This is a genomic window from Pseudomonas sp. B21-017, assembly GCF_024749245.1.
Lineage (GTDB): Bacteria > Pseudomonadota > Gammaproteobacteria > Pseudomonadales > Pseudomonadaceae > Aquipseudomonas.
Window position 1 is genome coordinate 1,805,223 of sequence record NZ_CP087194.1, and the last position, 453,307, is coordinate 2,258,529.

At 59.0% G+C, this 453,307-nt stretch carries 426 protein-coding genes, 8 tRNA genes, 3 rRNA genes and 8 pseudogenes (2 of these 445 only partly in view); 226 read left to right on the top strand and 219 right to left on the bottom strand.

What is annotated here, in order from left to right:
* From fabF to LOY28_RS08010, 3 genes are all read left to right on the top strand, one after another.
* A protein-coding gene (gene fabF / locus LOY28_RS08000) for a beta-ketoacyl-ACP synthase II (protein ID WP_258613318.1) crosses the window boundary here: on the top strand, positions 1–504 show its 3' end. It extends 771 nt beyond the left edge of the window; only the last 504 of its 1,275 coding nucleotides appear in the window; its start codon lies beyond the left edge, outside the window; the stop codon is at positions 502–504.
* Positions 505–582: 78 nt separating this feature from the next.
* On the top strand, positions 583–1,236 hold the full coding sequence (locus LOY28_RS08005; RefSeq protein ID WP_018929820.1) for a GntR family transcriptional regulator: 654 nt from the start codon (positions 583–585) through the stop codon (positions 1,234–1,236).
* Positions 1,237–1,252: 16 nt separating this feature from the next.
* The gene (locus LOY28_RS08010; protein ID WP_018929819.1) at positions 1,253–2,104 is read left to right on the top strand and encodes a DUF1989 domain-containing protein; all 852 of its coding nucleotides are present in this window, start codon (positions 1,253–1,255) and stop codon (positions 2,102–2,104) included.
* 125 nt (positions 2,105–2,229) lie between these two features.
* Here LOY28_RS08010 and LOY28_RS08015 read toward each other — a convergent pair whose 3' ends face one another.
* Both LOY28_RS08015 and LOY28_RS08020 read right to left on the bottom strand, forming a co-directional pair.
* Positions 2,230–2,454 carry a DUF2897 family protein gene (locus tag LOY28_RS08015; RefSeq protein WP_138867030.1) on the bottom strand — a complete coding sequence of 75 codons (225 nt, stop codon included), beginning with the start codon at positions 2,452–2,454 and terminating at the stop codon, positions 2,230–2,232.
* Positions 2,455–2,525: 71 nt separating this feature from the next.
* A pseudogene (locus tag LOY28_RS08020) lies at positions 2,526–3,633 on the bottom strand (amino acid permease); the annotation flags it as partial.
* A 306-nt stretch (positions 3,634–3,939) separates the two neighbouring features.
* Here LOY28_RS08020 and kdpF point away from each other — a divergent pair.
* From kdpF to LOY28_RS08050, 6 genes are all read left to right on the top strand, one after another.
* Entirely contained in the window at positions 3,940–4,029 is a 90-nt protein-coding gene (gene kdpF, locus LOY28_RS08025; protein ID WP_007899818.1) for a K(+)-transporting ATPase subunit F, read from the top strand.
* An 8-nt stretch (positions 4,030–4,037) separates the two neighbouring features.
* A complete protein-coding gene (gene kdpA, locus LOY28_RS08030; RefSeq protein WP_018929817.1) occupies positions 4,038–5,732 on the top strand; it encodes a potassium-transporting ATPase subunit KdpA in 1,695 nt (564 codons plus the stop codon).
* A 10-nt stretch (positions 5,733–5,742) separates the two neighbouring features.
* Positions 5,743–7,800 carry a potassium-transporting ATPase subunit KdpB gene (kdpB, locus tag LOY28_RS08035; protein WP_258613319.1) on the top strand — a complete coding sequence of 686 codons (2,058 nt, stop codon included), beginning with the start codon at positions 5,743–5,745 and terminating at the stop codon, positions 7,798–7,800.
* A 212-nt stretch (positions 7,801–8,012) separates the two neighbouring features.
* Entirely contained in the window at positions 8,013–8,558 is a 546-nt protein-coding gene (gene kdpC, locus LOY28_RS08040) for a potassium-transporting ATPase subunit KdpC (protein ID WP_026286694.1), read from the top strand.
* A 153-nt stretch (positions 8,559–8,711) separates the two neighbouring features.
* The gene (locus LOY28_RS08045; protein ID WP_258613320.1) at positions 8,712–11,363 is read left to right on the top strand and encodes a sensor histidine kinase KdpD; all 2,652 of its coding nucleotides are present in this window, start codon (positions 8,712–8,714) and stop codon (positions 11,361–11,363) included.
* A gap of 48 nt (positions 11,364–11,411) precedes the next feature.
* The gene (locus LOY28_RS08050; protein ID WP_258613321.1) at positions 11,412–12,110 is read left to right on the top strand and encodes a response regulator; all 699 of its coding nucleotides are present in this window, start codon (positions 11,412–11,414) and stop codon (positions 12,108–12,110) included.
* A 49-nt stretch (positions 12,111–12,159) separates the two neighbouring features.
* On the opposite strand, the gene LOY28_RS08055 is transcribed toward LOY28_RS08050, so the two are convergent.
* Positions 12,160–13,209 carry a patatin-like phospholipase family protein gene (locus tag LOY28_RS08055; RefSeq protein WP_018929812.1) on the bottom strand — a complete coding sequence of 350 codons (1,050 nt, stop codon included), beginning with the start codon at positions 13,207–13,209 and terminating at the stop codon, positions 12,160–12,162.
* Between the two features lie 219 nt (positions 13,210–13,428).
* Here LOY28_RS08055 and LOY28_RS08060 point away from each other — a divergent pair, with 219 nt between their 5' ends.
* The 3 genes from LOY28_RS08060 (at position 13,429) to LOY28_RS08070 (ending at position 15,463) form a co-directional block, all read left to right on the top strand.
* The gene (locus LOY28_RS08060; protein WP_018929811.1) at positions 13,429–13,707 is read left to right on the top strand and encodes a hypothetical protein; all 279 of its coding nucleotides are present in this window, start codon (positions 13,429–13,431) and stop codon (positions 13,705–13,707) included.
* 46 nt (positions 13,708–13,753) lie between these two features.
* Positions 13,754–14,521: a CHAD domain-containing protein gene (locus LOY28_RS08065; RefSeq protein ID WP_258613322.1), complete on the top strand. Its 768-nt coding sequence runs from the start codon at positions 13,754–13,756 to the stop codon at positions 14,519–14,521.
* A 144-nt stretch (positions 14,522–14,665) separates the two neighbouring features.
* The gene (locus LOY28_RS08070) at positions 14,666–15,463 is read left to right on the top strand and encodes an acyl-CoA thioesterase II (protein ID WP_018929809.1); all 798 of its coding nucleotides are present in this window, start codon (positions 14,666–14,668) and stop codon (positions 15,461–15,463) included.
* Here LOY28_RS08070 and LOY28_RS08075 read toward each other — a convergent pair whose 3' ends face one another.
* From LOY28_RS08075 to LOY28_RS08085, 3 genes are all read right to left on the bottom strand, one after another.
* On the bottom strand, positions 15,464–15,832 hold the full coding sequence (locus tag LOY28_RS08075; protein ID WP_018929808.1) for an Mpo1-like protein: 369 nt from the start codon (positions 15,830–15,832) through the stop codon (positions 15,464–15,466).
* 132 nt (positions 15,833–15,964) lie between these two features.
* Positions 15,965–17,446, bottom strand: coding sequence for a methyl-accepting chemotaxis protein (locus tag LOY28_RS08080; RefSeq protein ID WP_258613323.1), 1,482 nt, complete (start codon positions 17,444–17,446; stop codon positions 15,965–15,967).
* A 110-nt stretch (positions 17,447–17,556) separates the two neighbouring features.
* Positions 17,557–18,366: a TatD family hydrolase gene (locus LOY28_RS08085; protein ID WP_258613324.1), complete on the bottom strand. Its 810-nt coding sequence runs from the start codon at positions 18,364–18,366 to the stop codon at positions 17,557–17,559.
* Positions 18,367–18,603: 237 nt separating this feature from the next.
* Here LOY28_RS08085 and LOY28_RS08090 point away from each other — a divergent pair, with 237 nt between their 5' ends.
* The 3 genes from LOY28_RS08090 (at position 18,604) to LOY28_RS08100 (ending at position 21,133) form a co-directional block, all read left to right on the top strand.
* A complete protein-coding gene (locus tag LOY28_RS08090) occupies positions 18,604–20,025 on the top strand; it encodes a transglycosylase SLT domain-containing protein (RefSeq protein ID WP_258613325.1) in 1,422 nt (473 codons plus the stop codon).
* A gap of 103 nt (positions 20,026–20,128) precedes the next feature.
* Entirely contained in the window at positions 20,129–20,563 is a 435-nt protein-coding gene (locus LOY28_RS08095) for a DoxX family protein (protein ID WP_086944660.1), read from the top strand.
* A gap of 261 nt (positions 20,564–20,824) precedes the next feature.
* Positions 20,825–21,133 (top strand): hypothetical protein, encoded by a 309-nt coding sequence (locus LOY28_RS08100; protein ID WP_007939981.1) that lies wholly within the window; start codon positions 20,825–20,827, stop codon positions 21,131–21,133.
* 33 nt (positions 21,134–21,166) lie between these two features.
* Here LOY28_RS08100 and greB read toward each other — a convergent pair whose 3' ends face one another.
* Genes greB through LOY28_RS08115 form a run of 3 tightly spaced genes read right to left on the bottom strand, consistent with a single transcriptional unit; the run spans position 21,167 to position 24,911 of the window.
* Complete coding sequence (gene greB, locus LOY28_RS08105; RefSeq protein ID WP_018929803.1) at positions 21,167–21,664, bottom strand: transcription elongation factor GreB; 498 nt, start codon at positions 21,662–21,664, stop codon at positions 21,167–21,169.
* Positions 21,665–21,723: 59 nt separating this feature from the next.
* Positions 21,724–24,228 (bottom strand): ABC transporter permease, encoded by a 2,505-nt coding sequence (locus tag LOY28_RS08110; RefSeq protein ID WP_064616715.1) that lies wholly within the window; start codon positions 24,226–24,228, stop codon positions 21,724–21,726.
* Positions 24,228–24,911, bottom strand: coding sequence for an ABC transporter ATP-binding protein (locus LOY28_RS08115; protein ID WP_007939984.1), 684 nt, complete (start codon positions 24,909–24,911; stop codon positions 24,228–24,230). The genes LOY28_RS08110 and LOY28_RS08115 overlap by 1 nt, the downstream gene beginning before the upstream one ends.
* Positions 24,912–24,921: 10 nt before the next feature.
* Here LOY28_RS08115 and LOY28_RS08120 point away from each other — a divergent pair, with 10 nt between their 5' ends.
* The 3 genes from LOY28_RS08120 (at position 24,922) to LOY28_RS08130 (ending at position 26,981) form a co-directional block, all read left to right on the top strand.
* Positions 24,922–25,527: an arylesterase gene (locus LOY28_RS08120; protein ID WP_018929801.1), complete on the top strand. Its 606-nt coding sequence runs from the start codon at positions 24,922–24,924 to the stop codon at positions 25,525–25,527.
* 56 nt (positions 25,528–25,583) lie between these two features.
* The gene (locus tag LOY28_RS08125; RefSeq protein ID WP_007899882.1) at positions 25,584–25,877 is read left to right on the top strand and encodes a hypothetical protein; all 294 of its coding nucleotides are present in this window, start codon (positions 25,584–25,586) and stop codon (positions 25,875–25,877) included.
* 132 nt (positions 25,878–26,009) lie between these two features.
* A complete protein-coding gene (locus tag LOY28_RS08130) occupies positions 26,010–26,981 on the top strand; it encodes a L,D-transpeptidase family protein (RefSeq protein ID WP_018929800.1) in 972 nt (323 codons plus the stop codon).
* A gap of 123 nt (positions 26,982–27,104) precedes the next feature.
* Here the strand turns inward: LOY28_RS08130 and oprI are convergent, their stop codons facing one another.
* Positions 27,105–27,356 (bottom strand): outer membrane lipoprotei OprI, encoded by a 252-nt coding sequence (gene oprI / locus LOY28_RS08135; RefSeq protein ID WP_003172710.1) that lies wholly within the window; start codon positions 27,354–27,356, stop codon positions 27,105–27,107.
* 629 nt (positions 27,357–27,985) lie between these two features.
* Here oprI and LOY28_RS08140 point away from each other — a divergent pair.
* Positions 27,986–28,267, top strand: coding sequence for a GNAT family N-acetyltransferase (locus LOY28_RS08140; RefSeq protein WP_007939987.1), 282 nt, complete (start codon positions 27,986–27,988; stop codon positions 28,265–28,267).
* A 65-nt stretch (positions 28,268–28,332) separates the two neighbouring features.
* Here LOY28_RS08140 and LOY28_RS08145 read toward each other — a convergent pair whose 3' ends face one another.
* Both LOY28_RS08145 and LOY28_RS08150 read right to left on the bottom strand, forming a co-directional pair.
* Positions 28,333–29,409, bottom strand: coding sequence for a 3-deoxy-7-phosphoheptulonate synthase (locus LOY28_RS08145; RefSeq protein ID WP_018929799.1), 1,077 nt, complete (start codon positions 29,407–29,409; stop codon positions 28,333–28,335).
* Positions 29,410–29,598: 189 nt separating this feature from the next.
* Positions 29,599–30,042 (bottom strand): PilZ domain-containing protein, encoded by a 444-nt coding sequence (locus LOY28_RS08150; RefSeq protein ID WP_081625788.1) that lies wholly within the window; start codon positions 30,040–30,042, stop codon positions 29,599–29,601.
* On the opposite strand from LOY28_RS08150, the gene LOY28_RS08155 reads away from it, so the two are divergent.
* The 5 genes from LOY28_RS08155 (at position 30,041) to cysB (ending at position 33,997) form a co-directional block, all read left to right on the top strand.
* Positions 30,041–30,427 (top strand): co-chaperone YbbN, encoded by a 387-nt coding sequence (locus LOY28_RS08155; RefSeq protein WP_026286693.1) that lies wholly within the window; start codon positions 30,041–30,043, stop codon positions 30,425–30,427. The two genes, LOY28_RS08150 and LOY28_RS08155, sit on opposite strands and share 2 nt — an antisense overlap.
* Entirely contained in the window at positions 30,424–31,380 is a 957-nt protein-coding gene (locus tag LOY28_RS08160; RefSeq protein ID WP_064616717.1) for a putative 2-dehydropantoate 2-reductase, read from the top strand. Before LOY28_RS08155 ends, LOY28_RS08160 begins: the two co-directional genes overlap by 4 nt.
* A gap of 23 nt (positions 31,381–31,403) precedes the next feature.
* Positions 31,404–32,309 (top strand): 5'-nucleotidase, encoded by a 906-nt coding sequence (locus tag LOY28_RS08165; protein WP_018929795.1) that lies wholly within the window; start codon positions 31,404–31,406, stop codon positions 32,307–32,309.
* 96 nt (positions 32,310–32,405) lie between these two features.
* On the top strand, positions 32,406–32,909 hold the full coding sequence (locus LOY28_RS08170; protein WP_007939995.1) for a universal stress protein: 504 nt from the start codon (positions 32,406–32,408) through the stop codon (positions 32,907–32,909).
* Positions 32,910–33,022: 113 nt separating this feature from the next.
* On the top strand, positions 33,023–33,997 hold the full coding sequence (gene cysB / locus LOY28_RS08175; protein WP_007899921.1) for an HTH-type transcriptional regulator CysB: 975 nt from the start codon (positions 33,023–33,025) through the stop codon (positions 33,995–33,997).
* 13 nt (positions 33,998–34,010) lie between these two features.
* Here the strand turns inward: cysB and LOY28_RS08180 are convergent, their stop codons facing one another.
* Both LOY28_RS08180 and LOY28_RS08185 read right to left on the bottom strand, forming a co-directional pair.
* The gene (locus LOY28_RS08180; RefSeq protein ID WP_018929794.1) at positions 34,011–34,493 is read right to left on the bottom strand and encodes a GreA/GreB family elongation factor; all 483 of its coding nucleotides are present in this window, start codon (positions 34,491–34,493) and stop codon (positions 34,011–34,013) included.
* Between the two features lie 14 nt (positions 34,494–34,507).
* Positions 34,508–34,906: a hypothetical protein gene (locus LOY28_RS08185; protein ID WP_007939998.1), complete on the bottom strand. Its 399-nt coding sequence runs from the start codon at positions 34,904–34,906 to the stop codon at positions 34,508–34,510.
* 124 nt (positions 34,907–35,030) lie between these two features.
* On the opposite strand from LOY28_RS08185, the gene earP reads away from it, so the two are divergent.
* Both earP and LOY28_RS08195 read left to right on the top strand, forming a co-directional pair.
* Positions 35,031–36,173: an elongation factor P maturation arginine rhamnosyltransferase EarP gene (earP, locus tag LOY28_RS08190; protein WP_032834260.1), complete on the top strand. Its 1,143-nt coding sequence runs from the start codon at positions 35,031–35,033 to the stop codon at positions 36,171–36,173.
* A gap of 48 nt (positions 36,174–36,221) precedes the next feature.
* A complete protein-coding gene (locus LOY28_RS08195) occupies positions 36,222–36,791 on the top strand; it encodes an elongation factor P (RefSeq protein WP_007940000.1) in 570 nt (189 codons plus the stop codon).
* Positions 36,792–36,864: 73 nt separating this feature from the next.
* Here LOY28_RS08195 and LOY28_RS08200 read toward each other — a convergent pair whose 3' ends face one another.
* The 3 genes from LOY28_RS08200 to LOY28_RS08210 form a co-directional block, all read right to left on the bottom strand.
* Entirely contained in the window at positions 36,865–37,284 is a 420-nt protein-coding gene (locus LOY28_RS08200; RefSeq protein WP_018930027.1) for an organic hydroperoxide resistance protein, read from the bottom strand.
* 267 nt (positions 37,285–37,551) lie between these two features.
* On the bottom strand, positions 37,552–38,013 hold the full coding sequence (locus LOY28_RS08205; protein ID WP_258614420.1) for a MarR family winged helix-turn-helix transcriptional regulator: 462 nt from the start codon (positions 38,011–38,013) through the stop codon (positions 37,552–37,554).
* Between the two features lie 69 nt (positions 38,014–38,082).
* Complete coding sequence (locus LOY28_RS08210; protein WP_007940004.1) at positions 38,083–39,039, bottom strand: LysR family transcriptional regulator; 957 nt, start codon at positions 39,037–39,039, stop codon at positions 38,083–38,085.
* Positions 39,040–39,148: 109 nt separating this feature from the next.
* Here LOY28_RS08210 and LOY28_RS08215 point away from each other — a divergent pair, with 109 nt between their 5' ends.
* A complete protein-coding gene (locus tag LOY28_RS08215; protein ID WP_258613326.1) occupies positions 39,149–39,898 on the top strand; it encodes a sulfite exporter TauE/SafE family protein in 750 nt (249 codons plus the stop codon).
* On the opposite strand, the gene LOY28_RS08220 is transcribed toward LOY28_RS08215, so the two are convergent.
* Positions 39,888–40,742 carry a LysR substrate-binding domain-containing protein gene (locus LOY28_RS08220; RefSeq protein WP_018930024.1) on the bottom strand — a complete coding sequence of 285 codons (855 nt, stop codon included), beginning with the start codon at positions 40,740–40,742 and terminating at the stop codon, positions 39,888–39,890. The two genes, LOY28_RS08215 and LOY28_RS08220, sit on opposite strands and share 11 nt — an antisense overlap.
* A gap of 96 nt (positions 40,743–40,838) precedes the next feature.
* Here LOY28_RS08220 and LOY28_RS08225 point away from each other — a divergent pair, with 96 nt between their 5' ends.
* Positions 40,839–41,054 carry a DUF1127 domain-containing protein gene (locus LOY28_RS08225; protein WP_018930023.1) on the top strand — a complete coding sequence of 72 codons (216 nt, stop codon included), beginning with the start codon at positions 40,839–40,841 and terminating at the stop codon, positions 41,052–41,054.
* 64 nt (positions 41,055–41,118) lie between these two features.
* On the top strand, positions 41,119–42,348 hold the full coding sequence (locus tag LOY28_RS08230) for a winged helix-turn-helix domain-containing protein (RefSeq protein WP_258613327.1): 1,230 nt from the start codon (positions 41,119–41,121) through the stop codon (positions 42,346–42,348).
* Between the two features lie 50 nt (positions 42,349–42,398).
* On the opposite strand, the gene LOY28_RS08235 is transcribed toward LOY28_RS08230, so the two are convergent.
* Complete coding sequence (locus LOY28_RS08235; protein WP_007899909.1) at positions 42,399–43,745, bottom strand: class II 3-deoxy-7-phosphoheptulonate synthase; 1,347 nt, start codon at positions 43,743–43,745, stop codon at positions 42,399–42,401.
* Positions 43,746–43,893: 148 nt separating this feature from the next.
* Here LOY28_RS08235 and LOY28_RS08240 point away from each other — a divergent pair, with 148 nt between their 5' ends.
* Positions 43,894–44,649, top strand: coding sequence for a spermidine synthase (locus LOY28_RS08240; protein ID WP_007940010.1), 756 nt, complete (start codon positions 43,894–43,896; stop codon positions 44,647–44,649).
* 57 nt (positions 44,650–44,706) lie between these two features.
* On the opposite strand, the gene LOY28_RS08245 is transcribed toward LOY28_RS08240, so the two are convergent.
* Positions 44,707–45,498, bottom strand: a complete 792-nt coding sequence (locus LOY28_RS08245; protein ID WP_258613328.1) for a crotonase/enoyl-CoA hydratase family protein — start codon at positions 45,496–45,498, stop codon at positions 44,707–44,709.
* Positions 45,499–45,886: 388 nt separating this feature from the next.
* Here LOY28_RS08245 and LOY28_RS08250 point away from each other — a divergent pair.
* A pseudogene (locus tag LOY28_RS08250) lies at positions 45,887–47,594 on the top strand (DEAD/DEAH box helicase).
* 109 nt (positions 47,595–47,703) lie between these two features.
* Here LOY28_RS08250 and LOY28_RS08255 read toward each other — a convergent pair.
* Entirely contained in the window at positions 47,704–48,471 is a 768-nt protein-coding gene (locus tag LOY28_RS08255) for a class III extradiol ring-cleavage dioxygenase (protein ID WP_064616734.1), read from the bottom strand.
* Between the two features lie 103 nt (positions 48,472–48,574).
* Between LOY28_RS08255 and LOY28_RS08260 the strand changes: the two genes are divergently transcribed.
* The gene (locus tag LOY28_RS08260; RefSeq protein ID WP_018930018.1) at positions 48,575–49,228 is read left to right on the top strand and encodes a thiopurine S-methyltransferase; all 654 of its coding nucleotides are present in this window, start codon (positions 48,575–48,577) and stop codon (positions 49,226–49,228) included.
* A gap of 133 nt (positions 49,229–49,361) precedes the next feature.
* Here LOY28_RS08260 and htpX read toward each other — a convergent pair whose 3' ends face one another.
* Together htpX and LOY28_RS08270 are read right to left on the bottom strand one after the other, a co-directional pair.
* Positions 49,362–50,249, bottom strand: coding sequence for a protease HtpX (gene htpX, locus LOY28_RS08265; protein ID WP_008075669.1), 888 nt, complete (start codon positions 50,247–50,249; stop codon positions 49,362–49,364).
* A gap of 317 nt (positions 50,250–50,566) precedes the next feature.
* Positions 50,567–51,778 (bottom strand): pyridoxal phosphate-dependent aminotransferase, encoded by a 1,212-nt coding sequence (locus LOY28_RS08270; RefSeq protein WP_007940017.1) that lies wholly within the window; start codon positions 51,776–51,778, stop codon positions 50,567–50,569.
* Positions 51,779–52,004: 226 nt separating this feature from the next.
* On the opposite strand from LOY28_RS08270, the gene msrB reads away from it, so the two are divergent.
* From msrB to LOY28_RS08285, 3 genes are all read left to right on the top strand, one after another.
* Complete coding sequence (gene msrB / locus LOY28_RS08275; protein WP_007940018.1) at positions 52,005–52,400, top strand: peptide-methionine (R)-S-oxide reductase MsrB; 396 nt, start codon at positions 52,005–52,007, stop codon at positions 52,398–52,400.
* Between the two features lie 154 nt (positions 52,401–52,554).
* Positions 52,555–53,040 carry a glutathione peroxidase gene (locus LOY28_RS08280; protein WP_018930016.1) on the top strand — a complete coding sequence of 162 codons (486 nt, stop codon included), beginning with the start codon at positions 52,555–52,557 and terminating at the stop codon, positions 53,038–53,040.
* Positions 53,037–53,498: a MarR family winged helix-turn-helix transcriptional regulator gene (locus LOY28_RS08285; protein ID WP_007940020.1), complete on the top strand. Its 462-nt coding sequence runs from the start codon at positions 53,037–53,039 to the stop codon at positions 53,496–53,498. The genes LOY28_RS08280 and LOY28_RS08285 overlap by 4 nt, the downstream gene beginning before the upstream one ends.
* On the opposite strand, the gene LOY28_RS08290 is transcribed toward LOY28_RS08285, so the two are convergent.
* Complete coding sequence (locus tag LOY28_RS08290; protein ID WP_018930015.1) at positions 53,482–55,803, bottom strand: response regulator; 2,322 nt, start codon at positions 55,801–55,803, stop codon at positions 53,482–53,484. The genes LOY28_RS08285 and LOY28_RS08290 overlap by 17 nt on opposite strands.
* Positions 55,804–55,969: 166 nt before the next feature.
* Between LOY28_RS08290 and LOY28_RS08295 the strand changes: the two genes are divergently transcribed.
* A complete protein-coding gene (locus LOY28_RS08295; RefSeq protein ID WP_018930014.1) occupies positions 55,970–56,860 on the top strand; it encodes an ATP-binding protein in 891 nt (296 codons plus the stop codon).
* On the top strand, positions 56,857–57,339 hold the full coding sequence (locus LOY28_RS08300) for a GAF domain-containing protein (RefSeq protein WP_111455020.1): 483 nt from the start codon (positions 56,857–56,859) through the stop codon (positions 57,337–57,339). The genes LOY28_RS08295 and LOY28_RS08300 overlap by 4 nt, the downstream gene beginning before the upstream one ends.
* Here LOY28_RS08300 and LOY28_RS08305 read toward each other — a convergent pair whose 3' ends face one another.
* From LOY28_RS08305 to LOY28_RS08345, 9 genes are all read right to left on the bottom strand, one after another.
* A complete protein-coding gene (locus LOY28_RS08305) occupies positions 57,340–60,285 on the bottom strand; it encodes an HD domain-containing phosphohydrolase (RefSeq protein ID WP_258613329.1) in 2,946 nt (981 codons plus the stop codon). It lies immediately after the preceding gene.
* Positions 60,286–60,317: 32 nt separating this feature from the next.
* A complete protein-coding gene (locus LOY28_RS08310) occupies positions 60,318–63,578 on the bottom strand; it encodes a transporter substrate-binding domain-containing protein (protein ID WP_309475737.1) in 3,261 nt (1,086 codons plus the stop codon).
* An 8-nt stretch (positions 63,579–63,586) separates the two neighbouring features.
* Positions 63,587–64,213 carry a response regulator transcription factor gene (locus LOY28_RS08315; protein WP_007940027.1) on the bottom strand — a complete coding sequence of 209 codons (627 nt, stop codon included), beginning with the start codon at positions 64,211–64,213 and terminating at the stop codon, positions 63,587–63,589.
* Between the two features lie 255 nt (positions 64,214–64,468).
* Positions 64,469–64,873 (bottom strand): response regulator, encoded by a 405-nt coding sequence (locus LOY28_RS08320; protein WP_018930010.1) that lies wholly within the window; start codon positions 64,871–64,873, stop codon positions 64,469–64,471.
* Positions 64,874–65,044: 171 nt separating this feature from the next.
* Positions 65,045–66,376 carry a deoxyguanosinetriphosphate triphosphohydrolase gene (locus tag LOY28_RS08325; protein ID WP_007940029.1) on the bottom strand — a complete coding sequence of 444 codons (1,332 nt, stop codon included), beginning with the start codon at positions 66,374–66,376 and terminating at the stop codon, positions 65,045–65,047.
* A 67-nt stretch (positions 66,377–66,443) separates the two neighbouring features.
* Complete coding sequence (locus LOY28_RS08330) at positions 66,444–67,607, bottom strand: EAL domain-containing protein (protein WP_018930009.1); 1,164 nt, start codon at positions 67,605–67,607, stop codon at positions 66,444–66,446.
* 124 nt (positions 67,608–67,731) lie between these two features.
* Complete coding sequence (locus LOY28_RS08335; protein ID WP_019020946.1) at positions 67,732–68,073, bottom strand: hypothetical protein; 342 nt, start codon at positions 68,071–68,073, stop codon at positions 67,732–67,734.
* The gene (locus LOY28_RS08340) at positions 68,070–68,459 is read right to left on the bottom strand and encodes a phage holin family protein (RefSeq protein ID WP_018930007.1); all 390 of its coding nucleotides are present in this window, start codon (positions 68,457–68,459) and stop codon (positions 68,070–68,072) included. Before LOY28_RS08340 ends, LOY28_RS08335 begins: the two co-directional genes overlap by 4 nt.
* 1 nt (position 68,460) lies before the next feature.
* Positions 68,461–68,775 carry a YqjD family protein gene (locus LOY28_RS08345; RefSeq protein ID WP_018930006.1) on the bottom strand — a complete coding sequence of 105 codons (315 nt, stop codon included), beginning with the start codon at positions 68,773–68,775 and terminating at the stop codon, positions 68,461–68,463.
* 305 nt (positions 68,776–69,080) lie between these two features.
* Here LOY28_RS08345 and LOY28_RS08350 point away from each other — a divergent pair, with 305 nt between their 5' ends.
* Entirely contained in the window at positions 69,081–70,289 is a 1,209-nt protein-coding gene (locus LOY28_RS08350) for an ammonium transporter (RefSeq protein WP_064621209.1), read from the top strand.
* Between the two features lies 1 nt (position 70,290).
* On the opposite strand, the gene LOY28_RS08355 is transcribed toward LOY28_RS08350, so the two are convergent.
* Positions 70,291–72,003 (bottom strand): monovalent cation:proton antiporter-2 (CPA2) family protein, encoded by a 1,713-nt coding sequence (locus tag LOY28_RS08355; protein ID WP_258613331.1) that lies wholly within the window; start codon positions 72,001–72,003, stop codon positions 70,291–70,293.
* Between the two features lie 199 nt (positions 72,004–72,202).
* Between LOY28_RS08355 and LOY28_RS08360 the strand changes: the two genes are divergently transcribed.
* The 3 genes from LOY28_RS08360 (at position 72,203) to LOY28_RS08370 (ending at position 73,889) form a co-directional block, all read left to right on the top strand.
* The gene (locus LOY28_RS08360) at positions 72,203–72,445 is read left to right on the top strand and encodes a glutaredoxin family protein (protein WP_019582515.1); all 243 of its coding nucleotides are present in this window, start codon (positions 72,203–72,205) and stop codon (positions 72,443–72,445) included.
* A 160-nt stretch (positions 72,446–72,605) separates the two neighbouring features.
* A complete protein-coding gene (locus LOY28_RS08365) occupies positions 72,606–72,926 on the top strand; it encodes a hypothetical protein (RefSeq protein ID WP_007895054.1) in 321 nt (106 codons plus the stop codon).
* Between the two features lie 72 nt (positions 72,927–72,998).
* Positions 72,999–73,889: a pseudouridine synthase gene (locus LOY28_RS08370; protein WP_258613332.1), complete on the top strand. Its 891-nt coding sequence runs from the start codon at positions 72,999–73,001 to the stop codon at positions 73,887–73,889.
* 84 nt (positions 73,890–73,973) lie between these two features.
* On the opposite strand, the gene LOY28_RS08375 is transcribed toward LOY28_RS08370, so the two are convergent.
* Positions 73,974–74,195 carry a YgdI/YgdR family lipoprotein gene (locus tag LOY28_RS08375; RefSeq protein WP_258613333.1) on the bottom strand — a complete coding sequence of 74 codons (222 nt, stop codon included), beginning with the start codon at positions 74,193–74,195 and terminating at the stop codon, positions 73,974–73,976.
* A 76-nt stretch (positions 74,196–74,271) separates the two neighbouring features.
* On the bottom strand, positions 74,272–74,874 hold the full coding sequence (gene mobA, locus LOY28_RS08380; RefSeq protein WP_018930001.1) for a molybdenum cofactor guanylyltransferase MobA: 603 nt from the start codon (positions 74,872–74,874) through the stop codon (positions 74,272–74,274).
* A gap of 80 nt (positions 74,875–74,954) precedes the next feature.
* Here mobA and moaB point away from each other — a divergent pair, with 80 nt between their 5' ends.
* Together moaB and glp are read left to right on the top strand one after the other, a co-directional pair.
* Complete coding sequence (moaB, locus tag LOY28_RS08385) at positions 74,955–75,494, top strand: molybdenum cofactor biosynthesis protein B (RefSeq protein WP_007940044.1); 540 nt, start codon at positions 74,955–74,957, stop codon at positions 75,492–75,494.
* Positions 75,478–76,704, top strand: coding sequence for a gephyrin-like molybdotransferase Glp (glp, locus tag LOY28_RS08390; RefSeq protein ID WP_018930000.1), 1,227 nt, complete (start codon positions 75,478–75,480; stop codon positions 76,702–76,704). The genes moaB and glp overlap by 17 nt, the downstream gene beginning before the upstream one ends.
* A 66-nt stretch (positions 76,705–76,770) precedes the next feature.
* Here glp and LOY28_RS08395 read toward each other — a convergent pair whose 3' ends face one another.
* Positions 76,771–77,079, bottom strand: coding sequence for a hypothetical protein (locus LOY28_RS08395; protein ID WP_018929999.1), 309 nt, complete (start codon positions 77,077–77,079; stop codon positions 76,771–76,773).
* Positions 77,080–77,403: 324 nt separating this feature from the next.
* On the opposite strand from LOY28_RS08395, the gene yegS reads away from it, so the two are divergent.
* Positions 77,404–78,321, top strand: coding sequence for a lipid kinase YegS (gene yegS / locus LOY28_RS08400; RefSeq protein WP_026286710.1), 918 nt, complete (start codon positions 77,404–77,406; stop codon positions 78,319–78,321).
* Here yegS and LOY28_RS08405 read toward each other — a convergent pair.
* From LOY28_RS08405 to LOY28_RS08415, 3 genes are all read right to left on the bottom strand, one after another.
* Positions 78,305–78,964, bottom strand: a complete 660-nt coding sequence (locus LOY28_RS08405) for a response regulator transcription factor (RefSeq protein ID WP_019582509.1) — start codon at positions 78,962–78,964, stop codon at positions 78,305–78,307. The two genes, yegS and LOY28_RS08405, sit on opposite strands and share 17 nt — an antisense overlap.
* Entirely contained in the window at positions 78,961–79,854 is an 894-nt protein-coding gene (locus tag LOY28_RS08410; RefSeq protein ID WP_258614422.1) for a sensor histidine kinase, read from the bottom strand. Before LOY28_RS08410 ends, LOY28_RS08405 begins: the two co-directional genes overlap by 4 nt.
* A 492-nt stretch (positions 79,855–80,346) precedes the next feature.
* Positions 80,347–80,817 (bottom strand): hypothetical protein, encoded by a 471-nt coding sequence (locus LOY28_RS08415; protein WP_258613334.1) that lies wholly within the window; start codon positions 80,815–80,817, stop codon positions 80,347–80,349.
* A 462-nt stretch (positions 80,818–81,279) separates the two neighbouring features.
* Here LOY28_RS08415 and LOY28_RS08420 point away from each other — a divergent pair, with 462 nt between their 5' ends.
* The gene (locus LOY28_RS08420; RefSeq protein ID WP_018929995.1) at positions 81,280–82,215 is read left to right on the top strand and encodes a chemotaxis protein CheV; all 936 of its coding nucleotides are present in this window, start codon (positions 81,280–81,282) and stop codon (positions 82,213–82,215) included.
* A gap of 140 nt (positions 82,216–82,355) precedes the next feature.
* The gene (locus LOY28_RS08425) at positions 82,356–83,159 is read left to right on the top strand and encodes an MOSC domain-containing protein (protein ID WP_019582506.1); all 804 of its coding nucleotides are present in this window, start codon (positions 82,356–82,358) and stop codon (positions 83,157–83,159) included.
* 68 nt (positions 83,160–83,227) lie between these two features.
* On the opposite strand, the gene LOY28_RS08430 is transcribed toward LOY28_RS08425, so the two are convergent.
* The 8 genes from LOY28_RS08430 to LOY28_RS08465 all read right to left on the bottom strand — a co-directional run bounded on the left by LOY28_RS08430 (position 83,228) and on the right by LOY28_RS08465 (position 92,518).
* Positions 83,228–83,512: a pyrimidine/purine nucleoside phosphorylase gene (locus tag LOY28_RS08430; RefSeq protein WP_018929993.1), complete on the bottom strand. Its 285-nt coding sequence runs from the start codon at positions 83,510–83,512 to the stop codon at positions 83,228–83,230.
* Positions 83,513–83,586: 74 nt separating this feature from the next.
* Positions 83,587–84,135, bottom strand: a complete 549-nt coding sequence (locus LOY28_RS08435; RefSeq protein WP_019582505.1) for an exonuclease domain-containing protein — start codon at positions 84,133–84,135, stop codon at positions 83,587–83,589.
* 71 nt (positions 84,136–84,206) lie between these two features.
* On the bottom strand, positions 84,207–86,168 hold the full coding sequence (locus tag LOY28_RS08440; protein WP_258613335.1) for an acetyl/propionyl/methylcrotonyl-CoA carboxylase subunit alpha: 1,962 nt from the start codon (positions 86,166–86,168) through the stop codon (positions 84,207–84,209).
* 53 nt (positions 86,169–86,221) lie between these two features.
* Positions 86,222–87,019 carry an enoyl-CoA hydratase/isomerase family protein gene (locus LOY28_RS08445; protein WP_258613336.1) on the bottom strand — a complete coding sequence of 266 codons (798 nt, stop codon included), beginning with the start codon at positions 87,017–87,019 and terminating at the stop codon, positions 86,222–86,224.
* The gene (gene atuD / locus LOY28_RS08450; RefSeq protein ID WP_258613337.1) at positions 87,016–88,173 is read right to left on the bottom strand and encodes a citronellyl-CoA dehydrogenase; all 1,158 of its coding nucleotides are present in this window, start codon (positions 88,171–88,173) and stop codon (positions 87,016–87,018) included. The genes LOY28_RS08445 and atuD overlap by 4 nt, the downstream gene beginning before the upstream one ends.
* Before the next feature lie 23 nt (positions 88,174–88,196).
* Positions 88,197–89,813 carry a geranyl-CoA carboxylase subunit beta gene (gene atuC / locus LOY28_RS08455; RefSeq protein WP_258613338.1) on the bottom strand — a complete coding sequence of 539 codons (1,617 nt, stop codon included), beginning with the start codon at positions 89,811–89,813 and terminating at the stop codon, positions 88,197–88,199.
* A gap of 2 nt (positions 89,814–89,815) precedes the next feature.
* Positions 89,816–90,715 carry an SDR family oxidoreductase gene (locus tag LOY28_RS08460; RefSeq protein WP_258613339.1) on the bottom strand — a complete coding sequence of 300 codons (900 nt, stop codon included), beginning with the start codon at positions 90,713–90,715 and terminating at the stop codon, positions 89,816–89,818.
* A 12-nt stretch (positions 90,716–90,727) separates the two neighbouring features.
* Positions 90,728–92,518 carry an acyclic terpene utilization AtuA family protein gene (locus LOY28_RS08465; protein ID WP_258613340.1) on the bottom strand — a complete coding sequence of 597 codons (1,791 nt, stop codon included), beginning with the start codon at positions 92,516–92,518 and terminating at the stop codon, positions 90,728–90,730.
* A 190-nt stretch (positions 92,519–92,708) separates the two neighbouring features.
* Here LOY28_RS08465 and LOY28_RS08470 point away from each other — a divergent pair, with 190 nt between their 5' ends.
* From LOY28_RS08470 to LOY28_RS08485, 4 genes are all read left to right on the top strand, one after another.
* Positions 92,709–93,332, top strand: a complete 624-nt coding sequence (locus tag LOY28_RS08470) for a TetR/AcrR family transcriptional regulator (RefSeq protein ID WP_258613341.1) — start codon at positions 92,709–92,711, stop codon at positions 93,330–93,332.
* Positions 93,333–93,426: 94 nt separating this feature from the next.
* Positions 93,427–94,221: an ABC transporter substrate-binding protein gene (locus LOY28_RS08475; RefSeq protein WP_026345972.1), complete on the top strand. Its 795-nt coding sequence runs from the start codon at positions 93,427–93,429 to the stop codon at positions 94,219–94,221.
* A gap of 171 nt (positions 94,222–94,392) precedes the next feature.
* On the top strand, positions 94,393–95,232 hold the full coding sequence (locus LOY28_RS08480) for a hypothetical protein (RefSeq protein ID WP_018929983.1): 840 nt from the start codon (positions 94,393–94,395) through the stop codon (positions 95,230–95,232).
* Between the two features lie 149 nt (positions 95,233–95,381).
* Complete coding sequence (locus LOY28_RS08485) at positions 95,382–96,395, top strand: GNAT family N-acetyltransferase (RefSeq protein ID WP_258613342.1); 1,014 nt, start codon at positions 95,382–95,384, stop codon at positions 96,393–96,395.
* 93 nt (positions 96,396–96,488) lie between these two features.
* Here LOY28_RS08485 and LOY28_RS08490 read toward each other — a convergent pair whose 3' ends face one another.
* Entirely contained in the window at positions 96,489–97,037 is a 549-nt protein-coding gene (locus LOY28_RS08490; RefSeq protein ID WP_007894994.1) for an RNA polymerase factor sigma-70, read from the bottom strand.
* A 380-nt stretch (positions 97,038–97,417) separates the two neighbouring features.
* Between LOY28_RS08490 and LOY28_RS08495 the strand changes: the two genes are divergently transcribed.
* Entirely contained in the window at positions 97,418–110,401 is a 12,984-nt protein-coding gene (locus tag LOY28_RS08495) for a non-ribosomal peptide synthetase (protein WP_258613343.1), read from the top strand.
* 80 nt (positions 110,402–110,481) lie between these two features.
* Positions 110,482–111,306, top strand: coding sequence for an alpha/beta fold hydrolase (locus LOY28_RS08500; protein ID WP_258613344.1), 825 nt, complete (start codon positions 110,482–110,484; stop codon positions 111,304–111,306).
* A 67-nt stretch (positions 111,307–111,373) separates the two neighbouring features.
* On the opposite strand, the gene dsbG is transcribed toward LOY28_RS08500, so the two are convergent.
* The 4 genes from dsbG to LOY28_RS08520 all read right to left on the bottom strand — a co-directional run bounded on the left by dsbG (position 111,374) and on the right by LOY28_RS08520 (position 115,611).
* Positions 111,374–112,141, bottom strand: a complete 768-nt coding sequence (gene dsbG, locus LOY28_RS08505; RefSeq protein WP_018929978.1) for a thiol:disulfide interchange protein DsbG — start codon at positions 112,139–112,141, stop codon at positions 111,374–111,376.
* Positions 112,117–112,983, bottom strand: a complete 867-nt coding sequence (locus tag LOY28_RS08510; protein ID WP_111454993.1) for a TlpA disulfide reductase family protein — start codon at positions 112,981–112,983, stop codon at positions 112,117–112,119. The genes dsbG and LOY28_RS08510 overlap by 25 nt, the downstream gene beginning before the upstream one ends.
* Complete coding sequence (gene dsbD, locus LOY28_RS08515) at positions 112,983–114,716, bottom strand: protein-disulfide reductase DsbD (protein WP_258613345.1); 1,734 nt, start codon at positions 114,714–114,716, stop codon at positions 112,983–112,985. Before dsbD ends, LOY28_RS08510 begins: the two co-directional genes overlap by 1 nt.
* Before the next feature lie 121 nt (positions 114,717–114,837).
* Positions 114,838–115,611, bottom strand: a complete 774-nt coding sequence (locus LOY28_RS08520) for a hypothetical protein (protein WP_018929975.1) — start codon at positions 115,609–115,611, stop codon at positions 114,838–114,840.
* Between the two features lie 326 nt (positions 115,612–115,937).
* On the opposite strand from LOY28_RS08520, the gene LOY28_RS08525 reads away from it, so the two are divergent.
* The 5 genes from LOY28_RS08525 to LOY28_RS08545 all read left to right on the top strand — a co-directional run bounded on the left by LOY28_RS08525 (position 115,938) and on the right by LOY28_RS08545 (position 120,410).
* Complete coding sequence (locus tag LOY28_RS08525) at positions 115,938–116,618, top strand: response regulator (protein ID WP_018929974.1); 681 nt, start codon at positions 115,938–115,940, stop codon at positions 116,616–116,618.
* A complete protein-coding gene (locus LOY28_RS08530) occupies positions 116,615–117,940 on the top strand; it encodes an ATP-binding protein (RefSeq protein ID WP_026286707.1) in 1,326 nt (441 codons plus the stop codon). The genes LOY28_RS08525 and LOY28_RS08530 overlap by 4 nt, the downstream gene beginning before the upstream one ends.
* Positions 117,941–118,068: 128 nt before the next feature.
* A complete protein-coding gene (locus tag LOY28_RS08535; RefSeq protein WP_018929972.1) occupies positions 118,069–118,554 on the top strand; it encodes a GNAT family N-acetyltransferase in 486 nt (161 codons plus the stop codon).
* 134 nt (positions 118,555–118,688) lie between these two features.
* A complete protein-coding gene (locus LOY28_RS08540) occupies positions 118,689–120,101 on the top strand; it encodes an aspartate aminotransferase family protein (RefSeq protein WP_258613346.1) in 1,413 nt (470 codons plus the stop codon).
* 81 nt (positions 120,102–120,182) lie between these two features.
* On the top strand, positions 120,183–120,410 hold the full coding sequence (locus LOY28_RS08545; protein ID WP_007934245.1) for an MbtH family protein: 228 nt from the start codon (positions 120,183–120,185) through the stop codon (positions 120,408–120,410).
* 104 nt (positions 120,411–120,514) lie between these two features.
* Here the strand turns inward: LOY28_RS08545 and LOY28_RS08550 are convergent, their stop codons facing one another.
* The 9 genes from LOY28_RS08550 to LOY28_RS08590 all read right to left on the bottom strand — a co-directional run bounded on the left by LOY28_RS08550 (position 120,515) and on the right by LOY28_RS08590 (position 127,393).
* A complete protein-coding gene (locus tag LOY28_RS08550) occupies positions 120,515–121,429 on the bottom strand; it encodes a metal ABC transporter solute-binding protein, Zn/Mn family (RefSeq protein ID WP_258613347.1) in 915 nt (304 codons plus the stop codon).
* Positions 121,430–122,329 carry a metal ABC transporter permease gene (locus LOY28_RS08555; RefSeq protein ID WP_018929969.1) on the bottom strand — a complete coding sequence of 300 codons (900 nt, stop codon included), beginning with the start codon at positions 122,327–122,329 and terminating at the stop codon, positions 121,430–121,432.
* Positions 122,329–123,072 (bottom strand): metal ABC transporter ATP-binding protein, encoded by a 744-nt coding sequence (locus LOY28_RS08560; protein ID WP_258613348.1) that lies wholly within the window; start codon positions 123,070–123,072, stop codon positions 122,329–122,331. Before LOY28_RS08560 ends, LOY28_RS08555 begins: the two co-directional genes overlap by 1 nt.
* Entirely contained in the window at positions 123,069–123,995 is a 927-nt protein-coding gene (locus LOY28_RS08565; protein WP_258613349.1) for a metal ABC transporter substrate-binding protein, read from the bottom strand. Before LOY28_RS08565 ends, LOY28_RS08560 begins: the two co-directional genes overlap by 4 nt.
* A gap of 35 nt (positions 123,996–124,030) precedes the next feature.
* Positions 124,031–124,603, bottom strand: a complete 573-nt coding sequence (locus tag LOY28_RS08570) for a DUF6162 family protein (RefSeq protein ID WP_064616798.1) — start codon at positions 124,601–124,603, stop codon at positions 124,031–124,033.
* A 2-nt stretch (positions 124,604–124,605) separates the two neighbouring features.
* On the bottom strand, positions 124,606–124,926 hold the full coding sequence (locus LOY28_RS08575) for a hypothetical protein (protein ID WP_138867065.1): 321 nt from the start codon (positions 124,924–124,926) through the stop codon (positions 124,606–124,608).
* A complete protein-coding gene (locus LOY28_RS08580) occupies positions 124,923–125,465 on the bottom strand; it encodes a hypothetical protein (protein ID WP_064616800.1) in 543 nt (180 codons plus the stop codon). The genes LOY28_RS08575 and LOY28_RS08580 overlap by 4 nt, the downstream gene beginning before the upstream one ends.
* Positions 125,462–126,673 carry a PepSY domain-containing protein gene (locus tag LOY28_RS08585; RefSeq protein ID WP_064616801.1) on the bottom strand — a complete coding sequence of 404 codons (1,212 nt, stop codon included), beginning with the start codon at positions 126,671–126,673 and terminating at the stop codon, positions 125,462–125,464. Before LOY28_RS08585 ends, LOY28_RS08580 begins: the two co-directional genes overlap by 4 nt.
* Positions 126,674–126,934: 261 nt before the next feature.
* The gene (locus LOY28_RS08590; RefSeq protein ID WP_018929962.1) at positions 126,935–127,393 is read right to left on the bottom strand and encodes a VOC family protein; all 459 of its coding nucleotides are present in this window, start codon (positions 127,391–127,393) and stop codon (positions 126,935–126,937) included.
* A 311-nt stretch (positions 127,394–127,704) separates the two neighbouring features.
* Here LOY28_RS08590 and LOY28_RS08595 point away from each other — a divergent pair, with 311 nt between their 5' ends.
* From LOY28_RS08595 to LOY28_RS08610, 4 genes are all read left to right on the top strand, one after another.
* Positions 127,705–127,974, top strand: coding sequence for a hypothetical protein (locus LOY28_RS08595; RefSeq protein WP_018929961.1), 270 nt, complete (start codon positions 127,705–127,707; stop codon positions 127,972–127,974).
* Between the two features lie 101 nt (positions 127,975–128,075).
* Positions 128,076–128,687 (top strand): LysE family translocator, encoded by a 612-nt coding sequence (locus tag LOY28_RS08600; protein ID WP_018929960.1) that lies wholly within the window; start codon positions 128,076–128,078, stop codon positions 128,685–128,687.
* A gap of 206 nt (positions 128,688–128,893) precedes the next feature.
* Positions 128,894–130,060: a cysteine desulfurase family protein gene (locus LOY28_RS08605; RefSeq protein WP_018929959.1), complete on the top strand. Its 1,167-nt coding sequence runs from the start codon at positions 128,894–128,896 to the stop codon at positions 130,058–130,060.
* A 56-nt stretch (positions 130,061–130,116) separates the two neighbouring features.
* Positions 130,117–131,925, top strand: coding sequence for an aminopeptidase P family protein (locus LOY28_RS08610; RefSeq protein WP_258613350.1), 1,809 nt, complete (start codon positions 130,117–130,119; stop codon positions 131,923–131,925).
* A gap of 46 nt (positions 131,926–131,971) precedes the next feature.
* On the opposite strand, the gene LOY28_RS08615 is transcribed toward LOY28_RS08610, so the two are convergent.
* The 4 genes from LOY28_RS08615 to rhtA all read right to left on the bottom strand — a co-directional run bounded on the left by LOY28_RS08615 (position 131,972) and on the right by rhtA (position 134,783).
* On the bottom strand, positions 131,972–132,568 hold the full coding sequence (locus LOY28_RS08615) for a 2-hydroxychromene-2-carboxylate isomerase (RefSeq protein WP_111454969.1): 597 nt from the start codon (positions 132,566–132,568) through the stop codon (positions 131,972–131,974).
* A gap of 35 nt (positions 132,569–132,603) precedes the next feature.
* A complete protein-coding gene (locus LOY28_RS08620) occupies positions 132,604–133,344 on the bottom strand; it encodes an SDR family oxidoreductase (protein ID WP_018929956.1) in 741 nt (246 codons plus the stop codon).
* A 99-nt stretch (positions 133,345–133,443) separates the two neighbouring features.
* Positions 133,444–133,725 (bottom strand): hypothetical protein, encoded by a 282-nt coding sequence (locus LOY28_RS08625; protein ID WP_018929955.1) that lies wholly within the window; start codon positions 133,723–133,725, stop codon positions 133,444–133,446.
* 170 nt (positions 133,726–133,895) lie between these two features.
* A complete protein-coding gene (gene rhtA / locus LOY28_RS08630) occupies positions 133,896–134,783 on the bottom strand; it encodes a threonine/homoserine exporter RhtA (RefSeq protein WP_018929954.1) in 888 nt (295 codons plus the stop codon).
* 670 nt (positions 134,784–135,453) lie between these two features.
* On the opposite strand from rhtA, the gene LOY28_RS08635 reads away from it, so the two are divergent.
* The 6 genes from LOY28_RS08635 (at position 135,454) to mrdA (ending at position 142,893) form a co-directional block, all read left to right on the top strand.
* Positions 135,454–136,992: ribosomal RNA gene (locus LOY28_RS08635) — 16S ribosomal RNA — on the top strand.
* A gap of 163 nt (positions 136,993–137,155) precedes the next feature.
* Positions 137,156–137,232, top strand: a tRNA-Ile gene (locus LOY28_RS08640).
* A 29-nt stretch (positions 137,233–137,261) separates the two neighbouring features.
* Positions 137,262–137,337, top strand: a tRNA-Ala gene (locus LOY28_RS08645).
* 246 nt (positions 137,338–137,583) lie between these two features.
* Positions 137,584–140,475 (top strand): 23S ribosomal RNA (locus LOY28_RS08650).
* Between the two features lie 168 nt (positions 140,476–140,643).
* A 5S ribosomal RNA gene (gene rrf / locus LOY28_RS08655) occupies positions 140,644–140,759 on the top strand.
* Together the 16S, 23S and 5S rRNA genes with 2 tRNA genes alongside form the textbook arrangement of a ribosomal RNA operon.
* A 241-nt stretch (positions 140,760–141,000) precedes the next feature.
* Positions 141,001–142,893 (top strand): penicillin-binding protein 2, encoded by a 1,893-nt coding sequence (mrdA, locus tag LOY28_RS08660; RefSeq protein WP_064616806.1) that lies wholly within the window; start codon positions 141,001–141,003, stop codon positions 142,891–142,893.
* Between the two features lie 11 nt (positions 142,894–142,904).
* Here mrdA and LOY28_RS08665 read toward each other — a convergent pair whose 3' ends face one another.
* On the bottom strand, positions 142,905–143,864 hold the full coding sequence (locus LOY28_RS08665; RefSeq protein WP_064616807.1) for a LysR family transcriptional regulator: 960 nt from the start codon (positions 143,862–143,864) through the stop codon (positions 142,905–142,907).
* Between the two features lie 121 nt (positions 143,865–143,985).
* Here LOY28_RS08665 and LOY28_RS08670 point away from each other — a divergent pair, with 121 nt between their 5' ends.
* The gene (locus LOY28_RS08670; protein ID WP_018930296.1) at positions 143,986–144,741 is read left to right on the top strand and encodes a class II aldolase/adducin family protein; all 756 of its coding nucleotides are present in this window, start codon (positions 143,986–143,988) and stop codon (positions 144,739–144,741) included.
* A 229-nt stretch (positions 144,742–144,970) separates the two neighbouring features.
* On the opposite strand, the gene LOY28_RS08675 is transcribed toward LOY28_RS08670, so the two are convergent.
* The 3 genes from LOY28_RS08675 to mfd are packed head-to-tail and all read right to left on the bottom strand — an operon-like array spanning position 144,971 to position 151,714.
* Positions 144,971–147,664: a DEAD/DEAH box helicase gene (locus LOY28_RS08675; protein ID WP_258613351.1), complete on the bottom strand. Its 2,694-nt coding sequence runs from the start codon at positions 147,662–147,664 to the stop codon at positions 144,971–144,973.
* Between the two features lie 11 nt (positions 147,665–147,675).
* Positions 147,676–148,254 (bottom strand): CsiV family protein, encoded by a 579-nt coding sequence (locus tag LOY28_RS08680; protein ID WP_018930294.1) that lies wholly within the window; start codon positions 148,252–148,254, stop codon positions 147,676–147,678.
* A gap of 10 nt (positions 148,255–148,264) precedes the next feature.
* The gene (gene mfd, locus LOY28_RS08685) at positions 148,265–151,714 is read right to left on the bottom strand and encodes a transcription-repair coupling factor (RefSeq protein ID WP_258613352.1); all 3,450 of its coding nucleotides are present in this window, start codon (positions 151,712–151,714) and stop codon (positions 148,265–148,267) included.
* 354 nt (positions 151,715–152,068) lie between these two features.
* Between mfd and LOY28_RS08690 the strand changes: the two genes are divergently transcribed.
* Complete coding sequence (locus LOY28_RS08690; RefSeq protein ID WP_026286742.1) at positions 152,069–153,532, top strand: glyceraldehyde-3-phosphate dehydrogenase; 1,464 nt, start codon at positions 152,069–152,071, stop codon at positions 153,530–153,532.
* A gap of 92 nt (positions 153,533–153,624) precedes the next feature.
* Here the strand turns inward: LOY28_RS08690 and LOY28_RS08695 are convergent, their stop codons facing one another.
* From LOY28_RS08695 to LOY28_RS08705, 3 genes are all read right to left on the bottom strand, one after another.
* Entirely contained in the window at positions 153,625–154,314 is a 690-nt protein-coding gene (locus tag LOY28_RS08695; protein WP_258613353.1) for an endonuclease I family protein, read from the bottom strand.
* Between the two features lie 4 nt (positions 154,315–154,318).
* A complete protein-coding gene (locus LOY28_RS08700) occupies positions 154,319–154,609 on the bottom strand; it encodes a DUF1654 domain-containing protein (RefSeq protein ID WP_064616810.1) in 291 nt (96 codons plus the stop codon).
* Positions 154,610–154,773: 164 nt separating this feature from the next.
* The gene (locus LOY28_RS08705) at positions 154,774–155,862 is read right to left on the bottom strand and encodes an asparaginase (protein ID WP_258613354.1); all 1,089 of its coding nucleotides are present in this window, start codon (positions 155,860–155,862) and stop codon (positions 154,774–154,776) included.
* Here LOY28_RS08705 and LOY28_RS08710 point away from each other — a divergent pair.
* The 9 genes from LOY28_RS08710 (at position 155,846) to LOY28_RS08750 (ending at position 163,832) form a co-directional block, all read left to right on the top strand.
* Positions 155,846–156,001, top strand: a complete 156-nt coding sequence (locus LOY28_RS08710) for a hypothetical protein (RefSeq protein ID WP_177325214.1) — start codon at positions 155,846–155,848, stop codon at positions 155,999–156,001. The genes LOY28_RS08705 and LOY28_RS08710 overlap by 17 nt on opposite strands.
* Positions 156,002–156,198: 197 nt before the next feature.
* Positions 156,199–156,651: a hypothetical protein gene (locus LOY28_RS08715; protein ID WP_086945274.1), complete on the top strand. Its 453-nt coding sequence runs from the start codon at positions 156,199–156,201 to the stop codon at positions 156,649–156,651.
* Positions 156,652–156,827: 176 nt separating this feature from the next.
* Positions 156,828–157,784 carry a sugar ABC transporter substrate-binding protein gene (locus LOY28_RS08720; protein ID WP_019582837.1) on the top strand — a complete coding sequence of 319 codons (957 nt, stop codon included), beginning with the start codon at positions 156,828–156,830 and terminating at the stop codon, positions 157,782–157,784.
* 56 nt (positions 157,785–157,840) lie between these two features.
* A complete protein-coding gene (locus LOY28_RS08725) occupies positions 157,841–159,394 on the top strand; it encodes a sugar ABC transporter ATP-binding protein (RefSeq protein ID WP_192351495.1) in 1,554 nt (517 codons plus the stop codon).
* Positions 159,391–160,368 (top strand): ABC transporter permease, encoded by a 978-nt coding sequence (locus LOY28_RS08730; RefSeq protein ID WP_007940220.1) that lies wholly within the window; start codon positions 159,391–159,393, stop codon positions 160,366–160,368. Before LOY28_RS08725 ends, LOY28_RS08730 begins: the two co-directional genes overlap by 4 nt.
* Positions 160,369–160,371: 3 nt before the next feature.
* Positions 160,372–161,391 carry a LacI family DNA-binding transcriptional regulator gene (locus LOY28_RS08735; protein ID WP_019649606.1) on the top strand — a complete coding sequence of 340 codons (1,020 nt, stop codon included), beginning with the start codon at positions 160,372–160,374 and terminating at the stop codon, positions 161,389–161,391.
* 60 nt (positions 161,392–161,451) lie between these two features.
* Complete coding sequence (gene rbsK / locus LOY28_RS08740; protein WP_258613355.1) at positions 161,452–162,369, top strand: ribokinase; 918 nt, start codon at positions 161,452–161,454, stop codon at positions 162,367–162,369.
* The gene (gene rbsD, locus LOY28_RS08745; RefSeq protein WP_018930283.1) at positions 162,366–162,770 is read left to right on the top strand and encodes a D-ribose pyranase; all 405 of its coding nucleotides are present in this window, start codon (positions 162,366–162,368) and stop codon (positions 162,768–162,770) included. Before rbsK ends, rbsD begins: the two co-directional genes overlap by 4 nt.
* Before the next feature lie 33 nt (positions 162,771–162,803).
* A complete protein-coding gene (locus tag LOY28_RS08750; protein ID WP_192351491.1) occupies positions 162,804–163,832 on the top strand; it encodes a nucleoside hydrolase in 1,029 nt (342 codons plus the stop codon).
* Positions 163,833–163,870: 38 nt separating this feature from the next.
* Here LOY28_RS08750 and LOY28_RS08755 read toward each other — a convergent pair whose 3' ends face one another.
* Positions 163,871–164,083, bottom strand: coding sequence for a hypothetical protein (locus LOY28_RS08755; RefSeq protein ID WP_018930281.1), 213 nt, complete (start codon positions 164,081–164,083; stop codon positions 163,871–163,873).
* A gap of 132 nt (positions 164,084–164,215) precedes the next feature.
* Here LOY28_RS08755 and LOY28_RS08760 point away from each other — a divergent pair, with 132 nt between their 5' ends.
* Both LOY28_RS08760 and LOY28_RS08765 read left to right on the top strand, forming a co-directional pair.
* Complete coding sequence (locus tag LOY28_RS08760) at positions 164,216–164,521, top strand: hypothetical protein (RefSeq protein WP_018930280.1); 306 nt, start codon at positions 164,216–164,218, stop codon at positions 164,519–164,521.
* Between the two features lie 167 nt (positions 164,522–164,688).
* A complete protein-coding gene (locus LOY28_RS08765; RefSeq protein WP_018930278.1) occupies positions 164,689–165,006 on the top strand; it encodes an I78 family peptidase inhibitor in 318 nt (105 codons plus the stop codon).
* A gap of 65 nt (positions 165,007–165,071) precedes the next feature.
* Here LOY28_RS08765 and LOY28_RS08770 read toward each other — a convergent pair whose 3' ends face one another.
* Together LOY28_RS08770 and LOY28_RS08775 are read right to left on the bottom strand one after the other, a co-directional pair.
* Positions 165,072–165,284, bottom strand: a complete 213-nt coding sequence (locus LOY28_RS08770) for a cold-shock protein (protein WP_003179963.1) — start codon at positions 165,282–165,284, stop codon at positions 165,072–165,074.
* A gap of 290 nt (positions 165,285–165,574) precedes the next feature.
* Positions 165,575–165,877 (bottom strand): hypothetical protein, encoded by a 303-nt coding sequence (locus tag LOY28_RS08775; protein WP_138867073.1) that lies wholly within the window; start codon positions 165,875–165,877, stop codon positions 165,575–165,577.
* Positions 165,878–166,250: 373 nt separating this feature from the next.
* Here LOY28_RS08775 and thrS point away from each other — a divergent pair, with 373 nt between their 5' ends.
* From thrS to LOY28_RS08820, 9 genes are all read left to right on the top strand, one after another.
* On the top strand, positions 166,251–168,173 hold the full coding sequence (thrS, locus tag LOY28_RS08780; protein ID WP_007940231.1) for a threonine--tRNA ligase: 1,923 nt from the start codon (positions 166,251–166,253) through the stop codon (positions 168,171–168,173).
* Positions 168,173–168,724 carry a translation initiation factor IF-3 gene (gene infC, locus LOY28_RS08785; RefSeq protein WP_172435341.1) on the top strand — a complete coding sequence of 184 codons (552 nt, stop codon included), beginning with the start codon at positions 168,173–168,175 and terminating at the stop codon, positions 168,722–168,724. The genes thrS and infC overlap by 1 nt, the downstream gene beginning before the upstream one ends.
* A gap of 60 nt (positions 168,725–168,784) precedes the next feature.
* Positions 168,785–168,979 carry a 50S ribosomal protein L35 gene (gene rpmI / locus LOY28_RS08790; RefSeq protein ID WP_002553160.1) on the top strand — a complete coding sequence of 65 codons (195 nt, stop codon included), beginning with the start codon at positions 168,785–168,787 and terminating at the stop codon, positions 168,977–168,979.
* 28 nt (positions 168,980–169,007) lie between these two features.
* Positions 169,008–169,364, top strand: coding sequence for a 50S ribosomal protein L20 (gene rplT, locus LOY28_RS08795; RefSeq protein WP_007905879.1), 357 nt, complete (start codon positions 169,008–169,010; stop codon positions 169,362–169,364).
* Between the two features lie 109 nt (positions 169,365–169,473).
* Positions 169,474–170,490, top strand: coding sequence for a phenylalanine--tRNA ligase subunit alpha (gene pheS / locus LOY28_RS08800; RefSeq protein WP_007940232.1), 1,017 nt, complete (start codon positions 169,474–169,476; stop codon positions 170,488–170,490).
* A gap of 26 nt (positions 170,491–170,516) precedes the next feature.
* On the top strand, positions 170,517–172,898 hold the full coding sequence (gene pheT / locus LOY28_RS08805; protein ID WP_258613356.1) for a phenylalanine--tRNA ligase subunit beta: 2,382 nt from the start codon (positions 170,517–170,519) through the stop codon (positions 172,896–172,898).
* A gap of 3 nt (positions 172,899–172,901) precedes the next feature.
* On the top strand, positions 172,902–173,204 hold the full coding sequence (gene ihfA, locus LOY28_RS08810) for an integration host factor subunit alpha (RefSeq protein ID WP_002553164.1): 303 nt from the start codon (positions 172,902–172,904) through the stop codon (positions 173,202–173,204).
* Positions 173,185–173,541, top strand: coding sequence for a MerR family transcriptional regulator (locus tag LOY28_RS08815; RefSeq protein ID WP_003179985.1), 357 nt, complete (start codon positions 173,185–173,187; stop codon positions 173,539–173,541). The genes ihfA and LOY28_RS08815 overlap by 20 nt, the downstream gene beginning before the upstream one ends.
* Before the next feature lie 89 nt (positions 173,542–173,630).
* Positions 173,631–173,707: transfer RNA gene (locus LOY28_RS08820), tRNA-Pro, on the top strand.
* Positions 173,708–173,982: 275 nt separating this feature from the next.
* On the opposite strand, the pseudogene LOY28_RS08825 reads toward LOY28_RS08820, so the two are convergent.
* The 3 genes and pseudogenes from LOY28_RS08825 to LOY28_RS08835 form a co-directional block, all read right to left on the bottom strand.
* Positions 173,983–174,792: pseudogene (locus LOY28_RS08825) on the bottom strand (LysR substrate-binding domain-containing protein); the annotation flags it as partial.
* A 133-nt stretch (positions 174,793–174,925) separates the two neighbouring features.
* Positions 174,926–176,005, bottom strand: a complete 1,080-nt coding sequence (locus LOY28_RS08830) for an alkene reductase (RefSeq protein ID WP_064616815.1) — start codon at positions 176,003–176,005, stop codon at positions 174,926–174,928.
* An 88-nt stretch (positions 176,006–176,093) separates the two neighbouring features.
* A complete protein-coding gene (locus LOY28_RS08835; protein ID WP_064616816.1) occupies positions 176,094–176,933 on the bottom strand; it encodes a pirin family protein in 840 nt (279 codons plus the stop codon).
* Positions 176,934–177,109: 176 nt separating this feature from the next.
* Between LOY28_RS08835 and LOY28_RS08840 the strand changes: the two genes are divergently transcribed.
* Positions 177,110–178,036, top strand: coding sequence for a LysR family transcriptional regulator (locus tag LOY28_RS08840; RefSeq protein ID WP_064616817.1), 927 nt, complete (start codon positions 177,110–177,112; stop codon positions 178,034–178,036).
* Between the two features lie 192 nt (positions 178,037–178,228).
* Here the strand turns inward: LOY28_RS08840 and LOY28_RS08845 are convergent.
* The 4 genes and pseudogenes from LOY28_RS08845 to LOY28_RS08860 all read right to left on the bottom strand — a co-directional run.
* Positions 178,229–178,743, bottom strand: a pseudogene (locus tag LOY28_RS08845) (integrase); the annotation flags it as partial.
* A gap of 21 nt (positions 178,744–178,764) precedes the next feature.
* Complete coding sequence (locus tag LOY28_RS08850) at positions 178,765–179,004, bottom strand: hypothetical protein (protein WP_258613357.1); 240 nt, start codon at positions 179,002–179,004, stop codon at positions 178,765–178,767.
* A 274-nt stretch (positions 179,005–179,278) separates the two neighbouring features.
* On the bottom strand, positions 179,279–179,623 hold the full coding sequence (locus LOY28_RS08855; RefSeq protein WP_258613358.1) for a hypothetical protein: 345 nt from the start codon (positions 179,621–179,623) through the stop codon (positions 179,279–179,281).
* A 392-nt stretch (positions 179,624–180,015) separates the two neighbouring features.
* Complete coding sequence (locus LOY28_RS08860) at positions 180,016–180,378, bottom strand: DUF6124 family protein (RefSeq protein WP_102668530.1); 363 nt, start codon at positions 180,376–180,378, stop codon at positions 180,016–180,018.
* A 509-nt stretch (positions 180,379–180,887) separates the two neighbouring features.
* On the opposite strand from LOY28_RS08860, the gene LOY28_RS08865 reads away from it, so the two are divergent.
* Positions 180,888–181,295 carry a DUF3224 domain-containing protein gene (locus LOY28_RS08865; RefSeq protein ID WP_086945284.1) on the top strand — a complete coding sequence of 136 codons (408 nt, stop codon included), beginning with the start codon at positions 180,888–180,890 and terminating at the stop codon, positions 181,293–181,295.
* 163 nt (positions 181,296–181,458) lie between these two features.
* On the opposite strand, the gene LOY28_RS08870 is transcribed toward LOY28_RS08865, so the two are convergent.
* The 11 genes from LOY28_RS08870 to LOY28_RS08920 form a co-directional block, all read right to left on the bottom strand.
* Positions 181,459–182,085, bottom strand: a complete 627-nt coding sequence (locus LOY28_RS08870; protein WP_026331974.1) for a LysE family translocator — start codon at positions 182,083–182,085, stop codon at positions 181,459–181,461.
* A gap of 126 nt (positions 182,086–182,211) precedes the next feature.
* Positions 182,212–182,418 (bottom strand): hypothetical protein, encoded by a 207-nt coding sequence (locus LOY28_RS08875; protein ID WP_192379283.1) that lies wholly within the window; start codon positions 182,416–182,418, stop codon positions 182,212–182,214.
* Between the two features lie 99 nt (positions 182,419–182,517).
* A complete protein-coding gene (locus tag LOY28_RS08880; protein WP_258613359.1) occupies positions 182,518–183,909 on the bottom strand; it encodes an aldehyde dehydrogenase family protein in 1,392 nt (463 codons plus the stop codon).
* A 23-nt stretch (positions 183,910–183,932) separates the two neighbouring features.
* Positions 183,933–184,757, bottom strand: coding sequence for a CoA ester lyase (locus LOY28_RS08885; protein WP_258613360.1), 825 nt, complete (start codon positions 184,755–184,757; stop codon positions 183,933–183,935).
* On the bottom strand, positions 184,754–185,596 hold the full coding sequence (locus tag LOY28_RS08890; protein WP_258613361.1) for a MaoC family dehydratase N-terminal domain-containing protein: 843 nt from the start codon (positions 185,594–185,596) through the stop codon (positions 184,754–184,756). The genes LOY28_RS08885 and LOY28_RS08890 overlap by 4 nt, the downstream gene beginning before the upstream one ends.
* A 25-nt stretch (positions 185,597–185,621) precedes the next feature.
* The gene (locus LOY28_RS08895; RefSeq protein ID WP_258613362.1) at positions 185,622–186,578 is read right to left on the bottom strand and encodes an electron transfer flavoprotein subunit alpha/FixB family protein; all 957 of its coding nucleotides are present in this window, start codon (positions 186,576–186,578) and stop codon (positions 185,622–185,624) included.
* On the bottom strand, positions 186,579–187,328 hold the full coding sequence (locus tag LOY28_RS08900; protein WP_258613363.1) for an electron transfer flavoprotein subunit beta/FixA family protein: 750 nt from the start codon (positions 187,326–187,328) through the stop codon (positions 186,579–186,581). It lies immediately after the preceding gene.
* A gap of 37 nt (positions 187,329–187,365) precedes the next feature.
* The gene (locus LOY28_RS08905; protein WP_168206158.1) at positions 187,366–188,568 is read right to left on the bottom strand and encodes a CaiB/BaiF CoA-transferase family protein; all 1,203 of its coding nucleotides are present in this window, start codon (positions 188,566–188,568) and stop codon (positions 187,366–187,368) included.
* A gap of 20 nt (positions 188,569–188,588) precedes the next feature.
* Positions 188,589–189,752 (bottom strand): acyl-CoA dehydrogenase family protein, encoded by a 1,164-nt coding sequence (locus LOY28_RS08910; protein WP_258613364.1) that lies wholly within the window; start codon positions 189,750–189,752, stop codon positions 188,589–188,591.
* Between the two features lie 66 nt (positions 189,753–189,818).
* Entirely contained in the window at positions 189,819–190,415 is a 597-nt protein-coding gene (locus LOY28_RS08915) for a thiamine pyrophosphate-dependent enzyme (protein WP_258613365.1), read from the bottom strand.
* Positions 190,403–190,942: a thiamine pyrophosphate-binding protein gene (locus tag LOY28_RS08920; protein WP_007896342.1), complete on the bottom strand. Its 540-nt coding sequence runs from the start codon at positions 190,940–190,942 to the stop codon at positions 190,403–190,405. Before LOY28_RS08920 ends, LOY28_RS08915 begins: the two co-directional genes overlap by 13 nt.
* Positions 190,943–191,286: 344 nt before the next feature.
* Between LOY28_RS08920 and LOY28_RS08925 the strand changes: the two genes are divergently transcribed.
* Positions 191,287–192,591, top strand: a complete 1,305-nt coding sequence (locus tag LOY28_RS08925) for a dicarboxylate/amino acid:cation symporter (protein ID WP_258613366.1) — start codon at positions 191,287–191,289, stop codon at positions 192,589–192,591.
* A 71-nt stretch (positions 192,592–192,662) separates the two neighbouring features.
* On the opposite strand, the gene LOY28_RS08930 is transcribed toward LOY28_RS08925, so the two are convergent.
* From LOY28_RS08930 to LOY28_RS08965, 8 genes are all read right to left on the bottom strand, one after another.
* The gene (locus LOY28_RS08930) at positions 192,663–193,325 is read right to left on the bottom strand and encodes an RraA family protein (RefSeq protein ID WP_018928358.1); all 663 of its coding nucleotides are present in this window, start codon (positions 193,323–193,325) and stop codon (positions 192,663–192,665) included.
* A gap of 81 nt (positions 193,326–193,406) precedes the next feature.
* A complete protein-coding gene (locus tag LOY28_RS08935; protein ID WP_258613367.1) occupies positions 193,407–194,753 on the bottom strand; it encodes an MFS transporter in 1,347 nt (448 codons plus the stop codon).
* A 399-nt stretch (positions 194,754–195,152) separates the two neighbouring features.
* Positions 195,153–195,905, bottom strand: a complete 753-nt coding sequence (locus LOY28_RS08940; RefSeq protein ID WP_258613368.1) for an SDR family NAD(P)-dependent oxidoreductase — start codon at positions 195,903–195,905, stop codon at positions 195,153–195,155.
* Between the two features lie 147 nt (positions 195,906–196,052).
* On the bottom strand, positions 196,053–196,952 hold the full coding sequence (locus LOY28_RS08945; RefSeq protein WP_258613369.1) for a LysR family transcriptional regulator: 900 nt from the start codon (positions 196,950–196,952) through the stop codon (positions 196,053–196,055).
* Positions 196,953–197,045: 93 nt separating this feature from the next.
* Positions 197,046–198,260 carry a pyridoxal phosphate-dependent aminotransferase gene (locus tag LOY28_RS08950; protein ID WP_258613370.1) on the bottom strand — a complete coding sequence of 405 codons (1,215 nt, stop codon included), beginning with the start codon at positions 198,258–198,260 and terminating at the stop codon, positions 197,046–197,048.
* Positions 198,257–198,895, bottom strand: coding sequence for an RraA family protein (locus tag LOY28_RS08955; RefSeq protein ID WP_018928351.1), 639 nt, complete (start codon positions 198,893–198,895; stop codon positions 198,257–198,259). Before LOY28_RS08955 ends, LOY28_RS08950 begins: the two co-directional genes overlap by 4 nt.
* A complete protein-coding gene (locus LOY28_RS08960; protein WP_258613371.1) occupies positions 198,895–199,557 on the bottom strand; it encodes an RraA family protein in 663 nt (220 codons plus the stop codon). Before LOY28_RS08960 ends, LOY28_RS08955 begins: the two co-directional genes overlap by 1 nt.
* Positions 199,557–200,222, bottom strand: a complete 666-nt coding sequence (locus LOY28_RS08965) for an RraA family protein (protein ID WP_019581913.1) — start codon at positions 200,220–200,222, stop codon at positions 199,557–199,559. Before LOY28_RS08965 ends, LOY28_RS08960 begins: the two co-directional genes overlap by 1 nt.
* Positions 200,223–200,343: 121 nt before the next feature.
* Between LOY28_RS08965 and LOY28_RS08970 the strand changes: the two genes are divergently transcribed.
* Together LOY28_RS08970 and LOY28_RS08975 are read left to right on the top strand one after the other, a co-directional pair.
* The gene (locus LOY28_RS08970; RefSeq protein WP_018928348.1) at positions 200,344–201,237 is read left to right on the top strand and encodes a LysR family transcriptional regulator; all 894 of its coding nucleotides are present in this window, start codon (positions 200,344–200,346) and stop codon (positions 201,235–201,237) included.
* Between the two features lie 161 nt (positions 201,238–201,398).
* Complete coding sequence (locus LOY28_RS08975; protein ID WP_026286601.1) at positions 201,399–202,214, top strand: alpha/beta fold hydrolase; 816 nt, start codon at positions 201,399–201,401, stop codon at positions 202,212–202,214.
* 75 nt (positions 202,215–202,289) lie between these two features.
* Here the strand turns inward: LOY28_RS08975 and LOY28_RS08980 are convergent, their stop codons facing one another.
* Positions 202,290–203,666 carry an MFS family transporter gene (locus LOY28_RS08980; protein WP_258613372.1) on the bottom strand — a complete coding sequence of 459 codons (1,377 nt, stop codon included), beginning with the start codon at positions 203,664–203,666 and terminating at the stop codon, positions 202,290–202,292.
* Between the two features lie 497 nt (positions 203,667–204,163).
* Here LOY28_RS08980 and LOY28_RS08985 point away from each other — a divergent pair, with 497 nt between their 5' ends.
* Both LOY28_RS08985 and LOY28_RS08990 read left to right on the top strand, forming a co-directional pair.
* Complete coding sequence (locus LOY28_RS08985; protein WP_018928345.1) at positions 204,164–205,105, top strand: LysR substrate-binding domain-containing protein; 942 nt, start codon at positions 204,164–204,166, stop codon at positions 205,103–205,105.
* A 136-nt stretch (positions 205,106–205,241) separates the two neighbouring features.
* Positions 205,242–206,351: an MFS transporter gene (locus LOY28_RS08990; RefSeq protein WP_258614423.1), complete on the top strand. Its 1,110-nt coding sequence runs from the start codon at positions 205,242–205,244 to the stop codon at positions 206,349–206,351.
* 28 nt (positions 206,352–206,379) lie between these two features.
* Here LOY28_RS08990 and LOY28_RS08995 read toward each other — a convergent pair whose 3' ends face one another.
* Complete coding sequence (locus LOY28_RS08995; RefSeq protein ID WP_258613373.1) at positions 206,380–207,282, bottom strand: LysR family transcriptional regulator; 903 nt, start codon at positions 207,280–207,282, stop codon at positions 206,380–206,382.
* A gap of 117 nt (positions 207,283–207,399) precedes the next feature.
* On the opposite strand from LOY28_RS08995, the gene LOY28_RS09000 reads away from it, so the two are divergent.
* The 6 genes from LOY28_RS09000 to LOY28_RS09025 all read left to right on the top strand — a co-directional run bounded on the left by LOY28_RS09000 (position 207,400) and on the right by LOY28_RS09025 (position 212,880).
* A complete protein-coding gene (locus tag LOY28_RS09000; RefSeq protein WP_258613374.1) occupies positions 207,400–208,590 on the top strand; it encodes a CaiB/BaiF CoA-transferase family protein in 1,191 nt (396 codons plus the stop codon).
* A 14-nt stretch (positions 208,591–208,604) separates the two neighbouring features.
* Complete coding sequence (locus tag LOY28_RS09005) at positions 208,605–209,573, top strand: hydroxymethylglutaryl-CoA lyase (RefSeq protein ID WP_258613375.1); 969 nt, start codon at positions 208,605–208,607, stop codon at positions 209,571–209,573.
* Positions 209,570–209,965, top strand: a complete 396-nt coding sequence (locus LOY28_RS09010) for a VOC family protein (RefSeq protein ID WP_138867096.1) — start codon at positions 209,570–209,572, stop codon at positions 209,963–209,965. Before LOY28_RS09005 ends, LOY28_RS09010 begins: the two co-directional genes overlap by 4 nt.
* On the top strand, positions 209,962–210,903 hold the full coding sequence (locus LOY28_RS09015; RefSeq protein WP_258613376.1) for a D-2-hydroxyacid dehydrogenase: 942 nt from the start codon (positions 209,962–209,964) through the stop codon (positions 210,901–210,903). The genes LOY28_RS09010 and LOY28_RS09015 overlap by 4 nt, the downstream gene beginning before the upstream one ends.
* A gap of 166 nt (positions 210,904–211,069) precedes the next feature.
* Complete coding sequence (locus LOY28_RS09020) at positions 211,070–211,453, top strand: VOC family protein (RefSeq protein WP_258614424.1); 384 nt, start codon at positions 211,070–211,072, stop codon at positions 211,451–211,453.
* Positions 211,454–211,548: 95 nt separating this feature from the next.
* Positions 211,549–212,880, top strand: coding sequence for a dicarboxylate/amino acid:cation symporter (locus tag LOY28_RS09025; RefSeq protein WP_225602796.1), 1,332 nt, complete (start codon positions 211,549–211,551; stop codon positions 212,878–212,880).
* A 96-nt stretch (positions 212,881–212,976) separates the two neighbouring features.
* Here LOY28_RS09025 and LOY28_RS09030 read toward each other — a convergent pair whose 3' ends face one another.
* The 8 genes from LOY28_RS09030 to LOY28_RS09065 all read right to left on the bottom strand — a co-directional run bounded on the left by LOY28_RS09030 (position 212,977) and on the right by LOY28_RS09065 (position 219,617).
* Positions 212,977–213,885, bottom strand: a complete 909-nt coding sequence (locus LOY28_RS09030; RefSeq protein ID WP_018928330.1) for a MurR/RpiR family transcriptional regulator — start codon at positions 213,883–213,885, stop codon at positions 212,977–212,979.
* 179 nt (positions 213,886–214,064) lie between these two features.
* Entirely contained in the window at positions 214,065–214,829 is a 765-nt protein-coding gene (locus LOY28_RS09035) for an ABC transporter ATP-binding protein (protein ID WP_018928329.1), read from the bottom strand.
* 18 nt (positions 214,830–214,847) lie between these two features.
* Positions 214,848–215,960, bottom strand: a complete 1,113-nt coding sequence (locus tag LOY28_RS09040; RefSeq protein WP_018928328.1) for a succinylglutamate desuccinylase/aspartoacylase family protein — start codon at positions 215,958–215,960, stop codon at positions 214,848–214,850.
* Positions 215,961–215,969: 9 nt separating this feature from the next.
* Positions 215,970–216,668: an ABC transporter permease gene (locus tag LOY28_RS09045; protein ID WP_018928327.1), complete on the bottom strand. Its 699-nt coding sequence runs from the start codon at positions 216,666–216,668 to the stop codon at positions 215,970–215,972.
* Positions 216,669–216,682: 14 nt separating this feature from the next.
* The gene (locus LOY28_RS09050) at positions 216,683–217,372 is read right to left on the bottom strand and encodes an ABC transporter permease (RefSeq protein WP_258613377.1); all 690 of its coding nucleotides are present in this window, start codon (positions 217,370–217,372) and stop codon (positions 216,683–216,685) included.
* 91 nt (positions 217,373–217,463) lie between these two features.
* A complete protein-coding gene (locus tag LOY28_RS09055) occupies positions 217,464–218,240 on the bottom strand; it encodes an ABC transporter substrate-binding protein (protein ID WP_019581928.1) in 777 nt (258 codons plus the stop codon).
* Positions 218,241–218,504: 264 nt separating this feature from the next.
* The gene (locus LOY28_RS09060; RefSeq protein ID WP_018928325.1) at positions 218,505–218,966 is read right to left on the bottom strand and encodes a MarR family winged helix-turn-helix transcriptional regulator; all 462 of its coding nucleotides are present in this window, start codon (positions 218,964–218,966) and stop codon (positions 218,505–218,507) included.
* 198 nt (positions 218,967–219,164) lie between these two features.
* Entirely contained in the window at positions 219,165–219,617 is a 453-nt protein-coding gene (locus tag LOY28_RS09065; RefSeq protein WP_086945290.1) for an Ohr family peroxiredoxin, read from the bottom strand.
* 284 nt (positions 219,618–219,901) lie between these two features.
* On the opposite strand from LOY28_RS09065, the gene LOY28_RS09070 reads away from it, so the two are divergent.
* The 7 genes from LOY28_RS09070 to LOY28_RS09100 all read left to right on the top strand — a co-directional run bounded on the left by LOY28_RS09070 (position 219,902) and on the right by LOY28_RS09100 (position 226,330).
* Positions 219,902–220,882, top strand: a complete 981-nt coding sequence (locus LOY28_RS09070; protein WP_258613378.1) for a quinone oxidoreductase — start codon at positions 219,902–219,904, stop codon at positions 220,880–220,882.
* A gap of 14 nt (positions 220,883–220,896) precedes the next feature.
* Positions 220,897–221,742 (top strand): TauD/TfdA family dioxygenase, encoded by an 846-nt coding sequence (locus tag LOY28_RS09075; RefSeq protein WP_258613379.1) that lies wholly within the window; start codon positions 220,897–220,899, stop codon positions 221,740–221,742.
* Between the two features lie 88 nt (positions 221,743–221,830).
* A complete protein-coding gene (locus LOY28_RS09080; RefSeq protein ID WP_086945292.1) occupies positions 221,831–222,883 on the top strand; it encodes a 3-keto-5-aminohexanoate cleavage protein in 1,053 nt (350 codons plus the stop codon).
* A 108-nt stretch (positions 222,884–222,991) separates the two neighbouring features.
* Positions 222,992–224,323, top strand: coding sequence for an MFS transporter (locus LOY28_RS09085; RefSeq protein ID WP_018928320.1), 1,332 nt, complete (start codon positions 222,992–222,994; stop codon positions 224,321–224,323).
* Positions 224,320–225,000 (top strand): DsbA family oxidoreductase, encoded by a 681-nt coding sequence (locus tag LOY28_RS09090; RefSeq protein ID WP_258613380.1) that lies wholly within the window; start codon positions 224,320–224,322, stop codon positions 224,998–225,000. The genes LOY28_RS09085 and LOY28_RS09090 overlap by 4 nt, the downstream gene beginning before the upstream one ends.
* Positions 224,997–225,323 carry a Rieske 2Fe-2S domain-containing protein gene (locus LOY28_RS09095; RefSeq protein ID WP_026286598.1) on the top strand — a complete coding sequence of 109 codons (327 nt, stop codon included), beginning with the start codon at positions 224,997–224,999 and terminating at the stop codon, positions 225,321–225,323. The genes LOY28_RS09090 and LOY28_RS09095 overlap by 4 nt, the downstream gene beginning before the upstream one ends.
* Positions 225,320–226,330 (top strand): YeiH family protein, encoded by a 1,011-nt coding sequence (locus LOY28_RS09100; protein ID WP_064616844.1) that lies wholly within the window; start codon positions 225,320–225,322, stop codon positions 226,328–226,330. Before LOY28_RS09095 ends, LOY28_RS09100 begins: the two co-directional genes overlap by 4 nt.
* Positions 226,331–226,550: 220 nt before the next feature.
* Here the strand turns inward: LOY28_RS09100 and LOY28_RS09105 are convergent, their stop codons facing one another.
* Positions 226,551–227,603, bottom strand: a complete 1,053-nt coding sequence (locus tag LOY28_RS09105) for an AraC family transcriptional regulator (protein ID WP_018928316.1) — start codon at positions 227,601–227,603, stop codon at positions 226,551–226,553.
* Positions 227,604–227,959: 356 nt separating this feature from the next.
* On the opposite strand from LOY28_RS09105, the gene LOY28_RS09110 reads away from it, so the two are divergent.
* The 7 genes from LOY28_RS09110 (at position 227,960) to LOY28_RS09140 (ending at position 238,735) form a co-directional block, all read left to right on the top strand.
* Positions 227,960–228,526 (top strand): alpha/beta hydrolase, encoded by a 567-nt coding sequence (locus LOY28_RS09110; RefSeq protein ID WP_018928315.1) that lies wholly within the window; start codon positions 227,960–227,962, stop codon positions 228,524–228,526.
* Between the two features lie 127 nt (positions 228,527–228,653).
* The gene (locus tag LOY28_RS09115; RefSeq protein ID WP_258613381.1) at positions 228,654–230,666 is read left to right on the top strand and encodes a DUF1302 domain-containing protein; all 2,013 of its coding nucleotides are present in this window, start codon (positions 228,654–228,656) and stop codon (positions 230,664–230,666) included.
* A 41-nt stretch (positions 230,667–230,707) separates the two neighbouring features.
* Positions 230,708–232,066: a DUF1329 domain-containing protein gene (locus LOY28_RS09120; RefSeq protein WP_018928313.1), complete on the top strand. Its 1,359-nt coding sequence runs from the start codon at positions 230,708–230,710 to the stop codon at positions 232,064–232,066.
* 150 nt (positions 232,067–232,216) lie between these two features.
* Positions 232,217–233,290 carry a YCF48-related protein gene (locus LOY28_RS09125; protein WP_018928312.1) on the top strand — a complete coding sequence of 358 codons (1,074 nt, stop codon included), beginning with the start codon at positions 232,217–232,219 and terminating at the stop codon, positions 233,288–233,290.
* Between the two features lie 31 nt (positions 233,291–233,321).
* Positions 233,322–235,838, top strand: coding sequence for an RND family transporter (locus LOY28_RS09130; protein ID WP_018928311.1), 2,517 nt, complete (start codon positions 233,322–233,324; stop codon positions 235,836–235,838).
* A 7-nt stretch (positions 235,839–235,845) separates the two neighbouring features.
* The gene (locus LOY28_RS09135; protein WP_258613382.1) at positions 235,846–237,624 is read left to right on the top strand and encodes an acyl-CoA dehydrogenase C-terminal domain-containing protein; all 1,779 of its coding nucleotides are present in this window, start codon (positions 235,846–235,848) and stop codon (positions 237,622–237,624) included.
* Positions 237,625–237,727: 103 nt separating this feature from the next.
* Positions 237,728–238,735 carry an Ldh family oxidoreductase gene (locus LOY28_RS09140; RefSeq protein WP_018928309.1) on the top strand — a complete coding sequence of 336 codons (1,008 nt, stop codon included), beginning with the start codon at positions 237,728–237,730 and terminating at the stop codon, positions 238,733–238,735.
* 111 nt (positions 238,736–238,846) lie between these two features.
* Here LOY28_RS09140 and LOY28_RS09145 read toward each other — a convergent pair whose 3' ends face one another.
* The 16 genes from LOY28_RS09145 to LOY28_RS09220 form a co-directional block, all read right to left on the bottom strand.
* Positions 238,847–240,427, bottom strand: coding sequence for an aldehyde dehydrogenase (NADP(+)) (locus LOY28_RS09145; RefSeq protein ID WP_258613383.1), 1,581 nt, complete (start codon positions 240,425–240,427; stop codon positions 238,847–238,849).
* Between the two features lie 206 nt (positions 240,428–240,633).
* Positions 240,634–242,031 carry a fosfomycin efflux MFS transporter AbaF gene (gene abaF / locus LOY28_RS09150; protein ID WP_086945302.1) on the bottom strand — a complete coding sequence of 466 codons (1,398 nt, stop codon included), beginning with the start codon at positions 242,029–242,031 and terminating at the stop codon, positions 240,634–240,636.
* Between the two features lie 71 nt (positions 242,032–242,102).
* A complete protein-coding gene (locus tag LOY28_RS09155) occupies positions 242,103–243,020 on the bottom strand; it encodes a dihydrodipicolinate synthase family protein (RefSeq protein ID WP_018928306.1) in 918 nt (305 codons plus the stop codon).
* Between the two features lie 112 nt (positions 243,021–243,132).
* A complete protein-coding gene (locus LOY28_RS09160; protein WP_018928305.1) occupies positions 243,133–244,161 on the bottom strand; it encodes a trans-3-hydroxy-L-proline dehydratase in 1,029 nt (342 codons plus the stop codon).
* A gap of 25 nt (positions 244,162–244,186) precedes the next feature.
* Complete coding sequence (locus LOY28_RS09165) at positions 244,187–244,909, bottom strand: amino acid ABC transporter ATP-binding protein (protein ID WP_018928304.1); 723 nt, start codon at positions 244,907–244,909, stop codon at positions 244,187–244,189.
* On the bottom strand, positions 244,902–245,552 hold the full coding sequence (locus tag LOY28_RS09170) for an amino acid ABC transporter permease (RefSeq protein WP_018928303.1): 651 nt from the start codon (positions 245,550–245,552) through the stop codon (positions 244,902–244,904). Before LOY28_RS09170 ends, LOY28_RS09165 begins: the two co-directional genes overlap by 8 nt.
* Positions 245,553–245,562: 10 nt before the next feature.
* Positions 245,563–246,228, bottom strand: a complete 666-nt coding sequence (locus LOY28_RS09175; RefSeq protein WP_018928302.1) for an amino acid ABC transporter permease — start codon at positions 246,226–246,228, stop codon at positions 245,563–245,565.
* A complete protein-coding gene (locus tag LOY28_RS09180; RefSeq protein ID WP_258613384.1) occupies positions 246,221–247,999 on the bottom strand; it encodes an aconitase family protein in 1,779 nt (592 codons plus the stop codon). Before LOY28_RS09180 ends, LOY28_RS09175 begins: the two co-directional genes overlap by 8 nt.
* A gap of 10 nt (positions 248,000–248,009) precedes the next feature.
* Positions 248,010–248,828, bottom strand: a complete 819-nt coding sequence (locus LOY28_RS09185) for a transporter substrate-binding domain-containing protein (RefSeq protein ID WP_258613385.1) — start codon at positions 248,826–248,828, stop codon at positions 248,010–248,012.
* A gap of 426 nt (positions 248,829–249,254) precedes the next feature.
* Positions 249,255–249,614 carry a DUF6124 family protein gene (locus tag LOY28_RS09190; protein WP_258613386.1) on the bottom strand — a complete coding sequence of 120 codons (360 nt, stop codon included), beginning with the start codon at positions 249,612–249,614 and terminating at the stop codon, positions 249,255–249,257.
* Between the two features lie 404 nt (positions 249,615–250,018).
* Positions 250,019–250,768: an AraC family transcriptional regulator gene (locus tag LOY28_RS09195; protein WP_018928298.1), complete on the bottom strand. Its 750-nt coding sequence runs from the start codon at positions 250,766–250,768 to the stop codon at positions 250,019–250,021.
* Between the two features lie 71 nt (positions 250,769–250,839).
* Entirely contained in the window at positions 250,840–252,093 is a 1,254-nt protein-coding gene (locus tag LOY28_RS09200; RefSeq protein WP_258614425.1) for an FAD/NAD(P)-binding oxidoreductase, read from the bottom strand.
* Complete coding sequence (locus tag LOY28_RS09205; RefSeq protein WP_008074690.1) at positions 252,090–252,326, bottom strand: (2Fe-2S)-binding protein; 237 nt, start codon at positions 252,324–252,326, stop codon at positions 252,090–252,092. The genes LOY28_RS09200 and LOY28_RS09205 overlap by 4 nt, the downstream gene beginning before the upstream one ends.
* On the bottom strand, positions 252,319–253,434 hold the full coding sequence (locus LOY28_RS09210) for an FAD-binding oxidoreductase (RefSeq protein ID WP_064616859.1): 1,116 nt from the start codon (positions 253,432–253,434) through the stop codon (positions 252,319–252,321). Before LOY28_RS09210 ends, LOY28_RS09205 begins: the two co-directional genes overlap by 8 nt.
* Complete coding sequence (locus LOY28_RS09215; RefSeq protein WP_111453686.1) at positions 253,431–254,363, bottom strand: 4-hydroxyproline epimerase; 933 nt, start codon at positions 254,361–254,363, stop codon at positions 253,431–253,433. Before LOY28_RS09215 ends, LOY28_RS09210 begins: the two co-directional genes overlap by 4 nt.
* 114 nt (positions 254,364–254,477) lie before the next feature.
* Positions 254,478–255,149, bottom strand: a complete 672-nt coding sequence (locus LOY28_RS09220; protein ID WP_007935506.1) for a GntR family transcriptional regulator — start codon at positions 255,147–255,149, stop codon at positions 254,478–254,480.
* A 222-nt stretch (positions 255,150–255,371) separates the two neighbouring features.
* On the opposite strand from LOY28_RS09220, the gene LOY28_RS09225 reads away from it, so the two are divergent.
* The 5 genes from LOY28_RS09225 to LOY28_RS09245 all read left to right on the top strand — a co-directional run bounded on the left by LOY28_RS09225 (position 255,372) and on the right by LOY28_RS09245 (position 260,045).
* Complete coding sequence (locus LOY28_RS09225; RefSeq protein ID WP_258613387.1) at positions 255,372–255,737, top strand: metalloregulator ArsR/SmtB family transcription factor; 366 nt, start codon at positions 255,372–255,374, stop codon at positions 255,735–255,737.
* A gap of 43 nt (positions 255,738–255,780) precedes the next feature.
* Positions 255,781–256,785, top strand: a complete 1,005-nt coding sequence (locus LOY28_RS09230) for an ArsJ-associated glyceraldehyde-3-phosphate dehydrogenase (protein ID WP_018928292.1) — start codon at positions 255,781–255,783, stop codon at positions 256,783–256,785.
* A 9-nt stretch (positions 256,786–256,794) separates the two neighbouring features.
* On the top strand, positions 256,795–258,015 hold the full coding sequence (gene arsJ / locus LOY28_RS09235) for an organoarsenical effux MFS transporter ArsJ (protein ID WP_230138965.1): 1,221 nt from the start codon (positions 256,795–256,797) through the stop codon (positions 258,013–258,015).
* Positions 258,016–258,353: 338 nt separating this feature from the next.
* Positions 258,354–258,953 (top strand): trypsin-like peptidase domain-containing protein, encoded by a 600-nt coding sequence (locus LOY28_RS09240; RefSeq protein WP_018928290.1) that lies wholly within the window; start codon positions 258,354–258,356, stop codon positions 258,951–258,953.
* Positions 258,954–259,142: 189 nt separating this feature from the next.
* Positions 259,143–260,045 carry a universal stress protein gene (locus tag LOY28_RS09245; protein WP_018928289.1) on the top strand — a complete coding sequence of 301 codons (903 nt, stop codon included), beginning with the start codon at positions 259,143–259,145 and terminating at the stop codon, positions 260,043–260,045.
* On the opposite strand, the gene LOY28_RS09250 is transcribed toward LOY28_RS09245, so the two are convergent.
* Positions 260,039–260,455, bottom strand: a complete 417-nt coding sequence (locus tag LOY28_RS09250) for a hypothetical protein (RefSeq protein WP_018928288.1) — start codon at positions 260,453–260,455, stop codon at positions 260,039–260,041. The two genes, LOY28_RS09245 and LOY28_RS09250, sit on opposite strands and share 7 nt — an antisense overlap.
* Before the next feature lie 380 nt (positions 260,456–260,835).
* On the opposite strand from LOY28_RS09250, the gene LOY28_RS09255 reads away from it, so the two are divergent.
* Complete coding sequence (locus tag LOY28_RS09255) at positions 260,836–261,672, top strand: undecaprenyl-diphosphate phosphatase (RefSeq protein ID WP_018928287.1); 837 nt, start codon at positions 260,836–260,838, stop codon at positions 261,670–261,672.
* A gap of 69 nt (positions 261,673–261,741) precedes the next feature.
* Here LOY28_RS09255 and rfaH read toward each other — a convergent pair whose 3' ends face one another.
* From rfaH to galU, 3 genes are read right to left on the bottom strand one after another with little or no spacing between them, the layout of a single operon-like run.
* Positions 261,742–262,248, bottom strand: coding sequence for a transcription/translation regulatory transformer protein RfaH (gene rfaH, locus LOY28_RS09260; protein WP_018928286.1), 507 nt, complete (start codon positions 262,246–262,248; stop codon positions 261,742–261,744).
* Positions 262,245–262,676, bottom strand: coding sequence for a hypothetical protein (locus LOY28_RS09265; protein WP_018928285.1), 432 nt, complete (start codon positions 262,674–262,676; stop codon positions 262,245–262,247). Before LOY28_RS09265 ends, rfaH begins: the two co-directional genes overlap by 4 nt.
* A gap of 49 nt (positions 262,677–262,725) precedes the next feature.
* Positions 262,726–263,559, bottom strand: coding sequence for a UTP--glucose-1-phosphate uridylyltransferase GalU (gene galU, locus LOY28_RS09270; RefSeq protein WP_018928284.1), 834 nt, complete (start codon positions 263,557–263,559; stop codon positions 262,726–262,728).
* Positions 263,560–264,218: 659 nt separating this feature from the next.
* On the opposite strand from galU, the gene LOY28_RS09275 reads away from it, so the two are divergent.
* From LOY28_RS09275 to LOY28_RS09360, 19 genes are all read left to right on the top strand, one after another.
* Positions 264,219–264,659: a low molecular weight protein-tyrosine-phosphatase gene (locus LOY28_RS09275; protein ID WP_258613388.1), complete on the top strand. Its 441-nt coding sequence runs from the start codon at positions 264,219–264,221 to the stop codon at positions 264,657–264,659.
* A 45-nt stretch (positions 264,660–264,704) separates the two neighbouring features.
* The gene (locus LOY28_RS09280; protein WP_258613389.1) at positions 264,705–266,930 is read left to right on the top strand and encodes a polysaccharide biosynthesis tyrosine autokinase; all 2,226 of its coding nucleotides are present in this window, start codon (positions 264,705–264,707) and stop codon (positions 266,928–266,930) included.
* Positions 266,931–267,169: 239 nt separating this feature from the next.
* Positions 267,170–268,450 carry an oligosaccharide flippase family protein gene (locus LOY28_RS09285; RefSeq protein ID WP_258613390.1) on the top strand — a complete coding sequence of 427 codons (1,281 nt, stop codon included), beginning with the start codon at positions 267,170–267,172 and terminating at the stop codon, positions 268,448–268,450.
* Positions 268,450–269,631: a polysaccharide pyruvyl transferase family protein gene (locus LOY28_RS09290; protein ID WP_258613391.1), complete on the top strand. Its 1,182-nt coding sequence runs from the start codon at positions 268,450–268,452 to the stop codon at positions 269,629–269,631. Before LOY28_RS09285 ends, LOY28_RS09290 begins: the two co-directional genes overlap by 1 nt.
* A 99-nt stretch (positions 269,632–269,730) precedes the next feature.
* Positions 269,731–270,864, top strand: coding sequence for a Coenzyme F420 hydrogenase/dehydrogenase, beta subunit C-terminal domain (locus LOY28_RS09295; protein ID WP_258613392.1), 1,134 nt, complete (start codon positions 269,731–269,733; stop codon positions 270,862–270,864).
* Positions 270,865–271,010: 146 nt separating this feature from the next.
* Positions 271,011–272,192, top strand: coding sequence for an O-antigen ligase (locus LOY28_RS09300; protein WP_258613393.1), 1,182 nt, complete (start codon positions 271,011–271,013; stop codon positions 272,190–272,192).
* Positions 272,185–273,168, top strand: a complete 984-nt coding sequence (locus LOY28_RS09305; RefSeq protein WP_258613394.1) for a glycosyltransferase family 2 protein — start codon at positions 272,185–272,187, stop codon at positions 273,166–273,168. Before LOY28_RS09300 ends, LOY28_RS09305 begins: the two co-directional genes overlap by 8 nt.
* Before the next feature lie 3 nt (positions 273,169–273,171).
* The gene (locus tag LOY28_RS09310) at positions 273,172–274,125 is read left to right on the top strand and encodes a glycoside hydrolase family 99-like domain-containing protein (RefSeq protein WP_258613395.1); all 954 of its coding nucleotides are present in this window, start codon (positions 273,172–273,174) and stop codon (positions 274,123–274,125) included.
* On the top strand, positions 274,110–274,271 hold the full coding sequence (locus LOY28_RS30060) for a glycoside hydrolase family 99-like domain-containing protein (protein ID WP_408981033.1): 162 nt from the start codon (positions 274,110–274,112) through the stop codon (positions 274,269–274,271). Before LOY28_RS09310 ends, LOY28_RS30060 begins: the two co-directional genes overlap by 16 nt.
* A gap of 35 nt (positions 274,272–274,306) precedes the next feature.
* Positions 274,307–275,437 carry a DUF1972 domain-containing protein gene (locus LOY28_RS09315; protein ID WP_258613396.1) on the top strand — a complete coding sequence of 377 codons (1,131 nt, stop codon included), beginning with the start codon at positions 274,307–274,309 and terminating at the stop codon, positions 275,435–275,437.
* Positions 275,434–276,501 carry a dTDP-glucose 4,6-dehydratase gene (gene rfbB, locus LOY28_RS09320; RefSeq protein ID WP_064616869.1) on the top strand — a complete coding sequence of 356 codons (1,068 nt, stop codon included), beginning with the start codon at positions 275,434–275,436 and terminating at the stop codon, positions 276,499–276,501. The genes LOY28_RS09315 and rfbB overlap by 4 nt, the downstream gene beginning before the upstream one ends.
* 44 nt (positions 276,502–276,545) lie before the next feature.
* The gene (gene rfbA, locus LOY28_RS09325) at positions 276,546–277,424 is read left to right on the top strand and encodes a glucose-1-phosphate thymidylyltransferase RfbA (protein WP_064616870.1); all 879 of its coding nucleotides are present in this window, start codon (positions 276,546–276,548) and stop codon (positions 277,422–277,424) included.
* Positions 277,421–277,960, top strand: coding sequence for a dTDP-4-dehydrorhamnose 3,5-epimerase (gene rfbC / locus LOY28_RS09330; RefSeq protein ID WP_064616871.1), 540 nt, complete (start codon positions 277,421–277,423; stop codon positions 277,958–277,960). The genes rfbA and rfbC overlap by 4 nt, the downstream gene beginning before the upstream one ends.
* 431 nt (positions 277,961–278,391) lie before the next feature.
* Entirely contained in the window at positions 278,392–278,694 is a 303-nt protein-coding gene (locus LOY28_RS09335) for a hypothetical protein (RefSeq protein ID WP_258613397.1), read from the top strand.
* A gap of 86 nt (positions 278,695–278,780) precedes the next feature.
* The gene (locus tag LOY28_RS09340) at positions 278,781–279,893 is read left to right on the top strand and encodes a polysaccharide biosynthesis/export family protein (protein ID WP_258613398.1); all 1,113 of its coding nucleotides are present in this window, start codon (positions 278,781–278,783) and stop codon (positions 279,891–279,893) included.
* Between the two features lie 14 nt (positions 279,894–279,907).
* The gene (locus tag LOY28_RS09345; protein WP_309475738.1) at positions 279,908–280,567 is read left to right on the top strand and encodes a YjbF family lipoprotein; all 660 of its coding nucleotides are present in this window, start codon (positions 279,908–279,910) and stop codon (positions 280,565–280,567) included.
* On the top strand, positions 280,564–281,331 hold the full coding sequence (locus tag LOY28_RS09350; RefSeq protein WP_258613399.1) for a capsule biosynthesis GfcC family protein: 768 nt from the start codon (positions 280,564–280,566) through the stop codon (positions 281,329–281,331). The genes LOY28_RS09345 and LOY28_RS09350 overlap by 4 nt, the downstream gene beginning before the upstream one ends.
* Before the next feature lie 8 nt (positions 281,332–281,339).
* On the top strand, positions 281,340–283,430 hold the full coding sequence (locus LOY28_RS09355; protein WP_258613400.1) for a YjbH domain-containing protein: 2,091 nt from the start codon (positions 281,340–281,342) through the stop codon (positions 283,428–283,430).
* Positions 283,427–283,786 carry a VanZ family protein gene (locus LOY28_RS09360; RefSeq protein ID WP_086945320.1) on the top strand — a complete coding sequence of 120 codons (360 nt, stop codon included), beginning with the start codon at positions 283,427–283,429 and terminating at the stop codon, positions 283,784–283,786. The genes LOY28_RS09355 and LOY28_RS09360 overlap by 4 nt, the downstream gene beginning before the upstream one ends.
* A 685-nt stretch (positions 283,787–284,471) precedes the next feature.
* Here LOY28_RS09360 and LOY28_RS09370 read toward each other — a convergent pair.
* The 5 genes from LOY28_RS09370 to LOY28_RS09390 form a co-directional block, all read right to left on the bottom strand.
* Positions 284,472–285,866 (bottom strand): undecaprenyl-phosphate glucose phosphotransferase, encoded by a 1,395-nt coding sequence (locus tag LOY28_RS09370; RefSeq protein WP_018928262.1) that lies wholly within the window; start codon positions 285,864–285,866, stop codon positions 284,472–284,474.
* A gap of 492 nt (positions 285,867–286,358) precedes the next feature.
* On the bottom strand, positions 286,359–287,027 hold the full coding sequence (locus tag LOY28_RS09375; protein ID WP_018928261.1) for a winged helix-turn-helix domain-containing protein: 669 nt from the start codon (positions 287,025–287,027) through the stop codon (positions 286,359–286,361).
* Between the two features lie 38 nt (positions 287,028–287,065).
* Entirely contained in the window at positions 287,066–287,821 is a 756-nt protein-coding gene (locus tag LOY28_RS09380; RefSeq protein ID WP_309475739.1) for an EAL domain-containing protein, read from the bottom strand.
* A 12-nt stretch (positions 287,822–287,833) separates the two neighbouring features.
* Complete coding sequence (locus LOY28_RS09385; RefSeq protein ID WP_258613402.1) at positions 287,834–288,562, bottom strand: winged helix-turn-helix domain-containing protein; 729 nt, start codon at positions 288,560–288,562, stop codon at positions 287,834–287,836.
* A 607-nt stretch (positions 288,563–289,169) separates the two neighbouring features.
* Positions 289,170–289,583, bottom strand: coding sequence for a VOC family protein (locus LOY28_RS09390; RefSeq protein WP_018928258.1), 414 nt, complete (start codon positions 289,581–289,583; stop codon positions 289,170–289,172).
* Between the two features lie 246 nt (positions 289,584–289,829).
* On the opposite strand from LOY28_RS09390, the gene LOY28_RS09395 reads away from it, so the two are divergent.
* Positions 289,830–291,641 (top strand): ABC transporter ATP-binding protein, encoded by a 1,812-nt coding sequence (locus LOY28_RS09395; protein ID WP_018928257.1) that lies wholly within the window; start codon positions 289,830–289,832, stop codon positions 291,639–291,641.
* Between the two features lie 21 nt (positions 291,642–291,662).
* Here LOY28_RS09395 and LOY28_RS09400 read toward each other — a convergent pair whose 3' ends face one another.
* Positions 291,663–292,880: an MFS transporter gene (locus tag LOY28_RS09400; RefSeq protein ID WP_258613404.1), complete on the bottom strand. Its 1,218-nt coding sequence runs from the start codon at positions 292,878–292,880 to the stop codon at positions 291,663–291,665.
* A 114-nt stretch (positions 292,881–292,994) separates the two neighbouring features.
* Between LOY28_RS09400 and LOY28_RS09405 the strand changes: the two genes are divergently transcribed.
* The gene (locus tag LOY28_RS09405) at positions 292,995–293,870 is read left to right on the top strand and encodes a LysR family transcriptional regulator (RefSeq protein ID WP_064616881.1); all 876 of its coding nucleotides are present in this window, start codon (positions 292,995–292,997) and stop codon (positions 293,868–293,870) included.
* 30 nt (positions 293,871–293,900) lie between these two features.
* Here the strand turns inward: LOY28_RS09405 and LOY28_RS09410 are convergent, their stop codons facing one another.
* Positions 293,901–294,416 (bottom strand): methylated-DNA--[protein]-cysteine S-methyltransferase, encoded by a 516-nt coding sequence (locus LOY28_RS09410; protein WP_258613408.1) that lies wholly within the window; start codon positions 294,414–294,416, stop codon positions 293,901–293,903.
* Between the two features lie 152 nt (positions 294,417–294,568).
* Here LOY28_RS09410 and ggt point away from each other — a divergent pair, with 152 nt between their 5' ends.
* Positions 294,569–296,296 carry a gamma-glutamyltransferase gene (ggt, locus tag LOY28_RS09415; RefSeq protein WP_258613409.1) on the top strand — a complete coding sequence of 576 codons (1,728 nt, stop codon included), beginning with the start codon at positions 294,569–294,571 and terminating at the stop codon, positions 296,294–296,296.
* A 150-nt stretch (positions 296,297–296,446) separates the two neighbouring features.
* Positions 296,447–296,980: a cysteine hydrolase family protein gene (locus tag LOY28_RS09420; RefSeq protein ID WP_111453712.1), complete on the top strand. Its 534-nt coding sequence runs from the start codon at positions 296,447–296,449 to the stop codon at positions 296,978–296,980.
* A 77-nt stretch (positions 296,981–297,057) separates the two neighbouring features.
* On the opposite strand, the gene LOY28_RS09425 is transcribed toward LOY28_RS09420, so the two are convergent.
* Positions 297,058–297,348 (bottom strand): DUF3630 family protein, encoded by a 291-nt coding sequence (locus LOY28_RS09425; RefSeq protein ID WP_258613411.1) that lies wholly within the window; start codon positions 297,346–297,348, stop codon positions 297,058–297,060.
* A gap of 135 nt (positions 297,349–297,483) precedes the next feature.
* On the opposite strand from LOY28_RS09425, the gene LOY28_RS09430 reads away from it, so the two are divergent.
* From LOY28_RS09430 to LOY28_RS09450, 5 genes are all read left to right on the top strand, one after another.
* Entirely contained in the window at positions 297,484–298,506 is a 1,023-nt protein-coding gene (locus tag LOY28_RS09430; protein WP_258614426.1) for a helix-turn-helix transcriptional regulator, read from the top strand.
* 140 nt (positions 298,507–298,646) lie between these two features.
* A complete protein-coding gene (locus LOY28_RS09435) occupies positions 298,647–300,509 on the top strand; it encodes an amidohydrolase (RefSeq protein ID WP_258613412.1) in 1,863 nt (620 codons plus the stop codon).
* Positions 300,510–300,584: 75 nt separating this feature from the next.
* The gene (locus LOY28_RS09440; RefSeq protein ID WP_086945331.1) at positions 300,585–301,997 is read left to right on the top strand and encodes a cytosine permease; all 1,413 of its coding nucleotides are present in this window, start codon (positions 300,585–300,587) and stop codon (positions 301,995–301,997) included.
* Between the two features lie 168 nt (positions 301,998–302,165).
* A complete protein-coding gene (locus tag LOY28_RS09445) occupies positions 302,166–302,819 on the top strand; it encodes a peroxiredoxin (RefSeq protein ID WP_018928249.1) in 654 nt (217 codons plus the stop codon).
* Between the two features lie 24 nt (positions 302,820–302,843).
* On the top strand, positions 302,844–303,296 hold the full coding sequence (locus tag LOY28_RS09450; RefSeq protein ID WP_018928248.1) for an N-acetyltransferase: 453 nt from the start codon (positions 302,844–302,846) through the stop codon (positions 303,294–303,296).
* Between the two features lie 57 nt (positions 303,297–303,353).
* Here LOY28_RS09450 and LOY28_RS09455 read toward each other — a convergent pair whose 3' ends face one another.
* Entirely contained in the window at positions 303,354–304,214 is an 861-nt protein-coding gene (locus LOY28_RS09455) for a CAP domain-containing protein (RefSeq protein ID WP_018928247.1), read from the bottom strand.
* Positions 304,215–304,462: 248 nt separating this feature from the next.
* Between LOY28_RS09455 and LOY28_RS09460 the strand changes: the two genes are divergently transcribed.
* The 3 genes from LOY28_RS09460 (at position 304,463) to LOY28_RS09470 (ending at position 306,738) form a co-directional block, all read left to right on the top strand.
* Positions 304,463–305,275 carry an AraC family transcriptional regulator gene (locus tag LOY28_RS09460; RefSeq protein ID WP_086945332.1) on the top strand — a complete coding sequence of 271 codons (813 nt, stop codon included), beginning with the start codon at positions 304,463–304,465 and terminating at the stop codon, positions 305,273–305,275.
* A 96-nt stretch (positions 305,276–305,371) separates the two neighbouring features.
* Positions 305,372–305,746 carry a cupin domain-containing protein gene (locus LOY28_RS09465; protein WP_064616884.1) on the top strand — a complete coding sequence of 125 codons (375 nt, stop codon included), beginning with the start codon at positions 305,372–305,374 and terminating at the stop codon, positions 305,744–305,746.
* Between the two features lie 170 nt (positions 305,747–305,916).
* On the top strand, positions 305,917–306,738 hold the full coding sequence (locus LOY28_RS09470; RefSeq protein ID WP_258614427.1) for a MinD/ParA family protein: 822 nt from the start codon (positions 305,917–305,919) through the stop codon (positions 306,736–306,738).
* 48 nt (positions 306,739–306,786) lie between these two features.
* Here LOY28_RS09470 and LOY28_RS09475 read toward each other — a convergent pair whose 3' ends face one another.
* Together LOY28_RS09475 and LOY28_RS09480 are read right to left on the bottom strand one after the other, a co-directional pair.
* Entirely contained in the window at positions 306,787–307,272 is a 486-nt protein-coding gene (locus LOY28_RS09475) for an adenosine-specific kinase (protein WP_018928243.1), read from the bottom strand.
* Positions 307,273–307,601: 329 nt separating this feature from the next.
* Positions 307,602–308,165 (bottom strand): histidine phosphatase family protein, encoded by a 564-nt coding sequence (locus tag LOY28_RS09480; protein ID WP_018928242.1) that lies wholly within the window; start codon positions 308,163–308,165, stop codon positions 307,602–307,604.
* A gap of 164 nt (positions 308,166–308,329) precedes the next feature.
* Here LOY28_RS09480 and LOY28_RS09485 point away from each other — a divergent pair, with 164 nt between their 5' ends.
* Positions 308,330–308,731 (top strand): DUF1801 domain-containing protein, encoded by a 402-nt coding sequence (locus LOY28_RS09485; protein ID WP_258613416.1) that lies wholly within the window; start codon positions 308,330–308,332, stop codon positions 308,729–308,731.
* 6 nt (positions 308,732–308,737) lie between these two features.
* On the opposite strand, the pseudogene LOY28_RS09490 reads toward LOY28_RS09485, so the two are convergent.
* A pseudogene (locus LOY28_RS09490) lies at positions 308,738–309,136 on the bottom strand (LysR substrate-binding domain-containing protein); the annotation flags it as partial.
* Between LOY28_RS09490 and LOY28_RS09495 the strand changes: the two are divergent.
* A pseudogene (locus LOY28_RS09495) lies at positions 309,122–309,801 on the top strand (cation:dicarboxylate symporter family transporter); the annotation flags it as partial. The pseudogenes LOY28_RS09490 and LOY28_RS09495 overlap by 15 nt on opposite strands.
* Positions 309,802–309,949: 148 nt before the next feature.
* On the opposite strand, the gene LOY28_RS09500 reads toward LOY28_RS09495, so the two are convergent.
* Positions 309,950–310,417: a GNAT family N-acetyltransferase gene (locus LOY28_RS09500; RefSeq protein ID WP_064621220.1), complete on the bottom strand. Its 468-nt coding sequence runs from the start codon at positions 310,415–310,417 to the stop codon at positions 309,950–309,952.
* 188 nt (positions 310,418–310,605) lie between these two features.
* Here LOY28_RS09500 and LOY28_RS09505 point away from each other — a divergent pair, with 188 nt between their 5' ends.
* Both LOY28_RS09505 and LOY28_RS09510 read left to right on the top strand, forming a co-directional pair.
* The gene (locus tag LOY28_RS09505) at positions 310,606–310,995 is read left to right on the top strand and encodes a cytochrome c family protein (RefSeq protein WP_018928236.1); all 390 of its coding nucleotides are present in this window, start codon (positions 310,606–310,608) and stop codon (positions 310,993–310,995) included.
* Between the two features lie 117 nt (positions 310,996–311,112).
* Positions 311,113–311,448 (top strand): hypothetical protein, encoded by a 336-nt coding sequence (locus LOY28_RS09510; protein WP_018928235.1) that lies wholly within the window; start codon positions 311,113–311,115, stop codon positions 311,446–311,448.
* A 207-nt stretch (positions 311,449–311,655) separates the two neighbouring features.
* On the opposite strand, the gene LOY28_RS09515 is transcribed toward LOY28_RS09510, so the two are convergent.
* The 3 genes from LOY28_RS09515 to LOY28_RS09525 form a co-directional block, all read right to left on the bottom strand.
* Entirely contained in the window at positions 311,656–311,961 is a 306-nt protein-coding gene (locus LOY28_RS09515) for a hypothetical protein (protein WP_018928234.1), read from the bottom strand.
* A 295-nt stretch (positions 311,962–312,256) separates the two neighbouring features.
* Complete coding sequence (locus tag LOY28_RS09520; RefSeq protein WP_064616890.1) at positions 312,257–312,697, bottom strand: hypothetical protein; 441 nt, start codon at positions 312,695–312,697, stop codon at positions 312,257–312,259.
* A 192-nt stretch (positions 312,698–312,889) separates the two neighbouring features.
* Positions 312,890–313,648, bottom strand: coding sequence for a TSUP family transporter (locus LOY28_RS09525; protein ID WP_019649478.1), 759 nt, complete (start codon positions 313,646–313,648; stop codon positions 312,890–312,892).
* Positions 313,649–313,764: 116 nt separating this feature from the next.
* Between LOY28_RS09525 and LOY28_RS09530 the strand changes: the two genes are divergently transcribed.
* Complete coding sequence (locus tag LOY28_RS09530; protein ID WP_258613421.1) at positions 313,765–314,703, top strand: LysR family transcriptional regulator; 939 nt, start codon at positions 313,765–313,767, stop codon at positions 314,701–314,703.
* Between the two features lie 97 nt (positions 314,704–314,800).
* On the opposite strand, the gene LOY28_RS09535 is transcribed toward LOY28_RS09530, so the two are convergent.
* The gene (locus LOY28_RS09535; protein ID WP_018928229.1) at positions 314,801–315,361 is read right to left on the bottom strand and encodes a YSC84-related protein; all 561 of its coding nucleotides are present in this window, start codon (positions 315,359–315,361) and stop codon (positions 314,801–314,803) included.
* Between the two features lie 349 nt (positions 315,362–315,710).
* Here LOY28_RS09535 and LOY28_RS09540 point away from each other — a divergent pair, with 349 nt between their 5' ends.
* The 4 genes from LOY28_RS09540 to LOY28_RS09555 all read left to right on the top strand — a co-directional run bounded on the left by LOY28_RS09540 (position 315,711) and on the right by LOY28_RS09555 (position 317,978).
* Positions 315,711–315,872, top strand: a complete 162-nt coding sequence (locus LOY28_RS09540; protein ID WP_258613424.1) for a hypothetical protein — start codon at positions 315,711–315,713, stop codon at positions 315,870–315,872.
* Positions 315,857–316,009 carry a hypothetical protein gene (locus tag LOY28_RS09545; protein ID WP_258613426.1) on the top strand — a complete coding sequence of 51 codons (153 nt, stop codon included), beginning with the start codon at positions 315,857–315,859 and terminating at the stop codon, positions 316,007–316,009. Before LOY28_RS09540 ends, LOY28_RS09545 begins: the two co-directional genes overlap by 16 nt.
* A 12-nt stretch (positions 316,010–316,021) precedes the next feature.
* Positions 316,022–316,264, top strand: coding sequence for a hypothetical protein (locus tag LOY28_RS09550; protein ID WP_258613428.1), 243 nt, complete (start codon positions 316,022–316,024; stop codon positions 316,262–316,264).
* 352 nt (positions 316,265–316,616) lie between these two features.
* Positions 316,617–317,978, top strand: coding sequence for an MATE family efflux transporter (locus LOY28_RS09555; RefSeq protein WP_258613431.1), 1,362 nt, complete (start codon positions 316,617–316,619; stop codon positions 317,976–317,978).
* A gap of 181 nt (positions 317,979–318,159) precedes the next feature.
* On the opposite strand, the gene LOY28_RS09560 is transcribed toward LOY28_RS09555, so the two are convergent.
* The 7 genes from LOY28_RS09560 to LOY28_RS09590 form a co-directional block, all read right to left on the bottom strand.
* Positions 318,160–318,909, bottom strand: a complete 750-nt coding sequence (locus LOY28_RS09560) for an SDR family oxidoreductase (RefSeq protein WP_258613437.1) — start codon at positions 318,907–318,909, stop codon at positions 318,160–318,162.
* A gap of 192 nt (positions 318,910–319,101) precedes the next feature.
* Positions 319,102–320,037 carry an SdiA-regulated domain-containing protein gene (locus LOY28_RS09565; RefSeq protein ID WP_258613440.1) on the bottom strand — a complete coding sequence of 312 codons (936 nt, stop codon included), beginning with the start codon at positions 320,035–320,037 and terminating at the stop codon, positions 319,102–319,104.
* A complete protein-coding gene (locus tag LOY28_RS09570; protein ID WP_258613442.1) occupies positions 320,034–321,554 on the bottom strand; it encodes a glycosyltransferase family 39 protein in 1,521 nt (506 codons plus the stop codon). The genes LOY28_RS09565 and LOY28_RS09570 overlap by 4 nt, the downstream gene beginning before the upstream one ends.
* 3 nt (positions 321,555–321,557) lie before the next feature.
* The gene (locus LOY28_RS09575; RefSeq protein ID WP_018928220.1) at positions 321,558–321,836 is read right to left on the bottom strand and encodes a lipid-A-disaccharide synthase N-terminal domain-containing protein; all 279 of its coding nucleotides are present in this window, start codon (positions 321,834–321,836) and stop codon (positions 321,558–321,560) included.
* Positions 321,833–322,573, bottom strand: coding sequence for a glycosyltransferase family 2 protein (locus tag LOY28_RS09580; protein WP_018928219.1), 741 nt, complete (start codon positions 322,571–322,573; stop codon positions 321,833–321,835). Before LOY28_RS09580 ends, LOY28_RS09575 begins: the two co-directional genes overlap by 4 nt.
* A gap of 49 nt (positions 322,574–322,622) precedes the next feature.
* Entirely contained in the window at positions 322,623–323,600 is a 978-nt protein-coding gene (locus LOY28_RS09585; protein ID WP_258613444.1) for an NAD-dependent epimerase, read from the bottom strand.
* Positions 323,601–323,879: 279 nt separating this feature from the next.
* Positions 323,880–324,668, bottom strand: coding sequence for an alpha/beta hydrolase (locus LOY28_RS09590; RefSeq protein WP_138867147.1), 789 nt, complete (start codon positions 324,666–324,668; stop codon positions 323,880–323,882).
* A gap of 245 nt (positions 324,669–324,913) precedes the next feature.
* Between LOY28_RS09590 and LOY28_RS09595 the strand changes: the two genes are divergently transcribed.
* Complete coding sequence (locus tag LOY28_RS09595; protein ID WP_018928215.1) at positions 324,914–325,732, top strand: aldo/keto reductase; 819 nt, start codon at positions 324,914–324,916, stop codon at positions 325,730–325,732.
* A 185-nt stretch (positions 325,733–325,917) separates the two neighbouring features.
* Here the strand turns inward: LOY28_RS09595 and LOY28_RS09600 are convergent, their stop codons facing one another.
* From LOY28_RS09600 to LOY28_RS09610, 3 genes and pseudogenes are all read right to left on the bottom strand, one after another.
* On the bottom strand, positions 325,918–327,732 hold the full coding sequence (locus LOY28_RS09600; protein WP_258613447.1) for a HAMP domain-containing histidine kinase: 1,815 nt from the start codon (positions 327,730–327,732) through the stop codon (positions 325,918–325,920).
* Positions 327,733–327,903: 171 nt separating this feature from the next.
* Positions 327,904–328,887, bottom strand: a complete 984-nt coding sequence (locus LOY28_RS09605) for a zinc-dependent alcohol dehydrogenase family protein (protein WP_028939745.1) — start codon at positions 328,885–328,887, stop codon at positions 327,904–327,906.
* Between the two features lie 39 nt (positions 328,888–328,926).
* Positions 328,927–329,667: pseudogene (locus LOY28_RS09610) on the bottom strand (cyclic nucleotide-binding domain-containing protein); the annotation flags it as partial.
* A gap of 215 nt (positions 329,668–329,882) precedes the next feature.
* Between LOY28_RS09610 and LOY28_RS09615 the strand changes: the two are divergent.
* On the top strand, positions 329,883–332,264 hold the full coding sequence (locus LOY28_RS09615; protein ID WP_258613449.1) for a phosphoketolase: 2,382 nt from the start codon (positions 329,883–329,885) through the stop codon (positions 332,262–332,264).
* Positions 332,265–332,280: 16 nt separating this feature from the next.
* Here the strand turns inward: LOY28_RS09615 and LOY28_RS09620 are convergent, their stop codons facing one another.
* From LOY28_RS09620 to groL, 3 genes are all read right to left on the bottom strand, one after another.
* Positions 332,281–332,706: a potassium channel family protein gene (locus LOY28_RS09620; RefSeq protein ID WP_258613451.1), complete on the bottom strand. Its 426-nt coding sequence runs from the start codon at positions 332,704–332,706 to the stop codon at positions 332,281–332,283.
* Positions 332,707–332,761: 55 nt separating this feature from the next.
* On the bottom strand, positions 332,762–334,588 hold the full coding sequence (gene ftsH / locus LOY28_RS09625) for an ATP-dependent zinc metalloprotease FtsH (RefSeq protein ID WP_018928209.1): 1,827 nt from the start codon (positions 334,586–334,588) through the stop codon (positions 332,762–332,764).
* 148 nt (positions 334,589–334,736) lie between these two features.
* Positions 334,737–336,353, bottom strand: coding sequence for a chaperonin GroEL (groL, locus tag LOY28_RS09630; protein WP_018928208.1), 1,617 nt, complete (start codon positions 336,351–336,353; stop codon positions 334,737–334,739).
* 298 nt (positions 336,354–336,651) lie between these two features.
* Here groL and LOY28_RS09635 point away from each other — a divergent pair, with 298 nt between their 5' ends.
* From LOY28_RS09635 to LOY28_RS09670, 8 genes are all read left to right on the top strand, one after another.
* On the top strand, positions 336,652–337,149 hold the full coding sequence (locus LOY28_RS09635; protein WP_018928207.1) for a BCAM0308 family protein: 498 nt from the start codon (positions 336,652–336,654) through the stop codon (positions 337,147–337,149).
* Between the two features lie 73 nt (positions 337,150–337,222).
* Complete coding sequence (locus LOY28_RS09640) at positions 337,223–337,456, top strand: hypothetical protein (RefSeq protein WP_018928206.1); 234 nt, start codon at positions 337,223–337,225, stop codon at positions 337,454–337,456.
* A gap of 175 nt (positions 337,457–337,631) precedes the next feature.
* A complete protein-coding gene (locus LOY28_RS09645) occupies positions 337,632–338,516 on the top strand; it encodes a universal stress protein (protein WP_258613455.1) in 885 nt (294 codons plus the stop codon).
* Positions 338,517–338,588: 72 nt separating this feature from the next.
* Positions 338,589–340,352, top strand: coding sequence for an acetate--CoA ligase (acsA, locus tag LOY28_RS09650; protein ID WP_258613457.1), 1,764 nt, complete (start codon positions 338,589–338,591; stop codon positions 340,350–340,352).
* Positions 340,349–341,332 carry a pyruvate dehydrogenase (acetyl-transferring) E1 component subunit alpha gene (gene pdhA, locus LOY28_RS09655; RefSeq protein WP_258613459.1) on the top strand — a complete coding sequence of 328 codons (984 nt, stop codon included), beginning with the start codon at positions 340,349–340,351 and terminating at the stop codon, positions 341,330–341,332. Before acsA ends, pdhA begins: the two co-directional genes overlap by 4 nt.
* Positions 341,329–342,315 (top strand): alpha-ketoacid dehydrogenase subunit beta, encoded by a 987-nt coding sequence (locus LOY28_RS09660; RefSeq protein ID WP_258613461.1) that lies wholly within the window; start codon positions 341,329–341,331, stop codon positions 342,313–342,315. Before pdhA ends, LOY28_RS09660 begins: the two co-directional genes overlap by 4 nt.
* Before the next feature lie 46 nt (positions 342,316–342,361).
* A complete protein-coding gene (locus LOY28_RS09665) occupies positions 342,362–343,480 on the top strand; it encodes a dihydrolipoamide acetyltransferase family protein (RefSeq protein WP_258613464.1) in 1,119 nt (372 codons plus the stop codon).
* A 10-nt stretch (positions 343,481–343,490) separates the two neighbouring features.
* Positions 343,491–343,769 carry an acyl carrier protein gene (locus tag LOY28_RS09670; protein ID WP_258613466.1) on the top strand — a complete coding sequence of 93 codons (279 nt, stop codon included), beginning with the start codon at positions 343,491–343,493 and terminating at the stop codon, positions 343,767–343,769.
* A 14-nt stretch (positions 343,770–343,783) separates the two neighbouring features.
* Here LOY28_RS09670 and LOY28_RS09675 read toward each other — a convergent pair whose 3' ends face one another.
* Genes LOY28_RS09675 through LOY28_RS09685 form a run of 3 tightly spaced genes read right to left on the bottom strand, consistent with a single transcriptional unit; the run spans position 343,784 to position 348,239 of the window.
* On the bottom strand, positions 343,784–346,162 hold the full coding sequence (locus LOY28_RS09675; protein WP_258613487.1) for an exo-beta-N-acetylmuramidase NamZ domain-containing protein: 2,379 nt from the start codon (positions 346,160–346,162) through the stop codon (positions 343,784–343,786).
* Entirely contained in the window at positions 346,114–347,385 is a 1,272-nt protein-coding gene (locus LOY28_RS09680; RefSeq protein WP_258613488.1) for a putative glycoside hydrolase, read from the bottom strand. Before LOY28_RS09680 ends, LOY28_RS09675 begins: the two co-directional genes overlap by 49 nt.
* The gene (locus LOY28_RS09685) at positions 347,382–348,239 is read right to left on the bottom strand and encodes a polysaccharide deacetylase family protein (RefSeq protein WP_086945362.1); all 858 of its coding nucleotides are present in this window, start codon (positions 348,237–348,239) and stop codon (positions 347,382–347,384) included. The genes LOY28_RS09680 and LOY28_RS09685 overlap by 4 nt, the downstream gene beginning before the upstream one ends.
* A 221-nt stretch (positions 348,240–348,460) precedes the next feature.
* On the opposite strand from LOY28_RS09685, the gene LOY28_RS09690 reads away from it, so the two are divergent.
* Together LOY28_RS09690 and LOY28_RS09695 are read left to right on the top strand one after the other, a co-directional pair.
* Entirely contained in the window at positions 348,461–349,021 is a 561-nt protein-coding gene (locus LOY28_RS09690) for a nitroreductase (RefSeq protein ID WP_258613490.1), read from the top strand.
* A 157-nt stretch (positions 349,022–349,178) separates the two neighbouring features.
* Positions 349,179–349,766 carry a Spy/CpxP family protein refolding chaperone gene (locus tag LOY28_RS09695; protein WP_258613491.1) on the top strand — a complete coding sequence of 196 codons (588 nt, stop codon included), beginning with the start codon at positions 349,179–349,181 and terminating at the stop codon, positions 349,764–349,766.
* A 35-nt stretch (positions 349,767–349,801) separates the two neighbouring features.
* Here the strand turns inward: LOY28_RS09695 and LOY28_RS09700 are convergent, their stop codons facing one another.
* A complete protein-coding gene (locus LOY28_RS09700) occupies positions 349,802–350,368 on the bottom strand; it encodes a phosphoribosyltransferase family protein (RefSeq protein ID WP_258613492.1) in 567 nt (188 codons plus the stop codon).
* 289 nt (positions 350,369–350,657) lie between these two features.
* Here LOY28_RS09700 and LOY28_RS09705 point away from each other — a divergent pair, with 289 nt between their 5' ends.
* Both LOY28_RS09705 and LOY28_RS09710 read left to right on the top strand, forming a co-directional pair.
* Positions 350,658–351,362 (top strand): phosphoribosyltransferase, encoded by a 705-nt coding sequence (locus LOY28_RS09705; protein WP_032834042.1) that lies wholly within the window; start codon positions 350,658–350,660, stop codon positions 351,360–351,362.
* Positions 351,355–352,005 carry a dienelactone hydrolase family protein gene (locus tag LOY28_RS09710; RefSeq protein ID WP_258613494.1) on the top strand — a complete coding sequence of 217 codons (651 nt, stop codon included), beginning with the start codon at positions 351,355–351,357 and terminating at the stop codon, positions 352,003–352,005. Before LOY28_RS09705 ends, LOY28_RS09710 begins: the two co-directional genes overlap by 8 nt.
* A gap of 34 nt (positions 352,006–352,039) precedes the next feature.
* Here the strand turns inward: LOY28_RS09710 and LOY28_RS09715 are convergent, their stop codons facing one another.
* The gene (locus LOY28_RS09715) at positions 352,040–353,407 is read right to left on the bottom strand and encodes an erythromycin esterase family protein (protein WP_258613496.1); all 1,368 of its coding nucleotides are present in this window, start codon (positions 353,405–353,407) and stop codon (positions 352,040–352,042) included.
* Between the two features lie 291 nt (positions 353,408–353,698).
* Here LOY28_RS09715 and polX point away from each other — a divergent pair, with 291 nt between their 5' ends.
* Positions 353,699–355,483 carry a DNA polymerase/3'-5' exonuclease PolX gene (polX, locus tag LOY28_RS09720; RefSeq protein ID WP_258613500.1) on the top strand — a complete coding sequence of 595 codons (1,785 nt, stop codon included), beginning with the start codon at positions 353,699–353,701 and terminating at the stop codon, positions 355,481–355,483.
* A gap of 97 nt (positions 355,484–355,580) precedes the next feature.
* On the opposite strand, the gene LOY28_RS09725 is transcribed toward polX, so the two are convergent.
* Positions 355,581–356,123, bottom strand: a complete 543-nt coding sequence (locus LOY28_RS09725) for an Hsp20/alpha crystallin family protein (RefSeq protein ID WP_018928189.1) — start codon at positions 356,121–356,123, stop codon at positions 355,581–355,583.
* 85 nt (positions 356,124–356,208) lie between these two features.
* Positions 356,209–357,702 carry an arginine-ornithine antiporter gene (arcD, locus tag LOY28_RS09730; protein ID WP_018928188.1) on the bottom strand — a complete coding sequence of 498 codons (1,494 nt, stop codon included), beginning with the start codon at positions 357,700–357,702 and terminating at the stop codon, positions 356,209–356,211.
* Between the two features lie 292 nt (positions 357,703–357,994).
* On the opposite strand from arcD, the gene LOY28_RS09735 reads away from it, so the two are divergent.
* A complete protein-coding gene (locus tag LOY28_RS09735) occupies positions 357,995–360,277 on the top strand; it encodes a heavy metal translocating P-type ATPase (RefSeq protein ID WP_018928187.1) in 2,283 nt (760 codons plus the stop codon).
* Positions 360,278–360,291: 14 nt separating this feature from the next.
* Here the strand turns inward: LOY28_RS09735 and fnr are convergent, their stop codons facing one another.
* The 3 genes from fnr to LOY28_RS09750 form a co-directional block, all read right to left on the bottom strand.
* Entirely contained in the window at positions 360,292–361,038 is a 747-nt protein-coding gene (gene fnr, locus LOY28_RS09740) for a fumarate/nitrate reduction transcriptional regulator Fnr (RefSeq protein WP_018928186.1), read from the bottom strand.
* A gap of 162 nt (positions 361,039–361,200) precedes the next feature.
* Positions 361,201–361,848 carry a BON domain-containing protein gene (locus LOY28_RS09745; RefSeq protein WP_018928185.1) on the bottom strand — a complete coding sequence of 216 codons (648 nt, stop codon included), beginning with the start codon at positions 361,846–361,848 and terminating at the stop codon, positions 361,201–361,203.
* Between the two features lie 50 nt (positions 361,849–361,898).
* Complete coding sequence (locus LOY28_RS09750; RefSeq protein ID WP_018928184.1) at positions 361,899–362,819, bottom strand: universal stress protein; 921 nt, start codon at positions 362,817–362,819, stop codon at positions 361,899–361,901.
* Positions 362,820–363,078: 259 nt separating this feature from the next.
* Here LOY28_RS09750 and LOY28_RS09755 point away from each other — a divergent pair, with 259 nt between their 5' ends.
* Positions 363,079–364,317: an MgtC/SapB family protein gene (locus LOY28_RS09755; RefSeq protein WP_138867162.1), complete on the top strand. Its 1,239-nt coding sequence runs from the start codon at positions 363,079–363,081 to the stop codon at positions 364,315–364,317.
* A 107-nt stretch (positions 364,318–364,424) separates the two neighbouring features.
* On the top strand, positions 364,425–365,342 hold the full coding sequence (locus LOY28_RS09760) for a universal stress protein (RefSeq protein ID WP_018928182.1): 918 nt from the start codon (positions 364,425–364,427) through the stop codon (positions 365,340–365,342).
* 62 nt (positions 365,343–365,404) lie between these two features.
* On the opposite strand, the gene LOY28_RS09765 is transcribed toward LOY28_RS09760, so the two are convergent.
* A complete protein-coding gene (locus LOY28_RS09765; RefSeq protein ID WP_258613507.1) occupies positions 365,405–365,971 on the bottom strand; it encodes a GNAT family N-acetyltransferase in 567 nt (188 codons plus the stop codon).
* A 225-nt stretch (positions 365,972–366,196) separates the two neighbouring features.
* On the opposite strand from LOY28_RS09765, the gene LOY28_RS09770 reads away from it, so the two are divergent.
* From LOY28_RS09770 to LOY28_RS09780, 3 genes are all read left to right on the top strand, one after another.
* A complete protein-coding gene (locus LOY28_RS09770; protein WP_258613512.1) occupies positions 366,197–367,117 on the top strand; it encodes a universal stress protein in 921 nt (306 codons plus the stop codon).
* A 106-nt stretch (positions 367,118–367,223) separates the two neighbouring features.
* Positions 367,224–368,159 (top strand): universal stress protein, encoded by a 936-nt coding sequence (locus LOY28_RS09775; protein ID WP_258613515.1) that lies wholly within the window; start codon positions 367,224–367,226, stop codon positions 368,157–368,159.
* A gap of 79 nt (positions 368,160–368,238) precedes the next feature.
* Entirely contained in the window at positions 368,239–369,606 is a 1,368-nt protein-coding gene (locus tag LOY28_RS09780) for an MBL fold metallo-hydrolase RNA specificity domain-containing protein (RefSeq protein WP_225602802.1), read from the top strand.
* 70 nt (positions 369,607–369,676) lie between these two features.
* Here the strand turns inward: LOY28_RS09780 and LOY28_RS09785 are convergent, their stop codons facing one another.
* A complete protein-coding gene (locus LOY28_RS09785; RefSeq protein ID WP_230172796.1) occupies positions 369,677–370,573 on the bottom strand; it encodes a DMT family transporter in 897 nt (298 codons plus the stop codon).
* 90 nt (positions 370,574–370,663) lie between these two features.
* Here LOY28_RS09785 and LOY28_RS09790 point away from each other — a divergent pair, with 90 nt between their 5' ends.
* Positions 370,664–371,995 carry a PLP-dependent aminotransferase family protein gene (locus LOY28_RS09790; protein WP_258613516.1) on the top strand — a complete coding sequence of 444 codons (1,332 nt, stop codon included), beginning with the start codon at positions 370,664–370,666 and terminating at the stop codon, positions 371,993–371,995.
* Positions 371,996–372,061: 66 nt separating this feature from the next.
* On the opposite strand, the gene LOY28_RS09795 is transcribed toward LOY28_RS09790, so the two are convergent.
* From LOY28_RS09795 to LOY28_RS09805, 3 genes are all read right to left on the bottom strand, one after another.
* Positions 372,062–372,823, bottom strand: coding sequence for a hypothetical protein (locus LOY28_RS09795; protein ID WP_018928175.1), 762 nt, complete (start codon positions 372,821–372,823; stop codon positions 372,062–372,064).
* A gap of 157 nt (positions 372,824–372,980) precedes the next feature.
* Positions 372,981–373,352, bottom strand: a complete 372-nt coding sequence (locus LOY28_RS09800; protein ID WP_018928174.1) for a hypothetical protein — start codon at positions 373,350–373,352, stop codon at positions 372,981–372,983.
* An 87-nt stretch (positions 373,353–373,439) separates the two neighbouring features.
* The gene (locus LOY28_RS09805; RefSeq protein WP_258613520.1) at positions 373,440–374,312 is read right to left on the bottom strand and encodes a DUF3885 domain-containing protein; all 873 of its coding nucleotides are present in this window, start codon (positions 374,310–374,312) and stop codon (positions 373,440–373,442) included.
* Here LOY28_RS09805 and LOY28_RS09810 point away from each other — a divergent pair.
* The 3 genes from LOY28_RS09810 to mqo all read left to right on the top strand — a co-directional run bounded on the left by LOY28_RS09810 (position 374,311) and on the right by mqo (position 377,629).
* Positions 374,311–374,880, top strand: a complete 570-nt coding sequence (locus tag LOY28_RS09810; RefSeq protein ID WP_064616936.1) for a YceI family protein — start codon at positions 374,311–374,313, stop codon at positions 374,878–374,880. The two genes, LOY28_RS09805 and LOY28_RS09810, sit on opposite strands and share 2 nt — an antisense overlap.
* A gap of 77 nt (positions 374,881–374,957) precedes the next feature.
* Positions 374,958–375,725, top strand: coding sequence for a GNAT family N-acetyltransferase (locus LOY28_RS09815; RefSeq protein ID WP_258613525.1), 768 nt, complete (start codon positions 374,958–374,960; stop codon positions 375,723–375,725).
* 260 nt (positions 375,726–375,985) lie between these two features.
* Positions 375,986–377,629 (top strand): malate dehydrogenase (quinone), encoded by a 1,644-nt coding sequence (gene mqo / locus LOY28_RS09820; RefSeq protein WP_111453755.1) that lies wholly within the window; start codon positions 375,986–375,988, stop codon positions 377,627–377,629.
* A 92-nt stretch (positions 377,630–377,721) separates the two neighbouring features.
* Here mqo and LOY28_RS09825 read toward each other — a convergent pair whose 3' ends face one another.
* The 3 genes from LOY28_RS09825 to LOY28_RS09835 form a co-directional block, all read right to left on the bottom strand.
* A complete protein-coding gene (locus LOY28_RS09825; RefSeq protein ID WP_258613527.1) occupies positions 377,722–377,973 on the bottom strand; it encodes a hypothetical protein in 252 nt (83 codons plus the stop codon).
* Positions 377,974–378,089: 116 nt separating this feature from the next.
* Positions 378,090–378,362: a type VI secretion system amidase effector protein Tae4 gene (locus tag LOY28_RS09830; protein ID WP_258613529.1), complete on the bottom strand. Its 273-nt coding sequence runs from the start codon at positions 378,360–378,362 to the stop codon at positions 378,090–378,092.
* Positions 378,329–379,585: a hypothetical protein gene (locus LOY28_RS09835; RefSeq protein WP_258613530.1), complete on the bottom strand. Its 1,257-nt coding sequence runs from the start codon at positions 379,583–379,585 to the stop codon at positions 378,329–378,331. The genes LOY28_RS09830 and LOY28_RS09835 overlap by 34 nt, the downstream gene beginning before the upstream one ends.
* A 522-nt stretch (positions 379,586–380,107) precedes the next feature.
* Between LOY28_RS09835 and LOY28_RS09840 the strand changes: the two genes are divergently transcribed.
* Both LOY28_RS09840 and LOY28_RS09845 read left to right on the top strand, forming a co-directional pair.
* Positions 380,108–380,572 (top strand): hypothetical protein, encoded by a 465-nt coding sequence (locus LOY28_RS09840; protein ID WP_086945383.1) that lies wholly within the window; start codon positions 380,108–380,110, stop codon positions 380,570–380,572.
* Complete coding sequence (locus LOY28_RS09845) at positions 380,559–381,452, top strand: tyrosinase family protein (protein ID WP_018928164.1); 894 nt, start codon at positions 380,559–380,561, stop codon at positions 381,450–381,452. Before LOY28_RS09840 ends, LOY28_RS09845 begins: the two co-directional genes overlap by 14 nt.
* Before the next feature lie 6 nt (positions 381,453–381,458).
* On the opposite strand, the gene LOY28_RS09850 is transcribed toward LOY28_RS09845, so the two are convergent.
* The gene (locus LOY28_RS09850; protein ID WP_111453760.1) at positions 381,459–382,352 is read right to left on the bottom strand and encodes a LysR substrate-binding domain-containing protein; all 894 of its coding nucleotides are present in this window, start codon (positions 382,350–382,352) and stop codon (positions 381,459–381,461) included.
* Between the two features lie 108 nt (positions 382,353–382,460).
* Between LOY28_RS09850 and LOY28_RS09855 the strand changes: the two genes are divergently transcribed.
* Positions 382,461–382,835 (top strand): tautomerase family protein, encoded by a 375-nt coding sequence (locus LOY28_RS09855; protein WP_064616942.1) that lies wholly within the window; start codon positions 382,461–382,463, stop codon positions 382,833–382,835.
* Positions 382,836–382,940: 105 nt separating this feature from the next.
* The gene (locus LOY28_RS09860; RefSeq protein ID WP_018928161.1) at positions 382,941–383,270 is read left to right on the top strand and encodes a DHCW motif cupin fold protein; all 330 of its coding nucleotides are present in this window, start codon (positions 382,941–382,943) and stop codon (positions 383,268–383,270) included.
* A gap of 309 nt (positions 383,271–383,579) precedes the next feature.
* Here LOY28_RS09860 and LOY28_RS09865 read toward each other — a convergent pair whose 3' ends face one another.
* Positions 383,580–384,053, bottom strand: coding sequence for a hypothetical protein (locus tag LOY28_RS09865; protein WP_018928159.1), 474 nt, complete (start codon positions 384,051–384,053; stop codon positions 383,580–383,582).
* 212 nt (positions 384,054–384,265) lie between these two features.
* Positions 384,266–386,563 carry a catalase/peroxidase HPI gene (gene katG / locus LOY28_RS09870; RefSeq protein WP_258613537.1) on the bottom strand — a complete coding sequence of 766 codons (2,298 nt, stop codon included), beginning with the start codon at positions 386,561–386,563 and terminating at the stop codon, positions 384,266–384,268.
* A 386-nt stretch (positions 386,564–386,949) separates the two neighbouring features.
* Here katG and LOY28_RS09875 point away from each other — a divergent pair, with 386 nt between their 5' ends.
* The 3 genes from LOY28_RS09875 to LOY28_RS09885 all read left to right on the top strand — a co-directional run bounded on the left by LOY28_RS09875 (position 386,950) and on the right by LOY28_RS09885 (position 388,122).
* Positions 386,950–387,429, top strand: coding sequence for a GNAT family N-acetyltransferase (locus tag LOY28_RS09875; RefSeq protein ID WP_096480712.1), 480 nt, complete (start codon positions 386,950–386,952; stop codon positions 387,427–387,429).
* 135 nt (positions 387,430–387,564) lie between these two features.
* Entirely contained in the window at positions 387,565–387,936 is a 372-nt protein-coding gene (locus LOY28_RS09880; protein WP_028939704.1) for a hypothetical protein, read from the top strand.
* A gap of 3 nt (positions 387,937–387,939) precedes the next feature.
* On the top strand, positions 387,940–388,122 hold the full coding sequence (locus LOY28_RS09885; RefSeq protein ID WP_081626539.1) for a DUF1289 domain-containing protein: 183 nt from the start codon (positions 387,940–387,942) through the stop codon (positions 388,120–388,122).
* Between the two features lie 7 nt (positions 388,123–388,129).
* Here LOY28_RS09885 and LOY28_RS09890 read toward each other — a convergent pair whose 3' ends face one another.
* Entirely contained in the window at positions 388,130–389,023 is an 894-nt protein-coding gene (locus LOY28_RS09890; RefSeq protein WP_258613538.1) for a LysR family transcriptional regulator, read from the bottom strand.
* A gap of 128 nt (positions 389,024–389,151) precedes the next feature.
* Here LOY28_RS09890 and LOY28_RS09895 point away from each other — a divergent pair, with 128 nt between their 5' ends.
* Positions 389,152–390,573, top strand: a complete 1,422-nt coding sequence (locus tag LOY28_RS09895) for an MFS transporter (protein WP_258613540.1) — start codon at positions 389,152–389,154, stop codon at positions 390,571–390,573.
* A 274-nt stretch (positions 390,574–390,847) separates the two neighbouring features.
* On the opposite strand, the gene LOY28_RS09900 is transcribed toward LOY28_RS09895, so the two are convergent.
* Entirely contained in the window at positions 390,848–392,149 is a 1,302-nt protein-coding gene (locus tag LOY28_RS09900; protein WP_064616948.1) for an MFS transporter, read from the bottom strand.
* 146 nt (positions 392,150–392,295) lie between these two features.
* Between LOY28_RS09900 and LOY28_RS09905 the strand changes: the two genes are divergently transcribed.
* A complete protein-coding gene (locus LOY28_RS09905; RefSeq protein WP_258613542.1) occupies positions 392,296–393,345 on the top strand; it encodes an FAD:protein FMN transferase in 1,050 nt (349 codons plus the stop codon).
* 207 nt (positions 393,346–393,552) lie between these two features.
* A complete protein-coding gene (gene sthA / locus LOY28_RS09910) occupies positions 393,553–394,947 on the top strand; it encodes a Si-specific NAD(P)(+) transhydrogenase (protein WP_007935284.1) in 1,395 nt (464 codons plus the stop codon).
* Positions 394,948–394,989: 42 nt separating this feature from the next.
* Here sthA and LOY28_RS09915 read toward each other — a convergent pair whose 3' ends face one another.
* A complete protein-coding gene (locus tag LOY28_RS09915) occupies positions 394,990–395,712 on the bottom strand; it encodes a glycerophosphodiester phosphodiesterase family protein (RefSeq protein WP_064616950.1) in 723 nt (240 codons plus the stop codon).
* 13 nt (positions 395,713–395,725) lie between these two features.
* On the bottom strand, positions 395,726–396,307 hold the full coding sequence (locus LOY28_RS09920) for a PilZ domain-containing protein (RefSeq protein ID WP_028939700.1): 582 nt from the start codon (positions 396,305–396,307) through the stop codon (positions 395,726–395,728).
* Positions 396,308–396,401: 94 nt separating this feature from the next.
* Here LOY28_RS09920 and LOY28_RS09925 point away from each other — a divergent pair, with 94 nt between their 5' ends.
* The 3 genes from LOY28_RS09925 (at position 396,402) to LOY28_RS09935 (ending at position 399,653) form a co-directional block, all read left to right on the top strand.
* Positions 396,402–397,652: a lipoprotein-releasing ABC transporter permease subunit gene (locus LOY28_RS09925; protein ID WP_018928150.1), complete on the top strand. Its 1,251-nt coding sequence runs from the start codon at positions 396,402–396,404 to the stop codon at positions 397,650–397,652.
* 7 nt (positions 397,653–397,659) lie between these two features.
* Positions 397,660–398,343 carry a lipoprotein-releasing ABC transporter ATP-binding protein LolD gene (gene lolD / locus LOY28_RS09930; protein ID WP_020700644.1) on the top strand — a complete coding sequence of 228 codons (684 nt, stop codon included), beginning with the start codon at positions 397,660–397,662 and terminating at the stop codon, positions 398,341–398,343.
* Positions 398,344–398,408: 65 nt separating this feature from the next.
* Positions 398,409–399,653: a lipoprotein-releasing ABC transporter permease subunit gene (locus LOY28_RS09935; protein ID WP_018928148.1), complete on the top strand. Its 1,245-nt coding sequence runs from the start codon at positions 398,409–398,411 to the stop codon at positions 399,651–399,653.
* A gap of 35 nt (positions 399,654–399,688) precedes the next feature.
* Here LOY28_RS09935 and LOY28_RS09940 read toward each other — a convergent pair whose 3' ends face one another.
* Both LOY28_RS09940 and LOY28_RS09945 read right to left on the bottom strand, forming a co-directional pair.
* The gene (locus LOY28_RS09940; RefSeq protein WP_018928147.1) at positions 399,689–401,038 is read right to left on the bottom strand and encodes a heavy metal sensor histidine kinase; all 1,350 of its coding nucleotides are present in this window, start codon (positions 401,036–401,038) and stop codon (positions 399,689–399,691) included.
* On the bottom strand, positions 401,038–401,718 hold the full coding sequence (locus LOY28_RS09945) for a heavy metal response regulator transcription factor (RefSeq protein WP_064616953.1): 681 nt from the start codon (positions 401,716–401,718) through the stop codon (positions 401,038–401,040). The genes LOY28_RS09940 and LOY28_RS09945 overlap by 1 nt, the downstream gene beginning before the upstream one ends.
* A gap of 154 nt (positions 401,719–401,872) precedes the next feature.
* Here LOY28_RS09945 and LOY28_RS09950 point away from each other — a divergent pair, with 154 nt between their 5' ends.
* Both LOY28_RS09950 and queF read left to right on the top strand, forming a co-directional pair.
* Positions 401,873–402,409, top strand: a complete 537-nt coding sequence (locus tag LOY28_RS09950; RefSeq protein WP_258613544.1) for a cupredoxin family protein — start codon at positions 401,873–401,875, stop codon at positions 402,407–402,409.
* Between the two features lie 61 nt (positions 402,410–402,470).
* Entirely contained in the window at positions 402,471–403,301 is an 831-nt protein-coding gene (queF, locus tag LOY28_RS09955) for an NADPH-dependent 7-cyano-7-deazaguanine reductase QueF (RefSeq protein ID WP_064616955.1), read from the top strand.
* 85 nt (positions 403,302–403,386) lie between these two features.
* Here the strand turns inward: queF and LOY28_RS09960 are convergent, their stop codons facing one another.
* Both LOY28_RS09960 and LOY28_RS09965 read right to left on the bottom strand, forming a co-directional pair.
* A complete protein-coding gene (locus LOY28_RS09960; RefSeq protein WP_018928143.1) occupies positions 403,387–403,650 on the bottom strand; it encodes a DUF4404 family protein in 264 nt (87 codons plus the stop codon).
* Positions 403,651–403,760: 110 nt separating this feature from the next.
* Positions 403,761–404,381 (bottom strand): HAD family phosphatase, encoded by a 621-nt coding sequence (locus LOY28_RS09965; protein ID WP_258613548.1) that lies wholly within the window; start codon positions 404,379–404,381, stop codon positions 403,761–403,763.
* Between the two features lie 199 nt (positions 404,382–404,580).
* On the opposite strand from LOY28_RS09965, the gene LOY28_RS09970 reads away from it, so the two are divergent.
* Positions 404,581–405,270 (top strand): VacJ family lipoprotein, encoded by a 690-nt coding sequence (locus tag LOY28_RS09970; protein ID WP_258613551.1) that lies wholly within the window; start codon positions 404,581–404,583, stop codon positions 405,268–405,270.
* 72 nt (positions 405,271–405,342) lie between these two features.
* Here LOY28_RS09970 and LOY28_RS09975 read toward each other — a convergent pair whose 3' ends face one another.
* Positions 405,343–405,642 (bottom strand): PilZ domain-containing protein, encoded by a 300-nt coding sequence (locus LOY28_RS09975; protein ID WP_258613552.1) that lies wholly within the window; start codon positions 405,640–405,642, stop codon positions 405,343–405,345.
* Between the two features lie 276 nt (positions 405,643–405,918).
* On the opposite strand from LOY28_RS09975, the gene rssB reads away from it, so the two are divergent.
* Positions 405,919–407,100, top strand: a complete 1,182-nt coding sequence (gene rssB, locus LOY28_RS09980) for a two-component system response regulator RssB (RefSeq protein ID WP_018928140.1) — start codon at positions 405,919–405,921, stop codon at positions 407,098–407,100.
* Positions 407,100–407,582 carry an anti-sigma factor antagonist RssC gene (gene rssC, locus LOY28_RS09985; protein ID WP_007935262.1) on the top strand — a complete coding sequence of 161 codons (483 nt, stop codon included), beginning with the start codon at positions 407,100–407,102 and terminating at the stop codon, positions 407,580–407,582. The genes rssB and rssC overlap by 1 nt, the downstream gene beginning before the upstream one ends.
* Positions 407,583–407,723: 141 nt before the next feature.
* On the opposite strand, the gene tal is transcribed toward rssC, so the two are convergent.
* From tal to LOY28_RS10025, 8 genes and pseudogenes are all read right to left on the bottom strand, one after another.
* Positions 407,724–408,650 carry a transaldolase gene (gene tal, locus LOY28_RS09990; protein WP_258613553.1) on the bottom strand — a complete coding sequence of 309 codons (927 nt, stop codon included), beginning with the start codon at positions 408,648–408,650 and terminating at the stop codon, positions 407,724–407,726.
* A 357-nt stretch (positions 408,651–409,007) separates the two neighbouring features.
* Positions 409,008–410,009, bottom strand: coding sequence for a tRNA dihydrouridine(20/20a) synthase DusA (gene dusA / locus LOY28_RS09995; RefSeq protein ID WP_258613555.1), 1,002 nt, complete (start codon positions 410,007–410,009; stop codon positions 409,008–409,010).
* Between the two features lie 170 nt (positions 410,010–410,179).
* Positions 410,180–412,660 (bottom strand): hypothetical protein, encoded by a 2,481-nt coding sequence (locus LOY28_RS10000; protein ID WP_408981034.1) that lies wholly within the window; start codon positions 412,658–412,660, stop codon positions 410,180–410,182.
* Positions 412,661–412,973: 313 nt separating this feature from the next.
* Positions 412,974–413,432, bottom strand: a complete 459-nt coding sequence (locus LOY28_RS10005) for a hemerythrin domain-containing protein (RefSeq protein WP_258613561.1) — start codon at positions 413,430–413,432, stop codon at positions 412,974–412,976.
* Positions 413,433–413,837: 405 nt separating this feature from the next.
* Entirely contained in the window at positions 413,838–414,125 is a 288-nt protein-coding gene (locus tag LOY28_RS10010; RefSeq protein ID WP_018928133.1) for a hypothetical protein, read from the bottom strand.
* On the bottom strand, positions 414,122–414,832 hold the full coding sequence (locus LOY28_RS10015; protein WP_019649364.1) for a peptidoglycan recognition family protein: 711 nt from the start codon (positions 414,830–414,832) through the stop codon (positions 414,122–414,124). Before LOY28_RS10015 ends, LOY28_RS10010 begins: the two co-directional genes overlap by 4 nt.
* A gap of 6 nt (positions 414,833–414,838) precedes the next feature.
* Positions 414,839–415,371, bottom strand: a pseudogene (locus LOY28_RS10020) (PAAR domain-containing protein).
* Between the two features lie 109 nt (positions 415,372–415,480).
* Positions 415,481–415,843: a DUF6124 family protein gene (locus LOY28_RS10025; protein ID WP_064616969.1), complete on the bottom strand. Its 363-nt coding sequence runs from the start codon at positions 415,841–415,843 to the stop codon at positions 415,481–415,483.
* A gap of 491 nt (positions 415,844–416,334) precedes the next feature.
* Here LOY28_RS10025 and LOY28_RS10030 point away from each other — a divergent pair, with 491 nt between their 5' ends.
* Positions 416,335–416,532 carry a hypothetical protein gene (locus LOY28_RS10030; RefSeq protein ID WP_018928130.1) on the top strand — a complete coding sequence of 66 codons (198 nt, stop codon included), beginning with the start codon at positions 416,335–416,337 and terminating at the stop codon, positions 416,530–416,532.
* 139 nt (positions 416,533–416,671) lie between these two features.
* On the opposite strand, the gene LOY28_RS10035 is transcribed toward LOY28_RS10030, so the two are convergent.
* From LOY28_RS10035 to LOY28_RS10085, 11 genes are all read right to left on the bottom strand, one after another.
* Positions 416,672–417,463: a transporter substrate-binding domain-containing protein gene (locus LOY28_RS10035; RefSeq protein WP_258613566.1), complete on the bottom strand. Its 792-nt coding sequence runs from the start codon at positions 417,461–417,463 to the stop codon at positions 416,672–416,674.
* Between the two features lie 80 nt (positions 417,464–417,543).
* Positions 417,544–419,625 carry a copper-translocating P-type ATPase gene (locus LOY28_RS10040; RefSeq protein WP_225602822.1) on the bottom strand — a complete coding sequence of 694 codons (2,082 nt, stop codon included), beginning with the start codon at positions 419,623–419,625 and terminating at the stop codon, positions 417,544–417,546.
* Positions 419,626–419,715: 90 nt separating this feature from the next.
* Positions 419,716–419,919, bottom strand: a complete 204-nt coding sequence (locus LOY28_RS10045; protein WP_018928127.1) for a DUF2933 domain-containing protein — start codon at positions 419,917–419,919, stop codon at positions 419,716–419,718.
* A gap of 94 nt (positions 419,920–420,013) precedes the next feature.
* A complete protein-coding gene (locus LOY28_RS10050) occupies positions 420,014–420,547 on the bottom strand; it encodes a hypothetical protein (RefSeq protein WP_258613570.1) in 534 nt (177 codons plus the stop codon).
* A 97-nt stretch (positions 420,548–420,644) separates the two neighbouring features.
* Entirely contained in the window at positions 420,645–420,986 is a 342-nt protein-coding gene (locus tag LOY28_RS10055) for a hypothetical protein (protein WP_018928125.1), read from the bottom strand.
* 126 nt (positions 420,987–421,112) lie between these two features.
* On the bottom strand, positions 421,113–421,901 hold the full coding sequence (locus tag LOY28_RS10060; protein ID WP_018928124.1) for a hypothetical protein: 789 nt from the start codon (positions 421,899–421,901) through the stop codon (positions 421,113–421,115).
* Positions 421,902–422,060: 159 nt separating this feature from the next.
* Positions 422,061–422,990 carry a copper homeostasis membrane protein CopD gene (copD, locus tag LOY28_RS10065; RefSeq protein ID WP_258613573.1) on the bottom strand — a complete coding sequence of 310 codons (930 nt, stop codon included), beginning with the start codon at positions 422,988–422,990 and terminating at the stop codon, positions 422,061–422,063.
* Between the two features lie 3 nt (positions 422,991–422,993).
* The gene (gene copC / locus LOY28_RS10070) at positions 422,994–423,377 is read right to left on the bottom strand and encodes a copper homeostasis periplasmic binding protein CopC (protein ID WP_018928122.1); all 384 of its coding nucleotides are present in this window, start codon (positions 423,375–423,377) and stop codon (positions 422,994–422,996) included.
* Between the two features lie 55 nt (positions 423,378–423,432).
* Positions 423,433–424,320 carry a copper resistance protein B gene (locus LOY28_RS10075; RefSeq protein WP_258613575.1) on the bottom strand — a complete coding sequence of 296 codons (888 nt, stop codon included), beginning with the start codon at positions 424,318–424,320 and terminating at the stop codon, positions 423,433–423,435.
* A 10-nt stretch (positions 424,321–424,330) separates the two neighbouring features.
* Positions 424,331–426,157 carry a copper resistance system multicopper oxidase gene (locus LOY28_RS10080; RefSeq protein ID WP_258613584.1) on the bottom strand — a complete coding sequence of 609 codons (1,827 nt, stop codon included), beginning with the start codon at positions 426,155–426,157 and terminating at the stop codon, positions 424,331–424,333.
* Positions 426,158–426,303: 146 nt separating this feature from the next.
* Positions 426,304–427,011 (bottom strand): murein L,D-transpeptidase catalytic domain family protein, encoded by a 708-nt coding sequence (locus LOY28_RS10085; RefSeq protein ID WP_018928119.1) that lies wholly within the window; start codon positions 427,009–427,011, stop codon positions 426,304–426,306.
* Positions 427,012–427,092: 81 nt separating this feature from the next.
* Here LOY28_RS10085 and LOY28_RS10090 point away from each other — a divergent pair, with 81 nt between their 5' ends.
* Positions 427,093–428,844: a murein L,D-transpeptidase gene (locus tag LOY28_RS10090; RefSeq protein ID WP_258613585.1), complete on the top strand. Its 1,752-nt coding sequence runs from the start codon at positions 427,093–427,095 to the stop codon at positions 428,842–428,844.
* 3 nt (positions 428,845–428,847) lie between these two features.
* Here LOY28_RS10090 and LOY28_RS10095 read toward each other — a convergent pair whose 3' ends face one another.
* On the bottom strand, positions 428,848–429,330 hold the full coding sequence (locus tag LOY28_RS10095; protein WP_018928117.1) for a hypothetical protein: 483 nt from the start codon (positions 429,328–429,330) through the stop codon (positions 428,848–428,850).
* A gap of 194 nt (positions 429,331–429,524) precedes the next feature.
* Here LOY28_RS10095 and LOY28_RS10100 point away from each other — a divergent pair, with 194 nt between their 5' ends.
* The 4 genes from LOY28_RS10100 to LOY28_RS10115 all read left to right on the top strand — a co-directional run bounded on the left by LOY28_RS10100 (position 429,525) and on the right by LOY28_RS10115 (position 435,702).
* Positions 429,525–431,096 carry a GGDEF domain-containing protein gene (locus LOY28_RS10100; protein ID WP_064616978.1) on the top strand — a complete coding sequence of 524 codons (1,572 nt, stop codon included), beginning with the start codon at positions 429,525–429,527 and terminating at the stop codon, positions 431,094–431,096.
* 188 nt (positions 431,097–431,284) lie between these two features.
* Positions 431,285–433,870 (top strand): EAL domain-containing protein, encoded by a 2,586-nt coding sequence (locus tag LOY28_RS10105; RefSeq protein ID WP_258613589.1) that lies wholly within the window; start codon positions 431,285–431,287, stop codon positions 433,868–433,870.
* A gap of 84 nt (positions 433,871–433,954) precedes the next feature.
* Positions 433,955–434,749 (top strand): exodeoxyribonuclease III, encoded by a 795-nt coding sequence (gene xth / locus LOY28_RS10110; protein ID WP_138867195.1) that lies wholly within the window; start codon positions 433,955–433,957, stop codon positions 434,747–434,749.
* A 113-nt stretch (positions 434,750–434,862) separates the two neighbouring features.
* Positions 434,863–435,702 (top strand): arylamine N-acetyltransferase, encoded by an 840-nt coding sequence (locus LOY28_RS10115; RefSeq protein ID WP_258613593.1) that lies wholly within the window; start codon positions 434,863–434,865, stop codon positions 435,700–435,702.
* Positions 435,703–435,769: 67 nt separating this feature from the next.
* Here the strand turns inward: LOY28_RS10115 and LOY28_RS10120 are convergent, their stop codons facing one another.
* Together LOY28_RS10120 and LOY28_RS10125 are read right to left on the bottom strand one after the other, a co-directional pair.
* Complete coding sequence (locus tag LOY28_RS10120; RefSeq protein WP_064616981.1) at positions 435,770–436,114, bottom strand: BrnA antitoxin family protein; 345 nt, start codon at positions 436,112–436,114, stop codon at positions 435,770–435,772.
* A gap of 3 nt (positions 436,115–436,117) precedes the next feature.
* Positions 436,118–436,399, bottom strand: a complete 282-nt coding sequence (locus LOY28_RS10125; RefSeq protein WP_111453785.1) for a BrnT family toxin — start codon at positions 436,397–436,399, stop codon at positions 436,118–436,120.
* A 254-nt stretch (positions 436,400–436,653) separates the two neighbouring features.
* Between LOY28_RS10125 and LOY28_RS10130 the strand changes: the two genes are divergently transcribed.
* Positions 436,654–438,171 carry a nucleobase:cation symporter-2 family protein gene (locus LOY28_RS10130; protein WP_026286581.1) on the top strand — a complete coding sequence of 506 codons (1,518 nt, stop codon included), beginning with the start codon at positions 436,654–436,656 and terminating at the stop codon, positions 438,169–438,171.
* A gap of 104 nt (positions 438,172–438,275) precedes the next feature.
* On the opposite strand, the gene LOY28_RS10135 is transcribed toward LOY28_RS10130, so the two are convergent.
* Positions 438,276–438,351 (bottom strand) — tRNA-Asn (locus LOY28_RS10135).
* Positions 438,352–438,578: 227 nt separating this feature from the next.
* On the opposite strand from LOY28_RS10135, the gene LOY28_RS10140 reads away from it, so the two are divergent.
* Positions 438,579–438,809, top strand: a complete 231-nt coding sequence (locus tag LOY28_RS10140; RefSeq protein ID WP_018928109.1) for a hypothetical protein — start codon at positions 438,579–438,581, stop codon at positions 438,807–438,809.
* On the opposite strand, the gene LOY28_RS10145 is transcribed toward LOY28_RS10140, so the two are convergent.
* Both LOY28_RS10145 and LOY28_RS10150 read right to left on the bottom strand, forming a co-directional pair.
* Positions 438,806–439,006: a hypothetical protein gene (locus LOY28_RS10145; RefSeq protein ID WP_007935214.1), complete on the bottom strand. Its 201-nt coding sequence runs from the start codon at positions 439,004–439,006 to the stop codon at positions 438,806–438,808. The genes LOY28_RS10140 and LOY28_RS10145 overlap by 4 nt on opposite strands.
* 139 nt (positions 439,007–439,145) lie before the next feature.
* On the bottom strand, positions 439,146–440,342 hold the full coding sequence (locus tag LOY28_RS10150; RefSeq protein WP_018928108.1) for an amino acid aminotransferase: 1,197 nt from the start codon (positions 440,340–440,342) through the stop codon (positions 439,146–439,148).
* 336 nt (positions 440,343–440,678) lie between these two features.
* Between LOY28_RS10150 and uvrB the strand changes: the two genes are divergently transcribed.
* The 13 genes from uvrB to LOY28_RS10215 all read left to right on the top strand — a co-directional run bounded on the left by uvrB (position 440,679) and on the right by LOY28_RS10215 (position 452,341).
* Positions 440,679–442,694 carry an excinuclease ABC subunit UvrB gene (gene uvrB / locus LOY28_RS10155; protein WP_019582112.1) on the top strand — a complete coding sequence of 672 codons (2,016 nt, stop codon included), beginning with the start codon at positions 440,679–440,681 and terminating at the stop codon, positions 442,692–442,694.
* Positions 442,695–442,883: 189 nt separating this feature from the next.
* Positions 442,884–444,365 (top strand): glutamate--tRNA ligase, encoded by a 1,482-nt coding sequence (gene gltX / locus LOY28_RS10160; protein WP_018928106.1) that lies wholly within the window; start codon positions 442,884–442,886, stop codon positions 444,363–444,365.
* Positions 444,366–444,554: 189 nt separating this feature from the next.
* Positions 444,555–444,630 (top strand) — tRNA-Ala (locus tag LOY28_RS10165).
* Between the two features lie 79 nt (positions 444,631–444,709).
* A tRNA-Glu gene (locus LOY28_RS10170) sits at positions 444,710–444,785 on the top strand.
* A gap of 53 nt (positions 444,786–444,838) precedes the next feature.
* Positions 444,839–444,914 (top strand) — tRNA-Ala (locus LOY28_RS10175).
* Between the two features lie 80 nt (positions 444,915–444,994).
* Positions 444,995–445,070: transfer RNA gene (locus LOY28_RS10180), tRNA-Glu, on the top strand.
* 182 nt (positions 445,071–445,252) lie between these two features.
* Positions 445,253–445,792, top strand: a complete 540-nt coding sequence (locus LOY28_RS10185; protein ID WP_019582113.1) for a TetR/AcrR family transcriptional regulator — start codon at positions 445,253–445,255, stop codon at positions 445,790–445,792.
* Between the two features lie 31 nt (positions 445,793–445,823).
* Positions 445,824–446,657, top strand: coding sequence for an alpha/beta fold hydrolase (locus LOY28_RS10190; protein WP_018928104.1), 834 nt, complete (start codon positions 445,824–445,826; stop codon positions 446,655–446,657).
* Between the two features lie 48 nt (positions 446,658–446,705).
* Positions 446,706–447,143: a thioesterase family protein gene (locus LOY28_RS10195; RefSeq protein WP_019582115.1), complete on the top strand. Its 438-nt coding sequence runs from the start codon at positions 446,706–446,708 to the stop codon at positions 447,141–447,143.
* Between the two features lie 97 nt (positions 447,144–447,240).
* Positions 447,241–448,200 (top strand): tRNA-dihydrouridine synthase, encoded by a 960-nt coding sequence (locus LOY28_RS10200; RefSeq protein WP_018928102.1) that lies wholly within the window; start codon positions 447,241–447,243, stop codon positions 448,198–448,200.
* 131 nt (positions 448,201–448,331) lie between these two features.
* A complete protein-coding gene (locus tag LOY28_RS10205; RefSeq protein ID WP_019582116.1) occupies positions 448,332–448,778 on the top strand; it encodes an Hsp20 family protein in 447 nt (148 codons plus the stop codon).
* A gap of 189 nt (positions 448,779–448,967) precedes the next feature.
* Positions 448,968–449,666 carry a DUF1266 domain-containing protein gene (locus tag LOY28_RS10210; RefSeq protein WP_064616985.1) on the top strand — a complete coding sequence of 233 codons (699 nt, stop codon included), beginning with the start codon at positions 448,968–448,970 and terminating at the stop codon, positions 449,664–449,666.
* The gene (locus LOY28_RS10215; protein WP_064616986.1) at positions 449,663–452,341 is read left to right on the top strand and encodes a DUF805 domain-containing protein; all 2,679 of its coding nucleotides are present in this window, start codon (positions 449,663–449,665) and stop codon (positions 452,339–452,341) included. The genes LOY28_RS10210 and LOY28_RS10215 overlap by 4 nt, the downstream gene beginning before the upstream one ends.
* Here LOY28_RS10215 and LOY28_RS10220 read toward each other — a convergent pair.
* Positions 452,338–453,307: the 3' portion of a molecular chaperone HscC gene (locus tag LOY28_RS10220; RefSeq protein WP_064616987.1), read on the bottom strand. It continues 722 nt past the right edge of the window; only the last 970 of its 1,692 coding nucleotides appear in the window; its start codon lies beyond the right edge, outside the window — the gene reads right to left on this strand; the stop codon is at positions 452,338–452,340. The two genes, LOY28_RS10215 and LOY28_RS10220, sit on opposite strands and share 4 nt — an antisense overlap.

A 453,307-nucleotide genomic window follows, 5' to 3' on the forward strand; every position in this document is an offset into this window, starting at 1 on the left:
TTGGCACGCGGGGCTCAACCATTGGCCGAGCTGGTTGGTTACGGCACCAGCGCCGATGCCTATCATCTGACTGCGGGGCCGGAGGATGGCAGCGGTGCGCGTCGGGCGATGTCGCTGGCGCTGGCGCAGGCGGGCATTTCGCCGGCACAGGTGCAGCATCTCAACGCGCACGCCACCTCGACACCGGTTGGCGATTTGGGAGAGCTGGCGGCCATCAAGTCGTTGTTCGGCTCGGACAACAAGATCGCGGTGACGTCGACCAAGTCCGCCACCGGGCATCTGCTCGGCGCCGCAGGCGGAGTCGAGGCGATCTTTACCCTGTTGGCACTGCGAGATCAGGTGGTGCCGCCCACGCTCAACTTCGATAACCCGGATCCGGCCACCGAAGGCGTGGACATCGTCCACGGTCAGGCGCGACCAATGAACATCGACTACGCGATGTCCAACGGTTTCGGATTCGGCGGTGTGAACGCCAGCGTATTGTTCAAATACTGGGAGGATTAGTTCACGACAGGCAGGTGATGGCACGAATAGTGATTACTCATTCGCAGACGATTGTTGAACAATCACGAGGCGTTGAGTATGAGCAGCGGACTGTCCCTGGCCGACCACATCACATTGGAATTGCGCGCTGACATCATCGGCGGTCGTTTGCTGCCCGGCATGGCGCTGGTGGAAAACGATCTGGTGTCGGCTTACAACGCCTCGCGCAACACCATTCGCGAGGCGTTGCACCGTCTGGGGCAGGAAGGGCTGACCCGCTATGTCCGCAACAAGGGCGTGATGGTGCGCAGGCTGGGTGTCGATGATGTGCGCGATCTGTTCAAGGTTCGGCGCACCCTGGAACTGCAAGCCATCAGCGCCAGCCAGCCATTGCGTGAGTATCAGTCCGACCGGATGCTCGAAGCCCTGGAGGCCACCGAACTGGCCCGGGAGCGTGAGGACTGGCGCGCCGTCGGCACCCACAGCCTGGCCTTTCATCAACACATCGTCGGGTTGCTGCGCAGTCCGTTGTTCGATGAGTTCTTCACCAACGTCGTCGCGCAACTGCGCCTGGTGTTTTGCACCGCTCCCGATGAATCACGTTTTCAGGCGCCCTGGCTGGCGCGTGACCGGCAGATACATGAGTTGCTGGCCGACGGCGACAAACGCGCGGCTGCGGACGCCATGAGCCGTTATCTTGACGACTCCGAACACCTCCTGTTGCAGATGCTTGCCCCTTCTTCCCATCACTGATCGAGGATTTTGTGCCATGTACAAAGACTATCCGGCGGCCTATCAAGTCAGCAAAGGCTCGGCCTTGCAGGTGGACACAGCCTTCTATGAACGGATCCGCGACCAGAAAGAGGGGCGCACGCTGATCGAGCAGTTCGAAGTGCCGATCCGCACCGGTCGCGCCTGGAATGTGCCGGCCGGGCATGTGTTCAGGGTCACGACCCCGGTCGGCCCGCAAGTCGGGGATTTCAACGTCTGGAATGCCCACGATCCGCGCGAGCGCTTGTGGGCGGCGCGGACCCGGCAGTTGCAGGGCGCCCATGTCAGCACCCATGACCGGCTCTGGTCGAACCTGCCATTTTTACGGCCGCTGGTGACCATTACCGACGACAGCCTGGCCGGTTATGGCATCGACGAACACGGCGGGCGTTTGCACGATTTGCTGGGAACGCGCTGCGATCCTTACGTGAACAAAATGCTTACCGGCGAAGACTTCCATCATCACTGCCACTCCAACCTGACTCGCGCCGTATTGCCCCATGGCCTGACCGAGTTCGATGTGCATGACGTGTTGAACATTTTCCAGTGCACCGGCCTGAACCACGACGACCTGTATTTCATGAAAGCCTGCCCGGCGCAGAAGGGCGACTATCTGGAGTTCTTTGCCGAGATTGATCTTTTGTGTGCGCTATCGACCTGCCCGGGTGGCGATCTGTCGCTGGCCATGTGGGGGCCGGATGCGCAGGATCCGTTGAGCGTCTGTCGCCCGCTGGGAGTAGAAATTTACCGGTTGGAGGATTCGTTGCTTGAAGGCTGGAGCCAGCCGGAGCGTGCGGCTTACAAAGGGTTGCATGGCTTGCATATCGCCAAGGCTGATTGGGAAAAATAAAGGGGTTTGAGCGACAAAAATCCTGTAGGAGCGTGGCTTGCCCGCGAAGAATGCGCCGTGGTTTTTCAGGTATTACGCGTCATCGTTCTTCGCGGGCAAGCCACGCTCCTACAGGTGCTGCGCGGTCAGCGGTCCTGCGCATCCTTGGCATCCGCTTCCGCGTTGCGTTCGGCGACGCGCTTACGTTGCTCTTCAGTCAATTCGACCTTGTTGGCGGTGTCACGCAGCATCATCAAACCGCCAACGATCGAGCCGATGGCAACGATCAGAATCAACCAGGCATACCAGGGCATAGGAGTTCTCCTTAAGGGCAGACCGGTGGACAAGGGTTTTGCCAACCGATCCTGCATACCACTTTTGAGCGATGGAATTTCGCAGTGGTTCCATTCTATGCCTGATCCGACAGCAGCACTGCGGCTGTTTAGAGCCCGGTCAACATCGCATCCGCCGGCGCATCGGCACGCAGTTGCGCGGTCAGCATGAAGTACACGAAACCCACTGCCATGAAGCCGAGGAAGATCAAGCCGATCAAGGTGTTGAACCAGGCCATCGCCACCAGGCAAACCACCGCCAACACCAGCGCAATGAATGGCAGCAACGGGTAGCAAGGCGCGCGGAAAGTGCGTTCCAGGTTCGGTTTTGCGCAGTTTGAACAGGCTGAGCATGCTCATGATGTACATCACGATCGCACCGAATACCGCCATGGTGATCATTGCCGCCGTCAGCGTCATGCCGCCGAGGTTGATCAAGCCGTCACTGTAGATCGCCGCGATGCCGATCACGCCACCGGCGATGATTGCCCGGTGCGGGGTCTGGAAACGCGACAGTTTGGCCAGCGATGCCGGCAAGTAACCGGCCCGGGCGAGGGCGCAGAACTGCCGCGAGTAGCCGAGGATGATCCCGTGGAAACTCGCCACCAGGCCAAACAGGCCGATCCACACCAGCATGTGCAACCAGCTGGAGCTTTCGCCAACCACGGCTTTCATCGCTTGCGGCAGCGGATCGTTGATGTTCGACAGGGTGCGCCAGTCGCCGACACCCCCGGCAAAGAACATCACGCCCATCGCCAGCAGCACCAGGGTCAGGATGCCGCTGATGTAGGCCTTGGGAATCGTGCGTTTCGGGTCCTTGGCTTCTTCGGCGGCCATGGCCGCGCCTTCGATGGCCAGGAAGAACCAGATGGCGAACGGAATTGCCGCGAACATCCCGGCAATCGCCGGCGCACCGAACACATCAGAGCCGGCCCAGCCGTTGAGGGCGAAGTTGCTGAAACTGAAGGCCGGGGCGACCACGCCCATGAACACGATGTACGCCCCGACCGCTGCGTGTTTCGGGTCCAGGGCGGGAAACTGCACGTTCAGATAGGCGCCGATCGCCAAGGCAATCGCCGGTGGCGCGAAGACGAATTCGATCAGCGTCGCCAACCCGGCAATCAACCCACCTTTCTCGCCAAAGGCACGGCGGCTGTAGGCAAAGGGACCGTCGGCATGGGGAACCGCGGTGGTCAGCTCGGTGAAACTGAAGATGAATGCTATTCACCTAAGAGTCTTGAGTCAGTGAGTAACCCGTGGCGAGGGAGCTTGCTCCCGCTTGAATGCGTAGCGCTCACAAAAATCGGCGATTGTTATCAGGTTTTTGGGGCCGCTGCGCAGCCCAACGCGAGCAAGCTCGCTCGCCACAAAGGTAGGCATGACTGAAGAATCGCGCTTAAGTGAACAGCGTTACTCTTTACACATTCTTTATGCCCCGCCGCACCCCTCGATCTCGCGCCTTTACAGCCTCCCTGCCGACAATCACTCCACACGCGGCAATACGCCGTAACACGGAGAACTTCCATGAGCGTTCTGGACGGAGTGTCACTGCTATTGGCAGTGGGGCTGTTCATTTATCTGTTGGTTGCGCTGTTGCGCGCGGACCGGAACTAGGAGCGGCTATGCACAGTTATGACTATTGGCTGATCCTCGCCTTCTTCGCCGTGGTGCTGATTCCGGCACCGTTTCTGGGGCGCTTCTACTACAAGGTGATGGAAGGGCAGCGTACCTGGCTTTCGCCGATTCTCGGCCCGGTGGAGCGTGGCTGCTATCGGGTGGCCGGTGTCGATCCGCAGGCCGAACAGAGTTGGCAGAAATACACCCTGGCCTTGCTCGCCTTCAACCTCGCGGGCTTTTTGCTGTTGTTCGCGATCCTGATGTTCCAGGATCACTTGCCACTGAACCCGCAAAACCTGCCGGGCCAGGAGTGGACGCTGGCGTTCAATACCGCTGTCAGCTTCATGACCAATACCAACTGGCAGTCCTACAGTGGCGAAGCATCCCTGAGCTACTTGAGCCAGATGGTTGGTCTCACCGTGCAGAACTTCGTCAGCGCCGCCACCGGCCTGGCGGTTCTGGTTGCACTGTGTCGCGGCATCGGTCGCAAGTCGACCAAGACCTTGGGCAACTTCTGGGTCGACATGACCCGCGCCACCCTCTACGGCCTGCTGCCTCTGTGCTTGCTGCTGGCGCTGTACCTGGTGTGGCAGGGCGTGCCACAAACCTTCGCGCAATATGTGAATGCCGTAACGATGCAGGGCGTCGATCAGGTGATCCCGCTCGGCCCGGCCGCCAGCCAGATTGCGATCAAGCAACTGGGCACCAACGGCGGCGGCTTCTTCGGCGTCAACTCGGCGCATCCGTTCGAGAACCCGACGGCCTGGAGCAACCTGTTCGAAGTCGCCTCGATCATTTTGATCCCGGTGGCGCTGGTGTTCACCTTCGGCCATTACGTGAAAGACCTGCGTCAGAGCCGCGCGATTATCGCCTGCATGCTGGCGCTATTTTTGATCGGCGGCGCGACTTCGCTGTGGGCTGAATACCAACCCAATCCGACCCTGGCCAACGTCGCCGTCGAACAGACCGCGCCGCTGGAAGGCAAGGAAGCGCGTTTCGGCACCACCGCCACCGTGCTGTGGTCGGTGACCACTACCGCAGCGTCCAACGGTTCGGTCAACGGCATGCACGACAGCCTCAACCCGCTGAGTGGCATGGTCGCGATGGTCAACATGATGGTCGGCGAAGTGATCTTCGGCGGTGTCGGTGCCGGGCTCTACGGCATGTTGCTCAACGTATTGATCGCGGTGTTCCTCGCCGGCCTGATGATCGGGCGTACGCCGGAATACCTCGGCAAGAAACTGCAAGCCCGGGAAGTTCAGCTGCTGGTGGTGACCTTGCTGGTGATGCCGGTCGGCGTGCTGGTGCTCGGCGCGATTGCCGCCAGCCTGCCAGGCCCGGTGGCGGCGGTGAGCAACCCCGGTGCTCATGGTTTCAGTCAGTTGCTTTACGCCTACACCTCGGCCAGTGCCAACAACGGCTCTGCCTTCGGCGGCTTCGGTGCCAACACTGCGTTCCACAACCTGATGCTGGGGCTGGGCATGTTGATCGGGCGCTTCGGTTACATCCTTCCGGTGCTGGCCCTTGCCGGCAGCCTGGCGATGAAGAAAACCGCGCCGATTGGCCAGAACAGCTTCCCCACCCATGGCCCGCTGTTCGTGACCTTGCTGACCGTGACCATTTTGCTGGTGGGTGGTTTGACCTTCTTGCCGACACTGGCGCTGGGTCCGATTGCTGAACACTTGAGCATGGGCTTCTGAGGATCTAATGATGAATATGCCCGTTACCAAAACCGTCGCCGCCAAAGCGCCGGAACAACCGAAAACTGCCATCGCCGCCCTCTGGCGCCCGGCGCTGGTGCAAGCGTTCGTCAAGCTCGACCCACGGCAATTGCAGCGTGCGCCAGTGATGCTGGTGGTGGAACTGACCGCCATTCTCACCACCGTGCTGTGCTTCATTCCCGACAGCGCCGTGCCGACCTTCGTTGCCGCGCAAATCGCATTGTGGCTGTGGTTCACCGTACTGTTCGCCAACTTCGCCGAAGCGTTGGCCGAAGGTCGCGGCAAGGCCCGCGCCGATAGTCTCAAGGCCGGCAGCGTTGGCTTGAGCGCCCGGCGCAAAAGCGCCAATGGCAGCTTTCAGGTAGTGCCCGCCAGTAGCCTGCGTAAGGGCGACGTGGTGCGCGTCGAAGCGGGGGAGATGATTCCCGGTGACGGCGAGGTGATCGAAGGCATCGCGGCGGTCAACGAAGCGGCGATTACCGGTGAATCGGCGCCCGTGATTCGCGAATCCGGCGGCGACCGTTCGGCCGTCACCGGCAACACTCGACTGGTGTCGGACTGGTTGTTGGTGCGCATCACCGCCAACCCCGGCGAGTCGACCCTCGACCGCATGATCGCGCTGGTCGAAGGTGCCAAACGCCAGAAAACCCCGAACGAAGTCGCGCTGGATATCCTGCTGATCGGCCTGACCCTGATCTTCCTGTTGGTGGTGGTGACCCTGCAACCGTTCGCCCACTTCGCCAACGGTAACCTGCCGCTGGTGTTCCTGGTGGCGTTGTTGGTCACGCTGATTCCGACCACCATTGGTGGTTTGCTGTCGGCCATCGGTATCGCCGGGATGGACCGTCTGGTGCGCCTGAACGTGATCGCCAAATCCGGTCGTGCCGTGGAAGCGGCGGGGGACGTGCACGTCCTGCTGCTGGACAAGACCGGCACCATCACCTTCGGCAACCGTCGCTGCAGCGCGGTTTATGCCGCACCAGGCGTCAGCGCCAAGGAACTGGCCGAAGGCGCGTTGTTCGCCTCTCTGGCCGATGACACCGCTGAAGGCAAATCCATCGTCGAGTACCTGCGTGGTCTTCACTCGCACCCCGAACCGTCCCCCGAAGTACTGACCGCCGTGCCGTTCAGCGCTGAAACCCGCCTGTCCGGTGTCGACTATCAGGGCCGGGTCTATCGCAAGGGCGCGGTGGATTCGCTGCTGAATTTCGTCGGCCTGAAACGCGCTGATCTGGCTCCCGCCCTGTCCCGGGAAATCGACAAGATCGCCCAGAGCGGTGGTACGCCTCTGCTGGTGTGCGCCGACGGCAAGTTGCTCGGTGTGATTCATCTGAAGGACGTGGTCAAACCCGGCATCCGCGAGCGTTTCGCCGAACTGCGCAAGCTGGGGATTCGCACGGTCATGGTTACCGGTGACAACCCACTGACCGCCGCCGCGATTGCTGCCGAAGCGGGCGTGGATGACGTACTGGCCGAAGCCACGCCGGAGAAGAAACTGGCGCGCATTCGCCATGAGCAGAACGACGGTCGGCTGGTTGCCATGTGCGGCGACGGCGCCAACGACGCCCCGGCCCTGGCTCAGGCGGACGTGGGCATGGCGATGAACGATGGCACGCAGGCGGCGCGGGAGGCGGCGAACATGGTCGACCTCGACAGCGACCCGACCAAGCTGTTGGACGTGGTGCAGATCGGCAAGGAATTGCTGGTGACCCGTGGTGCGCTGACCACCTTTTCCATCGCCAACGACGTGGCCAAATACTTCGCGATCCTGCCGGCGCTGTTCGCCTCGATCTACCCGCAATTGGGTGTGCTCAACGTCATGCACCTGAGCAGTCCGCAGAGCGCGATTCTGTCGGCGATCGTGTTCAACGCCCTGATCATTGTGGTGCTGATTCCACTGGCGCTGCGCGGTGTGCGGGTGCAGGCGGCGAGTGCGGCGGCGTTGTTGCGACGCAATCTGCTGATCTATGGACTGGGCGGGATTCTGGTGCCGTTCGTGGGCATCAAGGCGATCGACATGCTGTTGACGGCGTTGCATCTGGTTTAGCGGTTGTTGTTTGAGGCAGGGGCTTTTTGTGGCGAGGGAGCTTGCTCCCGCTGGGCTGCGAAGCGGCCCCACCTCAGGCCCAATGTTTATTCAGGGCACCGCATTCACCGGGTTTACGACTGCTGCGCAGCCGAGCGGGAGCAAGCTCCCTCGCCACAGGTGATGTGTGTGCCTTCTAAGTGATGAGTATTCTTCGAATCGAGGATTTTGAAATGTCCACATTGATACGTCCGGCCCTGAGCCTGCTGGTGCTGATGACCCTGATCACCGGCGTCGCTTACCCCTTGGTGGTGACCGGCGTTGCCCAGGTTGCCTTCCCGGACCAGGCCAATGGCAGCCTGGTGCGCGACGCCGACGGTAAGGTCCGTGGCTCGTCGCTGATTGCCCAGGATTTTGTCGGCGACGCCTGGTTCCACCCACGGCCATCGGCCGGTGCCTTTGCCACTGTGTCGAGCAGCGCCAGCAACCTTTCGCCGAGTAATCCGGCGCTGGCCACTCGGGTGATCGAGGAGGCCAATAAGCTGCAGGTGGCCGGGCAGGGACCGGTGCCGTTGGCCATGCTGACCACCTCCGGCAGCGGCCTCGATCCGCACTTGCCACCAGAGTCGATTACCTATCAACTGGCGCGTGTCGCGGCAGCGCGCAATCTGCCGGTGTCTACGCTTGAACAACTGCTGGATACGCACATCGAGCGGCCGTTGGTGGGGCCGCCGGTGGTGAATGTGTTTGAGTTGAATGCGGCGCTGGAAAAGTTGTAAAGGTTGGAAGGTTGGAAGGATCGTTCCCTCGCTCTGCGTGGGAATGCATCTATGGACGCTCTGCGTCCGCTTCGACTGGGACGCGGAGCGTCCCTGGCTGCATTCCCACGCAGAGCATGGGAACGATCAACAAAGTGAACAAGGCAATGACAGATGAGTGACTCCGGCCGCGCCGACGCGCTGTTAGCAGACCTGCCCCGCGATGGCCGCGGCCGGCTCAAGGTGTTCCTGGGCGCCGCTCCGGGGGTCGGCAAGACCTACGCCATGCTCCAGGCCGCCCACACTCAACTGCGCCAAGGCGTGAAAGTCCTGGCCGGGGTGGTCGAAACCCATGGCCGCGCCGAAACCGAAGCACTCCTCGCCGGTTTACCGCAGCAGCCGTTGGTGCGCTCGGAATACCGTGGCGTGATGCTCGAAGAAATGGACCTCGATGGCTTGCTCGCCGCCAAACCGAAACTGGTGCTGGTCGACGAACTGGCCCACACCAATGCCCCCGGCAGCCGTCACACCAAACGCTGGCAAGACATCCAGGAATTGCTGGCTGCCGGCATCGACGTGTTCACCACGGTCAACGTCCAGCATCTGGAAAGCCTCAACGATCAGGTGCGCGGCATCACCGGCGTACAGGTGCGTGAAACCCTGCCGGACTGGGTGTTGCAAGAAGCCTACGAACTGCTGCTGATCGACCTGCCGCCGCGCGAGTTGCTGGAGCGTCTGCGCGACGGCAAAGTCTACGTGCCGGAGCAGGCGCGAGCGGCCATCGATGCGTTCTTCACCCAGACCAACCTCACCGCCCTGCGCGAACTGGCGATGCAAACCGCCGCCGCTCAAGTCGATAACGATCTGGCGCAGGGGTATCGCCAGTTAGGGCAAGCGGCGCCAGCGGTGCGCGGTCGTTTGCTGGTGGGCGTCGATGGCGATGCGCAGGCCGAGCGTCTGGTGCGTCACGCCAGTCGCGTCGCCCAGCGGCGGCATCTGCCGTGGAGCCTGGTGCATGTGGATAACGGCCGGGTGCGTGACGAGCAGTCGCGCCTGCGCCTGCAAAGCGCCCAGCAACTGGCTGAACGCCTCGGTGGCGAAGTGGTGTTGCTGCGCGCCGGTGAGGTGGCGAAAACCCTGATCCAGCACGCCGCTGAACGTCGCGCCAGCCTGGTACTGGTGGGCCAGTCACGCCAGCGTTTGCGTCGACGGTTGTTCGGCGGCGGCCTGGCGTCGCGTTTGTTGCGCGATGCTCGCGGGCTGGAAATCAACGTGCTCGACAGCGATCACGAACAGCATCAGCCACGTCAGCGTTCGGCGCAGTCGCTGGTGTGGTTCGACTACGCGTTGGCGCTGGTGGCGACGGTGCTCGCCAGTGCCCTGGCCTGGGCGGTGTCGAGCGTCTTGCCACTGCCCAACATTTCGTTGGTGTTCCTTGCGGCGGTGTTGCTGGTGGCGGTGCGCAGCAGTCTTGGCCCGGCGCTGGCTTGTGCGGCGCTGTCGTTTCTGACCTATGACTTTCTGTTCATTCCGCCGACGTTCTCTTTCAGTATTCAGCGCGAAGAAGACGTGCTGACCTTGCTGTTCTTCCTGCTGATGGCGGCCCTGACCGGTAACCTTGCAGCGCGGCAACGGCGGCAACTGGAAGCCTTGCGCGACACTCAGGAAGAGACCAGCGAACTGCTCGACCTGTCGCGCAAGCTCACCGCCGCCACCGACCGTCAGGCCGTGGTCAGCGCCGCGGCCCAGCATCTCAACGGCTGGAGCGACCTGAAGCTGTGCCTGCTCAATCGCGATGGCCAGAGCGGCTGGAAAGTTGAAACCGGTGGGCCGCTGGAGTTTTCCGAGGCCGAGCGCGCCGCCGCCGATTGGGCCTGGCAACACGATCAACCGGCAGGCGCGGGCACCGGCACCTTGCCGTTCGGGCGCTGGTGGTGGTGGCCGTTGTCGGTGGACGACGGGCCGCTGGCATTGCTCGGCGTGTGTGCCAAAGAAGGCCAAACCCTGAGCGGCCAGCGTCGGCGCTTGCTGACCGCGCTGAGCCAACCGTTGGCCCAGGCGTTGGCCCGGGCGCAACTGGCCGATGACCTTGAAGCCGCGCGTTTGCATGGCGAAACCGAACAGTTGCGCAGCGCGCTGCTGGCGTCGGTGTCCCACGATTTGCGCACGCCGTTGACCTCCATGCGCGGCAGCATCGACAGCCTGTTGGCGCTGGGCGAGGCGATTCCGCTTGCGGACCGTCGCGAACTGCTCGAAGGCACCCGCGATGAAGCCGAACGGCTGGATCGCTACATCCAAAACCTGCTGGACATGACCCGCCTCGGTCACGGCGCCCTGAAGCTGGCGCGGGACTGGGTGTCGCCGGCAGACATCGTCGGCAGTGCACTTAATCGTCTGCGTGCGGTGCTGTCGTCGTTGCAGGTCATTACCGAGGTGCCGGCCGAACTGCCGCTGCTCTATGTGCATGCTGCGTTGATCGAGCAAGCACTGGTCAATGTGCTGGAAAACGCCGCGCGTTTTTCTCCGCCCCACGGACGTCTTGAATTGCGCGCCGGCGCCACTGACAGCGAGCTGTTTTTTTCGGTGAGTGATGAGGGACCGGGGATTCCGGAGGAGGACCGGGCGAAAATTTTCGACATGTTCTACACCGCCGCTCGTGGTGATCGCGGTGGGCAGGGTACGGGGTTGGGGCTGGCGATCTGTCAGGGCATGGTCGGTGCCCATGGCGGGCGGATCAGCGTCGCCGACGGCATCGAAGGGCGCGGCACCTGCATCACGCTGCACTTGCCGTTGCAGACTCAGCCGGGATTGGACAGTGAAGCCTGATCCCGCCTGCGCTACTCTCTTGCCACCTCTTTGTGTTGATGTGAATTCATGAGCCAGACCGCGACCATTTTGGTCATTGACGACGAACCGCAGATCCGTAAGTTCCTGCGCATCAGCCTCGCCTCCCAAGGCTACAAAGTGCTGGAGGCCGGCACCGGCACGGAAGGCTTGGCCCAGGCCGCATTGAACAAACCTGACTTGTTGGTGCTCGACCTCGGCCTGCCGGACATGGACGGCCAGCAGGTATTGCGCGAGTTTCGCGAGTGGTCGACGGTGCCGGTACTGGTGCTCTCGGTGCGCGCCAGCGAAGGGCAGAAAGTCCAGGCGCTGGATGACGGCGCCAACGACTACGTGACCAAGCCGTTCGGCATCCAGGAGTTTCTCGCCAGGGTGCGCGCCTTGCTGCGTCAGGCGCCAACGGGTGAGGCCCAGGAAGCGGCGCTCAATTTCGGTCCGCTCACTGTCGACCTGGCTTATCGCCGGGTGCTATTGGACGGCGCCGAAGTGGCGCTGACGCGCAAGGAATATGCGGTGCTGGCGCAACTGGCGCGGCATCCGGGGCGGGTGATCACCCAGCAGCAATTGCTCAAGGACATCTGGGGCCCGACCCACACCGAGGACAGCCACTATCTGCGGATCGTAGTCGGGCATTTGCGGCAGAAACTGGCGGATGATCCGACTCAGCCGCGGTTCATCGTCACCGAGGCGGGGGTGGGGTATCGGTTGTTGAGTGAAGTCAGCCTTTAGTTCTGTTGATCGCTCCCATGCTCTGCGTGGGAACGATCGTCAGTACGCTTTACCGCCAATCTTCATTGCGCTCACTCTCATACCGATCCAGCGTATCCCGGGCAATCTCCCGCCCCAGCGCGATCAACTCCGGCGCCTTGTAGAACTCGAAAAAACGGCACACCCGCTTGGGCACGTTGATCAGGATATCCGGTGGATACCCGGCAATCTTGTACTGCGCCAATGAGGTCTGCATTACCTCGAAACTCTGGTTGATCAGGTCCAGCAAAGATGCCGGCCCGACGTTGTCGATGATGAACGACCCGGTGGCGGATTTCGGTGCGCCGTCGCTTTCCGGGGCCGCCGCCGGTTGCTGGGCTTCGGGCTGGGCGGATTCGATCCACGGGTTGATCTCGGCCGCTTCTGCCATCAGCGCTTCCTTTTCGAGAAGCAGCAATTGCTCCGCCTGTTTGCGGCGGAAAGGCAATTTCGAGCCCAGCGAGCTGATCAGGCTGTCGAAGCGGGTCTTGAATGCCGCCGGGCGCTGGATCACCGGCAGTTGATAGTGACGCTGGTTGGTGGAGTTGAGGTTGACCGCGATGATCAGGTCGCAATGGCTCGACACCACCGGCACGATCGGCAATGGGTTGAGGATGCCGCCGTCCACCAGCATTCGATTGCCCTGCATCACGGGGGTGAACAGGCTGGGGATCGCCGCCGACGCACGCATGGCCTGGTGCAGGCAGCCTTCCTGGAACCAGATTTCCTGCTGGTTAGTCAGGTCCGTAGCCACGGCCGTGTAGGGGATGCGCAGGTCTTCGATATTGATCTCGCCGACGATCTTGCGGATCTGCCCGAAGACCTTCTCCCCGCGAATCGCGCCCAAGCGGAAGCTGACATCTACCAGACGCAACACGTCGAGGTAATCCAGGCTCTCGATCCAGTCGCGGTAATCATCGAGTTTGCCGGCGGCATAGATCCCGCCCACTACCGCGCCCATGGAGCAACCGGCGATGCAGGCGATGTCGTAGCCACGCCGTTCGATCTCTTCAATAACGCCGATATGGGCGTAGCCCCGGGCACCGCCCGAGCCCAACACCAGTGCGACACGCTTTTTCATGAATCGACCTCTTTGACAAGGTTCAACAATGCACCCAACGAGGGGCTCGCTTCAATCGCTATGGTCGTTCGACGGGAGCGGGCGTCGTTTTTTGACACTCAACGAAGGCGAGTAGGTATCCTCGCGAGCGCTATAGTTTCCACTGCGGGTCCAAGGCACTTTTCGCGCGCCAGAGCGGTCTTACCTGCACGACTGTCTATTATCTTTGAGGTGTGAGTGATGAAAGCCTGGATTTGTGTGCCTTTGATTGCGTTGGCGCTTGCCGGTTGTGCCGGTAAAACCGCTTACCGTGACAGCTGCGGTAGCCAGCTCGACGCCGCCTGGCACGAACTGGATCTGGCCAAGGCCGAGGGTTTAGCCGGGACTGTCAGCTACTCCAAGGCGCTGTCGTTGCTGACCGGTGCCAAGACCCAGCAACAATTCGAAGCGTACGAGGGTTGTACCAGAAAGGCCGAGAAGGCACGTTTCTACATTCGTGAGTCCCGCGCCGGCCGTTGAGGCATGATGGAGCGTACTCAGGGTAATTCGATTCAGGGAGTACGCGATGTCTGCGGTGGTTGATCGGTTGGTGGCTCAAGTACTGGGCCTGGAAGTCCGTTTGCTGGCCTGTCAGGCTCGCTTGAGTGCCCGCACCGATCCGGAAGCGCTGCACGATCTGCGCACCACCGTGCGCAGATTGCGCAGCCTGCTTCGTCCCTTGCGCGGTTTGCCTGGGGTCGAACAACTGGAAGCAGCGTCGTCCCGGGTCGGCCAACTGACCACACCGTTGCGTGATCGTGAAGTGCTAGCAGCGTACTTGCTCCAGCATAATCAACCCGAGGCCGCGCACCGGCGCATGGCGCGGATGGCTGAGGCTTATCCCTCCGTGGCGATGAGCCCGGAGCTGACCCAGTTGTTGATGATCCTCGACGCCTTTCCGCGTTTCCTGCGGGCCTCCCAGCGCCAGGGTTTGCTCAAGGGCTTGCGCCAGCGCATCGAAAAACGCCTGGCCAAACAATGGAAGAAACTCGACCAGGCCCTGCACGATCCCGCCCATGACCGCCATCGTCTGCGCCTGCTGATCAAGCGTGCGCGTTATGGCATCGAAGCTTATCCCGAACTGGATCGTTTGCCGGAAGCGGCCATGCCCAGGCTGAAGTCGGCTCAGGCTGCCTTGGGGGATTGGCACGACAGCTGGCAATGGCTGGCCCGGGCCAAGGAAGAGCCTGATTTGCAGCCATGTGTCGAAGTCTGGAAAACCACCATGGCCCAGGCCGAAGAGCGCGCCGACCGTGTTCTCGACAAACTCAGCAGAGCCTGTTTCAAATCCTGAAACCACCACGAATCCCCACGAATCCAATGTGGGTTCCAGCCGAGCACGGCCCATCTGTCAGTAATTTTGGCCGGAATAAGCGCTGTGCCGTCCTTGCGGGCTGGTTAAGATCGCTCCATCCATTTTCCAGTCTCTGAGGTTCCCATGCGCTTTTCCGATCTGCTCGACGCTGTTCGCAGCCAGCCGCAGGAAGTGTCTATTCCACCTGAGTGGGGCCAGGGGCGGGCGAGTTTTGGTGGTCTGATCGCTGCCTTGCAATACGAAGCCATGCGCGCAAAAGTCCCGGCGGATCGTCCGGTGCGCTCGCTGGCAATCACCTTTGTCGGCCCGGTCGAACCCGATGTACCGGTCAGTTTTGAAGTCGACGTATTGCGCGAAGGCAAAGCCGTCAGCCAGGTGCTGGGCCGGGCGATGCAGAAGGGGCAAGTGGTGACATTGGTCCAGGGCAGCTTCGGCGCTTCACGAACTTCCGAAGTGGTGGTCGCGGCCAACCCGGCTCCTGAGATGAAGCATTGGGACGACTGTCAGGAACTGCCGTACATCAAGGGCGTGACCCCGGAATTCATGCGCTACCTGGCCATGCGCTGGAGTATCGGTGGCATGCCGTTCACTGGTAACAAATCGCGGGACATGGGTGGTTGGGTACGCTTGCGCGGGGATGGGGAGGGCGAGTCGGTCAGCGAAGCCCATATCCTGGCGCTGGTCGACGCCTGGCCGCCGTCCTTGTTGTCGCATCTGAAGAAACCGGCGGCAGGCAGCACGCTCACCTGGACCATCGAATTCGTCCAGCCGTTGCTGGCGCTGAGTACGCTGGACTGGTGCAAGTACCTAGTGGACATCGAACATGCCGCTGACGGCTACGGGCACGCCGCCGCCAATCTCTGGAGCGAAGACGGTCAGTTGATCGCCATGAGTCGGCAGACCGTCACGATTTTCGCCTGATCAGCGATGGCGACGGTGGCGTTCGCGCCAGGCGCGCCACCAGCCGCCACTGAAGAAAAACCGGGGGAAGGTCAGGAACTGCTCGACCAGCAAGCGTGATACCGCGTCTTTGCGATCACTGAACGGCTCGGAGGCTTGCGCCTCCAGGCTATGACCGTGACGCTGCAGGCCCAGGGCGGCAATCAGGCCGATAATGCCAATCGCGAAGCTCGCCAGATCCAGGCTGAACACCCCCGAGACCATCAGCAAAAACGCCACGATGAACAGCGGCACGGCAATCAGGTGCAACACCAGATTGGTCGGGTGCTGGTGATTGTGCGGGTACAGGCGCCATTGCCAGGCGGGAAGGTTGGGGTGACGTTTGCCCATGATGCTTATCCTTGGTTCGTTGAGGCTCATGAACAAAGAATAGGTCGGGCGAAAGCCGTCGGCGAATCAAGGCTGGCTATCGGCGCGATAGGGGTCATGGTCGATATTCATGTTGACCGCCTTCGCGGGCCCTTAAAGCTTGAGCTGCCCGATGGCCTTGCTCAATTCCCCGGCCAACATCGCCAATTCATTGCTGGTAATCGCCGAGTTCACGGTCTGCTTCACGGTGTTCTCGGTCACGTCGCGAATGCTCACCACGGCCCGATTCATCTCCTCCGCCACATGACTCTGCTGCTCGGCCGCCACCGCGATCTGCGTATTGCTTTCACGCATTTGCGCCACCGCACCGGTGATTTCAGCCAGGGCCACACTGGCTTCCTGGGCCTGTTGCATGCAGTCGTCCGCCTTGTACGAACTTTCCTGCATGAAATCCACCGCGTCCCGAGTCCCGGCCTGCAGCGCTGAAACCATGGTGGTGATCTCGTCGGTGGACGTCTGGACCCGTTTGGCCAGGTTGCGCACTTCATCGGCGACTACCGCAAACCCTCGGCCCATTTCACCGGCCCGGGCCGCTTCGATGGCCGCGTTCAGGGCCAGCAGGTTGGTTTGTTCAGCGATGCTGTGAATCACGTTGACCACGCCGTTGATCTTCTGGCTGTCCTCGGCCAGGCGCTGAATCATCTCGGCGGTTTGCTGCACGCCGGTGGACAATCCGCCAATCGATTTTTGCACCCGAGTCACCACTTCCTGACCGCTGCCAGCCAGGGTGTCGGCGGTTTGCGAGAGGTCGCGGGTGGCGCCGGCATGTTGGGCAATGTGATGGACCGTGGCGGTCATTTCGTTGATCGCCGTGGCGGCCTGATCGGTTTCGCTTTGCTGGCCGAGCATGCCGTGACGCACTTCATTCATGCTCGCGGCCAGTCGCGCGGCGCCGACGTCCAGTTGCCGGGCGGTGCTGGCGACAGTGTTGACCACCCGCTGGTAGCCGGCCTGCATGGCATTGAAGGCGTTGGCCATCTGCCCGACTTCGTCCTTGCAGGCCAGGGGCACACGGGCCGACAGGTCACCGGTTTTCTCGACGTGGAGCATCACGTCTTTCAAGGTGTTGAGCTGGCTGAGCAGGAAGCGGATCAACAGTTGCGACGCGCCGAGCATCGCCAGCATCAGGATGAACACCGCTACCGCGTAGTGAGTGAAGCGCTCGCCGAACACCTGGCTCAGGCTCGGGCTGTAGGCAACGACCGCGACCTGTTGACCGTCGGGACGAGCGAACACCTCGGCACCCATCAACGGATTTTCCCCGAACAGCGGCATGGCATTGATTTGGACCCAACCGAGGGTATCGGTCAGTTCCAGAAGTGGTTGCCCGTTCAGTAAAGGCGCCTGCCCACGATTGAAGGTCAGCAGGTTGTCGGCCTTGGGCAGCGGCTGCCCGGCAGGCCAGGCATTGAGCAATAGTGCCTGGGCCTGGGCCGATACTTGCGCGGCGTGACTGCGGGCCTGTTGTTCGAGCTGCACGGCGTACAGCACCAGCAACAGGGTGGTGACAAAGGCGACGGCGTTGACTGCCCAGAATTTGTATTTCAGCGAGATATTGCTAAGCCAGGCACCCATGGAGGTCTTCTCTGATAGCGGAAACAGTTTTGGCAAGGTGCCATTATTGTGCCGCTACTCAGTGCGTCGAATCTTGATATGGGTCAATGACCGCCACGGTTCTCAAGTGGTTACTGGGGGATCGAGGGCAACCCGAAAAACGCCCGGGCGCTGGCGGTGCTGTGGGCGGCGAGATCTTCCATGCTTTCCCCGCGATGCAACGCCACTTCACGCAACACTTCAGTCAGATACCCCGGCTCGTTGCGACCGTTCTTCGGCTTGGGGCGTAAGCTGCGGGGCAGCAGATACGGCGCGTCGCTCTCCAGCATCAAGCGCCCGCGTTTAATCTCCTTGACCAACGGATGCAGGTGCGTGCCCCGGCGTTCGTCGCAGATCCAGCCAGTGATGCCGATGTGCAAATCCAGATCGAGATAGCTGAACAGCGCCTTCTTTTCTCCGGTGAAGCAGTGCACCACGGCAGCCGGCAATTGATCGCGGTAATCGTGCAGGATCTCCAGCAGTCGTTGACTGGCGTCGCGCTCATGCAGGAACACCGGCAGTTGCAGTTCGACCGCCATTGCAAGATGTTCTTCGAGGACTTTTTCCTGTTGCGGGCGGGGCGAGAAATCACGATTGAAATCGAGGCCGCATTCACCCACGGCCACTACGTTCGGCTCCTTGAGCAAACTGCGCAGACGCTGGGCGCTGTCGGCGTTCCAGTCGCTGGCTGAATGCGGGTGAATGCCGGCGGTAGCGAACAGTCGTTGAGCGCTTTCGTCCAGTTGCCGGCACAGTTCCAGCGCCTGTTCGCTGCCCTCGACACTGGTCCCGGTAAGCACCAGTTGGCAGACCCCGGCAGCGTAGGCTCGGTCGAGTACAGCCTGGTGTTTGTCGGCAAAACTGGGGTTGGTCAGGTTGACGCCGATATCGATGAGTTGCATGGTGCTACCTCGGACCAAAGGCCGGAAAGCATATCAGAGCTGTAGATTTATAAGAAAAACCAAGAACTACAACGAGTTAAAGCTGTCTGTTGAGGCCGCGAGGCAGGTCGGGGTTGGTAGATTTGCCATCACTGTGCCACTCTCTCGCACTTTATCAGCGCTTCAAGCGCTCTGTTTCTGTTGCCCGATGTCATGAAATCTCTCATGAGGTTGGCCAGTATTCTTTCCGGAGAGTGGATGACACGTCCCTCGGTTTTGTTACTGCTGTGTTGTTCGTTGCTGCTGCCGATGCCGGCGATTGCGCGTCTGGCCGGGCCGTTGCAAGCCGTACCGGCAGCCAAGGTCCGCGACCTGGCGGAGATTCGCAGTAGCCGTGTGCTGCGGGTGCTGGTCAACCAGAGCCGCAACAGCTCCGGCGAAGTCCAGGGCCAGGCCATCGGCGTCGAATACCACCGCCTGCGGGCTTTCGAGCAATACCTTAATGGCCACGCCCGTGACGGCCAGGAAATCACCCTCAAGATCATTCCCAAAGCCAAGGATCAACTGCTCGGAGCGTTGCAGCGCGGGGAGGGCGATCTGGTCGCGCCGGGGGAATTGCTTGATCCGCAATCGGGGCACGCGGTCAGCACCAGTGAGCCGATTGCCAGCGACGTGCCGTTACTGCTGGTGGGGATCAAAGGCGAACGGCGTTACACCCACCTTGAACAACTCTCGGGTAAAACCCTCGCGCTACCTACCGGCAGTGCTGCCGGGGATGCGGTCAGCCAGATCAATCAGAAGCTCGCGCTGCACAAACTGCCCCCGGTGAAGATCGAGTGGGTCGACCCAAGCCTGGCCGTCGAGGACGTACTGGAAATGGTCCAGGGCGGGATCTTCCATCTGACCATCGTCGAGCAACCGATCGCCGAGCGCTGGGGCAAAATCCTGCCCAAGTTGCGCTTCGATCGACAGGTCCTCATCCGTGAGCCGGGCGAGGAATACTGGTTCGTACGCCGCGACGCCTCGATGCTGCGGGCGAGCATCGACCGTTTCCTGACCACCTACAAACAACCGTCGGACCAGGATGCGGCGTTCCTGCGGATCTACCGGCGCCTGTATCAAGTGCACTATCCCTTGGCCAAGGCCGATCGTCAGCGCCTGGAAAAACTTCGACCGGTGCTGCAAAAACACGCTCAAGCCCAGGACATGGACTGGCTGAACCTGGCAGCGCTGGCCTTCAAGGAATCGGCGTTGCAACCCTCCGCCAGAAATGGCGGTGGCCCCACCGGCCTGATGCAAATAACACCTTCGGCCGCCCAACGGGTTGGCGTCAGTGACATTCAGAATCTCGATGCCAATGTGCAGGCCAGCGCCAAGTACCTGGCGATGATCCGCCGCAAATTCTTTGCCAGCCCCAAACTCAACGAGCGCGAACGGATGGCGTTCGTGCTGGCGGCCTACAACATGGGACCGGAGCGGGTCCAGGGCATGCGGGCCGAGGCTCGGCGGCGCGGCCTGAATCCTAATCAGTGGTTTTTCCAGGTTGAGCGCATCGCCATGGAGCAGGTGGGAATGGGGGCTGTCAGCTATGTTAATAGCGTGAACAAGTATTACCTGGCGTTCGATCGGGAGCGGGAATCGTTGGAGCCTCAGGGGCAGAAAGTTGCCTTACGTAAATGATCGACTAATCTGATTGTTATGGTGCGTTTTTTGCGCTTTTAGCATGAGATAAACCGATTAATATGGCGACCAACCAACACACTCTCACAATGGATGACACAGCATGAGCACACTGATCAACAAGGTACTGTCTACCCGCGCTGGCTACGGCCTGACGATTCTGCGGATTTTCGTCGGCATCATCTTCGCGGCCCACGGCTCACAGAAACTCTTCGGGGCATTCGGCGGCTACGGCATTGCCGGCACCGCGCAGTACATGGAAAGCATTGGATTGGCGCCCGGTCACCTGATGGCAATCCTGGCTGGTGGTACTGAATTCTTCGGCGGTCTGGCGCTGATCATCGGCCTGCTGGCACGTCCGGCGGCGTTGGGGCTGACCTTCCTCTCGCTGGTTGCGATTTTCTCGGTGCACATCAGCAACGGTCTGTTCATGGCCAACAACGGTTATGAATTCGCCCTGGCCTTGCTCGGTGGCAGCCTCGCAGTGCTGATCGAAGGCGCAGGCAAGCTCTCGGTCGACCGCGCCATCTCCGACTGACCGCTCTGACTCGACAAAAAGGCCCGCGCAGTGTGATGCACTGTGCGGGCCTTTTTTTGTTGCTGGCGATTCTTGACACTGTCCGGTCAGCTTCTCTAGGATGCTGCTCATGCGCCGATTTAAACAGCTACTTGCGGGGCGCCAGGTGACTCATTCAGTTGCCGATAGAAGCTTGAAACAGGCTTCGAAATACCGCTAAAGCGCTGGTTCGGTGTTGCCTCTCACCTGCCATGCAGACTTTTGAGGCAGAGACACGACACAATGAATGCATTGAACCCCGTTGTACGCCCCGCGCCGATTACGGCACATCTCACCCAGCGCAATCCAAAAATCCTGCTTGGCGGTAAACATCAGCCGACGCTGTTGCGTTACCTCGATGGCTGGCCACGTCGCACCGGCGGTCCGGCAGCATTCCTGATCCAGTTTGTCGAAGATGGCGAGTCGCTGGAGCGCTTCGCGACAGACAGTTTCGATCTGGCGGTGATTCAGGCACCCAGCGCCGAGGACGCGCCTGAAGTGATCAGGCAACTGACCCGCGTCGCGCGCCAAGGGCTGATTGCCCGCTGCTGAGGCTCAGGGCTCTACGGCTTAGAGCACCGTGGCTCAAAAATAGTCGATTGCCACGATATACACGCACTGCTCACCGGTTGGTGTCTGCACTCGCACTTCGGCGTCCAGTGCCTTGCCGATCAAGGCGCGGGCCAGCGGTGAGTCGATGCTGATCAGGCCTAGCTTCAGGTCCAGCTCATCCGGGCCGACGATGCGATAGCGCGACTCTTTGCCGTCCTCGTCTTCGATCGTGACCCAGGCACCAAAGTAGACCTTGTTCGGATCGCTGGGCTTTTCACTGACCACCTTGAGCGCTTCCAACCGTTTGGTGAGAAAGCGCACACGGCTATCGATCTCGCGCAGCATCTTTTTGCCGTAGGTGTATTCGGCGTTTTCCGAGCGATCGCCCTGGGCCGCCGCCTCGCTGACCGATTGCGTCACTTGCGGTCGGCGCACATGCCAGAGCTCATGAAACTCGGCGCGCATCCGCGCTTCACCTTCGGGGGTGATCAGCGCGGTGCCGGCGGTGCGGGGAGGGCGATAACGGCTCATGGCGACTTCTTGTGGTTGAGTTCTTGAATCGGGTTTTTAAACAAGCGTACTTGAGTTTATCAACCCTCGCGCAAGACTGTCAGCGGGCTGGCGTTCAAGGCGCGGCGCGTGCCGAACACACCGGCACCGCCGATCAGCGCCGCGCCGATCAGCGGCATGACCAGCAGCCATGGATGCGGATGCCAGGGCAGATCGAAGGCGTAGCGGTAGAGCACCAGGCTCACCAGTTCCGAGCCCAATGCCGCCAACAGCCCGCTGACCGCGCCGAGCAAACCGAACTCGATCCGCCGGGCCCTGACCAGCAACTGCCGTTCGGCGCCCAGCGCTCGCAGCAATGCGCCTTGGCGAATACGTTCATCGAGGGTGGCCTGCAAGCCGGAGAACAGTACCGCCATCCCCGCCGCCAACACGAACAACAGCACGTACTCCACTGCCAGGGTCACTTGCGCGAGAATGCTGCGCAATTGCTCCAGCAACGCTTCGACTTGCAGGATGGTCACCGCTGGAAAACTGCGGGACAGGTCGACGATCTGCTGGTCGTGACCGGGTGCCAGATAGAAACTGGTCAGGTAGGTCGCCGGCAAATCCTTCAAGGTGCCGGGTTGGAAGATCATGAAAAAGTTCGGCTGGAAGTTGTCCCAGTTGATCTCCCGCAGGCTGGTGACTTTCGCCTCCCGATTGACCCCGCCAACGCTAAACACCATGTGATCGCCGAGCTTGAGCTTGAGGCTTTCGGCAACTTTGCCTTCCACCGAAACACCGGGTAGTTCATCCGCCGGTTGCTGATCCCACCAGTTGCCGGCGGTGAGCTTGTTGCCCGCCGGCAGGTCCGCCGCCCAGGTCAGGCTCAGGTCGCGTTGAATGGCCCGGTCACCGGCCGAGTCCTTGCTGACGATCTCCTGCACCGGTTTGCCATTGATGCTGATCAGCCGTCCCGGCACCACCGGGTACAGCGGTGCCGATTGTGCTGACAGCTCCATCAACCGATCGCTGAAGGCTTGTTTGTCCGCCGGCAGAATGTTCAGGGCGAAATAGTTCGGGGCATTTTTCGGCAACTGGTTTTGCCAGGTGTCGAGCAGCTCGCCACGCAGCAAAGCGATCAACGCCATCGACAGCAGAATCAAGCCGAAGGCCAGGGATTGACCCGCCGCCGCCAGCGGATGGCGCAACAGTTGGCCCAACCCCAGACGCCATGGCAATGAGGCGCGGGCCAGCATCCGGCGCAGGCTCTTGAGCAGCAGCAAGAGCAAACCGCCAAGCACCAGTGCCGCGATCACGCCGCCGCCGAGCAGGGCGAAAGTCAGCACCAGGTCCAGGCTCAAACGCCACATGATCAGGCCGAGGGCGCCCAACGCCGCGCCATAGACCATCCAGGTGCTGGAGGGAATCGGTAGCAAGTCCCGGCGCAATACCCGTAGCGGTGGGACTCGCCCCAAAGCGGCCAACGGCGGCAGGGCGAAACCGGCCAGCGCGACCAGCCCGGTGCCGATCCCCGCAATGGCCGGCAACAGGCCTCCCGGTGGAACGTCAGTCGGCAGTAAATCATGCAGCAGCGCAAACAGCCCGAGCTGCGCCAGCCACCCAAGCAGGGCGCCGCTGATGCTGGCGAGCAGTCCGAGAACCGTCAGTTGCAGACTGAACAGCACCATGGTTTCCCGGCGGGACAGGCCCAGACAGCGCAGCAATGCACTGGCATCGAATCGGCGGGTAGCGAAGCGTGTCGCCGACAACGCCACCGCCACGCCGGACAGCAGCACCGCTACCAGGCTGGCCATGTTCAAGTAACGTTCGGCCTTGCCCAAGGCACCGCCGATCTGCCGATTGCCATCGCGGGCATCCTGGATGCGCTGGTTGGCGGCCAGGCCTGGCTTGATCAATTGACGATAGGTTTCCAGCGCCTGGGCGTTGCCGCGCCAGAGTTCGCGGTAACTGACCCGGCTGCCGGGTTGCACCACGCCGGTCGCCTCGAGGTCGCTGAGATTGATCAGCACCCGTGGCGTCAGGCTGTAGAAGTTGCCGGCGCGATCCGGTTCGTAGGTCAGCACCCGCGCCAGTTTCAGGGTTTTCATGCCGACATCGATGCTGTCGCCGATCTTCAAGTCCAGCGCAGTCAGCAGTCGCGCTTCAACCCAGGCTTCGCCGGGTTTCGGACCGCCACCGGGTGCTTCCTGCGCGAACGGCGCGGGGGCGCTTTTCAGTTCGCCGCGCAACGGGTAGACGTCATCGGCGGCTTTGATGCTGGACAGCTGAATGCCGTTGTCGGTGGCAATGACACTGGAAAATTCCACCACCTGAGCATGTTCAAGGCCCAGCTCGATGCCACTGTTGATCTGTTCCGGCCGCGCCGGCGAACTGCCTTCCAGCAACAGGTCGGCGCCGAGAAACTCTGTGGCGCGCAGCATCATGGCGCCGTTCAGGCGGGCGCCGAAGTAACCGATGGCGGTACTCGCCGCCACGGCCACCAGCAAGGCGAAGAACAACACGCGCAACTCACCGGCGCGGGCATCGCGCAGCAGTTGGCGAATGGCGAGACTGAACAGGCGCAACAGCGGCAGGCGTGCCATCAAGGCTCCAGAGGGGCGACCAGCAGGCCGGCTTCAAGGCGGATCAGGCGCCGGCAGCGATGTGCCAGGCGTTCGTCATGAGTTACCAGCACCAGGGTGGTGCCGCGTTCCTTGTTGAGTTCGAATAGCAGATCGCTGATGCGCTCGCCAGTGTGGCTGTCGAGGTTGCCGGTGGGCTCATCGGCGAACAACACATCGGGCTCGGCGGCGAAGGCACGGGCAATCGCCACACGCTGCTGTTCGCCACCGGAGAGCTGGCGCGGCGAGTGGGTCAGGCGTTGACCCAGGCCGACCCGTTGCAACAGCTCGGTGGCGCGCTCACGGGCGTCTTTGCGGCCATCGAGTTCCAGCGGCAGCATGACGTTTTCCAGGGCGTTGAGGCTGTCGAGCAGTTGAAAGGATTGGAAGACAAACCCCACGTGCTCGGCGCGAATGCGCGCGCGCTGGTCTTCGTCGAGATTGCTCAGGCCTTGGCCGGCGAGAGTGACTTCGCCGCTGCTCGGCAGGTCGAGGCCGGCAAGCAGACCGAGGAGGGTGGATTTGCCGGAACCGGAGGCGCCGACAATGGCCAGGCTATCGCCCTTGTTCAGTTCCAGGCTGAGTTCGTGCAGGATAGTCAGTTCACCTTCCGCGCTGGGAACCACTTTGCTGAGGTTCTTCGCGGTGAGAATGCTTGCGCCCATGGAGAATCCGATGCGTGTGTGGTTTTTGAGTGCTGGCCTGGCCTTGATGTGCATGGCCCAGAACGCAGCGGCGGGTACAGTCCTGATCGTTGGCGATAGTATCAGCGCCGGTTTCGGCCTGGATACCCGGTTGGGGTGGGTGTCATTGCTCGAGCAACGGCTCAAGCACGAAGGTTTCGACGATAAGGTGGTCAATGCATCCATCAGTGGCGACACCAGTGCCGGAGGCCGGGCACGCCTGCCGGCGCTGCTTGCAGAGCATAAGCCTGAGCTGGTTATCCTCGAGTTGGGGGGCAATGACGGACTGCGCGGAATGCTGCCAACACAATTGCAACAAAATCTTGCATCGATGATCGACAGCTCCCGCGCCAGTGGTGCCAAGGTACTGCTGCTGGGCATGCAGTTGCCGCCCAACTACGGTGCGCGTTACACCCAGGCATTTGCCGAGGCTTTCACCAAGGTGGCCGACGAGAAAAAAATCCCGCTGGTGCCGTTTTTTCTCGACGGCGTGGGCGGTCATCCAGACCTGATGCAATCCGACGGCCTGCACCCGGCAGCGGGGGCTCAGGGCAAGTTGCTGGAAAATGTCTGGCCGACACTGAAACCGCTGCTTTGACGCTTTTCTAGCGGCGGCGTTTCGGCTAAGGTGGCGCCCCCGATTTGGAGGCCCCGATGCCGCGTCCCGCCTGGTCCCTTTTTGCCTATCAACTGATCGAGCCTGACGAACAGCTGGATCTGTTCGCCTGCCAGGAAGTGCGGGTGCATCTGGTGACCCGTCAGCTGGAACTGGGCGGCTCGGCGGACCGAACCCTGTGCGGCAGCCTGTTGCCGGCGCAACCACGCTGGTCGAGCGTCGATCGCACGGTCTTCCAGGACCAGCGCCTGTGCTCGCTGTGCCGGGCCATTCTGGAATCGCAAAAACGCGGCACTTCGCCGATCTGGCCTGAGTTGCGGTTCGAGCTGTAGCTCCCTTGCCACAGGAAAGCTTCCACCACAGGTAATCCCCCTCGCCGCAGGTCTTGCATCTCCCCGAAATAACGGGCGGCGGTGTACAATCGGGTTTTTATACCCTTGTCGATCATGCGAAGGATTTTCCGGATGTTGCCGCGCTTTCCCGCCGTCACCCGCTGCCTGTCTCTTGCTGCGCTCTGCGTGGCGGGTCCCGTTGCAGCATTGGAGTTGCCCCTGCCACCACCCGGTGAAGACATTGTCGGCCAGGTGCAAGTGATCAAGGCCAAATACGAAGACACCTTCGCCGACCTTGGCACCACCTACGACCTGGGCTATTTGGAAATGGTCGCGGCCAACCCTGGCGTCGATCCATGGCTGCCGGGCGCCGGTACCGAAATCGTCCTGCCGACGCGCTTCATCCTGCCACCTGGCCCGCGTGAAGGCATCGTCATCAATCTGGCTGAATACCGCCTCTACTACTACCCGAAAGGCCGGAACGTGGTGTACACCTTCCCGCTGGGTATCGGCCGTGAAGGCTGGGGTTCGCCGATTGCCCACACCAGCATCGTCGCCAAGACGCCGAACCCGACCTGGACCCCTCCAGCGTCGATCAAGGCTGAGCACGCCGCCGATGGCGACCCACTGCCGAACGTAGTGCCGGCCGGCCCGGATAACCCGCTGGGGCCATTCAAATTCACCCTGGGCACTCCGGGGTACCTTATCCACGGTTCGAACAAGAAGTTCGGCATTGGCATGCGTACCAGCCACGGTTGCTTCCGCATGTTCAACAACAACGTGCTGGAAATGGCCAGCATGGTGCCGGTAGGGACGTCGGTTCGCATCCTCAACGATCCGTACAAGTTCGGCCTCAGTGGCGGCAAGGTTTATCTGGAAGCGCACACGCCGCTGGATGACAAGGGCAACCCTTCGGTGGTCGACAAGCACACCGCCGTGATCAATGCGATGCTCAAGCGTGAGGACATCACCAACAACTTGCGCATGAACTGGGATGTAGTGCGCGACGTGGTCGCCGCTGAGGATGGCCTGCCGGTGGAAATCGCCGTGCCGAATACGTCGGCACCGATGGTCTCGAGTGCGCCGATCGACCTGCAGCAGTAACGCGTTAAAGCAACCCGCCGATGCAGGCCGCATCGGCGGGTTTTTTATGGCCTGCAGAAACCTCAGGCAATAAAAAAGCCGACCCAAAAAATGGATCGGCTTGATAACAATCCCGAAGGATTATTACTTGCGGCTAGCTTTTTCCAGCATGCGCAGAGCACGCTCGTTAGCTTCGTCAGCAGTCTGTTGTGCTTTTTGAGCAGCAGCCAGAGCTTCATCAGCTTTACGGTAAGCTTCGTCTGCACGAGCTTGGGAGCGAGCTGCTGCGTCTTCAGTAGCAGTCAGACGTGCTTCAGTTTCTTTCGATACGCTGCTGCAACCGGTAGCCAGAACTGCGGCCAGAGCCAGAGCAGAGAATTTCAGAACGTTGTTCATCGTGTTCCCCTTCAAGGACTTTCTATTAAGTAGCTGTCTCCTCAGAGTGAGGAAATAGCCGGCGTACATACTACCCATTACTTGTAGTAAGTAAACTGACGTAGCGCAAGAAGCAAAAAAAATTGTAGGCGTTGATTCTTTTTCGAGCAACTTTTAACTGCGTTGTATAAAAAATATCCAGCTACGAGGCCCGAACTGAGCGAGCCGTTGGGAAAAAGTTCCCTGGCCCGGCGGCTGTTTTTTGGTCTTGCCCAAAGTCCGTCTAGATGGGTTTGTCTACACTTGTGTTCGAATTTTGCGCAGCCGCTCGCATATCTTTATCCATGTTGAGGTGACTTAAACAAAGGGCGCTCGTCTTAAGTCTCAATATCCGGCAATGTTCAGGCTTTGACCCGTTCGGTCGAGCCGTTCCTGCGTAATCCGCGGCAACACCCGCCACCCGATGCACAATGACGAGCGTCCCTTGAGCATTTTTGCCAATGGTGCCTACTATTTGATACGTGCTCGGTTGCGCGAGATTGGTGCGGCTCTCTCGGTGTCCATTCAGGCACGGGGTGGCGTAGTTGTTCCTTCGCCGGAAAAACATCGGTAAGGTAGGGGTCAGAATTAAAGACCCGCGAGGAGTAGTGATGAGCGAGGCGTTGTCCATCCACCATGACCAGGCTGGTCATCAGTTCGAGACCACTGTGGACGGTTATCGTGCCTACCTGACCTATATGGATCTGGGAAAACAGACCCTGGATATTTATCGCACTTTTGTGCCCAACGCGTTGCGTGGTCGCGGCATTGCGGCGGCTTTGACCGAGCAGGCGCTGCAATATGCTGATGAAATGGGCTACACGGTGATTCCATCGTGCTCCTACGTGGAGCGCTACATGGAGCGTCATCAGCGGCATGCTGCCAAGCTGTGAGCAAAACCAACGCATAAAAAAACGCCAGGTTCAAACCTGGCGTTTTTTTATGCGCGAAACGGCGATCAGCTGCGATTGCGTTTAGGCAATACGTCCTTGAGCTTGGCATGCATGCTGCGCAAGGTGTTTTCAGTGGCAGTCCAATCGATGCAGGCATCGGTGATCGACACGCCGTATTGCAGGTCGGCGAGGTCTTTCGGGATTGCCTGGCAGCCCCAGTTCAGGTGGCTTTCGACCATCAGGCCGATGATTGACTGGTTGCCTTCGAGGATCTGGTTGGCGACGTTCTCCATCACCAGCGGTTGCAGGGCCGGATCCTTGTTGGAGTTGGCGTGGCTGCAATCGACCATGATGTTCGGCTTGATGTTGGCCTTTTTCAGCGCTTGCTCGCAGAGCGCGACGCTGACCGAATCGTAGTTCGGCTTGCCGTTGCCACCGCGCAGTACCACGTGACCATAGGCGTTGCCCTTGGTGGTGACGATCGATACGCCACCTTCCTGGTTGATGCCCAGGAAACGGTGCGGGCTGGAAACCGATTGCAGGGCGTTGATGGCCACCGTCAGGCCGCCATCGGTGCCGTTCTTGAAGCCGACGGCCGAAGACAGGCCGGAAGCCATTTCACGGTGCGTCTGGGATTCGGTGGTGCGTGCGCCGATAGCCGACCAGCTGATCAGGTCCTGCAAGTATTGCGGGGAGATCGGGTCGAGGGCTTCGGTTGCGGTCGGCAGGCCCATCTCGGCCAGGTCCAGCAGCAACTGACGACCGATGTGCAGGCCATCCTGAATCTTGAACGAGTCGTCCAGGTACGGATCGTTGATCAAGCCTTTCCAGCCAACGGTGGTGCGTGGCTTCTCGAAATACACGCGCATGACCAGATACAGGGTATCGGACACTTCGGCCGCGAGCACTTTCAGGCGCTCGGCGTATTCGTGGGCAGCCTTGATGTCATGGATCGAGCACGGCCCGATCACGACGAACAGGCGGTGGTCGGTGCCATCAAGAATGTTGCGAATGACTTCGCGGCCCTTGGTGACGGTGCGCAGGGCAGCGTCGCTCAGAGGGATATCACGCTTGAGCTGATCGGGAGTGATCAGGGTCTCGTTGGAGGCGACGTTTAGGTCGTTGATCGGTAAATCAGCCATCGTTTACTCGTCAGGTCACGGGTGCCGGCCGCCAGCGAACCCGCGCGGCGGAGCACAGCAAATTAAGCGCGTCGGGGAGCAGAACCTTAGCGCGTTACACCGTGGCTCGACAATGGGCAGACACCGGTTTAATGGGCATTCCCCATCAGTTTCCCCCACCGTGGCGGGGAAACTGATGGGGAATGCACCCTAACCGGCCATTGGCTGCGCAAATGCCTTGCTGACCGTATCGTGGGAGAACTCGTCGGCGTGCTGCTGGACCCACTCGAGGGCCAGGGTCTCATTGTTCTGCTGTTGGCTTTGGGGTTCATGCTGACGGCAGTAACGTTCGATCTGGCAGATCTGCTCACCCATCCGCGCGCAAAACAGCGTCTGTTCGTCGACGAAGGCGATCCCCACCAGATAGCCGCGTTTGCGTCGCAAGCACCACGCCACATAACCCAGGAAACGCAAGTCCGGGTTCAGGGTCGGCATGCGTATTTCCAGCGCCGTACCGTGGCGCCACGCGCGGTGGTAATTGCAAGCCATGCCGCCGAGGCTGATAGTGTGCAGCTCTTGCCGCGAAATACACTCATGTTTGAGCAACGTTAATTCGACGGGCACATCGTCAGGATGAGGAAGATAACGTCTCATGAACACGGACTCCCTGTGTCGGCCACTTGACACTGTTTCTCCCAGTATAGTGGTCGAATCGGAACTGACCGATTTCGACGCCGACCAACGGTTGCTGGCAATGAGCGGCATTTCACTGGTGATATTTACCAGCGTCGGCTGTGCCAGTTGCCGTTTTGCCCGCGAGCAGTTGCCCAGGCTCGAACTGGCGGTCGATCGGCTGTGCTGGATCGATGCCGGAAGCAATGGCGGGGTGGTTGAGCGCTATCGGGTCTTTCATTTGCCGGCACTGTTTGTGGTGCGCGACGGTGAGTATTTCGGGGCGCTACAGTCGCGCCTGACCCGCACAGCGCTCAACGAGGCTGTGGAGCAGGCGTTGAATCGACCAGCAGAGGAGCTGCCATGACAGGCACAGTGGCCAAGCCGACAATCGGCATTATCGGTACCGGCGCGATCGGTGGTTTCTACGGGCTGATGCTGGCGCGTGCCGGCTTCGATGTGCATTTTCTGTTGCGCAGCGAGTTTTCAGCGGTGGCCGAACGCGGCTTGCATCTTGACCATGCGTCGTTGGGCCCGCTGACCCTGAACCCGGTCCAGGCCTATTCGTCGGCTGCCGACATGCCGCCCTGTGACTGGCTGCTGGTGGGCGCCAAGACCACCAGCAACGCGGACCTGGCACCGGCCATTATTCAAGCCGCGGCACCTGATGCCAAAGTGCTGTTGCTGCAAAATGGCCTGGATGTCGAAGACCATCTGCGCGAGTTGCTCCCCGATTCGCTGCACCTGCTGGGCGGGCTTTGTCTGATCTGCGTCCATCGCGCCGGCCCCGGGGTCATCACCCATCAAGCGCTGGGGGCGGTGAATGTCGGCTACCACAGTGGCCCCGCCGCCGATGCACAGGTACGCATGAACATCGTCGAGGAGGGCGCCGGATTGTTCCGCACGGCCGGTATCGACGCCCAGGCCATGCCGAATCTGCAGCAGGCGCGCTGGCAGAAACTGGTCTGGAATATTCCCTACAACGGTCTGTCGGTGCTGCTCGGGGCCAGCACCACACCGTTGATGGCGGATGCCGACAGCCGCGCGCTGATTCAGGCCTTGATGGCCGAAGTGGTTCAGGGGGCCAAGGCTTGCGGTCATGACATGCCGCCGGGTTACGCCGATTATCTGTTCATGATGACCGAGAAAATGCCCGACTACTGGCCGAGCATGCATCACGATTTTCTGCACAAGCGGCCGCTGGAACTGGACGCCATCTACACTCGGCCACTGGCAGCGGCGAAGGCGGCGGGATGTGAGTTGCCGCGAATCGAGGCCTTGTATCGCAGCTTGAGTTTTATCGACCGACGTAACCACTGAGTCGGTCAAGAAGGGGGAAGGGCATGGCAAATGTCATAGACGACAAACTGGTGCTGGCGATTTCTTCGCGAGCGCTGTTCGACTTGAGCGAGAGCCACAAGGTCTATCTGTCGAGCGGCGTCGAGGCTTATCGGCAGTACCAGATCGAACACGAAGACGAAATTCTCGAGCCCGGCGATGCATTCCCGTTGGTGGAAAAACTCCTGAACCTGAATACCCGTCTCGGCCGTGCCCGGGTCGAGGTGATCCTTGTGTCGCGTAACAGCGCCGACACCGGCCTGCGGGTTTTCAACTCGATTCATCACTATGGCCTGTCGATCTCGCGTGCGGCGTTCGTCGGCGGGCGCAGTCCTTATCCGTACCTCAAGGCTTTTGGTTGCGACCTGTTTCTCTCGACCCATGCCGAAGATGTGCGCAATGCGCTGGAGGCCGGATTCGCCGCAGCGACTATTCTATCGGGCGGTGCCAGTCGCGCCGCCAGCGATGAATTGCGCATTGCCTTCGACGGTGACGCGGTGCTGTTTTCCGACGAGTCGGAGCGGGTCTATCAGTCGGGAGGCCTGGCGGCGTTTCAGGCCAGCGAGCGTGAGGCGGCCCGCGAGCCTTTGCGTGGCGGGCCGTTCAAAGGTTTTCTCGCGGCGCTCAATCTGTTGCAGCGCGAGTTTCCGGATGATGCCTGTCCGATCCGTACCGCGCTGGTGACCGCGCGATCGGCGCCGGCCCATGAACGGGTGATCCGTACCTTGCGCGAATGGGACATTCGTCTGGACGAATCGCTGTTTCTTGGCGGCTTGACCAAATCAGCTTTTCTCGAAGCCTTTGCCGCCGACGTATTTTTCGACGATCAGGCAGGCCATTGCGAACTGGCCCGCGAAGTGGTCGCCACCGGGCACGTGCCCCATGGCATCAGTAACGAGCCGTCGGTTTAAAGCCCGGCGGTTCAATACGTTGCGCCGGGCGCCGCACTCGCCACGGCACTGCTAAGCTGAATCAATCTCCGCCATGTTGGCATTTGAGGAGGTCATATGATTCGTTCGATGCTGTATGCCACTGACTTGGGTCTGTACGCACCATTGGTGATGCAGCATGCCTTGGAACTGGCTCGAACATTCAATGCCGACTTGTATGTGGTGCACGCGGTAGAGCCCATGGGGCTGTTTGCCGAATCCGTGTTGCAAAGCTATCTCGACGAGAAGGCCTTGAACGAATTTCACAGTCAAGGTCTGAACAATGTGATCGCCAATATTCAGCAACGGGTGCTCGACAACTTTCGCGAAGAGCTGGGGGATGAAGGAGAGCAGGATTTGCAGCGGATTCAGGCTGTGCGGGTGCTGCAGGGCGATCCGTCGCAGGTGATTCTCGACCAGGCGCAGAAACTCTCTGTCGATTTACTGATCGTAGGGAGTCACAGCCATGGTGCTGGCGCGGAAACGCCGTTGGGTCGAACCGCTGCGCGCGTGTTGCAACTGGCCAGGGTGCCGGTCTATTTGGTGCCGCTGGTAGAGCGTCGCCGCAAAGAGGATCGCTAGAACACGAATAATGGCATTTTGACAAAAAAGTTCTAGATTTATTGGTCTAACCATTAATATAGTTATATACCGTCGCTGATGCCCGTGGCGTCTACCTGCTTTGAGGGATTCATATGAAGCTTCAACAATTGCGCTACATCTGGGAAGTGGCGCACCACGACCTCAACGTTTCTGCTACAGCCCAAAGCCTCTACACCTCGCAACCGGGCATCAGCAAACAGATTCGTCTGCTGGAAGACGAATTGGGGGTCGAGGTTTTCGCCCGCAGCGGCAAGCATCTGACCCGCGTTACCCCGGCTGGCGAGCGCATCATCACCACTGCCGGTGAGATCCTGCGCAAAGTTGAAAGCATCAAACAGATCGCCCAGGAATTCTCCAACGAGAAAAAAGGCACCCTGTCGATCGCCACCACCCACACCCAGGCGCGTTATGCATTGCCACCGGTGATCAGCAATTTCATCAAGCAATACCCGGACGTTGCCCTGCACATGCACCAGGGTTCGCCGATGCAGATCGCCGAGATGGCTGCGGACGGCACCGTCGATTTCGCCATCGCCACCGAAGCCCTGGAGCTGTTCGGTGATCTGGTGATGATGCCGTGCTATCGCTGGAACCGCTGCGTGGTCGTGCCTCAGGGCCACCCGCTGACCAAGCTGTCGAAGCTGACCCTCGAAGCCCTGGCCGAATACCCGATCGTGACGTACGTATTCGGTTTCACCGGCCGTTCGAAACTCGACGAAGCCTTCAGCCACCGTGGCCTGACACCGAAAGTGGTGTTCACCGCCGCTGACGCCGACGTGATCAAGACGTACGTTCGCCTGGGGCTGGGCGTGGGCATCGTGGCGAAAATGGCGGTCGATACCAAGCTCGATAGCGACCTGGTGGTGCTCGATGCCAGCGAGTTGTTCGAATCCAGTATTACCAAAATCGGTTTCCGTCGCGGCACTTTCCTGCGTGGCTTCATGTGCGACTTTATCGAAAAGTTCGCTCCGCACCTGACCCGTGAAGTGATGGCCAAGGCCATTCAGTGCCACAACAAACAGGAACTGGAAGAGCTGTTCGACGGCGTCGAACTGCCGGTCCATTAAGCGTCAACAGACGCTAGACCACCTCGGTGACAGCAAACTGTTGCCGAGCGCCCGCCACCAGAATCTCCACTTCATCCCCTTCGAACTTGCCCAGCAGGCTTTTACCCAGCGGCGAACGAGGGGTGATGACGGTAATCAGTTGCCCCACCAGATCAATCTTCAATCCGGCTGCGTCGGGGGCCAGGAACAGCCATTGTTCGCGACCCTTTTCGTCTTCCAGGCCGAGCAGGGCGCCGACCTCGATGCCGCGCCGCTCGTCATAAGGCCGCAGTGTCAGGTTCTGGCAAAGGGTCAATGACAGCCTGATTTCTTCCACTCGCCTGGCCTGCCCGGCCGCCAGATAAGACGCCTCCAGCCCCAGGGTGTCGTACTTGTTTTCGGCTATGTTTTCTTCGTGGGTCGCGGTTTCGTAAGCGGTTTGCGCGGCACGCTCGGCGATGTCGAGATCGATCCGCAGCTTGTCGATAATCAGTTGGTGGACGGTCGGCTTGTGCATAGAGAGCTTCATGATCAATCGCAGAATTGCAGGACGTTGGCGCGGCTTTTTTCGCTCGGCGCGGTCTGGTCCTGTTGCAGCCAGAACTGACATTTTGGATTGGCCAGATTGTGTTTGCTACTTCTGGCCTGTTCCACCATTTGCTGCTGATCGTTCCTGCGCAGGTGTTCCTCGTACTGTTCGAACATCGGGTTTTGCGCAGCGGGTTGTTCAATCACCGGCGGCTTGGCCAGTTGCTCCACCGCCTGGGCCAAGGGTGCCAATTGCTCGTTGAACAACAGGCGCCAGGCGAGCCAGCAAGTCAGTGCGATCGCGATAAATCCCAGCCACAAACCGAGGGCGATGCTGCCGGTCAGTTGCAGCGCATTGAGCTGGATCGGCATGGAGCGGCGCGGGTGGGGACGGTAGGGCATGACTGCCTCCTGGCGGGTGGTCGCGGGCGAGTGGCGATTGTCGCACGAAGATTAATCGTCGTCGGCTCTTCTGCGCGGGGTAATTTATGCGGACAATCGGCGCTTTTGCCAACGGGAACCTGGAATGCCTGAAATGAAAACCCGCTGGGATATTTTTTGCACCGTGGTCGACAATTTCGGCGACATCGGTGTGACCTGGCGTCTGGCCCGCCAACTGGTGGCCGAACATTCAGTGACGGTGCGCTTGTGGGTCGATGACCTGCGGGCCTTCGAGCGGTTGTGTCCAGAAATCGACATCCACGCTACGCAGCAGTGGCAGCAGGGTGTCGAGGTGCGGCAGTGGTCAGCGCACTGGCAACCCACCGAAGCCGCGGATGTCGTTATCGCCGCGTTCGCCTGCCAGTTGCCGAGTGCTTATATGGAGGCCATGGCCGAGCGGGAAAAGCCGCCGCTGTGGATGAACCTCGATTATCTGAGCGCCGAAGACTGGGTCGTCGGTTGTCACGGCTTGCCGTCGGTGAAGTACAAGAACGTGCAGAAGTTCTTTTTCTTCCCGGGTTTTCGCAAGGGCACCGGTGGCTTGCTGCGTGAGAGGGGATTGCTCGAGCGGCGTCGGCAGTTTCAGCAAAGTCCCGAGGCTCAGCGAGAGTTCCTGCAAGGCCTGGGGGTTGAACGCGCCCCGAATGCGCAGCTGATCTCGCTGTTCGCCTACGAGAATAACGGGCTGGCCAGTTGGCTCGACGCCATGGCTGCCGACTCGACGCCCACTCATCTGTTGGTGCCCGAGGGGCGGATTCTCGGCGACGTCGAACGCTGGCTCGCAGTGGACGGGCTGACGGCCGGCGCGGTGCATGTGCGCGATGCCCTGACCGTGCAAGTGCTGCCGTTCGTCCGGCAGGATCAATATGACCTGCTGCTGTGGAGCTGCGATTTCAACGCCGTGCGCGGCGAAGATTCCTTTGTTCGCGCGCAATGGGCTGGCCGGCCAATGCTCTGGCACATCTATCGGCAGGACGAAGATATCCACCTGGACAAGCTCGACGCCTTCCTGACCCTGTACACCCAAGGCCTGTCCAAACCTGCTGGCGAGGCGATCAGCGGTCTATGGCGGGCATGGAATGCAGGTGAGACAATGGGCGAGTACTGGAAATCAACCCGCAAACATTGGCCGGAACTGGAAAAACATGCCGAGGCGTGGTGTCTGGAACAAGCCTTGCAGGCAGATCTTGCCGCAGCGCTGGTACAGTTTTACCTAAATTGGATATGATACGCGGCCTAGATTTTTGTAAATCCCATCCAAATTCGGATATTCGCAATGAAAACTGGTAAAGAACTGAAACCCGGTATGGTGATCCGTATCGACAACGATCCTTGGCTGGTTCAGAAAGCTGAATTCACCAAGTCGGGTCGTAACAGCGCGATCATGAAGACCAAGCTGAAAAACCTGTTGACCGGTTACAAGACCGAGACCGTTTACAGCGCCGACGACAAACTGGACGACGTGATCCTCGACCGCAAAGAAGCGACCCTGTCCTTCATCAGCGGCGACTCCTACACGTTCATGGACACCACTGACTACACCATGTACGAGCTGAACGCTGAAGACATCGAAGCCGTTCTGCCTTTCGTTGAAGAAGGCATGACCGATGTTTGCGAAGCGATCTTCTTCGAAGAGCGTCTGGTTTCCGTAGAACTGCCGACCACTATCGTGCGTCAGGTTGACTACACCGAAGGCTCCGCTCGCGGTGATACTTCCGGCAAGGTGATGAAGCCTGCCAAACTGAAGAACGGTACCGAGCTGTCGGTTGCTGACTTCATCGAAATCGGCGACATGATCGAGATCGATACCCGCGAAGGCGGTTCCTACAAAGGCCGTGCTAAATAAGCACCGCTTGAGGAATGAAAAAGCCCGACCATTGAGTCGGGCTTTTTTGTGGGCGAATGATCAAGATCAGTGATTAAACGGCAACGTGCAGGCGCACATCGACGTTGCCACGCGTGGCGTTGGAGTACGGGCAGACCTGGTGGGCGGCGTCGACCAGGCTTTGTGCATCGGCTTGTTCAAGGCCCGGCAGGCTGATGTGCAGGTCGATGTCCAGGCCGAAACCACCAGGGATCTGGCCGATGCCGACATGGGCAGTGATCGAGGCGTCGTCGGGGATTTTGCGTTTGGTCTGGCTGGCGACGAATTTCAGCGCGCCGATGAAGCAGGCGGAATAGCCGGCGGCGAACAATTGTTCAGGGTTGGTTGCCGCACCGCCGGCGCCACCGAGTTCTTTCGGGGTCGCGAGTTTGACGTCGAGGACGTTGTCGCTGGAGATCGAACGACCGTCACGGCCGCCGGTGGAGGTTGCGATTGCGGTGTAGAGAGTTTGCATGGTGTGAGCCTCGTTTCGGATTGGGTGTTTCGCGCTAAATGTTTGCGCGCTAAGTAAGTGCGAAGTGAATGTAGCTCGCTAATATTTAGCGCGCAAGATAAATTTTTGAAAAAAACTGACCCTACCCATCACCTGGAGATTCGATCAGGCGGGAGATGCTTGAGATAGAGGCTTTCGTGCGGGATTTATGCGAAGTGAATTTTTTTGCGACGGGGGAGGACGCCTTCGCGGGCGATCCGACTTGCCCGCGAAGAACGATAACGCGGTCTAAAGGCTGTCTTGCAGGTGGCTGCGCAGCTCCTGGAGATCCGCTTGCAGCTTCTTCAACTGCTCCAGCGTCTGCCCGCTGGCGCCGAGGATGCACTGCGGAATATCGCGCGCTTTGTCTCGCAGCGTATGGCCTTGCTCGGTGAGTTCGACAATCACCACCCGTTCATCTTCGCGGCTGCGGGTGCGGCTCAGCAGGCCTTCGGCTTCCAGGCGTTTGAGCAGCGGGGTGAGGGAGCCGGGGTCGGTCAGTAGTCGGCTGCTGATTTCGCCGACCGTCAATCCGTCCTTTTCCCACAACACCATCATTGCCAGGTACTGCGGATACGTCAGGCCCAGCGCTTGCAACAGCGGCTTGTAAACCTTGGTCATCAGCAATGAAGTGGAATGCAGGGCGAAGCAGACCTGATTATCCAGCAGCAGGTTATCGCAGTTGTCCGGGGTGTCGCGCTCGGTGTTCATTTCAAAGCCTTGATCAGTGATCGTCATGAATCTAGCGGGCGAATCTTTAATGCGCCAGATAATTATGGACTAGTGGCGGTCCAGGTTGGTTTGCAGCGCCAGATCCCACGGTGGGATGGGGCTGAAACGGGTCTTCAGGTATTCCAGCAGCAAGCGGCTACGCGAACTGGGCTGCTGCTCCAGGCGTAACGCATAAATACCGGTGCTTTCCGGTTTTGGCAGACCTTTTTCGCAGAACAGCGGTAGCAGTTCGCCGCGCAATAAATATTCACTGGCCAACCAAGTCGGCAGATGCGCGACACCCAGCCCGGCCAGCGCGCCGCAGACCAGCGCCTCGGCGTTGTTGGCGCTCATGCGGATTCGCGCAGGCCGGTGCAAATGCATCTGCCCATCCCGCTCGAAGCGCCAGGCGAACGGCGGAGCCAGGCCGTCCCAATCCAGACCGTCGTGGTCGACCAATTGCGCCGGCTCGGTCGGCACGCCACGGCGTTGCAGGTAATCGGGGCTGGCGCAGGCGATGCGCACCATGCTCGCCAGCGGCGTGGCCACCAGCCGGGTATCGGCCATTTGCCCGGCACGCAGTACCAGGTCGACCTTGCCCAGGTTCGAACCCTGCATGTCGACAAAGCTGTCGATCAGGTGCAATTGCACGTCGAGGCCGGGGTAAAGGGTCAGGAAGTCGGCAATCACCGGTGCCAGATGGCGTCGTCCGAACGCTGCCGGCGCATCGACCCGAATCAAGCCTTCCGGCGCGTTGCTCAGGGACACCGCTTCCGCCCGCGCCAGCCGCAGTTCCGCGACGATCCTCCGCGCGCGCTCGGCAAAGGCCAAACCTGCCGGGGTAGCCCGCACCGCGTGGGTGCTGCGAATGAACAGCTGACTGCCGACGGCGCTTTCCAGGCTATCGATACGTCGCGCCACCGCCGATGGCGTCAGGGGATGACGGCGGGATGCAGCGGAAAAACTGCCGGTCTCCAGCACATCCAGAAACAGTCCGAGTTGTTCGGTCAATTGATTGGGGTTCATGGCTTCGTCAACGCTTGTGCGAATTTGGCACAGCCATTGTGCGTTGCTATGCGTTTCCCTGCCAGAGCCGACTGCGTAGGATGAGCGGCCTGACAAGAGGAAACCGCCTGTGATTGAGTTCGTGATGTACCTGGTTTTTGGCGCCGCCATGGGCACCCTCGGCGGGCTCTTCGGCATTGGTGGCGGGTTGGTGGCGATTCCGCTGCTGGGCGTGTGGTGCGGTCTCGATCAGCAGGTCGCCCAAGGCACGGCGCTGGTGATGGTGGTGCCGAACGTGATGCTGGCGCTATGGCGTTATCACCAGCGCAATCGCATCGAATTGCGTCATGCGCTGCCATTGGCTTCGATGGGATTCTGCTTCGCCTGGGTCGGTTCGATCTGGGCGGTGGGCATCGATGCGCAAACCATGCGCGTGGGGTTTGTCGCGTTCCTGGTCGCGCTGTCGGCCTACAACCTGGTGCGAATGTTCACTGCCACTGCGCCGGCGTCTTCACAGATGCATTATTCATGGCCGTGGCTGGGTGTGCTCGGCGCGGCTTCCGGGACCATGGGTGGGTTGTTTGGCGTGGGTGGGGCGGTGGTGGCCACGCCGGTGTTGACCAGTCTGTTCGGTACCAGCCAAGTGGTTGCCCAGGGCTTGTCGCTGGCACTGGCATTGCCGAGCACGGGCGTCACGTTGGCGACTTATGCGGTGCACCATCAGGTGCACTGGGCGATCGGTATTCCCTTGGCGGTCGGTGGATTGATGAGCATCAGTTGGGGCGTGAGAATCGCCCACGCACTGCCGGAGCGGCTGTTGCGCGGGCTGTTCTGTGGGTTTCTGGTGTGCTGCGCGGTGATGCTCGCCTTTAAAGTTTGAAGCCTTCGACGATGTGCTCGGCCAGGCATTCGGTGATCGGTGAAGGGTTGTTCAGGTTGCGGATCAGCATGATGCTGGCTTCCGGCAACAGGGGCAGGTCTTCGTCGGCGCCAAGGATGCGCATGTCTGGCGTGATCAGGCTTTCCAGTTGCGCGGTGATCGCAAGCCCCGCGCTGACCACTGCCATCAATGCCGACAGGCTGGAGCTGTTGTAGGCAATGCGATAATCGCGACCCATGGCTTCCAGCGCATTACACGCCCAGGCACGGCAGAAACAATCGCTATTGAACATCGCCAGCGGCAGCGGCGTCTGCTCGTGGGCGTTGAAGCATTGGGCCTCGGCCCAGACAAAGCGCTCCTTGCGCAACAACTGGCCGATCTCGTTACCCGGCTCGCGGGTGACGATGGACAGGTCCAGGTCCTGGCGCTGCAACAGTTGCCGGGTCGATTCGCAATGAACCTCGATCTGGATCAGCGGGTAGAACTGCGCGAAGCGCGACAGGATGCCCGGCAAAAAGCGCATCACGTAATCGTCGGGTGTGCCGATGCGCACCGTGCCGACCATGTGCGGCTCGCGCAGGGTATTGAAGACTTCGCTGTGGAGTTTGAGGATGCGCCGCGCATAGCCGAGCAACACCTGGCCTTCGGCGGTCAGCTTGACCTGGCGCCCGTCGCGTTCGAACAGCTGGCGCTGCAACACGTCTTCTTCCAGACGTTTCATCTGCATGCTCACCGCCGACTGGGTGCGGTTGACCATTTCCCCGGCGCGGGTAAAGCCGCCCTGATCAGCGATCGCGACGAAGGTGCGCAGTACATCGGTGTCGATACTGGGGTAGGCGGACATTCATCAATCTCCGAGATGTATGCCATCAGAAACATTCGTTGGATTGATCTTAGCGCTGCGGCGAGACTGGATCCATCCCTAAAGGAGGGCTACACGATGAAAGGTCACAACGAGCATGTAACGGAACAAAAATTCTCAATCCACGCGGTATCCGATCTGCTGCACAAGTTTAGTCGCTGGTACGAACTTCACCGTGAACGTGAATTACTGGCGAGCTTGAGCGACGAAGCACTGAAGGATATCGGCGTGAGCCGCGCAGATGTGGAGCATGAGGCAGTAAGACCGTTCTGGGATGATCCGATGCACAAATGATGATGCCATCGCTACACAAACCACTTTCGGGTGAGGTAGGTTGCGAGCAGACAAGGAGATGCTCATGCCCGCCACACTGTCCTTTTCCCTCAAACAGGCTCGGCGTCTGGCGCTGGCTGCCCAAGGGTTCAACGGGCGCCAGCCGCCGGCGGCGATCAAACCGGTTCAGCTCAACCGGCTGATCGAACGGCTCGGCATTCTGCAGATCGATTCGGTCAATGCATTGGTGCGTTCGCACTACCTTCCCTTGTTTTCCCGTCTTGGCAATTATTCAACCGACTTGCTCGATCAGGCTGCCTGGAGTCAGGGCCGCCGGCGCACGTTATTCGAGTATTGGGGCCACGAAGCTTCGTTATTACCGTTGTCGATGTACCCCTTGATGCGCTGGCGCATGCAGCGCGCAGCCCGTGGCGAAGATATCTACCAGCAACTGGCGCGTTTCGGTCGTGAGCAGCAGGACACGATTCACCGTGTTTTAGCGTCGGTCCAGGAGCTCGGTGCGCTGGGGGCGGGCAGCCTGTCGACCCGTCAGGAACGGGCAGGGCCGTGGTGGGACTGGAGCGCTGAAAAGCATGCGCTTGAATGGTTGTTCGCCGCCGGTGAAGTGACCGTGGCCAGCCGGCGCGGGTTCGAACGGCTTTATGATTTGCCGGAACGGGTGATTCCTTCGGCGCTTCTGCAGCAGCCCTTGCTCAGTGAAGCCGAAGCCCAGCGCGGGTTATTGCTGCATGCGGCCACGGCGTTGGGTGTCGGCACGGAAAAGGACCTGCGGGACTATTTTCGCTTGAGCCCGGCAGACAGCCGGCCGCGTCTGGCGGAACTGGTCGAGGGCGGAAAGCTGCTGGTCTGTGGCGTTGAAGGCTGGCGGCAACCGGCTTATTGCCTGGCTGAGCCGAAAGTGCCGCGCAAGGTCGAGGCCAGTGCGCTGCTTTCACCATTCGATTCGCTGATTTGGGAGCGCAGCCGTACCGAGCGATTGTTCGATTTCCGTTATCGGCTGGAGATTTATACGCCGCAGCATAAACGCGTCTACGGCTATTACGTCTTGCCGTTTTTGCACAATGAGCGGATTGCTGCGCGGGTCGACTTGCGAGCCGAACGAGCGTCGGGCCGGTTGGCGGTGCATGCCGTGCATGAGGAAGAGCCGGGGCTGGATGATGAAGGGATGCTGGCGTTGGCGGTCAATCTACGGCGGATGGCGGACTGGTTGGGGCTCGAGCGGGTTCAGCTGAATTGCCCGCGGGCGAGTGCGGCGAGGTTGCGGGGGGCGTTGGTTCAAAGTGGCGGTGATTGAAATGGCGCCTTTGCGGGCAAGTCGGATCCCCGCAAAGGGCTCAACCGGATTTAACGCCGGACTTGCTTCAGGGTCTCTGCAATCAAAAACGCCAGTTCCAGCGACTGATCGGCATTCATCCGCGGGTCGCAATGGGTGTGATAACGATCCGACAACCCATCTTCGGTAATCGGCCGCGCGCCGCCGATGCATTCGGTGACGTTCTGCCCGGTCATTTCGATGTGTATGCCGCCGGCATAACTGCCTTCCGCTTCGTGAACCTGGAAGAACTGCTTCACCTCGCCAAGGATCTGCGCGAAGTCGCGGGTCTTGTAGCCGCTGCTGGCCTTGATGGTGTTGCCGTGCATCGGGTCGGAGCTCCAAAGCACTTGCTTGCCTTCGCGCTGCACCGCGCGAATCAGCTGCGGCAGGTGATCGCCGACCTTGTTCGCGCCCATCCGCGCAATCAGGTTCAGGCGACCCGGGTCGTTGTCCGGGTTGAGCACATCGATCAGGCGAATCAGGTCTTCAGGGTTCATGCTCGGGCCGACCTTGACCCCGATCGGGTTATGCACCCCGCGCAGGAATTCGACGTGAGCACCGTCCAGTTGACGTGTACGGTCACCGATCCACAGCATGTGGGCCGAGCAGTCGTAGTAGTCGTTGGTCAGGCTGTCGCGACGCACGAAGGCTTCTTCGTAGTTCAGCAGCAGCGCTTCGTGTGCGGTGAAGAAACTGGTTTCGCGCAGTTGCGGCGAGCTGTCCATGCCGCAGGCGCGCATGAAGGCCAGGGTTTCATCGATGCGATCGGCCAGGTGGCTGTATTTCTCGGCCAGTGCCGAGTTGGCGATGAAGTCCAGGTTCCATTTGTGTACCTGATGCAGATCGGCAAAGCCGCCCTGGGCAAAGGCGCGCAGCAGGTTCAGGGTCGCAGTGGACTGGTGGTAGGACTGCAGCAGGCGATCCGGGTCCGGTACGCGGCTTTTTTCGTCGAAACCGATGCCGTTGACGATGTCGCCACGGTAGGCCGGCAGCGTCACGCCGTTGATGGTTTCATCGTTGGCCGAACGGGGTTTGGCGAACTGACCGGCCATGCGTCCGACTTTGACCACCGGGCAACCGGCGGCGAAGGTCATGACGATCGCCATTTGCAGCAACACTTTAAAGGTGTCGCGAATTTTCGCGGCGGAGAATTCGGCGAAGCTTTCGGCGCAGTCGCCGCCCTGCAACAGAAATGCCCGGCCCTGGGTGACTTCGGCAAACTGACGGCGCAACTCCCGCGCTTCGCCGGCAAACACCAGTGGCGGATAGCTCGCCAGGGTTTGCTCGACGTGCAGCAAATGCGCCGCGTCGGGGTATTGAGGTTGTTGCTGGATCGGCAGGGCGCGCCAGCTGTCAGGGCTCCAGGGTTGGCTCATCGCAGTCTCTAGTGTTTTACGCTCGGACGGTTATGTTATCAGCAATTAGTGCGTGACCTGCTCCCGTCGCTTCGCGGACAATCGCGCCTTTGCCGCTTTATGTTGCGGTTTATCGTGTTGCCGGGGCCGGTAACGATCAGGAGACGAAATGACTGAGGAGCGCGTCGAGCATCTGCTCGCCGAGGTGCAGGATGAGTTCGGCGTGATTCGCGTGCTGGAAGTGGCCGATTACCGTTTTCTGGAGTTCGGTGACGCCATCGAACAGAGCTGCGTGTTCACCGCCGACCCTAGCTGGCTCGAGTACGATTACACCCGCGCGATGCTGATTGGTGCGCTGTGCCACGAGCAGCCGGAAAGCGCGCTGTTCCTCGGCCTTGGTGCTGGGACCCTGACCCAGGCTTGCTTGAAGTTCCTGCCACTGGAAGATGTCGAAGCCATCGAGCTGCGCCCTGACGTACCGCGCCTGGCCATCGAATACCTGGGGCTGGATGACGATCCGCGGCTGTACATCCGCGTCGGCGATGCGCTGGAGTTGCTCGATACGGCTGAACCGGCCGATCTGATTTTCGTCGACCTGTATACCGATGTCGGGCCGGGTGTCGGGCACCTGGCCTGGAGCTTTCTGGAAAACTGTCAGAAACGCTTGAATCCGGGGGGCTGGCTGGTGATCAACCAGTGGGCCACCGACGACGGCAAGCCGTTGGGCGCAGCGTTGTTGCGCGGTCTCTATCACCGGCATTACTGGGAACTGCCGGTGAAGGAGGGCAACGTGATTCTGATCGTGCCATCGGAGCTGGATCAGGAGCTGGACATGGAAGGGCTGATCGCCCGCGCGGAAGGCCTGGCGCCGCGGTTGGGGTATTCGTTGCAATCGTTGATCAAGGATATTCGGCCGGCGACTTAATGCGATGAGGTCATCTGTGGCGAGGGAGCTTGCTCCCTTGCCACAAAAGCCGATCTGTCAGCAGCCTTTGAAGACGCCTGGCCGCTTCTCGATCATCGACCGCACACCCTCCTTGGCGTCCTCGCTGTTGAGCAGTTTCTTCACCAGTGCCGGCAATGCCTGGGTCGCAGCAATTTCACCCTCGTAGCGCGCCTGTCGCGCAGACATCAACGTCGCCTGAACCCCCAGCGGTGCCTGCCTCGCAATCCTCTCAGCCAACTCGATCGCCCGTGGCAGCAAGTCCTCGCTGGCCATGACTTCCTGCACCAGGCCCAGACGCAAGGCATCATGTGCATCGAACTCATCGCCGGTGAGCAGCCAGCGCATGGCGTTGCCCCAACCGGCGACCTGATGCAGGCGCAAGGTGGCGCCGCCGAACGGGAGGAGTCCGCGCTGCACTTCCTTTTGGGCAAAACGGGTATTGCTGGCGCACAGGTTGATGTCGGCGGCCAGCATCAATTCGATGCCCGCGGTCAGGCAGTAGCCTTGCGCCGCGACAATCACCGGTTTGCTGACCCGGGGGCCGCCGAACACGCCCCAGGGATCGCAGCCACCGGGCGGTGCCTGCCAGCCTTCGGCCAGGGCTGCGCCGGCGCTGACCAGGTCGAGCCCGGCAGTGAAATGCTCGCCATGGCCGAACACCACCGCGACCCGCGCCTCACTGTCGGCTTCGAATTCGCCATAGGCCAGGCTGAGCGCATTGAGCAGGTCGAGGTCGAAGGCATTGCGCTTGGCCACCCGATCCAGGCCGATCATCAGGACATGACCGTGTCGTTCACGGGTTACACGACTGGGGCTGGGCTGATTCATGGAGCATTTCCTCGGGCGGGAAGGGGGCGTCAGACCAAAGGTCTGCGTCGCAAGGGTGAACCGTTTTAGCGCCATCGTCAGCAGGGCCGGGCCTTTGCAAAAATAGACGGTTGTACGATTATCCGCAAAGCCCGTGACACAACGGCGTATGCCGGTTTTTTCCGATAAAAAAAGCTCCCTTTTTGGCCGAATTCCGGTATAGTGCGCGCCGGCCTTTAACCGGGCCGCGTTTAGGTAGCGCAATTCCCCGAAGCCAGCTTCGGCTGCACGTCCGCCCCGCGGACTCTTCCTTGACGATTCTTTTCATTCATTCGTTTTCGCAAATCCCCGCCGACAAAGCTGCCAGGGCGACTCTTGAGTCTCAACACGGCATGCGCAGCTTTGGAGCATGGGTCTTTGCGGATGCACTTAGAGGCAGACCCATGACCCAGGAAATCGGCGGCTTCGCCGCTCTTGAACTTCACCCTAATATTGTCGCTGCAGTAGTCGCTACCGGCTATGAAGAGCCTTCGGCCATTCAGCAGCAGTCGATCCCGATCATTCTCGCCGGTCACGATATGATTGGCCAGGCGCAAACCGGTACCGGTAAAACCGCTGCCTTTGCCCTGCCGATCCTGCACCGCATTGATCCGTCCAAGCGCGAGCCGCAAGCTCTGATCCTGGCCCCAACTCGTGAGTTGGCGCTACAAGTTGCAACCGCTTTCGAAACCTACGCCAAGCAAATGCCGGGCGTAACTGTTGTGGCTGTCTACGGCGGCGCGCCGATGGGCCCACAATTGAAAGCAATCCGTAATGGCGCACAGATTGTTGTCGCCACTCCGGGCCGTCTGTGCGACCACCTGCGTCGCGACGAAAAAGTCCTGGCTACCGTGAACCACCTGGTTCTCGACGAAGCGGACGAAATGCTCAAGCTGGGCTTCATGGACGACCTGGAAGTTATCTTCAAGGCCATGCCGGAAACCCGTCAGACCGTATTGTTCTCGGCCACCCTGCCGCAATCGATCCGTGCCATCGCCGAACGCCACCTGCGCGATCCGAAGCATGTGAAGATCCAGAGCAAGACTCAGACCGTTACCGCGATCGAACAGGCTCACCTGTTGGTTCACGCTGACCAGAAGACTTCTGCCGTTCTCAGCTTGCTGGAAGTGGAAGATTTCGACGCCCTGATCATGTTCGTGCGCACCAAGCAAGCGACCCTGGACCTGGCCAGTGCCCTGGAAGCCAAAGGCTACAAAGCCGCTGCGCTGAACGGTGACATTGCTCAGAACCAGCGTGAGCGCGTCATCGAATCCCTCAAGGATGGCCGTCTGGACATCGTTGTGGCGACCGACGTTGCCGCTCGTGGCCTGGACGTTCCGCGTATCACTCACGTGTTCAACGTTGATATGCCGTACGACCCGGAATCCTACGTTCACCGTATCGGCCGTACCGGCCGTGCCGGTCGCGAAGGTCGCGCGCTGCTGCTGGTCACTCCTCGTGAGCGCCGCATGCTGCAAGTGATCGAGCGTGTTACCGGTCAGAAAGTTGCCGAAGTTCGCCTGCCGGACGCTCAAGCTGTTCTCGATGCCCGCATCAAGAAACTGACCAACAGCCTTTCGCCGCTGGTAGGTGATGCCGAGTCGACTCACGGTGATCTGCTGGATCGTCTGACTGCCGACATCGGTTGCAGCCCGCGTGCCCTGGCCGCAGCTCTGCTGCGCAAGGCTACCAACGGTCAAGCGCTGACCCTGGCCGCGATCGAGAAAGAGCGTCCACTGGTGCCGAACAATGCACCGCGTGGCGATCGTCCAGAGCGTTCCGGTGATCGTCCGGACCGTGGTGACCGCGAGCGTCGTGCTCCGATCCCGCTGGCTGAAGGCCGTGCTCGTTGCCGTACCGCGCTGGGTGCGCGTGACGGTATCGCTGCCAAGAACCTGCTGGGCGCCATCCTCAACGAAGGTGGTCTGGCGCGTGAAGCCATCGGTCGCATTCAGGTGCGTGACAGCTTCAGCCTCGTCGAGCTGCCGGAAGATGGTCTGGAGCGTCTGCTGACCAAACTGAAGGACACTCGCGTTGCCGGTAAGCAGTTGAAGCTGCGTCGCTACCGCGAAGATTGATCTGCCCTCGGGCTGATTGATCGCACATAAAAAATCCCCGACTGGTTCGGGGATTTTTTTTGCCTGCTGTTTTGTGTCCGGCGTTTGAGCGGGGGCGGCGGTCGACTTATTAGCCGAAACGATAGATATCCATCCCCAGCGCCCCCATGGTGAACCCTTGGTGCACAATGCTGAACTCGCCCCCGGCCGCGCGGGCGAAGTACAGCGGTAACAGATGTTCGTCACTCGGGTGGTTGCGCACCGCGTTCGGCGCTTGCTGGCGATAGTCGTGTAGCGCGGCTTCATCGTTCGCTTCGAGTTTTTCGATCATCCAGTCGCGGAACGCCTTGGCCCAGGGTTCGACGCTTTCCGGGCCGGCGTGCCAGTCCAGTTCGCGCAGGTTGTGGGTGATGCTGCCAGAGCCGATCAACAGCACGCCGCGCTCACGCAGGCTGGCCAGGGCATGTCCGACGCGGGTTTGTAGCGCCGGGCCGCCACGGGTGGGCAGCGAGACCTGCACTACCGGGACATCGGCCTGCGGGTACATCAACGACAAGGGTACCCAAACGCCGTGGTCGAAGGGGCGCTTGGCGTCGATGCGCGCAGGCAGGCCATCGGTCTTCAGCAGCTCGACAACCTCTGTCGCCAGTTGCGGGCTGCCGGGTGCCGGGTACTGCACCTCGAACAAGGCCCGCGGAAAACCGCCGAAGTCGTGCCAGGTTTCGGGTTGGGGGTTGCCGCCGACCAGCAATTCGCTGCTTTCCCAGTGCGCGGAAACGATCACGATGGCTTTGGGCTTGGGCATTGTCGCGGCCAGATTCGCGAGGGCCGGCCCACTGGCGCCAGGTTCCAGGGCCAGCATGGGGGAGCCATGAGAGATATACAGGCTGGGGAACATAATTGAGCTCCTGGGAGTAAGATGGCAGCATCTTCAGTCAGATCATTGATCTAAATCTAATATAAGTTTTAGAGTCTTTTGATCGAATTTTTCGGGGTTAATTATGCAGCCGGAGTTTTGGCACAAACGGTGGGCGTCGAATCAGATCGGCTTTCATCTGCCGGAAGTAAATCCCTATCTGCAACGGTTCTGGCCGCAACTGGGCCTTGATGAAGGTTCTCGCGTACTGGTGCCGTTGTGTGGCAAGAGCCTGGACCTGTTGTGGCTGGCGCACTGCGGTCATGAGGTGCTGGGTATCGAGTTGTCGGAAAAGGCCATCGAGGACTTTTTCAATGAGCATCAACTGGACCCGGCAATCAGCGAGCAGGGACCTTTCAACGTCTATCGGGCCGGGTCGATCGAGTTGTGGTGCGGCGATTTCTTCGAGTTGACGGCAGGCGATGTTGCCGATTGCAGCGCACTGTACGACCGCGCGGCGCTGATCGCCTTGCCGCCAGCGATGCGTGAACAATACGCGGCTCATCTGATCCGGATTCTGCCGAAGGATTCTTTAGGGATTTTGATTACGCTGGATTACGACCAGAAGCAAATGGCCGGACCGCCATTTGCTGTGCTTGATGACGAAGTGCAACGGCTGCTGGGGGCTTCGTGGGAGCTGAAGATCCTGGAAGACCAGGATGTCCTGGGTGAGAGCTGGAAGTTTCTCGAGGCCGGTGTCACGCGGCTTGAGGAGCGTGTGTATCGGGTTTCCAGCTGATAAAAGCTGCTGGTTATGCTGGCCTCATCGCGGGTTTGCTCGCAATGAGGCCCTGAAGAGCACCACACCACTTCGCAGACAAAAAAAGGCCCGCATTCACTGCGGGCCTTTTCTTTTAGTGCTGCGGAAGCTGTCAGCCCCGGCGACGCAGTGCGTCGATGCGTTCTTCCAGCGGCGGGTGGCTCATGAACATGCGGGCGAACCCTTGCTTGAGACCACCGTTGATGCCGAAGGCATTCAGGGTATCCGGCATGTGCACCGGCAGCCCTTGTTCGGCACGCAGGCGCTGCAGGGCACCGATCATTGCGCTGGTACCCGCCAGGCGTGCGCCGGCGTCGTCGGCGCGGAATTCGCGCTTGCGCGAGAACCACATGACGATGGCGCTGGCCAGGATGCCCAGGACCAGTTCAGCGAAGATGGTCGCCACGTAGTAGGCGATACCCTGGCCTTCTTCGTTCTTGAAGATCACCTTGTCGACAAAATTGCCGATGATCCGGGCGAAGAACATCACGAAGGTGTTCACCACGCCCTGGATCAGCGCCAGGGTGACCATGTCGCCATTGGCCACGTGACCGATTTCGTGGGCCAGAACGGCTTTCACTTCATCCGGCGAGAAACGCTCGAGCAAGCCCTGGCTGACCGCGACCAGTGCGTCGTTCTTGTTCCAGCCGGTGGCGAAGGCGTTGGCTTCATAGGCCGGGAAAATCCCGACTTCGGGCATCTTGATCCCGGCTTCGCGGGACAGTTGCTCGACGGTTTGCAGCAGCCATTGCTCATGCCGGGTGCGCGGCTGGCTGATGATCTGGGTGCTGGTGCTCATTTTCGCCATCCACTTGGAGATGAACAGCGAGAACAGGGAACCGGCGAAACCAAAGACCGCACAGAAAATCAGCAGCTGATTGAGGTTGAGATCAACCCCGTTGGCCGCCATGAACCCGTTGAAGCCGAAAAGGCTCAGGGTGATGCTGGCAATCAGCACGACCGCCAGGTTAGTGGCCAAAAACAGCAAAATGCGCATCATGGTTGTAGAAATCTCCTCGTGCTAAAGATGTAGCGTACTGCGGGGTATATAAGGTGCTGCACCGGGCTATTCAACCGGGTGACTATTTCAAACTGTGTCCTACGGCAACAGTCTAGCTGCTTGAAGGGCATTTCCGACGTCGACATGGGAAACGGTTGTCAGCCGATTAGCTTCACAGGCCCCCGCCGTTATTGGGCGTGGGCATGAAGCGTGTCGTCAGTCAGCGCTTGAAACAACGAGGCAGGGCAGGGCGCACAGAAGTGTTGCTGAATTAATCACCGTGCGACTTTTATCCGCGTCGCACGGTGACAGGCCATTTACTGGCGATAGGACTTGAGGAAGTTGCCGATCCGGCCAATGGCCTGATCCAGGTCGTCGACCCGTGGCAGGGTGACCACGCGGAAATGGTCTGGCCATGGCCAGTTGAAGGCCGTGCCTTGTACCACCAGCAGCTTTTCCGAGAGCAGCAGGTCGAGCACGAATTTCTCGTCGTTGTGGATCGGGCAGACTTTCGGATCGATCCGCGGGAACGCATACAGCGCACCCATCGGCTTGACGCAGCTCACGCCCGGAATGTCGTTGAGCAGTTCCCAGGTACGATTACGCTGTTCCAGCAGACGCCCTTGGGGCAATACCAGATCGTTGATGCTCTGATAACCACCGAGTGCGGTCTGGATTGCGTGCTGGCTCGGCACGTTGGCACACAGGCGCATATTAGCCAGCATGTCGATGCCTTCGATGTAGCTCTGGGCGTGGTGTTTCGGGCCGGAAATGGCGATCCAGCCGGAGCGGAAGCCGGCCACGCGATAGGACTTGGACAGGCCGTTGAAGGTCAGGCACAGCAGGTCCGGTGCCAGCGAGGCGGTGCAGATGTGCACGGCGTCGTCGTACAGGATCTTGTCGTAGATCTCGTCGGAGAACACCACCAGATTGTGCTGACGGGCCAGTTCCAGCATGCCCAGCAGGACTTCTTTCGAATACACCGCGCCGGTCGGGTTGTTCGGGTTGATGATCACCAGGGCCTTGGTGTTCGGGGTGATCTTGGCCTTGATGTCGGCCAGGTCCGGCCACCAGTTGGCCTGCTCGTCGCACAGGTAATGCACCGGGTTGCCGCCCGCCAGGCTCACTGCGGCGGTCCACAGCGGATAGTCGGGGGCCGGCACCAGCACTTCGTCGCCGTTGTTGAGCAGGGCCTGCATCGACATCACGATCAGCTCGGAAACGCCGTTGCCCAGGTAAATGTCTTCAATGCCGACGCCTTCCACCTGCTTTTGCTGGTAGTACTGCATCACGGCTTTACGGGCGCTGAACAGGCCTTTGGAGTCGCTGTAGCCCTGGGCGGTCGGCAGGTTGCGGATCACGTCCTGAAGGATTTCGTCCGGCGCTTCGAAACCAAAGGGCGCCGGGTTGCCGATGTTCAGCTTGAGGATGCGATGACCTTCCTCCTCCAGGCGTTTGGCGTGCTTGAGCACTGGGCCGCGAATGTCGTAGCAGACGTTGGCGAGCTTGTTCGATTTGCTGACCTGCATGGCGATGTGTTCCCGAAAATGAACGATCCAGGCGGCGTGTGAACGACCGTGCTGGGAATCCTGCGTATTCACACAGGCCTGACGCCTTGAGTGGCGGCACTCATAAATCCGTTTGAATGCGCGTGGTCTGGCTGCCAGACTGGCGTTTGACGAGGCGCAATCATACGTGCCGCCCGATCCGTGGAAAAGGTACAGATCGGGCTTTTTCAGCTGCTGAGGTGTATCAATGGAAAAGTTGGAAAAAACCCTGGAAGAATGGCGGGCCATGCTTGATCCGGAGCAGTACAACGTTTGCCGCCTCAAGGGCACCGAGCGACCGTTCTCCGGTAAATACAACGGCACCAAAACCGACGGCGTTTACCACTGCATCTGCTGCAACGCACCGCTGTTCGACTCCAAAACCAAGTTCGATTCCGGCTGCGGCTGGCCGAGCTTCTATGCGCCGATTGGCGACAGCGCGATGGTCGAGATCCGTGATATCAGCCACGGCATGATCCGTACCGAAGTGGTCTGCGCCAAATGCGATGCGCACCTTGGGCATGTGTTCCCGGACGGTCCGCCGCCAACCGGTTTGCGTTATTGCATCAACTCGGTGTGCCTGGACCTCGTTCCCCGCGAATAATCTGCTGATGTCGTGCGCTTGATTTGTATACGCAGGAGCAGCCTCCGGCAGCTCCTGCAATGATGTTCGCGTGCCGGGCATCTATTGATTTATTAAATTGCACACAATTCAATTGCTCGCTATGTTTGATATTCCTTCATTCGGAGTTCGTGCCATGAGCGACAACCTGCTGAGCATCCCTTGCACCACCATCAAGGGGGAGCAAAAGACCCTGGCCGATTTCGCCGGTAAAGCGGTGCTGGTGGTCAACACTGCCAGCAAATGTGGTTTCACCCCACAGTACAAGGGCCTCGAAGAGCTCTGGCAGAGCTACAAGGATCAAGGTTTGGTGGTGCTCGGGTTTCCCTGCAATCAGTTCGGCCAGCAGGAGCCGGGCAACGAAGGGGCGATTTCCGAGTTCTGCGAGCTGAATTACGGGGTGAGTTTCCCGCTGTTCAAGAAAATCGAAGTCAACGGTGCCGGCGCTCATCCGCTGTTCGTTCAGCTGAAAAAACGCGCGCCAGGTGTGTTGGGTTCCCAGGGCATCAAATGGAACTTCACCAAGTTCCTGATCGGCAAGGACGGTCAGCTGGTCAAGCGCTTTGCTCCGGCCACCAAGCCGCAAGCGCTGCGCCGCGAGATCGAAGCCCTGCTCAAATGAACACGTTGTCAGTCGATTCGCTGAAACTCGACAGTCAGCTCTGCTTCAAGCTGTATGCCGCTTCTCGGGCGGTGATCCGTGCCTACAAGCCGATGCTCGATCAACTGGGCCTGACCTACCCGCAATACCTGGCGATGCTGGTGCTGTGGGAATGGCAGGAGGCGGCGCCGGAGCAGCCGACGGTCAAGGCGCTGGGCGAGCGCCTGGCGCTGGATTCCGGGACCCTGACGCCGCTGCTCAAGCGTCTTGAGCAACTGCAACTGGTGCAGCGCCAGCGTTCGGCGCGCGATGAGCGCGAGGTGCACTTGAGCCTGTCGTCCACCGGCAAGGCCTTGCGCGATCAGGTCGGGCCGCTCAAGGCCCGCCTGTTGTGCGATAGCGGTGTCGATCTGGATCGCCTGAATGAGCTGCGCGATGGTCTTGATCACCTGTTGGGGCAAATCAAATCGCTGTCGTAGTGGGTATCCACAAGTCGAGCAGGGCCGCCAGTTCTTCCCGGCGGAAGGGTTTGGCCAGGTAGTCGCTCATGCCCGCCGCACGGCAACGTTCGCGTTCTTCGGACATGGCGTTGGCGGTCAGGGCGACGATGGGCAGTTGTGGCCAGCGCCCGCTGCGACGGATCTGCCGGCTGGCTTCATAACCGTCCATCACCGGCATGTTGCAGTCCATCAGCACCAGGTCGAATTCGCTGTGTTCGAGCTGATCCAGGGCTTCGGCGCCATGGGCCGCGACGCTCACCTCGCAGCCGAGTTTGCCGAGCATGCCCTTGGCCACCAACTGATTGACCGGGTTGTCCTCCACCAGCAGGATGCGCCCGCGTCGCTGGGGCGAGAGGACTTCGACCCGGGCACCGTTGATCGTGTTGAGTTCCGGCTGCAGGATCCGTCGCAATGTCTGGTAAAGCGCATTGCGCGCCAATGGTCGCGCCTGTTGCTGCAAAGGTGCCAGGGCGCTGGCTTGCTCGCTGGGCAGGAAACTGCCGTATGCGGTCACCAGCAGAATCGGCGCGGTTAAAGTTGGGCGCAGGCCAAACAGGCATTCGGGACAGTCGGTGATCAACACATCCGGTTTCAGGCCGATCAATCGGTCATCGATGGAACGTTGTTGATAGCCGAGCCCCCATTCGGGCAATAGATTCTGAAGCAGTTCCGCCAGTCCGCTGCTGGCGGCCGTGATCGCGACGATGTTGCCTTGCAGAGCTGCTGGCGGGATGGCGCGAGTGTGGCAGGGCAGCGGCAGGTCGGCGCAGAACTGACTGCCGAAGCCTGCTTCCGAGCTGATCGTCAGCCGCCCCTGCATGGCTTCGCAGAGGTTGTAAGTCAGCGCCAGGCCCAGCCCGGTACCGCCGAATTGCCGGGTAATGCCGGCACCGGCCTGGGTAAAGGGCTGGAAGATTTTGACCTGTGCGTCCTGGGCAATGCCGATGCCAGTGTCGCAGACCTCGATTCGCACGCCGTCTTCGAACGTTGAAAGACGCACATCGACCCGCCCGAAGCGGGTGAACTTGAGGGCGTTGGACAGCAGGTTGCTGACGATCTGCCGGACCCGGGTCGGATCACCGAGCACCAGCGCGGGAAATTGCGGGTCGATCAGGCACGTTAGCTCGACGCTCGGCGCGGCGTTCTGGGACAGCAGGTTGGCGGTGTCTTCGATCAGCGAGCCGAGGTCGAATGGAATGTGTTCGAGTTCCAGCTGGCCGGCATCGAATTTCGACAGGTCGAGAATATCGTTGAGCAGTTCCACCAGCACTTTGCCCGAGTCATGGGCGATGGACAGTTGTTGCTGCTGCTCGGCATTGAGCGGGCCGTCCAGCGAGAGCGCGATCATCCCCAGCAGACCGTTGAGAGGCGTGCGGATTTCATGGCTCATGTTGGCCAGGAATACCGAGCGTGCCTCGGCCATGTCCAGGGCGGTACGGCGGGCGACTTCCAGTTCCTCGTTGGACTGGCTGAGCCGCGAGTTGATGGCCTTGAGTTCCGCCGTACGGGCCGAGACGATATTTTCCAGTTGCGAGAGGTAGTCGGTCAGGCGGTTTTCGGCATTGCGCCGCTGCTGGATCTCGGTGGCAATGTTATCGAACTGTTGATTGGCGACCTTGACCAAGACGCCGATTTCATCGTTTTCATGCCCCGCCGGATACTCCAGCCAGGTCGGCTCCGCGCTGCGCGGATCACGACCACTGAGTTCTCGGATGACCCGTACCAGCGGTTTGGTCAGCATCACGTAAAACAGCGCCAGCAGAATGCCCGTAAGGATCAGGCTGCGCGCGAAGCCATTGAGCAGGGTCACTTCGGCCCGGCGCAGGAAACGACTGCCGAAAGTGTAGGTATCGACATCCAGGTGCAAGGTCCCGAGGGATTCGTCCGGCAAGTGGTCGAGGTAAAGACGGTCTTCAAACTGTCGGTTGGCGCCGAACAGGAAGTCGCTGAGCACCCGGTAATTGTTTTCCAGGCCCGGACGTTTGGCGCTGGCCAGCACGGTATTGTTGTTGTCGGTCAATTTCGCGCCGATGATCGCCGGGGAGCGCAGCAAGCCCAGGATCAGTTCCTGGGCGAGTTCGGCATCGATGTTGTAGGCGATGCGAGACGCGGGGTTATGGCTGATTTCCAGCAACGACAGGATTTCGCGGTTGATGGAGGCGTCTTCGCTGGCATAATCGATGCCTATTTGCACAAGGCTGAGCAGCGTGCCCAGAATGAAACCGACCAGCACCGTAAGCTTGGCTTGCTTGTACGACAGCCGCTGGCTGAACTTGATATCCATGGGGTGTTGAACCACTTCCGTTTCCCTTCGCTGCTCAAGCATAGTCGATCATCAATGGATACCGATGTTCTCGCAAAACACCTGTACGGGGTGTTGGCCGGGCATCGGATGCTGTGTTTCGTCGCTGTACCGCCATCATCACTGTGAACGTGCCCGAGGAGAAGACGTGGATTCCCGATTGAATGCTTTTCTTGAACGCGCCGATGCCGTTCTGGCCCGTATCGAACCGCTGCTGCCGGCGCCTCGGCAAACGGTCGACTGGACACATTGCCTGGCCGCACGCTGGCAACGCGAGGGTCGCAACGGTTTTCTGTTGCCGCTGCAAGTCAGCCTCGACATGCGCCTGTCCGACCTGATCGGCGTTGACCGGCAACTTGAGCAATTGGGCCGCAATACTCAACAGTTCCTCGACGGCATGCCTGCCAATCACGCCTTGCTCTGGGGCTCGCGGGGCACCGGTAAATCGTCGCTGGTGCGCGCCTTGCTGGCCGAACACGCCAAGAACGGCCTGCGGCTGATCGAGATCGAGCGCGATCACCTGGCGGACTTGCCGCGGGTGGTCGAGCAGATTGCCAAGCTGCCTCAACGGTTTGTGCTGTTCTGCGATGACCTGTCGTTCGAGTCGGGCGAGGGCGATTATCGCGTGCTCAAGAGCGTACTCGATGGCTCTCTCGAGCAGGCGCCAGATAACGTTCTGCTGTACGCCACCTCCAACCGTCGCCATCTGGTGCCGGAAAAGGAAAGCGATAACGAAAACTGGAAAAGGGTCGATGGCGAGCTCCATCCCAATGAGGCGGTGGAAGACAAGATCGCACTGTCGGACCGTTTTGGCCTGTGGCTGTCGTTCTATCCGTTTACTCAGGAACATTTCCTCAATGTCGTCGAGCACTGGATCGGCCAATTGGCCGACAAGGCCGGTCTCAAGTGGCAGCGTGACGAAGAGTTGGACATCCTCGCGGTGCGCTGGGCCACGGGCCGGGGTAATCGCAACGGACGTTGCGCGTATCAATTTGCCCGCTATTGGGTCGGGCTGAAGCTGTTGGAGCAAAAGGCATGATCGATTTACAAAAGAGCGGCCAGGGCCTTGAGGGCTACGGCATGCTATGGGCACAGCTGGAATCGTTGCTGGCGGACGAGCGTGATTTTATCGCCAACGCCGCGCAATTTTCCGCGTTTGTGTTCAACCAGCTCGATGACCTGAACTGGGCCGGTTTCTACCTTAATCGCAACGAAGAACTGGTGCTTGGCCCGTTTCAGGGGCAGATCGCCTGTGTACGGATTCCATTCGGTCGCGGCGTGTGCGGGGCTGCCGCTGCCACCTTGCAGACCCAGCGGGTCGAAGACGTACATGAATTCCCCGGCCACATCGCTTGTGACAGCGCATCGAACAGTGAACTCGTCGTGCCATTGGTCAAGGACGGTCGACTGATCGGCGTGCTGGACCTCGACAGCCCGAAGCTGGCGCGTTTTACCGCTGACGATCAGGCCGGAATCGAGCAGCTGGCGGCGATTTTCCTGCGTCTGACCGACTGCTGATCAGCCCTTCAAGCCGGCCTTGATCAGCAGGCTTGTCGGGTCAACGGTGTCTATCTGCTGTGGCTCAAGGAATTGGCTGGCGTACTGCAAGTAGATTTCGTCGTTGATGAACAGCCCGAACAATTCAGCGTCGATGTGGGCGTCACGGCACATGGTGGCCATGATGCCCAGCGCTTCGCTCAAGGACTTGGTTTTCTTGTAGGGGCGATCGGCGGCGGTCAGCGCTTCGAAAATATCGGCAATCGCCATCATCCGCGCCGGCAGGCTCATGTCTTCGCGCTTCAAGCGTTTGGGATAACCGGTGCCGTCCATTTTTTCGTGGTGGCCGCCGGCGATTTCCGCGACGTTATTGAGGTGACCGGGGAAGGGCAGGTGACTGAGCATCAGGATCGTCTGCACCATGTGGTGATTGATGATGTAACGCTCCTCGCGGGTCAGGGTGCCTCGGACGATGCTCAGGTTGTACAGTTCGCCCCGGTTGTACTTGTATCGCGGCACGTCGAGCTTGAATCCCCAGGGATTGTCGTCCGGGATCAGTTCGCTGTCGGCGCGCTCGAGCAGATGCTCGGGTTTATCCGCCAGCAGTGGCTCGCTGACCGGCAGGGTCGGCACCGGGGTCCGGGCCTGGCGCCGGTTCTCTTCCCACGAAACGCCAAGCCGATCATCCAGGGTTCGGGTCCAGGTACGTTGGGCGATGGTGTTCAACCGCTGCAGATCGGCCTCGGCCATGGCCTCGCTGCCCAGGTTGCAGCGCGCCACAAACGCGAAATCATCATCCAGCGCCGCCAGGCTCGCATTGCGCAATTGCGCCAGAGGCGACTCGTCACCCCCCAGGGCGATGGCCTGCCAATAATTGATCCAGGCATCACGCTTGAGGACTTCGAAACGGGTGCGGATTTCGTGGATGCGGTCGTACAGGGTCTCAAGTTTCGTGGCTTTGTCGACCACGTATTCAGGGGTGGTGACCTTGCCGCAATCATGCAGCCAGGCGGCGATGTGCAGCGCCTCCCATTCATCTTCGCCGGGCTGATAGCTACGGAAGGCCGGGTCCTGACTGGCAGCGGCCGCCTGTGCCAGCATCAGCGTCAGTACCGGTACTCGCTGGCAGTGCCCGCCGGTGTAGGGGCTCTTGGCGTCGATTGCGCCGGCCAGCAATTGAATGAATGAGTCCAGCAGCTGTTTTTGTCTGGCTTGCAGGCGCTGACTTTCGATACTCACAGCGGCCGCGCCAGACACCGCCTGGAGAAACGCGATGCGATCCGGGCGCAGTTTTTCCAGGTCGTCTTGCGTGCCGCTGTCGGCCAGCAGCAAGACCAGCAGCCCCACGGTTTCGTTATGACGATTGTGTAGCCGAATACCGACCAGATGAACCCGCGGGCACTCCAGCGCGAGCAAGACTTTCTGCAGATCCCCCGCCTGTTCGAAGCCCAGGGAGGTGACGACATTGTCGGCGGTCGACAGTGTTTGCATCCACTGAGGGCTCTGAAAATCCTGGGGTACGTGTCCTTGAATGTCGAATGGCGGCAAGGCCTGTGAACTGCCGTTGATGACCAGCGCATGAGGTTCCACGCGATTTTCATCACCTTCACGCAGGTAGATCAGACCGGCCTGGGCCTGGCCGATCTGCACGGTTTCAAACAACACCCGTTGCAGCAAGGGGGCGAAACGGGTTTCGGCGCTCAGGCTTTCGGTGATCCGGAAAAAACTCGCCAGGGTGTCTTTCATGCGCGCCATCGACACGCTCAGTTGGTCGACTTCCAGCACCGGCGAGCGACGGCTGGCCGGAAAATTGAAATCGAAACTACGAATCGCATCGGCTTCCCGTACCAGGGCGCGCAGGGGGGTGACCAGGACCCTCGAGGTCAGCCAACCCATGGGCAGGCACAACAGCAGCGTTGCCAGGGTAATCAGCGCGCCTTGCCAGCGCATGCGGTAGGCATCGACGAGCAGTTCGTCTTCCGGCACCAGCAGCGCCAGTTGCAGCCCCTGTGGGCCACCCTCCTGCATGCTGCTGCGCGCCGCGATCCATTGACGACCCGCGGCGTTCAGGCGATTGATCTCAGGGGGACTGGTGAGCAGGGCCGCGAGGCTGGGGCTCAGGTCGGCGGCTTTGATCAGCCGGGTCGTCTGGTCGTCGACGATCAGTTTGCTGCTGTCGGGGTAGGCGACGGCATTACCCTCGGCATCGAGCAGCACAATTTCGGTGCCGGGCGTCACCACATGTTTGGCCAGGGTCGCTGACAGTTCCGCCAGCGTAAGGTCGGCCCCCATCACCGCTTGCTCACCACTGCGCCGCGCCAGGGTTGTGCCGACATTGTGGGTGGAGAAAAACAGGTAGGGCTCGGTGGTGATCTGATCACGGTCGCTGCGGGCGCTGGAGAACCAGGCGCGGGTGCGTGGATCGTAGATTTCGTCGGGGTTGTCCAGACGGCTGACGAGGGCCAGGTTCTGATCGAAAAACAAGGATTGGGAGCGGACCTGACCGCCGCCTGGATGCTCGATGCTCCATACCTGATACGCCGCGGTGTCCGGTGCCTTGAGCTGCGTTTTCAGGGCGACGCTGCGCAGGGGGCGAACCATGAAAAAGTCGCCATTGCTGTAGCCCAGGTACAGAGAGGCCAGATCGGGGTTGTCCGTGAGTGATTGACTGAAGGGCTTGAGCAACGCCAGGCGTTGCTCAAGGTCGGCGGCCTGGGTTGCCGGATTGTCCGCCAGCAGGCTCAGCAGATGACGAATCGGCTCATAGGTGCGATGCAGGTCCAGACGGACATCCTGCTCGATGCGATTGAAGAGCTTTTCACTGCTGGAAAGAATGATCCGGGTGGTTTGCCGATAGTTGAAAATGCCCAGCACCACCCCGGTCAGCAACAGCAGGAACGTGAACATCACGCTGATATGGATGTGCAGGGGAAATCGGCGCTGGTCCGGGCGCAGTGGGCTGGGCATTGCAGATTTCTCCATGACGATGAACACACTGCTCAGCCTTCCAGCATAGTTAACGCTCCGTCATTCTGCTGTTTGTCGTGGCGTGCGAGCTGTTGTCGCAACGCGTGATCCAGTTCGAGCATGGCGCGCTCCATGGACTTGCTGCAATCGGCCACTTGATCGTGGTGGAGCCTGTTATGGCAGGCCTTTTCGAGCGCCTCGCAACTGTCGATCAGTCGGGAGGCCTGGACGATTCGCGCCGCTCCCTTGATTTTGTGGGCAATGTCGAGGAGTGACTGCCGGTCGTTTGACCGGGACAACGTCAGCAGCGTTTGCCGATCCAGGTGGTTGCTATTCAGCAGCTCGGTCAACAATCGCCGGTTCAGTGCCGGGTTGCCACCGGTCAACAGGTGCAGCCCCTCCAGACTGAACGCCGGGTCGCGGACCGTCGGTGCAATGCCTTCGATCCATTGGCTCAAGGCTGTCAGGCTGAGAGGTTTGAACAGGCAATCGTCCATCCCGGCTTGTTTGCAGCGTTGTCTTTCCTCCGGTTGCGCATTAGCGGTGAAACCCAGAACGGTACAGGCAGGGCGCTGCACGCGCTGTTCATGTTGGCGAATGGCACGAGCCATCTCATATCCATTCATGATCGGCATATTGCAATCGGCAATCACCAGGTCGAATGGCTGATCTTTCCACGCCTCCAATCCCGCCTCGCCATCTGCTGCAACCTTGAACCGATGCCCCAGAAACTCCAGTTGCTGGCACATGAGCAAGCGATTGGCCGGGTGATCATCGACCACCAGAACGTTCAGGGGGGCAGCGCTCTGGTGAATTTGTGGCTCGGCAATTTCCGGCATCTGTACAGGCGGCAGGGTTGCCAGATTCAGCGAAACCCGAACCTGAGTGCCGACCCCAGGCTGGCTGCTCAATTGCAGGTTGCCGCCCATCATTTCGCACAGATTGCGGCTGATCACCAGCCCCAGCCCCGCACCGCCCCTGGGTAACTGGCTGGAGTTATTGGCCTGGACGAAAGGCTCGAACAGTCGCTGCTGATCCTGCTCGCTGATCCCGGCGCCACTGTCCTCAACCAGCAACTGCAGCTGCATGCGGTCGGGCTCGTCGGTCGGTTGCAACTCGAGGCTGATCCTGACCTGACCCTGTTGCGTAAACTTGATTGCATTGCTGATCAGGTTGGACAGCACCTGCTTGAAACGCATCGGGTCCAGCAGGACATCGGTCGCAGGTTTAGCAGGGTTGAATGCCAAGTGCAGTCCGAGATTCTTTTGCCGGGCCAGCCCGTCGAAGATCCTCACCACCGAGGCCACGGCTTCAGCCAGATTGACGCGTTCCGGGCTCAGGCTCAGACGTCCGGATTCGATGCGCGCAATGTCGAGAATGTCCCCGATCAGTTCCAACAGGTCTTTTGCCGAGTGATACGCGACGTCGATGGCCGGTCGATCCGGATGGCCAGGATCAATGCGTTTGAGTGTTAGCTCCAGCATGCCGATGATCGCGTTCATCGGCGTGCGGATCTCATGGCTCATGGTTGCCAGAAAGGTGCTTTTAGCCCGGTTGGCTTCATCGGCACGTTCTTTCGCCGCCTGCCGCTGTTTTATCTGGCGTCTCATATAGGCGTTCCAGGCAACGGAGATCAGCAGCAGTACGCCAGCACCGGTAACGATCTGATAGAACACTCTGTGATAGTTGCGCCAGGTACTTTGCGAGGCCGCCGAATAGCCACGCCAGCGGTTATTGATGATGCCCAGCTCTTCCGGTGCGATGCTCAACAGCGCCTTGTCGAGGATGGCATTCAGTTCTTTGGCGTCGCGCCCGGTCGCCAGGGAAAATGCCGCCTGCTGGGTGCCGATGGTGGTGGTGATCTGAAGTGCCCGCTCGAAGATCCGCGATGAGATGAAGTAATTGGCGATCACCAATGAGTTCACCGCACCTTCTGCCTTGCCCTCGGCGAGCAACTCCACGGCACTGAATGTGTCTGGAGTTTCGACCAGATTGATCCGCGGAAACTCGCTGCGCAGGTAATCCACCAGTGGATTGCCCTGGGCAATGGCCAGGCGTTTGTCCTGCAGTTGGTTGAGGTTGGTCGGGCTGTCGGCCGCTTTGCGTGTCAGCAGGACAAAGGAGTTTTCCAGATACGGGCGGCTGAAGTTCAACATCGTTTCACGCTGTGCGCTGGGGAGCAGGGCGGCGATCAGGTCGGCCTGCTGGTTGGCGATCTGCTCGACCATCTCGTCATCGCTTCGGCTGCGCTGGATCTCGAAGCGCAAACCGGTGCGCAATCTGATCAGTTCGAGCAGGTCAGCCGTGACACCCCGAAAGTTGCCGTCGCTGTCAAAAAACGTCAGCGGCGCAAATGCTTCATTAACTACCACCCGCACAACCGGATGTTGCGCCAGCCAGCGTTCTTCATGGTGGGTGAGTTGCAGTTTTTGATCGGTGAGAAGAATGTCGCTGCCGGCACTCCAGCGTTTGGCGATGTTTTCCCGTTCGCTGGTGGGGATGGCCTTGAGTACCGCGTTGATGATCCCGAGCAGGTCCGGGTTGTCCTTCTGTACGGCAAAGCTGAAACCATGGGCTTCGTGTTTACCGAAGTTGGCCATGCGGATGTTGTTCAGATACCCCTTGTTGATCATGTAATGAGTTGAAATGGTGTCACCGAGAAAAACGTCGGCCTGGTCGAAGGCAACCGCGTTGATTGCATTCTGGTAGGACGGGTAGGAGGTGATGATTGCCTTCGGATACAGCGCCCTGACTTCGTCCAGGGGCAGATAGTGATAGACCATGCTAAGCCGCAGGCCGGCGAGTCCATCTGTCAGTGATCGGGTTTCTCCTTCCCGTGTGACCAGCACGGGTTGATCCACGGCGTAAGGGATGGACAGCGCAATGTCGGCATTGTCGGCCTCGAACCCGTTGGCGGTGCCGAGCATGTCGACCTGACCCTTTTCCAGTGCCTCGATCGCAGCCCCTCGGGACGCGAAGCGCTGAACCTTGACGGGCAACCCCGTAACCTTGCCGAGGATGCCGGCGTAGTCGGCGGTGAAACCTTCGTAGTCGTGGCCGCTGAGGGTCAGGTCGAAAGGCGGATAATCCGGGCCTGATGTGCCCAGGATCAATTCACGTTTGTCTTTGACCCATTGTCGTTGTGAGGTATCCAGTCGGACTTCCATGTGCCCGGTCGTTGAGCGACTGAGCAGGGTGTAGTTTTCACTGGCTGTCTGCGCCGCGAGCACCGGGGTACTCATGCATAAAGCCGTGACCATGAGTCTTAGATAATCCTTCAAACGACTGGGCATCCTGTTCCTCACACTAGCGCGTTACGTTTTGCCATATCGATGAGTTCAACCAGAGATTTGGCTTTGAGTTTCTGCATAAGTCGTTTTTTATAGGTGCTGACAGTCTTGTTGCTGAGGAACATGCCCTTGGCAATTTCCTTGTTGGTGCGACCTTGGGCAAAAAGTTGTAATACCATCAACTCTCGATCATTTACGGATTTGAACAAGTCCAGGTCTGCCCACTGTGCGTCGTCACAACGAACTGGGTTCAAGGCCTCGCTGGGGAAGTAGTTGTAACCTGATAATACTGCTTTGATCGCGCTTACCAGTTCACTGAGCTCTTCCTGTTTGCATACATACCCTGATGCACCTGACTGCATGCAGCGAATACCAAAAAGTTTTGGGCATTGTGCAGTCAACACCAGTGTTTTTAATGGTGTGCTCATTGCGTTGAAACGTGAGAGCACTTCCAGCCCATCCAGTTTGGGAATACTGATGTCGAGGATGATCAGGTCGGGCATGCATTCGCGCACCATTTGCATGGCATCGACGCCATTGTCAGTTTCACCGACGACTTTGTAACCTTCATGTTCCAGCAGCATTCGAACGGCAAGGCGGATGACAGGGTGATCGTCGACAATAAAAACGGAGTTCATAATCAAATCCCATACGTGCACAAATAAAGCGCGCACCTTAGCTCAGTAGTTGAGGGGGCGCATGAACTGACAAGCCGATAGCAGCAATATAGGAAAAGTCCTACAACTGAAAAAGAAATGGACTACGTGTCAACTAGGTTTTGAATGAGGAAGGGTTAAAAATTTGATGGTTTAGTCAAGAGGCTAAAAGGCGTTTGGCTATAAGTATTAATCTGTGTTTTGGATGTGGTTCTAGTGTGTGAGAGTTGGTGTTTTTTATTGTGAGGCCAAGGTCAACAAGTTTCTAAAATCTGATTGTTTCAATGGCTTGATCAAGTAACCCAGCAAGGGAAGTCCGTGTTCGTAGGCTACTGTTTTAAGTTTTTCCAGTTCGGCGGATGTCAGGCTGCTCAGCAGTATTGCCTGTCTGATCATTCCCCGGTGACTGGCGAACTCGATCAAATCAAGACCGGGAAGGTCGGGCAGGCATTGGTCGCACAGAAGAATATCGAACGGTTGCGCAGCTTTGAGCATTTGTTGCAAGGCGCCTTCGGCACTGTCAGTGGTGGTCAGTTGGGTGAAGCCGTAACTCTCGAGCAGGTATTGAGCCGCTCTCAGCTGAAACGGATGATCTTCCACCAGCAATATGTGCCAATCGTGTTTGAACGTAGGAGTTTTCATGCGTCATCTGTCGAGCAGTGGGTGTGCAATTGTTTCGCGAGATGGTCGAACAATCGATCAGTCAGCTCTGCACAAGGTGTAGGGCGATTCTGTCGATGTTGAAATACAGATGAATGTCGAGACATTCGATCAGCCGTTCAGACGTCGCTGACGCGGCTGATCGATGCGCTGTTATCCGTGGCTTGAACGACCGGTCATTTCCAGCGCCATTTCACCGGCATAGCTGTCGGTCATGCCGGCGATGAAATCAATCATGCGCAAGAAAGAGGTGTGCAACGGGCCATGCGGGTCGGGTGCATTGTTGCCCAACAGGTCGAGTATGCGCCGGTTCTTGAAGGAGGGCGTACGACCATTGTGTTGCTCCAGTGCTGCGCCGCAAAAAGCATTGAGCAGGATTTCCAGGGTGGTGTAGGCGCCGATTTCGTGCAGCGTCTTGCGCTTGTCCTGGAAGATTTTTTTGCGTGCCATGTCCTTGGCATTCAAGACACAGCGTTTGGCCGGGCCATGCATGTGTTCGACAAGGTCCCCCGGTAGCGTGCCGGACAGCAACGCGTCCTGTTGCTCGACAAAGGCTCGGGCTGCTGCGTTGGTCAGGTGTTCGATGGCTTTGCCCCGCAGAATCGCCAGTTTGCGCCGCCGCGAATCCTGTGGACCGAGCTGACGATAGGTTTCCGGGAGATCGTCGCCCACCAGGTCCAGCAGCAGGGACTCGACTTCGGCGTACTCCAGCAGCTCCATTTCCAGGCCATCTTCCAGATCGATCAGCGCGTAGCAGATGTCGTCGGCGGCCTCCATCAGATACACCAGCGGATGGCGCGCCCAGCGCTGTTCTTCCAGTTGGGGCAGGCCGAGTTTATGAGCGATCTGTTCCAGCAGCGGCAGTTCACTCTGGTAGCAGCCGAACTTGTGCTTCTTATAGCCCAGTGAGTCGGCGTGCCGGGCCGTCCACGGGTATTTCAGGTAGGTGCCCAGGGTGGCATAGGTCAGCCGGGTGCCTCCTTCGAACTGATGGTATTCAAGCTGGGTGAGCACCCGGAAACCTTGGGCATTGCCTTCGAAGTTGAGGAAGTCGTTGCGTTCGGCTTCGCTCATGGCATCCAGCCAGCCACGGCCGGCGGCCTGCTGGAACCAGTGGCGGATCGCGTCTTCGCCGGAGTGGCCGAAGGGTGGGTTGCCGATGTCATGGGCCAGGCAAGCCGATTGCACCACCATCCCCAGGTCGCTCGGTTCACACCAGTCGGGCAGCGCGCTGCGGATGGTTTCACCGACGCGCATCCCCAGCGAACGGCCGACGCAGCTGACTTCCAGCGAGTGAGTCAGGCGCGTATGAATGTGATCGTTGCTGGAGACCGGATGGACCTGGGTCTTGCGCCCGAGACGGCGAAACGCGCCTGAGAAAATGATCCGGTCGTGGTCTTTATGGAAAGGACTGCGGCCGAGTTCTTCCGGGCTGTGCACAGGTTTTCCGAGGCGTTCGCGGGTAAGCAGGGTGTGCCAATCCAAGGCTGGTTTCTCCGTCAGGTGACTGAACCCCTAGCTTCCCGTTTCGCGCCGGTACCTGCAAGGAGAACTACAACCCCGCAGCGTCGATATCGATGAGCAGTAGCCGTTCGCCGTTATCGAAAAACTGCCCCGCAGTGAGGCAGTACTGATTGCTGGTGGCGTCGCGGTAAGTGTTGGAAAGCGTCAGACGGCGCTCATCCCAACCCTCGGCCAGCAAGTGATAGAAATAGGGGCGCCATGACCAGTTATGGCCCAGGTAGCGGCTATCGGCTTCCCAGCCGTTGTTGCGCCATTCCAGGTTGGGGGTCAGTTGCGTGCCGTGGCGGTCGCACTGATAAAAACGCAGCAGCCAGGGAAACGCCTGCAGTTGCGGCAAGGCGCTGAGGGGGGCGCAGGCTTGAGCCCAGGCTTGCAGGATGGTCATCAGTTCGCTGAGTTGCTGGCGCATGATCATCAGGCGAGCGCGTTCAGTCAGCTTTTGCTGAACGTAACGCTGGCGCAGTTGCGCGAAGCGCTCGACAAAGGCGTCGGTGGCGAAGAAATCCGCTTGCGCTCGGGCGAACAGAAAGCCTTGTACGTAGCGTGAGCCGCACTCCAGGGCAAAATTCAGTTGAGCTTCGGTTTCCACGCCTTCGGCGATGATCCAGCAACCGGTTTTTTCCGCCATTTGCGCCAGTGCCTTGACCACATCGCTGCTGGGACCGCCCAACGCGGCGGCCTGGAACAGTCGCATGTCGAGTTTGAGAATGTCCGGTTGCAGGGCCAGCACGCGATCGAGTTGAGAGTAACCGGCACCGAAATCATCGATGGCGATCCGCGCCCCGGCTTGCCGGTAGCGGGCCACGACTTCAGCCAGACGCTGGCTGTCGCCGCCCAATTCGGTGATCTCGAAGACGATTCGCTGTGCATCGACACCATGCCTGCTCAGTTGCTTGAGGCTCGGCAGTGCCTGGTCCCGGCGCAAGCGGCTAATCCAGCGGGGTGAGATGTTCAGGCTGAGAAACCAGTCCGTGGGCGCTTCATGCAGACGGCTCAGGGCGTTGTCGCGAATCTGGCGATCGAGACGTCGCAGGGCGATAGCCGGGGTTCGCGGATCGGCGAACAGCGCACCTACCGAGATCAGTTGACCATCGGCCTGGCGCAGTCGGCCCAGCGCTTCGACACCCGCGATACGGCCTGTGGCGGTATCGATGAATGGCTGAAAACAGGCGAGCGGTTGCCCGTCGATCACGAGGCCTCCTTATTAAGGTGTTGTTCTGGATAAATACCTGGTCCCAGGTAGGCACGCAGGATCAACCTCTCGATAAAGAGGTTGATCCTGGTGGTATTGCAAGAATGCAGCCAGACAAGACTGATTAGTGTTTGCGCGAAGCGCTCTGCATGACCAGCTTGATCAGCGGCCCTAGTGCGGCGCCCAGGCTAACCAGCTTGGTCAGGCTGCCGATACCGCCGCCCTTGGCACCCTTGCCGGTCAGAAAACCCAACCCGATCACGGCGGCGATGCCCCAGAGCGGGGCGTGTTTGATGCCGAAGCCGTCTTGCAGGCTTTGTGTCATGCCGCGCACCCGTTGCAGGGGCTGCAGCAGTTGTTGGGATTCGTGGCGAATTTCCTGGCGATGCATTTCCATGCGCAGACGGATCAGTGCCTTGCGCATTTCCGTTCGCGAACTATTGCGGGGAAGTTCAGGCATGCTCATGGCAACAGACGCTCCCGATCATTGGCCAGCTCCTCGAGGGTGCCATGGAAGGGTGAGGATTCATCGAAAATCGCCGCCCTCAAGCGCATCGCGCAGAACAACGTAGCGAGGGTGTAGAACACACAGAGCCCGATGATCGCCGCCAGGCGATAGGTGTCCCAGAACAGGATCAACACCAGCGTCGACAACCCCACCAGCAACAACAAGGCAAAGACCAGCGTCAGGCCTGCAAACAGCAACAGGCTTACGGTACGTGCTTTTTGCTCCTGCAGTTCGATGCCGAACAGTTCGACATGGCTATGCAGCAATCCAAGAAACGCGGCACCCAGGCGCCGCGATGAAGAGCGGGTGCCCGTCGCGGACGAGCCGGATTCATCGATCGCCATATCAGCGCCGAGTGGCCAGCAGACCAATCAGGAAACCCACGCCGGCTGCAATCCCGACCGATTGCCATGGGTTGGCCTGGACGTAATCTTCCGTGGCGGCGACAGCCGCTTTGCCGCGCTCTTGCAGGGCGTCTTCGGTCAGCCTCAGGGTTTCCCGGGCACGCAGCAGGCTGTCGCGGATCTGTTCGCGCAGCTCATCGGCCTGATCACCGGCCAGGGAGGCGGTGTGTTCCAGCAACCGTTCGGTATCGCTGACCAGTGTCTGAAAATCTTCCATCAGAATTTCTTGAGCAGTCTTTGCCTTGATGCGTGCCATTGGTGATCTCCGTAAGTGGCTTCTGAAGCGTTCGAGTATGAGCCTTGCGCGAAGGTTCAGTACAAATGACTGGTACATCTTTTGCTACGTCGTGGTGCGTCAGCCGGCGCTATTGCGCTGTTGCCGGGCATGATTTCAGGAAAACCCTAACTCAAACAATCAAAACTCGCGCAGAGGCGGCGGTCTTGTGCGCCAAAGCGGTTCATCCGGATCAGCGTTGCGGTCTGGATTGGCTGCAACTTGGTGCGTCGACCATCTGCGCGAACTGCTTTGGTGCTTTTTTCAGCCTTCAGGTCTGCCAATCCATGGAAAATCTGCAAAGTGCTGTGGACAGTCTGGTCCATAGCTCCAACACGTTGTTCATCCTTATCGGTGCGGTCATGGTTCTGGCCATGCACGCCGGTTTCGCCTTTCTTGAGGTCGGCACAGTTCGCCAAAAGAATCAGGTCAACGCCTTGTCGAAGATCCTCAGTGACTTCGCCATTTCGACCCTGGCCTACTTCTTTATAGGCTATTGGATTTCCTATGGGGTCAGTTTTATGCAACCGGCGGCGGTGATCACCGCCGACCATGGCTATGGGTTGGTGAAGTTTTTCTTTCTGCTGACCTTTGCCGCGGCGATACCGGCGATCATTTCCGGAGGCATCGCCGAGCGCGCCCGGTTCGTCCCGCAGTTGTGCGCGACGGCGCTGATCGTGGCGTTTATCTACCCCTTCTTCGAGGGCGTGGTCTGGAACGGCAACTTCGGCCTGCAAGCCTGGTTGCTGGCACGTTTCGGCGCCAGTTTCCATGACTTCGCCGGCTCCGTGGTGGTTCACGCCATGGGCGGCTGGCTGGCACTCGCGGCGGTGTTGCTGCTGGGGCCGAGGCAAGGTCGTTATCGCGACGGGCGACTGGTGGCATTCGCGCCGTCGAGCATTCCCTTCCTGGCGTTGGGGTCGTGGATCCTGATCGTCGGCTGGTTCGGTTTCAACGTGATGAGCGCCCAGACTCTGCAAGGGGTCAGCGGGCTGGTGGCGGTGAATTCGTTGATGGCCATGGTCGGCGGCACGGTGGCGGCGTTGATCGTCGGGCGCAATGACCCGGGCTTCCTGCATAACGGCCCGTTGGCTGGATTGGTGGCGATCTGCGCCGGCTCGGATCTGATGCACCCGGTGGGCGCATTGGTGACCGGCGCCATCGCCGGGGGCCTGTTTGTCTGGTGCTTTACCGCGGCTCAAGGCAAATGGCGTATCGACGATGTGCTGGGTGTCTGGCCTTTGCATGGGCTCTGTGGTGTCTGGGGCGGGATCGCTTGCGGCGTTTTCGGGCAAACCGCTTTGGGTGGATTGGGGGGCGTGAGCCTGATCAGCCAGTTGATCGGCACCTCTTTGGGGGTAGTCGTGGCGCTGGCCGGTGGTTTTGCCGTGTATGGCGCGATCAAGGCCGTCCATGGCTTGCGCCTGAGCCAGGAAGAAGAGTATTACGGCGCGGATTTGTCGGTGCACAAGATCGGCGCCATGAGCCAGGACTGAATCAGCGTTCCTCATCGTCGGCGCCAGGGTAAAAATCGTGCAGCAGGCGATAGCGGTCATGCCGTACCTGGTCGACCCGGTCCTGCACCTGCTGGCCGGGTATGCCCAGCATGATCAGAGCGTGGGAGGCGAGCATCAGGCTGGACTCCAGCAACTCGGGTACGACTTCGCTGGCACCGGCCGCCTTCAACTCGGCCAACTGGCTGTCATCCCGGGTGCGCACCAGGATCGGCACGGTCGGGTTGAACCGCCGTGCTTCCTTGAGAATCAGCAGGGCGATGTCCGTCTTGTCCACGGCAACCACCAACAGTCTTGCGCGCTCCAGCCCTATCGCGATCAGCAGCTCGCCGCGGCGTGAGTCGCCATAGTGCACACTGCTTTCATTGACCACAGCTTCCTGGACCCGCACCGGATCGGTGTCCAACGCGATGTATGGTTGCTGAACATGACGCAGGAAACGCCCGATGGATTGACCGACGCGGCCGTAGCCGCAGATCACCACGTGATTGTGCAGGCCGGCATTGAGCGCGCTGATTTCTTCGAGTTCGGCTGCTTTGTTGGGTTTGCGGTGCAGACGCATGGCGATGCGGGGAGCGGCACGCAGAAGTAAAGGCGTTACCAGCATCGAGCAGAACGTGGCCGCCAGCAGCAGGCCGCCGAGGTCGGCGGGCATCAGTTTGTTCTGTTGCATCTGCGCCATCAGGGCAAAACAGAACTCACCCCCCTGGGCCAATGCCAGGCCGCTGCGCCATGCAGTTTCGCCATCGCTGCCGCGCCATTTGACCAGCAGTGCGACCAGGGTGCCCTTGATCAGCAGCAACCCCAACGTCAGACCGAGAATCAGCAGGCCGTGGCTGGCAAACAGGCGCAAGTCGATCAGCATGCCGATACTGACGAAGAATACTCCGAGCAGAATATCGCGGAACGGACGGATATCGGCCTCGATCTGATGTCGGTAATGGCTTTCCCCCAGCAGCATGCCGGCGAGAAAGGCGCCCAGGGCAGGAGAGAGGCCGAGCAGGTGAGTCAGCCAGGCCGTCAGCAGAACAATCACCAGTGCCAACAGCACGAACAGCTCCGCGGACCGGGCCGCGGCGACTTCATGGAACAGCCGTGGCAGAAACCAGCGACTGACCAGCAGCAAACCGACGAACAGCACCAGGGTCTTGGCCAGCGTCAGCGGCAGCGCCCAATACCAGGCCTGGTCACTGCTGCCGGCGAACACCGGCACAAGCGTCAGCAGCAACACCGCAACCACGTCCTGGAACAACAGCACGGCGATGGCATTCTGGCCGTGACGGCTGAATATTTCGCCGAGGCTGCTCAACTCCTTGCTGACAATGGCGGTAGACGACAGCGCCAGACCGGCGCCGAGTAACAGGGCTGGTGTGATCGGCATGCCGAACAGCATCAGCAAAGCTCCCAGCAAGATCCCGGACCCCAGCACTTGCAGGCTGCCCAGGCCAAACACCACCTGGCGCAGTGCGAACATCTTCGACAGGGAAAACTCAAGCCCCAGGGAGAACAGCAGGAACACCACGCCCAATTCGGCCAGATCGGGCAAATCTTCGTTTTCATTCACCCAGTTGAACGCTGTCGGCCCGATCATCAGCCCTACGCACAAGTAGCCCAGCACCGGTGGCAAACGCAGGCGCTGGAACAGTGCAATCACCACCAGGGAGGAGGCGAGGATGATCAACAAGTTGGCAAACACAAAAAACTCCGGTGAGGGTTCTGGCTACTCAAGCGTAGAGGCAAAAAAGACGCGAGCATTGCGCAAATGACCGGCGACGCAAATGATTTGCGTCAGAGTTTTGCTGAAATCTCTTGAAGTCACCGTTGCTCGGACGTCGGCTCGACGGCGTTTGATGGCGGGCCTAGAATGAGCGCTTACTTCGTTTGGTCTTGTCGTCATGCCTCCTGAATGTCAGCTGTTCGGCACCGTTGGTTGCCATCTTTGTGAAGTCGCCGAAGCCATGCTGATGGAGTTTGTCGAGCGTGGTCTGTTGGTGGAGCTGGTGGATATCGCTGATGATGAAACCTGGTTCGAAGCCTACAGCCTGCGTATTCCGGTGTTGCGTCGGGTCGATACCGGCGCTGAACTGGGCTGGCCGTTTAGTGCCGAGCAGGTGGTGGCGTTCCTGCGCGAGTCCTGACACTGCTGGCGATGCCCCACCTGTCGCGATCCTCGTTTCATTCGTTGGCGAAAGGTTGGTTATTCGGTTACTGTATGTCTATACAGTTATTCGGATTGCCTGCCATGCTTCTCCCTGTTCGGGTTTGGGCAGATGATCCCGGACGTCAGAGGGATGAAATGTGGTCAATGTCGAACAATTGAAGAACAGCGTGAACCGGATGTCGGCGGACGTGGTGCGCGAGGCGGTTCTCGAGTTGCGTCTGGATGGTCTGGTCACGGAAGGAAAAACGCCTTTCAACAAACTGCATTTCAATACCTGTTTCGCCGAAATCGAAGCCTTGTTCCAGCGTGCGGGTTATCACCGGCAGCTCGATGTCGTGGGCTATCAGGGGTTGTTGTATGCGCTCTATGATCCGGGTCGCTGGGAAGCGGTCGATGTGCTGCGCTGGCTCAAGGAGTTCACCGAAGCGGCCGCTCGAACGCAGTCAATACCGGCCTGAGGATTCTCTTCTAGGTTCGTTCCGGCCACTGTTGGATAATGCTGCCCTGCATTGAGGGTTAGAGTTTTTCGTATGTCCACTTCATCGTTTTCTGCTGCGCACAACCAGGCCAGCACGCTCTATCTGCCGCCTGGTCCGTGGCAGACCGTATTCGATTGCCTGTGTGAACACTTCAGCGCCATCGGTCGTGAGCAATGGCTGGACAGAATTGCTCGCGGTCGAGTCCTCGATGGGCAAGGTATGCCGATCGCTCTGGATCTGCCTTACAAGGAAGGTCTGCGAATTCATTATTTTCGCGAGGTGCCGGACGAAAAACCGATCCCTGTGGTGGAGTCGATCCTCTATGCCGACGAGCATCTGGTGGTGGCGGACAAGCCGCACTTCCTGCCGGTGACGCCGGCTGGGGAGTATGTGGAGCAGACATTGCTGCGACGACTGATCCGGCGACTGGATAACCCGCATCTGGTGCCTTTGCATCGTATTGACCGGCATACGGCAGGGCTGGTGCTGTTCTCAGCCAATCCTCAGAGTCGGTCGGCGTATCAGTCATTGTTTCCTACACGCCAGATCGAAAAACGCTACGAAGCAATCGCCCGGGCATTGCCTGAACTGACCTTCCCGATGGTTCATAAAAGTCGACTCATCGATGGCGAACCGTTCTTTCGCATGCAGGAAGGTCCGGGCGTCAGCAATACCGAGACGGCTGTCGAGGTCCGGGAAAAAAACGGTGAGTTCTGGCGCTATGCGCTTTACCCGGTAACGGGCAAGAAACATCAGTTGCGAGTGCACATGGCGGCCCTGGGGGCTGGTATCTGCAATGACCCGTTCTATCCGCAGGTGCTCAAGGATGTTGAAGACGACTATGCCAATCCCTTGAAGCTGCTGGCCCAGGGGTTGCGATTTGTCGATCCGGTTACGGGGCACGAAAGAGAGTTCGAAAGCACAATCACTCTGGAGTGGTGATCATAGGCGATCCTGTTTTTCTTCTGCCACGAAAAAGCCCGCTTTAAAAGCGGGCTTTTCTGTATCCGATGGTCGCCGCAAAGATTACAACTCTTTAACGGTACGAATCTGATCCTTGTTGATGCGGGTGTGCTTGCCATCCAGCTGTTCGAACTCGTAAAAGCCCGATTCTTGATCGTACTTAGGCGCGTCGACGGCCTGGATTTCTCGACCGTCATTCAAGGTGATCACTGAAGGCGATGCACAACCGGCGAGTGTCGCAAGGCCCAGTGCGAGCATGAAAGTGGCGAGGGTCCGTTGGGTCATGGGTGTGTCTCCGAATGGAAAATCTTTTGAATACTGAGCTTGAGACGTATGCAGCGCGTGCAAGTTCCTTCGAGCGTCAGTCTGACACAGTGTGATGCGTGCTTAACAGTTCCGGCGTATTGAGGTTGGCCAGGCGAGGGTCGTTGTCGGGGCACTGCAGGGCCATGGCGCCCAATGTGCGCATCAGTCTGCCCGGGCTGCGCTCGCCTTCGTTCCAGGCCGTCTCGAAAGCCCCTGAAAGAGCGACGGGAATCATGCACAGCAAAGGTTCCCAGTGTTCTCCATGGCGTAGCATCAGCGGTTTGTCCGGATGCTGCGCGGCCGTTTCACGCATGTTCTGGAGCAGCGCCGCATCGATGCATGGCACATCGCAGGGCAATACCAGCAGGTGCGTGTGGCGGGCGGCCTTCAGGCCTGCGCGAATACCCGCCAATGGTCCCGGAAAGTCGCCTTCATCGTCATGGACCAGCTGATCCGCATAAGGCGCATATTTCTCCAGGTTTCTGTTGCAGGAGATGATCAAATCATCACTCAGCAGACGGGTCTTGCGGTGCAGATGCGCGATCAGTGGCTCGCCGTGCCATTCCAGCAAACCCTTGTCCTGACCGCCCATGCGTTGGCCACGCCCACCCGCCAGGAGCAAAATGGAGCACGGCGCCAAAGGTGTATCCGAGGTCATTGCACTTCTCCATGGGGCGGCGAAAAAATGAGGCGCTGTGATATAACACCGGGCTGTTTCTCCTACAACTGGACGAGCCTATGAAAGCCAAGGCTGATGTACCTTTCGCACCGCTCAACATCGCGGTGCTGACTGTCAGCGATACCCGTACCCTGGAAACCGACACCTCAGGCCAGGTCTTCGTCGACCGCTTGAGCGCTGCCGGTCATAACCTGGCGGCCCGTGTATTGCTCAAAGATGATCTCTACAAAATTCGTGCGCAAGTGGCCAACTGGATTGCCGATGAAGTCGTGCAAGTGGTGCTGATCACTGGCGGTACCGGGTTTACCGGTCGTGACAGCACGCCCGAAGCGGTGAGTTGCCTGCTGGATAAGCAGGTCGATGGTTTTGGTGAACTGTTCCGGCAGATATCGGTGGCGGATATCGGTACTTCCACGGTTCAGTCCCGGGCCTTGGCCGGTCTGGCCAATGGCACGCTGGTTTGCTGCTTGCCGGGTTCGACCAATGCGGTGCGCACCGGTTGGGACGGCATTCTCGCCGAACAACTGGATTCCCGGCACCGTCCGTGCAATTTCGTGACCCATCTGAAACAGGCGGCACCCTGTGAATCCCGCGGGTAAGCCAGGCAAGACTGGCAGCCTGATGGCTGTCGAGGTGGCGCTCGCGCGGCTACTGGAAATGGCCGACGCCTCGAGAATTCATGAGCACCAACGCCTGCCGTTGGCGCAGGTTCTGGGGCGTGTACTGGCTGCTGATCTGGTCTCGACACTTGATCTGCCGCCTTGGCCCAACAGTGCCATGGATGGGTATGCCTTGCGCGTCGCCGACTGGACGGGAGAACCGTTGCCGGTCAGCCAGAAGATTTTTGCGGGTCAGGCTCCGGAGCCCTTGAAGCCTGGGACCTGTGCGCGGATCTTCACCGGCGCGCCTGTGCCCGCGGGTGCCGACTGTGTCGAGATGCAGGAGAACGCCGAGGTTCAGGCGGATGAGCGGGTACGTTTCACCGAGACCATGACCCCGGGGCAAAACATCCGTCCACAAGGCCAGGAAACCACCGCCGGTGAGTTGATCTTGCCTGCCGGTACACGCCTGGGTCCCATCGAACAGGGGCTGGCGGCATCGTTGGGGTGCGCTGAACTGGATGTGGTTCGCAAGGTTCGTGTTGCGGTTTTGTCTACCGGGGATGAGCTGATTGAGCCGGGCCAGGCCCTTGGACCGGGACAGATCTACAACAGCAATCGAGTGTTGCTTTGCAGCTGGTTGCAGCGCTTGGGCTGTGAGGTGATCGATGCTGGCATTCTTCCCGATGATTTAGCGACCACTCGTGCCCGTCTCGGCGAGTTGAAGGATGTCGACCTGATTCTCTCCACCGGTGGCGTATCGGTGGGAGAAGCCGACTTTCTGGGCATTGCCTTGCGGGAAGAGGGCGAGTTGACCCTGTGGAAGCTTGCCATCAAGCCAGGCAAGCCGCTGACGTTCGGGCATTTTCGCGGTGTGCCTGTCATTGGTTTGCCCGGCAATCCGGCGTCAACCCTGGTGACTTTTGCTTTGTTGGCAAGGCCCTACCTCTTGCGCCGCCAAGGCGTAAAAGAGATCGAACCCCTGAAGTTTCAGGTACCGGCAGGGTTTGTCTGGCCAAAGGCTGGTAACCGACGTGAGTACTTGCGCGGACGTCTGGAGAATGGCCGGGCAATCATCTACAGGAATCAGAGCTCTGGCGTACTGCGCAGTGCCGCCTGGGCGGACGGTCTGGTTGAAGTGCTGGAGGACCGTACACTGATCGAGGGTGATAGTGTGAGCTTCATCCCGTTGAGTGAAGTCCTGGGCTGATGCAGGTCCTGGTTCTGCCACGCAAGCCCGGTCGAAAGCGTTGGGGCTTGCGTGCATGACCGTTCCTTAATTTGCCAGAAGTGTCACGACCTGGTCGAAGCGACTGTTGGAGATCCAGCTCAAAAGCCCCAGGACCACAGCTGTTCCGCCAGCTGAATAGGCAAGCCTGTGCTTGATGGATTTGACGTCGCCGCGGACTTCATCCAGGTCTCTGCGGATGTACTTGAGATGTGTCTCCAGTTCAGTGACGCGAGGTTCCATATCAACTTCTCCGGTGGGCTTTGCGCTGCTTTTGAATTCAGCCTGCTGATTGACGTGATTGTCTGAGAACGGTGTAACCGGAGTTACCGGTAGTCTGAGGTCATGGCTTTGCATGGAATAATTGGCTCCTTGCGTTAAAACCATTCAGGTGGCCCATACGGTTATTACTTACGATTTTTGAGGACCTTAAAGGGGTTCCATTCATTGTTTGCACATCCCTGTGTAATTTACTGGTGATGACTGATAACCGCTGACACAACGGTGTACCAATTGCCCTGATGGGTCAATTGAGCCGATTCCTCAGGTTTTGTAAGAAAAAATACCGCTCTGTAGGACTCAAGTGTCCTTCCCCAGGAAATAATTGAAATCCTTGCGACTTTTATGAGGGACTGCGAGGTCAACATCTCCCATACGGATTCGGAAAGGGGGGTGATCAAAATGAACGAGCGCAAGGCGCTGTTGATTCTGCATGGCAAGCAGGCACTCAATGAGCAGGTCCGTTCAGCTGTCGAAGGCAAGCGCCAACAAGGCTGGGAACTGGCTGTTCGACTGACCTGGGAGGCTGGTGATGCGCAGCGGCTGGTGGGGGAAGCGTTGACGGCGGGCTATACGCAGCTGATTGCCGGCGGCGGCGATGGCACCTTGCGTGATATCGCCGAAGCCATGGCGGCGCATTCGACTCAGGCCAGCCTGGTGCTTTTGCCCTTGGGCACCGCCAACGATTTTGCACGCGCCGCGGGTGTGCCCCTGGAGCCCGCTCAAGCGCTGGAGCTTTTGGAGGCCGCCCCGCATGCCATTGATCTGGGGGAGGTGGGTGGGCAGGTTTTTCTGAACATGGCCACGGGCGGCTTTGGCAGTCAGGTCACGGCCAATACTTCCGAGGAACTGAAAAAAATTCTTGGCGGCGCGGCTTATCTCTTCACCGGTTTATCGCGTTTCAGTGAGTTGCATGCGGCCTATGGCGAGTTGCAGGGGCCGGATTTTCACTGGGCCGGTGAGTTGTTGGCATTAGGCATCGGCAATGGCCGACAGGCTGGCGGTGGTCATATGTTGTGCCCGCAGGCGCTGGCTGACGATGGTCTGCTGGATATCAGCATTTTGCCCGCGCCCCAGGAAGTGGTCGGTACCTTGAAAGACCTGCTGACCGATGGCTTCGGAATCGACAACATGTTTGTGCGAGCCCGCTTGCCATGGGTCGAGATCAAAGTATCGGAGGGCCTTTATATCAACCTTGATGGTGAGCCTCTGGAGGGCGATAGCCTGCGGTTTTCGGCACGGCCGGCGGCATTGCGGGTGCATTTGCCCGAGGGCTCGCCGCTGCTGAGCGGCTCGAATCCGGCTAATCGTCCAGACTGATGATTTGCTCGCGCACGGCGAACAACACCAGGCCGGCCACATCGTAGATCTGCAAGCGTTTCATGATCTGCGAGCGGTGGGTTTCGACAGTCTTGATGCTCAGGCCCAAGCCATTGGCAATTTCCCGGGTGGATTTTCCGCGAACAATCAATCGCAGGATTTCCAGCTGGCGTGCCGTCAGGTTGTGCGAGTCCTGGGTTGGCGCCTGATTTTTCTGGGTTCGGGTCAGCGCCTGGTTGATGACGGTGTGGGCAATGGCCGGGCTCAGGTAGCGTTCGTTATTGCGCAAGGCATCCAGGGCATGTTCGAGCTCGGTGGCCGTGGTGTCTTTGAGCAGGTAGCCATGAGCCCCGGATTCGAGTGCTTGCATGATGAGCGCCGGGTCGGTGTGCATCGACAGGATGAGCACTTTGCACTGCGGACGTACTCGTTTGAGTCGCTGCAAGGCTTCAAGGCCACCGGTTTTCCTCATGGAGATATCCAGCAGGATGATGTCCGGGGACAGTTGCTCGACCATCTCGAGTAACTGCGAGCCGTCACTGGCCTCCCCAATGACCGCATAGCCGGGAATATCCAGCACCAGAGCGCGCACGCCAGCCCTGATAAGCGAGTGGTCGTCCACCAGAAGTAAGTTACAAGTCAACGCATAACCTTATTCGTACTGGCCCGTTCCAGCGCACGGGGCGCCCAGGGGAAGAGTGCTTCGATTTGAGTGCCTTTGCCCGGCTCGCTGGTCACGGTCAGCGTGCCGCCCAACTGATCGATCCGTTCCGACATTCCGGCCATTCCGCGTTGCCCCTCGCGAGCAGGGTCTGCCGCTGGCTCGAACCCCAGGCCATCGTCACTGATTAACAACGTCAGGCCTTGGGGCAGACGTTGCAGGCGGACCAACAGATTCCTGGCTTCGGCATGGCGCAGCATATTGGTAACCGCTTCTTGAGTGATGCGAAAGGCCGCCACCGCCATTTCTTCCGGTATGCCAGTCAAACGTTGATGGCATTCCAGGCTCCAGTTCACGGACGTATTGGCCAGGGTTCTGAGTAAATGCGCACGCAGACTGGCTTCCAGCCCGAGACTGGTCAACTGTCGTGGGTTCAGGATGGCTGATACATCACGAACTTTGGTCAGGGTTTCGTCCAGCGTATCGCAGAGGACCGAACATTGACCCTGCAGTTCTTCAGGCAATCGACGTTTGAGCCATTCACTCTGAAGTTTTGCGGCGGTCAGCAATTGGCCAATATCATCATGCAGTTCCCGACTGAGCCGGTGACGTTCATTTTCCTGAACTTCCAGCAGACGGTCGGCCAATTCTTGAGGCTGAAACTTTATCGATTTGAGCGAGAGGCGATGCCCCACCCAGACGCAGGTCAGCGCCGCAGTATTGAGCACCAGCAGACTCACCGGCAGAGGCATCGACAAGCTGTAGACCAACAGGCTGCCAAGCGTCGAGCAGGTGCACACGAAAAGCGTGAACCGGCGCGCGCTTTTTCGGGAGGGTGGCCACTGGGCGATTGACTTGAGGCTGGCGTACATAGCGGATGGAGCCAATGGATGTTCGCTGCGGGCAGACCGGTCATAAGGGCTGACGGGTCTCTGTTTGAAAATAGGTTGTATGAGTCGCCTTTAATGATGGCAGTGCAATGCTCGAAATAAAGCCTTCAATGTTATGAGCTTGTTCGCGCCAAGGGGCACTCTGTCATTAATTGACGTCAACGAATGGGCGGCATAATACCACTTAAGATACCGTTGGTCGCGTTCGGCATATAGGTAGGCATCTTCAGGAAATAACGTTTTTGGACGATAGTTCCATAATGGAAAAACTTTTTGATTTTTATCTTCGAAAGATATCGAGTGTGCCAGGCGTTTAGATTTTATTGGCAGGCACTATCTGAAGTCGGGGCCGGGGTATCTATTTGTTTCGAGCTGCCATCGACGGGTATGAAATATTCAAATGCGGTATGCGCACACTCAAGTTACAGGGCGACATCATTACAATAAAAAATGTGCAACACAGGGTTGATGAATTTAAGCCTGTCGTTCAGAGAACGAAACGAGCCTGAACTGCTTGGAGTGGCTGGGCGGCTGAAACTGACTTTGTCCCACTTGAAATGCAAACGCTTCGATCAGGGACGTCTGTTCACTGTCATCGAGGCCGAGTTGGCCGGTGGTCTGGTCGATGAGTTCGAGTTGCCAGGCCATTAACGTGAAGCAATCCTTGAGCGCATCCAGGGCCTGATCATGCAGGTCCATGTGATTCTGGGCGTGGCTCAGCAATCCATGAATGTGCAGCGAGAATTCCGAAACCGTTGCCAGTGCCAAGGCATCGGCCTTGTTTGCCAGCTTGAGAAGGGTACTGAGCATGCAATCGATGGCGTCCTTGTCATTGCTGATCAACTGCAAATGACTCAGGCACTCCTCGGACTTGGCCAGGAGTGTTTCAGCCTCGACGAGAAACTCCGGAATTCGCTGGGCCCACTCTTTAGGGTTGTTCGCCATGCTTATCTCCACAACGTCATGTCAGATGAGGGAATGTCGTGTGTGTCGACGAGAACCTTACGTGTCCCGGCGCTGCCATGCCTTGGTGAGATCGCGCTCTGGCAGGCTTGGGCACCGACTGGGGAACTCGAGAGGGTGGATGGCCACTGACCTGCGATCGCACACAAAAGCCTGACTCCGTTCATGCAATGAGAATGGCGTCACATTAATGGCTATTGGATATTGCGAATATCAGGTTGGGCCTGATTGTGCCTAGGGGAATCCCTTACACAGGGGAACCTAACGTGCAAACCAAGGTCGCGCCGCAAGGGATGAAGCAGATGAATTCACGGGGTCAGTAAAGCATGATGTTAATGTGACATCAATGCTTGGGCATGGCATTTTGTCCGGGGGTCAAGATTCGGCAAAAACTGCCGATAACTCTCTTTAGTGAATTCATCAGAACAAGCCCAGGAGTCATTAATGGCCGGCATTCTCGACACGGTAGACCAACGCACGCAACTGGTGGGTGAGAATCGCCTGGAAATTCTCATGTTCCGGCTGGCCGGACGGCAATTGTTCGCGATCAACGTCTTCAAGGTCCAGGAAGTGCTGCAGCTGCCGAAGCTGACCCTGATGCCGCAGCGCCACCCTTTTGTTTGTGGCGTGGTCAACCTGCGTGGCCAGACGCTGCCGGTGATCGACCTGTCCCAAGCCATCGGCATGCGTCCGCTGGTGCCAAGCCCCACCAGTACGATCATCGTCACCGAGTACAACCGCTCGGTGCAGGCATTTCTGGTCGGTGGCGTGGACCGCATCGTCAATATGAACTGGGAAGCCATTCTGCCGCCGCCGACCAGCGCCGGTCGCCAGCATTACCTGACCGCCATCAGCAAGGTCGACGATCAGCTGGTGGAAATCATCGACGTCGAAAAAGTCCTGGCCGAAATCGTGCCGTACAACGCCAAGGTCTCTCGCGACAAACTCGACGATCCGGTTCTGGAGCGCGCCCGTGGCCGTGAAGTGCTGCTGGTGGATGACTCGAACGTGGCTCTGTCGCAATTGCGCGACACCTTGGGTCAGTTGGGCGTGAAAATGCATATTGCCAGTGATGGCTTGAAGGCGCTGAACATGCTCAAGGCCTGGGCTGATACCGGTGTGAACATGACTGACAAGCTGTTGATGATCTTCACCGATGCGGAAATGCCGGAGATGGACGGCTATCGCCTGACCACCGAGATACGCAACGACCCCCGTTTGCGCGGCCTTTATGTGGTCCTGCACACCTCGCTGTCGGGTAGCTTCAATGACTCGATGGTCAAGAAGGTCGGCTGCGACAACTTCCTCTCCAAATTCCAGCCCGACAAACTCGTCGACGTGGTGCGTCAGCGCCTGATGCTCGACGAAGTGCCGGCCTGATAACAATCTGGAAAAACGCGGTGGCAGGGTTTGGGGCTGCTGTGCAGCCCAACGGGGGCAAGCCCCCTCGCCACAGGGTCTTTGATTCAGCGATCAAGCTCGTATAGGGTGGCGTTTTTGCCCACCAGGGAGCTGTGGCCATGCATCTGAGCGCGCTTTATCGTTTTCCGTTGAAATCCGGCAAGGGCGAGACCTTGAATCAGGTCAGCCTGGACAAACTGGGGCTGGACGGCGACCGGCGCTGGATGCTGGTCGACGAGGCCAGCGGGCGTTTTCTGACCCAGCGCGCGGAGGCGAAAATGAGTCAGCTGTCGGCGTTGTGGAACGCAAGCGGTGGCTTGACCCTCAGTGCCCAAGGCCATTCACCGATCGATATCGCCTTGCCCGCCAGCGATGCAGAGCTGCGTGGCGTGACCATCTGGCGCGACACCTTGCGCGTGCCCGATGCCGGCATTGCTGCGGCTGCCTGGGTCAGTGAGTTCATCGGCAAGCCGACGCGTCTGGTGCATGTGCCGCTCGATCGTGCGCGGACCACCCAGGCCGGCTACGGCAAGGACGACGATCAGGTGGCTTTTGCCGACGGTTTTCCGTTGTTGCTGATTGGCCAGGCGTCGCTGGAAGACTTGTCGCAACGGGTCGGGCGACCGCTGGAGATGCTGCGCTTTCGGCCCAATCTGGTGATCGAGGGCAGCGAGGCGTTCGCCGAAGATGGCTGGAAGCGCATCCGCATTGGCGATGTCGAGTTCCGCGTGGTCAAGTCCTGCTCACGTTGCATTCTGACCACCATCGACCCGCAGACCGGCGAACGTAGCGACGACCGCGAGCCTCTGGCGACCTTGCAGCAATATCGGGCTCAAGAGGACGGCGCGATGTTCGGGCAGAACCTGGTCAATGACGGTAACGGTCGGCTCGAAGTCGGCATGCCGGTGACGATCCTCGAATAGCAGCCCTGAAAAAAAATGCCCGTGTTCTTGGACACGGGCATTTTTTTTCGCTGTGAAACCCTAGGGGGTTAGCCGCGGTATTCGCACAGGTAAGCGGTGTCGACGGCCACTTTCAGCTGGAACTTGCTGTTGGCGGGCACGTTGAACTGGCTGCCGGCGGCGAAGGTTTGCCAGTCGCTGCTGTCAGGCAGTTTGACGGTCAGGGCGCCGGACACCACGTGCATGATTTCACGCTGGCTGGTGCCGAATTCGTATTCGCCCGGTGCCATGACGCCGATGGTCGCCGGACCTTCAGCGGTGCCAAAGGCGATCGACTTGACGGTGCCGTCGAAGTACTCGTTGACTTTAAACATGGGCGATTCCTCGAAAAGGGCTAAAAAGGGCCGGCCAGTATGCACAAGGTGTCGATAGGCGTCACCTCCTGCACTCAAGGATTGGTGGGGAAAATCAGTGGTAACAGGCGCGCGGTATTGCGCGCATCCTCCAGCGCCCGATGCTGCTGACCGTTGAACTGCAGGCCCGCCAGTTGCAGGGCGCCGTTAAGCCCCAGCGGGCGCTCCAGTCGACAGGCCTTGGCGAAACGTTGCTTGAGATTCATGTGCGGCACCCGGTTCAGGGCGCTGTCGAGTTGCAGCCGCTGCCATTCCTGAAGCAGCTGTTTGCGGTCGTAGTCACCCCAACTGGCCCAGCCTTCCAGATTCGAGAGATGTTGGTCGAGCCAGTGTTCGAACGAAACCCAGACGTCGCTCAGGGGCTGGGCAGCATCGACATTGGCCTGGGTGATGTGGGTCAATTCGCGGCAAAACGGGGTCAACAGGGGCCGACGCAACGGGCGCACGAAGCACTGGAAGTGATCCAGTTCCCGGCCTTTGCGGTCCACGAGGGTGGCGCCGATTTCGATGATTTCCATTTCTGTTACTGGCCAGCCGCCCTCATCGGTGGTGGCTTCCAGATCAATGACCAGCCAGTGAGGCATTGCAGGTTTCCTGGTATCCGCATCCTGATAGGGCTTGAGCGTAGCCAAACCCGGCGGATCCGCCTAGCGGCTTATTCGACCTCCAACAGAATCTGACGATTTTTTACCTGGTCGCCGACCCTGACCTGCAAGCGCTTGAGCACGCCGTCGATACCCGATTTGAGTGGATGCTCCATTTTCATCGCTTCAAGCACCACCAGCAGTTGCCCTTTGCTGACCGGGCTGCCCTCACTGACCAATACGTCGACGATCGCCCCGTCCATCGGCGCCTTGAGCGTGCCGGAGCTGACACTGGCCTGGCCGCTGACCAGCGCCCGGGTCCGATCGACCAGTCGCAGGCTGCCGGGGCGCGTGAACAACCAGAGTTGCCTGGCTTCGAGGCGGTAGGCATGGCGTTGGCGGATGCCGTCGATTTGCAGGGTGGCCCAGCGTCCGTCGCACTGGATGACCTTCAGTTCGAGGGGCCGGGCGCCAACCTGAACACGGTAGAGCTTGCCAGGTTCAGCGTGCAGTTCGACCGGCCATTCCTGATCCTCCAGGCCGATCCGATAGTGCAGAGGCGCGCTGGCGTTGTTGCGCCAACCGGCCAGCGGGGCGGGGTGAGCCTGCGCTGATACTTGATAAAAAAGCACCGCGGCGATGGCCAGCTCGTCGGCGCTCGGCGCATGAGGGTGCAGGCAGGGATGGTCGGCAAAGTACGTGGGGATGAACCCGGTGCTGAACTCGCTACTGATGAACTGGGGGTGTTCCAGCAGATTGGCGAGCAAGCGCTGATTGCTCTGCACGCCCAGCAGCACACTGTCCTGTACCGCCCGCAGCAACTTGCGCCGGGCTTCTTCACGGGTGGCACCGTGGGCGATGAGCTTGCCTAGCAGCGGGTCATAGAACGGGCTGACAGACTGGCCTTCGATCAGGCCATGGTCGATCCGTACGCTGCCCTGGATCGCTGGCTCCCAGGCCACGATTCGACCGGTTTGCGGCAGAAATCCCTGGGCCGGATCTTCGGCGTACAGGCGCACTTCCATGGCATGCCCGTTGAGCTGCACCTGTTCCTGTCGTAGCGGCAGCGGTTGCCCTTCGGCGATGTGTAATTGCCAGGCCACCAGATCGAGGCCGGTGATCAGTTCAGTCACCGGATGTTCCACTTGCAACCGGGTATTCATCTCCAGGAAGTAAAACCCCTCGTGAGCATCCAGCAGGAATTCCACGGTACCCGCCCCCACATAACTCACCGCACGACCCGCCTTGAGCGCCGCCTCGCCCATGGCCTGGCGCAACTCAGTGGTCATCGCCGGGCAGGGCGCTTCTTCAATGATTTTCTGGTGGCGGCGCTGGATCGAACAGTCGCGCTCGCCGAGGTGGATCAGGTTGCCGTGCTGGTCGCCGAACACCTGAATTTCAACGTGACGCGGATCGATCAAGGCTTGTTCGAGGATCAATTCGTCGCTGCCAAACCCGTGCAGCGCTTCGGAGCGTGCGCTACGGAGCTGTTCCGGCAATTCGGCGGCGCTGTGCACCAGGCGCATGCCGCGACCGCCACCGCCGGCACTGGCCTTGATCATCAGCGGATAGCCGATGCGTTCGGCTTCGCGGCGCAGGGTAGCGTCGTCCTGTTCGCTGCCCTGATAGCCTTTGATGCAGGGCACACCGGCTTTGATCATGGCCAGTTTCGACAGCCGTTTACTGCCCATCAGCTCGATGGCTTCGGAGCTGGGACCGATGAAGATGATGCCGGCTTGTTGGCAGGCGAGGGCGAAGCCTGAGTTTTCCGAGAGGAAGCCGTAACCGGGATGAATTGCATCGGCACCGGTGCGCCGGGCGGCGTCGATGATGGCCGGGATGTTCAGATAAGACTGCTGCACCGGGGCCGGGCCGATGTTCACGGCTTCGTCGGCCATCTGCACGTGCAGCGCATCGGCGTCGGCGTCGCTGAATACGGCGACGGTGCGGTAGCCCAGCTCTTGCGCGGTGCGCTGGATACGGCAGGCGATTTCACCGCGGTTGGCGATCAGGATTTTTTTGAGGGCGGGCATCGGTTATTCCCTTGGTTTTTTGCGGTGAATGTAAGGGCTTGCTCGCGAAGCTCTTAAACGGACCACCCTGGTTTGCGCTTCTGCACAAAAGCCATCGTCCCCTCGATCCCTTCAGCCCCGGTCACTGCTTCGCTGAACCACTCGGCTGCCTGATCCAGCAGGTCATCCGAGGGTTGTCCGGCACTCGCCAGCAACAGCTTTTTGGTCGCCGCATTCGCCCCCGGTGCGCAACACAGCACATGGGCCAGCACCTCATCGAGGCGTTCGGCCAAGGCTTGTGGGTCATGTTCGACAAAATGCACCAGCCCCATGCGCCGCGCCTGGGTACCATCGAAGCGTGCGGCGGTCAGGGCCAGTCGGCGGGCCTGGGTCAGGCCGATGCGTTGCACCACGTAAGGCGCGATCTGCGCCGGCAACAGGCCGAGGCTGGTTTCCGGCAGGCCGAACTGCGCCTGATGATCGGCCATCGCGATGTCGCTGACGCAGGCCAGGCCGAAGCCGCCGCCAAGCACCGCACCTTGCAGCACCGTAATCACCACTTGCGGCGCGTGTTGCACCTCTTGCAGTAGCGCACCGAACGCACGGTTCAAATCGCGGTAGGCGGGCTGGCCTTGAGCGCGGGCGTTGGCCATGTCCTTGATGTCGGCACCGGCACAAAAATGCCCGCCGGCACCGCCGATCACTAGCGCACGAATCTGCCGATCATCGCGAACCGCCGCCAGCACCGCCCGCAGTTCGGCGACCATCTGCAAACTCATGGCATTACGGCTTTCGGGACGATTGAGGGTGATGTGCAGCACGCTGTCATGCAGGCCGAGCAGCAGGGTTTGACAGGTGGGGAGGGTGCTCATTTGTTTTTCCCCGGCAGGATGCCCATGAGTTTGCAGATGATCCCCAGCATGATTTCGTCGGCACCGCCGCCAATCGATACCAGCCGCACATCGCGGTAAGCCCTGGCCACCGGGTTGTCCCACATGAAGCCCATGCCGCCCCAGTATTGCAGGCAACTGTCGCTGACTTCCCGGCCCAGTCGCCCGGCCTTGAGTTTGGCCATGGAGGCCAGACGGGTGACGTCCTGGCCTTTGATGTATTGCTCGGTGGCCTGGTAGACCAGCGCCCGCAGGCATTCGATTTCGGTTTGCAGTTCGGCCAGGCGAAAGTGGATGACCTGGTTGTCGATCAGCGCGTTGCCGAAGGTTTTACGCTCCTTGCAGTACTCGATGGTGCTGTCGACGCAGTACTCCAGGCCTTTGATCATGTTCGCCGCGCCGAACAGCCGCTCTTCCTGGAATTGCAGCATCTGCATCATGAACCCCGCGCCTTCGTGGCCGATGCGGTTGCGTTGCGGCACGCGCACGTTATCGAAAAACACCTGGGCGGTTTCCGAGCTGCGCATGCCGAGCTTGTCCAGGTGCGAGCTGAGGCTGATCCCGGGGCTGCTCATCGGCACCATGATCAGCGACTTGTTGATGTGCGGTTTGTCGTCCGAGGTGTTGGCCAGCAGGCAGATGAAATCGGCGCTCGGCGAGTTGGTGATCCACATCTTGCTGCCGTTGATCACGTAGTCGTCGCCGTCCTTGCGGGCGGTGGTTTTCAGCCCGGCGACGTCGGAGCCCGCGCCGACTTCGGAAACACCGATGCAGCCGACCTGCTCGCCGGTGATCGCCGGCCGCAGGAATTCTTCGCGCAGTTCATCGGAGCCGAAACGCGCCAGGGCCGGGGTGCACATGTCGGTCTGCACGCCGATGGACATCGGAATGCCGCCGCAATGAATGGTGCCGAACTCTTCGGCCGCCACAATCGAATAGCTGTAGTCGAGGCCCATGCCGCCGAATTTTTCCGGTTTGGAGATTCCCAACAGACCGAGGTCGCCAGCCTTGCGGAAGATCTCATGGATCGGAAAGCGCCCGGCCTTTTCCCATTCCTCGACGTGGGGATTGATTTCATGATCGACGAATTGGCGGACGGTGCGGCGCAGTGCTTCGTGTTCCTGGGTGAAGATCATTTTTATTGTTCTCCTGATCGCCCTTAGAAGCGGGCGACACCAAAGCTGTTGGGTTGCAGCGCCCGAACCTCGGCCTCATGGCAGATGTCCAGCAAGTATCCAAGCAACGTGCGGGTATCCCGTGGATCGATCAGCCCGTCATCCCACAGGTTGGCGCTGCCATATAGCGCGGTGGACTGGCTGTCGAGTTTCTGCGCGGTGACCTGTTCCAGCATGTCGAGCATTTTCGGGTCGGGCACCAATCCGTCCTTGAGTTGTTTGGCTTCGGTGACGATCCGCAGCACTTTGCCGGCCTGGGCGCCGCCCATCACCGCGGTGCGGCTGTTGGGCCAGGCGAAGATGAAGCGTGGGTCGAGACCGCGGCCGCACATCGCGTAATTGCCGGCACCGTAGGAACCGCCGACGACGATTGTCAGTTTAGGCACCCGGGCATTGGCCACCGCTTGAATCATTTTCGCGCCGTGCTTGATCACGCCTTGCTGTTCCGACTCGGTGCCGACCATGAAGCCGGTGGTGTTGTGGAAAAACAGCAACGGCGTCTGGCTCTGGTCGCAGAGTTGAATGAACTGCGCGGCCTTGCTCGCGCCTTTGGGGGTGATCGGGCCGTTGTTGCCGATGAAACCGCAGGCTCGACCCTGGATCTGCAAATGCCCGCACACCGTCTGCTGATCGAACTCGCTTTTGAATTCGAGGAAGTTCGAAGCGTCGGCAACCCGCGCGATGATTTCACGCACGTCGTAAGGTTTTTTCGGGTCATCCGGGATCAGCCCCAGCAGTTCGTCGATGGGGTAGAGCGGCTCTTCCCACCGACGTTCCGGTAACCACGGCAACTGATCGTTCCACGGCAACAGACTGACAATCTCGCGCACCTGGCGCACGCCATCGGCATCGTTCTCGGCCAGGTATTCGGCGGTGCCGGCGGTTTGCGCATGCATCTCGGCACCGCCCAGTTCTTCGTCGGTAGCGACTTCACCGGTGGCTGCCTTGAGCAGCGGGGGGCCGGCGAGAAACAGCTTGGCCTTGCCGCGCACCACCACCACGTAATCCGACAACCCTGGCTGGTAAGCACCGCCCGCCGTGGCCGAGCCGTGGACCACGGTGATCTGCGGCAAGCCCATCGCCGACATCCGCGCCTGATTGGCAAAGCTGCGCGCGCCTTCGACGAAAATCTCTGCCGCATAATTGAGGTTGGCGCCACCGCTCTCGGCGAGGGTGATCACCGGCAGTTTGTTTTCCATGGCGATCTGCTGCAGACGCAGGGACTTTTTCAGGCCGCTGGGGGAAATGGTGCCGCCCTTGATTGCGCTGTTGTTCGCCACCACCAGCACCCGCACGCCGGATACGTAACCGATCCCGGCGATCAAACCGCCGCCGGCCGCGCTGCCGTCCTTGTCGTCGTGCAGCTTGTAGCCGGCCAGGCTCGCCAGCTCGAGGAACGGCGCGCCGGGATCAAGCAGCAGGTTCAGCCGCTCCCGGGGCAGCAATTGCCCGCGCTTGTCGAACCTCGGTTTGGCTTCTGCGGCTTTATTCAACAGGTTCTGTTCGAGCTGGCGGACCTGCGCGATGCCGGCCAGCATGGCCGCACGATTGCGGGCGAACGGTTCGCTGAACGGGTCTATCTGGGACTGGATGACCGGCATGGTTATTCCTTGTCCTTCGGTTCGTCTGGTTTGGAGGCGTCCGGCCTGAGTACTTCAGGTAAATAGGCGCGGTGAAAGCCGTTGTACGAGTGACTGTTCTGCGCCTTGTGCATTGGCCAGGCCCGCCCGCCGAGGCTGGCGGCACCGTCGATGCGCAACGTGCTGCCGCTGACAAACGCCGCTGCCGGGCTGAGCAGGAACACAATCGCCGCGCTGATTTCCGATTCGGTGCCGATGCGCTTGAGCGGCACGTGTTCGCACAGCGTCGGAATCACCGCCCGGAACGCGCCTTCGTAGGTGTCCATGCCGCTGGACGCGACCCAGCCCGGCGCGACGGCATTGACCCGCACGCCGGCGTAACCCCATTCGAATGCGGCGGTCTTGGTGAAGTTGTCCATGCCCGAGCGCGCCGCGCCCGAATGGCCCATGCCGGGCATGCCGCCCCACATGTCGGCGAGCATGTTGACGATGGCGCCGCCGTGCTTGCTCATGGACTGATTGAACACCTCGCGAGCCATCAGAAAACCGCCCACCAGGTTGGTGCGCAGGATGGTTTCGAAACCTTTCTGATTGATCGACGCCAGCGGCGAGGGGTACTGCCCGCCGGCATTGTTGACCAGCCCGTGGATTGGGCCGTGTTTGCGGATCAGCTCGCTGACCAGCTGCGTAACGGCGTCTTCATTGCGGATATCGCAGACCTGCCAATCGGCTTTACCACCGTCTTCGGTGATTTCGGCAGTGACCTTTTTCAGTTTTTCGGCATTGCGCCCCACCAGCAGCACGTGCGCACCGAGGGCGGCGAGCTCATGGGCGGTGCAACGACCGATGCCACTGCCGCCACCGGTGACGATGATGGTTTGGCCGGCGAACAGGTTGGGTTTGAAAATCGAGTCATAGGCCATGGCGACAGTCCTCTAATTGAACTGATCGGCGATGCGCTGGGGCACCGGAATCTGGATTTCCAACAGTTGTTGGGCGAACGCCTTGCCTTGCGGATCGATCCGAAGGCTGGCCACGCCACCGCCGCCGAGTGCGTTTTCCAGAAGAAAATTAAAGCTCTGAGTGCCGGGTAAATACCAGCGTTCGACGCGTCCGTGGATCGGGTCGAGGACATGGCTCATCCAGTCGACCATCACCTCGGGTGTCAGTGCTTCGGCGATCCACGGCAGGTAGTCGGGGTGGCGGGCCATGACGCCGATGTTGCTGTGGTTGCCCTTGTCGCCGGAGCGCGCCACGGCGAGTTTGATCAAGGCCACGCTGGCGTCGGCGCGCTCTGTGGTTTTCGGCGGATCGAACGGTAGGGGCAGGTCAGCGCTATTGAGCATGTCGAGGGCGGGCAGGGCACACGGATGGCGCTCACCGGCAAGGTCGATCTCCAAGGTGCAGGCGGTTTTGTCGATCAGGAACGAATACAGCCGGATCAACGGATACACCGTCGGCCGCCCGCCGACGATTCCCGTCAGCCCGGGCGCCATACCGGTGGCAGCCTGAGCGATTTCCCGGGAGAACAGAATCAAGGCCTGTTTGCTCGGATGGCGCACAGCGAGTTTGATCACCACTTCGCGGCTGTCCTGGCGCTGGCCGTGGGGGCCGTAAGTGGCTTCGCTGCCCAGTAGTTCGATGTTCACCTCGCTATAGGGCGCCCAGCCGCGCTGGCTGAACATTTCCGAGGTCTTGTTGATGATTGCCTGGCTGACCCTTCGGGCCTTGGCCACCGCATCGATCCCGGCGATCAGGCAACTGGCGGTGCAGCGGAAACCGTCCGGGTACGTTGCGCTGACCTTGTACTGAGCGGTCGGCGGCAAGCCTTTCGCGCCATGCACCTGAACCGCGTTTTTGCCTTGTTGCGCGAGTTTGACCTGGCTGAAATCGCACACTACATCGGGCAGCAAATAGGCCTGTGGGTCGCCGATCTCATAGAGCATCTGCTCGCCAACCGTCAGCGGTGTGACCAGACCGCCGGAGCCGTCGGGTTTGCTGACGATGAACTGGCTGTCGGCACCGACTTCGACGATCGGAAAGCCGATGTGTTCGTAGTCGGGCACGTCATGCCAATCGGTGAAATTGCCGCCGGTGCACTGGGCGCCGCATTCGATCAGATGCCCGGCCAATGCGGCCTGGGCGAGTTTGTCGTAGTCGTGCCACGACCAGCCGAACTCATGCACCAGCGCGGCGCTGACCACGGCGCTGTCGACCACGCGCCCGGTAATCACAATGTCGGCGCCCAGGCGCAGGGCTTCGACGATGCCCGGTGCGCCGAGGTAGGCGTTGGTCGACACGCACATAGGCGGCAGGGGTGCGCCACTGAACATCTCATGGATACCCAGGCTGCTCAGGTGTTTGAACTGCGGTTGCAGGTCGTCACCCGACAGCACGGCGATTTTCAGCGCCACCCCGGCCTTGTCGCAGGCCGCTTGCAGGGCTGCGGCGCAGGCCTGTGGATTAACCCCGCCGGCATTGCTGATCACCCGGATCTGTTGTTTCGCGAGCTGCTCGAGGAGGGGGCTGAGGACTTCGATGAAGTCGCTGGCGTAGCCGGCGGCGGGATCTTTCATCCGCGCCCCGGCCATGATCGACATTGTTATTTCGGCCAGATAATCGAACACCAGATAGTTCAGTCGCCCGCCCTCCACCAGTTGCGCGGCGGAGGTCGAGGTGTCGCCCCAGAATGCACTGGCACAACCGATGCGAATTGTTTTAGGCACAGTCAACTCCATAGCCACCTGCGACAGAAGTGCTTCGAGACTACCAAGCAAGCGCTTGGTTTGTAAACGCCTTGATTATCTTCTTCCCGAGCGCTTGCTTGGTCGCCCCCGCCAGCTTAAATTGCCCGCGCAACCCTGCTGTTTTAACGGGCAGCGGCGCATTTGATTGATCGACTGTAGGAGAGAACGGGTGGACGAGCAAAAAGCCCTGAGGGTGATGCGCGAATTGGTCGACAGCGGCCAATTGACCGACCCCGACAGCGCCCGCGGCAAACTGCTGCAAGTGGCCGCTCACCTGTTTCGCAACAAAGGTTATGAACGCACCACCGTGCGTGACCTGGCCGGTGCGGTGGGCATTCAGTCAGGCAGCATTTTTCATCACTTCAAGAGCAAGGACGAGATCCTGCGGGCAGTGATGGAGGAGACCATTCGCTACAACACCGCGTTGATGCGTGCAGCGCTGGCCGAGGCCGGCAATGTGCGTGAGCGGGTGCTGGCGCTGATTCGCTGCGAATTGCAGTCGATCATGGGCGGCAGTGGCGAGGCCATGGCGGTGCTGGTGTATGAGTGGCGTTCGCTGTCTGAGGAAGGCCAGGCGCAGGTTCTGGCGCTGCGCGATATTTATGAAGCCATCTGGCTGCAGGTGCTGGGAGAAGCCAAGGACGCCGGTTTTATCCGGGGCGACGTGTTCATCACCCGCCGCTTCCTGACGGGCGCGCTCTCCTGGACCACCACCTGGTTTCGCGCCGATGGCAGTATGAACCTCGATCAATTGGCCGATGAAGCGCTGATTTTGGTGCTTGAAGAACGGTAAGAGCCGTCTATCTCGGCAAGAAACTGGCTAAGTTGACGAAACCGCCTAGTTTGTATGCATTGGTGAGTATTTTTTTGGGGAGTGTGCTGTTTTGATGTCTTCATCAATTCGAATGGCGTCGCGGCTTTTGCTGGCGGCGCTTGTAGTGTGCTGGGTGTTGCCATCTCAGGCCGCGCAACAGGTGCGGGTCGGGGCCGCCCATTTTCCCCCCTATACCGTGCGCCCGGAGTCCGGTGCCGACACCGGTCTGCTGCCGCAACTGGTGGAAGCGTTGAATCAGCTGCAAACCGATTATCAGTTTGTGCTGGTGCCCACCTCGATTCCCCGGCGTTTCAATGACTTCAAGGAAGGCCGGGTCGATATGGCGATTTTCGAGAACCCGGACTGGGGCTGGAAGGACATCCCGCATACCCTCGTTGACATGGACCTGGAAGATGCAGAAATCTTTGTCGCGCAGAAGCAACCCGGTCGCGATGAGAGTTACTTCAAGGACCTGACGGGCAAGCGGCTGGCGCTGTACAGCGGCTATCACTACGAGTTTGCCAATTTCAATGCCGATCCCAAGTATCTGGCCGACACTTACAAGGCCACGTTGACCTATTCCCACGACAGCAACCTGCTGATGGTGCTGCGCGGGCGAGCGGACATTGCCCTGGTGACACGCTCTTATCTGAGCGATTACCTGCTGCGCAACGAAAAAGTCGGCGAGCAGTTGCTGGTGTCGCAACGCATCGATCAGGTCTATCACCATTACGCGCTGATTCGTCCAGAGGCGCCGATTACGGGGGAAGCATTCGGCAAGTTGCTGCAAGGCCTGCGAAACAACGGCCAGATGCTGAAGATTTTCGATCCCTACAAAATTGCCCTGGTGCCGGTGGGCAAGCACTGACAGATAGAGTTTCCGGGGGCAGGGGGGGCGGACGACCATTCATCTGGTATTTATGTTTTGCTGTTCGAATGGTCGAATTGACAGTAGACGCTTCCCCTCACGTGGTCTTAGCTCCTTTCCTGTGTCCGACCCCATGGAGGGGTTGGCGCTCATTCAGAAAGGATTTCTGTCATGACAAACCCCGCGTTGGTTTCTCTCTCCTGTGTGCCCGCTCCTGTGGTGCCACAAGCCGTCAACGATGTACTCGTTCTGAAAAAACCTGATGATTCGGCCGGTGTCACGGTCGAGGTGGCGCGTTGGCCATTCATGGTGGTTAATCAAAAGACAACGCTGCATGTCTGCGGTCAACAAGCCGACGGCTCGCCAGTGATGCTGCGAGTGGCCGACGCCGAGCCCGTCACGCAACAAGAGTTCCAAGAGGGCTGGCGTCGCAATATTGCCTGGGCGTCTTTGCAGAATCTGAAAGACGGGAGCCATCTCGCGTTTGTTTTTCAGGCGGCGCTGGATGGAGGCAGTTGTGCTGGCCCGGTGCTGTTCCCGACATTGTGTCTTGAGGTCCAGGCGCCTTTTGACGATACAACGACCTTCTCGGCAACAGACGGTACCAATAACTGGAATGGTTGGATGAGGGGCGACGCTGCGACTGATCCACGGGATCTCACCATCACCAAAGATGGAGATATCTACGTATTATTCGACAACACCTACACCAACAACTCTGCCGGCACGGTGTTGAAAAAGACCTTTCAGGGGCTGGAAGTGGGTCGGTCCTATGAGTTCGGGGTGACCGTGCGCAGGTGGAACAACAGCTATTCGGTTCCGGTGCTGTCACTCAACAGCGGAGCGCAAGTCATTGCCCCCGCGACGGAAATTTCATCAATGGCCTGGGCGCCGCTCAAAGGCACGTTTACCGCGAGTGCATCACAGATGGAGTTGCAGATCGTTAACCATGTCGCCACCGGAAACGGCAATGACTATGCCTTCCGCGAAATCTGGGTCAGGTCGATCTAGCACCTGCGTAACGTCAATGGCCTGGAACTGATCCAGGCTGTGCATGCCACCGCGAATGCTGATTAAGGTTCGCGGTGTTTTTCGTTAAATTTCCATGCCCGGCTCACGTCACCTCAGTTAACTGTCGACGATTACCGTGAGCCCGATCCATGTCCAATCTGAATGACCTGACCGCCCTGGCCTTGCCGTCAGGCAACCGTCTTGTAGCCGATGAAACCGCAAGTCGCCTGAGCCTCAGTCTGGAAGGGCAGCCGCTGATCGAACTGCGGCTGACCCGCGAGCCCGAGTTGCATCTGCGGCTGGAGGAGCGCTTTGGCCGTCCTGACGGTCAAGCATTCTGGGCGGCCTGTTATTGGCTGTTTGCCCGTGATGCGCAGTGTCAGCGTCTGAGCTGGTACCTCGATCAAGTGCCCACCGAAGCCTTGCTCAGCGGGTTGCTGATCGCGACCGACGTCAACGGTCAATATCGCTGTGAACGCACGCTGTTCTGGCAATTGCCTCAGCCTTGGCTGGGTGAGTCGTTGACCGATAGCTATCCGCAGCAGATGGTCATCAGTGACGGCAAGCGCCATCCCCTGCGTGCGGTGAAACCCCGTGGTGAGGTCTATCGACGCTTCGATGCGCGGCTCGGTGCATGGGTTTCCCTGCGTACGCTGGAAATTGAGCATGACCTGGCGCGTTTCAATCGTTGGCAGAACAACCCGCGGGTCGCGAGTTTCTGGCAGGAGGAGGGCAGTCTCGAGAAGCATCGGGAATACCTGAGCAAGCTCGAAGCCGACCCGCACACCTTGACCCTGATCGGTTGCTTCGATGATCAGCCGTTTGCCTACTTTGAAGCCTACTGGGCCAAGGAAGATCGCATTGCGCCGTTCTATGACGCCGGCGATTACGACCGTGGCATTCACATGCTGGTGGGTGAGGAAGATCACCGTGGCCCGCACAAGGTGGCGAGTTGGTTATCGGCGCTGGTGCACTACCTGTTTCTCGATGATCCGCGCACTCAACGGGTGGTCGCCGAACCTCGCGCCGACAACGCGAAGATGATCGGGCATCTGCATAATCAGTGTTTTCACTGCGAGAAAGAGTTCGACTTCCCGCACAAGCGCGCGGCGCTGATGGTGCTGGGGCGTGAGCGGTTTTTTGATCGGTGTTCGTTGTCTTGAGTCAGTCTTCGCGGGCAAGTCGGATCGCCGCACCGCTCGCTCCTACAGTGACAGGCAATATTCCCTGTAGAGCGAGGTTTGCCCGCGAAGCGTTTAACGACGGGCGAAGGTGTCCGCACGATTGCCCGACACCTTGCGGCAATGCACCAGCGCATCACGAATCATGAAGTTCACCAGGGTCGGCGAGACGCCCAGTTCCTTGGCGATGTCTTTTTGCGGCACGCCGTGCAGGCGGTACATCTCGAAGGCGTAACGGGTGCGGCTGGGCAGCTCCGTCAGTGCATCGGCAATGTTTTCCAGGGTCGAGAAATTCATGTGCGAGGTTTCCGGCGAAGCGCCCTGGATCACCACGTTCAGGCCTTCTTCTTCCGGGCCCGAATACTTCTGCTCCAGCGCCTGCTTGCGGTAGTGATCGATCGCCAGGTTGCGCACGATCTGGAACAGGTAACTGAGCTGCGCCTTGATGGACGAGGTGATCTGCGGCGCCGATTGCAACCGGAAGAACGCATCCTGCACCACGTCTTCGGCGCGGGATCGGCAGCCGGTAATGCGGGCGGCAATCTTGACCAGAATCAGTCGGTTGTCGACGAAGGCCTGAAGTAGCGGTGAATCGCACCTGCTTGTGGATACTTGTTCCGTCATTGGAAATCACCTTGCTGCAAATAGGGTTGTGGGACGACAAGGGGGTCGGAGCCGTCCTACATATCGAGCGACAAATTATGTTGAATGATAATGATTGTCAATTGAGAAAGAGAATTAATGCTCCGTGAAGGTGCGCAGTGAGAACGGCGACACGCTGACTCACCCACCGGCCACAAGCCTGCCGGCGCTCAAGCCCGGCGACTAATTATTCCAAGACCTCATCCGTTCTCATTGGTGAATGGCTGCGGGCGCAAACCCCGGCCAAAACAGCATTCCCAAGCCTTGCGCGGTCGGCGAAGACCGCGTCCTGCATGCCCGTGAACGGGCGTGAAATATGAAAACCGATTCCACTTGCAAGCCGAATTCAGGCAGGAAACCTCATGACCGACGCGTTCGAACTCCCCAGCACACTGGTCCAAGCCCTCCAGCGCCGCGCGGCCCTGACGCCGGACCGGGTGGCCTTGCGTTTTCTTGCCGAAACCCAGGATCAGGCTGTGGTGCTCAGTTATCGTGAGCTGGACCAACGGGCGCGAACCATTGCCGGCGCGTTGCAGGCCCAGGCGTCGTTCGGTGATCGCGCGGTGCTGCTGTTTCCCAGCGGTCCGGATTACGTCGCGGCGTTCTTTGGTTGCCTGTACGCCGGGGTGATCGCGGTGCCGGCCTATCCGCCGGAATCGACCCGTCGTCATCATCAGGAACGCCTGCTGTCGATCATCAGCGATGCCGAGCCGCGTCTGCTGTTGACCAGCGCCGACCTGCGCGACGCCTTGTTGCAAATCAACGGGGCGCCGCCGCTGCTATGTGTCGACACCCTTGACAACGCCGTGGCTGAACGCTGGGTTGCACCGGACCTGCAAGGCGAGCACATCGCTTTCCTGCAATACACCTCCGGCTCCACCGCGTTGCCTAAAGGCGTGCAAGTCAGCCACGGCAATCTGGTGGCCAACGAACTATTGATTCGTCATGGCTTTGGCATCGACCTCAATCCTGATGACGTGATCGTCAGCTGGCTGCCGCTGTACCACGACATGGGCCTGATCGGTGGCCTGCTGCAGCCGATTTTCAGTGGTGTGCCGTGCGTGTTGATGTCGCCGGCGTACTTCCTCGGTCGCCCGTTGCGCTGGCTGGAAGCGATCAGCGAATACGGCGGCACCATCAGCGGCGGGCCGGACTTCGCCTATCGACTGTGCAGCGAGCGCGTCAGCGAATCGGCTCTGGAACGCCTTGATTTGAGCGGCTGGCGCGTGGCGTATTCCGGTTCCGAACCGATTCGCCTCGACACCCTGGAACGCTTCGCCGAGAAGTTCTCGAACTGTGGTTTTACGTCGGACAGTTTCATGGCTTCTTACGGCCTCGCGGAGGCGACACTGTTCGTTGCCGGCACTCCGCGCGGTCAGGGTATTCCGACATTACGGGTGGACGATCAGGCGTTGGCGCAAAACCGCGCCGAACCGGGCGACGGCAGTCCGGTCATGAGTTGCGGCATCAGCCAGCCGGATCATGCGGTGCTGATTGTCGATTCGGTATCGTTCGAAGAACTCGCCGACAACGCGGTCGGTGAAGTCTGGGCCGCCGGGCCGAGCATCGCCCATGGCTACTGGCGCAACCCTGAAGCCACGGCCAAGACCTTCGTCCAGCACGCGGGCCGCACCTGGCTGCGCACCGGCGACCTGGGCTTTTTGCGTGACGGTGAACTGTTCATCACCGGGCGCCTGAAAGACATGCTGATCGTTCGTGGTCACAACCTCTATCCGCAGGACATCGAGCAGACCATCGAGCGCGAAGTGGAGGTGGTGCGCAAGGGGCGTGTGGCCGCGTTCGCGGTCAATCTCGAGGGTCAGGAAGGCATCGGCATTGCCGCGGAAATCAGCCGCAGTGTGCAGAAGATCCTGCCGTCCGAGGCGCTGATCAAAGCCATCCGCCAAGCGGTGGCCGAGGCGTATCAGGAGGCGCCGAGCGTGGTGGTGCTGCTCAATCCGGGGGCACTGCCCAAGACTTCCAGCGGCAAGTTGCAACGTTCGGCCTGCCGCAATCGCCTGGCCGATGGCAGCCTCGACAGCTATGCGGTTTTCCCGTCGGCAGCGAACGAAAGTGAAGGCAGCAGCGAGTCGGGTTCCGAACTACAAACCCTGATCGGCCAGATCTGGTGCGAGCAATTGCAGGTCAAGCAAGTCAACGCCGACGATCACTTCTTCCTGCTCGGCGGCAACTCCATCGCCGCTACTCAAGTGGTCGCACGCCTGCGTGAAGCGTTGGGGATGGAGCTGAATCTGCGTCTGTTATTCGAAGCGCCGACCCTCGGCGCGTTCGCCGCCGCCGTCGCCCGGCAACAACAGGATGGCGGCCTCGCCCAAGGCGCGATCACTCAGCTGTCGCGCAACGACGCCATGCCGCAATCCCTGGCGCAAAACCGTTTGTGGATCACCTGGCAACTCGACCCGCAGAGCAGCGCCTACAACATTCCCGGCGCCTTGCGCCTGCGCGGCGAACTGGACGAAGACGCCTTGCGCGCCAGTTTCCAGCAACTGATCGAACGTCACGAATCCCTGCGCACGCGGTTTTTCGAGCGCGACGGTGTGGCCCTGCAACGGGTCGATGCTGCCGGTGAGTTCAATCTTCAAGTGATCGACATCAGCGACGTGCCGGCCGCCGAGCGTGAAGCCCGCGCGCAACAAATCCGAGAGGACGAAGCCCGCACCCGGTTCGACCTGGAGAACGGCCCGCTGCTGTGGGTGACCCTGGTGCGCCTCGAAGATGAGGATCATCAACTGCTGGTGACGATGCACCACATCATCGCCGACGGCTGGTCGCTGAACGTGCTGATCGAGGAGTTCTCGCGCCTGTATGCGGCAGCCTCTCAAGGCCAGACCGTCAGCCTTCCAGCCTTGGTGACGCAATATGCCGACTACGGCAGTTGGCAGCGCCAGTGGCTGGCGCAAGGGGAGGGCGAACGGCAACTCGCTTACTGGAAAGAGCAGTTGGGTGATGAGCATCCGACCCTGAGCCTGGCCACCGACCACCCACGTTCGGCACAACACACCCACAGCGCCGCCCGCCACACCCTGCGGTTGGACGCGAGCCTGAGCAACGCGATTCGCCAGACCGCCCAGGCCCATGAATCGACGCCGTTCATGCTGTTGCTCGCGGCGTTCCAGAGCCTGCTGCATCGCTACAGCGGCCAGCGCGACATCCGCATCGGCGTGCCGAATGCCAACCGTCCACGCCTGGAAACCCAAGGGCTGATCGGCTTCTTCATCAACACCCAAGTGTTGCGTGCCGAAGTGGACTCGCGACTGCCATTCGTGGAGTTGCTGGCGCAAACCCGGCAAGCCTCATTGGGGGCGCAAGCGCATCAGGACCTGCCGTTCGAACAACTGCTCGAAGCTTTCCCGCAGGCCCGCGAACAAGGCCTGTTCCAGGTCATGTTCAACCATCAGCAACGGGATCTCAGCGCTCTGCGTCGTCTGCCGGGGCTGCTCGCCGAAGAGCTGCCGTGGCACAGCCGCGAAGCCAAGTTCGACTTGCAACTGCACGGTGAGGAAGACCGCAACGGACGTTTGAGCCTGTCGTTCGACTACGCCAGCGAACTGTTTGACGCGCCGACCATCGAGCGTCTGGCCGAGCATTTCAGCAATTTGCTGCGAGCTATCTGCGAACGTCCGCAACAAGCGATCGGTGACCTGCAACTACTGACTACCGCCGAACACACTCAGCAAAATGACTGGAGCGTTGCCCCATGCAGTCCGGCGCAGCAGTGGTTGCCGGAACTGCTCAACGAACAAGTACACCAGACCCCGGAGCGCACCGCGTTGCTGTGGGACGGCGGCAGCCTGGACTTCGCCGAACTGCATACTCAGGCCAACCGCCTGGCGCATTACCTGCGCGACAAAGGCGTCGGCCCGGACGTGTGCGTGGCCATCGCCGCCGAGCGTTCGCCGCAGTTGCTGATCGGCTTGCTGGCGATCATCAAGGCCGGCGGCGCTTATGTGCCGCTGGACCCAGATTACCCTGCCGAGCGCCTGGCCTACATGCTCCGCGACAGTGGCGTCGAGTTGTTGCTGACCCAAACCGAATTGCTCGACCGCTTGCCGGCCACTGATGGCGTCTGCCTGATTGCCATGGACGCCCTGCACCTGGAGAACTGGCCAAGCCATGCACCGGGTTTGCACCTGCACGGCGACAACCTGGCCTACGTGATTTATACCTCGGGTTCCACCGGCCAGCCCAAGGGTGTCGGCAACACGCACGCAGCGCTCGCTGAACGTCTGCAATGGATGCAGAACACTTATCGCCTGAACGATACCGACGTGCTGATGCAAAAAGCCCCGATCAGTTTTGACGTGTCGGTGTGGGAGTGTTTCTGGCCGCTGATCACCGGGTGCCGCTTGCTGATCGCCGGTCCCGGCGAACACCGCGATCCAGACCGCATCGCACAACTGGTCAAGCAGTACGGTGTGACCACGCTGCACTTTGTGCCGCCGCTGCTTTCGCTGTTCATCAACGAACCGCTGACCGCCGAATGCACCAGCCTGCGCCGGGTGTTTTCCGGCGGCGAAGCCTTGCCCGTCGAACTGCGCAACCGCGTGCTGACGCAACTGCCGGCGGTGCAACTGCACAACCGCTACGGCCCCACCGAAACCGCGATCAACGTCACCCACTGGCACTGCACAACCGCCGATGGCGAGCGCTCGCCGATTGGCCGGCCATTGGGCAACGTGCTGTGCCGGGTGCTCGACAGTGACCTCAACCCGGTGCCGGCCGGCGTGCCGGGTGAACTGTGCATCAGCGGTATCGGTTTGGCTCGGGGCTATCTGGGCCGTCCGGGGCTGACCGCTGAGCGTTTCGTGGTCGATCCACTGGGCGAGCAGGGCGCGCGTCTGTACCGCACCGGCGACCGTGCGCGCTGGACCGCCGATGGCGTAATCGAATACCTCGGTCGTCTCGATCAGCAGGTCAAACTGCGTGGCTTTCGTGTCGAGCCGCAAGAGATCGAAGCGCGGCTGTTGGCACAATCCGGCGTCGCCCAAGCGGTGGTGCTGGTGCGCGAAACAGCGGTCGGCGGGCAGTTGATCGGTTACTACACCGCCACTGATTCCACTGAAGGCCTCGACACTCAAACCGCACGCCTGAAAGCCGCACTGGCCGCCGAGTTGCCGGAATACATGGTCCCGGCGCAGCTGCTGCGTCTGGACCAAATGCCCCTGAGCCCGAGCGGCAAACTCGATCGCCGCGCCTTGCCGGAACCTCAGTGGCACGTCCGCGAGCACGTTGAACCGGTCACGGCGCTTGAGCAACAAATCGCCGGCATCTGGCGCGAAGTGCTGTACCAGACGCAGATCGGTCTGCGCGACGACTTCTTCGCCCTTGGCGGCCACTCGCTGCTGGCCACGCAAATCATCTCCCGTACCCGTCAGGCCTGCGACGTCGAGTTGCCGTTGCGAGCGCTGTTCGAGGCCAGTGAGCTGGGCGCGTTTGCCGAACAGGTTCGCTTGATCCAGGTCAGCGGCAAAACCAACCGGCAGCCACCGATCGAGAAGGTCGACCGCCGCCAACCGGTGCCGTTGTCCTATTCCCAGCAACGCATGTGGTTCCTCTGGCAGATGGAACCGGACAGCCCGGCCTACAACGTCGGCGGTATGGCGCGCTTGCGTGGCGTGCTGGATGTCGGGCGTTTCGAAGCGGCGCTGCAAGCGCTGATCATGCGTCATGAAACCCTGCGCACGACGTTCCCGAGCATCGACGGCGTGGCCCGGCAACAGGTGCATCCGGACACCGGTATGCGCATGGACTGGAAGGATTTCTCCGCACTGGATGCCGATACCCGTGAGCAGCGAGTCCAGCAACTGGCCGACAGCGAGGCGCACACGCCTTTCGATCTGGAAACCGGACCGTTGCTGCGCGCCTGCCTGGTCAAGACCGCCGAGCACGAACATTACCTGGTGCTGACCCTGCACCACATCGTCACCGAAGGCTGGGCGATGGACATCTTCGCCCGGGAACTCAGCGCGCTCTACGAAGCGTTCGTCGATGACCGCGAATCACCGCTGCAACCCTTGCCGGTGCAGTACCTGGATTACAGCGTGTGGCAGCGTCAGTGGCTGGAGTCCGGCGAACGTCAGCGCCAGCTCGATTACTGGACCGCGCAACTGGGCCGCGAACATCCGCTGCTGGAGTTGCCAGCCGATCGTCCGCGTCCGCCGGTGCAAAGTCATCAGGGCGAACTGTTCCGCTTCGACCTCAGCGATGACCTCGCGGCACGGGTTCGTGCCTTCAACGCAGACAACGGCCTGACCCTGTTCATGACCATGACCGCCGCCCTGGCCGTGCTGCTTTACCGCTACAGCGGCCAGACCGACCTGCGCATTGGTGCGCCGGTGGCCAACCGCATTCGTCCGGAAAGCGAAGGGCTGATCGGCGCGTTCCTCAACACCCAAGTGCTGCGTTGCCAGCTCGACGGGCAGATGTCCGTGGGCGAGTTGTTCGAGCAGGTTCGCCACACGGTGATCGAAGGCCAGTCCCATCAGGACCTGCCGTTCGATCACTTGGTCGAAGCCTTGCAGCCACCGCGCAGCGCCGCTTACAACCCGCTGTTCCAGGTGATGTGCAACGTGCAGCGCTGGGAGTTCCAGCAGCGCCGCACCCTGGCCGGGATGACCGTCGAGTACCTGGCCAACGATGCGCGAGCGACCAAGTTCGACCTCAACCTGGAAGTCACCGACCTCGACCATCGCCTCGGTTGCTGCCTGACTTACAGCACCGATCTGTTCGATGAGCCGCGCATTGCGCGCATGGCCGGGCACTGGCGCAATCTGCTGGAAGCGTTGCTGGCCGATCCGCAACAGCGCTTGAGTGAGCTGCCATTGCTCGACGCCACTGAACAGCAAAACCTGCTCGACAGCCTCGGCATCGAGCCGGGTGAGCATCGCCTCGATCAATGCATCCATCAGCTGTTCGCTGAGCAGGCGCTGGTACGCAAGGGCGCGCCGGCGCTGACGTTCGCCGGGCAAACCCTCAGCTACGCCGAGCTCGACAGCCGCGCCAATCGTCTGGCCTGGATGCTCCGTGAGCGCGGTGTCGGGCCGCAAGTGCGGGTCGGCTTGGCGTTGGAACGTTCGCTGGAGATGGTCATCGGCTTGCTGGCAATCCTCAAGGCGGGCGGCGCCTATGTGCCGCTGGACCCGGAATACCCGCTGGATCGCCTGCACTACATGATCGAAGACAGCGGCATCGGTTTGTTGCTCAGCGATGCGGCGATGTTCGCGGCACTCGGTGAATTGCCGGCCAGCGTCGGTCGTTGGTGCCTGGAAGACGATGCCGCGGACCTGGCCAATTACCCGGCCAGCGAGCTGCCGTTTATCAGCTTGCCGCAGCATCAGGCGTACCTGATTTACACCTCGGGCTCCACCGGCAAACCGAAAGGCGTGGTGGTGTCCCACGGTGAAATCGCCATGCATTGCCGCGCGGTGATCGAGCGTTTCGGCATGCGCCCCGATGATTGCGAGTTGCACTTCTATTCGATCAACTTCGATGCCGCGACCGAGCGTCTGCTGGTGCCGCTATTGAGTGGTGCGCAGGTGGTCCTTCGCGCTCAAGGCCAGTGGGACGCGCAGGAAATCTGCGGGCTGATTCGTCGCCACAACATCAACATCCTCGGCTTCACCCCAAGCTACGGCAGCCAGTTGGCGCAATGGCTGGCGACCCAGGGCGAAACCCTGCCGGTGCGCATGTGCATCACCGGTGGCGAAGCCCTGACTGGCGAACACTTGCAGCGGATTCGCGCGGCGTTCAAACCGAGCCTGTTTTTCAACGCTTACGGCCCGACCGAAACTGTGGTCATGCCGCTCGCCAGCCTGGCCCCCGAGCAATTGGAAGAAGGGCTGGGCAGTGTGCCGATTGGCAGCGTGATCGGCGCTCGGGTAGCGTACATTCTCGACGCCGACCTGGCGTTGCTGCCACAAGGCGCGACCGGCGAGTTGTATGTCGGCGGCGCCGGTCTGGCGCAGGGTTATCACCAGCGTCCGGGGATGACCGCCGAACGCTTTGTCGCCGATCCTTTTGCCGCGAACGGCGGACGCTTGTACCGCACCGGCGACCTTGTCCGTCAGCGCGCCGATGGCCTGGTCGAGTACCTCGGCCGTATCGACCATCAAGTGAAGATCCGTGGTTTTCGCATCGAACTGGGCGAGATCGAAACCCGTCTGCTGGAACATGAGTCGATCCGTGAAGCGGTCGTGCTGGCGCTCGATGCGCCGAGCGGCAAGCAACTGGTGGGCTATCTGGTTACAAACGTGGCCGAGCAGGATGAAGCGCAACAAACTGCACTGCGCGAAGCGTTGAAGGCGCACCTCAAATCTCAGTTGCCGGATTACATGGTGCCGACGCACTTGATCCTGCTGGCCAGCATGCCGCTGACCGCCAACGGCAAACTCGACCGTCGCGCACTGCCGGCACCGGACCCGGAGTTGAATCGTCAGCAATACGTGGCGCCGAGCAACGAACTTGAGATGATCCTGGCCGGCATCTGGTGTGAAGTGCTCAACGTTCAACAGGTCGGCCTCAACGACAACTTCTTCGAACTGGGCGGCGATTCGATCCTGTCGATCCAGGTGGTGAGCCGTGCGCGGCAGCAGGGCATTCACTTCAGCCCCCGCGACCTGTTCCAGCACCAGACGGTGCAGACCCTGGCTGCCGTCGCGACCCGCACCGAGCAAGTCACTGCCGAGCAAGGTCTGCTCACGGGCGAATCGCGACTGACGCCGATCCAGCACTGGTTCTTCGATACTGATATTCCACAACGTCAACACTGGAACCAGGCGTTGCTGCTGGAACCGACCGTGGTGCTGGAGCCGCATCGCCTGGAGCAAGCGCTGTTGGCGGTGATCGAGCAGCACGACGCCTTGCGCCTGCGCTTCACCGAAGTCGCCGGTCATTGGCAGGCCGAGCATCAGGCAGTTTCCGACGCTACCGTGCTATGGCAGGTGCAAGTGCCGACCCTGGACGCGTGCGCCGCGCTGTTCGCTGATGCCCAGCGCAGCCTCGACCTTGAGCAAGGGCCGCTGATGCGGGCGCTGCTGGTCGATGATCCCGAGGGGCAACAACGGTTGTTCATTGCCATTCACCACTTGGTGGTGGACGGGGTGTCGTGGCGGGTGCTGCTGGACGATCTGCAAACGGTTTATCGTCAACTGGACGCAGAGCAGTCAGTAAAACTGCCAGCGAAAACCAGTGCCTTCAGGGACTGGGCCGCACGGTTGCAGGCTTATGCCGGCAGCGAATCCTTGCGGGAAGAATTGAGCTGGTGGCAGGCGCAACTGGCCGGCCCAAGCGCTGAATTGCCGTGTGATCGGCCTCGGGGCGGGCAGCAGAATCGTCACGCGCAAACCGTCAGCGTGCGCCTCGATAGCGAGCACACCCGGCAACTGTTGCAACAGGCGCCGGCGGCCTATCGCACCCAAGTCAACGATTTACTGCTGACTGCGTTGGCCCGTGTGTTGTGCCGCTGGAGCGGTCATGAGTCGGCGTTGATTCAACTCGAAGGTCACGGCCGCGAAATGCTGTTCGACGACATCGACCTGACCCGCACCGTCGGCTGGTTCACCAGTGCTTATCCACTGCGCCTCACTCCGGTGAGTGAGCAGGGTGCGTCGATCAAGGCGATCAAGGAGCAACTGCGCGGGGTGCCGCATAAAGGCCTGGGGTATGGCGTGCTGCGTTACCTGGCCGATGGCCTGTGTCGGCAGACCATGGCCGCGCTGCCGCTGGCGCCGATCACCTTCAACTACCTTGGCCAGTTCGACCAGAGCTTCGGCAGCGATGCGCTGTTCCGTCCGCTCGATGAGCCGGTCGGCGCGGCCCATGATCCGCATGCGCCGCTGCCCAACGAACTGAGCATCGACAGTCAGGTGTACGGTGGCGAACTGGTGCTGCGCTGGACCTTCAGCGCCGAGCGCCACGACCGGCAAACCATCGCCGACCTGGCGCAGGCGTATCTGGATGAATTGCACAGCCTGATCCAGCACTGCCTGAGCGACAACGCGGGCGGCCTGACACCGTCGGACTTCCCGCTGGCCAAACTGACTCAGCCGCAACTCGACGCGTTGCCGGTTCCGGCAGCGATGATCGAAGACGTTTACCCGCTGACCCCGATGCAGGAAGGCATGTTGCTGCACACCTTGCTCGAACCGGGCACCGGCCTCTACTACATGCAGGACCGCTACCGCATCAACAGCGAGCTCGACCCGGTGCGTTTCGCCCAGGCCTGGCAAGCGGTGATCGCCCGTCACGAAGCCTTGCGCGCCTCGTTCTGCTGGAACGTCGGCGAAGACATGCTGCAAGTGATCCATAAGCCGGGCAGCACGCCGATCGAGTATCTGGACTGGAGCGCGGTTGCCGAAACCGAGCAAGAACCGAAGCTGCAGGCGCTGCTGAAAAGCGAGCGCGAGACCGGGTTCGATCTGCTCAATCAGGCGCCGTTCCACCTGCGCTTGATCCGCGTGGGCGCGGCGCGCTACTGGTTCATGATGAGCAACCACCACATCCTCATCGATGCCTGGTGCCGTTCGCTGCTGATGAACGACTTCTTCGAAATCTACACCGCCCTCGGCGAAGGCCGGCAAGCGCAACTGGCCGTGCCGCCGCGTTATCGCGATTACATCGGCTGGCTGCAACGCCAGAGTCTGGCCGAGGCGCGGCAGTGGTGGCGGCAGAACCTGCAAGGTTTCGAGCGCACCACGCCGATTCCGAGCGACCGGCCGTTCCTGCGTGAACATGCCGGCGACAGCGGCGGCATGATCGTCGGCGACCGTTACACAAGGCTTGATCCCCGGGATGGCGCACAATTGCGCGAACTGGCCCAGGCCCATCAGTTGACCGTCAACACCTTCGCCCAGGCGGCGTGGGCGCTGGTGCTGCGTCGCTTGAGCGGCGATCGCGACGTGTTGTTCGGCGTCACGGTGGCCGGGCGTCCGGTGGAGATGCCAGAGATGCAGCGCACCGTCGGGCTGTTCATCAACAGCATCGCCCTGCGGGTGAAAATGCCCGAGGACGATCAGCGCTGCAGCGTTCGTCAGTGGCTCAGCGGTTTGCTCGACAGCAACATGCAACTGCGCGAATACGAGTACCTGCCGTTGGTGAGCATCCAGGAAAACAGCGAGTTGCCGAAAGGCCAGCCGCTGTTCGACAGCCTGTTCGTGTTCGAAAATGCCCCGGTGGAAGTCTCGGTGCTGGACCGTGCGCAAAGCCTCAATGCCACTTCGGATTCGGGCCGCACCCACACCAACTTCCCGTTGACGGCGGTCTGCTATCCGGGGGATGACCTGGGTTTGCACTTGTCCTACGACCAGCGTTATTTCGACGAATCCACCGTCGAGCGCATGCTCGGTGAGTTCAAGCGCCTGTTGCTGGCGCTGGTCGAGGGCTTCCACGGTGACATGGCCGATTTGCCGCTGCTGGGCGTCGAGGAGCAGGACTTCCTGATCCATGGCTGCAACCAGAGCGAACACGACTATCCGTTGGAGCAGAGCTATGTCTCATTGTTCGAAGCGCAGGTTGCCCGGCATCCGCAGCGGATTGCCGCCAGTTATCTCGATCAGCAACACAGCTATGTTGAGTTGAACCAGCGCAGCAACCGTCTCGGCCATGCCTTGATCGCTGCAGGCGTCGGCCTCGATCAACCGGTGGCGCTGCTCGCCGAGCGTAATCTCGATCTGCTGGGCATGATTATCGGCAGCTTCAAGGCCGGTGCCGGTTACCTGCCGCTGGACCCGGGCCTGCCGAGTCAGCGCCTGAGCCGGATCATTGACCTGAGCCGCACGCCGTTGCTGGTCTGCACCCAGGCGTGCCGTGACCAAGCCGTCGCGCTGCTGGAGGAATTCGGATGTGCCAACCGGCCTCGATTGCTGGTCTGGGAAGACGTGCAGGCGAGCGACGTTTCGGTGGCCAATCCGGGTGTCTACAGTGGCCCGGACAACCTCGCCTACGTGATCTACACCTCGGGCTCCACCGGCCTGCCGAAGGGCGTGATGGTCGAGCAGCGCGGCATGCTCAATAACCAGTTGAGCAAGGTGCCGTACCTGAAGCTGAGCGACGCCGATGTGATCGCCCAGACCGCTTCGCAAAGCTTCGATATTTCGGTCTGGCAGTTCCTCGCGGCGCTGTTGTTCGGTGCTCGGGTGGACATCGTGCCGAACAGCATCGCCCATGATCCCCAAGGCTTGCTGGCCCACGTCCAGAGCCAGGGCATTAGCGTGCTGGAAAGCGTGCCGTCGCTGATTCAGGGCATGCTCGCCCAGGACTGCATGAGCCTCGATGGCCTGCGCTGGATGTTGCCGACCGGTGAAGCGATGCCGCCGGAACTGGCGCATCAATGGTTGCTGCGTTACCCGCAGATGGGGCTGGTGAACGCTTATGGCCCGGCGGAATGCTCGGACGATGTGGCGTTCTTCCGGGTCGACCTGGCCTCGACCCGTGGCAGTTATCTGCCGATCGGTACGCCGACCGACAACAACCGTTTGTACTTGCTCGATGGCGCGCTGGAGCTGGTGCCGTTGGGGGCGGTGGGTGAGTTGTGTGTGGCCGGCACCGGGGTCGGGCGCGGTTATGTGAGCGATCCGTTGCGCACCGCGCAGGTGTTTGTGCCGAACCCGTTCGGTGCGCCCGGGGATCGCCTGTATCGCACCGGTGACCTGGCCCGTCGGCGCAGTGATGGCGTGCTGGAATACGTCGGGCGTATCGATCATCAAGTGAAGATTCGCGGGTACCGTATCGAGCTGGGTGAAATCGAAGCGCGTCTGCATGAACAGCCGGAAGTCCGCGACGTGGCGGTCGGGGTGCAGGAGGGCGTCAACGGCAAGCATCTGGTCGGCTATCTGGTGGCAGCGGATTCGGCGCTCAATCCGAACGAACGACTGGAGCGGATCAAGCAGCGCCTGCGTGCCGAGTTGCCGGAATACATGGTGCCGCTGCACTGGTTGTGGCTCGACAAGCTGCCGCTCAACGCCAACGGCAAACTCGATCGCAAGGCCTTGCCGGCACTGGAGATCGGCCAGTTGCAGAGCCAGGACTATCAGGCGCCGGGCAATGAGCTGGAGCAGACCTTGGCGGATATCTGGGCCGAAGTGTTGAAGGTCGAGAAGGTTGGCGTGCGTGACAACTTCTTCGAGCTGGGTGGGCATTCGCTGCTGGCCACGCAAATTGCCTCGCGGGTACAAAAAGCCCTGCAACGCGACGTGCCGCTGCGGGCGATGTTCGAGTGCAGCACGGTGGCGGAACTGGCCGAGTACATCGATGGGTTGGCGGCGAGCGACATTACCGAGGAGAAGGTGGATCGGTTGAATGACCTGATGGCGGAGCTGGAGGGCCTTTAATCCGGGTTGACTGCCGAGCCCACGCGGCTCAGGCTTCCCGTGGTTTTTTAATGGATCCTATTTCACCAGGGAGACAGTCGATGCCCTTCGTAACGGTTGATGGACAAGCGCTTCACTACATAGATCAAGGCACGGGCCCGGCGGTATTGCTGGCCGGGAGCTACCTGTGGGACCAGGCCATGTGGGCACCGCAGATTGCGGCGCTGTCGCAGCGCTATCGGGTCATTGCACTGGACCTCTGGGGCCATGGCGAATCCGGGCGGATGCCCGAGGGCATGACGTCGCTGGATGACGTGGCGCGTCAGGCACTGGCATTGCTCGATCATCTGGACATCGATCGCGTCACGCTGGTCGGTCTTTCGGTCGGTGGCATGTGGGGCGTTCGCCTGGCACTGTCAGCGCCGCAGCGGCTCAACGGGTTGGTGCTGATGGACACCTACGTTGGTGTCGAACCGGAACCGACTCGTCAGTATTACTTCTCGCTGTTCAAACAGATCGAAGACAGCGGTGAGATCTCGCCGCAACTGCTCGACATTATTGTGCCGATCTTCTTCCGCACGGGCATCGATCCGCAGTCGGCGCTGTATCAGGATTTCCGCGCAAAACTGGCTGCGTTGCCAGTCAACCGGCTGCGTGAAAGCATTGTGCCGATGGGACGGATCACGTTTAGTCGTGATGATTTGTTGCCGCGCCTGGCTCAGCTGAACCCTGAAACCACACTGTTGATGTGTGGCGATCAGGACAAACCGCGGCCGCCGTCGGAAACCAGAGAAATGGCTGAGTTGATCGGTTGCCCGTATGTGCTGGTGCCGGAGGCGGGGCATATCTCCAGTCTGGAGAACCCCGAGTTTGTCACTGAGGCGCTGCTGAAGTTTCTGGCCGACAGAAATCCGTGTAGCGCTTGATTAAAAAGATCGCAGCCTTCGGTGGTGCCCACAGGCGCGTAGGGCGAAGGCTGCGATTTTTTGATCTTTATTTGGGCCCGAGAATCTTCAGCAACTTGTCCGGCGACGGCGCGCCTTGCTGTTGTTGCAACTGGCCCTTTTCATCCATGTAGAAAATCGCCGGGGTGGCGGCCAGTTCCAGGTCTTCCATCAACTTCATGTTCGCCGCCAGTTTCGCCTGAACCGCCGGTGGTACGTCCTTCAAGGCCTTGAGCGAGCTGCCCTTGCCGGATTTCTCGTGTTCTTCCAAGGCTTTCTGCGGGTCCTTGGCGGCCAGCAGCGCGGCGGATTTGCCGGGGCTGTCTTCGCGAATGATACCGACCATGATGTGCCGCAGCTGCACCTTGCCGGCCTGGACCCACGGCCGTGCCTGTTCCCAGAACATGTTGCAGTACGGGCAGTTCGGGTCGCTGAACAGGTAGACGACCCGTGGTGCGTCCTTATTGCCGTCACCGATCCAGCTGCTTGCTTCCATCTTGCCCCAGACTTCCTTGGCCATCGGCGCGTAGACCAGTTTCTGCAACGGTGCGCTGCTGAGGTCATTGCCGTCGGCGTCGTACAGATTGCCGAGCAGCACATGTTTGCCGTCCGGGGTCAGGTACAGCGTCATACCGCGGTTCTGGTACTGCGCCGCGTAACCGCGCAGGCCGTCGGGCGCGTCGAAGGTACCGACGATTTTGGCGCCCTTGGCTTCGATCTTCTTGATCGCTTCAGGCAGTTCTTCGGCCTGTACCGACGGCAGGTGTAGCAGGGCAGCACCCAGGGTCAGTGTCAGCAGGTGGCGGAGGCGGAGCATGGCAATTTCCTTGAAGGCGTGGCCGAGGTGGCCGGGTTCGGGGTGTCGAAGTGTTCCAGGGCGCGGGCCAGGCTGGCTTCCGACAACTCACCCAGGTGACTGCCCAACAGATACCCGTTGGGGCTATAGAACAGCGTAGTCGGCAATGCCATGGAACCCACGGCATGGCTCAATCGACCGCTGCCATCGAACAGCACGTTGGTCAGGCTCAGGCCCTGGGTTTCGAGGAAAGTGGCGACGCTCTGCATGCTTTCGCTCTGGTTGACGAACAGGAAGGTCAGGTCCGGGCGCTGTTGCTGGGCGTTCTCCAGCACCGGCATTTCCCGGCGGCACGGCGGGCACCAGGTGGCCCAGAGGTTGATGACCAACGGGCCACCCTGGTAGTCGCTGAGTTGGATGGTCTGGCCGGCGGCATTGCGCAGGGTGATCTGCGGCAGGCGCGTGCCTTGTTCGTAAATACTCAGGGAGAAACTCGCCAGCAGCCAGAACACCAGGCCGCTGGCCACGCCAAAGCCCAATGGCCGACGCAGGCCCGGTTGACGCCAGCCGCGGTACAACGCCGCCAGCAAGAGCACGACCACCCCCGGCCAGGCGAGAAAACCACCGTCGCGCAGGTCGATGATCTGCCACGGATCGTTGCGATACTGTGCCCAGTAGGCAATCACGAAGCCGACCCGGGCCGCCAGCATGCCCAGCAGGAACAGGCTGAACAGCACCGATTCCGGGTTCTCGCCGCCACGCTTGGCCACCCGCCAGCCGACAAACGTCGCCAGCGCCAGGGCACTGATCAGCAGCAAATGGTTAAGCGCGATGGCAAAGGTGCCGAGGGTAAAGGTCAGCATTAACGAGCGTCTCGGGTGGTGGTCCAGCGTTGCAGGAAAGTGCCGGCATCGATCTCGCCGGTGATGCGCTGGCTGCGACGCTCTTCGCCGTCGGTGCCGATCCACAACAGGCTCGGCGGCCCCGGCACTTTATAACGGCCGAGCAGTTCGCGGCTGGCGGCATTGTCGGCGGTGACGTCCAGCCGTAGCAAGCGCACATCGCTCAGCGCATCCAGTACCTGAGGTTTGCCGAAGACCTGTTTTTCCATGACTTTGCACGACACACACCAGTCGGCGTAGTAGTCCAGCAGCACCCATTGGCCCTGGGCCTTGGCGGCGTCGAGCTCACGTTGCAGGGCCGCGGGCTCCTTGATCGTCGTGAATGCATCGTGAGCGCTCGGCGAGACAGCGCCGGTGCGACCGGCGCTGTACACCTGCAACGGCTGATACGGATCGTCACTGCCGCCCGCCGCACCGACTACCAGCAGGCTGCCCCATAAACCCAAGAGCAGCGAACTGGCGCCGAACAGGTGGGCAACGCGGCCAAATCCCTGGGACTGCTGCCAGGCGCTGTAGGCGGCGATCAGCAGCAAACCACCGCACAAACCGAGCCACAGCGATTCATCCAGCACCGGACGCAGCATCAGCAAAGCCGTGGCGAGAAACAGGAAACCGAACACACCCTTGAGCAGGTTCATCCAGGCGCCAGGTTTAGGCAGGAAGCGATTGCCGACGGTGACCAGCAGCAACAGCGGCACACCGATGCCGATGCCCAGGGCGAACAGAATCAACCCGCCGTGCAGCGCATTGCCGCTCTGGGCGATATAGAGCAGGGCGCCGGCCAATGGGGCAGTCATGCACGGTCCCACCAACAGACCGGACAAGGCCCCCAGCACACCGGCGCCCATCAGGTTGCCACCGCGCTGGCTGCGTGAAACATGTTCCAGCCGATCCCGCACGGCCACCGGCAATTGCAGTTCAAAAAAACCGAACATCGGCAAGGCCAGCAGCACGAACACCGCCGCAAAGCTGCCCAACAGCCATGGATTCTGCAACAGCGCTTGAAGGTTCGCGCCAAGCGACGCCGCCAGAACACCCATCGCCGCATACACCAGCGCCATGCTGATCACATAACTGCCGGCGAGGGCAAAACCGCGTTTGGGCGTGGCACCACTGCCAACGATCAACCCCGCCAGAATCGGCAGCATCGGCAACGAGCAAGGGGTGAAGGCCAGCAACAGGCCCAGACCAAAGAACACCAACAAGCTCCAGCCCAGCGCACGTTGTTGCAGGCCGCTGGCCAAGGCTTGGTCCGGCGCTTCGCTGGCCGCAGATGCAGTAGCCTTGCCGCCCAGGTCCACGATCTGGGTTTGCGGCGGATAACACAAACCGGCATCGGCACACCCCTGGAAACCCACCTTGATCTGACCGGTGGCTCCCGCCGGAATCTTCAGCTCCAGGCCTTGGCGATAAACCTCTTGTTCGCCGAAGAACTCATCGCTGTGTGCTTCGCCGTCAGGTAATACCGGGTGCTGTTGCGCAGACAAACCCTCGAAATTCAGGCGTTTCTGATAAAGGTAATAACCGTCGGTAATCTGCCAATAGAGCTGTGTTTCACCTGATTCGAGGCGTTCGGAAGTAAAGGCAAAGGCCTTTTCCACTGGCAAGAATTCAGGTTTGGTGTCGAACGGATTTATCCCTGCCTGGGCCACACCCGAGATCAAGAGAACAAAAAATAGAAACAGTCGACGCATGGGTAAGCCTTATCCCTGTGCAAGTTGACTGCACAATGGGTGGCGGCGATTAACCGATGATTAACCGCCGCCGGTACCGCCCGCTTGCCCCGTCAGAAGGCAGCCACTACGGCTTGAAACTTCAGTTGCGCAACAGGCCTGGCCAGGATTGGCTGTCGACCGTATGCGGACCGGAAACCAGGCGATTTTCCGGAATGTTGTAAGTCAGAAACTGATTGTCAGTCAGAAAGATATAGTAATAACTGTCGGCGAAAGTCCGATCGTTTTGCACCGCTGTAATGATCCGGTCTTTATAGGGAGCAAGACCGGGCCAGGTAGCTTCTGTAATGGGCTCTGTCCTCAGTGACTGGACCGGGGTCACAACAGGAGGAGGGAGGTCGTCGTCAAGTTTGCCACCGATATAGCCGCGGTCCCGGTTGGGATCCTCGTCCAAATCCAGATAGAGGGAGTTCCCGTCATTCATGATGAATCGAAAGAGTGAGGGGCGACTTACTTGCCACCATGTCCCTGCAACGATTCGATCAAAGTGAGGCAACAGCAGCTTCCATTTAGTGTCTTCAACCTTGCGGGTCTGCATTACCGCATCGGTATCCTGATTGTAGGCGCAGACCATCGGCGTAGTGCGCTCGTAATAGAAAAGCCAAAGGATATCGAGGTCAGAAGAGTCCATGGGACGATCAAGCGTTATGCCCGTGGTCGTAAATCCAAACCGTAGGTTTTTCATGTGGTTTTCCAACGTCCCCCAGTTTCCTTTAATCGGCCAGGGGTATCCATCAGAGACCTTGTTATCGGGAATATCAAAGCGGGAATAAGTATCGGTGTCTTTGAAGATGAAGTAGATCTTGTCTTTTCCTGAACGCCAATCGACGGTCACGATGTTTTTAAGTGTCGGCATGATCTGATTCCTTTCAGATAATTAAGTATGGTTCGGGTCTTAAATGACTTTCTTCCAGGTAATAATTGGCCTGGAGTGGAGCCGTGCTAGGGTATCGTGATGTTTTACGCTGTGGTCATGTTTTCAGGATGGAATATGTTTCGGTTTGAAACGACATGTGCGCAGGCGTTCGGCCATGGATTAACAGCGAACTTCACTTTCAACTTCGTCGCTTAGCGGTCGCGACGCCTGCGAGGGAGGCGCTGCTTCTCGTCAGCGGCGGGCCTTGCCATAATTGCGGCTTAATCCTCAGCTGCTTCACTCGCTTTTTTGTCCTGGGGGCTCCCATGCATGTACTGGTTTGCGAAGACGATGAGCTGATCGCCAGCGGTATTGTTGCCGGCCTGACCGCGCAAGGCCTGACCGTCGAGCACGTCGCCACCGCGTCGGCTGCCCGGGCGATGCTCAAGGTGGCTGAGTTCGATGTCATGGTGCTCGACCTTGGCCTTCCCGATGAGGATGGCCTGAAGCTGTTGCAGCAGTTACGTCACAGTGGCCTGGAGATTCCGGTGTTGATTCTCACGGCGCGGGATTCGGTCACCGATCGCGTCGACGGTTTGCAGGCCGGGGCCGACGATTACTTGCTCAAGCCTTTTGATCTGCGCGAACTGGCAGCGCGCCTGCACACCTTGCTGCGACGAGTGGCGGGGCGCAGCGTCAACCTGATCGAGCACGGTCGTTTGACCTACGATCCGAGCAGCCGCGAAACCATGCTGGGCGGTCAGCCGGTGGACCTTTCCCGTCGCGAGCAATCGCTGTTGCAAGCCTTGCTGCACAACCGTGGTCGCGTACTCTCAACCGAGCAACTGAAAGACAGCGTCTACGGTTTCAACGATGAGCTGGAAAGCAACGCCCTTAACGTCCATATCCATCACCTGCGGCGTAAACTCGGCAATGGCATTGTCGAGACGGTGCGTGGCCTGGGCTATCGCCTGGGGCCGGCCGATGGCGGAGAAGAATCGAAGTGATGAGCCTGCGTTTGCGCCTGAGCCTGACCCTCGGCGCCGCATTTGCGCTGATCTGGGCCCTGGCCGCCGCCTGGATGCTCAGCGATCTGCGCAACCAGATGATGTTTTCCCTCGACCAGCGGCTGGTTGCCTCGGCGCGGATGGTCGCCGGGTTACTGGAGCAACTGCCGGCATTGCCGAGCAAGGGCGAGGGCACCCATTTCAGCGCTGAACAACTGAATATCCCCGGCGGCATGGCCTGTCAGGTCAGCTCGTTGCGCGGCGAGATTCTGGCCCGCAGCCACAGCAACCCCGAGCAAGCGCTGGAAGCCGAGAAAATGGGTTTCCACGATCAGATTATCGACGGCGCGCCATGGCGCAGTTTCACCTTGGCGCGGGGCGATGTGCGCATTACCACCGCCGACCGGCAGATCGAGCGTGAAGCGCTGAACATGTCCATTCTGCTGGCGGCTTCGGTGCCGGTCGGCGTGGCGCTGCTTGGCTGCCTGTGCCTGTTGTGGCTCGGCATCGGTCAGGGGCTGGCACCGCTCAATCGTATGCGCGATGCGTTGATGCGGCGTAGCGCCGATTCTCTGGAACCATTGCAGATCCAGCCGTTGCCCAGCGAATTGCAACCGCTGCTGGAAACCCAGAATCAGTTGTTCCAGCGCATCGGCAAGACCATCGAGCGTGAACGACGCCTGACCGGTGATGCGGCGCACGAATTGCGTAGCCCGCTGACTGCGATCAAAACCCACCTGCAAGTGGCGCGCATGACCGACGGTGCCGCACGGGATCAGTCCCTGGCCCGGGCCGAAGAGGGCGCCGACCGTCTGCACCGTACCCTTGAACAATTGCTGCTGCTGGCGCGTGTCGAGGGCAGCTTGTCGTTCGATGATGGCGTGCAGTGCAGCGCTGAGCAGGTGGCGAAACTGGCGATTCAGGATGCCGCCAGCGGCGATCGTCAGCGGATCAAGTTTCAGGTGCCGGCCAGATTCTCCGATGCGCCGCTGCAAATGCCCGCAGTGCTGTCGATTGCTGCATTACGCAACTTGCTCGACAACGCCCTGCGCCACACGCCGGGCGATAGGGCGGTGGAGCTGAGCCTGGAAACCAATGGCAATCGCGTGCACTTTCTGGTGCGCGACCACGGTCCGGGAATTGCCGAAGACGACTTGCAACACCTGACCCAACGCTTCTGGCGCAATGGCCAAAGCACCGGTTGCGGCCTCGGCCTGGCGATTGTCCAGGCCATCGTCCAGCGCTGCGGCTGTACCCTGCATTTCGACAGCCGGCCGGATGGCCTGCGGGTTGAATTGACGATGCCGTTGCAACCTGTCTAACAGACACCGCTCCCACAGGGTGTCTATGTTGTCGCACACCAAATGTAACGTCTCTCCGTTGGCCTCCCGGCCCCCACGGCGTTATCGTCCCCGGCAGCTTTGACTCAATGGATTGAGGTAACAGCGCCATGACTGCATCGATACACATCTGCAAGGCAACGTCTGCCGACGCCGGCATCATCAGCCGGATCGTCGAGCGCTCCATTCGCGTCGGCTGCGCGCTCGACCACCGTAACGACCCGCGAACCGTCGCCACCTGGACCCACAACAAAACCATCGAACACGTGCAGCCCTGGCTGAACGACCCGCGGTTGTACCTGAACATCGCTCTGTTGCAAGACAAACCGGTCGGCGTCGCCATGGCGGCGATCAGCGGCAAGGTTGCGTTTTGTTACGTGCAACCGGAATGGTTTCGACGGGGCGCCGGACAAGCGTTGGTGCATGATCTGGAGACGTGGTTGATTGCTCAGGGTTTGCCCCAGGCACGTCTCAACAGCACGCGCACCGGCGAAGCGTTTTACCACCGCCTGGGTTACCGGGCTTGCGCTGAAGCTTTCACGGTGGCGGGGCTCCACGCCATTCCCATGCACAAGGCGCTGCCACCACCTTCATAGAAAGCTGATCGAGGGTCTAAATCCTCGAGCCCTTGATGCGTTTCCAGAACAGGAAAACCTGCAAGTGCGCCCCGTGAACGGAATGCGCACCTGCCCGGTGTGCAGTTTTGGTCACTATCAACAGGGGTCGAGAGATGTCAGTCGCTACCAGCCTTATCGAAGATCAGCCGGCCCGGATTGCCCCGACGCCTGCCGAGACGCTTTATCAGTTCAACGAATCGCCGCTGCTGGCCCGTCAGAGCCAACAGGAATCGAACGCCCGCAGCTACCCGCGACGCATACCCCTGGCACTCAAGCGTGCCAAGGGCATTTATGTCGAAGACGTCGAAGGCCGTTGTTTCATCGATTGCCTGGCCGGTGCCGGAACCCTGGCCCTGGGGCACAACCATCCGGTGGTGATCGAAGCGATCCAGCAAGTGCTGAGCGATGAACTGCCGCTGCACACCCTCGACCTGACCACGCCGGTCAAGGACCGGTTTGTCCAGGACCTGTTCGGCCTGCTGCCGCCGGCATTGGCCGCTGAAGCGAAGATTCAGTTCTGTGGCCCCACCGGCACCGATGCCGTGGAAGCCGCGCTGAAGCTGGTGCGTACCGCCACCGGGCGCAGTACCGTCTTGTCGTTCCAGGGCGGTTACCACGGCATGAGTCAGGGTGCACTGAGCCTGATGGGCAGTCTGGGACCGAAAAAGCCGTTGGGTGCCTTGCTCGGCAATGGCGTGCAGTTCATGCCGTATCCCTACGATTACCGTTGCCCGTTCGGTCTCGGTGGTGTGCAGGGAGTGCAGGTCAACCTGAATTACCTGGAGAACCTGCTGAACGATCCAGAGGCTGGCGTGCAACTGCCGGCTGCGGTGATCGTCGAAGTGGTGCAGGGCGAGGGCGGGGTGATTCCGGCCGATCTCGACTGGCTGCGCGGTTTGCGGCGCATCACCGAGCAGGCCGGCGTGGCGCTGATCGTCGATGAGATTCAGAGCGGCTTTGCCCGCACCGGCAAGATGTTCGCCTTCGAGCACGCCGGAATCATTCCGGACGTGGTGGTGATGTCCAAGGCCATCGGCGGCAGCCTGCCGCTGGCGGTGGTGGTCTATCGCGACTGGCTCGACACCTGGCTGCCGGGCGCCCATGCCGGAACCTTCCGCGGTAATCAGATGGCCATGGCCGCAGGCTCTGCGGTGATGCGCTACCTGACCGAGCACAAGGTTTGCGAGCACGCCGCCACCATGGGCGAGCGCTTGAGCGAACACCTGCACATCCTGCAGCGGGACTTCCCGCAGCTGGGCGACATTCGCGGACGTGGCTTGATGCTGGGTGTCGAATTGGTCGACCCGGCTGGTGCGCCGGACGCTCAAGGCCATCCACCGGTATTCGGTCGTCTGGCGTCGTTGGTGCAGCGCGAATGTCTCAAGCGTGGGTTAATCCTCGAGCTGGGCGGGCGTCATGGCGGTGTCGTGCGTTTCCTGCCGCCGTTGGTGATCACCGCTGCCGAAATCGATCGGGTAGCCGACATTTTCGGCAGGGCCATGGCCGCAGCCGTCGCCAGCCTCTAAATTTTTCAGCGCCTTTAACGTTCCTTCTACATAACGGCTGCGCGCGGTGTGCAGCCCACCCTATAGCGATGGAGAGACAGCATGACGTCAGTATTCGACCGCGAGGACATCCTCTTTCAGGTCGTGGTCAACCACGAAGAGCAATACTCGATCTGGCCCGACTACAAAGCCGTGCCACAAGGCTGGCGCACCGTGGGCAAGAGCGGCCTGAAAAAGGAATGCCTGGCCTACATCGAAGAGGTCTGGACTGACATGCGTCCACTGAGCCTGCGCCAGAAAATGGAAGAGCAGGCGGCCGTGGCTCACTGAGTCGCCGCGCAAAAAGAAACCCGCTGAACCGGTGACGGTCAGCGGGTTTTTCACGTTTGAAATCTCTGTTGTCTGCGCGGCTGCCATCGCGGGTTTAACCGACGTTATGCCCCGCTCAACCCCTTGATCACTTGATCCACATTCCCTTCCAGCTCGGCCACCGGATCCGCCGCATCGACACTCAACACCACCAACCGACTGCCTGCCTGCGAGATCGCCGCTTTCACCGCCTCCGACGGCTGTCGATGATGCAACACCACCGCCACGTCATGGTCCTTGAGCGTCGCACTCAACTGCTTGAGCGCTTCAGGCGTCCACTCGGCATCCGGCCGTGCATCGAGGCCGATCAGCTCCAGGTTGAGGCCGCCGATCAGGTAGCCGAAATGATCGCTCAGGCTCATCACGCTCAGGTTATCGGCACTGGCCAGCCGCGCTTCGCTGTCGGCACTGAGCTTGAGCAGGCGCTGCTTGAGCGCAGCCAGATTGGCCTCGATGGTCGGTTTGGCCACCGGCGCCAGGCGCACCAGGTCCGCCGCCATCACGTCTGCCATGCGCCCCATGTTGTTGCTGGAAAGCCACGGCTGGCTGTTCAACCCGTCGACCTTGCTGCCGGGCTGCACGGCGATGCCGGGAAGGGCGCCGTCCACCGGGCGGGCGGCGTCGACTTCGACGATACGAATATTGCTGCGCCGGGATATCGGGTACAGCGGATCATCCGCCCACAGGGAACGCAGACCAATCACGGCATCGGCGTCGGTCGCCAGCTTGGCCAGCGCCGGAGCGCCACGACCGGTGAAATAGGCGGTCTGTCGGCTGCCGGGCAGATTGTCCGGCGCGGCCCGTTCCAGTTTGATTTCGGTGCCTTTGAGCAACACTTCGCCCAGACCATAGGTGATCGGCAAGGACGCCAGCACGTGCAGCGGTTTGGCGCTGTCCGCCGCAAAGCCAGTATTGGCCAGACCGCACAGGGGCAATGTGAAGGTCAATGCCAGGGTCAGTTGACGCAGAGAAAAACACATTTATCCGAGGTTCCCTTTCAGGCTGGGGAGGATGCCGCGAGCGATCGCGGCCAGGGCGAAGGCGATACCGGCCACCAGAATGATCGCGGCACCGGACGGGATGGGCAGGTCAAACACAATCGGCGCGAGAATTCCGCACAAGGTGCTCACCGTGGCAATCAGCACCGAACACCAGAAAAAACCCTTCAATGACTGGCTGAGCAACCGCGCGGCCGCCGCTGGAATCACCAGCAGGGCGCCGACCAGAATCGCGCCGATGACTTTCACCGCTGCCACCGTGATCAGCGTCACCAGGATCACGAACAGGTAGTCCAGGGTTTTCACCGCCACGCCACGTACCGCCGCCAGTTGCGGGTTGAAACTGGCGAGCATGATGCGGTTGTACAGCGGTAGGGCCAGTGCCATCACCAGTGAGCCGACGATGGCCAACACCAGCAGGTCGTTGCCGTTGACCGTCAGTACCGAGCCGAACAGCACGTTTTCCAGAATGTGCACATTGATCTTGCCCGCCAGAATCAACAGCAGGCTCGCGCCCAGCGCCAACGACACCGACAGAAACACGCCGATCAATGTATCCGGCGCCAGACCCGTGCGGTTGCGCAGGTAGTTCAGCAAAATCCCGAACAGCAGGCAGTAACCGAACAGGCTGCCATAAGGCCCGGTGTAAGGTTCACCGAGCAGAATGCCGATGGCCACGCCAGTCAACGCCGCGTGACCCACCGCTTCGGAGAAAAATGCGAAGCGCTTGACCACCACCAGCGTGCCCAAACCGCCCAGCACCGGGCCGATCAGCAATCCAGCGAGCAGGGCGTTGACCACAAATCCATAGGCCAGCGCTTCCGGCAGGTAACCCGACGAGGCCCAACCCTGGACCATCAAACGAAAGGCTTCGTAGCTCATCAGGCAGCGCTCCGGGGATGGGTCGAGAACAAGGTCAGCAGTCGCTCCGGGGTCAGCGCCTGTTTCGGCGTGGCATCGAACAACACCCGACGATTGAGCCCGGTGACCCGGTCCGCCAGACGCCCGACCGCTTCCAGATCATGCTCGATCCACAGCACGGTGATGCCGCTCTGGCGCCAATCGCCCAGCAGCCGTTCGAACACTTGGATACCGGCCTCATCGAGCGCCGACATCGGTTCATCGAGCACCAGCAATTGCGGCGCCGGAATCAGCCCTTGGGCCAACAAAACCCGCTGGCGCTCACCGCCGGACAACGCGCCCATGCGCCGTTTGCGTTTGTCCTGCATGCCGACCCGTTCCAGCGCCTCGCCAATGGCTGTTGCGAAATGCTTGCTCAAGCCGAGAAACGCCGGACGTCGCTGACACATGGCCGCCATGAAGTCGTCGACGGTCATCGGCAAACCGCGATCAAACTCCAGCGCTTGCGGCACGTAGCCGATAGTCCCCGGTTCGTCGGGCCATTGCAGGCTCAAACGGCCCTGATGCGGCATCTGCCCGAGCAGGGTCTTGATCAGCGAACTCTTGCCGCCACCGTTGGGGCCAACCAGGGCATGCACGCTGCCGGGCCGGACCTGAAAAGTTACGTTGTCGAGGATGGTCGTGCGCCCCAGCGTCAGGCTGACTTCGGCGAAGTCGAGGGTCGGGCCGGCGCTTTGTACGGTCAGGGTTTCTTGAGCGGTCATGCGCCAGACTCCTGAATCGCCCGAACCACGGTATTGAGGTTGCCGGTCATTTCCTTTTCGTACTTGTCGGCGGTGTATTCGCCATAGGAAATGTGCGACAGCGGATACAGCTTCACCCCCGATTCGCGCTGGATGGTTTCGACGTAAGTGGACGGGAAATCCATCTCCGAGAAGATCACTTTCACGTCCAGCTCCCGCAGTTGATCGATGGTCTTTTTCAATTGGCTGGGGCTGGGTTCGATGCCGTGGGCCGGCTCGACCACGGCAGTGACTTCCAGGCCGAACTCGCGCAGCAGATAGTCGTAGGCAGCATGGACCGTGGCCACGCGCAGCTCGGCGTTCGGCGCCTGGGTCAGTTTGGCCAGGGCATCGGCGCGCATCTGCCGCAGGCGCTTACCGTAGGCGCGGGTATTCTGGGTGTAGGTTTTAGCGTTGGCCGGGTCGAGCTTGCCCAACTCGCGGGCAATGTTGTTGACCTGGGCAATCGAAGCGCTGATCGACAAGAACGTGTGCGGGTTGACCACTTTACCGGCACCGCGAGCGGCGACACCGGTGGCGGCCAGCAGTGGCACGTTTTCGTTGGCTTCGATCACTTTGATATTCGGGGTTTCGCTGGCGGCGATCATGCGGTCGGCGAAGTCGTCATGGCCCACACCGTTGAGCACGATCACGTCGAGCCCGCTGATGCGTTTGATGTCCTCGGCGCGGGGCTCATAGGCGTGCGGGTTGAAACCGGCCGGGATCAACGGCACCACTTCGGCCTTGTCGCCGACGATATTGGCCACGTAGCTGTAATAAGGGTGCAGGGTGATGCCGATGCGCAGGCGCTTGGCTTCGTCGGCACTGGCCAGAGGCGTCAGCAAACAGGCAAGCAGGCCGACCAGCAGCAGGCGCAAAAAACGACGTTGAGATGAACTAGGCATGGGAAAGCGGTCTTCTCTCGGGTGAGGGCGAGGGGTCAGTGCCGATGCTGGCGGGTGACCCCGGCATCGAATTGCGCGACGATCTGCTGCCAGCCAGCGCTTTCCAGCGCGGCGTCAGTCAGATCAGCCGGGGGCGCGAGGGCTTTGGAGCGGTTGAGCCAGATGTCTGGCGCATCGTCGTCAGCAGTCAAACGCATCAGGAATGAGCCGGCCACGGTGGGTGCCTGGCTCTGGCCGAAGTACGCCTTGGCGTCCAGCAATTGCCAGGCATGACCGCCTCGACTGACAGAACTGGCGTCTTGGGCAAACGGCGCGAAACCTTCCTCGGCGAGGGTGGCGGGTGTGGGCAGCGCTTGCTGTTCCTCGCGCAACAGGTGGATTTCATCCAGCGTGACCCGCAGGTCTGCGTAAATACCTTGCTCGGATGCGCTCAGGTCGCGGCGGGCATCCAGTTGATGGCTGCCGACGCTGCTCACTTCCCGGGACTCGCCGCGCCAGGCGACTACCGAGCCGGCCACCGCCAGGATCATCAGGCACAACAGCAACACATAGAGGGTTTCATGGCCGGCTCCGGCCGGGCGCACCACTTGGGTGGTTGGCGTGCTCATGCTCAGGGCGCCTCGATGTCGGCTTGGTCGATCTCGACCACGTGGCCGGGACCGGCGTCGAACAGCACGTAGAATTCAGCGCCGGGCTTCTTGAACGTCAGGGTCGAATCGGCGCCGAGCTTGCCTGGCACCAGAATGGTTTCATCGTAGCCGATCACATCCAGGGTCACGCCCGGCGCGCCGCTGCCGTCGGAGAAACCACCGGTGCAACGGATCTGTTCGGCGTCGATGGCCTTGCACTCGCACATCGGGTTGTGGGCCAGAGCGCTGGTGCTGAAGACGGTGCAGAGCACCAGTAAAACGGGGCGAAAAACGCTGGTCATGGTTTGCCTCCTTGTCTGTTCAGCCATGCGACGGTGGCCGGCGACGCCTGGCTCAGGGGGATGGAGGCTTGATGCATGGCGCCGTCCCAGCCTTCCATGGTGATCCACAGTTCAGCGTCGTTTTTGGTCTTTTCGGGTACCGGCAGCGCGGCGCCCATGTGGTAGGGCGTGCCGAAGAAAATCACCCCGGCGGCGCGCAGGCTGCGCGGTTTGCCAATGCGCAGGTAAGTCGCCTTGACCTGATCGCGACAACTGTCGCAGAGCGCAGCATTGAAGGACTTCAAGTAGCCGGCCGGGCCATCGGATACCGGGGCTGCGTTGCGCAATTCAGCCAGGCGCAGGCTCCAGGGGCCGACCTGAACTTCTCCGACTTCACGCTCACCCAGGCCGGTGTCTCCGCGAAACAGCGCTGCGTCGGCGAAGTATTTGGGCATGAATCCCAGCGGCACCAGCAACAGCAGCACGTTGATGTGGAAACGCCATGTGTGCCAGAAGCGGCTTAGCGGCGAGCGTGGTTTTTCTGCTGCGACCTGGCTCATCGGCTGCCCTCCGTGGCTTCGCGGCTCATGGCCGGGGCCGGCTGGCCGGTCAGCGCAGCCCGTGGACGCTTGTTGCTGCGCTTGAGCGCATTGGCCGTGGCCAGGGCGGTGCGTTTGGTCCAGATCAACAGGCCGCTGAGGACCATCATGCTCAGGATCAGACCAAAGAAGAACCAGATCAGCTTGATCCAGATACCGCCGAAATCGCCGGTGTGCAGCGGACGCATGGATTCGGTCACCAGCTCCAGACCCGAACGATCCGACAGCAGGCGCGTGGTGGAAATGTCACCGGTGTAAGGGTTGACCTCGGCGCTCTGGTAGATCAACGGGTACCAACTGCGCCCGCTCACCAAAAGATGGCTATAGGCATTGGCGGGGAGGCTGACAGAGCTGTCTTCCAGGCCAGGAATGCGTTCCTTGGCCTCGCGGATCGCGCTTTCCAGGCTGATCATCGGCGCCGGTGCGCCATCGACGGTGAGCGGCACGCTCTCACGCGGGACGACGGGGGCGACCGGCGCGGTGGAAATCGAAATGTGGTTATCGGACAGGATCGCTTCAATCATGAACCAGGTGCTGGTGACGGAAATCACCGCAATGAACCAGATCGACCAGATGCCGCTGAGCCGGTGAAAGTCGCCCCAGAAAATCCGCGCGCCATGACGAATGCGCAGGGTCGGTCGCAAGAAGCCTTTCCAGAACCGTTTGTAGACCACGAGCCCCGTCACCAGTGAAGCCAGCATCGGCAAGCCGAGGAACGACACCAGATACCAGCCCCAGCTGTAGCCGTTGGTGAATGGCACCAGCCACCAGCCATGCAGCGCGCGAGTGAAGGCCTGGAAGTTGAAGGGTGGAGCGGTGCCCTGAATCGCCCCGCTGTAGGGGTTCACATAGACCGTCACCGAGCGTCCGTCCGGGTAGCTGACCTTCACGTCCAGGGCGAAATGCGACTCGTCGGGACGGTTGATACTTTCGACCAGCGTTTGGGGCTCGGCCTTTTTGATGGCGGCGATGATCTGGTCATAGCTGAGCAGCGGCGCGTCGTCCGAAGGCGGGCTGGCGCGCATTTGCGGGTTGGCCAGCCAGACGATTTCCTGACTGACCACCGCCAATGTGCCGGTCACACAGACGATCAATACAAAGAACCAGATGGGCAGGGCCAGCCAGCTATGGACCAGAAACCAGAGTTTTGAGCGGGATTTCTTCGACATGATTAAAGGTCTTGTTTCGATGAGAGGACCTCTGCTGCGGGCTTCCCAGCGTTGAGGTCCATGAAAGGCCCGGTCGTGGCTTTTGCCTACGCGACCGGCTGCATCTAAATAAGACGTATGAGCATCGGAAATCCCGAAAGGGGATATGAAAGTAAATGTTTCGTGTTTCTGCGCTGTGTGGGAACAGCCAATATTGATGTTGAATGTGATGCCCCCATCGCGAGCCTGCTCGCGATGGGGGCTGATCACATACCGAAGCTATCAACCCTGCTTGAACATCTCCTTCGCCCGCTGTTCGATCTGTTCCTGCGTCAGATCCTCCTTGCGCGTGGCCAGAAACCACACATGCCCATAGGGATCCTTCAAGGTCCCCGTGCGGTCGCCATAAAACTGATCCTTGACCTCGGACACCACCGTGGCACCGGCATTGATGGCCTGTTTATAGGACTTGTCCACATCGTTCACATACAAATGCAGGCCCACGGACGGCGATTTGTCCGGGTTGCTCAAAGGCCCTTGGTCACAGGGTGTGCCCAGCATGATCGGGCTATCGCCGATACGCAGTTCGGCGTGCCCGATGCCGCCGTCGGGCATGGCCAGGCGCATGACTTCGGTGGCGCCAAAGGCTTTCTTGTAGAAGTCGATGGCTTCGGCAGCTTTTTGAATGCCCAGATAAGGGGTGATGCTGTGATAACCCTCTGGAATAGGTTTGACGCTCATGACGGTTCTCCCTTTATTGTTGTGGAGTTAAGGTGTTCCTTCGCCGTTTTCCGGTCGGATAACTATAGGTCAACCCCTTCGCCACAACTGAGTGCCCGACGAGTAGCCGCAGTCACGACAACGCGCCGCACTGCAATTTTGGTGCATCAGCGGTAAGAACCTGGATCGACAGGTTCTCTGTGGCGCGACGCTTGTTCACTGCCAGTTCACCAATTCCCGATACCCACTATCGAGAGCATTGATTTCTGCCCGTCGGGGAGCGTCGGTAGCCTGTGTTCATTGCCCCGAACCCAGCTATCCGGACTTTCGAAATGAAAACTCTACTCACCACTTTTCTGTTGCTCGCCGTTTCCGTCCTCGCCGGATGTGCCAGTCATGTTTCACCGGAACTACGCCCCTACACCGCTGAAGAAACCCGGGAACTGGCGCTGGAAGCCTTGAACCGTCGGGGCTTGTCCTTCGAGGAGTACCACGCGAAGAAAGCCGAATTGCTCGGCCAGCCGACCAAATCGATCAGTTTTGACAAGCAAGGCGAGATGAACGCCGAGCGCACAGTACAGATGCACGGTCGCCAAAGCTGAGCGACAACTGTACTGCTCTAACTTTCACGCAACTGTCCATGGGTTTCCCTCAAGGCGTGCGATAGGGTCAACACCTGACTGACTCTGATGGACTGCCCCCCATGCTCTCGCTCGACCTGCTGCTGGGCTTTGCCCTGTTCGCCCTTGTCACCTCGATCACCCCCGGCCCGAACAACACCATGTTGCTGGCCTCGGGCGTGAATTTCGGCTTTAGCCGCACCATCCCTCACATGCTGGGCATTACCTGTGGCTTCTTCGTGTTGGTGGTGGCCGTCGGTTTCGGCCTGGGCACGGTGTTTCAAACCTATCCACTGCTTTACACCGTGCTGCGTTATGTCGGCGCGGCGTATTTGCTGTACCTGGCCTGGAAGATTGCGCATTCCGGGCCGGTCGCCGAGGGGGAGCAGGGCGAGGGCAAGCCGATCAGTTATTTGGGCGCGGCGGCGTTTCAATGGGTCAACCCCAAGGCCTGGATCATGGCCATCGGTGCCATCAGCACCTACACGCCGATGCAGGGCTATTTCACCAATGTGATTGTGATTGCCGCGGTCTTCGCTCTGATCAACCTGCCGAGCGTCGGTGTGTGGGCCGGTTGTGGCACGCTGTTGCGCAATGTGCTGCGCGATCGCCGCTGGCTACGCCTGTTCAACTGGGGCATGGCCTCGTTGCTGGTGGCTTCCATGTATCCGTTGTTGCTTGAAAGTTTTAGCTGACGCATTGCTTCAACCGGTTGCCTGATGCCTGTTAAGCTCGACTTCAGGAGCGTTCCTACGCACTTTTAAATGAAGTTGTTCTTCTTTAACGGCCTCCGATCAGGTATTGCTATCGTTCTGCAAATTCGGCGCCGCTCATAAGGCGGCGCTTTGATATTTCCAGTGACGAGCTTCCTGATCCCGGAACACGCTCTGCGAGTCATTCTATGAATAAACGTCCGTTGTATTTCGACTACGCCGCCACCACGCCGGTGGATGAGCGGGTCATCAAGGTGATGGTCGAGTGTCTGGGTTTCACGGGTAACTTCGGCAATCCAGCGTCCAGCTCCCACGCCTTCGGTCAACAGGCCCGGCAATCGGTCGAGCACGCACGGCGCCAAGTCGCCGAACTGGTGGGCGCCCAGGCCGAGCAGATCGTCTGGACCTCCGGAGCCACCGAATCCAACAACCTGGCACTCAAGGGCGTTACCCAGGCCCGCGGTGTGTCCGGCGGCCATATCATCACCAGCCAGATTGAACACAAGGCAATTCTCGACACCGCCAAACAATTGCAGGATGCCGGCATTGCCGTGACGTATCTGGTGCCCGATGCCGAAGGCCTGATAACTCCGCAAGCAGTCAGCGAGGCGATGCGTGAAGACACCTTTCTGGTGTCGCTGATGCTGGTCAATAACGAACTGGGCACCGTCAACGACATCCCGGCCATCGGCCAGGTGGTGCGTGATCGCGATGCGTTGTTCCACGTTGACGCGGCTCAGGGCGCGGGCAAAGTAGCGATCGACCTGGCCCGGTGGCCGGTGGATCTGATGTCGTTCTCGGCGCATAAGGTCTACGGCCCCAAAGGCATCGGCGCGCTGTACGTCGGGCCTCGTGCGCAACAGCGCCTGCAGGCGCAGATCCACGGTGGCGGCCATGAGGGCGGGTTGCGTTCCGGTACTCTGGCGACGCACCAGATCGCAGCCATGGGCGCCGCTTTCGCACTGGCGGCCGCTTTGTTCGATGAAGAAAAAGCCACCATCGTGCGCCTGCGTGAACGCTTGCTCGATCAGCTGCTGAGCATTTCCGGTATTCGCGTCAATGGCAGTCCGACCCAACGCATTCCCCATACCCTGAGCCTGACCTTCAACGAAGGTGAGTTCAATTCCGCGGCGTTGAGCACTTCGATCGCGTTTTCCGCGACGTCGGCCTGCAACTCCGCCAGTAATGCGCCATCTCATGTGCTGCTGGCGCTGGGGCATGACGCGCGCTCGGCCAGTCGCACCATTCGCCTGAGCCTGGGGCGTTTCACCACCGAGCAAGATATCGACCAGGCTGCGCACCTGATCAAAACGGCCACCGCCAGTGCTCCGGCATTCTGGGCGACAGGTCCTTAAGCGCCGACTCTGATCGGCACCCAACAATAATGATGAAGTGGTTAGCAGGAGACACGATGAGTACGCAGCCTTCGATCAATGGATTGGTACCCCGGCGCCTGGCGCAAACCCGCGAGCTGATGAGCCGGGAGGGCATTCATGCTCTGTTGGTGCCGTCGGCCGACCCGCACCTGTCGGAATACCTGCCGGGCTATTGGCAGGGGCGGCAGTGGCTGTCGGGTTTCCATGGCTCGGTCGGCACGCTGATCGTCACACCGGATTTCGCCGGCGTCTGGGCCGACAGCCGCTATTGGGAACAAGCGAGCAAGGAACTCAAGGGCAGCGGTATCGAGCTGGTCAAGCTGCAACCGGGTCAACCCGGCCCGCTTGATTGGCTGGCCGAGCAAACGCCTGAAGGCGGTGTCGTTGCAGTCGATGGCGCGGTGATGGCCGTGGCGTCGGCGCGTACCCTGAGCAGCAAACTCCAAGAACGCGGCGCACGTCTGCGCACTGACATCGATTTGCTGAGCGAAGTCTGGAGTGATCGCCCGAGCTTGCCGAACGAGCCGATTTATCAACACTTACCGCCTCAGGCGACCGTCGGCCGTGGCGAAAAACTCGCCCAGCTGCGTGACGTGTTGAAAGAGCGCGGTGCCGACTGGCATTTCATCGCCACCCTCGATGACATCGCCTGGCTGTTCAACTTGCGCGGCGGCGATGTGTCGTTCAATCCGGTGTTTGTGTCCTTCGCGCTCATTAGCCAGCAACAGGCCACCTTGTTCGTCGCCCTGAGTAAAGTCAGCGCCGAGCTGCGTGCCATCCTTGAACAGGACGGCGTGACCCTGCGCGATTACAGCGAAGTGGCCGCCGCCTTGCGCGCCATACCAAGCGGCGCGAGCCTGCAAGTCGATCCGGCGCGGGTCACGGCAGGTCTGCTGGATAACTTGAACAGTGATGTGAAACTGGTCGAAGGCTTGAACCCGACCACCCTGGCCAAGTCACAAAAAAGCCTGGCCGATGCCGAGCACATCCGTCGGGCCATGGAGCAGGATGGCGCGGCGCTGTGCCAATTCTTCGCCTGGCTGGAGGCGGCATGGGGGCGTGAGCGCATCACCGAGCTGACCATCGACGAACACCTGACCGCGGCCCGCACCCGGCGTCCGGATTATGTGTCACTGAGCTTCAACACCATTGCTGCGTTTAATGCCAACGGTGCGATGCCGCATTACCACGCCACCGAAGAAGAGCACGCGGTCATCGAGGGTGACGGCCTGTTGCTGATCGACTCCGGCGGCCAATACTTGGGCGGCACTACCGACATTACGCGGATGGTGCCGGTGGGGACGCCGACTGACGAGCAGAAGCGCGATTGCACCCGCGTACTCAAAGGCGTGATTGCACTCTCCCGCGCGCAGTTCCCGCGGGGCATTCTGTCGCCGTTGCTGGACGCCATTGCCCGCGCACCGATCTGGGCCGAAAGTGTCGACTACGGTCATGGCACCGGTCACGGCGTCGGCTACTTCCTCAACGTTCACGAAGGCCCGCAAGTGATCGCCTATCAGGCGGCAGCCGCGCCGCAAACTGCAATGCAGCCAGGGATGATCACTTCCATCGAACCGGGCACCTACCGTCCGGGCCGCTGGGGCGTGCGGATCGAGAACCTGGTGTTGAACCGCGAGGCGGGCAAGAGCGAGTTCGGTGAATTCCTGAAGTTCGAAACCCTGACCCTGTGCCCGATCGACACCCGTTGCCTGGAACCGTCGTTGCTGACCGAAGACGAAAAGCAGTGGTTCAACGGCTACCATGCCGAAGTGCGCGAGCGCCTGAGCCCGTTGCTCGATGGCGCGGCCCTTGAGTGGTTGAACACCCGGACCGCGGCTATTTGATCGGCTTGAGTTCAGGCGCTGGAAACAGCGCCTGGCTCATGCCTGGCTATTGTGCCCGCAGGGCTTCAAGGACGAAGTCCAGCCGATCCTGGCCAAAGAACAGCTGATTCCCGACAAACATGCTCGGTGCGCCGAATACACCGCGTTGTACTGCTTCCTCGGTGTTTTTCTTGAGGGCGGCTTTGACGTTCTCATCTGCGGCTAGCGACAGCACCTCGTTCGGGTCGAAACCGTTTTGCGTCAGCACGGCGGCAACGGTCGCGGGATCATCGAGGCTGCACCCTTCCACCCACAGGGCGTGAAACAGGCAATCGATAAACGCCTGAAAGCGTTCGGGATGACGTAATTGCATACCCGTGACCGCGCGCATCAACATCAGGGTATTGATGGGAAAGTGCGGGTTGAACTTCAGTGGTACACCGTAACGCTTGGCATAGCGGTCCAGGTCCTGAAACATGTAGCGACCCTTGGCCGGAATGGTCACCGGGGAGGCGTTGCCGGTGGCTTTGAAGACGCCGCCCAGCAGCATCGGTTTGTAGATCAGCTGACTATCGGTCTGCGCGCAGATTTTCGGCAGTTGGGTGTAGGCCAGGTAGGTGGCGGGGCTGCCGAGGTCGAAAAAGAACTCCACGGTTTTACTCATGTCGATGTGCTCTTCTTTTTGTCGTAGGGGAAGGCTTACCAGCGTTCGCTCCAGGGGCGCAGATCCAGCTCGAACGTCCAGGCGTCCCGTGGCTGGCTGTGTAAGTACCAATAGTTTTCGGCGATGTGCTCGGGATTGAGGATGCCGTCCTGATCCTTGGTCGCGTATTTTTCCGGAAATCTGTCGCGGATAAAGTCGGTGTCGATGGCACCATCGACCACCACATGGGCGACGTGGATGTTCATCGGCCCCAGTTCGCGGGCCATGCTTTGGGCCAGGGCGCGAATCCCGTGCTTGGCGCCGGCGAAGGCAGCAAAACCTGCGGCACCGCGCAAACCGGCGGTGGCCCCGGTGAACAGGATCGTGCCCCGTTGGCGGGTGACCATGCGTTTGGCCACTTCGCGAGCATTGAGAAACCCTGAGAAACAGGCCATTTCCCAGATCTTGAAATACTTGCGGGCGGTTTCTTCGAGAATACTGCAGGGCACATTGGCGCCGATATTGAAGACGAACGCTTCGATGGGGCCGATCGCGGTTTCGATCTGCTCGACGAGCGCAATCACGTCCTCTTCTTTGCGCGCATCGCAGGCAAAACCATGAGCCTCGCCGCCGCTGATCGTGATGGCATCTACCAGTGGCTGAAGTTTGTCTGCGCTGCGACGTGTGACGCAGGCGACGTAGCCTTCCCGGGCAAAACGCTTGGCGATGGCGCCGCCGGTGGCATCGCCTGCGCCGACGACCAATACGATTTTCTTGCTATTGATAGCGGTGGTCATGGATGTCGCCCTTTGCTGAACGGTCAGTGACTGACGAACGTTAGCAGCATCCCGGGCGAGGCGCCTATCGGGCTACGCAAGCCCAATAGGGTTGGAGGATTACTTGCAGATGACGATCATGCTGCGGCTGGTATAGCCGGCCGGGTTAAGGCCAAACGGATAATCTCCGGGCTCTTCGACCGCATCCCCAGACTTGGCAATCACCTTGTAACCCTTGGGCGCGCACGAGTTGGCAGCGCTGGTGTAGCACTGGTCCCAGGAGGACGACAGCCCGGAACAGTTGATATGCAGCCCTTTCTTGCCGTGTTTGATCTGGGTTTTCGAGGTCGCCGCGCAGCCCGCAACTGCAAGCACGGCGATCAGTATCAAAATTCGTTTCATTGCTGTCCTTATTGAGGCCCCGGATCTTTGTGCCCGGGTCTGCCTGCATTCGCTTTTGCTTGAAGCGTTCTGATATCCCTATCTGAAAAAATCCATGTCTGACACTGAGTTACGTGGCCTAAACATGGCCTAAATGAGCGGTAAATACTAGACCCTCGTCAAATCTCGTATCAATCCGCCGCAACTGCGGGCTTGGCGGTGCTCCCCATGGTCATGGTTGCGCCGACGGACGCCAGAATGATGCACAGGATTGCCATCCACTGAGACAGGGAAAGGTATTCATGGAGGAACAACAGGCCGGACAGTGCACCGAACGCGGGCTCGATACTCATCAATGTGCCGAAGGTCCGGGCCGGCAGCCGTGTGAGGGCGACCATCTCCAGGGTGTAGGGCAGGGCAGTGGACAGAATCGCGACCCCGATGGCCACGGGAATCAGCGAGGGTGTCAGCAGCGCAGCACCAGCATGGACGATACCGATGGGGGCTACGAACAGTGCAGCAATCATCACGCCCAATGCGGCGGTCTGCACGCCATTGTCGGCACCGGCCTTCTGGCCGAACAGAATGTACAACGCCCAGCAGACACCGGCGCCAAGGGCATAACCTGCGCCAATCAGATCAATACCTGCGCTCGTGGCGCCAGTTGGAATCAACAGCAGTAAACCCACTGCCGCCAGAGCGATCCACAGAAAGTCGATCGCCCGACGTGAGGCATAAATAGCGACCGCTAATGGGCCGGTGAACTCCAGGGCTACCGCGATACCCAGAGGGACAGTGTTCAAGGACATATAGAAGAGGAAGTTCATGCCGCCCAGCGCCATCCCATAGACAATTACCGTGCGCAGGGATTTTGCGGTGAGCTTCGCTCGCCATGGGCGCAATAGCAGCAGCATGATCACGCTGGCGAAGATCAGCCGCAGGGTGGTGGTCCCTTGAGCGCCGATAACCGGGAACATGCTTTTGGCCAGGGAGGCTCCGGACTGGATCGATGCCATGGCTATCAAGAGCAGGCCTACCGAGAACAGGGTCGAGGCAAGGCTGCGGGGGTGGTCATTCATTGCGTGGCATCGTCCGAGGTGAGAAACGAGAGTAGTGTGTAATGTGTTGGGCAATATATTGCGCATTCGTTGCGGTTGCGTCTATATATAAGCAGGGATTTTGAACATCCTGATAGAAAAGCGTAATCAGGGGTTGACGGCAGATTCTGGACGTCTATAATTCGCCCCACTTCCGGCGCAGTCGAAACGGAAAACTCCTTGGTAAACAACGAGTTACGCAGTTTTCGACAGCGGTTACGCTTCAGTTCATCGAAGCCAGAAGGAGTTGGTAAGGCAGGGTATTGTCGCCTTATTGACGGTTCGATCTTCTCGGTCGAAAGCGGAGAAAAAGAGGTGTTGACAGCAGCGGCTAACGCTGTAGAATTCGCCTCCCGCTAACGAGAGATCGGAAGCGCAAGTGGTTGAAGTTGCAAAGGAAACTTTGAAAACTTCTGAAAATAACCGCTTGACAGCAACAGAGGCTGCTGTAGAATGCGCGCCTCGGTTGAGACGAAAGCTCTTAACCAATCGCTCTTTAACAACTGAATCAAGCAATTCGTGTGGGTGCTTGTGGAGTCAGACTGATAGTCAACAAGATTATCAGCATCACAAGTTACTCCGCGAGAAATCAAAGATGTAACCAACGATTGCTGAGCCAAGTTTAGGGTTTCTTAAAAACCCAAAGATGTTTGAACTGAAGAGTTTGATCATGGCTCAGATTGAACGCTGGCGGCAGGCCTAACACATGCAAGTCGAGCGGCAGCACGGGTACTTGTACCTGGTGGCGAGCGGCGGACGGGTGAGTAATGCCTAGGAATCTGCCTGGTAGTGGGGGATAACGTTCGGAAACGAACGCTAATACCGCATACGTCCTACGGGAGAAAGCAGGGGACCTTCGGGCCTTGCGCTATCAGATGAGCCTAGGTCGGATTAGCTAGTTGGTGAGGTAATGGCTCACCAAGGCGACGATCCGTAACTGGTCTGAGAGGATGATCAGTCACACTGGAACTGAGACACGGTCCAGACTCCTACGGGAGGCAGCAGTGGGGAATATTGGACAATGGGCGAAAGCCTGATCCAGCCATGCCGCGTGTGTGAAGAAGGTCTTCGGATTGTAAAGCACTTTAAGTTGGGAGGAAGGGCAGTTACCTAATACGTAATTGTTTTGACGTTACCGACAGAATAAGCACCGGCTAACTCTGTGCCAGCAGCCGCGGTAATACAGAGGGTGCAAGCGTTAATCGGAATTACTGGGCGTAAAGCGCGCGTAGGTGGTTCGTTAAGTTGGATGTGAAATCCCCGGGCTCAACCTGGGAACTGCATTCAAAACTGTCGAGCTAGAGTATGGTAGAGGGTGGTGGAATTTCCTGTGTAGCGGTGAAATGCGTAGATATAGGAAGGAACACCAGTGGCGAAGGCGACCACCTGGACTGATACTGACACTGAGGTGCGAAAGCGTGGGGAGCAAACAGGATTAGATACCCTGGTAGTCCACGCCGTAAACGATGTCAACTAGCCGTTGGGAGCCTTGAGCTCTTAGTGGCGCAGCTAACGCATTAAGTTGACCGCCTGGGGAGTACGGCCGCAAGGTTAAAACTCAAATGAATTGACGGGGGCCCGCACAAGCGGTGGAGCATGTGGTTTAATTCGAAGCAACGCGAAGAACCTTACCAGGCCTTGACATCCAATGAACTTTCCAGAGATGGATTGGTGCCTTCGGGAGCATTGAGACAGGTGCTGCATGGCTGTCGTCAGCTCGTGTCGTGAGATGTTGGGTTAAGTCCCGTAACGAGCGCAACCCTTGTCCTTAGTTACCAGCACGTAATGGTGGGCACTCTAAGGAGACTGCCGGTGACAAACCGGAGGAAGGTGGGGATGACGTCAAGTCATCATGGCCCTTACGGCCTGGGCTACACACGTGCTACAATGGTCGGTACAGAGGGTTGCCAAGCCGCGAGGTGGAGCTAATCCCATAAAACCGATCGTAGTCCGGATCGCAGTCTGCAACTCGACTGCGTGAAGTCGGAATCGCTAGTAATCGCGAATCAGAATGTCGCGGTGAATACGTTCCCGGGCCTTGTACACACCGCCCGTCACACCATGGGAGTGGGTTGCACCAGAAGTAGCTAGTCTAACCTTCGGGGGGACGGTTACCACGGTGTGATTCATGACTGGGGTGAAGTCGTAACAAGGTAGCCGTAGGGGAACCTGCGGCTGGATCACCTCCTTAATCGACGACATCAGCTGCTCCATAAGTTCCCACACGAATTGCTTGATTCATTGAAGAAGACGATATGAAGCAGCCTGTATCAGGTTGTAGCTGTGTTGGTTAGAGCGCACCCCATGCTGTGTGGTAAAGAGCAGGGTGAGGTCGGCCTTAGTAGCTCGAAATTGGGTCTGTAGCTCAGTTGGTTAGAGCGCACCCCTGATAAGGGTGAGGTCGGCAGTTCGAATCTGCCCAGACCCACCAATTTTGTGTGGGAATACCTGTAGAAATACGGGGCCATAGCTCAGCTGGGAGAGCGCCTGCCTTGCACGCAGGAGGTCAACGGTTCGATCCCGTTTGGCTCCACCACTACTGCTTCTGTTGTTGAAAGCTTAGAAATGAGCATTCCATTGTGATGATGGTGAATGTTGATTTCTAGTCTTTGGCTAGATCGTTCTTTAAAAATTTGGGTATGTGATAGAAAGATAGACTGAACGTTACTTTCACTGGTAACGGATCAGGCTAAGGTAAAATTTGTGAGTTGCTCTTAATTGAGCATGCGAATTTTCGGCGAATGTCGTCTTCACAGTATAACCAGATTGCTTGGGGTTATATGGTCAAGTGAAGAAGCGCATACGGTGGATGCCTTGGCAGTCAGAGGCGATGAAAGACGTGGTAGCCTGCGAAAAGCTTCGGGGAGTCGGCAAACAGACTTTGATCCGGAGATGTCTGAATGGGGGAACCCAGCCATCATAAGATGGTTATCTTGTACTGAATACATAGGTGCAAGAGGCGAACCAGGGGAACTGAAACATCTAAGTACCCTGAGGAAAAGAAATCAACCGAGATTCCCTTAGTAGTGGCGAGCGAACGGGGACTAGCCCTTAAGTTGATTTGAGATTAGCGGAACGCTCTGGAAAGTGCGGCCATAGTGGGTGATAGCCCTGTACGCGAAAATCTCTTATCAATGAAATCGAGTAGGACGGAGCACGAGAAACTTTGTCTGAATATGGGGGGACCATCCTCCAAGGCTAAATACTACTGACTGACCGATAGTGAACTAGTACCGTGAGGGAAAGGCGAAAAGAACCCCGGAGAGGGGAGTGAAATAGATCCTGAAACCGTATGCGTACAAGCAGTGGGAGCCCACTTTGTTGGGTGACTGCGTACCTTTTGTATAATGGGTCAGCGACTTATTTTCAGTGGCGAGCTTAACCGAATAGGGGAGGCGTAGCGAAAGCGAGTCTTAATAGGGCGTCTAGTCGCTGGGAATAGACCCGAAACCGGGCGATCTATCCATGGGCAGGTTGAAGGTTAGGTAACACTGACTGGAGGACCGAACCGACTACCGTTGAAAAGTTAGCGGATGACCTGTGGATCGGAGTGAAAGGCTAATCAAGCTCGGAGATAGCTGGTTCTCCTCGAAAGCTATTTAGGTAGCGCCTCATGTATCACTGTAGGGGGTAGAGCACTGTTTCGGCTAGGGGGTCATCCCGACTTACCAAACCGATGCAAACTCCGAATACCTACAAGTGCCGAGCATGGGAGACACACGGCGGGTGCTAACGTCCGTCGTGAAAAGGGAAACAACCCAGACCGTCAGCTAAGGTCCCAAAGTTATGGTTAAGTGGGAAACGATGTGGGAAGGCTTAGACAGCTAGGAGGTTGGCTTAGAAGCAGCCACCCTTTAAAGAAAGCGTAATAGCTCACTAGTCGAGTCGGCCTGCGCGGAAGATGTAACGGGGCTCAAACCATACACCGAAGCTACGGGTATCACTTAGGTGATGCGGTAGAGGAGCGTTCTGTAAGCCTGTGAAGGTGAGTTGAGAAGCTTGCTGGAGGTATCAGAAGTGCGAATGCTGACATGAGTAACGACAATGGGTGTGAAAAACACCCACGCCGAAAGACCAAGGTTTCCTGCGCAACGTTAATCGACGCAGGGTTAGTCGGTCCCTAAGGCGAGGCTGAAAAGCGTAGTCGATGGAAAACAGGTTAATATTCCTGTACTTCTGGTTATTGCGATGGAGGGACGGAGAAGGCTAGGCCAGCTTGGCGTTGGTTGTCCAAGTTTAAGGTGGTAGGCTGGAATCTTAGGTAAATCCGGGATTCTAAGGCCGAGAGCTGATGACGAGTGTTCTTTTAGAACACGAAGTGGTTGATGCCATGCTTCCAAGAAAAGCTTCTAAGCTTCAGGTAACCAGGAACCGTACCCCAAACCGACACAGGTGGTTGGGTAGAGAATACCAAGGCGCTTGAGAGAACTCGGGTGAAGGAACTAGGCAAAATGGCACCGTAACTTCGGGAGAAGGTGCGCCGGTGAGGGTGAAGCACTTGCTGCGTAAGCCCACGCCGGTCGAAGATACCAGGCCGCTGCGACTGTTTATTAAAAACACAGCACTCTGCAAACACGAAAGTGGACGTATAGGGTGTGACGCCTGCCCGGTGCCGGAAGGTTAATTGATGGGGTTAGCTAACGCGAAGCTCTTGATCGAAGCCCCGGTAAACGGCGGCCGTAACTATAACGGTCCTAAGGTAGCGAAATTCCTTGTCGGGTAAGTTCCGACCTGCACGAATGGCGTAACGATGGCGGCGCTGTCTCCACCCGAGACTCAGTGAAATTGAAATCGCTGTGAAGATGCAGTGTATCCGCGGCTAGACGGAAAGACCCCGTGAACCTTTACTATAGCTTTGCACTGGACTTTGAATTTGCTTGTGTAGGATAGGTGGGAGGCTTTGAAGCGTGGACGCCAGTTCGCGTGGAGCCATCCTTGAAATACCACCCTGGCAACTTTGAGGTTCTAACTCAGGTCCGTTATCCGGATCGAGGACAGTGTATGGTGGGTAGTTTGACTGGGGCGGTCTCCTCCTAAAGAGTAACGGAGGAGTACGAAGGTGCGCTCAGACCGGTCGGAAATCGGTCGTAGAGTATAAAGGCAAAAGCGCGCTTGACTGCGAGACAGACACGTCGAGCAGGTACGAAAGTAGGTCTTAGTGATCCGGTGGTTCTGTATGGAAGGGCCATCGCTCAACGGATAAAAGGTACTCCGGGGATAACAGGCTGATACCGCCCAAGAGTTCATATCGACGGCGGTGTTTGGCACCTCGATGTCGGCTCATCACATCCTGGGGCTGAAGCCGGTCCCAAGGGTATGGCTGTTCGCCATTTAAAGTGGTACGCGAGCTGGGTTTAGAACGTCGTGAGACAGTTCGGTCCCTATCTGCCGTGGACGTTTGAGATTTGAGAGGGGCTGCTCCTAGTACGAGAGGACCGGAGTGGACGAACCTCTGGTGTTCCGGTTGTCACGCCAGTGGCATTGCCGGGTAGCTATGTTCGGAATAGATAACCGCTGAAAGCATCTAAGCGGGAAACTAGCCTCAAGATGAGATCTCACTGGAGCCTTGAGTCCCCTGAAGGGCCGTCGAAGACTACGACGTTGATAGGTTGGGTGTGTAAGCGCTGTGAGGCGTTGAGCTAACCAATACTAATTGCCCGTGAGGCTTGACCATATAACACCCAAGCAATTTGTATGCTTCGAGCTGAAAAGCGAAAGGACACCAGATTGCGGTGTGTGAAGACGCAATGAACCGAAAGTTCGCAACCATTCACAAAAGCCGCACAAACTATCGCATACCCAATTTGCTGAAGCGTCGAAAGACGGTTCGGTACCCGAATTTCTTGACGACCATAGAGCATTGGAACCACCTGATCCCATCCCGAACTCAGAAGTGAAACGATGCATCGCCGATGGTAGTGTGGGGTTTCCCCATGTGAGAGTAGGTCATCGTCAAGATTAAATTCCGAAACCCCTATCTGCGTATGCAGGTAGGGGTTTTGTTTTGCCCGTAGGAAAGTGCTTTGGCAACAGAGGGCTAGCGGATGGCCATCCCTGGTAATGGTCGCATCGTTCGTGAAACTTCGGCAGAGCGCGCTAAAAACCATGCCGTTTTTGGTATGGTGCAGCTCGTTTCAACGGACTGACTGCAAGCCTACGGATCGGTACTCCCGTTTATAGTCAAAGAGTTGCTGCAGAAATGCCCGGACCGATACCAATCAAGGACCACGAGAAAGAGACGCTCCTGGTCAACAAAAGACTGATGGCCTGCGCCTTGTTCGTCGCCGCCATTACTTGCGCGCTGGTGGTGCGCATGTACGTCCTGCAGGTTGTCGAGTTCGACTATCACTCGACAATCTCCGAAAACAACCGCGTCCATGTCCTGCCGATCACTCCAACTCGTGGGCTGATCTACGACCGCAATGGTGTGGTCCTGGCAGACAACCGACCCAGCTTTAACCTGACCATCACCCGCGAACGCGCTTCCGATGTCAAACGCGAGCTGGATGAAGTGGTCAACCTCCTGCACCTGCCGGCCGAGGACCGTACACTGTTCGACAAGGCGATGAAGCAGGCCAGGCACCCCTTCGTCCCGGTCACGCTGTTCTATGAGCTCAGCGAAGAACAGATCGCCGTACTCGCGGTCAACGAGTTCCGTCTGCCCGGAATCGATGTAGAGCCGCAGTTCGTTCGCCACTACCCCATGGGCGCGCACTTTGCGCATTCGATCGGCTACGTCGGTCGCATTAACGAAAAAGAATCCAAAGCCCTGGACACGGTGGAATACCGTGGCACCCAATCCATTGGCAAAACCGGTATCGAGAAATTCTACGAATCAGAATTGCACGGCCATGTGGGGTACGAAGAAGTCGAAACCAATGCCCAGGGCCGCGTGCTGCGAGTGCTCAAGCACACCGACCCGATCCCCGGCAAAAACATCGTCCTGAGCCTCGACGTCAAGCTTCAGGAAGCCGCCGAGGAGGCATTGGGCGATCGGCGTGGCTCGGTGGTCGCTCTCGATCCGTCGACCGGCGAAGTATTGGCCATGGTCAGCAAGCCAAGCTTCGACCCGAACCTGTTTGTGACGGGCATCAGCTTCAAGGAATACGCGGCACTGCACGACTCCATCGACCGGCCGCTGTTCAACCGCGTGCTGCGCGGGCTCTACGCACCTGGCTCGACCATCAAGCCGGAAGTGGCGATCGCCGGCCTCGACGCCGGAGTCGTAACCCCGCAGACCCGCGTCTTCGATCCGGGCTATTACCAGTTACCGGATTTCGATCATAAGTACCGTAACTGGAATCACAGCGGTGATGGCTGGGTGAACATGGACACGGCGATCATGCGCTCCAACGACACCTACTTCTACGATTTGGCCCACAAGCTGGGCATTGATCGTCTGCACGACTACATGGCGATGTTCGGCCTGGGCGAGAAGGTCTCGCTGGACATGTTCGAAGAGTCTCCCGGGTTGATGCCGTCTCAGGCCTGGAAGCGAGCCACGCGGCGACAGGCGTGGTTCCCCGGCGAGACAGTGATCCTCGGCATTGGCCAGGGCTACATGCAGGTCACCCCTCTGCAATTGGCCCAGGCCACCGCGCTGATCGCCAACAAAGGTGTATGGAACCGGCCGCACCTGGCCAAGACCGTGGATGGCGTCGCGCCGGTGGACGAGCATCCGATGCCGAACATCCTGCTCAAGGATCCGCGTGACTGGGAGCAGGTCAATCACGGCATGCAGATGGTAATGCACGACGCCCGCGGGATTGCCCGAGCGGCGGCGCAGGGCGCGCAGTACCGCATCGCCGGCAAAAGTGGCACCGCGCAAGTGGTGGCGATCAAGCAGGGTGAACGCTACAACCGGGCGAAAACCCTGGAGCGCAACCGCGACAACGCCTTGTTCGTCGGATTTGCTCCGGCCGAACATCCGCAGATTGTCATCTCGGTGATGATCGAAAACGGCGAGGCCGGTGGTCGCGTCGCCGGCCCTGTGGTGCGGCAGATCATGGATGCCTGGCTACTTGATCAGGACGGCCACCTGAAGCCGCAATACGCCGCGCCGAGCAAAGCCCCGGGCGACCCTCACGTTTAAGGATCAAGGCTTCACAGCACAGGCTCCCGAATGCTGAGCATGTGCTGGAAGCTTTCCAGGAACACGGTTTCGGCCTGATTCATCTTCTGCTCGCGATTCCACAACAGCTGGATATCGAAATCCACCACGCCGTCTTCCGGCGGCAAACGCCAGAGCAAACCTTGCTCGACATCCCTGCGCACCAGATGAGTTGGCAAACACCCAATACCAAACCCTGCGCAGATCAAGCGGTAAATCTCTTCGAAGCTGGTGGATGACGCAACGATCTTGCCGGTAAAGCCTTGCTGGTCGCGAAACAGTGTCAGGGGTGAAAGATTGCCGCCGAGCTGATCGCTGGTGAAACTGACGAAGTTCTCTGCAGCGAGCTGTTCAAGGGTCAGATTCTCTTGTCCGAAAAGTCGATGACGCTGCCCGCAAAAGTACGCATAACGCTCGCGAAACAATACCCTCTGTTCCAGTCGCGGCTGCGGTAAACGGCATAATCCGACGCCAATGGTCGCGGTCTTTTGCAGCAACGAACTGATGATGTTCGAACTGCCCATCACCTCAACTTCCAGCTCGACTTTCGGGTGGGTTTCATGGAAGTCGGCGAGGAACTCATCGTAGTGTCGTGCTTGCACGCCGCTGACGGTGAGGATGCGGATCTTGCCGACCACGTCGTCGTGCCGACTCTCCAGCACCGTTCCCAGGCGCGAAATATCGCCGTAAATGTCCGTTGCAATGCGCAGGACTTCTTCCCCGGTTTCCGTCAGATCGAACCGCCTTCCACTGCGGGCGATCAGCACACATTCCAGTTGTTCTTCCAGACGCTTCAACGCCTGGCTGACCGCCGACTGGGTGATGTGCAGCCGCGCGGCGGCCCGACTCATGCTGCCTTCCTGACCGATCACCAGATAAGTGCGCAGCAGGTTCCAGTCGAGACGGTCATTCAGAAAGCGGCGACCAACCCACGGGTTCGAAGTGGAGGGCATAAGGATTCCATGTAGTAGCAGTACTAATAGTAAATATAAGATTATGAAAATTGACTAATCTTGTCATGGCAGCGATAAAGCCCACAAGCGCCACAGAGTGCGCTGCTAAAGAGGTGTATTCGTGAGTAAACCTGAACACATCGGCACGGTTGAATGGCAAGCCCGTTGCGAACTGGCCGCGCTGTATCGCCTGGTCGCGCACTTTCGCATGACCGACCTGATCGACACCCACATTACCCTGCGGATTCCAGGGCCTGAGCATCACTTTCTGATCAACCGCTACGGGGTTCTTTTCGACCGCATGCGCGCCTCGGATCTGGTGCGCATCGATCAGGAAGGGCGAGTGGTCGATCCGGCCTATGAAGGTCATAGAGTCAATGCAGCAGGCTTTGTGATCCACTCGGCAATCCACATGGCTCGCCCTGACCTGAATTGTGTGATCCATACCCACACCGCCGCCGGCATGGCCGTCGCCGCGCAGAAGCACGGCTTGTTGCCGATCAGTCAGCACGCGTTGAAGTTTTACGGCAAGTTGGCGTATCACACCTATGAAGGCATTGCCCTTTCGCTGGATGAGCGAGAGCGTCTGATTGCCGATCTGGGGCCGCATCGGGCGATGATCCTGCGTAATCATGGCCTACTGGTCGGTGGCTCCGGCGTGGCCCAGGCATTTCAGGAAATTCACTTCCTGGAGCGTGCCTGTCAGGCACAGGTTCAAGCGCTGGCCGGTGGTTCGGCGCTGCATTACCCGTCTCCGGAAGTCTGTGCGCACACCGCCGAACAGTTTGACCGCGATGAACAGGACAACATCATCGACCTGGCCTGGGAGGCTGCTCTGACCCTGATCGAATCCCAGCGCGAGTCCTACATATCGTAAACTCTGTCATCGACACCATGGTTTTGCTGTCCCGCGAAGGCGTCAGCGCATTCAACATCGACGTTGACTGACACACCGCCTTCGCGGGCAAGTCGGGTCGCCGCATCGCTCGCTCCTACAGGAGGACATGTCCGATTTCAGAAGACCCCTTTCGCGAGCAAGTTCCCGCAGGATTGCTGCTCACCCTGTGGGGGCAAGCCTGCTCGCAATCGCGATCTGACTATCCCTGCTACTTATCGATTTTTTCCGGCAACGGCGCAAACAACGCCTCGATATCATCGCTCTGCAACTTCCAGTCCCCGGTCTTGCGTCCATCCAGCACGCCTGCGGCCAGATCGGATTTTTCCTTCTGCAGATGCTGAATCTTCTCTTCCACCGTGCCCCTGGCAATCATCTTGTAGACGAACACCGGCTTCTCCTGACCAATGCGATACGCACGATCCGTCGCCTGATTTTCCGTCGCCGGGTTCCACCAAGGGTCGTAGTGAATCACCGTATCGGCTTCGGTCAGGTTCAGGCCTACACCGCCAGCCTTCAAGCTGATCAGAAAGATCTGACGCTTGCCGCTCTGGAATTCCTTGACTGGCGTGCGTCGGTCACGGGTCTGGCCGGTCAGGATTGCATACGCCACGCCACGTTTGTTCAGTTCGTCCTCGATCAGCGACAACATTGAGGTGAACTGCGAGAACAGCAGAATCCTCCGACCTTCCTCGAACAGCTCTTCAAGCATTTCCATCAGGCTATCGAGTTTGCCGGAGGTGCTGCCGCGAGCGGGCAGGGTGGCATCGTTGACCAGGCGCAAATCGCAGCACACCTGACGCAGCTTCAGCAGTGCCTCAAGAATGATGATCTGGCTGCGTGCCACGCCTTTGCGGGTGATCTCGTCGCGGACTTTTTTGTCCATGGCCAGGCGCATGGTTTCGTACACATCGCGCTGGGCTTCGTTGAGCTCGACCCAATGGACGATTTCGGTTTTCGGCGGCAGTTCGGTGGCCACTTGTTCCTTGGTCCGGCGCAGCAGGAACGGTTTGATCCGACCGTTCAGGTGTTGAAGTCGTACTTCACTGGCACGTTTTTCTATCGGCACGCGGTAATCACGGTTGAAGTTTTTCACGTCACCGAGCCAACCCGGCAGCAGGAAGTGGAACAGCGACCACAGCTCGCCCAAGTGGTTTTCCAGCGGCGTGCCACTCAGGCACAGGCGCTGGCGAGCATTCAGCTCACGGGCCGCATGGGCGGCCTTGCTGTTGGGGTTCTTGATGTACTGCGCTTCATCCAGCACCAGTACGTGCAACGGCTGCGCGGCCAGACGTTCGACGTCCTTGGGCAGCAGTGCATAGGTGGTCAGGATCAGGTCGTAATCGGCCAGATTATCGAAATGCTTTTTGCGACTGGCACCGTACAGCGCCAGCACTTTGAGTTGCGGCGTGAAATGCGCCGCTTCGTCGAGCCAGTTCGGAATCAGGCTGGTGGGCATGACCACCATGCACGGCCGATCGAGGCGCCCGGCATTCTTCTCGCTGAGAATGTGTGCCAGGGTCTGTAGGGTTTTGCCCAGGCCCATGTCGTCCGCGAGAATCCCGCCGACTTCCAGTTGTCGCAACGACTGCATCCAGCTCAGGCCTTCCAGCTGATACGGGCGCAAGGTGGCATTCAAGCCTTCGGGCGCTGCGGCGGTGTGGTCCTTGATGTCGCGCAGGCGCTGGGCAAAGGTGCGGATCTGCTCGCCACCTTCCCAGAGCAGCGGCAGGCCTTCCAGCGGGTTCAGTCGCGTGGCGTCGGCCTTGCTCAGGCGCAGCGTGGTTTCGCCGGGCTCTTGCAGGTAAAACTCGCCAAGGGTGGCCAGCACTGGTTTCAGGCGGCCGAAGGGCAGGGCGACCTGCAACGGGCCCTGGTCGGTGCTGCGACGTTGTGGAATGTTCACCAGGATCAGTTCGTCGTCGCGACGTCGGGCGAGCCGTTCCGGATTGAGGATTTCGGTGTGGGAGCGCATCAGGTTCAACAGGATCGGCAGCAGGCTCAGGCGTTCGCCGTTGACGATGATCCCCAGTTCCAGGTCGAACCAGTCGCGCTCAGGTGCCTGCTCGACGGTGGCGTACCAGTCGTCCACGGCGGTCAGGTCGAAGCCGAAATCCTCGTCGATCTGCAATTCCCAGCCTTGGGTGCGCAACTTCGGCAGCTCATTGAGGGTGAAGGTCAGCCAGGCGCTGTCGTTGACCATCTCGTAGAGTTCGCCGGCACTTTCTGGCAAGGCCTTACTTTGTCGGGTGGCGACTTTGAAACCGAGGATCCGCAGCTGCTCCCTGTAGGTCTGTTCGACTTCCGGGTGACGTTTTATCCGCAGCGTCTGTGTCTCCTGACGAATCAGGATGTCAGCGTTTTTCTGTCCGCTGACGTATTCGTCCAGATAGCTGAAGGACAGCGCCGCGCGATGCTGAATGTAACGCTGCATTTTTCCGTTGCGCGGTTCGAAGGCGCTGAACTCGATGCTCGCCAGCCACAGGCGCGGCACCGGTTGCACGTTGTCCACCAGCACTTGCGGCGGCGCTTTCGGGCTACGGTTTTCCAATACGGCCTGAAGTTTTTCCAGCAGTTCGGCGTCTTTCGCGGCTGCCGGATACGCGAGGGTTTCCTGCACTTGCAGCAACACCGCTGCGCAATGTTTGCAGTTGCTGTGAACCGGGCAGGTGCACGTGGCGTCGATCATCAGCAAGGTGCCTTTGGCCGACTCGCGCAGGCGAATGGTCTGACGGTAAACGTTACCGCCAGAGCCTTCGCAACTGGCGGTGATGGTGGCGTCGCCGACTTCGACGATCCTGACGCGGTTCTCCAGTGCGTAGCGGCGGCCACGCTCCAGGCTCTGTTCCTTGAATCGGCTGACCCAGGATGTTGCCAGGGGTTTGCTCAGGGTCGCGGAGGACATAAGGGCTTCAATCAGTCCGGAATTTCATCAGGGACTGGCCGAGGTGCAGGGGCGGTCAGCGAGGTGATTTTGATCAACAGGCCCAGGTGACCATTGTCGAGGAAGTTCAGCAGGCCGTTCTTGGTGTGGCTTTCCTGCTTCAGGCGTTCGCTGGCGGTGACCATGCCGTTGGCGTCAATCTGATTGACCCAGAAGTCGGCGTCGACGTCAGTGAAACGCCCCAGTTTCAGGTTCAACGTGCCCTCGATCGGGAATTGGCCGAACTGTTCCTTGCCTTCGCTGATCGCGATTTTGCTGGCTTCTTCACCCAGGTTCTGTTGCCAGGCCTTGTGCAGCAACACCGTGTACTCGTTGCTGGCGGTGAGTTTTTCCACTTCGGCATTCAGGCTTGGCGTGCGAAAGCTGTCGGGACTGATGCGTTGGGCACCGGCAGCCCAGTCTTCTGGCGCGGCGCGGCTGACGATGGCAGGCACGGCGTTTTGCCGTACCAGAATCATTTCAACCTGATACAGATCAGCGGCAAACGCGGTCGAGGCGAGCAGCGACATCAACAACGTCATCAGCAAGGTCAGTGAGCGAAACAGGCGCATGCGGCGTCCTTCAAGCAGTGGTCGGAATGAGGCGCTCGAATAGCGCCTCTACAGTATTAAAGCGTTCTTCGGGGCGCTCCATCGGCACGAGGAACTTGAACATCGTGGCGCCTTCGAATTTGTAGCGTTTGGGCTGGCTCTGGATCAGTTTGATCAGTGTCAGCGGGTCGACCGGGGTCTGTGCCGCGAACTCGATCCGACCGCCTTGCGGGCCGCCGTCGACTTTCTTGATGCCCAGCTGTTCGGCTTGCAATTTCAGCGCCGTGATCCGCACCAGGTTCTTGGTCGGTTCCGGCAACAGGCCGAAGCGGTCGATCATCTCCACTTGCAGGTCCTTGAGGCCTTCCTCATCGGTGGCCGAGGCAATGCGTTTGTAGAGAATCAGTCGGGCATGAACGTCCGGCAGGTAGTCTTCAGGAATCAACGCCGGTACACGCAGATTGACTTCCGGACCGCCACCCAGCGGTTGATCGAGGTTCGGCTGTTCGCCCTTGCGGATCGACTTCACCGCACGCTCGAGCATTTCCATGTACAGCGTGAAACCCACGGCCTGGATCTGCCCGCTCTGGCCGTCGCCCAGCAGTTCGCCGGCGCCACGGATTTCCAGGTCGTTGGTGGCGAGCACGAAGCCCGCGCCGAGGTCCTGGGTATTGGCGATCGCTTCCAGACGTTTTTCCGCATCGGCAGTGATTTGCTGGCGTGGGGGTGTCAGCAGGTAAGCATACGCCTGGTGGTGACTGCGACCTACCCGGCCACGCAACTGGTGCAACTGGGCCAGGCCGAACTTGTCGGCGCGCTCGATGATGATGGTGTTGGCGCTCGGCACGTCGATGCCGGTCTCGATGATGGTCGAGGCGATCAGCACGTTGAAGCGCTTGTGGTAGAAGTCGCTCATCACCTGTTCGAGTTCACGTTCGCGCATCTGCCCGTGGCCGATGCCGATCCGCGCTTCCGGCACCAGTTCGGCGAGGTCGGCGGCACATTTCTCGATGGTCTTCACGTCATTGTGCAGGTAGTAGACCTGGCCGCCACGCAGCAACTCACGCAGCAGGGCCTCTTTAACCGTGCTCTTGTTCTGTTCCATGACGAAGGTACGCACCGACAAACGACGGGCCGGCGGTGTGGCGATGATCGACAGGTCGCGCATGCCCGACACCGCCATGTTCAGCGTGCGCGGAATCGGCGTTGCGGTCAGTGTCAGGATGTCGACTTCACTGCGCAGTGCCTTGAGCTGTTCTTTCTGACGGACACCGAAACGGTGCTCTTCGTCGATGATTACCAGCCCCAGGTTTTTGATTTTTACGTCATCTTGCAGCAGCTTGTGTGTGCCGATAACGATGTCGATCTTGCCTTCGGCCAGGTCCGCAACTGCGGCGTTCACTTCCTTGGCCGACTTGAAACGGCTCATCACTTCCACCGTCACCGGCCAGTCGGCAAAGCGGTCGCGGAAGCTGTTGTAGTGTTGCTGGGCGAGCAGGGTGGTCGGCACCAGAATCGCCACCTGACGACCGCCGTGCACCGCGATGAACGCCGCGCGCATGGCCACTTCGGTCTTGCCGAAGCCGACGTCGCCGCAGACCAGCCGATCCATCGGTTTCGGCGCGAGCATGTCTTCGCGCACCGCTTCGATGGTGGTTTGCTGGTCCGGAGTTTCTTCGAACGGGAAACCGGCGCTGAAGGTCGCGTAATCGGCTTTCGGGTCGGCGAAGGCATAACCCTCGCGAGCGGCGCGGCGGGCATAGATGTCGAGCAACTCGGCGGCCACGTCGCGCACCTGTTCGGCGGCCTTGCGCTTGGCTTTCTGCCAGGTCTCGGAGCCAAGGCGGTGCAGCGGGGCCAAGGCATCGTCACTGCCGGTGTAGCGGGCGATCAGGTGCAGGTTGGCCACCGGCACGTACAGCTTGGCGCCTTCGGCGTATTCGAGGGTCAGGAACTCGGCGGCCTGGTTGTCGATTTCCAGGATCGTCAGCCCCAGATAGCGGCCGACACCATGATCGATGTGCACCACCGGCGCACCTTCGCGCAGCTCGGTGAGGTTTTTGATCACCGCATCGTTGTTCGCGTCGGCGCGTTTTTCGCGGCGACGGCGCTGCATTACGCGCTGACCGAACAATGGGCTTTCGGCAACCAGGGCCAGCGCTGGGGCGTCCAGCAACAGGCCCTCGTCGAGCGGTGCAATGGTGATCGCCAGGCGCTCTTTGCTGGCGACAAAGTCTGGCCAGCTGTCGACGGTTTTCGGTCGCAGCTTCAAGCGTTCGAGCAATTCCAGCAGCACTTCACGACGGCCCGCGGACTCGGCGGTAAACAGCACGCGGCCGGGGAATTCGTCGAGGAAACTGGCCAGCGCCGCCAACGGCTGAGTGGCCTTGGCTTCGATGGCCAGGTTCGGCAGCGGCTGAGCCGGGAAGCGCTCGCGGCCGACACCGGTTTCGACGTCTTGTTGACTGGCCACCACACGGGGCCAGCTCTTCAGGCGCGCAAAGCAGTCTTCCACCGGCAGGAACAACTCGGCCGGTGGCAGTAAAGGACGGGACGGATCGACGCGGCGCTCTTCATAGCGGTTGCGCACATCGTTCCAGAAATTTTCCGCAGCCTGTTCGATGCCCGGCAGGGAAAACACTTGCGTGTCCTGGGGCAGGTAATCGAACAGAGTGGAGGTTTCCTCGAAGAACAGTGGCAGGTAGTACTCGATGCCCGCCGGCGTAATCCCGCTGCTCAAATCCTGGAAAATCGGGCAGCGACGGAAGTCGACATCGAAGCGCTCGCGAAACCGCGCCTTGAAACGGGTCACGGCTTCTTTCTGCAGCGGGAATTCCTTGGCCGGTAACAGTTTGACCGAGTCGACCTTGTCGATGGAACGCTGGTTTTCCGGGTCGAAAGTGCGCAGGGTTTCGATTTCGTCGTCGAACAGGTCAATGCGATAAGGCAACTTGCTGCCCATCGGGAACAGGTCGATCAGCGAGCCACGCACAGTAAATTCGCCATGCTCGTACACGGTATCGACGTATCGATATCCGGTGGCTTCAAGCCGGGTGCGCATCTGCTCGACATCGAGTTTCTGGCCGACATCCAGCACCAGGCTGCTGCCGAGCAGGAATTTGGTCGGCGCCAGACGGTGCAGGGCAGTGGTGATCGGCACCACCAGAACGCCATGCGCCAGCTCCGGCAACCGATACAGGCTGGCGATGCGTTGCGAGATGATGTCCTGGTGTGGCGAGAACAGGTCGTAGGGCAGGGTTTCCCAGTCGGGGAAGTGCAGAACAGGCAAATCCGGGGCGAAGAAACTCAGCTCCTGTTCCAGCCGTTCGGCACTCTGGCTGTCGGCGGTCAGTAGCAAGGTAAAGCGCTTGGCAGCGCTGGCGGCCTCGGCGATGGCCAGGCTCAGGGCGGCACCGGGCAGGTTGCCCCAGTGCTGTTTACCTGCCGCGGCAGGGAGAAGCGGTAGACGCAGAACGGGCACGGAAGGTTGAGCTCCAAGCGTTGCGACAAAGTCGGTAATTGTAACGGTCTCGGGTGCCGGCTGTCAGTTGCAGACTGTGTCTATATACACAGGGTGAGCAAAATGTAGTGGTAATGACAAAAACTGGCGATTTAATACTGGAAATGTAGTGCCAAAACCGCTCGGTGTTACGGATGGTTACGGACACTGTGGCGTGATCGTCGAAAAATTGACTGTGCTGAAAGCCCCGTATTTACTGGGCTGGCGCGGGGCGTGATTTTTTTGAACGGAATTTTGTTACCGCTAGTGCGACAGGCGCGCATTGCTACGGGAGGCACTCGGCGGCATAATGTAGCCCCTTTTTTCTGCCCCTACATGTGGAAGGTTCCCGTGACTCAGAAGCCCGACCAGTGTCTTGGTGAATGGATCGACCGTGAAGCACTCGCAGAAGCGATGATTCCGCTTATCGGTCAGCTCTACCGCAATAACAACGTGGTGAGCTCGATCTATGGCCGCAGTCTGATCAACCAGTCTGTCATCGCGATTCTCAAAGCTCACCGCTTTGCTCGCCATCGCCAGTCCGATGACAGCGAATTGTCCGTCCACGAAACATTCCCGCTGCTCAAGGCAATGAGCGAGCTCAAGCTCGGCGCTGCTTCGGTAGATCTGGGCAAGTTGGCCGTCAAGTTCAAGGCCGAAGGCAATGGCCGTACCGCCGAAGCGTTCGTCCGTGACGAACTGGCTGATGTGGTCGGCAAGCAGAATGGTTCCGGCCGTACCGGCACCGACGTTGTCCTGTACGGCTTCGGTCGTATCGGTCGTCTGCTGGCGCGCATCCTGATCGAGAAAACCGGTGGTGGCGACGGCCTGCGTCTGCGCGCCATCGTTGTCCGCAAGGGCGCCGAGAACGATCTGGTCAAGCGTGCCAGCCTGCTGCGTCGCGACTCGGTGCACGGCTCGTTCAACGGCACCATCACCATTGATGAGGCCAACAACACCATCACCGCCAACGGCAACCTGATCCAGGTTATCTACGCGAAGAACCCGACTGAAGTGGACTACACCCAGTACGGCATCAAAAACGCGTTGCTGGTGGACAACACCGGTGTATGGCGTGACGCCGACGGCCTGGGCCAGCACCTGGCCTGCCCGGGTATCGACCGCGTTGTTCTGACCGCGCCTGGCAAAGGCAAGCTGAAGAACATCGTTCACGGTATCAACCACGGTGAAATCACTGCTGACGACAAGATCGTTTCTGCCGCTTCCTGCACCACCAACGCTATCGTGCCGGTGCTGAAAGCTGTCAACGACAAGTTCGGCATCGTCAACGGTCACGTTGAAACGGTTCACTCGTACACCAACGACCAGAACCTGATCGACAACTTCCACAAAGGCAATCGTCGTGGCCGTAGCGCTGCGTTGAACATGGTGATCACCGAGACCGGTGCTGCCACTGCTGCCGCCAAGGCGCTGCCTGAACTGGCCGGCAAGCTGACCGGTAACGCGATTCGCGTTCCGACGCCAAACGTGTCGATGGCCATTCTCAACCTGAACCTTGAGAAAGCCACCACCCGTGAAGAGATGAACGAGTACCTGCGCTACATGGCGCTGCACTCCGATCTGCATAAGCAAATCGACTTCGTCAACTCGCAGGAAGTGGTTTCCACCGACTTCGTGGGCTCGCGCCACGCAGGCGTAGTGGACGCTGAAGCGACCATCTGCAACGACAACCGCGTTGTTCTGTACGTCTGGTACGACAACGAATTCGGTTACAGCTGCCAGGTAGTTCGCGTGATGGAAGACATGGCCGGTGTAAACCCGCCAGCATTCCCGCGCTAAGCCTTAGCTGCACATGAAAACGCCCCGACTTCGGTCGGGGCGTTTTTGTTTGTGCAGGGCGCAATCTGCCGGGAGAAAGTGCTGGCAGCCGGTTAGCCGCAAGCCTTCATGTCTACGGGGCCGACAAACTCGTTGCCGCGGCCCATCACGCACGCCACGCTCTGGTTGCGCTGACGTTCCCATGCCTGAACCGGGTAGGTCTTGTTCCAGGCTTCGTACAATTGCCGATCCTGTTTCGACAGGCGTAAGCCGTACTGCTTGCTCATGTAGAAATACGTTCGGGCGATCATGCCGCGAATGGAAGGGCGGGGCATGACCTTCTTCGCCTTGAAGTCGATCTGAGTCAGGCACGAGCCATATTGACCCGATTGCACGGGTATCCAGCCGAAACTGAAATTGCTCCGATCGCCATTTACCTCGCCGATGCTGGGTACCAGATTGTGCAGGTCGGCCTCAGCTTTTTGATAGGTCGGATCGTAGCGCGTGCAGTTCTTGCGACCTCCTTGTTGCCAGCATTGACGCTGATGGCCGATCTGCCAGGCCGGGACAATGTGTTCCCACTCGATGCGCGAGGCGCGCTTGGCGTTTTTGCGTGGCACATAACCACAGGCGGCGAGGTTCACGCGGTCGCCCGTGTATTTGCAGCCGCAATAGAACTCGGTGGATTGCGGAGCGTACAACTTCCAGGCGACTTTCTTGGCTTCGTTGAAGGTGCGTGGGGCGCCAGCCTGGGCGCCAAGGGTGATGAGCAGAAACAGCAAAGCAAGCCAGCGGACGCTCATTGACTCAATCTTCCTTCGGCACAACCCAGAAAATCTGCACGCCGCCATCGTCGCGATGGGCGAGGGTGACGTTGTCGTTCTCGTCGATTTCTTCGAGCAAACGCTCCCACTCATCCACGGGTTCGTCCGGAAGACGGAAGATCAGTGCAGCTTTGGCTTTCTGGGCGGTGGGGGAATTGATGATTTTCTGAATACGCATACCCAGGCGTTCGTAAGCGTCAGGAGAGGCGGAGGTAGTGGCCACGGAGTTATCCTTATTAAGCTGTACGTGCATACAGTATTTAACTGTAGGCATTTTCGCAACTGCTTAAAATTCAAGAAAATCCTCTGACAGTGGTTTTTTCCGTTTGGTGTAGGGCGAAGGGAGATTTTTTATCGGAAAGAGGTCGTGAACCACTCGCCAGGACTGGCGAGTGGTGACAGCGGTGCCCGACCGCGAACGGGTCGGGCGCGGGCGAATCAGTACTCCCAGAACATCCGTTGCAGCTCTTTGCTGTCGTTGGTCTTGGTCAGTGCGACCATGGCCAGGATGCGGGCTTTTTGCGGGTTCAGGTCGTGAGCAACAATCCAGTCGTACTTGTCGTCAGGCTGTTCAGCGTTACGCAGCACGAAACCGCCGGCATTGACGTGAGAAGAGCGAATGATTTGTACGCCGTCTTTGCGCAAGGCCTGCAGGGCGGGAACCACCCGGGACGATACCGAGCCATTGCCGGTGCCGGCGTGGATGATGGCTTTGGCGCCCGACTGCGCAAGGGCTTTGTAGGCGGTGTCGCTGACGTTGCCATAGGAGTAGGCAATTTCGACGTCAGGCAGACTCTTGATGGTTTTGATGTCGAATTCCGAGTCCATGGTGTGACGCTTGGCCGGCAGGCGGAACCAGTAGGATTTGCCTTCGACCACCATGCCCAACGGGCCCCAGGCACTTTTGAACGCCTCGGTCTTGATGTTGATCATTTTGCTGACATCGCGACCCGACTGGATTTCATCGTTCATGGTCACCAACACGCCTTTGCCGCGCGCGTCTTTGCTGCTGGCCACGGCGACGGCGTTGTACAGGTTCAGCATGCCGTCGGCCGACATGGCGGTGCCAGGGCGCATGGAGCCGACGACGATAATCGGCTTGTCGGTTTTCTCCACCAGGTTCAGGAAGTAAGCAGTTTCTTCCAGGGTGTCTGTGCCGTGGGTGATGACAATGCCATCGACGTCTTTGCTGTCGGCCAGTTCAGCCACGCGACGTCCCAGTTGCAGCAGGTTGTCGTTGGTGATGCTTTCGGATGCGATCTGCATGACTTGTTCGCCGCGAACGTTGGCCAATTGGCTCAGTTCCGGAACTCCTGCGATCAATTGTTCGATGCCGACTTTCGCCGCTTGGTAGGTGGCGCTGTTGGCGGCGCTGGCGCCCGCGCCGGCAATGGTGCCGCCGGTGGCCAGGATCACCACGTTCGCCAGTTTCTGTTGGGTTTCGATTTCTTTTGCCTGAAGGGCTGTAGGCAGAAGCATAAGCAGGGCCAAGGCGCCCGGAATAAAAGTGTTGAAGGCAGATTTCATTATTGTTTTCTCTAGTAGTGAGGCGGTGCAGATGCAAGTTCATCTAGAAGCGCCCCAAGCAGATCTGAACGCCGGGGGTGTGGAAGAAGAGCAGGATCTGTACCAGTCGGACGCTGGAGAAGGTGATCTTTTAACCTGATGATTTTTATCAATATTGTTGCCGTGACTGGCGATACTTCGCGCCTGGCTGTCCGGGTTTCCGAATATGTTCAGCTTTTATGTTCGGCTCACCGACCTTCATTGATAAGGTCGCCTTGTAAAATTGAAAATCGGTGCTAAAGAAAACCCCGCACAGGTCGATGCTCCTTTAAAGGATCTATTTTTTCAGGAGTTCACATGTCGTTTACTGTCGGTTTTGCAAATGCAGGCGCAATCACTATCGGGGGTAAATCCCCGGCGACCATCAACGACTTGAGTGAAGCAACATCCGACGCCTCGGCCCAGGCGCTGGGCGAAGAGCAGGGCGACGATAAGCAGGTCAGAACCGCTGGCGGCGCGGCGGCTCAGAGCGAAAGCAAATCCGAGAAAACCAGCAGTCAGAGTATTGCGGTGCAGGTATTGCTCAAGCGCATGCAGGAACTGCAGCAGCAACTGCGCGAACAGCAACAGCAACTGGCGGCCGCTCAGGCGGCGAATTATTCGACCCCGGAAGCCAAGGCCAGCGCAGTCATGACAATCCAGGGGCAAATCGCCAGTACCAGCGCTGCGCTGGCGCAAGTGACCGGCAATCTGGTCAAGGAGCTGGCCAAGGATTCCAGCGGCGGCGGTCTGGTCAACACCACGGCGTGAGGCAAAACGGGGTTGGCTTTTGCCAACCGAGACACGGAACGGGGCGTTGACAAATCTCGGCAGGGTTCGCATAGTTCGGTCTACGCAAACGTTTGCGCGGTCGCCGTCGATGGGTTGATCCATTGATGATCCAGCGCAAGCGTTGCTAAGAATAATCATAAGATCGGAGTGAACCCATGAAGCTGCCATTCGCTGGACGTCTTCTCGCTGTCGCTATGCTGGCTGCCGCATCCGCCGCGTTGCCTGTCTCTTCGGCATTCGCCGCAACCCCTGAAAAACCTAAAGTCGCGCTGGTCATGAAATCCCTGGCCAACGAGTTCTTCCTGACCATGGAAGACGGCGCCAAGGCCTACCAGAAAGACCACTCCGGCGACTTCGAGCTGATCTCCAACGGCATCAAGGACGAAACGGACACGGCCGGCCAGACGCGCATCGTCGAGCAAATGATCCTGTCCAAGGTCAACGCACTGGTCATCGCTCCGGCAGACTCCAAGGCCATGGTCCCGGTCATCAAGAAAGCAGTCGATGCCGGCATCACCGTGATCAACATCGATAATCAGCTGGATCCGGCTGTCGTCAAAAGCAAAAACATCACCGTTCCATTCGTAGGCCCGGACAACCGCAAAGGCGCGCGCCTGGTGGGTGAATACCTGGCCAAGCAACTGAAGGCCGGTGACGAAGTCGGCATCATCGAAGGCGTTTCCACCACCACCAACGCCCAGCAGCGCACGGCCGGCTTCAAGGATGCGATGGAAGCGGCGCAGATCAAAGTCGTGTCCCTGCAGTCCGGCGATTGGGAAATCGACAAGGGCGGCAAAGTGGCCTCGTCGATGCTCAGCGAATACCCGAACATCAAGGCCCTGCTGGCCGGCAACGACAGCATGGCGGTCGGCGCGGTCTCTGCCGTACGTGCCGCCGGCAAGGCCGGCAAGGTGCAAGTGGTCGGTTACGACAACATCAATGCGATCAAGCCAATGCTCAAGGATGGCCGCGTCCTGGCCACCGCCGACCAGTTTGCTGCCCGGCAAGCAGTATTCGGCATCGAGACCGCGCTGAAAATCATCAAGGGCGAGAAAGTCGATAGCGGCGCCAACGGCGTCATCGAAACTCCGGTAGAGCTGGTTACCAAGTAGTCTTTCTGGCGACACAACGGTGCTCGCCCCTTGGGGCGGGCGCATGGAGAGTTTTTATGTCAGTTTCCGCCCCGAACGCTGTCCTCTCGGTCAGCGGTATCGGTAAGACCTATGCTCAACCAGTCCTGACCGGCATCGATCTGACGTTGATGCGCGGCGAAGTGCTGGCGCTGACCGGCGAGAATGGCGCCGGCAAAAGTACGCTGTCGAAAATCATTGGCGGGCTGGTCACGCCGACCACCGGCCAGATGCGATTCCAGGGGCAGGATTACTGCCCCGGCAGCCGCAGCCAGGCCGAAAAGCTGGGCGTGCGCATGGTCATGCAAGAACTCAATCTGTTGCCGACATTGTCGGTGGCGGAAAACCTGTTCCTCGACAACCTGCCCAGCCTCGGTGGCTGGATCAGCCGCAAGCAACTGCGCAGGGCGGCGATCGAGGCCATGGCTCAGGTCGGCCTCGATGCCATCGATCCGGACACCCTGGTCGGTGAGCTGGGTATCGGTCACCAGCAGATGGTGGAAATCGCCCGCAACCTGATCGGCGATTGCCATGTGCTGATCCTCGACGAGCCGACCGCGATGCTGACGGCCCGTGAAGTCGAAATGCTGTTCGAGCAGATCACTCGTCTGCAGGCGCGCGGCGTGTCGATCATCTACATTTCCCACCGTCTCGAAGAACTGGCACGGGTGGCCCAGCGCATCGCGGTATTGCGCGACGGCAACCTGGTGTGCGTCGAGCCGATGGCCAATTACAACAGCGAGCAACTGGTCACCCTGATGGTCGGACGTGAGCTGGGCGAGCACATCGACATGGGCCCGCGCAATATCGGTGCTCCGGCCTTGACGGTCAAAGGGCTGACTCGCTCCGACAAGGTTCGCGATGTGTCTTTCGAAGTGCGCGCCGGCGAGATCTTCGGGATCTCCGGTTTGATCGGGGCAGGGCGCACCGAATTGCTGCGCCTGATCTTCGGTGCCGATACAGCCGACAGCGGCACCGTCGCGCTGGGGTCGCCGGCTCAGGTGGTGGATATTCGTTCGCCGGCCGACGCGGTCGGTCATGGTATCGCGCTGATCACCGAAGATCGCAAGGGCGAGGGTCTGCTGCTGACGCAATCGATCAGCGCCAATATTGCCCTGGGCAATATGCCGGTGATTTCCAGCGGTGGCTTCGTCAACAACGGTGACGAGATGTCGCTGGCCCAGCGTCAGATCGATGCCATGCGCATTCGCAGTTCCAGCCCGACGCAATTGGTCTCGGAATTGTCCGGCGGTAATCAGCAGAAAGTGGTGATCGGCCGTTGGCTCGAACGCGACTGCACGGTGATGCTGTTCGACGAGCCGACCCGAGGCATCGACGTCGGCGCCAAGTTCGACATCTATACATTGCTCGGTGAGTTGACCCGTCAGGGCAAAGCACTGGTGGTGGTGTCCAGCGACCTGCGCGAACTGATGCTGATCTGTGACCGCATTGGGGTGTTGTCGGCAGGGCGTCTGATCGACACCTTCGAGCGTGACAGCTGGACCCAGGATGATTTGCTTGCCGCCGCGTTCGCCGGCTACCAAAAACGTGATGCGTTGCTCAACGAAGCAGCGCCTAGGGATCTTCCATGAATACTGCAACTCTGGTCGGCAAACGTAGTGGCAATTTTTACGGCCTCGGCACTTACCTGGGCCTGGCCGGTGCCTTGCTGGCGATGGTCGCGCTGTTCTCTGTGTTGAGCAGCCATTTCCTGTCTTACGACACCTTCAGCACCCTGGCCAATCAGATTCCCGATCTGATGGTGCTGGCGGTCGGCATGACCTTCGTATTGATCATCGGCGGAATCGATTTGTCGGTGGGTTCGGTGCTGGCGCTGGCGGCGTCGACAGTCAGCGTGGCGATTCTCGGCTGGGGCTGGAGCGTGCTGCCGGCGGCGTTGCTGGGAATGGGCGCCGCGGCACTGGCGGGCACCATCACCGGTTCGATTACCGTGGCCTGGCGGATTCCGTCGTTCATCGTGTCCCTCGGTGTGCTGGAAATGGCGCGGGGCCTGGCATACCAGATGACCGGTTCGCGGACCGCTTATATCGGTGACGCCTTCGCCTGGCTGTCCAACCCGATCGCATTCGGCATCTCGCCGTCGTTCATCATTGCCTTGCTGATTATCTTCATCGCCCAGGCTGTGCTGACGCGTACGGTGTTCGGTCGTTACCTGATCGGCATCGGCACCAATGAAGAGGCGGTACGTCTGGCGGGGATCAATCCGAAGCCCTACAAGATCCTGGTGTTCAGCCTGATGGGGCTGTTGGCCGGTATCGCTGCGTTGTTTCAGATTTCTCGCCTGGAAGCGGCGGACCCGAATGCCGGCTCCGGTCTGGAGCTGCAAGTGATCGCCGCGGTGGTGATCGGCGGTACCAGCCTGATGGGCGGGCGCGGTTCGGTGATCAGCACCTTCTTCGGTGTGTTGATCATTTCCGTACTGGCGGCCGGTCTGGCGCAGATCGGCGCGACCGAGCCAACCAAACGCATCATTACCGGTGCGGTTATCGTGGTGGCGGTGGTGCTCGATACCTATCGCAGTCAGCGCGCAAGCCGGCGGACCTGAGTCATGGCAACGATCAAGGATGTAGCGGCACTCGCGGGCATTTCCTACACCACGGTTTCCCATGTGGTGAACAAGACGCGGCCAGTCAGTGAGGAAGTGCGGATCAAGGTCGAGGCGGCAATCAAAAGCCTCGACTACGTGCCCAGCGCCGTGGCTCGCTCGTTGAAGGCGAAAACCACCGCGACCATCGGCCTGCTGGTGCCCAACAGCCTCAACCCGTACTTCGCCGAGCTGGCCCGTGGCATCGAGGATTACTGCGAGCGCAATGGCTATTGCGTCATTCTCTGCAATTCCGATGACAACCTGGACAAGCAGCGCAGCTACCTTCGCGTGCTGCTGGAAAAACGCATCGACGGCTTGATCGTAGCGTCTGCCGGTGGTGACAGCAGCCTGGCCGAAGGCCTGACGGGCGTGCGTACGCCGATGGTGATCGTCGACCGTGACCTGGAGGGTGTCGATGCGGACCTGGTGCGCATCGATCACGAATACGGTGCCTATCTGGCGACCCGGCACTTACTGGAGTTGGGGCATCGGGACATCGCCACGATTGGCGGCCCGGCGAGTACCAGCGTGGCGCAGATGCGTCTGGCCGGTTATTGCCGGGCGTTGAAAGAGGCGGGCGTCGAGGTGCCGCGCGAGCGAATGCTGGAAAGCGACTTCACCAGCACCGGCGGTTACAACGCCGCCGCGATCCTGCTGGAAAAGAACCCGCCCAGCGCGATCTTCGCCGGCAACGACATGATCGGCATCGGTGTGTTGCGTGCCGCTGCCGAGCGCAATATTCGTGTGCCCACCGAGCTGTCGGTGATCGGTTTCGACGATATCCAGATGAGCCGTTACGTCTATCCGGCGTTGACCACCGTGGGTCAGTCAATCCTGCAACTTGGCGAGATGGCGGCCGAGGTGTTGCTGCGTCGGATCGCCGCGCCGGATCTGGCGACCGATCAGCGCATCGTGACGCCCAGTATTGTCCTGCGGGAATCGACCGCGCCGCTGGCCGGTGTGTTTGCCCAATATCGCTGAGCCGAAAGCACCGCTAAACAAAAAAAGCACCGCTGAAATCGAATTGATGAGTAAAGATGTATGCCAGCAAAAGTAGTGGTAATAGGCAGCCTGAACATGGACCTGGTGACTCGGGCGCCACGGCTGCCCCGTGGTGGTGAAACGCTGATCGGCGAGTCATTTGCCACGGTTTCCGGCGGCAAGGGTGCGAACCAGGCCGTGGCCGCGGCGCGGCTGGGAGCGCAGGTGTCGATGGTCGGTTGTGTCGGCAGCGATGCTTATGGCGAAGCGCTGCGCGGAGCGCTGTTGGCCGAGCGGATCGATTGCCAGGCCGTCAGTACGGTCGAGGATTCCAGCGGCGTGGCGTTGATCGTGGTCGATGACAACAGTCAGAACGCGATCGTGATTGTTGCCGGTGCCAACGGCGCGCTGACCCCTGAGGTGATCGACCGTTTCGACAACGTATTGCAGAAGGCGGATGTCATCATCTGCCAGCTGGAAGTGCCGGATGCCACGGTCGGCCATGCTTTGAAACGCGGTCGTGAGCTGGGCAAGACCGTGATCCTCAATCCGGCGCCGGCCAGTCGCCCGCTGCCGGCGGATTGGTATGCGGCCATCGATTACCTGATCCCCAACGAAAGCGAAGCGTCGGCCTTGAGCGGTTTGCCGGTGGATTCCCTGAGCACTGCCGAAGCCGCCGCGACCCGCTTGATCGCCATGGGCGCCGGTAAGGTGATCATCACCCTTGGCGCTCAGGGATCGCTGTTCGCCAATGGCATCACCTTCGAGCATTTCCCGGCACCGAAAGTGAAAGCAGTCGATACCACCGCGGCTGGCGACACGTTTGTCGGTGGTTTCGCAGCGGCCCTGGCGGCCGGCAAAAGCGAGGCCGAGGCGATCCGTTTCGGTCAGGTCGCCGCTGCGCTGTCGGTCACCCGGGCTGGCGCGCAACCTTCGATTCCTACCTTGTCCGACGTACAGGCGTTTAAAGCACCATGAAAAAGACACCTTTGCTCAACGTCGCGTTGTCGCGGCTGATCGCATCCCTGGGTCATGGCGACACCGTTGTGATCGGCGATGCCGGCTTGCCAGTACCGCCCGGCGTCGAGTTGATTGACCTGGCCTTGACCCATGGCATTCCGGATTTCATCAGTACCTTGAAGGTTGTGCTCAGCGAAATGCAGGTCGAAAGCCATGTGCTGGCCCATGAAATTCTCGATAAAAAACCGTCGGCCTTAAGCGTGCTGGATGAACTGAATGCCGAAGGTGCGCTTGGCCGGCGCGAGCTGATCAGTCATGAACAATTCAAGGCGCTCAGCCGACAAGCGAGGGCGATTGTTCGTACAGGCGAATGTCAGCCGTACTGCAACATCGTTTTGGTGGCTGGCGTAACGTTCTAACTTTCCGTTCTTCCCACGCACAAGGAGTGCGCTATGCCTCGCTATGCTCAGAAACTGCATCACCTGCTTCGGAGTCTGCTGCTTTTGTCCCTGATTACCGCAACAAGCGCCTACGCGGCGGAAAAGATCGACTTGATCATCGACACCGATCCAGGTGCCGACGACGTGGTCGCCTTGCTGTTTGCCCTGGCCTCGCCGGAAGAGTTGAACATTCGTGCGCTGACCACCGTCGCTGGCAACGTGCGTCTGGACAAGACCTCGCGTAATGCGCGTCTGGCCCGTGAATGGGCAGGGCGTGAGGAGGTGCCGGTGTACGCGGGGGCGCCGAAACCGCTGATGCGCACGCCGATCTATGCCGAAAACATCCACGGCAAGGAAGGTCTGTCCGGTGTCACCGTGCATGAGCCGAAGAAAGGCCTGGCCGAAGGCAATGCAGTCAACTACCTGATCGATACCCTGAAGGCCGCCAAACCCCATAGCATCACCATCGCCATGCTCGGCCCGCAGACCAACCTGGCCTTGGCGCTGATCCAGGAGCCTGAAATCGTTCAGGGCATCAAGGAAGTGGTGATCATGGGCGGTGCGCACTTCAATGGTGGCAACATCACCCCGGTGGCCGAGTTCAATCTGTTCGCTGACCCGCAGGCGGCGGAAGTGGTGCTGAAGAGTGGTGTCAAGCTGACCTATCTGCCGCTGGACGTGACCCACAAGATCCTCACCAGTGAAGCGCGCCTGCAGCAAATCGCCGCATTGGACAACAATGCCAGCAAGCTGGTGGGCGATATTCTCAACGAATACGTCAAAGGTGACATGGAGCACTACGGCATTCCGGGTGGCCCGGTGCATGACGCCACGGTCATCGCTTACCTGCTCAAGCCGGAACTGTTTACCGGTCGCTCGGTAAACGTGGTGGTCGACAGTCGAGAAGGGCCGACCTTCGGTCAGACCGTTGTCGACTGGTATGACGGCCTGAAGGCACCGAAGAATGCCTTCTGGGTTGAAAATGGCGACGCCCAGGGCTTCTTCGATCTGCTGACCCAGCGCCTGGCTCGCTTGAAGTAATCCATAGACCCGCAGGTGCCAGCCTGCGGGGTTTTCCGCTACTCGGTATCCGTTGCACTCATGCCCTTATAGTCGTCGGAGTATTTCTCGAGAACCTGGGTTATGAAGGTCTGGGCGGCCTGTGTCCCCAATTCCTTGACCAGCAAATCGATACCAATGATTGCCAGCTCTTCCGGACTGCCCGGGCTGTAAGAGCTGTGGCCCTGTGGCCACTTGATTGTGATATTGGCGTCGATGCTTACGGTGGTCATGATGGCGCTCGTGAAGTCGGGAAAGTCTGAGTGTCGAGTTAACCATTTTGCAGGACGTTTGGCACTCCGACTTAGGCATCAGGAGAGGGCTATGCGACACTTGGTCTTTGACGAATTTTCAAGGATTGTGCTGTGCAGATCGATTTGAACACTCCTGACGGCTTGACCCTCGAAGCAGTGCGTCAGCTACTGGCCTCTGCCAGCGACGATGAGCACACTCAGTTGCGGGTCACCAAGGGCGGCATCGCTTACATTTCGTCGGGTGTCGTGGGTGGTACTGATATCGACGGGCTGCGGTTTCGCCTGGAAACATGGGCCAAGGGCTCGGGTTATGTCGGACGGGTCGCAGCCAGCGATGAGGTGTGGGTCATGCAGATCTTCAACGCGCTGAAAGACAACTGGCCGAATCCGCCGTACGACTACATCGACGTCTATTGAACGCTGTTCATATTCAGTGACGATTGCGGGATGAACGCCAGGGCGATGCTCAGGCAAACTCGCCACTCGTCCAGATCGAGGGCAGGGCGATAGCGCCCGCCTTGAAACCAAACACCAAAATGGCGGTCGCACGATCTCTGCTTAATTTTTGAAAGAAAGGAGGCTTCATGCCTTGGAAGCTCGCATCATTGGGTACGTTGTTGGCCGCCACTCTGCTGGCCGGTTGCAGCAGTACGTCCACCGAGTCGGCAAAGGACCCTGTGGCGACCGATACCGGCCACAGCCGTTGTGAAGCAAAGGCTGCCGAATTCACCATTGGCAAAAAGGCTTCGCCCGAATTGCTGGAGCAGGCGCGTACCCGTGCAGGCGCGCAGAATGCCCGGTTTCTCAAGCCTGATGACATGGTGACTCTGGAGTACCGCTCCGATCGCCTGAACCTGAGCACCGACAGCAATCTGGTGGTCACCCGCGTCAACTGCGGCTGATTGTTTTTGTTTCACCCATAAAAAACCCCGTCACATGGACGGGGTTTTTTTAGTGCGCCAGAAAATTACTCTGGGCGAACTTGTGCAGCTTGCATACCCTTTTGGCCTTTCTCAGCCACGAAGGAAACGGTTTGGCCTTCTTTCAGGCTTTTGAAACCGTCGCTTTCGATAGCTTTGAAGTGTACGAACAGGTCGTCACCGCCACCTTGAGGAGTGATGAAGCCGAAGCCTTTTTCATCGTTGAACCATTTAACGGTGCCGGTTTGGCGATTAGACATGGTGTATCTCCAAGAAACATATATTTTCAGTAGTACTGTGCTGCTCAGGCCAACTGGGCACACCGGAGTATCATAGTCGAAATGTTCGCTTTGGGAGCCCCCCGGACGTGCTGTTTGCCCTACAGTCGCGTTCTCTTTGTTGCTCTGTATGGCTGAAAGCCCCGTTTTAAAAGGCTTTCAGCCGAAAGTAAAGACAATAAAAAAAGCTGTAAAACCTGCATAAATCGTACGAAAAAGCTGAAAACCATCACTTTTTATCAGCGTTGGGCCGAGTCAAAAGGACTTTTTCCTCACTTTTTCGCCGGTGCATTGGCCTTGCATTTGGCGATCTCGCCCAGTGCCTTTTGTTGCAGTTCCGGGGTGGCCTTGTTGTCCATCAGCGACTGAATATCGCTGGCCGGGTAGGATTTGATCGCGTCGGCGCCACAAGCGCAGTGGGATTTTGCCGCAGCAGCGCCAATCTGAGGGGAAGCCGCCTGTGTGCACTGAGCCATGTACTTCTCGCGCTCACCCTTTGGCCAGTCGGCATGGGCGGCCAACGGCAGCAACAGGACGAGGGGGGCGACTACTGCGAATAAACGATTCAGACGCATGCTGAGATGCTCCTTTCGGGTCAATGTCTTTTATCTGATGGGTGACACGGGGTTCAAGTTCAGCACTCTGGCACAAAAAAGCCTGATTTGCCCCAGCAGAAAACCTCGGTGCATCGATGACCGTTCATCTGTGCTAGCATGCCTGGCTCGGGTGTTTGCAGGCTCCGGATGACCTTCCGTCCCGGCAGCGGCAAATGCGCGAATAACCCTGATTTGAATCCCAGTCACTCTGGTTCGGTTTTCCGGTTGGCCGCAAGGCTCCTGCCGCTGTAAGGCAGGCGTTCGTCATTGAATGGCCTGGATCGGATCTTGTACTGGCTCATCCCAACCCACGTGACCTTTGGTAGGGGTCACCACTAGGAGAGGAGGCGCCATGCCAACTATTACTCTTCCCGACGGCAGTCAACGTTCATTCGATCACCCGGTTTCCGTAGCCGAGGTCGCCGCATCCATCGGTGCAGGCCTGGCCAAGGCCACCGTAGCCGGCAAGGTCAATGGCAAGCTGGTCGACGCCAGCGACATCATCGACAGCGATTCTTCGCTGCAAATCATTACGCCAAAGGATGAAGAGGGGCTGGAGATCATTCGCCACTCTTGCGCCCACCTGGTTGGCCACGCGGTCAAGCAGCTGTACCCGACGGCCAAGATGGTCATCGGTCCGGTCATCGAAGAAGGCTTCTATTACGATATCGCCTTCGAGCGTCCTTTCACGCCTGACGACCTGGCCGCCATCGAACAGCGCATGCAGCAGCTGATCGAGAAAGATTACGACGTGATCAAGAAAGTCACTCCGCGCGCCGAAGTGATCGAAGTGTTCAAGGCTCGCGGCGAAGACTACAAACTGCGCCTGGTCGAAGACATGCCGAACGAGCAGGCCATGGGCCTGTACTATCACGAAGAATACGTCGACATGTGCCGCGGTCCGCACGTGCCGAACACGCGCTTCCTGAAATCCTTCAAGCTGACCAAGCTGTCCGGCGCCTACTGGCGTGGCGATGCCAAGAACGAGCAATTGCAGCGCGTCTACGGCACCGCATGGGCGGACAAGAAGCAGCTGGCGGCTTACATCCAGCGCATCGAAGAAGCTGAAAAGCGCGATCACCGCAAGATCGGCAAGCGTCTGGGCCTGTTCCACACCCAGGAAGAGTCGCCGGGCATGGTGTTCTGGCACCCGAACGGCTGGACCCTGTACCAGGTGCTCGAGCAGTACATGCGCAAGGTTCAGCGCGACAATGGTTACCTGGAGATCAAGACTCCACAAGTCGTTGACCGCAGCCTGTGGGAGAAATCCGGGCACTGGGCCAACTACGCCGACAACATGTTCACCACGCAGTCGGAAAACCGCGACTACGCTATCAAGCCGATGAACTGCCCGTGCCACGTGCAGGTGTTCAATCAGGGCCTGAAAAGCTACCGCGAGCTGCCAATGCGTTTGGCCGAGTTCGGTGCCTGCCACCGTAACGAGCCGTCGGGTGCACTGCACGGCATCATGCGTGTTCGCGCCTTCACTCAGGACGATGCTCACATCTTCTGTACTGAAGAGCAGATGCAGGCCGAATCCGCCGCGTTCATCAAGCTGACCATGGACGTCTATGCCGACTTCGGCTTTAAAGAAGTCGAAATGAAACTGTCCACTCGTCCGGAAAAACGCGTCGGTTCCGACGAGTTGTGGGATCGCGCCGAAGCGGCATTGGCCGCAGCCCTTGATAGTGCGGGCCTGCCGTACGATCTGCAGCCGGGCGAGGGTGCGTTCTACGGTCCGAAGATCGAGTTCTCGCTGAAAGATTGCCTCGGCCGTGTCTGGCAGTGTGGTACCCTTCAGCTCGATTTTAACCTGCCTGTCCGTCTGGGAGCCGAATACGTCTCCGAAGACAACAGTCGCAAGCACCCGGTGATGTTGCATCGGGCGATCCTGGGTTCCTTCGAGCGCTTCGTCGGAATTCTGATCGAGCACTACGAGGGTGCATTCCCCGCGTGGCTGGCGCCGACCCAGGCAGTGATTATGAATATCACTGATAAACAAGCCGATTTTGCCGCAGAGGTTGAAAAAACTCTCAACGAAAGCGGATTTCGTGCCAAGTCTGACTTGAGAAATGAAAAGATCGGCTTTAAAATCCGCGAGCATACTTTGCTCAAGGTTCCCTATCTCTTGGTTATCGGAGATCGGGAAGTCGAGATGCAGACTGTCGCTGTGCGTACTCGTGAAGGTGCTGACCTGGGCTCGATGCCCGTCGCCCAGTTCGCTGAGTTTCTCGCGCAAGCGGTTTCCCGGCGTGGTCGCCCAGATTCGGAGTAATTATTATTAAGCGTGAAATGAGACAAGATAAACGAGCTGCACCGAAAGCCCCGATCAACGAGAATATCTCGGCACGCGAGGTTCGGTTAATTGGGGCTGAAGGTGAACAGCTTGGGATTGTGTCAATTGAAGACGCGCTTCTTAAGGCTGAAGAGGCCAAACTGGATTTGGTGGAAATTTCCGCCGATGCAGTACCCCCTGTTTGCAAACTGATGGACTACGGCAAATCGATCTTCGAAAAGAAGAAGCAGATTGCCGCGGCCAAGAAAAACCAGAAGCAGATTCAGGTTAAAGAAATCAAGTTTCGTCCAGGGACGGAGGAAGGGGATTACCAGGTAAAACTGCGCAACCTGGTACGTTTCCTGAGTGACGGGGACAGGGCCAAGGTATCCTTGCGATTCCGCGGCCGTGAGATGGCCCACCAGGAGCTGGGGATGGAACTCCTCAAGCGAGTTGAAGGTGACTTGCTCGAGTACGGTTCGGTCGAACAGCATCCTAAGATGGAAGGACGCCAGCTGATCATGGTCATCGCCCCGAAAAAGAAGAAGTAATCAACAGGGCACGGCAGGCCTTCTGATTATGTTTATCAACTGAATGCGGAGTATCCGAACATGCCAAAAATGAAAACGAAAAGTGGTGCTGCTAAGCGGTTTTTGAAAACTGCTAACGGTATCAAGCACAAGCACGCTTTCAAGAGCCACATCCTGACTAAAATGTCGACCAAGCGTAAGCGTCAACTGCGCGGTAGCAGCTTGCTGCATCCGTCTGACGTGGCAAAAGTCGAGCGCATGCTGCGCCTTCGTTAATTTTAGTCAAGAATAGAGGAAGTAACTCATGGCTCGTGTAAAGCGTGGCGTCATTGCCCGTAAACGTCACAAAAAAATTCTGAAACTTGCTAAAGGCTACTACGGCGCTCGCTCGCGCGTATTCCGTGTTGCCAAGCAAGCGGTAATCAAGGCAGGCCAATACGCCTACCGTGACCGTCGTCAGAAAAAACGTCAGTTCCGCGCTCTGTGGATCGCTCGTATCAACGCTGGTGCACGTATCAACGGTCTGTCCTACAGCCGTTTCATCGCCGGCCTGAAAAAAGCGTCCATCGAGATCGACCGTAAGGTTCTGGCTGATCTGGCAGTGAACGAAAAAGCGGCGTTTGCTGCGATTGTCGAGAAAGCTAAAGCCACCTTGGCTTAAGTACCCCCGACAGTCACCCGGTCTCACCTCTGTGGGGCCAGGTGTTAAACGTCATAAATAGGGGAAGAGCCTTCAAGCTCTTCCCCTATTTTGTATCTGGAGTCTGTACATGGAAAACCTGGATGCGCTCGTCTCTCAAGCACTAGAGGCTGTGCAAAGCGCTGAAGATATCAATGCCCTGGAGCAAATCCGGGTTCACTACCTTGGCAAAAAGGGTGAATTGACTCAGGTGATGAAGACCCTGGGGAATTTGCCGGCAGAAGAGCGTCCGCAAGTCGGTGCGCTGATCAACGTTGCCAAGGAGCGTGTCACAGAGGTTCTCAATGCGCGCAAGGCGTTGTTCGAGGAGGCCGATCTTGCGGCCAAGCTCGCCGCCGAATCCATTGACGTGACCCTGCCTGGCCGCGGCCAGACCTCAGGCGGTCTGCATCCGGTTACCCGGACTCTGGAACGTATCGAGCAGTTCTTCACCCACATTGGCTACGGCATCGCCGAAGGCCCTGAGGTCGAAGACGATTACCACAACTTCGAAGCGCTCAACATCCCAGGCCATCACCCGGCCCGGTCGATGCATGACACCTTCTATTTCAATGCCAACATGTTGCTGCGCACCCATACCTCGCCGGTACAGGTCCGCACCATGGAATCGAAACAGCCGCCGATCCGCATCGTCTGCCCAGGCCGTGTGTACCGCAGCGACTCCGATATCACCCACTCGCCGATGTTCCATCAGGTCGAAGGCCTGCTGGTCGACCGCGATATCAACTTCGCCGACCTGAAAGGCACCATCGAAGAGTTCCTGCGCGTGTTCTTCGAAAAAGAACTGGCCGTGCGTTTCCGTCCTTCGTACTTCCCGTTCACCGAGCCATCCGCTGAAGTCGACATGGAATGCGTGATGTGCAGCGGTAAAGGCTGCCGTGTCTGCAAGCAGACTGGCTGGCTGGAAGTCATGGGCTGCGGCATGGTTCACCCGAATGTGCTGCGTATGTCCGGGATCGACCCGGAAGAGTTTTCGGGCTTTGCCTTCGGCATGGGCGTTGAGCGTCTGGCCATGCTGCGTTACGGCGTGAACGACTTGCGTCTGTTCTTCGACAACGACTTGCGGTTCCTCGCGCAATTTCGCTAGTCGTAACGAATTCTTAGGAGAGCAGGATGAAATTCAGTGAACAATGGCTGCGTGGCTGGGTAAGCCCGCAGGTAAATCGCGACGAGCTGGTTGCTCGTCTGTCGATGGCCGGTCTTGAGGTCGATAGCGTTACGCCGGCCGCCGGTGAATTCAGTGGTGTGGTGGTGGGCGAGGTGCTGAGCACCGAGCAACACCCGGACGCCGACAAGCTGCGCGTTTGCCAGGTCAGCAGTGGCGCGGAGACCTTCCAGGTTGTGTGCGGTGCGCCAAACGTGCGCCCTGGCCTGAAGATCCCGTTCGCCATGATCGGTGCCGAACTGCCAGGCGATTTCAAAATCAAGAAAGCCAAGCTGCGTGGCGTTGAATCCAACGGCATGCTGTGCTCCCAGGCTGAGCTGCAAATTGGCGAAGGCAACGACGGCCTGATGGAATTGCCGGCCGATGCGCCGGTCGGTCAGGACATTCGTGAATACCTGAACCTGGAAGACGCCAGCATCGAGGTCGACCTGACCCCGAACCGCGGTGACTGCCTGTCTCTGGCCGGTCTGGCCCGCGAAGTTGGTGCGCTTTATGCTGCCCCGGTGGTGCGCCCGGTCATTGCCAGCGTTCCTGCCGTGCACGACGAAGTGCGTTCGATCGAAGTGTTGGCGCCGAACGCTTGCCCGCGTTATCTGGGTCGCGTGATCCGTAACGTTGACCTGTCCAAGCCTACGCCACTGTGGATGGTCGAGCGCCTGCGTCGCGCCGACGTGCGTAGCATCGACGCCGCCGTCGACATCACCAACTACGTGATGCTGGAACTGGGCCAACCGCTGCACGCATTCGATCTCGCCGAAATCAATGGCGGCATCCGCGTGCGTATGGCTGAAGATGGCGAGAAGCTGGTGCTGCTCGACGGTCAGGAAGTCAGCCTGCGTAGTGATACTCTGGTGATCGCCGACCACACCCGTGCCTTGGCTATCGCCGGCGTCATGGGGGGCGAGCACAGCGGCGTCAACACCGCGACCACCCGCGATATTTTCCTGGAAAGTGCGTTCTTCGACCAGATCGCCGTCGCTGGCAAGGCTCGTTCCTACGGCCTGCACACCGACGCATCGCACCGCTACGAGCGCGGCGTGGACTGGAAGTTGGCCCGTGAAGCCATGGAGCGCGCCACTGGCCTGCTGCTGGAAATCACTGGTGGCGAAGCTGGCCCGATCGTCGAAACCGTCAGCGAGCAGCACCTGCCATCGATCGCGCCGATCACCCTGCGTGCCCAACGCATCACCCAGATGCTGGGCATGGAAATGGATTCGGCCGAAGTCGAGCGTCTGCTCAGCGCTTTGGGCCTGACCATTACCGCCGATGGGGCAGGGCAGTGGCGCGTTGAAGTGCCAAGCTTCCGTTTCGATATCAGCCTGGAAGTCGACCTGATCGAAGAACTGGCCCGTCTGTACGGTTACAACCGTCTGCCGGTTCGCTACCCGCAAGCCCGTCTGGCGCCACAAGCCAAGGCTGAAGCGCGCAGCGATCTGCCTGAACTGCGTCGTCTGCTGGTGGCCCGTGGTTATCAGGAAGCGATCACTTACAGCTTCATCGATCCGAAACAGTTCGAGTTGTTTAATCCGGGGGTCGAGCCGCTGCTGCTGGCCAACCCGATTTCCAACGACATGGCGGCCATGCGTTCGTCCCTGTGGCCGGGCCTGGTCAAGGCGCTTCAGCACAACCTGAACCGCCAGCAGGATCGCGTCCGCCTGTTCGAAAGCGGTCTGCGTTTCGTTGGTCAGCTGGAAGGCCTGAAGCAAGAGCCGATGCTGGCTGGTGTGGTGTGCGGTAGCCGTCTGCCGGAAGGCTGGGCGCAAGGTCGCGATGTCGTGGATTTCTTCGACGTCAAAGCCGATGTGGAAGCGGTGCTGGGCTTCGCCGGTGCACTGGATGCGTTCACGTTTGTGCCGGGTAAACACCCTGCGTTGCACCCGGGTCAAACCGCGCGCGTCGAGCGTGATGGTCGCGTGGTCGGCTATGTCGGTGCTATCCACCCTGAATTGTCGAAAACCCTCGGTCTCGACCGTCCGGTCTTCGTTTTCGAGTTGGTTCTGGCCGAAGTGGCTTCGGGCAAAATGCCAAAATTCAGCGAGTTGTCGCGCTTTCCTGAAGTGCGTCGTGACTTGGCATTGATTGCGGCCACGGACGTGCCGGCCACTGCTGTGCTGGATGTAATCCGTGAAAATGCAGGCGAATGGCTCACGGACCTCAGGCTATTTGACGTGTATCAGGGTAAAGGCATTGATCCTGATAGAAAAAGCCTTGCGGTCGGCTTGACCTGGCAGCATCCATCGCGCACTCTTAATGACGATGAGGTGAATACCGCAACGCAAAACATCCTCACCTCGCTCGAACAAAGGTTGAACGCCACGTTAAGGAAGTGACGTATGGGGGCTTTGACGAAAGCTGAGATGGCGGAACGTCTGTACGAAGAGCTGGGCCTGAACAAGCGGGAGGCCAAGGAATTGGTCGAACTGTTTTTCGAAGAAATCAGGCACGCGCTCGAAGACAACGAACAAGTCAAATTGTCCGGTTTCGGCAATTTCGACCTTCGGGACAAACGCCAGCGGCCTGGCCGCAATCCGAAAACGGGAGAAGAAATCCCGATCACGGCTCGCCGTGTGGTCACCTTTCGTCCAGGGCAGAAGTTGAAGGCCCGAGTTGAGGCTTATGCTGGAACCAAGTCATAACGACGAACTACCCGTCATCCCGGGCAAACGCTACTTCACCATTGGTGAAGTCAGCGAGCTGTGTGCGGTAAAACCACACGTGCTGCGCTACTGGGAGCAGGAGTTTCCTCAACTCAACCCCGTCAAACGCCGCGGAAACCGCCGGTATTATCAGCGCCAGGACGTGCTGATGATCCGGCAGATCCGCGCGCTTCTTTACGATCAGGGGTTCACCATCGGCGGCGCACGCTTGCGTTTGTCCGGCGATGAAGCCAAAGACGACACCACCCAATACAAACAAATGATCCGCCAGATGATCGCCGAGCTGGAAGATGTTCTGGTGGTCCTCAAGAAATAAATTCCTGCTTTTAAATACTTCCAGTTTTCAAAAGCTTGCGATATATTCTTGAGCGTTCCTCGAGATGAGGGACAGAGTCAACGCCTAGTCGGGGCGTAGCGCAGTCCGGTAGCGCACTAGCATGGGGTGCTAGGGGTCGAGTGTTCGAATCACTCCGTCCCGACCATATTATTCAAAGGGGTCGCGAGATTTTATCTCGCGACCCCTTTCTATTTAAAGTCGTTTTCCCCCCACAAAACCACTGGCTCTGGCTGGAATCTCAGCGGATATAAAGGAGCTGGTTGGTGTTCTGTCGCACTATCAGCGCACCAATAGAGGCCTGCATCTGCTTTATTTAAGTCGGTGACATTGCCTATGGCGGTTTCGGCGTTCATTGAGCCGGTGATACCTCAGACTCAAGGCATTTCCGCGTTTAACATTCGTCGAATGGTTATTGATGAACTACGTTCGCTGGGCATTGATAAAGTCTATAAATGCCCTCAGAGGCGAGGGCAGATAGCGTCTACCAGGGTAATAGAGAAACGGTCCGGTAAAGCTCTGCCACCATGGTTCCAGCACCGGTTCAAGTGCCCCACTTTCCAGATAGGGCTCAAGCCAGTCCTCAAACAGGTAGACGATACCCAGCCCATCAATCGCAGCCTGAACAGTCAGGTCCACGGCGCCTCCCACCCTGACAATCAACGGCCCAGTCGGGTCCACGCTCACGGTTTCGCCATGACGTTCGTACTCCCAGAGCGGCATCGCGCCACTGGGAAATCTGCCCCGCAGGCATGCGTGCTTCAACAGAACTCGTGGGTGCTCTGGTCGACCTCTGGCATCGAGATAAGCCGGTGATGCGGCCGTCGCGAAGCGTTGAAGTCGTGGGCCGATGGGGACTGCAATCATGTCCTGCTCAAGGCGTTCATCGTAACGAATACCTGCGTCACAACCTGCCGCAAGCATGTCGACGAAGTTCTCCTCGATCGTCACTTCCAGGCTGATGTCGGGATAGGTTTGCAGGAAGGGGGTAATGATCGACGGCAGCACAAGTCTTGCGGCGCTGGCAGGAACATTCAGCTTGAGGGTGCCTGAGGGGCGGTCGCGGAAGTTGTTCACCACATCAAGAGCCGACTCGACTTCGCCCAATGCGGGCACGATGCGTTCCATCAGCATTGCGCCAGCTTCAGTCGGAGCCACGCTCCGGGTGGTGCGATTGAGCAGCCTCACACCTAGCCTGGCTTCCAGGAGTCGCACCGCGTCACGGCGCTGGGATAGCGGACGGCGAGTCCAGGGCTGATTAGTTGGAGCTTTTACTAAGCAGCCCAGTAAGCGCCAGCGAATGGCTCGCGGTCGCCGTGAGACATTACGCTGACTGACGTCTAATCCAGTGATTTGCTCATAGTGCCTATCGGGATTGCGCCATGGTCGGATAGTCCGTGTAACCGCGATCCTCACCTTGGTAGAACGTCGTCGGGTCGGCTTCGTTCAGGGCTCTATTGTGTTTGAATCGCTCTACCAAATCCGGGTTGGCCAGGAACGCGGTGCCAAACGACACCAGATCAGCATCGCCTAAGTTGAGCGCCGTTCCGGCTCGCTCTGCGTCATAGCCACCATTGGCGATGTAGGTGCCACCGAAACGACGCTTTAGTTCTCTGAAATCAAATGGCCCTGCACCGAGTTCAACCACGTGAAGGTAGGCCAACCCATAGCGACTGAGCATCTTCGCCGCGTAGTTGAAAGTTGCTTGGGGATCGCTGTCGCTCATGGAGAAATAATTGAAGATTGGCGACAGGCGAACGCCTACGCGGCTGGCCCCGAAGACCTCGATGACGGACTCGACTACTTCCTTGAGAAATCGAGCGCGATTCTCTACAGATCCGCCGTAGGTATCGGTTCGGGTATTGGTGCCATCGCGTAGGAACTGGTCGATCAAATAACCGTTTGCACCATGGATTTCAACGCCGTCGAATCCAGCACGTTTTGCGTTTTCAGCACCTTGGCGAAAATCAGCGATCACGTCAGGAACCTCATCGAGATCCAGAGCTCGTGGCAATTCGTAAGACTTCAGTCCCTCAGGCGTATAGATCTCGCCATCAGCCTTGATCGCTGAAGGTGCTACTGGCAGGGCGCTGTTGATCTGCACCAATGGATGTGAGAGCCGTCCGACATGCCAGAGTTGCAGGAATATCCGTCCACCTTCTGCATGAACAGCGTCGGTCACTTGTCTCCAGCCGGCGATTTGTTCGGAGGTGAAGATGCCCGGCGTTCTCATATAGCCTTTGCCTTGTGCCGAGACCTGAGAACCCTCGGTGATGATGAGTCCGGCACCGGCACGTTGCCGGTAATACTCAACCACGGTGGGCGTCGGAGCATCACCTTCACCGGCGCGGCTTCGCGTCAAAGGCGCCATGACCATGTGGTTTTTCAGAGGGAGGGAGCCGATTTGTGCAGGGGACAACAGCAGGTCGAGATTGCTCGTGGTCATGATGTATCTCAGTAGGTGAGGATTAATAATTCGGGATTGGTGGGATGTTTAGCGGGGAGTCGTATCGACTGAAGGCGCGCCTCAGGGGCTAGCTCAGTCGTCCCTCCTGCCGCAGGCGTTCGCCGATGCGCTGTATCTCAGTTTCGCCCTGTGCCAGAGCTGCCCTGCTCGTGTGTACCGAGTAGTAGCCCGTCACCAGTTCGTGCGGATGCTTCACTGCTGAGCCCAGTACGAATGAGCATTCGCCTTGAGCCACGAAATCGATGTATTGCTCGGACTCCTCGAATACGGCGAGTTCGCCGGCATTGATCAGGCCCCCTGTGTCCAGCCGTCCTGCATTAACCGCGAGCCAGGCCACGGTGTGTCCGGACGGCGGGGTATACCGCCAGCGCTCGCCGTCTTTCAAATTCACGGCGAGATAGTTCATGTCACTCGGCGCTTCAATCAGGCTCTGCGCATTACCGTAGCGGCCCAGGAGCACGCGCGCCGGGCCTGATTGCGGAACTTGGGAGGGCGCAAGATAGACACTCAGCGCGGGGGCGTTTTCCAACGACGGCGGTAGTGCCACCCAGAGCTGGAATCCCTGCATTGAGGACTCGTTGGCTAGCGTAGCGTCGTGCCAAACCCCATTGCCGGCGCGCATCCACTCAACACCACCGGCAAGCAACACACCCGTCGCGCCAGTGGTGTCTTCATAGGCGACGTCGCCTTTGGTCATGAAGGTAACCGTCGCGATCCCTGAGTGCGGGTGCATGCCGAAATTGGACTTACCGCGACTGGCGTTCAAACTGAAAATATCAAGGAAAATGAAAGGCTTTAAAAGCTCGCCCAGATCGCCCGGGCTCATAAGCCGCGTTATAGGGCCATGGGTGCTGCCTTTAGTGCGATGGACAATGGCGCGTTGCAGAACAGCGACGGTGGCGGTCATATGTTTTCTCTCGGGGGTTTGAGCGCCTGGGCCCACCAGACAATGTCATCGAGCAGCGCTTTGGCTGTCTGGGAGGTCAAATGCAGCAATGCCTGAAGGATATGCGTCTTCGGATTGCTTTATTAGATGGCATAATTGGATTGAACCAATCCATTTAACGAAGGGGTGGCGATAAAGTGATTGACCTGAATGACGTCGCCTTGTTTGTACAAGTGGTACGCAACGGCAGCTTTGCCGAAGCGGCGCGGCAGCTTGGAATGCCGCCCAACACCTTAAGCAGGCGCGTTCAACAACTCGAGGCGCAGCTCGGCACACGGCTGCTGCAGCGCTCCACGCGCAAGCTCACACTTACCCATTCAGGTCAGGCTTTTCATGACCGCTGCTCTGGCGCGGTAGAAGGCCTGATCGATGCCGGACAGCAATTAATGACGGGAAACCAGGAGCCGAGTGGCATCGTGCGCATTGCGGCGATGGCTGATTTCTTCGACTTCTTCCCTATGGAATGGGTGGCCGATTTTCTAGCCTTGCATCCACGGGTTCAGCTTGACTTCGTGCTAAGTGATGCGCGCGCCGATTTGATCGCTGATCGGATCGACATCGCGTTTCGAGGGGGCACTTTGCAGGATTCGGGATACGTCGGTCGCCAACTCATTGGAGCAGGCAATGAAGGTTTGGTCGCCAGCCCCAAGTACCTCAATAACCGAGGTGTGCCCGCTACGCTAGAGGATCTGGTCAATCACGACTGTGTGAGTTTCGGCCATCCTAGCGGCGTCACCACGTGGCGTCTTAATGGACCGAACGGTGTTGAGGAAGACGTGCAGATTACCAGCCGTTTCAATGGAAACACGGCTCAGGCATTGCGTAAGGCCACGGTGGCTGGCTTGGGTATTGCGTTGCTGCCGCCCACGATAGTTGATTTCGATCTTCGGGCTGGCCGCCTTGTGCCTGTGCTACCGCATTACCATCGCACTGGATACGGCCTGCATGTGCTTTATCCCAGTCGGCAACATTTGCCGTTGGCGGTATCAGCCTTTATAGGACTGGTGATGGAGAAGCTAAAAGTGGAAGCATTCCCAGCAAGGGTTTTACCTGAGCAGGTTTGACACGGTATTTGGGCTTATGACTTTCACACAGCGGGACGGGTAGTAATTTCCTCCACCATTAGTCACGTCATCTGTATTTACGGGTCGAGTGTTCGAATCACTCCGTCAAGACCATATTTCATGAGTACAATCAGATAGTTAAGCCGATCAGCTAGATCGGCTTTTTTGTGCCTGCGCAAAAAACGCGCAAAACTACCCGGTGATTTCGCTGATATTCAGGTCTGGAATTGCCTCAGACCAGACGATTTTTTCGTGGTCCCGTTGGTAGTTTTTGGTCATCCCCACGCTCGCATGCCCTGCAATTTTCCGCCCGTCCTTTCCGGCTTTCTTGTACAGGTGCAGTGACAGCGCTCGCACTTCGTGAAAGCCTGGCATCTCCTCTTTCTTCCATCCCGCGTAGCAGTTCGCCGCCTCCCTGGCCTCCTTGAGCGCTCGCGTCAAATACCGATCCTCGTCCAGTGGTCCTTGGTCTGCGCCTGTTTCTGTTTCGGGCGATCGGGCTTCCGGTGCATCAGGTGCGGTGACGCAGTGTCATCACGGCAGCGACTGATAACTGCCTGCAACTCGAGCGTCACTCGAAAGCGAATCCACACTGCGTCACTGGGCTTCGCCGTCTTCTTCTGCACCAGATAGAGGTATCCCTCCCGAACGCCATCAAAGCGCATATCGAGAATGTCGGTGTGGCGCTGGGCGATGATCAGGGTGAGGCCTCGCAAAATGGTCGATTGCTATCCCGCGCCGCGCTTGCTTGGTTTTGGAGGCGCGTCAGGACACTCATCGGCCCATCGCGTAACCGTCATGTCATTGAATTGCTCCCCCATGGTCTCGACGTGCAGGCAAGCGCCGTTCTTTGAGTAGAACAAGATGCAACGCGAGCTATCAAAAGAGCAGGTATCGACCTCGAAGAGCTTGCGTGCAGCCAGCTCCCGCTCCACGCCACTGTATTCATAGCCTTCGGTGGTATGCATCCGCGTCGGCTTCCATCCTTGTCTGACGAGCTTGGCCCTGGCCGAGACCAAGGGCTCACCGACGGCGATGCCTGCCGGTCCGCGCCTGTCATTTGTCGCCTGCGAGCCATCCGCAAACGTTGCGCTGGTGCCAATGCAATAAAGTACGACGAGCGCGAGGATCGAAGCCTTTATTTGACAATCCCTTCAGCCGATTTGTAGCTCGCCAAAAACTCTGAATACACAGAATCCACCCTTAGCAAAGCCCGAAAATAGCGGACTGATATTGATGCCCCTAATCTGTCTCGGGACACTTGAAACCCCAGCCATCAATTATCATGTCTTTTACTTCTTCACCAGTGGTGCTGACGACTAGACAAGTTTTGTTTTTCTTATAATTGAACTCGCAATATTGCACCCCTTGGGTGCATCTTTCGACTTCAATAATACCCATGTTTTTAAGTATTACTGCGGTGCCAACCGGCTGCATCTCATTCGGTAAACTTGGCTTCCAGCCATGTTTGATCAATGCTTTCCGTGCATTTAAGAAGGATATTCCTTTTTTAATCGGCACATCTGTTGCGTTCGCAAGAACGCTAACGCAACAAAGCAGAATGCAAGCAATAGGGTGTAGTTTCATTTTGTAGTGCCGCCAAATTTCTTGTAGGTGGTTAAGACATCGTCATACGGCATATACGGTTGACCGGATGGATGTCCATTAAGTGGGCGATTCGCTTGGCCGGGGCCCATCGGTAAAGATTCCCATTGTCCAGATGCTTTGCGTATTGCATCGTTAATGTCGCCATTTACGAGTGAGTCGATCGCACGCACAGAGCGGAGAATTTCGACTGCAGTCAAGTCCTGTGTATGCGGTGTGAAGTCAGATAGGCCCATTGCTGAAATTCATTACTGTACTGTAGGCGGAGGCCGAGCATTCTGTAGTCTCCAATGACAAACAGAGGCTATTTATTCAATCTGCCTTTGTGCCGTTTCTGTGGCGATGGTATGCACTCTCGCCACAGGGCACGACGATTACTCCTTCAATTCGACGTGATCCAGTGCCTGGTTCACCGCCAGCTCACCGAGCATGACCACTTGCGCAATGCCCAGCAGGGTCTTGCGATGTGAGGTTTCCAGCAGCGCCGCGAAATTGTTGAGCATGACGGTAGCCGAGCCGAGTGTTTCGCTGGCGTTGGCCAGCAGGGATTCGGTGTTGTACTTCGGGTTGGCGAGGTACATGGGCTCGGGTTCGTTGGCCGTGGCCATGATCTGGGCGGCCGGGTTGAGGTAGTGGTCGAGGGCGCGTTCGGCGGCTTCGTGGAGCTTTTTTGAATCGAGGGATTCGTAGGGGGATGTCGGGTCTGTGGCAGGCGGATTGGGTGTAGGTTTGAACATGGATGAAACTCCTGATGCGAGTTTATTTAAATGGGAGCCATCACATTCGCTACCAAACGAATTAGGGTGATGGCCATACGCGGGTTGGTAGACCGGTCGCATCAGGAACCCGGCGCCCTCGAAAGAGCCCCGCGCATGGCCACCATAATAGGTGATGCCGTGCGCCGTGATACGAACGGGCTACCAAACCCGATCACTGTTTTTCAGTGACCGGGAAACGATAAAACCCGAGTCCAAAGCGCACAAGCCGGCGGATTCTGGCGCAGGCGTAGGCAACGACGCAAGGCGTTGTAGCCTCGATGAAGTAACACCGGGTGTACTTAAACACGCAGCTAAACATCCAGGGTAAGGCGAGCGGATATACAGAGCTACGGCCTGCCTACGCACCAGGCTGGTGATATTCAGCAACTGCTGTCGCATAGGTGGCAACGGGTATCATTAGGCAGAGCGGTGTTCGCGGCACATCAGACCAGCACATTCCCTTACTACGACGAAAGAGCTAGATCCCCATGAAAATGACTGTTAGCTGCACGTTTCAGATAACTGGCTGGGACGAGAAGCCGTCTCAAGAGCTTGAGGGCACTCCGAAACTCTCACACGCCAAAGTCACGCAGTCCTATGCTGGCGCCATCGAGGGAACAAGTAGCGTCGAATACCTCATGTCTTATAGCGTCGACGGCACAGCTAGCTTTGTTGGTTTTGAGCGGATTTGTGGTGTGGTAGCAGGTAAGAGCGGAACATTTGTTGTTCGGCATTCGGGATCATTTTCGGAGGGAAAGGCACGCAGCACTTGGAGTGTCGTGAAGGGGGCAGGCACGGGGGATCTAGTCAATCTTAGCGGTAATGGTAACTACGTTGCTGGTCATGGTGAGCCGGCACAAGTGTCATTTGAATATTCGTTTGAACCTGACAGCTAAAGTGTATTGGCTGGACGCATCCACTCTGGCACAGCGATGCGATTATGGGTGGGGGGTGTCCATCCCATTGCTTACGAAAGATCAGCCTTAAAGTCGTCAGCCTCATAATCACAGAAACCCAGCGAGGCTGGAATTCCAGCCCCGCAGCGCCAAGACATTGATCCTATTTTTGGCTGAGCGCCGCTATCGATACTCCCGAAGCGACGAAGGTGAGTCCTGCCCCTACGTTCAGGCCATTTACCAGCCGTGGGCTCTGACGCAAAAAACGGGACAGTACAGTGGCAAATACGCCCATAAGTGCGAATCCCACTGCCGTAAGGGCGGCGAACCATATGCCGTACACCAGCATCTGCACGCTCACTGAGCCGCGTTGTGGGTCGACGAACTGCGGGATGAACGCAAGGACGAAAAACCCAGGCTTCGGATTGAGTGCTGCCGAGAGTAATCCCGTGAGGAAAATGCTCGGCAGTGATTGCCGAGTTGCTGGCTGGAAGCTGATCAGGCTGCGGGAGCGCAGGACTTTTATGCCAAGCCAAAGCAAATAACCGGCGCCGATAAGTTTGACGACCCAGAAGGCAACTGCGGACGTCTGCATAAGCAAAGTCAGTCCTAGCGAAGCGGTTGCCACATGAAAGAGAATTCCCGCCCCCGATGCCATCCCCGACACGATAGCGGCTATCTTGCCCTGGCTGAGTCCTCGGCCTACGGCCAGCAGATTGTCCGGGCCTGGGGCGAGCACCAATAGTAAGCACGCGGCAGTATAGGCAAGCCAGATATTGATCGGAAACACGGCATTCTCCTTAAGCCTCACCGAGGCATCCATCCTCACGTAGCACCAGAATGTGCCTGTGCCAGACTGCAAAGTCAAAGCCACTGCGTTTGAGAATAACCTCAACCGCCGATTGACTCGTGCGTCTTAATGCAGAGTCGCAATCCTTCGACTTTCTCCAATCCTGATCCGATCAAGCGCCCGGTTTAGTGCGTCCAAGGCATCAAGGAGGGCCTTCGCCTCAGCTTCCCGGCCATCCCCCCAAAGGCGTTCTGCCATTTTGTTCAGGGCCTGGATGGAGCGCTCAATTTCAGCAGCAGTCGCCGCTTTGCTTTCCGGTTGTTTCTTCAACATGAGTACCCTTCGGCAGGGAGGACGCGAATTAATTAAAAAGGGTCGCGAGATTTTACCTCGCGACCCTTTTTATTTGTCTCAGTTTTGCTATTGATGCAATCAGCGCCGATCCAACCAAACCGTCTGCGCATTGCAAAACTCCCGCACCCCAAAATGCGACAGCTCCCGGCCAAAACCGCTTTTCTTCACACCACCAAACGTGACACGTGGGTCCGTCGCGCAATAGCCGTTGATAAACACCCCGCCGGTCTCCAGTTCACCCGCCATCTGCTCCGCCAGCTGAGCATTACCTGTGTAGATGGTTGAGGCGAGTCCGAATTCGCTGTTGTTGGCCAATTCCAGCGCATGGGCGGCGTCGCGTGCGGTGATGATCGAGGCTACCGGGCCGAACAGTTCCTGTTTGAATGAGGTCATTTGGTCAGTGACGTCAGCGAAGACGGTGGGCTCGTAAAAGTTGCCGGGGCCTTCAGCTTTCTTGCCGCCCATCAGCAATGTCGCGCCTTCTTCCAGGGTGTTGCGAACCTGACGATCCAGTTCATCACGCAGGTCGAAGCGGGCCATGGGGCCGATGTAGGTGTCTGGGGCAAGTGGATCGCCGACGACCAGTTGGCGGGTGGCTTCGACGAACTTGCGGGTGAATGCCTGGGCAATGCCTTGCTCGACGATCAGGCGCTTGGCGGCTGCGCAGACTTGGCCGGTGTTCTGATAGCGGCCAATGACGGCGGCTTTGACCGCCTCGTCGAGGTCGGCATCGTTGAGCACAATGAACGGATCGGAGCCGCCCAGTTCCAGCACGCACTTTTTCAAGGCTGCACCGGCCTGTGCGCCGATGGCAATGCCGGCCCGTACGCTGCCGGTGAGCGTCACCGCGGCGATACGTGGGTCGGCGATGGCTGTGGAGACGGCGTCCGGCGTGACGTTGATGACCTCGAAAACACCTTCGGGAAAGTCAGCGTGCTGGAAGGCATCCCGCAACAGCCAGGCGCAGCCCATCACGTTGGGGGCATGTTTGAGGACGTAGGTATTACCGGCGATCAGTGCTGGAACGGCGCCGCGCAGGACCTGCCAGATCGGGAAATTCCATGGCATCACGGCGAGAATCGGCCCGAGCGGGCGGTATTCAATGCGTGCCTTGCCACCCTCGACCATTGTCGGTTCGGCGCTCAGCATGGCAGGGCCGTGTTCGGCGTACCACTGGCAAAGCTGCGCGCACTTTTCGATTTCACCGCGTGCCTGAGTGATGGGCTTGCCCATTTCCTGGGTGATCATGTTCGCCATCGTGGCGGCGTTGTCGCGCAATACCTGAGCCAGGGTGATCAACAGCTGCGAGCGTTGATCAACGGGTTTGCTGCGCCAGACGCGGAACCCGGCAGCGGCGCGCGACAATGCGGCGTCCAGGGTCGATGGGGATTCGAAAGGGTAGTGGCCGATCTGCTCGCCAGTGGCGGGGTTGATCGAAATGGCATGGGTGAGACTGGAAATTGGGGTCATGACACCGTCCTGCAGGGTGAGAATCAAAATGGCTGGTTCGCGCGCGCCAGAATGGCTTGGGCACGACCAATGACCGGTGCATCGACCATTTGCCCATCCATCACGAACACGCCTTCCCCGGAGCTGGCGGCATCGATGATGCGTCGCGCCCAGTGCAATTCTTCAGCGGTGGGTTGTAATGCCTGATGGATGATCGCCACTTGGCTCGGATGGATGCACAGTGCGCCGCCGAAGCCCATGTCGCGGGCAAATTCAACGTCGGCGCGCAGGCCGGTGGTGTCCTCGATCGAGGGGAAAACACCATCCAGCGCAGGCGCCAGCCCGGCAACCCGGGTCCAGAGCAATACGGCATAACGGGCGTGGCTGAGCACTTCATCGGCGGCGCGGCTGCCGGTGGTCAGGTTCAGGTCCAGGCCCAGATCGAGACTGCCGAACGACAGCCTCTCGACACCTTGGGCGATGGCAATCGAGCCAAGTGCAGCCAAGCCTTTGGCGCTTTCGATGATCGGCCAGACCGGTTTGCCGGTGCTGCCTGCAGTGTGCACTTGCGCACAGGTTTCAGCCTTGGGCAGCAGAATGGCGGTCACACCGGCATGGCGTCGGCAAAGATCCAGGTCTGCAGCGTGTGCCCAGTGATCCGGGGCATTCACGCGAACCAGAATCCGGGCGTCCGGGTGGTCACTCAAGAAGCGCTGCAGATTATCCCTGGCCTGTTCCTTGAGGTTTTCCTGTACGGCATCTTCCAGGTCGACAATCACCCGGTCCGCGCCGGTGGCGATGGCTTTGGGGATGCGCTCTGGACGCGTGGCCGGGACAAACAGGGCGGTGCGAACGATCGATGGATTCATGGGGTTTCTCCCGCGCTGAACTCGACTTCACCGATTTGTGCGGTGCCGTCCTGATTGCCCGCCCAAACCTGCGCCTTGCCGCTGTCGATCAGACGCCCGCCCACTTCGAAGGGTTGCGGTGAAATCAGCGGCCTGACACCCCGGAACGCGAAGCGCTTCAAGCGCGCGGTCGGGTGCGCTCTGGTGAAGGCACGCAAGTTGAGGGTGGCGATCAAAGGGCCATGCACTACCAACCCCGGATAGCCTTCGGTCTCTGTGACGTAGGGCCAGTCATAGTGAATCCGGTGGCCATTGAAGGTGACTGCGGAATAGCGGAACAGCAGGGTCGGTGAGGGTTCGACCTGGTCTTGCCATTGGCCTTCAGGGAGCGCTTCGGTGCCGCTCAGTTTGGGCGGTGTCGGTTCCCGGTAGACGATGTCCTGCTCATCTTGCAGGGCGCATTGGCCGTCCTGGAAATACTCATGGCGTACCGTGACGAACAGCAACGATCCGGTGCGACCGTGCTTCTCTTCGACGTTGAGAATGGTCGATACGCAGGTCACATCCGCCTCTACCTTCAGAGGCTGGTAGAACTCGATTCGGCTACCGGCCCACATGCGATTGCGGTTGCGGGCTGGTGGCAGGAAGCCGCCGAGCGCGGTATGGCCGTCCGGGCCCAGTTCGCTGGCGGCAACCGGCTCCTGAAAGAACGCCCAGTGCCACAGGGGCGGCAGCGCTTCGCCAGGCAGCGGTGCCACTTCACTCAAGGTGGCGGCAATGCGTTTGACCAGGTTGAAGCTGATCCGGTCCTGGCTTTCCTGACGACGTCCGATCCACGCTGAAAGATCGATAGTGCTCATACATGTCGCTCCTGTCGGTCGGTGATCAGGCCAGGGCGGCCATTTCTGGAATCGCTTCGAACAAATCCGCCACCAGGCCGTAATCGGCCACCTGGAAGATCGGCGCTTCTTCGTCCTTGTTGATCGCCACGATCACTTTGGAGTCTTTCATGCCGGCCAGGTGCTGGATCGCGCCGGAGATACCGACGGCGATGTACAGCTGTGGCGCAACGATCTTGCCGGTCTGACCGACCTGCATGTCGTTGGGTACGAAACCTGCGTCGACCGCAGCGCGTGAAGCACCGACGGCAGCGCCCAGCTTGTCGGCCAGGGCGTACAGGTGTTTGAAGTTGTCACCGTTCTGCAGGCCGCGACCACCGGAAACGACGATCCTGGCGGCGGTCAGTTCCGGACGATCGGACTTGGCCAGCTCTTCACCGACGAAGCTGGATTTCCCCTCGTCGTAAACGGTGGCGACCGCTTCGACGACCGCTGAATCACCTTCAGCCGCCACCGGGTCGAAACCGGTAGCCCGCACGGTGATTACTTTGACCGCAGCGTTCGATTGAACAGTGGCGATGGCGTTACCGGCGTAGATCGGGCGCTTGAAGGTGTTGGCGCTTTCGACCGAGATGATCTCGGAGATCTGATCAACGTCCAACTGAGCGGCTACGCGCGGCAGGATGTTTTTGCCGTTGGAAGTGGCCGAGGCCAGCACATGGCTGTAAATCGTGCGCTGCTCGATCACCAGACCTGCCACTAACGGGGCAACGTTTTCCGGCAGTTGATGCGCGTAGGCGGCGTTGTCGGCCACCAACACTTTCGCCACACCGGCAATTTTCGCCGCGGCTTCAGCCACGGCACCAACACCTGCGCCGGCCACCAGAACGTGGATGTCGCCACCGATTTTCGCGGCGGCAGCCACGGTGTTCAGCGTGGCCGGGGCCAGCACTTTGTTGTCCTGCTGGTCATTTGAATAGTCAGCAATTACCAGAATCGTCATTCAGATCACCCTCGCTTCGTTCTTCAATTTCTCCACCAGCTCAGCCACCGACTTGACCTTGATGCCCGCGCTGCGTGCAGCCGGCGCTTCGACTTTCAAGGTTGTGTTGGTGGAGACGGTGGAAACGCCCAAAGCGTCCGGAGTCAGCGTCTCGAGAGGCTTCTTCTTGGCTTTCATGATGTTTGGCAGGGATGCGTAGCGCGGCTCGTTCAAACGCAGGTCGGTGGTGACGATGGCCGGCAGCTTCAGGGAAACGGTCTGCGCGCCGCCGTCGATTTCGCGGGTCACGGCAACGCTGTCGCCGCTGACTTCGATTTTGGACGCGAACGTGCCCTGACCGTAGCCGCTCAATGCCGCGAGCATCTGGCCAGTCTGGTTGTTGTCGCTGTCGATGGCTTGTTTGCCGAGGATCACCAGCTGAGGCTGTTCCTTGTCGACCACCGCCTTGAGCAGCTTGGCCACGGCCAGGGAAGTCAGGTCTTCAGCGGATTCGACGAGGATGGCGCGGTCGGCACCCAGGGCCAGCGCGGTGCGCAGTTGCTCTTGAGCGGTGGACGGGCCGATGGAAACGACGACGATTTCAGTCGCAATACCGCTCTCTTTCAGGCGTACAGCTTCTTCTACGGCGATTTCGCAGAACGGGTTCATCGACATCTTGACGTTAGCGAGGTCGACGCCGGAATGGTCCGCTTTCACACGAACTTTCACGTTGTAATCGACCACGCGTTTCACAGCTACGAGGATCTTCATTGGGCAGTGTTCTCTCGAAAATCTTTTATCGTTGCAGTCAGATGGCCCCGGCGGCGCGCATTTCTTCAATGCGCTCCGCGCCCAGCCCCAGTTCCCTGAGCAACTGTTCGGTGTGTTGACCAAGGCCCGGTACGGCATCCATGCGCGGCTCGAATGCGCTGCTGCTGCCGGGCGGGATCAGACTTGGAATGGGGCCGGCAGAGGTTTCAACGGCTCGCCAACGGTCACGAGCCTGAAGTTGCGGGTGGTCCCAGACACCTTGCATGTCATTCACCCGGGCGTTGGCGATTTGCGCATGGTCGAGGCGATCGATCACTGCATCGAAGTTGAGCGTGGAGAACGATTCGATGATCAGTTCCCGTAGCGCATTGCGGTTCTCGACGCGTTTGAAGTTGGCCGAGAAACGCGGGTCTTTTGCCAGTTCGGGGGCAAGCAGCACCTTCTCGCAAAACAGCTGCCATTCACGCTCGTTCTGCAAACCCAGCATCACGGTGGTGCCGTCACCGATGGGGAAGGGGCCATAGGGGTAAATGGTGGCGTGCGCTGCACCGGCGCGAGGGGGTGGAGGCGCACCGTCGTAGGCGTAGTACATCGGGTAATTCATCCACTCGACCAGGCTTTCGAGCATCGACACATCGAGGTGGCTGCCTTCGCCGGTCCGTTCGCGCAGCAGCAGGGCAGACAGAATCCCGGTGTAGGCGTACATGCCGGCCGCGATGTCGGCGATGGAGCAACCGGCCTTGGCCATTTCGTCCTCGCCCGGACTGCCGGTGACCGATAGAAAGCCGCCTTCACTCTGGATCAGCAAGTCGTAGGCTTTCTTCTTCTCATAGGGACCACCGACGCCATAGCCTGAAATGTCACAGACAATCAGGCGTGGAAAGCGCTGGTGCAACACCTCAAATGACAATCCCATCCGCGCAGCGGCACCGGGTGCCAGGTTCTGTACGAGCACGTCGGCAGTGGCCAGCAAACTGTCCAGCACCTCGGTGGCCGAGTCCTGCTTCAGGTCGAGGGTCAGGCTTTCTTTCGAACGGTTGGTCCAGACGAAGTGCGAAGCCAGGCCGTTGACGCGTTGGTCGTAGCCCCGGGCGAAATCACCTGTGCCTGGACGTTCGACCTTGATCACCCGGGCGCCGAGGTCGGCCAGTTGGCGGGTGCAGAAGGGCGCTGCAATGGCATGCTCAAGGCTGACGACGGTAATGCCATCGAGCGGGCGGAGGCCTTTGGGCTGGCTCATGATGTTTATCTCTCTTGTTATTAGAAAGAGCGCGGCAGTTCGAGCAGGTGTTCGGCAACGTACGACAGGATCAGGTTGGTGGAGATGGGTGCGACCTGATACAGACGGGTTTCGCGGAACTTGCGCTCGACGTCGTATTCGCAGGCAAAGCCAAATCCGCCGTGGGTTTGCAGGCAAGCATTCGCGGCCTCCCAGGACGCCTTGGCCGCCAGGTACTTGGCCATGTTGGCGCTGGCCCCGGCGTTGATGCCGCTGTCGTATTCCTCGCAGGCACGCCAGCGCATCAGGTCGGCCGCTTCGATTTCGATGTGGGCTTCGGCGATCGGGAACTGCACGCCCTGGTTCTGCCCGATCGGGCGCCCGAACACCACGCGGTCGCGGGCATAGGCGCTGGCCTTTTCGATAAACCAGCGACCGTCACCGATGCACTCGGCGGCGATCAAGGTGCGTTCGGCATTCAGTCCGTCGAGGATGTACCGGAAGCCTTTGCCTTCTTCGCCAATCAGGCTGTCAGCGGGGATTTCCAGGTTGTCGAAGAACAACTCGTTGGTTTCGTGATTGACCATGTTCGCGATGGGCTGCACGGTCATGCCATTGCCGATGGCCTCGCGCAGGTCGACGAGGAAGATCGACATGCCTTCGGACTTTTTCTTCACGTCGGCCAACGGCGTGGTGCGTGCCAGCAGGATCATCAGGTCGGAATGCTGAACGCGCGAGATCCACACCTTCTGCCCGTTGATCACGTACTTGTCGCCTTTGCGTACGGCAGTAGTCTTGATCTTGGTGGTGTCGGTGCCGGTGGTGGGCTCGGTCACTCCCATCGACTGAAGGCGCAATTCACCGTTGGCCAGTTTCGGCAGGTAGTAACTTTTCTGCGCCTCGCTGCCGTGTCGCAGCAGGGTGAACATGTTGTACATCTGCCCGTGCACGGTCCCGGAGTTGCCGCCGCAGCGGTTCACTTCTTCGAGGATCACCGAGGCCTCGGCCAGCCCCAGGCCGGAGCCGCCGTATTCAACCGGGATCATCGCCGCCAGCCAGCCCGCGTCGGTCAGGGCCTTGACGAAGGTTTCTGGAAAGCCTTTTTCTTCGTCGATTTTGCGCCAGTAAGCGGCATCGAATTCTGCGCAAAGAGCGCGTACGCCCTCGCGGATGGCATTGAGTTCTTCAGCGTTGCGATCAGTCATTATTATTCTCCTCAACGTGCCACGCCTGGCATCAGCCCGGCGTGACCCGGTCCGGGTAGGGCGCAATCAGATCGGGTTGAAACCCAGCGCCGCACGAAAGCGATTCTTGATGTAGTGACCATCACGCGGTGGCAGCACCCGTGGCGGGTTTTCAGCTTTGATCTTGATCGTTGCGAGCTTGACGCCGTCGCGGGTGGCGAAGCGCTCGCGCAGGTCATGCACGCCTTGCATGTCACGGATTTCGTCGGTCCAGCTGAAGCCGCAGGTCTTCGCCACTTGGTCCAGGGAAATACCAAAACCCGCGTGGCTGACTTGCATGCCGGTTTCGCCAAAGTGACCGTTATCCAGCACGGCGATGGTCAGGTTGGCGGGTTTTTGCAGCGCGACGGTGGCCAGTGCGCCGAAGCCCATGAGCAACTCGCCGTCGCCGGTGACCACCACCACCGACTTGTCCGGCTGGGCATTCGCCAGGCCCAGGCCGACCGTGATGGCGCTGCCCATGGCGGCCCAGAGGTAGTAATTCAGGTCGTGGTCACCGGCGGCCATGACGTCATAGGACGCCGAGCCCAGGCCGGTCACGACCAGCACGTCCTTGCGGTCGGCCAGCAAGGCCTTGACCACTTCGCGGCGGCACAGGGTGTGGTTGGCGCTTATTTGACCCATTTCTTTTCTCCAATCAGGCGCTGGCCGAGCAGCAGGGCAGTGGCGGAATCACCGTTGAAGGCCATGGTCGCGGCGCCGTGCAGCAGCGGGGCGACGTCTTCGGGAACGTCCGCGCGCCAGGTCATGACTTTCATCAGGTTCAGGGAGGCTTCGGTGGCCTGGCCCATGGGGTTCTGCCACGCGTTGAATTCGGCCCAGTCACCGCGCATGGTCACCACCATCAACAGCGGAAAACCGGCACAGACCTGAAGTGCCAGGGTGTTGATGCAGTTTCCGACGCCGCTGGATTGCATCAACAGGGCACCGCGTTCACCGCCCAGCCAGGCGCCGGCGAGGTAGCCGATGCCTTCTTCTTCGGTGGTGAGGACCACGGCCTTGATGTCCGGGTCGGCATACGACATGCGGATGGCCGCCGAGTGGCCTGCATCCGGTACGAAGACCACATGTTTGACGTCGTGGGCCTTGAGCACGCGGAACACGTCCTCCTGCCAATCCTGCCCCACGGTTTGTTCAGCTTCTGTTGACATGCCAGTCTCCCAAGCAGTGCTGCTTTTGTGTTTTCACACATTCTGGGAGTGCTGATTGCTGCCGACGACTACCGTTTTTGTCTTTGAGATATGCCTGTTTTGTATAGCTTGGCGGTGAACGCGTAGCGCAGCAGGGAACGGCGATAACCACACATTATGGGAAGAGCAAAACCGAGCAGCAGCCTTGCGCAAAGGTGCCGAGCCTGGGTGCCGGGCCATAGCATTTGGGCATATCAGCTAGAGCGTGATCCGCTCTTATTGAGGAGGTGGGGCTAGGGTAGTTTTCCGACTACGTGGTTACAGCGCGTAACCGACGCAACAACAATAAGAAGGGGTTACACCTAATGAAAAACAGGCTACCGGCTGCGGCAGGCATTCTGATCGCCATGCTATTGGGGGTTCTTATCGGTTACATGATTTTCCTGAACTTCCCGGACAAAGCGATGGCAACCAGGATCGCCGGTTATATCTCGATCATCTCTGACATTTTTCTACGCCTGATCAAAATGCTCATCGCTCCTCTGGTGTTCTCGACCCTGGTGGTGGGCATCGCTCATATGGGGGATGCAAGCGCTATCGGCCGGGTATTCGGCAAGGCACTGGGCTGGTTCGTAACAGCCTCATTGATCTCGCTGTCGGTGGGGTTGGTCATGGCGAACATGTTGCAGCCCGGGCACAACCTGGGATTGCCGCTGCCAGACGTGACCAGTACGACCAACTTGCAAACGTCGGTATTCACCCTCAAGGATTTCATGACCCATCTGGTGCCCAAATCCTTCGCAGAGGCCATGGCCACCAACGAAATTCTGCAAATCGTGGTGTTCTCGATATTTTTCGGCGTTGCGTTGGCCTCCTTGGGCAAGAAAGCCGCCGGCCTGGTGAATGTCATCGAAGACCTGTCCCACGCAATGTTGAAGGTCACCGGTTATGTGATGAAGCTTGCACCACTGGCGGTGATGGCGGCCATGGCAGCAACCGTTGCCATCAACGGCCTGTCCATTCTGGTCAAGTTCGCCGTGTTCATGCGCGACTTCTATTTCGGGCTGATCGTGCTCTGGGTCATGTTGGTGTTTGCCGGCTGGATGTTCCTCGGACGGCGTGTGTTCAAACTGGTGGTGTTGATCAGAGAAGCTTTCCTTCTGTCTTTTGCCACTGCCAGTTCCGAGTCGGCTTACCCGAAGATTCTTCACGCGCTGGATCGTTTTGGAGTCAAACGCAGAATCTCCAGTTTCGTCATGCCCATGGGCTATTCCTTCAATCTGGATGGCTCGATGATGTACTGCACCTTTGCCGTGCTGTTCATCGCTCAGGCGTATGGCATCGAGATGTCTATCGGTACGCAGATCACCATGCTGTTGACGCTGATGCTGACCTCCAAAGGCATGGCCGGCGTGCCGCGTGCTTCGCTGGTGGTCATTGCAGCGACGCTGACTCAGTTCGATATCCCCGAAGCCGGTCTGCTGCTGATCTTGGGGATCGATACCTTTCTGGACATGGGCCGCTCGGCGACCAACGCGGTGGGCAATTCCATCGCAACCGCGGTGGTGGCCAAATGGGAGGGCGAGTTGGTGAGTGAGGATGAGGCCGAGCGTCATGCAACTGCGCTGGATGTTCAGGGTGATACAGGAGAAAAACCGCTGACGGTCTGACCTGTTATCGGTGCATCTTCAAGATCAAAGGGTGAGCATTCACAGAGGTGGGTGCTCGCCCTTTCTCGTGATCAGGACTTGCGTTGCAGGGTGTGGTAACCCAGCTCTGACCTGGCTTCCCTGAGGGATTTGCCTTCAGCGATCAGGGCGCGGATACGGGCTTCCACTGCTTCGATCGAGCGGGCGCAGGCGGCCACTTCACTGGCACGCTCCCGAGGCACGATGACCACGCCGTTGGCATCGGCGACCACAATGTCTCTGGCGCACACGCGGGCCTGGCCGATGGACACCGGCTGATTGACCGACGCTACTTCGACCCGATCTTTCCCGGTACGCATGAACCGGCCTTTGCTGAACAGTGGATAGCCATCACCGAGTGCCTTGCTGACATCTCGGCAGACACCGTCGATAACGGTCGCTGCAATCCGTTGGCTCCCGGCATACTGGGTCATGATGTCGCCCCAGACGGTGCAATCGGTGCGCCCGTCGTTGTCGATCACCACCACGTCGCCTTCGGCCACATCGTCGATGAAATCTCCGACCGTTCCCGGCGGGCAACTGGCGCTGACGTAGCGCACGGTGAAGGCTGGCCCGACCACCACTTGCCGATAGTTGTCCAGTGGCATGATGCCCAGGCACTGGCCAGGCAGGCCCAGCTTATCCAGGGCATCGGACACACCCGGCGTATCCAGGCCTTCAAACAGGGCAACCAATTCTTTGTCTTGGGGGGACATGTGTAACGCCTCGCAGTGATGACAGAATCGTTCAAACAGAAGCCGCTCACATGAGCGGCTCGGCTTTGTTCGCAATGCACTTCAAACCGGGGCGTTCAATCTCGCCCGAGGCTCGGAAATGGTCAGCAAGAGGATGAAGCTGATAAATGAGCCGACCGCCAACCAGGCGAACACATAGTTCCAGCCATAGTTGTCCAGTAGCAGTCCGGTAATGAACGGCGTCGCTGCGGCACCCAACTGACCGACCATGTTCACGATGGCGTTGGAGATGGGGAACGTCTTTTTGGTGGTCAGCCCCATTGGGTAAACCATGTAGGAGGAGAAGCCCAGGCTCAGCACAACACCGGTCAGCATCAGCAACAAGCCATAGGGCAGGGGTTCGGCGGGCGAATTGATCAGCAGATACATCATCAGCGACGTGCCGAGCGCAGACAGCAGCATGCCGGGTTTGCGCCGCCCGCCCATCAGCCGGTCCGAGCAGAAACCACCCAGCAAGTTGCCGAGCACGGCGCCCACCCATGGCGCAGCCGACACCAGCCCCATGTTCATGATCGAGAACTGTTTGACCGTCATCAGGTAGGTCGGAATCCAGGCCAGCAGTACGCTCGATACGCCCAGTTGGAAGCAATAACTGGTGGCGCAGCCCCAGATGTTCCAGGACTTGAACACCTGCCGGTTGGTTTCCAGGGGCGTTTCATGGCGTGCACGTATGACTCGATCGAGTTTGCCCACCCAGGCTGGAATCTTCCGGGGGCGGGTTGGCTGAGTCGCTTCAGTGCTGCCGGTTTCTTCGATGATGTAGTTGAGTTCGGCTGCGTTGACGAACGGGCTCCGGGAGGGGTGATCGGTGACCATGAAGTACCAGATCACCGCCAGTACGATGCCGGGCAGGGCGAAAAAGTAGAAGATCTCTCGCCAGCCCCATACCGAAATGATCACTGCACAGAGCGGTGGCACGATCACTGGCCCGAACTTGACGGCGGACAGAAATATCCCTGAGGCGGTGCCTTTTTCCCGCGCTGGAAACCAGTTGTTGATGGTCGTGGTCATGCTGATCGGCAGTGGGCCTTCAGCGACGCCAAGTCCCAGGCGATACAGTTTCAATGCCAACAGTGAGCTGGCAGTACCCACCAGGCCGGTCAGCAATGAGGTCAGCACCATGGCGCCAGGCAGGATCCTGCTGACGCCGAAACGGCCGAAGGCAAACCCGGAAGGGATTTGTGCCAGGGCATAGGCCAGCAGAAACAGGCTCATCAAGCCACCGGCCTCGGCATTGCTCATTTCAAACTCTTTACGAATGAACGGCAGCGCGACACCCAGGTTGGCCCGGTCGGCGGCAGCAATGGTGTAAATCAGAAAAATCAGGGCCGCAACCACCCAGCGGTAATTGCTGCGCACAGCAGGTTTTATGACTTCAGGCATAGACATGGGCTGGACCTTGTTTTTGTAGGTGTTGTCCGGCCAAAGTAATGAGTGTGAATCTGCAAAAAAAGCGACAAATATTCAGCTCAACGGATCACTTTTATTGATGAAAGAGTGTGGCCGAATGGCCAAAGTTTTTCGACCGGGTGCGCTTACCTTCGGATTGATTGCACCACTAGAGGGCTATCCGGGAGCTTTCCCATCCACGAGAGCGCCTTTTACGGACCACTGGAGGGCCCGAATGCGCCATTACGCACAGGTCGTGGATTACACGCAGGTCGCAATGCGTTGATCGATTTGTGGGAGCGCCAACGTGAAGAGCCGTTTTCATCTGCATTTCTCCCTCTGCTCAAGGGCAGGGAACCATCCGATCGTGGCGGTGGCCCGAGCCCTGAGACGGGTGAGTTAGAACGAGTAGCGACGCATACCGCCATCCACCAGCAGTACAGTGCCGGTGATGTAGCTTGCGCGAGGGGAAGCAAGGAAGGTCACTGCGTTAGCCACATCTTCAGGCTGGCCAAAGTCACGCAGTGCAATCTCTCGGTCGGCGAATTTTTTACGCTCTTCGCCCGGATACAGACGGCGGATCTGAGCCGTATCGATCAGCCCAGGCTGTACACAGTTCACCGTGATACCGTGCTGGCCAAGCTGTTCAGAAAGACCTTTTGACCATACGACGATACCGGCTTTAGCCACCATTGCCGCGTTGACGACTTCCGGCTCAAGATTGCCGGAGAGGCTGATGATTGCTCCGGACTTACGCTGAAGGAAGTTTGGCAACAGTTTTTGGGTCAGCTGACGATGACGGTCAAAGTTCAGCGTCATGCCTTCGATCCATTGTTCTTCAGGAGCATCAATGTCCATCGGACGGCTGCCGCCCGCGTTGTTGACCAGGATGTCGATGTGACCTATAGCGGCCAGAGCAGCACTTGCAATTCTTTCTGGGCCGTCAGCCGCGACAAAATCCTGAACGAAGGTGATCGGTGCTATACCACCCGCATCGGTGATTTCGCTTGCCAAACTGGCCAACAGCTCTTCGTTTCGCGCAGTAGCAAATACCTTCACACCTTCCGCGGCCAGGCTTTTGACAATGGCTCGTCCGAGCCCTTGGCTAGCACCGGTTACCAAAGCAGTTTTTCCAGCAAGTTGCATATCCATGGCGCGTCCTCGAATAGACAGATTGAAAAATACAGTGGGGACGAACTGAGTGTTCGCCCTGATTCGAGGAGCAATTTAGGCCTTGCTGAATGGGGGATAAACGGCCCGATTAGAACTTGATTAGTACTGTGTCGTTACCAATCGCTCTCACTTAAGACCTGCCTCGGAGAACAGTTCCATCAACCACTCCATGAACACACGAACTTTTGGTGAAAGGTGACGACGGTCGGTCAGGAGCATTGATACGGGCTTTGCGACTGTACGCAGTTGCGGAAGGACTTCAATCAGTTCTCCCGAGTCGATATGCCTCTGTAGCGAGGGCCGCAATCCTTGAAGCAATCCGAGCCCGTCCAGGCCGCAAGAGAGAAAAGCTTCGGAGTCGTCGACCACGATCCCGCTTTGGACTTTGACGGAAATGACGCCATCTCCATCCTGAAATTTCCACGGCATGATCTTGCGTCGATGCTCAATGAGGAAGTTGACTGCCAGGTGGTTATCCAGTTCATCCAGGGATTTAGGCGTACCGAATCGCTCAAGATAAGAAGGCGCGGCACAGGTCACCATAGGCACCAACCCGATACGGCGCGCTATCAAACTCGAGTCGTCCAGCTCGCCCAGGCGGACGGCGCAATCTATGCCCTCAGCAATGAGATCAATTTGATGATCAGTCGATCCCAGCGTCAGTTCGACTTGTGGGTAGAGGTCTCGAAACCCGGGAAGCGCAGGAATGATGATCGCTTTTGCCAGTACGACAGGAACGTCCACCCGTAGCTTGCCTCGCGGTGGGCGTGTGGGCGAAAACCAGTCGAAGGTATCTGCAAGATCGCCCAATAATTGCTTACATCGGTTGTAAAACTCCTCACCCTCCGGAGTGACGTTGACCCGTCGAGTGGTTCTATGAAGCAGCTGGACGTTCAACTCACTCTCAAGGTTCTGGATAGCCTTCGAGAGTGCAGGGCGGTGCAACTGGAGAGCTTCCGCTGCGCGCGTATAGCTACGTTGCTCAACAACAGCAACGAATATCTCCATCGCCTCGATCATATTCATCTAGAAGCCTCGAAGCTGCAGTTCTCAGCAGGAATCTGCCGATCGCTGCAAGTGTAATCGAGTGCGAAATATTGCACGTTCTTCACCTACGGGTTAACGCAGGGCGCTACAGAACGCCCGGATGGCCTCGCAAGCCTGACACAATGAAGCGTCATCCAGAGCATAGGCAATGCGAATATAGGGGCCAAGGCCAAAGGCGCTGCCATGCACCACGGCCACATCCGCTTCGTCGAGCAGCGCATGCGCCACATCTTCGTCGGTGTGCAGAACTCGCCCGCCTGGGGACGTTCGGCCAATCAGTCCGGCGCAGGAGGCGAATGCATAGAACGCACCTGCTGGAGCCGCGCATTCGAGTCCTGGAATGTCGTTTAGCAGCGTCACCATCAAATCTCGGCGGCGCTGGAACACGACACGGCTTTCGTGGATGAAATCCTTAGGCCCCTCCAGTGCTGTGAGTGCCGCCTGTTGCGAGATCGAACTGGCGCCAGAGGTTTGCTGGCCTTGCAGTTTTTCCATGGCCTCCAGCAACCAGCGCGGCCCGGTGGCAAAACCGATGCGCCAGCCGGTCATGGCGTAGGCCTTGGAGACACCGTTCATGGTCAGGGTTCGCGGAGCTAGTCGTGGCTCCGCCTGGGCCAGGGTATGGAACGCTTGATCGTCGAAGATCAGGTGCTCATAGATGTCGTCGGCCAGGATCAGTACATGGGGGTGATCCAGCAACACCGCCGCCAGTGCGCGAAGCTCAGCCTCGCTGTACACCGCGCCGGTGGGATTGGACGGTGAGTTGAGGATCAACCAGCGGGTTTGCGGGGTGATCGCGGCGGCCAGTGCCGGGGGCGTCAGCTTGAAACCGGTGTCGGCGTCGCAGGTGACGATCCGCGCTTCACCGCCGCACAGTTGCACCATCTCCGGGTAGCTGACCCAGTACGGCGCCGGCACGATAACCTGGTCGCCCTCGTTGAGTGTTGCAGCCAGGGCGTTGTAGATCACCTGTTTGCCACCGTTGCAGACGAGGGTGTCTTGCCAGGTGACGTCCAGGCCATTCTCGCGGCGGAATTTGGCGGCCACTGCTTCTCGCAGTGAACGGACCCCGGCGACCTGAGTGTAGCGGGTATGGCCGTGTTCAATGGCATTAATGGCCGCTTCGCGCACATGCCTGGGGGTATCGAAGTCGGGCTCGCCGGCGCACAGCGAAATGATCTTCGCGCCTTGTGCCCGGCGTTCCGCCACCCGGTCCATGATCCGGTAGGTCGCGGAAGGTTGCGCGCTGGCCAGGCGCTGGTTCAGTCGTTGGATATCAAGGCTCATGCGCGGGTTCTCCACTCGGTCAGGTTCATCAGTTCCAGGGTCGAGCGGCCTTCGGTCAGCGCCTGCATCATCTGCGTTTCCTTGTTCGCGCGCACCTCGCCTTCGGCCAGGGTACGCGCCGCATCCGCCTTGGGGATGATGATGACGCCGTCATCGTCGGCCACCACCAGATCACCCTGAGCCACCAAGGCACCGTTGAAATTGAACGGTTGCCCCACCGACGGGGCGCTGGCCTTGACCGTGCCTTTGACCGAGATGCCACGGGCAAATACCGGGAACTGGCGTTTCTTCAGGGCCGCGATATCGCGTACGCCGCCATCGATCACCAGACCTACCACGCCAGCCGCTTCGGCCGCCACGGTGAGCACTTCGCCCCAGTAACCGGCGATGAAACCGCCCGTGCCCACGACCAGTACGCTGCCACGGGGCACTCGTTCCATCGCCAGGTGCAGGGCCAGGTTGTCGCCCGGCGAACATTCCAGCGGGTAGGCGGGGGCGGCGATGAAGGCGCCGTCCCAGATCGGGCGGATCACACTGTCGACCGCGCAGGGCAGATGGGACGCTTCATACAGCGTCGAACTGCCCAGTACTTTTGCCCGTTGGTGAAAATCCGCGGGGAAGGGGAGCGTGCTCATCAGGCTTTCCTCTGCAGGCTGTGGTAGCCCAGGGCGGCCCGGGCTTCCTTAAGGGTTTTGCCCTGAGCGATCAGGGCACGAATGTCGGCTTCGACCGATTCGATCTGACGGGCACACGCCGCCACTTCCGCCGCACGCGCGCGAGGCACGATCACCACGCCGTTGGCGTCGGCGACCACGATGTCTCGGGAGCAGACCCGTGCGGTGCCGATCGACACTGGCTGGTTGACCGACTGCACCTGCACCCGGTCTTTGCCGGTACGCATGAAGCGGCCCTTGCTGAAGATCGGATAGCCATCGCCCAGCGCCTTGTTCACGTCACGGCATACGCCGTCGATGACCGTGGCGGCGATCTGCCGGGTGCCGGCGTACTGGGTCATGATGTCGCCCCAGACGGTGCAGTCGGTGCGGCCGCCGTTGTCGATGACCACCACGTCGCCGGGCGCCACGTCTTCGATGAAATCGCCCACGGTGCCAGGCGGTACGCTAGCCGAGACGTATTGCACGGTGAACGCCGGACCGACGATGACCTTGCTGTAGTTGTCCAGTGGCGCCAAACCGAGGCATTGGCCGGGCAGGCCAAGTTTGTCCAGGGCATCGGAGATACCCGGAGTGTCCAGACCTTCAAACAAGGCGACCAGTTCTTTGTCTTCGATGTTCATCAGGCGTGCTCCACGTGGATCGCTTCGAATTGGGTGTCATGCATCACTTCGGCTACCGAGCGACCGCTGCGGACTGCCTCGACCATGCCGTCCTGGCGGCGAGCAATACGCTCGCCAAGGTCGACCACTTTCTCGATATGGGTTGAGGGCACGAACACCGTGCCGCAGGTATCGGCGATGACATAGTCGTTCTCGCTGACATCGACGCCGGCGACGTTGATCGTCACGCCAGCATCGATCTGCACCACCCGATTGCGCGCGCTGATCATGGTCACGCCACGGCCGTAAACCGGGTAACCGATGGCTTCGCTACCGTCGATGTCGCGACTGAAACCGTCGATCACCGTGCCGCGCACTTTCTTGCCGGCCGCTGCGTTTGCGAGGATGTCACCCCAGCAGGAGATGCCTTCGATACCACCGGCGATCACCAGCACGCGATCGTCGCTGTCGATCTGTTCAACCACCGGGGTAATCAGGTGCACTGTGGGCGCACTGTCGGATTTTGGCGCCAGCAGCACCGTGCTGGCGCGGCCGACGATCCTTGGGCAGTTCCACAACGGGCGCAGCCCAACGGTGGCACCCGGCAGGCCGAGGAAGTCGAGCGCATCGGAAACCGTATTGGTATCCAGCGCCGCCAAGCGATCCAGCAAACTCTTGTGGATCATGCTCTTGTTAATCATTGGAAAAGCCCCAGTGGTGACGGAGGCGCCCAGTGTCTGCGAGAGCATTTGATAGGTATATTACGAATCACAGAAGCGTTGGATACGCTAAACCTATGGATAAATCATGATCAATTTTCGTCTGATTCGTCATCTCTGGTTGTTCCTCGCGGTGGCCGAAGAACAGAATTTCGGCCGCGCGGCCAAGCGGCTGGGCATGTCCCAGCCACCGCTGAGCGAGCAGATCCAGGTGCTGGAGCAGGCGCTCAAGGTCAAGCTGTTCGACCGTTCGCGACGCGGGGCGAAACTGACCCCTGTTGGCGCCGCGATCCTGCCGGCGGTGCGCAAGTTCGCCGACCAACTGGAGCGTCTGGAGCTCGCCGTGGAGGAGGCGGTGGCGGGGCAGTCGGGGATGTTGACCATCGGTGCGATTTCCACGGCGATGTTCGATGTGTTGCCGGGGCTGATCGAGCAGCTGAAGAACGATTACCCGCACCTCACCGTGTCCGTGCGCGAAATCGACAGCGTCGAAGCCGTCCCGGCACTGGAGGCCGGTGATATCGATTTGGCCTTCGCCCGGCTGGACGGTGATCTTGGCGCTTCGATCAATTCACTGCCGCTGTTGGAGGATCGCCTGGTGGTGGCGCTGCCCAGTGATCACCCCTTGGCTTCGCGCACACGCATCAGTCTGTCCAGTCTGTCCAATGAGCCGTTGGTGATGTTTTCCCGCAAGGTCAGCCCGGTGTACTTCGACAATCTGATCGCGACCTGCCGGGCCAGCGGGTTTTCCCCTCGGGTGCTGCATGAAGTGCGTTCCGTCGCTTCGCAAATTGCTTTTGTCAGCTATGGCCAAGGCATCGCACTGGTGCCGGCGTCACTGAAAAAACTGGCGCCGGACAACGTTGTGTTTCGGGCGCTGAGCCAGAAGCTCAATGTCGTGACCACCGCAGTGGCCTGGAATGCCGATCGGCCCAATCCGGTGGTGGAGGACGTCGTTGCCCGGTTCCGGGCCAAGGTGTGAGTTGGCCCAAGGACTGTGTGCGAACACCGATTGATAGGATTGGCCTATGAAAGCCTTCCTCAATCAGGAATTTACAGAACACCCGATTCCCTTGAAATTGCGAGCCTGGCTGCCGGCAACCCAGGCTCGGCGTAACCTTTCCGCTCAAGGAGTCCAACATCTTGCCCTCACCAGAAATGTTCACTCACGTGCAACTCCCTCTGACGGTGGAGGGTGTCCAGCTGAACGTGGCCGCCATCCATCGCGACGGCCACCTGGCGCCGATTGTGTTCCTGCATGGGTTTGGTTCGACCAAGGAGGACTACGCCGATATCGTGCATCAGCCCGCGTTTGCCGGTCACCCTTTCATCGCTTACGACGCACCGGGTTGCGGAGAAAGCCAGTGCAGTGACCTTTCCAGGATTTCCATTCCCTTTTTGTTGCAGACGGCGCTGCAGGTGCTGGCGCATTTCGGTATCGAGCGCTTCCATCTGGTCGGCCACTCGATGGGCGGGCTGACCGCGCTGATGCTGGCCCATCAGTTCCCGGATCGGGTGCTTAGCTTCGTCGATATCGAGGGCAATATCGCCCCGGAAGACTGCTTCCTCAGCCGGCAGATAGTCGATTATCCGAGCGACGATCCCGAGGCGTTTTTCGCTGCCTTCATCGAACGTGCCCGGCACGCCCCGGCGTATGCCAGCGCACTCTATTCCGCGAGCTTGCGGCACAAGGTGCGTGCCGGTGCGGTGCGAGGGATTTTTCAGTCGATGGTCGACCTCTCCGATAACGCCGACCTGATGAGCAAGTTCCTCGGGTTGAAGTGCCCGCGGATGTTCATGTACGGCGAACGGAACGCGTCATTGTCCTACTTGCCACACATCCAGGCAGAAGGTGTGCGGCTGGCGCCCATTCCCGAGTGTGGGCATTTCCCGATGTATTCCAATCCGATCGCGATGTGGCAACAGATCGCCGATTTCCAGGCGAGCACTGCGCAATAACAAAACAGGGCGCAGAACCTGTGGGATCGCGGCACCGCGCGCTCCCACAGGACTTTTGGCGCTCAAATTTCTTGGTCAGACCCCGGCAGCGCTCGGTTTTGAGTAACCCTTGAGCCCGGTGCGCTCTTCGATCTCACCGGAACCGCTGATGTACCCGTAGCGAGACAGATTCGGCATCAACATCGCGGCGATGAAGGTGATGGTCACCACCGCGGCGACATAGAAAAAGAAATACTCCTCGATCCCCTGCGAACGAAGCGACAAGGCGACGTACTCGGCAGTGCCGCCGAATGCCGCATTGCCGACGGCATACGGAAAGCCCACGCCCAGAGCGCGCACGGCAGGTGGGAACAGTTCGGCTTTGACGATCCCGGCGATCGGGGTGTAGAGCGAGGCAATGGCCAGCCCGCCAAACACCAGCAGAAACGCCATAAACGGGCTGCTGACCGACTGCAATGAATAGAGCAGGGGAATCACCAGCAACATGGCCAACCCGGAAAACATCAGCATGTGCGCCTTGATCCCGATGCGGTCGGCGAGCAAACCAAAGAGCGGCTGGCAGAGCATAAAGCCGACCAGGGCGGCGGTCATGATGAAGCTCACCGTTTCCGGGCTGAAGCCTGCGGAGATCACCAGGAATTTCTGCATGTAGGTGGTGAAGGTGTAGAAGTACAGCGAGCCACCGATGGTGAACGCCACCACCAGGGCGACCGCCCGTTTGTGTTTGAACAGGCCGCGCAGAGAGCCCGCATCTTTGCGGTTCATGTCTTTTTTGGTTGCGGTTTCATGCATGGCCCGCCGCAGATACACCACCACGATCGAGCTCAGGGCGCCGATGAAGAACGGAATCCTCCAGCCCCATTCGCGCAACTCTTCGCCGGTCAGGGTTTGCTGGAGAATGACCACGGTCATCAAGGCCAGCAACTGACCGGCAATGATGGTGAAGTACTGGAAGGAACCATAGAAACAGCGACGACCTGGTGTCGCAATTTCGCTGATGTAGGTGGCGCCGGTGCCGTACTCCGCGCCGACGGACAGGCCCTGAATCAACCTGGCCACCACCAGCAGGATCGGTGCCGCGACCCCTATGGTTGTGTAGGTGGGCATGACGGCGATCAGCAGCGAGCCGGCGCACATCATGAACACCGAGATAATCATCGACACCTTGCGGCCACGAGTGTCGGCAATCCAGCCGAATATCCAGCCACCGAGCGGGCGCATGAAAAAGCCGACGGCGAAGACCCCCGCGGTCGCCAATAGCTGACTGGTGGTGTCCCCCTTGGGGAAAAACGAAGCGGCAAAGTAGATGGCGGTGTAGGCGTAAATGAAAAAGTCGTACCACTCCACCAGATTGCCCGAGCAGGCACCCATGATGGCTTTGACGCGGTTCGGCGCTCTCATCGGAGCGGCTGCGGCAGCGTGGTCTTTGGCGTCTGTGATTGATGCGGACATGCTGTTCACCCTTTCTTCAAGGCGAGGCGATACGAGGAGCACGCTGATGCGTGTCCGACGTGACTGGCTCGATGGGTTGTCGGGTTTAACGAAGCGGCGTGAACTCGTTCGTGGCCGGGTTTACTGAAGAGAAAGGGGAGGGAGGATGCACGAGCATGGCGAGCTGTACGTGGCCGGGGGAAATCGGACAGGTCAGGTAAGACGAAGCATTGAACATCATGGCGCGAGCCCTCGAATCTTATTCTTGTAGTGAGTCGAGCGCTCTTTGGCGCCGACGTTGATTGCACGCTACCGCAGAGTCAGGAGGCTAATAAGCCGTCAGGCAGGCCTAACTGATATACCTGAATTCTATAGCTTGGCGTGCAGCCCCGGCGCGCTGGGGGATACAGCCGACTCGCCAGTCTTGAGGCCTCGCGATACACGGTTGGCGGGGCATTCCAAGGTGCGCAAATGCGATTACACTCACAGCACTTTCGACGCATATCGCGCCGAGCCCGATGCTGACTGGCCTGGTAATGGATGTCGTTCAACTCAAGACCCTGATTCATGTGGCCGAGCTGGGCAGTCTCAGCAAGGCCTCGGATCGTCTTCACATCGCGCAGCCGGCCCTGAGCCGGCAAATCCGGTTACTGGAAAAGGAACTCGGCACCTACCTGTTCGACCGACATGGGCGAGGCATGGAAATTACCGAGGCCGGCCGCGAAGTGCTGGCCCATGCCACCCGAATCATGGAAGAGATGGAGTCCATCCGAAGCTCGGTGGTGGGCGGAAAAACCTCTTTCCGTGGAACGGTGGTCATCGGGACAACGCCGACGGTCGCGGAAATCGTCACCGTCCCTCTGGTTCGCAAGATCAAAGAGGCGCATCCGAATCTCGGCATCAGGTTTTCCTCGGCCTTCAGCGGCTACCTGCTGGATTGGGTTCAGCGTGGCGAGTTGGAACTGGCGATTTCCTACGATCCGCAACCCCTGCACACGCTGCGTATCGTGCCGGTGATGATGGAAAACCTGCTGCTGGTCGGCCCTGCCAGCGCCAACCTGCGTCTTGATACGCCGGTGTCGTTCGCGTCGCTGGCCGAGCAACAGTTGGTATTGCCCAGCGCCCGACATGGCCTTCGGGTGATTTTGGATAATTGTGCGCGTGAAGTCGGGATCAAGCTCAAGACCAGCGTTGAAGCCGATTCCTTCGGCGCGATGATCGACCTGGTCCGCAATGGCTTCGGTTTGACCGCTTTGCCGTTGGCCTCGATTTACGCGCAAATCGAAGCGGGCGTGCTCAGTGCGGCACCGTTGGTCGACCCCGCTCCCATGCGTAAATTGGTCCTGGTCTTTCCCGCGGACAGGCGCGTCAGCCCGGCCGCGAAATTTGTCGGGGATGCCTTTATCGAAATTGCAGCCGATCTGGTCAATCGCAAAATCTGGGCCGGGCACATGCTTTGAGCCATCGGCCAATCTGTTAGCCCCTACCCGTTGTTGCGCAGCTGCTCACGACTTCTGCTTTTTTCTCACCACTGATGACACTGTCTTGAACCATCAAACGCGACTGCCTGGCGTATTCGGCATTTTTATATTGGGGATGCTGCAAGTTCTGGTCTGGGGAGGTTCGTTCTTCCTGATGGCCGTCATGGCTGAGCCAATCATGAAAGAGACCGGCTGGGCCAGCCAATGGGTGTATGGCGCGCTGTCTCTGAGCATTCTGGTTTCTGCAATGCTGGCGCCATTGACCAGCCGGCTTATCGCCCGCTACGGCGGCCGCCCCATCCTTGCCAGTAGCGGCCTGGGCGTCGCCATCGGGTTGTTTCTGATGGCGAGCTCGACCTCGTTGCCGATGTTTCTTTTGTCTTGGGCAGTGATTGGCGTCGGTATGGCGCTGGGGCTGTATGAAGCGTTGTTCGCCGCTTTAGGTTCTCTGTACGGGGAGCGGGCGGGCAGTGCGATTACCGGGATCACGCTTATTTCAGGGTTTGCGACAACGCTGTCATGGCCAGCGGTTGCGTTGGTCATCGAGCATGTTGGCTGGCGCACGACGTGTGTGGCTTATGGGGTGTTATTGATCATTGCCGTGGCACCGCTTTATCTCTGGGTACTGGCGCGGGGCGCGGGGCCACTCGCAAAAAGCCATGCCATGAGTGATGAAAGCCTCTCGATCGACCGGCGGATCTACCTGCTGCTCACACTGATTTTTGCGTTGGGTGCAGTGATCATGACGGCGATGTCTGTCCAGCTGATTTCATTGTTGCAGGGGCAGGGCTATTCGCTCGCAGCCGCCATCGGACTGAGCGCCTTGCTGGGTCCAAGTCAGGTCGGTTCACGTGTTCTACAAGTGTTTTCGCGAAAGCGACACCCGATCTGGACGACATTGATCTGCGTGGTATTCGTGGCAGTTGGTCTGTTGCTGGTGACCATGGCGCCGGCAATGACCGCGGTGGGACTGGTGATCTACGGCGCGGGTAATGGTTTGCGGGCGATCGTTCGAGGCCTGCTGCCGTTGGCCCTTATGTCGCCCACCCATTATGTTTTGCTGATGGGGCGCATGGCTCGGCCCTCGCTCATTGGACAAGCCTTGACCCCCCTCGCTGGCGGCTACCTATTGCAGACCTGGGGCGCTGGCGGAGTGCTTGCGGGCTTGAGTTCGTTGGCCGTATTGAATGTGCTGTTGGTCTTGCTGCTCATTAGGCTGGTGTGAAAAGAACAGTGCCGACCCTGCGGCAGGGTCAGCCACGCACGCTGCTCAGATACTCGAACAACTTGGCCGCTTCCGGGGTCAGTTGCGCCTGACTCGCAACCCCCACGAACAAGGTGCGGTGCGCCCAGTCATCGCTCAGGTCGACAGCAATCAGACGGCTGCCGAGCAATTCGGCACGTACGGATGACAACGGCAAGATCCCGATGCCCAAGCCGGCTTCGATCATCCGACAGATGCCGTCGAAGCTGCTGACCTGGATCCGCACCTTGAGGATCTTGCCCGCACTGACGGCGGCATCGGTGATTCTGCGCAGCAACGAGCTGCCCTGGTTGAGCGCGACATAATCGAAGCCAAGCGTGTCGGCAAAGGACACGTTGCGCTCATTCGCCAGTTCATGGCCGACCGGCACCAGGAGCACGAGTCGGTCGTCGCGATAGGGCAGTTTGTACAGGCCCTCGGCCGGTACGTTGTCGGCAAAAATGCCGATGTCGGCGCGCCCGTTTTCCACGGCTTGAATAATCGGTTCGCTGAGTGCTTCTTCCAGCCCGATACGCACGTTCGGATTGGCGCGCAGGAAAGACGCGAGGTCGTCCGGCAGAAACTGGACGACGGCGGAAGTGTTGGCGAACAGCCGCACATGCCCGCGCACCCCGACCGCGTAATCGCTGGCGTCGCACGCCATCCGGTTCACGCCTTCCAGAATCGTTCTGGCATGTTCAACGATCCCTTGTCCCGCGGCGGTCAGTTCGAGCCCCCTTGGCAGGCGCACGAACAGTGGGCACTGGGTCGTTCGTTCCAGCTCGGCTAACCGTTTGCTGGCCGCCGAGACCGTCATGTTGGCCTTTTCGGCGGCACGGGTCAGGTTGCCGGATTCGGCGGCGAAGATCAGCAGGCGCAATGACAGCAGATCGAAATGCAGGGGATTGATCATCAAGAGGATCCAAGGTTTTCCATTCTGGAAAGAGTAGTGGCGAAATATGAAATTTTCATCTGCCCGGTTTGTGTCGATTATCCATGCCACAAGTACTCAACAAGAACGGGAAACGTCATGAGGTTACCTCTGCAAGGTGTCAAGGTCGTGGAGCTCGGTCAACTGATTGCCGGGCCATTTGCGGCGAAAATGCTCGGTGAATTTGGCGCCGACGTGATCAAGATCGAGCCTCCGGTCACCGGTGACCCGTTGCGCAAATGGCGCTTGCTGCATGACGGTACTTCCGTCTGGTGGGCCGCGCAATCTCGCAACAAACGCTCGCTGACCCTTGATTTACGCCAGCGTGAAGCCCAACAGGTGGTGCGCCAGTTGCTGGCCGACGCGGATGTACTGATAGAGAACTTTCGCCCAGGGACTCTGGAAAACTGGGGGCTGGGTTGGGACATGCTGCACGCGCTGAATCCGAAACTGATCATGCTCCGGGTCTCTGGTTACGGCCAGACCGGGCCGTACCGTGACCGTCCCGGATTCGGCGTGATCGGTGAAGCGATGGGCGGGTTGCGGCATCTTTCCGGCGAGCCCGGGCGGACCCCGGTAAGGGTTGGCGTTTCCATCGGCGACTCGTTGTCGGCCTTGCACGGGGTCATCGGGATTCTGCTTGCCCTGCGTCATCGCGAGCAGAACGGCGGTGACGGCCAGCAGATCGACGTGGCGCTGTACGAGTCGGTGTTCAACATGATGGAAAGCCTATTGCCCGAATACTCGGTGTTCAATGCCGTTCGTGAGCCCGCCGGCAGCAGTTTGCCGGGTATCGCGCCGACCAATGCCTATCGCTGCCGTGACGGTGGTTTTGCCTTGATCGCCGGCAATGGCGACAGCATCTATCAACGCCTGATGGAAGTGATTGGGCGCCGCGATCTGGGGGCTGATCCAGCGCTTGCGCAGAACCACGGCCGAGTGCTGCAGGTTGAGCGCATCGATGCCGCCATCTCCGAATGGACCGCGCGGCTCAGCCTCGACGAAGTCTTGTCGATCCTGACCGAGGCGCGCATCCCGGCCGGCCGGATTTACAACGCTGCCGACATTGCCCAGGACCCGCATTACCGGGCGCGCGACATGCTGCTCGACAGCCAGCTGGACGACGGCACGCCGGTGACCTTGCCCGGCATCGTCCCCAAGCTGGGTACCACGCCTGGCAGCGTGACTCGCTCGGCGCCGACCCTGGGTCAGCACACCGCCGAGATTCTGGGCGAGCTTGGCATCGACGCTGCGCAGCAAGCCGGCTGGCGCCAGCGCGGCATCATTTGAACCGGAGAATCAACATGCAACGTCTTTTCTTGCAGGAAGTCGCGACCCGTGACGGCTTCCAGAATGAAGCGCGCTTTATCGAAACCGTCGACAAGATCGCCATGATAGATGCGCTCAGCCAGTGTGGTTTCGCCAAGATCGAGGTCACCTCGTTCACATCGCCCAAGGCCATTACCGCGCTGCGCGATGCCGAGGCGGTGATGCAGGGTATCCAGCGCAATCCGGCGGTGGAGTACACCGTGCTGGTGCCTAACGTGCGCGGTGCCGAGCGGGCCCTGGCGTGCAACATCGATGAAGCCAACCTGGTGATGTCGGTAAGCGAACCGCACAACCGTTCCAATCTGCGCATGAGCCGCGAACAGTCGTTTGCCCAGCTCAGCGAAGTGGTCAGCGTGATCGGCCAGGGGCCGGTGGCGATCAACGTGTCGTTGTCGACCGTGTTCGGCTGCCCGATGCAGGGCGATGTTCCGGTAGGGGAGGTGTTGCACTGGGTCGAGCGCTTCGCCGAGCTGGGAGCTCGCGGCGTGACCTTGTGCGACACCACTGGCATGGCGTACCCGAGTCAGGTCGAGATGCTGTCCCGGGCCGTCCGTGAGCGTTTTCCGGCGCTGCAGCTGACCCTGCATTTCCACAATACCCGTGGCATGGGCCTGGCCAATGCGCTGGCGGCCATCGAGGCCGGGGTCGATCGTTTCGATTCGTCCCTTGGCGGCCTGGGCGGTTGCCCTTATGCGCCGGGGGCCAGCGGCAATGTGTGCACCGAAGACCTGTTGCACATGCTGCAGTTGATGGGCTTCAACACCGGGGTTGATCTGGACCGGGTGCTGGCTGTCGCCGCGCAGTTGCCGGGTCTGGTCGGTCACGACATTCCCAGCCAGATCCTCAAGGCCGGCAAACGCCTGGACCTGCACCCGATTCCCGCCCATGTCGCCAACCTGGAAAAACAGGTGCCGTCGGCCCGAGCCCAGGAGCTGCACTCATGATCGATCATCTCGACCATTTAGTGCTGACCACCATCGACCCCGTGGCTGCCGAGGATTTTTACGTGCGGGTCATGGGCATGCAGGTGCAAACCTTTGCTGGTGGGCGCAAGGCGTTCGCTTTCGGCCAGCAGAAAATCAACCTGCACGTGCGTGGCCACGAGTTCGAGCCCAAGGCGCATTTGCCGGTGCCGGGAGCGCTGGACCTGTGTTTTATCGCCTCGATCCCTCTGGACCAAATGATCGCGCACCTGGCCCGTGTCGACTGGCCCATCATCGAAGGCCCGGTGTTACGTACCGGTGCCACCGGGCCGATACGTTCGGTGTATGTGCGTGATCCGGACCTGAACCTGATCGAGATTTCCGAACCCGTCCAGCCGGAGCGTGCAGCATGAAAGTGGTATTTCTTGATAGCGATAGCCTGCCCGTGAGCATTGCTCGCCCGGCCTGGGTCTCGGACTGGCAGGACCGCCCCGACACGACACCGGACCAAGTGGTGGAAGCCGCCCGGGATGCCGATGCGGTGATCACCAACAAAGTGCGCATCGGCCGGGCCGAACTTGAGCAACTGCCGAACCTGCGCTTTATCTGCGTCGCGGCCACCGGTTACGACTGCATTGATCTGGCGGCCTGCCGTGATTTTGCCGTGACGGTGTGTAACGTCCCGGCCTACTCGGCACAAAGCGTCGCCGAGTCGGTGATCGCGTCAATCTTCGCCCTGCGTCGACAGCTGTTCGCTTACCAGGCTGCGGCGCTGCGGGACTGGCCGGATTCGCGGCATTTCTGCGTCCATCGCGCGCCGATCCGGGATGTTCAGGGCAGCGTGTTGGGCATCATCGGCCGAGGTGGTATCGGCTTGGCTACGGCACGTCTGGCGAGCGCCCTGGGCATGCAGTTGCTGTTTGCCGAACACCGTGGCGTGGTCCCGGTGCGCAAGGGGTACCAGTCCTTTGAAACGGTGCTGGCGCAAAGCGACGTGATTTCTCTGCACTGTCCATTGACCGAGCGTACCCGACACCTGATCGGGGCCCTGGAACTGGCGCAGATGAAACCCGGCGCGTTGCTGATCAATACCGCTCGCGGACCGCTGGTGGACGAAGCGGCGGTGCTCGATGCGCTGGACAGCGGTCGCCTCGGTGGCGCGGCCCTCGATGTGCTTTGCCAGGAGCCACCACCGGCCGACCACCTTTTGCTCAATAGCCGCCATGCCAACCTGATCGTCACACCCCACGTGGCCTGGGTCAGCCAGAGCAGCCTGCAACGGCTGGCCGACGGCATCCTTGGCAACCTGCAGGGCTACCACTTGGGGAACCTGATCAACCTCGTGTCGTGAAGGCTTCACCACCCAACAAGAAGGTCCACTCATGAAAACAATAACAATCACACCGGTCCGTCAGTTTGTCTCGTTGTTCATTGCCGCGCTGTCCCTGGGCGCATTGCTGCAGGTAACGCCTGCCGTGGCGGCCGCCATCGTGCCGCCAGGTGCTCCGGTGGTTGGGATGATCGATCACGTCGACCACATCGTCCTGACTGCCACCGACCCGCAAGCGACCATTCATTTCTACACCAAGGTGATGGGCATGCACCTGGAAAAATTCGGCGAGGGCCGGGTGGCTTTCACGTTCGGCAACCAGAAAATCAACATGCACGTGCGCGGTCATGACATCGAACCCAAGGCCCACGTGCCCGTGCCAGGGGCCCTGGACCTGTGCTTTATCGCCAGCGCGCCACTGGACGAAGTCATCGCCCACCTCAAAACGGTGAACTGGCCGCTGGTGGAAGGTCCGGTGACCCGAACCGGGGCCCGGGGGCCCATTCGCTCGGTGTACCTGCGTGATCCCGATCTCAACCTGATCGAGATTTCCGAATACATCCAGCAGTAATCATCCCCCGAACACTCTTTCCCAGGCGATCGGTCGTGCACCGATGTGGCGGTCGGCTACCTGGGGAAATGCATCACGCCTGCGAGGAAGCCATCATGACAACAACAATTACACCCTCGATTGCCGAAAAAAAGCCGAGCCATTCACGCCTGCGCCGAGTGTTCCGCCACCTGTATGTGCAGGTGCTGCTGGCGATTGTGCTGGGCATCATCTTCGGTCATTTCTATCCCAGTCTCGGCGAAGAAATGAAGCCCCTGGGCGATACGTTCATCAAGCTGATCAAGATGCTGATTGCGCCGATCATCTTCTGCACCGTGGTCAGTGGCATTGCCAGCATGCAGAGCCTCAAGCGCATCGGCCGGGTTGGCTTCAAGTCGTTGCTGTACTTCGAAGTGCTGACCACCCTGGCGCTGGTGATCGGGCTGATCGGGGTCAACCTGATGCAGCCTGGTACGGGCATGCACATCAACCCGGCGACCCTCGACGGCCATGCCATCGACAGCTACAGCAAGTTGGCCCATGAACAGAGTGTGGTGGGCTTTCTCACCCATATCGTGCCCAGTACCGTGTTTGGTGCCTTTGCCGAAGGCGATATTCTCCAGGTGCTGTTCATTTCCATCCTGTTTGCCTTCGCCTTGCAGATGCTCGGTGCTGCCGGCAAACCGTTGCTGAACCTGATCGATCTGGTAGCCCAGGCGTTTTTCCGCATGGTCAAGATCGTGATGTATGTCTCGCCGCTGGGGGCCTTCGGCGGCATGGCCTTTACGATCGGCAAGTACGGCGTCGGCTCCCTGGGGGCGTATGGCAACTTGCTGATCTGCTATTACGTGACGGCGCTGTTTTTTGTGTTCGTGATTCTCAACCTGGTCGCGCGCCTGGCCGGTTTCAGCCTGTGGCAGTTTCTCAAGTACATCCGCGATGAGCTGTTTCTGGTGTTGGGCACCTCATCTTCGGAGTCGGCCTTGCCTCGGTTGATGGGCAAGCTCGAGCGCCTGGGGTGCGAGAAGTCGGTGGTGGGGCTGGTGGTGCCTTCGGGGTACTGTTTTAACCTCGATGGCAGCTGCATCAACATGACAGTGTTGGCGATTTTCATCGCCCAGGCGCTGGATATTCCGCTCGACCTGTGGCACCAGGTCACCCTGTTGTTGATTCTGTTGCTGACCTCCAAGGGCGCGGCCAGTGTCACCGGCGGTGCGTTCATTACCCTCGCGGCCACCCTTGGCAGCCTGGATGTGATTCCGGCGGCCGGGTTGGTGTTGGTGCTTGGGGTCTACCGGTTTATTTCCGAGGGCGGGGCATTGATCAACGTCATCGGCAACGGTGTCGCCACGCTGTTCATCGCCAAGTGGGAAGGGGCGCTGGACGAACAGAAGTTGGCGTCAGAGTTGCGCAATGGTTGTGCCAGGGAGGTTGAGGCACAGTCCTGAACGAGTTGTCGCAAGACAGCCCCAAGACCGCCCGGTCCACGAAAGCCGGGTGGTTTTGGGTTTTCAGGTTGCCCATGGGGCAAGCCCTGTCAGATATCACTTCTTCGGAGATTTGCTGCTGGCAGGAATATGCAAATAAGACATCACGCTTTCAGTCAGCTCGGTCGCCAACTTGACCGCTTCTTTATTGCGCGCCATCACACCCGCCACCAATCCTTCGATCAAGGCGAGCACGGCGATGTTGGAGCTGGTCATTACCGGATGGTCGGCGGGGGCAAACAGCACGTGTTCGGCAATGCTGGTGAGCGGCGATGCGGGTGAGTCGGTGATCGCCAGCACCGAGGCGCCGCGCTCATTGGCGAAGCGTGCGAGTTGCAGGGTGTCGAGGGAATAGCGCGGCAGGGAGATCGCCAGCAACACATCCTGATCGGTGATGGCGGCCAGGCGGTAAGCGGCATTTTCGTTGCCGCCCTCCATGCTGATGGCGGTGGCGTCGGCACAGAAGGGCATCAGGGTCGAGGCGGCGAGGCCGGCGAAGTAGACGCTGTTGCCAAAGCCCAGGATGTAAATTTTACGCGCTTCGATCAGGCGGGTGACGAAGGCTTCAAAGGTGTCGGCGTGGTTGTTGGTGGCTGCCGTGGCGAGGTTGCTGGTGGCGCTCTGGATTTGCTCATGCAGGCCAAATGCACCGCCAGGACGATGCGCCAGTTCGTTGCGCAGTTTGTCGACCGGCGACACCATCTGCTGCAACGTCGCGACCAGCTCGGCCTTCATGCCGGTGTAGCCACCCAGGTTCAGTGCCTTGGCCAGACGATTGACCGCGGCCGGCGAGGTGGAGGTTTCATGGGCCATTTCTTCGATGGTCAGCGTCGCGGCCCTTAGCGGGTGACGCAGGATAAAATCCGCCACCTTGCGCAGTGAAGGCTGTAGATCGGAAACGATTTCCGCCAGTTTACGCATCACCGGCGCGGCATAGACCGTGGTGTCTTTCGAAGGGGTCGGCATGTCCGGCTCTACAGTTCCTGAAGGGTTGGAGATGGGGCAGGCGCATAACCTGTAGGAGCGAGGCTTGCCCGCGAAGAACGATAACGCGCAATGCCTGAAAAACCGCGGTGTTCGCTTCGCGGGCAAGCCTCGCTCCTACGGGGTTTTGCGCGGGGGCATAAGTTGGCTGGAGTGTATGATTATTTCAAGCTGCCGGCCAGAAACTGCCGAAGCCGCTCGGACTGCGGATTGACCAGCACTTCACGCGGATTGCCGCGCTCCTCGACCAGGCCCTTGTGCAGGAACACCAGCTGGTTCGAGACCTCGCGGGCAAAGCCCATTTCGTGGGTCACGACCACCATAGTGCGGCCTTCGAGTGCGAGGTCCTGCATGACTTTCAGCACCTCGCCGACCAGCTCGGGGTCGAGGGCTGAGGTCGGTTCATCGAACAGCATCACTTCCGGCTCCATGGCCAGCGCCCGGGCAATCGCCACCCGCTGCTGCTCACCACCCGACATATGCGCCGGCCAGGCGTCCATGCGGTGCGCCACGCCGACTTTGTTCAGGTAATGCTCGGCCTTTTCCCGCGCCTGTTTCTTGTTCATGCCCAGCACATGCACCGGGGCCTCCATGACGTTTTCAAGGGCGCTCATGTGCGACCAGAGGTTGAAGTGCTGAAACACCATCGACAGTCGCGAACGCATGCGTTGTAGCTGTTTGGGCTCGGCAGCCTTGAGCCCGCCGAGTTTGTTGGTCACCAGCTTGAGCGGTTCGCCATTGAGCACGATGTTGCCGGCGTTGGGCTGTTCCAGCAGGTTGATGCAACGCAGGAAGGTGCTTTTGCCGGAACCGCTGGAGCCGATGATGCTGATCACATCACCGGCCTTCGCCTCCAGGGACACGCCCTTGAGCACTTCGTGGGTGCCGTAGCTTTTGTGAAGATCCTGAATTTCAAGTTTGTACATGGTTTCAACTCTCTGGAATCAGTCGCTGAGCAAGCGGCCTTGGCGAATAGGGCGAGTACCGGCCACTTTGGCCAGCCACAAACCGGGCTGGGCAAAGCGCAGACGTTCACGGGCATAGAGGATGCCGTCGGTGCTGGCGCGCACGATGCTGTGGCGATCGGTCAGCGGATCAAGCACTTCGAACAGCGGGTCGCCGACCCTGACCCGGGCACCCAGCGGTTGCAGATAACTCACCACCCCCGGGTGCGGTGCGTAGGCGTACTGGGCACCGGCGAAGGGTGTCGCTTCGCACTCGGTCGGTGGCGCGGCGGGCCAGTCACCGCTGATCAGGCCTTGCTCGGCGAGATAGCCGAGAATGGCCTGCGCGCTGTCGATGCAGGGCTCGCGTTCGGTATCGGCCATGCCGCGCAGTTCAATGGTGGTCGCCACACAGGCCAAAGAAATATCGGCTTCAGGAAAGAGTTCGGCCAGGCGCAACCAGGGAATCGCGCAGGCTTCATCAAAGGCACTGCCGCCCGCATCCTCGGCCAGCAATGCGGCGCCGGCACCCAGTCGAGCGGCCAATGAGCGCAGGCGCGGCCAGTGTTGCGGCATGGCGTAAAGCAGCATGATCGACTCGAAATCGCAGTGCAGGTCCAGCACCACATCGGCGTCACAGGCATGTGAAAGCAACAGGCGGCGCAGGCCATCGAGTTCCGAGGTCGGCGGTGGCATGTCGGCGAGAACATCGGCCATGGCGCGGCGGATCAGCCCGGTGTTGACGTCGGCGTGGGTGCCCAGTCGACCTTTCACCAGCGCCGCCACAGCTTCGGCCAGCTCTGGAAAATCACGATTGAAGTTCTTCCCGCTGGAGAACTCAAAACGACCTTGATGGGTGGCCTGGAACATCTGGGCGATGCCAATCGGGTTGGCCATCGGCACCAACTCGACGACCCCATTCAGGCGACCTTGTTCTTCCAGCACGCGCAGACGCTGCTTAAGTTCAGCCGCCACGCGCATCCCCGGCAGCTCGTCGGCATGCAGGGAGGCCTGGATGTAGGCCTTGCGCGGCCCGCTGCCAAAACGAAACAGCGACAGCCGTCGTTCTGTGCCCGAGGCCCCCCACGGCAACAGGTATTCAATGTGCTCCATAACAGCTCCTTAGTGCTTGCGCGGTGCCAGATAGGCCAGCCAGCGGCGCTCGGCCAGCTTGAACAGACGAACCAGGATGAAGGTCAGGGCCAGGTAGATAAGGCCGGCGGTGATGAACGCCTCGAATGGCAGATAGAACCGCGAACTGACCGTACGAGCGGCTCCGGTGATGTCGACCAGGGTGACGATCGACGCCAGGCTGGTGGTCTGCAGCATCATCAGCACTTCGTTGCTGTATTGCGGCAGTGCCCGGCGCAAGGCCGACGGCAGGAGCACGCGGCGGTACAAGGTAAAGCGCGACATGCCCATGGCCTTGGCGGCTTCGATCTCGCCGTGGGCCGTGGCCTTCAAACTGCCGGCCAGCAGTTCCGCGCTATAGGCGCTGGTATTGATCGCGAAGGCCAGGCAGGCACAAAAGGTTGCGCTGGACAGGTAAGGCCAGAGCACGCTTTGGCGTACCGCTTCGAACTGCGCCAAGCCGTAATAGATCAGGAACAATTGCACCAGCATCGGGGTGCCGCGAATCACATAGGTGTAGAGCCAGGCCGGGAAGCTGATCAACGGCGATCGAGAGACGCGCATCAGCGCTAAAGGAATCGCCAGCACCAGGCCAACGGCCAGGGAAATCAGTAGAACTTTGAGGGTCAACAAGGCGCCATTGAGGTACAGCGGCAGGTTTTCCCAGATCAGGTTGTAGTCGAGAATCATGGCGGTGCTCCCCGTCACAGTTCGGCGGCTTTGACGCCGACCGAGTAGTGTTTTTCCAGATAGCGCAGCACCAGCAATGACACGCTGGTCAGCAGCAAGTAGAGCGCGGCCACCGCGAGGAAAAACGTGAACGGCTCATGGGTGGCGTCCGCTGCGTTTTTGGCTTTGAACATCATGTCCTGCAACCCGATCACCGAGATCAGCGCGGTGGATTTGGTCAGCACCAACCAGTTGTTGGTGAACCCCGGAATGGCGAAACGAATCATCTGCGGCACCAGAATCCGCCAGAACACCTGAGCGCCGCTCATGCCATAAGCCACACCGGCTTCGGCCTGACCTTTAGGGATCGCCATAAAGGCGCCACGAAAGGTTTCAGAGAGATAGGCACCGAAAATGAAGCCCATGGTGCAGACGCCGGCGATAAAGGGGTTGATGTCGATGTAGCGGGTGTAACCGAGCGCGAGGGCAATGCGGTTCACCAGGTCCTGGCCGCCGTAGAAGATCAGCAGGATCAGCACCAGGTCAGGAATACCGCGAATCAGGGTGGTATAGCCTTCGCCCAGCATCGCCAGCCATTTGAACGGTGACAGACGAAAGGCGGCGCCGATCAGACCCAGGGCAATCGCCATGGTCATGGAAGTCAGGGCCAGATTAATGGTCAGCCAGGCGCCATCGAGAATGCTCGATCCGTAGCCGTGAAGCATGATGAAGTTCCTCAAGCGAGCGCCGGGAGGCGCGCGAGACAAGCCAGAAGTGGCACCCGCAAACGCCGGCGCCAGGGTTTCGGGTAACGGCTTATTCGCCGTAGATATCGAAGGCGAAGTACTTGGCCATCACTTGCTGGTACTTGCCATTGGCGCGGATGGCGTCAATCGCTGCGCTCAGGCGTGCAACGTTCGCACTGTCGCCTTTACGCACCGCGATCCCGGCGCCTCTGCCGAAGTATTTCGGGTCGTTGATGTCCGGCCCCACCAGAGCGAAACCTTTACCTATGGGGGTTTTGATGAAGCTCTCATCGGTGTTGACGATGTCGGCGAGGGTGGCGTCCAGGCGACCTGATGCCAGATCGAGGAAGGCTTCATTTTGTGAGCCGTAGCGGACCACTTCGACGCCGGCTTGCGCCAGTTGCTCAGTGGCGAAACGGTCGTAGGTCGAGGCGCGTTGTACGCCGACTTTCTTGCCTTTGAGATCGACCAGCGGGTCGTTGATCACGCTGCCGCTCTTCATCGCGAACTTGCCCGGCGTGTGGTAGTACTTTTTGCTGAAGTCGACCGACTTCATCCGGTCTTCAGTGATCGACATCGACGACAGCACAGCGTCGATCTTGCGCACTTTGAGCGACGGGATCATGCCGTCGAATTCCTGGATGACCCACTCGCATTTGACCTTCATCTCTGCACACAGCGCGTTGCCGATGTCGTAATCGAAACCACTGACATTGCCCTCCGGCGTCTTGAAGGAGAAGGGCGGGTAGGCGGCTTCGATGCCGATACGCAGGCTGTCCTCGTCGGCGTGTGCCAGCAAGCTTGCGGCGCACAGTGCCAGAGCACCTAGAAGTTCTGTCTTGTTCATATTGTTGACTCCTTGGATGGGGCGTTGGTGATACGGGGCTGCCGTCCGGTCTGGCGAGGTGGACTGTCCTGATGATTTGCGAGGCTATAAATGACATAAAATATTTCACAAATCAATCGTGTGAAAATAAACATATCAACGCGGGGCGACAAGCGGAGTACTCATGGGCAGTAGCCGCAGCCCTGCCAGCGAGCCTTTGAATAAAAAACGGGCGCCGATCAGGGCGCCCGTTTTTTCATTTCGGTATCAAGGTATTTGTTTTGCTCATCCCTCGGCTTTCGTCGATTTGATGAGGTTGTTGCGCAGTTTCACGATCGCGTTCTGCAACTGTGTGAACTCGTCCGGTTCCAGACCCGTTGCGTGGGAAAGGCCCGTTTCGGGGCGGTCTTCGCGTAGCTGTCGACCGCTTTTCGTCAGGCTGATCCGCACCTGCCGCTCGTCCTCGGGATCACGTTGCCTTTGCAGGTAGCCCATCGCTTCCAGTTTCTTCAGGATCGGTGTGAGCGTGTTCGATTCGAGAAACAGCTTCTCGCCAAGGCTGCCCACGGTTTGGTGGTCTTCCTCCCATAGCGCAACGATGGTGATGTATTGCGTATAGGTGAGCCCCAAGTGCTCGAGTATTGGTTTGTAGGCCTTGCCGAAGGCCAGGTTCGTGGAATAGACCGCAAAACACAGGAAGTCGGAGAGCTTCAGATCAGCGGGGACGGTCTTGTCAGTGCGTTTCATGTGCTTCCTCGTTGGCCAAAGTAGAAGGCTCGCAAAGGCAAAATATACCTCGTATACGATTGTGTCGGAACAGCTCTGATTTGTTGACGGTGGCCGGTCTGACAGCAACGTCTGACCGGCCGCACGTATGGGTTTGTGGTTCGCACGCGCTTAAAGCGCATGCGATGTATTTGCAGAAAAAAATGCAATCGTGGTGCGTTAAACCGTGAGGACGTTCAGGGCCACGTCGATATTGCCGCGCGTCGCCTTCGAGTACGGGCAAATCTGATCGGCGGTGTGCGCCAGTGTCGTCGCAACGTCATGCGCCAGACCCGGCACGCGGAGCGTCAATCGAGCCTGAAGGAAGTAGGCCGCACCGGTCTGGCCCAGATCGACTTCGATGTCGACCGACAAATCAGACGGCAGCACCACGTTCATGTCATTGGCCACCAGTCCGACAGCGGCGGTGTAACAGGCCGACCATGCACCGGCGAACAATTGCTCGGCGGTCGGGTGTGGCTGAACAGCGGCGAACACGTGCGCCGGTTTCGCGCTTCCAGGCGACGACAGCGTGATGTCGAGGCTGCCGTTATGGCCACGCGACGTGTTGCCAGCGGCGCTGGCAGTGGTGTGAGTTTTGCCGGTCATCAGGACTTTTTCGATCTTGCTCATGGGGTGGATCCTCAGTGTTTCGAATGATGTGATTTTGTGTATCGTATGCGTTTGTATCGCATGCGATATAATAATAATTGCGCAGGCACCCATCGCTGTCAATCGGTCGGGTTGCGCCGCCCGACGAGTGGCCTGTGGATGCCACCCCTGCCTGCCGGCTCACTGTCATGAAATGAAAAGCCATTGTCGTCTGATGAGAAGCGGCTCGTCAGGCGGCGTCCTACAGTCCAGTCAGCGCAAATCGACGCTGCACGCCAACCTTGCAGACTGGAGAATAAGAAAACATGGCCAAAGCCGTACGCTTCTACGAAACCGGTGGTCCCGAAGTCCTCCGTTATGAGGAGGTCGAAGTCGGTGAGCCCGGTCCAGGCCAGGTTCGTCTGCGTCATGTGGCGGTGGGCCTGAACTATGCCGATACCTACTTTCGCAATGGCACTTATCCGATCCCGATGCCCAATGGCATGGGGGTCGAAGCCTCCGGCGTGGTCCAGGCGATCGGCGAGGGGGTTACCAACGTGCGCGTGGGGGATCGCGTCACCTACACCGGTTTTCTCAATACATTGGGTGCCTACAGCACCGAACGGTTGATCCCGGCCGCACCGCTGATCAAATTGCCGGAAACCATCAGTTTCGAGACCGCCGCGGCGATGACCATGCGGGGCCTGACGTCGTCGTACCTGATGCGGCGCATTTACGATTTCAAGGCTGGCGACAGCATTCTGTTGCACGCCGCCGCAGGTGGCGTGGGCCTGATCGTGGCGCAGTGGGCCAAGCTGCTCGGCCTGACCGTCATCGGCACCGTGTCCACCGAGGTCAAGGGTGAAATCGCCAAGGCCCATGGCTGCGACCATGTGATCAATTACAGCCATGAAGACGTCGCCCAGCGTGTGCGCGAGTTGACGGACGGTGTTGGTGTCAACGTGGTGTTCGACAGTGTCGGCAAGAACACCTTCATGGGTTCCCTGGATTCGCTCAAGCGTCGTGGCCTGATGGTGTGCGTCGGCACGGCTTCCGGTCCGATCCCGGCCGTCGATCCGGTACTGCTGGCGATGAAAGGCTCGCTGTTCATGACCCGTCCGGCCCTGGCCGACTACATCGCCGACCCGGCGGAAAAAACCGCGTTGGCCAATGAGTTGTTCGACCATGTCGGCAGCGGCCGGATCAGGATCGAGATCAACCAGCACTATGCCTTGCAGGATGCCGTCCAGGCCCATAGTGACCTGGAATCACGCAAGACCACGGGCTCATCGATTTTCGTCATTTAAGGGAGTCGTCTTCCATGAAAGTCGAACAGTTGACTTGCAGCATTGGCGCGGAACTGCTGGGCGTCAACCTCGCCGATGCGGTGCATGACGACGGTCTTTTTGCCGAGATCCGTGCTCAGTTGCTCACGCATCGCGTGGTGTTCCTGCGTGATCAGGAGATCACCCGCGCCGAGCACGTGGCCTTCGCCCGGCGCTTTGGCGAACTGGAGGATCACCCGGTGGCCGGCAGTGACCCGGATCATCCAGGGCTGGTGCGCATCTACAAGCGCCCGGACCAGCCGATGGACCGTTACGAGAACGCCTGGCACACCGATGCGACCTGGCGCGAAGTGCCGCCAATGGGCTGTGTGTTGCGTTGCGTGGAATGCCCGCCAGTTGGCGGCGACACCATGTGGGCCAACATGGTGGAGGCCTACGCGCGGTTGCCGGATGACGTAAAGGCGAAGATCGCCGACCTGCGTGCGCGCCACAGCATCGAAGCGAGTTTCGGTGCCGCGATGCCGATTGAAAAGCGTCTGGCGCTCAAGGCGATGTACCCGGATGCCGAGCATCCGGTGGTCCGTACTCATCCGGAGACTGGCGAAAAGGTGCTGTTCGTCAACGCCTTTACTACCCACCTGAGCAACTACCACACCCCCGAGCGGGTGCGCTTTGGCCAGGACGCCAACCCGGGTGCCAGTGAGTTGCTGCGCTACCTGATCAGCCAGGCTTACATCCCCGAGTACCAGGTGCGCTGGCGCTGGAAACCCAACAGCATCGCCATCTGGGACAACCGCAGTACCCAGCACTACGCCGTCATGGATTACCCGCCGTGCCATCGCAAGATGGAACGCGCCGGCATCATCGGCGACAAGACTTAACGATCGACCGCAGCTGCATTCGCTCTCACAGACACGTCTGCCCGGCGCGATCCGGGCGTGTGGACAACCATAATAATAGGAGTAACCCATGCAATTCTTCGACGATTCCCTGCACCCGGAAAACATGGAAAAGGTGGTCATCACCGTGGCCCCGTATGGCCCCGAGTGGATGCCGGAAGACTTTCCCGAAGACATCCCGTTGACCATGGATGAGCAGGTGCAGAAAGCGGTCGATTGTTATGAGGCGGGTGCCACGGTTTTGCACCTGCACGTGCGCGAACTGGACGGCAAGGGTTCCAAGCGTCTGTCCAAGTTCAACGAGTTGATCGCCGGTGTGCGTGAAGCCGTGCCGGACATGATCATCCAGGTTGGTGGTTCGATTTCTTTCGCACCCGAAAGCGATGGTGAAGCGGCCAAGTGGCTGTCTGACGACACTCGCCACATGCTCGCGGAGCTGACGCCAAAACCGGATCAGGTCACGGTGGCTATCAACACCACCCAGATGAACATCATGGAGCTGCTGTATCCGGAATACCTGGAAGGTACGTCCCTGGCCAACCCTGCCTATCAGGCGGCCTACAGCGAAATGACCGTACCGGCAGGCCCGGCCTGGGTCGCCGAACACCTCAAGCGCCTGATGGACAACGGCATCCAGCCGCATTTCCAACTGACCGGCATGCATGCCATGGAGACCCTTGAACGCCTGGTACGCAAAGGCGTGTACAGGGGGCCGTTGAACCTGACCTGGATCGGCATCGGCGGCGGTTTCGATGGCCCCAATCCGTTCAACTTCTTCAACTTCATCCATCGCGCGCCGGACGGTTGCACCCTGACCGCTGAATCGCTGCTCAAGAACGTACTGCCGTTCAATACCATGGCGCTGGCGATGGGGCTGCACCCTCGCGTGGGGATTGAAGACACGATCATTGATCAGAAGGGCAAGCGTTTCAGCTCGGTGCAGCAAATCGAGCAAACCGTACGCATTGCCCATGAACTGGGTCGCGAAATCGCCACCGGTAAAGAAGCCCGCGAGATCTATCGCATCGGTGTGCAGTACCAAAGCATCGAAGAAACCCTGTTGGCCAATGGCATGGCCCCCAACCGCAAGGCTGGACAAAAGGGTGTGCCGCAACGCGGCTGATCGACTGATCGACTGATCGGCAGACGAAGCGGGCGGTTAAACGCCTCCCGCTCGCTGCATGGCAACACGCTTGATAACAACAATAAAACGAAGCTTTGAGGAGGCTGCATGGCCTTTCACCCAATCGCCGCAGACGATGACGACGGCAGTGGCGTCGGCGTTGCGCGCAAGTATGCCTGGATCGTCTTCGCACTGACGTTCGGCCTGCTGATTTCCGATTACATGTCGCGCCAGGTACTGAATGCGGTGTTCCCGATGCTCAAGGGCGAGTGGGCCCTGAGCGACGGTCAGCTCGGTCTGCTCAGTGGCGTTGTCGCCCTGATGGTCGGCCTGCTCACCTTCCCCTTGTCGTTGTTGGCGGATCGCTTCGGTCGGGTCAAGAGCCTGGCGTTGATGGCGCTGTTGTGGAGCCTGGCCACACTGGGCTGCGCGTTGGCGCAGGACTACCAGCAGATGTTTATCGCCCGCTTCATGGTGGGGGTCGGTGAGGCGGCCTATGGCAGCGTCGGCATCGCGGTGGTGATTTCGGTGTTTCCCAAACACATGCGTGCAACGCTGGCCAGTGCCTTCATGGCGGGCGGCATGTTTGGTTCGGTATTAGGCATGGCGCTGGGCGGTGCCATCGCCGCCAAACTGGGCTGGCGCTGGTCGTTCGCCGGCATGGCGCTGTTCGGCCTGCTGCTGGCGGTGCTTTACCCGATCATCGTCAAGGAAGCACGCATTGCTCCGCAACGTGCCGCGCAGGCGGCGAACAAGGCGGCTGCCGCGGTCAAGCGTCCGCTACGTACGCTGTTTTCCAGCCGCTCGGTGATCGCTGCCTACATCGGCAGTGGCTTGCAACTGTTCGTCGGCGGCACCGTGATCGTGTGGATGCCCAGCTACCTCAATCGTTATTACGACATGGCCACGGACAAGGCGGGCGGCGTCGCGGCGATCATCGTGCTGTGCAGCGGCGCGGGGATGATCCTGTGCGGCATGCTCAGCGATCGACTGTGTCGCCCTTCGCCGGAGCGCAAAGTCGCTTTGGCCATCGCCTATTGCCTGGGCAGTTGTCTGCTGTTGTCGACGGCCTTCGCCCTGCCGCCAGGGCCTGTGCAATTGGTGCTGATCTGCCTGGGGATGTTGATTGCCGCCGGCACGACCGGTCCTTGCGGAGCCATGGTTGCCAACCTGACCCATTACTCGGTCCATGGCACGGCCTTCGCCACGCTGACCTTGGCCAACAACATGCTGGGGCTGGCGCCTGGGCCGTTCATCACCGGCCGGGTGTCCGACCTCATCGGCTTGCAGGCGGCTTTTCAAATGGTGCCACTGGTCAGTATCGCGGCAGCGGCCGTGTTCTTTTACGCCAAGTGTCATTACCACAAGGACATGGCCCGGCTTCAGGGCGAGCAAGTCCACGATTCGATTGGCAAAGCGGTGTTAGAGGTGAAGTTGTGAGTGGTCGTTTACGTATTGATGTGTTTTTCGATTTCATCTGCCCCTGGTGCCTGATCGGCAAGCGCCAACTTGCGCGCGCGCAAGACCTGCTGCGTGTCCGGCAACCCGGCGTGGAAATCACCACGGTGTGGCACGGGGTGCAATTGCTGCCGCAGTTGCCGGCACAGGGTGAACCCTTTGTCGATTTTTACCTCAAGCGCCTGGGCAGTCTTAAAGCCGTAGCGATGCGCCTGGCCCAGGTGCAGCAGGCTGCGATGGCGGTGGGCGTGCCCATCGATTTGAGTCGTATCGTCCGCATGCCCAATACCGCCGACGCCCATCGCTTGCTGGAGCATGCGAGGGTGCTCGGCAATAGCGCCCAATGCGATGTTTTGCTTGAGCGTTTGTTCGCTGCTTACTTCCAGCTCCAGGGATCAGAGAGCGGTGAGGATCTGGGCTGCCAGGAGACCTTGCTTGCCATCGCCCGGTCGTGTGGCTTCGACCCTGATGCCATGGCCTCCTGCCTGCAAGGCGACGGCGATCCTTACATTGGCAACGAGGCGGAAGCCGCCAGCGGCGTGCCCAGTTTTCAGTTCGATGGTCGCCTGACAGTGGTGGGCGCTCAGCCTGCCGAGGCGCTATTTGACGCCATGGGCGAAGCCTTGCTCGACAGTCATCGCGCGCGGCAACCGGTATGAGTCTTCGAATCCCCGTGCCCGCTGGAAAACTCCCGCCGGCAGGCGGTCGTGCGCTGTTCGAATGCGATGGCAAAAGCCTGGCGCTATTCAACATCGAAGGGGACCTGTTCGCCATTGACGACAGTTGCCCGCACCAGGGCGCCTCGTTGTGTGGCGGGCGCCTTGAGGGGCGAGTGATCCAGTGCTGCGCCCATGGCCTGCGCTTCGATCTGCGCAGCGGTTACTTGCTCAATTCAACCCAGGTCAAAGTTGCCAACTATCCGGTCGAGACAATTGACGGCCAGGCATTCATCGTCATCGCTTGCGAGGAGCCCGCGCCATGAACGCTATCGCGCTTACCCGTATCCACAGCCGAACGCGCGAATTGGCGCCAGGCTTTATCGTCAGCTTGATCGTGGCGGCCGCCGCGTCCTTTTTGTCCGAGCACTACGGTGCGCCGGTGATGCTGTTTGCCTTGCTGTTGGGCATGGCGCTGAACTTCCTGGCCAGTGAGGGTGCCTGCAAGGCTGGCATCGAATTCACTGCACGCACTGTGTTGCGCATTGGCGTGGCCTTGCTCGGCATGCGCATCACCCTTGAGCAGATTGCCGCGCTGGGCTGGAAGCCTGTGGCGCTGGTGGTGATTCTGGTGGTGGTGACGATCGGCGTCTCGGTGATCGCGGCCAAGGCGATGGGGTTTCAGCGCTTGTTCGGCATGCTCACCGGTGGCGCCACTGCGATTTGTGGTGCCTCGGCGGCGTTGGCGCTGGCGGCGGCGTTGCCCAATCATCCACAGAAAGAACGTGCGACGTTGTTCACGGTGATCGGGGTGTCGGCGCTGTCGACCCTGGCAATGATCGTGTACCCGATGATTGCCAATTGGCTGTCGTTGTCGCCGCAAGTGGCGGGGGTGTTCCTGGGGGCGACCATCCACGATGTCGCCCAGGTCGTCGGCGCTGGTTACAGCCTGTCGACCGAGACCGGCGATACCGCCACGGTGGTCAAGTTGATGCGGGTGGCGATGCTGCTGCCGGTGATCGTTTGTGCGGCGATGGTCACGCGCATGCAGGGTGCCGATCCGACCGGCAAGCGGCCACCGCTGCTACCGTGGTTCGCCGTCGGTTTTCTGCTGTTGGCCTGTATCAACAGCACCGGCTGGATCGCCCCGGTGGTGCAAGGTTCGGTCAATGAACTGTCGCGCTGGTGCCTGGTGGTTTCCATCAGCGCCCTGGGTATGAAGACTCAGCTCAAGGAGCTGGCGGCGGTCGGTATCAAACCCATTCTGCTGATGGTGGGGGAGACGGTGTTCCTGGTCGTGCTGGTGTTGCTGTTGCTGCGCTGGGGGCTGTAGGCACACAAAATCCTGTGGCGAGGGAGCTTGCTCCCGTTGGGGTGCGAAGCGGCCCCAAAACGGCTCGCCGCGTACTTTCTGAAAAAATGCAGTGGTCTTAAAAAAGGGGCTGCTTCGCACCCCAGCGGGAGCAAGCTCCCTCGCCACGGGACTCTCGGCCGGTGTCACTGATACCGGTTCTTTTACGGCGACTGTGCCAGCAGTCGCCGTTTTTTTTGGCTCAGGTTTTTTGCGGTGCGGGCAGGGTGGTTGGGGCAGTCGGTGACTTGACGGTGTGTTTTTGTGCGCTGCGCCATGTAGCGGGCGGCATGCCGAACTGGGTGATGAACCAGCGTGTGAAGGAGCTCGCCATGGAGTAGCCGAGCATGTCGGCGATCCGGCCCAGCGAGTAATTCGGATTGTCCAGGTAGCGCAGCACCAGGTCGCGGCGCACGTCGTTGATCAGGTCGTTGAAGGCGCAGCCGTCGTCTTTGAGGCGGCGCTGCAGAGTCCGGACATTCATGCCCTGGGTCTGGGCGATCTGCTCGATGGTGGCGCGTCCCATCGGCAGCAGCAGGTAGATGGCTTTGCGCACCTCGAACAGTATCGACGGGCCTTCGTGGTTGAGCAGCGAGTCGAGGTAACTCTGGGCGTAGCGCGCCATGGCCGGGTCGGCATTGGGGTTGGTCATGTCGAGGCTGGCGTCGGAGCAGACAATGCCATTGAACTCACTGCCGAACTCCAGCGTGCAGCCGAACAGGCGGCGATGCAGTTGCAGGTTGTCCGGGGGCTGGTGCGTGAAGTTGACGCTGTAGGGGTGCCAGTGTGTACCGAGCAAGGCAGCGCACAGGCGGAACATGACCCCGATGGCCAGCTCAGTGGCCTGGCGGGAAGGCATTGGCGATTCAGTGACTACCTCCTCGCGAATGATCACCATCTTGTCGGCCTCTTCAATGAAGATGGCCAGCGAATCATTCATCAGGTGACGGTAATTCACCACGACCTGCAAGGCATCACGCAGCGTACGTTGGTGGCTGAGGAGCAGGCTGACGACTCCGAAGTCCGAGAGCTGGCGCGACTCGGCCATGCTCAGGCCGAAATTCTGGCAGCCGCTGGCGGCGGCCGAGTCTTCCAGCAGGCGTACGGCGGCATCAATGGGAATGCGGTGTTCGGGCGCTTGCAGCAGGGCTTTGCTCAGGCCGACGCCGGCCAGTACATCGCGCGGGTTGAACCCCAGGTATTGAGTGACTTCCAGGTAGTTGGTCAAGACGGCGGCGCGAACAAGCTTGGGCATGCGAAAGTCTTTCCTGGGCCGGTTGCGATTCAAATGAGCGTGGCGACTATATCCAGCACATCAGCAATTGAACAGTTGCGAGGTTGTCGAGGGCGCTCGCTCAAATCTGTCCAGGATCACCTCCGTTGTCGTGGCGCAATCGACGCTCACCCGTTGATTACAGTGACCCGCAGAGAACCTGAGGGGATTTACGACCAATGGTCGCCGCGTGCCGATCCCTGGAAATTTGTCATGAAAAGAAAAGTGCCTGACGTCCAATGAAAAGCGCTTCGGGTGGGCGCTCTTTAATGTCAGTCCTACAAAAAGCCCCTGGCCAATAGAGCCAGTCGAGTCATCGAGAAAGCGAAGGTGTTGACGTGGACAAACTGCAAACTGCCGCAACCGTTCTGATCGTACCGGGCCTGCGCGAGCACGTTGCCGAGCATTGGCAAACGCTGCTTGAAGCCAGGTTGTGCAAGGTGCGCAGTGTGCCGCCGCAGGCAACCGACAAGCTCGATTGCGCCAAGCGGGTCGATGCGATTCAACACCAGCTGGAGCAGATCGATGGGCCGGTGATTCTGGTGGCCCACAGCGCGGGCGTGTTGATGGTCGCACATTGGGCTGCGCAACACAGCCGGCCGATCAAGGGCGCGCTGCTGGCCACTCCTCCGGATCTCGATGCTGATTGGCCGCAAGGCTACCCATCCGCTGAAACCCTGCGTACCCAGGGTTGGAACCCCCTGCCAAAAGGGCCGCTGCCGTTCCGCAGTCTGGTGGCCGCCAGTACCAACGACCACCTCGCCAGCCTGGCCGCCGTCACTCAGCTGGCTGAAGGCTGGGGCAGTGAACTGCTCAACGTGGGCGACGCAGGTCATCTCAATCCGGCTGCAGGCTTTGGCCACTGGCCTCAAGCCGAAGCTCTCATCCTGGAGCTGGACCGCTAGTTCAGGCGCCGGGTGGCCCCCAGTCATCCGGCATTTGCCCTCATTCCTGAAAAACGCAAACCCCTGGAACAAGGGGGTGTGAGGGCGGCTGCGCTTAAAACAAATACAAAAAGGCGGAGACAACGCAATGCACAACAATAAGAGTCACGGGTTCGCCCCCTCGCGATGCACCTTGTTGGCCTCGGCCATTCTGGGCGCCGCCGTGCCGGTCGCGCAGGCGGTCGAGCTGGACACAGGTAACCCGGACTGGACCGCGCGCCTGGATAACACCGTCAAGTACAACTACGGTGTGCGCACCGAAAGCGCCGACAAGCGCCTGTTGGCGACACCGAACAACAACGATGGCGACTACAACTTCCGCAAGGCCGGAACCAACATCACCAACCGCGTTGACCTGTTGACCGAAATGGATGTGGTCTACAAGGACCACATGGGCTTTCGCGTCAGCGCCGCCAGTTGGTATGACAAGGCCTACGAGAACACCGGCTCCAATTCCAACCCGTTCGTCAATGGCAATGACGCAAGGTCGGGTCTGGTCGCCAACGATCCGCGCCTGGCCGGGGTCACGGGCGACAATGTCGGCAATGGCAGCCCCCACCTGAGCCACTACGCCGAGCGTTACTACACCGGTCCTTCCGGCGAAATCCTCGACGCCTTCGTGTTCTACAGCACCGAAGTGGGCGAGGAGTCGCTGTTGAGCGTCAAGGCCGGTCAACACAACGTGTTCTGGGGCGAGACCATCCTCAACCCGGTGCACTCGATCAGCTACGGCCAGTCCGGGCTGGACCTGGCCAAACTGGCCGCCTCGCCGGGAACCGAAGCCAAGGAACTGTTCGTTCCGCGTAACCAGCTGTCGATGTCGTTCACCGTCAATCCCGAGTTGACCGTGGCCGCTCAGTACTTCCTCGATTGGGATGCCGCCCGCCTACCGGAAGCCGGTACTTACTATGGCGGCTCCGATCTGGTCGGCTTCGGTGCGCAGTCGTTCCTGCTGGGCAACACCAATGGCGTGGTGCCGGGCAGCCCGTTGGGTTGTGGTTTGGCGCCCTGCAACAGTTTGACCAATGTGCGTCGCGGTCATGACCTGACGCCGGACAAGCGCGGCGACTGGGGGGTAATGGCCAAGTGGTCGCCGGCCTGGCTGGATGGCACCCTCGGTGTTTATTACCGCAATACCTCGGAAATCCTGCCGCAAGCCTGGCTGAACGCCACCGGGCTGACGTCGGCCAATCCCAACGGCACCCCGCCTGCCGGCATGGTGCCGGCGGTGGTCAACACCCTCAATTCGTTGAGCACCAGCACCTATCAACTGGCCTATGCCGACAACATTCAGATCTTTGGCCTGAGCCTGTCCAAGGATGTGCGCGGTATCAGTGTGGGTTCGGACCTGAACATTCGTCACAACATGCCGCTGGCCAGTATTCCGGCGATTGTCAGCTCGACCGGGCCGCAGGGTTTCGGCGCCGGTCTGGGCCTGCTGCCGGCCCGTACGGTGGCCACCGGTGTGATCTATGACACCCCGCAAAAGGGCGACAGCCTGAGTGCCACCGGTGACACGTTGCACTGGACGCTCAACGGCCTGATGACATTCCCGAAAACACCGGTGTTCGATTCGGCCAACCTGCTCGCCGAGTTGTACTACAGCAACCTGCTCAAGCTCGATAGCAAGAACGAAGCGCTCTACAAGGGCCAGGACAGCTATCGCGGCATCGACCAGCCGACCCGGGACAACTGGGGCATCGCGGTCAACTTCACACCGACCTGGTACCAGGTATTCCCGGGGGTCGATCTCAACGCCCCGATGTCCATCAACGTCGGCCTCGCCGGCGTGTCACCGGTGTCCGGTGGCGGTGCCAAAGACACCGGCAACTATGCCTTGGGCGTGGGTGCTGTTGTGTACAACAAATACTTCATCGACCTGAAGTACGTGGACTCCTTCGGCAAGACCGACAAGTGCGACGTCAGTGGTTTGAGCACCGGCGCGGCCAATGCCGGCAGCGGAGACGGCTCCACACCCAATGCCTTTAGCGGCAATGAAAACTACGCGTGTTACGGCGGTGGCTACTCGGCCTTCTCCGGTGGTGGTGCCACGACAGAGGACCGTGGCGCCGTTTACCTGACGATGAAAACCACTTTTTGATTCACCACTGGCTTACGCAAAGTAAGCAGGAGAATAACAAGATGAAATGTGTGCAAACCGTGTTAGCCGCCTCGTTGGCGATGGTTATTGCCTCCCAGGCACAGGCCGCTGTATCGGCTCAGGAAGCCGCCAGGCTCGGCACCAGCCTGACCCTGGTCGGGGCTGAAAAAGCCGGGAATGCCGACGGATCCATCCCCGCCTATGACGGTGGCCTGACCACGCCGCCGGCCAGCTTCAAATCCGGTGACAGCATGCGCCCGGATCCTTACGCCAACGAAAAGCCGCTGCTGGTGATCGACGGCAAGAACGTCGATCAGTACAAGGGCTTGCTCAGTGCAACCACCGCGGAACTGGCCAAGCGGTTCCCAAGTTTCCACGTCAATGTCTACCCGACCCACCGTACCGTCTCTTTGCCCAAGGCGGTGCTGGACAACGGGGTGAAAAATGCCACCGGCGCCAAGTCCCTCGAGGGCGGATTGGCCGTCGATAACGTGCTGCCCGGCGTACCGTTCCCGATTCCGCAGACGGGTAACGAGGCGATGTGGAACTTCCTGTTGCGTTATCAGGGCGTCAGCATCAACTCCAAGTACGACTCCTGGAACGTCGACTCCGCAGGCATTCCGAGCCTGGCGACCACCGGGCAGGCGTTCATTTCCTATCCGATCTACGAGAACCTGGCGCAGCCGATCAGCAGCGCCGACGTGTACTACCAGATGAAGCTGTCCTACACCGGCCCTGCGCGCCGGGCCGGTGAAGCGGTGATGCTCAAGGACGCCGCCAACCCGCTGCAGCAGCCGCGCCGTGCCTGGCAATACTTGCCTGGCCAGCGTCGGGTCAAGTTGGCACCGAACCTGGCGTACGACACGCCCAACCCCGGCACCGCCGGCGCGGGCACTTACGACGATGTTTTCGTGTTCAACGGTGCGCTGGACCGTTACGACTGGAAGCTGGTGGGCAAGCAGGAAATGATCGTGCCCTACAACACTTACAAGCTGACCTACGCCCAGGACCCCAAGTCGCTGACCACTGCCAATCACCTGGCACCCGATTATGTGCGTTGGGAAAAACATCGCGTCTGGGTGGTGGAGGGCAATCTCAAGGCTGGCGCCCGACACATCTATCAGAAGCGTCGCTTCTACCTCGATGAAGACAGTTGGACCGCTCTGGCCTCTGACCAGTACGACGCCCGTGGTCAGCTGTACCGTGGCTCTTTCGCGTTCCTCAGCCAGAGCTACGACAAGCAAGTCCCGGACTCCACGCCCTTCATGATCTACGACCTGGTGGGTGGCTCCTACAACATCAACGGTGTGGTGGGCCCTTACGGCGGGATCAAGTACATCGAGCCGCTCTCCAAGGCGCAGTGGTCGTCGGAATCCCTGGCAGGTAGCGGGATTCGCTAAGCAAACCGTGACAACGCGTCCGTGCGTTCCGTTGCCCGCAAGGCAAGGGAGCGCACGACGGTCGGCGTATGCCGATCGTTTCGGGCGCCAGGTTTGAAAGTCAGGCACACGGATGTGTGTCCCGGCGCGGTTATCCGAAGAGGACGCGGTATGTGTTCGTACAAAAATTATCTGCGGCTGGCGCTCGGCGCACTGCTTGCAATGTTGCAGGGCTTGAGCCAGGCCTCCGGTTATGTCGACGTGCTGGATCTGCCGGCCAGGGTCAGCGCCCTGGCTATCAACAGCCCGCTATCGGGCATGGCCCGCGCCGGCGACCGTCTGATTGCAGTCGGGCAGCGTGGGCACATTCTGTATTCCGATGATGCCGGCAAACACTGGCAGCAGGCCGCCGTGCCGGTCAGTGCCGACCTCAATGCCGTCAGTTTTCCCTCCGCCACCCAAGGCTGGGCAGTGGGCGGCGACGGTGTGGTGTTGCACAGCAGTGACGCGGGTGCGACCTGGCGCAAGCAACTGGACGGCCGCGAGATCGGCGCCTTACTGGTCAAGCATTACCAGGCGTTAGCCGGTGCAGAACCGGGCAATGAACAATGGCCGCTGCTGGTCGCCGAAGGTGAACGCCTGGTGGCGCAGGGCGCCGACAAACCCTTGCTCGATGTCTGGTTCGCCAACGACCGCCTCGGTTATGTGGTCGGTGTGTTCAACCTGATCCTGCGTACCGAAGACGGCGGCCAGAGCTGGACGCCGTTTCAGGATCGCACCGACAACCCGCAGGGCTTTCACCTCAACGCCATCGCCTCCACCGGCGATGCGTTGTACATCGCCGGTGAGCAGGGCCTGTTGCTCAAATGGAACAACGCCGATCAGCGCTTCACCGCCGTGCCGACACCCTATCAGGGCAGTTTTTTCGGCGTGCTCGGCAAACCCGGCGAAGTGATTGCCTACGGCCTGCGCGGCAACGTGCTGCGCAGCACCGACGGCGGCCTCAACTGGACCCCGCTGGACAGTGGCCTGCACGTCAGCATCACCGCCGGCCTCGTCGATAACCGTGGCAACTATCGCTTGTTCACCCAGGGCGGGCAGATGCTGGTCAGCCAGGGCACAGGCGCGCAATTGCACCTGGTTCAGCAACCGGCATCGACCCCGGTGACCGGTGCCGCTCAGTCCGCCGACGGTGCGCTGGTGCTGGTTGGCAGCCGTGGTGCACGGACGCTGTCCGTTGATTAAGTCCTCGAACCCTTAGAGCGAGAACCCAGACATGGGCCATACCAAACAAGAAACCATGCCGGTGATCCGCGATCTGCGGGATTTCGACTGCCATTCCGGCAACCGGCTGGAGCGGCTGGTGTTCAACTACCGTCCGCTGTTCATGCTGCTGATGGCGCTGGTCACCCTGATGCTGGGCTACATGGCCGCGACTCGCCTGGAGCTGCGTCCAAGCTTCGAAAAGATGATTCCGCAGAGCCAGCCGTACATCCAGAACTTCCTGGAAAACCGCCAGTCGCTGCGCGGTTTGGGCAACTCGGTACGGGTGGTGGTGGAGAACACTCAGGGCGATATCTTCGACCCCGGTTACCTGGACGTGCTCAAACAGGTCAACGACCGATTGTTCCTTGCCGAGGGTGTCGACCGTGCCTGGATGAAGTCGTTGTGGAGCCCGGCGGTGCGCTGGACCGAAGTCACCGAGGAAGGTTTCCAGGGCGGCCCGGTGATGCCCGATACCTACCAGGGCAAGCCGGCAGAAATAGAACAGCTGCGCCAGAACATTTCCCGCGCCGGTATCGTCGGCAGTCTGGTGGCCAGCGACTACAAATCGAGCATGCTGATCGTGCCGCTGCTGGACAAGGCCACGGCCAGCGGTCAGCGCATCGACTACCACGCCTTTTCGCAAATGCTCGAAGAACAGTTGCGCGACCAGATCGAGTTTGCCGGTGACAGTGCTGCACGCAAGGCCGGGGAGGAGGGCAAGGGCCCGTACAAAGTCCGGGTGATCGGTTTCGCCAAGCTGATGGGCGACCTGATCGACGGGTTGATCCAGGTGATGATGTTCTTTGGCCTGGCCGTCGTCACTTCGCTGATCATCATTTACGCCTACACCCGATGCGTGCGCAGCACCTTGCTGGTGGTCGGCTGCTCGCTGATCGCGGTGGTCTGGCAGCTGGGCATCGTCGCCTGGCTCGGCTATGCCATCGACCCGTACTCGGTGCTCGTGCCTTTCCTGATCTTCGCCATCGGCGTGTCCCACGCGGCGCAGAAGATGAACGGCATCATGCAAGACATCGCCCGTGGCACCCACAGACTGATCGCCGCACGCTACACCTTCCGCCGCCTGTTCATTGCCGGCGTTACCGCGCTGCTGGCCGACGCCGTCGGCTTCGCGGTACTGATGCTGATCGATATTCCGGTGATCCGGGATCTGGCGATCACCGCCAGTATCGGTGTGGCGGTGCTGATTTTCACTTCGCTGTTGCTGATGCCGGTGGCGCTGTCTTATGTCGGGGTGGGCGCCAGGGCTGCCGAGCGTGCGCTGAACATCGACACGCGCGCCGAAGGGCACAAAGGCTTCGGCAAACTGTGGGACTTGCTCGACCGCTTCACCACGGCCAAATGGGCCACGGGGGCGGTAGTGGTCGCGGTACTGATGGGCATCGGCGGTTTCATGATCAGCCAGCAGCTGAAGATCGGCGATCTGGAAAGTGGCGCACCGGAGTTGCGTGCCGACTCTCGCTATAACCGTGATAACGCCTACATCACCAGCCACTACGCGCTGTCCAGCGACCTGTTCGCGGTGATGATCAAGACCGCGCCGGAAGGCTGCCTGAGCTACAAGACGCTGATTCTCGCCGATCGCCTGGCCTGGGAGCTGCAGCAGTATCCGGGCGTACAGGCCACGACTTCGCTGGTTAACGCGGTGCGCCAGATCACCGCCGGCACCTATGAAGGCAACCCCAAGCTCAACAGCATCCAGCGCAATCAGGACGTATTGAATTACGCCGCGCAGCAAGCCTCGGTCAACTCCCCGGAGTTGTTCAACACCGATTGTTCGCTGATGCCAGTGATCACTTTCCTCAAGGATCACAAGGCCGAGACCCTGGATGCCGTGGTGGGCATCGCCGAAAAATTCGCCCTGGAGAACAACAGCGACGATCGCCAGTTCCTGCTGGCGGCCGGGTCGGCCGGGATTGAGGCGGCGACCAACATTGTGGTGCGCGAGGCCAATCGCACCATGCTGCTTTACGTCTATGCGGCGGTGACGCTGTTCTGTCTGATCACCTTCCGCAGCTGGCGCGCAACCCTGGTCGCCCTGTTGCCATTGGTCCTGACCTCGATCCTGTGCGAGGCGCTGATGGTGGCCATGGGCATAGGCGTGAAGGTCGCGACCCTGCCGGTGATCGCACTAGGCGTGGGCATCGGCGTGGACTACGCCTTGTACCTGCTCAGCGTGCAATTGCATTTCCAGCGCCAGGGCCTGCCGCTGAGCCAGGCCTACCGCAGCGCCGTGTCGTTTACCGGCCGGGTGGTGGGCCTGGTGGGCATCACCCTCGCGGCAGGCGTGGTGTGCTGGGTCTGGTCACCGATCAAGTTCCAGGCCGACATGGGCATCCTGCTGACCTTCATGTTCCTGTGGAACATGCTCGGCGCGCTGATCCTGATCCCGGCCCTGTCGTACTTCTTGCTGCGTCACCCCGTTGCGCAAACTGATGTGGCGCAAACCGCTGAAACCGATACAACCCAACGTCAGGCCATGTCGCATGCCCTGACCACTTCTGAGTAAGCCAACTATGTCTGATTACAAAGCTCCCTTGCGCGACATGCGCTTCGTACTCAACGAGGTCTTCGAGGTGTCCCGGCTCTGGGCCAGATTGCCTGGCCTGACCGAGGTGATCGATGAAGAAACGGCTGCCGCGATCCTTGAAGAGGCCGGCAAGATCAGCGCCGAGGTGGTCGCGCCGCTGAACCGCAGCAGCGACGAGCAGGGCTGCACCTGGAGCAATGGCATCGTCATCGCTCCCGAAGGTTTTGTCGCGGCTTATCAAGCGTTCGCCGCAGGCGGTTGGGTGGGTGTCGGCGGTGACCCACAGTTCGGTGGCATGGGCATGCCCAAGGCCATTTCGGCTCAGGTCGAGGAGATGGTCAACTCGGCGAGTCTATCGTTCGGCCTGTACCCGATGCTGACCGCCGGGGCGTGCCTGTCGATCAATGCCCACGCCAGCCAGGAACTCAAGGAGCGTTATCTGCCGAACATGTATGCCGGCACCTGGACCGGTTCCATGTGCCTGACCGAGGCGCATGCCGGCACCGACCTGGGCCTGATCCGCACCCGAGCCGAGCCTCAGGCCGACGGCAGTTTCAAGATCAGTGGCAGCAAGATTTTCATCACCGGCGGCGAGCACGACCTGACCGAAAACATCATTCACCTGGTGCTGGCCAGACTGCCGGATGCACCCGCCGGCCCCAAGGGTATTTCACTGTTCCTGGTGCCCAAGGTGCTGGTGAATGCCGATGGCTCGCTGGGTGAACGCAATGCACTGTCCTGCGGTTCAATCGAACACAAGATGGGCATCAAGGCGTCCGCGACCTGCGTGATGAACTTTGACGGCGCCACTGGCTGGATCGTCGATGCGCCGAACAAGGGGCTGGCGGCGATGTTCACCATGATGAACTACGAACGCCTGGGCGTGGGTATCCAGGGCCTGGCGTTGGGTGAGCGCTCGTACCAGAACGCCGTCGCATACGCCCGTGACCGTCTGCAAAGCCGTTCGCCGACGGGCGCGCAGAGCAAGGACAAGGCTGCCGATCCGATCATTGTGCATCCGGATGTACGGCGGATGCTGTTGACCATGAAGGCCTTGAACGAAGGCGGGCGGGCGTTTTCCAGCTACGTGGCCCTGCAACTGGATACCGCCAGGTACAGCGATGACGCGCCAACCCGCACCCGTGCCCAGGAACTGGTGTCGCTGCTGACACCTGTGGCCAAGGCGTTCCTCACCGACATGGGGCTGGAAACCACGGTGCACGGCCAGCAAATCTTCGGCGGCCACGGTTACATCCGCGAATGGGGCCAGGAGCAATTGGTTCGCGATGTGCGCATCACTCAGATCTACGAAGGCACCAACGGCATTCAGTCGCTGGACCTGGCCGGGCGCAAAATAGTCGCCAGCGGCGGGGCGCTCTACCGCTTGTTCGCCGCCGAAGTTCGCCACTACACCGCCAACGCCTGCGCTGACCTGGGTGAGTTCACCAAACCGTTGAACGCCGCGATGGACACCCTTGACGAACTGACCGCGTGGCTGCTGGATCGAGCCCAGAGCAACCCGAATGAAATCGGCGCGGCCTCGGTCGAGTACCTGCATGTGTTCGGCTACACCGCGTACGCCTACATGTGGACGCGAATGGCCAAGACTGCGATGAGTACGCACTCCAAGGACGTTTTCTATGCCAGTAAACTGGCCACCGCGCGCTTCTACTTCGCCCGCCTGCTGCCGCGCATCCACTCGCTGAGTGCATCGGCCAGGGCCGGTAGCGAATGCCTCTTTGAACTGGAAGCAGCGCAGTTCTGATCGAAAGGGCACTGTGCCCATTTCGTCACCCTCCGTCCCTAAACCGATCAAGCCACCGCTCCTTGGATAGACCACGCTGAACGGTCTGTCCAAGGAGATGACCATGATTCGACTGACCCTGATCGAAGCCCGTGAATTGGCCGAATCGATCCTGTTGCACAACGGTTTTAACCTGGCCCATGCGCAAGCGGTGGCGGCGACGGTGATCGCCGGTGAGCGCGATGGCTGTGCCTCCCACGGTTTGTACCGGATTCTGGGCTGCGTGAATTCCCTGCGGGCCGGCAAGGTGTCGGCCGACGCCGAGCCACGGGTGATCGACCAGGCACCGTCGATTGTGCGGGTGGATGCCGGGGGTGGTTTTTCGCAGTTGGCGTTCCAGGCAGGTTTGCCGTTACTGGCGGAGAAAACCCGGGCCAACGGGATTGCGGCGTTGGCGATCAATCGCTGCGTGCATTTCTCGGCGCTGTGGGTGGAGATCGAGCAGTTGACCGCCGCCGGGCTGGTGGCGCTGGCGTGTAATCCGAGCCATGCCTGGGTGGCGCCGGCCGGGGGACGGGTGCCGGTGTTCGGCACCAATCCCATTGCCTTTGGCTGGCCACGCGTGGGGCAGGATCCGTTTGTGTTCGACTTCGCCACCAGTGCAATTGCCCGTGGCGATATCGAGTTGCATCGGCGTGCCGGCAAGGCGATTCCCGAGGGCTGGGGCGTGGACGCCGAGGGGCGGCCGAGCACCGATGCCAACGTGGTGCTCGATAGCGGCGCGATGCTGACGTTCGGTGGGCACAAGGGCTCGGCGCTGGCGGCGATGGTGGAGTTGATTGCCGGGCCTTTGATCGGTGACCTGACCAGTGCCGAGTCACTGGCTTACGACGCGGGCAGCAAGTCATCGCCCTACCACGGCGAGCTGATCATCGCGCTGGATCCGCGACGTTTTCTGGGCGCGGCCACTGAAGAGCACTTGGCCCGGGCCGAGGTGTTGTTTCAGGGGATTGAAGGGCAGGGCGCGCGCTTGCCGTCGCAACGGCGTTATGTGGCACGGGCGCACAGTTTGGTGGAGGGCGTGCAGATTCCCGAGGCGCTGTACAACGATCTGAAAGCACTGCTGACTTGAATGCGATGAAAATCCTGTAGGAGCGAGGCTTGCCCGCGAAGAACGACGACGCGTAATACCTGAAAATCGCGGTGCATTCTTCGCGGGCAAGCCTCGCTCCTACAGATTGTGTTACAGCGAGGCGTGCTGGATGTTGCCATCAACCAGGCGGGCAATGCCCAGCGGGTTGGCGTTTTTCAGGGCGTCGGGCAGCAAGGCATCCGGGCAGTTCTGGTAGCACACCGGGCGCAGGAAACGCTCGATGGCCAGGCTGCCGACCGACGTGCCACGGGCGTCGGAGGTTGCCGGGTAAGGGCCGCCATGCACCATCGCATCGCACACTTCAACGCCGGTGGGGTAGCCATTGAACAGTACCCGGCCGACCTTTTGTTCCAGCAGCACCAGCAGATCGGCGTGTTCCTTCAGGTCCTGCTCTTCGCCAATCAAAGTGGCGGTGAGTTGACCGTGCAAACTGTTCAGCGCTTGTTGTAACTCGGCTTTATCGGCCACTTCGACGACGAGGGTGGTCGGGCCGAACACTTCTTCCTGCAACAGCGGATCACCCTTGAGCAGCAGGCTGACGTCGGCCTTGAACAGTTGCGGCCGGGCTTGATTACCGTGCTGGTCCTGGCCTGCCAGATGGCTTATCCCTGGATGGTCGACTAACGCCTGCACACCTTTTTCGTAGCTGGCGAGGGTGCCGGCGTTGAGCATGGTTTGCGCCGGCTGTTCGGCCATCAAGGCACTGAGCCGAGCGGTGAACGCGCTGAACTGTGGTGAGCCAATACCGATTACCAACCCCGGATTGGTACAGAACTGACCGCACCCCTGAACCACCGACGCCACCAGTTCACCGGCGATTTTTTCGCCCCGTGCGCGCAGGGCTTCAGGCAATACCAGCACCGGGTTGATGCTGCTCATTTCGGCGAATACGGGAATCGGTTGTGGCCGTGCGGCGGCCATGTCACAGAGGGCGCGACCGCCTTTGAGCGAGCCGGTGAAACCGACGGCCTGGATCGCCGGATGCTTGACCAGCGTTTCACCGACGCCCGCGCCGTAGATCATGTTGAACACGCCTTTAGGCATGTCGGTTTGCTCGGCGGCGCGGATGATTGCGTCGGCCACGTGTTCAGCGGTCGCCATGTGTCCGCTGTGGGCCTTGAACACCACCGGGCAACCGGCGGCCAGAGCCGCCGCGGTATCACCGCCAGCGGTGGAAAAGGCCAGCGGGAAGTTACTGGCGCCGAACACGGCCACCGGACCGACGCCGATCCGGTATTGGCGCAGGTCGACCCGTGGCAGAGGCTGACGTTCGGGCAACGCGCGGTCGATACGCGCCCCATAGAAATCGCCCCGGCGCAGCACCTGGGCGAACAGGCGCATCTGGCCGCTGGTACGGCTGCGTTCACCCTGGATGCGTGCGGTCGGCAGGGCAGTTTCGCGGGTGACCAGGGCGACGAATTCGTCATCCAGGGCATCCAGTTGCGCGGCGATGGCCTCGAGAAATTCTGCACGGCGTGTCGCCGGCAAGTTACGAAAGGCAGGGTAAGCGGCAGCGGCGGCTTGGGCTGCGGCGTGCACTTCCTCGACGGTGGCTTGCATGAACGAATAGGGCAGCGCTGCGCCGGTGCTGGCGTCATGGCTCTGCATCGCGATGTTGCCAGCGGCGCTGCGGGCACCGCCGATGTAGTTGTGGCCGATGATCTGGGGCATGGAAAACTCCTGTCGAAAAAGGTGGGGCAGGCCCCTTGTAGGTCAATCAAGGGTATGGAGTCGTGCGCTGTTTTGTGGCGAGCGAGCTTGCTCGCGTTGGGCTGCGTAGCGGCCCCAAAATAGTGGCAACCATTGCCTATTTTGCGAGTGCTGCGCACTCGAGCGGGAGCAAGCTCCCTCGCCACAGGGTGTGGGGTGTGTCAGGTTCAGGCCAGCGAATCACCCCGGCGTGCAGCGGCCGGCACGGCGTTGTCCAGGGCGGCAATTCGCGCAGCGGATTCGGCATCCACCTGGTGCAATGACTTGCCACGGGTTTCCCGGGTCAGGCCGACAGCCACGATGGAGATCAGCGCAGCGCCCACCAGGTACCAGGCGATCGGTGTCGAGCTGTGGTACTTGTTGAGCAGGGTGATGGCGATCAGCGGCGCGAGGGATCCGGCGAAGATCGGCGCCACCTGGTAGCACAGCGAAAGGGCGGTGTAGCGCACGTGGGTCGGGAACATTTCGGCCATCAGCGCCGAGTAGGGCGCATAGGTCATCGACTCGATGGCCAGGCCCAGGGTGATGGCGCCGATGATCAGCCAATTGTTGCCGGTGTCCATCATCGGGAAGCCGATGAAGCCCCAGAACGCAGTGAGCACCGCGCCGATCAGGTACACCGGTTTGCGCCCGACGATATCCGACAGATAGCCCATCAACGGAATCAGGAAAAAGTGCAGCAAGTGCGCGCCGAACATCAGCAACAGAATCTCTGAGGTGTCCTTGTGCACCACCAGTTTCAGGTAGGTGATCGAAAAGGTGACCACGGTGTAATAGAGGATGTTCTCGGCAAACCGCGCGCCGATCCCCACCAGCACCGCGCGCCAGTGATGACGCAGCACTTCCACCACACCCAGTTGTTGCTGCTTGGTCTGCGCTTGCCGGGCCTGGGCCTCCTTGAAAATCGGCGCGTCATCGACGCTGGTGCGAATCCAGTAGCCGATCAGCACCACCACCGCCGAGAACCAGAACGCCACGCGCCAGCCCCAGGCGAGGAATTGTTGCTCCGACAGGTTTGACGACAACAGCAGCAGGGCGACGGTCGCCACCAGGTTACCGGCCGGCACCCCGGCTTGCGGCCAACTGGCCCAGAAGCCCCGGCGATTGTCCGGGCAATGTTCGGACACCAGCAGAATTGCGCCACCCCATTCGCCCCCAAAGGCAAAGCCCTGAATCAGCCGCAGCAGCACCAATAACACTGGCGCGGCATAGCCGATGCTGTCGAAGCCGGGCAGGCAACCCATCAGGAACGTGGTGATGCCAACCACCACCAGGCTCAGTTGCAGCAGGCGCTTGCGGCCGAATTTGTCACCGTAGTGACCGAACACCAGACCGCCCAACGGACGGGCGAGGAAGCCGACGGCGTACAGGGCGAAGGCGGCGATGATGCCGTCGATCGGACTGTCGGTCTGACGGAAGAACAGCTGGCCGAAGACCAAGGCCGAGGCGGTGCCGTAGAGAAAGAATTCATACCACTCGGCGACAGTGCCGGCCATGGCGGCGGCCACCACGCGTTTGAGTCCCGAGGGTGTGGTTGCGCTGGAGGTGCTGTGAGGATTGGACATGCTGACGTTTCCTGTAGAGGCGCGAAAACAGGTAGCCGGGCCGGACCCGCGAGGATCCGCCCGGCAATCACTCAGAGACCGACGTCCGGCAACTCCGGACGATTGGCCATGGCCTTGGCCATGATCTGTTCGACGAACTCCCGATCAGCTTGCGGCAGTGCCAGGCGTGGCGGACGGGTCAGGGCGCTGCCGCGACCGGCGATGGCTTCGCAGAGTTTGATGCACTGCACCAGGTCGGCACGGGCATCGAGGTGCAGGATCGGCATCAGCCATTCGTAGATCGGCATGGCTTCGGCGAAGCGACCGGCCTTGGCCAGGCGGAAGATGGTCTCGCCTTCTTTCGGGAATACGTTCGACATGCCCGAGACCCAGCCTTCGGCCCCCACCGCGATGCTTTCCAGCACCACGTCATCGAGACCTGCGAACAGCACGAAACGGTCGCCGACTTCATTGCGCACGTCGATGAAACGGCGGGTATCGCCGGAGGAATCCTTGAAGCACACCACGTTGTCGCAGTCGGCCAGGGAAATCAGGATGTCCGGGGTGACGTCGTTTTTGTAGATCGGCGGGTTGTTGTAAACCATCAACGGTACGTCGGCGTTCTTCGCCACGTAGCGGTAATGCTCGGCGGTCTCGAACGGCTTGGAACCGTAGACCAGCGCCGGCATCAGCATCACGCCGTCGACACCGACCCTGCGCACCGCGTTGGCCACCTTGGCCGCTTGCACACTGGTGAACTCGGCCACACCGCAAATCACCGGCACGCGGCCGCGAGAGGCGTCGACCGCAACTTCGGTCACGGCGATTTTTTCTTCGGCGGTCAATGAGGTGTTTTCCCCCACCGAACCACACACCACCAGGCCCGATACGCCGTCACGGATCACGTTGGAAATCACCTGGTGGGTTTTTTCCAGGTTGATGGAGAAGTCATCGTTGAATTGAGTGGTCACCGCGGGGAAGACGCCACTCCAGTTAATGCGCTTGCTCATTGTTGCCTCCGGTTCGTTTTTGTATTTCGTATACGATATTTTAAATGCCGATACTCGGCCAGTGGTTTTTTCAATCAATCAGGGTTTTTATAGCCGTTGGTCTGGGGGAGTTTCAGGCGCCGGGCCAGGTGTCTGACAGGCGATAGCCCTGTGGCCAGGGATCGCTGGGGTCGAGCAGCAATTGGTGGGTGCCGGTGATCCAGGCCCGGCCGGAAATGCACGGGTAGATCGCCGGGCGGCCGGCCACTTCGGTCATCGAATCGATGCGGCAATGGAATTCGGAACCGAGGATCGAACGGCCGATAAAGCGCTCGCCAACCTGCATCAATCCCTTGGCCTGCAACACTGCCATACGCGCCGAACAACCAGTGCCGGTGGGCGAGCGGTCGATCTTGCCGGGTTGAATCACCACGGCGTTAGCCCCGGTGGCGATGCCATTTTCAGCCACGATGGGCGCGGCAATCTGGCAGAAGGAAATATGCGACCACTCGGGGTTCAGCGGATGGACGAAGCCCAGTTGTTCATTGGCCGCGCGGGTGATTTTCAACCCGACCTCGACCAGCTCGGCCGCCTCGTCAGGGCGGATGGAAAAGCCCAGGCGTTTGGCGTCGGCGATGACAAAACTGTCGCCACCGTACGCGGTGTCGACCTGTAACGAGCCGAGGCCTTCGACTTCGATCCAGGCGTCGAGGCGGTCAGCGAAGGAGGGCACGTTCTTGATTTCCACCCGTTCGACCTTGCCGTCGCGGCAATCGGCCACGGCCTCGATCAAGCCGCCGGGCGCTTCGAGCACCAGCCGGGTTTGCGGTTCGGTCATCGGCAGGATGCCGCTGTCGAGCAGCACCGTGGCGACGCACAGCGAGTTGGAGCCGGACATCGGTGGCGTGTCGGCCGGTTCCATGATGATCCAGGCCATTTGCGCCCGAGGGTCCTTGGCCGGCACCAGCAGGTTGACGTGGCGGAACACGCCACCACGGGGTTCGTTGAGGACGAAATTGCGCAGGGTTTCATCCTTGGCGATCCAGCGCGATTGCTCCCACACGGTGGCGCCGGGCGGTGGGGCGACACCGCCGACGATCACATCGCCGACTTCGCCTTCGGCGTGGCAACTGACCACATGAATGACTTTCGATGAACGCATGGCTGACTCCTTTTATCGCCGGTCGTTATTTCACTGATTTGAGAAACGCCGCCGTTTCCGCATGTATCGGATTGCCAATCACCTGATCCGGCGAGCCGATCTCGTGCACCAGGCCATTGCGAAAGAACGCCACACGGTCGGACACATCGCGGGCAAAGCGGATTTCGTGGGTCACCAGCACCATGGTCATGCCGTCTTCGGCGAGCATGCGCATGGTGTCCAGCACCTCGCCGACCAGTTGCGGGTCGAGGGCCGAGGTGGCTTCGTCGAACAGCATGTAGTCCGGTGACATGGCCAGGGCGCGGGCGATGGCCATGCGTTGCTGCTGGCCTCCGGACAACTTGCCGGGGAAGGTCTTGAGCTTGTCGCCAAGGCCCACGTGGGTCAGTTGCTGCACCGCCAGCGCCTCGGCGTCGGCCTTGCTTTTGCCCAAGACCTTGCGCGGCGCCAGCATCACGTTTTCCAGCACGGTCAGGTGCGGGAAGGCATTCCATTGCTGGAACACGATGCCGATTTTCTGCCGCAGGCGGTTGAGGTCGGTGGCGCTGTGATGAACCTCGACGCCGTCGACGCGGATGTTGCCTTTCTGGATCGGTTCCAGGCCGTTGATGCACATCAGCAGGGTCGATTTGCCGGAGCCCGAGCCGCCGATGATCGACACCACTTCGCCCTTGTCCACCGTCAGGCTGACACCCTTGACCACGGCCAGATCGCCGAAGGATTTATGTACGTTGTCGATCTCAATCATTTTCTTGCCACCTTCTTTCCAGACGAGCGCCCAGGCGTGCAACCACCAGGCTCATGACGTAATAGATAAGGCCCGCGACGCACAGCACCAGCAACGGTTCCTGAATGCGGGTGACGATGGTTTGCGAGGCGCGCAGCAGTTCGACGATGCCGATCCACATCACCAGCGCGGTGTCTTTCATCACCCCGAGCACCAGGTTCAGCCAGCCGGGGAAGGCCACGCGGGTGGCCATTGGCAGGACGATCCAGCGCAGGTCCTGCAAAAAGCTCAGGCCCAGCGAACGACTGGCCCGTCGCAAGGTGAACGGCACCGACAGCACGCCGCTGCGCACGATCTCGGTGAAGTACGCGGCGGTGTAGACCCCCAGCACAATGCAGCCGACGCTGAAGGCGCTGAGGTTCAAGCCGACGATGCTTTTGAGCGAGTTGAACAGCACGAACTGGATCAACAGCGGCACGCTGCGAAACACGTCCAGCACCCAGGCCAGGGGCAGGCTGGCGCGTGGCAACAGCGCTCGCAGCAGGCCAAACAACAGCCCGGCGAAGGAGCCGAGGATGATCGACCAGAACGTCAGTTGCAGGGTGACCCAGGCGCCGTCGAGCAGGAACAGCAGGTCATTCCAGGAAAAACTGGTGGAAAACATGGTCAAGCCCTCAGTAACGGAACAACCGCCAGGCCATCAGCCGGGCTGACGCGACGATCGCCTTGGCAATCAGGTAATACAGCGCGGCGGCGATAGCGAAGTATTCGAAGGTGCGGAACGTTTTGACGTTGTAGTCCTGGGTCACCCCGGTCAGGTCATTGTTCAGCCCGACGATCACCCCCAGCGACGTCATCAGCACCGCCCAGACCATCTGATTGGTCAGCGGGTAGAAGACGATCCGCAACAGCTGCGGGACGATGATCATGCGGTAGGCCTGGAAGGCACTCATGCCCAGCGAACGCGCGGCGCGCACTTGCGTGTCGGGTACGGCCTTGAGGCCGCCGCGAAAGTTCTCCGCCAGATACCCGGCATTGTTGAAGGTGATCCCGGCCAGCAGGGCGAACCATGAGCTGACGTGCAAGCCCAGCGAGCCGAGGCCGAAGTAGAGGACGTAGATCTGAAACAGCGACGGGGTGTTGCGCGCGATCGATACCCAGCCGTTGCCGATGCCGCGCAGCAGCGGGGTTTTGCTTTCGCGCATCACCGTCAGGGCCAGGGCGATCAGCACGCCGAAGATCATCGACAACGCGGCGGTCTCGAAAGTGACCCAGGCACCGGCGAGCATGTCCGGCAGGGCGCGCAGGGTGGCGCGCCATTGGAAGGTGTAATCAAACATGCGCGAGAGTCTCCAGAGGGGCGGCGGTTTGCAGCCAGGCCGGCAGACGACCGCTGGCCGTGGCACTGCAAGCGGTATCGACACATTCAGCCAGGCTGGCGAAATGCACCTTGCGGCCCACCAGGCCGGGTGCGTAATGGGCGTATTTGCCCGAGTTGGTCATCAAGGTTTTTGCACCCGGCGGGATCACCGGTTCGCCGAGCATGCACCAGCAGGTATCGGTCACCAGGGTCGCGCCGAAGGCTTCGATCACGGCGATATGCCCGGCTTCGCGAGCCTGCTCCAGCACGGCGCGGCCGCAAGTAATGGCGAGGACCACGTCGGGGTGTTTGTGCCGACCCAGGCACAGTCGCGCCAGGTGAGCGAACTCGCTGAGGGAGAAATGCGGGTTACCCAGCGAGACCACATCCACCCGGCTGTCGCGGGCACTGTTGAGTTCGCGCCAACTGACCAATAGATCCTTCAGGCGGATTGTTTCCACGGGTAGGGCTACATCTCCCGCCAGCACCTGCGCCGGGTCGATAGCTTCCGGGGTGATCCCGGCGATATGGAATAACGGGGCGGCGGAGGTGGTGGCAAACGCCGCGCCGAACGCCTTGAGGTCGTCCAGGCTCGGCTTGCGGTTTTCCAACCCGCGCACCAGTGGAATCCGGCTGCCCGCCAGCGCGCCGATGTGGTAACCGAGCAGCGGGTAGAAGGCATCGTCCAGTTCGCCCAGGGCGGGCACCTCGACCTGCAGTCGGGCCTTGCGTTGTGCGTCCAGGTGGCAGCCGATCAACGGGGCGCGGCCGGTCAGGGCGATGCAGATGTCCAGGTAGTCCGGGTACTTCAGGGTGCGTGCCCCCAGCACGCTGTTGGCGTAGACCACCGCGTTGGATTCGGCCCAGACGATCTGCTCGCCCGCCTTCGGCGCGCTGTCGAGCAGGTAGGGTGCGCAGGTGAAACTGAGTTGCGCACCCATCGCCATATAGGCATCGCCCAAGGCACTGGCCGGTTCGCCGAGCACCGGGTCGATGCCCAATTCGCGCCAGCGGCGCTGGTCCACGGAAATTGAATTGAGGGTGGTGGGCACCCGCACGTTGGCGCCCCATTGCACCAGTTGTTCGGCAAAGCGCAGGCTCGCAGGTCCGGTGTAGATGCAGCCGTCGATGTGCGCCTGGGTGACATCCACCAGGCGGCGGGCACCTTGCAGTTCGGCCATGCGCAGAACAATCTGCATGGCCACTTGTGCAGCCTTGCCATGTTGGCCGTCGAGCAGCGCCCGATCGTGTTCGGTGAGTTCGAGCGGGGCGCTTGGGTCTTGCGTTTGCAACGGGCTGTCGAGTGCCTGCCAGGCATCGCCCGGCAGGTGTTCGAACACGGTTACCGAGGCGCCGTCGACCCGAGCGAAGGCCTTGCCGCGCAACGCGGCGAAGGCCTCCCGGCCGATGCACAGCACCGGCAGGGAACGCTCGAAAATGGTCTGCGCCACGAGCACGCCCAAGGTCAGGATCTCATCGGGTTCGGCCAGCACCAATGCAGCCGGTGCGTGACCGTTGCTGATCAGTTCCATCAACACGCTACTGCCGGTGCACGAGCCGCGACCGCTGGGAATGGCCAGCACGCGGCCGGCCAGGTATTCGCCGCTGAGCGGATGGTGACGGTCAATGATCTCGCCGCTAAACGGATCGACCCCGCCCCAGAAACTCAAGCCGATATCGGCGAACAGCAGGGCGCCCTCGGCGGCGCCCGCGACCAGGCTGCGACCGGTCAGAGAAGTGGGCCTAGGCATGCCGGACACCTCAGTAGTAGACCTGTGGCACGGTCAGGTTGGTCGGCGGGATTTCAGTGCCGACCCATTTGACGAACAGCTCTTTGTAACGACCGGTGCGCACCTGTTGGTTGACGAACAGGTTGAGGTAGTTGAGCAGGCCATACTCGTTACGCTTGGCGCCGAGGGAGACGTAGTCGATCACGTACGGCGCGTTACCGGCGACTTTCAGGTTTTTGTATTTGCCCGATTTGAGGGTGGCGGCGGCCACGGTGTTGGTGACCACGGTGGCGTCGATATGGCCTTGGGCGACGGCCAGCAGGGTGTCGTTCTGCGACTGATAGGCGCGGAAGGTGCCGGTGCCCCAGTTCTTCACGTCTTTCTCTAGCGCGATGGCTTCATAGGTGCCGCTGGTGTTACCCACGGGTTTGCCCTTGAGGTCATCGAAGCTGTTGATGCCGGTGTCGTCGCGGGTCAGCACCACCATCTGGAAGGCGAAGTAGGGCACGGTGAGGCCGACGGTCTTGGCCCGTTCGAGGGTGTCGGAAGTGGAGGCGACGATCACATCGGCCCGCCCGGAGACCAGCGCCGGAATACGGTCCGGGAACGGCGTCTCGACCACTTCGACCTCGACCCCGAGGATTTTCGCCAGGTCATGGCAATAGTCCACGTCGAAACCGGCCGGGTTGTTACCAGCATCGCGGAAACCCATGGGCGGGAAGTCCAGGGTCACGGCGCAGCGCAGCTTGCCTGAACCGATGATGTCGTCGAGCTTGTCGGCCTGGGCGGTGGCAATGAAGGAGGTACTGAGAACAGCGCTGAGGGCTACGGCAAATGCGGGGTTTTTCATAGAGGCCTCGTTGATGTGAAGTGCTGTTGGATATCGTATTGGGGATTTCGTATACGATATTAAATATAGCAATCAACGTGCCCGTTTCCAGGCCGAGGCGTGAATTTGTTGGCAGGCCTTGGAGTAGAGGTGTTGCGGTGCGTCAGAGTGACGCCGTGAGGGGCGGGGGCCGCGATGGTGGGTGTTACAGATGGGAGCAATGGTTGTGCGGGGCGCCCCTTTAGGGAACATCGGCGCCCTGCGATCACCCCGTGCTCTGACACACCCATGTGGCGAGGGAGCTTGCTCCCGCTGGGTTGCGAAGCAGCCCCAAATCCAGCAACCGCATTTTTCTGGCACACCGCATATGCCGGTTTTGCGACTGCTGCGCAGCCGAGCGGGAGCAAGCTCCCTCGCCACAATAAGTGCTCTCACTACAGACTTTCGTCAGCCCTGCGGATCGAGGTTATCCAGCACTCGATTCACCGCCAGCTCCCCGAGCATGACCACCGATTGAATCCCCAACATGATGTTGCGATGGGGCATGTCCATCAACCCGGCGAATTCAGTGAGCATCATGCTCGCTGACGCCAGGGATTCGCAGGCGTTGACCAGCAGGGTTTCGTTATCGACTTTCTCACCGACATGGTAAATGGTGCTGGGTTTGCGCTGGGTGACTTTGGGGGTGGGTGGTTTGAGGTAATGGTCGAGGGCGCGCTCGGCGGCTTCGTTGAGTTTTTTCGAATCGGGGGTTTCGTAGGGGGAAACGTCGTCGGTTTCCGGAGGATTTGGCGTTGGTTTGAACATAGATGGAGCTCCAGATATTAAAAGTGGAGCCATCACCTTCGCTACCAAACGAAGAGGTGGTGGCCATACGCAGGTTGGTAGACCGGTCATCTGGCAACCCGGCGCGCCCGAGAGCGCCCTACGCATAGCCACCATAAAAACAGGAGACGAAAACAGTCTCTGCATTAGGTCGCGCTATGCGCCAGAAAACCGGGCTACCAAACCCGATCGCTGTTTTTTTCAGCGACAGGGAAACGATATAGCCCAGGCCACAGGCGCACTAGCCGGCGGATTCTGGCGTAGTCGTAGGCAGAGGCGCAAGGATGTGTAGCCTGGGTGAGTGTCTGGAGATGTCTATTAAACATCGCCTGTTTATTGGTCTTACTGTGGGTTGATCATTCCCATGCTCCGCGTGGGAACGATCCTTAGCGCTGAGTATCGCGATACTGACTCGGCGACAAACCGGTCAACGCACGAAACTGCCGGCTGAACGCACTGTGGTCGGTGTAACCGCAGCGCAAGGCGATCTCGGTGATCGGCAACTCGGTGTGCAGCAACAGCCGCGAACCTTCTTCCAGGCGCGCCTTGTTGATCATCTGCCGTGGCGTGAGCTGGAACACCCGCTTGCAGTGACGCTCCAGTTGCGCCACGGAGTAACCGGCGATGGCGGTCAGTTCGGCGAGGCTGATGGGGCGGGCGAAGTGGCTGCGGATGTGCGCGTCCACGGCGGCGAGTTTCTGGAACGCGGGGTGATTGGACTGCGGCGATTGCAGGTCGCGGGAGATCCCGGCCAGGCCCACGATGTGACCCTGTTCATCCTTCAAGGCGAGTTTGTGGGTCAGGCACCAGATCGGCTGGTTGCCGTAATACAGGTGCAGTTCCAGTTGGTCGGCCATCTCGCGACCGCTGGACAGCACCCGCCGATCCTGTTCGGTGTACAGCGGGCCGAAGCGTTCCGGGAAGACCATCTCGGCGGTGAGCCCCAGCAGATCCTCGCTATGTTTGAAACCGCAACGCCGGGCCAGGGTCTGGTTGACGAAGGCATAGCGGGCTTCGCGGTCCTTGATGAAAAACACCACGTCCGCCAGGGTGTCGAGCAGCGGCGCAATCGGCTGCAGGCTGTTCAACAGCGTGGGCAGGTCGCAGGGTTTGAAGGTGCTGAGCGAGGGGTACATGGCGCTGGGGTCTGAGGGCGACCCCGGGATCATAGAGGCTCGACAGCGCGGCTGAAACCCCCGAGGGGGTTTCAGGCCGGCGGGGTGTCGTCCAGGCACATCAAGGTCTCGATGCGTGCCGGGCTGAAGGGCGGGCGGGGCGCCGAGGATTGCCAGCCAAACAGGTGCTGCACCGCACCGCCACACACCCGGCCCTGACAGGCGCCCATGCCACAGCGACTGGCCAGCTTGGCTTCGCGCCAGTCGGTGTGCCCGGTCAATGCGCCGTAGGGCACGTCTTCGCAGCGGCAGACCAGGGTGTCGGGGCGGGCCAGGGATTTGAGTTGTGGGTCGAGGGCGAAGGCCTGATTCAGTGCCTTGGCGAAACCCTGCCAGCGTGCCCGACGTGGCCACAACTGGCGTGCCGCTTCAAGGTCACCGACCGCCGCGTGGCCCGCAATGGCACCTTCGACCAACGCCAGTTCACTGCCACCAAACCCGGTGCATTCTCCCGCCGCATAATGATCGACGCGACTGGCCTGCCAGGCATCCACGGCCAACGCCAGACCCTCGATGGCGTAACCCAGTGCCTGGCCCAATTGAATGTTCGGGATCAAGCCGAAACCACAGGCCAGCCGATCACAGGCCAGTTCGACGATTTTGCCCTGCTGTTGCAGGCGCACACCTTCCAGCCGATCAGTGCCAAGGGCGGCCAGCACATGCGTCGCGGTGCGGTAATGGCGGTCGAACAGGCTGAACGATTGCAGCCATTTGCCAGGCCAGCGGGGCAGTTGCGCGGCGAAACCGGCGACGGCGGTGCGCGAGGCTTGCTCGGCGATGCGCTGGATCTGCGCGCCGTGTTTTTTCGCCGTGGCGGCACTGGCCAGCAACAGCGGGCCGCTGCCGGCGATCACCACGCGCTCACCCTGCACCGGCAGGCCCGCCTTGATCAGCGCCTGCAAGCCACCAGCGCCGGTCACGCCGGGCAACGTCCAGCCGGGGAAGGGCAGCAGCAACTCGCGGGCGCCGGTGCACAGAATCAATCGGTGATAACTGATCAGCCAGCCGTCATCGTCATTTTCGACCAGCAGCTGTTTCGGACCGGGACTGGCGATCACCCGAGTGCCAGCGTGACGGCGGATGTTGCTGCACGCCTGCAAACGTTCACGCAGGCGACGGGCCTGGTCGGGCACATTGGCTTGAGGGCCGTCACGCCAGATTTGCCCGCCCGGCAGCGGATTGTCGTCGAGCATGACGATGCGTGCGCCACTGGGGGCAGCGGCAAGAGCAGCGGCCATGCCGGCGGGGCCGGCTCCGATGATCAGCAGATCGGCGTATTCGTTCATGGGCATGTCTGCACCTGCATGCCGTCGCGGCACAGTGTCTGGCAGGCCAGGCGTCGCCGGCCGTCGATGGTCACCCGGCATTCCTGGCAAATGCCCATGCCGCACAGCGGTGCGCGGCGTTGGCCACTGACCGAAGTGCGCGTGCATCCGTCGCTGCCCAGCGCCAAGGCTGCGGCGACGCTGGTGCCCTCGGCCACCTTCAAGGCGCGGCCGTCCAGCAGTAATTCAGGCATAGGCGGGTTCTCCGAGGAAACGCTGGGGCAGATAGGGTTGGGCGGTCAGTGGCGGGGTTTCGTTGAACAGCTGCGCCACCAGCAAGTCGGCCGTGCCGGGGGCCGTGGTGACGCCCAACCCTTCGTGCCCAACCGCCAGCCACAAGCCCTGCTGCTGTGGGTGCTGGCCCACCAGCGGCAGGCCGTCGGGGCTGGCGGCGCGAAAACCGGTCCAGGCGCGGATGCCGTTGAGCCGGGCCAGCCCTGGCATGTACTCGGCGGCACGCTTGAGCATTTTCGCCAGCATCCAGCCTTCGACCTGCGGGTCGGTGGTGCCGAATTGCCGTGAGGCTCCGATGAACAATTGCCCGGTCGGGCGCGGCTGAATATTGCAGGCGGTCGATGGCCCGGTGGCGTTGTGGGCGCTGGTGACGTATCCCAGCTCCACCAAGGTGTGGGTGACGGTGCCGGGGTAGCGGTCGGTAATCAGCAGGTGGCCCTTTTTCGGCTCGATGGGCAACTCCGGGCACAGTTCGCTGGCCTGAATGCCGTTGGCCAACACCACGGCTTCGGCCCGCAACCAATGGCCGTCATCGAGGTAAACGCGATTGCCATCGACCGCGCTGACCCGCGCCCGGTGCTGACGGATGTTCGGTGTGTCGAGCATCCAGCGGGCCGTCGCCGGCGCATACAGAATGCCGTCGCCATTGATCAGCAAGCCGCCTTCCAGATCCTCGCGCAGTTCCGGTTCACGCTGACGCAAGGCGCTGGCGCTGACCAGTTCACACGCCACGCCCTGGGCTTTCAGGTTCAGGTATTTGCTGTGGGCGACCGCCATTTCCTCGGCGTTGGCCGCCAGCCACAGTGTGCCGTTGTTGCGGTAGGCGCAGCCGTCGGGCAGGTCCGGCGCCAGTTCACGCCAGCGTTGCAGGGAATATTGGCTCAGGGCCAATTCGGCCGGGTTGTCATCGAGCACCAGCAGGTGGCCCATGCCTGCCGCCGTCGCACCGTGCAGGCCGGCGTCCAGCACCAGCACCTGCAAGCCACGACGGGCCAGCGCCTGGGCGCAGGCGGCGCCGATGATGCCGGCGCCGATCACGATCACATCGGCCACCAGGCCCTCGCTCATGGGCGAATGCCCCAGGCGAACGGGTCATCCTGTTCGATGATCAAACTGGCTTCGGCGCTGATAAAGGCACGGCCACGAATGGTCGGCACGATGCGCTCGCCTTGCCATTCGTAAGAGCCTTCGAACTCGCTGCCGATGACACTGGCCTGACGCCAGATCTGCCCCGGTTGCAACTTGTCGTCGGCGGCCAGGCAGGCCAGTTTGGCACTGGTGCCGGTGCCGCACGGTGAGCGGTCATAGGCCTTGCCGGGGCAGAGTACGAAGTTGCGGCTGTCGGCTTGATCGTCATCGGCGAACAGTTCGATATGGTCGATCAACCCGCCGTCTTCGCCACGAATGCCCTGGGCTTCCAGCGCTTGTTGCACGGCGTAGGTATAAGCGGTCAGCGCGTCGAGGTTGTCGCCGGCCACCCGCAGGCCATGCTCGGCGATCAGGAAAAACCAGTTGCCGCCCCAGGCAATATCGCCGACCACCTGGCCGATGCCCGGCACCTGCAACACCAACGCCTTGCGGTAACGGTAGGCCGGCACATTGCGCACGCTCACCGAATGGTCTTCGTGCAGGGTCGCCTGCACCGTCCCCACTGGCGTCTCGATGCGGTGCACGCCGGGGCCGATCTTGCCCAGATGCGCCAACGACGCCACCAGGCCGATGGTGCCGTGGCCGCACATGCCCAGGTAACCGGTGTTGTTGAAGAAAATCACTCCGGCACAGGCGCTCGGGTCTACCGGTGTGCAGAGCAGGGCACCCACCAGCACGTCGCTGCCTCGTGGTTCCAGCACACAGGCCGCGCGCCATTGATCATGATGGTCGGCCAGCCGCTTGCGCCGTTCAGCCATGCTGCCGGTGCCCAGGTCAGGAAAGCCGGCGGTCACCAGACGGGTCGGTTCGCCGCCGGTGTGGGAGTCGATCACGGTGATGCGTTTCATGGGAGGGCCACGTCCGTTCAGATGAGTGAACGCAAGAGTGGCCTGTGCGGCGGGGTGCCGGCTTGATGGATTTATCCTGTGCCGATGACGAAATCGGCACAGCATCCTGAGCCGTCAGTGGGCGTGGGGCAGGTGTTCGAACAGGGTCTTGCAGACCCCGGCAATGTGTTCGTCCAGCAGCTTCACCGCCAGCTCCACATCGCCGGCACGGCAGGCCGCGAGGATTTCGCGATGCTCGTGATCGGCCCGTTCCTTGCCGGCCGACAGGCTCATCTGCATGCGCAGGTAGCGCTCCAGCTTGTCGTTGACCGAACGAATCAGGCTGACCAGAAACGGCCGTTGTGCCGGTTCGTAGAGGCAGGCGTGCAGCTCCCAATTGAGCTCGGCCCAGCGGCCCACGTCGTCCTCGCCGATGAATTCCTGACAGATGCGCTCGGCACGGGCGAAGGTTTCTTCGGTCATGTTGGGGATGGCCAGGCGCAGTATTTTGTCTTCCAGCAACATGCGCACTTCGAACATCTGCGCCAGCTCGGCATCGGAAACCCGCGTGACCATCGCCCCGCGATTGCGCTGGAACATCACCAACCCTTCGGCTTCCAGCCGCTTGAGGGCCTCGCGCACCGGAATCTTGCTGACGTTGAACTGGCGGGCAATGTCGTCCTGGCGAATCGGCTCATCTTCAGCGAAATGCCCGGCGACGATCGCGTCGCGCAGATGACGGGTGATGATTTCCGAGGTCGAAGGCGTATTGCCAAGGTCGGGAGCGTTGAGTTTGGGTAGGTTCACGGCGGCGATCGTTTGGAGTGAGATAGCGATAGGGTATACGAAATCCTTTCGCTGATCTTCCCGGGACCGCACGAACGTCAGGACGCTGGTTGTGTTGGTCGAAGATTTGCTGCTTTACCGCATATACGGAAAAACATATATTCGGCAAAACGCATATTGATGAGGCTTGCCTGTGTCGCGAAGCCCGTGTTGCTGTATGAAACCCAAACGCCGAGACCCGAAATGGCTGACTCTCTGACGCCGACCACTGTTTTCAAATGCCTGGCTGACGACAACCGGGTCCGCATGATGCTGCTCATCGCCCGCGAGGGAGAGTTGTGTGTCTGCGAGCTGACCTGTGCGTTGGATGAGAGCCAGCCGAAAGTCTCCAGGCACCTGGCGCAGTTGCGCACCAGCGGATTGCTGTCGGACCGTCGACAAGGCCAATGGGTTTACTACCGGTTGCACCCGAGCCTTCCTGACTGGGTGCTTCAAATGCTGACTGTCGTGCTTGAAACCAACCAGCATTGGCTGAGCGCGGATGCCAAACGTCTTGAAGACATGGGTGAGCGCCCTGAACGGGCAGCCACCTGCTGTCCGGTTCGATAATTTCAAAAGCCTATCCCTGACAACAGATACAGAGCACACCAACATGACTATCAAAGTGGGCATCAATGGTTTTGGCCGCATCGGTCGTCTCGCCATGCGCGCCGCCTGGCACTGGCCGGAGTTTGAGTTCGTGCAGATCAACGACCCGGCAGGCGACGCGGCGACGCATGCGCACCTGCTGAACTTCGATTCGGTGCATGGTCGCTGGAATGATCAAGCCAGCGCCGAGGGCAACTGCATTGTCATCGACGGCAAGCGCATCAAGGTTTCCGCCAACAAGGCGATTGCCGATACCGATTGGTCGGGCTGCGATCTGGTGATTGAAGCCAGCGGCAAGATGAAGACTGTCGCGGTGCTTCAGGCGTACCTCGACCAGGGCGTCAAGCGCGTGGTGGTCAGCGCTCCGGTGAAAGAAGAGGGCGCGCTGAACATCGTCATGGGCGTCAACCATCAACTGTTCAATCCGGCGGAACATCGCATCGTTACCGCGGCGTCGTGCACCACCAATTGCCTCGCGCCAGTGGTCAAGGTGATCCATGAAGCGCTAGGCATTCGCCACGGCTCGATCACCACCATTCACGACTTGACCAACACCCAAAGCATTCTCGACCAACCCCACAAGGATCTGCGCCGTGCGCGGGCTTCGGGCATGAGCCTGATCCCGACCAGCACCGGTTCGGCCACCGCCATCGCGGAAATTTTCCCGGAGCTGCGCGGGCGTCTGAATGGTCACGCAGTGCGCGTACCGTTGGCCAATGCTTCGCTGACTGATTGTGTGTTCGAGGTCGATCGCGTCACCACGGTTGACGAAGTGAATCGGTTTCTCAAGGACGCGTCCGAGAACGAACTCAAAGGTATTCTCGGTTTCGAGGAGCGTCCGCTGGTGTCCATCGACTACCGCACCGATCCGCGCTCATCGATCATCGATGCGCTGTCGACCATGGTCATCAACGGCACCCAGGTCAAAATCTATGCCTGGTACGACAACGAATGGGGTTACGCGAACCGCACCGTCGAATTGGCCAGGATGGTCGGTCTGGCCGTTTAAGGAGCGTTGATGAAAGCCTTGTCAGCCCTCGCGCCGTCAGTGCGGCAATACCTGCTTGTTACGGGCAATTACTGGGCTTTTACCCTTACCGACGGTGCCTTGCGCATGTTGGTGGTGCTGCACTTTCACGGGTTGGGCTACAGCCCGTTGCAAATCGCGGCGTTGTTTCTGTTCTACGAACTCTTTGGCGTGATCACCAACCTGCTGGGCGGTTATCTCGGCGCGCGACTGGGGTTGAACCGGACCATGAACATCGGGCTGGGGATGCAGGTGGTGGCGCTATTGATGCTGACGGTGCCAGTCGCCTGGCTGACGATTCCTTGGGTGATGGGGGCGCAGGCACTGTCGGGGATCGCCAAAGACCTGAACAAGATGAGCGCCAAAAGCTCGATCAAGCTTCTGGTGCCCGACGGGCAACAGGGCACGCTTTATCAATGGATAGCCATCCTCACCGGCTCGAAGAATGCCCTCAAGGGCGTTGGTTTCTTTCTCGGCGGGGCATTGCTCGCCCTGATCGGTTTCAGAGGGGCGCTGCTGGCCATGGCCGGCGTTCTTTCGCTGATCTGGCTCAGCAGCCTGATCCTGTTGAAAAAGGACCTGGGCAAGGCGAAAGCCAAGCCCAGGTTCCGTGACATCCTCTCCAAGAGCCGGGCCATCAACATCTTGTCGGCGGCACGGATGTTCCTGTTCGGTGCCCGCGATGTCTGGTTCGTCGTGGCTTTACCGGTGTACTTGAGCAGCGTTTTTGGCTGGGACTTCTGGAAGGTCGGTGGATTCCTGGCGGCCTGGGTGATTGGCTACGGCATCGTGCAATCGCTCGCGCCGCGGATCACCGGCAAGCAACGAGGGCATGTCCCGGATGGCCGCGCGGCGTTTCTTTGGGCTGTTGCCTTGGCAGGCCTGCCGGCGGCAATCGCGCTGGGGCTGAACACCGGGTTGTCGCCACAGTGGGTGCTGTTGGGCGGTCTGATGATCTTTGGTGCGTTGTTCGCGGTGAATTCCTCGCTGCACAGCTACCTGATCGTGTCCTACGCCAAGGAAGACGGCGTATCGCTGGATGTGGGCTTCTACTACATGTCCAACGCCATGGGACGGCTGATCGGCACCGTGCTCTCCGGTTGGGTTTTTCAGGTCTTCGGGCTGGAAGCGTGTTTATGGATATCCAGCGCATTTGTTATTTTCGCGGCACTGATTTCTGTTAGGTTGCCGCGGCATTCCAACGTGCTCTAAATCGCTCTAAAAGTACTGTTTCACGCGTTTTACACTTATTAAGTGCAACTTCCATTTATATTTATTTTGGTGCATGTGACATTTTTCAGGCGCCAAATATTTGAAGTTTTTTATATGTAACGAAAAGCGATTGTTCTTAGCGCAATTAATTCATACACACGCTTACAACCTAGGCCATACATTACCCACCAGAACAGGCAGCGAGGAACAACTACAACAACCTGATCACTAAAAACCTGACACAACAAAAACTAAAATCTCCTTATAAGTCGGTGAACATCATGATTAAAATCATGGCCTACTTTTTAATAGGAGCTGGTATTGCAGGATGCAACGGTATGGTAAAACCCGACTTGTCGGGACCTGCCAACGATTCATATTTCTCAGTCTTCTCAGGCTTTCCCTTGCCCTATCTGTACACCGCCTCGGCCGTGCAATGGAACGAGGATTACGCCGTCACCACCCGCCACACCCCACTCATTCGCAACGTGATATACAGCTGCAGCACCGGTTGCGACCTAGTCTTCATCAAGCACAAGGCTGACGGCCATTATCCGTCATGGCGCGCGCCGCGCGTGGGTGAGCACATCACTGCCGTGGGAACGAGCCCGTATATGACAACGGTCAGCGGGCAAGGCAAGGTGTATCCGGCGCCTTTCATCAACAGTGATGAAGGCAGCGGCGAACGCTATGCCATCCATGATGCCCCGATGATCAAGGGGATGTCGGGTGGGCCGGTTATCGCCAATGACGGCAGCATTGTCGGTATTAATGTCGGATTCTTCTCCACCACACTTCACGATGTGAGTTTTCACCCTGGGGTAAAGGGCGCTGAGCGGATCAGTATCTTTATTCCTTACTCGATCATTCAACGTGAGTGGGGGCTGATGCAGGCACAGCTTAACGATTCGCACGGCACGAAATACGCGCAGAAGTAGTGTTGGGTCATCACCGAATCCGGAACATCGGATTCGGTGTGACGTGGCGCGTCTATCACTCGCTTATTCAATCAAGGCGTATATTGATAGTGTCGATCCCGTTAGTTGAGGCGATAGCCAATCGTCGGTGGTGTGACAGGCGAGAGCGTTGGGGGGAGTTAGATATCCTGGAACGTTTGGAGGTGTTACATGAGCCAATATCAACGACTCTTTCTGATAGCCGGCCCAGCCATGCGTCACACCCCGGCGTTGGAACGAGCGGTCGCCATCGCCGAAGCCACTGGCGCAGCGCTGCACATCACGGTGTTTATCGAAGACTCTCACCTTTTGGGGTTGATGAGCGCCGGTGCGCGGTTTCGTGAGGCCTGTCAGCAAGAGAACGAAAAGTGGCTGAAGGATGAAGCAGATCTGATACGCGGGCGCGGGGTCACGGTAAGCACCGAAGTGCTTGTAACCCGCAGCGCGTTGCAAGAAATCCTTCGGCACGTGGCAGAAATGCAGCCGGATCTGGTGATCAAGGACGTGCAGCACGAGTCTGCACTCAAGCGTGTTTTCGTTACGCCTCTGGATTGGCACCTGTTGCGCGAATGTCCGGTGCCTGTGCATCTGGTCAGCGAAGTCAGGTGTCCGCTGCCGCGGGTGATCGTGGCGGCGGTCGATCCGTCGCAACCCGAGACGCAGATCACCGGCATCAACGACCGCATCATCCAGGCAGCGAACGGACTGGCCATGCAATGCAACGCAGAACTGCATTTGCTGCATGCCTATGATCTGTCGCTGACGCATATAGCCGACGCAGGCGCGGGTGCAGTGACGATGCCAGGCTTCAACAGTGACGTGCGCAAGTCTCTGCATCAGTCATTCATCGCATTGGCCGACCACTTTGGCGTGCCCACCGAGCGACAACACTTCGTTGCGGGCCCGCCCGGCAAAGCGCTGGCTGACTTTGCAGCGCATCACCGGGCCGATGTGATCGTCATGGGCAATGCGCATCGCAAGGGGTTGGGCAAGTGGGTGGGCAGTACGACGGAGCATGTTCTGTATCGAGTGCCCTGCAACATCTTCGCGGTCACGGGGGCAGCGGATCAGTGAATGGAGTCGTTGTTAAATGATTCGCGAGGGACGCCTCGGCGACCGGGGCGGTTTTTTTTGTGGGCGCGTGCCGAGATGTCCTCGAAGGTATCGCTATCGGTTGCCGCCAGGAGCTTGCCACCGTCCTTCAGGGTGGCCATGAAGGTCACTTCCGTGTTGTTGCCCGCGAGCAGATAGCCAGCGATGGCACCGACCGGCCCCAACAACATCGCGCCCGCAATGCCCAGGCCGATGGCGCTCTTTATATTCTTGTTGGAGTCCGTGTTCTGGATCGTTAGATCTTTAAATTCCGAGACCGGGAAGCTTTTCCCCAGTCGTGGCTTAAGGGCCGTTTTGAGCGTGATGGTACCCGAGTGATATTCCCCGTCGCACTGCGGGAAGTCACCAGCGAGCACTATGATCTTTGCCATGTGGAATGTTCTCTTGGGCGATCATTTTTGGGGTAGACATTGCGCGCGTCCAAACTCAAAACGTCAACGAGCTGACGATGAGTGGCAGCCATGGATTCGCGATACACAAGTGTCAGTCTTCCGGGTCAATTTCTTCTTCAGGCGCCCATCCGGCGTCGAGCAGGGCGGGGGGAGGATCGTCCGGCATGGTTATTCCTCCAGTCATGAACGCAAAGCGTAGCAGGCGGGTAGGGCTGTCGAGGTGGTCATAGCCCTGGTCATGGACGTTTTATAACGTTTGCCTCAAGCCGGCAGGTAATGCGTTTTAATTCTCCGTTGACCCGACAGCTGCTCGGAACCAACAACAGACCTTTCAGCCGAAAGGGGTTAACGGGGGATTAATGGACTTCTGGACCACCACGCAAGTATCGATTCTAGGGCTGGTTGAAGGACTCACAGAGTTTTTGCCGATCTCCAGTACAGGCCATCAGATTATTGCCGCGGACTTGCTCGACTTTGGCGGTGAGCGAGCCATGGCGTTCAATATCATTATTCAGTTGGGCGCTATTCTGGCGGTCGTCTGGGAGTTCCGTCACAAGATTCTGGACATCACCACGGGTTTGCCGACCCAGCGTAATGCGCAACGTTTTACTCTGAATTTGCTGATCGGTTTCTTGCCGGCGGTGGTGCTGGGGGTGATGTTCGCCGACAAAATCCATCAATATCTGTTCAACCCGATCACCGTGGCCGTGGCGCTGGTGATCGGCGGGATCATCATGTTGTGGGCTGAACAGCGTGAGCACGTGGTAGTGGTCGATCACGTTGACGAGATGCGCTGGACCGATGCCTTGAAAGTCGGATGTGCACAATGCCTGGCGATGATTCCCGGCACTTCGCGTTCGGGATCGACGATTATCGGCGGGTTGCTGTTTGGCCTGTCACGCAAGACGGCCACCGAGTTTTCGTTCTTCCTGGCGATGCCGACAATGGTGGGGGCCGCGGTGTACTCGGGCTATAAATATCGCGACCTGTTCCAGGCCGCAGATTTGCCGGTGTTTGCCCTGGGATTTGTCGCCGCTTTCGTCTTTGCGATGATTGCCGTGCGCGGGTTGCTCAAGTTCATCGCCAACCATAGTTATGCGGTGTTTGCCTGGTACCGGATCGCCTTCGGTTTACTGATTCTGGCGACGTGGTTTTTGGGTTGGGTGGACTGGAATCACCTCTCGGAAGGGGCGTAGGTTTTCCTGTGTTGATAAAAAACGCCGCTTGTTGTTGAGCGGCGTTTTTGTGTAAGCAGCTAAAAGCATCTAAAGCTTGTTGACCCGCGCCAGTGGCAGGCTGATTTGCTGTTCACGCTGCAGCAAATTCATCATCAGCAGTACCCGTTCTTCACCGTCCATGGCCAGGAACACCGCTTCGAGATCGCAGAACGGACCTTCAGTGATGCGCACCGCATCTCCGTGTTTCAACAGCGTGGTCACGATCGCCTGGCTGTCTGGTTCCTGGAGTTCGTCGATCAGCGCATCGCGGATCGGCAATGGCTGACCGCCAAACCCGACGACCCGCGAAACGCCGCGGGTCGAGCGCAGTGGACCCCAGCTGTCCTGAAGGCTCAGTTGAATAAACAGGTAGCCCGGAAACAGCGACTCGCTGATCACTCGACGTTGCCCGCGCAACATGCGCTCACGTCTGTAGGTCTTGCGAAAGCATGCATAGCCTTGGCGCTGCAAATGTTCTTCGGCGCGCTCATCTTGTTTGGGCTTGCACTGGACCAGGTACCAGGCTTTGGTGGAGTGTTCGGCAATCGCGTTCATTCAAATGCCCTCCCTGCATCGATCTGCCCCAGCAGCTCGGCGGTTTTGCGCTGCAGGAGCGAGCTGTCGCCCCGACTTTCCACGGTCAGGCAAGCTACGCAACCCTCGCCCGAGAGGCGCAAGCTGAAGCGCCAGTCGGCAAAGACCAGGTTCAGCCCGCTGCTTTCGTTGAGGTCAAGGGCATCGCGGGCATAACGCTGCTTGATGCTCGCCAGCAGCGCCGGACCATCCTTGACTTGGCGGCGGATCTCCCCGGAGGAGGGGAACGCGCCGATGCGTTCCACCAGCAGTACCGGTGGTTTTCGCACGCGGGGGAAAATCAGTTCCGACGCATAGGCGCGCACGATGCGGTACGCGAGGTTGTGCTTAAGGTCAGCGCTATACGGGTGGCGACTGTCATCTGCCTTGAAACCGCTCAACGTATTCATAGAGGCTTCGTCCATAAGGTGATAAAGACCATATCGGGGGACAGCAACATCACAGGGCGTTTTGATGCAGATGCTCGAAGCAGAAGTTGGTGGCTTCGATATAACCTTCGGCACCGCCACAGTCGAAGCGTCGCCCCTCGAACTTGTAAGCCAGTACGCAGCCGTTCTGGGCCTGCTTCATCAGCGCATCGGTGATCTGGATTTCACCGCCCTTGCCAGGTTCGGTGTCAGCGATCAGGTCGAAGATGTCGGGGGTCAGAATGTATCGACCGATGATTGCCAGGTTGGACGGAGCGTCTTCCGGACGGGGCTTTTCGACCATGCTGTTGACCCGGTAAATCCCCTCGCGAATCAACTCGCCGGCAATCACGCCGTACTTCTGAGTCTGCTCGCGGGGTACTTCCTGGATCGCCACGATCGAACAGCGGAACTGCTCATAAAGCTTGAGCATTTGCGCCAGAACTCCATCCCCCTCCAGGTTCAGGCACAGGTCGTCGGCCAGCACCACGGCGAATGGCTCATCACCGATCAACGAGCGGCCGCTGAGAATGGCGTGCCCCAGGCCTTTCATTTCCACCTGACGAGTGTAGGAAAAGCTGCAGGTATCGATCAGCTCGCGAGTGCCGTGCAGGAACTTTTCCTTATCGGTGCCACGAATCTGGTGCTCCAGCTCGTAGCTGGTATCGAAATGATCCTCCAGCGCGCGCTTGCCGCGACCGGTGACGATGGCCATGTGTTGCAGGCCGGCGTCACGCGCTTCCTCGACGGCATACTGGATCAGCGGCTTACTGACGATCGGCAGCATCTCCTTCGGCATGGCCTTGGTGGCGGGTAAAAAGCGGGTTCCATAGCCGGCGGCGGGGAACAGGCATTTACGAATCATGGAAGCGTCCTTGAAAGTAGACTGACGGAGTGGCTAATGGCAGTAGGAAAGGTTCGATCCAGGCTGGCCGAACCGGTCACGCTGGGGAGTGCGGGCTCGAAGCGGTCCGGTCACTCGAGAAAAATGTTCGCAACGCGTCAGGGGCTGCGAATGGTCTGCACGCCATGCTTCTCGCCAGGCGCGGGTAGGGGAGGCATTGAGCAGCCGATTGGCCGGCGAGCATGCCCGGTTGTTCCACGGTAAGCTCGCGACGTAACCCGCTGTAAATAGAGTTATTGCCCGAGGCGTCCCTTACCCAACTACTAACCAAATGTTCGACACCCTGGCAATGCATTAGCGGAACGGCTATACATTAGTCATTCGCTATTTCAGTGTAATTTAGATTGAACGGTCGCCAGAAAACGACAACCGTTAGAATTTGTCCGGATAAATTCGCTAACTGTTATTTTCATACCCTGAAGAGTGTGATGTTATTTTTTGTCGGGATAAAAAGTTGGGGGCTGTTCAAACGTCATGGTAATAAATACGCATTGATTGTCTGAAGGTTTCAGTCGCAGTTCCTGGCCATTATAAGTGCCCGGGCTCATTCGTAATTTAAAGCTCTTATGTTCGGCAAGTGCTAGGTCACCGCCAATGTTGACAAGACGGGGAAGGTCATCTTGCTTAAAAGGGTTTTGATTGTCTGTGTTGGCAATATATGCCGCAGTCCCACCGCGGAGCATTTGCTGCGTGGGGCACTCGTCCATTCCGATATTCAGGTCAGTTCAGCCGGCCTTGCCGCCCTGACGGGCAAGCCCATCGAGGCGACAGCACACGCCGTACTCACGGAGCATGGTCATCTGCCCCGTGAGCACCAGGCCGTTCAGCTCACTTCTCAAGCCGTCAGTGAGGCGGACTTGATTCTAGTGATGGAGCGACGGCATGTCAGTGGCGTGCTCAACATTGCGCCTGAAGCGCGGGGCAAAGTGTTGTTGTTGGGCAAATGGCAGGACGATCGAGAGATCAGCGACCCCTACCGTCAAGGCAAACCTGCTTTTGTGCACGCTTATGCGTTGATCGAAGAAGCCGTACACGCATGGGCACAGCGTCTGGCACGCTGATGGCCACTCCTTTTTGAATCGTAATCAAGGCAAAGAATCCGACTTATGCAGCAAGCACCGGTAGTCAACGTGCGGGACGACGACAATGACGAGATTGATCTTCTCGGCCTGTTTGGAACACTCATCGACCATAAATGGCTGATTGCCGCGGTTACAGGCGCCTTCATGGTCGCAGGGGCCGCGTACGCAGTGCTGGCTACACCGGTATTTCAGGCGAATGCGCTGTTGCAGGTCGAAGCGAAGAAGAACGATCTGTTAGGTTTCTCCGATGTCAGCAGCATGTTGGGAAAAGAGTCGCCTTCGGTGACCGAGATCGAGCTGATCAAGTCTCGTGCGGTGATTGGTAAAACGGTCGATAACCTGAAACTTGATATCGTCATACGACCAATGTATTTCCCGGTTTTCGGTGAGTTCCTGGCGCGTCGATTCCAGAATAAAAATCCCGGTGAAATAGCCGAACCCTTGTTGGGGTTGAACAGTTTCGCGTGGGGAGGGGAGTCGCTGAAGATATTCAAACTGGATCTCCCCGACTCGCAACTGGGCAAGAAATTGACCCTGACTGCGGGTGAAAATGGTCATTTCACGTTGGTGGATGAAGATGACAACCTATTGGCCGCCAGTCGGGCCGGAGAGCTTTTCGAGCAAAATGGCGTAACGTTTCAAATAGAGGAAATGCATGCCAATCCTGGGACTCGCTTCAGAGTCATCCGCAATTCTCGCTTGACCAGCATCCTCGACTACCAAGAGGATTTGGATGTATCCGAGCGCGGAAAAGAGTCGGGCATGATCGGGCTGGCGCTGGAAAGCACAGATCCGAATCAGGCCATTGAAACACTCAATGAAATAGCCGCTATTTATGTGCGGCAGAACGTAGAGCGCACTTCAGCTGAGGCGGCGCAGAGCCTGACGTTTCTCAAAGAGCAACTTCCGGTGGTCAAAAAGGACCTAGAAAAAGCCGGGAATGCCTTGAATGAATACCAGACGCGCAGCAAGTCCGTGGATATCACGCTAGAAACCAAAGCCATTCTTGATCAAATAGTCGGGCTCGATACCAATATTTCCGAATTGAAGTTGCAGCAAGCCGAGATGGACCGCAAGTTCACCCGTCAACATCCTGCCTATCGCGCATTGTTGACCCAGATCGGTGAGTTGAGCAGCAAGCAGAAAAGTTTGGCGTCCAAAGTGGAGAGCCTTCCCTCTACCCAACAAGAATTGCTTAGCCTTACCCGGGATGTAGAGGTCGGTACGGCCATTTACACCCAGCTGCTGAATAAGTCTCAGGAACTGGATGTGATGCGAGCGGGGACCGTGGGTAACGTGCGTGTGATCGATACTGCGGACGTTAATTTCCTCAAACCGGTCAAACCGAAAAAAGCCTTGATTGTATTGGTTGCTACGATTTTTGGCGGCCTCCTGGCAGTGGCCTTGGTGCTGGTACGCAGGGCTCTGAACCGGGGGCTCGAAAGTCCGGAAGCCATCGAGCAACTGGGGTTGCCGGTTTACGCGTCGATTCCCTACAGCATTCTGCAGAAAACCGAAGAAGACAAAGTCTCCCGCGGACGAGGGCGTTCCAATGGGACCTCATTGCTGGCCGTCACTCATCCTACCGATTTGGCAATCGAGGCATTGCGCAGCTTGCGTACCAGTCTGCACTTCGCCATGCATGAGGCCGACAATAACCGCTTGATGATTTCCGGGCCCAGTCCTCAGGTGGGTAAAACGTTCGTGTCGGTCAACCTCGCGGTGGTGATAGCACAAACCGGTATGCGGGTATTGTTGATCGACGTCGACATGCGCAAGGGTTATCTGCACAAAGTGTTGGGTGCTACTTCAGACAATGGGCTCTCCGATATCCTGGCCCGGCGCTGCGATGTGGCCACGGCTATTCATAAGACCGCAATCGACAACTTCGATTTTGTCAGTCGAGGCCAAATCCCGCCCAATCCTTCCGAGCTACTGATGCACGCCAATTTCAGCGCGTTATTGGAGCAGGCGAGCAAGCAATACGATCTGGTGATTCTCGATACGCCGCCACTCCTGGCTGTGACAGATGCGGCGATTGTCGGGCGCCTGTCCGGGACGAACCTGATTGTGACGCGCTATGGACTGAATCCGGCGAAAGAAATCGAGTTGACGGTCCGTCGGTTCTCCCAGAATGGCGTTGCCATTAAAGGTGCGATTTTCAACGGCGTGGAGAAAAAAGCCTCCAACAGGTATGGCTACAGTGATTATGGTTATTACCACTATGCCTACGCCTCCGACAAAAACTGACGAAGTTCGAAAGGTCGCGTTATAAGTTCAGATGCTTGACGGCGCTCCTATTATTCTTGGGTTCTATCGTTTACTGCTGCTCCGGATCATCAGCCAATAGGCATGATCAATCCGATATTTCATGGAAACATCACGTCCTGAGGAATAAGACGAAAAATCCTGGGGCGGTAGCGTGCCCGCGCTCTCTAGAGAGCTTGTAAAGGCCAAAGGGTTTGTCAGTGATTCGAAAAATATTTTTCATGGGTGTTACCGTATTTGTTCGATTGTTAACTAACGTCGCGCTATTCGTTTTTATGGCGCGTTATTGGAATGTATCTGAGTTTGGTGAATTCATATACATATATACAGCCGCAACGATAGCATGTTTGATTGTGGATTTTGGGTTCACTCAAAGTATCTTGCGTGATATAGGGATTAACAAGGGTCAAGAAGGGCGGATACTTGCTGATGTTATAAATGCTAAGTTGGCGTTGTCACTGGTATTGCTCCTTGTTTCAGCGCTAACGGTAATGTGCTTGAAGCTTCATATGTACCAGGTGATTTTGTTTTTTATTGTTTTAGCTTCATGTGTTATGACCTCGTTTTCCGAATCTATGAATGCGGTGTATAGGGGTATTAATAAGTACCATTACGAAGCTGCAATTACACTGATCAGCAATTGTGTGTATTTTTCTGTGCTCATAATGATTTTGATTGTGGGAGGGAGGGCGGAAAGTGTTGCATTGGGTATGCTCTTTTGCAAAGTAGTACAGCTTGCTTTGTCTTGTACTATCTATAAATTTATAGACTACCAGCAGATGATTCGGGGCAGTCTGAGAAAGACCATAAGCGATATAAAAAGAAATACGGCTTTTGGAATAGACGCGTTTTTAACTAACTTGGTGACCAGTGTTGATACTCTGATTGTGGGGTATTTGCTAGGGCACAACGCAGTGGGTATATATCAGGCAGGAATGCGCCTATTACAAGGTGCAAATACGGGGGCGCAAGTCCTGTCTAATGTTTATCTCCCGAGTCTTTCAAGGCATAACGCTGATGACGACAAGTTAAAAGCTCTGATAGTCCGGCTGTATTTTAAGATGCAGTTGTTAGGCGGTCTAGGAGCGGTGCTGTTCATATATGGCTCGGCATTAATGACGCGCGTAATCTACGGAGAAAAATACGTAGAGCTAGTAAGCTTACTTCCTCTTGTAGGTGTTTTGCTGATGCAGAGATATTTGGCGGCAGCACACGGGATAGTCTTATCTAGCTTGGGGCATCAAAGTTATCGGGCTTTTTATAATGTTTTAAGCATGCTCATTTTTTTAGCGTTATCTGTATTGGTTGCGCCATATTTGGGGATAAAGGGAATTGTAGTTTCTCTTCTGGTTTCTATTTTGGTGCTGCACATGCTTTATGTTTTTAGGCTGGTTAGCAGTAACGTACCATTGGGGCTGTCGAAACAAAACATAGCACTAACCATCGGATTCTATATGCTTATAGCTATCTTTTTTATTAACTACTTTGAAAGAATTGCGTAATGAAAAAAATTGGACTTTTATGGCATAATTATCCCTCTGAAAATTTAGGCGTGGGAGCTTTAAGTTACAGTCATTTTTGTTTGATTGAAGAGGCCCTTAAAGACCTTAATTTAGATGTCGGTTACCACGTCATTGGAATGATGCCGTCGACGGATAATGAATTTCAAAAAGCTACGGCACGCAAAGTAAGTTATTCTCAATTTTCTATAAGGCAAATAGCTAAAAATCCGTTAAAGCTACTTGAGATAAAGAAGGCGATATCTGAATGCTTTATTGTATTTGATTTGAGTGAGGGTGATAGTTTTACGGATATATACGGTTTTAAAAGGTTTCTTCAGCAGGCATTGAGTAAGGCGCTGGTGATTAATTGCGGTAAAGAACTTGTGCTTAGCCCCCAAACTATTGGGCCCTTTAACAAGGGGTATGGAAAGGTTGTATCAAATTTCATTCTAAAGAAAGCAAGTGCGGTGTTTGCTCGAGATGAGCAGTCCTATCGTTATCTAGTAGAAAATGGACATCAGCGGAACTCAAGTGTAGTAACCGACCTGGCTTTTGCACTACCGTATAACCGTGAAAATGTTCAAAAAGTAAAAGAAAATATAGATGTAGGGATCAATATTTCCGGATTGCTAATGAATGGAGGGTACAACGGGGAGAATCAATTCGGATTAACGATTAACTATCCGAGTTTGATTGAGAGTATTATTGAGGAGTTTTCGAAGGATGGCAATGTTAGAGTGCACTTGGTCTCGCATGTTATAACTGATAGATATGCAATTGAAGATGATTATCGCGCTAGCTTGAGTGTTAAGAGTAAGTTTCCGGAATGTGTATTGGCGCCTAAGTTTTCTTCACCTGTAGAGGCGAAAAGTTATATTTCGAATTTGGACTTTTTTACCGGTGCGCGTATGCATGCAACAATTGCGGCCTTTTCTAGTGGGGTGCCCGTAGTGCCGGTGGCATACAGTCGTAAGTTTAGCGGGTTATATGGGACATTAGGGTACAAAAATTTAGTAGATGGCCAATCTGATACAACTCAAGCCGCTATTGATACAATTTTAGAAGGTTACGCTGATAGAGCAAATCTTGCCAAAGAAATAAACAAAAGTAATGTCTCGGCGCAAACTAAGCTCGGTGTATATAAAACTTTCCTTAAAAGAAAATTTGAGAGCTATGAATAAATGAGCTCGAATATCATTAAGTTGGTAGAGAAAAACAATCTATGTACTGGGTGCGGGCTGTGTGAGAGTATCGCGGGTGCCAGTAATATTAAGGTTGCAATGAATGATGAAGGATACTTAAGGCCAACAATTTATAACGATCTGAAGCTGTCGGATTCAATGGTTATAAAAGATGTTTGTCCAGGATTGAATGTTAGTCACGCTACTGCTAGTAAAGATCATCACCCATTGTGGGGTGTTGTCGATACAATTTCTATTGGTGCTGCGTCAGATAGCGAGGTTCGTCTAAAAGGGTCATCTGGTGGAGTCTTGAGTGCACTCCAAATATATCTACTAGAGGAAAAAATAGTAGATTACGTCGTGAATACTTGTGTGGGTGATGAGAATCCGTTCGATACACAAGTTAATATAGCAAAAAATAGAGCGGAAATATTAAGTGCTACTGGTTCTAGATACTCGCCCTCGGCTCCTTTAAATACTATTGTTAGTTTGTTGGACAGGCCGGGAACCTTTGCTTTCGTCGGCAAGCCTTGTGATGTGGCAGCTTTGAGAAGATTGGCAAAGCACGACAAGCGAGTAAACGACAAAATTAAATATATGCTGTCGTTTATGTGCGCCGGTGTTCCCAGTAAAAAAGGTACTCTTAAAATTGTTAAAGATTTAGGAGTAGAGGAGTCTGAAGTTAAAGACTTTAGATACAGAGGCGATGGTTGGCCGGGTTCTGCTACAGTCACACTCAAGGACGATACCACAAGATCTATGTCCTATGAGGAGTCATGGAGATATGTTCTTAGTCCGAGAGTACAATGGCGTTGTAAGTTATGTCCCGATGGTACAGGTGAATTTTCAGATATTACAGGCGCTGATGCCTGGCATGTTGCGGAGGATGGATCGCCTGATTTCTCAGAGAGGGATGGTCAGAGCTTTATTATTTCTAGAAATAAAGCAGGGCAAAATCTCTTAGAACAATGTATTAAAAGTGGATATATAAACGTTTCCAGCGAAGTGGATTGTTCTAGAGTAGAAAAAGTTCAGTTTCACCAAGCATATAGAAAGAAAACATTGTTGCTTAGGTTCTTGGCTCTAAGGCTGATTGGCTTAGCCGTTCCAAGATATAATACAAGCCTTCTGTTGAGGGCAACTATGCTCGCTACGCCCGTGTCTTTATTAAGATCATTTGCAGGTACAGTAAAGCGTGGGCTCAAGATGAGAGAAAATAGGAAGAATGTCTGAGTATGTTATATAGACTATACTTGGCATACCTCACGTTGTTCACTTTGTGGCCAACGTATGCGGGTCTTAAAGTTTCGGGTCTACCTATACTTAATATTCAGAGGGTGTACGCCTTACTGTTAATAGTGTTGACGGTATTTTCAATATTGGCTTCGCCAAAAAATATGACGATCGCGTATAGAAGTTTTCGCGAAAGCTCCCGTTCGGTAGTTCTTGTAAGTTTGTTTTTTTTGTGGCGTTTAATATCATCTGTTTTTTCGGAAGATCCTATATATTCAGTTTTTATTGCTGCTTTAGATGTTCTCTTGCAGTATTCTTTTTTTGTAATAACCATTTTGTTGGTGACAAGTAAGCAGAGGGTAATTGAAGCGCTTAGGTTTGTGTTATATGGTGCGGTCATAGTCTCTGTGATTGGAGTTGTTGAGTCTTTAATTAAAGCTAATATGTTTTATAGCTTAGTTCCTAGAAGCGCAATGGAAACGGGGTATGTTGCATCGGCGTTAACGGAAAAAATTAGAGGGACTTACCGGGCCCAGGCTGGTTTTTTGCATCCGTTAGTATTGGCTGAGTACTTGATATTAACTATTCCAATAGCAATTTTGTTTTTAAAAATAAAAGTCGGCAGGCATATAAAGCTTGCTTCTGTCACAGTTTTGTTGCTTGGGATGTATACCCTGATTTCTACTGGGTCGAGAGCGGGAGTTCTTGTTTTTGTACTTCAGCTTGGGCTTATGTTTCTGTTTAAATTGATCCGCGATCTAAAAAATCAACGAAAGATAATGCCGGTTGTTAGATCGTTTGTCATGATTGCTGTTTTATTTGCTGGTGTTCCGGTCGCATATAATTTTGCGAGTCTTGCACTTGAAGGGCAAAGTAATTCTGAATCAATGAGTACTCAAGCGAGAATTGATCAGTTTAATCTTGGGTTGGATACATTTGAGAAGCATCCACTGGTAGGATGGGGGCCTGGGTTGGCTGTGGATCATGTTGCAAGTTCAAATGTCACAACGGGTGAAAAGTCAGTTGATAACTACTATCTAACAATTGCAGCTGATTCCGGATTGCCTGCGTTTATATTTTTTGTTTGTATGGTGGTGGCTTATTATCGGAAGGCAAGAAAGCTTACTGCTAAGTTGGAGTCGCCGTATAATAGTGTGTCGGACGGTCTTTCAATATCATTGTTTGGTTTTTTAATATTTTGTGCTGTATTAAGCACCTTTGAGGTGTTTACGTTGGCATATGTATATTTTGCGCTTCTAACTAAACTTGAAGTCTTTCAAAAAACAAAGGTTCATAATTTTTTTAGTAAGGGGCGACGAGATGGCTAATTCAAGTGGTTCTGTGACTATTCTGCTTTCAACATATAACGGTGAGAAGTATTTAAGAGAGCAGATAGATTCTATTGTTCAACAACGATACCAAGATTGGGTGTTGCTTGTAAGGGATGATGGTTCTTCTGATAGCACGCTTGAAATTGTGAAATCTTATTCGGCGAAAGATGCACGGGTGCAGATAATTGCTGATGGTTATGGAAATCAAGGCCCTGCCGGGTCATTTATTAAGCTTTTGGCTTGTGTTGAAACAGAATATTTTATGTTTTGCGATCAAGATGATGTTTGGTTGCCGAATAAGGTTTGTGACAGCATAAAAATTCTTAAGTCCTATGATGGACCACATTTGGTATTTACTGATCTAAAGGTCGTGGACGAGCGTTTGAGGGAGATATCAAGCTCGTTTATGGACAAAAGTAGATTTGATCCTATAAAAGGAGTCAATTTCTCAAAGCTATTAATTCAGAACGTTGTTGTTGGGTGCACGATTGCGGCGAATAAAAAACTACTTGAAGAAAGTAAACTATCCGCATCTGCTGCACCGAATAACATAATGATGCATGACTGGTGGTTGGCGTTGGTTGCATCTAGTTTAGGTAAAATCACTTATTTAGATAAGCCTACTATTCTTTATCGCCAGCATGGAGGTAATTGTCTAGGTGCCAAAGACTCCGGTTTTCGGCATTATCTAAGACTTTTATATAATCAAAAGCCTTGGTTGAAAGCTCAAAAATATCTAAATAGAGTTGTGTTGCAGGCTGCTAGTTTTAATGAATGTTACGGTTGGAGAGTAACACCTTCTCAACAAAAATTGTTATCTTTAACTGTTGAATTGAGAAGTGGTTCAGTTGTTTTAGGTTTATCGAGATGTTTTTTCTCTGGTATTAGTATGCATAAACTAGATCGAAATGTAGCTCTGCTATTGTCCTTTGTTTTCGGAAGGTTGGAAGACCGGAAAACTGTGGAGAGTTAGCCTGTGAAAAGCTTTGGTGTAAGGGTTGTTAGTTTTTTTGCGAAACAGTTTTTTCGCGCTGTCGTGATATTTTTTATTTTGCTCAACAGTTGCTTTGGTGAAGATGTTACCAGTATTGGCGTGTATTATTTTCCAGGTTGGAAGCAAGAGGCTCCATTGATCAAGCGTCCGCCATGGGATTTAATAAAAAGGTTCCCCGATAAAGAACCATTGCTTGGCTGGTATAAGGATGGATCGAAAGATGTCACTTCTAAGCAATTAAGGTGGATGAAAGACAATCACATTGATTTCGTAGTATATGACTGGTATTGGGTCCCGAAATATGGGGTGACTCTAAATCATGCTATTGATTCATTTATAGAACACAGTAAAACAACAGATATTGATTTTGCTATCTTATGGGCAAACCACACTGATACACCATCAAGTTTAAGACAGTTTGATGAGGTTGTTGCATATTGGTTGAAAAAATATTTTGTCAATAGTAATTATAAAAAAATCAATGGTGAGCCGGTCGTAGTAATTTTTTCACCAGAGTCTCTTGAAAAACATGCGGAGCAATTTGGAGAGACTACCAAAAGCTTGTTGGCCAGAGCTCGCCAACAAGCAAGAAATGAAGGCTTTAAGGGTATATATTTTATATCCAATACGGCGCCGATCGATAACGTTGTTAAAAAAATACTACCTGATGCAACTTATGATGCGCTAACTGCTTATAACTACCAATCTGCTCCTTCGTTAAGGCAGCATTTATATAAGCAATCTCGCTCTTATGCTGAGTTGTCTGATGCTTATCAGGAAAATTGGAGTTGGATGATTAACAATTCGCCACTGCCGTACCTTGTGCCAGCTACTTCCGGGTGGGATCGAAGACCGTGGGGGGGAGTACTGATCCTTTACACGATAGTTCTATCAGTACGCCAGAAGAATTTGATCGTCATATGCATGAAGCTATAACTACTGCTCGCTCCAATAAAGAGAAAACTCACAATACTGTGATTATATGTTGTTGGAATGAGTATGGTGAGGGTTCGTATATAGAGCCAACGAAAAAATATCGGTTTAGATATTTGGATGCGATAAAAAGAAATTTTTTAAAATGAAGGTTTGTTGTTTATATCGATAATTTGGGGGGTGTATGGGGGGTAATAAAAAAATTCATATATTGGGCATACGAGGTATTCCAGCCCAGCATGGTGGATTCGAAACCTTCGCAGAGAAACTCGCACTTTACTTAACGAATAACGGTTGGAAGGTCGTCGTTTATTGCCAGGAAGAAGGCACTGGTGGGATCTCCACTACCGAATGGCGTGGCGTTAAACGAGTACATATCCCGTCCGCCAATACGGGGGTCGTTGGAACCATGATCTTCGACTGGAAAGCCACTATTCACGCATTGGGCCAAGATGGTCTTTTTTTGACCCTCGGTTACAACACAGCTGTCTTCAATATTCTTCAGCGCATGAAGGGTCAAACTAATGTCATCAATATGGATGGCATCGAATGGAAGCGCGAAAAGTGGGGTTTGATTGCCAAAACCTGGTTCTGGCTAAACGAGCGAGCAGGTTGCTGGATCGGCAACCACCTGGTGGCCGACCACCCGAAAATCAAGGATCACCTGGCCACCCGGGTCAAGGATTCGAAGATCACCATGATCCCTTATGGCGGGGACCGGGTGAACGAAGCAGACCCGACCGCCCTGGCTGATTATGGCCTGGAGCCCCATGGTTTCTCGGTGGTTATCGCCCGGCCGGAGCCGGAGAACTCCTTTCTGCAGGTCGTCAAGGCTTTCAGCAGCAAGCGCCGTAACCATAAGTTGGTGGTGCTGGGCAACTTCACGCCAGAGAAGAACGAGTACCACAAGCGGGTGATGGACGCGGCCGGCAAGGAAGTGATCTTCCCCGGTGCCATCTATGAGGCGGCGGTGGTTCGGGCGCTGCGGTTTTTCAGCCGCTTTTACATTCATGGCCATCAAGTAGGAGGCACCAACCCTTCGCTGGTGGAGGCATTGGGCGCCGGCTGCTCGGTGATTGCCCATAACAACCATTTCAACCGTTGGGTCGCCGGTGATGCGGCGGTGTACTTCGATGACGAGCACGACTGCGCCAAGTTGTTCGAGAAGTACCTGCGCGATGACCACAGCCATTTGATCGCGGCGATGAAGGCTGAAAGCACCCGCCGCTTCAACGAAAAATTCACTTGGGAAAACATCCTTTCCCAGTACGAAAAATTACTGATCCAGTGGTATCCCAAGGAGTACAGCAAGTGACCCAACGTATTATCGTCACCGGCGGTGCTGGTTTTATCGGCTCCGCCGTCGTTCGCCATCTGATCGACAACACCGATGTGAGCGTGCTCAATATCGACAAGCTCACCTACGCCGGCAATACCGAGTCCCTGGCGTCGGTGGCGGGTAGCCCCCGGTATGAATTCCAGCAGGTGGATATCTGCGACACAGCGGCGCTGCACGAGCTGTTCGCGCGTTTCCAGCCCGATGCGGTAATGCACCTGGCGGCCGAATCCCATGTGGACCGTTCCATCGACAGCCCATCGGATTTCATCCAGACCAACATCGTCGGCACCTACAGCATGCTGGAGGCCAGCCGCCGCTACTGGTCAGGGTTGGCGGCGGAGCAGAAACAGGGCTTTCGCTTCCACCATATCTCCACCGATGAAGTTTATGGCGACCTGGAAGGCACCGACGATCTGTTCACCGAGACTACGCCCTACGAGCCGAGCTCGCCGTACTCGGCGTCCAAGGCCGGCTCCGACCATCTGGTGCGCGCCTGGCACCGCACGTATGGCCTGCCGGTGCTGGTCACCAACTGCTCGAACAACTACGGGCCCTTCCACTTCCCCGAGAAGTTGATCCCTCATGTGATTCTCAATGCCATCCACGGCAAGCCGTTGCCGGTATATGGCGATGGCTCGCAGATCCGCGACTGGCTGTTTGTTGAAGACCATGCTCGAGCGCTGGTCGAAGTGGTGTCGCGCGGTATCGTGGGCGAAACCTACAACATCGGCGGACACAACGAGAAGCGCAACCTGCAAGTGGTGGAAACCATCTGTGAGCTGCTCGATGAGTTGCGCCCCCGCGATGAAGGGCAGGGCTCTTACAAGGAGTTGATCACCTTCGTCACCGACCGCCCTGGGCATGATCGTCGTTACGCCATCGATGCAGGCAAGATTGAGCGTGAACTTGGTTGGCGACCACAGGAAACCTTTGAAAGCGGTATACGCAAAACGGTTCAGTGGTATCTGGATAATCAAGATTGGTGGCAACGGATACTCAACGGCCAATACCGGTCCGAGCGTCTTGGCCACGTTGGCTGAAACATTCAAAACTTGCCTCTATTTAACTTCGAAGGGAATCCCCTATGAAAGGTATCATTCTGGCGGGAGGCTCCGGCACCCGCTTGCATCCCATTACCCGTGGTGTGTCCAAACAGCTGCTGCCGGTCTACGACAAGCCGATGATTTATTATCCGCTGTCGGTATTAATGCTGGCGGGCATTCGCGAGATATTGATTATTTCCACGCCCCAGGACTTGCCCAACTTCCAGAACTTGCTGGGTGATGGTTCTTCTTTCGGCATTGAACTCAGTTATGCAGAACAGCCTTCTCCTGATGGCCTGGCGCAGGCCTTTCTGATCGGCGAGGAGTTCATCGGCGACAGCAATGTGGCGCTGATTCTGGGCGACAACATTTTCTACGGTTATGGCTTCAGCGCCTTGTTGCGCGAAGCGTCACAACGACAGACCGGTGCCACTGTTTTTGGATATCGAGTCAGCGACCCGGATCGTTTTGGCGTTGTCGAGTTCGACGAGAGCGGCAAGGCGATCTCGATCGAAGAGAAGCCTGCGCATCCGAAGTCCGACCATGCTGTCACCGGTTTGTATTTCTACGACAAAGACGTGGTGAGCATCGCCAAGCAAGTCAAGCCTTCGGTACGCGGTGAGCTTGAAATCACCGACGTGAACAATGCTTATCTACAACGCGGGGATCTGCACGTCAGTGTGCTGGGGCGTGGTTTTGCCTGGCTGGACACCGGGACCCATGATTCGTTGATGGAGGCCGGGCATTTCGTCCAGACCATCGAAGCGCGGCAGGGCTTGAAGGTGGCCTGCCTTGAAGAGGTGGCCTATCACCAGGGTTGGTTGTCGGCTGCGGAACTGGATAAACAAGCCACCGCGTTACACAAAACCGGTTACGGACAATACCTGGCGCGCGTACTGACGACGGAGCCTTCGAAATGAATGTCATCAACACCCGATTGCCCGGCGTACTGATTATCGAGCCCAAGGTGTTTGGCGATGCCCGTGGGTTCTTTCTCGAGAGTTATCACGAACAGCGTTATCGCGACGCCGGCATCGAGTTGCCTTTCGTCCAAGACAATCACTCACGCTCGCAGTATGGCGTATTGCGCGGTTTGCACTTCCAGCGGACCCGGCCCCAGGGCAAGTTGGTGCGGGTTACCCAAGGTGCGGTGTACGACGTGGTGGTGGACATCAATCCCGAATCGGCCACTTGCGGTGAACATGTAGGGGTCAAGTTGACCGCCGACAACCATCTGCAGCTATGGGTGCCGCCGGGTTATGCCCACGGCTTCTGCGTGCTCAGCGATACCGCCGATTTTCAATACAAATGCACCGATCTGTATTTCCCCGAGGATGAGGGTGGGCTGCTCTGGAATGATCCGGAGCTGGGCATTACCTGGCCCGTTGAATCGCCTCAACTCTCGGAAAAAGACTTGCGCAACCCACGCTTGCGCGCGGTGTTGAACGGGGAATGACGGGTTAATATTGGTCTATAGTTAACATTAACTATTTATGACCTGATGTTATTTAGCCTTGAATGTTCAGTCACAATAGAACCTAGCGGGACAGGATGCCGGGAAAATCCTGACTAATAATAACAATAGGCGTGAAGGGGGAGTGACTTTTGCTCGGGAGTTTGTGCCGAAAATGCCTTCTCATGTAGCAAACATCTTGGAAAATTGCCTTTTTCCGTCAATAAGTCCTGCTCGGTGCAAGCGCTTTTGTCCATGATGTGACGAGGTTTGGCGTATGGCATGCACTCTCTATAAATGACATTCTCCAAAGGAGGCAATGTGCATGAACTGTCTCGTTCAATTGACGGGTGTCAGTTCATTCACCTGCTGTTCCATTCCCGGTCCCTTAGTCTCAAATCTAATGCAGAGTTGATGTCGAGAAGGAGTCTGATATGAAGAAACTACTTACGGCCGGCTTGCTGGCTGTCATGAGCACTGCAGCGTTGGCGGCGGATGAGCCGGCGAGCAAAACGGCGAGCAAAACGGCGAGCGAAGCAGTGAGCGAAGAGGTGAGCGAGCCATTGTCCTTGAGTACCCCGCTGGTTGGGGGAGTGACGGTCGCAGAAACCGTGGTGATCGGCGCGGCCATTATCGGCGCTGCGGCGGCCGCTTCAAACTCTGGAGGCAGTTCCAATGGCGGTACCTCTGGAACAGGTGGCACAACCGGTACTAGTGGTACGACGGGTACCAACTAAACCCCGCGAAGTATGTTGTTCAAGATCACTCAGAACTTTCTGGGTGATCTTGTTTTAGATTTGCCCTCGACTAGCGTAGTGCCCTTATGATCCGTAGATTATCTGTTGTTATGCTGGCAAGTATCAGCTTGCACGGCTGTATGTTTTCGCCTGGTCAACATATGGACACCAGTCAAATGGTCAGTGACGGCTCTCCGGAAAGTAGCCGGGTAGAGCTTGTTCCCATCACGCCTAAATTGATTGCCATGGATGCGGCCACGCAAGTTCGCGAACCCGTTCCCCCAGCGTTGTTGTCCTACGTTCCAGGCGGTTATCGCGTGGGTGCCAACGACCTGCTATTTATCACGGTCTGGGATCACCCCGAGTTGACGGCGCCTTCGGGGCCGCAACAGCAAATCGATGCCAACGGGCGTCTGGTGCGTCCGGACGGTACGTTGTTTTATCCCTATATCGGTAATATCCCGGCCGCCGGTAAAACCATCGAAGAGTTGCGGGCCTTTATTGCCGAGCGCTTGTCGCAATTTGTCGAAAGCCCCCAAGTCGACGTCAGCGTATTGCGCTTCGCCAGCCAGACCGTGGTGATTTCCGGTGCGGTGCTCAAAGCTGGGCAGCAGCCAATCACTACCACGCCGCTGAGCGTGGTGGAGGCCGTTGGCGCGGCCGGTGTGGACCCCTCGAACGCAGACCTGTCAGGCCTGACGCTGACCCGGGACGGGCGCGAATACAAGCTCGATCTGGACACCCTCAATCGCCAGGATTCACAGCTGCAAGGTGTTTACCTCAAGGGCGGCGACCGGCTGTACCTGCCCTATAACGACCAAAAGCGGATCTATGTCATGGGTGAGGTCAACGCGCCTCGCGCGCTGAGCTTCAAAGGCAAATCGATCAACCTGACCGATGCGCTGGGCACAGTGGGGGGCTTGAACCAGACCACCTCCAACGGTAATGCGGTGTACGTGATTCGCGGCGCCGACCATCTGGAAACTGAACCGGCCAAGGTGTTCCAGCTCGACGCCGAATCCCCGTCGGCCCTGGTACTGGCCACCCGTTTCGACTTGCAACCGCAAGACATCGTCTATGTCGGCCCGGCCGGCGTGACGCGCTGGAACCGTCTGATCAGCCAGCTTCTGCCTACGGCCACTATCCTGGGGACCGGTGCCAGCTCACTTAACGATCTCAGCGAAGCCAACAGCAGATAAGGCTCAATCCCGCCGTGAAAACTTTGCCTACCTGCGCCGGCCTGACGATGGCGCTCTTGTTGTGCGGGTGTAACCCGTTGATGAAGGCCTCCTGGGACACCCTTGAAACATCTGTCGCGGGGCCTGCCTCCATCAATTTGACCCGTGCTCAGGTCGACGCTGTGCCATATCCGCAGATCCTGGTCACCACCCCCTCCAGTGAGGGCGTGATGGCCATGGCTCGTCGGCGGGGCGACCTGCAGTTCTGGGTCGCTTCCGGCAAGCAAGTGCTGCTGATGCGCGACGGCCTGGTGGTGCGCACTGTCGGGCTGGGCGTTTCCCTGGATGGCACTCGCTTCAATGAAGAGTCGCCCTTCAAACGCGGCCTTCAGCATTTGCCCGACGGCTATACCAGCACGCGCTGGATCGACATCTATAACGGCAACCGCATCGGTATCGCGGTCAACAGCCGTTTCAGTCCCCATGGCATCGAGACCATCAGCATTCTGGACAAGGATTACGCCTTGCTGCGCATTGACGAGCAGGTGGATGCACCCACCCTGAATTTCCGCGCCACCAACCGCTACTGGGTCGACCCCCAGGACGGTTTCATCCTGCGCAGCGAGCAGCATCTGACGCCGCAACTGTTTCTGAAAATCGTGCAGGTGCGCCGTGATCGGGGAGCTGCCCGGTGAAGTGTTCAAACCTTTTCTTGCTTGGTCTGCTGTTGATCGGCCCGGGCGTGGGCCAGGCGGCCGTCACGGTCAGCGGTGACGTGCGCAGCCCTGGCCAATTCGAAATCAAGCCCGGTGCGCGCTTGCTGGATGTCATTCGTAACGCCCAACCCAATGCCGAAAGTTACTGGCTGGGCGCGGCGTGGCTGCACCGTTCATTAGTGGACAAGCAGACGCGCTTGAAGGCAGGTGTTCTGTTCGATCTGAAACTGCTGCAACGGGGGGCCTTGCTCGATGGCAAAAACACGCGAGCAGAATTGAGCGCGCGCCTATATGAGCAGGTCGAGCAGCTACCGGTCACCGGACGTCAGGTCGCGGTGCTCGATCCGATCGCTGTGGAAACGGGATTCGCCCGCAACGCGCTGCTGGATGATGGCGACCATCTGATTTACCCCCAGCGGCCGTCCACCGTGGAAGTTTTCGGGGCGGTCGCGCAGCCTTGCCAGGTGCCTTACCGAGCCCTGCAGGAAGTGCGTGCCTATGCCCGCGACTGCGCCATTCTTGGCGACGCCGAGGGCGACTATCTGTGGCTGATCCAGCCTGACGGCCAGGTTCGGCGCGTCGGCGTGGCGGCATGGAATCGTGAGGACGGCATCATTGTGGCACCCGGCAGCAAGATTCTGGTGCCGATCAGGAGCGACGATCTCGAGACGCCGACCCCTGAGCTCAATCAACAACTGGCCGAGTTTCTCGCCACTCAACCGCTGGCTGAGGTGGCCCCTTGAAGTGCCCGTTGAAGTTACGTTTTGCTGCTGCATTGCTCCTGCCCTGCGGATTGGCTCACGGTGAACCGCGCTACACCCAGAGTGATTTTGGTGGCGTCGGTCTGTTACAGACCCCCACCGCGCGCATGGCCCCGGCGGGGGAGTTGAGCGCCACGGCCAGTCGTACCGACCCTTATTCGCGCTACAGTTTTTCCTTGCAGCCGCTTGATTGGCTGGAAGGGTCGTTTCGTTACACAGCGATCACCAACCGTAATTACGGCCCCGAGGACTTTAGCGACGGCCAGAGCTTCAAAGACAAGGCCATCGACTTGAAAGCGCGGCTTTGGGAAGAAACTCACTGGGCCCCGCAGGTCGCTATCGGCGCCCGGGATATCGGCGGTACCGGGCTGTTTTCCAGCGAATATTTCGTCGCCAACAAGCGTTATGGCGATCTGGATTTCAGCCTCGGCATTGCTTGGGGTTATCTGGGTAATCGTGGGGATTTCAGCAACCCGCTGTCGGTATTGGGCAGCCAATTCAACGACCGGCCGCAGAGCACGGCGGCTGTGGCCAGGGCAGGGGACGTGAACACCAACGCGTACTTCAGGGGCCACCCTTCGTTGTTTGGCGGGATTGCCTATCAAACGCCCTGGGAACCACTGAGCCTGAAGATCGAGTACGAGGGCAACGATTACAAGAATGAGCCACTGGACAATCCGCTCAAGCAAGACCTGCCGATCAACGTCGGTGTGGTCTACAAGCTGGCCGACAGCGTCGACCTGAGCGCCGGTTGGGAGCGTGGCAATACGGCGATGTTCGGCATCACCCTGCACACCAACTTTGTCAGCCGCAAGGCACCGGTGAAGACCTATGACCCTCCCGCCGAGCCGCTGCCCGCGCAGGCACCGTTGACTCCGCCCGATCAAGTCAACTGGGCCGATGTCTCCAACCGGCTGCAGCAAAATGCCGGCTACAAGGTCAAACGCATTACCCAGCGCGGCTCGGAGTTGATGGTGTATGGCGAGCAATCTCGCTATTTTTATTCGGCCAAGGCCGTCGGGCGGGCCAGCCGGATTCTCGATAACAGCGTCAATCAGGACATCGATTGGTTCACCTTGGTGAATCAGCGTTATGACATGTCTATCGAAGAAACCAGCGTGCCGCGGGAAACATTCCGCGCAGTGGTGAACAACGACCAGCCGCTGAAGGATCTACACCGTACGACCGAGGTCAATCCGGCGACTGCACACCGGGAAACCACGCTCTATACCCAGGCGCTGGAGCCGTTCAGCTATGGTTTGGGCCTGGGCTACAAACAGAACATCGGCGGCCCCGACGGCTTGCTCTATCAGTTCACCGCCGATGCCGACGCGGAGTACCGTTTCACCCGCAACACCTGGTGGAGCGGCCTGCTCAGCGCCAACCTGCTGAACAACTACGACAAGTTCACCTACGACGCACCAAGCGGGTTGCCGCGAGTGCGCACCGATTTGCGTCAATACCTGACCACCTCCGATGTGACGATGCCGACGTTCCAGTTCAACCACGCGGCGCAGCTGGATCGGGACTGGTATGGCATGGTCTATGGCGGCTATCTGGAATCCATGTATGCCGGGGTCGGCAGCGAAGTGCTGTATCGACCCACGGGGAAACGCTGGTCATTGGGCGCTGATCTGAACTTCGTGCGCCAGCGGGATTTCGATCAGGGCTTTGGCCTGCGCGATTACCAGACCATAACGGGTCATGTCACCAGCTATACTGAATTGCCCAATGACATGCTTGCGGCGGTCAGCGTCGGGCGTTACCTGGCACGGGACTGGGGCACTACCGTCGACTTGTCGCGGGAGTTCAAGAACGGCGTGAAGTTTGGCGGCTGGGTCACCCTGACCACGGCGTCGAAGGCGGAATATGGCGAAGGCAGCTTTGACAAAGGCATCTACATTTCCATCCCGTTCGACGAGCTGTTGAGTACCTCGACCATGCGTCGTGCCAATATCGTCTGGGCGCCACTGACTCGCGATGGTGGTGCGCGCCTGAACCGTGCCTACTCATTGCAGACCATGACCGACGGGCGTGACAGCAGCCTGTTCTACAACAACTTCGAGAAAATTACCGAATGATCACGTGGCTCAAAGGCTTGATCGAATTGCCGTTCTGGCTCCGGGGCCTGGCCTTTGCCATGGTGACGGCGATTCTGCTGTTCGCGGGATTGCGCGCTCAGCCGATCCCGGAACTGTTCGTCGAAGAGGACAAGCTCCATCACTGGATCGGCTTTCTGGTATTCACATGCAGTTGCCGGCTGGCCTTTCCCAATGTGAAATTTCGGTGGGTCGCCGTGGGGTGTTTGCTCACTGGCGTAATCATCGAGGCCGCGCAGGGTTTGATGCCGCTGCGCACGGCTTCGCCCTACGACATGCTGGCAAATAGTATCGGCGTGTTGATGGGGTTATTGATTTCAAGGTACTGGGTGCGTTGAAAAGGCGTTAGGCACCTGGCAACTTGTCGGCATGTTGTAACCGTTGATCCTCGCTATATCCCCCTCCAGTAACACCTCTCTTGCCACTCCATCCGGCATATGTTCCGTAATGCAATCTGTAGCAGCTGCCGAGCCTGCGAGGCTGCGTTCGGCTGCGTAGCAGTCGTGATTGATCTACCTGATACACCGCAAGTTCTGGCTGGACGACTGCTGCGCAGTCGAACGCAGCACTGGATACGCTTTCTGGTGTTTGCGTGCGGTTGCCGTCTGCCTTTTCCCAATGTGAAGTTTGTCTGGACAGCCTTGGGGTGTTTGCTCACCGGCGTACTCATTGAGCTTGCGCAAGGTTTGATACCGCTGCGCACGGCTTCGCCCTACGACATGCTGGCAAATTGTATCGGCGTGTTGATGGGATAATTGATTTCAAGGTACTGGGTACGTTGAAAAGGCGTTAGGTACCCGGCAGTTTGTCGGCATGTTGTAACCGTTGACCCTCGCTGCCGAACGCATCCTCGCAGCATCGACAGCTGCTACGGGCGAACGCAGCCGTCGGCAGTTGCTACAAAACAAAGGGTAAATGGGGTGAGGCGGGGAGAGGGGCTCCGGGCAGTCAGAGATCTGACTGCCCGGACTGCGGCCCTGTTAGCCACAGGCTGAAGAACAGGCGGGGGGCGAATCGCAGCGATTAATAAATGTCCTTGGAAAAGAGCGTAAAGGGCGTCTTGATCAGGATCTTGATGTCGAGCCATAACGACCAGTTATTGATGTAGTTGAGGTCGATCTCCACGCGCTTTTGCATCTTGTCGAGGGTCTCGGTTTCGCCTCGGCAGCCACTGATCTGGGCCAGCCCGGTGATGCCCGGTTTGATTCGATGACGGGCCATGTAGGCCTGGATCTTGCCGGTGTAGTAGTCGTTATGGGCAATCGCGTGCGGCCGCGGCCCGACCAGCGCCATATGGCCTTGCAGTACGTTGAAGAACTGCGGCAGTTCATCGATGGACGTGCGTCGAATGAAACGACCAACCGGGGTAATGCGAGGGTCTTCACGGCCGGCCTGGCGGACTTGATGGTCGTCGTGCAGGCGCATGGAGCGGAACTTCCAGACCTTGATGATCTTGCCGTTCCAGCCGTGCCGTTCCTGTTTGAAAATGATCGGCCCCGGGGAGGAGATCTTCACTGCGACGGCAATCACCAGCAGCAGTGGACTGAAAGCGATCAGCGCCAGGGCGGCGAGACCTCTGTCCAGCAGGGTCTTGCTGAGCGCCGCTGTCGGGTAACTGGTCAGCGGGCTTTCATTGAGGTGGATGGCGGGCAGGCCATCCAGCTCGCTGACGGAATGATTGAGCAACGTCATGCTGCCCAGGTCGGGAACCCAGACCACATCCACATTCGAGTCGAGAAGGTCGATGTACAGCGCTTCGACCTGTTTGGCTTCGCTCAAAGGCAGCGCGATGTACAACCGCCGGACATCGTGCACCCGGATCAGCTCGCGCAGTTCCTGCAGTTGGCCCACGATCCGGTGGGTATTGACGTTGGTCGACAGCTCGTTGGGTTTTGAGCTGATCAGGCCGACCAGCGGCGGATACTCGGTTTTGGCCAGTTTGTCCGCCAGATTCACCGCCAGTTGGTCGGTGCCGATGATCAGGGTGTTATTTTGGCTGTGCAATTGCCGGTGGTAGTGTCTGGAAAAACTATGCAGAGGCAGGTACAGCAAGGCCTGCACGCAATAACCTGCCACAGCCCAGACCATGATGATTTCCCGGGAGAACAATTCGCTGGTCTTGCTGAGAAAGCCGATGCTGGTCAGACCGGTCAGTGTCAGTAGCCACCCCAGCAGCAGTCGGCCCAGGCCGGAGAGGTATCCATGCTGCTTGTGATAGACCAGCAGCAGGGAGTAAGAAGGGACCGAACCGAGGAAAGTCAGCACGGCAAGCACACGATAATGAGCTTCGATTTCTCCTGTCTGGTACAACGCCAGAGCAAATAACAACGCATTGACCGAAGTGATGGCAATTATCCATTGCCCCCAGAAGGTCAGTCCTTTGGATATGCTGTTTCGATTAATACGATTATGTACCATCGCGGTGTCCCTCGGGCGTGCGCCACGTTGTGTATCAGTCGACGGTTAATAAATGGCAGCCGCGCGCAAAGGCTGAGCGAGCGCAGTTCGGTCAGAGATTATTTTTATTATTGGAAGGAAGTAACGCGGGCTATGGCTGGCCATCCGAATGTTGTTTTCAAGTCAGCTGATACGGTTGTCTCAGTGTCCGGTTTTTATACTAGTACCTTAATCTTTGTGGGTGTCTGACGAATTATAACGGACACTACTTTCGGCGCCCCTGTTATAAAAGGTCGTGCTCTTTTATTTGGAGAGCATCGCTAAATCATCTATAAAATTGCAGCAGTCCGATGAGCGCTTGCCCGCCATGGGGAGGGAGCCGGGTAGGAACTATGGAGAGAGAGATGTGCGAGGGACAGGCGGCGGGAAATACAAGGCGAGGTGGTTAGGCAGTCAAGCGGTATCGGGTGGAGCGGGAAATCGCATTTATTGTTATTGTTTTTGCGATCTCACTCAGTATGCGATTCTGATCCTTTGTGCCAGGCAATAACCACGGTTTCTGACCGAGCGAATCAGGCGTTCCCCGTTGGCGGCAGTCTTGAATTTTTTCTGCAGTCGGCTCAAGCACATTTCAAGGCCGCTGTAATTCTCCGGGTCTTTATCGATACGTAGAATAAGATCGTTCTTGCTGAGTACCCGTCGATCACTGATGACCAATTGGGTGAGCATTAACGATTCGGTGCCGGTCAATGGGATGGTTATATCTTCCTTGATTAATGTTCTGTCGTCGGCATTAAACCACCAGATGTCGGGGTTCCCCTGCGACTCTTTAACCCGGCTGACTGCAGAGATGAACTCTTCGTCTGCCACCGGTTTCTTGAGAAAGCCATCAACCCCGAAGTGCGAGAAGTGATGAAGTTCTGAATGCTCCGAGTTGGGAGTAATGAGTATGATTTCCGCATCCTTTTGATTTTTGCGGATAAAGCTGACATCGCTCAGCGAGATATCGGCCTGGTCGAGCAGGATGTGCGTGAATCGACTCTTTCGGATGCGTTCGCTGCTGAGTTTGCCAGATTCGATTTCAAAAGATAGATGCAGGCGTTGTGCGAGAAGCGATTCTATAGCTTGTCGTGCCAGTTGATCTCGGGTGAAAATTAGAAAGCTGTTGTTTGGCGTATTCACAATAAGGCTCCTTCCTAGTTTGGTGAAATTTTTGAAGCTTAAATAACCTCGGTAGGCGAGTAATACCTCCCCTGGAAAAAATCGAAAGGCATGCTGCGGGCCAGTGTGTGCAGTGCTTTGTGCTCGACCCGGTCCGCAATGAATCTGATTTTGCTGTCATGGATCATGCTGCTCAGGCAGTCGTAAGACCTGTTGAAAAAGTCCTGACTGTTATCGACCATGATGTCGAAATTGGACCGGGTCAGGTCCACTTTTATGTAATCGAACAGCTTCGGGCTGATCAGTTTTTCAGCGCTGTCATCGCTTAAGTCATAGCCATCGAAAGCGATCTCGATCCCGTTGTCCTTCAATAAATGAATATGATTGATAATGGTTCTTTTTTCTTTGAGATTGAACGAAAGGAGCGAACTGCCATTAATGCTGGGGATTAACTGTTGCTCATGTTTCTTGAGTGTCGTTTGAGCGTCGTTCAGTTCCCTGATGAACGCTTTATCCAACAACGCGGATTGGTTCATGGTCACGAATAATTTATTGGGTGTCTGTACGGATGGGGACGGTGTGGTCTCGATCTGTGAGAGGGCATTTAATTGGATCCGCATCAGTACTTCACGATAAATCGCCAGCGGGTGATCGGGATGCAATGGCTGATACCCCTTGTTCAGAGGTGTCTGTTGTTTGGTCGCTTTGGCATAAATCTCACTGCCGAACAATTCATCGTTTCGCTTGAGAATTGATTGCCTGAAGAAAACCATTGCGAAGTTATCTTGCACGGTATATTGCCTGCTGGACTCCATCGTTTAGTCCCTTTAAGAATGAAAGTTTGCTTGCTTTACTGAAACGACCCCTCGAAGCAATCGATAGCCATAACCGCGAACACTATGAATGATGTTAATGCCGAAGTGCTTTTTGATTTTGTTTCGAAGGCGGCTTATGGATTTCTCCAGAACACGTGAGTCATAGAGTTTGATATTCAAACCCATGGATTCGGCCATAGAGTCATGGTGCAGGATATTGCCTTCTGCATTGATAAGCGCATCCAGGGCTTTCATTTCCTGATAAGCCAGATCCAGTTTGAACTCATCGTTGTATAAGTGCAGGCATGTTTGGTCCAGGGTCAGCTTAATGGCGGGCTGCCATTCAGGTGTTTCGAGCAACTCTGAAAGTAACCTGGCTTTTTCATCCTGATCGTTAGGTACATTGATACAATGATCTGCACCGGCCAGGTAACATTCAATTTTGGTTTGCGGAGCGCGAAAATTGATTGCAACGATAATGGACAGTTCTGTTGGACTCGTGCGTAATTTCTTGATGAGCGCCAGGCAGTCATTAAGAATGGAAGGGCTCTCAATGTCGATTAGTACGGCATCGTGGGCTTGAGTTTCGCTATCTGGGTTTAATGGGTTTGTATAATCTAATGTATATATATGTGTGAGATTGGGTGCAAATAACTGTCGAAGTTTCTCTGCCGAGCGCCAAGTGCGCCCAATAGCGAGAATACCCCTCTGGCTATTTTCGATTTTGCTCTCAGTACTCATCGTGCAAATTACTCATATGTGCTGGCGCTGCAATCTTAATACACAAAATACTGAAATTATCTGACTTTTTATAACATTTTGAGCTTGTCAGCAGGTGCCATTCGATTGCCAGTAGTTTCAGTTGAATCAATGACATAGCCAACTGTGGAGGCTTTAGCCAATTTGATTTTTTGATATCCGATTTAGTTGGTGAGCGCCTTTGCGTCGGACTAGGCCCTCTAGGTTGACTTTTCTATGATCAATACTGAAGCGAGGCTGATCCGCGGACCGGGCTACAGAATGAGGCATCACTGAGAAGTCTTGCGTATAAATTGTGCGGAAGTCCGCATTTTTGATTTCTGGAGTTGATTTATAAGGATATTCCACGGTCTTCTATGGCAGTTTGGGTGCGCACTCGAGAGGCGCCAGTTCAACTGTCGCCTCTTTTTAGGGCAAATGAGAGCGGGGGTATATTAATTTACTCCTTTTGCATTATATTTGTAATATTTTATGTCAAGAGCTGAATTTGTGAACAGTGTAGTTATTCTACCTAGTTGTTGAATACAAAAAGCTAAGAATGATATCATGTGGCCATTATACTTAAGTATTAGTCTAAGGGGGGAGCCGGTCATTGGTCTTTTTCGCAATTAATCATCCATGACACGCCAAACCGATCGACCAGCATCCCGAAGCGTGCCGCCCAGAACGTTGTCTCCAATGGCATTTGAATACTCCCGCCTTGCGCCAATGCCGCAAACACTCGCTCTGCCTCAACCACACGGTCGACATTCAATGACACCGAACAACCGCTCATGCCGGCGCTGGGGCGATCGGGTGTGGTATCCGACCCCATGATCGACTGATCCCCGACCAACAGGCGCGTATGAATGATCAGGTTGTGGCAGTCCGCTGGCACATGGTCGCGAGCCGGAGTTTCGCCGAAGGTCATCATGACTTCGATCTGGCCAGGCAGGCTTTTGGCGTAGAAGTTGAAGGCATCCTGGCAGTCGCCGTTGAAGATCAGGTAGGGGGTGATTTTCATGTTCTGCTCCCGGTGATGGAGTGGGGCACATCGGTTGGACGTTCAGGTTCGTCTTCCAATCCCGATAGGCATTGACTCCTCATAGCAAAGCGCTAAAACGTGGTGAGCGACGATACTTTTTTAGATGTTTTTCCTATGGGCGAGGCGAGGCTTATCACCTCATATCCACGTAAAGCGGGCGTCGCTCATTCCACATACCATATGACCTGCAGCGCCCCTTTACATCCGCCACCGAGTCCATCGCCCATGCCTGTCCTTACCCGTTTCGCCTCTTTGCTCGACCAGGCGAGGCGTGCCTTGTTGCTGGTCTGGGGTACGTCCCGCGGGCTGTTTCTGGGGTTGGTGCTGGCGACGCTGATCGCTGGTGTGCTGCCGGCACTGGCAGCCTGGTTGGGGCAGCGGATTGTCGACGCGGTAGTTACCGCGATGCAGTTGCACGCGCAACAGGGCAGCGCACCGTTGTGGCCGGTTGTGCGCTATGTGCTGTTTGAGGCGGGCGTGCTTGCATTGCTGTCCGGGACGCAGCGCGCGCTGTCGGTGCAGCAGTCGCTGTTGCGGGTGCAGTTGGGGCAGAAGGTCAACACGATGATTCTGGAGAAGGCCCAGACGTTATCGTTGGTGCAGTTCGAGAACTCAGAGTTCTACGACAAGCTGGTTCGGGTGCGGCGCGAGGCATCGACCCGGCCATTGGCGCTGGTGATGAAGTCGCTGGGGCTGATCCAGAACCTGATCGTGTTGATCAGCTTTGGCGTGTTGCTGGTGCATTTTTCGCCCTGGGCGCTGGTACTGCTGGTGGTCGGGGCATTGCCGGTGTTCTTTGCCGAAGCGCACTTTTCCGGGGATGCCTTTCGGCTGTTCACGCGCCGGGCGCCGGAGAGTCGGCAGCAGAACTACATCGAGACACTGCTCTCCCATGAGGGCTACATCAAAGAGGTGAAGCTGTTTGGCTTCGCGCCGCTGTTGTTGCAGCGTTATCGGGACACGTTTGCTCGTCTCTACGCCGAAGACCGGCGCCTGACGTTGCGTCGCGATGGCTGGGGATTTGTGCTGGGACTGCTGGGCACCGCGGCGTTTTATCTGGCCTATGCGTGGGTTGTGGTCGATACCGTTCACGGCAGCATCAGCCTCGGGCAAATGACCATGTACCTGGTGCTGTTCAAGCAGGGGCAGACGGCGGTGAGCAGCAGCTTGAGCGCGATCAGCGGTCTCTATGAGGATGGTCTTTACCTGTCGAGCCTCTATGAGTATCTGGCCGAACCGGTGGTGGCCGATGCCGGAAGCCTTACAGTGGGTGCGGTGCCCGGCGATGGGTTGCGTTTCGAGAGTGTCGGTTTCCGTTATCCGGGGGCGAGCCGCGCTGCTTTGCAGGGCATCGATCTGCATCTGTTGCCCGGACACAGTGTCGCGCTGGTGGGGGAAAACGGCTCGGGTAAAACCACGCTGATCAAGTTGCTGACGCGGTTGTATCGCCCTGATCAGGGCCGCATTTTGTTGGACGGCAGTGATTTGCAGGCCTGGGAAGAAGAGGCGCTGAGACGGCGCATCGGCGTGATTTTCCAGGACTACATTCGCTACCAGTTCTCCGTCGGCGAGAACATTGGTGTGGGCGACACCCTGGCGTTCAACGATGAAACCCGTTGGCAGCAAGCGGCCGCCGAAGGCATGGCCGCGCCTTTCATCGAGCGTCTGGATCGTGGTTACGCCACGCAATTGGGACGGTGGTTTGCCGGTGGGCAGGAACTGTCCGGTGGGCAATGGCAGAAGATCGCCTTGTCTCGCGCCTACATGCGCCGCGACGCCGATATCCTGATCCTGGACGAACCGACCTCGGCCCTGGATCCGGCGGCGGAAGCGGCGGTGTTCGAGCATTTCAGCCAACACACCGAAGGGCGCATGACGTTGCTGATTTCTCACCGCTTCTCCAGCGTGCGCAATGCCGACCACATCATCGTGCTGGACCAGGGGTCGATCCTTGAGCGAGGCGATCACGACAGCCTGGTCGCGGCGGGTGGGCGCTATGCGCAGTTGTTCAACGTGCAGGCGCGTGGTTATCGATAGCCGCAAACTTGTGTTGCGCGATCATGAACAACCCACCGGCATCATCCGGTCGCGCAGGTTCAGCAAGCGCAAGGCCTGTTCCAGCAAGAGCGCGACGACGATGGCCCCGGCCGCGATGACGAACAGTAACCCGTGATGACCGCCGCTGGCGTTGAACAGCGCCGAGTAGGCAAACCCGGCGATGGCCTGAAAGGTTGCGAATGAAACCGTGGCGCGGCTCCAGGCCACTTGCTGGTGATGGTGTTGTGGCACCAGCTCATGCACCCGGGCCAGCGCCAGCGGCACGATGCCCGGTGGGAACGAACCGAGGATGACTGCCAGCAGGGCCAGGGCGGTGAACGAACTCGATATAGCCAGCAGGCCGACGGCAATCGCCTGCACCACCAGTACCAGGCGGATGCTCAGCTTCGCCCCCAGTTGATCGGCCAGAAAGCCATAACTCACCGGCCCGACTATCGCGCCGAGGCCGTACATCACCCAAATCAGTGCACCGACATGGGGCCCGGCACCGAGGCCGCGTGCCACGTAATCCACCAGAAACACCATGGCTGGCACCAGCCCGGCAGCCATGAACGCGTACTGTGCAAACAGCAGATAAAGGTTGGGATCAAACGGCGATTTGGTGTGCTGAGCGTGTGGTGCAGCCGTTTCATTGGCAACGGATGACGGCCAGCCAAGCCAGCTGGCGGCGGTCAGAATCAAGGCCAAGGCGCCGAGCCCAAGCCAAGTGTTCTGTAAGCCAAGGCTCAGCAGCGGCGGAACGAGGGTGCCTGAGCCGGCGATGCCCAAGCCGATGCCCAGGAAAATCGCACCGCTGGCCAGGCCTCGGCGCGAGGCGGGCACATGGGGCAACACGGTCGCCGCCACCAGTACCATGATCGCGCCACCGGCAATCCCCGACAGCAATCGCCAACCGAAGAACCAACTCACCGATAACGGAAAGGCACAGGCAAAAAAGGCCAGTGTCACCGCCAGCATCATCAGCCGCAAAGCGGCTTTGTTGGATGTGCGACGGGCCAGCGGATGGCCGATCAGTGCGCCGATCAAGTAGCCCACCAGATTGGCGGCGCCGAGGTACACCACGTCGCTGGCGGAAAACCACTGGGCCTGAATCAACGACGGTATCAACGGCGTGTAGGCAAAACGCGCCAGACCAATACTGACCAGGCTGGCGCAGAGGCCGGCGAAGATCGGCAGCCAGATCGCGCTGCGCCCAGTGTCGAGGGATGTGCTGTGCATGGGAGCGGTCCTGTGAATTTGTGCTTGGCCTCAAGCATATCGAGGAACGCTGATGCAATATTGCTGCGATTTCGCGCTACGATGATGCGTATATGCATCACTACAGGAAACGCTATGAATTGGGATGATGCGCGAGTGTTTTTGGCGGTTTGTCGCGAATCGACGTTACGCGGTGCGGCACGGGTGCTGAAGGTCGATCAGGCAACCGTCGGCCGGCGAATCGCCGCGCTGGAAAAATCGTTGAGCGCGACCCTGTTTCTGCGCACCTCCGAGGGCTATGCGCTGACAGCGGTCGGCGAAGCGGCGTTGCAATCCGTGGAAAAGATGGAGCTCTCGGCATTTGAGCTGGAGCGACAGATTCAGGGTCTCGACGAACGATTGATAGGCAATGTGCGCGTCAGCACTACCGATTCTCTGGCCATCGATTTTCTGATCCCGGCCATCGCTCGTTTGCATGCGGTGCACCCCGACGTGCGGGTGCAGTTGGACGCCTCCACGCAAATCCTCAGCCTGGCCAAGCGTGAAGCCGACATCGCCGTGCGTAACACCCGGCCGGACAACCCCGACCTGATCGCCCGGCGCATCGCGCGCTGGCCGGTGGGGCTGTTCGCCTCGCGAAGTTATGTCGAGGCCAACGGCATGCCGCAACCGGGCTCGGCCTTCGAGGGGCATGATCTGGTGGTGTATCAGCCGTACTTGCAGGGCAACAAGAACATGACCCTGGTCTCGGAACCCCTGAGCCGTGGGCGGATTGTCGCCAGCCTGAGTTCCAGCCTGCTGGTGCGGCGTTCGATTGCCGCGGGTCTCGGGGTGGGGGAGATCCCGGTGTACATGGGCGAGCGCGATGGGCTGGTCAGGCTCTGGCCGGAACGCACACGCCCGCTGCCGTATGAAGTGTGGCTGGTGACCCATGCGGACCTGCGCCACACCGCGCGGGTGCGGGCGGTGATTGAGCAGATTGTCGAGGCGTTTGCACTGGAGAATGAATAAGTCAGGCTGCTCGTGTCGGTGCCCATTCAGTCAAAACAAATCACCCATCCTGCCGGCCCCCGACCATTCACAGCCTTCCAGCGTCAGCAACCGTTCTTTCGCCTCAAGCCCCCCGGCAAACCCCGTCAATTTCCCCGACGCCCCAATCACCCGATGACACGGCGCGACAATCGATATCGGATTTTTGCCGTTGGCCGCGCCCACCGCCCGAACCGCGCTGGGATTGCCGATCTGCTGGGCTATCTCGCTGTAGCTGCGCGTCTCGCCAAACGGAATCGTCAGCAATGCCTGCCACACCTGCTTCTGAAAGTCCGTCCCGGCAAAGTCCAGTTCCAGCTCGAAATGATTACGCGTGCCGGCAAAGTATTCCCGCAACTGCTGTGCGGCGCGTATCAGGATCGGGTTGTCCGCCGCTTCACTCATCGGCCCCAGTCTTACCCGGTCGGGTTTGTCGTTTTCCCAGAGGATGGCCGCCAGACGCGTTCCTTTCGCGACCAGCTTCAACTCGCCGACCGGCGACGCCAGGGTGGTAAATGTGTAGGTCATGCCGGCGGACTCCGCACACGTGCTGAACAGGGGCCCAGCATACTGCCTCGCCGGGGAGGCGCAATACGCAATAGCAGCCATACTTGCCAACTGCTTTTGAACCGTTCCCTCTGTTTTTCCACAGAGCCTAAAAACAAAAAAGAGACCGACTCATGAAGTTCGAACCTTTTGCCAAATCGCTCATGGCGACCTCATTGGCGCTGAGCTGCCTGATGGCCCATGCGGCCTCCGTCGCCCCGGTCGCGGCCGAAAACGGCATGGTTGTCACCGCCCAGCATCTGGCCAGCCACGTTGGCGTCGATGTCCTCAAGAATGGCGGCAATGCTGTCGATGCGGCGGTGGCGGTGGGTTATGCGCTGGCGGTGGTGTACCCCGCTGCAGGCAACCTGGGCGGCGGCGGCTTCATGACGATTCAATTGGCGGACGGGCGCAAGACCTTCCTCGACTTCCGTGAAAAAGCACCTCTGGCCGCCACGGCCGACATGTACCTCGACAAACAGGGCAACGTCATCCCTGATCTCAGCACCCGCGGCCATTTGGCCGTCGGCGTGCCGGGCACTGTGTCTGGCATGGAGCTGGCGCTGAAGAAATTCGGCACCAAACCCCGCAAGGAAGTGATCGCCCCTGCGATCAAGCTTGCCGAAGACGGTTTTGTGCTGGAGCAGGGCGATGTCGATTTGCTGGAGTACGCCACAGACGTCTTCAAGAAAGACATGCGCGACTCGGGCTCGATCTTCCTGAGCAATGGCGAGCCGATGCAGGTCGGGCAGAAACTCGTGCAAAAAGACTTGAGCAAAACCCTGCGGGAAATTTCCGAGAAGGGCGCCGACGGTTTCTATAAAGGCTGGGTGGCCGACGCTATTGTCACCTCCAGCCAGGCCAACAAGGGCATCATCACCCAGGCCGACCTCGACAAATACCAGACCCGCGAACTGGCACCCATCGAGTGCGACTACCGCGGCTACCACGTGGTCTCGGCGCCGCCGCCAAGCTCCGGCGGTGTGGTGATCTGCGAGATCATGAACATCCTCGACGGCTACCCGATGAAAGACCTCGGCTACCGCTCGGCGCAGGCCGTGCACTACCAGATCGAAGCGATGCGCCACGCGTATGTGGACCGCAACAGCTACCTCGGCGACCCGGATTTCGTGAAAAATCCGATCGCCCATTTGCTGGATAAAAACTACGCGACCAAAATCCGCGCCGCCATCGATCCGCAAAAGGCCGGCGTGTCCCGCGAGCTCAAACCTGGCGTAGCGCCCCACGAAGGCAGTAACACCACCCATTACTCGATCGTCGACAAATGGGGCAACGCGGTATCGGTGACCTACACCCTCAACGACTGGTTCGGCGCCGGCGTGATGGCGAGCAAAACCGGGGTCATCCTCAATGATGAAATGGACGACTTCACCTCGAAAATCGGCGTGCCGAACATGTACGGCCTTGTACAAGGGGAGGCCAACGCCATCGCCCCCGGCAAGGCACCGCTGTCGTCCATGAGCCCGACCATCGTCACCAAGGATGGCAAAGTCGTCATGGTCGTCGGCACCCCCGGTGGCAGTCGCATCATCACCGCAACCCTGCTGACCATCCTCAATGTGATCGACTACGGCATGAACATCCAGGAAGCGGTGGATGCGCCGCGTTTCCATCAGCAATGGCTGCCGGAAGAAACCAACCTGGAGAACTTCGCCACCAGCCCGGACACCAAGAAGATGCTCGAAAGTTGGGGCCACAAGTTTGCCGGCCCGCAGGACCCCAACCATATTGCAGCTATTCTGGTAGGTGCGCCTTCGCTGGAAGGCAAACCCGTGGGCAAGAACCGCTTCTATGGGGCGAACGATCCACGGCGCAATACCGGGCTGTCGCTCGGTTACTGAAACAGGCGATCATCGGCCACCCCGACTCCCTGGGTGGCCTCGATCCCCGACCCTTGAACGTATCCTCGCAAAACTTAGCCTCGCAAGTTGCTACAGGCTAGAAGGGAGTTGAAATCCATCGTTCCAGCGACCTGTCTAAGGAAGGAAGCCATGAGCACCGCACTCCTGATCATCGATGTCCAACGCGCGCTGTGCACCGGCGAGTATGAATGCTTCGACATCCAGCGCGTCATCGACACCATCAACGGCCTCAGCACCAAAGCCCGAGTCGCCAATATTCCGGTCATCCTGATCCAGCACGAAGAAGAGGGCGACCTGCTGCAATACGGCGCCGAAGGCTGGCAACTGGCCGACGGCCTGAAGACGTCACCCCACGACCTGCGCGTGCGCAAAACCACTCCGGACTCGTTCTACCAGACCCACCTGCATGAACATCTACAAGAGCTGGACGTCGAACGCCTGATTATCTGCGGCCTGCAAACCGACTACTGCGTCAACGCGACGGTCCGTGAGGCATTATCGCGAGGCTACGACGTGGTGCTGGCGTCCGATGCTCATTCCACGATCGACAATGGCACGATGAGCGCCGAAGACATCATCACCGAACACAACAAGGATCTGGCGCATCTGACCGGTTCCGTGGCGCGGATCGATGTCGTGCCGGCCAGCGAAATCAATATCTGAAAGCATCGGTGGTTCCTGGATGTATTTCCCTCTCGCTTCAAATGAAACGGGCGCCGATCATGGCGCCCGTTTTTTGTTCAATCCGTCTGTAGCCGCCGCACCACCGCCTGAAAACGCTCCGACGCAATCCAGTCCGGATCCGCGTGCTCCACCAGCAGCATGATCCCCAGGTAGTGTTCCAGATGCAGCGTAATCGTCTGCCCCTCGACGGCCAGGTCCCAATAACGCTGGTCCAACCCGTTGATCTGTGCCGTCCAGGTCCCGCCCAGCCCTCGTGCCAATTCACTGGCGATGCGATTGAACAGATCCCGGTCGGATGTCTGCGAGAGATAAATTTCCCGTGATGGCGGGGGCGACGGATCAGTCATGTTTTGCTCCTTGAGAATGAACGTGACTTTACGCTTCCTGCGAGATTTGTGGCGAGCGAGCTGGGAGCTGGACGCCATTACCGCGCCTATGGCATGGTCAAAATGACAGGCCATTCAGCGAGCGAGATCAGTACGATGGAGGAGGGTGATGAGGTCGGCGCCAAGACGTCGATGGCAACGCTGAGAGCATTCAATCATTGCGTGTTGCACCTTGGTCGCCTTGCTCGGGATCGCGGTGCATCCGGGTTCATCGCCGAAGGCCTGCAGGCATTCCGTGAACTGCTGCCCTTCGCTTCCGCCTGGTGGGGTGAGATGTCCGCGTCGGACGTTGATGCTCCGCCCAGAAGCTGGATGCACGGGCGAATTAATCTGCCCGAGTCGTTTGCCGCCGAATGGCACAAGAGTGCGGGCAGCGACAGATTTTCCCATGACACCCTGAGCCGACCCGGTGAGGTCGTGCGTGACAGCGGGTTCACCGACCCCGATGTAGAAGTGGACGCGTTCGCTCGGCGCCACGCCCTCTACCACCTGATGTGCATCACTTTCGAGTTACCCGAAAGCGGCTTGATGTTCTTCGTCTGTCTCTACCGAGGCATTGAAGCTCCGGCGTTCAACGACAGTGAGGCGGAGCTGTTTTCGGCCTTCTGCGACCATCTGTTGCAGCTCTGGCGATTTCAGGTGCAGGACATGATTCGCTTCGACACGGGCAACGGGGCGTCTGACTTTGGCGTCGCGCGCATGGACGGCAGCCTGCTGTACGTGGGGGCCACACTGTGCGCAGCGATTGAGCGTGAGTTGCCAGGGTGGGGCGGTTCAATGCTTCCCGCGCAGGTGATCGCGCAACTGCCAAAGGCACCCTGTGTCATGCGACTGGGCCGCTGCGCACTGACACTGAGCCCTAACGCCGAGCACGTCATCCTGTCACTCGAAGCGCAGTCGCGGGGGGCGGTGCTTGCGCCTCGCGAGCGGACGGCAGCGATGCTGTTTGCGGCCGGTCATTCCTACAAGGAAATTGCCAAAATCCTTGCCTTGAGTCCCGCGACGGTGCGCACCTACCTGCGCAACTGCTACCTGCAGCTCGGCGTGAAGAGCAAGGTGGAGCTGGGTTCCGTGCTGCGTTCGCCGACCTCGTTTGCGGATGCAGCGCGTCGCGATTAGGTGCGGTCAAGTTGCCTCACCCCCCTCATTTGCAGAGGTCCATCCAACCGCTGCGCTCTATATCGTGTGCCCTGCATATCAGGGGCTTGCGGCAGTTCGTTTGGGCCACTTCCAGAACTATAAAAACAGAGGTGAGGCAGTTGAAACTTTCCCGGTTGTTTATGGCCGTTGCAACGACAACGGCACTTTCTTGCATGGCGCTGGTGGGGTGTCAGACACACGGTTCGACACCGGCTGACATGGTGATGCGCAACGGCTATGTCTACACCGTCGATGGCAAGAACTCCGTGCAGCAGGCGATTGCCGTCACGGGTGGGAAGATCGTTTACGTGGGCAGCGATGAAGGGGTTGCCGCGTACATCGGCACGCAGACACAGATGATCGATCTAGCGGGACGCATGTTGATGCCCGGCTTCGTCGATGCACACATGCACCCGGGGGACGGCGGTCGCGCCATGACCTTGTGCGACCTGAAATACCAGACGATGACCCGTAAGGTTTTCCAGCAAACCATTCAGGCATGTCTGGATGCCGACAAGGACAAAGGCCCGGATGTCTGGCTTGAAGTGGGCAGCTGGGACCGCATGGGCATGACCGGGCTTGACGGCGATCCCGACAAATCAACGCTGGACGCGCTCAAGACCACTCGCCCGATCCAGGTCCGTTCCACCGATTTCCACACCGTGCTGACAAACTCCCGCGGCCTGGCGGTCGCAGGCATCAACAGGCACACGGCCAATCCGGGGGATGGTAAGTACGTGCGTGACAGCGCCGGCAACCCGACCGGGATCTGCGAAGACGGTGCCGCCGATGCCATGGCCGCCGTGGTGCCGCCAGCCACCGACGCCGAGAAGCTCAACCAGACCCGCGCGGCGCTCGATGCCATGCGCCGGCAAGGCATCACCAGTTTCTTCGATGCCTTGTCGGGGCCGGAAAATGGCAAAGCGTTCACCACCTTGCAGCAGTCGGGCGAGTTGACCGCACGGGCCTTGCTGGCAATCAAACTCGACCCTGCCGCCGCGGCAGACCCGGCGAAAACCATTGCCGAGGCCAAGGCATTGGCCAACACCTACGATCAGGGCAAAGCCCAAGTCGCGCCGGGGGTGAGCATGCGCCACGTCAAATTGTTCATGGACGGCATCATCAACGCGCCAGCGGATACCGGGGCGATGTTGACCCCGTACCTGCGCAATACCGGCACCGATGCCGCGCCCAAGTGGACATCAGGCAACAACGTCGGCGAGCTGTATTTCCCTGCGCAAGTACTCAATCCGCTGCTGCTGAAGGCGGTCCAGGCCGGCCTCGATCCGCACCTTCACGCCACCGGAGACCGAGCAGTGCGTGACTCGTTGAACGGTATCGAATACGTGCGCCGGCAACTGCCGGGCAATGGCTTTCGTCCGACCATTACTCACGCCGAGTCGGTGGACCCCGCCGACTATGGGCGCTTCAAGGCGCTCGACGTGACTGCCAACATGTCCTTCCAGTGGGCCCAGCAGGCGCCGTCCACGGTCGACGGCACCAGCGAACATCTGGGAGCCGATCGCTTCGCCCGCATGGAGCCATCGGGCAGTATCAGCCGTGCCGGTGGCCGGGTGGCGTATGGCAGCGACTGGCCCGTCGACCCGCTCGACGAATTCCTCGCACTGAAGATCGGGGTCACCCGCTCAGGCGATCCGCTTAACCCGCACAGCTATGGTCCCAAATATGCAGGCAGGTTGAATGCTGACCCGGCGTTGTCGCGCGCTGATGTGTTGAAAAGCATCACGATGAACGCTGCCGAGCAGTTGCGACTAGACTCGGTCGTTGGCTCGATAGAAGTGGGCAAGTTCGCTGACGTGATCGTTCTGGACAAGAACTTCATGCAGGTGCCCGATGATGAACTGGCCCGCAATGACGTGCTGCTGACGGTGGTCGGCGGCAAGGTCGTATGGGCCAAGGCGCCGTTCGTTGGTCTTGAACAACGGGCGGCTGAAGTAGCGGTTACTGAACAACAAAAATAAAACCACGCTCCTGCATGTTCGATTTGCCTTTAACTCACTGGCATTAGCGTCTACCCCATAAGAAGAGAACACAAAATGACCAAGGTCAGCGATACCCAGCAGCGAAGTCCCCTGATCGAGACTCGTTCGATCGATTACATCCCGGAAGCCGAGCGTCATGGCAGCCTCTACAGCCAGTTCACCCTGTGGCTCGGCGCCAATCTGCAGATCACGGCGATTGTGACCGGCGCGCTGGCCGTGGTGCTGGGTGGCGATGTGTTCTGGTCACTCATTGGTTTGCTGGTCGGCCAGTTGCTCGGCGGCGCGGTGGTGGCGCTGCACGCTGCACAAGGACCCAAGCTCGGGCTGCCGCAGATGATCTCCAGTCGCGTGCAGTTCGGGGTCTATGGGGCGGCGATTCCGATTGTGCTGGTGTGTCTGATGTACCTCGGCTTCAGCGCCACCGGCGCGGTACTGTCGGGGCAGGCCATTGCTCAATTGGTCCATGTCAGTGACAGCGCCGGCATCCTGATTTTCGCCTCCTGCATCGCGTTTCTGACCCTCTTCGGTTATCGGGTCATCCACCTGGTGGGCAGGGTGGCGAGCGTGCTGGGCATCATCGCCTTCGTCTATCTGTTTACCCGGTTGATGACGCTCAACGATATCGGTCTGTTGCTGGAAAACCGCCATTTCGGCTGGAGTACTTTCCTGCTGGCAGTGTCTCTTTCCGCATCCTGGCAGATCGCGTTCGGCCCTTATGTGGCCGACTACTCACGCTACCTGCCGAGCAAGACCTCATCCTGGAAGACGTTCACCGCCGTCGGCCTGGGGACGGTGGTGGGGGCCCAGGCTTCCATGGTGCTGGGAGTGTTCGCCGCTGCGTTGGCGGGCGCAAATTTTCGTGGACATGAGGTCGCCACCATCGTCGGGTTGGGCAGTACCGGGGTGATGGCCTCCCTGCTGTACTTGAGCGTGGTGTTCGGCAAGGTCACGGTGTCGACCCTCAACGCTTATGGCAGCTTCATGTGCGTGGCCACCATCATCAGTGGCTTTCGTCGTGGCTTCGAAATATCCGCCGGTAAACGCATGCTGTTTGTGCTGGTGATTGTCGGCGCGTCCACCACGCTGGCGCTGCTGGGGCAGTACTCGTTCCTGAGCACGTTCAAGTACTTCATCCTCTTTCTGCTGACGTTCTTCACGCCGTGGAGCGCGATCAACCTGGTGGACTACTACTTCATCAACAAGGAGCGCTATGACATCCCGGCGTTGTCCGACCCGGCGGGGCGTTATGGCCGTTGGAATGTGTTGGGGATCAGCGTGTATGTGCTCGGTGTGTTGGTCCAGCTGCCTTTTGTCGACACTCACTTCTACTCCGGACCAATGGTCGCGCAGCTCGGTGGTGTCGATATTTCCTGGATCGTCGGGCTGGTGGTGCCGGGCATGCTCTATTATTGGCTGGCCAGGACATCTGCGCTTGCGGTGTCGGTCGAGCGCAGTTCGCAGGCTTGAGTGCCCGGTCAACAAAGGGGGCAGGGCGGGCGCGGGGCTAACTACCGGGTCCTCGAGCGTCTCCTATACTGATCCGCGTTGACGGTTCAACACAGACACCGAATGCCGCCGGAACAGCAGCCAGCGTTCCGGCGACTTCCCTACGACTCAACAGTAAGGAGAACGAACATGGCAATCCGTATTGGCGACGAGGCACCGGACTTTACCGCTGAAAGCACCGAGGGCCCGCTGCATTTCCATGAGTGGATCGGTGACAAGTGGGCGATTCTGTTCTCGCACCCCAAGGACTTCACCCCGGTGTGCACCACTGAGCTTGGCTACATGGCGGGGCTCAAGCCGGAGTTCGATAAGCGCAACACCAAAATCGTCGGGCTCAGTGTCGACCCTGTCAGTAACCATAAGACCTGGGCCAAAGACATCGAAGAGACCCAGGGGCATGCGGTCAACTACCCCATGATCGGCGACGAGAATCTGGTGGTGGCGAAGCTCTACGACATGATTCATCCGAATGCCAGTGGCGGCGCACGGACTGCCGTGGACAATGCCACGGTGCGTTCGGTGTTCATTATCGGCCCGGACAAAAAGGTCAAGGCGATGCTGATCTACCCGATGAGTGCCGGGCGCAACTTCGATGAAGTGCTGCGTCTGCTCGATTCTCTGCAACTGAACGCCAAGCACACCGTTGCCACGCCGGTGAACTGGCGTCCGGGCGAGGACGTCATCATTCCCACTTCGGTCTCCGATGAGGACGCCAGGAAGAAATACCCGGATGGCTTCAAGACGCTGAAACCTTATTTGCGCACCGTGGCGCAACCGAAGTAACTCATCTGTTCGGAGACCACCCACATGGCCGTCCAGGTCCTGCGCGTTGATGCAACCCACATCGATAAAGTCGCCAGCCTCTTCGACGCCTATCGAGGCTTTTACGGCCAGCCCTCGAACCTGATGCAGTCTCGCGCTTTCATCGCAGAGCGCATCGCCAGGGACGAATCGGTGATTTTCTTCGCCGAGGACTCCACGGGCGAAGCGCTCGGCTTTGTCCAGTTGTACCCGACGTTCTCCTCCATCGACGCCCACCGCACCTGGCTGCTCAACGACCTCTTCACCACACCTGCCGCCCGCGGCAGAGGGGTAGGGACGTTGCTGATGAACACCGCCCGAGCCTTTGCGCTGTTGACCGGCGCTAAGGGCATGGTGCTGGAAACGGCCACGGACAATCACCTCGCGCAACGGTTGTATGAATCATTGGGCTATGTGCGCGATACGGGTTACTACACCTACTGTCTCGACTTGAAGTAGGCGCAAACTTGTGACCCCAGCGCCAGCCATTTTCTATGGACGGTTCGAAACCCTCACTCAAGGCGCGCCAAACAGCATCGTCCAATAAACCCCTTTGTTGCTGCGCGAATCGCTGGCGTACGCCGCGCCGACCTGGGTAAACATCGGGTTCATCAGGTTGGCGCAATGCCCGGGGCTGGCCAGCCAGCCGGACATCGCCTGGCTGGGCGAGCCTTGCCCGGCGGCGATGTTCTCGCCGATCTGCCGGCCGCGGTAACCGGCGGCTCTGGCGCGATCCGCCGGCATATCACCGTCGGGGTCCTGGTGGGCGAAGTAGTTGCCGTAGGCCATTGCCTTGCTGTGCCCTTGCGCGGCGGCGCCCAGGGCGGCGTTCCAGGTTAATGGCCGTGCGGCGGCGAAGCGTTGGCGCCCACACATGCGTGGCCTGGCTCTTGCCGCGTTGACCTGCGCCAGCAACGTCTTGCCCGCAGCGCGCGAATCGCCGATACGCCCGTCGAGCACCGGTTGCGCCAGCACCACCCGCCATTCGCTGCGGGCACGAGTGACACCGATGTCGGCGTATTGGGTATCGAGCAGCGCCCCACAGTAGTCGCTCTGGAGCATGTCGAACGCCTCATCGGCATCTTGCGCGCCGACCAGGCGGATGGTCCGTACCGTTACAGCCTGATAGCCGTTAGCCTTCAACCCCTCCCGCAAACCACCGCCATAGCCGATCGGCAAGGACAAGTCCGATTTCAGCGCCAGTGGCCGTAACGGCCTGACCGCACGCCCCGCGCAGCGGTCGGGATCGGCGCGGTAATCGTTGATGACTTCCACCAGTTGCCGTTCCCCGCTGGCATGGGCGGGGCTGGCGAACAGCGGAAACAAAGGCATCAGGCACAGCGAAATAAAGCGGCAGCAGCGGACAGTCGGGCGCATGAACAGACAGCTCTGATGAGTTGACGACGATAAGGGTGGGATAAAGATGAGCAATAACCGCATGAGCGCTTCATTGGGCGAGCGTCTTTTACGGCACGGCTATGACTGCGGGTCTCAAAACTGGTTCACGAGGGGAACAGACAAATTTGACGGCTACGCTGAGAGGGCCGATTCAGACGGGTCACGAGTCTGGGACAGCAGACGCTCGCACTGGTAACGTACTGACATCATTCGAGTGGTACAGGGACATGACTAAGACCAAGGGCAACAAGGATTGGGTCAAACGCTCAGCGCAGCCGTTGAAGATGGAGCGCATCGAAGCCTTTTTTGGCGGCCATGGCTTTACGCCGCATCGCCACGATACTTACGCCATCGGGCGAACGCTGTCGGGTGTACAAAGTTTCCAGTACCGCAAATCCCAGCGCCACAGCCTGCCCGGTAAAACCATCGTCTTGCACCCGGACGAGGTGCATGACGGTGAGGCCGGTACCGAAGCGGGTTTTCATTACCGGATGATCTACATCGAACCTGCCCTGATTCAGCAGGTGCTGGGCGGCAAGCCGTTGCCATTTATCGAGGGTGGCTTATCGAGCGACCCACGGCTGGGTGCCGCAACCCAGGTACTGCTGCAAAACCTCGACGCTTGCATCGAACCCCTGGAAGAAGACGATGCCATTTACGATCTCGCGCAGGCGCTGGATACGCTCTCTGGTCAGCGTGGGCGGCGCAAGTCATTTGATTTTGCAGCGGCCGAGCGCGCGCGTGCGCTGATTCATGACTCGCTGGATCGAGTCATTACCCTGGATGAGTTATCCCAGGCGAGTGGTCGAGACCGGTGGAGCCTGAGCCGTGATTTTCGGGCGCTGTACGGCACAAGCCCCTATCGGTACATGACCCAGCGCCGGCTCGACCTGGCAAGAGCATTGATGGTTGGGGGCCACTCGATGGCAGAGGCGGCCGTATGCGCAGGTTTTTTCGACCAAAGCCACATGACGCGTCAATTCGTCCAGACCTACGGCGTCTCCCCCGGCCGGTGGCTGAAGAGGTTGGGCCTTGATTGAGCAGGGTCCCGGCCAACTTGCACAATCATGCAATACGCAGCGTTAGGTCATCCCTAGAGTCAGGGCTCGATATCTTGTCCAATGAGGGTGACTTAAATGAATTCCCAGGCCTGCACCGCGATTAACTTTGCCGAAAAATATGCCTTGTTCAGCGAGCAATGGGCGCCAAAGGTGATTGCCGAAATGAACGACTATCAGTTCAAGGTGGTGAAAATCGAAGGCGACTTTGTCTGGCATTCCCATGCCGATACCGATGAAGCCTTCATCGTCCTTGAAGGCGAGCTTCGCATCGATCTTCGGGAGCGGGCCGTCGTGGTTGGGCGGGGAGAAATGTACGTCGTCCCCAAGGGCGTCGAACACAAGCCTTATGCAGAACGCGAGGTGAAACTGTTGCTGATCGAGCCGCGAGGTGTGCTGAATACCGGTGATCAAGCCGGGGAAAGAACCGCAATGAATGATGTGTGGATCTAGACGTTTTGGTGGTTTTTGCCGGCCTTTTCGTTGAAACGATTCGATGGAGGCCGGCAAAATGCCTCTCGTCGGGAGATAAAGCAGCTATTGCGCGCTTTTCAGCTATTCTTGCGGCATCTGGAGGGTGCCATTACGTGCTGGCACACGATGCGCAGGGAAGGGAAAGACAAATGGATGATGTGTATTGCGTGCAAGTTATCGCTGTGACTGGCGGTAAAGGGGGCGTGGGCAAGACAACGGTAGCGGTTAACCTCTCGTTGGCGTTGGCAAAAATGGGGCGGCGCGTCGTATTGCTGGATGCCGATCTTGGCCTGGCGAATATCGATATTCTGCTGGGGCTGACTCCGCGCTACACACTGGCCGATGTTCTCGAAGGGCGTTGCGAGCTGTCCGAGGCACTCATGCCTGGGCCTGGAGGCATTCGTGTGGCCCCGGCCTCTTCTGGTTTGCAGAACATGACTCATCTGGAGCCTGCGCAATACCGCGCGCTGATCCAGGCCTTTAGCGATATCGGCGACAAACTGGATGTGCTGATCATCGATACGGCCGCCGGTATCGGTGGCTCAGTGATCAACTTCATCCGCGCGTCTCAGGAAGTGCTGGTGGTGGTGTGCGATGAACCCACCTCGATCAGCGGCGCCTACGGGCTGATCAAATTGCTCAACCTGAACTACGGTCTGCAGCGTTTTCGCGTGCTGGCCAACATGACGGGCAGTCCGGCGGAAGGCCGCAATCTGTTTGCCAAGCTGGAAAAGATTACCGAAATGTTCCTGGATGTCTCGCTGCAATACGTCGGCGCGGTGCCGAACGACGAAAGTGCGCACAAAGCCGTGCAGAAGGGACGCGCAGTGTTTGAAGCCTTCCCTCGTTCCAAGTGTGCTCAAGCTTTCCAGGCTCTTGCTCACAACGTCGACAGCTGGCCATTGCCGACTCATCCGAGAGGGCACGTGGAGTTCTTCGTTGAGCAACTCGTGCATAATTCCGGCAGGTGAGGCTGTCGACGGCGGCAGCCCGTCGTTAGCTCAGCCGCGAAACGTGTTTCACAGCTTGTAGCCAATCTGCCGCAACAAATTCTTGCGCCACAGGATGTCTTCGTCGCCTTCAATGCCATCGGCACAGAAGCCATCCACGACGCCCAGGATCGCGCGTCCCTGCTCCGTCTCGGCAAGAATCACTTCGGTTGGATTGGCTGTTGCACAAAAAATGCGGCACACCTCTGGCACCATTTTGACGGCGTTCAACACGTTCAGCGGATAGAAACCGTCGCCGAGGAAAATGATGAAGCTATGGCCGGCGGCGATGGCTTGCGCGTTTTTCTGCGCAAGCTCGATCATGGCGGTATTGGTGCCAGACCATCGCACCAGGCATTTGCCGGAGGCTTCACAAAAAGCCACGCCAAACTGGATACCTGGCACGGCGTTTATCAACGCTTCGTGGAGGTCTTCAACGGACTTGATGAAGTGCGTCTGACCAAAGATGAAATTCGTCGCTTCCGGTTTGTCGATTTTCAACGTGATGAGTTGCATCTCAAACGCCTCCTGTCACGATGTCGCGGACCGGCATCGGGCCTCTATTCAAGCCGGGACGATCTCCTGCTCCTCTGGCTGTGTCTCCGGGTGGATGCGAACATCACCCAGTCTCCTCAAGGGATGCCCAGTTTCCAGCTGAACTTCTCGAAATCCCGGGCACTGATTTCGTGCTCGATCTGCAACCGCACGATCATGCGATTCCATTTGGTCAGTAACTTGAGCCGGCTCCTGATTGCAGTCCTTTGCAGAGGAATACAGATGAATATTAGCTCCAATTTGACCACCAGCCAGGGCGCCAGGATTCAGTCTGTGGCTGTCGTCGTACCTTAACGCGGTTTCATACGATAGGCCGTCGCGCTCCAGTACCGGTTACCATTGCTGGTATGGCGAATCCATCCGGTAGCCTCCAGGTGCTTGGCAATCATTCGATTCATTATTCCATGACCGAGCAGTAAAACAGGCCCTTCGTCGGCAAGGGATTGAAGCCGTTGAGCTGCCGTATTGGCGCGCATTCTGGCCTTACTGGCTGACTCGACCTTCCCCGAGAAACCGCACAACCATAAAACACGAAGAATAAATGCCCACGTAAACGGTGAAAGGCGCGGCAGTGTCCATCGTCCATGGGGCAGTTGCGCTTCGCAGAACATATCATCGACAACGCTGGCTTGAAGGCCTAGCGCTCGAACCGACGTCAGCGCCCGGGGCGCACTGCTCGACACGATCATTCTGGCGGTACGCGCCAGCGCCACACTCGATTGCGGGGCGGGTTGGTCGATGATTTCTGACAGGTCGTATTGCTCGATCCAGCGTTTCATATCGCGCGCTGAAACTTTGTCTTGCACGGCCAGATCTGGCTGGCCATGACGCATCAAGATGATTTCCTTTTCCACTGTTGTTACGTCCTTGTTTTGCTATTCCGTGAGTGGTTGTACCCATCGGAGATTTGAAGGCAAACGACCCGTTGTGGGTCAAACTGCAACGCCTGCGTTGTAGTCCTGTCAGCGATACTCAAGAGGCAGGCGAGCGACAATCATTATGAAGAGGGATAGCCACTATGAGCAAGGAGACGACCGGTTCAAAGGACACTGAGGGGCAAGGCTCTGCGTCTGCGCTGATCGAGGCGAAAATCGAGGCACTGGATGATTGGCGGGGCGAGACGCTTGCTCGGGTTCGAGCGCTCATCAAGCAAGCCGACCCCGAAGTGGTCGAGGAGTTGAAGTGGCGGGGCGTTCCGGTGTGGTCGCATGCCGGCATCATCTGCACCGGCGAGACGTACAAGAATGCCGTGAAGATGACGTTCGCCAAGGGCGCCTCGCTGGAAGACCCTTCAGGACTGTTCAACGCCAGCCTCGATGGCAACACCCGGCGTGCCATCGATATTCATGAGGGCGACCGGATTGATGAAACGGCCTTGAAGGCGCTGATCCGCGCCGCCGTGGCACTCAATCTGTCGTAGCGCCGTTCAGTCGAGCACAGATTCCGGTTCATCCAGGTGATCGATGTGCTTGAAGCGCTCGACCAGAAAATCGATCAGGCTGCGCACTCGCGCCGACAGGTGTAACTGTTGCGGGTAGATGGCATAGACATCGGCGCGGGTCGGTGTCTGGTCCTCCAGCACCAGGCGCAAACGGCCACTGCGCACGTAGCGGGCGATGTCCCATTCGGCCCGCAGCAGAATCCCATGACCTTCCAGCGCCCAATTGAGGGCCACTTCACCGTCGTTGCAGCCTAACGCGCCACGCACTTTGACGTTTTGCGTGCGCCCACCGTTGGTAAAGCTCCATACGCCGTAGGGCGTTTCGTTTTGCCGCAGGAAGATGCAGTTGTGTTGTTGTAAATCCGCCAGGCGTTGCGGCACGCCAGCCTGGCGACCTACACCACGGCGGTGAAACATGCGTCGTTCATGGACTTTGTGATGAACATCATCCCCGACACCATCGTGGATGCCTTCGCCAAAGGCAACGTCCTGCAAATCTTGCTGTTCTCCATTCTGCTGGGTGTTGCCCTGGCGCATGTCGGGCCGCGCGCAAAAGTGTTCGGACCTTCAACCTGGACGGCCAGGCGATCTACTACACCATCGCCGCGATCTTCATTGCCCAGGCGACCAACACGCCGCTGACCCTCATGGACCAGTTGATCGTGCTGGCGGTGCTGATGTTCACCTCCAAAGGCTCGGCGGGGGTGACCGGTTCGGGGTTCATCATCCTGGCGGCGACGCTGTCCTCCCTCGGCACCATCCCGGTGGCGGGCATGGTGCTGTTGCTGGGCGTCGATCGGTTCATGTCGGAAGCACGCGCGATCACCAACACCATCGGCAACGGCGTCGGCACCATGGCCATTGCCAAATGGGTCGGCGCGTTGGATACGGTGAAGATGAACAAGGCGCTGAACGGGGAGGGCGCGGAGGCAAAGCCCGAGATGGCTCAGGCGGACACTGTTGCTGTTGCGGCATCGACGCCAACCAGCGCGATGGCCTCATCACGAGCAGGCGCGCTCCCACAAGGGGTGTATGTCGAGTCCAAGTAGCCGGGACCATGCAGCTCAAAAAATGTAGGAGCGGGCTTGATCAGAGGGGCGGTTGGGCAACCAGGCCTTCTTCCCCTCGACCGGTGCAACCGTGCCTTTGGCCTCGCGGAAACATTCGCTCCTGATCGAGGCGGTGTAAAAAACTGCGTCAAGGTGCAGCGTTCGGACGAACATAGTAATTGTCGAACTCGCCGCTTTCGACGAATTGGAAGCCATGACGGATGTAAAACCGATTCGAAGCGCTCTCTTTGAGCGCGCCCACCCTGACAGGGAGCGCGGCGGCATCCGCTTCTTTGAAAATCTGTTCGAGGACAGCAGAACCTACACCTGTTCCCTGAGCATTCGGTCGGACATACAAGTGGTCAAGTAGCAGTTCGTTCAGCTGAGGCTTGACCACAATAAAACCGACTCGCTCACCGGCCAGCTCAATGTGACGCGTGTTGCGACAATCAAAACCGTTGATAAAACGCTCACGTGCACGTATCGGATCAAATCGCCCAATCCGTTCAAGACTTTCGCGCATGGCCTCAATTCGAATGGCCACAAGATTGTCCAGGTCGGCGGGGTGAGCCGGAACCAACATTACTGGAGGACTTTCAACAGGTATGACGGACATCGTTTGCACTCTAATTATCATCACGGGGAGCCAGCGCCAGTACGATGGATTTCATTCTGGCCCTTCTGCAGCGGCGCTAATGGAGCAAAGAGAGTTATAGATTAGCTTCAAGGCTTCGATGTGGGCGCCAGTCATGATGAAATAGCCGCCCGCTTTTGCTGTCAGCAACGCCTGATTTGGAGCCGAACATGAAAAACGCCGTCGTACTCACCTTGGCCTTGATGCTCAACATGGGGTTGTTCAGTACGCAAGCAGCAGCGGCCGGTGATGCTGAGGCGGGCGAGAAACTGTTCAAGCGAATCTGTGGCGGCTGCCACCAGGTAGGGAGTTCGGCGCGAGGTTTTTTTGGTCCGCAACTCAATGCGATTTTCGGGCGCCCTGCGGGCAGCACGGCGGACTACCAGTACTCAGACGCGATGAAATCATCAGGCGTCGTCTGGACCCGCGAAACTCTCACCGCCTACATCGAAGCGCCAAAAACAGTGGTCCCCGGCACCCGCATGATTTTCTGGGGCCTCAGCGATCCGGAAAAGATCGAAAACCTGTTGGCCTATCTGCAGACGTTTCAGCCGCAATGATCGGAGCCTTATCGATCCGCTTTTTTCAGTGCTGAGTGATATCAATGGGCCACTTCATCCGTTAGAGTATGCGCCGCCCGAGAGATGGATCCCGGGTATTTCTAATGGAGTGACACAGTGAATTACCTCAGCAAAGCGGTTGCCGTAGCCCTGTTTGGCCTGGTTCTGGCGGGTTGCACCGGCACCCCGATGAAGACCCAGCAATACGACAGCAGCCAGTACACCGTTGTCGGCCACAGTGAAGCGACCGCCACTGGCCTGCTGCTGTTCGGCGTCATCCCGATCCAGCAGAACAACCGCTTCATCCGCGCTCAGGACGCGGCCATCAAAGCCAAGGGCGGCGATGCCATGATCAACACCCAAGTGCAGGAAAACTGGTTCTGGGCTTGGGTCCTGACCGGCTACACCACCAAAATCTCCGGTGATGTGGTCAAGCTGAAAACCGTTCAGTAAGCGTCAGTGCTTCGCCTTTGTGGTGAACGCGCTTCGACATGAACGAGCCGGATTTAGTCGGCTACCTTGTGGCGAGCGAGCTTGCTCGCGCTGGGCTGCGTAGCGGCCCCAAAAAATCTGGCAACCATTGCCGGTTCTTGTGAGTGCTACGCACTCAAGCGGGAGCAAGCTCCCTCGCCACAGGTTTCTCACTCATTGATCATTGCCTCACGCCCACGCTTTTCCGAGTTCCTCCAGACCGGCGTTTTGCAGGTCCTGCGGGTTCATGACCACACGGAATTTGCAGTTGGCCTGGAAGTTGAGGAAGAAGGGTTCCGCATACCCGGGTATTTCGGAGGGATCCACGATATCGATCAAAAAAATCCCATTTCGCATGCCATCTTGCTCAGTGAAATAAGTCGCCTCGGGCTTAATGGTGTCCAGGATACGGTTCATGATTTCGCCGACCTTCCCCGACCTGACAAACGCGTTGAAAGGCTCATGGGGAAACTCGACCATCAGTAGCATTTTCATTATTTGATACTCAGTTTGAAGTGGCGCACTCCTTACCCGGATCCTTACTCCTGGTTTTGATGCCGCAAGCCGTGCCCGCGGTGTGTGTGGTTAAGAATAGCGAAGGGTGAGAGGGCGTCGGGGCGGGGTTACGGACGGTCGTTGTTGATGATTCAGCGCGGGCGCTAATTCGCTGAAACCCGCATCTATACTGCTTCGGGCGAGCATCGATGTAGTCGGGTACTAAAAAAAGCATGAAAAAACCCGGCTGATGAGGCCGGGTTCTTTGGTCGAGTGTTGCGGTAAAGCCACTCACTCATGCTGCACGGTTTTCGATCAGACGATCCGAACCACCTTCAGCGACGCGGTTTTCGATCAGACGATCCGAGCCGCCTTCAGCGACGCGATTCTCGATCAGACGATCCGAACCACCTTCAGCGACGCGGTTTTCGATCAGACGATCCGAACCACCTTCAGCGACGCGGTTTTCGATCAGACGATCCGAACCACCTTCAGCGACGCGGTTTTCGATCAGACGATCCGAACCACCTTCAGCGACGCGGTTTTCGATCAGACGATCCGAACCACCTTCAGCGACGCGATTCTCGATCAGACGATCCGAACCACCTTCAGCCACACGGCTTTCAATCAGGCGATCCGAGCCGCCTTCAGCGACGACCGGGTGAGCAGGGGAAGCGGCGAAAGCGTTTACTGCAAAAACCGAGAAAGCGATGCTGAGAAGGGTTTGGCGTTTCATGATGGTGTGCTCCGGGGTGTTATTGGCTGGGTATGGAGCGGATGTTACGCCGAGGATTTTTTATGAGAACTTCATTGACGTGATGGTGACTATCGACGTCAACAATGGTTGAAACGTGGTGGGCAAATGCCGCGTCCACGCGAGATGAGCCCACACCTATTGAACATTGGATGCGGGCTGTTTTCCTCAGGCTTACACGAACAGGTCATAGGACAGTTTGCCGATCAGGATCAGCAGCAACACCAGGAACAGCGCCCGGACAAAGGGCACGCCTTTATGTACCGCCAGCCAGGTGCCGGTCAGTGCGCCGAGGATGTTGAATGCAGCCATGGGGATGGCGATCAGGTAGAGCACGTTCCCCGTCGGAATGAAGAACATCAGCGCTGCTACGTTGGTCGCGATGTTCACCAGCTTGGCCGACGCCGAGGCATGCAGGAAGTCGAAGGCGAAGCAGCGGATGAACAGGAAGATCAGGAAGCTGCCAGTGCCGGGCCCGAACAGTCCGTCGTAGAAACCGATGGCGCCGCCGATGACGATCGCCAGCAGTTTTTCCTTGGTGCCGATGTGCATGGGCTTGTGCAGGGCGCCGAAGTCCTTTTTCCAGAAGGTGTAGATCGCCATCAGCACGATCAACACCAGCACCGCTGGCCGGATCACCGACTGGGGCACGAACGACACCGTGGCCGCTCCGAAGAAGGACATGACAAACGCCGCACTGGCGGCGGGGATCACCAGACTCCAGTTGATCACCACCTTGCGCACGAAGGATCGGGCGGCGAATGCAGTGCCGCAGGCTGCCGCAACCTTGTTGGTCCCCAGCAGCGCCGCTGGTTGTGCCGTGGGTAGCACGTTGAACAGCGCGGGTATCTGGATCAGTCCACCGCCGCCCACCGCCGCATCGATCAGGCCGGCAGAGAAGGCGAATACGCAAAGGATGACAATATCGATCATGGAATCAGGCTCTGACGGTGAAAGATGGGTGAGAGTCCGGGGTTGAACGGAAGGTTAACCAAAGCGCTTTTTTTGTGTTGCAATGCCACGTTGTGAAAAGTGCAACGAGGTGGCGCATGGCATTGGATATGTTGGGGGAACTTGAAGCCTTCGCGACGGTGGCTCGCAAGCGCAGCTTCGTCGCGGCAGCACGAACTCTGGGGCGCTCGCCCAGCGCGCTGACCCGCGCAGTTCAGGCCTTGGAGGAAAGTGTCGGAGTCAAGTTGTTCAATCGCTCCTCCAATGCCGTGAGCTTGACCGAGGCGGGTGAGCGCTTGTTGCCTCACGCTTACAAAATGCTGGATCTGCAACGTGAGGCGGATGAAGACCTGGCCGGCATCAGTGGCCAGGCCTACGGCTGGGTCCGCTTTTCCGCCCCCGAGTTTCTCGGGCACGGGGTATTGCCCCGGCTGATCGCGCAGTACGCCGAGCGTTATCCGGACGTGAACGTCGATGGGATTTTCACCGATGAAACCATCGACCCGGCCAAGAGCAAACTGGACTTCTCGATTCGCGGCGGGTATCCGCAATCCAGTGACCTGATCGGCTTTCCACTCTGGAGTTATTCACGTTATCTGTACGCCAGCCCCGAGTATCTGGAGCGGCACGGGATACCCGACTCCATCGAGGCGCTGGAGGCGCACTCGCTGATCCTGCACACGGCGCCGCGGATTCTCAAGGAGTGGAATTTTCGTAGTGAGACGCAGGCCATCAGCGTTCGGGCTCATCCCAAATTTCGCTTCAACTCCGGTTCGGCGGTGTTCCAGGCGGCCCTGGCAGGCCTCGGTATTGCCCGCCTGGCGGACTGGCTGGCAGAGCCCGAAGTGCAAGCGGGGCGCCTGCTGCGGGTCTGTCCCGAGTACAAACTCACCTCCAGCAGTGGTGAGAGCCCGCAGATGCACGCGGTGTACCCGGCCGGGAATCTGCCGCTGCGGGTGAAGTCGTTGCTGGAGATGATCCGTGGTTTTGGTGAAAGTCTTGATCGAAAGCATGCAGTAACGCTCCAGGGTGGCTGATGCATCACCAATCGCGGACACAAAAAACGGGCGCCCCTTCAGGTGCCCGTTTTTATTTGCTCCATCGCTTGCGCGCGCAAGCGCCAAACGACCGGTTCTAACGCTTGATCAGGGAAATCTTGGTGCCTTCGATGCTGACCCCAGCCATTAACCCTTGCTGGTCGAAAATGAACGCGTAGGCATCGCCCTTCAGCGTCGTGCTGGACAGATTTTTCGCCACCCCCGCATCAACCAATACAACAGTGGGGCCTACGCCGATTTCCCAACCCTTGGTTTTACGGACATAGTCCACGGCTTTGTCGGTCATCAGGAAAACCGCATAGGCATACGACTGTGCACCTGCCTGTAGCCCCCAGGACCCGGTTACGGTGTTGTAGTAATTCTCTACTTTCTTGTTCTTCAACAATACGCCTTCGCCGTAGCTGCCGCCGAATACAAGGCCCGCCTTGACGATATTCGGGAAGACAAGAATCGCTTTGGCATTGTGCGAAATGGATTCGGCCAGTGGTGTGGACTTGTAAAGAGTTTGCAACGCTTGCTGAGAGTCGGCATTCAGATCCTCAGCGGTTGCCGCACCTGCGGTGTTCAGGAAACTTGCCGATACCAGTGAAGCTGTCGCAAGGACGATCGATAAGAAGAACCGCATTGACTGAGTCATGTCAGGTACTCCAATACGGGAGCATTGGATGTCAGCAGCAGCCAGCACTTGCCCCGGCAGAATCCGGGCCTGCTGAAATTATCCGGCGCACCCTAAAGTGGTGTGAGCTACTGGCTTCGCCCTTGAATGAAGCAGGCCAGCGGCCTGTGATCAGTAGCGATGCCATCACTGGTTTCGACCTCTGCGTGTTGGCCGGGTTCGAAAAAAACAAAACGGGTGCCTGACAAGGCGCTGGCATCATTCAAGTACTGACAAACCGAGTACACACCTTGCCAGCAGGGTGAAATGATTTGAATCCAATGCGCTCCTTGTAGAGAATCGCCGTCTTTGCCTCGAAAGGATGCGGGCGATGAAGTTCGAAGGGACTTTCCAATACATGGGCATTCACGGGATCGTCTTCAACGTCTCGCAGATCACCCTCAACGACAGCGAACGTGGGCGCCTGCGCGAGTTGCATTTTTCACTGCCGCCACCAAGGCCGTGGCCCTCTCTTACGTGGCAATACCTGTAGGCGCCGGTGTGCGCACGTATGCCAATGAAATCCTACCCACCTACCATGTGGGCGACGTACTGGTCAGCATTGAGGCGCAGGTCAACGGCGGTATCGGCCCGCAACGCACCCTTTCGACATTGATCATCAAGACCTGACTGGAGACGTACATGTCCGTAATTACTCAATTGGTCATTGCCTTGGTGTTGTCCTTTCTGCTTGATCAATTCCTCAAACCGTATCTGCTACGCAAGTGGCTAGGAGTGGTGTTGGTGGCGGCGGGTGCGGTTGGCTGCGTTGTGGCAGGTCAGATCCGCTTGTTGGGGTTTGATCTGGGGTTGCTGTCGGTTTTTGCCGTGGCGATAGGGATGGGATTGTTCATGAAGCGGCGGCGGTTCGAGCAGATTGACTGAAGGGATGTAGGGATTTATCGCTACTAGGGATAAGTCCTATCGCTATGCAGGAGCTGTACAGCATCGCGATGAAGCGTTCACGCCATATCAAAAAAAACGGGCGCCGGTCAGCACCCGTTTTCATTTACTCCGCCGCCTGCGCCCGCAAGCGTCGGCCAATCACATCCATCAAATCACAGCCGTAGGACTCGTATGTAAAGCTGGCGTGATTCACTCATCCGTCGATCGTTAGCTTTCGGCCTAGCCCGGAAGCAGCCATTACACATCCAAATCCACAAAACAGGACCGCGTTATTCCAGTCCCCTAGCGTAGAATTTCCAAAACGCCAGCCCCCACCCGAGACGGACCCTCAATGCAAACCCCAACCAAACCCCAACACCCCCTCTGGCAAACCTACCTCCTATTCCTCGCCCCCATGGTCCTTTCCAACTTCCTCCAGTCCATGTCTGGCACCGTCAACAGCATCTACATCGGTCAATTGCTCGGCACCCAGGCGTTAGCGGCGGTGTCCGGCATGTTCCCCGTGGTGTTCTTTTTCATCGCCCTGGTTATCGGCCTCGGTGCGGGCGCTGGGGTGTTGATCGGCCAGGCCTGGGGCGCCCGTGAGCCGCATCTGGTGAAGGCCATCGCCGGTTCGACGTTGCTGTTGGGGGCGATGATCGGGTTGGTGGCGGCGGTGTTGGGCAGTGTGTTTGCCCGGCCGGCGTTGCAGGGGTTGGGCACGCCGGGGGATGTGCTGGACGATGCGGTGGCGTATGCCCATGTGATGATGTGGATTTTGCCGTCGCTGTTGGTGTTTGTGTTGTTCACGCAGTTGCTGCGTGGGGTGAGCGATACGCTGTCGCCGTTGTTGGCGTTGGTGGTGTCGACGTGTGTCGGGCTGGCGCTGACGCCGGCGTTGATTCTCGGGTGGTTTGGGCTCCCGCCGATGGGGATTCAGAGTGCGGCGTGGGCGGGGTTGGTGGGTAACCTGTCGGCGATGGGGTGGCTGGCGTGGCGGTTGATTCGCAAGGGGCATCCGTTGGCGCCGGATCGGGAGATGTTTGCGGCGATGCGGCTCGACAGGGTCATCCTCGGCAAGGTGTTGCGCATCGGGCTGCCGACCGGGTTGCAGATGGTGGTGCTGTCGTTGTCGGAGCTGGTGATTCTGGCGCTGGTGAACCAGCACGGGTCCCAGGCGACGGCGGCGTACGGGGCGGTGACGCAGATCGTCAATTACGTGCAGTTCCCGGCGCTGTCGATTGCGATCACGGCATCGATCCTCGGCGCGCAGGCGATCGGGGCAGGGCGCCTTGAGCGCATGGGGGAGATTTTGCGCACCGGGTTGTTGATCAACGTGTGCCTGACCGGCGGCCTGGTGCTGTTGGGTTATCTGCTGTCGCACTGGTTGCTGGGGTTGTTTCTTACGGATGATTCCACCCGGGCAATGGCCGAGCACTTGTTGCACATCATGCTCTGGAGCCTGTTGGTATTTGGTTTTCAGGCGATTGTCGGCGGCATCATGCGCGCCAGCGGTACGGTGTTGGTGCCGGTAGCGGTGTCGATTGTGTGCGTGGTCGGGGTGCAGTTGCCGGTGGCGTATCTGCTGGATACGCGCTTCGGGCTGCCAGGGGTGTGGATGGCGTTTCCGGTGGCGTATCTGGGCATGCTGATGCTGCAGACGCTGTACTACAAAATGGTCTGGCAGCATCAGAAGATCGAGCGGTTGGTGTAGGGGGCGTTCTCCATTAGTTTCCCGGCCCTTCGGGTTGTGCCTTAAAGCGGGCCAGCCTGCGTTGCAGGCCTTGGAAAGGGAACAACCATTCCCAGCAGCCTGCGCCTTGCCTGGCTCGCTTTAAGGCGACAACGCGGCGGGGAAACTAATGGAGAACGCCCCCTAGGCCCTCGACGGCCCCTCAACTATTGCTCTTGAGCCAGGTTTCGAAGCGTGTCGGCCCGACGATGGGGTGCTCTCCCGGCGTCAGCGAGTGGTCATCGATCGGCGCACCGAAGTAGGGGACCGTGTCGTCCGGTTGGGCCTGGCGCGGGTCGTTGGTGTGTTGCAAAAACAAGCGCACGAACTCCACCAGCGGCCAGCGCTCAGGCCCGGCCACTTCCAGGGTGTTATTGCTCGGCGCTTGCACCGCGACTTTCGCCAGCGCCATCGCGACATCGGTTGCGGCAATCGGCTGCAACGCGGCGGAGGTCAAGCGCACGGTGTCGCCTTCCTGTACGCCCGAGTGGGAAATGGCCCCGATGAACTCGAAGAACTGCGTGGCCCGCAGGATTGTGTAAGGAATGCCTGAGTCCTTGATGAGTTGTTCCTGGGCCATTTTTGCCCGGAAATAGCCGCTGTCGAGCATGCGCTCGGTGCCTACCACCGACAGCGCGACATGGTGTTTGACCCCGGCGGCCTTCTCGGCGGCGAGCAGGTTGCGCCCGGAGGTTTCGAAGAACTCGAGCACGACGGCATCTTCGAAGGAGGGCGAGTTAGCCACGTCGACCACTACATCGGCGCCTTGCAAGGCGTTTTGCAAGCCCTCGCCGGTGAGGGCGTTGACGCCGGTGCTCGGTGATGCGGCCAGGGTTTCATGCCCCAGGTCTTGCAGGTTTTTGCAGAGCTGCCTGCCGATCAGCCCGGTACCGCCAATCACGACGATTTTCATGACGAGTCTCCCGATGCGTGCGCAGTGGGGTGCGAGGTGTCAGCCCCGCTTGGACATCGTGTTTCTGGTCGGAGTGGGGGGGGCTGGCTTGGAATCCTGCAACCATTAAAGACCCGGAATGTCCTCAATGGCGCAAAGATTGGAAACTAGTCCGATAGATGGTCGGGGCCGGCCCATCCGGTGCAAAACCCATTATTGCTTCTGCTGATTTTCCGCCACAGCAGCTTTGGACTTGGAGAACCGATAGAACAGGTTGGGCTCGCTCACAATGTACAGCTCGCCGGAGGTGTCCATGGTCATGCCTTCGGCTTGCGGTATGGTTTTTTTCAGGTCATTCAGGCCGAGCAGGGAGCGGAAGCTGACGAAGTTGCCGTCCTGGTCCAGTTCGGTCACGTTGCTGGATTGCTCGCTCAATAACAGCAAGTGACCGGTCTGCGGGTCATAGTAACCCTCGGAAAGGTCCAGGCCGAAGACGCTACGGTCAATCCAGTGGGTCAAGTCCTGGATGTGCACCTGCAACGGGCTGCCGATGGATGCCAGCATGCCCGTGACCGTAAACAGCTGCCGCGGATCGCGCTCCTTGATCGCGAAGATACGATCATTGGCCGCATCATAGGTCACGCCTTCAAAGCCCTTGTTGTGTTCGCTCAGGTTGATCTCGATGGCAACGAACGGGGCGTTCTCGACATGGATCGGGCCAGGGCTGTCCGGCAAGGTGATGACGTACAGTCGCTGCAACTGTTCATCGGCGATCACTACGCGTCCGTTACCCAGGTAAGCAAGACCTTCGGTGTCCTGGAAGCCGATCAGCGGGTAACGTTCAAGCAGATCGCCGTTGCGGTTCATGGCCACAATCTGCATGGGCCCACCATTGGTGATGCCCAGCAGTCGATCATGGTCCGGGTCATAGGCGATGCCGGACAGATTGGTGATGTCCGCGACAGGCTTGGCCTGGATCACGGCTTTATAGTCCGGCAGCCAGATATTTTTATCGGGCGCCTGATTACCATGCCAAAGAGTTTTCCAGTACGCATACAGCTGCTGGTGAACCATGAAATGTGCAGAAACCACGTAGGCGCCAAGCAATACAACAATGAACAATATCCCCAGCTTCCCTCTCTTGCTCATGACTTGTCCTTGTCCCAGCTGAAGCGATAGACCTTTTTGGGTTGTCCGGGCTGGCATTGGCCGTTATCGGCATCGGCGCCGACGATCGACCATTGCGCGCGAGACGTTTCGCCGAGCTCATGAGCGGCCTCGGGATTGAAACACTTGCTCAGCACTTCGTCCGGGACCAGGGCGTAGGCATCACGGTGTTCGCGTAGCCATTGCGCCGCTTGTTCGACCGAGGAACTGCTCATCCCGAAATGCACGATCGGCTGCCGGGCGAATAACCAGTGGCCCTCGCGCCAGTCGACCAGCACCAGCTCGGCACCGTGGGTCATGGTCGCCGCCTGCGCCATGATCGCTTCGTGGGGGTTGGGACCTTCCTTGATCGGCTCGATGAACCCGCGGGCGAACCACAGAACGAACCAGCTCACCACCAGCGCCTGGAATACCCGCATACCGCGCGGACGTTTTCCGAACCAGCGCTTGAGCAGCCAGGGAATCAGCGGCGCCGCCACCAGCACCAGACCGGGCAATGCCGGATAGATGTACAACTTGCGCTTGCCGGTGCTCAGGCAGAAAAACAGCACCACCAGCACGACCCAGCTCAACAGCACCAGCACTCGACCGTCGTGCTTGCGCAGTTGCTTGCGCCAGGCCGGCACCAGCCACGGCAGGGCCAGCACCAGCGGCAGCCAGTATTGCGGGATCACGTTGACGAAGAAGTACCAGAACGGTTCGCGATGGTCCCACGCGGCGGCATAGCGTCCCGCTGTCTGGCGCAGCAGGATTTCTCGCGCATAGGCGACTTCTTCCGCGGTGCCATTGAGCACAATGGACAGTGCCAGAGGCAGCAGCCATATCGCGATAGCCCCGAGCGCCACCAGAAAGCCCAGGAACCATTTGCGCTTCTGGCCGGGCATGGCCACCACGCCGGACCAGTTTTTGCGCACCGCGTAGGCATACGGAATCAGCATCAAGGCCGGGACGAAGCCGACCCCTTTGGTGATTATGCCAATTCCCATGGCGGCGCAGCCCACGTAAAACCAGCGCCAGGCTGGCCCGAGCAGCAGGTGCCGCGCCAGTCCGTACAGGCCCAGGGAGGTGAACAGAATCAACAGGCTGTCGATCTGGCCGGTACGCAGGATGCTGTAAGTCTGATAGGTGGCCAGGTACAACAGCGCGGCTATTCGACCGATGCGCTGATTCCACAGCCGGCGGCCCAGGTCGTAGACCACGGCCGTGACCGTCGCCGCCGACAACATCCCCGGAATATACAGGGCGAGGGCGGGCAGGCCGGTGAGCCACGCGAAGAACGCCACCATCCACATGAAGATCGGCGGTTTATCGCCGTAGATCTCCGCAGCGCGGTGAGGGATGAACCATGACCCGTTGTGCAGCATCTCCAGCGCTACGCCGAGGAAACGTTCCTCGTCGACGTTTTGCGGTTGACGCAGCCCCAGGCCAGCGCCGATCAACAGCAAGGCAAGCAGCACCAGGCCCAGGCATTCGATGCTGGGCGACAGGGTTTTACGCATGGCTCAGTCCTTCAGGTGTTTGGTGCGGGCAATCAATTGCAAATTGCGCAGATAGACGATGGAACCAAAGGCCTGGCCAGCGATGAACACCGGGTCTGCCCGGTAAATGGCATAAGCGAGCAGCAGGGCGCTGCCGACAATGCTCAGGTACCAGAAACTCACCGGGATCACGCTGCGTTTTTTGTACTCGCTATACAGCCACTGCAGGATGAAGCGACCGGTAAAGGCGATCTGGCCAGCGAAGCCGACCACCAGCCACAGGGTTTCGCGGGAGAGGTTCATCCTTCGATCTCCTGCGCGTTGGTGTTCAACCGCGTGCGCTTGATCAGCCACCACACACCGAACAGGTCGAGAATGCCCACCAAGGCGCGGTCGATGTTGCCGTATTTGGACACGCCCGCGGTGCGGGGCCGGTGGTTGACCGGGTGGACGATCATTCGGCCGTTGTGACGCTGGATCAGCGCGGGAATGTACCGATGCATGTGGTCGAAGTACGGCAGGCGCAGAAACGCCGCGCGTTCGATCAGCTTCAGCCCGCAGCCGGTGTCCGGGGTATCGTCATTGAGCAGGCGGCGACGCAGCCCGTTGGCAAAACGCGAAGCCCAGCGTTTGCTTGCGGTATCGCGGCGGTTGACCCGGTGCCCGGCTACCAGCTGAACGTCGACCAGACCCTTTTCACCGCGCACCAGCGCCAACATCCCGGGGATGTCCGCGGGGTCGTTTTGACCGTCGCCATCAAGCGTGGCCAGCCATTGCCCCCGGGCGGCGATTGCCGCGTGGTAGAGGGAGGTGCTTTGCCCCAGCGAGCGCTCATGGCGCAGGATGCGCAACGCGTCCAGGCCATTGTTTTTCAGCTGCCGCAGCTCATGCAGGGTGGAGTCGGTGCTGCCATCGTCCACCACAATGATTTCGTAGGCCTCACCGTTCAATGCGGCGTGGACTTCCTCAAGTAACGGCTTGAGGTTGTTTGCTTCATTCTTTGCTGGAATCAATACAGATACAAAAATGTCTTGGCTCATAGAGTCCTCTCCCTTGCTCCCTGGTCTATTTTTATCAAGGGCTAACGTTTTATATCTGATAGAAGTGGCGATACCACTTCACAAATTCCGCTACGCCAGTTTCAACCGCCACTTGAGGGCGGAAATCGACCCACTCGGCCAGCGCCGAAATGTCGGCCCAGGTCTTGATCACATCGCCTGCCTGTAGCGGCATGAAATTGCGTTGGGCCTTGATGCCCAGCGCCGATTCCAGGCAGTCGACAAACTCCAGCAGTGGCACGGGTTGGCCACGGCCGATGTTGAAAATCCGGTTTACGCCAGCGCCCGGCTCGTTCGGCACCGGTGGCTTGGAGCGCAGGCGGGCGACGCTTTCAACGATGTCGTCGACATAGGTGAAATCGCGCGACATCTGGCCATGGTTATAGATGTCGATCGGCAAGCCTTTCAGGATCGCCTCGGTAAACTTGAACAGCGCCATGTCGGGGCGCCCCCAAGGTCCGTAAACGGTGAAAAAGCGCAGGCCGCTGGCCTTCAGGCCATAAAGGTGGCAATAGCTGTGCGCCAGCAGTTCATTGGCGCGTTTGCTGGCGGCGTACAGCGAAATGGGGTGATCGACGGCGTCTTCGACACAGAACGGCATTTTGCTGTTGGTGCCATACACCGAGCTGCTCGAGGCATAGATCAAATGCGCGGGGCGATGTTGCCGGCAAGCTTCCAGCACATTCAGAAAGCCCACCAGATTGGACTGCGCATAGACATCCGGGTTGTCCAGTGAATAGCGAACACCCGCCTGGGCGGCCAGGTGCACAACCTCGGTGAAAGCATGGTCTTTGAACAAGGCCATCAAGGCCGGTTTGTCGACGATGTCCAAGGCCTGGAAACGAAAGCCCGGCAAGGATTCAAGCTCTTTGAGCCGTGCGTGTTTGAGTTCTACGCTGTAATAGTCGTTGAGATTGTCGATACCGACGACTTCAAGGCCTTCTTGACACAAACGCTTGACGGTGTGATACCCAATAAAACCGGCGGCGCCAGTAACCAGAACCGTCATGAGGCCTGCGCCTGTGAGTGACTGATTCCGATTCTGCGCAAAGGGCGCTTTTGCATCACAATCCCCTGTAAGTACTCGCTGATCAGTATATTTTTTGGGCTTTTTGCCACCATTGGCTCCATGCCTTGCTCCATTGTATTGGTAAAATTCTGTGCAGTGCACATCATGAGCCGCAGAAATGGCAGCCGTATACCCTGCCAGTTGGATTGTAAAAAAAACGTTAAGTAATTACTTCGTTTTTCTGACCACCTGCTTAAAGGCGTGCTGGTATGAGGGTGCTCACAACGCGGCGCCTAGCATTTTCAGGTAGTTGGGGCTCTCGGAGATCGAGTTGTGGCCCGTGTCCGGTATGACCTGCAGCGAGGCCACGCCTTTGGCGAAATGGGTGTAGAGCCGGTCTGTGCTTGCGCGCGGTATGACTTCGTCGTGCTCGGCCGCAACCAACAGCGTCGGGACGGTGATGTGAGCGGCGTATTTCCAGGATTCGAACTTGTCCTGCAACAGCCATTTCACCGGGAACCAGGGAAACTGGCGGGCGGCGAGGTCTTCAAGGCTGTTGTAGGGCGTGATCAGGATCAGCCGCGACGCCGGGCGCTGGCTGGCGAGGCGCACGGCAACGCCTGAACCCAGGCTGCGTCCGATCACTGCAATATCGGGATGGCTGTTGTAGACATAGTCGAACAAGGCCATGGCGTCACGCTGAATCGCCTCCTCGGACGGCGACCCGGTACTGCCACCGTAGCCTCGGTAATGCAGCAAGTAGATCGCATGATCCGCAAACGCTTGCGAAAACCCGGGCAGGCTGCGGGAAACGTCCTCGGCATTGCCACCAAAGTAGATCAACGCCTTCGGCCCGTCGTGCGGCCTGACGGTCACCAGCACCTGCGCGTCGGCGACTGACAAGGTAAGAAGCGATTCGGGTGTGTCGATGGCGCGAGGTTGCGGGTAGTAGATGAGGGCCCGTTGAAACACGAACAGCGCGACGCAGAGCAGCAGGTATGCAACGGCAATGAAAGCGAAGAGAGACACCAGGGTTCGCGACATTCGGCTAAGTTTAGTGGACGGCATGGACTGCTTCGGGCCTTGAGACAGCTATTGCTGGAGCGTCGCCAGAGTGTAGTCCAGCAATTTCAGCTGTGCAGAAGCGCCGCCCAATGCCCGTGTGGGTGCGAGCACCTGTGGCGAGGGGGCTCGCCCCCGTTGGGTCGCGAAGCGGCCCCAAAACCTGCAATCGCGGTACACCACATGCAATGGTTTACGACTGCTGCGCAGCCGAACGGGGGCAAGCCCCCTCGCCACACGGAGGCAAGAACATGCTGACCCGAGCCATTCCTTCCAGCAACGAGCCGTTGCCCATCGTCGGCCTGGGTACTTATCGCGGTTTTGATGTCACGCCAGCCGACGCTGCTTACAAGCAACTGCAGGCGGTGCTCAGCGCGTTGTTCGAGAAGGGTGGAAAGGTGATCGACAGTTCGCCCATGTACGGTCGCGCCGAGCAGACCACCGGTGAGCTGCTGTCGATCCATCGCCCTCGCTCGCCGGCCTTCCTGGCCACCAAGGTCTGGACCCGTGGCCGCGAAGAAGGCATCGCGCAGATGGAGCAGTCGTTCAAACTGTTGCAGACCGACCGGATCGACCTGATGCAGATTCACAACCTGCTGGACTGGAAAACCCATTTGCCGACCTTGCGTCAATGGAAGGCAGAAGGGCGCATCCGCTACATCGGCATCAGCCATTACACGGCGTCGGCCTACGACGAAGTGGAGGCGGTGTTGAAAGGCGAGCCGATGGATTTTTTGCAGATCAACTATGCCCTGGACGACCGCGCTGTCGAAAAGCGAATCCTGCCGCTGTGTCGTGAGCGCGGTGTGGCGGTGATCTGCAATCGGCCCTTCGGTGGCGGCGGCCTGATCGCTCGATTGAAAGGCAAACCGCTACCGGGGTGGGCTGCGCAAGTGGGGATCAACAGCTGGGCGCAACTGGCGCTCAAGTTCCTGCTGGCTCATCCGGCGGTGACCTGCGTCATCCCCGGCACTGGCAACCCGCGCTACATGGCGGAAAACGCCGGTGCAGGTTTCGGCCCGATGCTCACGGATGCACAGCGCCAGCAATTGATTGCGCTGGTGGGGTGACGGCTACCTTGTAGCAGCTGCCGAGCAGCGCGAGGCTGCGTTCGGCTGCGCAGCAGTCGTGAGTCCGACTGACGCGGTCTGCCTGATGCGCCGCAAGCTCTGGTTTGACGACGGCTTCGCCGCCGAACGCAGCCTCGCAGGCTCGACAGCTGCTACCAGCGAACGCAGCCGCTGCTCGGCAGCTGCTACAGGCTTACGGCGGCTGGCATTACTTGCGCCATCTCCAGCGGAATTTCCAGGGTAAAAATCGCTCCCTGGCCGGGTCCATCGCTATGGACGCGAAGGTGCCCGTTCATTTCCACCGCCGCGAGTGCGCAACTGTGCAGGCCAAAACCATGACCTTCCTTGCGCGTGGTAAAGCCGTGATTGAAGATGCGGGCCAAATTCTCGGCGGCGATCCCTTCGCCCTGATCCTCTACGCTGAAGCGCAGCGTTGCGTTATCGATAATCCTGACGCCCAGCGTCATACGGCGCTGATGATCGCTGACCCTGGACATCGCATATTTGGCATTGCTGATCAGGTTGATCAGGATCAACAACAGTCGGTGTTTGTCGCCGATGATGGTCGGTGTGGCCTGGTAGTCTTTGATGACGGTGACATGGTGCCGGCTCAAGGCGCCGGAATTCATGCGTAACGCATCTTCGAACAGATCGACGACATTCAACGGCTCGACCAGCCGGGCGGCGCCGGCATAGGCCTGTTGGGTGGCGACGATATCCTTGATGTGATCGATGCTCTTGGTGAGTTGCGCCAGCTCGTCAACGATGCTCGATTGCTCGGTCGCGATGGAATCGACCAGTTGATTGAAGTAAAGGGGCAGCAGTTTGCCTTTTTCATCGTGCGTCATGAACTGCCCCAGGTCTTCGGCATGTTCATTGATCATGTTTACCGCTTTGCCCAGGCCGAGGGTTTTGCTGGTCGACAATTTGCGGGTGATCAATTCCGCGGAGACGTTAACGCTATTCAACACATTACCGACGTTGTGCAGCACGTTGGTCGCGATCTCTGCCATACCGGCCATCCGCGCGGCGTCGATCAGTTCGCGCTCGGCTTCCAACAGTTCATGGGTGCGTTCCTCGACGCGTTGCTCCAGCCGCTCGTTCGCTGTCTGCAATTGGTTGTTCATCTTATTGATCAGCGCATAACTGCGAATCAGACGGGCGGCCAAGTACAGCAGCAGTAGCGCCATGATGCCAGCGCAGATCCCCAGGTAAAGGTGGTATTGGCGATCTGTCGCGGCTGTGCGCCGTTGTGTCTCGTTCAATAACTCGTTGATGCTGTCCAGTTGCTGTGCGACCGGAATGACACTGATGCGATCAACCAGGTCATTGACGATGGGCTGCTCTCGCACAATGGCATTCACAGCGTCTACAAGTGCAGTGAAAGTCGGGCGCCGTTCAGGCGGCAGTTGATTGATGTACTCATTCAGATATTCCAGATGCCCGGAGATTTCCTCAGCCCGTTCGCTGCTGACATAGAGGGCGTACTCAAGGGTGTCCAAGGTAAGATCGAACACCACTGACGCCGCCCGAGCATCCACCGACGAGAGTTTGTCGTTGGAATCTTCCTGCAACACCCGAATGGCATCTTCCAGCGTAGGCAGGGCCTCGAATGCTGTTCGCAAGGCCGTGTTGTGCTGTTTGAATTGCTCAACCAACCGGGCTTTGTTTTCTACCGCCTCCAGATAGCCCTGGCGTCGGGTTTGCCAAAGGGTCGGGAGCGGGCCGACAGCGTTGAGGCTATCGAGCTGTTGCCAGCGCTCTTCCGCTTCAGGCGGCGCCACCAGCAACAGGTTGTTGTTCATGCCGATTTTGGCTCGCAGGAGCTTCACGTTCCAATTGGCATCGTATTGCTTGAGTTGACGAACGAAGTCGCGCGATTCGAAGTAGGTCGATGTGTCGTACGAGTAGGATTTGATCAGCAAAAATATCAGTACGCTGAAGAGGGTCAGTGCAATGGCTGCCAAGGCAGACCATTTGTAATGATTAGAAATCTGCATGGCGGCATTCCTCCCTGATACAGGCTGTCCTGAGAGAGAGAGGCTGCCAACGGTCAATTAATTCCATTTTTTGCGCTCCCTGCAGAATGACGAGGCATCGCCACGTCATCCGTAAGCCTAGCGTTGTTGGTGGACGGTGCCGGAAAAAACACCGAACGGCAGGGGCGAGCGTCAGGGGACGAGCACGATCGCCCCTTTGACCTGACCGGCCCGCAGGCTTGCCAGCGCCTGATTGGCATCGTCCAGGGCAAAACAGGTGACGTCGCTGTGCACGGGCGTATGGCGCAGTTCGGCAAAAAACGCGGTGCCGTCTTCGCGGGTCAGGTTCGCCACCGAGCGGACGCTGCGTTCGCCCCACAACAGTCGATAGGGGAAGCTGGGGATGTCGCTCATGTGGATGCCGGCGCAAATCACACAACCGCCCTTGACGCTGGCCTCCAGCGCCAGCGGCACCAGCGCACCGACGGGGGCGAAGATCAGGCTGGCGTCGAGCGGATGCGGTGGTGGCTGATCTGAAGGGCCTGCCCACACGGCTCCCAGAGTCCGGGCATAAGCCTGGCCCTCGCTGTCGCCCGGTCGAGTGAAGGCGTACACCTGCTGCCCCCGGCCCCGCGCCACCTGAATCGCCAGATGCGCCGCCGCGCCGAAGCCATAGAGGCCCAGGTGGCGTGCACCTTTGGCCATTTGCAAGGCGCGAAAACCGATCAGCCCGGCACACAGCAGCGGTGCGGCTTCGGTGGTCGAGAGCGCGTCCGGGAGGGGGAAACAGAAGTGGGCATCGGCAACCGTGTAGTCGGCATAACCGCCATCCCGATGACAGCCGGTGAACTGTGCCCGGTCGCAGAGGTTTTCACGGCCCGAGCAGCAAAACGTGCACTCACCGCACGTCCAGCCAAGCCAGGGAACGCCGACGCGCTTACCGACCCAGTCGGGCGAAACGTCGCCACCCACCGCCGTCACTTCACCGACGATTTCATGGCCCGGCACCCGCGGCAGCACTGCTTGCGGCAGTTCACCGTCCACTAAATGCAGGTCGGTGCGGCACACGCCACAGGCCAAAACCTTGATCAACAGTTGCTGCGCGCCGGGCTGCGGCACGGGACGTTCTTCCCGTTGCAGCGGCTGGCCGGGGGCATGCAGAACCATGGCGCGCATGACGATTCTCCAAAAGCCGATGCACCGCAAGGCGTTACAGGGGGATTCCCGGTGGCAGCCGGCGACCAGTTGCTTGAGCCCGTCCAGATTCAGCACTTTGACGTTACGCCCGGAAATCTCGACCAGTTCCGAGTCCCGTAGATGAGCGATGCCCCGACAAATGGTTTCCAGACGCAGGCCCAAGTAGGAGCCGATCTCTTCGCGACGCATCTTCAGCACAAAGTCTCTGGACGAGTAACCCCGAATGCTCAACCGTTGCGACAGGTTCAGGAGGAAGGCGGCCAGGCGTTCATCGGAGTTCATGTTGCCCATCATCATCAGCAGGTTGTGCTCACGGACGATTTCCCGGCTCAGGATCTTGTTCATGTTGTGCTGCAACGAGGGCAGCTCCAGGGCGAGTTTCTCCAGTTGGGCGAAGTTGAAGGGGCAGACTTCACTGTCCTCCAGGGCAAAGGCACTGCAAGTGTGATGATCGTCGCTAATAGCGTCCAGACCGAGCATCTCGCCGGGGATCTGAAACCCGGTGACCTGCTCGCGGCCGTCGACCGACAGCATGCTGGTCTTGAATGAACCGATCCGCACCGCGTAGAGCGAGCGCAACGGATCGCCGGCCCGGTACAGGGCTGCACCTTTTTTAACCTTTACACGCTGAATGATCAGGGTATCCAGTCGTTCGACTTCGTTGCTGGTCAGGCCAATCGGCAGACACAACTCCAGAACGCTGCAATTGGAGCACGCGGCTTTCAGATAGTGATGTTGATATGGCCGGGTTTCAGGCATCGCAAAAACTCCCCCTGACAGGAGCTTAGAGCATAGTTCGGATCCCCCGTTTCAATCGGGCGTTTACAGATAGAATCGATGAGCGGGGAAAATCTTGTTCCTGTTGAGCCGGGATAGACGGCCCAAGACTTGATGTAAATCAAGTCTTAGGCCGTGCAGACACCCAGAATCGACGCATGTCTCCCGGTTTACCGGGGCCCCTGGCGGAGGACGTCATGAGCGATTTTCTGAGTGCCGAGCAACTGGAAGGGCTGGATGCCTACTGGCGGGCGTCCAATTACCTGGCGGTCGGGCAGATCTACCTCAAGGACAATCCGCTGCTGGCGGTGCCGCTGACGCTGGCGGATGTAAAGCCACGGTTACTGGGGCACTGGGGCACGACGCCGGGGTTGAACCTGATCTATACGCACCTCAATCGCCTGATCACGGCCCACGACCTGAACATGATCTTCATCGCCGGCCCCGGGCATGGCGGGCCGGCCATCGTGGCCCAGACCTACCTGGAAGGCACGTACACCGAGCTCTACCCGTCGGTGGGGCGCAATACCAATGGCCTGGCCCGACTGTTTCGGCAGTTTTCCTGGCCGTATGGCATTTCCAGCCATGTGTCGGCGCAGATTCCGGGATCGATCCATGAAGGCGGCGAGCTGGGCTACAGCCTGGCCCATGCCTACGGTGCCGCGTTCGACAACCCGGACCTGATCGTGGCGTGTGTGATTGGCGACGGCGAGGCGGAAACCGGGGCGCTGGCGGCCAGTTGGCATTCCAACAAGTTTCTCAACCCGGCGCGTGACGGGGCGGTGCTGCCGATTCTGCATTTGAACGGATACAAAATCGCCAACCCGACGGTGCTCTCCAGCATCAGCGAGGAGGAGTTGTCGGCGTTGATGTACGGCTATGGCTACGATCCGTATTTCGTCGAAGGCGATGACCCGGCCGAGGTTCATCAAACCCTGGCCAGAACGCTGGACACCATCGTGCAGGAAATTCGCGACATTCAGCGGGGCGCGCGTCAACGATCGTCGTCCCGGACGCTGGAGCGACCCCTGTGGCCAATGCTGATCTTGCGCACGCCCAAGGGCTGGACGGGGCCGACATTCGTCGATGGCCAGCGGGTCGAAGGCACCTGGCGGGCGCATCAAGTGCCCTTGGCCGACTTCCAGCAGCCGCAGCATTTGCGGCAACTGGAGGAATGGCTCAGCAGTTACCGCCCCGACGAATTGTTTGACGCCAATGGCACCTTGTTGCCCGAGATCGCGGCGCTGGCACCGACCGGCCATCGGCGAATGAGCGCCAACCCCCACGCCAACGGTGGGCTGCTGTTGCGCGCGCTGGATCTGCCACGGTTCACCCAGTATGCGGTGAACGTCGAGGCGCCCGGTGGCCTGCGGGCTGAGGCCACGCGGGTGCTGGGCCGGTTTTTGCGCGACGTGATGAAATGCAATCTGACGTCGAGCAATTTTCGCCTGTTCGGCCCGGACGAAACCGCCTCGAACCGGCTGGATGCGGTGTATGAAGTCAGTGCCAAGGCGTGGATGGAGCCGCTGGGGCCTGATGACGTCAATCTGTCGGCCGATGGCCGGGTGATGGAGATTCTGAGCGAACAGGTGTGCGAAGGCTGGCTCGAAGGTTATTTGCTGACCGGCCGGCATGGGGTGTTTTCCTGTTACGAGGCGTTCATCCACATTGTCGACTCGATGTTCAACCAGCATGCCAAATGGCTGAAAACCGCCGCCGAAGTGCCATGGCGCAAACCGGTGGCCTCGCTCAACTATGTGCTCACCTCCCATGTCTGGCGCCAGGACCACAATGGTTTTTCCCATCAGGACCCGGGGTTCATCGATCTGGTGGCGAACAAAACGGCGGACGTGGTGCGGATCTACCTGCCGCCCGATACCAATTGCCTGCTGTCAGTGGCCGATCACTGCCTCAGGAGCCGCAACTACATCAACGTGATCGTGGCCGGCAAGCAACCGGAGTGGCAGTGGCTGGACATCGATGCCGCCATTCGTCATTGCCAGGCCGGTATCGGACGCTGGGACTGGGCCTGCCGCGATGACAGCGATCCGGACGTGGTGATGGCCTGTGCCGGCGACGTTCCGACCCTGGAAACCCTGGCGGCGGTCACTTTGCTGCGCGAATACGTGCCGGATCTTCGGGTGCGGGTGGTCAATGTCGTCGACCTGATGGTCCTGCAGCCGTCGTACCACCATCCCCACGGTTTGCCCGACAGCGCCTTCGATGAATTGTTTACCGTCGACCGGCCGGTGATCTTTGCCTTCCACGGCTACCCCGCGCTGATCCACCGGCTGCTGTACAAGCGCACCAATCATGAAAACTTCCATGTTCGCGGCTTCAAGGACGAGGGGGCGACCACCACGCCGTTCGACATGGCAGTGCTCAATAATCTGGATCGGTATCAGTTGGCCCTGGATGTCATCGAGCGCGTGCCCAGGCTGCACGATCAACTCCAGACCGCCCGGGCGCGCTACTGGGCGACGATGGAGAAACACAAGCTTTACCTTATCGAACACGGGCAGGACATGCCCGAAGTGATGGAGTGGCAATGGACGCCTGCGCCGGGCAATCAGGGTTGATGGAAGGCGTCGGGCGCTATTTGTTCTTCCAGTATTTCTGCATCTCCAGGAACAGGAACGAAGCGGTCCAGGAAATCAGCACCAGCCCCGTCAGTGCCTCCAATCCGGTCAGGTACTTGAGGTTTCCCATGGGTGAAATGTCGCCGAAACCGATGGTCGTGAACGTGGTGAAGGAAAAGTACACGCAGTCCATGAACGAGCCATCGAAATTGCCGCTCAGGCTGCCCCATTCGCCGGAACGGATCAGCAGGTAATAGACCAGCGCGAAACACCAGACTTCTACCGCATGAGCCACCATCGCGCCGAATACCCCGACGACGATCCGAAAGCGGCTCCAGAGTTTGAGCCTGGGCAGCCAATCGTTCAGACGCAGCAGGCATTCGTAGTGAATCACCACCGTGATGACCACCACCAACGTGTTGATTAGCGTGACTGCGAACATGATGGGCCTTCAGCGATGGGGGCAGGGCGCCGTCTGCGGGCGATTGTTCGCAGCGTCATGGGGCTGGTAATGCCGGGGTGGGCTTGAATGGCATCAGCGCCGGGAACTCCTCGGGCGTGAGGGTTTCCTTTTCCAGTAACAGGCGGGCGCCCTCGTCCAGGTCGGCCCGACGACTCTGAAGCAGCGCCTTGGCCCGTTGGTAGGCTTCATCGAGCAGGGCGCGAATACCCAGGTCGATTTCCCGGGCGGTCTGTTCCGAGTAATCCTTTTCGCCCATCGTGGCCATGCGATCTCCCAGGTACGTTGGGGTTTGCTTTTCCAGCACCGATTGTCCGAGCTCGGGGCTCATGCCGAAGCGGGTGATCAGTTGCCGGGCGATATCGGTCGCGCGGCCCAGATCGTCGGCGGCCCCGGTGGAGATCTGGCCGTAGACAAGGTCCTCGGCGGCGCGTCCGGCCATCAGCACGACAATCCGGTCCTTGAGTGTCTGGCAACTGATCAGGAAGTGATCCTCGGTCGGTCGCTGCAAGGTATAGCCCAGCGAGCCGATGGCCCGGGGCACGATCGAAACTTTATGCACCGGGTCCATGGCCGGCAGGCTGCTCGCGGCCAGGGCATGCCCCATCTCGTGATAGGCCACCACCCGGCGCTCGTCGGCATCGAGCAGGCTGCTCTTGCGTTCAAGCCCCGCGATAAGGCGTTCCACTGCGGCGGTGAAGTCGTTCAGGCTGACCGCCTCGGCGCCGCGACGGGTGGCGACGATGGCCGCTTCGTTCACCAGGTTGGCCAGGTCGGCGCCGGTGAAACCAGTGGTGATTTCGGCGATACGTGCGCTATCGAGGCCTGGTTCCACGGTGATTTTCTTCAGATGAACCTTAAGAATCGACTGCCGCCCTTTGCGATCGGGACGGTCGATCAGAATCTGCCGGTCGAAGCGCCCTGCGCGCAACAGCGCCGGATCAAGGACCTCCGGCCGGTTGGTCGCAGCCAGCAATACCACGCCCTCACGCGGATCGAAGCCGTCCAGTTCGGCCAGTAACTGGTTGAGGGTCTGTTCTTTTTCGTCATTGCCGCCTAACACGCCGACGCCACGCATCTTGCCCAGTGCGTCGAGTTCATCGATGAAGATGATGCAGGGCGACGCCTGGCGTGCCTGTTCGAACAGGTCGCGGACGCGGGCCGCACCGACCCCGACGAACATTTCGACAAATTCGGACCCCGAAATCGAGAAAAACGGCACACCGGCTTCACCGGCGATGGCTTTGGCCACCAGGGTCTTGCCGGTGCCGGGCGGGCCCACCAGCAAGGTGCCCTTGGGAATGTGCGCGCCCAGGCGTGCGTATCGGGCCTTGTCCTTGAGGAACGAGACGATTTCCACCAGTTCGGCCTTGGCTTCGTCAATGCCCGCGACATCGGCGAAGGTCACTCCAGTGTCGCGTTCGACAAAGATCCTGGCCCGCGACTTGCCGACATTCATCAACCCGCCAAGGCCTTGTTTGTCCGCCATCCCGCGAAACAGGAAATGCCAGAACACCATGATCATTATGAACGGCAACAACCAGCCCAACAGGCTGTTCATAAAGGTGTTTTCGTTGACCCCGGTAAAACCGACGCCCGATTGGGAGAGTTCGGTCGCCAGCGCCGGATCGACCCGCACCGTGGAGAACCGGTCACGTCCGTCGATGGGCTCCACCAATTTGCCGCTGATCCGGTCCTTGTCGATCTGCAAGTCACTGACTTTTTGCTCGTTCAACAATTGCATGAACTGGCTGTAGGGCAGGGGCTGCACGGCCTGGCGCTCGACAAAGAAGACCTGCATGAGGCCCATGACGATAAAAGCGATCGCGAAGTAGGACAGGTTCCACCGGTCGTTCTTTTTCATGGCCTTGGCTCAGAGTGTGAACGCATATCGGTAAGCCAGCGGCCATCCCGTTTACTATAAAGATAGCCTGCTTCAGCTTCTCCCTCGCGCAGGGCGCCGGATGATGTGCACAGAGACCTCGGGTCTGGATCACCTCACCTCGTGCCGGTCATTCAGGAAACGGTGGCTGGGCAGGCGATTCCTTTTCTGGAATATCCGTCATGGTCGCCTCGGTGAGCAGCAGGACACTGGCAACCGACACGGCATTTTCCAGGGCAATACGCACCACCTTGGTCGGGTCGATGATGCCGGCTTCGTACATGTCCACATAACAATTGGCTGCCGCATCGAAGCCCACGTTGCCCGGTTCGGCGAGCATGCGGGCAATGACCACGCCGGCATCCACCGCCGAGTTTTCAGCGATGAACCGGGCCGGTGCTTCCAGAGCCCGGCGCAGAATCTGCAGGCCGGTTTTGACATCGCCCTCATGGCTGGCTTCCTCGGCTGCGATCATCGGCACCGCCTTGAGCAGCGCCAGGCCGCCACCTGGAACAATGCCTTCGGCGATCGCTGCCCGGGTCGCGGAAATCGCATCGTCGAGTGCATCCTTGCGCGATTTCATTTCCGCTTCGGAAGGCGCGCCGACGCGGATCACCGCCACGCCGCCAGACAGCCTGGCCAGGCGTTCCTGCAGTTTTTCCCGGTCGTAATCGCTGGTGGTGTTGTCCATTTGAACGCGGATCTGTTGCAGGCGCGCCTCGATAGCCTCGCGTGTACCTGCGCCGCCAATCAGCGCGGTGCTGTCTTTTTGCACCACGACGCGATGAGCCCGACCCAACTGGCTCAACTCCACCTGTTCGAGGTTGATCCCCAGCTCATTGGAGATCAGGGTTGCGCCGGTCAGAACGGCAATGTCCTGAAGCATTTCCTTGCGTCGATCACCGAAACCTGGCGCCTTGATCGCCACCGCGCGCAATACCCCTCGAATCTGGTTGACCACCAACGTGGTCAACGCTTCACCTTCTATGTCGTCGGCGATCAGGACCAGTGGCTGGCCACTTTTGGCAATCAATTCCAGCAATGGCAGCAGGTCTTTGAGCACGCCGATCTTATGGTCACAGAGCAGCAGGTAGGCATCGTCGAGTTCGGCCTGCATCTTCTCGGTATCGGTTACGAAGTAGGGCGAGACATATCCACGATCCAGGCGCATCCCTTCCATGACCTCGACCACTGTTTCGGTGGTCTTGGACTCTTCGACACTGACAACACCTTCAATGCCGACCTTTTCCAGAGCGTCGGCCACCAGCTGACCGATGACCGCGTCGTTGTGGGCCGAAAGCGTGGCCACCTGGGCTTTTTCCTTGGGTGTGCTGACCGGGCGCGATTGTGCCAGCAGTGATTGCATGACCAGAGAAAGCCCCCGGTCCATACCGCGCTTGAGGTCGATCGCACTGGCGCCCGCGACGACGTTGCGGATGCCGTCAGCCAGGATTGCATGGGCCAGGACCGTCGATGTGCTGGTCCCGTCCCCCACGGCCTCGCCGGTGCGTTCCGCCGCCTGACGCAGCATTTGCGCACCCAGATTCTCCTCGGGGTCCAGCAAGTCGATCCGTTTGGCAATCGTCACGCCATCGTTGCAGACCGTCGGATTGCCCCATTTATTCTGAATCAACACCGATTTCGATTTCGGTCCCAGGGTCACCCGGACAGCGTCCGCCAATTGTGTGGCTCCGCTGAGGATTTTCTCGCGAGCGCCAGCACGAAACAGGATTTTAGTGTGAGCCATCAGGTTGTTCTCCTGAAGAGTTCTGCATTGTTTCAGCTTCTATGAAATGGCACGTGCAGCGTTGATTTTTATCAACAAAGTCACACAGGCAGGCGTGCAGTCGCAGTACGTACCGTTCGGATGATCGACCGTCGGTTGTTGGCCCGAATTGACAAATATCAACCTGCGCCGCAGCAAACCGGGCCCAAATGAAATCTTCAAATCCACCGTGTTTTCAGTGGACCTGACTGGAAGGGGGGGCGATTTGAAAACACGGTTCGCGTGGGATTTTTAGCCAACTCATTTGCGAGGAAAGACCATGGACAAGTTTCAGCAGAGTCAGAAAAACCAGCTGTTCAAAACACCGGCCCATGATCCTTATTGCTTGCCGAAAATCGAAGGCTCTGCCGTCTGCCCGCAGTGTGGGGCCGCTTACCAGGCAGGTAACTGGACCTGGAAAGTTCCTGAAAACACGGTGGTTCATGATGCGCAATCAGTGACCTGCCCAGCCTGTCAGCGTACCAATGACAACAAGCCGGCGGGTACGCTCACGCTATCGGGCAGCTTCTTGCCCGCGCATCGAAACGAAATCATCAACCTGATCGAAAACACCGAGAAAAAGGAAAAAGCGGAGCATGCCCTGGAGCGCATCATCAGCCTGACCGATTCGGAGGGGGCGCTGGTTGTGACCACCACAGGCATCCATCTCGCGAACCGCCTGGGTCATGCACTGAAAGCGGCCTTCAAAGGGCACGCCGATTATCAGTACAGCGATGATGAGTTCGGGGTGAACATCGACTGGAGGCGTGACGAGTAGAGCCGGGGGAAGGTGTACTCGACGCTACAAAACTTGAAGAAATGACAGGAGGTCGGGATCGAGGAGTACGACCATGATCGCCAATGATTCAACGACAAAATCCGCCGCCTGTTCTGAATCAATCAATCGTTGCGCGGAGCTCTTTTCCGAAGCCGACCGACTGAGCAAACAAGCCTATGCGTTGTTGAGCGAGCCTGTTTCGACCCAGACGATACAACGATTTTCTGCAGCGAAAAAACTGGCGGATGACAAATACCGTCAAGCCCACCAGGAATGGTTGAAAACCATGAACAAGAGCGACCCATGATGGAGGGCTGCTGCCGGTAGCCTGCCCGGCGAAGGTATTTGATTTATATCAACGCCAAAGCGATTCCAACGGAGGAGTCTGAGGTGACGCTGGTGCCTGGTCCAGCGAGGGCGCACCGACCGCGCCCTCGCAACAGGCCATGGCGCGTTGAAGCCCACCTGCCTGGAGTCAGATCATGAGCCAGTATCAACGGTTGTTATTGATCATCAACCCGGCCCTGCGCCAGTCTCCTGCGATACAACATGCGGCGGCCCTGGCCAAGGCCAGCGGGGCACGTTTGCATATCGCTGCCTTGATAAAGTCGTTGGATATTCTGTCGCTGCTTGAAGAGGGCGTGCGGGAAACGGCGCGGGAAACCTACCTGCAGGACCACCGCGACTGGTTGAAGTATCAGGCAAAAAATATCCGTGGCCTGGGGATCGAGGTGACGGCAGAAGTGGCCTGGGCCGATGACCTGCAGCAGGACATTCTGGATCACGTCACGGAAATGCAGCCCGACCTGTTGATCAAGGAGGTTCAGCATGAATCGGCGCTCAAGCGCGCGTTCTTCACCCCGCTGGATTGGCACTTGCTGCGCCACTGTCCAGTGCCGGTCTATCTGATTGGCGGCAGTGGCCATACCTTGCCGCACAAGATCGTGGCCGCCGTTGACGCTTCGGGTAACGATGCCGACAAAGAGTTGAATGACCGGATCATCCAGCAGGCCAATGGCCTTGCGCTGCAGTGCAATGCCGAGTTGCACCTGCTGTATGCCTGCGACACGACAGACTATCTGGGCGATATGGGCGGCGGCGGCCTGACACTGTCACAGCTGACCAAGCAGCTGCGCAGGGAGCTGGAAAAATCGTTCCTGGCGCTGGCCGGTCGGTACGGTGTGGCCTCTGACCGCCGGCATTTCATTCTGGGGCACCCGGTCTCGGCGCTGAGTGAGTTTGCCGAGGAAAATCAGGTGGACGTGATCGTGATGGGCAGAGTCCAGTCCCATGGATTGAACAAACTGGTGGGCAGCACGACCGAACATATTCTGTATCAGGTGCCATGCAGCGTCCTGGCGGTCTAGGGACGGCCCCGTTCACGGTTGATCACACTCCTGGGTGACGGGTTGTGATGAACAGCCGTTGAGGTGAAGCCCATGCATTTGCCGATGATCAAAAAGAAACTCACCCGTTTGCCGACAAAGCCCAATTGGCTGGACAGCGAGCAAGCCCGCGCAGCCTTTTCATGGCAGGTGGAGGCGCTCGAATTGGCCGGATTGCCAGGGGGCGGCATGAACCTCGCCTATGAGGCGGTGGATCGGCATGCGATGGGAGGGGAGCGCGAACATACGGCGTTGCGCATTCTCGATCGCCATGGCGGGCACCGCGACATCAGCTACGGGCAACTGAGCACGCTGACTAATCGCTTTGCCAATGTGCTGAAAACATTGGGCGTGGCCCCCGGTGAACGCTTGTTTGTGCTCTGTGGCCAAGGGCTGGAGCTGTATCTGGGCGTGCTCGGTGGCTTGAAGCTCGGTTGCGTGGTTTCGCCGTTATTCTGCGCGTTCGGCCCCGAGCCCATCGAAACCCGGATGCGTCTTGGTGAAGGCAGCGTGCTGTTGACCAGCGAAACTCTTTATCGACGCAAGATCGCAGCGGTTCGTGAGCATTTGCCGGCACTCAAGCATGTACTGCTATATGACGCCGAGGGTGGGGATACGAACGCTGTGGCGGGCACCCTCAGTGTGCATCGATTGCTGGCCGAAGCCGCTGACGATTTTGACATCGCCCGGACAACGGTCGACAGCCCCGCACTTCTACACTTCACCAGCGGCACGACCGGCACCCCCAAAGGCGTGTTGCATGTGCACGGCGCCGCGCTGACGCACCGGGTCACCGCCAAATACGCCCTGGATTTACACCCTGAAGATATTTACTGGTGCAGCGCCGATCCGGGCTGGGTCACGGGGACTTCATACGGGATTTTCGCGCCGCTGCTGATGGGGGTGACCAGCGTGGTCGAGGGCAACGAATTCGATGCCGAACGCTGGTGCAGGATTCTCGAAGAGCAACAGGTGACGGTCTGGTACACGGCACCGACGGCCATTCGCCTCTTGATGAAAGCCGGTGACGCCTTGGCGCGCCGCCATCACTTTCCCTGCCTGCGGTTTATTGCCAGTGTCGGCGAGCCGCTCAATCCCGAGGCTGTCTGGTGGGGCAAAGAGGTGTTGGGGCTGCCGATCCACGACAACTGGTGGCAGACCGAAACCGGCGGAATCATGATTGCCAACACGGTCTCGATGGCCATTAAACCGGGCTCCATGGGCAAACCCTTGCCCGGTGTCGAGGCGGCCATTGTCGAGCGCAAGGCGGACGGTTCGCTGGTGTTTCTTGGGGAGAATGAAGTCGGTGAACTGGCTCTGAAACGGCCATGGCCCGCCATGTTCCGTACTTATCTGGGGCAAGAGGCGCGTTATCGACAGAGTTTTGTCGGCGAGTGGTACCTCAGTGGCGATCTGGTGCGTCGCGATGCCGACGGTTATTTCTGGTTCGTAAGTCGCGGCGACGATGTCATCAAGTCGGCCGGGCACCTGATCGGCCCGTTCGAGGTGGAAAGCTCACTGATGGAACATCCGGCAGTGGCCGAGGCCGCCGTGATTGGCAAGCCCGATCCTCTGCTGGGTGAAACCGTGAAGGCGTTTGTTTCGCTCAAGAGCGGATTCACCGCCAGCCCGGCCCTGCACGATGAATTGCTGGGCCATGGACGCAAGCGTCTCGGTGCCGTGGTCGCGCCAAAGGAACTGGCGTTCATGCAGGCACTGCCGCACACCCGCAGCGGAAAGCTCATGCGACGTCTGCTCAAGGCCCGGGAGCTGGGTTTGCCGGAGGGCGATACTTCCAGCCTGGAGAATCCGTCATGAGTCTTCAATCGTTGCCCAAGGACTTTGCTCTCGACTTGCTGCGAGACATGGTGCGCATCCGTCGTCTTGAGGAGCGCGCCGGCGAGCTGTACGGGGAAGGCAAGATCCGTGGCTTCCTGCACCTGTACATCGGTGAAGAAGCGGTGGCGGTCGGCGCTTTGCATGCGCTGGCAGCCGACGATGCGGTGGTCGCGACGTATCGCGAACATGGCCATGCCCTGATCAAGGGAGTGCCCATGAACACCATCATGGCCGAGATGTACGGGCGCCAGGAAGGCTGCTCGCGAGGGCGTGGCGGTTCGATGCACTTGTTCGATGCCGGTACACGTTTCTTCGGCGGCAATGCCATCGTCGCCGGCGGCTTGCCACTTACTGTCGGCCTGGCGCTGGCCGAGCGTATGCAGGGTGGATCACGGCTCTCCACGTGCTTTTTCGGTGAAGGTGCCATGGCAGAGGGGGCATTTCACGAGTCGATCAACCTGGCCGCTCTGTGGCAGTTGCCGATGCTGTTTTGCTGCGAGAACAACCTCTATGCCATGGGCACGGCCCTGGAGCGTTCGCAGTCGCAAACCGACCTGTGTGCCAAAGCTTCGGCGTACAAGGTCCAGACCCGGTCTGTCGATGGCATGGATGTGGTCGCGGTGTACGAAGCCACCCGTGAAGCGGTTGAACATATCCGGCAAGGGCGCGGGCCTTTTTTTCTGGAGTTTCGTACCTATCGGTTTCGCGCCCACTCGATGTTCGACCCGCAGCTGTATCGCGACAAGGCCGAGGTGGAGCAGTGGAAGACCCGCGGACCGATTCACACCTACAGTGCCCGGCTCAAGGCCCAAGGCCTGTTGGACGAACCCGGTTTTCTGGCGATCCTGGCCCAGGTGGACGCTGAAGTGGAGGCCGCCATCGCTTATGCCGAAAGCGCCAGCCTGGAACCGCTGGAGGATCTGTCTCGCGATGTCTACACGCCGAGGGCCGCACCATGAGCACTCGCATGACCTACCGCGATGCGTTGCGCGAGGCCCTGCGTGAAGCGTTGCAACGCGACCCTCGGGTGTTTCTGATGGGCGAAGACGTCGGCCGTTACGGTGGCAGCTATGCCGTCTCTTTGGGGCTGCTTGAAGCATTCGGCCCGGAACGCATTCGAGATGCGCCGTTGTCCGAATTGGGCTTCGTGGGGGCCGGTATCGGGGCGGCACTGGGGGGCATGCGGCCGATTGTAGAAATCATGACTGTGAATTTCAGCCTGCTTGCCCTCGATCCTCTGATGAACACCGCTGCTGCCCTGCGGCATATGTCCGGCGGACAATTCTCGGTTCCTCTGGTGGTGCGCATGGCGACGGGCGCGGGACGTCAGCTTGCGGCGCAACACTCTCACAGCCTCGAAGGCTGGTATGCGCATATCCCCGGGCTGAAAATTCTCGCCCCGGCGACCGTCGAGGATGCACGCGGCATGCTCTGGCCTGCGCTGCTGGATCCGGACCCGGTGCTGATTTTCGAACACGCCCAGCTCTACAGCATGGAGGGTGATACCGGCGACTGGAAGGCTCTGGATATCAGTGCCGCCAAGGTCCGTCGAGTCGGCAAGGACCTGACCCTGATTGCGTATGGCGGCACCCTCGGCAAAGCCCTGACGGCGGCTGAGCAACTGGCCGGGGAGGGCATTGATTGTGAAGTCATCGACCTGCGGGTTCTGCGCCCTCTGGATGACAGCACAATCATGACCTCGGTCTGCAAAACCCGCCGCGCCCTCGTCGTCGATGAAGGCTGGCGCAGCGGCAGCCTGGCAGCGGAAATCATCACGCGGATCGTCGAGCAGGGCTTTTACGAACTGGATGCACCGCCAGCGCGGGTGTGCAGCGCCGAAGTGCCGATGCCTTATCCCCGGCATCTTGAAGAAGCCGCACTGCCTCAAGTGTCGACGATCGTCGCCGCCGCACATGAGCTGTGCGAGGGGAATGCAACGTGATGACAGGCATGTACCGCGTCCAGGTATCGGGCCAGGAGGGGCAACCATGATCGAATTCAAATTGCCGTCGCTGGGAGCTGATATGGATGAAGGCACGTTGCTGGAATGGAAAGTCCATCCCGGTGATGCGGTCAAGCGTGGTCAGGTGATTGCCGTCGTCGATACGGCCAAGGCGGCTATCGATGTGGAGTGCTGGCACGATGGCACGGTGTTGCAACTGCTGATCGATGTCGGCGCCAAGATGCCTGTCGGTACCGTCATCGCGCAGTTGCTGGAACCGGGTGAAAGTCCGCAGAGCGCGCGAGGGACAGCGACGCCCGCGCCAGTGCCGCGTGAGGCGGAAAACCTTTCTGCGCGGCGGCCGAAGATTTCTCCCGCGGCACGCAAGCGCGCGGCCGAACTGGGGCTCGATGCCAGTCAGTTGCAGGGCCATGGTCCACACGGCGTGGTGACCCTGGAAGATGTCGAAGCAGCCGCCCGTGTGGCGCCGGAACCCGACCGCAACCAGGCCATGCGTCACACGATCGCGGCGGCGATGAGTCGTTCGAAACGCGAGATTCCCCATTACTACCTGAGCGAAACCATTGCCCTGGATAAGGCCATGGCCTGGCTGCAGGCACACAACGCGCAAAGCCCATTGCCGGAGCGCCTGTTACCCGGTGTCTTGCTGCTCAAAGCGGTGGCGTTGGCCTTGCGCGACTATCCACAACTCAACGGTTCCTGGCAGGACAACGGCTTTAAACCGGCAGCCGATACAGACCTTGGCGTGGCAATCACCTTGCGCCAGGGCGGGCTGGTCGCCCCGGTCCTGCGGCATGTGGCCGACACGTCCTTGACCGATTTGATGCGTGAACTGTCCAGCCTGGTGGAGCGCGCCCGCAGCGGTTCTCTGCGCAGCTCCGAACTGGGTGGCGCCGGCATCACGGTTACCCAGCTCGGCGATCAGGGCGTAGACAGCGTACTGGGGGTGATCTACCCACCCCAGGTTGCCTTGGTCGGTTTTGGCCGTATCGGCGAGCGGCCCTGGGTCAAGGATGGCCAGTTGTGTGTGATGCCCACCATCGTCAGCAGCTTGTCAGCCGATCATCGGGTCAGCGATGGTCACTACGGCGCACGCTTCCTGGGGGAAGTCCGTCGTTTGTTACAAACCCCAGAGCATTTGTGAGGGTGAGCCCATGGACCCGCTATCGGTACGCAATCAGGTGTTGAACGCGTTGAAGAGCATCGCTCCTGAAGTCGACCCCGAGCAATTACCCGGTGACCGCCCGCTACGCGAGGAGGTTGATCTGGACTCCATGGATTGGCTTCGCCTCATCGAGGCCCTGAATCGGAGCCTGGGGGTGGTCATTCCTGAAGTCGATTACCAACAGGTGGACACCCTGGACAAGCTCGTCGCGTATCTGATGCAAAAGGAAAAAACCGGCGGACAGGCGCCATCGATAGGTAGGCGATGACGCTGCCGGGCGGGTCAATACAGCAAGTTCTCCTGCCGTAGCCGCGCGAAGCGCGCAAGTGGCACCGCGTCGAGCGCTTGCGCCGCGTCAGGTGTCGCGCCATCGCGAATCGCCTGCCACACGCTTTGCGAGCCGATTGAATCACGGGTCGCCGCCAGGTCGAGTATGTGGGGATAGAGCGTGTGCAAGGTGGCGAGCAGGGTCAGCCCCAGGCTGGCTACAGGGCGTTGCGCAGGCGTTGAGAGGCGGGTGATGCTCACACCATGACAGAGCCGACCGTGCCAGTTTGATTCGGTGGGGACGAAGTCGACCGGCTCGAAATGCGCGCCGACGTCAAACGCATTCAGTGCGTTTGCGAGCCGGGTCGCGTCGATCCACGGCGCGCCGACCCACTCGAACGGATGCGGCGTGCCACGCCCCACACTCAGATTTGCGCCTTCGAGTAAACCGATATCCGGGTACAGGTCCAGCTGGGAGAGCGTGCGCAGGTTCGGTGAGAGCGGCACCCATCCCAACCCGGTGTCGGCAAAGGTCATCGCGCGCTGGTATCCCAGCATCGGCACAACGCGCAGATCCGCACCAATGTGCTTGTTGCGATTGAATAGACGCGCCAGCTCGCCGACGGTCATGCCGGGCTGCAGCGGTGCAGGGAAATAGCCGGTAAACGATTCACGGCGACTGTCCATCACCGGGCCGCCGAAACGTTGTGCGCCGAGTGGGTCGGGCCGGTCCAGCACGAACAGCGCAATGCCTTGCGCCGCGGCGGCTTCGAGTGCGTAGCCGAGTGTCGTCTCATAGGTGAAGAAGCGCACGCCGGCGTCCTGAATATCGAAGATCAGCGCATCCAGCCCTTTGAGCGCACCGGCCGGGAAGCGCTGCGTTGCGCCGTAGAGACTGTGCACGGTGAGGCCCGTCGCCGGGTCGCGGGTGTCGCCGACTCGTTCGTCCACGTCGATGTTCAGCCCATGCTCCGGTGAGAACAATGCCGCCAGCCTGACACCTGGCGCGTGGGCGAGGACGTCGACGGTGCGTCGGCCTTTGGCGTCGAATCCGCTGCGATTGGTGATCAGGCCCACGCGCAGGCCGGCGAGCGGGGCAAACTGCTGTGCCTCAAGCACGTCAATGCCTGTCTGCACCGGGCCCGTCGAGGTGGGCAGGCGATCGGCGGCACGCAGCGCCGGCAACGCTGAGGGCAACAACCGGCCGATTTGCGCGCCGCTTGCAGGCGCCCCGCGACTGGCCATCAATGCGAGCAATTGCGCACGAAGCGGGCGCGCGTCACCGCTGTCATCGGGATACACCCGGTTGCTCAGGATGACGATGAATTGGCGGGTCACCAGATCAATCCACAGCCCCGTGCCGGTGTATCCGGTATGGCCGATGACGCCAATCGGCGGTAGACGATCATGGTTCGATACGAACGGTGCGGCCAGTTCCCAGCCGAGGCCGCGCCACGGCACGCTGTCGAGCGGTGAAACGGCGCTCGCGAGGGCGGCGATGCTCGCCGGCCGCAGAATCTGCCGGCTGCCTGCGCGCCCCTGGTTCAGCACCATCTGCGCGAAACGCGCAAGGTCGTCCGCCGTGGAAAACAGCCCGGCGTTGCCGGAGACACCGCCCATCCATTGCGCCGTCGGATCGTGTACGTGCCCCCGGAGCGTGCCGGCCTTGGTGGCGAGTGTCGGTGCGCTACGTATCGTTCGCAGGGTATCCGGCAGAAAAACCGTGTCGCGCATGCCCAGCGGCCCGAAGATGTGAGCCTGGCAATAGGCGTCGAGCGAGCTGTGGGTGATGCGTTCGACCAGCTCGCCGAGCACCACGAAATTCAGGTCACTGTAGATGACTTGGGCACCCGGCGCGTTGCGCAGCCGTTGCGCCGCGATGGCGCTCAACACACCTTTGCGGCCCGCACCGGGTGGCCGCCCAGGCAAATCTGGGCGCAGCCCGGACGTGTGTGCAAGCAGGTCACGCACCTTCACTGCCTCTTTGTCCTGCGCCCCAAAGGCCGGCCAATACCGGGCAACGGGGGCGTCCAGGTTGATGCGGCCCGTTTCGGCCAGTTGCAGGATGGCCGTGGTCGTCGCGATGACTTTGGTCAGCGATGCCAGATCGAACTCGGTGTCCAGCGTCATCGGCTCGCGGGGGGGCGTCGTCGTGCGTTGTCCAAAGGCCTGACGATAGAACACCTTTGTGGCGTCACCGATCAGGACAACAGCTCCCGGAACGCGTCCGGCGGCGATCTGGCCCTCGACGATCTGTGCGGCTTGCAGGCGCGTCGTCGCATCGAGATCGGCGGCGCATGCAATGTGCGCCGCCATCGCCAGGCCAAGCAGCATCGCCCAGCGCTTCAGCGCTGTGGCAAATCGGCGGCCTCGTAGTGATTGCGTGGGTTCCATAACATCCATCCATCGGTGCCGGCTGCGTCGGCGGCGTGAACCTGAGCACTGATCGCGGCCGCGTCAAACGGGCGACGATCGAAGGCATAGTCACGAAAGGCCTGCAACCAGGGACGAAAGCGCACGCCCGGCAGGTGGGTGCGCTTCATCGCCTCCGCCAGGGTACGCCTGACAATCTGGCCGGGGTCGGCTGTCGGGTTGGTAAAGCCCGGCAGCCCCCATGTGAAACCGGACGGGTACAGCATTGGCGAAATGTAGTCGAGCTCCGCGCCCAGCAGTTCGATTTGCTGGCCGATCGCCGTATCGTCGAGGTTCCAGCAGACGTAGCCGAAGATGTCCGCGGAGACAAATACATTGTAGGGGGCGAGTCGTGCGCGTGCGGCCTGCAGAAAGCCGATGATCGCCGCGGTCCGGTTGGCGCGGTTGTTGGGGAGGGCAAAGCGCAGCCCGCTCTTGTCGGGAAAGCGCACATAGTCGAACTGGATCTCGTCGAAACCCATCTGCGCGGCCTCCTCGGCGACATCGAGATTGTGCTGCCAGACCTCGTGCGAAAACGGATCCATCCATTGCAGTTTTTCGAGATCCCGCCACGGCTGGCCGTCAGCGGTGTGCACGCTCCACTCTGGATGCGCACTGGCCAATGGATCGTCCTTGAACACCACGATGCGCGCGATCAGGTACGGGTGTTGCGCGCGCAGCTTGGCAAGCAATGCCGGCAAGTCGCGCATCTGAGGTGCCCGTGTGGTCAAGTGGGCCGTTGCGCCGATCGCCTCGCGCGCCGCACTGCGATAGGGCGTCAGGCCACGGTCACCCTTGACGTCGATCACCAATGCATTGATCTCGGTGTTTTCAGCAAGGCTGACAGCGTTGTTGCGCAGGGTCGAACTGGTCACGCCGAACACCGACAGATAGACCGCTTTGGGGCGAAACGGGGTCAGTGCGAGCGTCACGGGCGTTTCGTCGCTCACTTTGGCCTCGGTGCGCAAATACCCTGGGGCGCGGGCGGCGACACTCTCGACCGCCTCGGCCGTCTCGAACCGCCCGTTTTCGTCGGTACGCATCACGCCGGCAGAGGTCGTGATGATCGCGTCGGCAAGCGGTTTCTGCGTGCTCGAGTCGAGCACGACACCGGTGACAGCCAGTGCGCTTCGCCCGGTCAGCAGGGCCGTGACGACGAATAGCGCCGGGATCGCATAGCGCCTCAATGCGCGGATAACGGTCATCGCGGGTTCCCTGTTGTTGGCTGAGTGTCCGGTTCACCGAGCAACTGCGCGAACGCGTGTGCGCCGTAGGCATCACTCATCAGAAAGCGCGGCAGGGCGAGCAGTCGCGCGTGCCGGTCAGCCTTGCGCGCGTCTAGTGTGAAGGCCACTGCGTAACCCTCTTCGGAGGCGAGTGCGATCAACTCGTCGTCATAGATACCGAACGGCCACGCGAGCATGTCGACCTGCTGCGCACCGGTTTGCGACTCGATGCGTTGACGTGATTTTTGCAGTTGGGTTCGGACGAATTGCTGGAAATCCGCCGGCGTGCGGTGCCTGCGCTCGACGTTGAAATTGGGATGCCAGTACGTATGCGACTGGATGTCGAAGAGCCCGGTCTGTTTCAGGGTTCGCAACTGCTCCCAGGTCAGCGCATAGGACGCGTTGGAGATGGCCGATGGATAGATAAACAGGGTCACCGGAAAACGCTCGCGCTGGATGACGGGCAGCAGTTTGTCGAAGACCGAACGATGCCCGTCGTCGACGGTGATCGCCACCGGCTTCGACGCTAACGTCGCATCGGGATTGCGCAGCCAGTCGACCACCTCGCGCAGCGACACGATGTGATAACCGTGCTCGCGCAGGACGCGCAACTGGGTTTCGAAGGTGCTCATGCGCACGGTCATCGAGTCGTCCGCCGTGTCCGAGAAACGGTGGTAAACGAGGATCGTGACGCGTGGTTCGACGTTCTGTGCGGTGCTCTGTGCGGCGCCGCCCGTGCTCCAGGCCAGTGCGCAGACGCTTGTCAGCATGATGCGGATCAGCAGCCGGAACGCGACACTCCCACCGATACACGCCATGATTTTCCCGCACATGTCAGCGCTCCTGCGCGAGCCAGACGCTTGCAGTGTGTATTGAGCGTTCATCGTCTATCTGGTGCAGATCAATTTCGCGCAATGTGGTCCGCTCCGAGGGGGGCGAGTCGTCAGACAAAACGGGAGGCCGGTTGTGCCTTGATTTGATTTAGATCAACAGCAAGCCCTCGTGGGCGGATGACTTTATAAAGGATATGACACTCTTTTGAGGTATGCCCCCCATGAACATCAATAAGGCGATCTTGGGCCGTCGCTCGACACGGGAGTACACAACAGAAGCGGTTGATGAAGACATCATTCGTCGTTTGATCAGTGCCGCTGCGCAGGCGCCCAGCGCGATGAACCAACAACCGTGGACATTTACCGTCATACGCGACCAGAGCCTGCTGGATCGGGTCTCGCGCGAAGCGAAGGCTCACCTGTTGGCGACAATACCCGCCGAGGCCCAGCCCGAGCACTTCCATACATTGCTCGATGATGAACACTATCAAATCTTCTACCACGCGCCGGTACTCATCCTGATTTCGGGAACCGCGCCGGGTCAGTGGGTTGTCGAAGACTGCGCACTGGCTGCCGAGAACCTGATGCTCGCGGCGTACGCTGAAGGGCTGGGGAGTTGCTGGATCGGTTTTGCCCAGGGGTTTCTCGGTACTGCGCAAGGAAAGCATGCACTTGGCCTTCCCACCGAGTGGACGCCAGTGGCACCGATCATCGTGGGTCACCCGAAATCTGCCCCCGCGCCCGTGCCCCGGAATGAACCCGTGATCCGCTGGATTGGGTGACAGCACCTGGATAACGATTGTTGGCCGCTCTTCTTACGGGGCAGCTCGACCGTTTATCCACTTGCCCGGCGGTCTGCCTGTTTTCTGATGTGGATCAGATACACCCCCAGGCCGACTCCTATTCTCGAATCAACCCACGGTATCGAGATGAACTGAAATGAACAGATCAAGCCTGATCGGCCAATGCATGTTAATGGCGGCAAGCATGTTGCTGGTTCCCTCTACCAGCGTCTTCGCCAACCCGCCGACGTCTGCTGCGCAAGGTGGTATGTATCATCGTTTTCAGGATTTCGACTGGGTCAAATACACGCAACAAACCCTGGACGATCTCAAGGGCAAGCTCAATCTCAAGCCGGAGCAAATGGCTGCCTGGGACACATGGGCCACGGGGGTCATGGCGGACGCCAATCAGCATCAGGAAAAGGCCAAGGCCGAACGTGATGAAAGCGCGAGCACGAAGAGGGCGTCGACGGATGAAACGACCCCCGAAAGAATGGCCAGAGAGATAGAGCGTTTGCGCACGCAAACCAAGTGGATGGAGGCGCATCTGGAGCGCATGGATGCTGCGCTGGTGCGCACCAAAACTTTCTACGAGGTATTGGATGCTGAGCAGAAAACCATTTTCGACCTGTTCTGGACGGTGGTGCATCACCGGCTCTACGGCAATGACCGTTGGCAGATGCCGATGCACATGGTCAGACCACGAATGATGGAAGGCGACCAGGACGAAAAAAGCAAACAGTAAGCGCTACTCACTGTTCGATTACGCATGTTGCGCCGTCATCGCGCGGCGCCATGCCGCCAGACTTCAATACAAAACTCCCTTTCGTAAGGGGGCACGTTGCATTCGACGATGTCAGTGGCGGCCACTTGCAGATGCACGCCGACGATATCGGCATGGATCGGCTGCTGGCAGACGTGCCGGTCGACCAATACGGCCGTGTAGACCCGACGAGCACCGAGTTGCGCCAGATACGCGCAGGTACGCAGGAGCGAATGGCCTTCAAACAGCACATCGTCGACAACGAGCAGGGTGGTGCTGGCAAGGTCCAGCTTGCCCAGCTGCGGATTTTCGGTCAGTTCGGTGTGGGCATGCAGCACTTTGAGGTCATCGGCATAGCGCTTGACCTTCAAGGGGTAGAGCGGCAGTCCTGGCTGGCCGGTCTGATGTGACAGATGCTGTTGTAAACGTTGCGCCAGAGGTTCGCCGCGGCGCTGGATGCCAATCAGTGCCGTTTGAGTGGGCGGCAACAGCGCCGCGGCCTGGCGCGCCATTGCCTGCAACACCGAATCGAGTTCATCGCTGTCGTACAAGCGCAATCGCGGGCTCGCAAGTAAGGTCGGCATGGCAATCTCCCATAGCGCGCCGCTGCGGGGCGGCGCTGTCCACTATTGGCAACGTAATCCATTGCGCCCCAGCCTGATTGATATTGATCAACAACGGCGAAATGAAATGCCCGGTCCCTTGCGCGGACAGGGTTGGCCTTGCGCGCGAGCTTGATAAAAATCAACGACAAGGAGACTCCAGCGGAGGATTTTTAATAAAAACTGATGCTTGATCCCGCAAGGACGTGGAGAGGTCAAGGCTGTGTGATACGAACCGACAGGTGTGCTCGCCTGGGGAGGTTTTCAAGTGATTTATAGTCCCTCAACGCAAACCCTCCTGCGTGACCGGGTTGATGCCGGTCGAAGGCTGGTGGAGCCGCTGCTCAAATACGCTCATCGACCCGATGTCATCGTTCTCGCCTTGCCCCGTGGCGGCGTGCCGGTGGCCTATGAAATTGCCACGGCCCTGGAGGTTCGCCTGGACCTGATGCTGGTCCGCAAGCTCGGGGTGCCATTCCATCAGGAGTTCGCCATGGGCGCGATTGCCAGTGGCGGTATCCAGATCGTCAATGACGATACGCTGCGGGCGAACCGTATCGATCAGCGCACGCTCGATAACGTGGTGGCACGGGAAACCCAGGAGCTGTTGCGTCGTGAGCGCCTGTACCGGGGCTCGCGAGCCCCCTTGGCGCTCAAGGATCAGGTGGTGATTCTGGTCGACGATGGCCTGGCGACCGGGGCCTCGATGATGGCGGCGGTCCAGGCGGCGCGCCTGCAAGCACCGTCGCGGATTGTCGTCGCCGTGCCGGTGGCGCCACCGGAGACGGTAGAGGCGCTGTTTAGCGAAGTCGATGAGGTGATCTGCCCGCTCACCCCCGAGTGGCTGATGTCGATCGGCAATTGGTATTTGAATTTTTCCCAGACCTCGGACGAAGAAGTCATCGATCTTTTGCATCGGGCCTGGCGCAGAGAATCCGGCACGAGTGCTTCCGGTCAGGAGAACTCCGATGTTTGAGCTTCGCTATCGAAAGCTGGACCTGGGGAACGTGGCGCTGTCTGCCGACTTGCGTCTGCCGGTGCACGCTGGCGGCCTGGTGGTGTTCGTTCATGGCAGCGGCAGTGGTCGTTCAAGCCCGCGTAATCAACAGGTTGCGCTGTCGCTGGCTGAGCGGGGGTTGGGCACGTTGCTGTTCGATCTGCTCACGGAGCCAGAGCAATACCTGGACAACCAGACCCGGGAATTGCGTTTCAATATTGCGCTGCTGTCCAACCGACTGGTGAAGGTGATCGACTGGATTGGTCAGGACGCCGAACTGCAACCGCTACCGATCGGATTGTTCGGCGCAAGCACCGGTGCTGCGGCGGCACTGTTGGCAGCGGCCGAGCGGGCGGACGTGGTGCATGCGGTGGTGAGCCGGGGAGGGCGGACCGATCTGGCGGGTGAGGCGCTGTCCCGCGTGAAGGCGCCGACCTTGCAGATTGTCGGCGAGCGGGATCCGGTGGTGCTCAACCTCAATGTGCAAAGCAGTCGCGCCCTGCAGTGCGAGCAGCGCCTGGAAGTGGTGGCTGGCGCGACACATCTTTTTGAGGAAGCAGGAACCCTCGAAGAAGTCGCCAGACTGGCCGGCGACTGGTTCGAGCAGTATTTGCGACGGTAGTCATCCCACGCAGACGACCACCGTCCGATGCCTGTCATATGCCGAATGGAAAGGTTTCGTCTTCCGGTTCCAGCGCCTGGCTTTTTGGCAGGGGCAACGCGGTTACCGGTTGCGTCTGTTCAATCCAGACCATGGCGTCGAATTGTTCGGTCAACACTGACTCGAAGTAATGGCTGAAGCGTTCGCTCGCGGGTCGATAGATCACACCGATGGCCCGTTCCAGCAGCGGTTTGGACAGGGCCCGGCGCAGCTCTTTTCGCTGTGGATCCCGCCAGTCGGTCAATGAAGCCGGGACGCCGGCGTCGAGGAACTTGCGCTCCCAACTGTCTGGCCGGGACGGCCGGATGTCCTTGATGAGCATCTCGCAATCCCAGTCGTCGGCCGCGGCCACCTGGCCACGGTCGGTGCTCATGCCGATCAGCACCACATCGCGCCCGTAGGCATTGCGGCACAGTTGACCGATATTGAACTGACCTTTCCAGCCCATCTCCGTCGCGGCCGCATTGCCGATATGGGAGTTGTGCGCCCACACCACGGCCTTGGCTTGCGGACCGCGGTGTTCGAGCAACACACGTAACGTGTCGAACATGTGCCTGTCACGCAGGTTCCAGGAGGCCGTCGAACCTCGATAAATCGCTCGGTAATATTGTTCCGCCGCCAGGATGACCCGGGCGTTCTGGGTCGCATCGAAGAACGCTTCATCGTCCTTGATATCCCCGGCCAGTTGCTCGGCCAGCATGGCATTGAGCTGTTCGACCACCGCATGCTCGCAGGGCATTATGCCGTCGCGTTCGACGAAGTGGCCGTACAGCGCAGGATCATCCTGCCACGGGGTCAAACAGCCATAGCGACGCCGTGCTTCGTGTGCCAGTTGCGGGTCGACACGGTCCAGATAGCTCAGCACCTCATGGATGGAATTGCGCAAACTGTAAACGTCCAGACCGCGAAACTCGACGCGCTGTTCAGGTGCGTGTTGGTGGTTGTATTGATGCAGCCAATGGGTGAACGCTCTCACATCGGTGTTGCGCCACATCCAGGTCGGGAACCGGCTGAAAATGTGCCGCGTCCACGCCGAGCGCGCCAACCCTCTGACATAACGGTCTACATGGCCCGCGTCCGGCCAGTCTGCTTCAACGGCCACGATATTGAATCCGTGTTGCTCGATCAGCCGTTGGGTAATCGCCGCCCGGGTCCGATAGAAGTCACTGGTGCCATGGCTGGCTTCACCGATCATCACCACGCGCGCATCGGCGAAGCGGTCGAACATTTCGCCAAAGGCCGGTGAATTCAGTTCCGGCAGGGGTTCGGCGTATTGGCGCAAGAGCGGGACGATGGAGGCTTCGTCAATGTGGGTATGCGTGCCATACAGCTGGTTCAGCATGTTTTGGGAAGGTGTGTTCATGAACGTCATCCCCATAAGGGTGGATTGCCCGACGTGCGATGCGGCGCGGCATCACGTCGACTGTCAGGGCAGGGCTCGCACGGGGTTGTTTTCGATCCATTCGACGTCGCGGGCCTGTACCGCCTCTTCAATCATTCCTACGCCTGAATGCAGTCGAGCATTTGAGTTTTATCAATAGTCGGTGCACGAAGTGGCCGATGAGTGTTCGGTTGCTGTCTGACCTATATCAATGCCGGGAAGGCTGGATCGGTAATGCTGATTTCATGAAGCCTGTGCGATGGGAGTCATGCCATGAAGCACGCTGTCGCGCCTTTCCAGGCACCTTCGTCGGCCTTGCCGCCCCCGACCAGCGGCGGTCAGGTGGTCGACAACGATCATATCGCTGCGGTTTTTGATGAAATCGCTGACCTGCTGGACATCGAGGACGCCAATCCCTTCCGGATCCGGGCTTACCGCAATGCAGCACGGACCCTGAGGGCGCTGACCTTTGACGTGGTGAAAACCCTCGCTCGTGGCGAGCCGCTACCCAAACTGACCGGGATCGGGGTTGATCTTGCCGGCAAGATCAATGAAATCGTGACCACCGGTGATTGCTCGCTACGCCAACGCTTGCGTTCGACATTGCCACCCGGGCTGGTCGGGCTGCTTTCCATTGCCGGGTTGGGACCCAGGCGCGTCAAAAACCTTTATCACGACCTGGGTATCGAAACTGCGCAGCAGCTCTGTCTGGCCGCTCAACAGGGTCGCATTCGCCATTTGCCCGGCTTCGGTGAGCGGATGGAAGCGCGGCTGTTGAGTGCCGCGCAGAAGGGGATCGGAAAGGATCGCCGTTTGCCGCTGGCTTTGGTTGAGCCGATGGCGCGCAGACTGACCGAATACCTGCAGCAGATGCCGGGAGTCGAGCAAGCAACCACTGCCGGAAGCCTGCGACGCATGCGCGACACCGTCGGCGACATCGATATTCTGGTGGCGGCAGCGCCTTCGGTGGATGTCACCACGCAGTTCATCAGCCATCCGGACATTTCCACCGTACTGGTCAAGGGGCACACGCGTGCAAGCGTCATGCTGAACTCAGGCATGCAAGTGGATGTGCGTGTCGTCGAGCCGGCGGTGTATGGCGCTGCACTGGTGTATTTCACCGGTAGCAAGGCTCATAACATCGCGATTCGTCAGAGGGCTCAGAAGCTGGGGCTCAAGCTCAATGAATATGGCGTGTTCCGGGCCAAAAATCGCCTGGCCAGCACCACCGAGGTTTCGGTCTATCAGGCATTGGGCTTGCCGTGGATCACGCCGGAACTGCGCGAAGACCGTGGCGAAGTCGCTGCGGCATTGGCCGGCCATTTGCCTGGGCTGATTGAGTTGACCGACCTCAAAGGCGACCTTCATGCGCATACCCGCGCTTCGGATGGAGGCAACAGCCTGGAAGAGATGGCGCAGGCGGCCCGGGAGGCCGGGCTGGAATACCTGGCGATCACCGACCATTCACAGTCCCTCAGGGTGGCCCATGGGCTGGGAGTCGAGCAATTGTTGAAGCAAATCGACCAAATCGATGCGCTTAACAGCCGCTTGCAGGGCATGACGTTGCTCAAGGGTATCGAGGTGGACATTCTCGAAGACGGCCACCTGGACCTACCCGACGATATCCTGGGACGTCTGGATCTGGTGGTGGGCGCCGTCCACAGTCATTTCGGCCTGACGCTGCGTCAACAGACCCAACGCCTTCTCAGGGCCATGGACCATCGCTACTTCACCATCCTGGCCCACCCCTTGTGTCGCCTGATCAACGAACGCGACCCGCTGAACCTGGACCTGCCGGCAATCATCAAGGCTGCCGCTCAGCGTGGTTGCTGCCTGGAACTCAACGCGCAACCGCAACGCATGGATCTGTTCGACCTGCAGTGCCAGTACGCCAAGGATGAAGGTGTGCTGATCAGCGTCAATTCGGATGCACACCGCACTGCTGATTTCGCCAACTTGCGTTATGGCGTCGCTCAGGCACGCCGTGGCTGGCTGGAAAAACACAACGTGATCAATACCCGCTCGCTGACCGAGCTCAAGGCATTGGTTGGTCGATAAGAGCCCCACAACGTTCAGGAGATGAAGGGCGAGGTTGTCTGGTACCCATAAAAAACCCCTTGTCGGTTTCCCGACAAGGGGCAGGTCTGCCCGGGACTCAGTTGCCTTTGATCTGCACGACCTTGTCAGCCTTCAGGGCTTCAGGCTTTTTCGGCAGCGAGATGCTCAGTACGCCTTTGCTGTAACTGGCTTCGATCTTATCGGCATCCACCTCTTTGGGCAGGTTGAACATCCGTTCGAAGGAGCCATAGCTACGTTCGCTGAGATAGTAGCCTTTCTTTTTTTCTTCCTTCGCTTCTTGCTTTTCCCCTTTGATGATCAGGCTGCCATTGGACAGTTTGATCTCGATGTCCTTCTGATCCATGCCGGGAAGCTCGGCAGTGATTTCGAAGCTTTTATCTTTCTCGACGATGTCTACCGCAGGCATGCTCTGACCGATCAACTCCCGGTCCCACAGGGGGGCGACATCGAACAGTCCACGGTTGAACAGCGACAACCCCGAGCCAAGACTGAAGTCTTCGAACAGATGGTCGACCTGTTGCCGAAGCTTTTCGAAGGGGCGCATCAGTTCAGCTGTCTTTGGGCGCAGAGCGGTTTTCGCTTCGGTATGAACGGGTACTTTCTTCACGGAGTTGCTCATTTTCTTTTCTCCTCTTGGCGAATAAGGTGAGCCGCGAGCATTGGTTTTGGCCCACCACGACAAAACAACAACCCGGCACTCGCCCTTACAAGGCCAGTGTTCCGGACCACAACATCCAGCCGGCGATGGCTGCCGCCACCCAGATAATGATCAACAGTCCCGTCTCGGGGCCGTTGAGCGCTTGTCCCTGACGAGCCTTCAGGGTGCCCAGGTAAATCAACGAGCCAGGGGCGTAGAGCAAAGCGCTGAGCAACATGTATTTAGGCCCGGCGGCATACAGCAACCACAGGCAATACAGCGTGGCGACCGAGGCAATGGCCATGTCACGCAGTTGCAGGCCACGGTGACCGGCGTAGGTCTGGCCCTGCCAGGTCAGTTTCAATGCGTACAAACCGCTGAACAGGTACGGCAGCAGAATCATCGAAGTGGCCAGGGAAATCAGGGTCAGGTAAGTGGCGCTCGAGTACAGCGTCAGCAGCAGGAACAGCTGTATGCAGCCGTTGGTGATCCACAGCGCATTGGCGGGCACGCCACGGGTGCTCTCCATGGCGAGCGTACCCGGCATGACCTTTTCCTTGGCCGGGGTGAATATCGATTCGGCTGCCAGCAGCGTCCAGGCGAGCAGGGCGCCACCGACTGAAATGATCAAGCCGATGCTGATCAGCATCGCGCCCCACGGCCCGACAACTGCCTCAAGTACGCCCGCCATCGAAGGGTTTTTCAGGGTCGCCAGCTCCGGTTGTCCGAGAATGCCCAGCGACAACAGGGACACCGCAATCAGCAGCAACAAGGTAATGACGAAACCGATAACGGTGGCACGGCCCACATTGACGCGTTCGGCCGCACGGGCGGAAAACACGTTGGCACCCTCGATCCCGATGAACACCCAGACGGTCACCAGCATGGTGCTTTTGACCTGATCCAGCGTGCTGCCCAGTGCGGGAGAACCCCAGAAGTCGACCATGAAGGTTTTACGCTGGAAGGCCGCGATCACCAGCCCGATAAACAGCAGCAAGGGCACGACTTTGGCCAGTGTGGTCAGGGCGTTGGCTTTGGCCGCGGTGCGCATGCCCCGCAGGATCATCCAGTGCAATGACCAGAGCACCACGGACGCCCCGACAATCGCCGCTTTGTTGTTGCCTTCGCCAAACAGCGGGAAGAAAAAACTCAGCGCGGAAAACAGAATCACCATGTAACTGACGTTGCCGACCCAGGCGCTGATCCAATAGCCCCAGGCGGAGTTGAAGCCGAGGAACTCACCGCCCAACGCCCGGGCATAGGCAAACACGCCGTTGTCCAGGGTCGGCTGACGGCTGGACAAGGTTTGATAGACCAGTGCCAGCGACAGCATGCCGACGCCGGTGATCAGCCAGCCAATCAGGATGGCACCGGCACCCGCACTGGCGGCCATGTTTTGCGGCAGGCTGAAAATGCCGCTGCCGATCATCGAGCCGATCACCAGAGCCGTCAGCAGGCTCAGGGACAGGCGTTTAGGCTCCAGTTGTCGCCAACTGCCGGCCAGGGGTTGGGGGGCAGTCGGCGGGAGAATCGGTTGCGTGCCGTGCAGATGAGTCGCCATGTCAGGCCTCCACGAAACGAAAGAAAGAGCGCTGACCGCAGATATGACGGTGTGAACGCTGACTCTAAATGTCTACGTGAACGGCCCCTGGCTGTTTGATTTAAATCAGAAAGAAAGCACACAGCGATTTTGTCCCGCAGCGGCCATTGCGCTAACGCCAGACGAGGCTTCAATTGATAGCGCGCAGCGAACATGCCGGGCATTCCAGACCTAAGCTCTACCCATGACGGCGATGAGCCGCAGGCATTTGTACAACGAGGGCTGCGCAGCGTTTCTTGAGGAACCCACATCGATGTTCAGTAAGTGGCTGGACCCGGTTTTATTGCTGCTCACCACCCTGACCCTGCTGGCCGGGGGCATTGCGCAGGTTGCTCACAAGTCTGACTGGGCCTCGATTTGCTGGGCCGCGGGCAGTCTGGTGATGGCCCTGGTGCTGCTCGTCGAGATTGTCAGGCGCCTGGCCCGGCGCGAAGCGGGTGTGGACCTTATCGCTCTGCTGTCGATTGCCGCCGCGTTGTTTTTTCAGCAGACGCTGGTGGCGGCGGTGATTGCCTTGATGCTGGCGTCGGGGCGCATCCTGGAGTTCTTCACCCAACAACGCGCCGAACGCGAACTGCGTGCGCTGGTCGACCGGGCGCCACGCGTTGCCTGGCTGCAGGAGAACGGCAATTTACGGCAGATTCCGGTCGAGCAGATCCAGCCGCATCAGACGCTGCTTGTGCGCCTGGGGGAAGTGGTACCGGTCGATGGCCGTTTACTCAGCCCCACGGCGATTCTCGACGAGTCGGCACTCACCGGCGAGTCATTGCCGGTCACCCGCCTGGAAGGAGAGCTACTGCCCAGCGGGGTGACCAATGTCGGTACGCCAATGCTGCTGACAGCCACTCGAACCGCAGCGCAGAGCACCTACGCCGGGGTCGTGCGCCTGGCTGAAGCCGCACGGCGATCGCGCGCGCCTTTTGTGCGTTTGGCCGACCGTTACGCGTTGTTCTTCATACCGCTGACATTGCTGATTGCCGGCATCGCCTGGTACCTGAGTGGCGACTCTTTGCGCGCGCTGGCAGTTATGGTGGTGGCCACGCCTTGCCCGTTGATCCTGGCTGTACCGATTTCGATCATGTCAGGTATTTCCAGGGCAGCGCGGCGCGGGATCCTGATCAAGGACGGCGTCACCCTGGAAGCGCTGGCCGAGGTCAAGCAAGTGTTTCTCGACAAGACCGGCACGTTGACCAGCGGCCACGCCCGTTTGCAGTCGATCGAGACCAACGGAGCGCTCGATCCGCAGCGTCTGCTGGGTCTCGCCGCTTCGCTGGCACAGGCCTCGACGCACCCCATCTCCCAAGCCATTGTCGAGGCGGCCTGTCAGCGTGGATTGCCGCTCAGCGTGCCGCAGGCGGTCGAGGAAAGTCCGGGCTCCGGTCTTTGCGGGTTGATCGATGGTCTGCGGGTGCGCTTCGGCACGTTGTCGTTTGTTCAAAATGAATCGCCGGTTGGCGACTGGGCCACCAGCATGCTGCGTCGCATGGATTACCTGGCGTGCAGCGGCAGCTTCGTTGAAGTGGATGGGGCACTCGCGGGCCTGCTGATCTTCTCCGACAAGCTGCGTCGGGAAACCCCGCTGACCCTGCGCCGACTGCGCAACCGAGGCATCGAGCGGATCGTCATGCTCACGGGCGATCGCGTGGAAACCGCCGAGATGATTGCATTGTCGGCCGGGATCGACGAGTTGCGTGCCGGGTTGAGTCCTGGGGACAAGGTGCGTGCGGTACAGGATGCCTGCCAGCACGCCAGCACACTGATGGTCGGTGATGGTATTAATGATGCCCCCGCCCTGGCGGCGGCCAATGTCGGGGTGGCCATGGGGGCGAGCGGTGCCACGGCGTCCGCGCAAGCGGCGGGCGTGGTGCTGCTGGTGGATCGTCTGGACCGTCTGGTCGAGGCGCTGGACATCGCCCGTCAGACTCGCCACATCGCCCGTCAAGGCGTATTGGCCGGCATGGGCATGTCGGTGCTGGCCATGGGGGTAGCCGCCTTCGGCTACTTGCCGCCGCTGGTCGGTGCCGTGGTGCAGGAGGGCATCGACGTGGTGATCATCTTCAATGCCTTGCGTGCATTGGGGCCGTTACCGGGTTTGCGCCAACGCAAGCTGGCCGCCGAGCATATCGATCATCTGCAAGACGAACACGACCAGCTCGCTTCGGTACTCAGCGATCTGCATCAACTGGCAAGCGACTTCGCCCAGCGCCCACTCGAGCAAGCGCAGAGCGACTTGCTGGCGCTGGTAAAAAACCTGCAGGAATCACTGGCCCGCCATGAACGGGACGACGAAAAAAACCTGTATCCGCTGTTGACGCAAAGCCTGCCCGGCGAGGACCCCATGTCGGCGATGAGCCACGTCCACCGCGAGATCTTTCGCCTGATCCATTTGCTGGCGCGCATGAGCACGGATTTCAGTGCCGACCCTGCAACAGCTTCTGTCGATGAGATCCAACATCAGTTGATCCGCCTGGATACCCTCGTGCGGCTGCACTTCGACCAGGAGGAAGAGTTGTTTCGTTACCTTGATAAGCGCTGAAAAGCCGTGCAGCGTCAGTGGAGGATCGCTGAATGGCAACCGGCGACCAGCTGCTTGAGCCCGTGCATGTTCAGCACCTTGACTTCACGACCGGCTATTTCCACCAGTTCCTGTTCCCGCAGGTGGGAGATACCCCGGCAGATGGTTTCCAGGCGCAACCCCAGGTAGGAGCCTATTTCGTCGCGCCGCATCTTGAGTATGAATTGGTTCGATGAGTAGCCTCGCATGCTCAAGCGCTGCGACAGGTTCAGCAGAAAGGCGGCCAGACGCTCATCCGAGTTCATGTTGCCCAACATCATCAGCAGATCGTGATCGCGGACGATTTCACGGCTCAGAAACCTGTTCAGGTTGTGTTGCAGTGCCGGCAGCTCCCGGGCGAGTTTTTCCAGCTGAGAAAAATGGATGGGACAGACTTCACTGTCCTCCAGAGCAAATGCATTGCAGGTGTGCTCTTCGGCGCTAATGGCGTCCAGGCCGAGCATCTCGCCGGGCAACTGGAATCCGGTGACCTGCTCGCGGCCATCGAGCGACAGCACGCTGGTCTTGAATGAGCCAATACGGATCGCATACAGCAAGTGCAAGGGATCGCCTGCGCGGTAGAGGGGGGCGCCTTTCCTGACCTTGAACCGTTGCAAAATCAGCTTGTCCAGGCGCTCGAGTTCCAGTTTGTCGAGACCAAAAGGCAGGCAAAACTCTAATACACTGCAATTGGAACAGGCAGCCTTGAGGTGTTGACCCTGAAGCAGGCGGACTTCGGTCATGTCAATGGCGCCATGGGGGTTATATATAAAGCATAGGTGTTGTGCGCCAGGGCACGGATTCCGTTCGGAAGATCGCCGGAAGCAATCGACAAACGGAGAACCGTTGGCCCGTCGCAAGTGCTTGGTATCCCGGGGAATTACAGGCTCCCCGGGCCCATTGACTCAGGCAATGCGCAGATGATCATCCACTTGCCTCACCCCCGGTACTGACCAGGCGGCACGTTCGGCGATCTTACGTTCGCGCCACAAATGAACCTTGCCTTCCAGCTTCACCACATCGCCTTCGACCTTGACGTGAATTGCCTGGGCATCGACTTCGGCATTGCGCTTGAGGGCTTCTTCGATACGACGCTGGATATCGTCCACGTTCACTTGCGGACGAAGGACGAGCCGATTGTCCACACCTACCACTCCCGACAGCTTGCGCACGGCCATCTCGGCGGTTTCTTTCTGGTACTGCCAGTCCACTTCGCCTTCAAGGGTGATCCACCCTTTCTGCACAATGACCTTGATGTCCTGCTCGGGAATGTCGGAGCTCCAGGTGAGGATATTCAAGGCGCGGGAGGCAATGGCATCGTCCGCCGTGCCGGCGCCTTTCATCGGCCTGACCTGAATTTCTTCGGCCACGGCGCGTACCCCTTTTATGCTTTTTACCGCGCGTTCCGCGCTGACTTTTTGCGCGTAGCTCTTAACGTGCCCGGTGAGCGTGACGACGCCATTGTCCACGGTCACACCGATGTTGGCGGCATCGATCTCAGGCTGGAATTCAAGCTCATCCATAATGCTCTGACGCAGACTCAAGTCGTTCATGGTGATGTCCTTTGTCTGAAAGGTTGGTAGGCCAGGTGCGAAACAGCCCTCTACAGTTCCTCAGGTGAAACCACCCAGACACTGCACGGCATTTTGTACAGCAGGTGCTCCACCGTGCTGCCCACCAGTCGGCCCACGCCCCGGTGGCCGACCCGGCCCATGACAAGCACGTCGATGTCGTAGGCATCGGCGTATTGGGTAAGAACCTTGGTCGGGTTGCCCATGATCATGTGCTGTTGCTCTGGCGCAATACCATTGCGCTCGGCCAGTTCACGGAAGGCATCGGCCTGAGCATCAAACAGTGTCTTGGCTTTGCCTGGGGAAAACAGCGCTGAGCTACTGTCGAAATCGAACTCGTCCGCACTGAGGGATGAAAGATCGTGGGCGTAGATCACGTCGAGCTGGGCGTTACAGGTGCTGGCCAGTTTCGAGGCCTCGCGCAAAATCCTGTCGTTGAAATCCTTGTACTGGGTATTGCTATGGAAGGGATCGACCGCGGCGACGATTTTGCGCGGCAGCGCGTGCTTCACGTGGCTGACAAAATGCAGCGGTACCGGGCATTCGCGCAGCAAATGGATATCCAGGGGCGTGAACATGATCCGTGACAGCAGCGACTCGTATTCCAGTGCCTTGATCAGTACCGCCATCGGCTGTTCTTTGAGATGAATGAGGATTTCCTGCAAAGGTCGTTCAACCCAGATCACCTCCGTGGTGACGGGCACCCCGATTTTACGCAAGGGGCGGGCCTGTTCTTCGAGCCATTGCCGATGGCGCTCGACATACCCCAGCCGCATCTCCTCCAGCGCTTGTTCGTTGACCATGCTCGCCGTTGCCAGCCCTTGCAGGTAATCGAAGGCGACGATATGCAGGGCCGCGCCCGAGGCCTTGGCCAATGCAGCGGCGCGGTCGAACGCGGGGCTGTTTTCCATCAGGGGCGAGACGACCAGCATGAAGCGTGATTGCTCAGACATGACCAAACTCCCGTCAATAATCGTAGATATTCCTGTACTCACTGACACCCCTGCGTTTGGGCAGTGGTTCTCTGGCTTTTATCCTGCCGCTGACCGGGGGGCCGGGATTGATCTTTATCAATCTGGCGAGTGATCCAGCTTGCTGCCCGACGTGTGGCGGGGGGCGCCAGGTCCATCTATAAAACATTGACCACTATCAATCTCTCCTACGTCATGCCGGTGCAGTCTTGGGGTTGTGGCTTACCCGGACAGGAGTCATATGAACGAAACCTTGGGCCTGACAGGGGCGGCAGCTGCGCTGGGGATCGGCATGCTCGTCGGCCTTGAACGTGAACGGCACAAGGGGCGTGGGGACAGTCGCGCCTGTGCCGGATTGCGTACGTTCGCGATCACTGCGTTGCTGGGTTATGTGGCGATGCAAATCGGTGGTGGTTTGCTGGTGGGCATCATGGCGGTTTCGGTGGCCTTGCTGGTCACTGTGGCTTACTGGCGAAGCCTGGGCACTGACCCAGGTGTCACCAGTGAAGTGGCGTTATTCACGGTATTGGCGTTGGGGGCGTTGTGTAACAGCGCGCCCGAACTGGCCATCGCCATTGGCGTGGTGGTGGCGGGGCTGCTGACGTATCGCCAAAAACTGCATCATTTTGCGCGCAGCCAATTGACTGAAGGGGAGATGCGCGACGGTCTGGTGCTGTTGGTCGCCGCCCTGGTGGTGTTGCCATTGGCGCCGGATCGCTTTATCGGCCCCTATGCCGCCATCAATCTGCGCACCATTTGCACCCTGACGGTGTTGCTGATGGCCGTCGGGGCGGTCGGGCATATTGCCGTTCGTACTCTGGGTGCCCGTTACGGCTATGTGGTCAGCGCCATCGCCTCCGGGTTTGCTTCCAGCATCGCGACCATCGCCGCGATGGGGCACCTTGTCGCCAAGGAGCCAGGCAACATCAAAGTCTTGAGTGCGGCAGCGATGCTGTCCAACCTGGCGACCATCATTCAGGTCGGCCTGATCCTGGGGGCGGTCGACATCGGTCTATTGCGCTACATGTGGGGGCCGCTGTTGTTGGGTGCCGCCGCCACGGCGCTGTATGGCTTGAGCCTGATGTTGCCCAAACCTGCGAGTGGCGACAATCAGCCGGTCAAGGTCGGCGGTGCGTTCAACCTCAAGCTGGCGTTGGTCATCGCACTGACCATGACCGGCGTTACCTTTGTGTCTTCGATGGTGCTCAATCACTTTGGCGAAGTGGGCGTGATGGTCACGACGACGCTCACCGGTTTCGCCGATGCCCATTCTTCGACGGCGTCCATTGGCGCCCTGGCCAAGGCCGGACTGTTGCCGTTCGACGCCATTGCCGGGCCCACGCTGGTTGCCATCAGCAGTAACTCCCTGAGCAAATGCCTGGTGGCCTGGGTCAGCGGTGGGCGACGGTTCGCCGCGTATGTCATTCCCGGCCAGGTCTTGCTGACGTTGGCGATGTGGGTGGGCATGTTGCTGCATTAACGGGCATCCGAGCGCTGTAGCTGACAAAGATCAAGTCGCCCGAATCTGCCGCGATCACTCTAGGGTTCTACTCATTGCATCGAGATGGCCGCGTGCCGAGGTGTCCCATGTCGCAGACTCAGCGTTTACTGTTGATCGCCCCCCATTCCATGACCCGTACTCCGGCGTTCGACCGGGCCGCCGCGTTGGCCCGCGCGATGCAATCGCCGCTGCACATCGTGGCTTTCGATTACTTGCAGGCCTTGGCCGTCGCCGGCCTGTTCGCCCCCGAGCAAATTGCCCAGGCCCGGGAAGGCTATTTGCAAACCCATCGGCAATGGCTTGCCGAGCAAGCCCATTTGATAAGCAAGCACGGCGTCGAGGTCACCAGCGAGGTGGTGTGGGTACAGCACCCTTACGAGGAAATCCTGCAATTCGTCAACGAGATGTCGCTGAGTCTGATCATCAAGGACGCCCAGGAAGAGTCTGCGTTGAAACGGGTGTTTTTCACTCCGCTGGATTGGCAGTTGTTGCGCGATTGCCCGGTGCCGGTGCATCTGGTGACCAACGCCCGGAACGCGCGGCCACGTAACGTGCTGGCCATCGTCGATGTGTTGCGCAGCGAAGAGCAGGACCTGGTGTTCAATGACCAGATTATCGACGCCGCCACCAAGCTGGCTGAACAGTGTGAGGCGCAGATCGAGTTGGTGCATGCGTATGACTGGACAGCCGTGTATGCCCTGGACATGGGCGTTGGCGCACTCCCGTTGGCCTCCGGTCTTTACGAAGCCATGGGCACGGCGCAACACCAGGCGTTCACGGCGCTGGCCGAGCGTCACGGCGTGCCGTCGCAGCGTCGGCACTTCATCGAAGGTGCGCCAGTGCCGAGTATTTGCAAGTTCGTCGAGGACCATCACACCGATGTCATTGTGATGGGGACGGTGCAGCACTCGGGGTTGAACAAGCTATTGGGGACCACAGCCGAACAGCTCTTGCACCGAGCCCCTTGCAGTGTGCTGGCGATCAAACCCGACAGGTCGTTGTAACCCTGAACGTAGACTTGCCCCACGGCGGACCGTTGGCCGGTACGTCGTGGGGCAATCGGCTTTTATGACATATACAGACGATGGATGACCTGGCGGCTGTCGTTGGGGTCATTGTGCCGCTCGAAACCCAAGGCTTTGGCCAGGTCGCGCATGGGGGTATTGCTTGCGGCATCGATCGAATACATCTGATTAAAGCCGTTTCTGCGGGCGGCCTTGATCAGATGCTCCATCAAGGCGGTGCCGAGGCCCAGATGCTGCCATTCATCGGCGACCGTCACCGCGCACTCACACTCATGTTCCGACGTGGCGGCGTAGCGGCTGATGCCGATTTCGATCAATTTGCCGTTTTCGTGAACCAGCGCAATGTAAGCCATGCGCTGTTTGTTATCGGTGTCCATCAACTGATCGAGCATGGCGGCACCGGGCTCGTTGATCTGCGCGAGAAAACGCATGTGCCGGGACTCGGGCGACAGGCGCTTGATGAAGGCGTATTCAAGTTCGCGGTCCTTTTCCAGCAGTGGCCGGATCAGCACATGGCGGCCGTCCTTGAGCGCTTCGATCCAGTATTTTCCGGCGACTGCGGCATAGGCGGCCGCGGCCCGATCATTATGGTCTTTGACAGTGAGCATGGATGATCCTCCATCTTGTTTGAAAGGTCGGTGCGTATTCACCCATCACGCGGTTGATTCCTTTCTACGCCACTGGCAGCCCTTGAATCTGATCTGGATCAGACACCCGTCACGAGGGCGTTCATTTGCGGGTATTTGATGTAAATCAACCTCGGGGAGGGGGCAACGAGCGCAGTCTTGGCCCATGCCGGCGGGTAAGGGACCGGTTTCGAGCGGAGGTGTGAGATGGGGCAATATCAACGTTTGTTACTGATCGCCGACCGGACCCTGCATCAGTCTCCTGCCTTGCTCCGGGCCATCGCGCTGGCCAAGGCGAGCGGGGCCGCGCTGGATGTGCGGGCCTTTGTCGATCCGGCACCGATTGTTCATTTATGGGAAGAAAAAATCGACGAGGCGGGGTATCAGCGTTATCTGCGCCACTGTCATCGTTGGGTGGCCGACGAGGTCGAGCGGCTCAGCGGGCAGGGCGTGGACGTGACGGTTGAAGCGGTCTTCACCACCCATCCGTTGCTGGACATTTTGAAGGCAGTCGAAGACCTCAAGCCCGACCTGCTGATCAAGGATGTCACCCTGGAACCGGCGCTCAAACGGGTGTTCATCACTCCGCTCGATTGCCATCTGCTGCGCGAATGCTCGATCCCCGTGCACCTGGTCAATCAGGTCCGTTACGGGCTGCCGCATCGGGTCGTGGCCGCCGTGGACCCGTTCGATCCGGCGACGCAAATCAGTGGCCTGAACGACACCATCATCCAGACGGCCAACGCGCTGGCGCTGCAATGCGACGCACCGCTGCATCTGCTGTACGCCTACGACTTGTCGCCCGCGTTCAATGGCGATGCGCCGCTGATCTCCGGTGGCTGGGGCGTGGACTTCGTCGAAGAATTGCGCGAATCCCTGCATCGGGCATTTATCACCCTGGCGGATCGCTACGGTGTTCCTCCCGAGCGTCGGCATTTTGTCATGGGCCTGCCGGTGCCGGTGATCAGCGAGTTTGTCGAGCAATACCTGGCGGATGTGGTGGTGATGGGCACTGTCCATCGCGTGGGGATCGACCGGTTGATTGGCAGCAACACCGAGCGGGCGTTGTACTCGGTACCGGGCAGCATTCTGGCGGTCAGGCAGCCGGGTTCGAGCGTCGCGCAGTAAGCCGATCGCTGGCCGGCCATTAGTTGATAAAAATCAGAGCCGCATGGCGAGAGCCCCCCCGATACTTGAGCCACAACCTGAAGCTATCCAGATGAGGTGGGTGAGGGTGAAAATTCAACGTTTGCTATTGATTGCCCCGACCGAAATGGTCCGCACCCCGGCGTTCGATCGGGCGCGGGCCCTGGCCTGTGCAACCGGTGCGATGCTGCACATTGTCGCTTTCGATTATGTCCAGGCGCTGGCGGCGGCCGGCCTGTTTGACCACGACGCCATGGCCCAGGCGCGGGAAGGTTACTTGCAGGTACATCGTCAATGGCTGGAGCAGCAAGCCCGGTTTCAACGACGCGAAGGCGTGCAAGTGAGCACTGAAGTGGTGTGGGCCAGACCAACCCTGGCGCATCTGCTGGAGTACGTGAATGACTTCCATGCAGACTTGGTGATCAAGGACACCCACCGCGTATCAGCGCTCGATCGCGCCTTCCATCGGCCGCTGGACTGGCAGTTGCTGCGCGACTGTCCGGCGCCCTTGCACCTGGTCATCGATGCCACAAATCCCAAGCCGTTGAGCATACTGGCGACCATCGACTTGTCCCATCTGGAGGAACTGACCCAGGGGCTCAATGACCGGATTCTCGACTTGGCTTCGAGCCTGGCCGAATCTTGCGGCGCCACCTTGCACCTGCTCAATGTCAGCGGCTGGTCGGAGTTGGGGGAGGCGCAAGTGAATGTGCCGACGGCGACTCTCGATGGCAGTTTGGAAGACGCCGTCAACGATGCCCAGTTGGAGGCCTTTGAAGCGCTTGCCGAACGCTACGGAGTCGAGAAACAACGGCGCCATCTGCTGCCCGGCATCCCTCCCAAGGTCATTGCCCATTTCGCGCAACAACATGCCTTCGACATGGTGGTGCTGGGAACGACCTACCATCGCGGGATCGATATATTCATCGGCAGTACGGCGGAAAGCGTATTGAACCGGTCGCCCTGTAGCCTGACGATCATCAAGCCATTGCCCCGGCTCGACAGAGAAGATGAACCAGTGTGACCTCGATTGATAAAAATCAACTGCCCACAAGCGCAAAGGAGCGATCAATAGTGCTCCATGAATGCTCAAGGAAACGGCCATGCGAATGACATTTCTCGGTGCTGCGGGCACGGTCACGGGTAGCAAGTACTTGCTGGAACATCGCGACCAGCATGTGCTGATCGATTGCGGTCTGTTCCAGGGCTATAAACAACTGCGCTTGCACAACTGGGACCCGTTCCAGTTGCCGGTTCGCGACCTCGAAGCCATTGTGCTGACCCACGCTCATCTGGATCACAGCGGCTACCTGCCGGTATTGGTGCGCAACGGCTATCGCGGCCCTGTATATGCCACGCCAGCCACCTGTGAATTGGTGAAAATCCTGCTGTGCGACAGCGGCCGCTTGCAGGAAGAAGAGGCCGAGTTCGCCAATCGCCATGGCTTCTCCAAACACTCTCCGGCCTTGCCGCTGTACACCGAGCAAGACGCTGAGCGGGCATTGAAATTGCTGCGGCCGGTGCAGTTGCACCACCGGGTCGACATTGTCCCGGGGATGAGCATTCTGTTGCGCGGAGCCGGGCATATTCTGGGCGCAGCGACCGTGGAAGTCGTCGCCGATGGCATGACCCTGGTGTTTTCCGGGGATCTGGGGCGGCCGAACGATCCATTGATGTTTGCCCCGGAGACAATCGAGCAGGCCGATTATCTGCTGGTGGAGTCGACCTATGGTGACCGTCGGCATCCCGACGAATCCCCGGAAGATCAACTGGCCGAGGTCATCACCCGTACCGCGCTGCGCCATGGCATCACGCTGGTGCCATCGTTCGCGGTCGGTCGCGCGCAATTGCTGATGTATCACCTGTATCGCTTGCAACAAAAACGCGCGATTCCCGACCTGCCGATCTACCTCAACAGCCCCATGGCCACCGACGTCACACGCTTGTACCAACGCTTTCGCAGTGAACACCGGTTGTCCCTGGAAGAGTGCGAAGGCATGTGCCGTGTCACGCGTTTTGTGCGCTCCACCAGAGACTCCATCGAGCTGGACCAGCAGCGCACACCCGCGGTGATCATCGCCGCCAGCGGCATGGCCACTGGCGGGCGGGTGTTGCACCACCTCAAGGCGCTGGCGCCCAATCCGCTCAATACGCTGCTGGTGCCGGGCTTTCAGGCGGGTGGTACCCGCGGCGCGCAGATCATCGCAGGCGCCCCGTCGGTACGTATTCACGGCAAGGATGTGCCGATCCGCGCCGAAGTGGTGCCGATGGAAACCCTGTCCGCACACGCCGACTGCGATGAAATCATGCTGTGGTTGCGCGGCTTCAAGCGGCCGCCGAAACACACCTATGTGGTACATGGCGAACCCAATGCCTCGGATGTATTGCGCCGGCGAATCAGCCTGGAGCTGGGCTGGTCGGTCTCGGTGCCGGAGTACCGCGACAGCGTGGAGCTGACGGGGCCTCTTTAGTGCTCTGGTCACTATAGAAAAGGGGCTCTAAAAAAAGCCCCTGGCCGATTCGTTTCGCCACGCGAGCCGTCTATTTCGAGAACTTTCGTGCCCCGGCCACGCAAAGAATCACCGCCACGGTCACCCCCAGCATGGCAACGCTGACCTGCTCATGCAGCAACGTGGCCGCCAGTGCCAGGCCGAAAAACGGCTGCAGCAACTGAAGCTGGCCGACGGCGGCAATCCCGCCCTGAGCCAGCCCGCGGTACCAGAACACAAAGCCAATCAACATGCTGAACAGCGACACGTAAGCCAGGCTCAACCACGCAGGCGGGGTAATTGCCGAGAGCGAAGGCGGGGCCAGCAACCAGGTCAGCGGCGCCATGACGGGCAGCGACAGCACCAGCGCCCAGGAAATCACCTGCCAGCCTCCCAGAGTCTTGGAAAGCTTCGCACCTTCGGCATAGCCCAACCCGCACGCCAGGATCGCCAGCAACATCAGAATGTCCCCCGCAGGAGAGGCCGTCAGGCCTTGGGAGACGGCAAACCCCACCACCAGCAGGCTGCCCAGCACCGAGAAGAACCAGAACACCGGCCGGGGCCGCTCGCCGCCGCGCCAGACCCCGAACGCTGCGGTGGCGAGCGGCAACAGGCCAACGAAGACGATGGAGTGCGCAGACGTTACATATTGCAGCGCCAGTGCGGTCAACAGCGGAAACCCTAATACAACGCCCAGGGCCACGATGGCCAGGGAGAACAGTTGATGCCTGGCCGGGCGTTTTTCCTTGAACAGCAACAGCAAGCACAGCGCCACAATGGCAGCGATACTGGCCCGGGCAACCGTCAGGAAGACCGGGTCGAACTGTAGAACGGCCACCCGTGTCGCCGGCAGCGAGCCGCTGAAGATGAGCACGCCAATGAACCCGTTGAGCCATCCGCTCGCGGTCTTTTCCGTGGTGTGCTGTTGCAGGTTCGATGTGCGTTCCATTCTGGATCCCCTTCATGCTCAGGTTGCATGGAAGGCATCGTATGGACGAAACTCAATACAATCAAAATATTGTCATGGATACATCTGCTCATGCCTCGTTCCCGCTACAAATCACTGGTGGATACGTTTGCCGCGGATATTCGCTCAGGGCGCCTGTTGCCGGGCACGCGCTTGCCGACTCACCGTCAGTTGGCGACCACGGAAGGCCTGGCCCTGGTGACGGCAAGCCGGGTCTATGCGGAGCTGGAAGCCATGGGCCTGGTCAGCGGGGAGACGGGGCGGGGGACGTTCGTCAGGGAAACCTCGTGGTCGCCCAACCAGGCTATCGATCAACACAGCGTTGCCGCCGGCATGACCGACCTGAACTTCAACTATCCGGCGCTACCCGGGCAAGCAGAACTGTTGCGCAATGCCCTGCGGCAGCTCGCCTCGGCCGGTGATCTGGAAGCGTTGCTGCGCTACCAGCCACACGCCGGGCGACCCCATGAGCGCGCCGCTGTAGCGCGCCATCTGCGCGTTCGAGGGCTGACGGTCGAGGCTGAGCAAGTGCTGATCGTCACCGGCGCCCAGCAAGGGCTGGCGGTGACGATGATGGCGCTGTTGCAACCCGGTGACGTGATTGCCGCGGACGCGTTGACCTACCCGGGGTTCAAGGCCCTGGCCGACACGCTGCACCTTGAAATCGTGCCCATTCCGGTGCTCGATCACGGGCCTGATCTGCAAGCGCTGGAAAGCCTGTGCCGGCATCGACGCGTGCGGGCCGTGTACACGATGCCGACCCTGCACAATCCGCTGGGCTGGGTGATGAGTGCCGAGCAACGGGAACACCTGGTGACGATTGCGCGCCAGCATGGGCTGCTGATCATAGAAGACGCCGCTTACGCCTTCCTCGCCGAAAATCCACCCGCGCCGCTGGCGGTACTCGCCCCCGAGAGGACGATTTACGTGTCAGGGCTCTCCAAAAGCGTGGCCACCGGACTGCGCGTCGGCTTCGTCGCCGCCCCCCTGCAGAACGTGCCCGCGCTGGAGCGCACAATCAAAGCGACCACCTGGAATACCCCGGGTGTGATGACGGCGATTGCCACCACCTGGCTTGACGACGGCACCGTCATGCAACTGGAAGCCGAAAAGCGCCGGGACGCGCAGGCCAGGCAAATCGTGGCCGGCGAGGTGCTGACGGGGCTGCGCTGTATTCGCCACCCCTCGTCCTATTTTCTTTGGCTGCCGTTGTCGGAAGACGCACGGGCCGACCAGATCGCCATGGCGTTGATGCGGGAAAACGTCTCGGTTTCAACCGCCGAACCGTTTGCCACATCGGCCAACGTTCCACATGCGTTTCGCCTGGCGCTGGGCTCCGTGGAGATGGGGGCGCTCAGGGAGGCGCTGGAGAAAGTGAAGTGGGTGGTTGGGGCTTATACATAGTCTCGTTATTACCGAAGAGTATGTGCCTACGCCGTAGTGGTCGGTAGAGAGCCTTTATTCCAACAACTAGCGCATTACAATCTCACTGAATTTGACGGTAAGCGTCTCATCATTCCCATCTCGAAACACCAACTTGATCGCTGGTGTTTTGCTGAGTTTGCTGTTGCTCTGCTGGAAGATCAGCGTAACGCGTGTAGGTACGTTGCGAATCAGCTGAAAGCGCAGCCAGGCGTTGTCCTCGACCTGGCCCACCCGGATCGACTCGAACTTCAGTGGACCGCCAGACTCGTCGAATAGCCGGGTGCCGTCGTCGAAGCGAAAGCTGCGGTCTACGTTCAGATTGGTCAGTTCAAAAGTGCAGGTGGGCAGACGGCCGATGTTCTCGCAACCCTCCAGTTCGATGCGAATGTTATCCAGCACTTCCATGCGTTTGCCGAGCAGGTTGTTGCCTTCGTTTTCGACTATTTTGGCTTGCAGTTTGGCGAACTCGAAAGAGGGCTTGGCGTATTCGGTGCCTAGGATGAAGAAGCCGAAAGACAAGCCGGCGATCATGAAAAACTGCAACGCGCCGCGGAGCATCGGCGTGAAATTACGAATCTGCCAGCCGATTGAAACGGCTCCCAGAAATATAAATGCACTCACCAGCAGGACCACGTTTTTCCAGCTGATGAAGCTGAAACCGAACACGCTCGGGTCCGGCACGGCATAGGTGATTAACGCCCACATGGCGCCCAGCACGACGCTGAGGCCTGCCATGCCGCGGGTGATCAACGAGGTGAATTTCTGAGTGCGGGTAAGCGGTATTGCTGAGTCTTGCTGGGATATCACGGTGCTGATTCCTTGTTCCGTAGCCGATCGTCCGTCCTTGAAGGTGACTGTCAGGCTGTAGCAATATAAAACCTTGAGAAATCAAGGTCAGAGCCTGGTTGTGGCAGGGGGCCATTATCCAGTAATGGCAGGCTGGGTAAAGACGTGGGAGCACCAATCACGAGTAGGTGAATGGCTCAAGAAAAATTTGCGGATCAATCCAGAGTCTTAAACCATAAGGAATGACTGAATAGCCGTCGTAGCGACCCGAGAAGGTATTAGACGCAGCGAACTCTAAAAAACGACCACGTTTATCGTTAACGACGCGTATACCCGGGCAATCGAGCATTGAGTACCGCACTATTGGGTTTGGTAGCGGAGCCGCCCACAGCTGGACTTCAACATCGCAATCAAATTGCCAAATGGTCAATTGCAGTCTGACAGCGCCCTGTTCGACGATGTACTGGTGCGAGATCCCGGACTCTCCTTCAGAAGGAGCAACCCCAAGTACGTTGAAAAGGTCAAACGGGTCCCATATCAGTGGTGGCATTGCACTTTCCTTTATCGAAGAGCAGTTCGGGTTGTTTCACGCCCCATCGAGCCCAAATTTTTTGGAGTCCAGGCGTCGTTGTCAGCGTTATCTACAATGGGGTTCCTGGACTCCGAATACCTCATCCATCACTGGTCGATCATGGGTTAGTAAAAAATGCTGATGTTTCTGATACAGCTGCGCCAGGGCAGTCCTGTTCGGTCCGACGACATCCATGCCGCGATCATCGTAGGGAAATGCCATAACCTGCAGGTTCAGGTTGAAAAAGTAGATGTCACAAAACGGGCGGGGCCGAATGTCTCCAATGTCCTTCGCCAATGCACACCATAGAAAGTTCTGAAGTAGCGACAATGGGGCATGAAAGGCGACATTTACCCAATGCTCTTCTTCATGTTCATTAAACCAATTGTCCGGATGAATGGGGTTAAGCCATCGGGAATGATTCGAGGGGATCTTGATACCGGCCGCCCGAAGCTCCGCTAGAACAGGTCGGTGTGCAAATGGATTTGCTCCGGAACGAACACGAAGACAGACAACGAGCGATCCTTCCTCGGAGAATATGTCCTCGCAAATGCACCGTGCTTTTTGAAGCGCCAGGAGAAACTGTTCAATGGCAGTTCCCTTTTCGGAAAGGCTGAATCGCAAACCTCCCGGGTAGGAATAGAACAGTGGCCGTTCGAAGGCTTTTCTTTCGAAAACCTCGTCAATTTCACGCTGTAGGTTCACTACTTTACGGTCCTTCGTAAGAGGAGTTAGTAAAAGGGAGTCGGCGGCCAAGAGCACAACTTTAGGCACATCGGGCTTTCCGGCGAGTCCAAAGACCCGTGGGGCCGGGCTTTTGAGGAGCGGGGGCTCTGCTGGGCTGGAATAACCCTCGAATATTTGCTTAAGTCCAGCTATCGCAGCCACACGGGTGCTGCACTTCAATCCCTGAAGGGCATTCCACCCGGAGAATTCCATGTCTCTTCGATTCCCGCGTTTAGCCGCATTGCTCGCCATCCTCACGATCGGCGTCTTGCCCTGTGCCCAAGCCGTTGAATACACCCGGGTCAACACCACCGCCAGCAAGATCTCCTTCACCTATAACCAGTTCGGCTCCAGGGTGTACGGCACCTTCGGCAAATTCGACGCCACGCTCGATTTCGACACGGCAAACCCCACCGCGGCCCATGCCAGGATGACCATCGACCTTGCCAGCATCGATGCCGGCAGCAGCGATGCTAATACCGAGCTGCAAAAGCCTGCCTGGTTCAATACGGCGGACTATCCGGTGGCGACCTTTGAATCGACCCGGGTGAAAGCGCTGGGCAATCAGCGCTATCTGATCACCGGCAAACTTAACCTCAGGGGCATGACGCGCGAGTTGCAGGTGAAGGTGCTGTTGAAGCCGGAGCAGGCCATCGGGATTTTCGACGGCAACATCATTCTCAAACGCAGTGACTTCAAGATCGGGGAGGGGGAGTGGGCCGATACGGTGGTCTCCAACGACATCGACATCCGCTTCCGCATCGTCGCGCCGCAGCGTTGATTTTCCTGCGAGGGGCTCGATCTGTGACAATGGCCGGGCTGATGTTCAGTAAGCCTTGATCCGGAGTCAGAAACGCAATGCCCCAGCTCACCCACTTTGCCACTCCATGCCCGGAGCCCATCAACAGCCAGATTCTGCAGATGGTCGTCGACAACCTGACCGACATCAGCATGGTAGGCATCGCGCCGAGCAACCCGTTGTACAACGTCTATCAATACGCGGTGGGCTATGAGGTTCATCTCTACCTGGAAGCGCTCGGCGGCGCCAAAGGCATTGCGGTCGAGTTGATCGTCGCCATGGATGATGAAGATCCCGAGAAGGTCATCGGGTTTTTGCTGTACCTGCCGGTCAAGGACGATCCCGAGGCCTGCGGCGTGGCGTACATGGCGGTGCAGGCCAGTCACCGGCGACAGGGTGTCGCGCGGGCGATGCTGCAAGACATGCTCGGTTGCTACCCCCATGCCGAGTTGACATGCACCGTCGCCAAGGTGCCGTGGTTCGAGTCGATGGGTTTTCAAGTGCTGGGCGTGCGCGGCACTCAGGTGCTGATGAACACCCGGGATCACGGCACCGAAGGCCTGATGGGCCTGTTGGATGTCACCTCGATCTACAGTTCTTTGGAGGTGCGGCAGATACATACGTATCTGCTGCAAAAACACGGCAAGCGGGCAATGATCGATGCGGAAAAGCAGCGCGACCGGCATCTCGACCAAATGACGCGCAACGCCAAGGCGTTTGTGCTGGATCGTTTGAGCAAAACGCCGAGCACGGGCCTCGTCCCGTCTAGACTGTCGAGTCCTTTCGGGCGCGCAGGCTGGCCGAGGCGTGATATTCTGTCGCATTAACTTGGTTTGACTTATTCGGTTCGTACGTCCACAGACGTGCGGCAGAATCAATGTCGCTCAAGTAGCTGAGCCAATAATGATAAGAAGTCAGTGCACGAGGGACATATAACTGAGGTCGATGGAGACACGTCGGCCTTGTGTGCCCACCTTCAAATCTTTCTGAATGCAGAAACCCGCGGCACGCTGCCTGCGTACCCGTGAACCTGGGTTGCTCATGAATGAGGGTTGGAGGCGGATGGCGTTTATCATAGGTGCTACAAATGTTTAAGAAACTGAACACAGCCCTGCTGGGGCTGGCTTTGTCGATGGGGATCACGTCCGCTTACGCGGAGGCAAAGAAAGTCGATGTGCTGCTCATTGGCGGCGGCATCATGAGTGCAACGCTGGGTGTATGGCTCAATGAGCTGGAACCCGACTTGTCGATGGAAATGGTAGAGCGCCTCGATGGCGTCGCCCTGGAAAGCTCCAACGGCTGGAACAACGCCGGTACCGGTCACTCCGCCCTGGCCGAGTTGAACTACACCCCGGAAGACGAGAATGGCAAAGTTCAGATCACGAAAGCCGTTGAAATCAACGAAGCCTTCCAGATCTCCCGTCAGTTCTGGGCCTGGCAAGTTCAGCAAGGCGTGCTGAAGAACCCGCGTTCGTTCATCAACTCCACTCCGCACATGAGCTTTGTGTGGGGCGATGACAACATCAAGTTCCTGAAGAAGCGCTACGAAGCCCTGCAAGCAAGCCCGCTGTTCGCCGGCATGCAGTACTCCGAAGACCCGGCAGTGATCAAGAAATGGGTTCCGCTGATGATGGAAGGGCGTGACCCGAACCAGAAAGTCGCGGCCACCTGGAGCCCGCTCGGTAACGACATGAACTTTGGCGAGATCACCCGCCAGTTCGTCGCGCACCTGCAAACCACGCCGAAGTTCGACTTGAAGTTGTCTAGCGAAGTGCAAGACATCACCAAGAACGCAGACGGCAGCTGGCGCGTCAGCTACAAAAACCTGAAAGACGGCACCAAAACCGAAACCGACGCCAAGTTCGTGTTCATCGGCGCGGGCGGCGGTGCACTGCACCTGCTGCAGAAGTCCGGCATTCCTGAAGCTCAGGAATACGCAGGCTTCCCGGTTGGCGGCTCGTTCCTGGTCACCGATAACCCGGCCATCGCCGAACAACACCTGGCCAAGGCCTACGGCAAAGCCTCCGTTGGCGCACCGCCAATGTCGGTTCCGCACCTGGACACCCGTGTCCTGGACGGCAAGCGCGTCATCCTGTTTGGCCCATTCGCGACCTTCAGCACCAAGTTCCTCAAAGAAGGCTCGTACCTGGACCTGCTGAGCACCACCACCACGCACAACGTGTGGCCAATGACCCGCGTCGGCATCAAGGAATACCCACTGGTCGAGTATCTGGCAGGCCAACTGATGCTGTCTGACGAAGACCGCATGAATGCCCTGAAAGAATACTTCCCGAATGCCAAAGCCGAAGACTGGCGCCTGTGGCAAGCCGGCCAGCGCGTGCAAATCATCAAGCGTGATGAAGCCGCCGGTGGCGTGCTGAAGCTGGGTACCGAAATCGTTGCTTCGCAAGACGGCACCATCGCCGGCCTGCTGGGCGCATCGCCAGGCGCATCGACTGCCGCACCGATCATGCTGACCGTGCTGCAGAAAGTGTTCAAGGACAAGGTTGCCACCCCAGCCTGGCAGGAAAAACTGCACCAGATCGTGCCAAGCTATGGCACTCAGCTGAACAACAGCCCTGAGAAAGTGGCTCAAGAGTGGGCTTACACCGCCAAGGTGCTGGAGCTGACTCCGCCGCCGGCGATTGGTCAGGTGGCGGCTCCGGCTGCTGCTCCGGCTGCTCCGGCTAAGGCGCCGAAGGCCAATGCTGCGACGGATATGGCTCTGTAACTAGAAGCCCTGTCAAAAGCCCACTGAACCGGTGACGGTCAGTGGGCTTTTTTGTGGGCGAAAGATCAAAAGATCGCAGCCTTCGGTAGCTCCTACGTGTTCGTGGTGTTCGTGGTGTTCGCGTGTCGCAGATATCGCCGATACAAAACGACACCCATGACAGCCGAAAGCAACCCAACCCCCGCATTACCCAAAAGCCAAATCGCAAAGTTTCGACTTTGGTCTGCCTCACTCTCGTAGAACGGCTCAAAGTAGCCAGACACTGCCACGAATATCAAATTAAACGCCCCAACGGCCAGGGCAACAACAAGGATGACGAACAATGTCCCTTTAACAATTTTCATATGACCTTCCAAAACCATATTTCCTTCGACTCGTGGTAGTCGGAGAAGCTGCCCTCAATGGAAATCCCCAGCTGGATACGAGGGTAGCTCATCCAGTCCGTTAATCTACGCCCGTTTCATAGATCGATATGATCGCCGCTGCGATTGCCGAAGGTCTCGTTTCCTCGGCGCCAGAAATCCTTGAAGAAAATGATGCCTTGTTGCCCTTCAAGATCATCTTCGAAGTCCTTCGGCTTTATCTTTTTGATGGCGTGCAGCCCGGGTATTTTGGCTTGGCTTAACGCCTGCGCGATTTCTTCTGCTGCCGTCCCGGCGCGGCTGTATATCCGGTACGTGAAGCAGCATTGCCAGTCGCTCACCGTAACTTTGCCTTTGCCTTCTTCAAACATTCATCCATTGCTCTTTCTTGCACTGCTAATATCTTGTTTTGAGGTTGATAGAGTCCCGACACGGTTGTATATCCGGTACGTGAAGCGACATTGTCAGTCGCTCCCTGTAACTTTTCTTTTTCCTTCTTCAAACATTCATCCAATGCTCTTTCTTGCTCTGCCGATACATCGATTTGAGGTTGATGGTTTTCCGGGGTGGCTATATATCCACTGCTGTCATCATTGGGCTCATTGTTTTTAATGGCCCCATCCTTCAAGCGCTCCGATGAACTAGCTATTTCGCTTGAATTACTATCGTCTTTCTTGTTTTCAGTCGCAGCCTGGCTTGAGTTCTGACTGACAGGGTTGTCACTCGATGTCACGGTTTTTGCGGTGGGTGTATCACTAGCTTTATTAGATTCCAGAGGGTGGGCGGCGGGAGCGGAGACGGTGTCTAATTTAACTGTTGGCTTGTTTTTTTTCGTCGACTTATTGCTGTTTTTTTGCGTTTTCTTGGCCATTGAAAAAGCAGAGTTCAGTTCTTTTTTGTTCTTGTGGATAAGACTGTCAATCGGCACGTAGCTAATAATTTGGTTGGGTTTTCTTTTGATATTTGAATTATAAAATTTCACTTGCTTCTGCGTTAGCTGGATGTCGGCAACAGGCGACAATCGAATGAGGCCAGAAATCGCCTCGCGAGCAATAGCATATGTCAGTTGATCAAGGCTGTAAGAAAAGCTATTGCTGGTTTTTGGTATGGCAGAGGGGGGCGCTATTAATTCAATGGCACTGTCATGCCTGGAGAGTATTTTTCCTGCCGCTAAATCTTTATATGTGTAAACAACATTGCATTTCGATCGAGTCCCGCCTCGGGCGTTGCTTATAGATACTGAAGATATTTCTGTACTTATTTCAATGCGGCCGCTGTAATGTCCAAATTCGATAAAGCGATCACTGTTATGAATTTCTTTCTGGGTCGCATTCTTGATGGAATTTCCCCAGTTTGAAATTTGTAATTCACCTGGAAAGTTGTTGTCTGTATCTGCATTTTCTTTGGTTTTTATTTCTGCAGGAAGCACAATAACATCTACATTGTATGCAAGGTCATAATAGTCGATATCAGGAACAATGCTCTTGTTTCTTTCGCTTGAGACTTCTGAATAATTTCTTATGTTGGCACAACTCGTCACTCCGAAAAAGCTAAAAGCCAGCACGAGTAAGGCAGTTATTTTTTTTGTCGACATGTTACCCTCCCATAATTGTTGATTAAGGGCTTGCGTTGTCGTTGACGCATAATAATGATTGGGCCGAATTCGGCGATAACGAAATAATAGAAGCCTCTAGATAACTCTGCGCTACCAATTCCGACTTTTTTAAAAGTCTATATAAATCATAGGCCTATATTTCACGCCCAACCCCTTAGCTGTAATCGCGCGACTTCTGTTTTTTGACGTCAATATCCTGTTGGGTCAGATTGATCCGCAGGAGTAGGTGAAGTTCAAGGCGGTATCTACGGTCACCAACTGCCTGTGCTCAACCAGTCCAGGCATATAACTGGTAGCCATGAAGTCAAGGCTCACCACTGATCATTCTTTCCTGGCAAGGGATCAGAGGACTGGCAGCCGTGTTCAAACTGAATGTCCGCCCCCCAGGAGAGATGCATCCGGTCCCATTATTCTGGCTTCAACAGCATCTCTACCCATCACCAACTACACTTTCTCCAGCCAGTCCGGGCAATCGTCCGGGGGCACACTCCAGGAGGAATCATGACAAGGAAAAATGTCTCCAGCCCTGAACCCTCAGCTACCGAAGCCAACGTGCTGTCGAGCCCGCCCGACATAGCTGCTCTCGCCGAGATATCCATCACTGATCCTGACAAAATGCACCCTGCGTGGATCAAGGAGCAGTTTCCCGAGTACGTGGACCCGCATGCAGGCCATGAGGCCAGGACGGTTCGCGAGATTAATCACAAAGGGCACGTTGTCCGGATCGTGACCACCTACCAGGTGGAGGTGGATGGGGCCCCGGTCCAGGCGCATCTGTTTGTGGACGATGCTGGACAGGTCCATACGCATGCCACTCCATTCGTTTCTTACGGATCGGCTCTCGATTTGATGACAGCGGTGATCGATGCCTATCCCGAGTCTTTCGCCAAGGGCAATGGCGACGGGGGAGAGCACTCCGACCATCCCGTTCACCATGATCACGGAGCACATCATGATCAGGTCTAATGCTGTCAAAGATCTCGCGGCGCTTCAGAAATACGTCGAAGGGGTGAAGCTGCTCAAGGATCCTGCGCTGAATCCCTGGCCTGGGCAGGCCAATCTCTCGATTTATGACTCCTTGGTGGCCTGGCACCACCGGGCCATGATGATTTCAACGCCTGCGGGGCAGATGGCCAGGAATGCTGCGCATGGAGGCCCATCATTTTTACCGTGGCATCGCTACTTTCTAGTGCGGCTGGAATCGTTGCTTCGCAAAGCGGTAAATGACCCACACTTTCGAATTCCCTATTGGGACTGGAACACTGACGCGGAACTTCAGGACCCCAGGACATCAGTCATCTGGTCGAATCAGTACCTTGGACAGTTCGTGGACGGGAAGTGGCGGGTACGACTGATGGGTGATGGCCGCACCATGGAACTGGGCCGGGTAAACCGCCCCCTGGTGCGTTATCTGGGGGGAGGTGGGGCGCTGCCCAGCCGAGCCAATGTACGCAAGGTCATCCAGGAAAATACCCTGTATGACAAAGTGCCCTACGACGCGGCGCAATCCACCGGTGGTGCGCGCAACTACATCGAGGGATGGACTGGCAAAGAACGCATTCACAACAACGTCCATGTGTGGGTCGGCGGTGACATGGGGTTGTCGTCTTCGCCAAACGACCCGGTGTTCTTTCTGCATCATTGCAATGTCGACCGGCTCTGGGCGGCATGGCAAGCGAAGCATCCCGCCGCCGCTTACGTACCTGACGCAGCGGCTCCCGATACGCTCAAGTTCCATCGGATCGATGACCCGATGTACAGCCCTTTTCCGGAAAAGGTGACACCTCGAGATGTTCTGAATTACAGCCAGTACTACAAGTACGACACTTTGAGCGACCTGCTTTAGGCAGCATCAAGCGGGGGAGTCTCTAGTCATACTGAGCGCCTGCTCTTGCAGACTCGTTTGTATCAACGCAGCCAATTGTCGGGGGGCAGGCGCCAAGTGTTCTGCCCCTCGATAAAGCACATAGCCGAGGGTCGGCAGCGGGGGTAGACCGGCAATCACGGCGAGATGCCCTGGCAGACCAATGCGGGTTCGCAACGTGAGGCCCAAACCGGCCGCAACGGCCGCCCAGATTCCACCAACGCTGGGGCTGGTCAGCGCGATTCGCCAGGGAATCCGCGCCTCATCCAGTGCCTGGGTGGCCGCGCTGCGCAACACGCAAGGGGCGTCGAACATGATCAATGGCAGGGGGGAATCGACAGAGCGGTTGATGGGGGGCGAGTCACGAGGCCCGATCCAGTGCATCTGCGTTTCACCCAGGTGCGTGGCGTAGGGGGACTTGTGCCCTGTGTCCCAAGACAGGGCCAGGTCCAGGCCGCCGCTGTCGATCAATGCAAGCAGTTCGGCATTGCGCGCGATCCTGACTTCGAGGCTCACCATCGGGTACATCTTGACGTAGCGTCGCAGAATGTCGCTGAGAAAGTGTTCGCCAAAGTCTTCCTGAAGCCCCAGGCGTACCGTGGCGGCGGTCTGGCTTTCGTGCAGGGTCTGGAAAATGCTGTCGTTCAGTTCAAGCAGTCGGCGTGCATGGCTGAGCAGGGTTTCACCCACCGGCGTCAACACCAGCCCTCGACCGGATTTTGACAGCACTGGCGTGCCTACCTGTTCCTCAAGCTTCTTGAGTTGTGCGCTCACGGCAGACGTCGAGCGATTGAGCCGATCCGCCGCCTTGGCGAAGCTGTTGAACTCCACGCCGGTCACGAAAGTACGCAGCACATCAAGATCGAAGGTCGGACGGCGCATCGAATCATCCATTAATTCGGGACTAAAGCCGCTATTAAATCTGATATTCGGAATGATCGCGACTTGATAGTTTTCCCCTGTCAGTTGGATTTTCAGGAGTAGGTCTTAATGCCATTTGCACGTATTTCACTGCACCGGGGAAAGTCTGCCGAGTATTTACAGGCCCTCTCACAAGGGCTGCACGACGCCTTGGTAGAAAGCTTCGAAGTGCCGATGGCTGATCGATTCCAGGTCATTCACCAACATGAAACGGGCGAGCTGATCTTTGATCCCGACTACCTGGGCGGTCCTCGTAGTGATGACTTTGTGCTGATCGCGATTACTGCCGGTCGCCCTCGAGACATCGAGACGAAACAGCGTTTTTATCGCAATCTGGTCGAGAAACTGGGCCGAGCGCCGGGCATCGATTCTGAGGACGTGATGGTGGTGATTACCACGACCGCGGCAGATGAGTGGTCGTTTGGTGGCGGGCGGGGCAACTAGTTTTTGCTCTCAAGCCTGTATTCCGTAAATGTGGGCTATCTGTGTCTATCGGCAGCGTGGCCCGGTTGATAGGGTCCGTATTCACTTCAAGTTGATGAGGCAATAATGGACCTTACCGCCATCCCCTTTGGGACTACCGATTGGTCGAAGATCGAACCGGTCGAACATGCCGGCCAGACGGGCATGGCCTATTGGCGGACCTGCCAGTTTGGTTCAACGCGTGTGCGGATGGTTGAATACAGCCCCGGATATCTGGCCGATCACTGGTGCTGGAGAGGTCATATCCTGTTGTGCCTGGAAGGCGAGCTACACACAGAACTGGAAGATGGCCGCCAGTTCACACTGACTGCCGGAATGAGCTATCAGGTGGGCAACGATGCCGAGGGGCACCGCTCGTTTACCACCAGCGGTGCGAAGTTGTTCATTGTGGATTGATGCGTCGGATCTGATCCGTATTTTTCTTGGCTATCTGCATCTGTAATGGGATCAGCCTGCGGCTCACAATGACGGCACGGTCAGCAGTGGCGGTAACCGCTGCACCGCAAACTCATAGCGTAGGAGGCCCCATGGGCAAGATGGCAATTTTCCTGGGTGGATTTCTGGTGTTGACCATTTTGATTGGCGCGCTGGCTACGATTTCTCCCGTTTAGTCTCGTCCTGCGATCAGCAAAAAGCACAACGCCTCCACACTGGGAGGCGTTGGTTTTCTTCGGACAAGCTGATGGCAGGGGGGCCAAGACCGCCTCAACGAATATGCTTGGAATAGGCCGCTTTAAGTGCCTCGGATACAAGGGCAATCAGTATCGGGGTAGAGCTGGACTGCATGTCTCTGCCGATGTCAGTTCGCCGTTCCAGCACTTTGCCAGCGTATTTGGATGCCTGGCCTTCAGACGCGAGTGATAACAGCTCTTCTTCAGTAAAAGACTTCTCATAAGCCGCAGCAAGATTTTGATTCCATTTCGGCTGGTACTGCGGAAGTAGCGCGTCAATTTCGCTCGATACGGCACTGTGTGCTTTTTCACTTCCTAACTTTTCAATGAGCATCGCAAAGGTTTGCGTTTTCTTTGCCGCCAGCAGTGCCAGTGTTGGCAGGCTGTCACCCACATGGGTTTGAGCAACAAAAGCGAGCGCTGTCTTATGCGCAAGTACTTCAGCCGTGACCGTGGTGGACAACACGATGGGCGCTACGAATGCGACCGCGACACAAAAAGACCTCATCAATTGATCTGGCTCCTTCGGTTCGCCACGTCGGTGATGCGCTACTGAGAACCCTAGTCGGGAAATACCTATATCGCTAGTGATTCGGTTCCACTTTGGCTTGAGCCAGGGCGACGTTGATGGCGTGACAGCCGTCGTGTACCCAGACTTGAAAAGCCCACTGAACCAGTAACGGTCAGTGGGCTTTTTTCACGCTGGATTGAGCGCCAGCATCACCTCAGATCAAACCGATCCAGATTCATCACCTTGACCCAGGCTGCCACGAAGTCTTTCACAAACTTCTCCTTCGCGTCGTTGCTGGCATAAACCTCAGCCAACGCCCTCAGCTGTGCATTCGAGCCAAACACCAGATCAACACGCGTCCCCGTCCATTTGAGGTCGCCGGTTTTGCGATCACGTCCTTCAAATTCCTCGTTGGCCTCCGACACCGGTTTCCATTCCACGCCCATGTCGAGCAGGTTTTTGAAGAAGTCGTTGGTCAACGCTCCCGGTTGCTTCGTGAACACGCCGTGTTGGGTTTGGCCGACGTTGGTGTTCAACACGCGCAGGCCACCAATGAGCACGGTCATTTCCGGCGCGGTGAGGGTCAGCAGCTGTGCCTTGTCGATCAGCAGTGCCTCGGCCGGTACGCTGTAGCGGGTTTTGAGGTAGTTGCGGAAGCCATCGGCGGCGGGTTCGAGGTAGCCGAAGGATTCAACGTCCGTTTGCTCTTGCGAGGCGTCCATGCGTCCCGGTGTGAAAGGCACCGTGATGGTATGGCCGGCATTTTTTGCCGCTTGTTCGACGCCGGCACAACCGGCCAGCACGATCAGGTCGGCCAGGGAGATTTTCTTGCCGCCGGTTTGCGCGCTGTTGAACTCGTTCTGGATGCTTTCGAGTTTCGCCAACACGCTCGCCAGTTGCTCAGGCTGGTTGGCCTGCCAGGATTTCTGCGGGGCCAGGCGCAGGCGTCCGCCGTTGGCGCCGCCGCGTTTGTCGGAGCCGCGGAAGGTGGAGGCCGCTGCCCAGGCGGTCGACACCAGTTGCGAGACGGTCAGGCCGCTGGCCAGGAGCTTGCCCTTGAGTGCGGCGATGTCGCTGTCGTTGACCAAGGCATGGTCGACCGGCGGGATCGGGTCTTGCCACAGGAGTACTTCGTTGGGCATTTCCGGGCCGAGGTAGCGGGTGAGGGGGCCCATGTCGCGGTGGATCAGTTTGAACCAGGCGCGGGCGAAGGCGTCGGCCAACTGATCCGGATTGGCGAGGAAGCGCCGCGAAATCGGCTCATAGATCGGGTCGAATCGCAGCGACAGGTCCGTGGTCAGCATGGTCGGATTACGCCGCTTGGACGGGTCGTGAGCATCCGGAATGATGCCCGCGCCGGCACCACCTTTCGCCGTCCACTGGTTGGCGCCCGCAGGGCTCTTGGTCAGTTCCCACTCGAAGCCGAACAGGTTTTCCAGGTAGTTGTTGCTCCATTTGGTCGGCGTGGTGGTCCAGGTCACTTCCAGGCCGCTGGTGATGGTGTCGCCGCCTTTGCCGCTGCCGAAAGTGCTCTTCCAGCCCAGGCCCTGTTGTTCAAGGCCAGCGGCTTCGGGCTCGGGACCGACGTTGTCGGCAGGGCCGGCGCCGTGGGTTTTGCCGAAAGCGTGGCCGCCAGCGATCAGCGCCACGGTTTCTTCATCATTCATTGCCATGCGCCCGAAGGTTTCGCGGATATCTATCGCCGCAGCGACCGGGTCCGGGTTGCCTTCCGGGCCTTCGGGGTTGACGTAGATCAGGCCCATTTGCACGGCGGCGAGCGGGTTCTCCAGGTTGCGTTCGCCCTCGGTGCGGCTGTCCTCATTTTTCCCCGGCTCAGCGACGAGAGGACCTTCGCCGGGTTCTTGCATGGGTTCTTTTTTGTCTTTTTCGTAGCGGGTGTCACCTGCCAGCCACTTGTTTTCGGAGCCCCAGTAGACGGCCTCATCCGGTTCCCAGACGTCTGGCCGGCCGCCGGAAAAGCCAAAGGTCTTGAAGCCCATCGACTCCAGTGCAACGTTGCCGGTGAGGACGATCAGGTCAGCCCAGGAGATGTTGCGACCGTACTTTTGCTTGATCGGCCAAAGCAGCCGGCGCGCCTTGTCGAGGCTGACGTTGTCCGGCCAACTGTTGAGCGGGGCGAAGCGCTGCTGACCGGAGCCGGCACCCCCACGACCGTCACCGACGCGGTACGTGCCGGCGGCGTGCCAGGCCATGCGAATAAACAGTGGCCCATAGTGACCGAAGTCCGCAGGCCACCAGTCTTGTGAATCAGTCATCAGTGCATGCAGGTCTTGCTTGACCGCCGCAAAATCCAGTTTTTTGAACGCTTCGGCGTAGTCGTAACCCTCGTCCGTGGGGTCGGACAGCCGCGAGTTCTGGTGCAGGATCTTCAGATTCAGTTGGTTCGGCCACCAATCGCGGTTCGTCGTGCCACCGCCAGCGGCGGCGTGATTGAACGGGCATTTCGATTCATTTGCCATGTGTGCGCTACCTTTGGTCGTGTTCATCCGGCTATCCGGCCCGGGGTTGGGCACGCAATAGCGACGAGCGGAATCAATGACATAGGCTGCAGCCGTGCGATCAATTGATCGTCGTGGTCACACGGGAAATCCGGATAGCGGCAATCGAGTTGCCAGCACGGTGGCCCACGGCAAGCCTAGTACGTTTCCTGACTCATTCGTATCTCTTCTCAGGTCTCAACCGGCCGGCTGATGCCAGCGCTCCAGTAAGGGTAGACGCCTATAAAGCAGTCAGCTAATAGGGGGAGTATTGGGAGGTGATAGGGATAGTCTTTTATCTGAGCCGTCGAGATGGAGTCGCTGTTACGCGTTTCTTTTATCCAGCGCCGGCAAAACGTAATCTGTCGCATCGACCTTTGGATGGAACCAAACCAATGCTGCTAACCCACCGCCCCGTCAGTGCTGAAGACGTGTTGACGATTTGCGACTTTCCTCAAACGCCCCAAGAGCTTTTTTTCATGTTCCCGAAGGCGCAGTACCCGCTGACGGAGGCTCAGCTGCTTGCATCGATAGCTCAACGCTCGGACTCAACGGTGGTTGAAGGGGATAATGCTGTTGTCGGTTTTGCTAACTTTTATTCGTTTGAACGCGATGGCGTTTGCGCGATCGGCAATGTGATCGTTTCACCCAAGGCTCGGGGGAAAGGTGTCGCGCGGTTTTTGGTGGAAACGATGGTGGGGCTGGCGTTTGAACGTCATCGGGCAAGCGAGGTGCAGCTTTCGTGTTTCAACGAGAACACGGCGGGGCTGCTTTTGTATCCGCAGCTCGGGTTTGTGCCGTTTGGGGTTGAGGAGCGGGTGTCGCAGGATGGGCGCCGTGTCGCGCTGATACACATGCGAAAGACAAGCAAGTAGGACGATGGCGGCAGGTCTGAGGAGAAAATCAACTTCGCATTCGTTCCGTGTCTTGTTTACGGAACGAGCCGAAAAGGCGAGTGAGGTCACGTATGATGGGCCTTTTCCGTTGACCGCCACCCAAGGATCCACCCGATGTCTTTAAGCAAACGCGATCAGGCACACATCGAACGTCGCCTGGTCGCCACTCTGACCGAGGCGTGCGAAACAGCCAAGGCGGAAATAGTCGGGTTTTGCTGGTTGACCCACGAAATCGATTACGACGCCTTTCCATCCAGCCTGCGGGTGATCTGGGTCTTCGATACGCAGGCCCATAAGGATCAGGCGCTGGCGAGCGGGCAGGGCGAGCGCATGGTCGAACTGACGGCCGTAGCATTAAATGAAGCGGACGTTCTCGTCAGCCCGGTCGCGGCCCATGTGCAGTTTGATTCTGAAGAGCAATGTCAGCGCGCCAATGGCGGCAACTGGCAGCAACGCCTGGCGCCCAAGCGCTCGACGCGAGGTTGAGCCGTGGCCAAGGATATCGAAAATCCGTGTATTTCCGTTTGCCAGCTCAGTGGTGAACTGTGTGTCAGTTGTGGTCGCACCAAGGACGACATCAGAAAGTGGAAACGCATGAAGCGCCCGGAAAAAATGGCGGCGGCGCAGCGGGCGAGTGTGCGGTTGAAGGGGCTTCAGAAAAGGAAGGGTTGAGGGTTCCTCAGGGCCGCGCACAAACCTCTCGAACACATTCACGCAGCCACCGATGCGCCGAATCGGCATCCATCCGTGGATGCCACAGCATCGAAATGGTGATCGGCGGCAGTTCGAACGGCAGCTCGAAACTGTGCAGGCCGGTGCGCAGGTTTTGGGTATGTCGGGCAGGCACGGTGGCGATCAGGTCCGAGGCGCGAGCCAGCGCCAGGGCGGCCGAGAAACCGCCGACGACGGTGATGATTTCCCGCTGCAGTCCCAGCGCTTCCAACGCTTCATCCATCGGCCCCTTATCGAGCCCGCGCCGTGAGACCAGGATGTGCCGGCCAGCGGCGTAACGGGAGGCAGTGATCTCGCCCTCGCTCAGCGGATGCCCCGTGCGAACGACGCCCACAAAACGATCCTCGAACAATGCACGGGTGCGCACTTCCGGGCTGGTCGTGCCGCCGACCACACCGGTTTCCAGATCGACCGAGCCGTCGCGAAGTGCGGCGCTGTCCTTGCTCAGCTTCTGCACGAAGTGCAAACGCACGCCGGGGGCTTGCTCACCGGCGCGGGCGATCAGCGCCGGGCCGAAGTTTTCGACGAAACCGTCACTGGTGCGCAGCGTGAATGTTCGAACCAGTTGCTTGAGGTCGAGCTGTTCGGCGGGGCGCAAAACCGCTTCGGCGTCTTGCACCAATCGACTGACGTGTTCGCGCAATTCAAGCGCTCGTGGCGTCGGCACCAGGCCGCGTCCGGCCCGGACCAGCAGCGGGTCGCCTGTCGTTTCGCGCAACCGCGCCAGCGCTCGGCTCATGGCCGACGGGCTCAGCCGCAGTCGTTGGGCGGCGCGGGCGACGCTGCCTTCGGCGAGCAGCACGTCCAGGGTAATCAGCAGATTGAGATCGGGAGTGGTCATGCCGCAACGTTAGCACGGCGCGGGGCTGACATGGCGTCAAACGCATCTATCAAGTGCAAATGCTGCGCCTTCCGCCTTGTCACGCACGGGCATACGCTGCTGCTCTACCTTTCAGACGTGGCCAGACAATGAAATCCATTACTCAATCAGGTTCGGTGCGCTGGGCGCTTGCGAGTCTTTCGCTGTCGATGTTGATGCCTTCACTCGACACCAGCATCGCCAATGCGGGATTGCCGACGTTGGCCGAGGCGTTCGATGCTTCCTTCCAACACGTGCAGTGGATTGTTCTGGCGTATCTGCTGGCGATCACCACGCTGATCGTCAGCGTCGGACGGCTCGGCGACATGCTCGGCCGTCGGCGTTTGCTACTGGTGGGCATCGCCATTTTTACCCTGTCATCGCTGGCCTGCGGTGTTGCGCCGTCGCTTGGGTGGCTGGTCGGCGCCCGGGCGGTGCAGGGGCTTGGGGCGGCGATCATGCTGGCGCTGACCGTGGCGTTTGTCGGTGAGACGGTGCCGAAAGCGCAGACCGGCAGCGCCATGGGGTTGCTCGGAACGATGTCGGCGATCGGCACCACGCTGGGGCCGTCGCTCGGTGGGGTGTTGATTGCCAGCGTTGGCTGGCAGGCGATTTTTCTGATCAACATACCGTTGGGTGTGCTGAACATCTGGCTCGCATATCGCTATTTGCCGGCGGATGTTCAGCGGGCGAAAGCAGGGCGGGTGGGGTTCGACAAGGCCGGCACGTTGCTGCTGGCGCTGACGCTCGCGGCGTACGCGCTGGCCATGACGCTCGGGCACGGTGATTTTGGAACGCTCAATGTCGCGCTGCTACTGGCGGCTGTTTTCGGCGTTGGGCTTTTCATCTTCGTCGAGGCCACGGTCGCATCGCCATTGATCACATTAGCGCTGTTCCGCCAACAGGGATTGAGCGCCAGCCTGGCCATGAGCGCGCTCGTTTCGACGGTGATGATGGCGACGCTGGTGGTCGGGCCGTTTTATCTCTCGGGTGCGCTTGGCCTCGGCACGGCACTTGTCGGTTTCGCCTTGTCGGTCGGACCGTTGGTGGCTGCATTGACCGGCGTGCCGGCCGGTCGCCTGGTGGACCGTTTTGGCACTCGGCGCATGACCCGTCTCGGGCTCGCGACAATGGCGCTCGGCGCGAGTGCTTTATCAATGATGCCAGCGGGGTTCGGCCTCCTCGGTTACCTCGCGCCCATCGCGGTGATCACGGCCAGCTACGCGTTGTTTCAGGCGGCCAACAACACCGCGATCATGACCGACATCCGCCCGGACCAGCGCGGCGTGATTTCCGGCATGCTCAGCCTGTCACGCAATCTCGGCCTGATCACTGGAGCTTCGGTGATGGGCGCGGTGTTTGCGCTTGCCTCGGCGACGACAGACATCTCCAGCGCGTCTCCCGCAGCCGTTGCCAGCGGCATGCGGATAACGTTTGCCGTCGCCGTGGCACTGATCATCCTGGCCCTTGCCGTGGCCCTGTTTCCACGGGCTTCAGACTGCTGCACTGTGTGCAGCAATGAACTGCAGTGAGCCTATATTGTTCATCTAAAATCGAATACCGATACTGCCTGAACATCGCGCAGTCGACGCTCATGGCGTTCAAGACATGGCTGGAGGCCAGATTTGCAGAGGGGCCGCCTTGGCTGCATGTGGACCGAAGCGAACTAAAACCTATGGGGCACGCCGATTAAATGTGGGAGCGGGCTTGCTCGCGAAGGCGGTGTGTCAGGCAACATCAGTGTTTACTGACACTCCCTCTTCGCGAACAAGCCCGCTCCAGGTTCTGCACCTGACTGCGTTCCTTTTAGTGAGCGCCTCTGATGACAGCCGCTTGCGCCGTGCGCAACGCATGCCGATTGCCACGGAACAACACCAGTGTCGCGATCAACCCCAGCACCGCCGCACCACTGAGCCAGATCCCCGGCGCTGCCTTGTTGTCCAGCACATGGATCAGGTACGTACAGGCCGCCGGGGTGAAACCACCGAATGTTGCGGTCGCCAGGCTGTAGGCCAAGGAGAAACCGGTCGTGCGCACTTCCACCGGCATGATCTCGGTCAGGGCCACCACCATGGCGCCGTTGTACGAGCCATACAGGAACGACAGCCACAGTTCGACAATCAGCAAGTGGCTGAAGCTGGGGTTCGCCACCAGCCACGACAGCGCCGGATAAGCCGTGAGGATCGCCAGAATCGTCGCGCCCAGCAGCAGAGGTTTGCGGCCGATCTTGTCGGAAAGCGCGCCCATCACCGGCAGCCAGAAGAAGTTCGACAGGCCGATGCACACCGTCACCAGCAGCGCATCCAGATCCGACAGATGCAGCTCGGCTTTGCCGAAGGTCGGGGTGTAGGCGGTGATCAGGTAGAACGACACCGTGGTCATCACCACCAGCGCCATGCCGGCGAGGACGATGCCGAAGTTCTGACTGATCGAGCGGACGATGTCCCGCAGGGTAGGGCGGTGTTTGCGTGCCTGGAATTCCGGGGTTTCTTCCAGCGAACGGCGGATCACGAAGATCGCCGGCACGATCATGCAGCCGATCAGGAACGGCACGCGCCAGCCCCACTCACCCATTTGGTCGGGGCTCAGCCAGTGGTTCAAACCCACGCCGAGCAGGCCGGCGAATACCACCGCGGCTTGCTGGCTGGCGGACTGCCAACTGACGAAGAAGCCTTTGCGGCCCGGTGTGGAGATTTCGGCGAGGTACACCGACACACCGCCCAGTTCCACGCCTGCTGAAAAGCCCTGCAACAGACGACCGAACAATACGATCAGCGGCGCCGCGACGCCCAGCGTGGCATAACCCGGCACACCGGCAATCAGCACCGTGCCGGCGGCCATCAACGCCAGTGTGATGATCAGGCCTTTGCGGCGGCCGTGGCGGTCGATGTAGGCACCGAGGAAAATCGCCCCCAGCGGACGCATCAGGAAACCGGCCCCGAAAGTGGCCAGAGACAGCATCAGGGAAGCAAACGCGCTATCGGCGGGAAAGAAGGTTTTGGCAATGGCCGTGGCGTAAAAGCCGTAGACCATGAAGTCGAACATTTCGAGAAAGTTACCGCTGACAACGCGAAAAATCGCTTTGCCTTTGCTCGTATTGGAAGACATGTGTAGGTACTCACTCTGGTCGATCTTGTTTGAAAGCGCTGCACCTATGTGGCGAGGGAGCTTGCTCCCGTTCGATTGCGCAGCAATCGTAAAACCGGTCACCGCTATCGCGAGCAGGCTCGCTCCCATGCGCTCTGAAGCCCATAATGGCGGGCGCGGTTTTGAGGGGAGATGAAGATTTGTTAACTGGACGATGGAGAGGGCTTGTGGTAGTGGTCGGGATTTTGTCCGGTTGTGGCAACGGCGATAGCCTGGAACGCTTCGACGGCCCGACCATGGGCAGCAGCTATTCGATCCAATACGTGCGCCATGCCGGTCTTCCCGCACCGGCGGAAGTCCGCGTCCAGGTCGAAAAAATACTCTCTGATGTCGATCGGCAAATGTCGACCTATCGCAGTGACTCCGACATCGAACGCTTCAATAACCTGCCCGCCAACCACTGCCAGACAATGCCTGCGCCGATCCTCGAATTGGTCCGCGTCGGCGAGCGCTTGTCTTTGCAAAGTGACGGCTCCTACGACCTGACGGTGGAACCGCTGCTCAACCTCTGGGGATTTGGCCCGCAGGCGCGTGAGGAAAAAGTCCCGAGCGCCGAAGCACTGGCCGAGGTGCAGCAGCGTGTCGGTCATAATCACCTGCGCATCGAAGGTGACCAGTTGTGCAAGGATGCCGCAGTGGAGGTCGACTTCAACAGCATCGCTGCCGGTTACGCGGTCGACACGATTGCCGCCGAACTCGAAGCGCTGGGCATCCACGACTACCTCGCTGAAGCCACCGGTGAACTCAAGGCCGTCGGTAAAAAACTCGACGGCTCACCGTGGCGCATCGCCCTGGAAGAACCCCGTGATGATCAGCAAGTGGCCGAGCGCATCATTGCCGTCGACGGCTACGGCGTGTCCACCTCCGGTGATTACCGTAACTATTTCGAGCAGGGTGGCCGGCGCTATTCCCACACCTTCGATGCCCGCACCGGAACACCGGTCCTACACACCCTGGCGTCAGTCACGGTGATTCATCCTTCAGCTTTGATGGCCGATGGCTTATCGACGCTGTTGCTGATTCTTGGCCCTGAACGGGGTTGGGACTATGCCCAAACGCATGACATTGCTGCATTCTTTGTGATTCGTGCCGATACAGGTTTTGTCACACGCACCAATCAGGCTTTTGAGCGCCTGGCCGGTGAGAAAACCGAGTGATTGCGGCTGCAAAAGCATTTTTCGATGGCTTTGTAGTGCAGGCAAAACTAGCCTACGACGCGACCAAGGGTTAATGTGCGCGGCGTTGACGCTTCTATAGACTGTGTCCGGGTTCTGCACTGGCCCCAAATTGTTCCTTCACGCCGCCGATCGGCGTGATTTAGCCGCAGGCGCCGAGGGTGTCGCGGCCTGTTCTGAGGAGTACGCATGGCTGTCTACAACTACGATGTGGTGGTGTTGGGTTCCGGCCCGGCGGGAGAAGGCGCGGCAATGAACGCTGCCAAGGCAGGGCGCAAGGTGGCGATGGTCGATAGCCGTCGCCAGGTCGGCGGCAACTGCACCCACCTGGGCACCATCCCGTCCAAGGCCTTGCGTCACTCGGTCCGGCAGATCATGCAGTTCAACACCAACCCGATGTTCCGGGCCATTGGTGAGCCGCGTTGGTTCTCGTTCCCGGACGTGTTGAAAAGCGCTGAAAAAGTTATCTCCAAACAAGTCGCCTCGCGCACCGGCTACTACGCCCGTAACCGCGTCGACGTGTTCTTCGGCACCGGCAGCTTCGCCGACGAGCAAACCATCGAAGTCGTCTGCGCCAACGGCGTGGTCGAAAAACTGGTGGCCAAGCACATCATCATCGCCACCGGTTCGCGTCCTTATCGCCCGGCGGACATCGATTTCCATCACCCGCGTATCTACGATAGCGACACCATCCTCAGCCTCGGCCACACCCCGCGTAAACTCATTGTTTACGGCGCCGGCGTGATCGGCTGCGAATACGCCTCGATCTTCAGTGGTCTGGGTGTATTGGTTGAGCTGGTGGACAACCGTGGTCAGTTGCTGAGCTTCCTCGACTCGGAAATCTCCCAGGCCCTGAGCTACCACTTCAGCAACAACAACATCACGGTTCGCCACAACGAAGACTACGACCGCGTCGAAGGCGTGGACAACGGCGTGATCCTGCACCTCAAGTCCGGCAAGAAGATCAAGGCCGACGCCCTGCTCTGGTGCAACGGCCGTACCGGCAACACCGATCAGCTGGGTCTGGAAAACATCGGCGTGAAGGTCAACAGCCGTGGCCAGATCGAAGTCGACGAGAACTACCGCACCTGTGTGCCGAACATATATGGCGCCGGTGATGTGATTGGCTGGCCAAGCCTGGCCAGTGCCGCCCACGACCAGGGCCGTTCGGCCGCTGGCAGTATCGTCGACAACGGCAGCTGGCGCTTCGTCAACGACGTGCCGACCGGCATCTACACCATTCCGGAGATCAGCTCGATCGGCAAGAACGAGCAGGAGCTGACTCAGGCCAAGGTGCCGTACGAAGTGGGCAAGGCATTCTTCAAGAGCATGGCGCGTGCGCAGATCGCCGGCGAGCCGCAGGGCATGCTGAAGATCCTGTTCCACCGCGAGACGCTGGAAGTGCTGGGCGTTCACTGCTTCGGTTATCAGGCGTCGGAGATCGTGCACATCGGTCAGGCGATCATGAACCAGCCGGGCGAGCAGAACACCCTGAAGTACTTCGTCAACACGACGTTCAACTACCCGACCATGGCCGAAGCCTATCGGGTAGCGGCGTACGATGGCCTCAACCGGCTTTTTTGAGCGGCTCCGGCCGGTGGCCTGAGCCGGCCGGGGAGACCGATTTCAGCAATTCTCGAGCGTGGCGGTGGCCAAACCGGGAAAGTCTGTAATCAGGCTGTCAACGCCGAAGTCGGCGAGCCTGCGCATCAGCGCAGGCTCGTTGACTGTCCACACCGACACATGCAGCCCCTGACGCTGCGCCTTCTGCAGGCGTTCCGGCGTACACAGGGTCCAGTTCAGCGCCAGCATCTCACAGCCATAGTTTTGCGCGACCTTCAACGGGTCGAGCCAGGCGTACTCGGCCACCAGTCCGCGAGACACGTCCGGCACCAGGTCCAGCGCGGCTTTCAACACTTCGCGTGAACTCGAGGTAATCGTGACCTTGTCCCGTATGCCGAAACGCTGGGCCATTTCGCGAATCGCCAGCACGGTGGTTGCGGCACGGGTGCGTGAAGCGCTTTTGACTTCCAGCTGCCAGTGCTCGAAATCGCATTTTTCGAACAACTCTTCCAGCGTCGGGATCGGGCAGGGTTTGATCCAGCCCGGGCCGCCCTTGCGCGCGTCGTAGGTCACCAGTTCCGCAGCCGTGTGTTCGGCCACTTTGCCGCGGCGGTCTGTGGTGCGTTTGAGGGTCGGGTCGTGGATCACCATCAACTCGCCGTCCTTGGACAGGTGCAGGTCCAGTTCGCAGCGGCGCACGCCGTGCTTGAGGCATTGCTGAAAGCTGGTCAGGGTGTTTTCCGGTGCTTCGCCCTTGGCGCCGCGATGGCCGTAGATGAGAGTCACGGTTCTTCCTTAATTAATGGCCGTTTTCGTTTTGTTCGCGCGCCAGGCGTCGTTCTTGTGCCTGTCGCTGCAAGATGTAGCGGGCCAGCAGTTGTCGCTGGGCATCGGACAGGTATTCGAATTCGGTGCCGACGTCGTAGCCGCCACCCTTGCGGTCGCAATGGGTGACGCGGGCCCGCAGTAACAGGCCGAGGGCTTGTGGCATCAGCACCAGCTTGACCGACAGGTGCGCGCCGACGGCAATGGGCGTCGGATGCTGAAAGTCGATGCCGCCTTCGGAGATGATCACCGGCTGCGGTTCGCCGATCTGTCCGAGCACGGTCAGGGCGACCACCTGGCTTAGCAGATCGATGCGTTTGTTCTGTGATTTGAGGAACGCGGCGATGGCTCGGTCGCGTTCGTTGATCTGGCGCAACAGGTGTTGCGACTCGAATTCGCTCAGGTGCAGTTCGCTGAGCAGGTTGAATAGCGGGGAAGCATCCTGCAACACTTCCTGGCCTGCTGCTTCGGGAGCAGACAGGGGCCGAATTTCCAGTGCGATCGTGTCCTCGATACGGTAGTATTCGCGGCGATCTTCTTCATCTAATGTCGACATGGCGAACCCATGGTAGCGGCGGTGGTCTGAGTGTAAAGCTGGTTATCGACCCCCGCCACAAGGACGTTCCTTTTCCCTCCGAACAAGCCCCGACATGTTCAGACCTCTCTTCGTATTTATCGGCACGCGTTATACCCGTGCAAAACGTCGCAATCATTTTGTGTCATTCATTTCCCTGACCTCGATGATCGGACTCGCCCTCGGCGTGGTCGTGATGATCGTTGTGTTATCGGTCATGAACGGCTTCGATCATGAGATGCGCACCCGTGTGCTGGGCATGGTGCCCCACGCGACCATCGAGTCCGGCGAGCCGATCAGCGACTGGCAAAGCCTGGCCGCCAAGGTCAAGCAGAACCCGCAGGTGGCGGCGGTTGCGCCCTTCGTCCAGATGCAGGGCCTGCTGACCAACAACGGCAAGGTTTCCAAAGTGCTGCTCAATGCCATCGACCCTGTGCAGGAACGGCAGGTGTCGATCATTGATAACTTCATGCAGCAGGGCAAACTAGACGACCTGGCGCCGGGCAGTTTCGGCATCGTCATCGGAGACAAGGCGGCAGCCAAGCTCGGCGCGGCGGTTGGCGACAAGCTGACGTTTGTCGCGCCGGAAGTCACCGTGACCCCGGCCGGGATGTTCCCGCGCATGAAACGCTTTACCGTGGTCGGCATCTTCCATGTCGGCGCCGGTGAGCTGGACGGCTATCTGGGCCTGACCAATCTGCAGGATTTGGCCAGGTTGCACCGCTGGCAACCGGATCAGGTCCAGGGCTTGCGACTGAAGTTCGACGACCTGTTCCAGGCGCCGCGCACCGCGTGGACTATCGCCCAGCAGCTCGGCGAAGACCGTTACTACGCCCGCGACTGGACTCGTACCCACGGCAACCTGTATCAGGCGATCCGCATGGAAAAAGCCATGATCGGCCTGCTGTTGCTGCTGATCGTCGCCGTTGCTGCGTTCAACATCATTTCCACGCTGGTGATGGTGGTGAACGACAAGAAGGGCGACATCGCGATCCTGCGTACCCTGGGCGCCACACCGGGCTCGATCATGGCGACGTTCATGGTCCAGGGCACGGTCATTGGTGTGGTCGGTACGCTGATCGGCGCCGTGGTCGGGATCTTCGCCGCGCTGAACGTCAGCGCCGCGATCGCGGCCCTGGAAGGGCTGATCGGCCACAAGTTCTTGAACGCCGACGTGTATTTCATCGATTACCTGCCGTCGCAAGTGCAGAGCCAGGACGTGTTGATGGTCTGCGCCGCCGCGTTGGTCCTGAGTTTCCTCGCCACCCTGTATCCAGCCTGGCGTGCCGCGCGCACCCAGCCTGCGGAGGCGCTACGTTATGAGTGAGTCGGGCATGAGTGATAAAGCAATCTTGAGCTGCCGCAACCTGGGCAAATCCTACGTGGAAGGCCCGGAATCGGTAGAGGTTCTGGCCGGTCTGCAACTGGAACTGCATCCGGGTGAGCGCGTGGCGATCGTCGGTACGTCGGGTTCGGGCAAAAGTACCTTGCTCAACCTGCTGGGCGGCCTCGATACGCCGACCAAGGGCAGCGTCTGGCTGGCCGGTGAAGAACTCTCCGCCCTGAACGAAAAGGCCCGTGGCCTGTTGCGCAACCGGTCTCTGGGTTTCGTTTACCAGTTCCACCACTTGCTGCCTGAGTTCACCGCGCTGGAAAACGTCTGCATGCCGCTGCTGATCGGCAAGACCGCGATCCCGGAAGCGCGTCAGCGTGCGACGGCGTTGCTGGAGCGGGTAGGGCTGGGCCATCGCCTGGAGCACAAGCCGGCGGAATTGTCCGGTGGCGAACGCCAGCGTGTGGCCATTGCCCGCGCCCTGGTGAACAAGCCAGGCTTGGTGATGCTCGACGAGCCGACCGGCAACCTCGACTCCCACACCGCCCAGGGCATTCAGGATTTGATGCTGGAACTCAGCACCTCGATGCGCACGGCGTTCCTGGTGGTGACCCACGACATGAACCTGGCTCGCCAGATGGATCGCGTCCTGCATTTGCAGGAAGGTTACCTGACCCCCATCTGATTGGCTGAAACCCGGCACACTGAACAGTGCGTCGGGTCTTTTATTTTTATACGGTGCCCCAGCGAATGTTCAGACCGTTATCGATCTTTATCGGCACGCGCTATACCCGCGCCAAGCGCCGCAATCGCTTTGTTTCCTTCATCTCGATGACCTCGATGATCGGCCTCGCCCTGGGCGTGCTGGCGATGATCGTGGTGCTGTCGGTGATGAACGGCTTCCAGCGCGAAATGAGCTCGCGCATCCTCGGCATGGTGCCCCACGCGACCATCGTCGGCGTGAACCCTATCGACGATTGGCAGCCGGTGGCCGCCGCGGCGATGAAGAATCCTGAAGTCACCGCCGCCGTGCCATTCACCGAGATGGAAGGCATGCTGTCCTACAAGGGCACCATGCAGCCGATCCAGGTCAGCGGGGTCGATCCGGCGCTGGAAAGCAAGGTCTCGATCGTTGCCAAGCACATTGTTCAGGGGCGTCTCGACGCCTTGAAGCCGGGCGAATTCGGCGTGGTGATCGGCGAGATCACCGCGCGGCGCTTTCGCTTGAACGTCGGCGACAAGATCACCCTGATCGTGCCGGAAGTCAGCAATGCACCGGGTGGCATCACCCCGCGCATGCAGCGGCTGAACGTGGTGGGCGTGTTCAAGGTCGGCGCCGAACTGGACGGTTCGATGGCGCTGATCCACATGGCCGATGCCGCGCAGATGCAGCACTGGCAACCGAATCAGGTGCAGAGCGTGCGCCTGGCGGTGAAGGATCTGTACGCCGCGCCGCAAGTATCGAGCGACATCGCGACCGGTCTGGGCGCCGCCTACAAGGCTGACGACTGGACCCACACCCAGGGCAGTCTGTTCAGTGCGATGAAAATGGAAAAAACCATGATCGGCCTGCTGTTGCTGATGATCGTCGCGGTGGCGGCGTTCAACATCATCGCCACCCTGATCATGGTGGTCAACGACAAGGGCGCGGACATCGCGATCCTGCGCACCATCGGCGCCACACCTCGGCAGATCATGGCGATCTTCATGGTGCAGGGCACGGTGATCGGGATTGTCGGCACCTTGATCGGTGGTGTGCTGGGCGTGATCGCGGCGTTGAACGTCAGTGAACTGGTGGGCTGGATGGAGCGGGTCAGCGGGCAGCACATCTTCAGTTCCGATGTGTACTTCGTCAGCAACTTGCCGTCCGAATTGCAGGGCGCGGATGTGCTGTTGATCTGCTCCGCCGGTTTCATCATGAGCTTTCTGGCGACGGTTTATCCGGCGTGGCGGGCGGCGAAAGTCGAGCCGGCTACTGCGTTGCGGTATTCGTAGTCCGTTAGACCGCGAAGGGGCCAGTCCTGCTGGCCTCAGTCCTTTCTTGGCAACTCAATTATGAACCGCGTCCACCCCTGAGCCGATTCGCAACGAATCTGCCCGCCATGGGCGCGGATGATCGACTGGGTGATCGCCAATCCCAATCCCGCATGCTCACTGCTGCCTTCACGGCGCGCGGGGTCTGCCCGGTAGAAGCGGTCAAACAAACGCGGCACCAGGTCCTCGGAAATCCCTTCACCACTGTTTTCAACGGTCAGGCTCAAGCCTGCCGGTTGCTCGACGATCTTTACCCGCACCTCACCACCAGCCGGGGTAAACCGCAACGCATTGTCCAGCAAATTGGACAGTGCCCGGCGCAACATGCTGCGATCGCCCTGCATGCTCGCGTGGCCGTCACGACTCAACTTCACCCGGGCGTCCTCAGCCAGCGGCGCGAAAAACTCCAGCAGCACATCCGCTTCTTCCGCCAGGTCCAGCGGTTCGCGCTTGGGCATCAGCAAACCGTGATCAGCCTTGGCCAGGTACAGCATGTCGTTGACCAGTTGCGCCATCCATTGCAGTTCTTCGAGGTTGCTGTGCAGAGCCTCGCGGTAATCCTCAAGGGGGCGAGGGCGGGTGAGGGTGACTTGGGTGTGGGTCAGCAGGTTCGACAGCGGTGTGCGCAGTTCATGGGCGATGTCGGCGGAGAAGGCCGAGAGCCGCTGAAAAGAGTCATCGAGGCGTCCGAGCATGGCGTTGAAGCTGTGGGCCATTTCCGCGAGTTCGGGCGGCATGTCTGCTTCCGGCAGGCGGGCGTTGAGCGATTGCGCCGATACGCCGCTGGCGACCGCACTCATGCGCAGCAACGGACGCAAACCACTGCGCGCCGCCCAGGCACCGAGCAGGGCGGTGGCCAGGGCCGAGAGGCCGACTGTCAGCCAGATCAGGTGCTGCATGCGCTGCAGAAAGTGCTGGTGATGGGTAATGTCCAGCAACAAGGTCAGTTGCGGTGAGTCGGGTTTGTCGAGGAACAGCGGCGCATTCAGGACGCGGTAATCGGTGCCGTCGTCGCTCACTGTCGACAGGCCACGCTTGCGCGGTAAATCTTTGGGCACGCTGGGCGAACTGTCGTACATGCGTTGGCCGTCACTGCTAATGATGCGCAGCGAAAGATCGGCCTGTCGGCTCAATTCATCGGCCAGCCTGGCTTCGGCGTCGCCGGCCTGAATGTCATCCAGCGCCCGGCGTAAACCAATCAATTTGTCATCCAGCAACTGCTGGTCCAGCTCGACAAAGTGCGCCTCGCTGGCGCGGCTGAACAACACTCCGGCGAACAACGACACCACCGCAGTGCAGGCGGCAAACAGCAGTGCCAGGCGGTTGCTTAATGAAAGCCGGCGCATCAGGCGGGGCGCTCTTCAAGGACGTAACCCATGCCGCGCACGGTGTGAATCAACTTGTTCGGGAAATCGTCGTCGATCTTCAGGCGCAACCGGCGGATCGCCACTTCGATGACGTTGGTGTCGCTGTCGAAATTCATGTCCCACACCTGGGACGCGATCAGCGACTTGGGCAGAACTTCGCCCTGGCGCCGCAGGAGCATTTCCAGCAGGGCGAATTCCTTGGCGGTCAGGTCGATGCGCTGACCGTTACGCTCGACCCGGCGACGGATCAGGTCCAGGCGCAAATCGGCCAGTTGCAGGCTGGTTTCCTGGGGCGTGGCGCTGCCGCGACGCAGCAGGCTGCGAACCCGGGCCAGCAGTTCGGAGAAGGCGAAAGGTTTGACCAGGTAATCGTCGGCGCCCAGTTCCAGGCCATGGACTCGGTCCTCCACCGCGTCTCGTGCGGTCAAAAACAGTACCGGCGTGTCCAGGCCTGCACTGCGCACCGCTTGCAGAATCTGCCAGCCATCGCGACCGGGGAGCATCACATCGAGAATCAACAAGGCGTAATCGCCGCTCAAGGCCAGTTGCTGGCCGGTGGTGCCATCGGCCACCAGTTCGGTGTTGAAGCCAGCCTCGGTCAGGCCCTGGCGTAAGTAATGGCCGGTTTTCGGTTGGTCTTCGACGATCAGCAGTTTCATGGGCGACTCGGGCAGTTTGAACAGGTGCGTTATACCGTGGGCGGCGAGGAAGCAGGCCAACCTGACAAAGTTGTAATCTGCCTGTCAGGTAGCTGGCAGAGCCGACGGGGTAGAGTTTCCCACAAGCTGAACCTCATCTTGTTGGAGTGCGACTATGTTTTTGCAAAAGCGTCTGGCACTGTCCGCTTGTTTGCTGACTCTGAGTTTAGGGCTGGAAGCCTCACCGGCGCAGACCTACGATTTCGGTCAATCGGCCTCGGCCGCCCAGGCCACCCGCAGCGTCGAAGTGGTAATGGGCGATATGACCTTCAGCCCCAAGACCATCGATATCAAGGCCGGGGAAACCGTGCGTCTCGTACTGGTGAATAAAGGCCAGTTGCTGCACGAATTCAACCTCGGCGATGCACAGATGCATGCCAGGCATCAGCAGGAAATGCTCCAGATGCAGCAAAGCGGCATGCTGATGCCTACAGGTATGAAGGCCATGGACCACGGTTCCATGGCCGGAATGGATCATGGCGCCATGGGTCACGGCATGAAGCATGACGACCCCAACAGTGTGTTGGTGGAGCCGGGTAAAACCGCCGAGCTGACCTGGACCTTCACCAAGGCCACTAACCTGGAATTCGCCTGCAACATCCCCGGCCATTACCAGGCCGGCATGGTCGGCAAACTGACAGTCAGTCAGTAAGCACTCAAAGGCGGGAGCAAAGGCTGGTAGAATCCGCTGATTCTTCAGTCAGGTTTCCGCCATGCATCCCGCAGCCGAACATTCGCCGCTGGGCAAATCCAGCGAATACATCGCCACCTACACGCCGTCCTTGCTGTTCCCGATCCCGCGCGCCGCGAAATGGGCCGAGTTGGGCCTGACCGCGCAAACCCTGCCGTACAAGGGCGTGGACTTCTGGAACTGCTTCGAGCTGTCGTGGCTGTTGCCGTCCGGCAAGCCTGTGGTGGCGATCGGCGAATTCAGCATCCCGGCGGATTCGCCGAACATCATCGAGTCGAAGTCGTTCAAGCTGTACCTCAACTCGCTGAACCAGACGCCATTTGCCGACACCGCGAGCCTTGAAGCGACGCTGGTGAAAGACCTCTCGGCCGCTGCCGGCAAATCGGTGGGCGTGCGGGTTCGCAGCCTGAAAGAGGTAGAGGCGGAAGGCGTCGTGGCGTTGCCGGGCGTGTGCATCGATGACCTGGACATCAGTGTCAGCAACTATGAGCATCCGCGTCCGGAACTGCTGCGTTGCGATGAGTCGCGGATCGTTGAAGAGTGCGTGCACAGCCATTTGCTCAAATCCAACTGCCCGGTCACCAGTCAGCCGGACTGGGGCAGCGTGGTGGTGGAGTATCGTGGCGCGGCGCTGGATCACGCGAGTTTGCTGGAATACATCGTGAGCTTCCGCCAGCACTCGGACTTCCATGAGCAGTGCGTAGAGCGGATTTTCCTCGACCTGCAGCGGTTGCTGAAGCCGGAGAAATTGACGGTGTACGCGCGGTATGTGCGTCGTGGTGGATTGGACATCAACCCGTATCGCAGCACCGAAGAGGTGCAACTGCCGAACCATCGCTTGGTCCGACAATAAAGAGCCATTGCGGGATTGCATTCGCGAATCCCGGATATGAAAAAGCCCCGCTATCGATAGCGGGGCTTTTTTGCATCTGGCAGGTTCAGATCCCCATATTGCCCAAGGCTTGCACAATGTTGCGCAAGGTGCCGGCCAATGTGGGATGTTCGAGTTCGAAGCGCTCGACGGCCAGATTCACATTGTCGGCGAGGTTGGTGTCCTGGGTTTTGGTTTCCAGCTCAAGCTCCAGTTGGATCTGTTGCATCAGCGCGTGCAGGTCTTCGCGCTCGGCTTCGGTCAGTGGCGGATTCTGTTCCAATTGCTCGCGCAGTTTATTGAGCTGATCTTGCAGTTCGCGGGCGGGCATGGCGTTCTTCCTTTTATCAATAGGCACTGGCATAGACCGCAGCGGCGCGCCAAAAGGTCTATGGCTGACCTTTAGATTAATCCACTCGCGCGCAACCTGCATGATCTCAGTCAGGGCTTTTCGCCTTTGAGCCGACGCAGGCTGATATCGGCCAGGCAGGTATCGAGCTCGCCCAGATGATCGATCACCGAATGCACGCCCAGGCCGAACAACTGCACCGTCGCCTTGCCGCGCAAGTGTTCCCGTTCCTTCTGGCTCAAGGCTTGCCATTCGTTCGGCGCGAGCCCGCATAGCGAGCCGCACGACGCCAGGCCGATGGTCCACAGCCCGGCGTTCAGGCCCGATTGCAGCAGTCGCGGCTCGCCGCTGACCAGCACGCAACCGTCCAGGCGCTCGACATTCAACGCCATCAAGGCTTGCCAGCAGGCATTCGGGGCCGGCCATGGATTGATTGTTTCCGAGTGTTGCAAAGATTTGATCCAGGCCGGAAGTGCGACGGCCAGAGAATGGCTGAGGGCAGGGGGTAGTTCATCAAGCCAGGCGCAGGGAATCCGTTGTCGCTGCAAGCTGGACAGGCTCTCCAGGGCGCCGGGCGTGACCTCGGCATGCTCGGCAGAAACGGTGCCGTGCTGATGCGTGCGCGCGCCGAAATCCACCAGGCAACCACTGAGACCGAACAGCACGGCGGTCAGATTCGGTGCGGCAAGGGGCAAGACTTCGGCGTGCGGCATGGAAACGTCCTTGAAATAGCGACAAGGCTATTCATGGACGATGACAATCGAGTGACACGGATGTGAATCGCTCGCCGTCAGGAGGCGTCGTTCGTAGACCATCGTGCACGATGCTGCCTAAACCGGGTTTTCCGTCATATAATAGCGGTCTTTGCGCCTGGGCCAAGCGCCCGCGTCAGTACAATCCAAGGAGTTTCTTATGCGCTGGAGCAATCGACTCGCTCAGCTTTGTATGTGTGCCAGTGTATTGCTGGTTCCGTTTGCGACTCAGGCCGCCACGGAAGAAGACCCTTGGGAAAGCATCAACCGCCCGATCTACAAATTCAACGACTTTGTCGACACCTACGCACTGAAGCCGTTGGCTCAGGGCTACCAGTTCGTCACACCGCAGTTCCTGGAAGACGGCATCCACAACATGTTCCGCAACGTCGGCGATGTGACCAACCTCGCCAACGACGTGTTGCAGGCCAAGCCCGCTGCGGCTGGCGTCGACACCGCGCGTTTGATCTTCAACAGCACCTTCGGCCTGCTGGGCTTCTTCGACGTGGGCACCAAGATGGGCCTGCACCGCAACGACGAAGACTTCGGCCAGACCCTCGGTTACTGGGGCGTGGGCAGCGGCCCGTACGTGATGCTGCCGCTGCTGGGTCCAAGCACCTTGCGTGATACGCCTTCCAAGTATGTCGATGGCTATACCGGTCCGTACCCTTACATCAACGATATACCGGTACGTAACTCGATTTACGGCCTGAACATCGTCGACACTCGCGCCAGCCTGTTGTCGGCCGAGAAACTGATCACTGGCGACAAATACACCTTTATTCGCAATGCATACCTGCAAAACCGCGAATTCAAAGTCAAGGACGGTAAGGTCGAAGACGATTTTTAATCTCGACCGGTAAAACGAAGAGGGCGGCCAATTGGCCGCCTTCTTTCGTTTGGCTTGCGGGTGAAGTCAGGGCTATTTCATCTTCAGGATTGTAAGCCCGAGTTTCTGGCCGCCACCGTCCTGTGCTTTCACCCACACCACCTCGGTGTCGGCTTCAAGGCCTTTGAGGGCTGCGTGATCGGAATCGATCCGCACGCTGAGCCGGTCACCGACCTTGAATGAGCGGGGCGCCTCCAGCTGCATGCCAGTGCTGGAAAGGTCGATGCAGACGGCTTGCACCTCATCGCCTTCATGAATCAGCGACACATCGGCATCAACCCGCATGCGGATGAAATCGCGCTTTTCGCTGTAGTCCCGATCGGTTTGGCTCATGGGCTCGATCCTTCCTTTGGGTTACGGTTTTGCCTGTTCTTATAACTCTCGGTGATTTGACAAGTAAAGACGTCAAGCGACCATCGGCGTGAGCTTGAAACGCCTCGCGGATGGGAGTACCGTCTGCGCCTTAGAAGGGCACCTCTGGTGGAACAGTGAGTAGGGCAAACGCTCGAAAACGGTGCAGCAGAGAGGCTAGAAAGCGAATCCAGTAGTGTGTGCAGGGCCAAATGCCCAGCCTGCTACGCCAACCTAATTCTGGCGCCGTTTGCCCACATGCCAAAAACCAGTGCCACGCTGCTGATAATCGATGATGACGAAGTAGTGCGTGCGAGCCTCGCGGCCTACTTGGAAGACAGTGGTTTCAGTGTCCTGCAGGCCAGCAATGGCCAGCAGGGTCTTCAGGTATTCGAGCAAGACAAGCCCGACTTGGTCATCTGCGATCTGCGCATGCCGCAGATGGGCGGACTCGAACTCATTCGCCAGGTCACCGAACTGTCGCCGCAAACCCCGGTAATCGTGGTTTCGGGCGCCGGTGTGATGAACGACGCCGTCGAGGCCCTGCGCCTGGGCGCAGCGGACTACCTGATCAAGCCTCTCGAAGATCTCGCCGTACTCGAGCACTCCGTGCGCCGTGCCCTGGATCGTGCGCGTCTGCTGCTGGAAAACCAGCGCTACCGCGAGAAGCTGGAAAAGGCCAACCGCGAGCTCGAAGCCAGCCTGAACTTGCTCCAGGAAGACCAGAACGCCGGTCGCCAGGTGCAGATGAACATGCTGCCGGTGAGCCCCTGGACCATCAACGAGTTCCAGTTTGCGCACCAGATCATCCCGTCGCTGTACCTGTCGGGCGATTTCGTCGACTACTTTCGGGTCGACGAGCGTCGGGTAGCGTTCTACCTGGCGGACGTTTCCGGTCATGGCGCCTCTTCAGCCTTCGTCACCGTGCTGCTGAAGTTCATGACCACGCGCTTGCTGTTCGAATCCAAGCGCAACGGCACATTGCCGGAATTCAAGCCTTCAGAAGTCCTTGGTCATATCAACCGGGGCCTGATCAGTTGTAAGCTGGGTAAACACGTCACAATGGTCGGTGGAGTCATCGACGAGGAGACAGGTTTGTTGACCTATAGCATCGGCGGTCATCTGCCGTTGCCCGTGTTGTACACGCCAGACAGTGTTCGTTACCTGGAAGGGCGTGGTCTGCCGGTGGGCCTCTTCAATGAAGCCACCTACGAAGACCACGTACTGGAGCTGCCACCGGTATTCAGCCTGACGCTGATGTCTGATGGCATTCTGGACCTTTTGCCAGAACCCACACTCAAAGATAAAGAAGCTGCTTTGCCTCAACGGGTCAAAGCGGCGGGCGGCAGCCTGGATGGTCTGCGCCAGGTTTTTGGATTGGCCACGCTAGGGGAGATGCCGGATGATATCGCCCTGTTGGTGTTGAGCAGGAATCTTTAATGAGTACCGGTAGAATCCAGTTCGCCGAGCAGGACGGCACCTTCGTCCTGAAGTTCGTCGGTGAAGTTCGCCTGACCTTGTGTTCGGCGTTGGATGCGACTATTGAGCGGATCTTCACTGCGTTGAACTTCAACGCCATCGTGATCGACCTGACTGAAACCCGTAGCATCGACAGCACCACCCTGGGCCTGCTGGCCAAGCTGTCGATTCTGTCGCGGCAAAAAGTCGGCCTGTTGCCGACTGTCGTCACCACCCACGAAGACATCACCCGTCTGCTGCAGTCCATGGGCTTCGAGCAAGTGTTCAACATCGTTGACCGTCCGATCCCATGCCCTGAATGCCTGACCGACCTGCCAGACCAGGACCAGTCCGAAGAAGTGGTGCGAATCAAAGTCCTCGAAGCACACAAAATCCTCATGGGCCTGAACGACTCCAACCGTGAGGCGTTTCATGACCTGGTGAACGCGCTGGAGCGTCACTGATTAATTCCCTGTGGGAGCGGGCTTGCCCGCGAAGGCGCCCTAACAATCACCACATCTTCCAGTGCTAAGCCCATTACCCGAATTCAACGCAAAAAAAGGGCGAACCCATGGTTCGCCCTTTTTGCATCCAGCTAACTCAAATCACAGCTTGGCCTGCAACAACGCCTCAAGCTTCTCCTGGTCCCGAGCAAACTGACGAATGCCCTCAGCCAGTTTTTCGGTCGCCATCGCATCCTCGTTGGACAACCAACGGAACTGCGCTTCATTCAAGCTCAGACGCGCTTCACCCGTATGCCCCGGCACCAATTTGCGCTCCAGCTTGCCGGTATCCGCCGCCAGTTTCTCCAGCAGATCAGGGCTGATGGTCAACCGATCACAACCGGCCAACTGTTCGATCTGATTCAGATTACGGAAGCTGGCACCCATCACTACGGTTTTGTAGTCATTGGCCTTGTAGTAGTTGTAGATGCGCGTCACCGACTGCACGCCCGGATCATCCGCGCCGGTGTAGTCGTTGCCGGTGGCCTTCTTGTACCAGTCGTAGATACGGCCCACGAACGGCGAAATCAGGAAAACCCCAGCGTCAGCACATGCCGCCGCCTGAGCGAAAGAGAACAGCAAGGTCAGGTTGGTCTGGATGCCTTCCTTCTCCAGCGTCTCGGCAGCGCGGATGCCTTCCCAGGTGGAAGCGATCTTGATCAGCACACGGTCGCGGCCAACGCCGGCTTTCTCGTACAAGTCGATCAGACGGTGCGCACGCTTCAATACGGCGTCAGTGTCGAACGACAGGCGCGCATCCACTTCAGTGGAAATACGGCCAGGAATCACCTTCAGAATCTCTTGCCCCACCGCCACACCAAAACGGTCACTGGCCAGGCCCACATCGCCCTTGCAGTCGCTGACGCAAGCGTTCAGCAACTCGGCATAACCGGGAATGGCCGCTGCTTTGAGCAGCAGGGAAGGGTTGGTGGTGGCGTCCACGGGTTTAACGCGAGCGATTGCTTCGAAGTCGCCAGTGTCGGCAACCACGGTGGTCATTTGTTTGAGTTGTTCCAGCTTGGAAGTCATGGGCGTGCTCTGTCCTATGGGTCTAATGACATTACCCGAGCGCTGACAGCCACTCAAGGGTGCATGTGCGTATCGAAGGCCCCAGTGGCAACATCCTGGAAACGGATGTTTGAAAGGCGGGGCGTGGTCTCGGTAAATACGATGCTGAAATGGAGGGCAGGTTCAATGGAGGTGACGGTTAGCGTGCTGAGCAGGCCTGGGTCATGTCCTCAATGCTTACCGATTTGACCAGCTTGCGAATTAGACCTTTGAGCGCTCGGGCCGAACAAGTGACGGCCGCCATTTCAAAGCGGCCATTTTCTAACGAGACAGAGCGCGGACACCGGCGCGCGAAACCTGCAAGTGAGTGACGAGGGATTAACGTCCCTCCAACAACTCTGCCGCCTGATCCAGCAACGCCAACGGCTCTTTAGCCTTGTGAATATCCACCGACAACAACTGCCGAAACTTGCGCGCCCCCGGAAACCCGGTGCCCAGCCCCAGTACATGCCGAGTGATGTGGTGCATCGCGCCACCCGCCAGCAGATGCTCGGCAATATAAGGCCGCAACTGCGCCAGCGCCTCGGCCCGAGTGATCACCGGCGCCGTGCTGCCAAACAGCTGCTGATCCACCTCAGCCATCACATAAGGATTGTGATACGCCTCACGGCCCAGCATCACACCGTCGAACGTCTGCAAATGCTCGTGACAGGCCTCGAGCGTCTTGATCCCGCCGTTGAGAATAATCTCCAGCTCCGGAAAATCCGCCTTCAACCGCGCCGCCACGTCATAACGCAGAGGCGGAATGTCGCGGTTCTCCTTCGGCGACAACCCCTCCAGAATCGCAATCCGCGCGTGCACGGTAAAACTCGTGCACCCGGCATCCCGAACCGTGCCGACGAAATCACACAACTCCTCGTAACTGTCCCGCCCATTAATCCCGATCCGATGCTTCACCGTCACCGGAATCGACACCGCATCACGCATCGCCTTCACACAATCGGCCACCAACTGCGGATGCCCCATCAGGCACGCACCGATCATATTGTTCTGCACCCGATCACTCGGGCAGCCGACATTCAGGTTTACCTCGTCGTAACCGTGCTCCTGGGCCATGCGGGCGCAGGCGGCCAGGTCCAGCGGAACACTGCCACCGAGTTGCAGGGCGAGCGGGTGCTCGGCTTCGTTGTGACGCAAGAAGCGGTCGTGGTCGCCGTTGAGCAGCGCGCCGGTGGTGACCATTTCGGTGTAGAGCAGGGCGTGCTTGGAGAGCAGGCGCAGGAAGAAGCGGCAGTGGCGGTCTGTCCAATCCATCATCGGGGCGACGGAGAAGCGGCGGGAGAGCGGTTGGGCGATGGTTGGTGCGGCTGAATGGGGCATGGGTATCTGAATAAAAGAAGCGTGAGGCGGGGTAGGGAGTTTATCAGGAATGAGGGAGTGGAAGGGCGCTAGGGGGCACTTGCGGCGACCACGATTCTGACGTCGTGCTTCTCACCACAGTCGGCTTCGTCTCTTTTCGCGCGGCATGCCAGCGCCAGTGATAAACGTGACTAGCGCCAATGGCGTAAAGCCGATGTATCCAATGCTTGCCACGCTTCGGAGTGACAAAGTTGATCCTTCGTCAGCCAGAGTCCTGCGTGTGGGCACAGGGACTCGGCGGGGAGTGCCAGCAGGTCGCTCAACTTCATTGCGCTGATTGAGCCTCGGTCTCTTTCATCCTCGGCTTCCCAGTCGCGCAGAAATAGACGCACCTTCAAGACATTGGCATTAAAACCTTCAAACTGTGGTCGATTGTGGAGCCACTGAGGTGAATGCCTCAAGGTTCGCTCCTGGACATCCAACAGCAAGATCTGCCATGCCAAGCGACCTCCGTGGTCATCGTCGACGTTGGTATGGAGTCGAGTCAGCGCGAGATAACGTGCATCCTCGGACCAGATCATCGAGGGCGCGAGATGGCTGATGGCGCAACCGGACGCCGTCAGCAAATGCCCGCCCAGGCGTGGGCTCTGGACGCGTAGCCAACTGTCGGCGTATTCGGTTTCACAACCGAACAGCCACGCGGCATCTTTATCCATCGGTGCTGGCTGGACAAAGTTTCCATCGGCGATTGCAGACTGTGGCTGTTGAACCAGGCGCCAATCGGGGAGGGCGCTCAGGCCTTGTTGGCTGACATTGAGCTCACACCACTCGTAGTAAAGCCGCGAGTCCTGTCGATACTGGCAAAACGCAGCGGCATCGTCCGCCTCGGGTGGCGATTGATCAAAGCGCTGCAATGGACTGCTTTGCCGATCCTGATCCAGGCGACCTCGAATCACTGCCAGGCTCAGTCTCGGCCCACGAAAGTCCAACAATCGTGCCACCAACAGAGGAGGGCTGTTCATCAATTGTCGTTCCTGTGCGTCGACCACCACCACGTGACCTGCTGTGGCGGGCGGCAGGGCGAACGGTATTAATGCGATGTAACGTCCAGTGTCTGAAACTCGATGATCGAGCAGCCAAACGCCCGGTAACTCCCAGCCCCCAATCCTGCAGGTATAACCCCCGAGCCCCAGGCTGTTGTCTTGCCGCCAGCTAAATTGAGCCCGCGTATCACCCGTCAATGGTGCCGACTCGACCATCGTCGCGCCTCGCTGTCCATCACCCACCAGAGGCACGGCCAACCGCACGCGAGTCAGGTGCCGCTGTGCAACCTGCACCCGGCCGTTCGGATCATGGCCCACCTGAGATTCACAGTCGCTGTGTATGCTGTACAAGCCATAACCATAGCGACCGCGATCAGGCTGCGGGTAGTCGAAGTAGGACGATAGCCGCAGGTAGTGGTCATCCAGCTCCAGGGGGGCGCTCCAACCCACGGAAGGTTCGCTGTCGGCAGATAGCCACGGACAAGGCAATGCTTGCCAGCCGCGGTCTACGTGCCAGAGCCAGTATTCGAGGGCTTGCGGTTGCTCATCATCCATCCGTGCATGGCAAGCGAACGAGCGACTATCGTGATTCCAGATGATTGAGGTATCAGCCCTGATCAGCAACGAAGTGGGCTCTCCGTTTATGCTCACGCGGTATTCCGGGCTCATCAGCGGGGCGCAAGGCTGTGGCAATTCACGCAGGCTGGCCGGCAGCGCCAGACAGGCGTCCAAACTTTGCTGACCATCGGGAGACGTATGCCGGAACGCGTCGAGCGCAAGGTTTTTTTGCCAGTCACCGGGCTCAACCCAAAGGTCAATAACGGGCACCAGGCTGACCTTTTCAGCCGTCGTCAGCAGTTGCTCCAGGCTGATCTCCCGTGCGCCGTTGTCGACCAGCGGACTGTAACGCCCACTCAGGATGCCGTCGTTAAAGGCATCCAGTTCCCAAAATTCATCACACGAACACTGGTAAAGCTGACGCAACTGTCGATCCAGAATCACCAACCCCCAGGCTTGGCGCGAGGGTAAAGGCGCGGCGAAATAACGTCCGTCATTCGAGAAGCGAGCCGACGACCCAAGGCCCTGGAGCAGCACCCCATCGGGAAACAGGTAATCGCACAGCACGGGCCCGCCCATGGCGATTTCGCTGTAGTTGAACACCCTGATGGGCTCGCCCTCGGGAGTTTGCTGAGGTTCGTCCCCACCCCAGGCACTGGCGCCACCTGAAGACTGACCAGGCGATAGCGGTGACGACTTGGCCTGTGTTTTATCGACCAGGCCAAAACGTCTTTCCAAGTGACTGACGCAAGCCAGCCCGAAGAACATCACAGCCGCTGCCCCCGCAATATCCCAGTACGCCGGCAAAGCCCTGCCCAGATTAAAACCCAGGCCTAGTGCGGCAGAGGTCATCAGCCGTGCAGCCCCTCGGCCGGTTCGTTGCCAACCGGCCCGCGCGGTCAGCCACATTAAGGCAGTACAACCCAGTACCACACCGAGTGCCCATAACAGCGGTAGTACCGCCACGAGGAAAATCGGGATCAACAGTACGGCGATTTGCCAAAGTAGATCGAGCAATAATCGAGGCAGGCTTTTTTCGTCAGTACGTTGATCCGAAGAGTGAGTCACCATTACCTCGAGAATAAATGGGCGATTTCAAATAAGCGTGTTTGCGTAAAAGAGAGATGCTGAGTTACCAACGACCAGCCTGACCGAGGCTGGGAGGTGGGGAGTTTATCAGGATTGGGCTTGCGGGGCTCAGGTGAGTCTAGCGGAGGTAGTTGAGAGCGAGTGAAAACAGGAACGGGAGGGGTTGAGTGACTTGCAACAAAGAGCCATCGATATACGGACACCTCTGTAAGTTAATACGTGGTGTTCGCGTAATTATTTAGTGAGGTCAGTACTAAGTAGTAGCTAATTTTTTAACGTATGCGGCGAACTCCAATTAATGCCATTGATGCTTGATTTCCTGCCACTGGTCGTCTGAAAGCCACTTATCTGCCGCCGGAAAGAAAATATTCTCCTCGGCGTCCATGTGATCGTAATATTTTTTGATGAAGTCATCGATAGTGTCAGCAATTACTCTCGTTTCGTGAGTTGTATCCTTCAGCATCTTCAACTGTCCAGCAATGCGCCCAAATGCCTGATGATCTCGCTCGATATCCTTGACCCGTTGGTGGATCGGCGCCTCAGTCTCTAGCAAGGCCAGCCGAATAAGTTCTTCATTTTCATGGTGGTGTCGCTCTGCATCACCATGCAAGGCTTCCAGCATCGTGAACAACAGCTTGCAGTCATCAGCTCCATCGGGTTCATGTCTGATTTTCCTCAGCAACTCTTTGATCTGAGTAATTTTCATAGACACTTCGTGATGATAGGTTAGAAGCTCTTTCAACAAAACGTTCATGTCAAATCCTCATCGCGATACCAGTAGTTCGCAAGGGTATCTACACATTTAAATTTCAATAATTTCAATATCTTATTAAGCGTGCTCATTAGCACTATTTAATCTTTTTAGTATAGGTGAGCGCAAAGCCCTCGCGGCAGTAAATTTGCCGCCCTTGGAAAAAATTGAAATATCAAGTGTATGTTATATGCACTATTGATCTGCCGGATGTCCTCCAGCGAAAAAGGAAGGAAAAGCAGCGCCAAAATCGACAACCGCTAGGTGGAAAATCAATTCCGGAGAAAAGCAGAAAGGGGAGGGGTTGAGCGTCTTGGTACGAGTAAATAAATCCGTCCCTCAGGGGCGGATTTATTTTGCGTATGAAATAGATCTGTCCAATTGTTATCATCCAAAAGATGGTTTATCTTACCTTTTTTTGCATTCCTCAAGCTCGTTTTGGTTTTTCAATGTCGTAGTCACACCTAACCGATATTTGCAGTACTGGATGACCAACTGTCGCTCCGTGTCACTTAGCTCACTCAATTTTTTGTCATCTGATTCGTACGCGAAAATATTTTCAAACTTAATTTGAAATGTCGGGTATTTCTTGATGAAAAATACTTTTTCCGGGTAGGCGTCTTCCATCCTTTCGTAAAAGCCGATGTAGAGGAAGGCGACGAGTATGGTCGGAACAATGATAAGTAGAAATTTCATGATGCGGGTGGTCGTAACAGTTTGGTTTTAATTCGAAGGTTTCTCACCAGCTCCATCCCAATGTTGCCGGGACAAATCTTTCCTTCCCCGGCTTGCATGGGAAATTCCCGGTGTCCACCCAAAGTCGTCACCCTGAAAACGCTGGTCAGGGCTTGAATTAAGTTCAGTAGGGTGTCGATTTGTATGGCTGGGATTTTCTGGTCCATATTGCCGTTGATGGCTTCAAGAGCCTGACGGGCAAGGGCAACCACATCGCCACCTTCATCGGCGGTTGTCAAATTTTCTAGCAAAACGATGCCAATTACGCCCGTGTTGTAATTATGTACGCTTGAGCCTTTGAACCGGATGTCGCGTCCTTCGAATACTTTACCCATACAATCGATGCCGTAGTGATAACCGATGTCATCGAACTTGGCCTGGTGCTCGCTCTGAATCGCACGCATCTGTCCTGCGCCGGCACCACAGCCGACACTTCTACCGGCATGGTGAAGTGCGATCATCGAGTAGTCCCAGTCATCGACCATTTCGCCTTTTGCTTTATGCGCTCCCCAAGATGATCGTTCTATAAACTCACCATTTTTGCGGACGAGTCTGAGGATCGCTTCTCTGGTAGCAGCTCTATCGTTGACGGTGATGGTAGTGGGCGCCGCTGGTTCTTTGGGTTTGACTTCGGTTGCTTTTGCTTCAGTAGTAAATTGTTCAGCCATGTTTGATCAATCCGTGAGTTCGCTAAGCGTCCGAGCAGGAGAGATAAAGTAAATGCTCACAGAAATAGTGGCATCTTTGATGGGGGTTTTGACGTGCGCTATTCCTGCACCATCGGTGATACCAATGATCTTTTCACCGTTAATAGTGGCAGTGAAACTTCTTCCGGCTAAAGGTTGACCGGTTTCGCTATCGACGATGCTGAAGCTGTGTCCGTAGGTTTTTTGCAGTAAAGCGGAAGTGGGGGCATGAACGGTGCTGGTGTATGCGAATCACCGATGATCACAGTGCCTGACCCACCAATCACGACGTCGCCATGGGTTCCGACAGTGCCGACCAGTGCAGCGTTCTTGCCATTGATGAAGACCGTTGCTGCTACGCTCGAGACTAGAGCGCTGCCACAGGTGCAGGCATCGCCTTTGGTCGCGGCTGCAAGACCGTCGAAGAACACGTTGGGAGAGCCAGAGGCGATGGCTTTTGGGCCGTGCCCAGGCATGGGACAACTGGTGGGGTCGGTGATACGTGCGGCGGGCTTTGCCATGTTTGACTTCCTGTCAACGAATTTACCGGGGGCGACTGTATCAGAGTTGCTTTGAAAGGTGGCTGAGGCGCGAGGAGCTCACGCTCCCCGCGCCGATGTACAACATTAATTACTCAGACGGCTCGACCTTATCCAACGCCTGATTCACCGCCAGCTCCCCCAACATGACCACCTGCGCAATACCCAGCAGGGTTTTGCGGTGTGTCCCCTCCAGCAGCGCAGCAAAATCATTGAGCATAACCGTGGCCGAGCCCAATGACTCGCAGGCGTTGGCCAGCAGGGATTCGGTGTTGTACTTCGGGTTGGCTAGGAACATGCGCTCGGGCTCGTTGGCCGTGGCCATGATTTGAGCAGCCGGTTTGAGGTAGTGGTCGAGGGCGCGTTCGGCGGCTTCGTGGAGTTTTTTTGAGTCGAGTGATTCGTAAGGGGATGTCGGGTCTGTGACCGGCGGGTTGGGTGTGGCCTTGAACATGGTGAAACTCCTGATTATTCATTAGGAGCTACCAGCATCACTTGCAGATGATGGGTGGCAGCTATGCGCGGGTCTGCAAGACCGGGAAACCAGGAACCCGGCAGACCCGAAGGTCTCCCGCACAAAGCCGCCATTGAGCGAACACAAACGAGTGTCCTACGGTAGGGCTATGCGACTGGTATTCCGGCGGGCTTGCAGACCCGATCACTGATGAGCAGTGACGGGAATCAAGTTACCGGCGGGAGCGCCAGGCGCACAGCCGGCGGATTCTGGCGCAGTCGTAGGCAACGACGCAAGGCGTTGTAGCCTTGGTGAAGTAACGGTGAGTGTCTTTAAACGCTCATCTAAACAGGTGGGTCGCTTCAGAGAAAACAAGGATGCTGAACCAACGCTGTCGCTCAGCAATGTTTCATCAAGTTGGGCAGGCTCGCGGCATAGGATGACCACCTAAGACCGTGCTGCCTCACCTCCAGCCCACAGGAAACAACAAGATGATCTCGAACCTCTTCAAAGCCATGCTGATCACCGGTGCTTTGCTCTTGAGCGCCTGTTCGGGTGTGAGCACCAGTTCCTGCTTTTCAGAAAGCTGCCAACAATTCGATGGCCATAACCCCAACAAGGTGAACTTTGGTGGGAGCGCGATCGGCAACAGCTTTAATGAGTACAGCTCGGGCTTGCTGCACGACTAAGGAATGACGCAACGGCTGGGGTGTTTTCGCCGTTGCGTGATTTACCTGATGAACCGCGTGTTCTGATTTTACGACTGCTGCGCAGCCGAACGCAGGCTGCGCCAGCTGCTACAGGGAATGTGTCGCGGCAACTAACGGGCTATTTAGCCTCTGGCACCGCGATCCACTGACCCAGAATTTTCTGGTAATTCCCCGTCACCTTGGCCAAATGCAGCCACTGATCGACATACATCTTCCAGCTGATGTCATCCCGCGGCAGCAGATATGCCTTCTCCCCATACTGCATGTATTGCGTCGGGTTGACCGCGCACAACCCCGGTTTGAGTTTCTGCTGATACAGCGCTTCCGACGCATCGGTGATCATCACGTCAGCCTTCTTGTCCAGCAGTTCCTGGAAGATGGTCACGTTGTCGTGCAGCTGCAATTGCGCCTTGGGCAGGAAGGCGTGGACGAAGGCTTCGTTGGTGCCGCCGGCCGGTTCGACCAGGCGAACCGAAGGCTGGTTGATTTGTTCGAGGGTCTGGTATTTCGCCTGATCTTCGCAGCGCACCAGCGGGATTTTGCCGTCGACGTCCAGGGTGGTGCTGAAGAAGGCTTTTTTCTGGCGTTCCAGGGTGACGGAGATGCCGCCGACGCCGATGTCGCATTTGCCCGCGAGCATGTCGGGCATCAGGGTTTTCCAGGTGGTCTGGACCCACTCGAGCTTCACGCCCAGGCTGTCGGCCAGCGAGCGGGCCATGGCGATGTCGATGCCCGAGTATTCGCCGTCTTCACCTTTGAAGGTATAGGGTTTGTAGTCGCCTGTGGTGCAAACGCGCAGTTGGCCTTGTTGCAGGACGGTGTCCAGGTGCGAAGGGCTTTGCTCTGCCTGAGCGCCGCAGGATAGCGCCAGCAGGCCACTGAGCAGCAATGTGCTTTTTATGGTTTTCATCGTTATCGGGCTTTTGTGATGGAGTGGGGGCAAGGCTGGATCAGTGTAGTGAAACCGCTTCCTGGCTGTCAGCAATGTGCTCAGTCAATCACGGCCCGGCGCAGGCGCAAGGCATTGAACACCACTGAGGCAGAGCTCACGCTCATGGCCAGTGCCGCCACCAACGGGGACAGCAAATGCCCGGTCAACGGGTAGAACAACCCGGCGGCGAGGGGGATACCCATGGCGTTGTAGGCCAGGGCAAAGGCAAGGTTCTGGTGCATGTTGCGCACGGTTGCCACCGACAGGTTGCGGGCATGCAGAATGCCGAGCAGGTCGCCCTTGACCAGGGTGACTTGAGCGCTGTTCATCGCGACATCGGTGCCAGTGCCCATGGCGATACCGACGTCGGCACGGGCCAGGGCCGGGGCGTCGTTGATGCCGTCGCCGGCCATTGCCACTCGGTGCCCGCGTTCCTGCATACCGGCGGCCAGGCGTTCCTTGTCCTGTGGCTTGACCTCGCCGTGGACTTCTTCGATACCCAGTTGGCGGGCGACGGCACGGGCAGTGGTGAGGCCGTCTCCGGTCGCCATGATCACCCGCACGCCATCGGCCTGCAGGCGTTCGACAGCGAGCCGGGTGGTGGGTTTGATCGGGTCGGCGACGGCGAGCAACCCCGCGAGCACGCCATCCACGGCCAGGTACATGATGCTGGTTCCGTCGCTGCGCAGTTGCTCGGCTTGAGGTTGCAAGGCTTCCAGGGCGATGCCGGCTTCTGCCATCAGGGCGGTGTTGCCCAGTTGAACACGGTGCCCGTCGACCTGGCCGCGCACGCCGATCCCTGACGCCGACTCGAACGTCTGCGCTGTGCTCAACACCAAGCCATTGGCGCGTGCATGTTCGACGATGGCGTGGGCCAACGGGTGCTCGCTGCCCTGGTCGAGGCTGGCGGCCAGGCGCAGCACCTCGTCAGCACTGTAGCCAGGCGCAGGTTCGACGCTGTGAAACGCCGGGCGGCCTTCGGTGAGGGTGCCGGTCTTGTCCACGATCAGGGTGTCGATTTTGCGCAGGTTTTCGATCGCCGCCGCATCCCGAAAGAGCACGCCGCTGCTGGCCGCCTTGCCGGTGGCGACCATCACCGACATCGGTGTGGCCAGGCCGAGGGCACACGGGCAGGCGATGATCAGCACCGCCACTGCATTGATGAGGCCGAACACCCAGCTCGGTTGCGGCCCCCACAACCCCCAGCCGACAAAAGTCAGGACGGCAATGGCGATCACCACCATGACGAAGTAGCCAGCAATCACGTCCGCCAGGCGTTGCATCGGTGCTTTGGAGCGTTGTGCCTGGACCACCATCTGCACAATTTGCGCAAGCACGGTGGCTGAGCCCACCTTCTGCGCCTGCATCACCAGGCTGCCGTGGGTATTGAGGGTGGCGCCGATCAGCCCGTCACCAGGGCGTTTCATCACGGGGACCGGCTCGCCTGTGAGCATGGACTCGTCCACCGCGCTTTCGCCCTGCAACACCACACCATCGACCGGGACCTTCTCGCCGGGGCGCACGCGCAAGGTGTCGCCGCTGTGCACATGGCTCAGTGCAATGTCTGTTTCGCTGCCGTCGGTGTTGATCCGGCGCGCAGTCTTGGGCGCCAGGCCGAGCAGTGATTTGATCGCGGCCGAGGTTTGCGAGCGCGCCTTGAGTTCCAGCATCTGTCCGAGCAGCGTCAGGGAAATAATGACCGCCGCTGCTTCGTAGTACACACCAACCCGGCCGTCCATCATGAAGGTGGCTGGAAACAGGCCGGGTGTCAGGGTGGCGGCAAGGCTATAGAGGAAGGCCGCCGCGGTGCCGAGGCCGATCAGCGTCCACATGTTGGGGCTGCGCTGGATGACCGAACGCGCGCCGCGCACATAGAACGGCCAGCCGGCCCAAAGCACGACGGGCGTGGCGAGCACCAGTTCGACCAGGTTCTGTGTGGCGCCGTGAAACAGGCTCAAGCCATGGCTGCCCATCGCCAGTGCGGTCACCGCCAGAGTTAGAGGAAGGGTCCACCAGAAGCGCCGGGAAAAGTCCGCGAGCTCAGGGTTGTCCGATTCCTCCAGTTCGGGCAACACCGGCTCAAGGGTCATGCCGCACTTGGGGCATGTACCCGGACTGTGCTGGCGGATCTCCGGGTGCATGGGGCAGGTGTACTCTTTTTCGGTCGTCGGCTCCGCCGCCTGCTGCGCCAAAGCAGGTGATTTGAGGTGATCGAGATGGCGATGCATGGGTCAGTGTCTGCCGTGGTGATGCCCGAACAGGTGCATCAGCGGGCACAGCAATAGAATCAGATAGGGCAAAAGCGGGTAGATATGACCGTAATGCTCGCGGGCCAGGTAGAACAGTCCGATCACCAGCAGCATGCCTAGCGCGATGCCGGGTTTGCTGCGCCAGAATGAGGTGGCTGGAGGTGTCGAGGGGTTTGAGTGGTTCATGTGATGCGCTCCGTTCTGACGAAAATCTTCCGGGGTGTCGTCCGGCTATGCCGGCCAATGCCAACCGCCTACGACGGGGGCTATGGCGCGATGCTTATTGGCCCATCGGCATCTTCATCATCATGGATTGCTGATCCATCATTTTCATCATCATGTCCATCATCGCCGTATCCGAGCTGCCCTTGCCACCGGACATGCCCATGCCCATCCCCATACCTCTGCAATTGTCGTGCAGCATGCCGAGGCTTGTTCTCATCGTAGTCATGGCTTCCTGCATGGCTGCCCGGCGTTCGGCCGGGGTTTTGGCGGCGATCATTTTGTCGTGGGCCGCCTGCATTTTTTTCATCTGTTCGCTCATGGCCTTGTCTTGCATGGGCGTGGCTTGGGTTGCGTTATCGGTGGGGGCGGCGGGCGCTGTTTCGGGGTATTCGGCAGCCAGCGTCAGCAATGGGCTGCTGATGACCAGTGCGGCCAGGAGGGACTTGATGTCGATGTGCATGGCGATCTCCACAGTGATAACGCGGATCGGCAGCGTCGGATGGCTGCGACCAAGGTATGTTGTGTTCCCGTTAGAGGGAGTGATCTTGAACTTACGCCACGGTCGCAGGGCGTTGTTGATCCATATCAAATGACGTCCACACAGGTTTGTTGTGCTGCCAGGGTGACATTCCAATGGCTGATACGTGTCAGGCAAGGCCCGACACGTATCCCTCTATATGAGTTGTTTATCCACAAGCCACGGACTTCGAACTCTTAAGGTGAGCTTCAATCGAGTTGCTAGCAGAGTGGACTCTTACTCCCTTGAGTTTATCGAGTGGCGGGTCTTTCCAAAGTTTTGATGCGTCGATGGGAAGGATGACCTGTATAGCAGCCCCTTGGGGCGGATCAGCAACAAAATCGAAGTCCTGAATGCCGTCCGGTGGGAACTGGATATAAACCCGTGGCTCCAGTCTCGGGTTTGTCCATCCACCAGAATTCACCAGGCCAATTGCCGATATGTGTAGCTGCGGTGGATTTGATTTAAGTATTTTTAAGTCGACATCCACTACTTTCATCACGTCAGCCATTTTCGAACTCCTTTCGATAATTGCGCCGCTTTTTTTCACCTTGGCGCTTGGGTGTCAACCCTTAAGCCTTTGCGCCCTTTAATGATTGAGCGACGCGTCAGCCTATTGTCTTAAAACTATCTGAAACTAGGCGAAGGACACTCTCCGGGTGCTGGGACGTGCGGTTTTGTTTTCATAGAAAGAGTCGAGCTTAGCTTTGCTGATCGTTTCTTCTGCATACAGAATTTCAGCCATCTGGGCTCGTTTTAGCTCTTCGGCGGTTCCGATGAACGCAACTTTGTGCTCGCCATCGTAGCCTCTGACTGACGCTGTATACCCTTCAACGGTGCAGTTATGGTATTCACGTTTCCTCATTGCATCCTTGAATTGTTCGGCGAAGGATTTTGTATCACCCAAACCCAGTGCGCTATGGCATCCGAATATCTTGATTTTTCCCGCATAGCTCTTATTAAGTCCAAATAACACGTCAAAGAATCTTGCCAGTTCTTTGGCGTTGACGGTTTGACCTTTGCCTTTTTCTTCCGAGGACATAAGCACGGAGCTTCCCGGTTCACAATGGCCCAAGACGTAAATTCGATCTCCGTCTCCAATCAGTGTTCTAATAAAACTAACAAGCTGCTCGGCCGCGGGTCCACCGGACACCAGGCAGCCTTTGCTTATGTATTTAGAGATGATGGTCGAAGTTTTTTGTGTCTTGCTCGGGTGTGCCTTTTCTTCCTCATCGTCATCTCTTAATCTTTTTATTCCATCTTCTTTGAAAGAAGGAGATGAATTTTTTGAATCGCTTTCCGAGGGTGGGGGCATTATTCTTTTGGACTTTTCTTTCCAGGCATCAAGCCAGCTTCTAGATATTTCGTCGTAATCCGCTGATTCCTTTGCATTAAAGGGGTTCACCAACGCTAAATTGTAAGCCATCCCGATTTCGCTCCCTGATGTCGAGTGCCCACAGCGGTAAATGCCGCCTCTGACTGTTGACGGTAGTAGGGGATTTTCACCTAGGCAAATAAAGGAGGGCACCGGACGTCGGGGAAGGCGACCTCTTTTGTTACGCGCCTTCTAAAGGTACTTGTGCCCCTACAATTCGCCCATTTTCATCTCCGGACTCAACGTCCCCAACCAGGCCACCAATCCCACGATCAACACCGCCGCCGCCAATTCCACCACCACGCTGCGCCGCAACGCATTGGCGGCGACCGTGTATTGCCCGTCCCGCAACGACCGCTCCAGAAACGGCCCGAGGTGAAACCGGTTCAACGCGGCGAGCACCAGCATGCCGGCAAACAGCACCACTTTGATGAACAGCAGAATCCCGTAAGTGCTGAGAAACACCTCGTCCAGCTTCGGCCCAACGATGAACAGATAATTCACCACCCCCGTCGCGGTGATGACCACGACGATGGCCGCGCCAATCGCCTCAAACCGATTAACCGCGCGGGCCAGCAACCTGAGGCGCGCTTCGGTTTGCAGGGCGTTGATCTTCGCCATCAACGCAAACGCCAGCAACGCGCCAAGCCAAGCCCCCGCGGCCAGCAGGTGCAGAATGTCCACCGCGAAATGCCAAAAGCGACGATCGCCTTCATCCATCGCCCCATGCCCGCTCCAGGCCAGGCTGGCGAGGGCGACAGCACCGGCAAAAGCCGCGACCCATAAACTGAAACCAGGCGCACGGAGCATCACCGCTAAGCCAGCGATCACCAGCGCAACAATGCGAATCCCCCAAGCCAAGCCGACATCCGTCTCAAACAGCATCATCTCGATGTGCGGACGCAGCTCGGCGAAGTCCGTTTCACCGCTCATGGCGCTCGCCATCATCACCATGCTGGCGACGGACAACACCGCGCCCAGCACTGCCGTCCCCGCCAGCATCGACCGGAATGGCAGCACCGCCCCGGACATCCGTTCCTGCCCTTTAAGGCTGTACAGCCCAAAAAGTGCCACCCCGAACAACAGCATCAAATCCACATACAACGCAAACCGCAGGGCAATGCCGACCGAGTCGCTCATCAATCACTTCACTTTGAACGTAACGTTGCCGGTGATCGGGTGAGTGTCCGAAGACACGGCGCGCCATTCGACTTTGTAGCTGCCGGTGGGCAGGGGCGAGAGCGGGGTGATGACCATGGTTTTCGGGTCGCTGCCGCCGGAGACCTTGGCTTTCATCGGCATGGGGGAATGGGCCATGCCGGGCATTTCGGTCATGACCAGTTTGGCGCCGGAGAATTGGGTCATGAGGTTTTCGGAGAAGTGCAGTTCGATGTTGCTGGGCGCTGCGCCGTCCGCGCCTTCGGTTGGGGTGGAGGAGAGCAGTTTCGGGTGGGCTTGAGCCAGTGCGCTCATGAGCAGCCCGGTGGAAAGTGCGATGGCGACAGCGGTGGTTTTGATGGTGCGCATGCAAGGCCTCTTACCGCTTTAAGCGGTTGGTTTTTAGGTTTTTGAGTTGAAGTGTTTAGAACCACAGCCGAACGCCGACGACCAGTCGGGCTTCGCTGCGGTCCTCGCCTTCGTCCCTGGCGTAATCGGCGGTTTTGCCGTAGGTGCGGTTCCAGGTCACGCCGATGTAGGGCGCGAATTCCCGGCGGATTTCATAGCGCAGGCGCAGGCCGGCTTCGGTGCTGGACAACCCGGAGCCGATGCCCCGTTGCGGGTCGTTTTTGCCGTAGACGTTGAGCTCGGCGGTCGGCTGCAGAATCAGCCGGTTGGTGAGCAGGATGTCGTAGTCGCCTTCAAGGCGTGCAGCGGTCTGACCGCCTTCGCCGATGAACGCGGTGGCCTCGGTTTCGAAGTTGTACAACGCCATGCCTTGCACGCCGAGCGCGGCCCAGGTTTGCGGGGCGCCAGGTTTGAAATCCTGGCGCACGCCGGTCACCACGTCCCACCACGGGGAGATGGCGTGCCCCCAGAGGGCCTGGACTTCGGCATTTTCGGTCTTGCCATTGACGCGTTCGCCTTCGGAGCGCAACCACAGGCGATCAACATCGCCGCCGATCCAGCCGGACAGATCCCACGCCAATGCGCTGCCGTTATCGGCGTCCTGCCATTCGAGTTTGTCGGCGAGGAAGTAATAGTTGAGCGCACTGTCGTGCATGTCATGGCCGGCGGGGCTGACGAAAACGGCGGCACGGTCGGCGTCGGTCAATGCCGGGATCGGCGTGCGGCTTTGGGTCGGCGCGGCGGGCTGCATTTGCCCGTAATCCTCGCTCTGCATCTGGCTGTGGTCCATGCCCGGCATCTGGCTATGGTCCATGCCCTGCATGTTGTCGGTGGCGGCCATGGCCGAAGAGAGCGTCAGGCCCATGGTGACGAGGGTCAAAGTGATCGGAGTGAGTCTGGTCATGGGTAGCGCCTTATTCTTCCACGCGAACTTCACGGAACATGCCCATTTCCATGTGGTACAGGAGATGGCAGTGGTAGGCCCAGCGGCCGAGCGCATCGGCAGTGACCCGATAGCTGCGCTTTGATCCTGGCGGCATGTCGATGGTGTGTTTGCGTACCATGAACTGGCCGTTCTCGTCTTCGAGGTCGCTCCACATGCCGTGCAAATGAATGGGGTGAGTCATCATCGTGTCGTTGACCAGCACCACTCGAACCCGCTCGCCGTACTTGAGTCGCACGGGTTCGGCATCAGAGAACTTCACGCCGTTGAACGACCAGGCGAACTTCTCCATGTGGCCGGTCAGGTGCAGTTCGATGGTGCGGCCGGGCTCGCGGCCGTCCGGGTCTTCGAAGGTGCTGCGCAGGTCGGAGTAGGTCAGCACACGACGGCCGTTGTTGCGCAGGCCGATGCCCGGGTCGTCGAGTTTTGGCGTGGTGCTCATGGCTTGCATGTCCACCAGCGGGTTATCTTTTTCCGTGTCGGGATGGGATTGCATTCCGGCCATGCCGGCCATTCCGGCCATGCCACCCATGGCCATGCTGCTGTGATCCATTCCGGCCATGCTGTCCATGCCCTGCATGTCGCCGCCGTCCATGCCCTGCATGTCACCACCGTTCATGCCTTGCATGGCACCGTGGTCCATCCCCGCCATGTCACCGCCCATGCTGCCGTGATCCATGCCGCCCATGCCCATGTCATCCATGGTCAGCAGCGGTCGCGGATCCAGCGCTGGAATCGGCGCCGACAACCCTGCCTTCACCGCCAGGGTGCCTCGCGCATAACCCGTTCGATCCATCGATTGGGCGAACAGCGTGTAGGCGTCCTGGGTCGGCTCGACAATTACATCGAACGTCTCCGCCACCGCGATGCGGAACTCGTCGACGCTCACCGGTTTGACGTGTTGGCCATCCGCCGCGACCACGGTCATTTTCAAGCCCGGGATACGCACGTCGAAATAGGTCATGGACGAGCCGTTGATAAAACGCAGGCGCAGCTTTTCTCCGGGACGGAATAGGCCAGTCCAGTTCATGTTCGGCGCCTGGCCGTTCATCAAGTAGGTGTAAGTGGCACCGCTGACGTCCGCCAGGTCGGTGGGGTTCATCTTCATCTCGGCCCACATCTTGCGATCGGCCACCGTCGACCCCCAGCCTTTCTCGCTGACGTCGTGGATGAAGTCGCCCACAGTGCGTTTGTTGTAGTTGTAGTAGTCCGATTGTTTCTTGAGTTTTTTCATCAGGCCGACGGCGTCTTCGTCGGTCCAGTCGGTGAGCATCACCACGTAATCGCGGTCGTACTGGAACGGCTCCGGCTCCTTGGCATCGATCACCAACGGCCCATAAACCCCGGACTGTTCCTGAAAGCCCGAATGGCTGTGGTACCAGTAAGTGCCATTCTGCCGGACCTTGAACTGGTAGACGTACATGCCGTCCGGTTCGATCCCGTGAAAACTCAGGCCCGGCACGCCGTCCATGTTGGCCGGCAGCAAAATGCCGTGCCAGTGAATGGACGTGCTGTCCTTGAGTTTGTTTTTCACCCGCAGCGTGACGGTGTCGCCTTCACGCCAGCGCAGCAGGGGGCCGGGAATGCCGCCGTTGATGGTCATCGCGGTTCGAGGGTTGCCGGTGATGTTGACCGGGGATTCGCCAATGAACAGGTCGAAGTCGGTACCGGCCAGCACATTCGGTTGGCCGGGGCTGGTGACCGCCCAGACTGGCGTGCGCCACAGCCCGAGGCCAGCGAGCACCCCGCCAGCGGCCAGGCCCTTCACAAAGGTGCGTCTTGAGGTGTTGGAATGCATGCCGTTTTATCCCGTCCGTCAGCCTGATGAAGCCCTCAGGTCCATCCTGAGCGGAAGGAAGAGAACTCAATGGGGAGGAGGCTAACGGGCGGTGCCTTTCAGCAGGCTGAGGCCAAGATTACAGTTTTGACAGTTTCACGCGGTGTTCAAGGACTGCTATTGGACCTGGACGAATCCGCCACGGTGGCGTTACCGCAATTGATATACGAAGAAGACTTCAACCAACGCTGATCCGGGTAGTAAGAAAATAACAACTGCCCATCCTTCATCGAGTCGATCAGCCGATGTGCAATCGCAGGCCTCACTGCAGGGCAGCCGAGACTTCTGCCAATCCGGCCATTGGCCCGCGCCAGGGCAGGGCTGACGTAAGGCGCGCCGTGAATGACGATCGCCCGTTCGAAGGCGTTGTCGTTAAAACCCGGTTCCAGGCCTTCCATGCGCAGGGAATAACCGTTCTGCCCGACATAGCTGGATTGGGTGCGGTACAAGCCCAGGCTGGTGGCGTAGCTGGCATTCTGATTGGAGAATTGGCTGGCCATGTTCTCGCCACTGTTGCGACCGTGGGCGACCAGTTCATGGAACAACAATTTGCGTTGTTTAAGGTCGAATACCCAAAGACGTTGCACCGTCGAGGGCAGGGAATAATCGATCACTGCGAGTCTCTGCACCGGGGACGTGCCTTGGGCCCGGCTGCATTGGGAGGCGCGAACGGCCAGGGCAATGACTTTGGCGTTGGCATCGGGGGCCGCTTTGACCAAGGCAGCTTCAAGCGAATCAGCGTAGGCTGCCGGTAATGAAAAAAAAGCAGTCAGCAGCAGGGCCGTCATTAAGCAGCCAAAGCGGTGTGGGGCCATATGCAAGTCTCATCTGAATATTTCGAGTCTAGCAGCGCGCACGACGCTAGCCGGTTGAAAACGGAAGATTAAGGATTATCCATGGGGCAGTTAACAAGGTTATTCGTCATAAGCCGCATATTTTTTATGGGCTTTCTGATAAGCGGCACTGCGATCGCGCAAACTTCGCCGATTGAGCCGGCATCTCCCGTTAGCACTGTGGCTGAAGCGGCTCCCGGTGATTATGTCGGCCAAGCGATTCAGGCGGAGTTGGCGCCATTGAGTTCGGCGTTTCCGCCGCTGCTCACCTCGCCGCGTCATCAACGGGTCGATGTGAACCGAGTCGTGCTGGATTTTTATAGCCATCGTGGCTATCGCGCCGCCTGGACGGACGATGACGATGTCGCCCAGTTGTTGAAAAGCTTGGGTGATACCCAGGCCGATGGCCTGAACCCCGCGGATTTCCGGATCGCCGAGTTGGCCGAGGCCCACACGCTGATGCAGACAACCTCCCCAACCCCCGGGCAACGGGCAGCCTTTGATATCTCCGCCACCCGGACGTTCATCACGGCGCTGCTGCAGTTGCGGCGCGGCAAGGTCGACCCTTCGCGGTTGGACATCCACTGGAACTTCGACCCCGCTGGCGTCGATCCTCGGGAGGACGTCAATAAGTTTTTTGCCGCCCTCGATAGCCATGACATTGCGCGCGCCTTTGCCCAGGCGCCGCCCCAAGAAGCGGTTTACGGCACGTTGCGCCATGGCCTGGCGCAACTGCGCAAGGTTCGTGATCGGGGTGGCTGGCCAAAGATCCCGGAAGGGCAGACGCTCAGGCCCGGCATGGACGACGCCTCGGTTGCTCTACTGCGTACGCGTTTGGCGGCGGGCGGTTATCTCGCCGCGCAAGGAACTGCTCGCACCGACTACGACGACGCCGTCACCGCGGCGGTGAAGAAGTTTCAGACTGAGCAATACCTTGGGGCGGACGGTGTAGCGGGGCCGGCGACACTCACGGAGCTGAATGTACCGGTCGAGGCGCGAATCGATCAGGTGCGGGTGAACATGGAGCGGGCGCGATGGCTGCTGTACAAACTTCAGGGCACCTTCGTCGTGGTCGATATCGCCGGGTATAAAGTCGCGTTCTATCGCGATGGCAAACCGATCTGGCGCTCACGGGTGCAGGTCGGTAAACCGTTTCGCAGCACGCCGATTTTTCAATCCGCGATCACCTACGTCACGTTCAACCCCACCTGGACCGTACCACCGACGATTCTGCTCAAGGACATGCTTCCGAAGATTCGCGACAATCCTGGTTACCTTGAGGCAAGCCGGATTCGCGTGATCGATCGAGATGGCAATGTGCTTGATCCGTCCACTGTCGATTGGGACAACCCGCGCGGTCTCACCTTGCGGCAGGATGCGGGGTCGGATAACTCGCTGGGGCAGGTAGTGATTCGTTTTCCCAATGAGTATTCGATTTATCTGCACGACACGCCGCATCGAGATTTGTTCGCGAAATCCAATCGCGCGACCAGCTCCGGCTGTATTCGGGTAGAAAACCCGCTGCAATTGGTGGAGCTGTTGTTCAACGATCCGGTTCACTGGAACAGCGAAGGGATTCAAAAACAGTTAGCCAACGGCAAGACAGAGAACATCAGGCTCCCGGTGAAAGTGCCGGTGCTGTTGGCCTACTGGACGGTGGACCTGAGTATTGATGGGCGCGTGACATTCAAGCCCGATGTGTATGGCTATGACTCCCCGGTATTGCGGGCGTTGAATCTGCCTTCGGAGCGGCCGGCGCTGGACGGGAGGCGAACGGCGCCTCCCTCGGTGGCAGCGGAGCAGAGCAAGTTGTAGGCCTTAAAGCCCCAAGCCTTCCTGCACGGCCAGCAGCAAATTGTGTTCCGTCAGCGCGATCGCATCCGGTTGTTGTCCGGATTGTTCGCTCGCCTGGAGCCACCACTGCGTCTCGCCGTGTTCGTTCACGGTTCGTAACAAGGCGAGTTCCTTGCCTGTCGAGTGGATTTCGATCCGCCCGGCACCGTCGACGGTGAAGCGCGCGACGGGATCGAAGGTGATGCCGTGGTGGTTGCCTTCGATCAGCAGTTGGTCGATGGCGTAATCGTAAGTCGCGCCGTCCGGCGCACTCTCGAATACATGGGTGGAATTGCGTCGCAGCTTCAGGCCCACCTCGATCAGTGGTTGCAGCCAGGCTTCGATCTGGTGATACAGCTCGTAGACCTGGGCGGGCCAGCTATCGATGGCTTGATCGGCGATGGTCGCGTCGGCACTGGTTTGCCGGGATTGTTTAAGCTTCGCGGCGAGCTCGTCTACCTTACTCATTTCGATTTCCTGTCGTGATGTCAGTTAATCGTAGCTTCTTCAAGGTCATGTGGTTTTGCCTTGCGTCATGGAATTAAAACACAACCATTTATCCCTCAATCCTCTGTTTATCCCGCACAACCCCGTAGACTACGCTCAAAAAAATAGGGGCTTTGGGCCGTTGCCCATGTCTTACCCTTTTCCAGGACTCACTTTTGCCTATCCCCATTCACGATCCGCAGCACGCGTCCGGCGGTGCCTTGAAGCGACTGCCTTTGCTCAAGGCTGCGGTGCTGTTCATTGCGGCGGTATGCCTTTGTCTCTGTGGGCTGCTTTACCTGCAACTGGAGCAGTCGCGTCGGCATGACCTGGCGTTGGCCGAGGTGTCGTCGTCGAACCTGACCCGAGCCATGGCGCAGCAGGCCGAAGACACGTTCATGAAGGCCGATCTGGTACTGACCAGTCTGGTGGACTGGATTCAAGCTGAAGGTTTCGACGCTGCCCAGACGCCACGCCTGCAGAAAACCTTCGCCCGGCGGGTGCAGGCGCTGCATCAGTTGCACGGGATATTTCTGTTCGACAGGCAGGGGCAATGGGCCGTGACGTCGTTCGAGGATCTACCCCGCGGGGCTGGTGTGGCGGATCGCGAGTATTTCAGGTTTCACCAGCAAAACATCTCAACCCTGGCGCACATCGGCCCGGCCATTCGTAGTCGGGAAAATGGCGAGTGGATCATTCCGGTTTCCAGGCGGATAAACGATCAGAGCGGTCATTTCCAGGGTGTGTTGCTGGCCGGGATCAAGATGTCGTACTTCGATCAGTTCTTCAAAAGCTTCAGCCTCGACGACAACGGTGCGATGTTTTTGGCATTGACCGATGGAACACTGCTGGCGCGGCGGCCGTTTGTGGAATCGCAGATCGGCAGGTCATTGGCTAAGGGCGAGATTTTTCAGAAACTCTTGCCCAACGCCACGTCCGGCAACGCCATGATCGACTCAGTGGTGGATGGCATCCCTCGGCTGTATGGCTATCGTCAGCTCGATGCCTATCCGGTGGTGGTCGCGGCGGCATCCTCCAAAGACGCGGTCCTCAAGGACTGGTACGACACGGCGATTCAATCCGGTGTGATCGTCGCTCTGGTTGTCCTCGGCGTGGGGTTGTTCGGTTGGGTGTTCATTCATCAGGTTCGCGCGGGCGAGCGCATCGAGGCGGATTTGCGCGAGGCGCAGAAAACCCTGGAACTGATCGCCACCCACGACAGCCTGACCGGGTTGGCCAACCGCCGCTTGTTCGAACGGGCGCTGGAGAAAGAGTTCGGGCGCGGTGCCCGGCGGTCGAGTTCGCTGGGCCTGATCATGCTCGATATCGATTACTTCAAGCGCTACAACGACACTTACGGTCATGTGGCCGGGGACCATTGCCTGGCTGAAGTGGCGCGGGCCCTGAAGAGTTGCTGTCACCGCAAAGCCGATCTGGCGGTGCGCTACGGCGGTGAAGAGTTCGCGGTGTTGCTGCCGGACACCGACATTCATGGAGCACTGACGATCGCCGAGCAAATCCGCCGCAGCGTCATGGACAAAAACATCACCCACAGCGGTTCGCCCACGGGCTATCTGACGGTCAGTCTTGGCTGTTATTCGTTTGTGCCGACAGCGCACGACAGCACCGAAGTGTTGATCAAGCGCGCGGATGCGGCGCTGTACCAGGCCAAGCACTCAGGGCGAAATCGCTCGGCGGTGTTGTCGATGGAAGGGGGCGTCGAGGCGCTGATGCGCTCGGATCGATGACGCTTGCGGCCATCGATGGGCAATGGTTCTTGTGACCGGTTCTTCAAGTGCGGCAATGACTTGCGTTATCCAGGAGCGATGATCGGGCATGCCTGCTATGGTCAGTGCAGAGAGCCTGGCTGTCACACCTGACCGACCGGCCCACCGGTCTCATTCCGATCGAGCAATCGATTGACAGGATCAAGTGCATGGATTTGTCTGCCGTTACCACCGCTGCACCTGCGCGCCATACCCCGATTACCCGCAACCTGATGTTGGTGGTCGGTCTGTTGTTTGTGGTTGGGGTGCTGATCGCGCTGATCGCCCTGTTCAGTATTGCCGGGCGGCTCGATGCCGAGGACCTGGCCAAGACCACGTTTTATACCCAGCGCGCGCTGGAAAACCGCATTACCGCGACGAAAAACTACATTGCCAGTTATGCCAACTGGACGTCGGCCTATGATCACCTGAACGGCGAGGTCGATGTGGAATGGGCCTACGTCGAGCAGAACCTGGGTAAGACCCTGTTCACCATGGACCACTACGAGGGTGTTTTCGTGGTCGATCCCCAGCGAACAAAATACGCCGTGGTGCGTGGGCTTCAGGTGCAGGACGAGGCGGCGGCCTATCTGTCGACCTCGATGGCGACGCTCATTGACGAGGTTCAGGATCAGGAGAACCTCATCAAACCCGTCAGCCACTACACCTTGTTCGAGGGCAAACCCGCGCTGCTGTCGGCCGCTGCGATTGTGCCCAATGACGAACGCCCGGCGGTCGATCCCAAAAGCACTTCGGTGCTTATATACGTTGACCAGCTGAACCCTGAAAAGCTCAGCGCCTTGAGCGTCGATTACGGTTTGCACGACTTGAGCCTGACGCCCGACAACGTCATCGCTCCCGGTCAGCCCGCTATTGCCCTCGCTGGCACCGGTTACAGTCTGGTCTCCCGGCTCCAGCGGCCGGGTCATCAATTGCTTTGGTCACTGCTGCCGCCACTGGGCGGGGCGCTGCTGGTTCTGGCGTTGTTGACCGCTTATTTCTTTCGCTATGTCCTGCGCACGTCCGGGCATGTGGATGCCAGTTACACCAGCCTCGATTTGTCGAACCAGGCACTGGAGGCCAGTGAAGAGCGTTTTCGTGCGGTAGCCGAGGCCGCGTCCGACTGGATCTGGGAAATCGACGACCAGCATTGCATCACTTATCTGTCGGGACGCTTCAGCACCGTCACCGGGTTCTCCGATCAGCAGTGGCTGGGACAGAACATCGGGCAATTGCTCAATTGCGATACGACGCCGTTGTCGCTGTGGCTGAACAAACTCGATGAAGAGCAAGCCGTCAGCCATTTGCGCTGTTCCTACCGCGATCAATCGGGGCAACAGCGGGTCTGTCGGGTGTCGGCACGGCCGATCCAGCGCAAGGGCGCAGTGCTGGGCTATCGCGGAACGGCCAGCGACATCACCGACGAAGTCGCCGCCCATGCGCAGATCCAGCATCTGTCGTTGCACGATGCCCTGACCGGCCTGCCGAACCGCAACAAACTGGCGCGTTTTCTCGATGAGGCGCTGGCACTGAAAGAGCAGTCGACGGCGCTGACGTTGTTGATGATCGACCTGGATAACTTCAAGCCGATCAACGATTCCCTCGGCCACCCGGCCGGCGATGCAGTATTGCTGGAAGTCGCCACCCGTTTGCGCGAGTGCACACGAGAAATTGATCTGGTCGCCCGACTGGGGGGCGACGAGTTCGTGCTGGTGCTCCATGGCATGGACAGCCACGCGGAAATCGACCGGTTTTGCGAGCGCTTGCTCGACAGCCTGCATCAGCCGATTCACTACGACCATCACTCGCTGCACATCGGCGCGAGCATCGGTATCGCCTTGAGTCGGCGCCAGGGGCATATTCCACAGGAGCTGATTCGGTGTGCCGATATCGCGTTGTATCAGGCCAAATCCGATGGCAAGAAGACCTGGTGCTATTTTGCCGCGCACATGAACGATCAGATCCAGCATCGCCGGCAACTGGAAACCGACCTGCGTCGGGCGATCAAGAACAACGAATTCGTGATGCATTACCAGCCGCGTTATCACGTCGATGGCAAGCGCATCGTCTCGGTCGAAGCGCTGCTGCGCTGGCAGCATCCAGTGCAAGGCTTGTTGAGTCCCGACGCGTTTATCCCGCTGGCCGAGCAAACCGATCTGATCGTGCCATTGGGCCGCTGGGTGCTACGCGAGGCGTGCGAGACCGCTCTGACCTGGCCCGGTGCGATGATGGTGTCGGTCAACCTGTCACCGGTTCAATTCGCCCGTAGCGATGTGATTGAGGACGTGCGCGAAGCGTTGATCCAGACCCGCTTGCCCGCCAGTCGGCTGGAGCTGGAGATCACTGAAAACGTGATGCTCATCGACGTCGATGGCGCCTTGGCGACCATGAATGCGCTCAAGGAGTTGGGCGTGCGCCTGAACATGGACGACTTCGGCACCGGTTATTCCTCGCTGGGTTACTTGCGCACGTATCCGTTCGACGGGATCAAGATCGACAAACGCTTTATTTCGTCCATGAGCAGCGGCAGCAATGATCGCGCCGTGGTACAGGCGATCATCAACCTGGGCAAGGCAATGGGCCTGACGGTGACTGCCGAAGGTGTCGAGACGCTGGAGCAACTGGACTTCCTGATCTCGGATCAGTGTCATGAAGTGCAGGGTTTTTACCTCAGTCGTCCGGTGGACAGGTATGCACTGCTGCCGTTGCTCAAGGTCTCGCAGGAAGATTTCCCTCTGCAGAGCGCGCACCTTTAGTCGCCTGTTACATCCGCCACGGCAACTGCCGGGGCGGCCCCCGGTCACAATGGGATACCGCCCATCCGTTGCGAGCGTCGGACCATGAACAACCTGAAAATCGCCACCTTCAACGTCAACGGCATGCGTGCACGCCTGCCCAATCTACTGGCGTGGCTGGCGCGGGAGCAGCCAGACATCGCCTGCCTGCAGGAACTCAAATCGGTGGACGGGGCATTCCCTGCCGCCGAGCTGGAGGCGGCCGGTTATGGCGCTATCTGGCAGGGCCAGGCGGCGTGGAACGGGGTGGCGATTCTGGCGCGCGATGCGCAACCGCTGGAGCGTCGGCGTGGTCTGCCGGGCGATGACAGTGACACCCATAGCCGCTACATCGAAGCGGCCGTGCACGGGGTTCTGGTGGGGTGTCTGTACTTGCCCAACGGCAATCCGCAGCCGGGGCCGAAGTTCGATTACAAACTGGCGTGGTTCGAGCGGCTGATCTCGTACGCCAAGGACCTGCAGAGCAGCGAGCATCCGGTGGTGCTGGCCGGCGACTACAACGTGGTGCCCACCGATATGGACATCTACAACCCACGCTCCTGGCTCAAGGACGCGCTGCTGCAACCCGAGAGTCGTGCGTGTTATCAGCGTCTGCTGGATCAGGGCTGGACTGATTCCCTGCGCCATCTGTATCCAGAGGAGCGGATCTACACCTTCTGGGACTACTTCCGGCAGCACTGGCAGAAAAACTCGGGACTGCGCATCGATCATCTGCTGCTCAATCAGGCAGCGAGTCCTTATCTGCGAGAGGCCGGCGTCGACGCCTGGGTTCGCAACGAGTCTCATGCCAGCGATCACGCGCCGACGTGGATTCGATTGGGTTCACGCAAACGGCGATAGTTTTAGTGTGAGCGGCGATTGGCGAAATCAATTATCGGCCCGAGCACTTTTTCCCTTATACATGGCGGCCATCGGCGGAGCGATCCGCGGGCTACATGCATAAGGATTGAGCGATGAGCGAACCACGACTGACAAATCTTGCGCTGTACCTGCAACGCCTGGGTTTCGACGCGCCCCCGGCGCCGACCCTGGAAACCCTGCGTCAATTGCAGTTGCACCACACCGGTGCTTTTCCGTTCGAAAACCTCACCACGCTGCTGGGTCAACCGGTACTCATCGACCTGCCGTCGATCGAGCAGAAAGTGTTGCACGACGGTCGCGGTGGCTACTGCTACGAACTCAACAACCTGTTCCTGGCCTTGCTGCAGACGCTGGGGTTCGAGGCGCGCGGCATCACCGGTCGCGTAGTCATGAACCAGCCCGAAGGCGCATGGACCGCACGCACTCACCGCTTGAGCCTGGTGATCCTTGACGGCGTGCGCTACATCACCGACGTCGGCTTCGGCGGCATGGTGCCCACCGCACCGCTGATCCTCGACACCGAGGACGAACAGCTCACTCCCCACGAACCCTATCGCATCGAACAGCATGCAGACGGTTACACCCTGCGTGCCAACGTCGGCGGTGAATGGCGGGCGATGTACATCTTCGATCTGCAACGTCAGGAAGACATCGATTACACCCTCGGTAACTGGTACGTCTCGACTCATCCTGAATCGCCCTTCGTCAAACAATTGATGGTGGCGCGGACGGGGGAGGGATGGCGACGCACGCTGAACAATGGCAGTTTTGCCATTCACCGCTTGGGCAGCGAGAGCGAGCGGCGGCAGGTGACGGATGTGGATGAGTTGATCGGGTTGCTGGAACGTGAGTTCGACATTCGGGTACCAGCGACGGAGGCGTTGGAGCCGGTGCTGGAGCGGTTGATCGAGCCGGTGCCGCAGGCAAACTGAGCACCACGCGAAGGGCGGATCTGATCAATCCGCCCTTTTTTATTTGGCCGACTCAAGCGGTTTGTGTCTAGGAACGAACTTCTAGCTCCATCACGTGATGGATTTCGCTGAGGGCCTCTGACAATTTTTTCTCCAGGCTTTTCAGCTCCGAGGCGGTTATGCCTTTTTTGAAATGCCCGACGTTTGTACCTGCGGTGTTCTCATCGGGCTTCGCCGCTTTGCCTTTATCGCTGAGCAACACCTGGCGCAAAGTATTGTTGATCACTGTCTGGTAGCCATACCCCTCGTTTTCTGCCAGAGCGCGTGCAGCCTCTATGACGACATCATCGAGCATGATGGTGATTCGGGTCTTGCCTTTGCTTGTGGCAATTGCTCCACGCTTGGCGTTGCTGAAGTCGTATTCGTCTTTCATCGTTCAAGCCTCCAAATAGTGGCGACGCTCGCCTTTGGTGGCGACGCGTGCGGAAATGATTCGCACGAAATTCGGGTCGCGATAGGTGTACGCAACGACCAGCAAGCGACCTTTGGCATCCAGCCCCATGATGATCCACCGCTGCTCATCATGATGGTTGTCCTGAAAAGTCAGGGCTCGTTCGTCATAAAACACCGGTTCTGTCTCTGCGAGGCTGATGCCTTGATGTTTTAGTTTGTTGGCCGCGTTCTTTGCCCTGTGATACTGAATCTCGAATGACTTCATTATGCATACTTTATATGTATAAGCGAGGAGGCGTCCGTGCCGGCGGTCGCTTGGAAAGCAAAAGATTAGCGGTGAGGAGGGATAGGGGCGCAGGGATGTATTTCAAGACGTTTGGGGTTGGAGGCGCTATGGCCAAAGGGTGGCGTGGACAAGTGTCCATAATCTGACTGGGCAGTTGTATACAACTCTATAGACAGTTGTCCTGAGTATTGAATACAGTGTGCGCATAACAAAAACCAGGGAACCCCCCAACCATGAAAACGCCCCATGTTTCACACCAACGGCCCGAGGACGAAAACCTTGGGATCGGCGCGAATATGGCTTATGGCCTGCAACACGTTCTGACCATGTACGGCGGTATCGTCGCGGTGCCTTTGATCATCGGCCAGGCGGCCGGGCTCTCGCCGGCAGACATCGGTTTGTTGATTGCTGCTTCATTGTTTGCAGGGGGGCTGGCGACATTGCTGCAAACCCTGGGTTTGCCGTTTTTCGGTTGTCAGTTGCCGCTGGTGCAGGGCGTGTCGTTCTCCGGCGTTGCGACCATGGTCGCGATAGTCAGCAGTGGCGGGGAGGGTGGCTTTCAGTCGATTCTCGGGGCGGTGATTGCCGCGTCGTTGATCGGTTTGCTGATCACGCCGGTGTTCTCAAGGATTACCAAGTTCTTTCCACCGCTGGTGACGGGCATTGTGATCACCACTATCGGCTTGACGCTGATGCCGGTGGCCGCGCGCTGGGCCATGGGTGGCAACAGCCATGCGCCGGATTTCGGCAGCATGGCGAACATCGGTCTGGCGGCGATGACGCTGGTGCTGGTGTTGCTATTGAGCAAGATCGGCAGCGCGACCATTTCCCGTTTGTCGATCCTCCTGGCGATGGTCATCGGCACGGTCATCGCTGTGTTCCTCGGCATGGCGGATTTCTCGTCCGTTACCCAAGGGCCGATGTTCGGCTTTCCGGCGCCGTTCCATTTCGGCATGCCGACCTTCCACTTCGCCGCGATCCTGTCGATGTGCATCGTGATCATGGTGACCCTGGTGGAAACCTCGGCCGATATCCTCGCCGTCGGTGAAATCATCGGCACCAAGGTCGACTCAAAACGCCTGGGCAACGGTTTGCGTGCAGACATGCTGTCGAGCATGATCGCGCCAATCTTCGGCTCCTTCACTCAGAGCGCCTTCGCCCAGAACGTCGGGCTGGTGGCGGTCACCGGGATCAAGAGCCGTTTCGTGGTGGCCACCGGTGGTGTGTTTCTGGTGGTGCTTGGGTTGCTGCCGTTCATGGGACGGGTCATCGCCGCCGTGCCAACCTCCGTACTTGGTGGCGCCGGCATCGTGCTGTTCGGTACCGTCGCCGCCAGCGGCATTCGGACGCTGTCCAAGGTCGACTACCGCAACAACGTCAACCTGATCATCGTCGCCACTTCCATCGGTTTCGGCATGATCCCTATCGCCGCCCCGAACTTCTACGACCACTTTCCCAGCTGGTTCTCGACGATCTTCCACTCGGGCATCAGCTCCTCGGCGATCATGGCCATCGTGCTGAACCTGACCTTCAACCACCTCACGGCCGGCAACTCGGACCAGCAATCGGTATTTGCCGCCGGTACTGAACGAGTCCTGCGTTATCAAGACCTGGCGGCGCTGCGGGAAGGGGACTACTTCAGCGAAGGTAAACTGCGCGACTGCGACGGGAATGAGATTCCGGTGGTGGAGATGGACCATGGGCACGCCGATTTGCGGGCGGTGCATGCGAAAAGCAGTGAGCATGTCTAAAGATAGATAGTCAAAAGATTGCGGTCTGCGATCTTTTGACTTTATGGCAAACACAAAAAAGCCCCTGAATCTTTCGATTCAGGGGCTTTTTCGGTTTTGCTGTCTGGCTCCACGACCTGGACTCGAACCAGGGACCCAGTGATTAACAGTCACTTGCTCTACCAACTGAGCTATCGCGGAATGGCGTGTATGTTACTGATTCAAAAAGAGAAGTCAAGCCTCTGTTGGCAATTTGATGTTTTCATCGGATCAGAGGGAGGTTTATCGGCCATCGGCGGTTACCAGAAGCGTGGGAGAGGTCTACCATGGCTGCCCGGAAGTGGTGACACGCGCTGCCGGCCCTCAGCCGAAAAGGTACGCGCCATGAATCACCCAGCCTTCACACCCCGAAACAGTGGGGTGTTCCCATGAGCATTGCTCAGATCAGCTTGCCCAAAGGTGTCGGCCCGCACGCCGAGAAACTGTTCGACGCAATCACTCAGGCCAGCACCGCTGAAGAACTGAACCGCGCAGGCGGCAAGGCCGAAGGTTTTGTCCTGGGCCTGGAAAGCACCAAGGCGATCAAAAGTCAGGTGGCCGAGTCGCTTTATGTCGCCTATGACGACGCGGCCAGCCAGCGTGCGAGCGAATTGGCCTAACCGCCAAAAGTGATAGTGCCGAGCATCAGCTTGGCATACAGCATCGTGGCGGCCAGTTGCACCAGCCACAAGGCCAGGCCGCCAAGGAACACGCCCGCGGCCACTTGCAGCACCAGGTTATTACCGCGTTTGGCCGAGGAGCGGGGCACGAAGTGGTCCAGTTCATCGCGGTCGGCGCGTAGGTCGTCGTTTTTCATGTGGGTTCTCGCAAGAATTCTCGGGTGTACATAAAGCCTGTGGGAGTTTAAAGGGCGCAGCGGCTGCTTTGAGATTTATCTGAGGCCAATAAAAAACGGGAAGCCATTTTGGCTTCCCGTTTTCATGTCACGCGACGACTCAGATCACCTGAACGATGGCCTTGGTCACGGCGTCGATGTTGCTCTGGTTCAGCGCGGCAACGCAGATGCGGCCGGTGTCCAGGGCGTAGATGCCGAACTCGTTGCGCAGACGGGTCACTTGCTCAACCGTCAGGCCGGAGTAGGAGAACATGCCGCGCTGGCGACCGACGAAGCTGAAATCGCGCTGTGGAGCGTTTTTCGCCAGCAGGTCGACCATCTGGGTGCGCATGCCGCGAATCCGCAGACGCATTTCTGCCAGTTCTTCTTCCCACTGGGCACGCAATACCGGGCTGTTCAGCACAGCGGCGACGATGCTTGCACCGTGGGTCGGCGGGTTGGAGTAGTTGGTGCGGATCACGCGTTTGACTTGCGACAGCACGCGCGCGCTTTCTTCTTTCGATTCGCTGACGATCGACAGGGCGCCAACGCGCTCGCCGTACAGCGAGAAGGATTTGGAGAACGAGCTGGAAACGAAGAAGGTCAGGTTCGATTCGGCGAACAGGCGCACAGCGGCAGCGTCTTCATCGATACCGTCGCCAAAGCCCTGGTAGGCCATGTCGAGGAATGGAATGTGACCTTTGGCTTTCACCACGTCCAGCACGTTTTTCCAGTCCGCCGGGCTCAAGTCGACGCCAGTCGGGTTGTGGCAGCAAGCGTGCAGCACAACGATGGAGCCGGACGGCAGGGCGTTCAGGTCTTCCAGCAGGCCGGCGCGGTTAACGTCGTGGGTGGCGGCGTCATAGTAGCGATAGTTCTGTACTGGGAAACCAGCGGTTTCGAACAGTGCGCGGTGGTTTTCCCAGCTCGGGTCGCTGATCGCCACGACGGCGTTCGGCAGCAGTTGCTTGAGGAAATCGGCACCGATTTTCAGCGCGCCAGTACCGCCGACGGCCTGGGTGGTGATGACCCGGCCAGCAGCGATCAGTGGCGAGTCATTGCCGAACAGCAGTTTCTGCACGGCCTGGTCGTAGGCGGCGATGCCGTCGATCGGCAAGTAGCCACGGGAAACGTGTTGAGCGGCGCGAATCGTCTCGGCTTCGACAACGGCGCGCAGGAGAGGGATTCGCCCTTGCTCGTCGCAGTAAACACCGACCCCCAGGTTGACCTTGGTGGTACGGGTATCGGCATTGAATGCTTCGTTGAGGCCCAGGATTGGATCGCGTGGTGCCATTTCGACAGCGGAGAACAGGCTCATTATTGCGGCGGCTCTGAATGGAGTGTGGAGGGACGTGTCGCGCTCCAGCCGAATGCACTAGAGCGGTGCACAAACGGGGAGCTAGTATAGAGGCCATCAGCGATTGATGGCGACAGGCGATTCGGCTTTTACGGTAAGTTTTTCCAATTATTTTTCGATCGTTGGTCGAGCGACGTCGTCAAAGGTTTTACCCGATGTAGGACGTTTGCCTTGAAAGGGATGGCAATCGGCTCCACATTGAGCACAATCCAGTTTTTTCCTCGGGCGACATCGGTCGTTTGCGGTCTTTCTCGTTCCTGTCCGGCTTAACCGGGCAAGAGTGAACCAGAGGTATGTATGTCTGAATTCCAGCTAGTCACCCGCTTCGAGCCCGCCGGCGATCAGCCGGAAGCCATCCGTCTGATGGTCGAGGGCATCGAGGCCGGGCTGGCGCACCAGACGCTGCTCGGTGTGACCGGCTCGGGCAAGACCTTCAGCATCGCCAACGTGATCGCCCAAGTGCAGCGCCCGACGCTGGTGCTGGCGCCGAACAAGACCCTGGCTGCGCAGTTGTACGGCGAGTTCAAGGCGTTCTTCCCGAACAACGCCGTTGAATACTTCGTCTCCTATTACGACTACTACCAGCCCGAAGCCTATGTGCCGTCGTCCGACACCTTCATTGAGAAGGACGCCTCGATCAACGACCACATCGAGCAGATGCGCCTGTCCGCGACCAAAGCGCTGCTGGAACGCAAAGACGCAATCATTGTCACCACGGTGTCGTGCATCTACGGTCTGGGCAGCCCGGAAACCTATTTGAAGATGGTGTTGCACGTGGATCGCGGCGACAAGCTCGACCAGCGTGCGCTGTTGCGTCGCCTGGCCGACCTGCAATACACCCGCAACGACGTGGACTTCGCCCGGGCGACTTTCCGGGTGCGCGGCGATGTGATTGATATCCACCCGGCGGAATCCGATTTTGAGGCGATCCGCATCGAGCTGTTCGATGACGAGGTGGAAAGCCTGTCCGCCTTCGATCCGCTGACGGGCGAAGTCATCCGCAAGCTGCCGCGCTTCACCTTCTATCCGAAGAGCCATTACGTGACGCCTCGGGAAACCCTGCTCGACGCCGTCGAGGGGATCAAGGTCGAGTTGCAGGAGCGCCTGGAATACCTGCGCTCCAACAACAAGCTAGTGGAAGCCCAGCGGCTGGAGCAACGCACCCGTTTCGACCTGGAGATGATTCTGGAGCTGGGTTACTGCAACGGCATTGAAAACTACTCGCGCTACCTGTCGGGCCGTGCATCCGGCGAGGCGCCGCCCACGTTGTTTGACTACCTGCCAGCCGACGCCTTGCTGGTGATCGACGAATCCCACGTCAGCGTGCCGCAGGTCGGTGCCATGTATAAGGGCGACCGGTCCCGTAAGGAAACGCTGGTGGAATACGGCTTCCGCCTGCCATCGGCGCTGGATAACCGGCCGATGCGTTTCGACGAGTTCGAAGGCATCAGTCCGCAGACAATATTTGTCTCGGCCACACCGGGCAATTACGAGGCGGAGCACGCAGGGCGCGTGGTCGAGCAAGTGGTGCGCCCGACTGGCCTGGTGGACCCGCAGATCGAAATCCGTCCGGCGCTGACTCAGGTCGACGACTTGCTCTCGGAAATCACCAAGCGCGTAGCCCTGGAAGAGCGGGTGCTGGTGACCACGCTGACCAAACGCATGTCCGAGGATTTGACCGATTACCTGGCCGATCACGGCGTGCGCGTGCGTTATCTGCACTCGGACATCGACACCGTGGAGCGGGTCGAGATCATCCGTGACTTGCGCCTCGGCACCTTCGATGTGCTGGTGGGGATCAACCTGCTGCGTGAAGGCCTGGACATGCCGGAAGTCTCGCTGGTGGCGATTCTTGATGCGGACAAGGAGGGTTTCCTGCGCTCCGAACGCTCGCTGATCCAGACCATTGGCCGGGCGGCACGCAACCTTAATGGCCGGGCGATTCTGTATGCGGATCGGATTACTGGTTCCATGGAGCGGGCAATCGGCGAAACCGAGCGTCGTCGCGACAAGCAGATCGCCTTCAACCTGGCCAACGGCATTACGCCCAAAGGGGTGTTCAAGGACGTCGCCGACATTATGGAAGGCGCGACTGTGCCGGGTTCGCGCAGCAAGAAGCGCAAAGGCATGGCCAAGGCTGCCGAGGAAAGCGCCAAATACGAAGCCGAATTGCGTTCGCCGAGCGAGATCACCAAGCGCATTCGTCAGCTGGAAGAGAAGATGTACCAGCTCGCCCGCGACCTGGAGTTCGAAGCCGCGGCGCAGCTGCGCGACGAAATCGGCAAGCTGCGGGAGCGGTTGATCGCGGTTTGACGCTCCCTCTGTAGCAGTTGCCGAAGGCTGCGATCTTTTGATCTTGTTTTTACAGGCAAAGTCAAAAGATCGCAGCCTTGGCAGCTCCTGCGGCGCTTAAATCCCGCACTCACTGGAGCCGGGCGGCTATCGCCTGTTACCATTCGCCCCTTGTTTGATCTTCGCTTTTCATTCTTTTTGAGACATGCCATGACCACCGTCCGCACTCGCATCGCGCCATCGCCTACCGGGGACCCCCACGTAGGTACCGCTTACATCGCTTTGTTCAACTACTGCTTTGCCAAGCAGCATGGCGGAGAGTTCATCCTGCGGATCGAAGACACCGACCAACTGCGTTCGACCCGCGAGTCCGAACAGCAGATTTTCGACGCCCTGCGCTGGTTGGGTATCGACTGGAGCGAAGGCCCGGATGTCGGCGGCCCGCACGGTCCTTACCGTCAGAGTGAGCGCGGCGATATCTACCAGAAGTACTGCCAGCAACTGGTAGACATGGGCCATGCCTTCCCATGCTTCTGCACCGCCGAAGAACTGGACCAGATGCGCGCCGAGCAAATGGCCCGCGGTGAGACCCCGCGTTACGACGGCCGTGCGCTGTTGCTGTCCAAGGAAGAAGTCGCGCGCCGCCTGGCTGCCGGCGAACCCCACGTGATCCGCATGAAAGTGCCGACCGAAGGCGTGTGCGTGGTGCCGGACATGCTGCGTGGCGACGTCGAGATCCCGTGGGATCGCATGGACATGCAAGTGCTGATGAAGACCGACGGCCTGCCGACGTACTTCCTGGCCAACGTGGTCGACGACCACCTGATGGGCATCACCCACGTGCTGCGCGGGGAAGAATGGCTGCCTTCGGCACCGAAACTGATCCTGCTGTACGAGTACTTCGGCTGGGAACAGCCGCAGCTGTGCTACATGCCGCTGCTGCGTAACCCGGACAAGAGCAAGCTGTCCAAGCGCAAGAACCCGACCTCGGTGACGTTCTACGAGCGCATGGGCTTCATGCCGGAAGCGATGCTCAACTACCTGGGCCGCATGGGCTGGTCGATGCCGGACGAGCGCGAGAAGTTCTCCCTGCAGGAAATGGTCGACAACTTCGACCTGAGCCGCGTCTCGCTTGGCGGGCCGATTTTCGACATCGAGAAACTGTCGTGGCTCAACGGCCAGTGGCTGCGTGACCTGCCGGTGGAAGAGTTCGCCGCTCGCGTGCAGAAGTGGGCGCTGAACCCTGAATACATGATGAAGATCGCGCCGCACGTGCAGGGCCGGGTTGAAACCTTCAGCCAGGTCGCACCGCTGGCTGGCTTCTTCTTCGCTGGTGGCGTGAATCCGGACGCTAAACTGTTCGAATCCAAGAAGCTCTCGGGCGATCAGGTTCGTCAGTTGATGCAATTGATCCTGTGGAAGCTGGAAAGCCTGCGTCAGTGGGAGAAGGACAGCATCACTGCAACGATTCAGGCGGTGGTCGAATCCCTGGAGCTGAAGCTGCGTGACGCCATGCCGCTGATGTTTGCTGCGATCACCGGGCAGGCCAGTTCGGTATCGGTACTCGACGCGATGGAAATCCTCGGTCCGGACCTGACCCGTTTCCGTCTGCGCCAGGCCATTGACCTGCTGGGCGGCGTGTCGAAGAAAGAAAACAAAGAGTGGGAAAAGCTTCTGGGCGCGATTGCCTGACGGCGTTTGACTCAGTAGGAGCTGCCGAAGGCCGCGATCTTTTGATCCTGATCTTCGGCGCTTCCCCCGAATTTACGGGGGGAGGGCGGTAAGTGATTGTTATGTCGGCAAAAAATTTTAAATTTTTTGAAAAATAAGTTTGACAGCTTTCCGATGCGCCATTAAGATTCGCCCCGTCCTCAGCGATGAGGGGCTATAGCTCAGCTGGGAGAGCGCTTGCATGGCATGCAAGAGGTCGACGGTTCGATCCCGTCTAGCTCCACCAATTTACACTTCAAGGTCTGGCCACACCGGCCTTGAAGCGATCAACACTCAGCGTTGATCAGTTGTATAGAAGGGTTTGCGTCCCCTTCGTCTAGTGGCCTAGGACACCGCCCTTTCACGGCGGTAACAGGGGTTCGAGTCCCCTAGGGGACGCCAGTTTTACAGAAGCGATGTTGCAAGATATCGCTCCGCCGCGAGGCGAAAAATCCGGGGCTATAGCTCAGCTGGGAGAGCGCTTGCATGGCATGCAAGAGGTCGACGGTTCGATCCCGTCTAGCTCCACCAATTTTACAGTTCAAGGTCTGGCCACACCGGCCTTGAATCGATCAGCTCTCAGCACTGATCAGTTGTATAGAAGGGTTTGCGTCCCCTTCGTCTAGTGGCCTAGGACACCGCCCTTTCACGGCGGTAACAGGGGTTCGAGTCCCCTAGGGGACGCCACGATTACCCGCTTTGCGGGATTTTTAAGGGTCATTCAATTATTGAATGGCCCTTTTGTTTGTCTGGCGTTTGGCCAAATCTCCTTTTTCCCCAACACTGTTCTTCAGACCAGCGGTCACATCCACGACTTGCGGAAAATTATTATGAGAATAATATTCTAGTCGTAATATTCGGAGGCAACGATGAACGATAAAAAAGCTCAAACCCGCGAACGCATCCTCAAGGCTGCCAGTGCAGCGCTGATCCAGCGCGGCCCGGCCGAGCCGAGCGTGGGTGAAGTGATGGGCGCGGCCGGGCTGACGGTCGGCGGTTTCTACGCGCACTTCGAGAGCAAGGACGCGTTGATGCTGGAAGCGTTCAAGCAGCTGCTCAGCCATCGTCGTGACTTGATCGCCGACATGGATGCCGAGTTGACCGGCGAAGAGCGTCGCGCGTTGGTCGCAGCGTTCTACCTGTCGCGCAAACACCGTGATTCCACCGAGCAGGCATGCCCGGTTCCAGCGTCGATCAGTGAACTGGGCCGTCTGCCGGACGAATTTCGTGTGGCGTTGAATGAACATATTGAATTGATGGTCGCGCAGTTGGCAGCCAGCCCGGAAGACATCGACAAGGTCTTGGCCGACATCGCCTTGATGGTGGGTGGTTTGGCGCTGGCGCGGGCGCTGGGGCCAGGAGAGTTGTCCGATCGATTGCTGCGCGCCGCCAAATCGGCGGTGCTGTGACCTAAAGGCATCCAGCCTGAGGAGATGGGCGATGAACACGTTGAGCTGGGTTCGTGGCGTTAATGGCACCTTGGGCTGGTTCGCACCGAAGCTGGTGGCGAGCAAGATGCGTCTGGCATTCATGACCCCGCGGGAGTTGCCGCCGCGTGATTGGGAATTGCCGCTGCTGGCGAAATCCGAGCGGATCACCTTGCGCTTCGGCCTCTCGGCGCTGCGTTGGGGGCAGGGCCCGGCGGTGTTGTTGATGCACGGCTGGGAAGGCCGGCCAACGCAGTTTGCCGCGCTGATCACGGCGCTGGTCGATGCCGGTTACACCGTGGTCGCCCTGGACGGCCCGGCTCATGGTCGCTCGCCTGGACGCGAAGCCAATGTGGTGCTGTTCGCCCGGGCGATGCTTGAAGCAGCTGCTGAACTACCGCCGCTGCAAGCGGTAATCGGTCACTCGATGGGCGGCGCCAGCGCCATGCTCGCGGTGCAGTTGGGCTTGCGCACCGAAACCCTGGTCTCGATCGCCGCCCCGGCGCGAATCCTTGGGGTGCTGCGCGGTTTTGCGCGCTATGTACGCCTGCCGCCCAAAGCCCGTTCGGCGTTCATTCGTCAGGTCGAAAAAGACGTCGGCATGCGCGCCGCTGCGCTGGATGTCGCGCACTACCAGCTCGACATGCCTGGCCTGATTGTCCATGCCGAGGACGACAGCTTTGTCTCGGTCAAGGAGTCCCAATTGATTCACGAAGCCTGGTTCGACAGTCGCTTGTTGCGCCTGGAAGAGGGCGGTCATCAGCGGGTCCTGGCCGATCCGCGGGTGATCGATGGCGTGCTCTCGCTGCTGGCCGGTCGCAGCCTGCAATCGCGCCAATCGGCCTGAGCTTCCGTTACACTGCCCCGGTCGAAATAATCTGACCGGGAGTGGGGCATGGGCTGGGATCGGGCAACGCCGTTTATCATTGATCTGGAAGTGGGCGCCGAAGACATCGACGGGTTGGGCCACGCGAACAACGCGGTGTACGTGACCTGGCTCGAGCGCTGTGCCTGGCGTCACTCGCAGCGGCTGGGTCTGGACCTGGTCGAGTATCGGCGGCTGGACCGGGCGATGGCGGTGGTGCGGCACGAGATTGATTACCTGGCGGCGGCCTACGAAGGCGATGAGCTGCAGCTGGCGACCTGGATCGTCGATTGGGACCAGCGCCTGAGAATGACCCGACACTTCCAGCTGATCCGCCCCAGTGACAACTCGACGTTGCTGCGGGCGCAGACCACGTTCGTGTGCATCGAGCTGTCGACCGGCAAGCCCAAGCGCATGCCGGCGGAATTCATCGAGGGCTATGGCTCGGCGTTGCAAGTTCCAAGCTGACACAGTCCGCACATTTGCCACCGCCCGGTCTGACGAAATACCTTCTGCACGCCGAAACCAGTAAACTGCCGCACGTTTTTCGTTGAGTGTGTTTTTCATGCAAATTGCTTTGGCGCCCATGGAGGGGTTGGTCGACAACATCCTGCGGGACGTGCTGACCCGTGTGGGCGGTATCGATTGGTGTGTAACCGAGTTCATTCGGATCAACGATCAGCTGCTCACGCCTGCGTACTACCACAAGTTCGGCCCGGAACTGCTGACCGGCGCCCGTACCGCCTCCGGCGTGCCGCTGCGGGTGCAACTGCTTGGCTCCGATCCGGTGTGCCTGGCGGAAAACGCTGCACTGGCCTGCGAATTGGGTTCCGAAGTCATCGACCTGAACTTCGGCTGCCCGGCCAAGACCGTCAATAAGTCGCGCGGTGGCGCCGTTCTGCTCAAAGAGCCTGAGCTGCTCAACGAAATCGTCGAACATGTCCGCCGTGCGGTGCCAGCACACATTCCAGTGACCGCCAAAATGCGCCTGGGCTTCGACAGTCCCGATGGCTCGCTGGTTTGCGCCACAGCCCTGGCCGAAGGCGGCGCGGCGCACATCGTGGTTCACGCGCGGACCAAAACGGATGGCTACAAGCCGCCAGCTCACTGGGAATGGATCCCGCGGGTCCAGGACGTGGTCAAGGTGCCAGTGTTCGCCAACGGTGACATCTGGAGCGTGGAGGACTGGCGACGTTGCCGCGAGATCAGCGGCGTCGAAGACATCATGCTCGGTCGTGGCCTGGTGTCGCGTCCGGATCTGGCAAGGCAGATCGCTGCGGCGCGGGCCGGTGAGGAGGTCGTCGAGATGACCTGGACCGAGCTGCTGCCGCTGATTCAGGATTTCTGGCTGCAAGCCAAGGCCCAGATGACACCACGCCAATCGCCGGGTCGCCTGAAGCAGTGGCTGGCAATGCTGACCCGTAATTATCCCGAAGCGGTAGAGTTGTTCGGCGTCCTGCGTCGTGAAACCGAGCTGGATCAGGTCTCGCGTTTACTGGGGTTGCAGGTGTCTGAGGCCGCCTGAATCTGCTTGAAAAAAATCTGAAAATAATCTCTTGAAAAGTAATCAGCGGTCCTTATCTAAGGATTACGCGATGCCGAATTCGGGTCGCGGAGACAAAAAAACTTGCTGATTATGTTCAGGAGATTTGAATCATGAGTACTGCATTTTCCTTGGCCCCACTGTTCCGTTCCTCGGTAGGTTTCGACCGTTTCAACGACCTGTTCGAAACCGCCCTGCGCAATGAGCCAGGCAGCACCTATCCACCCTACAACGTTGAAAAATACGGTGATGATCAATACCGCATCGTTGTGGCGGCCGCCGGTTTCCAGGAAGACGACCTGGACCTGCAAGTAGAAAAAGGTGTACTGACCATCAGTGGCGGCAAACGTGACGCGGACGAAAACGTCACTTACCTGTACCAAGGCATCGCACAGCGCGCCTTCAAACTGTCGTTCCGTCTGGCGGACCACATCGAAATCAAGGCCGCCGAACTGCGCAACGGTTTGCTGAGTATCGACCTGCTGCGTGTGATCCCGGAAGAAGCGAAAGCCAAACGCATCCCGATCAACGGGGCGGAAAAACCGGCTCTGCAGCACTGAGTCATTGGAAGAAATACATTCGTCTGAACAGGCTGTAACCCGCTGAATGAAGGCCCCGACTTGTCGGGGCCTTTTTGTTTTTCCGCCAAAACGGTCATGCAAGCTTTACCGCCTTATGGCGGCTTCTCTACAATCCGCGCCAGTTTTGCCGACCCCACATTCTGCCTGGTCGGCCCGGAGCTTTTTTTCATGGAAGAGATACAACAGCGTTGGCTGTGCGGTCTTTCTGCGCCGATGGTGGCCCTTAATCCTCGTGCCGATTACGACGAGCCTGCTTTCTACTCCGATCCGCAATTTATTGACCTGCAATGCAGCTGGGGCATCAATGACCGGCCGCAGTTGTTGAGCATGCTCGAAGGGATGGCGGACGACGGTCATGCCTCACACCTCGATGGAGCGTATCGGGCGTGGCAGCGTTGCTTGCCTGGCGAATGGCAGGCACTGCTTGAAACACTGTCCCCCCGTGAGCGCGATTTGCACGAATTCGCCGGGCGTACCTTTGGTGGATGTGGACCGGGTGGTATCAGGGCCTGGGATCTCGGGCGTATGGGGTTTCTCTTGCGCTGTGGCTTGCGCAATGAGTGGATCGATTTATCCGAGAGTCTTTGGTTGCATGCCCGACTGGCTGTAAGGGCGCAATACCATTACGGCAGTTGGTTTTCTTATTTCAACGGTTTCTTGGCTGGTCATGCGTTCTGGAGCTGTCTGGGTAACAGCGACGAACAGATGGCTCACGAGCTTGATCGGCAAGGGGAGTCTTCGGGTAGCGCTTTCATTGCACGAGGTCTTGCGCGCGACATCCCTTCTTTCCTGACCGACTTGCCCTGGCACATAGACCTCGATCCGCCGCCGCGCCCGGCGTCCCTGGGGGAGTTCGACTGGTCATGAGTTGCTGGACACGCTTGGGTATAGAGCCCACCAAAGATCAGGCACTGATTCGAGATGCCTACCGCGCGCGTTTGCCGCAACATCACCCGGAGAGTGATCCCGAAGGCTTTCAGGCGCTGCGTGTCGCCTATGAAAGTGCCACCCGCTTTGCCCGTCATGAAGAGGTCGAAGTCGAAGATGAGGACGCTAGTGTTCCCGAGATTCCGCAAACTTTGGTGGATTTTTACGCGTTGCTCGAAGATCCGGCTCGACGCTTCCATCCGCAGGCCTGGCGAGCATTTGTCAAAGCGTTGGATCAGCTGCCTCTGGACACACTTGATGACCTCAGTTGGGGGCTGTTTCACCCATTGACCAATGCCGGACCGTTGTCTTACCGCTGCGCGAATCTGCTGGCGCAACGAATGGGGTGGGAGCATCAACTGCTGGATCTTGAGTTCGAGCAGGCGAATAAAGTCGAAGAGTTCCTGCAACGCATCAAGAAGCCAGACCCGTTCGACACGACACTGATGAGTGGCTGGTCCGAGCCTGTGCAGATGGAAACCCTGTGGTATGCCCGTAGCCTCGACTACCTCTTTGAGCATCGGCCGCTCCATGAATTCGAAGACTTCGCCAGCCATCACACCTGTCTGCCGCTGCCGTCGGACGAAGTATTCATCAAGCGCTTACTGGTGCAGTTCACTCAAGCCGGTATCGGTGGTGCAGGCCTGCTGCAACTGTGCGTCGAACGACAGGGGCAAGCACCAGACGATAGCGATTGGCTTTATCTGTTGGCTTGCCAAAGCAGTTTGTTGGGCCTTGAAGATCAAGCGCTGCCTTGCTGGATCCGGCTCTGGCTGGAGTACCGTCATCCGAAGGCCGAAAGCTGCTTGCTGGAGCTTTGTGCCAAACGTCAGCCGGACTTTCTCGCGCTGCTGATCCAGGCATTCGACCGTTTGGAAAATTTCCGTGACTGGTCCCATGACCTTGACGATGTTACTCAAGAATATGGCAGCCCTTCACAGCGTCCCGAAACGTTGGCTCGCTGGCTTGGGGTCGGGCAACTCGATCTGCAAGGTTTGGCAGGCGCATTTGTCGATTGGCGAATGACGGGGGATGAACTGCCTCTGCTGGCATTGCTGCTAGGAGAGCATGCGGATTCCCGCTTGCAGCGTCTATACCAGCATGCATGGGCCTTGCATCGTGGGGATGTGGGGTTGTTGCAACAAATACTGGACGAGCCGCATCCGTTCGATGCCCTTGAGGGGTTGGTGTTGACCGGGTTCAAGTATCAGGCAGAGCAGCAACTCTGTTGGTTGAACCAGGCGCCGATTCCGTTGGCAATGAAGGTCTTTCTCAACAGTCGTTCAGTTGAACCGAAACTGGCCGAGGAACTGACAAAAGGCGAGCCGCACAAGATTTGCCGCCTGTGGCTGAGCAGGCTGCGGGGCTACGATCAGTCTGCTCTGGTGCGGATCGATCAGGTATTTGATTTGCTGGACGCAGAAGCGGACGTGAACTTGCGCAGCTTGAGTCTGCTGGTCCAGTTGGGGCAGCGAGGCGCAGTCCTGCCGGTCATTGCGCAAGGCGAGGCTGCGTGGCAATGGCACGCTCAAACTGTATTCCTGTTGGCGTTGCTCGAACAGCCGGAACGTTGGCTGACGTTGATCGATACCCAATGTCTGGAGCGACTGGAGCTCAACCCGGCTCACCCCCTGAGTCGGCTTCAGCCGTTATTGCGGCGCCTGCAGCGCGAGCAAGGTAACTGCGCGGGTTTGCTGGGGTGGCTGCAAGGTACCGACCCGGTTCATGGCCTGCTCGTGCAGCAGCTGTTCAATGTGCAACAGGCCCTCGACAGCGCAGCACTGCCCGCTAATGCGCAGCTCTATACCTGCATTGAAAGTGATCCTGATGCGTGCGGCGAGGATTTGCTGGGGCTGATGCTGCTCTGGGGTGTGCTGTATCACGACCCGAGCCTTGACGCCGAGCAGCATCGCGCACTGTTGCAATCCATCGCCGCTATCAGTTGTGAAGATGGTTGGTTCGAAGCGTTTCGTAATGGTTTGATCAAAGGAGAGCCTGTTTGGCCACCGCGCAAAGTGCTGACGGATTTCGACGTCGACAAGCTGCTGGTCTATGAAGTCCTCGATACGCTGAAAAGTCTGATTCGTTATGGCGCCTCAGGAGTGCCCAGGACCAAGGTGCTGCAACAGTTGCAGCGTGGCAAGGATGACGCCGCGAACAGTGTGGGCCTGCGTCTGGCATTGACTGCCTTGCTGTCCTGGAGTGAGCGTCTGCTCCTGGCCAAAAGCGACACGCGCCCGGTGCCGTCCACTGCGGTCTGGCGCTTGGGCTCTCGATTGGGGCGCAAGGCGTTTATCGGGCAGGTGCTGGGAGGTGTGCTGATCACCCCGATCATGGTGCTGCTCAATGGCACCGTTGTCTTGGGAGTTGTCATGCTGCTGGGCATCGCGCTGTTGCTCAGTGCGATTCTGCGTCGGCTGCATGACATGGGGCGGGGGATTCCCACGCTGCTGATCTTTGCCTGTCTGACGCCGGTATTGCCGTTCCTGCCTCTGGTGTTGTTCGGCTTTCCCGGCGACAAGCTGCCTAACCGCTATGGTGTGCCGCCGGGCAGCGCCGGTGAGGACACGCTGCCCGGTGGCTTGCAGGCGACTCTGCGGCGGCTTAATGGCTAAAGGCGCAGCTGATCCAGTGCTTTATTGAGTTGTGACCGATGGCTGGCAATCTCCACCGATTGCTGGCCACCGAGCACGGCGGTAAAAGTATCCAGCCAATCGGCAATTTGTTCGCGTTCGTCGCCCAGGCTTTGCGTCCATGCACGCTCCAGTCGCGCCAGCAGAGTGCGATTGGGCAGCGCGTCCCGTGGATGGATTTTCAGGGCTTTGAGCCGCTCATGGCTGCTTTTCCGTGATTGTGGGTCGAGCCCGGTGGGGCTGCGATCGATGCTGTGGCTGTGGCGTTCGCCGCTGGCCAGCAGGGTCACGTCGACTTCAAGCAAACCGTTGATGTCGTAGCTGAAGCGCACATCCAGGGCTTGCGTCTGGTCGCTGGGTGCTACCGCGACGTCGAAGGCATCGATGAAAATATTATCCCGCACCCACGGCCGCTCTCCCTGATAGACCTCGATACGGATGTGGTCTTGCTGCGGATGGGTGGTGTAGAAGCGTTGCACCCGAGAAGTCGGGATCACGGTGTTGCGTTCGATGATCGGCGAGAAGGCGCCGCTGACGTCCTCACCGCGACGGGTCGAAATGCCCAGCGTGTATGGGCATACGTCAGTGAGAATCAGCTCCTCGATTGCGCTGTCTCGGGCCTTGCACGCTGCCTGGGTAGCGGCGCCCAGTGCGACAATCGTGTCCGGGTCGAGGTGGCGATAGGGCAGGCGCCCGAACAGCGTGGCGACCATCTGCTGCACGACAGGCATCCGCGTTGCGCCTCCGACCAGCACCAGGCTGTCGAGGTCCCGAGGCTTGAGCCGTGCATCGCGCAGGGCTTGTTCGATGGGGGCGCGCAACCGGGCCAGCAGCGGTTCCCAGATTTTCAGCGCGACGGCCTCATCCAGCGACCACTCGCGCAAGGCACCGGCGCCGTTCCAGTTCAGGTGCTGGGTGCCTTCACTGAGTTTGCATTTGAGTTGCTCC

Coding starts and splice junctions, on each gene's coding strand:
- LOY28_RS08005 (WP_018929820.1), top strand. CDS start 583: ATGAGCAGCGGACTGTCCCTGGCCGACCACATCACATTGGAATTGCGC.
- LOY28_RS08010 (WP_018929819.1), top strand. CDS start 1,253: ATGTACAAAGACTATCCGGCGGCCTATCAAGTCAGCAAAGGCTCGGCC.
- LOY28_RS08015 (WP_138867030.1), bottom strand. CDS start 2,454: ATGCAGGATCGGTTGGCAAAACCCTTGTCCACCGGTCTGCCCTTAAGG.
- kdpF (WP_007899818.1), top strand. CDS start 3,940: ATGAGCGTTCTGGACGGAGTGTCACTGCTATTGGCAGTGGGGCTGTTC.
- kdpA (WP_018929817.1), top strand. CDS start 4,038: ATGCACAGTTATGACTATTGGCTGATCCTCGCCTTCTTCGCCGTGGTG.
- kdpB (WP_258613319.1), top strand. CDS start 5,743: ATGAATATGCCCGTTACCAAAACCGTCGCCGCCAAAGCGCCGGAACAA.
- kdpC (WP_026286694.1), top strand. CDS start 8,013: ATGTCCACATTGATACGTCCGGCCCTGAGCCTGCTGGTGCTGATGACC.
- LOY28_RS08045 (WP_258613320.1), top strand. CDS start 8,712: ATGAGTGACTCCGGCCGCGCCGACGCGCTGTTAGCAGACCTGCCCCGC.
- LOY28_RS08050 (WP_258613321.1), top strand. CDS start 11,412: ATGAGCCAGACCGCGACCATTTTGGTCATTGACGACGAACCGCAGATC.
- LOY28_RS08055 (WP_018929812.1), bottom strand. CDS start 13,209: ATGAAAAAGCGTGTCGCACTGGTGTTGGGCTCGGGCGGTGCCCGGGGC.
- LOY28_RS08060 (WP_018929811.1), top strand. CDS start 13,429: ATGAAAGCCTGGATTTGTGTGCCTTTGATTGCGTTGGCGCTTGCCGGT.
- LOY28_RS08065 (WP_258613322.1), top strand. CDS start 13,754: ATGTCTGCGGTGGTTGATCGGTTGGTGGCTCAAGTACTGGGCCTGGAA.
- LOY28_RS08070 (WP_018929809.1), top strand. CDS start 14,666: ATGCGCTTTTCCGATCTGCTCGACGCTGTTCGCAGCCAGCCGCAGGAA.
- LOY28_RS08075 (WP_018929808.1), bottom strand. CDS start 15,832: ATGGGCAAACGTCACCCCAACCTTCCCGCCTGGCAATGGCGCCTGTAC.
- LOY28_RS08080 (WP_258613323.1), bottom strand. CDS start 17,446: ATGGGTGCCTGGCTTAGCAATATCTCGCTGAAATACAAATTCTGGGCA.
- LOY28_RS08085 (WP_258613324.1), bottom strand. CDS start 18,366: ATGCAACTCATCGATATCGGCGTCAACCTGACCAACCCCAGTTTTGCC.
- LOY28_RS08090 (WP_258613325.1), top strand. CDS start 18,604: ATGACACGTCCCTCGGTTTTGTTACTGCTGTGTTGTTCGTTGCTGCTG.
- LOY28_RS08095 (WP_086944660.1), top strand. CDS start 20,129: ATGAGCACACTGATCAACAAGGTACTGTCTACCCGCGCTGGCTACGGC.
- LOY28_RS08100 (WP_007939981.1), top strand. CDS start 20,825: ATGAATGCATTGAACCCCGTTGTACGCCCCGCGCCGATTACGGCACAT.
- greB (WP_018929803.1), bottom strand. CDS start 21,664: ATGAGCCGTTATCGCCCTCCCCGCACCGCCGGCACCGCGCTGATCACC.
- LOY28_RS08110 (WP_064616715.1), bottom strand. CDS start 24,228: ATGGCACGCCTGCCGCTGTTGCGCCTGTTCAGTCTCGCCATTCGCCAA.
- LOY28_RS08115 (WP_007939984.1), bottom strand. CDS start 24,911: ATGGGCGCAAGCATTCTCACCGCGAAGAACCTCAGCAAAGTGGTTCCC.
- LOY28_RS08120 (WP_018929801.1), top strand. CDS start 24,922: ATGCGTGTGTGGTTTTTGAGTGCTGGCCTGGCCTTGATGTGCATGGCC.
- LOY28_RS08125 (WP_007899882.1), top strand. CDS start 25,584: ATGCCGCGTCCCGCCTGGTCCCTTTTTGCCTATCAACTGATCGAGCCT.
- LOY28_RS08130 (WP_018929800.1), top strand. CDS start 26,010: ATGTTGCCGCGCTTTCCCGCCGTCACCCGCTGCCTGTCTCTTGCTGCG.
- oprI (WP_003172710.1), bottom strand. CDS start 27,356: ATGAACAACGTTCTGAAATTCTCTGCTCTGGCTCTGGCCGCAGTTCTG.
- LOY28_RS08140 (WP_007939987.1), top strand. CDS start 27,986: ATGAGCGAGGCGTTGTCCATCCACCATGACCAGGCTGGTCATCAGTTC.
- LOY28_RS08145 (WP_018929799.1), bottom strand. CDS start 29,409: ATGGCTGATTTACCGATCAACGACCTAAACGTCGCCTCCAACGAGACC.
- LOY28_RS08155 (WP_026286693.1), top strand. CDS start 30,041: ATGAACACGGACTCCCTGTGTCGGCCACTTGACACTGTTTCTCCCAGT.
- LOY28_RS08150 (WP_081625788.1), bottom strand. CDS start 30,042: ATGAGACGTTATCTTCCTCATCCTGACGATGTGCCCGTCGAATTAACG.
- LOY28_RS08160 (WP_064616717.1), top strand. CDS start 30,424: ATGACAGGCACAGTGGCCAAGCCGACAATCGGCATTATCGGTACCGGC.
- LOY28_RS08165 (WP_018929795.1), top strand. CDS start 31,404: ATGGCAAATGTCATAGACGACAAACTGGTGCTGGCGATTTCTTCGCGA.
- LOY28_RS08170 (WP_007939995.1), top strand. CDS start 32,406: ATGATTCGTTCGATGCTGTATGCCACTGACTTGGGTCTGTACGCACCA.
- cysB (WP_007899921.1), top strand. CDS start 33,023: ATGAAGCTTCAACAATTGCGCTACATCTGGGAAGTGGCGCACCACGAC.
- LOY28_RS08180 (WP_018929794.1), bottom strand. CDS start 34,493: ATGCACAAGCCGACCGTCCACCAACTGATTATCGACAAGCTGCGGATC.
- LOY28_RS08185 (WP_007939998.1), bottom strand. CDS start 34,906: ATGCCCTACCGTCCCCACCCGCGCCGCTCCATGCCGATCCAGCTCAAT.
- earP (WP_032834260.1), top strand. CDS start 35,031: ATGCCTGAAATGAAAACCCGCTGGGATATTTTTTGCACCGTGGTCGAC.
- LOY28_RS08195 (WP_007940000.1), top strand. CDS start 36,222: ATGAAAACTGGTAAAGAACTGAAACCCGGTATGGTGATCCGTATCGAC.
- LOY28_RS08200 (WP_018930027.1), bottom strand. CDS start 37,284: ATGCAAACTCTCTACACCGCAATCGCAACCTCCACCGGCGGCCGTGAC.
- LOY28_RS08205 (WP_258614420.1), bottom strand. CDS start 38,013: ATGAACACCGAGCGCGACACCCCGGACAACTGCGATAACCTGCTGCTG.
- LOY28_RS08210 (WP_007940004.1), bottom strand. CDS start 39,039: ATGAACCCCAATCAATTGACCGAACAACTCGGACTGTTTCTGGATGTG.
- LOY28_RS08220 (WP_018930024.1), bottom strand. CDS start 40,742: ATGTCCGCCTACCCCAGTATCGACACCGATGTACTGCGCACCTTCGTC.
- LOY28_RS08225 (WP_018930023.1), top strand. CDS start 40,839: ATGAAAGGTCACAACGAGCATGTAACGGAACAAAAATTCTCAATCCAC.
- LOY28_RS08230 (WP_258613327.1), top strand. CDS start 41,119: ATGCCCGCCACACTGTCCTTTTCCCTCAAACAGGCTCGGCGTCTGGCG.
- LOY28_RS08235 (WP_007899909.1), bottom strand. CDS start 43,745: ATGAGCCAACCCTGGAGCCCTGACAGCTGGCGCGCCCTGCCGATCCAG.
- LOY28_RS08240 (WP_007940010.1), top strand. CDS start 43,894: ATGACTGAGGAGCGCGTCGAGCATCTGCTCGCCGAGGTGCAGGATGAG.
- LOY28_RS08245 (WP_258613328.1), bottom strand. CDS start 45,498: ATGAATCAGCCCAGCCCCAGTCGTGTAACCCGTGAACGACACGGTCAT.
- LOY28_RS08255 (WP_064616734.1), bottom strand. CDS start 48,471: ATGTTCCCCAGCCTGTATATCTCTCATGGCTCCCCCATGCTGGCCCTG.
- LOY28_RS08260 (WP_018930018.1), top strand. CDS start 48,575: ATGCAGCCGGAGTTTTGGCACAAACGGTGGGCGTCGAATCAGATCGGC.
- htpX (WP_008075669.1), bottom strand. CDS start 50,249: ATGATGCGCATTTTGCTGTTTTTGGCCACTAACCTGGCGGTCGTGCTG.
- LOY28_RS08270 (WP_007940017.1), bottom strand. CDS start 51,778: ATGCAGGTCAGCAAATCGAACAAGCTCGCCAACGTCTGCTACGACATT.
- msrB (WP_007940018.1), top strand. CDS start 52,005: ATGGAAAAGTTGGAAAAAACCCTGGAAGAATGGCGGGCCATGCTTGAT.
- LOY28_RS08280 (WP_018930016.1), top strand. CDS start 52,555: ATGAGCGACAACCTGCTGAGCATCCCTTGCACCACCATCAAGGGGGAG.
- LOY28_RS08285 (WP_007940020.1), top strand. CDS start 53,037: ATGAACACGTTGTCAGTCGATTCGCTGAAACTCGACAGTCAGCTCTGC.
- LOY28_RS08290 (WP_018930015.1), bottom strand. CDS start 55,803: ATGGATATCAAGTTCAGCCAGCGGCTGTCGTACAAGCAAGCCAAGCTT.
- LOY28_RS08300 (WP_111455020.1), top strand. CDS start 56,857: ATGATCGATTTACAAAAGAGCGGCCAGGGCCTTGAGGGCTACGGCATG.
- LOY28_RS08305 (WP_258613329.1), bottom strand. CDS start 60,285: ATGCCCAGCCCACTGCGCCCGGACCAGCGCCGATTTCCCCTGCACATC.
- LOY28_RS08310 (WP_309475737.1), bottom strand. CDS start 63,578: ATGCCCAGTCGTTTGAAGGATTATCTAAGACTCATGGTCACGGCTTTA.
- LOY28_RS08315 (WP_007940027.1), bottom strand. CDS start 64,213: ATGAACTCCGTTTTTATTGTCGACGATCACCCTGTCATCCGCCTTGCC.
- LOY28_RS08320 (WP_018930010.1), bottom strand. CDS start 64,873: ATGAAAACTCCTACGTTCAAACACGATTGGCACATATTGCTGGTGGAA.
- LOY28_RS08335 (WP_019020946.1), bottom strand. CDS start 68,073: ATGAGCATGCCTGAACTTCCCCGCAATAGTTCGCGAACGGAAATGCGC.
- LOY28_RS08340 (WP_018930007.1), bottom strand. CDS start 68,459: ATGGCGATCGATGAATCCGGCTCGTCCGCGACGGGCACCCGCTCTTCA.
- LOY28_RS08345 (WP_018930006.1), bottom strand. CDS start 68,775: ATGGCACGCATCAAGGCAAAGACTGCTCAAGAAATTCTGATGGAAGAT.
- LOY28_RS08350 (WP_064621209.1), top strand. CDS start 69,081: ATGGAAAATCTGCAAAGTGCTGTGGACAGTCTGGTCCATAGCTCCAAC.
- LOY28_RS08360 (WP_019582515.1), top strand. CDS start 72,203: ATGCCTCCTGAATGTCAGCTGTTCGGCACCGTTGGTTGCCATCTTTGT.
- LOY28_RS08370 (WP_258613332.1), top strand. CDS start 72,999: ATGTCCACTTCATCGTTTTCTGCTGCGCACAACCAGGCCAGCACGCTC.
- LOY28_RS08375 (WP_258613333.1), bottom strand. CDS start 74,195: ATGACCCAACGGACCCTCGCCACTTTCATGCTCGCACTGGGCCTTGCG.
- mobA (WP_018930001.1), bottom strand. CDS start 74,874: ATGACCTCGGATACACCTTTGGCGCCGTGCTCCATTTTGCTCCTGGCG.
- moaB (WP_007940044.1), top strand. CDS start 74,955: ATGAAAGCCAAGGCTGATGTACCTTTCGCACCGCTCAACATCGCGGTG.
- LOY28_RS08395 (WP_018929999.1), bottom strand. CDS start 77,079: ATGCAAAGCCATGACCTCAGACTACCGGTAACTCCGGTTACACCGTTC.
- yegS (WP_026286710.1), top strand. CDS start 77,404: ATGAACGAGCGCAAGGCGCTGTTGATTCTGCATGGCAAGCAGGCACTC.
- LOY28_RS08410 (WP_258614422.1), bottom strand. CDS start 79,854: ATGTACGCCAGCCTCAAGTCAATCGCCCAGTGGCCACCCTCCCGAAAA.
- LOY28_RS08415 (WP_258613334.1), bottom strand. CDS start 80,817: ATGGCGAACAACCCTAAAGAGTGGGCCCAGCGAATTCCGGAGTTTCTC.
- LOY28_RS08420 (WP_018929995.1), top strand. CDS start 81,280: ATGGCCGGCATTCTCGACACGGTAGACCAACGCACGCAACTGGTGGGT.
- LOY28_RS08425 (WP_019582506.1), top strand. CDS start 82,356: ATGCATCTGAGCGCGCTTTATCGTTTTCCGTTGAAATCCGGCAAGGGC.
- LOY28_RS08430 (WP_018929993.1), bottom strand. CDS start 83,512: ATGTTTAAAGTCAACGAGTACTTCGACGGCACCGTCAAGTCGATCGCC.
- LOY28_RS08435 (WP_019582505.1), bottom strand. CDS start 84,135: ATGCCTCACTGGCTGGTCATTGATCTGGAAGCCACCACCGATGAGGGC.
- LOY28_RS08440 (WP_258613335.1), bottom strand. CDS start 86,168: ATGCCCGCCCTCAAAAAAATCCTGATCGCCAACCGCGGTGAAATCGCC.
- LOY28_RS08445 (WP_258613336.1), bottom strand. CDS start 87,019: ATGAGCACCCTCCCCACCTGTCAAACCCTGCTGCTCGGCCTGCATGAC.
- atuD (WP_258613337.1), bottom strand. CDS start 88,173: ATGATCTTCACCCAGGAACACGAAGCACTGCGCCGCACCGTCCGCCAA.
- atuC (WP_258613338.1), bottom strand. CDS start 89,813: ATGCCGGTCATCCAGTCCCAGATAGACCCGTTCAGCGAACCGTTCGCC.
- LOY28_RS08460 (WP_258613339.1), bottom strand. CDS start 90,715: ATGGCCTATGACTCGATTTTCAAACCCAACCTGTTCGCCGGCCAAACC.
- LOY28_RS08475 (WP_026345972.1), top strand. CDS start 93,427: ATGTCTTCATCAATTCGAATGGCGTCGCGGCTTTTGCTGGCGGCGCTT.
- LOY28_RS08480 (WP_018929983.1), top strand. CDS start 94,393: ATGACAAACCCCGCGTTGGTTTCTCTCTCCTGTGTGCCCGCTCCTGTG.
- LOY28_RS08485 (WP_258613342.1), top strand. CDS start 95,382: ATGTCCAATCTGAATGACCTGACCGCCCTGGCCTTGCCGTCAGGCAAC.
- LOY28_RS08490 (WP_007894994.1), bottom strand. CDS start 97,037: ATGACGGAACAAGTATCCACAAGCAGGTGCGATTCACCGCTACTTCAG.
- LOY28_RS08495 (WP_258613343.1), top strand. CDS start 97,418: ATGACCGACGCGTTCGAACTCCCCAGCACACTGGTCCAAGCCCTCCAG.
- LOY28_RS08500 (WP_258613344.1), top strand. CDS start 110,482: ATGCCCTTCGTAACGGTTGATGGACAAGCGCTTCACTACATAGATCAA.
- dsbG (WP_018929978.1), bottom strand. CDS start 112,141: ATGCTCCGCCTCCGCCACCTGCTGACACTGACCCTGGGTGCTGCCCTG.
- LOY28_RS08510 (WP_111454993.1), bottom strand. CDS start 112,983: ATGCTGACCTTTACCCTCGGCACCTTTGCCATCGCGCTTAACCATTTG.
- dsbD (WP_258613345.1), bottom strand. CDS start 114,716: ATGCGTCGACTGTTTCTATTTTTTGTTCTCTTGATCTCGGGTGTGGCC.
- LOY28_RS08520 (WP_018929975.1), bottom strand. CDS start 115,611: ATGCCGACACTTAAAAACATCGTGACCGTCGATTGGCGTTCAGGAAAA.
- LOY28_RS08525 (WP_018929974.1), top strand. CDS start 115,938: ATGCATGTACTGGTTTGCGAAGACGATGAGCTGATCGCCAGCGGTATT.
- LOY28_RS08535 (WP_018929972.1), top strand. CDS start 118,069: ATGACTGCATCGATACACATCTGCAAGGCAACGTCTGCCGACGCCGGC.
- LOY28_RS08540 (WP_258613346.1), top strand. CDS start 118,689: ATGTCAGTCGCTACCAGCCTTATCGAAGATCAGCCGGCCCGGATTGCC.
- LOY28_RS08545 (WP_007934245.1), top strand. CDS start 120,183: ATGACGTCAGTATTCGACCGCGAGGACATCCTCTTTCAGGTCGTGGTC.
- LOY28_RS08550 (WP_258613347.1), bottom strand. CDS start 121,429: ATGTGTTTTTCTCTGCGTCAACTGACCCTGGCATTGACCTTCACATTG.
- LOY28_RS08555 (WP_018929969.1), bottom strand. CDS start 122,329: ATGAGCTACGAAGCCTTTCGTTTGATGGTCCAGGGTTGGGCCTCGTCG.
- LOY28_RS08560 (WP_258613348.1), bottom strand. CDS start 123,072: ATGACCGCTCAAGAAACCCTGACCGTACAAAGCGCCGGCCCGACCCTC.
- LOY28_RS08565 (WP_258613349.1), bottom strand. CDS start 123,995: ATGCCTAGTTCATCTCAACGTCGTTTTTTGCGCCTGCTGCTGGTCGGC.
- LOY28_RS08570 (WP_064616798.1), bottom strand. CDS start 124,603: ATGAGCACGCCAACCACCCAAGTGGTGCGCCCGGCCGGAGCCGGCCAT.
- LOY28_RS08575 (WP_138867065.1), bottom strand. CDS start 124,926: ATGACCAGCGTTTTTCGCCCCGTTTTACTGGTGCTCTGCACCGTCTTC.
- LOY28_RS08580 (WP_064616800.1), bottom strand. CDS start 125,465: ATGAGCCAGGTCGCAGCAGAAAAACCACGCTCGCCGCTAAGCCGCTTC.
- LOY28_RS08585 (WP_064616801.1), bottom strand. CDS start 126,673: ATGTCGAAGAAATCCCGCTCAAAACTCTGGTTTCTGGTCCATAGCTGG.
- LOY28_RS08590 (WP_018929962.1), bottom strand. CDS start 127,393: ATGAGCGTCAAACCTATTCCAGAGGGTTATCACAGCATCACCCCTTAT.
- LOY28_RS08595 (WP_018929961.1), top strand. CDS start 127,705: ATGAAAACTCTACTCACCACTTTTCTGTTGCTCGCCGTTTCCGTCCTC.
- LOY28_RS08600 (WP_018929960.1), top strand. CDS start 128,076: ATGCTCTCGCTCGACCTGCTGCTGGGCTTTGCCCTGTTCGCCCTTGTC.
- LOY28_RS08605 (WP_018929959.1), top strand. CDS start 128,894: ATGAATAAACGTCCGTTGTATTTCGACTACGCCGCCACCACGCCGGTG.
- LOY28_RS08610 (WP_258613350.1), top strand. CDS start 130,117: ATGAGTACGCAGCCTTCGATCAATGGATTGGTACCCCGGCGCCTGGCG.
- LOY28_RS08615 (WP_111454969.1), bottom strand. CDS start 132,568: ATGAGTAAAACCGTGGAGTTCTTTTTCGACCTCGGCAGCCCCGCCACC.
- LOY28_RS08620 (WP_018929956.1), bottom strand. CDS start 133,344: ATGACCACCGCTATCAATAGCAAGAAAATCGTATTGGTCGTCGGCGCA.
- LOY28_RS08625 (WP_018929955.1), bottom strand. CDS start 133,725: ATGAAACGAATTTTGATACTGATCGCCGTGCTTGCAGTTGCGGGCTGC.
- rhtA (WP_018929954.1), bottom strand. CDS start 134,783: ATGAATGACCACCCCCGCAGCCTTGCCTCGACCCTGTTCTCGGTAGGC.
- mrdA (WP_064616806.1), top strand. CDS start 141,001: ATGCCCGGACCGATACCAATCAAGGACCACGAGAAAGAGACGCTCCTG.
- LOY28_RS08665 (WP_064616807.1), bottom strand. CDS start 143,864: ATGCCCTCCACTTCGAACCCGTGGGTTGGTCGCCGCTTTCTGAATGAC.
- LOY28_RS08675 (WP_258613351.1), bottom strand. CDS start 147,664: ATGTCCTCCGCGACCCTGAGCAAACCCCTGGCAACATCCTGGGTCAGC.
- LOY28_RS08680 (WP_018930294.1), bottom strand. CDS start 148,254: ATGCGCCTGTTTCGCTCACTGACCTTGCTGATGACGTTGTTGATGTCG.
- LOY28_RS08690 (WP_026286742.1), top strand. CDS start 152,069: ATGTGGAAGGTTCCCGTGACTCAGAAGCCCGACCAGTGTCTTGGTGAA.
- LOY28_RS08695 (WP_258613353.1), bottom strand. CDS start 154,314: ATGAGCGTCCGCTGGCTTGCTTTGCTGTTTCTGCTCATCACCCTTGGC.
- LOY28_RS08700 (WP_064616810.1), bottom strand. CDS start 154,609: ATGCCTACAGTTAAATACTGTATGCACGTACAGCTTAATAAGGATAAC.
- LOY28_RS08705 (WP_258613354.1), bottom strand. CDS start 155,862: ATGAAATCTGCCTTCAACACTTTTATTCCGGGCGCCTTGGCCCTGCTT.
- LOY28_RS08715 (WP_086945274.1), top strand. CDS start 156,199: ATGTCGTTTACTGTCGGTTTTGCAAATGCAGGCGCAATCACTATCGGG.
- LOY28_RS08720 (WP_019582837.1), top strand. CDS start 156,828: ATGAAGCTGCCATTCGCTGGACGTCTTCTCGCTGTCGCTATGCTGGCT.
- LOY28_RS08725 (WP_192351495.1), top strand. CDS start 157,841: ATGTCAGTTTCCGCCCCGAACGCTGTCCTCTCGGTCAGCGGTATCGGT.
- LOY28_RS08730 (WP_007940220.1), top strand. CDS start 159,391: ATGAATACTGCAACTCTGGTCGGCAAACGTAGTGGCAATTTTTACGGC.
- LOY28_RS08735 (WP_019649606.1), top strand. CDS start 160,372: ATGGCAACGATCAAGGATGTAGCGGCACTCGCGGGCATTTCCTACACC.
- rbsK (WP_258613355.1), top strand. CDS start 161,452: ATGCCAGCAAAAGTAGTGGTAATAGGCAGCCTGAACATGGACCTGGTG.
- rbsD (WP_018930283.1), top strand. CDS start 162,366: ATGAAAAAGACACCTTTGCTCAACGTCGCGTTGTCGCGGCTGATCGCA.
- LOY28_RS08750 (WP_192351491.1), top strand. CDS start 162,804: ATGCCTCGCTATGCTCAGAAACTGCATCACCTGCTTCGGAGTCTGCTG.
- LOY28_RS08755 (WP_018930281.1), bottom strand. CDS start 164,083: ATGACCACCGTAAGCATCGACGCCAATATCACAATCAAGTGGCCACAG.
- LOY28_RS08765 (WP_018930278.1), top strand. CDS start 164,689: ATGCCTTGGAAGCTCGCATCATTGGGTACGTTGTTGGCCGCCACTCTG.
- LOY28_RS08770 (WP_003179963.1), bottom strand. CDS start 165,284: ATGTCTAATCGCCAAACCGGCACCGTTAAATGGTTCAACGATGAAAAA.
- LOY28_RS08775 (WP_138867073.1), bottom strand. CDS start 165,877: ATGCGTCTGAATCGTTTATTCGCAGTAGTCGCCCCCCTCGTCCTGTTG.
- thrS (WP_007940231.1), top strand. CDS start 166,251: ATGCCAACTATTACTCTTCCCGACGGCAGTCAACGTTCATTCGATCAC.
- rpmI (WP_002553160.1), top strand. CDS start 168,785: ATGCCAAAAATGAAAACGAAAAGTGGTGCTGCTAAGCGGTTTTTGAAA.
- rplT (WP_007905879.1), top strand. CDS start 169,008: ATGGCTCGTGTAAAGCGTGGCGTCATTGCCCGTAAACGTCACAAAAAA.
- pheS (WP_007940232.1), top strand. CDS start 169,474: ATGGAAAACCTGGATGCGCTCGTCTCTCAAGCACTAGAGGCTGTGCAA.
- pheT (WP_258613356.1), top strand. CDS start 170,517: ATGAAATTCAGTGAACAATGGCTGCGTGGCTGGGTAAGCCCGCAGGTA.
- ihfA (WP_002553164.1), top strand. CDS start 172,902: ATGGGGGCTTTGACGAAAGCTGAGATGGCGGAACGTCTGTACGAAGAG.
- LOY28_RS08815 (WP_003179985.1), top strand. CDS start 173,185: ATGCTGGAACCAAGTCATAACGACGAACTACCCGTCATCCCGGGCAAA.
- LOY28_RS08830 (WP_064616815.1), bottom strand. CDS start 176,005: ATGACCACGAGCAATCTCGACCTGCTGTTGTCCCCTGCACAAATCGGC.
- LOY28_RS08835 (WP_064616816.1), bottom strand. CDS start 176,933: ATGACCGCCACCGTCGCTGTTCTGCAACGCGCCATTGTCCATCGCACT.
- LOY28_RS08850 (WP_258613357.1), bottom strand. CDS start 179,004: ATGCATACCACCGAAGGCTATGAATACAGTGGCGTGGAGCGGGAGCTG.
- LOY28_RS08855 (WP_258613358.1), bottom strand. CDS start 179,623: ATGAAACTACACCCTATTGCTTGCATTCTGCTTTGTTGCGTTAGCGTT.
- LOY28_RS08860 (WP_102668530.1), bottom strand. CDS start 180,378: ATGTTCAAACCTACACCCAATCCGCCTGCCACAGACCCGACATCCCCC.
- LOY28_RS08865 (WP_086945284.1), top strand. CDS start 180,888: ATGAAAATGACTGTTAGCTGCACGTTTCAGATAACTGGCTGGGACGAG.
- LOY28_RS08875 (WP_192379283.1), bottom strand. CDS start 182,418: ATGTTGAAGAAACAACCGGAAAGCAAAGCGGCGACTGCTGCTGAAATT.
- LOY28_RS08880 (WP_258613359.1), bottom strand. CDS start 183,909: ATGACCCCAATTTCCAGTCTCACCCATGCCATTTCGATCAACCCCGCC.
- LOY28_RS08885 (WP_258613360.1), bottom strand. CDS start 184,757: ATGAATCCATCGATCGTTCGCACCGCCCTGTTTGTCCCGGCCACGCGT.
- LOY28_RS08890 (WP_258613361.1), bottom strand. CDS start 185,596: ATGAGCACTATCGATCTTTCAGCGTGGATCGGACGTCGTCAGGAAAGC.
- LOY28_RS08895 (WP_258613362.1), bottom strand. CDS start 186,578: ATGACGATTCTGGTAATTGCTGACTATTCAAATGACCAGCAGGACAAC.
- LOY28_RS08900 (WP_258613363.1), bottom strand. CDS start 187,328: ATGAAGATCCTCGTAGCTGTGAAACGCGTGGTCGATTACAACGTGAAA.
- LOY28_RS08905 (WP_168206158.1), bottom strand. CDS start 188,568: ATGAGCCAGCCCAAAGGCCTCCGCCCGCTCGATGGCATTACCGTCGTC.
- LOY28_RS08910 (WP_258613364.1), bottom strand. CDS start 189,752: ATGACTGATCGCAACGCTGAAGAACTCAATGCCATCCGCGAGGGCGTA.
- LOY28_RS08915 (WP_258613365.1), bottom strand. CDS start 190,415: ATGGGTCAAATAAGCGCCAACCACACCCTGTGCCGCCGCGAAGTGGTC.
- LOY28_RS08920 (WP_007896342.1), bottom strand. CDS start 190,942: ATGTCAACAGAAGCTGAACAAACCGTGGGGCAGGATTGGCAGGAGGAC.
- LOY28_RS08925 (WP_258613366.1), top strand. CDS start 191,287: ATGAAAAACAGGCTACCGGCTGCGGCAGGCATTCTGATCGCCATGCTA.
- LOY28_RS08930 (WP_018928358.1), bottom strand. CDS start 193,325: ATGTCCCCCCAAGACAAAGAATTGGTTGCCCTGTTTGAAGGCCTGGAT.
- LOY28_RS08935 (WP_258613367.1), bottom strand. CDS start 194,753: ATGTCTATGCCTGAAGTCATAAAACCTGCTGTGCGCAGCAATTACCGC.
- LOY28_RS08940 (WP_258613368.1), bottom strand. CDS start 195,905: ATGGATATGCAACTTGCTGGAAAAACTGCTTTGGTAACCGGTGCTAGC.
- LOY28_RS08945 (WP_258613369.1), bottom strand. CDS start 196,952: ATGAATATGATCGAGGCGATGGAGATATTCGTTGCTGTTGTTGAGCAA.
- LOY28_RS08950 (WP_258613370.1), bottom strand. CDS start 198,260: ATGAGCCTTGATATCCAACGACTGAACCAGCGCCTGGCCAGCGCGCAA.
- LOY28_RS08955 (WP_018928351.1), bottom strand. CDS start 198,895: ATGAGCACGCTCCCCTTCCCCGCGGATTTTCACCAACGGGCAAAAGTA.
- LOY28_RS08960 (WP_258613371.1), bottom strand. CDS start 199,557: ATGAACATCGAAGACAAAGAACTGGTCGCCTTGTTTGAAGGTCTGGAC.
- LOY28_RS08965 (WP_019581913.1), bottom strand. CDS start 200,222: ATGATCCACAAGAGTTTGCTGGATCGCTTGGCGGCGCTGGATACCAAT.
- LOY28_RS08970 (WP_018928348.1), top strand. CDS start 200,344: ATGATCAATTTTCGTCTGATTCGTCATCTCTGGTTGTTCCTCGCGGTG.
- LOY28_RS08980 (WP_258613372.1), bottom strand. CDS start 203,666: ATGTCCGCATCAATCACAGACGCCAAAGACCACGCTGCCGCAGCCGCT.
- LOY28_RS08985 (WP_018928345.1), top strand. CDS start 204,164: ATGCTGACTGGCCTGGTAATGGATGTCGTTCAACTCAAGACCCTGATT.
- LOY28_RS08990 (WP_258614423.1), top strand. CDS start 205,242: ATGCTGCAAGTTCTGGTCTGGGGAGGTTCGTTCTTCCTGATGGCCGTC.
- LOY28_RS08995 (WP_258613373.1), bottom strand. CDS start 207,282: ATGATCAATCCCCTGCATTTCGATCTGCTGTCATTGCGCCTGCTGATC.
- LOY28_RS09000 (WP_258613374.1), top strand. CDS start 207,400: ATGAGGTTACCTCTGCAAGGTGTCAAGGTCGTGGAGCTCGGTCAACTG.
- LOY28_RS09005 (WP_258613375.1), top strand. CDS start 208,605: ATGCAACGTCTTTTCTTGCAGGAAGTCGCGACCCGTGACGGCTTCCAG.
- LOY28_RS09010 (WP_138867096.1), top strand. CDS start 209,570: ATGATCGATCATCTCGACCATTTAGTGCTGACCACCATCGACCCCGTG.
- LOY28_RS09015 (WP_258613376.1), top strand. CDS start 209,962: ATGAAAGTGGTATTTCTTGATAGCGATAGCCTGCCCGTGAGCATTGCT.
- LOY28_RS09020 (WP_258614424.1), top strand. CDS start 211,070: ATGATCGATCACGTCGACCACATCGTCCTGACTGCCACCGACCCGCAA.
- LOY28_RS09025 (WP_225602796.1), top strand. CDS start 211,549: ATGACAACAACAATTACACCCTCGATTGCCGAAAAAAAGCCGAGCCAT.
- LOY28_RS09030 (WP_018928330.1), bottom strand. CDS start 213,885: ATGCCGACCCCTTCGAAAGACACCACGGTCTATGCCGCGCCGGTGATG.
- LOY28_RS09035 (WP_018928329.1), bottom strand. CDS start 214,829: ATGTACAAACTTGAAATTCAGGATCTTCACAAAAGCTACGGCACCCAC.
- LOY28_RS09040 (WP_018928328.1), bottom strand. CDS start 215,960: ATGGAGCACATTGAATACCTGTTGCCGTGGGGGGCCTCGGGCACAGAA.
- LOY28_RS09045 (WP_018928327.1), bottom strand. CDS start 216,668: ATGATTCTCGACTACAACCTGATCTGGGAAAACCTGCCGCTGTACCTC.
- LOY28_RS09050 (WP_258613377.1), bottom strand. CDS start 217,372: ATGCTTCACGGCTACGGATCGAGCATTCTCGATGGCGCCTGGCTGACC.
- LOY28_RS09055 (WP_019581928.1), bottom strand. CDS start 218,240: ATGAACAAGACAGAACTTCTAGGTGCTCTGGCACTGTGCGCCGCAAGC.
- LOY28_RS09060 (WP_018928325.1), bottom strand. CDS start 218,966: ATGAAACGCACTGACAAGACCGTCCCCGCTGATCTGAAGCTCTCCGAC.
- LOY28_RS09065 (WP_086945290.1), bottom strand. CDS start 219,617: ATGAGCAAGATCGAAAAAGTCCTGATGACCGGCAAAACTCACACCACT.
- LOY28_RS09070 (WP_258613378.1), top strand. CDS start 219,902: ATGGCCAAAGCCGTACGCTTCTACGAAACCGGTGGTCCCGAAGTCCTC.
- LOY28_RS09075 (WP_258613379.1), top strand. CDS start 220,897: ATGAAAGTCGAACAGTTGACTTGCAGCATTGGCGCGGAACTGCTGGGC.
- LOY28_RS09080 (WP_086945292.1), top strand. CDS start 221,831: ATGCAATTCTTCGACGATTCCCTGCACCCGGAAAACATGGAAAAGGTG.
- LOY28_RS09085 (WP_018928320.1), top strand. CDS start 222,992: ATGGCCTTTCACCCAATCGCCGCAGACGATGACGACGGCAGTGGCGTC.
- LOY28_RS09095 (WP_026286598.1), top strand. CDS start 224,997: ATGAGTCTTCGAATCCCCGTGCCCGCTGGAAAACTCCCGCCGGCAGGC.
- LOY28_RS09100 (WP_064616844.1), top strand. CDS start 225,320: ATGAACGCTATCGCGCTTACCCGTATCCACAGCCGAACGCGCGAATTG.
- LOY28_RS09105 (WP_018928316.1), bottom strand. CDS start 227,603: ATGCCCAAGCTTGTTCGCGCCGCCGTCTTGACCAACTACCTGGAAGTC.
- LOY28_RS09115 (WP_258613381.1), top strand. CDS start 228,654: ATGCACAACAATAAGAGTCACGGGTTCGCCCCCTCGCGATGCACCTTG.
- LOY28_RS09120 (WP_018928313.1), top strand. CDS start 230,708: ATGAAATGTGTGCAAACCGTGTTAGCCGCCTCGTTGGCGATGGTTATT.
- LOY28_RS09125 (WP_018928312.1), top strand. CDS start 232,217: ATGTGTTCGTACAAAAATTATCTGCGGCTGGCGCTCGGCGCACTGCTT.
- LOY28_RS09130 (WP_018928311.1), top strand. CDS start 233,322: ATGGGCCATACCAAACAAGAAACCATGCCGGTGATCCGCGATCTGCGG.
- LOY28_RS09135 (WP_258613382.1), top strand. CDS start 235,846: ATGTCTGATTACAAAGCTCCCTTGCGCGACATGCGCTTCGTACTCAAC.
- LOY28_RS09140 (WP_018928309.1), top strand. CDS start 237,728: ATGATTCGACTGACCCTGATCGAAGCCCGTGAATTGGCCGAATCGATC.
- LOY28_RS09145 (WP_258613383.1), bottom strand. CDS start 240,427: ATGCCCCAGATCATCGGCCACAACTACATCGGCGGTGCCCGCAGCGCC.
- abaF (WP_086945302.1), bottom strand. CDS start 242,031: ATGTCCAATCCTCACAGCACCTCCAGCGCAACCACACCCTCGGGACTC.
- LOY28_RS09155 (WP_018928306.1), bottom strand. CDS start 243,020: ATGAGCAAGCGCATTAACTGGAGTGGCGTCTTCCCCGCGGTGACCACT.
- LOY28_RS09160 (WP_018928305.1), bottom strand. CDS start 244,161: ATGCGTTCATCGAAAGTCATTCATGTGGTCAGTTGCCACGCCGAAGGC.
- LOY28_RS09165 (WP_018928304.1), bottom strand. CDS start 244,909: ATGATTGAGATCGACAACGTACATAAATCCTTCGGCGATCTGGCCGTG.
- LOY28_RS09170 (WP_018928303.1), bottom strand. CDS start 245,552: ATGTTTTCCACCAGTTTTTCCTGGAATGACCTGCTGTTCCTGCTCGAC.
- LOY28_RS09175 (WP_018928302.1), bottom strand. CDS start 246,228: ATGTTTGATTACACCTTCCAATGGCGCGCCACCCTGCGCGCCCTGCCG.
- LOY28_RS09180 (WP_258613384.1), bottom strand. CDS start 247,999: ATGCCTAGGCCCACTTCTCTGACCGGTCGCAGCCTGGTCGCGGGCGCC.
- LOY28_RS09185 (WP_258613385.1), bottom strand. CDS start 248,828: ATGAAAAACCCCGCATTTGCCGTAGCCCTCAGCGCTGTTCTCAGTACC.
- LOY28_RS09190 (WP_258613386.1), bottom strand. CDS start 249,614: ATGTTCAAACCAACGCCAAATCCTCCGGAAACCGACGACGTTTCCCCC.
- LOY28_RS09195 (WP_018928298.1), bottom strand. CDS start 250,768: ATGTACCCCTCGCTCAGCACCTTCAAACCCTGCGACCTGCCCACGCTG.
- LOY28_RS09200 (WP_258614425.1), bottom strand. CDS start 252,093: ATGAACGAATACGCCGATCTGCTGATCATCGGAGCCGGCCCCGCCGGC.
- LOY28_RS09205 (WP_008074690.1), bottom strand. CDS start 252,326: ATGCCTGAATTACTGCTGGACGGCCGCGCCTTGAAGGTGGCCGAGGGC.
- LOY28_RS09210 (WP_064616859.1), bottom strand. CDS start 253,434: ATGAGCGAGGGCCTGGTGGCCGATGTGATCGTGATCGGCGCCGGCATC.
- LOY28_RS09215 (WP_111453686.1), bottom strand. CDS start 254,363: ATGAAACGCATCACCGTGATCGACTCCCACACCGGCGGCGAACCGACC.
- LOY28_RS09225 (WP_258613387.1), top strand. CDS start 255,372: ATGGCTGACTCTCTGACGCCGACCACTGTTTTCAAATGCCTGGCTGAC.
- LOY28_RS09230 (WP_018928292.1), top strand. CDS start 255,781: ATGACTATCAAAGTGGGCATCAATGGTTTTGGCCGCATCGGTCGTCTC.
- arsJ (WP_230138965.1), top strand. CDS start 256,795: ATGAAAGCCTTGTCAGCCCTCGCGCCGTCAGTGCGGCAATACCTGCTT.
- LOY28_RS09240 (WP_018928290.1), top strand. CDS start 258,354: ATGGTAAAACCCGACTTGTCGGGACCTGCCAACGATTCATATTTCTCA.
- LOY28_RS09245 (WP_018928289.1), top strand. CDS start 259,143: ATGAGCCAATATCAACGACTCTTTCTGATAGCCGGCCCAGCCATGCGT.
- LOY28_RS09250 (WP_018928288.1), bottom strand. CDS start 260,455: ATGGCAAAGATCATAGTGCTCGCTGGTGACTTCCCGCAGTGCGACGGG.
- LOY28_RS09255 (WP_018928287.1), top strand. CDS start 260,836: ATGGACTTCTGGACCACCACGCAAGTATCGATTCTAGGGCTGGTTGAA.
- rfaH (WP_018928286.1), bottom strand. CDS start 262,248: ATGAACGCGATTGCCGAACACTCCACCAAAGCCTGGTACCTGGTCCAG.
- LOY28_RS09265 (WP_018928285.1), bottom strand. CDS start 262,676: ATGAATACGTTGAGCGGTTTCAAGGCAGATGACAGTCGCCACCCGTAT.
- galU (WP_018928284.1), bottom strand. CDS start 263,559: ATGATTCGTAAATGCCTGTTCCCCGCCGCCGGCTATGGAACCCGCTTT.
- LOY28_RS09280 (WP_258613389.1), top strand. CDS start 264,705: ATGCAGCAAGCACCGGTAGTCAACGTGCGGGACGACGACAATGACGAG.
- LOY28_RS09285 (WP_258613390.1), top strand. CDS start 267,170: ATGGGTGTTACCGTATTTGTTCGATTGTTAACTAACGTCGCGCTATTC.
- LOY28_RS09290 (WP_258613391.1), top strand. CDS start 268,450: ATGAAAAAAATTGGACTTTTATGGCATAATTATCCCTCTGAAAATTTA.
- LOY28_RS09295 (WP_258613392.1), top strand. CDS start 269,731: ATGAATGATGAAGGATACTTAAGGCCAACAATTTATAACGATCTGAAG.
- LOY28_RS09305 (WP_258613394.1), top strand. CDS start 272,185: ATGGCTAATTCAAGTGGTTCTGTGACTATTCTGCTTTCAACATATAAC.
- LOY28_RS30060 (WP_408981033.1), top strand. CDS start 274,110: ATGCATGAAGCTATAACTACTGCTCGCTCCAATAAAGAGAAAACTCAC.
- LOY28_RS09315 (WP_258613396.1), top strand. CDS start 274,307: ATGGGGGGTAATAAAAAAATTCATATATTGGGCATACGAGGTATTCCA.
- rfbA (WP_064616870.1), top strand. CDS start 276,546: ATGAAAGGTATCATTCTGGCGGGAGGCTCCGGCACCCGCTTGCATCCC.
- rfbC (WP_064616871.1), top strand. CDS start 277,421: ATGAATGTCATCAACACCCGATTGCCCGGCGTACTGATTATCGAGCCC.
- LOY28_RS09335 (WP_258613397.1), top strand. CDS start 278,392: ATGAAGAAACTACTTACGGCCGGCTTGCTGGCTGTCATGAGCACTGCA.
- LOY28_RS09340 (WP_258613398.1), top strand. CDS start 278,781: ATGATCCGTAGATTATCTGTTGTTATGCTGGCAAGTATCAGCTTGCAC.
- LOY28_RS09360 (WP_086945320.1), top strand. CDS start 283,427: ATGATCACGTGGCTCAAAGGCTTGATCGAATTGCCGTTCTGGCTCCGG.
- LOY28_RS09370 (WP_018928262.1), bottom strand. CDS start 285,866: ATGGTACATAATCGTATTAATCGAAACAGCATATCCAAAGGACTGACC.
- LOY28_RS09380 (WP_309475739.1), bottom strand. CDS start 287,821: ATGGAGTCCAGCAGGCAATATACCGTGCAAGATAACTTCGCAATGGTT.
- LOY28_RS09385 (WP_258613402.1), bottom strand. CDS start 288,562: ATGAGTACTGAGAGCAAAATCGAAAATAGCCAGAGGGGTATTCTCGCT.
- LOY28_RS09390 (WP_018928258.1), bottom strand. CDS start 289,583: ATGAAAATCACCCCCTACCTGATCTTCAACGGCGACTGCCAGGATGCC.
- LOY28_RS09395 (WP_018928257.1), top strand. CDS start 289,830: ATGCCTGTCCTTACCCGTTTCGCCTCTTTGCTCGACCAGGCGAGGCGT.
- LOY28_RS09400 (WP_258613404.1), bottom strand. CDS start 292,880: ATGCACAGCACATCCCTCGACACTGGGCGCAGCGCGATCTGGCTGCCG.
- LOY28_RS09405 (WP_064616881.1), top strand. CDS start 292,995: ATGAATTGGGATGATGCGCGAGTGTTTTTGGCGGTTTGTCGCGAATCG.
- LOY28_RS09410 (WP_258613408.1), bottom strand. CDS start 294,416: ATGACCTACACATTTACCACCCTGGCGTCGCCGGTCGGCGAGTTGAAG.
- ggt (WP_258613409.1), top strand. CDS start 294,569: ATGAAGTTCGAACCTTTTGCCAAATCGCTCATGGCGACCTCATTGGCG.
- LOY28_RS09420 (WP_111453712.1), top strand. CDS start 296,447: ATGAGCACCGCACTCCTGATCATCGATGTCCAACGCGCGCTGTGCACC.
- LOY28_RS09425 (WP_258613411.1), bottom strand. CDS start 297,348: ATGACTGATCCGTCGCCCCCGCCATCACGGGAAATTTATCTCTCGCAG.
- LOY28_RS09430 (WP_258614426.1), top strand. CDS start 297,484: ATGGAGGAGGGTGATGAGGTCGGCGCCAAGACGTCGATGGCAACGCTG.
- LOY28_RS09440 (WP_086945331.1), top strand. CDS start 300,585: ATGACCAAGGTCAGCGATACCCAGCAGCGAAGTCCCCTGATCGAGACT.
- LOY28_RS09445 (WP_018928249.1), top strand. CDS start 302,166: ATGGCAATCCGTATTGGCGACGAGGCACCGGACTTTACCGCTGAAAGC.
- LOY28_RS09450 (WP_018928248.1), top strand. CDS start 302,844: ATGGCCGTCCAGGTCCTGCGCGTTGATGCAACCCACATCGATAAAGTC.
- LOY28_RS09455 (WP_018928247.1), bottom strand. CDS start 304,214: ATGCGCCCGACTGTCCGCTGCTGCCGCTTTATTTCGCTGTGCCTGATG.
- LOY28_RS09460 (WP_086945332.1), top strand. CDS start 304,463: ATGACTAAGACCAAGGGCAACAAGGATTGGGTCAAACGCTCAGCGCAG.
- LOY28_RS09465 (WP_064616884.1), top strand. CDS start 305,372: ATGAATTCCCAGGCCTGCACCGCGATTAACTTTGCCGAAAAATATGCC.
- LOY28_RS09470 (WP_258614427.1), top strand. CDS start 305,917: ATGGATGATGTGTATTGCGTGCAAGTTATCGCTGTGACTGGCGGTAAA.
- LOY28_RS09475 (WP_018928243.1), bottom strand. CDS start 307,272: ATGCAACTCATCACGTTGAAAATCGACAAACCGGAAGCGACGAATTTC.
- LOY28_RS09485 (WP_258613416.1), top strand. CDS start 308,330: ATGAGCAAGGAGACGACCGGTTCAAAGGACACTGAGGGGCAAGGCTCT.
- LOY28_RS09500 (WP_064621220.1), bottom strand. CDS start 310,417: ATGTCCGTCATACCTGTTGAAAGTCCTCCAGTAATGTTGGTTCCGGCT.
- LOY28_RS09505 (WP_018928236.1), top strand. CDS start 310,606: ATGAAAAACGCCGTCGTACTCACCTTGGCCTTGATGCTCAACATGGGG.
- LOY28_RS09515 (WP_018928234.1), bottom strand. CDS start 311,961: ATGAAAATGCTACTGATGGTCGAGTTTCCCCATGAGCCTTTCAACGCG.
- LOY28_RS09520 (WP_064616890.1), bottom strand. CDS start 312,697: ATGAAACGCCAAACCCTTCTCAGCATCGCTTTCTCGGTTTTTGCAGTA.
- LOY28_RS09525 (WP_019649478.1), bottom strand. CDS start 313,648: ATGATCGATATTGTCATCCTTTGCGTATTCGCCTTCTCTGCCGGCCTG.
- LOY28_RS09530 (WP_258613421.1), top strand. CDS start 313,765: ATGGCATTGGATATGTTGGGGGAACTTGAAGCCTTCGCGACGGTGGCT.
- LOY28_RS09535 (WP_018928229.1), bottom strand. CDS start 315,361: ATGACTCAGTCAATGCGGTTCTTCTTATCGATCGTCCTTGCGACAGCT.
- LOY28_RS09540 (WP_258613424.1), top strand. CDS start 315,711: ATGAAGTTCGAAGGGACTTTCCAATACATGGGCATTCACGGGATCGTC.
- LOY28_RS09550 (WP_258613428.1), top strand. CDS start 316,022: ATGTCCGTAATTACTCAATTGGTCATTGCCTTGGTGTTGTCCTTTCTG.
- LOY28_RS09555 (WP_258613431.1), top strand. CDS start 316,617: ATGCAAACCCCAACCAAACCCCAACACCCCCTCTGGCAAACCTACCTC.
- LOY28_RS09560 (WP_258613437.1), bottom strand. CDS start 318,909: ATGAAAATCGTCGTGATTGGCGGTACCGGGCTGATCGGCAGGCAGCTC.
- LOY28_RS09565 (WP_258613440.1), bottom strand. CDS start 320,037: ATGAGCAAGAGAGGGAAGCTGGGGATATTGTTCATTGTTGTATTGCTT.
- LOY28_RS09570 (WP_258613442.1), bottom strand. CDS start 321,554: ATGCGTAAAACCCTGTCGCCCAGCATCGAATGCCTGGGCCTGGTGCTG.
- LOY28_RS09575 (WP_018928220.1), bottom strand. CDS start 321,836: ATGAACCTCTCCCGCGAAACCCTGTGGCTGGTGGTCGGCTTCGCTGGC.
- LOY28_RS09580 (WP_018928219.1), bottom strand. CDS start 322,573: ATGAGCCAAGACATTTTTGTATCTGTATTGATTCCAGCAAAGAATGAA.
- LOY28_RS09585 (WP_258613444.1), bottom strand. CDS start 323,600: ATGACGGTTCTGGTTACTGGCGCCGCCGGTTTTATTGGGTATCACACC.
- LOY28_RS09590 (WP_138867147.1), bottom strand. CDS start 324,668: ATGCCGTCCACTAAACTTAGCCGAATGTCGCGAACCCTGGTGTCTCTC.
- LOY28_RS09595 (WP_018928215.1), top strand. CDS start 324,914: ATGCTGACCCGAGCCATTCCTTCCAGCAACGAGCCGTTGCCCATCGTC.
- LOY28_RS09600 (WP_258613447.1), bottom strand. CDS start 327,732: ATGCAGATTTCTAATCATTACAAATGGTCTGCCTTGGCAGCCATTGCA.
- LOY28_RS09605 (WP_028939745.1), bottom strand. CDS start 328,887: ATGCGCGCCATGGTTCTGCATGCCCCCGGCCAGCCGCTGCAACGGGAA.
- LOY28_RS09615 (WP_258613449.1), top strand. CDS start 329,883: ATGAGCGATTTTCTGAGTGCCGAGCAACTGGAAGGGCTGGATGCCTAC.
- LOY28_RS09620 (WP_258613451.1), bottom strand. CDS start 332,706: ATGTTCGCAGTCACGCTAATCAACACGTTGGTGGTGGTCATCACGGTG.
- ftsH (WP_018928209.1), bottom strand. CDS start 334,588: ATGAAAAAGAACGACCGGTGGAACCTGTCCTACTTCGCGATCGCTTTT.
- groL (WP_018928208.1), bottom strand. CDS start 336,353: ATGGCTCACACTAAAATCCTGTTTCGTGCTGGCGCTCGCGAGAAAATC.
- LOY28_RS09635 (WP_018928207.1), top strand. CDS start 336,652: ATGGACAAGTTTCAGCAGAGTCAGAAAAACCAGCTGTTCAAAACACCG.
- LOY28_RS09640 (WP_018928206.1), top strand. CDS start 337,223: ATGATCGCCAATGATTCAACGACAAAATCCGCCGCCTGTTCTGAATCA.
- LOY28_RS09645 (WP_258613455.1), top strand. CDS start 337,632: ATGAGCCAGTATCAACGGTTGTTATTGATCATCAACCCGGCCCTGCGC.
- acsA (WP_258613457.1), top strand. CDS start 338,589: ATGCATTTGCCGATGATCAAAAAGAAACTCACCCGTTTGCCGACAAAG.
- pdhA (WP_258613459.1), top strand. CDS start 340,349: ATGAGTCTTCAATCGTTGCCCAAGGACTTTGCTCTCGACTTGCTGCGA.
- LOY28_RS09660 (WP_258613461.1), top strand. CDS start 341,329: ATGAGCACTCGCATGACCTACCGCGATGCGTTGCGCGAGGCCCTGCGT.
- LOY28_RS09665 (WP_258613464.1), top strand. CDS start 342,362: ATGATCGAATTCAAATTGCCGTCGCTGGGAGCTGATATGGATGAAGGC.
- LOY28_RS09670 (WP_258613466.1), top strand. CDS start 343,491: ATGGACCCGCTATCGGTACGCAATCAGGTGTTGAACGCGTTGAAGAGC.
- LOY28_RS09675 (WP_258613487.1), bottom strand. CDS start 346,162: ATGGAACCCACGCAATCACTACGAGGCCGCCGATTTGCCACAGCGCTG.
- LOY28_RS09680 (WP_258613488.1), bottom strand. CDS start 347,385: ATGACCGTTATCCGCGCATTGAGGCGCTATGCGATCCCGGCGCTATTC.
- LOY28_RS09685 (WP_086945362.1), bottom strand. CDS start 348,239: ATGTGCGGGAAAATCATGGCGTGTATCGGTGGGAGTGTCGCGTTCCGG.
- LOY28_RS09690 (WP_258613490.1), top strand. CDS start 348,461: ATGAACATCAATAAGGCGATCTTGGGCCGTCGCTCGACACGGGAGTAC.
- LOY28_RS09695 (WP_258613491.1), top strand. CDS start 349,179: ATGAACAGATCAAGCCTGATCGGCCAATGCATGTTAATGGCGGCAAGC.
- LOY28_RS09700 (WP_258613492.1), bottom strand. CDS start 350,368: ATGCCGACCTTACTTGCGAGCCCGCGATTGCGCTTGTACGACAGCGAT.
- LOY28_RS09710 (WP_258613494.1), top strand. CDS start 351,355: ATGTTTGAGCTTCGCTATCGAAAGCTGGACCTGGGGAACGTGGCGCTG.
- LOY28_RS09715 (WP_258613496.1), bottom strand. CDS start 353,407: ATGAACACACCTTCCCAAAACATGCTGAACCAGCTGTATGGCACGCAT.
- polX (WP_258613500.1), top strand. CDS start 353,699: ATGAAGCACGCTGTCGCGCCTTTCCAGGCACCTTCGTCGGCCTTGCCG.
- LOY28_RS09725 (WP_018928189.1), bottom strand. CDS start 356,123: ATGAGCAACTCCGTGAAGAAAGTACCCGTTCATACCGAAGCGAAAACC.
- arcD (WP_018928188.1), bottom strand. CDS start 357,702: ATGGCGACTCATCTGCACGGCACGCAACCGATTCTCCCGCCGACTGCC.
- LOY28_RS09735 (WP_018928187.1), top strand. CDS start 357,995: ATGTTCAGTAAGTGGCTGGACCCGGTTTTATTGCTGCTCACCACCCTG.
- fnr (WP_018928186.1), bottom strand. CDS start 361,038: ATGACCGAAGTCCGCCTGCTTCAGGGTCAACACCTCAAGGCTGCCTGT.
- LOY28_RS09745 (WP_018928185.1), bottom strand. CDS start 361,848: ATGAACGACTTGAGTCTGCGTCAGAGCATTATGGATGAGCTTGAATTC.
- LOY28_RS09750 (WP_018928184.1), bottom strand. CDS start 362,819: ATGTCTGAGCAATCACGCTTCATGCTGGTCGTCTCGCCCCTGATGGAA.
- LOY28_RS09755 (WP_138867162.1), top strand. CDS start 363,079: ATGAACGAAACCTTGGGCCTGACAGGGGCGGCAGCTGCGCTGGGGATC.
- LOY28_RS09760 (WP_018928182.1), top strand. CDS start 364,425: ATGTCGCAGACTCAGCGTTTACTGTTGATCGCCCCCCATTCCATGACC.
- LOY28_RS09765 (WP_258613507.1), bottom strand. CDS start 365,971: ATGCTCACTGTCAAAGACCATAATGATCGGGCCGCGGCCGCCTATGCC.
- LOY28_RS09770 (WP_258613512.1), top strand. CDS start 366,197: ATGGGGCAATATCAACGTTTGTTACTGATCGCCGACCGGACCCTGCAT.
- LOY28_RS09780 (WP_225602802.1), top strand. CDS start 368,239: ATGCGAATGACATTTCTCGGTGCTGCGGGCACGGTCACGGGTAGCAAG.
- LOY28_RS09785 (WP_230172796.1), bottom strand. CDS start 370,573: ATGGAACGCACATCGAACCTGCAACAGCACACCACGGAAAAGACCGCG.
- LOY28_RS09790 (WP_258613516.1), top strand. CDS start 370,664: ATGCCTCGTTCCCGCTACAAATCACTGGTGGATACGTTTGCCGCGGAT.
- LOY28_RS09800 (WP_018928174.1), bottom strand. CDS start 373,352: ATGCCACCACTGATATGGGACCCGTTTGACCTTTTCAACGTACTTGGG.
- LOY28_RS09810 (WP_064616936.1), top strand. CDS start 374,311: ATGTCTCTTCGATTCCCGCGTTTAGCCGCATTGCTCGCCATCCTCACG.
- LOY28_RS09805 (WP_258613520.1), bottom strand. CDS start 374,312: ATGGAATTCTCCGGGTGGAATGCCCTTCAGGGATTGAAGTGCAGCACC.
- LOY28_RS09815 (WP_258613525.1), top strand. CDS start 374,958: ATGCCCCAGCTCACCCACTTTGCCACTCCATGCCCGGAGCCCATCAAC.
- mqo (WP_111453755.1), top strand. CDS start 375,986: ATGTTTAAGAAACTGAACACAGCCCTGCTGGGGCTGGCTTTGTCGATG.
- LOY28_RS09825 (WP_258613527.1), bottom strand. CDS start 377,973: ATGAAAATTGTTAAAGGGACATTGTTCGTCATCCTTGTTGTTGCCCTG.
- LOY28_RS09830 (WP_258613529.1), bottom strand. CDS start 378,362: ATGTTTGAAGAAGGCAAAGGCAAAGTTACGGTGAGCGACTGGCAATGC.
- LOY28_RS09835 (WP_258613530.1), bottom strand. CDS start 379,585: ATGTCGACAAAAAAAATAACTGCCTTACTCGTGCTGGCTTTTAGCTTT.
- LOY28_RS09840 (WP_086945383.1), top strand. CDS start 380,108: ATGACAAGGAAAAATGTCTCCAGCCCTGAACCCTCAGCTACCGAAGCC.
- LOY28_RS09845 (WP_018928164.1), top strand. CDS start 380,559: ATGATCAGGTCTAATGCTGTCAAAGATCTCGCGGCGCTTCAGAAATAC.
- LOY28_RS09850 (WP_111453760.1), bottom strand. CDS start 382,352: ATGCGCCGTCCGACCTTCGATCTTGATGTGCTGCGTACTTTCGTGACC.
- LOY28_RS09855 (WP_064616942.1), top strand. CDS start 382,461: ATGCCATTTGCACGTATTTCACTGCACCGGGGAAAGTCTGCCGAGTAT.
- LOY28_RS09860 (WP_018928161.1), top strand. CDS start 382,941: ATGGACCTTACCGCCATCCCCTTTGGGACTACCGATTGGTCGAAGATC.
- LOY28_RS09865 (WP_018928159.1), bottom strand. CDS start 384,053: ATGAGGTCTTTTTGTGTCGCGGTCGCATTCGTAGCGCCCATCGTGTTG.
- katG (WP_258613537.1), bottom strand. CDS start 386,563: ATGAACACGACCAAAGGTAGCGCACACATGGCAAATGAATCGAAATGC.
- LOY28_RS09875 (WP_096480712.1), top strand. CDS start 386,950: ATGCTGCTAACCCACCGCCCCGTCAGTGCTGAAGACGTGTTGACGATT.
- LOY28_RS09880 (WP_028939704.1), top strand. CDS start 387,565: ATGTCTTTAAGCAAACGCGATCAGGCACACATCGAACGTCGCCTGGTC.
- LOY28_RS09890 (WP_258613538.1), bottom strand. CDS start 389,023: ATGACCACTCCCGATCTCAATCTGCTGATTACCCTGGACGTGCTGCTC.
- LOY28_RS09895 (WP_258613540.1), top strand. CDS start 389,152: ATGAAATCCATTACTCAATCAGGTTCGGTGCGCTGGGCGCTTGCGAGT.
- LOY28_RS09900 (WP_064616948.1), bottom strand. CDS start 392,149: ATGTCTTCCAATACGAGCAAAGGCAAAGCGATTTTTCGCGTTGTCAGC.
- LOY28_RS09905 (WP_258613542.1), top strand. CDS start 392,296: ATGGCGGGCGCGGTTTTGAGGGGAGATGAAGATTTGTTAACTGGACGA.
- sthA (WP_007935284.1), top strand. CDS start 393,553: ATGGCTGTCTACAACTACGATGTGGTGGTGTTGGGTTCCGGCCCGGCG.
- LOY28_RS09920 (WP_028939700.1), bottom strand. CDS start 396,307: ATGTCGACATTAGATGAAGAAGATCGCCGCGAATACTACCGTATCGAG.
- LOY28_RS09925 (WP_018928150.1), top strand. CDS start 396,402: ATGTTCAGACCTCTCTTCGTATTTATCGGCACGCGTTATACCCGTGCA.
- lolD (WP_020700644.1), top strand. CDS start 397,660: ATGAGTGATAAAGCAATCTTGAGCTGCCGCAACCTGGGCAAATCCTAC.
- LOY28_RS09935 (WP_018928148.1), top strand. CDS start 398,409: ATGTTCAGACCGTTATCGATCTTTATCGGCACGCGCTATACCCGCGCC.
- LOY28_RS09940 (WP_018928147.1), bottom strand. CDS start 401,038: ATGCGCCGGCTTTCATTAAGCAACCGCCTGGCACTGCTGTTTGCCGCC.
- LOY28_RS09945 (WP_064616953.1), bottom strand. CDS start 401,718: ATGAAACTGCTGATCGTCGAAGACCAACCGAAAACCGGCCATTACTTA.
- LOY28_RS09950 (WP_258613544.1), top strand. CDS start 401,873: ATGTTTTTGCAAAAGCGTCTGGCACTGTCCGCTTGTTTGCTGACTCTG.
- queF (WP_064616955.1), top strand. CDS start 402,471: ATGCATCCCGCAGCCGAACATTCGCCGCTGGGCAAATCCAGCGAATAC.
- LOY28_RS09960 (WP_018928143.1), bottom strand. CDS start 403,650: ATGCCCGCCCGCGAACTGCAAGATCAGCTCAATAAACTGCGCGAGCAA.
- LOY28_RS09965 (WP_258613548.1), bottom strand. CDS start 404,381: ATGCCGCACGCCGAAGTCTTGCCCCTTGCCGCACCGAATCTGACCGCC.
- LOY28_RS09970 (WP_258613551.1), top strand. CDS start 404,581: ATGCGCTGGAGCAATCGACTCGCTCAGCTTTGTATGTGTGCCAGTGTA.
- LOY28_RS09975 (WP_258613552.1), bottom strand. CDS start 405,642: ATGAGCCAAACCGATCGGGACTACAGCGAAAAGCGCGATTTCATCCGC.
- rssB (WP_018928140.1), top strand. CDS start 405,919: ATGCCAAAAACCAGTGCCACGCTGCTGATAATCGATGATGACGAAGTA.
- rssC (WP_007935262.1), top strand. CDS start 407,100: ATGAGTACCGGTAGAATCCAGTTCGCCGAGCAGGACGGCACCTTCGTC.
- tal (WP_258613553.1), bottom strand. CDS start 408,650: ATGACTTCCAAGCTGGAACAACTCAAACAAATGACCACCGTGGTTGCC.
- dusA (WP_258613555.1), bottom strand. CDS start 410,009: ATGCCCCATTCAGCCGCACCAACCATCGCCCAACCGCTCTCCCGCCGC.
- LOY28_RS10000 (WP_408981034.1), bottom strand. CDS start 412,660: ATGGTGACTCACTCTTCGGATCAACGTACTGACGAAAAAAGCCTGCCT.
- LOY28_RS10005 (WP_258613561.1), bottom strand. CDS start 413,432: ATGAACGTTTTGTTGAAAGAGCTTCTAACCTATCATCACGAAGTGTCT.
- LOY28_RS10010 (WP_018928133.1), bottom strand. CDS start 414,125: ATGAAATTTCTACTTATCATTGTTCCGACCATACTCGTCGCCTTCCTC.
- LOY28_RS10015 (WP_019649364.1), bottom strand. CDS start 414,832: ATGGCTGAACAATTTACTACTGAAGCAAAAGCAACCGAAGTCAAACCC.
- LOY28_RS10025 (WP_064616969.1), bottom strand. CDS start 415,843: ATGTTCAAGGCCACACCCAACCCGCCGGTCACAGACCCGACATCCCCT.
- LOY28_RS10030 (WP_018928130.1), top strand. CDS start 416,335: ATGATCTCGAACCTCTTCAAAGCCATGCTGATCACCGGTGCTTTGCTC.
- LOY28_RS10035 (WP_258613566.1), bottom strand. CDS start 417,463: ATGAAAACCATAAAAAGCACATTGCTGCTCAGTGGCCTGCTGGCGCTA.
- LOY28_RS10040 (WP_225602822.1), bottom strand. CDS start 419,625: ATGCACCCGGAGATCCGCCAGCACAGTCCGGGTACATGCCCCAAGTGC.
- LOY28_RS10045 (WP_018928127.1), bottom strand. CDS start 419,919: ATGAACCACTCAAACCCCTCGACACCTCCAGCCACCTCATTCTGGCGC.
- LOY28_RS10055 (WP_018928125.1), bottom strand. CDS start 420,986: ATGGCTGACGTGATGAAAGTAGTGGATGTCGACTTAAAAATACTTAAA.
- LOY28_RS10060 (WP_018928124.1), bottom strand. CDS start 421,901: ATGGCTTACAATTTAGCGTTGGTGAACCCCTTTAATGCAAAGGAATCA.
- copD (WP_258613573.1), bottom strand. CDS start 422,990: ATGAGCGACTCGGTCGGCATTGCCCTGCGGTTTGCGTTGTATGTGGAT.
- copC (WP_018928122.1), bottom strand. CDS start 423,377: ATGCGCACCATCAAAACCACCGCTGTCGCCATCGCACTTTCCACCGGG.
- LOY28_RS10075 (WP_258613575.1), bottom strand. CDS start 424,320: ATGACCAGACTCACTCCGATCACTTTGACCCTCGTCACCATGGGCCTG.
- LOY28_RS10080 (WP_258613584.1), bottom strand. CDS start 426,157: ATGCATTCCAACACCTCAAGACGCACCTTTGTGAAGGGCCTGGCCGCT.
- LOY28_RS10085 (WP_018928119.1), bottom strand. CDS start 427,011: ATGGCCCCACACCGCTTTGGCTGCTTAATGACGGCCCTGCTGCTGACT.
- LOY28_RS10090 (WP_258613585.1), top strand. CDS start 427,093: ATGGGGCAGTTAACAAGGTTATTCGTCATAAGCCGCATATTTTTTATG.
- LOY28_RS10095 (WP_018928117.1), bottom strand. CDS start 429,330: ATGAGTAAGGTAGACGAGCTCGCCGCGAAGCTTAAACAATCCCGGCAA.
- LOY28_RS10105 (WP_258613589.1), top strand. CDS start 431,285: ATGGATTTGTCTGCCGTTACCACCGCTGCACCTGCGCGCCATACCCCG.
- xth (WP_138867195.1), top strand. CDS start 433,955: ATGAACAACCTGAAAATCGCCACCTTCAACGTCAACGGCATGCGTGCA.
- LOY28_RS10115 (WP_258613593.1), top strand. CDS start 434,863: ATGAGCGAACCACGACTGACAAATCTTGCGCTGTACCTGCAACGCCTG.
- LOY28_RS10120 (WP_064616981.1), bottom strand. CDS start 436,114: ATGAAAGACGAATACGACTTCAGCAACGCCAAGCGTGGAGCAATTGCC.
- LOY28_RS10125 (WP_111453785.1), bottom strand. CDS start 436,399: ATGAAGTCATTCGAGATTCAGTATCACAGGGCAAAGAACGCGGCCAAC.
- LOY28_RS10130 (WP_026286581.1), top strand. CDS start 436,654: ATGAAAACGCCCCATGTTTCACACCAACGGCCCGAGGACGAAAACCTT.
- LOY28_RS10140 (WP_018928109.1), top strand. CDS start 438,579: ATGAGCATTGCTCAGATCAGCTTGCCCAAAGGTGTCGGCCCGCACGCC.
- LOY28_RS10145 (WP_007935214.1), bottom strand. CDS start 439,006: ATGAAAAACGACGACCTACGCGCCGACCGCGATGAACTGGACCACTTC.
- LOY28_RS10150 (WP_018928108.1), bottom strand. CDS start 440,342: ATGAGCCTGTTCTCCGCTGTCGAAATGGCACCACGCGATCCAATCCTG.
- uvrB (WP_019582112.1), top strand. CDS start 440,679: ATGTCTGAATTCCAGCTAGTCACCCGCTTCGAGCCCGCCGGCGATCAG.
- gltX (WP_018928106.1), top strand. CDS start 442,884: ATGACCACCGTCCGCACTCGCATCGCGCCATCGCCTACCGGGGACCCC.
- LOY28_RS10185 (WP_019582113.1), top strand. CDS start 445,253: ATGAACGATAAAAAAGCTCAAACCCGCGAACGCATCCTCAAGGCTGCC.
- LOY28_RS10190 (WP_018928104.1), top strand. CDS start 445,824: ATGAACACGTTGAGCTGGGTTCGTGGCGTTAATGGCACCTTGGGCTGG.
- LOY28_RS10195 (WP_019582115.1), top strand. CDS start 446,706: ATGGGCTGGGATCGGGCAACGCCGTTTATCATTGATCTGGAAGTGGGC.
- LOY28_RS10200 (WP_018928102.1), top strand. CDS start 447,241: ATGCAAATTGCTTTGGCGCCCATGGAGGGGTTGGTCGACAACATCCTG.
- LOY28_RS10205 (WP_019582116.1), top strand. CDS start 448,332: ATGAGTACTGCATTTTCCTTGGCCCCACTGTTCCGTTCCTCGGTAGGT.
- LOY28_RS10210 (WP_064616985.1), top strand. CDS start 448,968: ATGGAAGAGATACAACAGCGTTGGCTGTGCGGTCTTTCTGCGCCGATG.
- LOY28_RS10215 (WP_064616986.1), top strand. CDS start 449,663: ATGAGTTGCTGGACACGCTTGGGTATAGAGCCCACCAAAGATCAGGCA.